Source organism: Paraglaciecola sp. IT1134 (assembly GCF_058068185.1).
Map to the genome: position 1 here is coordinate 4,036,515 of NZ_CM176486.1, position 461,373 is coordinate 4,497,887.

The 461,373-nt window shown below is 44.9% G+C and carries 366 protein-coding genes, 1 tRNA gene and 10 pseudogenes (2 of these 377 running past the window's edge); 172 read left to right on the forward strand and 205 right to left on the reverse strand.

Annotated features, from left to right (window positions below):
• Both AC3RV5_RS17705 and AC3RV5_RS17710 read right to left on the reverse strand, forming a co-directional pair.
• Window positions 1-243, reverse strand: the 5' portion of a protein-coding gene (locus tag AC3RV5_RS17705) for an arsenate reductase ArsC (RefSeq protein ID WP_489732201.1). Its footprint begins 228 nt before the window's first position; 243 of the gene's 471 nt are visible here — the first part of the coding sequence; the start codon lies at window positions 241-243; its stop codon lies beyond the left edge, outside the window.
• A 50-nt stretch (window positions 244-293) separates the two neighbouring features.
• Window positions 294-632, reverse strand: a complete 339-nt coding sequence (locus AC3RV5_RS17710) for a metalloregulator ArsR/SmtB family transcription factor (protein WP_489728909.1) — start codon at window positions 630-632, stop codon at window positions 294-296.
• A 248-nt stretch (window positions 633-880) separates the two neighbouring features.
• Here AC3RV5_RS17710 and AC3RV5_RS17715 point away from each other — a divergent pair, with 248 nt between their 5' ends.
• On the forward strand, window positions 881-1,927 hold the full coding sequence (locus AC3RV5_RS17715; RefSeq protein ID WP_489728910.1) for a mechanosensitive ion channel family protein: 1,047 nt from the start codon (window positions 881-883) through the stop codon (window positions 1,925-1,927).
• A gap of 418 nt (window positions 1,928-2,345) precedes the next feature.
• Window positions 2,346-3,185: an Npun_F0296 family exosortase-dependent surface protein gene (locus AC3RV5_RS17720; protein WP_489728911.1), complete on the forward strand. Its 840-nt coding sequence runs from the start codon at window positions 2,346-2,348 to the stop codon at window positions 3,183-3,185.
• Window positions 3,186-3,294: 109 nt separating this feature from the next.
• Here the strand turns inward: AC3RV5_RS17720 and AC3RV5_RS17725 are convergent, their stop codons facing one another.
• A complete protein-coding gene (locus AC3RV5_RS17725) occupies window positions 3,295-3,516 on the reverse strand; it encodes a hypothetical protein (protein WP_489728912.1) in 222 nt (73 codons plus the stop codon).
• Window positions 3,517-4,279: 763 nt separating this feature from the next.
• Here AC3RV5_RS17725 and AC3RV5_RS17730 point away from each other — a divergent pair.
• Window positions 4,280-5,119, forward strand: a complete 840-nt coding sequence (locus AC3RV5_RS17730; protein WP_489728913.1) for an Npun_F0296 family exosortase-dependent surface protein — start codon at window positions 4,280-4,282, stop codon at window positions 5,117-5,119.
• A 110-nt stretch (window positions 5,120-5,229) separates the two neighbouring features.
• Here the strand turns inward: AC3RV5_RS17730 and AC3RV5_RS17735 are convergent, their stop codons facing one another.
• The gene (locus AC3RV5_RS17735) at window positions 5,230-5,754 is read right to left on the reverse strand and encodes a DUF1439 domain-containing protein (protein ID WP_489728914.1); all 525 of its coding nucleotides are present in this window, start codon (window positions 5,752-5,754) and stop codon (window positions 5,230-5,232) included.
• A 329-nt stretch (window positions 5,755-6,083) separates the two neighbouring features.
• Between AC3RV5_RS17735 and AC3RV5_RS17740 the strand changes: the two genes are divergently transcribed.
• From AC3RV5_RS17740 to AC3RV5_RS17750, 3 genes are all read left to right on the forward strand, one after another.
• A complete protein-coding gene (locus AC3RV5_RS17740; RefSeq protein ID WP_489728915.1) occupies window positions 6,084-7,793 on the forward strand; it encodes an FAD/NAD(P)-binding protein in 1,710 nt (569 codons plus the stop codon).
• A 254-nt stretch (window positions 7,794-8,047) separates the two neighbouring features.
• Window positions 8,048-9,808: a patatin-like phospholipase family protein gene (locus tag AC3RV5_RS17745; protein ID WP_489728916.1), complete on the forward strand. Its 1,761-nt coding sequence runs from the start codon at window positions 8,048-8,050 to the stop codon at window positions 9,806-9,808.
• Between the two features lie 115 nt (window positions 9,809-9,923).
• Window positions 9,924-10,463, forward strand: a complete 540-nt coding sequence (locus tag AC3RV5_RS17750) for an isochorismatase family protein (RefSeq protein WP_489728917.1) — start codon at window positions 9,924-9,926, stop codon at window positions 10,461-10,463.
• A gap of 400 nt (window positions 10,464-10,863) precedes the next feature.
• Here the strand turns inward: AC3RV5_RS17750 and AC3RV5_RS17755 are convergent, their stop codons facing one another.
• Window positions 10,864-11,532, reverse strand: a complete 669-nt coding sequence (locus AC3RV5_RS17755) for a hypothetical protein (RefSeq protein ID WP_489728918.1) — start codon at window positions 11,530-11,532, stop codon at window positions 10,864-10,866.
• Window positions 11,525-12,376 carry a hypothetical protein gene (locus AC3RV5_RS17760; protein WP_489728919.1) on the reverse strand — a complete coding sequence of 284 codons (852 nt, stop codon included), beginning with the start codon at window positions 12,374-12,376 and terminating at the stop codon, window positions 11,525-11,527. The genes AC3RV5_RS17755 and AC3RV5_RS17760 overlap by 8 nt, the downstream gene beginning before the upstream one ends.
• 174 nt (window positions 12,377-12,550) lie before the next feature.
• Here AC3RV5_RS17760 and AC3RV5_RS17765 point away from each other — a divergent pair.
• Window positions 12,551-13,719 (forward strand): IS3 family transposase gene (locus AC3RV5_RS17765; RefSeq protein WP_489728920.1). Its coding sequence is split into 2 segments (ribosomal slippage): window positions 12,551-12,800 and window positions 12,800-13,719, totalling 1,170 coding nucleotides; the frame shifts between segments, so codons are not numbered across the junction.
• An 81-nt stretch (window positions 13,720-13,800) separates the two neighbouring features.
• On the opposite strand, the gene AC3RV5_RS17770 is transcribed toward AC3RV5_RS17765, so the two are convergent.
• Both AC3RV5_RS17770 and AC3RV5_RS17775 read right to left on the reverse strand, forming a co-directional pair.
• Window positions 13,801-14,472, reverse strand: coding sequence for a hypothetical protein (locus AC3RV5_RS17770; RefSeq protein ID WP_489728921.1), 672 nt, complete (start codon window positions 14,470-14,472; stop codon window positions 13,801-13,803).
• Window positions 14,473-14,483: 11 nt separating this feature from the next.
• The gene (locus AC3RV5_RS17775; protein WP_489728922.1) at window positions 14,484-14,981 is read right to left on the reverse strand and encodes a hypothetical protein; all 498 of its coding nucleotides are present in this window, start codon (window positions 14,979-14,981) and stop codon (window positions 14,484-14,486) included.
• 147 nt (window positions 14,982-15,128) lie between these two features.
• On the opposite strand from AC3RV5_RS17775, the gene AC3RV5_RS17780 reads away from it, so the two are divergent.
• The 3 genes from AC3RV5_RS17780 to istB (AC3RV5_RS17790) all read left to right on the forward strand — a co-directional run bounded on the left by AC3RV5_RS17780 (window position 15,129) and on the right by istB (AC3RV5_RS17790) (window position 18,864).
• Entirely contained in the window at window positions 15,129-16,232 is a 1,104-nt protein-coding gene (locus AC3RV5_RS17780) for an ISAs1 family transposase (RefSeq protein WP_489728374.1), read from the forward strand.
• 369 nt (window positions 16,233-16,601) lie between these two features.
• Window positions 16,602-18,095 carry an IS21 family transposase gene (gene istA, locus AC3RV5_RS17785; protein ID WP_489728391.1) on the forward strand — a complete coding sequence of 498 codons (1,494 nt, stop codon included), beginning with the start codon at window positions 16,602-16,604 and terminating at the stop codon, window positions 18,093-18,095.
• Window positions 18,088-18,864: an IS21-like element helper ATPase IstB gene (istB, locus tag AC3RV5_RS17790; RefSeq protein ID WP_489728390.1), complete on the forward strand. Its 777-nt coding sequence runs from the start codon at window positions 18,088-18,090 to the stop codon at window positions 18,862-18,864. The genes istA (AC3RV5_RS17785) and istB (AC3RV5_RS17790) overlap by 8 nt, the downstream gene beginning before the upstream one ends.
• Window positions 18,865-18,871: 7 nt before the next feature.
• Here istB (AC3RV5_RS17790) and AC3RV5_RS17795 read toward each other — a convergent pair whose 3' ends face one another.
• The 5 genes from AC3RV5_RS17795 to AC3RV5_RS17815 form a co-directional block, all read right to left on the reverse strand.
• Window positions 18,872-19,909 carry a DUF3644 domain-containing protein gene (locus tag AC3RV5_RS17795; RefSeq protein WP_489728923.1) on the reverse strand — a complete coding sequence of 346 codons (1,038 nt, stop codon included), beginning with the start codon at window positions 19,907-19,909 and terminating at the stop codon, window positions 18,872-18,874.
• Between the two features lie 25 nt (window positions 19,910-19,934).
• Window positions 19,935-20,588 carry a hypothetical protein gene (locus AC3RV5_RS17800; protein WP_489728924.1) on the reverse strand — a complete coding sequence of 218 codons (654 nt, stop codon included), beginning with the start codon at window positions 20,586-20,588 and terminating at the stop codon, window positions 19,935-19,937.
• 544 nt (window positions 20,589-21,132) lie between these two features.
• Window positions 21,133-21,582 (reverse strand): RHS repeat domain-containing protein, encoded by a 450-nt coding sequence (locus tag AC3RV5_RS17805; RefSeq protein ID WP_489728925.1) that lies wholly within the window; start codon window positions 21,580-21,582, stop codon window positions 21,133-21,135.
• 510 nt (window positions 21,583-22,092) lie between these two features.
• Complete coding sequence (locus AC3RV5_RS17810) at window positions 22,093-22,737, reverse strand: hypothetical protein (RefSeq protein ID WP_489728926.1); 645 nt, start codon at window positions 22,735-22,737, stop codon at window positions 22,093-22,095.
• 273 nt (window positions 22,738-23,010) lie between these two features.
• Entirely contained in the window at window positions 23,011-23,994 is a 984-nt protein-coding gene (locus tag AC3RV5_RS17815; RefSeq protein WP_489728927.1) for a transposase, read from the reverse strand.
• A gap of 160 nt (window positions 23,995-24,154) precedes the next feature.
• Between AC3RV5_RS17815 and AC3RV5_RS17820 the strand changes: the two genes are divergently transcribed.
• Window positions 24,155-25,183: an IS110 family RNA-guided transposase gene (locus AC3RV5_RS17820; RefSeq protein ID WP_489728928.1), complete on the forward strand. Its 1,029-nt coding sequence runs from the start codon at window positions 24,155-24,157 to the stop codon at window positions 25,181-25,183.
• Window positions 25,184-25,599: 416 nt separating this feature from the next.
• Here the strand turns inward: AC3RV5_RS17820 and AC3RV5_RS17825 are convergent, their stop codons facing one another.
• From AC3RV5_RS17825 to AC3RV5_RS17855, 7 genes are all read right to left on the reverse strand, one after another.
• Window positions 25,600-26,442, reverse strand: coding sequence for a hypothetical protein (locus AC3RV5_RS17825; protein ID WP_489728929.1), 843 nt, complete (start codon window positions 26,440-26,442; stop codon window positions 25,600-25,602).
• A 211-nt stretch (window positions 26,443-26,653) separates the two neighbouring features.
• Window positions 26,654-27,715 carry an alkaline phosphatase D family protein gene (locus tag AC3RV5_RS17830; RefSeq protein ID WP_489728930.1) on the reverse strand — a complete coding sequence of 354 codons (1,062 nt, stop codon included), beginning with the start codon at window positions 27,713-27,715 and terminating at the stop codon, window positions 26,654-26,656.
• 9 nt (window positions 27,716-27,724) lie between these two features.
• Window positions 27,725-28,909, reverse strand: coding sequence for an alkaline phosphatase family protein (locus AC3RV5_RS17835; protein WP_489728931.1), 1,185 nt, complete (start codon window positions 28,907-28,909; stop codon window positions 27,725-27,727).
• Window positions 28,910-28,987: 78 nt separating this feature from the next.
• Window positions 28,988-31,330 (reverse strand): TonB-dependent receptor, encoded by a 2,343-nt coding sequence (locus AC3RV5_RS17840; protein WP_489728932.1) that lies wholly within the window; start codon window positions 31,328-31,330, stop codon window positions 28,988-28,990.
• 315 nt (window positions 31,331-31,645) lie between these two features.
• Window positions 31,646-32,488 (reverse strand): co-chaperone DjlA, encoded by an 843-nt coding sequence (gene djlA, locus AC3RV5_RS17845; protein ID WP_489728933.1) that lies wholly within the window; start codon window positions 32,486-32,488, stop codon window positions 31,646-31,648.
• The gene (murU, locus tag AC3RV5_RS17850) at window positions 32,478-33,176 is read right to left on the reverse strand and encodes an N-acetylmuramate alpha-1-phosphate uridylyltransferase MurU (protein ID WP_489728934.1); all 699 of its coding nucleotides are present in this window, start codon (window positions 33,174-33,176) and stop codon (window positions 32,478-32,480) included. The genes djlA and murU overlap by 11 nt, the downstream gene beginning before the upstream one ends.
• Window positions 33,166-34,254, reverse strand: a complete 1,089-nt coding sequence (locus AC3RV5_RS17855; RefSeq protein WP_489728935.1) for an aminoglycoside phosphotransferase family protein — start codon at window positions 34,252-34,254, stop codon at window positions 33,166-33,168. The genes murU and AC3RV5_RS17855 overlap by 11 nt, the downstream gene beginning before the upstream one ends.
• A gap of 154 nt (window positions 34,255-34,408) precedes the next feature.
• Here AC3RV5_RS17855 and AC3RV5_RS17860 point away from each other — a divergent pair, with 154 nt between their 5' ends.
• The 7 genes from AC3RV5_RS17860 to AC3RV5_RS17890 all read left to right on the forward strand — a co-directional run bounded on the left by AC3RV5_RS17860 (window position 34,409) and on the right by AC3RV5_RS17890 (window position 43,390).
• On the forward strand, window positions 34,409-36,616 hold the full coding sequence (locus AC3RV5_RS17860) for an LPS-assembly protein LptD (protein ID WP_489728936.1): 2,208 nt from the start codon (window positions 34,409-34,411) through the stop codon (window positions 36,614-36,616).
• A gap of 70 nt (window positions 36,617-36,686) precedes the next feature.
• Complete coding sequence (gene surA, locus AC3RV5_RS17865) at window positions 36,687-37,988, forward strand: peptidylprolyl isomerase SurA (RefSeq protein WP_489728937.1); 1,302 nt, start codon at window positions 36,687-36,689, stop codon at window positions 37,986-37,988.
• A 6-nt stretch (window positions 37,989-37,994) separates the two neighbouring features.
• On the forward strand, window positions 37,995-38,972 hold the full coding sequence (pdxA, locus tag AC3RV5_RS17870) for a 4-hydroxythreonine-4-phosphate dehydrogenase PdxA (protein ID WP_489728938.1): 978 nt from the start codon (window positions 37,995-37,997) through the stop codon (window positions 38,970-38,972).
• A complete protein-coding gene (gene rsmA, locus AC3RV5_RS17875) occupies window positions 38,972-39,778 on the forward strand; it encodes a 16S rRNA (adenine(1518)-N(6)/adenine(1519)-N(6))-dimethyltransferase RsmA (RefSeq protein WP_489728939.1) in 807 nt (268 codons plus the stop codon). The genes pdxA and rsmA overlap by 1 nt, the downstream gene beginning before the upstream one ends.
• Window positions 39,779-40,171, forward strand: a complete 393-nt coding sequence (apaG, locus tag AC3RV5_RS17880) for a Co2+/Mg2+ efflux protein ApaG (protein WP_489728940.1) — start codon at window positions 39,779-39,781, stop codon at window positions 40,169-40,171.
• A 111-nt stretch (window positions 40,172-40,282) separates the two neighbouring features.
• Complete coding sequence (locus tag AC3RV5_RS17885) at window positions 40,283-41,098, forward strand: symmetrical bis(5'-nucleosyl)-tetraphosphatase (RefSeq protein WP_489728941.1); 816 nt, start codon at window positions 40,283-40,285, stop codon at window positions 41,096-41,098.
• A 267-nt stretch (window positions 41,099-41,365) separates the two neighbouring features.
• Window positions 41,366-43,390, forward strand: a complete 2,025-nt coding sequence (locus AC3RV5_RS17890; RefSeq protein ID WP_489728942.1) for a methyl-accepting chemotaxis protein — start codon at window positions 41,366-41,368, stop codon at window positions 43,388-43,390.
• 69 nt (window positions 43,391-43,459) lie between these two features.
• Here the strand turns inward: AC3RV5_RS17890 and AC3RV5_RS17895 are convergent, their stop codons facing one another.
• Entirely contained in the window at window positions 43,460-43,657 is a 198-nt protein-coding gene (locus AC3RV5_RS17895; protein ID WP_489728943.1) for a hypothetical protein, read from the reverse strand.
• 52 nt (window positions 43,658-43,709) lie between these two features.
• Window positions 43,710-45,074 carry a lysine-sensitive aspartokinase 3 gene (lysC, locus tag AC3RV5_RS17900; RefSeq protein ID WP_489728944.1) on the reverse strand — a complete coding sequence of 455 codons (1,365 nt, stop codon included), beginning with the start codon at window positions 45,072-45,074 and terminating at the stop codon, window positions 43,710-43,712.
• 234 nt (window positions 45,075-45,308) lie between these two features.
• On the opposite strand from lysC, the gene AC3RV5_RS17905 reads away from it, so the two are divergent.
• Complete coding sequence (locus AC3RV5_RS17905) at window positions 45,309-46,856, forward strand: amidase (RefSeq protein ID WP_489728945.1); 1,548 nt, start codon at window positions 45,309-45,311, stop codon at window positions 46,854-46,856.
• Window positions 46,857-46,877: 21 nt separating this feature from the next.
• Here the strand turns inward: AC3RV5_RS17905 and AC3RV5_RS17910 are convergent.
• From AC3RV5_RS17910 to AC3RV5_RS17940, 7 genes and pseudogenes are all read right to left on the reverse strand, one after another.
• Window positions 46,878-47,000, reverse strand: a pseudogene (locus AC3RV5_RS17910) (DUF192 domain-containing protein); the annotation flags it as partial.
• A gap of 413 nt (window positions 47,001-47,413) precedes the next feature.
• Entirely contained in the window at window positions 47,414-47,722 is a 309-nt protein-coding gene (locus tag AC3RV5_RS17915) for a helix-turn-helix domain-containing protein (RefSeq protein WP_489728946.1), read from the reverse strand.
• A 1-nt stretch (window position 47,723) separates the two neighbouring features.
• Window positions 47,724-48,089: a type II toxin-antitoxin system RelE/ParE family toxin gene (locus AC3RV5_RS17920; protein WP_489728947.1), complete on the reverse strand. Its 366-nt coding sequence runs from the start codon at window positions 48,087-48,089 to the stop codon at window positions 47,724-47,726.
• A gap of 233 nt (window positions 48,090-48,322) precedes the next feature.
• Window positions 48,323-48,793 (reverse strand): DUF192 domain-containing protein, encoded by a 471-nt coding sequence (locus AC3RV5_RS17925; protein ID WP_489728948.1) that lies wholly within the window; start codon window positions 48,791-48,793, stop codon window positions 48,323-48,325.
• Between the two features lie 27 nt (window positions 48,794-48,820).
• Window positions 48,821-49,048, reverse strand: a complete 228-nt coding sequence (locus AC3RV5_RS17930) for a hypothetical protein (protein WP_489728949.1) — start codon at window positions 49,046-49,048, stop codon at window positions 48,821-48,823.
• 156 nt (window positions 49,049-49,204) lie between these two features.
• Window positions 49,205-51,817: a bifunctional aconitate hydratase 2/2-methylisocitrate dehydratase gene (acnB, locus tag AC3RV5_RS17935; protein WP_489728950.1), complete on the reverse strand. Its 2,613-nt coding sequence runs from the start codon at window positions 51,815-51,817 to the stop codon at window positions 49,205-49,207.
• Between the two features lie 186 nt (window positions 51,818-52,003).
• Window positions 52,004-53,173, reverse strand: a complete 1,170-nt coding sequence (locus AC3RV5_RS17940; protein ID WP_489728951.1) for a PQQ-dependent sugar dehydrogenase — start codon at window positions 53,171-53,173, stop codon at window positions 52,004-52,006.
• A gap of 115 nt (window positions 53,174-53,288) precedes the next feature.
• On the opposite strand from AC3RV5_RS17940, the gene AC3RV5_RS17945 reads away from it, so the two are divergent.
• Both AC3RV5_RS17945 and AC3RV5_RS17950 read left to right on the forward strand, forming a co-directional pair.
• On the forward strand, window positions 53,289-53,726 hold the full coding sequence (locus tag AC3RV5_RS17945) for a hypothetical protein (protein ID WP_489728952.1): 438 nt from the start codon (window positions 53,289-53,291) through the stop codon (window positions 53,724-53,726).
• A gap of 260 nt (window positions 53,727-53,986) precedes the next feature.
• Entirely contained in the window at window positions 53,987-54,496 is a 510-nt protein-coding gene (locus AC3RV5_RS17950) for a CHRD domain-containing protein (protein WP_489728953.1), read from the forward strand.
• 44 nt (window positions 54,497-54,540) lie between these two features.
• On the opposite strand, the gene AC3RV5_RS17955 is transcribed toward AC3RV5_RS17950, so the two are convergent.
• From AC3RV5_RS17955 to AC3RV5_RS17970, 4 genes are all read right to left on the reverse strand, one after another.
• Window positions 54,541-56,802 (reverse strand): YgiQ family radical SAM protein, encoded by a 2,262-nt coding sequence (locus tag AC3RV5_RS17955; RefSeq protein WP_489732202.1) that lies wholly within the window; start codon window positions 56,800-56,802, stop codon window positions 54,541-54,543.
• An 809-nt stretch (window positions 56,803-57,611) separates the two neighbouring features.
• Complete coding sequence (locus AC3RV5_RS17960; protein ID WP_489732203.1) at window positions 57,612-58,805, reverse strand: lytic murein transglycosylase; 1,194 nt, start codon at window positions 58,803-58,805, stop codon at window positions 57,612-57,614.
• A 181-nt stretch (window positions 58,806-58,986) separates the two neighbouring features.
• Entirely contained in the window at window positions 58,987-59,514 is a 528-nt protein-coding gene (def, locus tag AC3RV5_RS17965) for a peptide deformylase (protein ID WP_489728954.1), read from the reverse strand.
• A gap of 56 nt (window positions 59,515-59,570) precedes the next feature.
• Window positions 59,571-61,319 (reverse strand): ABC transporter transmembrane domain-containing protein, encoded by a 1,749-nt coding sequence (locus tag AC3RV5_RS17970; protein WP_489728955.1) that lies wholly within the window; start codon window positions 61,317-61,319, stop codon window positions 59,571-59,573.
• Between the two features lie 371 nt (window positions 61,320-61,690).
• Here AC3RV5_RS17970 and AC3RV5_RS17975 point away from each other — a divergent pair, with 371 nt between their 5' ends.
• Window positions 61,691-63,322, forward strand: coding sequence for a phosphoethanolamine transferase (locus tag AC3RV5_RS17975; RefSeq protein WP_489728956.1), 1,632 nt, complete (start codon window positions 61,691-61,693; stop codon window positions 63,320-63,322).
• A 75-nt stretch (window positions 63,323-63,397) separates the two neighbouring features.
• Here the strand turns inward: AC3RV5_RS17975 and AC3RV5_RS17980 are convergent, their stop codons facing one another.
• The 4 genes from AC3RV5_RS17980 to AC3RV5_RS17995 form a co-directional block, all read right to left on the reverse strand.
• Complete coding sequence (locus AC3RV5_RS17980; protein ID WP_489728957.1) at window positions 63,398-63,781, reverse strand: diacylglycerol kinase; 384 nt, start codon at window positions 63,779-63,781, stop codon at window positions 63,398-63,400.
• Between the two features lie 39 nt (window positions 63,782-63,820).
• Window positions 63,821-64,540 carry a phosphatase PAP2 family protein gene (locus AC3RV5_RS17985; RefSeq protein ID WP_489728958.1) on the reverse strand — a complete coding sequence of 240 codons (720 nt, stop codon included), beginning with the start codon at window positions 64,538-64,540 and terminating at the stop codon, window positions 63,821-63,823.
• A gap of 185 nt (window positions 64,541-64,725) precedes the next feature.
• Entirely contained in the window at window positions 64,726-65,709 is a 984-nt protein-coding gene (locus tag AC3RV5_RS17990) for an oxidoreductase family protein (RefSeq protein ID WP_489728959.1), read from the reverse strand.
• A 140-nt stretch (window positions 65,710-65,849) separates the two neighbouring features.
• Window positions 65,850-67,460 (reverse strand): HNH endonuclease signature motif containing protein, encoded by a 1,611-nt coding sequence (locus tag AC3RV5_RS17995; protein ID WP_489728960.1) that lies wholly within the window; start codon window positions 67,458-67,460, stop codon window positions 65,850-65,852.
• A gap of 165 nt (window positions 67,461-67,625) precedes the next feature.
• On the opposite strand from AC3RV5_RS17995, the gene AC3RV5_RS18000 reads away from it, so the two are divergent.
• Together AC3RV5_RS18000 and AC3RV5_RS18005 are read left to right on the forward strand one after the other, a co-directional pair.
• Window positions 67,626-67,715: a DUF2797 domain-containing protein gene (locus AC3RV5_RS18000; protein WP_489732204.1), complete on the forward strand. Its 90-nt coding sequence runs from the start codon at window positions 67,626-67,628 to the stop codon at window positions 67,713-67,715.
• Between the two features lie 156 nt (window positions 67,716-67,871).
• Window positions 67,872-68,126 (forward strand): DUF2797 domain-containing protein, encoded by a 255-nt coding sequence (locus AC3RV5_RS18005; RefSeq protein ID WP_489728961.1) that lies wholly within the window; start codon window positions 67,872-67,874, stop codon window positions 68,124-68,126.
• A 166-nt stretch (window positions 68,127-68,292) separates the two neighbouring features.
• Here the strand turns inward: AC3RV5_RS18005 and AC3RV5_RS18010 are convergent, their stop codons facing one another.
• The gene (locus AC3RV5_RS18010) at window positions 68,293-70,827 is read right to left on the reverse strand and encodes a TonB-dependent receptor plug domain-containing protein (RefSeq protein WP_489728962.1); all 2,535 of its coding nucleotides are present in this window, start codon (window positions 70,825-70,827) and stop codon (window positions 68,293-68,295) included.
• A 501-nt stretch (window positions 70,828-71,328) separates the two neighbouring features.
• Between AC3RV5_RS18010 and sbcD the strand changes: the two genes are divergently transcribed.
• The 12 genes and pseudogenes from sbcD to AC3RV5_RS18070 all read left to right on the forward strand — a co-directional run bounded on the left by sbcD (window position 71,329) and on the right by AC3RV5_RS18070 (window position 84,046).
• Complete coding sequence (gene sbcD / locus AC3RV5_RS18015; RefSeq protein WP_489732205.1) at window positions 71,329-72,579, forward strand: exonuclease subunit SbcD; 1,251 nt, start codon at window positions 71,329-71,331, stop codon at window positions 72,577-72,579.
• Window positions 72,576-76,250, forward strand: coding sequence for an AAA family ATPase (locus AC3RV5_RS18020; RefSeq protein ID WP_489728963.1), 3,675 nt, complete (start codon window positions 72,576-72,578; stop codon window positions 76,248-76,250). Before sbcD ends, AC3RV5_RS18020 begins: the two co-directional genes overlap by 4 nt.
• A 226-nt stretch (window positions 76,251-76,476) precedes the next feature.
• Window positions 76,477-76,764, forward strand: coding sequence for a type I toxin-antitoxin system antitoxin YafN (gene yafN, locus AC3RV5_RS18025; RefSeq protein WP_489728964.1), 288 nt, complete (start codon window positions 76,477-76,479; stop codon window positions 76,762-76,764).
• A complete protein-coding gene (locus AC3RV5_RS18030; RefSeq protein WP_489728965.1) occupies window positions 76,764-77,159 on the forward strand; it encodes a type II toxin-antitoxin system YafO family toxin in 396 nt (131 codons plus the stop codon). The genes yafN and AC3RV5_RS18030 overlap by 1 nt, the downstream gene beginning before the upstream one ends.
• 678 nt (window positions 77,160-77,837) lie before the next feature.
• On the forward strand, window positions 77,838-78,482 hold the full coding sequence (locus AC3RV5_RS18035) for a hypothetical protein (protein ID WP_489728966.1): 645 nt from the start codon (window positions 77,838-77,840) through the stop codon (window positions 78,480-78,482).
• Between the two features lie 102 nt (window positions 78,483-78,584).
• On the forward strand, window positions 78,585-79,250 hold the full coding sequence (locus AC3RV5_RS18040) for a hypothetical protein (protein WP_489728967.1): 666 nt from the start codon (window positions 78,585-78,587) through the stop codon (window positions 79,248-79,250).
• Window positions 79,251-79,835: 585 nt separating this feature from the next.
• The gene (locus AC3RV5_RS18045) at window positions 79,836-80,225 is read left to right on the forward strand and encodes a reverse transcriptase N-terminal domain-containing protein (RefSeq protein WP_489728968.1); all 390 of its coding nucleotides are present in this window, start codon (window positions 79,836-79,838) and stop codon (window positions 80,223-80,225) included.
• Between the two features lie 212 nt (window positions 80,226-80,437).
• Window positions 80,438-80,767 (forward strand): annotated as a pseudogene (locus AC3RV5_RS18050) (ISAs1 family transposase); the annotation flags it as partial.
• A gap of 198 nt (window positions 80,768-80,965) precedes the next feature.
• On the forward strand, window positions 80,966-81,607 hold the full coding sequence (locus AC3RV5_RS18055) for a hypothetical protein (RefSeq protein WP_489728969.1): 642 nt from the start codon (window positions 80,966-80,968) through the stop codon (window positions 81,605-81,607).
• Between the two features lie 120 nt (window positions 81,608-81,727).
• Window positions 81,728-82,102, forward strand: a complete 375-nt coding sequence (gene yidD, locus AC3RV5_RS18060; protein ID WP_489728970.1) for a membrane protein insertion efficiency factor YidD — start codon at window positions 81,728-81,730, stop codon at window positions 82,100-82,102.
• Entirely contained in the window at window positions 82,087-82,275 is a 189-nt protein-coding gene (locus AC3RV5_RS18065) for a hypothetical protein (RefSeq protein WP_489728971.1), read from the forward strand. The genes yidD and AC3RV5_RS18065 overlap by 16 nt, the downstream gene beginning before the upstream one ends.
• 901 nt (window positions 82,276-83,176) lie before the next feature.
• Window positions 83,177-84,046 (forward strand): MYG1 family protein, encoded by an 870-nt coding sequence (locus tag AC3RV5_RS18070; protein WP_489728972.1) that lies wholly within the window; start codon window positions 83,177-83,179, stop codon window positions 84,044-84,046.
• Between the two features lie 385 nt (window positions 84,047-84,431).
• Here AC3RV5_RS18070 and AC3RV5_RS18075 read toward each other — a convergent pair whose 3' ends face one another.
• Window positions 84,432-85,382 carry a class II glutamine amidotransferase gene (locus AC3RV5_RS18075; protein WP_489728973.1) on the reverse strand — a complete coding sequence of 317 codons (951 nt, stop codon included), beginning with the start codon at window positions 85,380-85,382 and terminating at the stop codon, window positions 84,432-84,434.
• Between the two features lie 304 nt (window positions 85,383-85,686).
• A complete protein-coding gene (locus AC3RV5_RS18080) occupies window positions 85,687-85,899 on the reverse strand; it encodes a hypothetical protein (protein ID WP_489728974.1) in 213 nt (70 codons plus the stop codon).
• A gap of 22 nt (window positions 85,900-85,921) precedes the next feature.
• Between AC3RV5_RS18080 and AC3RV5_RS18085 the strand changes: the two genes are divergently transcribed.
• Window positions 85,922-86,602 carry a gamma-glutamylcyclotransferase family protein gene (locus AC3RV5_RS18085; RefSeq protein WP_489728975.1) on the forward strand — a complete coding sequence of 227 codons (681 nt, stop codon included), beginning with the start codon at window positions 85,922-85,924 and terminating at the stop codon, window positions 86,600-86,602.
• Between the two features lie 934 nt (window positions 86,603-87,536).
• On the forward strand, window positions 87,537-88,280 hold the full coding sequence (locus AC3RV5_RS18090) for a serine hydrolase domain-containing protein (RefSeq protein WP_489728976.1): 744 nt from the start codon (window positions 87,537-87,539) through the stop codon (window positions 88,278-88,280).
• A 3-nt stretch (window positions 88,281-88,283) separates the two neighbouring features.
• On the opposite strand, the gene AC3RV5_RS18095 is transcribed toward AC3RV5_RS18090, so the two are convergent.
• On the reverse strand, window positions 88,284-89,396 hold the full coding sequence (locus tag AC3RV5_RS18095) for an ISAs1 family transposase (protein ID WP_489728402.1): 1,113 nt from the start codon (window positions 89,394-89,396) through the stop codon (window positions 88,284-88,286).
• Window positions 89,397-89,476: 80 nt separating this feature from the next.
• On the opposite strand from AC3RV5_RS18095, the gene AC3RV5_RS18100 reads away from it, so the two are divergent.
• The 6 genes from AC3RV5_RS18100 to AC3RV5_RS18125 all read left to right on the forward strand — a co-directional run bounded on the left by AC3RV5_RS18100 (window position 89,477) and on the right by AC3RV5_RS18125 (window position 94,912).
• Window positions 89,477-89,986: a serine hydrolase domain-containing protein gene (locus AC3RV5_RS18100; protein WP_489728977.1), complete on the forward strand. Its 510-nt coding sequence runs from the start codon at window positions 89,477-89,479 to the stop codon at window positions 89,984-89,986.
• Window positions 89,987-89,994: 8 nt separating this feature from the next.
• Complete coding sequence (locus AC3RV5_RS18105) at window positions 89,995-90,669, forward strand: response regulator transcription factor (RefSeq protein ID WP_489728978.1); 675 nt, start codon at window positions 89,995-89,997, stop codon at window positions 90,667-90,669.
• Window positions 90,659-91,885, forward strand: coding sequence for a sensor histidine kinase (locus AC3RV5_RS18110; RefSeq protein WP_489728979.1), 1,227 nt, complete (start codon window positions 90,659-90,661; stop codon window positions 91,883-91,885). Before AC3RV5_RS18105 ends, AC3RV5_RS18110 begins: the two co-directional genes overlap by 11 nt.
• A 788-nt stretch (window positions 91,886-92,673) precedes the next feature.
• Window positions 92,674-93,006 (forward strand): type II toxin-antitoxin system RelE/ParE family toxin, encoded by a 333-nt coding sequence (locus AC3RV5_RS18115; protein WP_489728980.1) that lies wholly within the window; start codon window positions 92,674-92,676, stop codon window positions 93,004-93,006.
• The gene (locus AC3RV5_RS18120; RefSeq protein ID WP_489728981.1) at window positions 92,993-93,307 is read left to right on the forward strand and encodes a helix-turn-helix domain-containing protein; all 315 of its coding nucleotides are present in this window, start codon (window positions 92,993-92,995) and stop codon (window positions 93,305-93,307) included. Before AC3RV5_RS18115 ends, AC3RV5_RS18120 begins: the two co-directional genes overlap by 14 nt.
• A 735-nt stretch (window positions 93,308-94,042) precedes the next feature.
• A complete protein-coding gene (locus AC3RV5_RS18125; protein WP_489728982.1) occupies window positions 94,043-94,912 on the forward strand; it encodes an EamA family transporter in 870 nt (289 codons plus the stop codon).
• Between the two features lie 279 nt (window positions 94,913-95,191).
• Here the strand turns inward: AC3RV5_RS18125 and AC3RV5_RS18130 are convergent, their stop codons facing one another.
• The gene (locus AC3RV5_RS18130) at window positions 95,192-95,905 is read right to left on the reverse strand and encodes an NYN domain-containing protein (RefSeq protein WP_489728983.1); all 714 of its coding nucleotides are present in this window, start codon (window positions 95,903-95,905) and stop codon (window positions 95,192-95,194) included.
• Between the two features lie 304 nt (window positions 95,906-96,209).
• Entirely contained in the window at window positions 96,210-96,890 is a 681-nt protein-coding gene (mtgA, locus tag AC3RV5_RS18135; RefSeq protein WP_489728984.1) for a monofunctional biosynthetic peptidoglycan transglycosylase, read from the reverse strand.
• A 1,132-nt stretch (window positions 96,891-98,022) separates the two neighbouring features.
• Here mtgA and AC3RV5_RS18140 point away from each other — a divergent pair.
• A complete protein-coding gene (locus tag AC3RV5_RS18140) occupies window positions 98,023-99,171 on the forward strand; it encodes a Fic family protein (protein ID WP_489728985.1) in 1,149 nt (382 codons plus the stop codon).
• Window positions 99,172-99,348: 177 nt separating this feature from the next.
• Here AC3RV5_RS18140 and AC3RV5_RS18145 read toward each other — a convergent pair whose 3' ends face one another.
• Window positions 99,349-100,284, reverse strand: coding sequence for a DMT family transporter (locus tag AC3RV5_RS18145; protein WP_489728986.1), 936 nt, complete (start codon window positions 100,282-100,284; stop codon window positions 99,349-99,351).
• Window positions 100,285-100,373: 89 nt separating this feature from the next.
• Here AC3RV5_RS18145 and AC3RV5_RS18150 point away from each other — a divergent pair, with 89 nt between their 5' ends.
• On the forward strand, window positions 100,374-101,282 hold the full coding sequence (locus tag AC3RV5_RS18150) for a LysR family transcriptional regulator (protein WP_489728987.1): 909 nt from the start codon (window positions 100,374-100,376) through the stop codon (window positions 101,280-101,282).
• Between the two features lie 165 nt (window positions 101,283-101,447).
• On the opposite strand, the gene AC3RV5_RS18155 is transcribed toward AC3RV5_RS18150, so the two are convergent.
• Together AC3RV5_RS18155 and AC3RV5_RS18160 are read right to left on the reverse strand one after the other, a co-directional pair.
• A complete protein-coding gene (locus tag AC3RV5_RS18155) occupies window positions 101,448-101,813 on the reverse strand; it encodes a DUF6515 family protein (protein ID WP_489728988.1) in 366 nt (121 codons plus the stop codon).
• 435 nt (window positions 101,814-102,248) lie between these two features.
• Window positions 102,249-102,767 (reverse strand): EF-hand domain-containing protein, encoded by a 519-nt coding sequence (locus AC3RV5_RS18160; RefSeq protein ID WP_489728989.1) that lies wholly within the window; start codon window positions 102,765-102,767, stop codon window positions 102,249-102,251.
• A 321-nt stretch (window positions 102,768-103,088) separates the two neighbouring features.
• Here AC3RV5_RS18160 and AC3RV5_RS18165 point away from each other — a divergent pair, with 321 nt between their 5' ends.
• The 4 genes from AC3RV5_RS18165 (at window position 103,089) to AC3RV5_RS18180 (ending at window position 108,384) form a co-directional block, all read left to right on the forward strand.
• Window positions 103,089-103,529, forward strand: a complete 441-nt coding sequence (locus AC3RV5_RS18165) for an SRPBCC family protein (protein ID WP_489728990.1) — start codon at window positions 103,089-103,091, stop codon at window positions 103,527-103,529.
• A 57-nt stretch (window positions 103,530-103,586) separates the two neighbouring features.
• Entirely contained in the window at window positions 103,587-103,847 is a 261-nt protein-coding gene (locus AC3RV5_RS18170) for an ArsR/SmtB family transcription factor (RefSeq protein WP_489728991.1), read from the forward strand.
• A gap of 512 nt (window positions 103,848-104,359) precedes the next feature.
• Complete coding sequence (locus tag AC3RV5_RS18175) at window positions 104,360-105,733, forward strand: hypothetical protein (RefSeq protein WP_489728992.1); 1,374 nt, start codon at window positions 104,360-104,362, stop codon at window positions 105,731-105,733.
• A gap of 350 nt (window positions 105,734-106,083) precedes the next feature.
• Complete coding sequence (locus tag AC3RV5_RS18180) at window positions 106,084-108,384, forward strand: chondroitinase-B domain-containing protein (protein ID WP_489728993.1); 2,301 nt, start codon at window positions 106,084-106,086, stop codon at window positions 108,382-108,384.
• 523 nt (window positions 108,385-108,907) lie between these two features.
• Here AC3RV5_RS18180 and AC3RV5_RS18185 read toward each other — a convergent pair.
• Window positions 108,908-110,728, reverse strand: coding sequence for an extracellular catalytic domain type 1 short-chain-length polyhydroxyalkanoate depolymerase (locus tag AC3RV5_RS18185; RefSeq protein ID WP_489728994.1), 1,821 nt, complete (start codon window positions 110,726-110,728; stop codon window positions 108,908-108,910).
• Window positions 110,729-111,089: 361 nt separating this feature from the next.
• On the opposite strand from AC3RV5_RS18185, the gene AC3RV5_RS18190 reads away from it, so the two are divergent.
• Window positions 111,090-111,929, forward strand: coding sequence for a DUF2797 domain-containing protein (locus AC3RV5_RS18190; RefSeq protein ID WP_489728995.1), 840 nt, complete (start codon window positions 111,090-111,092; stop codon window positions 111,927-111,929).
• A gap of 28 nt (window positions 111,930-111,957) precedes the next feature.
• On the opposite strand, the gene AC3RV5_RS18195 is transcribed toward AC3RV5_RS18190, so the two are convergent.
• Window positions 111,958-112,176, reverse strand: a complete 219-nt coding sequence (locus AC3RV5_RS18195) for a hypothetical protein (RefSeq protein WP_489728996.1) — start codon at window positions 112,174-112,176, stop codon at window positions 111,958-111,960.
• 207 nt (window positions 112,177-112,383) lie between these two features.
• Between AC3RV5_RS18195 and AC3RV5_RS18200 the strand changes: the two genes are divergently transcribed.
• Window positions 112,384-112,899, forward strand: a complete 516-nt coding sequence (locus AC3RV5_RS18200; RefSeq protein ID WP_489728997.1) for a DUF1993 domain-containing protein — start codon at window positions 112,384-112,386, stop codon at window positions 112,897-112,899.
• A 34-nt stretch (window positions 112,900-112,933) separates the two neighbouring features.
• Here AC3RV5_RS18200 and AC3RV5_RS18205 read toward each other — a convergent pair whose 3' ends face one another.
• Window positions 112,934-113,698: a substrate-binding periplasmic protein gene (locus AC3RV5_RS18205; RefSeq protein ID WP_489728998.1), complete on the reverse strand. Its 765-nt coding sequence runs from the start codon at window positions 113,696-113,698 to the stop codon at window positions 112,934-112,936.
• Window positions 113,699-113,864: 166 nt separating this feature from the next.
• Between AC3RV5_RS18205 and AC3RV5_RS18210 the strand changes: the two are divergent.
• A pseudogene (locus AC3RV5_RS18210) lies at window positions 113,865-114,177 on the forward strand (SbcC/MukB-like Walker B domain-containing protein); the annotation flags it as partial.
• 112 nt (window positions 114,178-114,289) lie between these two features.
• On the opposite strand, the gene AC3RV5_RS18215 reads toward AC3RV5_RS18210, so the two are convergent.
• The 5 genes from AC3RV5_RS18215 to AC3RV5_RS18235 form a co-directional block, all read right to left on the reverse strand.
• On the reverse strand, window positions 114,290-115,483 hold the full coding sequence (locus tag AC3RV5_RS18215) for an IS4 family transposase (RefSeq protein ID WP_489728999.1): 1,194 nt from the start codon (window positions 115,481-115,483) through the stop codon (window positions 114,290-114,292).
• A 314-nt stretch (window positions 115,484-115,797) separates the two neighbouring features.
• Complete coding sequence (locus AC3RV5_RS18220) at window positions 115,798-116,049, reverse strand: hypothetical protein (protein WP_489729000.1); 252 nt, start codon at window positions 116,047-116,049, stop codon at window positions 115,798-115,800.
• A 2-nt stretch (window positions 116,050-116,051) separates the two neighbouring features.
• The gene (locus AC3RV5_RS18225) at window positions 116,052-116,495 is read right to left on the reverse strand and encodes a hypothetical protein (protein ID WP_489729001.1); all 444 of its coding nucleotides are present in this window, start codon (window positions 116,493-116,495) and stop codon (window positions 116,052-116,054) included.
• Window positions 116,496-116,500: 5 nt separating this feature from the next.
• Entirely contained in the window at window positions 116,501-116,800 is a 300-nt protein-coding gene (locus AC3RV5_RS18230) for a DUF883 domain-containing protein (protein WP_489729002.1), read from the reverse strand.
• A 410-nt stretch (window positions 116,801-117,210) separates the two neighbouring features.
• A complete protein-coding gene (locus tag AC3RV5_RS18235) occupies window positions 117,211-117,804 on the reverse strand; it encodes a DUF502 domain-containing protein (protein ID WP_489729003.1) in 594 nt (197 codons plus the stop codon).
• A 492-nt stretch (window positions 117,805-118,296) separates the two neighbouring features.
• Between AC3RV5_RS18235 and AC3RV5_RS18240 the strand changes: the two genes are divergently transcribed.
• On the forward strand, window positions 118,297-119,979 hold the full coding sequence (locus AC3RV5_RS18240; protein WP_489729004.1) for a BamA/TamA family outer membrane protein: 1,683 nt from the start codon (window positions 118,297-118,299) through the stop codon (window positions 119,977-119,979).
• Between the two features lie 12 nt (window positions 119,980-119,991).
• Here the strand turns inward: AC3RV5_RS18240 and AC3RV5_RS18245 are convergent, their stop codons facing one another.
• Together AC3RV5_RS18245 and AC3RV5_RS18250 are read right to left on the reverse strand one after the other, a co-directional pair.
• Window positions 119,992-120,678, reverse strand: a complete 687-nt coding sequence (locus tag AC3RV5_RS18245; RefSeq protein ID WP_489729005.1) for a pseudouridine synthase — start codon at window positions 120,676-120,678, stop codon at window positions 119,992-119,994.
• A gap of 280 nt (window positions 120,679-120,958) precedes the next feature.
• The gene (locus AC3RV5_RS18250; RefSeq protein ID WP_489729006.1) at window positions 120,959-121,468 is read right to left on the reverse strand and encodes an Lrp/AsnC family transcriptional regulator; all 510 of its coding nucleotides are present in this window, start codon (window positions 121,466-121,468) and stop codon (window positions 120,959-120,961) included.
• Between the two features lie 215 nt (window positions 121,469-121,683).
• Between AC3RV5_RS18250 and AC3RV5_RS18255 the strand changes: the two genes are divergently transcribed.
• From AC3RV5_RS18255 to AC3RV5_RS18265, 3 genes are all read left to right on the forward strand, one after another.
• On the forward strand, window positions 121,684-123,837 hold the full coding sequence (locus AC3RV5_RS18255; RefSeq protein WP_489729007.1) for a TonB-dependent receptor: 2,154 nt from the start codon (window positions 121,684-121,686) through the stop codon (window positions 123,835-123,837).
• Window positions 123,838-123,921: 84 nt separating this feature from the next.
• Window positions 123,922-125,235 (forward strand): purine-cytosine permease family protein, encoded by a 1,314-nt coding sequence (locus AC3RV5_RS18260; RefSeq protein ID WP_489729008.1) that lies wholly within the window; start codon window positions 123,922-123,924, stop codon window positions 125,233-125,235.
• A gap of 154 nt (window positions 125,236-125,389) precedes the next feature.
• Window positions 125,390-126,514: an S-methyl thiohydantoin desulfurase family protein gene (locus tag AC3RV5_RS18265; protein WP_489729009.1), complete on the forward strand. Its 1,125-nt coding sequence runs from the start codon at window positions 125,390-125,392 to the stop codon at window positions 126,512-126,514.
• 157 nt (window positions 126,515-126,671) lie between these two features.
• Here AC3RV5_RS18265 and hmpA read toward each other — a convergent pair whose 3' ends face one another.
• The 3 genes from hmpA to AC3RV5_RS18280 form a co-directional block, all read right to left on the reverse strand.
• Window positions 126,672-127,889, reverse strand: coding sequence for an NO-inducible flavohemoprotein (gene hmpA / locus AC3RV5_RS18270; RefSeq protein ID WP_489729010.1), 1,218 nt, complete (start codon window positions 127,887-127,889; stop codon window positions 126,672-126,674).
• 102 nt (window positions 127,890-127,991) lie between these two features.
• Window positions 127,992-129,233 (reverse strand): NnrS family protein, encoded by a 1,242-nt coding sequence (locus AC3RV5_RS18275; RefSeq protein WP_489729011.1) that lies wholly within the window; start codon window positions 129,231-129,233, stop codon window positions 127,992-127,994.
• 3 nt (window positions 129,234-129,236) lie between these two features.
• Window positions 129,237-129,488, reverse strand: a complete 252-nt coding sequence (locus AC3RV5_RS18280; RefSeq protein ID WP_489729012.1) for a hypothetical protein — start codon at window positions 129,486-129,488, stop codon at window positions 129,237-129,239.
• Between the two features lie 232 nt (window positions 129,489-129,720).
• Here AC3RV5_RS18280 and norR point away from each other — a divergent pair, with 232 nt between their 5' ends.
• On the forward strand, window positions 129,721-131,307 hold the full coding sequence (gene norR, locus AC3RV5_RS18285) for a nitric oxide reductase transcriptional regulator NorR (protein WP_489729013.1): 1,587 nt from the start codon (window positions 129,721-129,723) through the stop codon (window positions 131,305-131,307).
• A gap of 39 nt (window positions 131,308-131,346) precedes the next feature.
• Here the strand turns inward: norR and AC3RV5_RS18290 are convergent, their stop codons facing one another.
• Window positions 131,347-132,312 (reverse strand): MBL fold metallo-hydrolase, encoded by a 966-nt coding sequence (locus tag AC3RV5_RS18290; protein ID WP_489729014.1) that lies wholly within the window; start codon window positions 132,310-132,312, stop codon window positions 131,347-131,349.
• A 334-nt stretch (window positions 132,313-132,646) separates the two neighbouring features.
• Entirely contained in the window at window positions 132,647-133,741 is a 1,095-nt protein-coding gene (locus AC3RV5_RS18295; protein WP_489729015.1) for a methyl-accepting chemotaxis protein, read from the reverse strand.
• A 340-nt stretch (window positions 133,742-134,081) separates the two neighbouring features.
• Here AC3RV5_RS18295 and AC3RV5_RS18300 point away from each other — a divergent pair, with 340 nt between their 5' ends.
• Entirely contained in the window at window positions 134,082-135,035 is a 954-nt protein-coding gene (locus AC3RV5_RS18300; protein ID WP_489729016.1) for an alpha/beta fold hydrolase, read from the forward strand.
• A 49-nt stretch (window positions 135,036-135,084) separates the two neighbouring features.
• Here the strand turns inward: AC3RV5_RS18300 and AC3RV5_RS18305 are convergent, their stop codons facing one another.
• The 4 genes from AC3RV5_RS18305 to AC3RV5_RS18320 form a co-directional block, all read right to left on the reverse strand.
• Window positions 135,085-136,479 (reverse strand): M20/M25/M40 family metallo-hydrolase, encoded by a 1,395-nt coding sequence (locus tag AC3RV5_RS18305; protein WP_489729017.1) that lies wholly within the window; start codon window positions 136,477-136,479, stop codon window positions 135,085-135,087.
• Between the two features lie 261 nt (window positions 136,480-136,740).
• The gene (locus tag AC3RV5_RS18310; RefSeq protein WP_489729018.1) at window positions 136,741-138,807 is read right to left on the reverse strand and encodes a catalase; all 2,067 of its coding nucleotides are present in this window, start codon (window positions 138,805-138,807) and stop codon (window positions 136,741-136,743) included.
• Between the two features lie 757 nt (window positions 138,808-139,564).
• On the reverse strand, window positions 139,565-141,304 hold the full coding sequence (locus AC3RV5_RS18315; RefSeq protein WP_489729019.1) for an acyl-CoA dehydrogenase family protein: 1,740 nt from the start codon (window positions 141,302-141,304) through the stop codon (window positions 139,565-139,567).
• Window positions 141,301-141,960: a TetR/AcrR family transcriptional regulator gene (locus AC3RV5_RS18320; RefSeq protein WP_489729020.1), complete on the reverse strand. Its 660-nt coding sequence runs from the start codon at window positions 141,958-141,960 to the stop codon at window positions 141,301-141,303. Before AC3RV5_RS18320 ends, AC3RV5_RS18315 begins: the two co-directional genes overlap by 4 nt.
• A 444-nt stretch (window positions 141,961-142,404) precedes the next feature.
• Here AC3RV5_RS18320 and yegD point away from each other — a divergent pair, with 444 nt between their 5' ends.
• Window positions 142,405-143,823, forward strand: coding sequence for a molecular chaperone (yegD, locus tag AC3RV5_RS18325; protein WP_489729021.1), 1,419 nt, complete (start codon window positions 142,405-142,407; stop codon window positions 143,821-143,823).
• A 129-nt stretch (window positions 143,824-143,952) separates the two neighbouring features.
• Here yegD and AC3RV5_RS18330 read toward each other — a convergent pair whose 3' ends face one another.
• From AC3RV5_RS18330 to AC3RV5_RS18350, 5 genes are all read right to left on the reverse strand, one after another.
• The gene (locus AC3RV5_RS18330) at window positions 143,953-146,238 is read right to left on the reverse strand and encodes a trypsin-like serine peptidase (RefSeq protein WP_489729022.1); all 2,286 of its coding nucleotides are present in this window, start codon (window positions 146,236-146,238) and stop codon (window positions 143,953-143,955) included.
• A 608-nt stretch (window positions 146,239-146,846) separates the two neighbouring features.
• Window positions 146,847-149,318, reverse strand: coding sequence for a bifunctional diguanylate cyclase/phosphodiesterase (locus AC3RV5_RS18335; RefSeq protein ID WP_489729023.1), 2,472 nt, complete (start codon window positions 149,316-149,318; stop codon window positions 146,847-146,849).
• Between the two features lie 11 nt (window positions 149,319-149,329).
• Complete coding sequence (locus AC3RV5_RS18340; protein ID WP_489729024.1) at window positions 149,330-150,373, reverse strand: ABC transporter substrate-binding protein; 1,044 nt, start codon at window positions 150,371-150,373, stop codon at window positions 149,330-149,332.
• 195 nt (window positions 150,374-150,568) lie between these two features.
• Window positions 150,569-151,240 (reverse strand): TorF family putative porin, encoded by a 672-nt coding sequence (locus AC3RV5_RS18345; protein WP_489729025.1) that lies wholly within the window; start codon window positions 151,238-151,240, stop codon window positions 150,569-150,571.
• A gap of 287 nt (window positions 151,241-151,527) precedes the next feature.
• Window positions 151,528-151,728, reverse strand: coding sequence for a hypothetical protein (locus tag AC3RV5_RS18350; protein WP_489729026.1), 201 nt, complete (start codon window positions 151,726-151,728; stop codon window positions 151,528-151,530).
• A 924-nt stretch (window positions 151,729-152,652) separates the two neighbouring features.
• Between AC3RV5_RS18350 and AC3RV5_RS18355 the strand changes: the two genes are divergently transcribed.
• Together AC3RV5_RS18355 and AC3RV5_RS18360 are read left to right on the forward strand one after the other, a co-directional pair.
• Window positions 152,653-154,164: a DUF4397 domain-containing protein gene (locus tag AC3RV5_RS18355; protein WP_489729027.1), complete on the forward strand. Its 1,512-nt coding sequence runs from the start codon at window positions 152,653-152,655 to the stop codon at window positions 154,162-154,164.
• A gap of 210 nt (window positions 154,165-154,374) precedes the next feature.
• On the forward strand, window positions 154,375-156,048 hold the full coding sequence (locus AC3RV5_RS18360; RefSeq protein WP_489729028.1) for a DUF3466 family protein: 1,674 nt from the start codon (window positions 154,375-154,377) through the stop codon (window positions 156,046-156,048).
• 187 nt (window positions 156,049-156,235) lie between these two features.
• Here AC3RV5_RS18360 and putA read toward each other — a convergent pair whose 3' ends face one another.
• Window positions 156,236-160,027, reverse strand: coding sequence for a bifunctional proline dehydrogenase/L-glutamate gamma-semialdehyde dehydrogenase PutA (gene putA, locus AC3RV5_RS18365; RefSeq protein WP_489729029.1), 3,792 nt, complete (start codon window positions 160,025-160,027; stop codon window positions 156,236-156,238).
• 598 nt (window positions 160,028-160,625) lie between these two features.
• On the opposite strand from putA, the gene AC3RV5_RS18370 reads away from it, so the two are divergent.
• The gene (locus AC3RV5_RS18370) at window positions 160,626-161,222 is read left to right on the forward strand and encodes a hypothetical protein (protein ID WP_489729030.1); all 597 of its coding nucleotides are present in this window, start codon (window positions 160,626-160,628) and stop codon (window positions 161,220-161,222) included.
• A 181-nt stretch (window positions 161,223-161,403) separates the two neighbouring features.
• Here AC3RV5_RS18370 and AC3RV5_RS18375 read toward each other — a convergent pair whose 3' ends face one another.
• Window positions 161,404-163,191, reverse strand: a complete 1,788-nt coding sequence (locus tag AC3RV5_RS18375) for a dipeptidase (protein WP_489729031.1) — start codon at window positions 163,189-163,191, stop codon at window positions 161,404-161,406.
• 402 nt (window positions 163,192-163,593) lie between these two features.
• Window positions 163,594-163,773 (reverse strand): hypothetical protein, encoded by a 180-nt coding sequence (locus AC3RV5_RS18380; RefSeq protein ID WP_489729032.1) that lies wholly within the window; start codon window positions 163,771-163,773, stop codon window positions 163,594-163,596.
• Between the two features lie 195 nt (window positions 163,774-163,968).
• On the opposite strand from AC3RV5_RS18380, the gene AC3RV5_RS18385 reads away from it, so the two are divergent.
• From AC3RV5_RS18385 to AC3RV5_RS18400, 4 genes are all read left to right on the forward strand, one after another.
• Window positions 163,969-164,994 (forward strand): fatty acid desaturase, encoded by a 1,026-nt coding sequence (locus AC3RV5_RS18385; protein WP_489729033.1) that lies wholly within the window; start codon window positions 163,969-163,971, stop codon window positions 164,992-164,994.
• A gap of 73 nt (window positions 164,995-165,067) precedes the next feature.
• The gene (locus tag AC3RV5_RS18390) at window positions 165,068-165,952 is read left to right on the forward strand and encodes a helix-turn-helix domain-containing protein (RefSeq protein ID WP_489729034.1); all 885 of its coding nucleotides are present in this window, start codon (window positions 165,068-165,070) and stop codon (window positions 165,950-165,952) included.
• A gap of 24 nt (window positions 165,953-165,976) precedes the next feature.
• Window positions 165,977-167,074, forward strand: a complete 1,098-nt coding sequence (locus AC3RV5_RS18395; protein ID WP_489732206.1) for an alpha/beta hydrolase family protein — start codon at window positions 165,977-165,979, stop codon at window positions 167,072-167,074.
• Window positions 167,075-167,638: 564 nt separating this feature from the next.
• Complete coding sequence (locus tag AC3RV5_RS18400) at window positions 167,639-168,826, forward strand: DUF1533 domain-containing protein (RefSeq protein WP_489729035.1); 1,188 nt, start codon at window positions 167,639-167,641, stop codon at window positions 168,824-168,826.
• Window positions 168,827-169,011: 185 nt separating this feature from the next.
• Here the strand turns inward: AC3RV5_RS18400 and AC3RV5_RS18405 are convergent, their stop codons facing one another.
• The 3 genes from AC3RV5_RS18405 to AC3RV5_RS18415 all read right to left on the reverse strand — a co-directional run bounded on the left by AC3RV5_RS18405 (window position 169,012) and on the right by AC3RV5_RS18415 (window position 174,369).
• Window positions 169,012-171,093, reverse strand: coding sequence for a S9 family peptidase (locus AC3RV5_RS18405; protein WP_489729036.1), 2,082 nt, complete (start codon window positions 171,091-171,093; stop codon window positions 169,012-169,014).
• Between the two features lie 234 nt (window positions 171,094-171,327).
• Window positions 171,328-172,251, reverse strand: coding sequence for a sulfotransferase domain-containing protein (locus AC3RV5_RS18410; protein WP_489729037.1), 924 nt, complete (start codon window positions 172,249-172,251; stop codon window positions 171,328-171,330).
• 234 nt (window positions 172,252-172,485) lie between these two features.
• The gene (locus AC3RV5_RS18415) at window positions 172,486-174,369 is read right to left on the reverse strand and encodes a propionyl-CoA synthetase (RefSeq protein ID WP_489729038.1); all 1,884 of its coding nucleotides are present in this window, start codon (window positions 174,367-174,369) and stop codon (window positions 172,486-172,488) included.
• A 636-nt stretch (window positions 174,370-175,005) separates the two neighbouring features.
• Here AC3RV5_RS18415 and AC3RV5_RS18420 point away from each other — a divergent pair.
• Window positions 175,006-175,932 (forward strand): transporter substrate-binding domain-containing protein, encoded by a 927-nt coding sequence (locus AC3RV5_RS18420; protein WP_489729039.1) that lies wholly within the window; start codon window positions 175,006-175,008, stop codon window positions 175,930-175,932.
• Window positions 175,933-176,036: 104 nt separating this feature from the next.
• On the opposite strand, the gene minE is transcribed toward AC3RV5_RS18420, so the two are convergent.
• The 11 genes from minE to gcvT all read right to left on the reverse strand — a co-directional run bounded on the left by minE (window position 176,037) and on the right by gcvT (window position 191,830).
• Window positions 176,037-176,288 carry a cell division topological specificity factor MinE gene (minE, locus tag AC3RV5_RS18425; protein ID WP_489729040.1) on the reverse strand — a complete coding sequence of 84 codons (252 nt, stop codon included), beginning with the start codon at window positions 176,286-176,288 and terminating at the stop codon, window positions 176,037-176,039.
• The gene (gene minD, locus AC3RV5_RS18430) at window positions 176,285-177,097 is read right to left on the reverse strand and encodes a septum site-determining protein MinD (RefSeq protein ID WP_489729041.1); all 813 of its coding nucleotides are present in this window, start codon (window positions 177,095-177,097) and stop codon (window positions 176,285-176,287) included. Before minD ends, minE begins: the two co-directional genes overlap by 4 nt.
• 67 nt (window positions 177,098-177,164) lie before the next feature.
• Complete coding sequence (minC, locus tag AC3RV5_RS18435; protein ID WP_489729042.1) at window positions 177,165-177,896, reverse strand: septum site-determining protein MinC; 732 nt, start codon at window positions 177,894-177,896, stop codon at window positions 177,165-177,167.
• A 1,118-nt stretch (window positions 177,897-179,014) separates the two neighbouring features.
• Complete coding sequence (locus AC3RV5_RS18440) at window positions 179,015-180,517, reverse strand: mannitol dehydrogenase family protein (protein WP_489729043.1); 1,503 nt, start codon at window positions 180,515-180,517, stop codon at window positions 179,015-179,017.
• Window positions 180,514-182,259, reverse strand: a complete 1,746-nt coding sequence (locus AC3RV5_RS18445; protein WP_489729044.1) for a purine-cytosine permease family protein — start codon at window positions 182,257-182,259, stop codon at window positions 180,514-180,516. Before AC3RV5_RS18445 ends, AC3RV5_RS18440 begins: the two co-directional genes overlap by 4 nt.
• A gap of 855 nt (window positions 182,260-183,114) precedes the next feature.
• Window positions 183,115-183,966 (reverse strand): universal stress protein, encoded by an 852-nt coding sequence (locus AC3RV5_RS18450; protein ID WP_489729045.1) that lies wholly within the window; start codon window positions 183,964-183,966, stop codon window positions 183,115-183,117.
• A 9-nt stretch (window positions 183,967-183,975) separates the two neighbouring features.
• Entirely contained in the window at window positions 183,976-185,466 is a 1,491-nt protein-coding gene (locus AC3RV5_RS18455; protein ID WP_489729046.1) for a SulP family inorganic anion transporter, read from the reverse strand.
• Window positions 185,467-185,829: 363 nt separating this feature from the next.
• Window positions 185,830-187,020, reverse strand: coding sequence for a cell division protein ZapE (gene zapE / locus AC3RV5_RS18460; protein ID WP_489729047.1), 1,191 nt, complete (start codon window positions 187,018-187,020; stop codon window positions 185,830-185,832).
• A gap of 122 nt (window positions 187,021-187,142) precedes the next feature.
• A complete protein-coding gene (gene gcvP, locus AC3RV5_RS18465; RefSeq protein WP_489729048.1) occupies window positions 187,143-190,052 on the reverse strand; it encodes an aminomethyl-transferring glycine dehydrogenase in 2,910 nt (969 codons plus the stop codon).
• Window positions 190,053-190,227: 175 nt separating this feature from the next.
• Window positions 190,228-190,617 (reverse strand): glycine cleavage system protein GcvH, encoded by a 390-nt coding sequence (gene gcvH, locus AC3RV5_RS18470; RefSeq protein ID WP_489729049.1) that lies wholly within the window; start codon window positions 190,615-190,617, stop codon window positions 190,228-190,230.
• 133 nt (window positions 190,618-190,750) lie between these two features.
• Entirely contained in the window at window positions 190,751-191,830 is a 1,080-nt protein-coding gene (gene gcvT, locus AC3RV5_RS18475; RefSeq protein ID WP_489729050.1) for a glycine cleavage system aminomethyltransferase GcvT, read from the reverse strand.
• A gap of 142 nt (window positions 191,831-191,972) precedes the next feature.
• Here gcvT and AC3RV5_RS18480 point away from each other — a divergent pair, with 142 nt between their 5' ends.
• Entirely contained in the window at window positions 191,973-192,824 is an 852-nt protein-coding gene (locus tag AC3RV5_RS18480; RefSeq protein WP_489729051.1) for a LysR family transcriptional regulator, read from the forward strand.
• A 130-nt stretch (window positions 192,825-192,954) separates the two neighbouring features.
• Here AC3RV5_RS18480 and AC3RV5_RS18485 read toward each other — a convergent pair whose 3' ends face one another.
• The 3 genes from AC3RV5_RS18485 to trhA form a co-directional block, all read right to left on the reverse strand.
• Window positions 192,955-193,116 (reverse strand): hypothetical protein, encoded by a 162-nt coding sequence (locus tag AC3RV5_RS18485; RefSeq protein ID WP_489729052.1) that lies wholly within the window; start codon window positions 193,114-193,116, stop codon window positions 192,955-192,957.
• A gap of 196 nt (window positions 193,117-193,312) precedes the next feature.
• Window positions 193,313-194,350, reverse strand: coding sequence for an XrtA/PEP-CTERM system-associated ATPase (locus tag AC3RV5_RS18490; RefSeq protein ID WP_489729053.1), 1,038 nt, complete (start codon window positions 194,348-194,350; stop codon window positions 193,313-193,315).
• Between the two features lie 186 nt (window positions 194,351-194,536).
• A complete protein-coding gene (gene trhA / locus AC3RV5_RS18495; RefSeq protein ID WP_489729054.1) occupies window positions 194,537-195,187 on the reverse strand; it encodes a PAQR family membrane homeostasis protein TrhA in 651 nt (216 codons plus the stop codon).
• A gap of 217 nt (window positions 195,188-195,404) precedes the next feature.
• Here trhA and AC3RV5_RS18500 point away from each other — a divergent pair, with 217 nt between their 5' ends.
• Together AC3RV5_RS18500 and glnE are read left to right on the forward strand one after the other, a co-directional pair.
• On the forward strand, window positions 195,405-195,632 hold the full coding sequence (locus tag AC3RV5_RS18500) for a GIY-YIG nuclease family protein (RefSeq protein ID WP_489732207.1): 228 nt from the start codon (window positions 195,405-195,407) through the stop codon (window positions 195,630-195,632).
• A 61-nt stretch (window positions 195,633-195,693) separates the two neighbouring features.
• On the forward strand, window positions 195,694-198,579 hold the full coding sequence (glnE, locus tag AC3RV5_RS18505; RefSeq protein WP_489729055.1) for a bifunctional [glutamate--ammonia ligase]-adenylyl-L-tyrosine phosphorylase/[glutamate--ammonia-ligase] adenylyltransferase: 2,886 nt from the start codon (window positions 195,694-195,696) through the stop codon (window positions 198,577-198,579).
• A gap of 7 nt (window positions 198,580-198,586) precedes the next feature.
• Here the strand turns inward: glnE and AC3RV5_RS18510 are convergent, their stop codons facing one another.
• On the reverse strand, window positions 198,587-199,213 hold the full coding sequence (locus tag AC3RV5_RS18510) for a TcpQ domain-containing protein (protein ID WP_489729056.1): 627 nt from the start codon (window positions 199,211-199,213) through the stop codon (window positions 198,587-198,589).
• A gap of 105 nt (window positions 199,214-199,318) precedes the next feature.
• A complete protein-coding gene (lpxL, locus tag AC3RV5_RS18515; RefSeq protein WP_489729057.1) occupies window positions 199,319-200,251 on the reverse strand; it encodes an LpxL/LpxP family Kdo(2)-lipid IV(A) lauroyl/palmitoleoyl acyltransferase in 933 nt (310 codons plus the stop codon).
• A gap of 165 nt (window positions 200,252-200,416) precedes the next feature.
• Between lpxL and AC3RV5_RS18520 the strand changes: the two genes are divergently transcribed.
• Complete coding sequence (locus AC3RV5_RS18520; RefSeq protein WP_489729058.1) at window positions 200,417-203,548, forward strand: response regulator; 3,132 nt, start codon at window positions 200,417-200,419, stop codon at window positions 203,546-203,548.
• Between the two features lie 34 nt (window positions 203,549-203,582).
• On the opposite strand, the gene AC3RV5_RS18525 is transcribed toward AC3RV5_RS18520, so the two are convergent.
• The 6 genes from AC3RV5_RS18525 to gpmI all read right to left on the reverse strand — a co-directional run bounded on the left by AC3RV5_RS18525 (window position 203,583) and on the right by gpmI (window position 209,176).
• Window positions 203,583-203,840: a DUF3081 domain-containing protein gene (locus tag AC3RV5_RS18525; RefSeq protein WP_489729059.1), complete on the reverse strand. Its 258-nt coding sequence runs from the start codon at window positions 203,838-203,840 to the stop codon at window positions 203,583-203,585.
• A gap of 374 nt (window positions 203,841-204,214) precedes the next feature.
• Window positions 204,215-204,424, reverse strand: a complete 210-nt coding sequence (locus AC3RV5_RS18530) for a ChaB family protein (RefSeq protein ID WP_489729060.1) — start codon at window positions 204,422-204,424, stop codon at window positions 204,215-204,217.
• A gap of 243 nt (window positions 204,425-204,667) precedes the next feature.
• Window positions 204,668-205,612 carry a DUF808 domain-containing protein gene (locus AC3RV5_RS18535; RefSeq protein ID WP_489729061.1) on the reverse strand — a complete coding sequence of 315 codons (945 nt, stop codon included), beginning with the start codon at window positions 205,610-205,612 and terminating at the stop codon, window positions 204,668-204,670.
• Window positions 205,613-205,627: 15 nt separating this feature from the next.
• Window positions 205,628-206,419 carry a divergent polysaccharide deacetylase family protein gene (locus AC3RV5_RS18540; protein ID WP_489729062.1) on the reverse strand — a complete coding sequence of 264 codons (792 nt, stop codon included), beginning with the start codon at window positions 206,417-206,419 and terminating at the stop codon, window positions 205,628-205,630.
• 69 nt (window positions 206,420-206,488) lie between these two features.
• Window positions 206,489-207,580 (reverse strand): murein hydrolase activator EnvC family protein, encoded by a 1,092-nt coding sequence (locus AC3RV5_RS18545; protein ID WP_489729063.1) that lies wholly within the window; start codon window positions 207,578-207,580, stop codon window positions 206,489-206,491.
• 63 nt (window positions 207,581-207,643) lie between these two features.
• Entirely contained in the window at window positions 207,644-209,176 is a 1,533-nt protein-coding gene (gene gpmI / locus AC3RV5_RS18550; protein WP_489729064.1) for a 2,3-bisphosphoglycerate-independent phosphoglycerate mutase, read from the reverse strand.
• A 271-nt stretch (window positions 209,177-209,447) separates the two neighbouring features.
• Here gpmI and AC3RV5_RS18555 point away from each other — a divergent pair, with 271 nt between their 5' ends.
• The 4 genes from AC3RV5_RS18555 to gpsA are packed head-to-tail and all read left to right on the forward strand — an operon-like array spanning window position 209,448 to window position 211,687.
• Complete coding sequence (locus tag AC3RV5_RS18555) at window positions 209,448-209,873, forward strand: rhodanese-like domain-containing protein (RefSeq protein ID WP_489729065.1); 426 nt, start codon at window positions 209,448-209,450, stop codon at window positions 209,871-209,873.
• Window positions 209,874-209,887: 14 nt separating this feature from the next.
• Window positions 209,888-210,145: a glutaredoxin 3 gene (gene grxC, locus AC3RV5_RS18560; RefSeq protein ID WP_489729066.1), complete on the forward strand. Its 258-nt coding sequence runs from the start codon at window positions 209,888-209,890 to the stop codon at window positions 210,143-210,145.
• A 23-nt stretch (window positions 210,146-210,168) separates the two neighbouring features.
• Window positions 210,169-210,675 carry a protein-export chaperone SecB gene (gene secB, locus AC3RV5_RS18565; protein WP_489729067.1) on the forward strand — a complete coding sequence of 169 codons (507 nt, stop codon included), beginning with the start codon at window positions 210,169-210,171 and terminating at the stop codon, window positions 210,673-210,675.
• 7 nt (window positions 210,676-210,682) lie between these two features.
• Window positions 210,683-211,687: an NAD(P)H-dependent glycerol-3-phosphate dehydrogenase gene (gene gpsA, locus AC3RV5_RS18570; RefSeq protein WP_489729068.1), complete on the forward strand. Its 1,005-nt coding sequence runs from the start codon at window positions 210,683-210,685 to the stop codon at window positions 211,685-211,687.
• Window positions 211,688-211,739: 52 nt separating this feature from the next.
• On the opposite strand, the gene AC3RV5_RS18575 is transcribed toward gpsA, so the two are convergent.
• The 3 genes and pseudogenes from AC3RV5_RS18575 to AC3RV5_RS18585 form a co-directional block, all read right to left on the reverse strand.
• Entirely contained in the window at window positions 211,740-212,957 is a 1,218-nt protein-coding gene (locus tag AC3RV5_RS18575) for a sensor histidine kinase (RefSeq protein ID WP_489729069.1), read from the reverse strand.
• 287 nt (window positions 212,958-213,244) lie between these two features.
• Window positions 213,245-213,740 (reverse strand): annotated as a pseudogene (locus AC3RV5_RS18580) (S8 family peptidase).
• Window positions 213,741-214,108: 368 nt separating this feature from the next.
• Complete coding sequence (locus AC3RV5_RS18585; RefSeq protein ID WP_489729070.1) at window positions 214,109-215,014, reverse strand: LysR family transcriptional regulator; 906 nt, start codon at window positions 215,012-215,014, stop codon at window positions 214,109-214,111.
• Between the two features lie 112 nt (window positions 215,015-215,126).
• On the opposite strand from AC3RV5_RS18585, the gene AC3RV5_RS18590 reads away from it, so the two are divergent.
• From AC3RV5_RS18590 to AC3RV5_RS18625, 8 genes and pseudogenes are all read left to right on the forward strand, one after another.
• Window positions 215,127-216,347 carry an acyl-CoA dehydrogenase family protein gene (locus AC3RV5_RS18590; RefSeq protein WP_489729071.1) on the forward strand — a complete coding sequence of 407 codons (1,221 nt, stop codon included), beginning with the start codon at window positions 215,127-215,129 and terminating at the stop codon, window positions 216,345-216,347.
• A 1-nt stretch (window position 216,348) separates the two neighbouring features.
• Window positions 216,349-217,408 (forward strand): annotated as a pseudogene (locus AC3RV5_RS18595) (phosphotransferase family protein).
• A gap of 34 nt (window positions 217,409-217,442) precedes the next feature.
• Complete coding sequence (locus AC3RV5_RS18600) at window positions 217,443-218,147, forward strand: histidine phosphatase family protein (RefSeq protein ID WP_489729072.1); 705 nt, start codon at window positions 217,443-217,445, stop codon at window positions 218,145-218,147.
• An 18-nt stretch (window positions 218,148-218,165) separates the two neighbouring features.
• Window positions 218,166-218,915 carry an SDR family oxidoreductase gene (locus tag AC3RV5_RS18605; protein WP_489729073.1) on the forward strand — a complete coding sequence of 250 codons (750 nt, stop codon included), beginning with the start codon at window positions 218,166-218,168 and terminating at the stop codon, window positions 218,913-218,915.
• Between the two features lie 333 nt (window positions 218,916-219,248).
• Window positions 219,249-220,436 carry a benzoate/H(+) symporter BenE family transporter gene (locus AC3RV5_RS18610; protein ID WP_489729074.1) on the forward strand — a complete coding sequence of 396 codons (1,188 nt, stop codon included), beginning with the start codon at window positions 219,249-219,251 and terminating at the stop codon, window positions 220,434-220,436.
• Window positions 220,433-221,077, forward strand: a complete 645-nt coding sequence (locus AC3RV5_RS18615; RefSeq protein WP_489729075.1) for a GntR family transcriptional regulator — start codon at window positions 220,433-220,435, stop codon at window positions 221,075-221,077. Before AC3RV5_RS18610 ends, AC3RV5_RS18615 begins: the two co-directional genes overlap by 4 nt.
• A gap of 214 nt (window positions 221,078-221,291) precedes the next feature.
• Window positions 221,292-223,211, forward strand: a complete 1,920-nt coding sequence (locus AC3RV5_RS18620; protein WP_489729076.1) for a putative bifunctional diguanylate cyclase/phosphodiesterase — start codon at window positions 221,292-221,294, stop codon at window positions 223,209-223,211.
• 104 nt (window positions 223,212-223,315) lie between these two features.
• Entirely contained in the window at window positions 223,316-223,891 is a 576-nt protein-coding gene (locus AC3RV5_RS18625) for a thymidine kinase (protein WP_489729077.1), read from the forward strand.
• 227 nt (window positions 223,892-224,118) lie between these two features.
• Here the strand turns inward: AC3RV5_RS18625 and AC3RV5_RS18630 are convergent.
• A pseudogene (locus tag AC3RV5_RS18630) lies at window positions 224,119-224,274 on the reverse strand (tyrosine-type recombinase/integrase); the annotation flags it as partial.
• Window positions 224,275-224,332: 58 nt separating this feature from the next.
• Between AC3RV5_RS18630 and AC3RV5_RS18635 the strand changes: the two are divergent.
• The 4 genes from AC3RV5_RS18635 to AC3RV5_RS18650 all read left to right on the forward strand — a co-directional run bounded on the left by AC3RV5_RS18635 (window position 224,333) and on the right by AC3RV5_RS18650 (window position 227,005).
• The gene (locus AC3RV5_RS18635; RefSeq protein ID WP_489729078.1) at window positions 224,333-224,509 is read left to right on the forward strand and encodes a hypothetical protein; all 177 of its coding nucleotides are present in this window, start codon (window positions 224,333-224,335) and stop codon (window positions 224,507-224,509) included.
• Window positions 224,502-224,750 carry a hypothetical protein gene (locus AC3RV5_RS18640; RefSeq protein WP_489729079.1) on the forward strand — a complete coding sequence of 83 codons (249 nt, stop codon included), beginning with the start codon at window positions 224,502-224,504 and terminating at the stop codon, window positions 224,748-224,750. The genes AC3RV5_RS18635 and AC3RV5_RS18640 overlap by 8 nt, the downstream gene beginning before the upstream one ends.
• Window positions 224,751-225,057: 307 nt before the next feature.
• A complete protein-coding gene (locus AC3RV5_RS18645) occupies window positions 225,058-225,519 on the forward strand; it encodes a hypothetical protein (protein ID WP_489729080.1) in 462 nt (153 codons plus the stop codon).
• Window positions 225,520-226,141: 622 nt separating this feature from the next.
• Entirely contained in the window at window positions 226,142-227,005 is an 864-nt protein-coding gene (locus AC3RV5_RS18650; RefSeq protein ID WP_489729081.1) for a hypothetical protein, read from the forward strand.
• Between the two features lie 7 nt (window positions 227,006-227,012).
• Here the strand turns inward: AC3RV5_RS18650 and AC3RV5_RS18655 are convergent, their stop codons facing one another.
• Together AC3RV5_RS18655 and AC3RV5_RS18660 are read right to left on the reverse strand one after the other, a co-directional pair.
• Window positions 227,013-227,327 (reverse strand): type II toxin-antitoxin system RelE/ParE family toxin, encoded by a 315-nt coding sequence (locus AC3RV5_RS18655; protein ID WP_489729082.1) that lies wholly within the window; start codon window positions 227,325-227,327, stop codon window positions 227,013-227,015.
• A complete protein-coding gene (locus tag AC3RV5_RS18660) occupies window positions 227,324-227,566 on the reverse strand; it encodes a type II toxin-antitoxin system ParD family antitoxin (RefSeq protein ID WP_489729083.1) in 243 nt (80 codons plus the stop codon). Before AC3RV5_RS18660 ends, AC3RV5_RS18655 begins: the two co-directional genes overlap by 4 nt.
• A 169-nt stretch (window positions 227,567-227,735) precedes the next feature.
• Here AC3RV5_RS18660 and AC3RV5_RS18665 point away from each other — a divergent pair, with 169 nt between their 5' ends.
• From AC3RV5_RS18665 to AC3RV5_RS18690, 6 genes are all read left to right on the forward strand, one after another.
• A complete protein-coding gene (locus tag AC3RV5_RS18665) occupies window positions 227,736-228,131 on the forward strand; it encodes a cupin domain-containing protein (protein WP_489729084.1) in 396 nt (131 codons plus the stop codon).
• A gap of 58 nt (window positions 228,132-228,189) precedes the next feature.
• Window positions 228,190-228,597, forward strand: a complete 408-nt coding sequence (locus AC3RV5_RS18670; RefSeq protein ID WP_489729085.1) for a hypothetical protein — start codon at window positions 228,190-228,192, stop codon at window positions 228,595-228,597.
• 528 nt (window positions 228,598-229,125) lie between these two features.
• Complete coding sequence (locus AC3RV5_RS18675; protein ID WP_489729086.1) at window positions 229,126-229,992, forward strand: hypothetical protein; 867 nt, start codon at window positions 229,126-229,128, stop codon at window positions 229,990-229,992.
• A gap of 48 nt (window positions 229,993-230,040) precedes the next feature.
• Window positions 230,041-232,152 (forward strand): serine hydrolase domain-containing protein, encoded by a 2,112-nt coding sequence (locus AC3RV5_RS18680; RefSeq protein WP_489729087.1) that lies wholly within the window; start codon window positions 230,041-230,043, stop codon window positions 232,150-232,152.
• Between the two features lie 86 nt (window positions 232,153-232,238).
• Complete coding sequence (locus AC3RV5_RS18685; protein WP_489729088.1) at window positions 232,239-233,138, forward strand: TolB family protein; 900 nt, start codon at window positions 232,239-232,241, stop codon at window positions 233,136-233,138.
• Window positions 233,139-233,189: 51 nt separating this feature from the next.
• The gene (locus tag AC3RV5_RS18690) at window positions 233,190-233,387 is read left to right on the forward strand and encodes a hypothetical protein (protein ID WP_489729089.1); all 198 of its coding nucleotides are present in this window, start codon (window positions 233,190-233,192) and stop codon (window positions 233,385-233,387) included.
• A gap of 20 nt (window positions 233,388-233,407) precedes the next feature.
• Here the strand turns inward: AC3RV5_RS18690 and ilvN are convergent, their stop codons facing one another.
• The 10 genes from ilvN to AC3RV5_RS18740 form a co-directional block, all read right to left on the reverse strand.
• On the reverse strand, window positions 233,408-233,905 hold the full coding sequence (gene ilvN, locus AC3RV5_RS18695; protein WP_489729090.1) for an acetolactate synthase small subunit: 498 nt from the start codon (window positions 233,903-233,905) through the stop codon (window positions 233,408-233,410).
• A complete protein-coding gene (locus AC3RV5_RS18700) occupies window positions 233,905-235,623 on the reverse strand; it encodes an acetolactate synthase 3 large subunit (protein WP_489729091.1) in 1,719 nt (572 codons plus the stop codon). The genes ilvN and AC3RV5_RS18700 overlap by 1 nt, the downstream gene beginning before the upstream one ends.
• 224 nt (window positions 235,624-235,847) lie before the next feature.
• The gene (locus AC3RV5_RS18705) at window positions 235,848-236,219 is read right to left on the reverse strand and encodes a MaoP family protein (protein ID WP_489729092.1); all 372 of its coding nucleotides are present in this window, start codon (window positions 236,217-236,219) and stop codon (window positions 235,848-235,850) included.
• 199 nt (window positions 236,220-236,418) lie between these two features.
• Window positions 236,419-236,916, reverse strand: a complete 498-nt coding sequence (locus tag AC3RV5_RS18710; protein ID WP_489729093.1) for a DUF4442 domain-containing protein — start codon at window positions 236,914-236,916, stop codon at window positions 236,419-236,421.
• A gap of 144 nt (window positions 236,917-237,060) precedes the next feature.
• Complete coding sequence (locus AC3RV5_RS18715; protein ID WP_489732208.1) at window positions 237,061-237,354, reverse strand: DUF1244 domain-containing protein; 294 nt, start codon at window positions 237,352-237,354, stop codon at window positions 237,061-237,063.
• Window positions 237,355-237,397: 43 nt separating this feature from the next.
• Window positions 237,398-237,985, reverse strand: coding sequence for a glutathione S-transferase family protein (locus tag AC3RV5_RS18720; protein ID WP_489729094.1), 588 nt, complete (start codon window positions 237,983-237,985; stop codon window positions 237,398-237,400).
• A 133-nt stretch (window positions 237,986-238,118) separates the two neighbouring features.
• Entirely contained in the window at window positions 238,119-241,259 is a 3,141-nt protein-coding gene (locus tag AC3RV5_RS18725) for an efflux RND transporter permease subunit (protein WP_489729095.1), read from the reverse strand.
• Window positions 241,256-242,386: an efflux RND transporter periplasmic adaptor subunit gene (locus AC3RV5_RS18730; RefSeq protein WP_489729096.1), complete on the reverse strand. Its 1,131-nt coding sequence runs from the start codon at window positions 242,384-242,386 to the stop codon at window positions 241,256-241,258. The genes AC3RV5_RS18725 and AC3RV5_RS18730 overlap by 4 nt, the downstream gene beginning before the upstream one ends.
• 167 nt (window positions 242,387-242,553) lie before the next feature.
• Complete coding sequence (locus AC3RV5_RS18735) at window positions 242,554-244,539, reverse strand: RecQ family ATP-dependent DNA helicase (RefSeq protein ID WP_489729097.1); 1,986 nt, start codon at window positions 244,537-244,539, stop codon at window positions 242,554-242,556.
• Between the two features lie 192 nt (window positions 244,540-244,731).
• On the reverse strand, window positions 244,732-246,522 hold the full coding sequence (locus AC3RV5_RS18740) for a trans-sulfuration enzyme family protein (protein ID WP_489729098.1): 1,791 nt from the start codon (window positions 246,520-246,522) through the stop codon (window positions 244,732-244,734).
• A 183-nt stretch (window positions 246,523-246,705) separates the two neighbouring features.
• Here AC3RV5_RS18740 and AC3RV5_RS18745 point away from each other — a divergent pair, with 183 nt between their 5' ends.
• Together AC3RV5_RS18745 and AC3RV5_RS18750 are read left to right on the forward strand one after the other, a co-directional pair.
• Window positions 246,706-247,641: a D-2-hydroxyacid dehydrogenase gene (locus AC3RV5_RS18745; protein ID WP_489729099.1), complete on the forward strand. Its 936-nt coding sequence runs from the start codon at window positions 246,706-246,708 to the stop codon at window positions 247,639-247,641.
• Between the two features lie 87 nt (window positions 247,642-247,728).
• The gene (locus AC3RV5_RS18750) at window positions 247,729-248,121 is read left to right on the forward strand and encodes a DUF2750 domain-containing protein (RefSeq protein WP_489729100.1); all 393 of its coding nucleotides are present in this window, start codon (window positions 247,729-247,731) and stop codon (window positions 248,119-248,121) included.
• Here the strand turns inward: AC3RV5_RS18750 and AC3RV5_RS18755 are convergent.
• Window positions 248,118-248,885, reverse strand: a complete 768-nt coding sequence (locus tag AC3RV5_RS18755) for a UPF0149 family protein (protein ID WP_489729101.1) — start codon at window positions 248,883-248,885, stop codon at window positions 248,118-248,120. The two genes, AC3RV5_RS18750 and AC3RV5_RS18755, sit on opposite strands and share 4 nt — an antisense overlap.
• A gap of 78 nt (window positions 248,886-248,963) precedes the next feature.
• Between AC3RV5_RS18755 and AC3RV5_RS18760 the strand changes: the two genes are divergently transcribed.
• The gene (locus AC3RV5_RS18760; protein WP_489729102.1) at window positions 248,964-251,027 is read left to right on the forward strand and encodes a TonB-dependent receptor; all 2,064 of its coding nucleotides are present in this window, start codon (window positions 248,964-248,966) and stop codon (window positions 251,025-251,027) included.
• Window positions 251,028-251,109: 82 nt separating this feature from the next.
• Here AC3RV5_RS18760 and AC3RV5_RS18765 read toward each other — a convergent pair whose 3' ends face one another.
• The 8 genes from AC3RV5_RS18765 to tnpC form a co-directional block, all read right to left on the reverse strand.
• Window positions 251,110-251,616 (reverse strand): acyl-CoA thioesterase, encoded by a 507-nt coding sequence (locus tag AC3RV5_RS18765; RefSeq protein ID WP_489729103.1) that lies wholly within the window; start codon window positions 251,614-251,616, stop codon window positions 251,110-251,112.
• 140 nt (window positions 251,617-251,756) lie between these two features.
• Window positions 251,757-252,884 (reverse strand): MalY/PatB family protein, encoded by a 1,128-nt coding sequence (locus AC3RV5_RS18770; protein WP_489729104.1) that lies wholly within the window; start codon window positions 252,882-252,884, stop codon window positions 251,757-251,759.
• Between the two features lie 38 nt (window positions 252,885-252,922).
• A complete protein-coding gene (locus tag AC3RV5_RS18775; protein WP_489729105.1) occupies window positions 252,923-253,309 on the reverse strand; it encodes a response regulator in 387 nt (128 codons plus the stop codon).
• An 88-nt stretch (window positions 253,310-253,397) separates the two neighbouring features.
• A complete protein-coding gene (locus AC3RV5_RS18780) occupies window positions 253,398-255,752 on the reverse strand; it encodes a DNA polymerase II (RefSeq protein ID WP_489729106.1) in 2,355 nt (784 codons plus the stop codon).
• A gap of 36 nt (window positions 255,753-255,788) precedes the next feature.
• A complete protein-coding gene (locus AC3RV5_RS18785) occupies window positions 255,789-257,471 on the reverse strand; it encodes a Mur ligase family protein (protein WP_489729107.1) in 1,683 nt (560 codons plus the stop codon).
• 30 nt (window positions 257,472-257,501) lie between these two features.
• The gene (cphA, locus tag AC3RV5_RS18790; protein WP_489729108.1) at window positions 257,502-260,318 is read right to left on the reverse strand and encodes a cyanophycin synthetase; all 2,817 of its coding nucleotides are present in this window, start codon (window positions 260,316-260,318) and stop codon (window positions 257,502-257,504) included.
• A gap of 366 nt (window positions 260,319-260,684) precedes the next feature.
• A complete protein-coding gene (locus AC3RV5_RS18795) occupies window positions 260,685-261,080 on the reverse strand; it encodes a DUF3718 domain-containing protein (protein WP_489729109.1) in 396 nt (131 codons plus the stop codon).
• 270 nt (window positions 261,081-261,350) lie between these two features.
• Window positions 261,351-262,754 (reverse strand): IS66 family transposase, encoded by a 1,404-nt coding sequence (tnpC, locus tag AC3RV5_RS18800; protein ID WP_489728769.1) that lies wholly within the window; start codon window positions 262,752-262,754, stop codon window positions 261,351-261,353.
• 374 nt (window positions 262,755-263,128) lie between these two features.
• Here tnpC and AC3RV5_RS18805 point away from each other — a divergent pair, with 374 nt between their 5' ends.
• Window positions 263,129-264,019, forward strand: a complete 891-nt coding sequence (locus AC3RV5_RS18805; RefSeq protein WP_489729110.1) for a MipA/OmpV family protein — start codon at window positions 263,129-263,131, stop codon at window positions 264,017-264,019.
• Window positions 264,020-264,398: 379 nt separating this feature from the next.
• Here the strand turns inward: AC3RV5_RS18805 and istB (AC3RV5_RS18810) are convergent, their stop codons facing one another.
• The gene (istB, locus tag AC3RV5_RS18810; protein ID WP_489728390.1) at window positions 264,399-265,175 is read right to left on the reverse strand and encodes an IS21-like element helper ATPase IstB; all 777 of its coding nucleotides are present in this window, start codon (window positions 265,173-265,175) and stop codon (window positions 264,399-264,401) included.
• On the reverse strand, window positions 265,168-266,661 hold the full coding sequence (gene istA, locus AC3RV5_RS18815; protein ID WP_489728391.1) for an IS21 family transposase: 1,494 nt from the start codon (window positions 266,659-266,661) through the stop codon (window positions 265,168-265,170). Before istA (AC3RV5_RS18815) ends, istB (AC3RV5_RS18810) begins: the two co-directional genes overlap by 8 nt.
• Before the next feature lie 744 nt (window positions 266,662-267,405).
• On the opposite strand from istA (AC3RV5_RS18815), the gene AC3RV5_RS18820 reads away from it, so the two are divergent.
• Window positions 267,406-267,621, forward strand: coding sequence for a hypothetical protein (locus AC3RV5_RS18820; RefSeq protein ID WP_489729111.1), 216 nt, complete (start codon window positions 267,406-267,408; stop codon window positions 267,619-267,621).
• 286 nt (window positions 267,622-267,907) lie between these two features.
• On the opposite strand, the gene AC3RV5_RS18825 is transcribed toward AC3RV5_RS18820, so the two are convergent.
• The gene (locus tag AC3RV5_RS18825) at window positions 267,908-268,543 is read right to left on the reverse strand and encodes an alternative oxidase (RefSeq protein WP_489729112.1); all 636 of its coding nucleotides are present in this window, start codon (window positions 268,541-268,543) and stop codon (window positions 267,908-267,910) included.
• Window positions 268,544-268,797: 254 nt separating this feature from the next.
• Between AC3RV5_RS18825 and AC3RV5_RS18830 the strand changes: the two are divergent.
• A pseudogene (locus tag AC3RV5_RS18830) lies at window positions 268,798-269,112 on the forward strand (hypothetical protein); the annotation flags it as partial.
• Window positions 269,113-269,160: 48 nt separating this feature from the next.
• Here AC3RV5_RS18830 and AC3RV5_RS18835 read toward each other — a convergent pair.
• A complete protein-coding gene (locus tag AC3RV5_RS18835; RefSeq protein WP_489729113.1) occupies window positions 269,161-269,739 on the reverse strand; it encodes a hypothetical protein in 579 nt (192 codons plus the stop codon).
• 403 nt (window positions 269,740-270,142) lie between these two features.
• Here AC3RV5_RS18835 and AC3RV5_RS18840 point away from each other — a divergent pair, with 403 nt between their 5' ends.
• Together AC3RV5_RS18840 and AC3RV5_RS18845 are read left to right on the forward strand one after the other, a co-directional pair.
• On the forward strand, window positions 270,143-270,322 hold the full coding sequence (locus AC3RV5_RS18840) for a ketopantoate reductase family protein (RefSeq protein WP_489729114.1): 180 nt from the start codon (window positions 270,143-270,145) through the stop codon (window positions 270,320-270,322).
• 284 nt (window positions 270,323-270,606) lie between these two features.
• Window positions 270,607-270,891 carry a helix-turn-helix domain-containing protein gene (locus AC3RV5_RS18845; RefSeq protein WP_489729115.1) on the forward strand — a complete coding sequence of 95 codons (285 nt, stop codon included), beginning with the start codon at window positions 270,607-270,609 and terminating at the stop codon, window positions 270,889-270,891.
• A gap of 171 nt (window positions 270,892-271,062) precedes the next feature.
• Here AC3RV5_RS18845 and AC3RV5_RS18850 read toward each other — a convergent pair whose 3' ends face one another.
• The 4 genes from AC3RV5_RS18850 to ylqF all read right to left on the reverse strand — a co-directional run bounded on the left by AC3RV5_RS18850 (window position 271,063) and on the right by ylqF (window position 273,981).
• Window positions 271,063-271,326, reverse strand: a complete 264-nt coding sequence (locus tag AC3RV5_RS18850; RefSeq protein ID WP_489729116.1) for a Txe/YoeB family addiction module toxin — start codon at window positions 271,324-271,326, stop codon at window positions 271,063-271,065.
• Complete coding sequence (locus tag AC3RV5_RS18855) at window positions 271,319-271,573, reverse strand: type II toxin-antitoxin system Phd/YefM family antitoxin (protein WP_489729117.1); 255 nt, start codon at window positions 271,571-271,573, stop codon at window positions 271,319-271,321. Before AC3RV5_RS18855 ends, AC3RV5_RS18850 begins: the two co-directional genes overlap by 8 nt.
• Before the next feature lie 133 nt (window positions 271,574-271,706).
• On the reverse strand, window positions 271,707-272,237 hold the full coding sequence (locus AC3RV5_RS18860; protein WP_489729118.1) for an AAA family ATPase: 531 nt from the start codon (window positions 272,235-272,237) through the stop codon (window positions 271,707-271,709).
• A gap of 733 nt (window positions 272,238-272,970) precedes the next feature.
• Window positions 272,971-273,981, reverse strand: coding sequence for a ribosome biogenesis GTPase YlqF (gene ylqF, locus AC3RV5_RS18865; protein WP_489729119.1), 1,011 nt, complete (start codon window positions 273,979-273,981; stop codon window positions 272,971-272,973).
• Window positions 273,982-274,451: 470 nt separating this feature from the next.
• On the opposite strand from ylqF, the pseudogene AC3RV5_RS18870 reads away from it, so the two are divergent.
• Window positions 274,452-276,707 (forward strand): annotated as a pseudogene (locus tag AC3RV5_RS18870) (TonB-dependent receptor).
• A gap of 114 nt (window positions 276,708-276,821) precedes the next feature.
• Here AC3RV5_RS18870 and AC3RV5_RS18875 read toward each other — a convergent pair.
• From AC3RV5_RS18875 to AC3RV5_RS18885, 3 genes are all read right to left on the reverse strand, one after another.
• A complete protein-coding gene (locus AC3RV5_RS18875) occupies window positions 276,822-277,640 on the reverse strand; it encodes a cyanophycinase (RefSeq protein WP_489729120.1) in 819 nt (272 codons plus the stop codon).
• 14 nt (window positions 277,641-277,654) lie between these two features.
• On the reverse strand, window positions 277,655-278,812 hold the full coding sequence (gene iadA / locus AC3RV5_RS18880) for a beta-aspartyl-peptidase (protein ID WP_489729121.1): 1,158 nt from the start codon (window positions 278,810-278,812) through the stop codon (window positions 277,655-277,657).
• A 214-nt stretch (window positions 278,813-279,026) separates the two neighbouring features.
• The gene (locus tag AC3RV5_RS18885; protein ID WP_489729122.1) at window positions 279,027-279,947 is read right to left on the reverse strand and encodes a cation diffusion facilitator family transporter; all 921 of its coding nucleotides are present in this window, start codon (window positions 279,945-279,947) and stop codon (window positions 279,027-279,029) included.
• 198 nt (window positions 279,948-280,145) lie between these two features.
• On the opposite strand from AC3RV5_RS18885, the gene AC3RV5_RS18890 reads away from it, so the two are divergent.
• The 3 genes from AC3RV5_RS18890 to AC3RV5_RS18900 all read left to right on the forward strand — a co-directional run bounded on the left by AC3RV5_RS18890 (window position 280,146) and on the right by AC3RV5_RS18900 (window position 286,531).
• Window positions 280,146-281,048, forward strand: a complete 903-nt coding sequence (locus tag AC3RV5_RS18890) for an alpha/beta hydrolase (RefSeq protein ID WP_489729123.1) — start codon at window positions 280,146-280,148, stop codon at window positions 281,046-281,048.
• A gap of 786 nt (window positions 281,049-281,834) precedes the next feature.
• Complete coding sequence (locus AC3RV5_RS18895) at window positions 281,835-282,446, forward strand: hypothetical protein (RefSeq protein WP_489729124.1); 612 nt, start codon at window positions 281,835-281,837, stop codon at window positions 282,444-282,446.
• Between the two features lie 95 nt (window positions 282,447-282,541).
• Window positions 282,542-286,531 (forward strand): thrombospondin type 3 repeat-containing protein, encoded by a 3,990-nt coding sequence (locus tag AC3RV5_RS18900; protein ID WP_489732209.1) that lies wholly within the window; start codon window positions 282,542-282,544, stop codon window positions 286,529-286,531.
• 487 nt (window positions 286,532-287,018) lie between these two features.
• Here the strand turns inward: AC3RV5_RS18900 and AC3RV5_RS18905 are convergent, their stop codons facing one another.
• From AC3RV5_RS18905 to manD, 4 genes are read right to left on the reverse strand one after another with little or no spacing between them, the layout of a single operon-like run.
• Entirely contained in the window at window positions 287,019-287,855 is an 837-nt protein-coding gene (locus tag AC3RV5_RS18905) for a hypothetical protein (RefSeq protein WP_489729125.1), read from the reverse strand.
• Window positions 287,856-287,894: 39 nt separating this feature from the next.
• Window positions 287,895-289,667: a sodium:solute symporter family transporter gene (locus AC3RV5_RS18910; protein ID WP_489729126.1), complete on the reverse strand. Its 1,773-nt coding sequence runs from the start codon at window positions 289,665-289,667 to the stop codon at window positions 287,895-287,897.
• A gap of 11 nt (window positions 289,668-289,678) precedes the next feature.
• Window positions 289,679-290,818, reverse strand: a complete 1,140-nt coding sequence (locus AC3RV5_RS18915; protein WP_489729127.1) for a Gfo/Idh/MocA family protein — start codon at window positions 290,816-290,818, stop codon at window positions 289,679-289,681.
• Window positions 290,819-290,860: 42 nt separating this feature from the next.
• The gene (gene manD / locus AC3RV5_RS18920; RefSeq protein WP_489729128.1) at window positions 290,861-292,078 is read right to left on the reverse strand and encodes a D-mannonate dehydratase ManD; all 1,218 of its coding nucleotides are present in this window, start codon (window positions 292,076-292,078) and stop codon (window positions 290,861-290,863) included.
• Between the two features lie 121 nt (window positions 292,079-292,199).
• Here manD and AC3RV5_RS18925 point away from each other — a divergent pair, with 121 nt between their 5' ends.
• The 8 genes from AC3RV5_RS18925 to AC3RV5_RS18960 all read left to right on the forward strand — a co-directional run bounded on the left by AC3RV5_RS18925 (window position 292,200) and on the right by AC3RV5_RS18960 (window position 303,560).
• Window positions 292,200-293,213, forward strand: coding sequence for a LacI family DNA-binding transcriptional regulator (locus tag AC3RV5_RS18925; protein ID WP_489729129.1), 1,014 nt, complete (start codon window positions 292,200-292,202; stop codon window positions 293,211-293,213).
• Window positions 293,214-294,515: 1,302 nt separating this feature from the next.
• The gene (locus AC3RV5_RS18930; RefSeq protein WP_489729130.1) at window positions 294,516-297,485 is read left to right on the forward strand and encodes a TonB-dependent receptor; all 2,970 of its coding nucleotides are present in this window, start codon (window positions 294,516-294,518) and stop codon (window positions 297,483-297,485) included.
• A 295-nt stretch (window positions 297,486-297,780) separates the two neighbouring features.
• Complete coding sequence (locus AC3RV5_RS18935) at window positions 297,781-298,878, forward strand: polysaccharide lyase family 7 protein (RefSeq protein ID WP_489729131.1); 1,098 nt, start codon at window positions 297,781-297,783, stop codon at window positions 298,876-298,878.
• 274 nt (window positions 298,879-299,152) lie between these two features.
• A complete protein-coding gene (locus tag AC3RV5_RS18940; protein ID WP_489729132.1) occupies window positions 299,153-299,917 on the forward strand; it encodes an SDR family NAD(P)-dependent oxidoreductase in 765 nt (254 codons plus the stop codon).
• Window positions 299,918-299,995: 78 nt separating this feature from the next.
• Entirely contained in the window at window positions 299,996-300,430 is a 435-nt protein-coding gene (locus AC3RV5_RS18945; RefSeq protein ID WP_489729133.1) for an RbsD/FucU family protein, read from the forward strand.
• A 189-nt stretch (window positions 300,431-300,619) separates the two neighbouring features.
• Window positions 300,620-301,861, forward strand: a complete 1,242-nt coding sequence (locus AC3RV5_RS18950) for an NRAMP family divalent metal transporter (RefSeq protein ID WP_489729134.1) — start codon at window positions 300,620-300,622, stop codon at window positions 301,859-301,861.
• A gap of 13 nt (window positions 301,862-301,874) precedes the next feature.
• Window positions 301,875-302,390, forward strand: coding sequence for a gluconokinase (locus AC3RV5_RS18955; protein WP_489732210.1), 516 nt, complete (start codon window positions 301,875-301,877; stop codon window positions 302,388-302,390).
• Window positions 302,391-302,474: 84 nt separating this feature from the next.
• A complete protein-coding gene (locus AC3RV5_RS18960) occupies window positions 302,475-303,560 on the forward strand; it encodes a polysaccharide lyase family 7 protein (protein WP_489729135.1) in 1,086 nt (361 codons plus the stop codon).
• A gap of 504 nt (window positions 303,561-304,064) precedes the next feature.
• On the opposite strand, the gene ltrA is transcribed toward AC3RV5_RS18960, so the two are convergent.
• From ltrA to AC3RV5_RS18995, 7 genes are all read right to left on the reverse strand, one after another.
• Window positions 304,065-305,231 carry a group II intron reverse transcriptase/maturase gene (ltrA, locus tag AC3RV5_RS18965; protein WP_489729136.1) on the reverse strand — a complete coding sequence of 389 codons (1,167 nt, stop codon included), beginning with the start codon at window positions 305,229-305,231 and terminating at the stop codon, window positions 304,065-304,067.
• A 443-nt stretch (window positions 305,232-305,674) separates the two neighbouring features.
• Window positions 305,675-306,040, reverse strand: a complete 366-nt coding sequence (locus AC3RV5_RS18970) for a hypothetical protein (RefSeq protein ID WP_489729137.1) — start codon at window positions 306,038-306,040, stop codon at window positions 305,675-305,677.
• A 126-nt stretch (window positions 306,041-306,166) separates the two neighbouring features.
• A complete protein-coding gene (locus tag AC3RV5_RS18975) occupies window positions 306,167-307,039 on the reverse strand; it encodes an alpha/beta fold hydrolase (protein ID WP_489729138.1) in 873 nt (290 codons plus the stop codon).
• A gap of 125 nt (window positions 307,040-307,164) precedes the next feature.
• Window positions 307,165-307,584, reverse strand: coding sequence for an MAPEG family protein (locus AC3RV5_RS18980; protein ID WP_489729139.1), 420 nt, complete (start codon window positions 307,582-307,584; stop codon window positions 307,165-307,167).
• A gap of 145 nt (window positions 307,585-307,729) precedes the next feature.
• Window positions 307,730-307,924 carry a GNAT family N-acetyltransferase gene (locus AC3RV5_RS18985; protein ID WP_489729140.1) on the reverse strand — a complete coding sequence of 65 codons (195 nt, stop codon included), beginning with the start codon at window positions 307,922-307,924 and terminating at the stop codon, window positions 307,730-307,732.
• Between the two features lie 191 nt (window positions 307,925-308,115).
• Window positions 308,116-308,826, reverse strand: a complete 711-nt coding sequence (locus AC3RV5_RS18990) for a flavodoxin family protein (RefSeq protein WP_489729141.1) — start codon at window positions 308,824-308,826, stop codon at window positions 308,116-308,118.
• A gap of 118 nt (window positions 308,827-308,944) precedes the next feature.
• Window positions 308,945-309,811, reverse strand: a complete 867-nt coding sequence (locus AC3RV5_RS18995; RefSeq protein WP_489729142.1) for an MBL fold metallo-hydrolase — start codon at window positions 309,809-309,811, stop codon at window positions 308,945-308,947.
• Window positions 309,812-310,184: 373 nt separating this feature from the next.
• Here AC3RV5_RS18995 and AC3RV5_RS19000 point away from each other — a divergent pair, with 373 nt between their 5' ends.
• The 5 genes and pseudogenes from AC3RV5_RS19000 to AC3RV5_RS19020 all read left to right on the forward strand — a co-directional run.
• Window positions 310,185-310,388: a hypothetical protein gene (locus AC3RV5_RS19000; protein WP_489729143.1), complete on the forward strand. Its 204-nt coding sequence runs from the start codon at window positions 310,185-310,187 to the stop codon at window positions 310,386-310,388.
• 870 nt (window positions 310,389-311,258) lie between these two features.
• A complete protein-coding gene (locus AC3RV5_RS19005; RefSeq protein WP_489729144.1) occupies window positions 311,259-314,294 on the forward strand; it encodes a TonB-dependent receptor in 3,036 nt (1,011 codons plus the stop codon).
• A 337-nt stretch (window positions 314,295-314,631) separates the two neighbouring features.
• Window positions 314,632-315,510, forward strand: a complete 879-nt coding sequence (locus AC3RV5_RS19010; RefSeq protein ID WP_489729145.1) for an NAD(P)-dependent oxidoreductase — start codon at window positions 314,632-314,634, stop codon at window positions 315,508-315,510.
• 223 nt (window positions 315,511-315,733) lie between these two features.
• Window positions 315,734-316,087: a cupin domain-containing protein gene (locus tag AC3RV5_RS19015; protein ID WP_489729146.1), complete on the forward strand. Its 354-nt coding sequence runs from the start codon at window positions 315,734-315,736 to the stop codon at window positions 316,085-316,087.
• Window positions 316,088-316,122: 35 nt separating this feature from the next.
• Window positions 316,123-316,855: pseudogene (locus AC3RV5_RS19020) on the forward strand (alginate lyase family protein); the annotation flags it as partial.
• 360 nt (window positions 316,856-317,215) lie between these two features.
• Here the strand turns inward: AC3RV5_RS19020 and AC3RV5_RS19025 are convergent.
• The 4 genes from AC3RV5_RS19025 to AC3RV5_RS19040 all read right to left on the reverse strand — a co-directional run bounded on the left by AC3RV5_RS19025 (window position 317,216) and on the right by AC3RV5_RS19040 (window position 322,472).
• Entirely contained in the window at window positions 317,216-318,292 is a 1,077-nt protein-coding gene (locus AC3RV5_RS19025) for a class I mannose-6-phosphate isomerase (protein ID WP_489729147.1), read from the reverse strand.
• 134 nt (window positions 318,293-318,426) lie between these two features.
• Entirely contained in the window at window positions 318,427-319,668 is a 1,242-nt protein-coding gene (locus AC3RV5_RS19030; RefSeq protein WP_489729148.1) for an Nramp family divalent metal transporter, read from the reverse strand.
• A 131-nt stretch (window positions 319,669-319,799) separates the two neighbouring features.
• The gene (gene uxuA / locus AC3RV5_RS19035) at window positions 319,800-320,999 is read right to left on the reverse strand and encodes a mannonate dehydratase (protein WP_489729149.1); all 1,200 of its coding nucleotides are present in this window, start codon (window positions 320,997-320,999) and stop codon (window positions 319,800-319,802) included.
• 15 nt (window positions 321,000-321,014) lie between these two features.
• The gene (locus AC3RV5_RS19040; protein ID WP_489729150.1) at window positions 321,015-322,472 is read right to left on the reverse strand and encodes a mannitol dehydrogenase family protein; all 1,458 of its coding nucleotides are present in this window, start codon (window positions 322,470-322,472) and stop codon (window positions 321,015-321,017) included.
• Window positions 322,473-323,173: 701 nt separating this feature from the next.
• On the opposite strand from AC3RV5_RS19040, the gene AC3RV5_RS19045 reads away from it, so the two are divergent.
• On the forward strand, window positions 323,174-326,188 hold the full coding sequence (locus AC3RV5_RS19045; protein ID WP_489729151.1) for a TonB-dependent receptor: 3,015 nt from the start codon (window positions 323,174-323,176) through the stop codon (window positions 326,186-326,188).
• 561 nt (window positions 326,189-326,749) lie between these two features.
• Here the strand turns inward: AC3RV5_RS19045 and AC3RV5_RS19050 are convergent.
• From AC3RV5_RS19050 to AC3RV5_RS19065, 4 genes are all read right to left on the reverse strand, one after another.
• Window positions 326,750-328,108 (reverse strand): MATE family efflux transporter, encoded by a 1,359-nt coding sequence (locus AC3RV5_RS19050; protein ID WP_489729152.1) that lies wholly within the window; start codon window positions 328,106-328,108, stop codon window positions 326,750-326,752.
• 36 nt (window positions 328,109-328,144) lie between these two features.
• The gene (locus AC3RV5_RS19055) at window positions 328,145-328,909 is read right to left on the reverse strand and encodes a 2,5-didehydro-3-deoxy-L-galactonate 5-reductase (protein WP_489729153.1); all 765 of its coding nucleotides are present in this window, start codon (window positions 328,907-328,909) and stop codon (window positions 328,145-328,147) included.
• Between the two features lie 135 nt (window positions 328,910-329,044).
• Window positions 329,045-331,078 (reverse strand): DUF4962 domain-containing protein, encoded by a 2,034-nt coding sequence (locus tag AC3RV5_RS19060; RefSeq protein WP_489729154.1) that lies wholly within the window; start codon window positions 331,076-331,078, stop codon window positions 329,045-329,047.
• Between the two features lie 94 nt (window positions 331,079-331,172).
• Window positions 331,173-332,963 carry a sodium:solute symporter family transporter gene (locus AC3RV5_RS19065; protein ID WP_489729155.1) on the reverse strand — a complete coding sequence of 597 codons (1,791 nt, stop codon included), beginning with the start codon at window positions 332,961-332,963 and terminating at the stop codon, window positions 331,173-331,175.
• Between the two features lie 145 nt (window positions 332,964-333,108).
• On the opposite strand from AC3RV5_RS19065, the gene AC3RV5_RS19070 reads away from it, so the two are divergent.
• Complete coding sequence (locus AC3RV5_RS19070; protein WP_489729156.1) at window positions 333,109-334,116, forward strand: LacI family DNA-binding transcriptional regulator; 1,008 nt, start codon at window positions 333,109-333,111, stop codon at window positions 334,114-334,116.
• A 318-nt stretch (window positions 334,117-334,434) separates the two neighbouring features.
• Here AC3RV5_RS19070 and AC3RV5_RS19075 read toward each other — a convergent pair whose 3' ends face one another.
• The 6 genes from AC3RV5_RS19075 to AC3RV5_RS19100 form a co-directional block, all read right to left on the reverse strand.
• Window positions 334,435-335,829: an NAD(P)(+) transhydrogenase (Re/Si-specific) subunit beta gene (locus AC3RV5_RS19075; protein WP_489732211.1), complete on the reverse strand. Its 1,395-nt coding sequence runs from the start codon at window positions 335,827-335,829 to the stop codon at window positions 334,435-334,437.
• Between the two features lie 9 nt (window positions 335,830-335,838).
• The gene (locus AC3RV5_RS19080) at window positions 335,839-336,120 is read right to left on the reverse strand and encodes an NAD(P) transhydrogenase subunit alpha part 2 (RefSeq protein WP_489729157.1); all 282 of its coding nucleotides are present in this window, start codon (window positions 336,118-336,120) and stop codon (window positions 335,839-335,841) included.
• Complete coding sequence (locus tag AC3RV5_RS19085; RefSeq protein ID WP_489729158.1) at window positions 336,120-337,292, reverse strand: NAD(P) transhydrogenase subunit alpha; 1,173 nt, start codon at window positions 337,290-337,292, stop codon at window positions 336,120-336,122. Before AC3RV5_RS19085 ends, AC3RV5_RS19080 begins: the two co-directional genes overlap by 1 nt.
• A 153-nt stretch (window positions 337,293-337,445) precedes the next feature.
• Window positions 337,446-338,339, reverse strand: coding sequence for a sugar kinase (locus AC3RV5_RS19090; protein WP_489732212.1), 894 nt, complete (start codon window positions 338,337-338,339; stop codon window positions 337,446-337,448).
• A gap of 75 nt (window positions 338,340-338,414) precedes the next feature.
• The gene (locus tag AC3RV5_RS19095) at window positions 338,415-339,707 is read right to left on the reverse strand and encodes an MFS transporter (protein ID WP_489729159.1); all 1,293 of its coding nucleotides are present in this window, start codon (window positions 339,705-339,707) and stop codon (window positions 338,415-338,417) included.
• Between the two features lie 294 nt (window positions 339,708-340,001).
• A complete protein-coding gene (locus AC3RV5_RS19100; RefSeq protein ID WP_489729160.1) occupies window positions 340,002-342,293 on the reverse strand; it encodes a chondroitinase-B domain-containing protein in 2,292 nt (763 codons plus the stop codon).
• A gap of 505 nt (window positions 342,294-342,798) precedes the next feature.
• Between AC3RV5_RS19100 and AC3RV5_RS19105 the strand changes: the two genes are divergently transcribed.
• Entirely contained in the window at window positions 342,799-343,530 is a 732-nt protein-coding gene (locus tag AC3RV5_RS19105) for a FadR/GntR family transcriptional regulator (protein WP_489729161.1), read from the forward strand.
• A 97-nt stretch (window positions 343,531-343,627) separates the two neighbouring features.
• Here AC3RV5_RS19105 and AC3RV5_RS19110 read toward each other — a convergent pair whose 3' ends face one another.
• The 5 genes from AC3RV5_RS19110 to AC3RV5_RS19130 all read right to left on the reverse strand — a co-directional run bounded on the left by AC3RV5_RS19110 (window position 343,628) and on the right by AC3RV5_RS19130 (window position 347,734).
• Window positions 343,628-344,374: an SDR family NAD(P)-dependent oxidoreductase gene (locus AC3RV5_RS19110; protein ID WP_489729162.1), complete on the reverse strand. Its 747-nt coding sequence runs from the start codon at window positions 344,372-344,374 to the stop codon at window positions 343,628-343,630.
• 361 nt (window positions 344,375-344,735) lie between these two features.
• Window positions 344,736-345,947, reverse strand: coding sequence for an FAD-dependent monooxygenase (locus tag AC3RV5_RS19115; protein ID WP_489729163.1), 1,212 nt, complete (start codon window positions 345,945-345,947; stop codon window positions 344,736-344,738).
• 266 nt (window positions 345,948-346,213) lie between these two features.
• Window positions 346,214-346,372: a hypothetical protein gene (locus AC3RV5_RS19120; RefSeq protein WP_489729164.1), complete on the reverse strand. Its 159-nt coding sequence runs from the start codon at window positions 346,370-346,372 to the stop codon at window positions 346,214-346,216.
• 107 nt (window positions 346,373-346,479) lie between these two features.
• Window positions 346,480-346,692: a methyltransferase domain-containing protein gene (locus tag AC3RV5_RS19125; protein ID WP_489729165.1), complete on the reverse strand. Its 213-nt coding sequence runs from the start codon at window positions 346,690-346,692 to the stop codon at window positions 346,480-346,482.
• Window positions 346,693-346,741: 49 nt separating this feature from the next.
• Window positions 346,742-347,734, reverse strand: coding sequence for a zinc transporter ZntB (locus AC3RV5_RS19130; protein ID WP_489729166.1), 993 nt, complete (start codon window positions 347,732-347,734; stop codon window positions 346,742-346,744).
• A gap of 313 nt (window positions 347,735-348,047) precedes the next feature.
• Here AC3RV5_RS19130 and rimK point away from each other — a divergent pair, with 313 nt between their 5' ends.
• The 3 genes from rimK to AC3RV5_RS19145 are packed head-to-tail and all read left to right on the forward strand — an operon-like array spanning window position 348,048 to window position 350,472.
• Complete coding sequence (rimK, locus tag AC3RV5_RS19135; protein ID WP_489729167.1) at window positions 348,048-348,953, forward strand: 30S ribosomal protein S6--L-glutamate ligase; 906 nt, start codon at window positions 348,048-348,050, stop codon at window positions 348,951-348,953.
• Complete coding sequence (locus tag AC3RV5_RS19140) at window positions 348,954-349,982, forward strand: succinylglutamate desuccinylase/aspartoacylase family protein (RefSeq protein ID WP_489729168.1); 1,029 nt, start codon at window positions 348,954-348,956, stop codon at window positions 349,980-349,982. It begins immediately after the preceding gene.
• Between the two features lie 40 nt (window positions 349,983-350,022).
• Window positions 350,023-350,472 (forward strand): ATP-dependent zinc protease family protein, encoded by a 450-nt coding sequence (locus AC3RV5_RS19145; RefSeq protein ID WP_489729169.1) that lies wholly within the window; start codon window positions 350,023-350,025, stop codon window positions 350,470-350,472.
• Between the two features lie 128 nt (window positions 350,473-350,600).
• Here AC3RV5_RS19145 and AC3RV5_RS19150 read toward each other — a convergent pair whose 3' ends face one another.
• Window positions 350,601-351,143, reverse strand: coding sequence for a carboxymuconolactone decarboxylase family protein (locus AC3RV5_RS19150; protein ID WP_489729170.1), 543 nt, complete (start codon window positions 351,141-351,143; stop codon window positions 350,601-350,603).
• A gap of 169 nt (window positions 351,144-351,312) precedes the next feature.
• On the opposite strand from AC3RV5_RS19150, the gene AC3RV5_RS19155 reads away from it, so the two are divergent.
• Window positions 351,313-351,906: a TetR/AcrR family transcriptional regulator gene (locus AC3RV5_RS19155; RefSeq protein WP_489729171.1), complete on the forward strand. Its 594-nt coding sequence runs from the start codon at window positions 351,313-351,315 to the stop codon at window positions 351,904-351,906.
• 400 nt (window positions 351,907-352,306) lie between these two features.
• On the opposite strand, the gene AC3RV5_RS19160 is transcribed toward AC3RV5_RS19155, so the two are convergent.
• The gene (locus tag AC3RV5_RS19160) at window positions 352,307-353,452 is read right to left on the reverse strand and encodes an iron-containing alcohol dehydrogenase (RefSeq protein ID WP_489729172.1); all 1,146 of its coding nucleotides are present in this window, start codon (window positions 353,450-353,452) and stop codon (window positions 352,307-352,309) included.
• Window positions 353,453-353,651: 199 nt separating this feature from the next.
• On the opposite strand from AC3RV5_RS19160, the gene AC3RV5_RS19165 reads away from it, so the two are divergent.
• Window positions 353,652-354,542 carry an AraC family transcriptional regulator gene (locus tag AC3RV5_RS19165; RefSeq protein WP_489729173.1) on the forward strand — a complete coding sequence of 297 codons (891 nt, stop codon included), beginning with the start codon at window positions 353,652-353,654 and terminating at the stop codon, window positions 354,540-354,542.
• On the opposite strand, the gene AC3RV5_RS19170 is transcribed toward AC3RV5_RS19165, so the two are convergent.
• From AC3RV5_RS19170 to AC3RV5_RS19195, 6 genes are all read right to left on the reverse strand, one after another.
• Window positions 354,526-356,286 (reverse strand): ArnT family glycosyltransferase, encoded by a 1,761-nt coding sequence (locus AC3RV5_RS19170; protein WP_489729174.1) that lies wholly within the window; start codon window positions 356,284-356,286, stop codon window positions 354,526-354,528. The two genes, AC3RV5_RS19165 and AC3RV5_RS19170, sit on opposite strands and share 17 nt — an antisense overlap.
• 14 nt (window positions 356,287-356,300) lie before the next feature.
• Window positions 356,301-357,023, reverse strand: a complete 723-nt coding sequence (locus AC3RV5_RS19175; protein ID WP_489729175.1) for a TVP38/TMEM64 family protein — start codon at window positions 357,021-357,023, stop codon at window positions 356,301-356,303.
• Window positions 357,023-357,742, reverse strand: a complete 720-nt coding sequence (locus AC3RV5_RS19180; RefSeq protein ID WP_489729176.1) for a glycosyltransferase family 2 protein — start codon at window positions 357,740-357,742, stop codon at window positions 357,023-357,025. Before AC3RV5_RS19180 ends, AC3RV5_RS19175 begins: the two co-directional genes overlap by 1 nt.
• Window positions 357,743-358,003: 261 nt before the next feature.
• Window positions 358,004-358,948 carry a response regulator gene (locus AC3RV5_RS19185; protein ID WP_489729177.1) on the reverse strand — a complete coding sequence of 315 codons (945 nt, stop codon included), beginning with the start codon at window positions 358,946-358,948 and terminating at the stop codon, window positions 358,004-358,006.
• Window positions 358,949-359,201: 253 nt separating this feature from the next.
• Complete coding sequence (locus AC3RV5_RS19190) at window positions 359,202-361,490, reverse strand: xanthine dehydrogenase family protein molybdopterin-binding subunit (protein ID WP_489729178.1); 2,289 nt, start codon at window positions 361,488-361,490, stop codon at window positions 359,202-359,204.
• Window position 361,491: 1 nt separating this feature from the next.
• Window positions 361,492-361,998, reverse strand: coding sequence for a (2Fe-2S)-binding protein (locus AC3RV5_RS19195; protein WP_489729179.1), 507 nt, complete (start codon window positions 361,996-361,998; stop codon window positions 361,492-361,494).
• Between the two features lie 648 nt (window positions 361,999-362,646).
• On the opposite strand from AC3RV5_RS19195, the gene AC3RV5_RS19200 reads away from it, so the two are divergent.
• Window positions 362,647-363,117 carry a GyrI-like domain-containing protein gene (locus AC3RV5_RS19200; protein WP_489729180.1) on the forward strand — a complete coding sequence of 157 codons (471 nt, stop codon included), beginning with the start codon at window positions 362,647-362,649 and terminating at the stop codon, window positions 363,115-363,117.
• Window positions 363,118-363,225: 108 nt separating this feature from the next.
• Window positions 363,226-363,948 carry an alpha/beta hydrolase gene (locus AC3RV5_RS19205; protein WP_489729181.1) on the forward strand — a complete coding sequence of 241 codons (723 nt, stop codon included), beginning with the start codon at window positions 363,226-363,228 and terminating at the stop codon, window positions 363,946-363,948.
• A 38-nt stretch (window positions 363,949-363,986) separates the two neighbouring features.
• Here the strand turns inward: AC3RV5_RS19205 and AC3RV5_RS19210 are convergent, their stop codons facing one another.
• Window positions 363,987-364,547, reverse strand: a complete 561-nt coding sequence (locus tag AC3RV5_RS19210; RefSeq protein WP_489729182.1) for a DUF4136 domain-containing protein — start codon at window positions 364,545-364,547, stop codon at window positions 363,987-363,989.
• A 331-nt stretch (window positions 364,548-364,878) separates the two neighbouring features.
• Between AC3RV5_RS19210 and AC3RV5_RS19215 the strand changes: the two genes are divergently transcribed.
• Complete coding sequence (locus tag AC3RV5_RS19215; protein WP_489729183.1) at window positions 364,879-365,172, forward strand: helix-turn-helix transcriptional regulator; 294 nt, start codon at window positions 364,879-364,881, stop codon at window positions 365,170-365,172.
• A complete protein-coding gene (locus AC3RV5_RS19220; protein ID WP_489729184.1) occupies window positions 365,169-365,876 on the forward strand; it encodes a hypothetical protein in 708 nt (235 codons plus the stop codon). Before AC3RV5_RS19215 ends, AC3RV5_RS19220 begins: the two co-directional genes overlap by 4 nt.
• Window positions 365,877-366,217: 341 nt before the next feature.
• Here AC3RV5_RS19220 and yghU read toward each other — a convergent pair whose 3' ends face one another.
• The gene (gene yghU / locus AC3RV5_RS19225) at window positions 366,218-367,066 is read right to left on the reverse strand and encodes a glutathione-dependent disulfide-bond oxidoreductase (RefSeq protein ID WP_489729185.1); all 849 of its coding nucleotides are present in this window, start codon (window positions 367,064-367,066) and stop codon (window positions 366,218-366,220) included.
• Window positions 367,067-367,609: 543 nt separating this feature from the next.
• On the opposite strand from yghU, the gene AC3RV5_RS19230 reads away from it, so the two are divergent.
• Window positions 367,610-372,142 carry a chemotaxis protein CheB gene (locus tag AC3RV5_RS19230; protein WP_489729186.1) on the forward strand — a complete coding sequence of 1,511 codons (4,533 nt, stop codon included), beginning with the start codon at window positions 367,610-367,612 and terminating at the stop codon, window positions 372,140-372,142.
• Between the two features lie 119 nt (window positions 372,143-372,261).
• Here the strand turns inward: AC3RV5_RS19230 and AC3RV5_RS19235 are convergent, their stop codons facing one another.
• The 3 genes from AC3RV5_RS19235 to AC3RV5_RS19245 all read right to left on the reverse strand — a co-directional run bounded on the left by AC3RV5_RS19235 (window position 372,262) and on the right by AC3RV5_RS19245 (window position 376,859).
• Window positions 372,262-373,326 carry an ACP S-malonyltransferase gene (locus AC3RV5_RS19235; RefSeq protein WP_489729187.1) on the reverse strand — a complete coding sequence of 355 codons (1,065 nt, stop codon included), beginning with the start codon at window positions 373,324-373,326 and terminating at the stop codon, window positions 372,262-372,264.
• A 7-nt stretch (window positions 373,327-373,333) separates the two neighbouring features.
• On the reverse strand, window positions 373,334-375,595 hold the full coding sequence (locus AC3RV5_RS19240) for a thiamine pyrophosphate-dependent enzyme (protein WP_489729188.1): 2,262 nt from the start codon (window positions 375,593-375,595) through the stop codon (window positions 373,334-373,336).
• Between the two features lie 79 nt (window positions 375,596-375,674).
• Complete coding sequence (locus AC3RV5_RS19245; RefSeq protein ID WP_489729189.1) at window positions 375,675-376,859, reverse strand: acyl-CoA dehydrogenase; 1,185 nt, start codon at window positions 376,857-376,859, stop codon at window positions 375,675-375,677.
• Window positions 376,860-376,994: 135 nt separating this feature from the next.
• Between AC3RV5_RS19245 and AC3RV5_RS19250 the strand changes: the two genes are divergently transcribed.
• The gene (locus tag AC3RV5_RS19250; protein WP_489729190.1) at window positions 376,995-377,819 is read left to right on the forward strand and encodes a LysR family transcriptional regulator; all 825 of its coding nucleotides are present in this window, start codon (window positions 376,995-376,997) and stop codon (window positions 377,817-377,819) included.
• A gap of 275 nt (window positions 377,820-378,094) precedes the next feature.
• Here the strand turns inward: AC3RV5_RS19250 and AC3RV5_RS19255 are convergent, their stop codons facing one another.
• Window positions 378,095-379,012 carry a diguanylate cyclase gene (locus tag AC3RV5_RS19255; RefSeq protein ID WP_489729191.1) on the reverse strand — a complete coding sequence of 306 codons (918 nt, stop codon included), beginning with the start codon at window positions 379,010-379,012 and terminating at the stop codon, window positions 378,095-378,097.
• Window positions 379,013-379,286: 274 nt separating this feature from the next.
• Here AC3RV5_RS19255 and AC3RV5_RS19260 point away from each other — a divergent pair, with 274 nt between their 5' ends.
• From AC3RV5_RS19260 to AC3RV5_RS19275, 4 genes are all read left to right on the forward strand, one after another.
• Complete coding sequence (locus AC3RV5_RS19260) at window positions 379,287-380,030, forward strand: class I SAM-dependent DNA methyltransferase (protein WP_489729192.1); 744 nt, start codon at window positions 379,287-379,289, stop codon at window positions 380,028-380,030.
• A gap of 482 nt (window positions 380,031-380,512) precedes the next feature.
• Window positions 380,513-381,352: an Npun_F0296 family exosortase-dependent surface protein gene (locus AC3RV5_RS19265; protein ID WP_489729193.1), complete on the forward strand. Its 840-nt coding sequence runs from the start codon at window positions 380,513-380,515 to the stop codon at window positions 381,350-381,352.
• A gap of 464 nt (window positions 381,353-381,816) precedes the next feature.
• A complete protein-coding gene (locus AC3RV5_RS19270; protein WP_489729194.1) occupies window positions 381,817-382,239 on the forward strand; it encodes a hypothetical protein in 423 nt (140 codons plus the stop codon).
• A 184-nt stretch (window positions 382,240-382,423) separates the two neighbouring features.
• A complete protein-coding gene (locus AC3RV5_RS19275; protein WP_489729195.1) occupies window positions 382,424-383,107 on the forward strand; it encodes a haloacid dehalogenase type II in 684 nt (227 codons plus the stop codon).
• 293 nt (window positions 383,108-383,400) lie between these two features.
• Here the strand turns inward: AC3RV5_RS19275 and AC3RV5_RS19280 are convergent, their stop codons facing one another.
• Both AC3RV5_RS19280 and AC3RV5_RS19285 read right to left on the reverse strand, forming a co-directional pair.
• Entirely contained in the window at window positions 383,401-384,213 is an 813-nt protein-coding gene (locus tag AC3RV5_RS19280; protein ID WP_489732213.1) for a hypothetical protein, read from the reverse strand.
• A gap of 486 nt (window positions 384,214-384,699) precedes the next feature.
• Window positions 384,700-387,915, reverse strand: a complete 3,216-nt coding sequence (locus tag AC3RV5_RS19285; RefSeq protein WP_489729196.1) for a TonB-dependent receptor — start codon at window positions 387,913-387,915, stop codon at window positions 384,700-384,702.
• Window positions 387,916-388,356: 441 nt separating this feature from the next.
• On the opposite strand from AC3RV5_RS19285, the gene AC3RV5_RS19290 reads away from it, so the two are divergent.
• The gene (locus tag AC3RV5_RS19290) at window positions 388,357-388,848 is read left to right on the forward strand and encodes an RNA polymerase sigma factor (protein ID WP_489732214.1); all 492 of its coding nucleotides are present in this window, start codon (window positions 388,357-388,359) and stop codon (window positions 388,846-388,848) included.
• 1 nt (window position 388,849) lies between these two features.
• Window positions 388,850-389,920, forward strand: coding sequence for a FecR family protein (locus AC3RV5_RS19295; protein ID WP_489729197.1), 1,071 nt, complete (start codon window positions 388,850-388,852; stop codon window positions 389,918-389,920).
• Window positions 389,921-390,313: 393 nt separating this feature from the next.
• Here the strand turns inward: AC3RV5_RS19295 and AC3RV5_RS19300 are convergent, their stop codons facing one another.
• From AC3RV5_RS19300 to AC3RV5_RS19310, 3 genes are all read right to left on the reverse strand, one after another.
• Window positions 390,314-390,985, reverse strand: coding sequence for a GntR family transcriptional regulator (locus AC3RV5_RS19300; protein ID WP_489729198.1), 672 nt, complete (start codon window positions 390,983-390,985; stop codon window positions 390,314-390,316).
• A 20-nt stretch (window positions 390,986-391,005) separates the two neighbouring features.
• Complete coding sequence (locus tag AC3RV5_RS19305; RefSeq protein ID WP_489732215.1) at window positions 391,006-392,241, reverse strand: MFS transporter; 1,236 nt, start codon at window positions 392,239-392,241, stop codon at window positions 391,006-391,008.
• Window positions 392,242-392,354: 113 nt separating this feature from the next.
• Window positions 392,355-393,509 carry a mandelate racemase/muconate lactonizing enzyme family protein gene (locus tag AC3RV5_RS19310; protein ID WP_489729199.1) on the reverse strand — a complete coding sequence of 385 codons (1,155 nt, stop codon included), beginning with the start codon at window positions 393,507-393,509 and terminating at the stop codon, window positions 392,355-392,357.
• A gap of 234 nt (window positions 393,510-393,743) precedes the next feature.
• On the opposite strand from AC3RV5_RS19310, the gene AC3RV5_RS19315 reads away from it, so the two are divergent.
• Both AC3RV5_RS19315 and AC3RV5_RS19320 read left to right on the forward strand, forming a co-directional pair.
• Complete coding sequence (locus AC3RV5_RS19315; protein WP_489729200.1) at window positions 393,744-395,495, forward strand: arylsulfatase; 1,752 nt, start codon at window positions 393,744-393,746, stop codon at window positions 395,493-395,495.
• Window positions 395,496-395,525: 30 nt separating this feature from the next.
• Complete coding sequence (locus tag AC3RV5_RS19320; protein WP_489729201.1) at window positions 395,526-397,064, forward strand: sulfatase-like hydrolase/transferase; 1,539 nt, start codon at window positions 395,526-395,528, stop codon at window positions 397,062-397,064.
• Window positions 397,065-397,728: 664 nt separating this feature from the next.
• Here the strand turns inward: AC3RV5_RS19320 and AC3RV5_RS19325 are convergent.
• Together AC3RV5_RS19325 and AC3RV5_RS19330 are read right to left on the reverse strand one after the other, a co-directional pair.
• Window positions 397,729-399,042 carry an ATP-binding protein gene (locus AC3RV5_RS19325; RefSeq protein WP_489729202.1) on the reverse strand — a complete coding sequence of 438 codons (1,314 nt, stop codon included), beginning with the start codon at window positions 399,040-399,042 and terminating at the stop codon, window positions 397,729-397,731.
• Window positions 399,039-399,713 carry a response regulator gene (locus tag AC3RV5_RS19330; protein WP_489729203.1) on the reverse strand — a complete coding sequence of 225 codons (675 nt, stop codon included), beginning with the start codon at window positions 399,711-399,713 and terminating at the stop codon, window positions 399,039-399,041. The genes AC3RV5_RS19325 and AC3RV5_RS19330 overlap by 4 nt, the downstream gene beginning before the upstream one ends.
• Window positions 399,714-399,898: 185 nt before the next feature.
• Between AC3RV5_RS19330 and AC3RV5_RS19335 the strand changes: the two genes are divergently transcribed.
• The 4 genes from AC3RV5_RS19335 to AC3RV5_RS19350 all read left to right on the forward strand — a co-directional run bounded on the left by AC3RV5_RS19335 (window position 399,899) and on the right by AC3RV5_RS19350 (window position 405,924).
• Window positions 399,899-400,735: a TlpA family protein disulfide reductase gene (locus AC3RV5_RS19335; protein ID WP_489729204.1), complete on the forward strand. Its 837-nt coding sequence runs from the start codon at window positions 399,899-399,901 to the stop codon at window positions 400,733-400,735.
• Window positions 400,732-401,496: a thiol:disulfide interchange protein DsbG gene (gene dsbG, locus AC3RV5_RS19340; protein WP_489729205.1), complete on the forward strand. Its 765-nt coding sequence runs from the start codon at window positions 400,732-400,734 to the stop codon at window positions 401,494-401,496. The genes AC3RV5_RS19335 and dsbG overlap by 4 nt, the downstream gene beginning before the upstream one ends.
• Before the next feature lie 158 nt (window positions 401,497-401,654).
• A complete protein-coding gene (locus tag AC3RV5_RS19345; RefSeq protein WP_489729206.1) occupies window positions 401,655-404,813 on the forward strand; it encodes an efflux RND transporter permease subunit in 3,159 nt (1,052 codons plus the stop codon).
• Window positions 404,806-405,924 (forward strand): efflux RND transporter periplasmic adaptor subunit, encoded by a 1,119-nt coding sequence (locus AC3RV5_RS19350; protein WP_489729207.1) that lies wholly within the window; start codon window positions 404,806-404,808, stop codon window positions 405,922-405,924. Before AC3RV5_RS19345 ends, AC3RV5_RS19350 begins: the two co-directional genes overlap by 8 nt.
• Window positions 405,925-406,374: 450 nt before the next feature.
• On the opposite strand, the gene AC3RV5_RS19355 is transcribed toward AC3RV5_RS19350, so the two are convergent.
• The 4 genes from AC3RV5_RS19355 to AC3RV5_RS19370 all read right to left on the reverse strand — a co-directional run bounded on the left by AC3RV5_RS19355 (window position 406,375) and on the right by AC3RV5_RS19370 (window position 413,153).
• Window positions 406,375-407,523, reverse strand: coding sequence for a PQQ-dependent sugar dehydrogenase (locus tag AC3RV5_RS19355; RefSeq protein WP_489729208.1), 1,149 nt, complete (start codon window positions 407,521-407,523; stop codon window positions 406,375-406,377).
• 458 nt (window positions 407,524-407,981) lie between these two features.
• Window positions 407,982-408,551 (reverse strand): HutD/Ves family protein, encoded by a 570-nt coding sequence (locus AC3RV5_RS19360; protein WP_489729209.1) that lies wholly within the window; start codon window positions 408,549-408,551, stop codon window positions 407,982-407,984.
• 478 nt (window positions 408,552-409,029) lie between these two features.
• Window positions 409,030-410,442: an amidohydrolase gene (locus tag AC3RV5_RS19365; protein WP_489729210.1), complete on the reverse strand. Its 1,413-nt coding sequence runs from the start codon at window positions 410,440-410,442 to the stop codon at window positions 409,030-409,032.
• A gap of 101 nt (window positions 410,443-410,543) precedes the next feature.
• On the reverse strand, window positions 410,544-413,153 hold the full coding sequence (locus AC3RV5_RS19370; RefSeq protein WP_489729211.1) for a TonB-dependent receptor: 2,610 nt from the start codon (window positions 413,151-413,153) through the stop codon (window positions 410,544-410,546).
• 234 nt (window positions 413,154-413,387) lie between these two features.
• Between AC3RV5_RS19370 and AC3RV5_RS19375 the strand changes: the two genes are divergently transcribed.
• The 4 genes and pseudogenes from AC3RV5_RS19375 to AC3RV5_RS19390 form a co-directional block, all read left to right on the forward strand.
• Window positions 413,388-413,918, forward strand: a complete 531-nt coding sequence (locus AC3RV5_RS19375) for an RNA polymerase sigma factor (RefSeq protein WP_489729212.1) — start codon at window positions 413,388-413,390, stop codon at window positions 413,916-413,918.
• Window positions 413,915-415,054, forward strand: a complete 1,140-nt coding sequence (locus tag AC3RV5_RS19380; RefSeq protein WP_489729213.1) for a FecR family protein — start codon at window positions 413,915-413,917, stop codon at window positions 415,052-415,054. The genes AC3RV5_RS19375 and AC3RV5_RS19380 overlap by 4 nt, the downstream gene beginning before the upstream one ends.
• A gap of 246 nt (window positions 415,055-415,300) precedes the next feature.
• The gene (locus AC3RV5_RS19385; protein WP_489729214.1) at window positions 415,301-415,435 is read left to right on the forward strand and encodes a hypothetical protein; all 135 of its coding nucleotides are present in this window, start codon (window positions 415,301-415,303) and stop codon (window positions 415,433-415,435) included.
• 143 nt (window positions 415,436-415,578) lie between these two features.
• Window positions 415,579-415,973, forward strand: a pseudogene (locus AC3RV5_RS19390) (IS66 family transposase); the annotation flags it as partial.
• Between the two features lie 155 nt (window positions 415,974-416,128).
• Here the strand turns inward: AC3RV5_RS19390 and AC3RV5_RS19395 are convergent.
• The 4 genes from AC3RV5_RS19395 to AC3RV5_RS19410 form a co-directional block, all read right to left on the reverse strand.
• On the reverse strand, window positions 416,129-416,434 hold the full coding sequence (locus AC3RV5_RS19395; protein WP_489729215.1) for an EF-hand domain-containing protein: 306 nt from the start codon (window positions 416,432-416,434) through the stop codon (window positions 416,129-416,131).
• Between the two features lie 253 nt (window positions 416,435-416,687).
• Entirely contained in the window at window positions 416,688-416,828 is a 141-nt protein-coding gene (locus AC3RV5_RS19400; RefSeq protein WP_489729216.1) for a hypothetical protein, read from the reverse strand.
• A 457-nt stretch (window positions 416,829-417,285) separates the two neighbouring features.
• Entirely contained in the window at window positions 417,286-417,615 is a 330-nt protein-coding gene (gene msrB / locus AC3RV5_RS19405) for a peptide-methionine (R)-S-oxide reductase MsrB (protein WP_489729217.1), read from the reverse strand.
• Window positions 417,616-417,765: 150 nt separating this feature from the next.
• A tRNA-Leu gene (locus AC3RV5_RS19410) sits at window positions 417,766-417,851 on the reverse strand.
• Between the two features lie 224 nt (window positions 417,852-418,075).
• Here AC3RV5_RS19410 and AC3RV5_RS19415 point away from each other — a divergent pair.
• A complete protein-coding gene (locus AC3RV5_RS19415; protein WP_489729218.1) occupies window positions 418,076-418,579 on the forward strand; it encodes an RDD family protein in 504 nt (167 codons plus the stop codon).
• Window positions 418,580-418,621: 42 nt separating this feature from the next.
• Here the strand turns inward: AC3RV5_RS19415 and lptG are convergent, their stop codons facing one another.
• Together lptG and lptF are read right to left on the reverse strand one after the other, a co-directional pair.
• Window positions 418,622-419,683 carry an LPS export ABC transporter permease LptG gene (lptG, locus tag AC3RV5_RS19420; RefSeq protein WP_489729219.1) on the reverse strand — a complete coding sequence of 354 codons (1,062 nt, stop codon included), beginning with the start codon at window positions 419,681-419,683 and terminating at the stop codon, window positions 418,622-418,624.
• Window positions 419,683-420,786 (reverse strand): LPS export ABC transporter permease LptF, encoded by a 1,104-nt coding sequence (gene lptF / locus AC3RV5_RS19425; protein WP_489729220.1) that lies wholly within the window; start codon window positions 420,784-420,786, stop codon window positions 419,683-419,685. The genes lptG and lptF overlap by 1 nt, the downstream gene beginning before the upstream one ends.
• A 264-nt stretch (window positions 420,787-421,050) precedes the next feature.
• On the opposite strand from lptF, the gene pepA reads away from it, so the two are divergent.
• From pepA to AC3RV5_RS19450, 5 genes are all read left to right on the forward strand, one after another.
• Window positions 421,051-422,556 carry a leucyl aminopeptidase gene (pepA, locus tag AC3RV5_RS19430; protein WP_489729221.1) on the forward strand — a complete coding sequence of 502 codons (1,506 nt, stop codon included), beginning with the start codon at window positions 421,051-421,053 and terminating at the stop codon, window positions 422,554-422,556.
• 24 nt (window positions 422,557-422,580) lie between these two features.
• Window positions 422,581-423,081, forward strand: coding sequence for a DNA polymerase III subunit chi (locus AC3RV5_RS19435; RefSeq protein ID WP_489729222.1), 501 nt, complete (start codon window positions 422,581-422,583; stop codon window positions 423,079-423,081).
• A complete protein-coding gene (locus tag AC3RV5_RS19440) occupies window positions 423,074-425,839 on the forward strand; it encodes a valine--tRNA ligase (RefSeq protein ID WP_489729223.1) in 2,766 nt (921 codons plus the stop codon). The genes AC3RV5_RS19435 and AC3RV5_RS19440 overlap by 8 nt, the downstream gene beginning before the upstream one ends.
• A 210-nt stretch (window positions 425,840-426,049) precedes the next feature.
• Window positions 426,050-427,540 carry a bifunctional metallophosphatase/5'-nucleotidase gene (locus AC3RV5_RS19445; RefSeq protein ID WP_489729224.1) on the forward strand — a complete coding sequence of 497 codons (1,491 nt, stop codon included), beginning with the start codon at window positions 426,050-426,052 and terminating at the stop codon, window positions 427,538-427,540.
• Window positions 427,533-429,233 carry a diguanylate cyclase gene (locus AC3RV5_RS19450; RefSeq protein WP_489729225.1) on the forward strand — a complete coding sequence of 567 codons (1,701 nt, stop codon included), beginning with the start codon at window positions 427,533-427,535 and terminating at the stop codon, window positions 429,231-429,233. The genes AC3RV5_RS19445 and AC3RV5_RS19450 overlap by 8 nt, the downstream gene beginning before the upstream one ends.
• Before the next feature lie 104 nt (window positions 429,234-429,337).
• Here the strand turns inward: AC3RV5_RS19450 and AC3RV5_RS19455 are convergent, their stop codons facing one another.
• Window positions 429,338-429,868: a DUF3016 domain-containing protein gene (locus AC3RV5_RS19455; protein ID WP_489729226.1), complete on the reverse strand. Its 531-nt coding sequence runs from the start codon at window positions 429,866-429,868 to the stop codon at window positions 429,338-429,340.
• 286 nt (window positions 429,869-430,154) lie between these two features.
• Between AC3RV5_RS19455 and ccoG the strand changes: the two genes are divergently transcribed.
• From ccoG to AC3RV5_RS19470, 3 genes are all read left to right on the forward strand, one after another.
• Window positions 430,155-431,582 carry a cytochrome c oxidase accessory protein CcoG gene (gene ccoG / locus AC3RV5_RS19460; RefSeq protein ID WP_489729227.1) on the forward strand — a complete coding sequence of 476 codons (1,428 nt, stop codon included), beginning with the start codon at window positions 430,155-430,157 and terminating at the stop codon, window positions 431,580-431,582.
• Window positions 431,582-432,547, forward strand: coding sequence for a serine/threonine protein kinase (locus AC3RV5_RS19465; protein ID WP_489729228.1), 966 nt, complete (start codon window positions 431,582-431,584; stop codon window positions 432,545-432,547). The genes ccoG and AC3RV5_RS19465 overlap by 1 nt, the downstream gene beginning before the upstream one ends.
• A 168-nt stretch (window positions 432,548-432,715) precedes the next feature.
• Window positions 432,716-433,342, forward strand: a complete 627-nt coding sequence (locus AC3RV5_RS19470; protein WP_489729229.1) for a thiol:disulfide interchange protein DsbA/DsbL — start codon at window positions 432,716-432,718, stop codon at window positions 433,340-433,342.
• 143 nt (window positions 433,343-433,485) lie between these two features.
• Here AC3RV5_RS19470 and ung read toward each other — a convergent pair whose 3' ends face one another.
• From ung to thrA, 4 genes are read right to left on the reverse strand one after another with little or no spacing between them, the layout of a single operon-like run.
• On the reverse strand, window positions 433,486-434,157 hold the full coding sequence (ung, locus tag AC3RV5_RS19475; RefSeq protein ID WP_489729230.1) for a uracil-DNA glycosylase: 672 nt from the start codon (window positions 434,155-434,157) through the stop codon (window positions 433,486-433,488).
• Window positions 434,158-434,164: 7 nt separating this feature from the next.
• A complete protein-coding gene (gene thrC, locus AC3RV5_RS19480; RefSeq protein ID WP_489729231.1) occupies window positions 434,165-435,448 on the reverse strand; it encodes a threonine synthase in 1,284 nt (427 codons plus the stop codon).
• A 45-nt stretch (window positions 435,449-435,493) separates the two neighbouring features.
• On the reverse strand, window positions 435,494-436,471 hold the full coding sequence (thrB, locus tag AC3RV5_RS19485; protein WP_489729232.1) for a homoserine kinase: 978 nt from the start codon (window positions 436,469-436,471) through the stop codon (window positions 435,494-435,496).
• Between the two features lie 17 nt (window positions 436,472-436,488).
• A complete protein-coding gene (gene thrA, locus AC3RV5_RS19490; protein WP_489729233.1) occupies window positions 436,489-438,951 on the reverse strand; it encodes a bifunctional aspartate kinase/homoserine dehydrogenase I in 2,463 nt (820 codons plus the stop codon).
• Window positions 438,952-439,354: 403 nt separating this feature from the next.
• Here thrA and aceK point away from each other — a divergent pair, with 403 nt between their 5' ends.
• A complete protein-coding gene (aceK, locus tag AC3RV5_RS19495; protein WP_489729234.1) occupies window positions 439,355-441,082 on the forward strand; it encodes a bifunctional isocitrate dehydrogenase kinase/phosphatase in 1,728 nt (575 codons plus the stop codon).
• 48 nt (window positions 441,083-441,130) lie between these two features.
• Here aceK and AC3RV5_RS19500 read toward each other — a convergent pair whose 3' ends face one another.
• Window positions 441,131-442,402 carry a mechanosensitive ion channel family protein gene (locus tag AC3RV5_RS19500; protein WP_489732216.1) on the reverse strand — a complete coding sequence of 424 codons (1,272 nt, stop codon included), beginning with the start codon at window positions 442,400-442,402 and terminating at the stop codon, window positions 441,131-441,133.
• A 119-nt stretch (window positions 442,403-442,521) separates the two neighbouring features.
• Entirely contained in the window at window positions 442,522-442,911 is a 390-nt protein-coding gene (locus AC3RV5_RS19505) for an MAPEG family protein (protein ID WP_489729235.1), read from the reverse strand.
• A 226-nt stretch (window positions 442,912-443,137) separates the two neighbouring features.
• Between AC3RV5_RS19505 and AC3RV5_RS19510 the strand changes: the two genes are divergently transcribed.
• The 3 genes from AC3RV5_RS19510 to AC3RV5_RS19520 all read left to right on the forward strand — a co-directional run bounded on the left by AC3RV5_RS19510 (window position 443,138) and on the right by AC3RV5_RS19520 (window position 446,074).
• Window positions 443,138-443,848, forward strand: coding sequence for a ZIP family metal transporter (locus AC3RV5_RS19510; protein ID WP_489729236.1), 711 nt, complete (start codon window positions 443,138-443,140; stop codon window positions 443,846-443,848).
• A gap of 175 nt (window positions 443,849-444,023) precedes the next feature.
• On the forward strand, window positions 444,024-445,100 hold the full coding sequence (locus tag AC3RV5_RS19515) for a GGDEF domain-containing protein (protein ID WP_489729237.1): 1,077 nt from the start codon (window positions 444,024-444,026) through the stop codon (window positions 445,098-445,100).
• Window positions 445,101-445,153: 53 nt separating this feature from the next.
• Complete coding sequence (locus AC3RV5_RS19520; RefSeq protein ID WP_489729238.1) at window positions 445,154-446,074, forward strand: 1-aminocyclopropane-1-carboxylate deaminase/D-cysteine desulfhydrase; 921 nt, start codon at window positions 445,154-445,156, stop codon at window positions 446,072-446,074.
• Window positions 446,075-446,138: 64 nt separating this feature from the next.
• Here the strand turns inward: AC3RV5_RS19520 and AC3RV5_RS19525 are convergent, their stop codons facing one another.
• On the reverse strand, window positions 446,139-447,833 hold the full coding sequence (locus AC3RV5_RS19525; protein ID WP_489729239.1) for a tetratricopeptide repeat protein: 1,695 nt from the start codon (window positions 447,831-447,833) through the stop codon (window positions 446,139-446,141).
• 269 nt (window positions 447,834-448,102) lie between these two features.
• Between AC3RV5_RS19525 and AC3RV5_RS19530 the strand changes: the two genes are divergently transcribed.
• The 5 genes from AC3RV5_RS19530 (at window position 448,103) to AC3RV5_RS19550 (ending at window position 453,395) form a co-directional block, all read left to right on the forward strand.
• Window positions 448,103-449,113 (forward strand): Kelch repeat-containing protein, encoded by a 1,011-nt coding sequence (locus tag AC3RV5_RS19530; protein WP_489729240.1) that lies wholly within the window; start codon window positions 448,103-448,105, stop codon window positions 449,111-449,113.
• Window positions 449,110-449,727 carry a nicotinamide riboside transporter PnuC gene (gene pnuC / locus AC3RV5_RS19535; RefSeq protein WP_489729241.1) on the forward strand — a complete coding sequence of 206 codons (618 nt, stop codon included), beginning with the start codon at window positions 449,110-449,112 and terminating at the stop codon, window positions 449,725-449,727. The genes AC3RV5_RS19530 and pnuC overlap by 4 nt, the downstream gene beginning before the upstream one ends.
• A gap of 464 nt (window positions 449,728-450,191) precedes the next feature.
• Window positions 450,192-451,394, forward strand: a complete 1,203-nt coding sequence (locus AC3RV5_RS19540; RefSeq protein ID WP_489729242.1) for a saccharopine dehydrogenase family protein — start codon at window positions 450,192-450,194, stop codon at window positions 451,392-451,394.
• A 65-nt stretch (window positions 451,395-451,459) separates the two neighbouring features.
• The gene (gene nspC, locus AC3RV5_RS19545; protein ID WP_489729243.1) at window positions 451,460-452,599 is read left to right on the forward strand and encodes a carboxynorspermidine decarboxylase; all 1,140 of its coding nucleotides are present in this window, start codon (window positions 451,460-451,462) and stop codon (window positions 452,597-452,599) included.
• A 520-nt stretch (window positions 452,600-453,119) separates the two neighbouring features.
• Entirely contained in the window at window positions 453,120-453,395 is a 276-nt protein-coding gene (locus AC3RV5_RS19550; RefSeq protein WP_489729244.1) for a response regulator, read from the forward strand.
• A 4-nt stretch (window positions 453,396-453,399) separates the two neighbouring features.
• Here AC3RV5_RS19550 and msrA read toward each other — a convergent pair whose 3' ends face one another.
• Complete coding sequence (msrA, locus tag AC3RV5_RS19555) at window positions 453,400-453,987, reverse strand: peptide-methionine (S)-S-oxide reductase MsrA (protein ID WP_489729245.1); 588 nt, start codon at window positions 453,985-453,987, stop codon at window positions 453,400-453,402.
• 311 nt (window positions 453,988-454,298) lie between these two features.
• Between msrA and AC3RV5_RS19560 the strand changes: the two genes are divergently transcribed.
• Together AC3RV5_RS19560 and AC3RV5_RS19565 are read left to right on the forward strand one after the other, a co-directional pair.
• Entirely contained in the window at window positions 454,299-454,838 is a 540-nt protein-coding gene (locus tag AC3RV5_RS19560) for a manganese efflux pump MntP (RefSeq protein WP_489729246.1), read from the forward strand.
• A gap of 403 nt (window positions 454,839-455,241) precedes the next feature.
• Window positions 455,242-455,673, forward strand: coding sequence for an OsmC family protein (locus AC3RV5_RS19565; protein WP_489729247.1), 432 nt, complete (start codon window positions 455,242-455,244; stop codon window positions 455,671-455,673).
• Window positions 455,674-455,772: 99 nt separating this feature from the next.
• Here the strand turns inward: AC3RV5_RS19565 and AC3RV5_RS19570 are convergent, their stop codons facing one another.
• The gene (locus AC3RV5_RS19570) at window positions 455,773-456,258 is read right to left on the reverse strand and encodes a thioredoxin domain-containing protein (RefSeq protein WP_489729248.1); all 486 of its coding nucleotides are present in this window, start codon (window positions 456,256-456,258) and stop codon (window positions 455,773-455,775) included.
• Between the two features lie 363 nt (window positions 456,259-456,621).
• Between AC3RV5_RS19570 and AC3RV5_RS19575 the strand changes: the two genes are divergently transcribed.
• From AC3RV5_RS19575 to AC3RV5_RS19585, 3 genes are all read left to right on the forward strand, one after another.
• Entirely contained in the window at window positions 456,622-458,088 is a 1,467-nt protein-coding gene (locus AC3RV5_RS19575) for a hypothetical protein (protein ID WP_489729249.1), read from the forward strand.
• A gap of 266 nt (window positions 458,089-458,354) precedes the next feature.
• The gene (locus AC3RV5_RS19580; protein ID WP_489729250.1) at window positions 458,355-459,488 is read left to right on the forward strand and encodes an alpha/beta hydrolase family protein; all 1,134 of its coding nucleotides are present in this window, start codon (window positions 458,355-458,357) and stop codon (window positions 459,486-459,488) included.
• Window positions 459,489-460,341: 853 nt separating this feature from the next.
• Window positions 460,342-461,373 carry the 5' portion of a hypothetical protein gene (locus tag AC3RV5_RS19585; RefSeq protein WP_489729251.1) on the forward strand. 996 nt of this gene lie beyond the right edge of the window, so the window shows 1,032 of its 2,028 coding nt (coding positions 1-1,032); the start codon lies at window positions 460,342-460,344; its stop codon lies beyond the right edge, outside the window.

Here is a 461,373-nt window from a genome sequence, read left to right on the forward strand (position 1 = left end):
ATCACATACGGTTATCACCAAGTCTGGCGCGAACGTTTCAAACTCATGCCATGACTGGCTACTTAGCCCATCGGTGGCGATACCTGCTTCATTAAGATATTTAATCGACAGCGGATGCACCTCCCCCACAGGCTGACTACCGGCGCTTTTTGCCACTATTTTACCTTTGCCCAAATGATTGGTAATGGCTTCAGACAAAATACTGCGACAGCGATTATGGGTACAGATATACAAAATTTTCAGCATTATGTTACTCCAGCAAAAATATATTCGACGTTGTGCGGCGCTGAGGCTCAGCAGCAACTTTCATTTTGTTTAGCGCTATGTAGATTTTTGATACAAACACCTAGATAGAGCTCATTGTTAAGGGCAGTAGTTATAAGCACAGCCAGAGCCCATTGGGGCAGTTGGGGATTCAGGGCGTAATACACCCATTTACCGCGCCGTTCATCCACTAGTAACTGACACTTTCGCAACTCTGCCAGGTGCCGAGACACCTTAGGCTGGCTCAGCCGCAAAGCCGTGATCAAATCACATACACATAATTCGTCTTCAAGGTAGACTAGCATTAGCGATTTCAGGCGGGTGTCATCAGCCAAACATTTGAAAAATGAAAGTGGGGTGATGTCCATCGTGTTTCTCCATATTGATATATGCATTATCATATATATGAAATTTCACATGTCAATAGCCAACCCTGAGGCACTCATTATGCCACGCCCGCTTGAGGCTGAATTAGCTAGATCTAGGCCGCCATATTGGGTTATAACATTTAGCCACAAGCCAGATTTGAGCAAATAACTGCATGATAACAACTCACTAAAAGTGATCTTGTTGGTAAAATACAACCACGTTAAATGAGTACAATATGGGAATAAATATGGCAGTAAGTGAGAATTTTATCAGTAACTGGCTGCCAGTAGTGGTGACTCTAATCATCTTTGGTTTGCTCACCTGGTTGACCCAAGTGTTGCTATTTAACAAACTCAAACACACTGGCAACGAAAATATATTCGCTCGACAGCTTGTTATGTTATTGCTGATGTTGGTGGGTTTAATCACCGTAGTTATCACGTTACCCATCAAGGAAAGTCTGGAACTACAAATTCTGAGTCTGATTGGCTTAATGTTATCAGGACTACTGGCTTTTTCCTCGACCACCATTTTTAGTAATTTAGTGGCCGGCGCCATGATGCGTTTTACCCAGCCGTTTCGCACAGGGGATTTTATTAGTTTTGACAATTATTTTGGCAGAGTTACGGAGTTGGGTTTATTTGATTGTGAAATTCAAACCCAGACCAGAGAATTAATCGCCATCCCAAACAATTTATTAATCAACAAGCCGGTAAGTGTCATACGTAGATCCGGTACAATAGTGTCCGTTACCTTATCTCTAGGTTATAACATCCACCATAGCCGCATCGATGAGTTATTACTGCTAGCAGCCAAAGAAACCGGGCTGGAAGAGCCATTTGTTCATGTAACCCAGTTAGGTGATTTTTCAGTTAGTTACACGGTTAGTGGGCTGCTGGTCGAGGTAAAAAACCTGCTAACAACCCGTTCAAATTTGCATCGCCATGTTCTGGATTGTTTGCATGACAACGATATTGAAATTATGTCACCCACTTTTGTCAGCCAGCACGCCGGGCAAGACGTTCAGAAAGAAATTGCCCCTTCCCCCACATCACAGACCACAGATACCGTGCACAGCCATACTAATGCGGAAGACGTGGTATTTGATAAAGCCGAACAAGCCCAACAAAATGAAACCACTAAAATTGAGATGCAGGAGCAGTTAGCAGACTTGAAAAAACGTTTATCATCTGCGAATAAAAACCAGCATGAAACAATTGAACAGCAAATTGAGCTTCTCGCAGAAAAAATTAGCGTTATAAAAGATGTGGTGGAGGTGCCAGAAGATAAATAAAGGTAATGATCATTTAGGATAACAATTCAGGCGATAATGGATTGCTGTGTCTAACGATGAAAAAAAATAGGCTGTTTTTTCACGGTTTATCTGTCTCAATCTGATTTAGGAAAAATAAAAACGCTTAAGCGACCCGCTGACTGTTTTATTGGGCAAACAAGGTGTCAATAAATTTTACACAATAATTTTCGATAAACATCGGTAAAAATGCTAACCAATTGATTATATTCAGATTTAAATTCGGGGTAATTTTAACACCGAAAAAATGTAGTCAGCAAAGTTTACACTTCGCTTTGCATCAGTTGATTATCACCACCAAACAATTGATTTAAAAGAAAATTAAATCATGGCACAACTCATGCTAATGCGTTTGCAGCAGTATCAACAATCCAACTGTCTTATAAGGCAAACAAGCAACATGAACGCGTTAATGAATAAATCAAAATCAGTTTCAATCGCAGCACTTTTTGCGCTAGCGGCAGCTCAACAAGTAGGTGCGGCAACCATTACTTTTGGTGGTCAAGCGGCTACTGATGGCTCGAATAAAACCAGCGTAAATGTTAACGCTAACAATACCATTACCTCGATAAATAACGGATTTTTCGTTTCTACTTTCGATACAGCAACGGCTATACCGGGCATTCCTGGTGGTGGCGACACCCAGTATAACGTAGCAGGCACATCTGAAGGTTGTGCCATCAACTCTCCCTTGGTCATTACTCCAAGTGGCGAAGGCGTCGTAAATGTCAGAAACGGCTCCCAAAGCAATGTGGCTGCCGCCCCTGCCGGTGATACCACCTGTTACGCTTATACCACCCCAACAACAGTAGGTATGGATAGCTACGTCGACATCGACTACAAAGACTTTTTAGCTAATATCGGCAGTTTAGCACCGAACTTAACGGGCTCTAGCATCAACTACCTGGGTTTCTACTGGGGTTCAGTTGATGCCTACAACTCGTTTGAGTTTTACTCTGATGACGTATTAGTAGCGAAAATTACGGGCCCAGAATTACTCGCCAAATTAAACGGCAAAGCCGGTGACCAGACGGCCGATACCTCTAATGTGTATGTAAACATTGACTTTAGCTTTGCTGAAGCCTTTAACAGATTACGCGTTATTACTTCAGGTGTGGCTGGTGAGTTTGACAACATCGTTGTTGGTTTAGACCAACGCCCTGTTACCGCTCCTGCAAGTCTGGCATTTTTAGGCCTGGGTTTGTTAGGTCTGGGTTTAGGCAGAAGATTTAAAAAATAAATCTCGCTCTATCTAAATATGTAAAAGCCGGCTCGCCGGCTTTTTTTATGCCCGTATTATGTCAGTTAAAACAGCCTACCCGACCTGCGAAATGACCAAAAACTACGATTCAAAATACACTCAACCTGACGATCAGTTGACCGTTTTCTACCTTGACCGACTCTAAAGTCGATTGGGCGAGTTTTTGGATTTCAGTTTCCGGCTTTTTAGCCACATCATTTAATTTGAATGCCAGCAGGTTAGAGTTATGAAAATAAAGCGCCCCTTCACCTAAATCCCACACCGCAAAGCATGATAACAAAGCGGAAGACGTGGTCGTTAATAAGGCCAAATATGCCCAACAAAATGACACAAATAAAATTGAGATGCGGGGTCAGTCAGAAGACTTGAAAAAACGCTTATCAACAGCGGATAAAAGCAAACATGAGTTAATTGACAAGCAAATTAACGCCCTGGAATAAAAAGTCAGCGAGATAAAAATTGTGGTGGAGGTGCCTGAGAATAAATAAGCGGTGATCTGCGCGATCTTAAGACTTAAACGGATAACTCCGCCCAAGGAGCACAATTTACCAGACAAGGGTTTAGAATTAGGTGTCCGCCTAGTTTTAGACACCATGTAAAATGCCAAGGATTACATTGGACTCACTGCTTTCAAGCAGCAATGTTTTAACCAGCCGCTGCGCCAACAGTGTCGCAAATAAACCACGAAACAAGGCTACCCAAACTGATTAGCGTGGTACTGACACCCGCCTTATTTAATTAATTTATTTACCTTAAACCAACCCTCTGGCAGTTTTAACGGTAACCGATGGAGTTAATAAAGTTTACCCAAATAGCTGTCCTACTCCCAGGTAAAAATACAACCTGATGATTATATTATATTTTTACTGTTGTGCTGTTTAGCGCTCGGTTTTTATATGTCAAAAAATGAAAGCTGCCAATTAGACATTTCATACACACCTAGCAACAGATCGATTTGAAGGGTTTAAGGCTACGCACAACTCAATTAATAGTTGGCATTAGTTGTGCAATTCATCCTTGCCAGCTTCGCTGGTGACAATCATTCAACTGTCTAACTAGGGCAAACAAACAATATGAACGCGTTAATCAACAAACCAAAATTTGTATCAATCGCAGCACTTTTAACGCTAGCGGCAACTCAACAAGCGGGGGCGGCTACCATTACTTTTGGTGGTCAAGCAGCTACTGATGGCTCAAGTAAAACTAGCGCGAATGTAAACGCTGATAATACCGTTACCTCGATAAACAACGGCTTTTTCGTTGAAACCTTCGATACAGCAACCGCTATACCGGGTTTTTTGGGTGGTGGCGACACACAATTCAACGTAGCGGGTAAATCGGAAGGTTGTGCCATTAACTCCCCCCTGGGCATTACCCCAAGTGGTGGTAATGTGGTTAATATCAGAAACGGCTCAGACAAAAATGTGGCAGCCGCCCCAGCAGGTGATACCACGTGTTTCGGGTATACCACCCCAACCACTGTTGGTGTGAATAGCTACGTGGACATCGACTACAAGGCGTTTTTAACTACTGTCGGCAATATGGAGCCGAGTTTAGTGGACTCAAACATCAACTATCTGGGGTTCTACTGGGGCTCAGTTGATGAATACAATTCGTTTGAGTTTTACTCTGATGACGTATTAGTGGCGAAAATTACTGGCCCTGAATTGCTGGCTCAGTTAAACGGCAAAGCCGGTGACCAGGTCGCCGATACCTCTAACGTGTATGTGAACATTGACTTTAGCTTTGCTGAAGCCTTTAACCGATTACGGGTAATTACTTCAGGCGTGGCCGGTGAGTTTGACAACATAGTGGTTGGTTTAGACCAACGTCCCGTTACTGCCCCTGGGAGTCTGGCATTTTTAGGCCTGGGTTTGTTAGGCTTAGGTTTGGGCAGACGATTTAAAAAATAAATCTCGCTCTATCTGAATATGTAAAAGCCGGCTCGCCGGCTTTTTTATGTCTGAATTTCACCCGTTAAACAGCCCTTCCCCTTACTTGCGTGATAACTGTCTACGTACAATTAAAATACACTCAAGCTGACGATCAGTTTGCCATTTTCTACCTTGACCGACTCTAAAGTTGATTTGGCCAACTTTTGTTTTAAATCATTATCATTAAGAATGTAGATAGGCCGGGTAGCCAATAGGCTGGCAATGGTCGATTGAGCGAGTTTTTGAATTTCAGTTTCCTGCTTTTTGGCCACACCATTTAATTTGAGTTCCACCAGTTTGGGATTATGAAAATAAAACGCCCCCTCCTCCTGGTTATAGGAAATACTGCCGGTGAGATAAGTGGTGCCGTTGCCGCTAAATGCCCCCAGGGCGTTAGCCCGAATATTCGCCCCTAATCCTAGTTCGTTGGAGTCTTCAAGCAGGTGCAGCTTGGGCTGGGTAAAGGTCAGGGTAACAAAATATTTAGTTTTGCTAAGAGGCATCATGGCGCTCAGCATATTTTGCAACTCTGCCTCGGTAAACTCCTTAGTGTAGGAATACGCCTGAACACTACAGGCTGATAACAATAATATTAATCCGAATAAATAGTTCATCTTTAACCTCAATTTTTAATCATTGAGTAAACTCTCAAGATTGCCTGCATAGAATATCTAATATTGCGGGCTGTCGATAGGGCGCTGTTTTATTTGCCCGTTATAAACACCCATGCCCAAGCGCTACAAGAGATAAGTAAAATTTGCCATACAGTGAAGAAAAATCTTCCATGGTTCAGTTTTTATCTTCTAACAGTTAGTTAAAGCTTGATGGGGGTATACGTTAATTGCGCGCCACTTAAGGCCTGCATGATATGCAAGGATGCTGAATTTCAGGCCCGATTAGTGCTTAGCAAAATTACATATTCTCTATGTTACTAATGAAGCTGATGGAAAAAATACGGATTGCCTTGATCGGTGGTGGCCCCAGTGCGCTGTTTATTGTCAAAAAGTTGCTTCACAAGCAGCCTAATAGGTTCAGCGTCGATATTTTTGAACGTCAGGCGGTGCTGGGAAGGGGCATGCCGTACAGCCACCAAGGTGCTTCATTAGAACATGTCACTAATGTATCCTCAGACGAGCTATGCCTGTTAAGTGAGTCTCTGGTCGATTGGATTAACAAACAACCAAATGCAGTGTTGGCTGACTTCGCCATCGAAAAATCGACCTTTCACGAAAAACAAGTGGTTCCAAGATTACTCTTTGGTCTGTACTTGGAAGACCAGTTCAAGGTTTTATTAACTGAAAGTGAAAAAAGAGGTTTGCTTGCTCAGGTGCATTTGCAGACTAACGTGGTGGATATTATACCCAGCGATGACGGTCAAACCTGCAGTGTGCTGCTGCAAACGGGTAAAATAGACGGCTTTGACATAATCATTATTTGTACTGGACATGTGTGGCCCACAACTGAAGAACTCAAGACCACGGGATATTATGGTTCCCCTTACCCACCAGCGAAATTAAACCAGCAGTTTAACCACCCTGTGGCGCTCAAAGGCAGTTCATTAACCGCGATCGATGCTATCAGAACATTAAGTGTGGCCAATGGCCGTTATTTTACCGATAGCAACGGTCAACTTAAATACCAGGTAGCTGACGACGTGCCCAATTTCAAGTTGGTTATGCACTCTCTGCACGGCCTACTGCCCAATGTGCGTTTTCATCTAGACGAGCCACTGGTATCAAATGATGGCATGCTTAGCGAGCAACAAATCGAGGAGCATATCAGCCACAATGGCGGCTTTTTATCCCTGGATTTTATATTTGAACAAAATTTTAAAGCAATCTTAAAACATAAGGATCCGGCTTTTTACGCCAAAATAGCCGACCAGGATCTGGAATCGTTTGTCGACTGGATGTTGAGCTCACGAAAAGCATTTGAGCCCTTTATCTTATTTAAACTTGAATACCTCCAGGCCGGACAGTCCATTGAAGATGAACATTCGATCAAGTGGATGGAGGTATTGTCACAGTTGAGTTTTGCCGTCAACCACCCCGCCAAGTACTTATGCGCCGAAGATATGTTAAGGCTGCAAAAAGTATTGCAGCCACTGATAGCACTGGTTATCGCCAATGTGCCGCAATCGTCCGCTGAACAACTATTGGCCCTGCACACTGCCGGGGTATTGCAAGTCGTTTCAGTTGATACAGACAGTGAGGTGAAAATAGAAGCTGCCAATGTTTTTAAATATATTTACAAGGACAGCAACAACAGCCCCATCACACAACAATATGCCACCTTTGTGGATTGTACGGGCCAGCAGCATTTGCCTATAGACGCCTTCCCCTTTAAATCCATGTTAAGTCCCCAGCTATCCCTAACCGCTAAACTCAGATTTAAATCCATAAAAAACGCCCAAACCTTGCTCCAGCAAGGAGACACAAACGTGGGCAAGGATCCAGGCGGACATTACTGGCTCACTGTCAGTGGGCTGGCCATTAATGATCACTATCAACTGTTACGTAAAGACGGACAGCCCTGTGCTCGCTATTTTATGATGGCAGTACCTTTTATTAGCGGTTTTAACCCAGACTATTCAGGATTTGATTTTTGTGATCAGGTATCTTCACTAATTGTGGACAAGATATATGCAAGTTGACAACCTTGTGTACACCGCTACCCAAGCTGGTTACAAATCGCCTTAGAGCGATACATCTCTAGCATCTGCCGGACTCGGGCATTTTGTATGGTTATACCAATATTGGTAATTAGCGAAGCGCCAGCTAGCCAACCGAGTTCTAGATTAATACCCCTCAACCTTGACAAATATCCACTCTGGGCAAAAGCTTTGCAAGGCCAAGAAAAAACCTTACCTTAAGTATCATGCAACTCAACGACCAAAGGGATGCCTCAATGACATATAAAGTCGCCATTGCTATATCGGGAGCGGTTTCATTAGGCTCATACGAAGCTGGGACCATGTATGAAATTATTAATGCGATTAAACTGCATAATAACCAAAACCCGGATCCTGAGCAGATTAAAATTGACGTATTGACCGGCGCCAGTGCCGGTGGCATGACGGCGGCTTTGGTCGCCCAAAAACTGTTATACGAAGCCCAAGCCCTGGAAAATCCGCAATCCAACGTAGGTTACCAGGCCTGGGTAGAATCGGTGGATATAGACGGCTTGCTTACTCACCACGAGGGTGACAACCCCAACACCTCTATTTTTTCCAGCGGTTTTGTGGCCACTATCGCCGATAAACATATGCTCAACCGGTACGATAGTTCCCCCACTAAGCCCCCCTCACTGCATTTAGCCAGCGACACCACGATTATACTGGGGTTGGCCATGTCTAACCTCAACGGTGTAGATTATGCCCGTAATATATTCGAGGCCACCCATCAAGGGCTACAAAACGGCAAATTTGTGGAAACCCGGCATCAGGACAGGGTGACGATAGAGCTGGGGCCCCAAACGGATGAAAAGCAGACTTGGCAACGGATCGCCACTGCGGCGCGTTGTTGTGGCTCCTTCCCCTTTATATTCTCACCCCTGTGTATGAGCAGAAAGTGGAACGAGCACGATTACAAAGATCGCGGGGCCGAGGATTTTTCACAACGTTTGCCCGAAGGTAATTTCTCCTTTATGGATGGCGGGGCATTTAATAATTATCCCCTAGGCATGGCCAGAGAATTAGTGACAACCATAGATAATAACCCCCTGGATTACAGCAAACGTTTCTATTTTTATATTTCGCCCCATAAAAAATTATCTTCTATGGATAACGCCTTCGACGCGTCTTCACCTACTATTTTAATGCAACATGCGGCCCTTAAAATAGCCGGAGCATTGTTCACCCAAGCCAGGTTTCAAGATTGGTTAATGACTGATAAATTTAATAAAGATGTGGCCTTGCTGGACAAACGCGCAGTGGAATTAGTCGACTATATTGAGTCCGCATCAGATGAAGCCGTCGCTAACATGGCTAAAGTAGCAAAAGAGTTGTGTCTGGCCATTTACGCGACCCAAGAGGTGGATAACACCCAAACCACAGCGCCAGATGTCATTGGAAAAACGCCCCGCCCGGATACAGAATCCCTAGATCAAGCCATCGTAAGACTGAGCCTACAATATCAAGAAGATTACCTTGATTTCGAACGCCTGGATCCCACCAAAAAGGCGGCCTGGCTATACAGCATAGCCTTACTAGAAAAATCGGGGAAACTGGAGGACCGGGATATAATGCGGGTCTATACCGTGACGGCTCAAGACAAGGAGCTGGCCAGTGAAGAACTGATGTCTTTCCTTGGTTTTCTCGACGAACGCTTCAGAAAACATGATTATTTACGAGGTCGATTAAATGCCATGTTAGTGCTCAACCATATCATTCGCTCGAATAAAGACCCGGCTCTGAGTTCGATACACTTGCCCCTCAATATCAGCGAAATCGATACGACCGAGGTACAACAAGCATTAGATAACTTAAATTTGGGCGGCGCCAGTATAGCTGATGTCGCACTCGCCACACGCAGGGCCCTGTATAGCAGAGCCAAAGACCGCTTTTATTTATTTACAAAAAAAATAGGCTTGAACTGGTTACTCAGGGTAAGCCTGTTCAATTTTTTTGTGAGGGGTAAATTAAAAGGGTATTTACAAGTCAATAAGTGAAAACGGATTTGGCCTACACTGTGGTTCCAGCCGTATGGTAAATAATGCTATTACAGGGTCGATTGCCGCGTTACCGGCAGGATTGAATAGGTAAATCAGTAAGCGGGAAAATGAGATGTTAAAAAAACACCAGGCAGGCCTGTTGATAGTAGATATACAGGGCACGTTGGCAAATATCGTGCAAGAAAGTGAATTACTGCTCACAAATACCGTCAAGTTAATCAAAGGAGCGCAAGCACTCAGCTTGCCTATTTTATGGCTGGAGCAAAATCCCGACAAACTGGGTAACACCTCAGCTGTTGTTTACGAAGCTTTAGCCGGTCATAAACCGATAAGTAAATATACCTTCGATGGCTGCGATACCCCAGAATTCATGCAAGCAATACAACAATCAGGTGCAAGACAGTGGTTAGTTTGTGGCCTGGAAGCCCATATTTGTGTTTACCAGACCACCTTAAGTTTGCTGCGTTTGGGATATGAGGTAGAACTGGTATGCGACTGCATATCGTCACGCACAGAACTCAATAAAGAATTAGCTATTACTAAATTGGTACTCAAAGGTGCAGAGCTCACAACCTTGGAGATGTGTTTGTACGAACTAATGGGAAATTGCCAAACTCCGGAGTTTAAGGACATACTCAGGTTAGTTAAATAATCCAACGACCTGCTTTTTAACCGACTCCTACAACCGGCGTTTTTCAAGCGTATCGGCTCTGGGGCGGCCGGAAGAAATTTATTTTGCGTGTCATGTCAACACAATGACTAGATCGCGCAATAGGATCGTTGGGATCAAGAAAAGTAAGTATTTATTCCTTTCAATAGCACCCCGGTGAACAGTTACCCTATTAAGAGCCTGAATATATGTCAGAACTAAGCCACTTTTAGACTTAACTTCACGCGATTAGACGAGCTGGAACAAGAAAAGAAACAAGACTTCATGCTGCTGAGCAGCATGAACAGAGCACGGCTGAGTTGACATCACGGGAGTGTCATATATGTCTTGTTAACTTTTCGCAAATTACTATTTGATTGCGACTCAATGATTAAATTCAGTTTTAATTTATCTTAAATCCACTATCTATTAACGCCTTAGTTATCATTTCTGGATTATGTATTTTATCAATCACATGAAAGATTTGTATTAAGCTTAAATTTGAATCAATTAATTTCATCCCTTCAAGCGTAGGATAAATGACATATATAAAAAGTTCTTTTTCTTTGAGATAGTAAAAATAATGAGAACTTCCCAACAAGCTTTCAACACCCAGAGTTAACTTTGCAGATGAATTATCTAAGTCGAACTTAGCAGATTTGATGTTATCTATAATAGGCAGATTCAATAGAGTCTTATTGTATAAATTAATAAATATCTCATTTTTATTAGTATCTGAATCGCACAAGGGATATTCGCTTAATAATTTGTAAAAATTGCTCGCAAGCATTCTAAGTTCTTCACTCTTTCCCATTGAAGTTTTTAACACCCTAACTATCAGCTCTTTTCCCCCAGAAAAGGCCGTTATAGTCAATTCTTCTTCATTTTCAAAAATATAAAGCTGTTCGCTTAACGGTGTTGGCTTTAAGTCCCTGTCGATGTTCCCAACAGAAATGTTTACGCCATTTGAAATAGCGTTATATTGGGTACATATAGGCAAAGCTTCAATTGCTAAAGAACAACCGCTAATCGGAAGAGCCATAATAATTAGCAAATATAATATTTTACTCATCTTTTTTTACCGAATCTTTTATGGTATCGCCAGCAATGCTATCACCCGTTAGGTACATATTAATTAAGCATCCGATACTAGCACCTGCCGCACATGCTGCACCAATAGCAAGCTCCTGAGGATACCTAGTTAATAGTTTTTTTGTAACGTCGTGCGTACCTGCGGCAGCAAGGTAATTAGCCCTTAAAGCTAATTTAATGCTTAACGAGTATCGTATTCCTTTGGCATAAGACACATCGAGTTGTATCTTCTCCCACTCAGACTGACTTACTAGTTCATGTTCTGCTGCGATGTATGCCATTTTTATTCTATCGATATCCTCGTTTAAGTTTAGTGATTTGATTAACTCAATTTGTTTACGTATTTTTTCAGTTTGATTTGAAACTTTTTCGACATCATGAATAAAATCATTGAACGTTCTTGCAAAAGCAGCTGTCACCGCCCCATTTGCAAATTTACCTCCAGTGAGCTTTGAGACAGTCCCTCCAATAATCGCAGCGGTTATTATTTGAAAGTTGGCATTTTCGATTCCGTCTATTTGCAAACCTAACGCTTGGGTCGCGCCAGCAGCAAAAAATCCGTGTCCAAATTTACCGCCGTTTAAGTCAGAGATCACCCCACCTGCAACTGCATGTGCCGCTATCTTTCCTGCAAATTGAGCTGCGGTTAGTCCATTTTCCAACGTACTTAACCCTTCAACTCCTGCATTTGCTACTTTTATTCCTTGAAAATAACTTCCCACTCCTAAAAAGGCAACTGCACTGAAAGCCCCAGTTAATGCCCCTTTCAATGAACCAGTTGCAACATAACCTGCCGCAGCACCCCCAGCAGCAGCAATGCCCACACCTACCCATGTAAACCCATAACCTGCTGCAAGGCCACCTGTATGAATTGTTATGGCAATCGCTACGATGGGTTTTAACCACTTATCCCTAAAATTAGTCCAGGCACTAATGACGTGGTTGAATAGATACGACCACCCCAGTTAAGACATAATAGCCTTAACTGGAGATAGATAATGACAACACGTAAGAAATATTCAAAAGAATTCAAACTGGATGCCATCGCCTTGGTGGTAGAGCAAAAATACAGTCGAACAGAGGCGGCTAGGAATTTAGGACTTAGCCCTCAAATACTTGGTCGTTGGCTTAAAGAAGCCAAAGATGATGATGGTCAAGCTTTTCGAGGTAATGGCACCCTGACACCCGAGCAAGCTGAAATCCGCCGTTTAAAGGAGCAAGTAAAGCGCCTTGAAATGGAGCGTGAGATATTAAAAAAAGCGACGGTCTTCTTTGCCAAAGAAACGAAGTGAAATACTCGTTTATTACCCGATATAAGAAGACCTGGCCTGTGCGACTAATGTGCAGATTACTGGGTGTACAAAGCCACAATTATTACAGTTACCAGAAGCGGCAAACGGATAAACCTGATGACCTAACGCATCAAGAGATGTTGGAATGGATAAAAGATATCGCCAAGTTCAGTGACAACACCTATGGTGAACGACGCATTCAAAAAGTATTGAATACGCTGAGCTTCCCAGTGAGTCGCAGGAAAACAGCTCAATTGATGAAAGAAGCTGGCGTGTGGGTGCGGTACAAAAAGAAATTTAAAGCCACCACCAACAGCGACCATAAGAAGCCCATTTATGACAATGTAGTCAAGCAAGACTTTGTCGCACAAAAGCCAGACCAAGCTTGGGTTCAAGACATCACCTACGTTTGGACATCAGAGGGTTGGCTGTATTTAGCGGTGGTGATTGATTTATATTCACGCAAAGTCGTGGGATGGAGTATGAGTTCAAGAATGAAAGCCAGCTTAGTGTGTGACGCATTAACTATGGCCATATGGCAACGACAACCGAAAGCAGGGTTAATTGTGCATTCAGATCAAGGCGTACAATATGCCAGTAAAGCCTATCGTCGCCTTATCAAAACACATGGTTTTATAGGCAGCATGAGTAAAAAAGGGTGTTGTTGGGATAACGCTGTAGCAGAAAGCTTCTTCGGGAGTTTAAAACAAGAGCGGGTGCATTGGCGCAATTACTCAACACGATTTAGCGCCCAGCAGGATATCCTGAATTACATTACGATGTGGTACAACAGCCATAGACTTCATTCGTACTTGGATTACCAAAGCCCTGATGACTTTGAAAGACAAAACAATGAATTACAAAAAGTAGCTTAACTGGGGTGGTCGTTTTAGGTTGACCACGTCACCGACCGTTCATATGAATGCAACGGATTTACGATCCCGCTAAAATAGGGCCTACTTTACCGATGATACTATTGACTCTGATACTAACCGAACCCTTCCTATACTTAAGCCAAAAGCATTTCCACTAAGCTCGAAGAAATTTAAAACAGAGCGCCTTGGGCTATCACCTTCTCTTACATAGGGATCAAAGTACTCATCCATTCCTTCTAATTCCATTTTTAAAACAATATTTGCCCAGTCAATAATTTCTTTAGGCACTATATTCCCGTATTGAAGGTGAAGCCCATGTATTTTGGCGGCAATAGATTTGAGATCTTCGAATGCTTGTTTTAAATCTTGAAAAGATTGCGTTGATTTAATTTGCCCCTGCTGGCGCTCAAGAATTGAAAGAGCGTCAGGATTCAGCTCTTTTGCCTGTTCAACGTTAATGTAATTTTTAACAGCGACAAAATTGTTAGATATAATTGCATACCTTTCAAAAACAGGAATTGCGAACTCGTTAACCTTTGACAAAACTTCTAGCTCTAGAATGTATTGTTTGTATTTATTCGACTCATTTGACGAATTTAACTGGCTAATCGCATTTAAAATGATGATCCCTGCTAAGCAAGCTATATTGCCCCAAATCAAATAACGAGACTTTTCTTTTTCATCAATCTTTCGACCATAAGATGTAAGAGCTAAAGAAACTAAAGCTAAAACGACTGTCGCAATTGTGTTCAACCTAATTTACCTTAATCTACTTTACGGTTAATAAAATCACCTAAAATTTTTACTGCCTCAATACCATCAGCTATGGGTAATTCGTTGTAATCCATTTCCTGATCAAGCACACGCCTAATATACGTACCTTGCCCATCTCCAAACTTTGGATGAACATATGGATTTCGCATTTTCCGTAACTCGGTCAACTTTAATTTCATATCACCATTAATTGTACCCATCTCTTCTGCCTTGGCTATAAGTTTGGCAAAGCCCTTAGTGATAATTGATTCATGCTCTGTCAACATAAAAATACTAGCGAGAGCGTGTTCAATTACTAATTGGCAAAGCAAAACGCACGCAAAAAAGTTTCCGCGTTTAAAGCTATCCTCAATTTCTGCAAGAATTGCAGGTTCAATGCCTCCGCAGAATAAAAGATCACCTTGATGCATATTAACTACATGGCTTTTAAAAAAGTTTACTCGCTTGCTAGGGCTATTGAATTCAGCGTACTTTTCTAACCATTCCATATTGCAATCTCCCACTTTAAACTCAGGGCGGGATCAAACTTTAGGTTATAATTAGTCATCTATCGATCACCTATTGATATAAACAGTCTGGAACTTTTTGCTTGAGGGTCGATCAGATCGTCAACTTTCCCCAATCGGTATTATCATATGGAACTCATCGACTGCTTAAAAGACGTTCAAGAGACACGCTCGCATATTAATCAAACATATCCGTTACTGGAAATCATGTTCCTAGTGGTGGCGGCTTTAGCCTGTGGCCAGAAAGGGTGGTCAGATATACAAGATTTCGGTGACGGCAATCTTGACTGGTTACGCCGCTATTTGCCTTATGAGAATGGCATACCCACCCGGCATAACATCGCCAAGATAGTCCGTGCTGTCGTGCCGGATAGCTTTGTCGGTGCCTTAGTCAAGTGGGCGAATGTGCGGCGCACCCGCCATGGCAAGCCATTAATTGCATTAGATGGGAAAGATATTCGGGGTGTCGAGCGCAGTGGTAAAGCCTCGCCCCTGAGTATTGTCTCAGCCTTTGATGTGCAGCAAGGCTTAGTGCTCTATCATAGTGCCACACAAGGCAAAGGTCAGGAAATTCAAGCGGTGTGTGATCTGCTTGATGCACTGGATATCCAGGATTGCATTGTGACGATGGATGCACTGCACTGCCAAAGTGACACACTGAGCTTGATCAAAAAACGCGGCGGCGATGCACTCGTACAAGTCAAAAAAAACCAGGACGCCTTATTCAATCAGATAGATGGGGCATTTCAGGCATACTGGCAACAATCTCAAACCCAGGACCACATCGCAGAGGCAAGTGAGAATAAAGGTCATGGCCGGGAAGAGTCTCGTTGTGTATATAGCCTGCCTGCTACTCTTGGCGAGGCACTCAAGATAAAGTGGTCAATGTTAGAAAGCGTTATCGCGGTCGTTAGAACCCGCAAGATAGCGAATAAAGTCAGTCACGAAACCGCTTATTTTGCTTGCACCACCCACCTCCCCTTAGCCCTGGCAGCGGATGCCACACGTCGTCACTGGGACACTGAAAATCGTCAGCACTGGGTGCTAGACGTTGTATTCAGAGAAGATGCTCAAACCATTTACACACGCAAGGCCGCGCAGAATATGGCGACAGTAAGGCGTTTCGTATTGAATTTACTCAGGCGAGACAATGGGAAACAGAGCATGCCACGCAAGATGAACAAGGCGGCATGGGACGAGAACTATCGTCATGATGTGTTGTTTACAAATTAGTTACAAAGTTCGCTCGCGCCCTGACTTTAAACTGATTGCAATTTAACTAAGCGAAGTTTCTCTGAGTCTTTCAGTTCTTCCCTTAAAAATTTTACCCATTTCATTGAGTAAAGATAACCATCAAACCCTTCCATATAAGCTGAGTATTCGCCTTTATAATCCCTGTTCATTTCTCTTGGTCTTGCATTGTAAAATTTCCAACATTTCGTGTGTAACGTCATGTTGAAACCAGAATTAACTTTCGATACAAGCTCAACGACTCTCGATGGTTTAAGCCTATTAAGCGACAATTAACTTGATTGGTTGAGCGTCAACTATCTTGACCGGTCGTTCTGTTAAGGTTCGACACTGAAATTCGGAGGGGATTTAGTGTCGGGTAATCACATCACAGAAAGACAAATCAGGTTATATATGAAGTTACGTAAGGATTTCACCCAAGAAGTGGCTACAGCAAAAGTCGGCATGTCAGTTAGCACCGGACACCGAATTGAAAAAGAACGGCACCAACCTAAAAAAGATAAACGAGATTGGCGAACTAGAGCAGATCCGCTTGCACCAATATGGGATCTCATTGTGTTGCCATTGTTAAAACAAGACGCCGAAATAAGTCCTGTTGGCGTGTTTGATCATTTGTGCGAGTTTCATGCGGATGTATTTAGCTCTTCATCGAGACGCACGCTAGAGCGCAGGATCAAGCAATGGCGTCATTTACATGGCGCAGCTAAGGACGTGATGTTTATGCAACATCATGAGCTTGGAAAGCTAGGTATATGCGACTTCACACATGTTACAAGCCCCGTCACGATTGATGCAAAACCCTTTAAACATATGCTGTTTAATTACCGGCTACCCGCTAGTGGTTGGACATTCTCGCAAGTTATTTATGGTGGTGAAAGCTTCGCGGCATTCTCCGATGGTTTGCAAAATGCATTCGCTAAAAGCAAAGGCGTACCTGCTGAGGTGCGCACCGACAGCTTAAGCGCGGCATACAAGAATAATGGTACGGTTGAGGATTTTACTCAGCGCTATCAAGAGTTGATGACGCATTATGGATTTGCTGGCACACGAAATAATACCGGTGTTGCTCATGAAAATGGTGCCATTGAATCGCCCAACCGTCATATTAAATCGCAAGTTGAACAGGCACTAAGAGTGCGAGGCTCGTTCGATTTTAATTGTCGCGCCGATTACGAGACCTTCATTGAAGGCGTGACCAGTCGTCGCAACAAACGCATTGCGGCCAAGTTCGCACAAGAGCAGCGACAATTACACACCTTACCTGCCTATAAGAGCGTCAATTACTCGCAAGAATACGTGCGGGTTACGCGCACAAGCACGGTCAATATCAAACGAGTCATGTATACGGTGCCGTCTAGACTGGTGGATAGTCGACTGAAAGTGCATGTATATGATGATCATATCGATTTACTCTTAGGCCAAGAATTCACCTACCGTTTAGAGCGCGTTTACGCGCCAGGCTCTTCACGTAAACGCAGCGTCAATTACAAACATGTTATTGACGCGCTCGTTAAAAAGCCCAGAGCATTTAGATGTTCACAATGGCGAGATGAGTTACTGCCTAACGAAGACTACCGAACGATATGGCAGTATGTTGAGGCGACAATGAAAGCCGATGATGCCAGCCATTACATGGTTAGAATACTGCATTTAGCGAGTAAAGCAGATAATGAAATGCGGCTAGGTCGCTTTATTACTCACCAGTTAAGCATAAGCCGTTTACCCAGCTTGTTTGACTGCCAAGAACGCTTTAGCACCAAGCCCAAAGACATTCCACAAGTCAACGTGATGCAACACAAACTATCCCAATATCAATCGCTATCGCAAGGAAGTCATCATGAATAGTGCAACCGCTTCATTACCGTTGATGCTAAAAAGCCTCCGCCTAAGTGTGTTTAGAGAGCAATGGGAAACCATCGCAGAAAAAGCGTTACATGACCAATGGCGGCCAGAACAATACTTAAGCGAGTTGTGCCACATAGAGCTGGCGAGTCGCACCGACAAGCGACAATTACGTTATGTAAAAGAATCGAACCTGCCATCAGGAAAGCACTTAGGCGGCTTCGACTTTACTGCCATCGAAGGGGTGAATAAAGCGCGTATGTATGAGCTGGCCGACAATCATGACTGGGTAAAACAAGGAGCCAATTTATTATTGTTCGGTGCCAGTGGCGTTGGCAAAACACACTTAGCCAGTAGTCTAGGTTATAGCCTGATTGAAGCAGGTATCCGTATCAAATTTTACTCAGCCACAGCCCTTGTACAGCATCTGCAAGAAGCAAAACAACTACTGAAATTGCAGGATGCATTAAACAAGCTCGATAAATACCAAGCACTTATCATTGACGATATCGGCTATATTAAAAAAACCGAACAAGAAACCAGTGTTCTGTTTGAACTAATTGCCCACCGCTATGAAAGACACAGCCTAATCATCACCTCAAATCAATCATTCGAAGATTGGGATGAGCTGTTTACCGATACCGCAATGACCGTAGCCGCCATAGATAGGCTGGTTCATCATGCACACATTATTCAATTAGTAGGAGAAAGTTACAGAAGAAAAGCGGCCATGAAAGAAGACGAAGAAAGCAGAAGTAACCGGTCAAGTTAATTGACGCTCAACCGGTCAAAGTAGTTGACGCTCTATAAAGCCTAAATGGATTTTCAACTCCCTTTATAAAAGCAACAGCTTGCTCGTAGTTTTGTAGTTCTTCTTCTGAAAGGCTATCTACACTGATAAACTCAACAGCTAAATCTGAAGATGTAGCATGATTGCCCAATTTGGGAACCAAAAAGGCCCTAAGTCGATATTTTTGGCTCTGGACAATTTCATCATTTAAATCATTACGATAGGTTTCCATGTACTCTCGAACCACCTTGTAATTCTCTTTCTGCATTTGCTTCAAAGCATCAATTTGAGCTTGCTCTGAAACACGAGTTAGCTGCATTGCGAATGCTAGTGAGGTAGTTAAAGCATGGTTATCGCCAAACTCTTGAACAATAATTTCTTCAAAATTATTAAGTGCTGATTGGCATTCACCCACAACAGCTAAATCTATAGCTGGAAGATTCCTGTGTTCGATTTTGTTTCTAAGGCCGACTAAAAACTTAATATTTGCTTTTTCAGGATTGGTAACCCCATTCCAATAATTCTCTGCACACTCAGAAAGCTCCCAAGCTTTCTTATCACCATCAATTAAAATTGGGTTACCTTGCTGGTCATAATGGAAATAATCGACTCCTTTTTTCTCGAAAATGGCGTGGAATAATGCGGTAAATGCAATGTTCAAATTAACAATGAAACCATAAGTCTTAAATTCAGTGTAAGGATTGTTATAAATAGACACTGCCAAAAGTGCGAATTCTTTGGATTTATGTAGAAGCACTCCTTTTGCAGACATATCGGCTGTTTGCTGCAACTTCTGGCTGTGAACAGCTCTGAATTCTTCTTTGCTTAAAAAGCATATTCCAGAACTTGAATATTGGTCTCCATCTTTTTCAACATATTGATGCCAACGCTTAGAGGGGTATGTCCGACATGTATCAACCTTCCAGCCAGTAGTTTCTGAAAGTTGCTCAATAGTGAAAGCTTCTCCTTGGCGTTCTCTACATGCTAAAAACTCGTATGCTAAATCTACCTTTTCATATCTACTCATTGTTTTCCCTAACTTTAATAGTCTATTAACGCTTAGAGATTTTCTCTAACATAATTTTTCTGTACTTATCAGAACAGTCATCTAGTAGTAATTCATAGCCGCCCATTTCAGATTCACACGTTGGAGAAAGGAGGAATGGGATCTCACTAGAAATCAAAACATCAACGATATTATTGTACCTATCATTATCTTCATGATGATCAATCGCGAATAGTCCCCAACACTCATTAATAAAAGGATCTATTACCTCATATATAAATGTTTTTGTATCGCAAGGCCATTCATCGGGCACTGTAAAGTGCTGTATTGTATTCCTAAGTTGACCAAACTCTTTGTACAAGTCGAGGTTAGGTACTTTTATCCCTGTTGCAGCCCATAGCCGTTCAGGTAAATCCAAGTAAGATATTGTTTTTGCGTTCTTTACTAAATCTTTAAAACTTAATAGGTCGTTTCCAGCCTGAGTAGAACGGGGCATTTTATCGAAAATCAAAAGCGGGTGTTCTTGCGCAATTCTAGCCTTAATAAAAATTTCAGCAGCATGTGCAGCTTGAAGTACTGACATTTCATCCCACATTTCGCCTTCAGAGCTATAAAAACATGAATGGTAGTTAGCGTGTGAAAGAGCTGCCCTCCCAAGGCGTATCATGTGCTCATGAACACTTCTTAAATCTTGCTGCATATTGTTCCATTGCATTAATTCGCTATTAAATAACCGAGTTTATTCTTGGTTCTGGTTAGTTAGCCGACATCGCTTGTATATATACTATGTCTTATTTTGCGTGACATAAAGATCTCACTACTAACTAGTTACCTAGCAGCAGGATGTGACTTTTCGTAAGCTCTTTCTAGCTCAGGGTTGGTTACGTGGGTATAGACCATGGTTGTAGAGATATCGCCATGTCTTGGGTGTCTGCGTAATTTCTGCGTAATTAAAGTCCATGACTCGGGGCCTTGGCGGTGTGCTTACCTTACCAAGTAGAGGACTTGCACCTCCGATCTTCTACCGATTTATCTCGGCGCACAGGGTCTCTAGTTAATATAATCCATTTGCAGAAGCCGATGCTCCCAACGCCCCTTTCACTGAATTTCGTGCGGATTGCGAGCCCCCACTGACTGTCGCTGTGCCCACACCGTTGCTATAACTAGATGTTACCGTGACACTAGTTTTGATCCGACTGCCCGGTCTCGATACCTGCACCTTCTGCTGTTGCTCCTGCTCAGCGTTACTGCCCCCCGGCCGAACCGTTTTCTTGGTTACAAGAATACCCCGTCGGATCTGTGCCACTCATCGGATTATTCATAATGTACGAATAGGGGTTCATGCTCTGGCTGTTGGTGGGGTTTTGAATAAAGGGGTCAACCGACATAAACCGTCCTAGGTTGTAGTCAAACACCCGGCCGTTCATATGGATAAGTTCGGCTTCATCCAAATGCTCGTGGTCGGTAAAACCACGGCGAGTGGTCATTACCATGTCTAGCGGATTATCCCGCAATTGGGCTCTGGCACCTATACTTTCCAGCGCAGACCAGTCGCCTGCTCGGGGTTTATCGAATGGGTCAAAATGACGACGGATCAGCACTTGGTCGTTGTGATCGGTCATGGTGGCGGCGCTGCCCAATCTGTCTCGGTGGATAAAGGCTATGCTTTGCCCTTTGGTATCGCTCCTGGTCAATATGGCGACATCGCTGATATACGTCTTACGAGTGCAATTGCCGTTTTTATTGATAGTTATCGATTTGATAAAGCGGTTATTTGCAGTTTTACATGACCAAAAAAAAGAAAACGAAAGGCAATATTACTGTTGTAATAATAAACCACAATACAAAACAGAACCGCATGACATTGTACGAATTTAAGGTTATTGAGCGGCGCCACTCAATGTATTTTGTTATCCGAAGATTAGATGCTGAAAGCCTCCAAATGCAAATAAAGCAAAGCGTTACTAATAGTCCTGCCGCTAATACGGAAATGAATTCATCAACATACTGAATAAATTTCAATTCTAAATGCTCAACTAAAAATAGAAATACCCAGACAAGATTTAAACTCAAGCAAACAGATAAAAGCAAAGCACCAGTCCAATTTACATCGGAAACGTTATTTCGTTTCAAGATTCTTTTAATCTCCTCATAAGAGAAAAGCAAAAGGAAGAGTGTTTTCGTAAATAGCGATTTGAACAATTTTAGTCCTCCTTTCTTCCTATCAGTTCTCTGGTAGCCTTAAACGTAGATCTAAATGCATTATCATCGTAATAAGTATCAACAACCCAGTAAGCAGCAGCAACTCCTACACCTAATGGCCCTGCAAACGCCAGGAAACCGAACGCAATATCTAATCTCGCATCAGCCTTTTCATAAAATTTCTCTTCAGAAGACCTCATTCCTTTAATGTTGTTATATGCATTAATAGGCCTAGCAACAAGGTAAACACCAAAAAAGGCCTTTCCAGTTCTATTTGCCCATTTTGAGATGTTACGATATTTTGTTCGTTTAGCATCCGTCAAATCAAAAATTTGACGCCATGTTGAACTTTTACCCTTAGAAAATTCTTGGATTGATCCAGCAATAACTCCAGCAGCTGTAACGCTCATCTCTAAATCACTCAAAGAAGCAGAAAATCTATATCCAGTTCCTTCTTCAAATTGATAGCTGCCTTCAAATTCTGTGTTCACCCCATCAGCACCGACGTTTTCTCCAATTTCAAAGATTCCAGATTTAGCCTGACTCTGAATTTGATCTCGTAGCAAACCGTTTCTTGAATTTACTCCGTCAGCCCTCCCCATAACTACGCCAGTAGCCTGCCATCCCCCTCCCCCCCCAATATCCATAGCCTGCAATCCGTTTGCAGAAGCCGCCTTACCCCGAGTTTAGCAACAGAGTTTAGCAAGACATCCAAGCTAAGTACTTAACGCGCAGAAGAGCACTACTTTATTGGCCCCATTTTAACAAAAGGAGCGCAAGCGTAAATCACGTCTCAGTTTGGTCAGTGCGCCAGTAGAATGTAATAAAATGGCTAATTAGAGTCAGATTGAGGACAACAAATTATCCCGCATGGCTCTGTGGTGACGTTTGGGCTTGTTTATTTAAGTGAGTGAGGGTAATCAGGCGTGTTTTAGTAACACCTTTGCTTTGCCCATCCCTCGAAGGCGTTGATGATGAGTATGGCGTTTAAACTCATTCATCATCAGCTCTGCTCCTGCGGCATAACAAAAGTGTTTTTCAAACTCAGTAGTCAAGGTTAACCACTGCGCTGAGTCTAAGCCTAATCGTTCTAGAATAGGGCTGTGACCAGTATCGATATATCCGATTTTATCTTCTCGAATACAGCGGCCTGTTGTCTCCACCAGTTCGCAGTAGTCTATTAATTGATAGGCAATGCCCTTCGGCATGTTGTCTCTGGGATTGCCCACAAAGGGCATCAAGGTTTTCAGTTGGCACTGTTTGCTTTTAACTGCCTGGGTGCGTTTTTTAATACTGGTGTATTTTGACGTTTCCGGCGTTTTTTCCATTTTCGCTCTGATAGGATTTAAATCCACATAGGCCATACAAGCCAATACCGCACTTTCATCTAACAAGGCTTGGGATTTAAACCGCCCTTCCCAAAACCGACCTGTGCAGCCATCTTCTTTGTTGGCCTCTCTAGCAATGTATTCATTGAGGTCGCGCATAAACCAGCTGATATCGTATAAGCGTTGCCGATACTGCTCCACGGTTTCATCAAAGGTAATACCTTCACCTGGGCTTAGTTCGTCCCCTTTAAGGTACTTATGAGTTAGCAGTGTGCCCTTGTGCAGCTTGTGGTAGTGACTGAGCACGTCATTCGCACTCCAACTGTCAGCCAGAGCTTTATCTACATACAGCACAACATGAGTATGGTTACTCATTACCGCGTAAGAGCATATATCAATGGCAAAGACACCAGATAAGAACAGTAATCGGTCTTCTACCCATCCTCGGCGATGCTCATAACTTTGGCCTGAGTACTTATCCATACCACATAGGAATGAGCGACGAACACAGCGGGAAACACAATGGTAATACGGCGTATCCATTAAACTGACTTGGCTTTTTCGAGGCTGGGGCATAACCCACCTACCTGACTAAAAATAAAACACCCCACAAGCTTAGCTCAGTTTAAAAAACAGGCAATTTTATAATGGGTGATGAGATGGACACTCCCTAATACGGCGTCAATGCGCCAAAATAGTAGTGTTAAGCAGACTATTTACATAAGGAGTGTCCACCATGAAGTTTAAAACAATTAGTATCGATTTAGCAAAAAATGTCTTTCAGGCATGTGGCGTGAATGAGCACATAAAGCCGCAGTTTAATAAGAAGTTGAAACGCCATGAGTTACTTGATTTTATGCGCCAGCAATCGCCGACTGTGGTGGTAATGGAAGCCTGTTATTCATCACATTATTGGGGCAGAGAGTTAAGCAAACTCGGTCATGATGTGAAGCTTATCCCAGCGCAGCATGTCACGCCTTTTGTACGTGGAAATAAGAATGACCACAATGATGCCTTTGCCATAGCGGAAGCCAGTCAACGGGCACATATTCGGTTTGTGCCGGTTAAATCAGAGTATCAACAAGAAGTGATGTGTTTACATCGCATTCGAGAGCGCCTGATTAAAAACAAAACGGCGTTGAGCAATCAAATTCGTGGGCTGTTGAGTGAATTTGGTGTGGTATTTCCTTGTGGTCATGCGGCACTACTCGTTGGGTTGGAAAGCGTCATCGATAACCCGCAATACAGTGTCAGGTTGCAACAGATCATGGCAGATATGCTCAATGAGTACAGCGCCATACTCAAACGCGTAAAAAACATTGAACAGCAACTACGTGGTTTTGTGGATAACAGCAAAAGCGGCCAAATCTTACTCAGCATACCGGGTATAGGGATCATCAATGCTTCGGCTTTTCTAGCCGCCATCGACAAAGGCCAGGCGTTCAACAGCCCCAAAGAATTCGCTGTATGGTTAGGGCTCACGCCCAAACAACATGCATCAGGTAATGTGAGCAAGATGGGCGGTATCACCAAACGTGGCGACCGCTACTTACGTAAACAGCTGGTGCATGGTGCCAGAGCACTGGTTAGCCGAGCCGCTAAAAGTAACGACCCCTTATCGGTATGGGCGATGAAACTTCGGGTCAGTAAACCGTTTAACCAAGTGGCGGTGGCCGTTGCACACCGTCTTGCTCGGCTTATGTGGATACTGCTTACTCGTCAAGAACACTATCAAGCCATGCCGAATACACAAGTTAGCGCATGATATGACACAGTTGACGTTATCCCTGTCGAACTCAAATCCGTCCGAGACAAAGGTACAAAGCCTGTATGGGTGTTGTGGAAGGTTAGACACGGGATAACACTTTTTTACCCAACCAGCTTAGTCGACACATGATGAAGAAAACGGTCTACCCTACCTCATCAAAGCCAGACTAAGGCACGGATATAACAATCCGCATGAGTGAATAAAAAGGCGATAAGGTACGGAGTTCATCAGAGGCCTGGAATAATAAACCTATTCCTATTAAGAGCCTGAATATATGTCAGAACTAAGCCACTTTTAGACTTAACTTCACACGATTAGGCGAGCTGGAACAAGAAAACAAACAAGACTTCATGCTGCTGCGCAGCATGAACAGAGCACGGCTGTGTTGACATCACGGGAGTGTCCATATATGTCTAGTTAATATGCTCACCGACCCATCTTTCGTTTAAAAAATAATAGCTATTTTCCGGTACGATCAGTTCCACAACGGTGAAATTTACATTTTGTGACGCGCCGCCATTTATACGCACATTCAGGGTATAGTCGTTTGGAGTAATTAATTTTCCAAAGTTATACACATATGCACCAGAAGTATTCGCAATGGCATCAAACCATGTAGCGTTATCTAAAGTTACCTCGACTGCTTGGACAACACTTTCATTGCCTTGTTTTGGAGTAACAACCACCTTAAATTGTTCACTGGTCCGCACATCTCGGCCAATAGTAGAACCGTTATAGTCAATATCAACTAAGTCCTGCCTATAAACAGCTATATGACACGCTTTGAGGGTATTAGGTATGGGATCACCAAAAACTGCATTAGTACAAGGGGTGCCATCAGTGAGCTCTAGAACCGCATACGTATCGCTAGCGCCGTATCGGACCACTTTCTTATCTGTGAAAGCACATTGCCCACCTTCATCTGCGCACTTTTCCCAATCATTTGGAGCAGGCGTATCATCGATAAAACAGGCTTTTACAATATTCGGTAAAGGGTCTCCAAATATCGCATTGGAACAAACTGTGCCATCGACTAATTCTAGTGAGACGTAAGTATCGTTTGCTCCATAGTGAACCATTTTACTACCGGTGAAATCACATAGTTTTTTTTCATCGGCGCATTTGCTCCAAGACGATGTGTCAACGACACTGCTGGTAGCCAGAGACGTTTGCACCTGAGCAGTGGCAAAGTTGGAAATATTAAAAAAGGAGTACAACAAGCAAAGACTGAATAAACGAACGGCGAGATCACGCATGACAAATCCTTTTGGTCGATAGCGCAAGGGTGTTGGTCTTAAATTATTAACATTTCAACTCAAGACGTGTATTAATTAGCATACAAGCAAACTGAAATGTGTCAATTTTTTTATCGCTTGTGAAAAATAATACTCCTTATTGTTAAAACTATGTTTACATCAGGTGTTATCAATACCTACTCAGCTCCCACTCTGTTTCATGCTCAATGAATCACAAATCCACGCGCTGTTGCAATTTCACGTCACCTGTAACATCTTTAATGCTCATGGTGATCTGCGGGGCGCTGCCCTGCCAGTCAATTTCCAAAACTCCGTAATTAGCCTGGGCATAACTAACCCCTACCCTATGTTGATTGGGACTGACTTGTTTCCACTCTTCTGTTAACCCAGAACTGGTTATTTCCCAAAGAGGCTTTCTCCCTTGCCGCGTTACTTGACTAAACTCGCTCCAGTGGGTATCCCCACTAACAATCACCAGATTATCGATTTGATATTTATCCAATAAACGCAGTAAACGCTGACGTTCCCGGGGGAAATTCGCCCAGGATTCCCAGCCCGTAAACTCGGGTAATAATTGTAAACTAGAGGCTAATATACGAACTTCTGCAGGCTGCTGTAACTGGCGCTCTAACCATTGCCACTGTGTGTCACCGAGCATCTTTTGGTTAGGATCGGTGTGAGGTAAATAAGGGCCTAAATTATGCGGTTTTTTGTATTGCTGGTACTCGGCAGGGGGAACGCTAATGAGATCATCCCGGTTCCAACGTAAGTCCACCATGATCACCTGCACCCGTTGGGGGGCCTGTCCATACAGATAACTGGTGTAAATACCGTCGCTACGGGTGCGTCTGGAGCTATCCTGGGGCTCGTTAAAATAATCGAGCATGATTTGCCGCGAGGCTTCTTTTTGCGGGTAATGTTTGCCAGCGTCGTTTTCACCAAAATCATGATCATCCCATATGGCAATGGTGGGAGTACTGGCCAACATGTTTTGCATGCCGGTTTTAGCCCACTGTTTTTGATATTTTTGTTTAAGTACCGCCATGTCTTGGGTGTCTGCGTATATATTGTCGCCCAGCAACATAAAAAGGTCGGCCTGCTCAACCAACATAGGTTGCCAAATCGGTTGAGGTTTATCCTGGTGCAAACATGAACCAATCACCACTTTAAAACCCCGGGCAGGATTTTGCTGGGCGCTGTATGCTTGGCCGCAGATGGCCAATGCACTGACAAAACTGACTATCATCAAAAATAAGCTATTGAAAGTTTTCATATTATCTCGTTAATGTTGGGCGCTTTGTTCAAGCATTATCCCCACTGCTTGACCAATTTCACTTTGGGTGTCCTTAGCAAAAGCTTGGGGGGATTGGCTAAGTAGCACCAATGCCGTGGCGGCGACTTGGTTGAGCTTATACAACGGAGTGTTGCTTGCTTCACCGCCATGTTTAATGTCCGGGCCCATGGCCGCCATCCATATTTCATTAGAGCCAATTATACCTTGTGGGTATTTGGCCAAATCTTTGAGGTAGCCTTGAGTGGCTTTGGGACTGGCGTGATGCTGCCAGGTTTCATCACTATTGCCCCGTCCATGATCAACCGTAATGATAAGATTGGTATTGTTTTTATATTGTGCAATAGACTGAATCTGTTGCCACAATCTACTGATAAACCCATCCGTGCGATGCGCAGCACGTAAATAGGCCGGATAATCCCCATCGTGGGCAAAATCATCGGTTTCACCAAACGCCACATATAATACTTTTGGCTGAGAGTTTTTGACATATTCCTGGCTAAATCCCAAGGTAAAAGCGTCTAGCCGTACGTTATGCCAGGGGCTAGGCAGGTCACTTTGCATGGTGTTTAACCAGGTTGTTTGCGCTGATACGTTAGGCCAATCCGCAGGCATAAAACCGGCGTTGACCGGTAAATTACTGCGCTTGGTATTTAGGATCGCCGGAAACACATCCCAACTGCCAAACGCAGCGACTTTGCCTTTGAAAGCCGGTTGTTTATTTAACCATTCCAGAAAACTCACATTGGGATTAGCCACGGGCTGATTTGAATCGATACGCGGGTCAGCTTTACCGGTTAATATTTCGTTATAACCCGGATATGAAAACCACCAACTATTGGATACCTGCATCGCAGATTGGCGGTCGCGGTTCCCCAAAAGCACACCGTTTTTTTCCAGTGTATTCCATATAAATGGCATCAATTTTTGGCGTTTTATGTGTGCATTGTCACCACCAAAGTCTTGCTCCAGGCCTTTTGCCTGTTTGGCAAAGTCGGCATGTTCCAGCAACGATTGTTGGTATCCTCGATATACTTCTTGCCAGCGCAGGCCGTCAATGCTGATAATCAGCAGATTGTCAGCACTGTATACCGGCCCGCAACATAACAAGGTTAACAGCCAGGCCGCGAGTGCCTTGCGCTGAATGTTTAATTTTTGCTTAATGCAATGGATCATGATCTTGCCCCTAATAAAACGGAAATATTAGGCGAACATCTGCTCACCTAATCCTATTTGGCTACTTTTTGTCGTTCATCAGAACCGTGCTGTGGCGTTAAAGGCCGCTGTGCGTGGTGCCCCTATCCAAGCCGATTGACCGGCTATGCCACCTAAATAGCTTTCATCAAAGGTGTTGTTGACAGTAAAGCGCAATTCAATTGAGTCGATACTCGGCACAGGAGCATCGATACTCACTCCAGCATATAAGTCCGTTACGATATACGCTTGGGCAACTTGAGTATTGGCCGCATCGATAAAACGCTCGTCAACCCATTTGGTGGAGGCGCCAATAAAGTGGTTTCCACGGGTCCAATCCACTGACACCACAGCCATATTTTCAGGTGAACCAAATACCGTATTGCCAGCCGGGAAGTCAATTGAACCTTGGGTATATTGTGAATCGTTATAGGTATAAGAGCCATAAACCGATAACGTATCGCTGACGTTAACCGACAACGCGGCCTCAAGACCTGATGACTCAATACCACCTACATTGACATAACTGCCATTGGTGCCGATCAAATAATCAATCCCATCTAGCGAGTCAGGTGCAATAAAGGTCAGGCGATCGTCAAATTTAATGCTGTAATAGGTCAAGCTGGCTGTGACATCCCGGGATACAAAACGTAAACCCAGATCGATATTTTTTGCTGTTTCAGGGGTAACTGAGGTCAAGGTTGATGCATCGCGTTCAAGCACAGCATCTTTAATGGCCGCGAAGTTTTCGGCATAACCGGCAAATAACTCCAGGCCATCAATAGGCATCGGCGCCACTATCCCAGCAGACAACAAGGTGTCAGAATCTGAGTTAACCTTGGCGGTATTAGCGTTATCGAACTTATCTTGGCGCTCTAGGTCCACAAAAAATTGTTTAGCGCCCACACGCAAAGTCGCCCAGCCCATATCAAGCTCGTCTTGGGCATACAGCATAAATGTTTCAACCGGGAATTCACGATCGTACTGCACCCAATAAGGGGTATGATCAAATTCATAACTGGTCTTCGAATCAATAATTTTGTGCCAGTCCCGAGACTCTTGACGGTTATAATCTTCGTACCACACACCACCACGCAAGGTATTTTCCATGCCGTTTATTTGGCTAAACCAGGCAAAATCGGCATCAAAGCCTAAACGCTCTTTTTTATAGTGAGTATGGCGATACGAACCAACGGGCACTGCACCTTGTGCATAACAACCGGGATCATACTCTGGCCCCGCGCCGCCATATGGAAAGGTAATTGAGCTGGCACAATCGCCTAGGGGCTTAAGTGCATCACCGGCTTTATTGACAAAAAATAATTGCCCCAAAGCGCTGCCTCCGTATACGGTATTACCGGGGGCCAGCTCTGAGTGCGCTTCGCCATCACCGTCAGCCTGAACATCTACCATATACTGAGGAACCCAATCACCGCGGCCCTCGTTGTTGTGGTAATACAGATTGCCTGATACTTCCAGATTGTCGGTTTTATAATCTGCTTGCAGGTACCCAAACAGGTTTTCACGTAAGGTAGACCAACCTTTGCGGTACACTTGATCCACGTAAGGAATGCCAGTCCATTCGCTAGTCAAACCGTCAGATCCCGGGTTTTGTTCAAACTGTGTCAAGCTAACCCGTTGATAGTTATCTTCATGGGTATCATCCCACGAGGCATAACCTTTAATATCAACATTACCCAGCACTGTCATAAATTTAGCCGCCAGATGATCACGTTTATTCTCGGCAGATTGATTAACCCAATCGGTATTTTCACTGCTTGAGGCGCTAAACCAGGCATAGGTGTCTTTTGCCAGTTCGCCAGTTTCGTAACGTACAAAGTATTTTTGCGCATCAAAACTGCCACCTGAAACACTGATCGTCATGCGCTCATCAACACCGGGATCGATAGTTGTGAAATTTAATGTGCCACCTAGGGCTTCATTGGAACGTGACGCGATATCTCCCGTGCCCTGAGAAACCTCTACCGAAGCCAAATTTTCAGTATCGATATAACGATTGGCTTTTGCCCCCCCGCCATAATTAGAATTTCCGTTAGCCATACCATCGATAGTGATACCTATTTGCTGTTCGTCCAAGCTAAGCTGAAAGCCGCGGATCGAGACTGTGGTAGACCAATCATCTGACCCAAAGGTATCGCCTTCGTTGATCAATACCCCTGGTAGATTGTCAATTACCGCCAATACGCTGGTTAACGAGCTTTGTTGTTTAACCATTTCGTCGGAAGTTTGGTTGTTGGCATAAGAAACACTTTTGCCCACTACGGTTATCGCTTCTATCCCATCATCGGGGGCGCCTTGTGCCAAAGCGCTGGTGCTTAACGCCTGATTACCCAGGGCAAAGGCAACACATAAAGCAAGACGACTGAGAGTTTTTGAATTCATTATTGTGGTCCAAGTAAGTAATAAGACCGCAGTAATCTGACCTGTTGCTGTGACAAATTGATTGAGGATTTGTGACGTTTAAGCAACGTTTAGAGTATATTTTTATGACAAAAATCGAAATAAATACAAAAGAAAACAAATATTTATCCTCAGAGTGAGGATGACTAACGGGGCAGTAGCCAGAAGGGTTGTCAAACCCAATTGTAAATAGGGTAAATGTTTTAACCTGGCATAAAACCTATAAAATAAGCCGAGGCTTTTTGATCCTGTCTCAATGACCAAGCTGCGTTGCGCAGCTTGGTCATTGAGTGATAGTTAGCGCATACCACGCTTTTCTTTAATCATCTCGTAGGCTGCCTGAATATCTTGCGCTTTGGCCTTAGCCAACTCCAACGCTTGTTTTGGTAAACCTTTGGATACCAGTTTGTCGGGATGATGTTCACTCATTAATTTACGGTAAGATTTTTTGATTTCTTTATCGTCGTCGCTTTTACTCACCCCCAGGATCTGATAGGCATCGTCCAGTGACTGTTGAGCTGAATACGAGGACTGGCTGCGCTGGTGAGTACCACCTTGCTGCCGGCCCTGGCCCTGGCGAAAACGCATTTCAGCTTCAAACACCGAAAGCAAATATAACAGTTCGTTCTGTCTAAACCCTAGATGCCGGGCAACTTCTTCCAGTACCTTCTGTTCAGATTTAACTAACTTGCCGTCTATATAAGCCGCCTGGATCAGGATCTCTAAAAATACCTGCATAATGTCACGCCGACCATGGCATGATTCCTTAAATTCGAGCAATATGTCTTTTAGCGCAAAATCCGCTTCTTTACCTTCGCGAAACGCTTGTTGGGCTTCTTTACGTGTCTCCCCTTCCAGGCCCATTTGATCCATCAGGGTGCTGGCCATTCGGATCTCGGCGTCACTCACCAAACCATCAGACTTGGCCACATGGCCCATCACGGCAAACAAGGCATGAAAAAAAATAGCCTGCTTTTTAAATTCATCCTGGCTGGTAAAAAAACCGCTAAACCCGCCCATTTGATTGAAGTCCTGGCTATAACCTTTATCAAACAGATGACCAACTATAAACCCCAAGATCGCACCGGGTATACGACCAAACATAAAACCAAAAATGGTGCCTAAAATTTTACCTATCATAGTGTGCGACTCGCTCCGTTAAATTCAATTGTGCCAGACGTTCAGGGGTTCCAATATCTGTCCACTGGCCAGCATAGATCTCCCCCGAGACTCGTTGTCGCCCAATTGCGTCAAATAATAATATGGCCAAACGTAAATTACCGACTTGGCGATTGGCAAATAGATCCCTGTGGTATAGGCCAATGCCGCTGAAGGTATATTTTTGTCTGCTTTGTTGCTGTAAACGACTATGCTGGATACCGAAATCCCCGCTGGGATTGTGCGCAGGATTGTTTACCAGTACCAGATGGGCCAAATCATTGCTTAGTTTGGTTGGTAACATCCCATAATCATAGTCACAGAAAATATCGGCGTTGACCACCGCGAAGGTTTGGCTGTCTGCATCCGGGCATAACAGGTCCAAAGCGTTAATAATGCCACCAGCCGTTTCCAGCGCAGCAGACTCTGGTGAATAAATGATCTGCACCCCCAAATGATGCCCATCTCCCAGATGATCCACTATTTGCTGCCCTAACCAAGCATGGTTGATGATAATGCGGTTAAAACCTGATTTTTCAAGGGCAGCTATATGATATTCAATCAGAGTCCTACCATTAACCTTAAGTAAGGGTTTAGGTATAGTGTCGGTCAAAGGGCGCATACGCTCACCGCGCCCCGCAGCCAAGATCATCGCGGTTTTAGTTGCCACTGAAATCGACACTCTCATATGTTTGTTTGGTGCTAGCTTGACAGGTATTTAGTTGCTGCTGTTCGCTGTGTTGGCGCTGCATCTCAATTTCCACCCGTGCAACGTGTGGCATAACCTTATCGGCAATTAGCTGGGCAAAATCCTGACATTCGTCGTACTGTGCTCCTATTTCGCACAGGTACTCTAATGTACGGGGGATGTCCGCTAAATAGTGACCTTTTGCATCCCGATGATAAAGACGAGCGAAGATGCCACTGGCCTTGATATGACGCTGTAAACCGGTGAGATCAAACCAACGTTTAAACTGACTAAACGGATAATCCGCGTAAAATTTTGCATGCCAATTTGCAAACCACTGCTCCACCCAGGCAGATGGCCAGCGCTGGTAACAATCACGTAATAAGGATACCGCATCATAGGTAATGGGCCCCACCACTGCGTCTTGAAAATCGATTACCCCAATATTTCCATTATCCAGTAACATTAAATTTCTAGAATGGAAGTCTCTATGCACCCCAACTTGGGGCTGAGCAAAAAAATTAGCCCGCAAACAGGCAAAAGTTTGGGCGATGATTAGCTGTTCATTTTCTGACAAGGTCAGTTTAAGATGAACCTTGAGCAGCCAGTGGGTAAAAATTTCGAACTCTGCGGTTAATAAATTGTCATCAAACCTAGGTAAGTTAGCCTGTGAGGTGGCAATACATAATTGCACATTGGGCAACAATCCTAAGGCTTGGGGATATAAATGCTGGCAGCTTTTCTGGGTAAGGGCAGCGGAGAACAATTCATTACCGTAATCCTGTAAACAATAAAATCCCTGAACTTGATCATGGGCCAGCACTTGTGGCACTGACAAACCTTTGCTTGCATAAAGTTCGGCAACTAATACAAATTTTTGGCTGTCTTCAAACTCTGGAGGCGCATCAACCGCTATGATTGACTGATCTTGGTATGCGAAACGAAAATAACGACGAAAACTGGCATCGCCATACACCATCTCCAGTTGCTGACACACAAAGGGCGTAGAATGATTAATCCAATCCAACAATTGTGCTTGTCTTTGTGCCAATTTACTCACTTAGGGCCTCGTATTAGGGTACATTTGAACAGCGAAGAATGGCGAAATATGTCTTTTTTTGCAAGTCTGCTGGTAAATCTGTGTGAAACCCTTAAAATTGGAGCTTAATTAGCATGACCTCAACTATTATTAGGCTGCATCTTTACCCTACCGTATGAAAATCAAGCAACCTCTATATCTAGTATTTTTCCTTGTCCCGAGTGCGTTTAGTGGCGCCCAGGACTTATGCCCAACGCCGGTAAATACATTCCAGGTAGATACAGGCCTGTCTAAAGGTCAGATCCAGGTTATTGCCAGCAAAACCTCAATTCAACAGGATACCGTGGCAGAATTTCAAGGCAAAGTTGAGATTACCCGGGAAAATTCACAAATAAAGGCAGATAGCGCCAGAATTGACCGCAATACACAACAACTCACCGCCAAGGGCGACGTAAGCTATCAGAATCCACAACTGAGTGTTACCAGTCAGGAAATTGTGCTTAATACCCTGACCAATCGCCTGGAAATAGCCGACACCGACTACGAGTTTACCCAACTCAATGCCCGTGGCCAGGCGAAATTTTTGTTACTTGACGAAAAAGAAGGAGTAAAACTCAACGGCGTGTCCTTCTCTACCTGCCCGGTAGGTAATGAAGATTGGTTAATTCAGGCTGACAGTATCCAGGTACGCCCGGACAGTAACCGGGGCGTGGCGCGTAATGCGTTTTTCTATTTGCAGGATATACCGGTATTTTATCTGCCTTATTATTCATTTCCGGTTACGGACGAACGCCAGACAGGTTTACTTATGCCTAAACCGGGGAGTAGCAGTGCCACCGGGATCAGCTTCGAACAGCCCTATTACTTAAACCTGGCTGACAATTACGATGCGACTATTAGTCCCAGATTAATGTCCAAACGCGGGGTGCAACTGAAAACCGAATTTCGCTACCTGACAGAGCAAAGCAACGGCCAGCTTAATTTGGAATATTTACCCGATGATTCAGAAACATCCTCCGGCGACTCCCGCTATTTTTATCGTTTTATTCACAGTGGGGCGTTGTCAGACAACTGGCAGTTGAACGCGGATTTCAACGGGTTGAGCGATGATAACTATATAGTCGATCTCGGCTCTGATTATTACAGTCAAGCTGACACCCATCTGTTTAAAACAGTGGGGGTTAATTATTATTCACAGCAGCTAAATTTTAGTATGCAAGTGAAGGATTTTGAAATACTCGGGGACCATCAAGACAGTTACCGCGCCCTACCGGAAATGAAACTCGATTACCAAAGTGACTTAGTGGGTGGTCTGGTTTTCGATTTACACTCCGAATTGGCACATTTTGACAATGATAATACCACCAGCCCCACAGCCACTCGAGCTCACCTGGCGCCAACCTTAAGTTTGCCCTATTCAAACAGTTGGGGGGAGCTTCTGGCAGAAACGTCCCTGTTTCATACCTATTATCGTCAACAGAATATCGAAAATACCCAACTAGATAACGAAGTCACCCGTACCCTGGGTCAGGCCAAACTTTTTGGCGCTCTGGTATTTGAACGTCAATCGAGCTGGTTCAATCACGATGTAACTCAAACCCTGGAGCCCAAGGCGCAGTATTTGTATACCAGTTATGAAGACCAGTCGAATATAGGTTTATATGATACCACTCGTTTGTTTAATGACTTTTCCGGTTTGTTTAGAGGCCAGGAATTCACTGGCCTGGACAGGATCAGCAACAAAAATCAAATTACCTTAGGTGTCACCTCGCGTATAATAGATCAAGACAACAGGGAACAATTCAAGCTTAGCTTAGGTCAGATTTTCTATCTTCAAGACAACAAGGTGACAGCAGCGAATAGACAAGACGACCGTTCTGCCTTGGCAGGAGAACTCGATTGGCGCATAGGCAGTAAGTGGTTTGCTCACACTGAGCTTCAGGTTTCGACTCAAACCAATAAGCTAGAAAGAAGCAGCGTGGCCCTGGAATACCAGCTGGCAGCAGATAAAATGCTGCAGTTTAATCACCGTTATGTCAGGGATCTGTCTGGTGAAAAAATCAGCCAGTTCGGCTTGACCGCCAGTTGGCCTATTACGCCGAATTGGTATTGGGTGGGCCGTTGGTATCGGGATATTGACCGCCACCGCAGCATTGAAAGTTACACCGGTGTACAATATGAATCCTGTTGTTGGGCATTACGTATTGTTGCCCAGCGTCAGTTAACTAGCCGCTTCGATGAAAACGGAGTACAAAGTACAGATGAATTTGATTCAGGCATTGCGCTGCAGTTCTTGTTTAAAGGCATGGGCGGTGACAGTTCAGGTCATGATATGTTAAGAGACGGATTATTCGGTTATCGGCAGCCTTATCTGGTAGATTAACCGATAACGACAATATTAAAAATAACCCAGACACTTCGTGTGTCATTTAAACTAACAAGTACCCATATATATGAAATTATCAGTAGTAACTTTTACCTTTTTGGTTCTCATGTCGTCTACCTTTACTGCCTCAGGCAAACCGCAAACCCTTGACAGCGTAGCGGTTATTGTCGATCAGGGTGTTGTTTTGGAAAGCCAGATTGAAGAGCTGGTGCAAACCGTTAAACGTAATGCCGTGATCAACAACCAGACCCTGCCATCGGATCGGGCCTTGCGCACACAAGCCATAGAACGTTTGATCCTCGATAGTTTGCAAAACCAAATGGCTGAGCGCATGGGTATTCAAATCAGTGATCCCCAGCTCGATCAAACCATAGGAAATATTGCCCAGGAAGACGGAATATCCGTGGCCCAATTGCGAGACAAACTGGCCGCAGACGACGTAAGCTACGAAGTATACCGTGAACAAGTACGTAAGGAACTCATCACCGGCGAAGTGCGCCGGGCCAATGTTCGACGTCGCATTTACATCACTCCACAGGAGATCAGCAACCTGGTAAAACTCATCGATGAACAAGGTGGCCAACAAGCAGAGTACCGCCTAGGGCATATCTTAATCGCATTTCCCGTCGAGCCAGCAGAGGCCGACGTGACCAAAGCAAAGGAAACCGCCCAAAAGGTGATTGAACTGCTAAACAATGGCTCAGATTTCGCAAAAATCGCCACCGCATCGTCATCGGGTTCCAATGCCCTGGAAGGCGGTGATCTGGGTTGGATGAACATCAACTCCATGCCCACCTTGTTTGCTGGAGCCGTTCAGGGCCAGGTAAAAGATAGCTTGATAGGTCCCATCCGCAGTGGTGCCGGTTTCCATATATTAAAGGTGTTGGATGTCCGTGGTATCGAACGCATTGAAGTGGCTGAATTAAAATCCCGTCATATCCTGATCAAACCCTCGGTCATTTTAAGTGATGAGAAGGCCGAGCAAATGTTGCGTGATTTTAGAAAACAGATCTTGGCCGGTGAAGCCGATTTCGCCGAGCTTGCCAAGGAACACTCTGCGGATCCTGGTTCCGCATTACGCGGCGGGGATCTGGGATGGGCCGACCCAAATGTTTATGTGCCTGCCTTTAAAGATGCCTTAGCCAAGTTAGAAATAGACGAAATTAGTCAACCTGTACGTTCGGTACACGGCTGGCACCTGATGCAACTGACCGACAAACGTGTTGAAGACGCCACGGAAAAACGCAAGGAAGACAAAGCCTATCAGTTATTATTCCAGCGTAAGTTTGGCGAAGAAACAGAAGCCTGGTTAAAAGAAATGCGTGACAGTGCTTATATTGAACTGATTGCCAAGAAAGACAAAAGCTAGGCCATAATGAGCCTTAAACTTGCCATTACCCCGGGTGAACCTGCCGGTATTGGTCCAGACTTGATAGTGGCATTGGCACAACAAGCCTGGCCGGTGCAACTGGTCGTGTTCGCCAACGGTGACATGCTTAAAGCCCGGGCCAGGTTGTTAAACTTGCCACTGGAGTTATTGGCATATCATAATACTTCCCAACCGCTACAACGCCCAGGGCAACTCTATTGTGTTGATATCGCACTCAATGCCAGTGTAGAGCCCGGCCGGTTAAACAGCGATAACAGCCATTATGTCGTTGAAACCCTACGCCAGGCTTGCCAAAAAAATATCGATGGCGAATTTGATGCTATTGTCACCGGCCCTGTGCATAAAGGGATCATCAATCAGGCGAGCATCCCCTTTAGTGGCCACACTGAATTTTTTGCCCAGCAAGCCAATATCAGTGATGTAGTCATGATGCTAGCCACCGAAGGCCTGCGGGTCGTATTGGCCACGACCCACATACCTTTGGCTGCGGTATCCAAGGCTATTACTCAGGAGCGCCTAAGCAAGGTGATCCATATCGTGAATTCAGACCTGCGCAGCAAGTTTGGTATCAAACAGCCACATATCTTCGTTTGTGGTCTCAATCCCCATGCTGGTGAAGACGGGCACCTGGGACGCGAAGAGATTGATACCATCATTCCTGCTCTGGATAAGTTGCGCGCGCAACACATCAAACTCACGGGGCCGTTGCCCGCAGATACCATGTTTAACCCCAAGTACTTAGCCCAGGCTGATGCAGTGTTAGCCATGTATCACGATCAAGGCTTACCCGTACTCAAATACAAAGGTTTTGGTAAGGCGGTGAATATCACCCTAGGCTTACCTTTTATTCGCACGTCGGTTGACCATGGCACAGCCCTGGATTTAGCTGGCACCGGGCGAGCCGATACAGGTAGTTTCGAGCTCGCCATTAAGGAAGCCATTTCGTTGGCAAAAATCAAATAATGAGTAAAAAACATCTAGGCCATACGGCCCGTAAACGCTTCGGTCAGAACTTTCTGCATGATGCCTATATTATTGATCAGATTGTCTCGGCCATTAATCCGCAAAAAGGCGAAAATGTGGTCGAAATCGGTCCGGGATTAGGCGCCCTGACCGAACCCGTTTGCGAATTGCTTGATAATTTGACGGTTGTTGAGCTGGATCGTGATTTAGCGGCCCGTTTACGCACCCATCCTTTTATTTCCAGTAAATTGACCATAATCGAAAGCGATGCACTGAAGTTCGATTTTAGTACGCTTTATAGTGAAGGACAGGCGCTTAGAGTATTTGGAAATTTACCATACAATATCTCAACCCCCTTGATGTTCCATTTATTTTCGTTTGCCCACAAGGTGCAAGATATGCACTTTATGCTGCAAAAAGAAGTGGTTAACCGTTTGGCCGCCAGCCCTGGCAACAAGAATTATGGACGTCTGTCTGTTATGGCACAGTATCATTGCCATATCATTCCCGTACTTGAAGTTCCACCGGAAGCCTTTAATCCGCCTCCTAAAGTCGATTCAGCCATCGTCAGGCTTATGCCGCACAAACAAAAACCGGTGACGGTAATGAGTGAAGAAGTGTTACATAAAATATGTGCCCAGGCCTTTAATCAAAGGCGTAAGACCATTCGTAATAGTTTGAAAGATAGCTTAAGCGACGTGCAGATTAAATCGCTGGATATTGATCCCAATTTGCGCGCAGAAAATTTATCCTTGGTGCAATTCGGGCGTTTAGCGGATCTTGCTGTTGAGGCTAAGGAAGAATAAATGAGTGAGCTAAACCTTCCTGTATCCGGGGACATCAAAATTGATGTGCAGACTCGGTACCTTCCCGAGCATCAGATCGAAGCTGAGCATAAATTCGCGTTCGCCTATAAAATCAGCATAAGCAATCAAGGCAACGAAGAAATGCAATTGCTCAATCGTTACTGGTTAATCACCGATGGCAACGGCAAACAAACCGAGGTCAAAGGCCCAGGAGTGATAGGCGAACAGCCCCACATTCCACCTGGCATTAGCTACCAATATACCAGCGGGGCGGTGTTGGACACGCCTGTTGGCTCTATGCAAGGCTATTACGAAATGCAAAATAAGGCGGGACAGATGTTTAAAGTACCCATTGCTATTTTTCGTTTGGCCGTGCCAAACTTAGTCAACTGAGGGATTAGCCCTAAACGATGTTCAGCCCTTGCCTATATTTTAGTTGGCGTATAATTGCTTGCGATAGTGATGCCGATAGCCTATTTGCCATCAAACCTACATCCCTAAATCATGGCTGATTATGTGGTGGGCGACATACAAGGCTGCCTTAGCAGCCTAAAAATTCTGCTCGGAAAGGTCAATTTCAATCCCAAAGTGGATAAACTATGGGCAGTAGGGGATTTGGTTGCCAGGGGCCCAGAATCATTGCAAACCCTGCACTACTTATACGATCTGGGTGACAGTTTTGATACCGTGCTGGGCAATCATGACTTACATTTGCTGGCCATCTACTGCGGCTTTAAAACCGCCCATCCCGAAGATAAACTCGATGAACTGCTAAAGTCTGCTGATTTGCCCAAATTTATTCACTGGTTACGCACAAAACCCCTGGCGCTAAGTATCAATCAGGACAGCCTGCTTTCTCACGCAGGTCTCTACCCCCGATGGTCACTCGACAAAGCGCTGTATTTAAGTCAGGAGGTTAGTGAGCAACTAAGCGGGAATAACTGGCAGACACTGCTTGAAAACATGTACGCCAATACCCCCACTTGCTGGACCGAGGATCTGCAAGGCATACCGCGCTGGCGGTTCATTATCAACGCCTTCACACGAATGCGCTTTATTGAAAAAAATCAGCATCTGGAATTAAATTGCAAATTATCGCCGCACAAAGCGCCGCAAAATCTGATCCCCTGGTTTACCGTGCCCAATAAGAAGTTACTGCCTCAGCAAAAAATCCTTTTCGGTCACTGGGCAGCGTTAAAAGGCGCCACCGATTCGCCGCAATTTATCGGACTGGATACCGGTTATATCTGGGGAGGAAGCTTGACCCTGTACAATTTAACAAGTGGTCAAATTTTCAGCACAACATCAAATCAACCCTGAAATACTCGCTGTGGCGCTTGTTTTACCTAAAAAATTATCTTTTATCAGAATGTTAGCTAATGTAACCTGCCATAGTGTCGATAGTACAAAAGAGACTAAAAAGAGCGAATAGTTATATTTTTTGATATTTGATTTGGCCGATTCACTCCCAATAGTGCCAACTAAATAACAAACAATACATAAAACTAGGCTCTGTTGCTCTGCCCTGGAACATACCTATGCTGGTTTATTAGCAGCATATTAAAGTATTAAATTTGGAGACCATAGATGAAAATGACAGTTGCTATGCGCGTGGTAGGCGGCTTTGCTATTATTACTTCGCTGCTCATCGTCATGGGTATTTTCTCTCTCACCACCCTCAACAGCATTAATAATGCAACTGAAGAAGTGAACAGTTTAGCCCTCCCTACAGTTAGTGGCAGCAGTCAGTTGAAAGTCTCGTTTTTAAATATGAGCCGGATCGCGACTGAAGCCTATTATGAGACTAACCTCAGCGCACTAAGTGCCAAACTAGATTCCCTTAAAACCAGCCAAGATAACTTCGAAAACGAATTTAGCACCCTTAAGACAGTGGTCAGTCGGGAAGCGGGATTAAAAAACGCGCTTGCTGAAGTCGATGGGATTTACGAAGATTATAAAGACAATGTGTCATCCATGTTTGCCGATCGCCAGGCGGATCTGGAATTTCGTAATAAAGTCCGTGAGCAACTCAGTTCAATTGAAGATAACGCCGATGACACCTCCACCTTGATATTGGACTTTGCCGATTTAGATGACGTGCAAAGCAGCCCTCAACTGGCCAAAGCAGCGGAGCTAAGCAATACCCTGGAAACTAAGTTGATGACATTACTCAACGTTGGAGCAGAGTATGTTAAAACCCAAAATTTGGTGCGTGCCGATACTATTGGTAATGAAGTTCAATTAGTCATTAATCAGATAAAAGAAACCATCGCTGAAATTCAGACTGCCGCTAACAGCGGCGATAGCAGCGGCACCCTGAACGAGATCTACCAATTGACAGGTGCTGTGACAGATGTCGTTACCTCGCCCACCGGCTTATTACAAAGCCAGATAACCAAGATAAATAAACAGACCCTAGCCACTGAAGAGTATCAAGCCTCTGAAGTCAATATTAAGCAGGCGACTGAAAAATTAAACGTTTTACTAAAACTTGCTGATAATAAAGCCAGTGTCGCCAAAGAGTTGGTCGAAAGTGCGGTTAGCTCAGGTAACTTTAAAACTGTATTGATTGCCGTTATTTCCGTGCTTATCGCCAGTGTTATCGCCTACTTTGGCGTAAGAGCCATTATCGGGCCGTTACACAAAGTCAACGAAATGTTGAACATCGTGTCATCCGGGGATCTCACCCGCAGACTTGACGATTCATCAGATGACGAATTTGGTCTGCTTGCCAAAAACTGTAATAATCTGATTGATAGTTTAAAAACCTTGATTACTGGGATCAGTTCACGGGCAACCCAGTTAGCCGCCGCATCAGAAGAAACCTCAGCGGTGACTTTACAAACCACTGGCTCGATTCAGGAACAAAAATCGCAAATCGCACAGGTGGCCACCGCGACAACAGAAATGCACAGCACCTCAGTTTTGGTCAGCCAAAGCGCCGAAGATACCCTGCGGGAAATTAAAAATGCAGACGAAGAAGCCGAAAAAGTCAAAGCCATTTCTGAAGAGAACCGACGCACCATCGAAGTACTTGCCCGAGATGTTGAGGAAGCGGCAGACGTTATCAATAAATTACATCAAGATAGTACCAGTATAGGTGGCATCTTGGACGTTATCCGCGGAGTGGCCGACCAAACCAATCTTCTGGCGCTCAATGCTGCCATTGAAGCAGCCAGAGCCGGTGAACAGGGCCGAGGTTTTGCGGTAGTGGCCGACGAAGTAAGAACGCTTGCCAGCAGAACCCAAAAATCAACTCAGGAAATTAATTCCATGATTGAAGTATTGCAAGCTGGCGCAGAAAAAGCGGTCTCTGTGATGAATCAGGGAAAAGAACAAACCACAGTATGTGTGGCACAAACTGAAAAAGCCACCCAAGCCCTGCAATTGATAACCGATGCCGTGCATAGGGCTCATGATGTGAGTTCTCAGATCGCGCAATCCGCCAAAGAGCAAAACATTGTCTCTTTGGAGATAAGCGAGAAGTTGGAAAATATCGTCAATATCGCCGAGGAAACGTCAGTAGGTGCCCATCAAACTTCGGAATCGAGTCATGAGGTGGCTAAACTGGCTGAAGAGCTGCAAAGCTCCGTACAGCAATTCAAAGTGTAACCAAAACTCTGCTTATAAAAAAACCGCCAAAAGGCGGTTTTTTTATAAGCTAACTAACAACTAATACGTCTATTTTTTATTACCGCCCGATACATCCGTTTCCAGCCACTTCTGCAGCAAACGGGCTATGCGTTTATGGTCTTGCTCGGCGAACACACACAGCAATTCAGTCATGCGTTTGTTGGTATTCACTTTACCCTTTTTGGCAGCAAACAACTTGCCAAGGGCCGAACGTGGTGGCTGCGTGTTTTGTAATTTGCTTGTCATAACAACCTGTGAAATTGTGACAAAAACATCTCAGCCCCGTGCATAAACTGAATTAGCTGGTAACCGTTTCAAACAACTGACGATGTAAGGCTTTGACGACTTCAGTACTGTCTTTTTCACTGACCAACATAGACATGTTATGGGGGTTGGCGCCAAAACAAATCATACGTAAGTTAAAATCGGCGACCGCAGCAAATATCTTACTCGAGACCCCGGCTGCACTGTGCATATTATTGCCCACTACAGTCACCAGATCGTAGTCTTTTTCCAATTGCACTTCACATATTTGGCTTAACTCGTCTATGGTTTCCCGGTTCAACCGCTCCAGCACTGAGTTTGGTGGGTTGTCCAGGGTGAAAGATACACAGATCTCAGAAGTGGTAACCAAATCAACACTAAGATTGTGTTTGGCGATAATCGTAAATACGTTTTGCAAAAAGCCTTGAGCATGCATCATTTTCGGAGTTTTTACCGTAACCATGACTTGCTCCTTACGCCGGGTGATCGCCCGATAAGATGGCTCGTACTGACAATCTCTGACGATCCAGGTGCCGCCTTTTTCCGGCTCTTTACTTGAGCCGACAAATACCTTGATATTTTGACGCAGCGCGGGCTCCATGGTCGCGGGGTGCAAAACCTTAGCGCCGAATGTGGCCATCTCCGCAGCTTCTTCAAAACTCAGTTCAGGCAAGGGCCTGGCGCTGGCAGTAATTCTTGGATCAGTCGTGTACACACCTATGACATCGGTCCATATTTCACAGCTTTGGGCATCCAGCGCCTCGGCCAATAAAGCCGCAGTAAAATCTGATCCTCCCCGACCTAAAGTTGTGGTATTGCCTTCTTCATCTGCGCCGATAAAGCCCTGAGTGACTAACACACTATGTTGCATCTCTGGCGCCATCAATTGCGTGGCACGTTGTTTGATACCCTCAAGTTGCGGTACCGCCTGGCCAAACTGGTTATCGGTCAACAAGACTTTACGAACATCAAAATTATCCGCAGCTAGACCTTGCTGATTGAGCACCTCGGAGAATAACAAGGATGCCATTCGTTCACCGTGGGATAACAAGCTGTCTTTAAGATCCGGGCGATGCAACATTTCTTCGTGAAAAGCTAACTGCTTCAAAGAGTCGAGTAACTCATTAAGTTTGTCGGCAACCATTTCGGGATCACCTAAATCTTTGAGGATAGCAAATTCGATAGTTTCAATTTGGCTTAGGAACTGGCCGATCTCTTCTTTTGTCAGGGCTTTATGGGCCAGCTCGACCAGGATGTTAGTTATCCCGGCAGACGCGCTGACCACGACCACTTTAGTCGCACTATTGCCTGAAATGACTTTGGCGCAATTTAACATGGCAGCATAATTGGCTACACTGGTACCGCCAAATTTGGCGACATTTAAGTTCGAATCACTCACTATTTTTCCTACTAAAACTAATTGCAACACTGTGTTCATAAACTACCAGTTTTTACTCACAGATAAAGTATATTTTACGCTGTGTATGGCTACCTTTTTGGAATAGGTTATATACACAAGGTGCTGTATTTAGGATCCTACTTGATTTTCTGTTATAAAAGAGTGACCGGCTGCCCATTACGCACAAAGCTTGGCAGTTTAGCCAGATAACATACGCAAAATTAGGAAAATATTATGTTGCACATTCGCGCTCTGCGGGTCTTGTTGGTCAGTATAACGCTCACGTTGAGCCCCCCTAGTTTGGCAGCGCAAGCTAACTTACACGAGTTAACACTGCAGCAAACCCAAACCCTGCTTAGGGACAACAAAATAAGTGTGCAACAGTTAGTTGAATATTATCAGCAACGCATAGCAGATTATGATAACAGCGGGCCAACGCTCAATGCCCTCGCCCAACTTAACCCCAAGATTAAACAGCAAGCTGTGGCTCTGGATGCCAAGCTGCAAAGTGGGGAAAAGCTGGGCAAGTTGTTTGGCGCCATGGTGGTGCTCAAAGACAATATTGATGCCAAAGGCATGGCCAATACAGCCGGATCCTGGCTGATGCGCAAGCATCTGCCTACCAACGATGCGTTTTTGGTTAAACGTCTGGTGGCAGAAGACGCATTAATTTTAGGTAAAACCAATCTGTCAGAGTGGGCTAACTTTCGCTCTAACATGTCATCCAGTGGCTGGAGTAGCTTATATGGACAAACACTTAACCCTCACGACATCACGCGATCCCCTTGCGGTTCAAGCTCTGGCTCGGGGGTCGCCATTGCCGCCGATTTGGCTTTATTGGCTGTGGGCACAGAAACCAATGGTTCAGTCACCTGCCCTGCAGCGGTCAACGGTATCGTTGGCATAAAACCCACTTTGGGTCTGATCAGTCGCAGCGGCATCATACCCATAGCCCACTCTCAGGATACGGCCGGGCCCATGGCCCGTAACCTGACCGATGCGGTGATCATGTTAGAGGCCATGATGGGCGAAGATGAGCAAGATCCACAAAGTTTGACACCCATAAAACTAAGTAATCACCTAGTGTTAGGTGGGCTTAAAGACAAACGCATCGGCATAGTGCGTAATCTGATGGGTTACCACCCCCAGCTCGACAAAGTATTTGAAAACCAGTTTGCGGTATTCATAAAGGCCGGGGCAATTTTGGTTGATAAGGCGAATATCACCACCAAAGGCCAGTGGGATAAAGATGAATACACCGTACTGTTGACCGAATTTAAGGCCGATTTAAATCGCTATTTACACGCCAGCGATGCCCCATTGAAGGATCTGCAAGATGCCATTACTAAGAATCAACAGTTTAGCAAATACACTATGCCCATTTTCGGTCAAGAGTTATTTATCAGTGCTCAAGGGTCAGCAGGTCTCACCGATCCGGGCTACATGAAATCCGTAGAAAGTAGCAAACACAAAGCGGGAAAACTAGGCATAGATGCAACCCTGGCCAAGTATGAGCTGGACTTATTAATTGCCCCGACTACTGCTCCTGCTTGGAAAATAGATCATATAGACGGCGACCACTATTTGGGCTCTGCCAGCGGCCCTGCTGCTGTAAGCGGTTACCCCCACATCACTGTACCCATGGGGCACGTACAACATCTACCGGTGAATATTAGTTTCTTCGCCGGGGCATTAAGTGAAGGGATATTGATTGAAGCGGCTTATGATTATGAACAAATTAGTCAGGCGCGGATCACGCCTAAATTAGCTCAGCCCGATTAGCTAACTCAGGCAACAATCAATTTATGGCGCTTTGATCTGTACCTTATCGCCTACCGAGATCTTATGTTGGCTGAACCAGCCCTGGTGCATTTCCAGGGCAAATAGCACTTTTTCAGATGAACCCACCGGTGTTAGATCATGGGGTATCGATTAAACAGACTTGGCATTTTCGAGGCTGGGGTTTCACACGCTACCCAGGTAATAAAAACGATCTAACCAAAGCCATTGATCAGACGTGAATTAATGTTTGACGTTTAATTGTCTCTTATTAAAATGCCTGGTTCCATTTCTCAAAACACAGCATGGCCGCCAATAAGGTCTACATAAGCTTTTTGCTTACCTGTATATCGGTTTGCAGGTGATAAGCATTCTAGTTACTTTTAAATGCGATCTGGATGTGATTTTTGATCATTTCGGCGCTTTTTTTGCCTGTAACCGACTGTAATTTAATTATAATTAAATCAGCTGAAACAGTTTTTAGCGACTCAATCGTATTTTGTTGAACAACTTGGTGGGTAGCCAGGCTAAACAGGCATGATCGTTTTACGGGCAGACGATTAATAAGCCAGTGCATCCAAGCCTTTGTGAGCGACTAAGTTAAGCAGTTTTAGCGATGTCCCGCGAGGCTTTTTACCCCCTTGCTCCCACTGCCTTACCGTTGATGCACTGGTGTTTAAGTAAGCAGCAAAGACAGCTTGGCTTACATGCTCTTTTTCGCGTATTGCCTTGATGTGTTCAGCGTCATAGCGCTCTACTTCAGGTAAGCAGAGTGCGTCAAACTCACGCATGGTGGTCAAGACCATCACGCCCGCCTCGGTTAGATCTTTTGCTGTTTCATGCATTACATCTAAGATACTGTCTTTCATATCATGTCACCTCTATAAAGCTACCTGCACTCACCGCCTTTTCGAGCTGAGATGCATCGTAACTAAGTAATTCTTTTGCCATGTGTTTGAACGCTTTCAACTCTTTTGAGTTGATATTGTCTTGCGCATTTTTAGGGAAGCCAAACATAAAGAAGGCTTGGTCACCGACTCTACATGCCAAGATAGTTCGCAGCCCACTACTTTTACCTTGCCCTTCTATTGCTGCGCGCTTTTTATAAACGTGACCACCTAAGTCTGCATCTATTAAGCCGTCTTGTATTTCCTTCACTGCATCTTTTAAGGCCTTGTCCGTTAGCCCTTCTTTATCAGCCCATTTGGTGAACCACTTTGATTTATATATGCGCACTTATTCCCCTTTAATAGCTGCAACTATAACACTAAGTACCATACCAAACATCTCATTTTGAGATTTTCATTCATTTAACAAACAGAACGTTTCATTGTCATCAAATTAGCGTCGCCGGGGCATTAAGTGAAGGGATATTGATTGAAGCGGCTTATGATTATGAACAAATTAGTCAGGCGCGGATCACGCCTAAATTAGCTCAGCCCGATTAGCTAACTCAGGCAACAATCAATTTATGGCGCTTTGATCTGTACCTTATCGCCTACCGAGATCTTATGTTGGCTGAACCAGCCCTGGTGCATTTCCAGGGCAAATAGCACTTTTTCAGATGAACCCACCGGTGTTAGATCATGGGGTTGTAAGGCTCTAATATCGGTGATCACACCATCACTGCGCACAAAGGCCACATCCAGTGGAATAAAGGTATCTTTCATCCACATGCTGGCCATTTTCGGATTGGCGAATTTAAACAACATGCCGCATTGTTGGCATAGTGATTGGCGATGCATCAAACCTACACGGCGCTGGGCAAAAGTGCTCGCATATTCTACCTCCATTGACTGGCCGTTAATCACCAGGCTCACCAACGACTTTTCAGAATGTTGTGCTATTGGCAACTCATTCTCTGCTAACACTTGCTTGACGGCAAACAGCTGAGACAACAACAGCGCCGCATACATCCATTTTCTTAAGCTTCTAAACATACATGATCCAATATCTGGTTAAGTTAGTTATATTTTACAGGAACAGCCATCTACCCCATCGCTGGTTTGCCATACCTGGTAATCACCACCTTGGCATTCCTGGCGAACCGTAAAACACTGGGTTGAATTGTAACCCACTTTGGTATCGGCGGCATTTGCCACCCCATGACCGATTATCTGTCTGGCTGAATCACTTGTACAGGCTGTGTTCAAGCTAGCTGACACCAGCAAAACCCATAAAACAATTATTCTCATTATATTTTCTGTCGCAGTGCGCAAATAAACAAGTGTATCGTCTTCATGCAAAAGAGCCAGAAACGCTCTGCAATTTCATCTTTGCAGGGTGAAATTCGGACAAAAAAAACCGGATGAGCCAAATGGACTCACCCGGTTGCTGTTTCAGCTGACTTATTACGCGACGTTTAAGGTCGGAATAATATTGGCTTTAGCTGCATCTTCGGCTTTTTTAAACTCGTCCATACGATCGAAATTCAAATAACGGAAAACATCACCAGACATAGACTCTATTTTGCTGGCATATTGCATATACTCGTCCATGTTCGGGATCTTACCGATTATGGCGCCAACAGAGGCCAACTCTGCTGAACACAAATACACATTCGCCCCATCACCTAAACGGTTAGGGAAGTTACGGGTCGAAGTGGACAAGACTGTGGCGCCCGCTTCTACCCGTGCCTGGTTACCCATGCATAATGAACAGCCTGACATTTCGGTACGCACTCCGGCACGGCCGTAGATATTGTAATAGCCTTCTTCCATCAGCTGGGCTTGATCCATCTTGGTCGGCGGCGACATCCATAAACGAGTAGGTAAGGTACCTTCAAATTGCTCCAGTAATTTGCCTGCAGCACGGAAATGACCGATGTTGGTCATACAAGAACCGATAAAGACTTCATCGATTTTAGTACCCGCCACGTCAGACAAGGTTTTGGCGTCATCGGGATCATTGGGGCAACATAAAATAGGCTCTTTTATTTCTGCCAAATCGATTTCCAGCGTCTCAACATATTCTGCATCTTTATCGGCTGCCATCAACTCGGGCTTGGCCAACCAATCTTCCATCTTACGTGCGCGACGCTCAAGCGTACGAGGATCGCCGTAACCTTCGTTGATCATCCAACGTAACATGGTGATGTTAGACGTAAGATATTCGGCAATAGAGTCTTGTGACATTTTAATGGTACAACCGGCAGCTGAGCGTTCGGCTGAGGCATCAGACAATTCGAATGCCTGCTCAACCGTTAAGTCATCCAACCCTTCGATTTCTAAAATACGACCAGAGAAAGCATTCACTTTACCCTTTTTCGCCACGGTTAACAGACCCTGTTTGATACCATACAAAGGAATGGCATGCACCAGATCACGTAAGGTAATACCAGGTTGCATCTTGCCTTTAAAACGTACCAGTACCGACTCGGGCATATCTAGCGGCATGACACCTGTAGCAGCAGCAAAGGCTACCAGACCAGAACCGGCAGGGAATGAAATCCCCATGGGGAAACGAGTATGGGAATCGCCACCTGTACCGACAGTATCAGGCAACAACATGCGATTTAACCACGAATGGATAATGCCATCTCCAGGACGTAAAGATACGCCACCACGGTTCATAATAAAATCAGGCAAGGTATGCTGAGTATCAATATCCACAGGCTTAGGGTAAGCCGCCGTGTGACAGAAAGACTGCATAGTCAAATCAGCAGAAAAACCTAAACAAGCTAAATCTTTCAGCTCATCACGGGTCATAGGGCCAGTGGTATCTTGTGAACCAACCGTGGTCATCTTGGGTTCGCAGTAAGTGCCAGGGCGTATTCCTTGGACACCACAGGCTTTACCAACCATTTTTTGCGCCAGGGTATAACCTTTGCCAGTATCGACGGGTTGATCAGGCATACGGAACAAATCAGACGCCTCCAAACCAAGAGACTCTCGGGCCTTGTCGGTCAAACCACGACCAATGATCAGGTTGATCCGGCCACCCGCTCTGACTTCATCGAGCAATACGTCTGATTTATATGCAAATTCAGACAGCAATTCCCCGGTTTCGGCATTTTTGATTTTGCCGGCGAGTGGGAAAATATCGATCACATCGCCCATATTTAATTTATCTACATCGGCTTCAAATACCAGAGCACCGGCATCTTCCATCGTATTAAAGAAAATAGGCGCCACTTTACCGCCAATACAAATACCACCACCACGTTTGTTTGGTACGCCAGGTAAATCTTCACCGAAGAACCAAAGCACAGAGTTGGTCGCTGATTTACGTGAAGAGCCGGTTCCGACAACATCGCCTACAAAAGCGACCGGATGGCCTTTGGCTTTTATTTCGTCGATTTGTCCTAAGGGGCCAACTTCACCGTGTTTTTGCGGAGTCAAACCGTCACGTGTCATCTTGTACATGGCACGGGCATGTAATGGAATATCTGGGCGAGACCAGGCATCCGGAGCCGGCGACAAGTCGTCGGTATTGGTTTCGCTGGTTACTTTAAATACTGAATAGGTGATTTTTTCCGGCATATCCGGACGGGATGTAAACCATTCAGCATCGGCCCAGGATTCAAGCACATCTTGGGCATACTGGTTGCCGGCACGGGCTTTTTCTTCAACGTCGTGAAAGGCATCAAACATCAACAAGGTATGTTTAAGTTCTTCGGCAGCTAATTCCGCCAGGTCGTTATTATCTAAGGCTTCGACCAAAGTGACGATGTTATAACCACCGTGCATGTTGCCTAATAATTGAATAGCGGCGTCTTTGCTGATCAGCGGTGAGGTAGCTTCGTCATTAATAATGGCGCTCAAAAAGCCAGCTTTAACATAAGCGGCTTCATCTACACCCGGGGGAACCCGCTCAGATAATAATTCAAGTAAAAATTCGCCTTCGCCAGCAGGTGGCGCCTTTAACAACTCAACTAAACCGGCAACTTGCTCAGCATTTAGGGGTTTGGGCGGAATACCTTCAACAGCACGTTCATCAACATGTTTACGATAAGCTTCTAGCACAATTAGGACCTCTTGATTGACTCCGAAATCACGGCGTGTAATGGAGTATAGAAATGAAACTCGTCAAGTATAAGGCCTAAGGCAGCAAATTTGAATTTACAAATACGTTTGTTTGCTTATAACCACTATTTTTGCTAAGAATGTAGGTTAACCTCTTGTTAAAAAAACGAAATTTGGCCGCTTCAGTCAACCCCCCCCAGGCTTTTCGCTCACCCTCAAGATGCGTCCGTGTTTACTGTCTGTTAATAGATAAATCGAACCATCCCTATGCACCCGAATATCCCTCAGTCTTTGCCCTATTTCGCTAAATAGTGTCTGTTGGGCGATAACGGCGTTTCCCTGCATCTGTAACCAGTAAACCTGTTTAAATTTTAAAGATGAGGCCAATAGGTCGCCATTTAAGACGGCAAACATTGCACCTTTATGCACTGTCATACCTGAGGGGGCAATAGACGGGGTCCAGTCGACTAAGGGTTGCAGCATATGGGGATAGGCAGTAAAAGGGCTAATGCGCGCCCCGGAATAATCCATACCTTGAGTGATCACCGGCCAGCCATAATTCCCACCTGGGCGGATAATATTAACTTCATCCCCCCCTTCTGGGCCATGTTCGTTTGCAAAAATCAACTCTCTGACCGGATCATAGAGTATTGCCTGACTATTACGATGACCAATAGTAAACAAGTACCGTGTCAAATGCCTGGGCGTCTTGGCTGAGTCGGCTAAATTGGCAAATGGATTGTCTTGGGGTGCCTGACCATCGTCGGTCATGCGGATGATTTTCCCCAATTGGCTGTCAAAGCGCTGGGCGTGTTCACGATAATCAAATCCGTCACCCGTAGTCAGTAGCAGGGTATTGTCGGGTAAAAAGGTCATACGACCAGCAAAATGCACCGGCGTATCTTTTTCCGGTGACACCGTAAATAACAGTTGTCGCTCAGATAATGCCCCATTGCGCAATTTGGCCCGCATCAGTTTTAGTGCATTGTGATTATCCGTGCCGCTGGCATAACTTATATACAGCCAGTGATTATCGATATAATCAGGATGCAAAACCACATCCAGCAACCCACCTTGGCTTTTCACATAAATGTCATCGGGTAAGCCGCTGATCGGTTGTGACACCTCACCCTTATGCACCAGACGTAAATTTCCTATCCGTTCTGTTACCAAAAAATCGCCGCCGGGCAAAAATGCCAATGACCAGGGATAATTAAGGCCGGTTGCTACCTGCTCTATTTGGTAAGGTGGAAATGCCTTAGGGGGGTGGATATCAGCGGGCAGTTCAGCCTGGCTCATGAACGACCATAAGCTGGCGAAGGCAAGTGAGGCAAAACGGGCAGTCCAAATTTTCATAGAGCCTCGAGGTAAACTGGGTCAGATTAATAGCAGGCAATCGAGTCGAGATTGCCTGCTGAGCTGGTTCAAGGGTAAAGTGCGGCAGGAATAATCACAACTACAAGTACATACAATGACGAATTTGTTAAACCTTGGTCTGCATTTTTTGCTGGCGGTATTAGTCAGCTTTATTCTGGCGAGCCTGGCACACAGCCAATTTGTATTGTTTGAATTAGCCAAAGTCGGGGTACAAATCGACATGGCCAGTCGCATCAGTATGAGTCTCGATGACCTTTTAGGGTTAGGCCTAACTTATGGATCCGTTATCGCTTTGAGCCTGCTCATAGGGTTTGCGGTGATGGGCGCGCTCAGAAAATATCGTCCCCACACGACTTTTTGGGTTTATCCCTTAGCCGGGGCATTGGCCATGCTGGTAATGCTGTTAACGATGCAGCCAATAATGCACATCACCCTTATTGCCGGCGCCAGAACGTCCTTTGGCATCTTCAGCCAATGCCTGGCTGGTTTCGCTGGCGGATGGTTGTTTAAAATACTACGCCAACATTATTAATAATCAGAGTTTTTTGGAATTGGGGTCCCAGTCAGCCTGTCAATATTTTTTACAAGTAGGCGAGTCTATTTTTAGGCTCAATCAATATGCGTTTGAAATTAATCAAGATTATATTGATGGCGTAGAATATGCGTACCGTTATCGGGCACAATGTTTGCCCATTTGGGCACCTTTTTAAAATTAACTCAATCGATTGCCACTTGAAGACGTAGAGGCTGTACATGTGATGTCTACATTGAGTTTACCGGAGACCAAACACCATGTTCAGATACTCTAGAGTACCAAGGTTTTTGCAATTAATAGTGCTAACGGCTGTTATGGCTATTGCCCCTGCGAAAGCAAGCTTAATTCCTTTTTCTGCCACGATAGACGGCGCCCAAGCAAATGCCGGGGTTGGCACCGGCAGTTTAGCCACGGGCTCAGCGACCATGTGGCTGGATGACATGAGCAATGACTTTTCCTGGAGTATAAGTTGGAGTGGCTTAACGGATGTTGTCAATGCACACTTTCATGGCCCGGCAACACCCATGCAAAATGCCGGAGTAGAGGTACCAATAGATTTCACTATGAACCCTTCGATGGGCAACGCGATGTTAACGGCTGAGCAAGCCTCGGACCTGCTTGCCGGTCTGTGGTACATCAATATACATACGGAAGCCTTTCCCGGTGGCGAAATACGCGGCCAAGTAATGGTGCCTGCGCCAGGGGCCTTATCATTGATATTGCTCTTTGTGGCAGGTTTAATATTGGCGCGTCGCAGCCGCCATTAATTCACCCAACCACTATCCGAAATTTCACCACAAGCCACGCTTAATTAGCGTGGTTTGTGGGTTTGGACCGCGGATTTTTTTCGACTACCCGAGTTTGTGCCCGCGGCTTTATTGTGTGGTTGATTGTCACTGAAACGCGTTAAACCTTGTTGGGCCTTTTTCTCTTTGGACGATGATCCGCCCTTGCCTTTGGCCAATGCCTTATTCGCCGAGCGTTTAGCAAATTCCTTGTGATCCCGACCTTTAAGTTCATTACGCCCTTCTGCCGGCACTAAACACTTCGCGCTATTTCCGATCAGGTGAGCTTTACCCATTTCAATTAACGTCTTACGCAATAACGGCCAGTTGACAGGATCGTGGTAACGCAAAAATGCACGATGCAAACGGCGGTGAATTTCACCTTTGGGGATCGTAACCTCTTCACTTTTGTGGTTAACCTTATGTATGGGGTTTTTACCCGTATGATACATAGTGGTGGCGTTAGCCATAGGTGAAGGGTAAAAATTCTGCACCTGATCCAGTTTGAAATTGCGTTCTTTTAACCACATGGCTAAATTCAGCATGTCCACATCTTCGGTCCCCGGATGAGCCGAAATAAAGTACGGGATCAGGTACTGGTCTTTACCCGCTTCTTTGGTGTATTTGTCGAACATTTCCTTAAACTTGTCATAAGTGCCCATGCCCGGTTTCATCATTTTATCCAGCGGCGCTTTTTCGGTGTGCTCCGGGGCGATTTTTAAGTATCCACCCACGTGATGCGTCACCAGCTCACGCACATAATTGGGATCTTCAATTGCCAAATCGTAACGTACCCCCGAGGCGATCAAGACTTTTTTCACCCCTTCGACCTTACGGGCCTTGCGATAGAGCTCAACTGTGGGAGTTTGGTCCGTATCCAAATGCCCACAGATTTCTGGCCACACACAAGACAAACGACGACAAGCTTGTTCAGCCTTAGGGCTTTTGCAACGCAACTTATACATATTTGCAGTTGGTCCGCCAAGATCGGAGATCACCCCGGTAAAGCCAGGCACTTTATCGCGAATTTGTTCAATTTCGCGAATAATCGATTCTTCTGAGCGGCTTTGGATCACCCTACCCTCATGCTCAGTGATCGAGCAAAAAGTACAACCACCGAAGCAGCCTCGCATGATATTCACCGAGGTTTTGATCATATCGTAAGCCGGTATTTTGGCTTTGCCGTAACTAGGGTGAGGCACTCGTGCATAAGGTAAATCGAACACCGCATCCATTTCTTCGGTTTCAAGTGGATAAGCAGGTGGATTAATCCAAATAATTCTATCACCGTGGCGCTGCACAAGGGCACGTGCACAGCCTGGGTTAGTTTCTTTATGCAAGATACGTGAAGTATGAGCGTAATGAGTTTTCTCAGCGCGCACTACATCGTAAGCGGGCAATAACACATAGGTTTTATCCCAAGGTTTACGTCTTTGGGTTTTAGAGGTAAAAGGCTGCACCACGACAGGCTGGGCTTTTTGCTCGTCGATTGCGGCTTGTTTTTCAGCTTCAGAGGAAATCGCACAAGAATCTTCGATAATTTGATAGGGACTGATGACAGGATCAATTTTTCCAATCGTATCCAAATGAGTTGAGTCAACACCTTGCCAACCGGGTAACGGCTCTTTGCGAATAACAGCCGTACCGCGAATATCTTGCATTTGCTCGATTGTTTCACCGGCAGCAAAACGATGGGCCATTTCCAGCAGTGGGCGCTCGGCATTACCAAACATCAACATATCGGCTTTAGAATCAAAAAGTACCGAACGGCGCACTTTATCTGACCAATAATCGTAATGAGCTATACGGCGCAAACTGGCTTCAATACCGCCAATAACAACCGGTTTTTTGTACGCTTCTTTACAACGCTGGGTGTACACAGTGACAGCGCGATCCGGGCGTTTACCCCCTTCATTGTGTGGGGTGTAGGCGTCATCGTGACGTAATTTTCGCTCAGCGGTATAACGATTGATCATCGAGTCCATATTACCGGCTGTGACACCAAAAAATAAATTCGGCTCACCGAGTTGCATAAAGTCGGTTTTACTTTGCCAATCCGGTTGGGAAATGATCCCCACGCGAAAACCTTGGGATTCCAGTACCCGGCCAATCACCGCCATACCAAAACTGGGATGATCCACATAAGCATCACCGGTAACGATAATGATGTCGCAACTATCCCAACCTAAAATATCCATTTCTTTACGTGACATCGGCAAAAATGGCGCCGGCCCAAAACACTCAGCCCAATATTTAGGATAAGAAAAAAGCCCACGCTCGGCTTTCATGCGGGCAATCGGCTTAGCTCTACTAGGCGCGGCTTTGGCCCTCACGGCTGGCTGAATGTTGATTGCAGACGAGGCTGATTGAGATGTGACGGACATGTAGCTCCAATAACTAGAAAGTATAAACTGCTTAAAAAATCGGCAGTAGTATAGCAGTTTGTGAAAGCAAACAGTATAGCCCTGCGCGAATATCAAGAATTTGTGTTAGGGGCTGGCGATGTTACCCGTTAGCTTCCACTTTGACTGTTCTATACGCTTGATATCAATAGGGGTTTTTGTGTATTTTTTGCACTGTGCCAGATTTGACCAGAATTGATATTGATTCAACTTGTTGCGAGGACTTCTGTGCTTGCCCCTGATTTTTAGTGATGTGAGGATTACACTTAGCAAATCAATGGGCGCGGCCTTTTGAGACAAATAGTAAAATATGCCCAAGAGCCTGACTATGAATACACAAATTATGAGCAACCAATGTATTTTATCTCAGTCTTTCACAACAATCGTATTTATTAATGCCTAATGATTTTAGCTCAACCTGATAGTTGATTAGTATTAGCAAATCAAACATCTCACGGGAAGGATAGCCATCAGCAATGCTGCCTTTGGAAATCTGAAAGCTAGGTTGCAAATGGCATGTTTTGTATTTTTTGCCCATGAAAACACCGATAAAGGGGCATTTTTCATTTTCAGTTCTGGATAATAAAATATCGAACCTAAGTTTAACGGGTATACCTGTCTTTCAATGGTATCCCCGTTAAACTTAGCCAAACCATTTCACTAGCTTTTGCACGCTAATGGGCTATAAATAGCCCTTACGGGCTTTCACTTGCCTGCCCTCCAGCCTCCATTGATAATGCTTCGAAGACCTTTCGAGCAGGGTAACCGTCAGCGATCATTCCTTGGGTTAATTGATAACCCCGTACTCCCTTGCGTGTACCCGGTCCCAAAATACCGTCAGCCTTACCGACATCAAAACCCAGTTCGTTTAGTTTGTTTTGCAGTTGCTGCATCTCAACCTGGGTATAATTTGGCAGGACAGGCAAAGCCTTTGATAAAGGGGCTTTACTGGCGATCCGGTCGGCTAAATGCCCCACTGCGATGCCATAATACTCAGAATTATTCCAGCGCAATATGACATCAAAGTTTTTATAGGCTAAAAATATTGGCCCCTGATAACCGGCGGGAACTAACAAAGAAGCGGGCAATTCCTCGCTCCCCAGAGCGCTTCCATCAGTTTGGGTAACACCCTGTTCTGCCCAAAAAGACAAACTTTTAGGGCTATCTTTACCCGCCAACTGATAATTAAAAGACTCCGGCACATGCACTTCCCGTCCCCATTTGTAACCGCTTTTCCAGCCAAGGTGCTGCAAAAAATTGGCCGCCGAAGCTAGCGCATCTTGCTCGCTGTTCCATAAATTGACTTGACCGTCCTGATCACCATCTTGTGCATATTTCATATAAGCGGATGGCATAAACTGGGTATGCCCCATGGCCCCAGCCCAAGAACCAAGCATGTCTTTAACCTGTAGATTTTCACGATCAATTAATAATAATGCCTGAATTAATTCACTGGAAAAATAACGACTGCGTCTGTTGTCACAAGCCAGGGTTGCTAACGAGTCAATAACAGGTGAAGTCCCTTTATAAGACCCAAAATTTGTCTCCAATCCCCAAAAAGCCAGCAGGTAGGTGCCGGGCACGCCATATTGCCGGGTTAACTGAGCAAGAAACTCCCTGTGTTTGGCCAACATCTCCTGACCCTTTTGAATGCGCCAGGCAGTAACCCGCTTCTCAAAATAATCGGTAAAAGTCTGTACAAATTCAGGCTGACTACGGTCCAGAGAAATAACTTTTTTACGGTATTTAGCCTTCCCCAACACATCGTCAGTCACATTCTGTGACACCCCTGACGCTAATGCCTTGGTTTGTAACTCACTGATACATTGCTGGAACAAAATCCCTTCGGGAAGTGGGGCAGCAGGGTCGGCTACCGGATTGTTGCCCATTGCGGAAAAACTGGATAACAAGGACAACGTAACCGCTAGCCTACAACCCAGAGAAGAAATTCGAATTAACACCTGATAACTCCGTATACGATGAATGTCGCGTCATGCTAAACCAACGGGCAAAAAATGGTAGTTTTTATCAGCCGTTAAACATAAATAATTCGTCAGCGGCGCCTTTTTATCATTCCATGATGGCAAATTCCCGCTGCCAAACGGTTTCGGCCATAATATTTTCGCTGGAATCTATATGATCCAGCCAAGTTTTACCCACTAGGTGATCGTATTCGTGCTGGAATATACGCGCCACAAAACCCTCAAATTTCTGCGAATGTGACTCGCCATCGGTATCTTGATAACAAACATCCACCCAATCCGGTCGCTCAATTCGACCTCGCAGACCGGGCACAGATAAACATCCCTCCCAGTGCCAATCTTTTTTCTCGCTGCTGGCGGTAATTTTCGGATTAACCAACACGAAGGGCTGCATCTGAGGCGCTAGTGGATAGCGGGAGCTGGGCCTGGATGCAATAATCATTATCGCCCGACCATCAAACACCTGTGGCGCGGCGATCCCAATACCGTTGGCTGTCAACATGGTCGACAATAGATCATCAACAAATTGCCGGAACTGCGGCTGGTTAAACTCACTCGGGTCAACAGATCGTGCCGGGGTGCGTAGTATCGCTTCACCAATTTGCGCTATTTGCATACTGACCTCTTTCAACTGCCCTATGGCAGAAAGTATATTATAAGTATTGACTGAGCTTAACCAACCAATTGCAGTTCGGCGAATTCCCGGTACAGGGGGCTAATTTGCAGTAACTCAAGGTGTTTGCCTATTGCAATGATCCGGCCTTGATCCATTACCACAATACGATCCGCATTGATCACGGTTGCCAGGCGATGGGCGATAATCAAGGTCGTTTTACCCTTCATTAATTCTTCCAGCGCCAGCTTTACAAATTGCTCGTTGGCGGCATCTAATGAACTGGTGGCTTCATCGAGCAACAGAATCGGCCGGTCAGCCAAAATGGCTCGGGCAATGGAGATGCGCTGTTTTTGACCGCCGGACAAACGTATGCCCCTCTCCCCTAGATTGGTGTCGTATCCCTGGGGTAAGGCATCAATAAACATATCAGCTCGGGCTGCTTTAGCCGCAGCTTGCACGTCAGCATCACTGGCATCTTCGCGTCCGTATCTAATGTTGGTTGCCACGCTATCAGCGAATATCACCGACTCTTGAGGAACCAGAGCAAATTGCTGACGCAAGTCATCGAGGCTGAGATCTCTGATGTCGATATCATCCAGGGTAATGCGTCCGGTTTGGGTATCATAAAAGCGCAGCAATAATTGAAACAAGCTGGATTTTCCTGCTCCGCTTGGCCCTACCAGCGCGATCCGCTCCCCAGGTTTGATGTCCAGATTAATATCCTGCAATACCGCTATGTCTTCACCACCCGGGTAAGCGAATTGAATATGCTCGAGCTTCAAGCGACCTGTTACCTTAGCCGCAATCGCAACCGGGGCCAAAGCAGGAAGGATAGTACTTTGGGTATTTAATAGCTCCATCAGGCGTTCACTGGCCCCGGCGGCCTTTTGGATTTCACCTATCACCTCACTTATGGTCGCCACACTGCCACCAGCCATCACCGCATAAAACATAAATGCAGTGAGTTCCCCTGCGGTAAGTGAGCTAGCTAATACTTGCTGGGCCCCTAACCAGGCAACAATGGTGATAGCACTGATGCTGATCCCCATGATGCAGGCGATGAGCAATGCACGATATTTGATGCGCTTTTTTGCCGCTTGCATCACATCCTCGACCCGGCCAAAAAACATAGTGCGATCGCTTTGCTCATGTGAGTAAGCTTGAACGGTATGAATTTCATGCAGGGATTCGTCAACGTAGGCGCCTAAATCGGCCACTCGATCCTGACTCTTGCGGGCATACAGACGCACTTTACTGCCAAATATGCGGATAGGTAATAACACTATAGGAACGGCTATAAGCACATAAAGGGTCAGTAAGGGGCTGGTAAATAACATCAGCAACAAGGCCCCGATAAATGTGATGCTTGCCCGCAGTGCCATGGACAGACCCATACCGACCACAGACTGCAACACAGTGGTATCGCTAGTAAAACGTGATATGACTTCCCCGGTGCGAGTCTTTTCGAAAAACGCAGGGGGCAAGGTCAACAAATGGGAATAAACGTTCTGGCGTATGTCCGCGCTGACTCGCTCACCTAACCAAATCATTAGATAAAAGCGAAAATACGCCGCCACACTGCCTATCAGGGCAATACCTAGAACCACCAATACCATTTGGTTAAGTTTGTCGGCATTGTTGGCCACAAAACCTTGGTCTACTACGACTTTGACACCTTGCCCGAGCAGTAACCAGGCCAGGGCTCCGACAATCAAAGCGCTTATGGCACAGGCGACTTTGAGCTTATAAGGACGCAGTTGGCCGAACAGCCAACGCATAAGTTCAGAGGTCTTAACTGGCTTCACAATTTTCCTTAAGCTGTCACTACGTGATCAATAACCGCCCACGTTAGTATGAGGTCACAGATGACGAAGTAGTAGAGAAACTAGATGTGGGGATAACTGGGCAGTATTTAAAGCGTCGCTTGTTTGATCACAGGATATAAATTGCGCCTACGCCCGAGCAACGTTGCTGAGCGCTTTTAGCTAGCATGGTTATGGCCTGAGCAAATAGTGGACATCTTTGTGCAATTTATGCCTTCGTTTAAGTCTGACTTAATCCTTGCCCGCTATGCTGGATCATCGAAAACTCAACATGCCCGCAAGTAACGAGTACACCTTCACTGGGCTTGCGGCCATTGAGCTTATCTTCTGTTGTTGAGATTATTGTGACCCTAATGAATCAGACTAACGCGCTACGAGACAAGTTAACCTTATCCCCCTACCTGCTGATATTACTGACGGCTTTGTTTATCACACTAACCGGCAACCACACCTTTTTCAGCAAGGCCTTGGAGGTCTACCCATGGTCTGAGAATCAAGCCTTTTTATTATCTCTTGGGGTGTTGTTATGGTGCCTTATCAGCTTATTAACCTTTGTGCTTAACTGGTTGATGCCTGTGCGCCTGGCGGTGTCTGTTATGTTAGTGGTTGCAGCCTCAGCCGGCTTTTTCACCGACCAATTTGGGACTATTTTTGATCTTGAGATGATCCGTAATATGCTTGAAACCGACCGTGCTGAAGCGGCTGATTTGCTGTCGGTGGGATTGGCATTACGGGTCATACTCACTGGAGTCATACCTGTAGTGTTGGTCAATTGGTTACCCTTAGACAAACGCCCCAGGCTAGGCGACCTAAAAAAGCGGGTAAAACACTCCGGGTTAACCTTAGTCGCCATTTTTACCTTGATGGGCATAAGTCTATTTTCTGCCAGTGGCCAATACGCCAGCTTTTTTCGCCAACACAAAGTGTTACGTTATTATGCCAACCCCATGCACCCTATTTATTCTGCATTAAAATATGGCGGGCAGCAGTTTAGTTCCGTTGCACAAAACACCTTTGTAATTATGGCCTCCAAAGCCGCCATACCAAAAAGTGATTTCCATCAGGAATTGGTCATTGTTGTGGTAGGAGAAACAGCCAGAGCAGATCATTTCTCCCTAAATGGCTACGCAAGACAAACCAATCCCCTGCTTGAACAGGAAACAAATCTAGTTAGCTTCAGTAATATCAGTTCCTGTGGCACCTCCACGGCGATTTCCGTACCTTGTATGTTTTCGGTGTTAGGGCGAGATGACTTTGAAATAGACAATGCCAGTCAGACTGAAAATGTATTGGATATAGTGGCAAAAGCCGGTATCAGTGTATTGTGGCGCGACAACAATTCTGATTCCAAGCGAGTAGCCGACCGACTGACCTATGAGAGTTTCAAAACGTCAGACAATAACCTGGTGTGTGATCCAGAATGCCGAGATGTAGGCATGTTAAACGGTTTACAGGAATATATTGAGGGGCAAAAAAACGACGTTCTCATCGTGCTGCATCAAATGGGTAGCCATGGCCCGGCTTATGGCGAACGTTACCCGGCGCAGTTTGAAAAATTTACGCCAGCCTGCCATACCAGCGAACTGGCCAATTGCAGCGACGAAGAAATCATTAATGCTTATGATAACAGCATTCTATATACAGACTTTTTCCTATCTGAAGTGGTTGCCTTGTTAAAACGCAACACCCCAATGTATGAAACCTCGATGCTGTATATCAGCGATCACGGGGAGTCCCTGGGAGAAAACAACCTCTATTTGCATGGCATGCCCTACATGTTTGCGCCAAAAGAGCAGACACACGTTCCTGTCATTGCCTGGGTTGGTGAAACATCAGATATAGATTTAAGCCAAACCCGAAAACACAAAGATAGAGAAAATTCCCATGACGCGGTATCAACGGCTATTTTACAAGCACTGGAAGTCAGCTCAGATATTCCGACGAGCACTGCGCCGCCTTTATTGATTATGAAAGAAGAAAACTAACACTCATACAACAGACAGGATCCGCCTTAACAAGGTGAATCCTTCGGCTTAACCAGCCTGAATATAAAATTGATATTAATAAAAATAGCGGATACAGGCCTCGCCCCATACCAAGGTACCTATCAATAAAGCGATGAATACCCCGGCCGACCCCATGTCTTTTGCCCGCCCTATCAACGGGTGGTGCTCAAGGGAAACGCTATCTGCCAGGGCTTCAAGGGCTGAATTGATGATCTCTGCAAATAATAGAAATAACAAGCTTGCCACTAGGCCGAGCCAGTGCTCCCGGGATTGACATAAAACAAACGAAAAAGGGAATAACACCACACTTAGCACCAGTTCCTGGCGAAAAGCCGACTCGTATAACCAGGCGGCTTTGAATCCTTTATAAGAACACCAGGTGGCTTTAAAAACACGCTGGATCCCCTTCCCGTTAAGTTTATTTGACGTAATATGCATAAATACTCATTAATTGACTAAAACCCAAAAAGTGATTGATTAGGAACGCAGCGGTTGTGCACTGACTTGGTAAACTGCTTGTTTAGCCCGACCAAAAAACAAACGAAATATAAGTGCGCACACAGTCCAGCACACCAAGGCACTGGTAATATCATGGGAGATAAAGTGCGCGCCACGCAATTGTTGAGCGAATCCAAATATTAACCCCAAACACAGACCGGGTAAAAACCACAGGTTAAGCCTAGCGCCAGTCTGATATTTAGGAAACAAGATCTGCGCGGCAAAAAACAAACTAAATAAGGCAAAGCCACCGGATGCGTGGCCAGATGGGAAACAGTGGCCTACAGCCAATTTGGACGAAAATACCTCATATAAATAAACCGGTGCCTGACTGCCACCAAACTTGGTCAGGTCCCAGGGGCAAGGTAAGGTGGTCACATTTTTTAAACATGACACGGCTATAATCGATGCCAGGGTAGATACACATAAATAGGCCCCGCAACGACGCCCAAGTGTACTGCCCCAGCCCAGCCAATAACTAACAACAGTGGTTAGTAACATCAACAACACTATGGCAATGACAAGCACGCGGCCGCCCTTATGTATAACCGTTTCTAATAACCAGGACCCTTGCCAGTGCCAATCACCATAAACACTGTATATCTGGTTCGCCAGCCATTCATCCATACCAAAAGTTTGTATGCAATAGATGGCCAATACCGTGAAAATTAGCGGCTTGAGCTGAGAATAGTTTTTCACGATTGGCCTTAAAAAAATGAAGTAGCATCAAGCTTATCCCCTGATACTTAACAGAACCTTAGTAACTGACTTTTTATATTTGTTGATACTTTACCCGTAGTGGCGCATACGGCCAGGGAGCTAGACTTTGTGTCACTGCTGATTTGCATGCATGCAAAATAAAGGGGCCCTTAGCGCGTCATTAGTTACAGCTGGGATAGTGCTAACTTGGTTTGCTGCTCCATATATAAATTGATCTTGTTGTGATCTGGGCTCCAGCCTTGTAAAAAGCGATTAAAGTCGGCCCAGACCAAGGGGTACAAGGCTCGCCATTGCTGTTCAAGTGCATCCAGTTGACAAGCGATTTGGTAGGTATCCACTGCCTCGCGAAATTGCAAAAAGTAATAGTCTACTAAGTGATCGTTTTGCGCAAAAAGATCTTGGCTGGTCAAACAACTGCCCAAAAAATACATTAGATCTTTGACTCCAATACCCTTGCCCACGTACTGAAAGTCCACTGCGGCGATATCGTCAGCGTCTGGTGTAAAACAGAAATTGGCCAGCTTAGCATCCCCGTGGATCAGGGTTTGATAGCAGGCCTGGTTTAAACGCTGGTCGATTACTGCTGCGGCATTTTTTAATCTGTTATCTGGCATAACGTGGTATTCATCCTGGCGGGTAGCCAAATGCCAGTAACTGCCGATAGGCCACAGGTTTGACGTCTCGACCGATAAAAAGCGGGCATGAAAATAAGCTAACCAGCGAATACCCAGTTTTATCTCGTCTAGGGCAACGGTGCTGCATCTTTGACCGAAACCACTACTATCTAAATCTTCCAAGACCAATATTTGCAGATTGATATTTGCTGGGTTTTCGCTAATAGAAGACGCAATCAAACCCGGTACCTTGCAATGGTGATCACAGCGATGGGCAAAGTCCTGATAGAAATTGGCTTCCATTTGATAGGACACCAGTTTACGTTGATGACTTGCGCAGCTGTGCCAGCCACGAGGATGAGTAACACGGGTTGGTGGAGCAATTTGTTTAACGATCAGTGTATTAGCCACTTTAGGGCTGTAGTAACGGGCGATTTCACCATAATCGCTCCACAATTTTTGCACCGTTTGAATTTTATACACCTGTGGATCATCACAGTAGCGCTGGACTTGTTGCAGGACTCGTTTGTCCATACCTCTCCTATTCGCCTCAGCGACCCTTCCCAAACCTGTTGGTGCCAGCATAACAAAGCAAAACCCACAGAGGTGAAAAAGGGGCAATATCGCCCCTTTTTAATGGCTAACTCAAATGATTAGCTGCCCATGGCGAATCTCTAATTGCCCCATATTTCGCTGGCGAATTGGGGGTAGTCAATAAAAGGATTACGGTTACCTTGGTGGGAATAGGCCGCCTCATTACGATCCAGCTCTTTTTGGCTAACCGGGTCTTGCTGATGCCAGCTTTTGAGCATATTCAAGGTCCAGTTTTCAAATACTTGATCGCTGCTTCCGTTTAAGATCGCATCCGCCGATGTACTGTTACCTTGCCAGCCGCCAATGACATTTTGGTAGCGGGTGGCCATATAGAAGTAAGCCCGGGCGATATCCCCTTTGAATTCGTCGATGGGTTCAAACACTGTGCCGGTAAATCCAATAGAGACGCTGGCACTGCCCAAACGTGAGCCATTAGTAGAAGTGAACGTTGCGCTGCCTACCACACCATATGGGTAGCTGCCGCGTTTAGAGTTGACATAACCGTCCGTAGCAAAAATATGGTGCACGTCAGAATTCATTGGCTCTATCGCCCCCCCGAACCAGCTCCTGGGAAAGGAATGTTCACGGTTATAACAGCTGCCTTCACCGGAGTAATTACCACACTGATCACTTACGGCAGTATAAGTATAGCTATCAGCGCCACTGGGCTTCTCTGAATAGATATCTAAAATTGAACCGTCATTTTCATAATAACTGTCACGTTCATTGGCGTTGTAAAAGGTCCAAAGCGCACCATAACCTTGGCTAGCATGACCTTTGACAATGTCATATAAGGCAGTTTTCAGGCTATAACCTGTTAGCCCTTGTGCACTGGCGTAATAGGCGCTCAAATCACCGATACCACCGCCTGATGTGGTGCCTAAGGTAAAACTGGTTGACTCACTGGCGCCAAAACTGCCGCCACTGGCCACGCTAGTACCGTTAAAAACCACATTGTATTGGCCACTGCCCATGGTGCAGCATATGCCATCGCCATAGGTATCATCGATGGTGAACACATAACTGGCATCCGCCAGGCACAACGCTTCGCTGTAAGTGGTATTACTGGCATAACCACTACCCGAAGCCAGCACCACTGATTGACTGTCGCTAATTTGCCAGCTGGTTTCGCTGCCATAATTATCGGTGGTTAGATTGAAACTGCCGCTGTTGCTAGCACAAGCTCCTGGGGAGCCTCCATCGTTATTAGGTTCGAAGTCATCCACATAGACTATTTCGGAGCCATCGAAACCGGCTTCATCATAAAAACGCAAACCCACTTCTATGCTGCCACTGGTACTCGGGGTGTAGCTGTAGCTTATTTGTTGCCATTGATTAACCAAGCTCGCCGTGGAATATCCTTGATAACCGTTTACGTATAAGCGAGCTTTTACCCCACCTTCAGTATGGCGCACCCACACGCTCACGGCATAGGGTTGGCCCCCTATTACATCCACACTCTGCCTGAAATCGGTGGAGCCCTGAGTGCCGGTATTAACCGTAATGGCCGCCGAGCTGGCCCCCGCGGTTTTTTGACTGCCTGATTGACTTAGGCTGATCCCGGAATCGATAGTTGTCCAACCATCGGGCGCACCGCCCGTCCAATTTTCGAAGCTTCCATTATCGACATTTGCATACACTATGTGGCTAGTCAGTAGCGCTGCACATAATAACAACCTTATTTTTTTCATTTTGGTCTCTTTTTATGTTTATCGTTCTATTGGTGTGTGTTTGGCCAGAAAGTCTGCCTAAGATTTGTGGCATTGATATGTCAACCCTACATCTAAGGTAAGTTTTTTACCACAAAACAGACCGTCTGGTCAATTTTTGTTCAAATAGGGGATAAAACCAATTGCCTGTCTGATCATTATGTTTATTTAGCCAACATGGGCACCGGTAAAGTGGGTATTACCCGCCACGTTAGCGGCGAAGTTTCAAGCGATTGACTCGGCCAGAGTGGCCACGCAGCCCATGGCCATAATCCGCATGCAAATTGTTTAACGAGCGGCTTGATTGAGATCTTCATGAATGGGTTTATCGCCGACAAAACCAACTGGCGCACCGTGCTAAATAACCAGCCAGATACAACAGATTTACAATAAATGAAAGAACAGTTAATCACCCAAATTGAACATCGGTTAGACGAAATTACCGACAAGTACGGTTTTCAAGCGATTGATATGCTTAGCCTACCTGCCGCAGACATTCATTACCCCGTCGAGCAAACCCCTGAAAAAGTGAAATCTATCAATTTAGACAAAGAAGACGAATTCAGTGCCGTGCTGCCGGGTATGAAAGGGCAATGCGGGATGATCGATGGCGAACGCGTGACTAATATGCGCATATATTCTGGTTAACATTTGAGTATTAAAACCACCGAGTAAGCGAAAGACGAAAAGAACAACGACCCTGTTATGTAAACACAAAATATCGGGGGCAGTTTGCACTGCCCCGATATTAATGATTGTTTTGACGCACTGTTATGTTGGACGGTAAACCGCCACCGGCGGCTTACCCAACCCTTTAGAAAGTAACTGACACCTTGCCGTAAACGAAGCGGCCAGAGAAACCAAACGGTGAGAAGCCAGAGTAAGGGAACAATCGCGAAAACGTCGTTACATCATCAACCAACTCACGTGTGGTATCAGGGTAAACGTCAAACAAGTTGTTCGCACCCAAAGTTAAGGTCACATTCTGTGTTAGGTCGTAACCTACATCTAAATCCGTCACCCACTTCTCGGGTAAAACTTCATTTCGCGCTGGATTGTCTGATGGCTCCTGAGTTTCACCATAACGAGTAGTGCGTAAGGTGGCATGCCACTCATCCATGCTCCAAATCGCACTTAAGTTAAGCTTGGTTTTCGGCGAACCCACTTCAAAACGACGTAGTTCAACATCAGAGAATAAATTGCCTTGATCAACTCCCGCTCCTTGCAATACGGCTGGCGGATCAATGATGTCGGTTACTTCATTTTTGTTGTAGTTAAAGCCAGCGTTAAAGGCGATATCACCCCAGTTTTGAATGTCAGTATTATAAGAAGCCACGACATCTACACCAGATGTTTCACTGTCAATGGCATTTAAGAAGAAACGGGCACGGTTGGCACCAGTGCCAGCCAATAACGCTTCAATCCCCTCACCCGAGAGATTGTTTGACAGCACAATACGATCATCAATTTTGATGTTGTAGTAATCCACTGACAAGCTGAAGTTTGAATCGGGTGACCAAGTGATCCCCGCGCCGTAGTTAACGGCTTCTTCAGCATCTAAACCAGGTGAGCCCAGCGCTTTAGCCACATCACTGCCGGGCGCAAATGTACCGGTTTCTGTCGGTTCACCATCCACAAAGACGGTGGCGATTGAGGTGAAATACTGTTGCTGTAATGATGGCGCTCTAAAGCCTGTCGAAACAGACGCTCTTAGGGCAATTGCTTCTGTTAGGGTATAACGGGTGGCAAACTTGCCATTTACCGTAGAGCCAAAATCAGAATAATCTTCATAACGCGCCGCAACGGTTACATTCCAGTTATCGGTAATGTAAGCCTCTAGATCAACGTACAAACTGACATTATGGCGGCTGTTATCCCCCGCCGATTCGGGTGTAAAACCAGGAAAGACCTGAGAGCCGGCGGATCCAGGGAGTTCACCTTGAATATATGATGCTTCTTCACCGGCTTTGATTTCATAACCTTCGCGGCGATATTCTGCGCCCACGGCAACGTTAACACCACTGGCTAAACCAGCAACATCCACCTCTCGGCTAAGATCAACATTGAACGTAAACTGGTCATAAATTAAGGTACCCGCATCAAATACGGTTTGGCTAGTCGGCCCAAGAGAGGTGTTCAAACTGTCTTTTACGCCAAATTTAAACTCATCTTCACCATAAACGGCCGACACGTCATAATTCCAGTCGCTCACGTCGCCCTTGATACCCGTGGCTACTGAAAAGTCATTTATGTCAGACGTGATGATAGGTAAAAAACCATCCGCATAAATGGCTTCAACATTACGACTGTCTTGTGCTCGGCGATAGAAACCACCGCCTTCCCCTTCACGAGTACTGTATGAACCGAATGCGTAGAGATCAGCATTGGGGTTTAAGGCTAGGCCCGCATTTACAAACACCGCCATGTCTTGAACGTCGCCATTACCAAAGCTATGGTTGTAGCGATCCCAGGTCAACTCACGCGGATCAAGTGAGTCATCGCCTAAACGGGCGTAGTTTTCCCGCTGATCATAGTCAGAACGATTACTGGCGCTGCGATCACGAAACTCAGCCGACACATTTAAAAAGCCGTCTTCACCTAGCTCAAATCCCATGTTGGCACGTAACGTTGCCGTTTCGCCGTCAGTCAATTCACGGTCGCCGCCTTCAGTGAAGGCTAAATTACCATCCCCGTCGATGGCGACATCTTTCAAGTCAGGCACGCCATCCATAGTAGTGACATTGGTGCCATAAGTGACTGAGGCTGCGCCGCCGCTACTGGCACTTTTCAGAACAATATTAATCACCCCAGCAATGGCGTCTGAGCCATATTGCGCCGCCGCGCCATCACGCAATACTTCGATACGCTCGATAGCATTAGCAGGGATCGCATTTAAATCTACCGCGGACGAACCACGACCTGTAGAGCCATTTAAGTTAAGCAAGGCGCTAGAATGACGACGTTTACCGTTAATTAAAACCAAGGTGTGATCCGGTGCTAAGCCACGCAACTGCGCAGGGCGTACGTGATCAGTACCATCGGTTAGTGACGGCTGAGGAAAGTTAAAACTAGGCAGCAAACTGCCTAAGATCATGTTTGTTTCTGTTTGCCCTGTGGTGCTTAACGATTCAGCACCGATAATGTCGATGGGGACCGGGCTATCTTCTACTGTGCGTCCTAACCGGCGGGAGCCGATGATACTGATTTTTTCTACTGAATTGTCCGCTGCTTTGACGGATTGTTCTTGTGCGAAGGCGTTTGAGCCACTTAAAATCGCTGATGATGCGCTCATCATTAGCGCGACTTTCAACCACTGTTCTTTGGCTTTAAATGGATGTGTTTTTTTCATGTTGTTGTATGTCCCAATATCAATGTGGAATGTTCAACACTGTACCCTCTTCTTGTTATTGCTTTTCTGTCGGGCTGAAGAGTGGCTTATTATTGTTATTATGACAGTCGTTGGTTATTTGCTTTGCCCGAGTAAACTAGGGCCATATCACTATTAACATGAAAAACACCATTCAGCGCAGTTACACATATTTGCTTACAAATTTTGATGAAAAACGATTAAAAACAAATCAATTAAATCAATGGGTTAACTCCTTCGAAAAGTAATCAATTAGCGCTAAAATAGGTTTAATATCAGCTAAATCTCTATAACGTCTTCAATCAGGCGCAAAGATTAACTTGTAATCAACCATTTCAGCACTCGCACTAACGGCCCCTTGCTCCAGATCCAGTGCAAAAAGCGTTTATTGAATTTTCAACACTGTCTACTTTGCTCATCATCGATGCAGTACACTTGGCTTTAGCGAGACATGCAACGCGAAACAATAAAGGGATCCGGCGTATCAAAATTCTACACACCTCAGATTGGCACCTAGGGCAAAATTTCTTCACCAAAAGCCGCAAGGAAGAACACCAAGGGTTTATTAACTGGCTTTTACAGCTGGTAGCAAAAGAGCAGATAGACGCGGTGATCATAGCCGGTGATATTTTTGATACCGGCACCCCGCCCAGTTATGCCCGAGAAATGTACAACCAGTTTGTGGTTGATATGCAAAAGCTCAATTGTGTTTTGGTGGTGCTGGGGGGCAACCACGATTCGGTATCGACGTTGAATGAATCAAAGCAAATTCTGGCTTGTTTAAATACTTTTGTGGTGGCCAGTACCGGCATGGCTATTGATGAGCAAGTCTTTACCATTCCCGATAAACTCGGTCAGCCAGGGGCTATTTTATGTGCAGTACCCTTTATTAGAGCCAGAGACGTATTGCAAAGCTCGCCAGGTGAAACCGGATTACAAAAGCGCCAAGCCCTTGGCGACGCTATCAAGCAGCATTATCAAACCCTTTATCAAAAAGCCGTGGCTAAACGTCAAGATAGTGGCCTTGATTTACCTATTATTGCCACTGGGCATTTAACCGCGCTCGGGGTAAGCCAATCTGACAGTGTGAGAGACATTTACATTGGCACCTTAGACGGGTTTGCCGCTGACGGATTCCCCCCGGCTGATTACATTGCCCTGGGGCATATTCACAAACCCCAAGTGGTGGCTAAATCTGAACATATTCGTTATAGCGGCTCCCCTATTGCGCTTAGTTTTGATGAACTGGGCACTCAGAAGCAAGTGATGCTAGTAGAGTTTACGGGGGCACAGCGCACAAATTTAAAGCCTATCGACATTCCTATTTTTCAGCCCATGCAAGTGCTTAAAGGCGACTTGGCAGCCATTGCTAGCGCCTTAGCGCAATTTGAAAATAATGATGAAACAGATTTAGCCTGTTGGTTGTGCCTCGAAGTAGACAGCCAAGACTATTTGTCTGATCTTCAACAGCGTATTCAAAACATGACACAAGGGCTACAGGTAGAGGTATTGCAACTGCGCCGTTCACGCAACGAGCGCAGACAATTACTCAATCAAATGCAAAATGAAACCCTTGCAGAGCTCAGCCCAAATGAGGTATTTGAAAAGCGCTTAGCCATGGAAAGCTTTGAAACTGGCGAAGATCAAGCAAAAGCACAGGTAACACTGCAACAGGTGCGACAACGATTCAGCCAAATACTGTCAGAAGTAGAGCATCAAGGAACAGATGGATGAAAATTTTAAGTATTCGGCTGAAAAATCTTAATTCACTCAAAGGCGAGTGGAAAATTGATTTTACCCAATCTCCCTTTGTTGAAAATGGCCTATTTGCTATCACCGGGCCAACCGGCGCAGGCAAAACCACCCTGCTCGATGCCATCTGCTTAGCCTTATATCACCAGACTCCAAGGCTTGGGCAAATTACCAATTCAGCCAATCAAATCATGACCCGCGGCACCGCCGAATGTTTGGCTGAGGTAGAGTTTGAGGTAAAAGGCAGCGCTTATCGCGCGTTTTGGAGTATGCGCCGCTCAAGGGGCAACGTTGAAGGCAATCTGCAACCTGCCGACGCCGAATTAGCTGAAGTGGCCACCGGCAAAGTACTGGCCACCCAAATTCGGCAAAAAAGCGATGAAATAGAAAAATTAACCGGCTTAGACTTTGGCCGCTTCACCAAATCAATGATGCTCTCTCAGGGGGATTTTGCCGCCTTTTTGAATGCAGATGAAAAACAACGCGCTGAATTACTCGAAGAGCTGACCGGTACTGAAGTGTATGGCCTGATTTCTATCAAGGTGCATGAACATCACAGCCAAGCAAAACAAAAATTAAAAGAATTGCAGGTAGGCGCCAGTACCTTTCAATTACTCACCCTAGAGCAAAAGCAGCAGTTACAAGACGAACTCAATAAACTGCAAGCCCAACAAACGAACCTTAACCAGCAAATCAGCGCCAGTGAAAACCAGCTGAACTGGTGGGATAAGTGGCTCAGCGGGCAAAAAAACCAACAAGATGCCAGCGTTTTATGCGCACAGGCCAAGCAGGCAATGAGCGACGCAAAAGTCGATTTAAGTTTGCTCGAAAAAAGCGAGCCAGCAGAGCGCCTTCGCCCCAATTGGCAGCGTTTAGTTGAGGTAAGCCAACAACATACTAAGGCTCAACAACAGTTAACGAGCCAGCAAAATACAAAAACCGCATTAGAAGTAGAATTAAAAAGTGCCGCCGATACATTGGCCCAGGCTGAGCAAGCATTACACGCGAGCAAACAAGCCCAGCAAGCTCAGGAACAACTGATCACTGAGCAGGTTTTGCCGCTCGATACGCAAATAAACACCTTGACGGATAAACACCGTGAAAAACTGCTAACAATTAGCCAGTTGCAGCAACAACAGCAAGAGTCCAACACTAAACAGCAATCGTTAACGGCAGCGTTAGCAAGCTTAAATCAGCAACACACCCTGGTGCAAAACTACCTAACGGCACATCAAGCAGACAGTGCTGTAGGTGAGCAGCTTAGCGGCTGGAGTACATCCCTCACTCAGCTTGAACGAGATGAGCAAGCCGCTCAAGAACTTAAAAAGCAAACACTGATCACACAAGGCCAACTTGATGAAAGCCGCAAACTTGAGCCACAATTACAGGCACAGTGGCAAAGCCTAGCTGAGCGCTTAAGCCAACAACAAACCGCGCTGGCAGAAAAAGAAGCACAATATAAAGCATTAACCCTGACATCAGACACAACGACACTGGAAAACCAATCACAGGTTATCAATGGTCTGTGGCCTGAACTGCATAAAGCCCAAGATACCCAGCGCCGTTATCAGCAGTTAAGCCAAGACCAAACACATGATCAGAGCGAATTGCTTAGTAGCCAAACCCAAGCCGATGCGCTTAGCACCGAGCGTAAAGCCTTGCTTGAGAAATATCAGCAACAAGCACAACACTGCAAAGATTTGCTGCAGTTGGTTAGCCAAGAAGAGCAGTTGGCGCAATATCGCCACTTGCTTAAAGAAGACCAAGAATGCCCGCTCTGCGGCGCGACCGAACACCCCCAAGCATCGGCTATGGCGATTGATATTCCGGGCACCGTTGCCAGAAAACAACAAGCAGAAACGCTGTTAAACCAATTAGAACAAGACGGTAAGGCAGTGCGTGAAAAACTGGACTCCTTAAACCTAAAGATTCAGGCGCTGCAAACCCGACTAACAAAATCGAGCACACTTGAAACTGACTTAATCAACCAGTGGCAGCAGTGCTCAAAAACACTGCAACTAGACTTTGCCATAAGCGATGAACAGAGCTTGCAGGCATTCGAGACAAGCCTGAAAACACAGCTAGAGCAGCTATCAAGCCAATTAAAACAACTTAATCAGCTTGATAAAGCGCGCCAGGCAAGCAAAGAGGCCGTAAACAAAGCCGAGCGCGAAAGTGACAAACTAAGCAGCGAACGTAAGTTGCTTGAGCAACGCCAGCAATCTTTGCAGCAAAACATGCAAAAAACCACTCACGAATATGAAAAGCTGGTTGAGTCGGTGAATAAAAATCGCGGCGCATTACTGGCCAATATTGTTGCCCTGGGCTTTACCGCACCAGCTGAAAATGCGCTGTTGCCTTGGCTGCAAAATAAACGACAAGATGTGCAACATTATCAGCAAAAAGTGCAAGATAAAGAACAACTAAACCAACAACTGGCCGGTAAAACCGCAGAGCATAAAGCCGCCGAACAACAGTTGCATAATTTGGCTACACAGCTGTCATCCGTGCAGTTAGAAGAAGCCCAGCTTAAACAGCATTTAGGCGAAACAACGAAGCAGCGCCAGCAATTATTTGGCCAGCAAAGCATCACCCATGCCAGAGACGAGGCAAAAACGCAGGTAAACAATGCCGAGCAAACCCATCAATTAACCAGTGACAGTCATAAACAAATAGCACAGCAACATAACGACCTACTAGCCGCTATTAAAGCGATAAAGCAACAGCAAACTGAGCTTGAACTATTACTAACAGAGCGCAGCGACAACTGGCAGGAATTACTGACTAACAGCCCTTTTGCTAGCCAAGCTGAATTTGAAACGGCCCTGTTACCCGAAGAGCAGCGCAGCCATCTAATCAATTTAAAGCAGTCATTAGACACCCAGTTACAGCGCGCCAACACCTTGTTGGAGCAATCCACTGCGCAGCTAGGCGAACTGAGTCGTGTCGAAGAAGCCCCCTTGTGGCAACAAACACCACAAGATGACGTCAAAGCGTTATTACAGCAACTTCAAGGTGAAAAAGACCTGCTGGTTGAGCGCAGAGGAGGCATTAGCAGTCAATTGCAAGCAGACCAAAAAGAAACGACACGACAACAAACATTGCTCGCGCAAATTGAACAACAAAGACAAGATTATGATCAGCTAAGCACCCTGCACGGTTTAATAGGCTCCGCCAGCGGCGATAAATTCCGCCGCTTTGCCCAAGGGCTCACGCTGGATAATTTAGTGTACCTTGCCAACAAACAATTAGACCGCATACACGGCCGCTATTTACTCAAAAGAAAAGACGAAGATGGCCTGGCATTAAGTGTATTGGACACCTGGCAGGGTGACGTAGAGCGCGATACTAAAACCCTGTCCGGCGGTGAAAGCTTTTTAGTCAGTCTGGCACTGGCCCTAGCCCTTTCAGATTTAGTCAGCCACAAAACCAGCATCGACTCACTGTTTTTAGACGAAGGCTTTGGCACCTTGGATGCTGAGACGTTAGATATTGCACTCGACGCGCTGGATAACCTGAATGCATCGGGCAAGATGATTGGGGTGATCAGCCATATTGAGGCTATGAAAGAGCGTATACCTACCCAGTTAAGGGTGACGAAAAAGAGTGGTTTGGGGGTGAGTGAGTTGGATAGGGAGTTTGCGGTTGTTTAAGTTTGCCAGCGCAAAGTTAGCGTTGTGAGATAGGGATTACGCTTCGCTTTAGGGCATTCACTTAGTGAACATAGCATGCGCTGCGCTACTAAATGCAAAATCCAGTTTTGACACCAGGCTGAATGTCCCGGATTCATGTAGCTCTCGGTTTAATAATTAAATTTAAGTTGAAAAGTACAAAGTTAAGTACATAATTAAGTCGTTATTAAATTTTAGAGGTGAATAAATGGCTGTTCAATCGATCTTGGCTGAAAAAACGGTTTCAGTTTCTGAGTTAAGAAAAAAGCCTACGGACTATTTTTTAGATGAACCTGTTGCGGTGTTATCTAATAATAAAACGGCTGGATACATGGTAAGCGCGGCGCTGTTTGAACAGATGGTTAAATTACTGGAATCTAAGTCACAACCTTCGCAGTTTCGCCCATCAAGCAAACGTCTGGCGGCAATCGCGGCCTTAGGTGCGGAACAATTATTAGCAGCCTCTGATCAAAAATTAGCTGACTTTGAAGAGTGATGCGAGTTTTTAAAAGTCGCCTAATCAAAAACCTGTTATCAAGTATAGAGCTAAGTGATTTAGTTAGCGATTTCAAGACGTATAAAAGTACAGGGGTAGTCCCTGATAACTTTGGCCGAGACGTTGCTTATGATCACCCGAACACAATACCCATAGTAAAATCAGAGAAAGTTCGACATATTCACTTAGGCAGTGATGAAAAACCGCTGCCCCTAAACAAAATTCAATTTCACAGAACCAGCGATATCCATCTCGTTTATTGCCAAGGTGCGTCAAGTGATGATGACTATTTGTTGATGACAATCTTAGCCCCTGATGGGCATGAGCAAGCCAGATCCCGGAATATAATGTATAGGTTGGCAAAAATGGCTGAGCTTTTTAGGAATCAGTATTAATCGCTAACCAGTCAATAAGAGGTATCTTTAATAGGAGATCCCTGCCTTACCCTTTACGCTTTCTTCAACAGCTAAGAAAAGTAAGCACAAAATGTTCCGGGAAACATTTTGCACATCCGCCGGATGGCCCTTAGGATGAAATACAAGGATGTATTTCATAAAAGAAGCCGCTCTTGGGCATTCCTCCTGATCCTGCGCTTCTCGATTAAAACAGGTCGTGATTACGCGCTCATGGCGCGGGAATCACTTAATTTTCATCCTTGAATCACGCGGTGAGCGAATCAACATGTTTAAATCTGCGATGCTCGGGGAGTGATCAGTCGAGAGAAAAGCAAAAGCATCGGCCGCGCGGCGTCCGCTTTGCCGACAGGGCGTTAACGTTGCTTTGCTGTTAATTAACGTGGATGTCCTGTTAATTATTTCTGTTAATTATTTCAACATAACGTATTGTTTTACATGGACTTAGTAAAAGTGTTTTTTTTTAGACATTTTGTATTTAGCCGTAATAGCGGTTTCCACAAACAAGATGCAGCCAGCAAATTGCTATTAAACACGCTAAGAGTATGAAATTATGGGATATATTCTATTCCGGCCGGAACGATTAAGTTGGAGCCTATCCGGCCTTAACTCGAGTGCCGACTAATACACTGTTATAACTTTCTCTAAGTATGGATGTCTATGGCTCGAACAAAAGAACAACAAATAGTTGCTGATCAAATGTTTGATAAATTGCGAGATGATTTGTTATCGCGAGATTTATCAAATACAGAGAACTATGACAAAGCAATTCTTACTCTATCATCTAGTAGTTTGGCTTTATCTCTAACAGTTCTAAAATTTATTGTTCCATTTAACACTGCGATATATACATTCTTATTAAAGTCAGCTTGGATTTTGTTAGCTGTCAGTGTTATTTGCTCTTTATGTGCTTATTTAATTAGTAACAAAGCAATAGCAATACAATTAAATAATGCCAGAGATTATTATAAAAACAGCATCGAAGATGCTTTTTCTAAACAAAATATATTTACCTCTATTAATTCATACCTTAACTTATTAACTGGCTTAACGTTTTCAGTGGCAATTTGCTTTTTAATAGCATTTATTACATTCAATATTAATACCGGAGCAACAACTATGACGGACAAAAAAATCACAAACGTATATCGTTCTAAAAGTGCAAATATTCCAAGCATGGAAAGCATCAACACAACATTAGATAATGTTGGAAACAGTGCAAATATACCCACCATGGAGCAAGCTCCAAGTACAACGCCAATTTCGGATGGTGGCGATTCAGGTTCGTCGGATAGTAAGGAGTAAAAAGTTATAACAAAAACATCATGGTGGGAATTTTACTCGCTGAAAAGCGCTCCTAAAATCCCCATATGTTAAGCGTTAGCTGCAACCAAGGATGAGTGTACTTTGCTAGTATTACCCGACTATATTTCAGAAGAACTCGATATAATTAAAGCTTTTAACGAAAATCAAGAAAGTCTCCTTTCTGATTTTATCGATAACATCGATGATCATATAAAAGTTCATGAAGTTAAAAAGCCTTTTCTAACCCCCTATGAGAAAATAGAGTTTGGATCTGATAGGGTAGAACATTTAGCTGGTCTAAGTAATGATGATTACGATATACGTGGCATCTTTACGGATATCATGCCTATATATCAAAGGCAAGCGATGCTTCTAACTTTATGGGGGGCATTTGAGAGTGAGTTAGAACTCTTATATCGTCATAAATATAAAGTAGAAAAATCCCCCTCAAAGCCTAAAATTAAAAGTTATTTACAACATATTTTAGACTCTTTTGGTAAAAAAAATCCGAATTATATTCACTCATGTGAATACAATTCGGCTGTAAAAACACTTAACAATGAAGTACGTTCTATTCGTAATGCATGGGTTCATAACGGAGGTACCGATGCCAAGAACGAATTGTCGGGTGATATTTACGGTATAGAAATAAAATCATCGAAAATAGTTATTAGTAAAGGATATATAATTAGTGTTATTAAATTGATGAAAATTGTTTCAGCGAGTCTTAATTTATCGTTCAATAATGCAGCTAATAAACAAGGATAGGTGCGACACGAAGTTGCATAATGAAGTTGTTCCGCCAGGCTTGGACGGAACCACCCATGTCACTGGGTGAATCTACGGGCCTGAATAAAGCAGCGGCCCGGACAATGTAACGAAGCACCGCAAGGTGCGGGGTGCAGAACGTGAGAGATGCGCCCTTCTGGCAGCCACAAGCCGGATGAGGACTAGATAGCCGGTATGGTGAAGATATCTGAACGTGTTGTAAAGATCGTTAGTTTAAACAAGCGGAAGTGGCTACTACGCTTGAACCAAAATGGTACAGGAAGTGGGAGTGGCGTTACTATCCTGCGCACTCGTGACCCACAGACTTCCCGGTCGACAGCAGGCACCTAACCCGGCGTACTTCATTATGTGGAACGTGGAAACCCCGTATCGCTCCCCAACGGGGACAGCAGACTGCAAAGCCTGCCTATAGCGATGCGGGTTTGGGAGGTCGGAAGAAGCAAAGGCCAGGCTGTAATGGTCTGGATACGGGGTACAACCTAACCCGGCACGAAAGTGAGCCCACGTCCGACTGGTCTTACCTTGCAAGAAAATTTGTAGGATCGTGATGAGGAGGAAAAGCAAATGACGACAACGGCTAAGCCGTTGCTTGGTGCATCCTCCAAGGCTGCTCAGTGGGATGCTGTTGATTGGCAGCCTCTGGAGCGGCAGGTGCAACGACTGCAAATGCGTATTGCGAAGGCGACACGGGGACAGCGCTGGGGCAAGGTGAAAGCCTTGCAATGGCTACTGACCCACTCGTTCGCGGGCAAACTACTGGCCGTGCAACGAGTGACACAGAACAACGGGCGCAACACGCCCGGTGTAGATGGCGTTACTTGGAACCCCCCACCCGAAAATGGCAGGCCGCGCAATCAATGCAACGGCGAGGCTATCAACCTCTACCGCTGCGGCGCATTTATAAGAATTACAAAGCCATCCATGATAATAAATATTTTGATTAAACCTAATTAAAACAATTGATTATCAAAACATCGAGTGCTTTCCATGTCGGGTAGAGGTTGATAAAAAGGGCTGGCAATCCTTATAACTGGTCTAATGTTTTGTTCTTTTCCTCTGTAACCTCAGCCATTAACCGAGCATTAACAGGACATCCATGATTACGGCTTTCAGAACAACTAAATTATTCGAGTAGCTATCGTGGATGTCCTGCTAATTCCTGAGTCAAAGGTAAAGCGCCACAACTGGGTTATCGCTATTACATTAGCTCCGCTGAGCTTAGTGAAAAAGCGTTAGCTGAAGCCGTACGTGCCCATTGGTCTATCGAAAATAGTTTGCACTGGGTATTAGATGCCACCCTGGGAGAAGATCAATGCCAAATTCATCATCAAAACGGTGCTGAGAATTGGGCAATGTTAAGGCAACTCTCTTTAAATATGCTCAGGGCAGAGCCTTCAAAAGGCAGCATCAGTGCAAAACGCAAACGAGCATGGATGAAACCAACCTTCTTAGAGGCTGTTTTAAAAGCGGGATTTAGCGAGATGTGTAAAAATTAGACACTCATGCGGTTGCCCTGTTAAAATTGCTGAGCATTGCATGTAACAAGGCAATTAAAAACCGCCCGCAAAAGGCGCGGGCTGGACTCGCTAACGCTCGCCTTTTATAGTGGTGTTTACATGAGATTTATACGTCTTTTATTTAATCTAAAAATAGTAGCGAATGATTATATTATATAAAATAAAAGGAGAAAGACCATGAACATACTAAAGATATTCTTAGCAACGCTTTTTTTACTCTATTCTAACCTTTCATTTTCTCAAATAGTAACCGAGGCTTGGGTAAGACAAGCTGGCATTTCTTGTGGTGGTGGTTTATCTGTAGAGGTACAGGGAGAGCTTGATATTGCTGTATTAAGACGCTTGCGTATCGGATCGGTAAATGGTGAAGGCTCTTTTGACTTGTCCCAAACAGAGGAATTACTTACTCAATTTAAAGAAGAAGAAAAGCGGGATATTTATATAGACTATGTTAATTGCCTTATAACTTTAATGAGCTTAGCTACAGAAACAAGCAATTTACCACCTCGAGATGTCACTTTAAAAAGCTCAGTTGCCATTGCAGGGCTAGATACAATACAAAGGGGGCAACGGTTTGTAATGTCTACGGGAGAAACTATTGCTATAAAAGACCATAGTATAATCTTTACTGTAAACAGTTTTTACACTAATTCAGATAAAAGGAAAATCAGAATCACTTGGTCAAATTCGGTCACAAATAAAGGAGGAAATACAGCAGCAGGACAGGCCGAGTTAATTGATTTAGGCGACGAATGCTCTCTCATTCCTTATCAGGTTGATATAGAAAATGAGCGTGTTTCATTTTTATCAAATTGTTAATAACTTGGCTAAGGTAAGGTTCTCATAACAAATCAATTATGTCGCAGCATACTGCTGGGACATAAAATTGCTTCGCATTTTTATGTCCCATATTGAGACGTTATGCAAAAAAGGAATTAAATGAACAAGTTTGAGATTGGTAACGGAGATTTTAAGTTAAATGTTGACGAGAGTTTACGCCCGTCATTGGAGAGACAATTAACAGGTACAACAAAGACAGATACAGAAATTCATTCGTTACCAATCCCTAACAAACCAATTATCATTAGGCTCTCTGTGCTCACATTACGCATCTATCGAAAATATAGGCCATCTTTTATAGGTAACAGGTGCGTGTTTGAGCCTAGCTGTTCACATTATAGTGAGGTAGCAATTCGAGAGAATGGGCTATTAATTGGTTTAAAGCTTACTATTAAACGACTTCACCGTTGCCGACCTGGCGCCGGTGGACTCGATCTTTCATGTAATAAGGAGAAGTCATGCAATATAAAATAGAATCAATAGGCGCGGAATTTTCAAATAAAGCTATTGCAAGCTTAGAGCAACGTTTTGGCTCTCACGCATCAGATGGCTATAAATTCCATTCAGTGTTTCAAATTCAACAGCCGGGCTGCTTAGGTTTTGGTAAACCCAGAATTACATACCTAGCCGTTTACGTTAAAGAATAAATGCATAATAAATAAGGATAGGTGCGACATGAAGTTGTTCCGCCAGGCTTGGACGGAACCACCCATGTCACTGGGTGAATCTACGGGCCTGAATAAAGCAGCGGCCCGGACAATGTAACGAAGCACCGCAAGGTGCGGGGTGCAAAACGTGAGAGATGCGCCCTTCTCAATTACAAAGCCATCCACGATAATAAATATTTTGATTAAATATAATTAAAACTGTAAACACCACTATAAAAGTGCAGTTATTTGCCGAATATTGAAATAATCAGATCTATTCTCAGATCAACATTTCATGAGAAATAGCTCAATTGAAACTGTTTATTTAAGTGACAGAATTACAAAGCCATCCACGATAATAAATATTTTGATTAAACATAATTAAAACAATTAATTATCAAAATTTGGCGTGATCTTTATGTCGGGTAGAGGTTGATAAAAAGGGCTGGCATTCCTTATAACTGGTCTAATGTTTTGTTCTTTTCCTCTGTAACCTCAGCCATTAACCGAGCATTAACAGGGCATCCATGATTACGGCTTTCAGAACAACTAAATTATTCGAGTAGCTATCGTGGATGTCCTGCTAATTCGGTGTCAAAACCAAACGCTAGAATCTGCAGGTTCAGAGCGTTTGATTCAACTAGCTCGAATTAATCAAGGCACCCATGCTATTTGGAACTTAGGTCAGTGACGACGAACTCCTGTCAATCCAATCAATAAAGTCACTTAATCCAGAATAATGTCATTACGAGTAATATTCATTGGTAAACAAACTTAATCTTATTTTATTGGCTGTTTTCGTATAGGATCCACGTCGTGATTTTTTACTTGTTAAGTATTTTCTATCTTTAACATATATCTGACGACACCTTCCCATTCCTTTCTAAAATGACCAAAAATAATGAATGACAAAATTATAGTTACGCACAACGGTAATTTTCATGCCGATGATGTGTTCAGTGTTGCTGCCCTTAAGAGCATTTTTTCTTCTTTTACACTTATTCGCACCCGTGATTTAGAGATTATCGCCAAAGCGGATATTGTGATTGATGTAGGGGGTGTATATGACCCAGCAACAGACCGCTTTGATCATCATCAACGCGGTGGTGCGGGTGAGCGTGAGAATGGTATTCCCTACTCCTCATTTGGTTTGATTTGGCAGAAATATGGCTTAGTTATATGCAATAATAATCAAGACGTAGCCAATGCTCTTGATGCGGGCCTAGTATCAACCATTGATGCCATCGATTGTGGTCATGTCAAAGGTGTTGCTGAAGGCATTAGCCTTAGCCAAACTATTTCAATGTTCAACCCAACTTGGCAAGAAGATAACCACTTTGATACCTGCTTTGATGAAGCGGTTGATTTTGCATCCCGCGTTTTAACACGCTTCATTGCAGCTGCTAATGGTGGCATTAGTGCAAAAACAATTGTGGCCAATGCCATTGATAATGCACAAGATCCAAGGGTGATTGTATTAGAAAAATATACACCCTGGAAAAAAACGGTGCACGCCTTATCTGACAAGGCTTTATATATGATTTACCCATCGCAGTCTGGACAGTGGAGAATTCAAACTGTACCTGTTGAACCTGGTTCATTCGAAGACAGAAGACCCCTGCCTAAAGAATGGGCGGGCTTATCTGATATAGCGCTGCAAAATGAGACGGGTATTGACGACGCGATGTTTTGTCATAATGGCTTATTCATTGCGGGTGCAGAATCATTTGCAAGCACGATGAAAATGGCAGCACTGGCACTTCAAGATTAGTGTCACCAATGGGGCAGAAACGCTGATGTGGTGAGTTAGCGTTTTATACTCGAATTATGCTTCATTTTATGGCTGTGTGGCGATGGCTAGATCACCTCGATTAAATTTACCTGAAATTTCTTAGCACGTGGTTCAGCGGGGGAATAATAGGCAAGTAAAGGTGGTGCACTTCGACCTTGGATCTGGGTAATATTAGGACTTCATTCGGATCGTTGAATAATTAACATATATGTCTATGTAACTTTGTTTTATTCAGAGGAAAGCCAGTATTTGACCCAAACTTTTTGGGCAGAGCGTTTGCTGCAGTCGTACTGGCAACGACCAAAAGAGTGACCGTGTAACGCCGGTACTCTACAGGCACTAAACGCTCGCACGTTTGGTTTATTTACAAGTTCAATTTACGCACTTTTTTTGTCACTTTGGTTCCTTTTATCTCAACCATTACGATTTCACCGAATTCGATATTTAGCCAGTTTTCGGCGTTTTCTGTTAGCGGTTCGGAGGCGAATATAGCGGAGGTTGCCTTGTCATCAGAGCAGACATCAATGTCGTAGGAATTTTCATATTGATCAAAATTTCGACCAGTGACTAGGTACATAGGTTCTAAGACCATGGAGAGGTCATAGTCTTTTGTGTTGGGTCCGGATTTTCGTAACTCTTTCCAGTCTCCGGTCACGTCGACTTCTCCTTTGTGTCCTGTACCGTAGTTGATCCCGATGATTCGGTTGGGTGCAACCAAGGCAATCTTTAACTTGTTGAGCGCTAAGAGGTCAAGTTCTTTCATCGCCTGTACGATGAGTTTCAGCATCTCCTCGAAACCATGTTGAACATCTTCGTCACTATCACTCTTGAGCAACGAAAGGAGCAACACGTAAAGAAACTCTGTATCGGTGGTGCCCCGCATTTGCTTTAAGTACTTATTTTTACAGTGTGATAGCAGGACTTTTTGCAATATTCTCCAGTTGGACAAATTACCGTTCTGAGCAATAATCCAAGGAGTCTCTCTAAAGGAAAAAGGGTGACAATTTTCGTCCGCTAGAACTGTTTTCGAGTTGTACGCTGCGGCTCTGACGTGAGCTAGTATGGTACTCGCCTGCAGACTCGGAATAATTCCTGTGCCGTTGTCATCATAAAACGCTGCCATTGGTCTGCGATAGAGCAAGGGTTCTTCTGGTTTCAGAAGATGTTCGCTCCAGGCTCCAAATCCCCATCCTGCGAGTTGAAGTAACGGATGGAGCTCCGGGTCCAAAGATTGGTTTATCAGGCTATTATCTGGCGCTAGCAGTAAGCTTTCGAGGGGTATTTCTGGTCCGATATAGGCAAGAACGCGACACATAGTTTATCCTTATTTGTCTTTTAAAGTAGAGTACATTATTCATTTAGGTAACTCTGTCGTTAATTACTTGTCACAGCAGCATGGCCCCCGCATTCGCCAATTGCTAGGATCAAGTAGCACCTATAGTTTTTATCGATGGCGCCCCTCCGGCAGACGATGTTCACCTGGGGTGGTATCCGTACATTAGTGCATACCCTTGAGTTATAAGCAAATTCGATATATTGAAATACTGGTTTCCTAGCTTCGTGCTTTCAAAAAGAAGTGCAGGCTTCAAAAATACTTCAGCGAAGCATCGAGCGGTACATTACCCGCCCCCCGTTTTGTATTGACTCATGCGTGGCCACACGTCACATAGCGTATTCATCAAGACGTTGATGTTCAGCGTTATAATAACAGTATCATTTTCAGCATCGAGCAGATCAGCCGAATCACCTTGTCGCTGCGCCACTAATAGAGCTTGTTCTGTGCGGATGAGGCATGATCGGCCACGGGACTGTTGTGCTGTTTCAGTCATCATGGTGTCGGGATTTTCCTGGCCCATGCCCGAAGCAACGCCGATGATAGTTGCTAGCTTGCCAGGCATTTTTCCACTAGTATCGCGTGATTACTCGTTTAATATGGGTCAGCATGCCTTAATGGGCAGACCCGACAAATGGTGGGCTAACATTATTGCAATCGGAGAACACACAGCAATGTTGGAACTGCACTACGCCGCTTACGGTAGCAATCTTCACCCGCATCGCCTGTGCGCACGTGTACCTACAGCACGACTCATTGGTATCGGCTACATTGATGGGCATGGTCTGCGGTTCAACAAACGCGGCAAAGACGGTTCAGCCAAATGCAGCCTCGTAGCAGCAACTGAACGGACTCACGTTGCCGTTTACAGCATCGGTATCGACGATGCGCCGGTACTTGACCTAATCGAAGGGCTTGGGAGAGGCTACGATAGAACTATGATCGAAGTGAGCTGTTTTGGCCCCTGCTGGACTTACATCGCGACGCCCGATGCCGTGGATGACACGCTGGTACCGTTCAACTGGTACAAGCAACTCGTGATGCTGGGTTGTGAATACCACGATTTTCCGACGGCTTATATCGACGCTATTCGAGATATAGCAGACGAAAGCGATCCGGTGATTGACAGACGTAACGTGCACCTCGATTTGGTTGAGCGTCTCGAACAGGTTATGGGGAGCAGTAATGCCACAGACCGCTGACGCTGCAGTCCATAAGCGCGCCAGGTCGATAGTAAGATTTACAACTGTTACCATGACATATATGGACGCTCCACTTTCGTCAAGGCGATATTAAACAGAATCACCTTTAACATGGCTTTTTTCATTCCTTCCCACTTAGCCTAATTCTTTTGACACGAACGAGTAAGGGTTGTGCTGACATATTTGCGCCAATCGCATTGCGGCGTATTCTGAAAATGGCTTTATCGGTGTGTTTTCTGGCCCTGATGAGATCCGCACTTACCGGTCTCAAACACCCACTCGGCTTTAAAAACCTTGTCCAGTACAGACCATTAACCATTAACCATTAACCATTAACAGGACATCCATGATTACGGCTTTCAGAACAACTAAATTATTCGAGTAGCTATCGTGGATGTCCTGCTAATTGATGCTGCTAATTCGATACGTGATCAATCCGGGAAGATTTATATCAAAAAGTTAGGATCCCGCCCTGCCTTATGATGAGTCAAAATATTTAAAAGTACTAAAAGATAGAGATTCTCCTCTTTTAGCAGCATAAAGACTTGTTGAATGACTCAGGGCGTGATGCGGTCACAATGAAATCTGAACTGACAGGCCCCTTTGAGCGATCTATAGTCATAGGATTAATCAAACTCGACTGACGGCAGTTCGAACAAAGGAGCCGTTCAGGTAATCGTTATATTTTTAGATTTGTTGATGTTTTCGGGTGGTAACCTAATGGCAGGAAATCCGACAAAGGAGACTTTAGTGTAACCCTGTTGCCCAGCTTTCTGGCCTATTATCTCATTGGTTCAAACTACCATTTTTTTCATTAACCCTCAGAACAGCATAACAGTTTAGAGTAACTCTAAGTAAAAAACTAAACCCATTTCACATTGAATTGACTTAACACCTTTTAAGCTCATGGCGATTCAATAAAAGGATAAATATTATGTTTCTGAAAAAAATGTGTAACGTGGCTATTTGTATTTTTTTAATTTCACCCACAACTTTTGCATCAACTCAATTTGACGAAAATTTTGAAAAGCTTATACAACAACATAACTTACCCGGTGCCGTAGTGATAATAAAGAAAGGCGGTGAGATCATTAAATACAACGCCTACGGAAAAGTTAATGTAGAGCAAAACAAAGTAATGAAAAAAGATGCAATTTTCCGCATTTTTTCAATGAGTAAGCCGATAACTGCGGTTGCCTTGTTGCAGCTCGTTGATGAGGGTCATCTGTCTTTGGAGGATGATATACGTAAGTATTTACCCTCATTTGTACCCTTTGAAATTGACGGTAAAGTACAACAAATCACGGTTCATCAATTATTGTCTCATACTGCCGGTTTTGGCTACGGTGGCGGCCTAAAGTCTTGGGTTGATATTCGGTATTTATTAGCTAACCCATTAAGCCGTAATAATTCACTAAATGATCTCATTGATGATATTTCTGGAATAGATTTGAAATTCTCACCAGGCAGTAAATTTGAATACAGCATTGCAAGTGATATTCAGGGAGCTTTGATTGAGTCAGTGTCGGGAAAGAAACTGGATAAATATTTCAAAGAAAATTTATTTGCACCGCTCAACATGTTAGATACTGGTTTTTTTGTGCCTAAAAACAAACAACACAGATTAGTAGATATGTATGAATACGATGCCACCCACGGCAAGAGCGTGAATGCCTAATTATCACTCAACTAACTCGGATCCCGCTAAAAATATAGCCTCAAGGTAATCAGTATCCATTGCAGCCATGCGTTGTTTACGTCTTACACTGGCTTTTCTGCTCGTATCAACTTTTATCAGATTAATCCCGATATGCCTTAGGCGGGCGATATTCTCTGCTCCATCACCACGGTATATTTGACAGTTATCTTCTCGCATCGCTGTGTCCAGCACCCAGTGCAACTTACTTTCGATACCCCAGTGGCCTCGTGCCGCTTTACCAAATTGTTCTGCTGTCAGCAGGGTAGAGCTAATGTAATAGCGGTACTCTAATGACTCTTTTTGACCATTATGCTGGTAGTTTATCGCCATACCAATGCTCGTTAAGCCTGCCCAATCAGGGAATGCCTTGGCGATATCGCCTCCATCTAGCAAGTGATATTCACGGGCTTCAACCCGACCATGTCCTTTCTCCATATGCAGGGTAGATGCTTTATTCGCACAGGCGAAGGCCTGTTTGATGCTATCGTACAACCGCTGCTGATTGCCTTTGACCGCAATCAGGTAATCCGCCCCTTTATCTATGATGGTCTTGGTTATTTTATGTTGGCATCCCATGGCGTCAATGGTGATAAGGCAACCTTTGATATCCAGCAAATTGAGTAAATCCGGAATGGCTGTGATTTCATTCGACTTGGCGTCGGTTTTAGTCTGCCCGATAACCACGCCATTAGCAGTGGCAAAGGCACTGACCATGTGAATGGCAGATTGTCGGTCATGACGATTATATGAGCTGCGTAAACACTTGCCATCCACCGCGACCACTTCCCCTTCGCTCAGCTTCACCACCTCTTTCATCCAGCGAATAAAGGTCGATTGCAATGCACTGGGGTCTATCCTTGAAATAAGACGGGCTATCGTATCGTGAACAGGCAACCCATCTTTAAATAATCCCAAACCCTGTAGCCAGGTTAATCTGGCTTTACCGAAATCTTCAATATCCTCCCAGCCCTCGCAACCAGTGATGATGGCGCAAATAGATAAGAACAATACATCGTAAAGGGGATAGCTTATTTTCGCGGTTTGGCGAGGGTCTTTTACATCAGCGAAGTGTCGGGCAAATACATCGATTGTCATGGTTGGTCTCCCAAAAGGGAGTATAAGATCACAGCGACAGCAGCCCGTCAAATAATGTTGTTTTTGTTCAAAAAACGTTCATGATCTTGCCGTGCGATGCCACCACTTTCGAGGAGGCTTATCTTTTTAATAGTGAAAATATACTTTTTTCTGAAACGGGAGCAGAAAGTGAATATCTTGAAAAACCAGAACTAAAGTCAGGTGGTGGAGGCTTGGTATCAACCGCAGCCGACTACAGCAATTTTGTTAGTATGTTGCAAAATAAAGGGAAATTTAATGGTCAAACGATACTCAGTGAGTCTTTAGTAAATAAAATGCTCAGCTCGCATATTACAGGTTTAGACCCACATTTTTTGCCCAGGGTGTATGAGGGTGCCGGTTTTGGTTATGGTATAGGCATTAAAGAAACTACGGGTGACGTTAGACATCAAGGTTCGTTTTTTTGGGCTGGAATGGGTGGAACGATATTTTGGGCAGATCCCGCAGCAGATTTACAAGTTGTTGTAATGATGCAAGTTGAAGATGGCTGGATAGCTCTAGAAAAGTGGCTTATCCCAGAAGTGTATAACATGATTAATAATTTAAAATAGGTTCAGTCATGGCAAACATTTTAATCGTTGAAGATGATGTAGATATAGCACACGGCATAGCAGAATTTTTAGACGCTAAGGGTCATATTTTAGATTTTGCATATAACGGAAAGCAGGCTTTAATTCTTTTAGCTCAGCAAGAATATGAACTTGTTTTACTCGATATTAACTTGCCTTTTGTTAACGGTTTCGATGTTTGCCTGTCCTTATTGGAAAATCAACTGGCCAAATTCCCGGTCATTTTTATGTCTGCCAGAGGTGAAACACGTGACATTCTTAATGGCTTTGAATCAGGTGCGTGGGACTACTTAGTCAAGCCCTTTTCATTTGCTGAATTGTCTGCAAGAATCGATGTTAACTTGGCTAAACCCCTCGCTGTAATCAAGAACATTTTAACCTTTAGTGATGTTGAATTAGACGAAAACAGTATGAATTTTCATTTTCGAGATACTGATGTACAACTACATAAAGTGGGTTTTGATATAATGAAAGTCTTGATATCTGCCGCACCTGACGTAGTGATGACTAAAACCTTTCATCAAAAATTGTGGGGTGAAAACACACCTGACAGTGATCCGTTAAGAGCTCATATATATAAATTAAGAAAACAATTTGAAAAAGAGTTTAATCAAGCCTTTATCACTACCATAAAAGGTGTGGGGTATCGATTTGATGTTAAATAAAGCCCCAACCTTGTCATTTAGGCTAACAAAAATAATCGTATTTATGACGCTTGGCTTGTGTATTTTATTCTCTATGGTTACTTTTTTTATTGCTTATTCGTTAGAAGATGCGATGTTTAATCAGCAATTAATACAAGCCAATGCACAATTTCAACAATCACAATATCTACCTTTAACTATAGAAAAAAAACATAATTTGTCTGAGTTTGGTTTAACCCTTCCGCCTAGTAGTCAGTATATAGAGTTCGAACCGAATGAAATTTTTGGTGAGTTTAGTTTTCAAGATAAACATTATCACTACTTGAAGTTAAGCGACGGCTTATTACTGATGGATGTAACCGAGCAAGTAGTCGTTAAAAGAGGAATGAAAGATATTTTTTTAATGTTACTACTGATCATTATTCCTTGTTTATTGTTCTCTGCAGTAGTGGCAAAACAGACGTCAAATTATGCATTAAAGCCATTCCATCAATTAACTCGGCATTTTCAATATAAAGCGTTGCATCAAGACGATGATCACTCTACACCGATGAATATTGAAGAAACCGATATAAAAGCAATAGCCGAACAGTTAGAGCAAGCCTTGCAAGCGCAAAAAAGTGTATTGGATGACCAAATTATTTTTAACCAAGGCATGAGCCACGAAATCAGAACCCCGTTGCAAGTAATAAGTAGCTCGATGGAATTGATAGAAGTTAACTATCCTGACTTATATCAGCAGTCATCTGTACAAAGGTTAAACAAAGCACTGCGAAGAATAAAACGAACTAGCAACGCACTGCTTTGGTTGACATCAAATGAGCAATACAACGAGATTTGTTGCGTACAAACTATTTTAAAAAATGTCTTAAAAGAGTCCATAAGCCTAACGAACGCTCACCACATTAATATTAGTGTGAATAAAGTTAACCACTCTGCAATGTTGGCATTGCCCGAAGACGTAATAGAACTAATATTTTTTAACCTGATCAATAACGCTATTCATCATGGCCAACCGCAATACGACATGATTGAACTTGTTATTCACATATCTGAAAATGGCGTTACATTTACAAATAAATACAATGGCGACATTGATAAATTACAACCGCACTTTAGCCTAGGACTGAAGTTAATAGGCAAACTTAGCAAACGTTTTAATATTGGTTTTTCTACTAGTATTGAAAATTCTATCTATTCAGCTAGTTTATACCACATCAAAAATAACATTAACTAAAACAGATACTTAAATTCTAGCATACGAAAAAAAGCATTTAAGCAGTACTGAGATTACAAACTGACCGTCGTAGTCTACTTGAAAATTTAGCCTGGCCACTTTTCATCAATTCTCGCTCAGTAACATGAAGCAGGTGAATGACTGTAAATGTCAGGCAGCGACTAAAAAACCAATTACTAAGCCATCCACGATAATAAAATTTTTGATTAAACGTATTTAAAACAACTAATTATCAAAAAATTGGGTTACTTTCATGTCGGGTAGAGGTGAGCGTCCGGTAAACACCCCTTAGAGTTTCGGCATGCTCCATGGCAGCAGGTGACCGATGGTGTCCCCCGGTTGCACGGTGGTAATTTCACTAAGCAGATCAGAATTACAGAGCCATCCACGATAATAAATTCTTTATTAAACATAATCAAAACAATAGGTTGCAAATATTTTCTTCGATTGAAATGTCGGGTACTGGTTAATAAACAATGGCAGGTATTCTTCATAACTAGCCTTTTTTTGATCTTTTCGTCCGTGTTCTCTGTGACCTCAGGAATTACAGAGCCATCCACGATAATAAATTCTTTATTAAACATAATCAAAACAATAGGTTGCAAATATTTTCTTCGATTGAAATGTCGGGTACTGGTTAATAAACAATGGCAGGTATTCTTCATAACTAGCCTTTTTTTGATCTTTTCGTCCGTGTTCTCTGTGACCTCAGTGGTTCAATATCATTTCATTGGTAAGTAAGCGAAAGATAATTTGTTGTCTATACGTATATTGCGTATACTTTGCCGATGAAATCAGTATTTATCGAATCAAGTATTTTTGAAAAGCTTCGTGGTGAGTATTTGTCAGATGAGGATTTTCAACTCTTGCAATGCGAATTGTTAGCAGAGCCTAACAAAGGCGATGTAATACAAGATACTGGCGGTTTACGAAAGATTCGAGTAGCGGCAAAAGGTAAAGGGAAACGTGGTGGTGCTCGAGTGATTTATTACCACTTTGACCAATCCCATCGTTTCTATTTGCTTACGGTATATGCCAAAAATGAAATGTCAGATTTAAGCCGCGCTCAAAAGAAACAATTAAAAGACTTTTTGGAGGTGTGGAAACATGAGCAAACGTGATTTATTTGCAGAACTAACAGCCTCTCTCCGTGAGGCAAAAGAGCATAGCGAGGGTAAGTTAACCTTAAAAACGCACGAAATGGTAATGGCTGATGAATTGGTGATTTCACCCAATGAAATCTTATCCATTCGTGAAAAATTTAATATGTCTCGTGGGGTATTTGCTAATTACCTACACACTTCAGTGCGAACATTAGAAAACTGGGAGCAAGGGCGTAGTACTCCCAATGGACAAGCTGTTACCTTGTTGAAATTAGTACAATCCCATCCTGAAACCTTGTCGCATATCGCAGCGTTATAATTCTCGGTAATCTATAAACCTGCGGTGCAGATTCGTTGAAATTACTTTTTTTAAAAGTTAATACAAGTAAAGAGTCATCCACGTTTAAAAAACTTTTGATTAAACGTAATTTCAACAAATAATTATAAAAATACGAATTGGTTTTGATGTCGGATTGTGGCTTATAAAAAAGGGCTGGTATTCTTCATAACTGGCTTATTTTTTTGATCTTTTCCTCCGTGTTCTCTGTGCCCTCCGTGGTTCAATATCTTTGTCTTTTAACGGCAAATAACTCAGTTTTCTAGTATTTGAGCCGAATAGGGCGTGCTATTCGGCTCAAATATTCAAGAATTACAATGCCATCCACGATAATAAAAAAGAAATTACAGAAAGAATTACAGAGCCATCCATAATAATAAAATTTTTGATTAAACGTAATGATAACAATTAATTATCAAATTTTGTGGGAATATTTATGTCGGGTAGAGGTTAATACTACAACCTGCGGGGTCCGCCATTAGCAACAGTTTAAATTAACAGGACATCCTAGAAAACGCCTTTCAGAACAACTAAATTATTAGTTCAGTTATCTGTGGATTCCCTGGTAAGTCTGACAAATGACATTTTATTCTACCTATACTCCGTTCCCTCAATGTTACGACCTCCGCGCCTGACAGTAATAATTTCTGCCGGGTTTGACTTGCCTCAGGTAGAATGCCGCCACTTAGGTTATTCATTTTTTTGGACGTATTCTAGATGCAAATCAATCGTGTACTGCTAACTGCCGTCGGCAGTGTTTTGCTAGCTATGGTGACAATTCAATCCGGCGCGTCTTTAGCAAAACAACTTTTTCCTTTGGTTGGGCCGGAAGGCACCACTGCACTGCGTTTAGGTTTTGCCGCAGCCGTACTTTGGTTAGTGTTTCGCCCATGGCGAGCATTACCTCAGGGGCGAGATTGGCAGAGCATTATTATTTACGGCCTGTGTTTGGGCGGGATGAACATCCTGTTTTACCTAGCTATTGAGCGCATTCCTTTAGGGATAGCCGTGGCCCTTGAGTTTACCGGCCCTTTAGCCGTGGCTTTATTTGCTTCTAAGCGAAAAAGCGATCTCTTCTGGGTGGCTTGTGCCATAGCGGGGATTTTTCTGCTGCTGCCTGATTTATCGAGCGCACAAGGGCTTGATCTTACTGGTGCATTAATGGCATTAGGGGCTGGTGCGTGCTGGGCAGGTTATATCTTGTTTGGGACTCGCACTGGCAAACAAGCATCAGGTGGCATTACAGTGGCACTAGGCATGACAGTGGCAGCCATAGTGCTTGTGCCAATTGGCGCAGTGAGCCAAGGCTTAGCGTTAATTACCTGGGAAGTTTTACCCCTTGGGTTATTGGTGGGGGTGTTATCCAGTGCCTTGCCTTACTCCTTGGAAATGGTAGCCCTTAGAAATATGCCTACACAGGCCTTTAGCGTGCTAATGAGTTTAGAGCCAGCGATTGCCGCATTAGCTGGTCTTGTTATTTTAAGTGAGCAACTGACCTTGTTGCAGTGGGCTGCCATCGGCTTGGTAATTATCGCTTCAATAGGGAGCAGTTTTACGCCTAAAAAAGCCATCGAAATGGGGGTGTAACCCCTGTTTCTAATCACAGGTTCTCACTTTCATGAAATTTTACATAGACCCAATATGAAACCACCTGTTTTTTGAAACCTAAGCTCAATATAGAAGTGCACCTTAGTTTGACTGCTTCACTGACTCATTTGAAATATGATTTACGCTTGATCTCGCGGGGTCAAAGTAGATGAAATTTCAGGCGCTCTGCCCCGCAGATGGACGTGTTTGTGACGATTGTAATGAAAGAGTCATGATTCAATTAAATGACGATCAATTTGAAGAGTGTTATGAGTCTCTTTAATTAACTTTCATCCTGCGCTTATCTCTGATCCATGTGCCCGAGCCATTGCTTTGCTTTATCTCAAATAAATCTATCGCCGAAAAAAGGTCGCTAAGCTTATTAAATCCATAATTTCTTTGATCAAATGACGCGTGGTTTGAAATATGCTTACCAATGGTTCCTAAATTCGCCCAACCGCTGTCATCCTCAGATGCTTCAATTGCTTGACGCAACATGTTCATTAATTTTGTGTCACTTTTTATGCTTGGCTGCTTCTTTTCAGCTGGCTTTTCATCTGTTTCTATATCGTCAAGAAACAAGAATTTAGAGCAGCTGTTCACAAATGCTGTCGGGGCTTTTCGCTCACCGAAACCTATTACAAATTTTCCGTCAGCTAGAGCCCGTGTGACGAGCGGTGTGAAATCACAATCAGAAGATACCAGACAGAAGGTATCAACGTTCCTTGTATACAAGATATCCATAGCATCAATGACCAAAGCGATGTCAGTAGCATTCTTGCCTTTCGTTAAGTCGAATTGTTGGATCGGTTGGATCGCAAATTCATGAAGAACATCCTCCCATCGCTTGATACTTGGGCTTTTCCAATTTCCATAGGCTTTACGAATATTCACAACACCATAACGAGCAAGCTCAGAAAGTATAATATCTATCTTCGCGGCAGGGGCATTATCAGCATCAATAAATAAGGCTATTTTTTCCTTTTCCTTCAAATCACGGCACCATCTAATTATTGTAAATCGGTTGAATAATGGCATCTTCACCAAGTTAAGAGTAAATATCAATTCTCTGTAATAAGTGACAGTATATTTTTGAATACCCTGATGATTAACGCCCTATCACTCAACTGCAATTACAGCCAATTCCAGAGCCAACCACGACAATAAAATTTTTGATTAAACGTATATAAAACAATTAATTATCAAAATTTTGGGGGTTTATGTCGGTTAGAGGTTAATACTACAACCTGCTGTGTCAAAGTAGATGAAATTTCAGGCGCTCTGCCCCGCAGATGCTTTAATTATCAAGGATAGGTTTTAGATAGCCGGTACCCAGTTGTTGCATTTGCTGTTCAACCCAGACCACTCTCTGGCGAAGATAAGGGGTTAAATTGCGAGGATCTCGTGTACGAGGGCTTGGCAGTAGCACTGCCAGCCGCGCGGCTTCGTCAGTGGTTAGATGGCTAGCTGATTTATGAAAATAATGCTGCCCAGCTGCTTCGACGCCGTAAATCCCTTTACCGAATTCAGCGACGTTTAAATACACCTCTAAGATACGTTTTTTCCCCCAAATTACTTCAAGGCTGATCGCCAAACCTGCCTCGAGACCTTTGCGCACAAAATTTCGTCCCGGCCATAGTAAGAGGTTTTTCGCAGTTTGTTGCGTGATGGTGCTGGCACCACGAAGCCCGTCGCCATCCTCAGATTGGTTAAGGGCTTTACTGATTGCGGTAAAATCGACACCGAAGTGCTCTGGAAAGCGTTGATCTTCCGAGGCAACCACAGCCATCGGCATGTGCGCCGGCAGCTTATCGATGCTTATCCAGTGCTGAGTGACGGGATAAGCGCTTTGCAGCATAAATGATGTAGTAGATGGCGGCACAAATCGTAGCAACAGTAAGAATAGAGTCAGTAATAGCAAAAAACGCCAAGTAACAAACCATATCCAACCGAAAACACCTCGCTTACGCTTTGCCATTCACATCTCTTTTTAGGTTAAACGAGCTTTTGAGGCTTTGCAGCCTAAGACACGCAAGAGTATAGGGTATTGCGCATCAAAACCAAACGCTAATAAAATCTGCGGGCCCAGCGCGTTTGATTTAACTAACTTAACTTAAGTTTTTAAAAAGCATCGACTTTCTTTCACCACCTTGAGGTAAATGCCCAGGTAACAGGACATCCATGATAGCGCCTTTCAGACAACTAAATTATTAGTTCAGTTATCGTGGATTCCCTGGTAAGTCCTGTCAAACAGCAGGAAAAAAGCGTTTTGGCTCCGCATGAGCCGAATACCCTATTTAATAGGCTCATAAATATACCGTTATTTGAGGCTATTATCTTACTTAATCGGCTCGAGTCGATGAGGTCGGTGACGTTGATTTTAAAATTCTTAACAAGTTAACCGGACATCCATGATAGCGCCTTTCAGAACAACTAAATTAATAGTTCAGTTATCCTGGATTCCCTGGTAAGTCCCGTCAAACAGCAGGAAAAAAGCGTTTTGGCTCCGCATGAGCCGAATATCCCATTCAATAGGCTCATAAATATACTGATTTTTGAGGCTATTATCTTACTTAATCAGCTCAATGCATGAAATACAATTGGCTAAATTATAAAGCCATCCATGTTAAAAATAATCCCCCTCCAGACCAGGTAGCATCATCATGCAGTCACAATACCCTTGAATTAAACGGCGGTAACTCAGTTACCGTGGATGCCCTGCTATGTCAGGGAATAACGTTTTTGCACCCATGAGCCGGATGGCCCCTATAATCGGCTCATAAAACTACCATTAATTGAGGTTATTATTTCATTTAATCGGCTCAACACATGAAATACAATTGGGAGCACGAACTGACCTAAATTTACATTACACCCGGAAGCGGGTCAAAAATCGATAGAGCAGTATAAAATAGGTAAGTTAACAGGACATGCATGATGACGCCTATCAGAACAACGACATTAGAAGTTCAGTTATCGTGAATGCCCTGCTAAGCCCTGTCAAACAACAGAGAAAAGCGCTTTGGCTACTCATGAGCCGAATCTCCCATATAACCGGCTTATAAACTGCTATTATTTGAGGTTATTATCCCACTTAATCGGCTCAAGGCATGAAATACAATTGGCAGCACCCAGACTGGCCTGAACTTACATACCAGCCGCAAACAGCTCAACAAGCGATAGAGCAGTACAAAATAAATGCGGCAAAGCTGTCTGGGTGTGTCAGTGCGCTAAAAGAAACAGATCAGTATTTGGCATATATTGAGTTGATGGTTTCAGAAGCCTACAGCACCTCAGCAATCGAGGGGGAGTGGCTTAATCATGCAAGTATACGTTCTTCACTTAAAAACTTCTTAGGCTTAACGGTGCCGCCCGTTCGTGTGAATGACCCGAAAGCCGAGGGAGTAGCGGCTTTGATGGTAGATGTAAGGAGGAGTATCCTCAATCCACTCACAAAAGAGTTATTGTGCAAATGGCATACTATGGTTCCGCCCTCTGGGGGGATCATCCAGCAGCCATTAATGGGTAAATACAGAAACTCACCCAAACCAATGTTGATTACATCAGGCCCTATTGGCTATGAAATTGAACACTTTACCGCGCCCCCTGGCGCGCAAGTAGAGCAAGAAATGGAGCGATTTCTAAGTTGGTATAATGATTCAGCCCCAGAGGTTGACCAACCCGATAAAATACCCAGCCCAATCAGGGCAGGTATCGCCCACCTATGGTTTGAAAGCATCCATCCGTTTAACGATGGGAATGGCCGAGTTGGACGAGCTATTGCCGAGCATGCCCTTGGCCAATCAATGCATCCGCCCCCGCTGTTGAGTTTATCGTCTGCAATTCATCTTGATTGCGATGCTTATTATCAACATTTGCAGAACGCCAGCCAGGCAGATATGAATATCACCCAATGGGTGGATTACTTTACTGGCTTAGTGGCCAGCGCCCAAGTTCAAGCCTCGGAAAAAGTCTCATTTGTCATAGGTAAAGTCCTGTTTTGGCAATTGCATGACACTACCCCTTTGAACAAACGCCAGGAAAAGCTTATAAATAAAATGTTTGAAGCTGGAGTGGATGGCTTTGAGGAAGGAATTAACAGCAGGAAGTTCCAAAGCCTGACCGGCTGCTCTAAGGCAACTGCAACCAGGGATTTGACGGACTTACAGCAAAAACGCATTTTGGCCAATCTCCCAGGCGCTGGTCGAAATACACGGTATGAATTGGTGGTACCTAAAACCTCGTTGGTCCAAATTTAACCCCCAATCGATGGGGTCAGCAATCGATGGGGTCAGTGACGTTGATTTTGTAATTCTCAAGAAAAAAGTAAACAAAACAACCACGATAACAGCATTCAGAACTACTAAATTATTATTTCATTTATCGTGGATGTCCTGCGAAGTCCTTCCTGTGGATGACCTGCGAAGTCCTTTCTACTAGCTTACGGTTGTCGCTGTTACTTTTGCGGTCTTGATTGATACCAAAGCTGGCAGCAATAATCCTAGAATGACAATGATCATGCCAAATACCTGTAAAAAGCTAACCTCATGTCCCATCAAAACCGAGGTTAATGCAGCAAACACTGGAACAAAATTAAAAAACAGCGATGCTTTAGCTGCGCCTAGGCTTTTTACACCATGATTCCAGAACAAGTAACCAACCACCGTAGCAAATAAACCAATGTAGATCACAATACTAATAGAAGGTAATGACAAGGCCATCAGCTCATCTAAAGGGTGTAAATTGGGCGTCAGTAAACACACTAAACCTGCGGTTGCTGCTCCTGCAAGCATGCTCATTAGTGTAAAAGGAATAAGTGGTGTCCAGTGGCTTATTTTTTTGCTAGACAGAGTATAAAAACTCCAAGCCAACATACCCAACATTATAATTACATCACCACGATTAAAATGCAGTGTTAACAAGCGAGATAGTGAGCCATTGGTGATAACCAATAAAACCCCACTTAAACCAACAATTAAACTAAATACTTGTGAACGGCTGGGCCAATTTTTTGCAAATAAAGACGCAAACAGAGAGGTTACCACAGGGCTAAGAGCCATAATTAATGCGCCATTAGTTGCAGCGGTATGTTGCAAGCCGGTAAAAAGAGCAATGTTTAAGCCCCCTACACCGACAACACTGGTAATAGCAATAAAAGCATATTGCGCTAAAGACAGAACAGGCCAAAGTTGACGGCGAACAACAATGTAAATAAGTAGACTGGCTGCAGCAATAGTAAACCGCCACAAGACCAACGACATCTCGTTCATATCGACTAATATCTGTTTAGCCAACGGGAATACACTCCCCCAAGACATGACACATATCATCAATAACAAGACGGCTTTTGACGATGAAGTTGAGGTATTCATAAATGATCCCTAGCTTAGAAAAAGTCTGTAAAGTTTATCGATTCCATGTATAAATAAAATAGCTATTAATGAGACTCTAAATTCCATAAATGAAACTTAATTATTCTCTTGATGATATGCGCTTATTTTGGGTGGTCGCTAGGAGCGGTAGCTTTAAACAAGCAGCTCTGGCTTTAAGTATGCCTTTATCTACCTTAAGTCGTCGTATAAGTCGGTTAGAAAGCGCACTACAATTGCGTTTATTACATCGAGATGCGCACAAAGTATCTTTAACGGCAACCGGTCAGGTTTACCTTGAACGCTGCGGCCCGTTGTTTAGTGAGTTAAATGATATTTCTGGAGAGCTGCATGCAGATAAACATCAGCCTAAAGGAAAAGTCCGTATTGCTGCTCCTCATACCTTAACGGCATACCGTCTAGGGAAGGTTTTCAATACGTTTTTGCGCCAATACCCTGAAATTGATATCGATCTGAGTTTGTCCAATAACAATATCGATGTGCATGCTCACCATATTGATATCGCTATTCGAGCTGGGCACATCCAATTAGAAAACTGGATAGCCAGACCATTTACTTCATTTAATTATGTTTTGTGTTGCAGCATCAATCAACACCAATGGCAGCAAATAAGCGATCCTGAAATGTTAATGACCTTACCCGTGGTAATAAGTAAACCCGTTGCTAGCTGGCATCTACAACATCGCCAAAGCCAGGAGGCCAGGGAAATTACTCCGAGTAGTAATATTCGTTTGGCGGTAGATGATATTGAAGGAGTAACTCAAGCTTTGCTTGATGGGGTAGGTATTGGTCTACTTCCGACCTTTGTCGCTGAACCATTAATTAAACAGGAGAAATTGGTGGATGTTGCCAGTGACTGGTTTGGCCGCCCTCGGCAGGTTTACTTGCTGTATCGGGATCGCAACAACCAGCCTTTAAGAATGCGTTTATTGATTGATTTTTTGTTGTCAGAGTTTGGGCAATCTGAATTGAATTGCTAGCTATACAATCAGTTCATGACTTGCGACTAAGAGTTAAAAAAAAGTAACCAGTAAGAAACCGCTCTCAAGCAAGTCTCTGATCCCTGCGCGCCTTGACTAACACTCGCCGGAGTAAGTTAACAGAACATGCAAGATAACGGTTTTCAAAACAACGAAATCATTCGATTAGTATCGTGGATGTCCTGCTAAGTCCACCTCATCTGGCGCAACAATAACTTGATATTGGCGGATGCGAGGATCAAATGAATACCAAGTACCTTTGCATTTAAAATAATCACGGTTTTGGTAACGCACCACTTTATGGTTAGCGGGGATCTGATCCACCCAAACCCCTACGGGTGCGGCGATGACTTCATAGCCATGTGGCGAGTTGAGATAAAAAACACCTTCTGAATAATACCGTTTAGGGCCTACGGAAGCATGTTTGTCAGGTAATGTGGCAATTATAGTACCAATCGCAATCCCTACCCTTAGGGTGAGTAATGCTCCACCTCCACTTCTGTGAACACCTCCTCCCCCAAGCCCTCCCATATGCCCCCCCTGGTGCAATACAGGATGACAACAGTAAACAGCTAAAACTAATAACAATGGTGCGAAACGGCATCTGTCATCTCCTACGATTTACATTTGATACCTTTTCGACCTAAGAATTAACAGACTATTAGCTACACAGACGTAAAGGTTTTGTAAAGGCTTAACCTCTGATTTAGCAGCCCATGCATAACATGATGATTTTCTGCAAATATTCGTACAAAGTATTTCGAGAAAATAACTCAGTAATAAAATCTGCGGCTTTAGGCCCGTTGAAAACAGTTGAATTGAATAAATGGACTTATCAATTAATACAAACACGGCGGCCAATTGGCCTCACCGTTTGCCATGGATATTAGAAGCGTGCGAGAAGGCCGCTTTGGTGCGCCCCTTCAACTTCTGTTGGCGTCACTTTACTGTCGCGGTTTGTGTCAATCAAATCGAAAAACTGCCCAAGCGATAGCTGCGACCAGCCTGATTGACGTACGCGACGACTTCTTTGCGGGTAACAACACAGTCTCCATCCGCATCCGTGCCATCAAAACCGTAGGGGGCAACCTTCGCGAACTCTTCATCACTAAGCATTCCGTCCTTGTCTGTGTCAAATAGTTCGAAGAATGTGAGTATGGTGATCCGCCTATATTTCCCTTGGTACATAAATGCCTTGAGCTCTTCCCGCAGCACCGTTGAGTCTCGATTCAGATCGGCGTTGTCCATCGGTCCGTGCTCAGAACTTCTCATGGGCCCTTGCTTCAAGCCTTCGCAGACGGTCCGCTTTTCTCTGTCGCCAGGAGGTCTGCCATGTCCTGGACCGCCTCTGTGGTTATCTTCAACGGTCGCTGCTTTTGTTGAGGCCTCCTTTTGCGGAGCATCGCTCAAACTACAAGCGGTAACGGCAAATGCCGCCAGCAAAGCTAGCGCGGCAGAAGATTTAGAAATTCTTTTTAATTTCAAGGTGATTCCTCCAGTTGATTAACTTCAATCGATGGCAATCCAATCGGTGGGGTCAATTTATGTTGTATGCCCGGCTAACCCCTTGTGAAACACAGATTGGATTATTATTCGTGAGTCACTCCGCCCCCTTTTTCTTTTTCTTTTTCTTTTTCGCTCCCGAGCGCCCACCACGCCTTTAATAGGATCTTACCTATCCCCAAAGCGGGTGAACTGCTTTCATATTTTTTATTTCAACCACAAAATGCAACCTAATGGTTGCATTTAATGATACACTGTGCTTTACTTTATCCAGAGTAAACACCAACCCATAAGGACGCCATCATGCAAGATATCATCCAGCGCGAAATTATTATTAAAGCATCACAGCAACACGTTTATGCGGCCATTGCCGATGCCCAGCAAGTCGTTAAGTGGTTCCCTGAGACCCTTGAAGGAAGCTACGAGGTGGGTGAACAACCCATTTTCGGCTTTGGAGAACATGGCAGAAATCAAGTCTCTATTGTCCATGCAAAACCCTTTGAATACTTTGCCTTTCGTTGGGTTCCTGGGGCTAATAATTTTATCGGCGATGTAATGAGCGTGCCCCATACCCTGGTAGAGTTTAATATTAAGCGGGAAAGTGATGACAGCTGTAAAGTCACGCTCACAGAGTCAGGTTTTGCCAGTTTACCTGCTGAAATGAAACAAGCTGCGTTTGAGCAAAATTCCGGCGGATGGGACTTTATGCTGGGTCGCTTAGCTAACTATTTTACCAACGTTTAAATGCTTGAAGCGCAGATCTACAAGGCCCTGGGGGATCCACTTCGACTGGAGATAATAATGCGACTTGCCAAAGGATCGCCCTGCACCATTGGTGAGCTTACCAAAAACCTTGGTGTGTCCCGTCAGGGCGCCAGAAAACAACTGCAGGTGCTTTTGGCGGCCAACATCGTACAGCTCACCCCTGAGGGCCGAGAAATCCAGGTCGCCCTGGATATGGCAAGCTTGCAAGTGGCAAGAACCTTTATCGCCAAACTGGAAAGCCAGTGGGACCAACGCCTGGGAGCCTTGAAAGACTTTGTGGAGAATGGAAACGACTAAATTTGACCCAACAGGATGAGCTGATGTTGATAATAACCAGCATCGCATATTGATTATTTCAGCACAGGAATAAACAAGGGCTGCGATGCAGTCCTTTCAATATTAAAAACCGGCCTTATCATGTGCCTTTTTTGTTCGAATGTTTGGTCAATCCGTCCCACCAAATTCATCCTGTAGTTTGAACAGTTGACTGCGATTACCGATGCGGCGCTCTATCATCCACACGCTTAACACAACATCCATAATAACGGTTTTCAATATTAACAAGGCACCCGTCACAATTCACTCAAAATTAAAATGGGGCTGAGTAAATACAGCCCTAACGTTTAGCGCTCGAATAGGCCCCTGAAAATAATGTTGCCCCCCTGGCCACTAAACCCTAGCGAACGGTTACGTATCGCAATGGCTGATCAACGTGGGTAATGTGATCAATCTGGGTAATGAAGTAAAAGTAAGGCATAATTATTCGATTCAGGCGTGACAATGTACCCGACAAGGAGAAAAGGATATAAGTGAATAAAATTAAACTCACCCAAGACGAAAATCTTTCCATAAAAGTCAGTTACCAGTTATTACCTAGTGATCAGCAGAGGTTCGATCTATATTTCTCCTTACCGGATGAAATGGGTATTAGCCCTAAAACCTTAGCAGAAGAGCAGTATTTTCATAATAGTATACAAAGTCACAGTGCTTATTACTCAGACCAACTGCATTTGCCTTTAGTACGAAGTCGCTTTATTAGCCAACAAAAAGGTGAGCAAAGTGACTACCGCTTAAACCTCAATTTATTTTCTTATCAAATTCGTATTGCCTTGGATACCGATATAAAACAAACCATTAAGCTTAAAGAAGGCGAGGATTTTTACCCGCAAGCCATTGAGTTGGCAGAGCAAATTTCTGGATTACTAAAAAAGCTAAGACGCTATACTCCTCCCGATCAAAAACTCAGGGCATATTTTGAAAATGCCGATAACTACCTCAGTTGGCAAGTAGAGCAATCATTTTTAAAGCTGCTATCTAGAGCCCCCAAAAGTAGTGATTTTACGAGTGAGAGAAACTTCTTGTTTGCCCTGTGTCGCAGTGAAAATGAATACCGAGAAGAGAACCAATATAACTCACAAGTAACCTTGGGTGACCCTAATCGCATCACCAATAAAATGCGATTGCTGCAACGATTAATCGAATATGGTGTGGTATTTCAAAAAGAAGTTAAAAACCTCAATAGCAATTTAAACCGCATGGTACGTGGCACCGTCACTGCCGTTATTATGGCTTTTGTTATGCTGCTAGTGTTAAATGCGCGTACTAACTTTACTGAAGTGACAATTGCATTAGTCGGCATGTTGGGCGTTATTTACGGTTTAAGGGAAATATTTAAGGACGATATTACGCGTATCCTTTGGCGCCGTATTCAAAAAGGTCTGCCAAAATGGAAAATTATTTATAGTCACAGTGTCAATAAAAGTCGAGTTGCGAGTCAAACTATTTGGCTTGAATACATTCGCAATAATGATTTACCCGAACAAGTCGATAAATTATTTCAAACGCGGAGACAACAAAACAAACAGGCAGCACAATTACTGCATTTTCGCAGTGATACTAAAGTAAATGCAAAAAATTTTTTACCCGGTTACGGAGGCATTCAACAACGTATTTATTTTAATTTAACCCCCTTTATTCGTTTCTTAAAAAAAGGTGAAGGCCGTTTATATTCACTAGATAGCAGTAAAATAACAAAACAAGCTGTTGAGCGTCGTTACCAAATCAACGTGGTGTTAATGCATACGGATAAACAACACCAACAACAAACCCAGCGCTTTAAAATCACCCTAAATCGCTCTAACATCATTAATATTGAGGCAATACAGTCAGTTGACGAGGTTTGAAAAAATAGGTAACAGCTCATCCATGATAAGGCTTTTAGCTCAACACCCCCAGATCCAAGACGGAAGTGCACTGCCTTTGCGCTTCATGGGTGTATTAGCACTTCTATAATTTTATGCGTTCGCGGTTAAAATAATTCCATTTGGGATCGTAAACAATTTTTATATGCGATCGCGGATATTTACTTGATAACATCAAAACAAGGACTACCTAAAAATCCAAGCTGAGGATATTCCAACAATAGCGCCGCTGGTATGTGACTTGAATTGATAACTCATCGGGAGGCGTCTTGCTTAGCATAAAAAACATGTCTATTCTGGCCTAACATAATCGATCAAAATCATAGGATATTATGAAAAAATTATTGTTAGTCATGAGTACATTTTTATTGATGCTTGCTTCGAATCTGGTAACTGCAAAAAACGTTTTAGTCAGTAATAACGTTCAATTGAAAGAAGCCATTAAAAACGCTACTGCTGGCGATAATATCGTCTTTAAAAACGGTACTTATAAAGACCTAGAAATTAAGTTTTTTGGAGAAGGAACAAAAGAGCAGCCAATAATTTTACGAGCAGAAACGGCTGGTAAGGTATTTATCGAAGGAAAGTCGAACCTAGAAATTGGAGGGAACTATCTTTTTGTTCAGGACCTACACTTTCGAAACGGCTACACACCAACAGGTGCGGTAATTCGTTTTAAAATTGATGATGAAAGAATTGCTTTCAACTCTAAAGTAACAAACAGTGTTATTGAGGAGTTTACCCAATTAGACCGTGAAGTGTCAGACCATTGGGTGGAGTTTTGGGGACAGCGTAATGAATTAAGTAACAACTACATTGCTGGTAAATCTAATTTTGGTCCCACCGTAATGGTGGCGTTAGAAGGCAATCAGCACGTCAATAATCATCATCAAATCGTGAATAACCATTTTGGACCAAGACCAAGAAAGGGTGGTCCTCATGGCGAAACCCTGCAAATTGGTGATAGTGGAACGTCAATGACCCCATCTTACACCAATGTTGAAAATAACTATTTTGATCGTTGCAACGGTGAAGTCGAAATTATTTCCAGTAAATCTAACTTCAACAGGTTCAAAAACAACGTTTTTTTTGAGAGTGAAGGTTCTTTGGTGTTGCGACATGGTAATTATGCAACCATAGACGGCAATGTTTTTATTGGTGATGGCGAATCAAAGTTCTTTGGTGGAATTCGCGTGATCAACACTGGCCATTGGATTACCAATAACTATTTTTACCAATTAAAGGGAGAAGAATTTAGAGCACCTATTGCCGTTATGAACGGGATCCCTAAATCGTCGCTAAACAGATATAACCAAGTTACTGATAGCGTTGTGGCTTACAATTCTTGGATAGATTCTCCAACCCCTTGGTATTTTAGTGTCGGCTCAAATGTCGATCAAAGTGCAGTATTGCCAACATCTGAAATACGCTCAGCAAGACCCATTAGAACTATTTTTGCAAATAATTTAATTTATAACTCAATCAAAGCAGAATATCCCATTTATCATTACGACAAAGTCGACGGGATCACTTTCAAAAACAATATTTCTAATAATGAAAATAGAACTGACGTAAAGTCTGATGGAATTGTAAAAAAAATACTGACAATGGATAAGGTATCTGAATACTTATTGGTGCCAGCGTCTAACAATTCTGAGGTTTATAACGGATTTGATTTCGATAAAGTGGCAACAGATTTATTTGGAACTAAAAGAGCATCAAACAACAGTGTTGGCGCCATTATCAGCCCGGTAGCAAAAGATACCGTTGTATTTGATAAAACCAGATATGGAACAACGTGGTTTTCTTCAGAAGAAGAACCAAGGGAAGCTAGCGTTTTCAAGGTTGCTACGTCTGATGAATTAGCTAAAGCGCTTAAAGAGGCAAACTCTGGTGACATAATTGAATTAACCTCCTCTGTCTATTCAGTTGCCGTTACTATTGATATTAATAAAGAAATTTCAATTACTTCGGCTGATAAAAACACTAAGTCGACTATTAATTTCACCTCAGAAAATAGCGCTTTTTCCTTACAGCCAAAAGGCGATTTGCGTTTAGACAATGTCATTATCAGAGGAAACAAAAAACAGAATGCCTTCACCACTTTAGATAAGTACATGTCTAAAGCCTATGATTTGTCGATTAAAAATTCTGAAATATATGACTTTAAGAGTGTTTTGGAAGTGTCTAAAGGTTCGTTTGCCGACTCCATTTTGGTCGAAAACTCTATCATAAACGATAACCAAAACGGGTTTTTATTGGCTCAAGAAACGGACGACGAGGGTGATTACAATGCAGAATTTGTCACCATTAAAAACACCACGTTCAATAATGTTGCTGGCTCCATTCTAGATTACTACCGAGGTGGTTATGACGAATCGACCATTGGTGGGAGCTTGGTTTTTGAAAATAATACGGTCACCAATTCTGGTAAGGCGCTGAAGGATGGTACCTTGATCAAGAACCGAGGAATTGTAAACGTAGAATTAAAAAGCAATACATTTAAAAACAATCCAGTTAAATTGATTGCCATCCTTTGGGGTGAAAAAGGTCAGAATCCAGTTGATAATACAATTAGTAATTCGGGCAAAGTTGAAATCGTACAGAATTTGAATTTAAAATTAATGTACTGATTAATCACAGTGAGATCAGGCCATAGTTCCGGTTTGCTTTTGACATAAAAAAAACGGCCTCAAGAGAGGCCGTTTTTTTTATGAAAAGACGTTACTCTCTACCACCATGTTGAATGGTTCACATGATTGAATTCTTTTCTAGCTACTATTTACTCGTATCTATCTACTTGTTTAGATACGAGTAAATAGTAGCCACGATAGGTGAGCTGTCTAAGCCGTTTTCAAAAGCCCAAGCTACTGCGTTGTTAAGTATGGCAGTGCACTAGCGAATAGCGCTGCCCATCACCCCCTATTTTTTTCATCATGGTCTCTACTTATGTTTATCGTTCTATTGGTGTGTGTTTGGCCATGAAAAGTCTGCCTAAGATTTGTGGCATTGATGTGTCAAGCCGATACATCAACTAAATTCCTTACCACAAAACTAACCGTTTGGTCGATTTTTGTTCTGCTAGGGGTTGAGTAATATAAAAACATTAGCGCTGAAAAAAGCGGGGCAAGCCCCGCTCAACAGCAACACATTAGCTTAGGGACAGCTGCCCAACGACCAGTTAATATTATCCGTTGAATTAAGGGTATGGCTGCCCCAGGTTGAGCCGGGTAAAGGTGTATTGATCCCTTGGGAAAAATAGTCCGGCGCATAGGGATTGCCTGTACTATAGGCTCTACCCGCCACTTTATGGGAATAGTTACTGTTGGTAAAGTCGTTGCACGTCTCATAAACGGGGCCTCCACCTGAACTGCCATTACACGCCTGTACCGGCCCTTGGCATGAAGCATCATTATCTTGCCACAGACACTGACTGGCCCCACTGGCGACTTCATTTAATTTAAATGCTTGGGTGGAGTATTCGAGATAGCAGTTGGCGTAGTTAGTGTAATCTAGACGACCCGCACTGATATGTTGATCCAAAGTGGCGGTTTGCCCGGCGTCTATGTTAAAAGTAATATTATCGATACTGCTCAATCCAGCTTGATCCACAGCAGTAACCGTTGCCGTATGTCCACCACCCGCTAAGCCACACTGAGTCGCAGAATAGTCATTATTGGTCACCTGTGCCACTTGTGTCTGGGTATCAAAACGCACACTTACACTGAGCAAATCCTGATTAGCATCCACCACTTGCCCGGTGATTGTGGCGCACTGAGCCGTAACACTAACCATTATGTGGCTCAGCTGTGGTGCAACATCCGGTTGCGGTGGGCCAACTCGGATACTGTCCATGAAAGTTTCACTGTCTTTTCCTTCATTATCTGTGGCCAGCACCGTCACTTGGTAAAGGTCATCAGGCAGAGTTGCACTAGATATCACAAAATCCCCCTTGCTATCCACTGGGCTACTTTGCAACGTCTGGTTAGCGGCTAGATCAGTGAAACTGGCCGTGACCACCGCAACCGAGCCGTCTGTATCCTGGGCGTTACCACTGACATCAATTTGCCCGGCGTTTACCAGCAACTGCACGTTGCCCAGTGTGGGGCCCTGGTTACGGCTCACACGTTTATTATTTGCAGCAAAGAAACGTCCTAAATAATCTGCGTAATTAATGCCGGCGCTACTAATATAAGCGCCACTTGCCCCTTGCCCCCCAGACCAGGCATGATCCACCCCGTCCAATACCAGTTTTGACACCCGGCCGTCCTGCCACAAGGTTTCCTCGGCGGTGCGGCTACCTTCCGTTAGAGTATTGCTACCCGCAACTTGGTTAACTCCGTACACTTGAGCCATGCCGTCAGAGTTTTGCTGGTTATAACATTGATTAACCGTTGTATCTCGATCGCCCTGGGCGATTGAGGCAATCTGGCTGGAAAAGTTACTACCATAACTGCCCGCATATTGATTGCACCTGGCCGCGACATCCGCGCTTTCACAGGGACCCAAAGCACCATTGGAACTGGTGCCTATACTCGGCCCTGCACTAATGCCCATGCCTGCAAATACATCAGGTGCCAAACAGCCTGTGGTATTGGCAAAAGCCGCGCCGGAGGATAAACCGGCGATATAAACCTGATCCGAATCGATGGACAAGCCGCTATCGCTGCTTAATACATTGGCCAGGGCGATAAGATTTTTGTAGTCACCACTGGTGCGCGACTTGGTACCTTGCCAATATGACCAGCAACTGTAACCGGCCTTGTTCATGGCGTCCGGCACCGCAATTACCATACCGTGATTTTCTGCGGCTAATTCCAGGTTGGCTGTTTTATAAGCGTCGATAGATTGCACGCAGCCATGCAATACAATCAAAAGCGCTCTGCCGTTGCCAATTGCCGAGATTGAATCTGGAGTATAAAGATGAACTTTAGTAAAGCCGCCTAATGTCAGGTTGCTCTGCCAACTTCCTGCCATCGCAGTTTGCGTAGTGCATAATAAAGTTGTAAACAATAGAAGGGTTAATGTTCTGCACACCTGCTGATATCCTGTGGTCATAATATGCCTCTTGGTACCTTTCGGTATTCATTTAAATTATCGAATGGAGGCATAAAACTGCGCCAAAAAAAATCGGCTCCCTGCGTTTCCTGATAAGTTTTGTGCCCCGCCAAAACTATAGGCGGTTTTTTCGCCAGGTACGTTAGCACTTTAGTACTACCCTGCTAGGGGTTATAACCTGGGGCTAATTTAGCTATATTCGCCGCAAGCTGGCACAATAGCGGGCTTGGCTGCAGCTACTGGCCGGCAAAGATAAAACAATTTCGCTAACAGGACCCCTATGACTCTTTTTCAAGGCAACATCCGCAAGATGCAAGTCACCACTGACAACGACAATATGGCGCTTTATCAGTTGCCGGTAGGTGAACAGCTCATTGATATGAACCCACTGATCGGCACCGCTATTAAGGTTGTTTCTGCCAACCAAATAAACTGTGTGTATTGCCAGGCAAAAACTAAAAAGAGTTTTAATCAAGGTTATTGTTACCGCTGCCTGACAAAATTGGCCCAGTGTGATAGTTGCATTATGCGGCCAGAATTATGCCATTACGAAGCTGGCACATGCCGCGAGCCAAGTTGGGGGGAGGCAAACTGCTTGTCGGATCACTTTGTATATTTGGCCAATACCGGCACCTTAAAAGTCGGCATTACCCGCCACGTTTCTGAGCACGTTTCTAGTCGCTGGCTGGATCAAGGTGCCACCCAAGCCATGGCCATTTTACGGGTACAAAACCGTCTGACCAGCGGTTTGGTGGAAAGCGCGCTTAAGGAGCATATAGGCGATAAAACCAATTGGCGCACCATGCTCAAAGGCCAACCAGAAAATGCCGACTTACAACAGATGAAAGAAAGTTTACTTGAGAAAATAGAAGGTGAACTGGATGAAATAACCGACGAATACGGTTTTCAAGCCATCGAAATATTGGATCTTCCTGCGGTAAATATTCATTTCCCGGTCAGTCAATATCCGAATAAGGTCAAATCGATTAATCTCGATAAAGAAGGAGAATTTAGCGGTACCTTACTGGGTATTAAGGGGCAATATTGGCTATTAGATGGGGATCGGGTGATTAATATGCGTAAATATTCCGGTTACCAATTGAGTATTGAAACCCAATAACCTTCAGTGAACAGTTGAGGTATCCCGCTCAGGATACCTCTTTACCGTCATAACCGGCAGCCAGATCATCCAGTTCTGAGCTGGTTGAATCGAAGCCTTTTCCTTCAAAACGATAGGAAACCTTGACCATATTAGCCCCACCATACAGCTTAGCGTCAACTTGCGCGACGCTCCAAAACTTTAAGGCATTTAAAAAACGGTTGGCGACTTGCCCGGAGGCAAAGACATAAACAATTTGTGTTTCCATGGTTGTCTCAGCGGGTTTAAAAGGGCGGCAAGTTTGGCATAGTTCCCAAGGGCTAAACAACCGATTATTTAGCCCTTTTACCCCAAAAGAACAAAACAACTAGTAACCAGGGAATGAATATCAGTTATTGGTGCCAACAACAGATGCAGCAAAGGTAAGGATAGCGTAAATTACCCCTAGTCAAACTCATCCTTAAAGGAAATAAAAATGCCACTCACTGTCTCAAACGTGGTTAAACCGGTTATTCAACAGTACTTAGGTTCATTGCTGCATCTTCTCGACTGTGCGCAAACATTTTCCCAACAAAAAGATTTAGCGGACGACGTATTATTGCAATCGAGACTGGCGCCAGACATGCACCCACTGGTGTGGCAGTTTCAGATGGTCAGTGAATTTTCAGCACGCTGTGCTTCGCGTTTGGCAGAGCAAGAACTGCCGGTATATCCCAATACCGAAACCACCTTCGCCGAACTTAAGTCCCGTATTGAAAACGCTATTTCACACGTGGCAAACTTAGACGATGAGGCGCTGGATGCGGGTTTGCTGCGCATTCAGTCAGTCCCTTTTGGCCCAGAAAAAACCCTTGAGTTTCGAGGCCCAATTTACTTAAATCACTTTTTCTTGCCCAATTTTTTCTTTCATTTGACCACTGTGTACAACATTTTGCGTCACAACGGTGTAACGCTGGGCAAGCTGGATTTTATCGGCGCGATCCCCAGTTAGCGGCGCCAGCGGCAACTACAAAACGTGCACAAGATCACTGAAACGCAATGCTGGTGTGATAGTCAAGACTGTTGGCTAGCCTGCCACTTCGCTTAAATTGCTTTATATAGCTGTCAATAAGTGCCTGCTCCCGGGTTAATCCCTGGCGCAGCACAATACTCAGCGCCACCTGATTGATCGCCTGTTCAGAGCGATAAAGAGGGAGTAAATCAAGGCTAGGTAAATTGGTTAGTGCCATCGCGTTAAACTCGTTCATAATTACCCAGTCACAACGTTTTTTGCTTAACATTTTAAGCATAGTGGTTTGACTAGACGAGTCCATGCGAATGAGCTTGCCAGTGGTAAAATACGGCTCTAAAACCGGGTATTTATACACCCGTCTGGTGCAAATGATATTACCCTCGGCCATATTATCCAGCGAGAAATTGACGGGAAAGGGTTCCAGGCTATACAAAAAACTTCGATGCAGCACTATGGGTGTGCTTGATAACAGCTGAGTTGGGTGTCGCAACCAAGCTTCACTGAGCATGGCTAAGTCCAGACGCCCTTTATATAAAGCATCTTCTCCCCGTTGGCGGTTAGTTTCCACAAAACGGATTTCCAGCCCAGTGTTTTGTGTTAGCCCCCGTAGCAAATCCGGGAGAACCCCGAGGTAATCGCCCTGTTGGTCTTTCCTGTACAGAAAAGGCGGGGAGCCAGGGTGGTTGACCATAAAGGTTAACGCGGGTTTCGCCGCAACAGGTAAACCCAAGATAGCGACCCCACACATCCAGCAAAAAATAACGCTCGCTTTTAACATTAAGCTTGCATAACCTAATTAATAAAGGGCTGAGCATAACAAATCACCAAAAAATTGTCTTGTATACCAGAGTCTTATTCGTGCACTTTTGACATTGTGCTACACCAGATTGGCCCAGATTTTGGCCAAAAACAGACTGAATTACGACTCAGGTTAGCTAGTTTGCCTACGCTCTACTAAGACCCTAAGCGGCGGCGAAAGCTTTTCGGTTAGCTTGGCCCTGGCGTTAGCGTTATCGGAATGGGTTAGTCATAAAACCAGCATCAATTCGCTATTCCTCGACGACGGCTATGGCACCCTCGACTCAAAAACGCTCGACATAGCCCACAACGCATTAGACAACCTAAATTCTCTGGCGAGATGATCGGCGTGATCAGCCATATCGAAGCCATGAAAGAACGTATTCCTGCGCAGTCACGAGTACCTAAAAAAGTAGTTTGGGGGCGAGTGAGTTGGATAAGGAGTTTGCGGTTGTTTGATTGTTCTTTTTGCATGAAAAGTCAGCAGGATTAGAACGGGTGACGATTACCGGAGCAGAAAGAACACTGTTAGTAAATCAACGACTCTGACCCTGAGGGATCCCCACGAAATTCAATAACACGCTTGTGGCTCCGCGATTAATGAATTTAACTGAGCTATTGCGGCTTCCCAATGTTTTTTTAATAAAACAAGTTGCTTATCTTTATATGCCCGTAATCCAATAAATTGATTTGATAATACGTTGCGGTTTTTAATCGAATTGGCCTGGTAACGATAGTGATATTCTGCCGACTTCACTGCTAAACCCAGTAAAATTAGTAAGTATTGTGAAACCAATGCAATTAGCAATAACACTTGTAATCGAGGGGAACGCCGAGAGCCACTATTATTCATTTTCAGCCCTGTTTTTAGATCGCGAAAGCTTTCTTCTATTTGCATTCTTGTCGCATAAATTTTGACTGCTTTTTTTGATAAGTTCTTCGTTTTATTCAAAGAGGTGGCTAATAGCCAGGGCTCCTTTTCTCGCTCAGCACACGCTCTGGATTTTTTACTTCTTCTGGCGCGCTCACCTGTGGCGGTTTTATCTTTTCGCCCTTTAGATTTACGCCAGACGATGATCATTCTCGACTTAAAAGCAATTTTCTCTCCTTGTTGATATATCCCTAAATCTTTCGGCCGTAAAGTGCCCAATTGATAAAGTGATTTCACTGGAGCCCACTCGTCATCTTGCAGCTTTTTGCAATGTGTTTTATTTCGTACTCGTCCAACGAAGTCCCAGCCCAGTGATTCAACAAGTTTAAACCAGGGGATCCGAAAGCCAGCGTCGGTGACAATAATAGGGTGGCAGTCCTCGGGTAACATAGCCTTTAGCTGTTGCATAAATAGAAGATGAGTTTTAGGTTTTTCTTTCATATCTAATGGATGGATTTCTTCGTAAAGCGTTAATGAACGCCCTTGCGTGGCCAGTGAGGCTCGAATAATAAAGTGTTGCTTACGATCATCCATATCTGACCAATCAACATGTATAATCGGTCGTTTAGTGGTATGGATAAGTTGAGCACACATTCGATGATAAACCGATGATATTTCTTGTTGTAAATGAACATTACTACACAAACGGTCAACTCGTTTTATACGATGTTTTTCAAGCGCCTTATTATCAATATTTCGACCAAGTCCGGTAACGGATAACGTGCCGCCATTAAGGGTGCTTTCAATGGCGGCAAACAAACTTAATCGACGAACTTTGTGCATTGTTGGAGTGATATGAGTTAAACATTTTGATAAGATTTGTTTTACATTCATGGTGTAATCCCGTGGTTATTTTTGTTTGGCGATAGATCTGATCACCAAACACCATGAATGTTCCATTTAACTTTCAATTATCTTATTGTTTTCTAATCATATTTCGTGGGGATTCGTCAGACTCTGACCCCATCGATCCCAAACAAAAATGGTGAGCAAGCTATCCTTGCTCACCAAACAGAATAAAAAAGGAGTCACCGAAAATGGCAGAGGAATATTGCCTTGGGTGAGATTGGTGACTCCGACAGTGGTAATATCCACAATAACTGGTTTTCGGCGTATCTACGTTCCCAAACGAGGAACGGAAATAGGCGCTAAAATAATTTGGCCAAACTGGCAATGCGCATCACTAAGGCAAAAGACGATACTCTGGCGACAGACATCATTCCCGCTGCCCCGCCCGCTGCGAATGCCACTAGTGGAGAGTAGGGCTTTTCACACAAGGCCACTGAAGCACTTTTAATCTGCGCTTTGCGACCCTGAATGATCTGCTGGTTACTTAACGCTCTCAGTTCAAGTCCTTCTACATCTTTCAACCGGCTTCCAAGCAATAAACGAGTTAACATAGTTAATCCCCTGTTGTGCCAGATCCGCTTGGCTGTTGAAGATCCATGGTGATCGCCGACCAACTTCTAGCTAAACTCACTTGTTTGAGCAGTGTACGAATAGTGCTGACGATGCCGAGAATAGCGCCAGCGTTAAGTAAGACGACTGCAGTACTGATTAATACCCAATGAATACCTAGTTTGAACATACTCAGTGCCAGCACTACATTTACGGTGATCCAGATAGTTGAAGTGACTGCGACTAACAACAGTACACCTGCCAACACCAACACCAGTGCCCGCATCGACAACCGCCATTCACGACCAGCGAGGGCTTTACCAAGCAGCAACTGCTGCTTGTATCGCTCGACCGCATCCGTACCCGCAGTGATGATTTCCTTTACCAGATCGACAGACGAAGACTCCGCTTGCTGCTCACTAGTTTGGTCGTTGTCGTGCAGTGCCACCTGTATTAACGCTTACGTAATAATGACGTAATCAACATGCCAGCAGCAAAAGCAATACCTACCGTTGCCACAGGGTTTTGGGCAGCGAAGCGTCTAACTTCTGAGCCATTCCACTGCTTTTGAAGCTTTTCTTGTGTTTCACTAATCGATTCCGCTGAACGATGAGCTTTGTCACGAATAGCTTGTTCCGCTTTTGCAGCTTTGTCTGCCACTGTATCAACCGATTCATGCAACACATCTTGAGCCTTTTTGGAGATAGGCGCGTCTGTGTGAACATTGCTTGGGCTAGACTTAACATTTTCCATGATGATTTCCTTTATGCAGTACACCGTAACCAAACTGGTCCCCGGCAAATTAGTCAGTGAATGACTGACAACATTAGTGTCCCGATAATTTTTCGCAAACACTGTATAAGTATTTAGTTCACTGCTAATGCAGCGTCAATAAATTCCCTACTAGCAAAGCAAACCTTATGCCAAATGCCAGTAATATTTGCTATCCCGCGTGGCTACTGGTTTGGTACGTGTCAGGCTATTAATCGAAATCTGGGTCAGGTAAAAATTTGGGAAGAAATTTCACAACAATTGCAAAAGTTACCAACTTTTTATAAGGGGACTTTTTCACCCACAAAAGAGTTACGGTTGGAAAGTCTGATTTGTGCAGATATAAAAAGCAGACATTCAGAATGTGGCAAGCTGCCTGCGCCGGCTGGCGCCTATGAAGGGGGGACTGGGGAATTGGCCGAACTGGCAGTGGAGCCCCCGGTCAGGGCAATACGCATGGCAGTTTCAACGTTAATATTTAACGGCGTAACCTTGTTGCGATCTATATACAGGGTGTAACCGCCAATTTGATAACTTAGTGGAATATACACACCGAGTTTTTCTTCATTTTTAAACAGACTTTGCGCACCATCGTGATTAGTGACAAACCCTATAAGATGGATACTTTCACTGATCTCAACCGACACCACGCTTTGCATTTTCTGCTGTTTACCCACATTCACCAGATTGACTGCATCCTGAATGGTGCCATAAAAGGTTTTGACCAAGGGAATGCGTTCAAACACATTACCACCCCACCCCAGCAAAACCTTTACTGCATAGGCATTAACCAGTAAACCAGCTAAAAATAATAGCAGTATGCCCGTGACTAGGCCTAACCCCGGAAAATACAAATGCGCAGGGATGATAGGCGTAAGGGCAAGTTCCACTGAGGTGATCAGCCAATACAGCGCATAGATTGTCAGCGTAAGCGGGATAATCGCTAACAGGCCCTGTACCACCAATTTCATAATTTTTTTAATCATCACACCATATCTCAATCGTTAACTTTGTTACACAACCTGTTCGTTAGCGGCTACTATCGGTTAATTATGGGGTACTAGCAAGGTAGCCTAGCATTGAGACTGAGAAATCCTTATTGCGCTTGGGCGGACAACCCTGGGGTTGACCTGATTGGGTGAGAGTTAGTTTAGGACCTTGAGTGTCAGTTCCCCCCGGTTTATAAACACTGAGCTGTGCCCATGTAAAACTGTTATATAAGCAATTCCACACTCCAGGTTTGAACAACGATTAACGGGATTTCACTGGATCAGCTGGATCACGTGCCCCATTTTTGGCTACGCTAGAAATAATGTGGCCGCAGTTTTAACAGCCAGCTTGAAGAAGATGAAATATAAAAAATGCGTTAATTAATCCTTAAGATTTCGTCCGCACTATGCCGTTAGCAGATGCCAAAGTTTCATGTCTGGCAATCTGCATACTTACCGTTGAAGTGCAGTTAACCGGCGTAGTCAACCTTGAAAAAAACAACATACACCTTGATTTTTTGTAGCACCTTGGGCAGCTTTCATCTTGCTGCTGCAGCTGAACCTTTGCGCCAATCGGATTGTCAGGCTAAATCAGCCAACAAGCAGCAAGATAGATTACTTGCCCCAGTAAGTTCGTCCGATGCTCTTAAGCTCAACATTGATACCCGGCCTATTTTCGATGAAAATGATCCAGACACAGTGGCCTTGCACCGCTTTGCCAACTGGATGCATTACGACACCCGAGAAAGCGTCGTGGAGCGGCTACTGCCTTTTAAACCAGGCAAAGCTATCACTGAGTATGAGCTGGCTGAAGCAGAGCGTTTGCTACGTAATGAAAGCTATATTCGTGATGCACAAGTGACCACCAGCCAGGATTGTGACGGCAACCCCCAGGTAGATGTCATCACCTGGGATAATTGGTCTTTGCTACCTACATTTAGTTTTGGCCGCAAAGGCGGTGAAAACAAGCTGGCTTTGGGTTTTGAAGAAGACAACTTGCTGGGCACGGGGATCCGCACCACAGTGCGCTATAAAAAAGATGATCAGCGCTCTGGCTACCAGCTTGATTTCAGATCCCCTGTACCCTATTTGTCCCACGCAACTATTACCACCCGCTTGATGGACAATGACGATGGTCAATTGATCCAACTCGTTTTAGATGATCCTTTTTATCAAAGCTCAACCCAGCACATGTTTAACGCCCACTATGAAAACGACCAACGCACTGAGCGTTTGTACCAAAATGGCGGGACCCGTAACCGGTTTGCCCTCGAACACGATTTCCAACAACTCACCTACGGCTGGTTACTCCAACATGACTTGCAGGCCAATAATTACGGTGATGTACTGCGCTTAACCGCAGGCATTACTCGGGATCGCACGCGTTTTGCTTTACCTGAATTTGAACAAGAAGCCCAAGACCCCCTATTTTTACCCGAGGATCGGGACTACCTGTACCCCTGGTTAGGACTGGAATATCGCCAGGCCGAATTCAAAGTCATGTCGAATGTTTACTTGATTGAACAAAACGAGGATTTTAATTTAGGTTGGCACCACAGTGTGCGTTTTGGGGTCGATGTGAACACGCAGCAAACCGACACCCGTCTGTTTCATTTGGATGTGAAAAGTGAAAAGGGGTATCAGTGGCAAGATTATTTACTGTTATTGTCAGCCGAAGGCCAAAGCGTATTTGATGGCCAGCAGCATAATCAGCTAAAACTCGCCTTAAGCGCCGAATCTTTTTATCGTTTAGACGATACCTGGTCGTTGTATAGCAAACAAAGTTTAGTGACTTCTGCCCAGCAGTTTCTTGATCAACCTGTGGTTATAGGTGGCGACAGCGGTGCACGTGGCTACCCGTTGCAATACCAACACGGCGACCATAGTGCCTTACTCAATGCAGAAATACGCATCTACCCCAAATACAATATTTATAAGTTGTTCGATGTGGGCATGGTAGCCTTTGCCGACGTGGGCCGCGCCTGGGGAGGAGAAGAAGCGATGTTAAATGAAACCGATGGTATATTACCCAGTATTGGCATAGGCGCACGTATCTACGCCAGTCGTTCAAGCCATCGCAATGTGATTCATATAGACATCGCTAAACCCCTGGTCAGCTCCCAATTTGTCGACAGTTGGGAATGGCGCTTACAAGTCAAAAATAGTTTTTAACCTTTACCAAGCCTAAGTGACTAAATCGAGCCATTCGCCTGCTGGCAAGTCCCCAACACTGTATTCGCCAAATTGTTCTCGGTGCAGGGCCTCCACATGGTAACCACAGGCCGCAAACATTCGTCGGATCTGGTGATATTTGCCTTCATTCAAGGTCACCAAAGCCGTCAGTTCATCGACGATTTCCAGTTTGGCGGGCAAGCACGTTTCATTGTCGCTGCGCAGCTCCACCCCTTGGGCAAATTCATCAATGACATCGCTGCTTAATGTTTTATCCATTGTCACCCGGTAGATTTTGGCCACGTGTTTCTTGGGAGAGGTTAAACGGTGCACCAAGGCAGATTGGTCCGTTATTAATATCAGGCCGCTGGTGTCTTTATCCAGCCTGCCGATACTCACCACTTGCGGCTTACGATCTTGCCAGCGGGGTGGCAGTAAATCGTAAATGCGTAACCCTTCGTTGCTGTCATGGGTGCAGACATAACCCAGGGGTTTATTGAGCATAACCAGTATATCCCCGGGATGGTCCAGCGGCTCGCCATCCACTAACACCCCAGCGGTATCAACTTTCTGGGCCGGGTTTTTGGCCAGTTCCCCTGATACGCTGACACGTTTGTCACGAATAAAATTACGTGCTTCTTTGCGACTACAATAGCCTAAATTACTTAATATTTGATCCAGGCGTTTGAGAGTGGCCATGAGAAGTTCCTGTTATTAATAGAGTAAACCTGTGCTCAGCACAGCAATATCATTAGCGTACGTAAGTATCTATCAACATAGAGATTGAGCGGCGGTGTTTGCCGCAAAATTATGCCATATAGTTAGCAAATTGATGGATTTTGTATTGGGGTTAAAAATAAAATAGTTGATAAGTTCCATGTCGTATTCAATATTGCAGCCAAAAGCGGGATTGCATAAAAAAACAACCTAAGCTGCTAGGGGCAATATCAGCGTTATAGATAATGCAGATTGCTAAGCACTAGTCTTGCCCATCGTCTTCTATCCATTTCAAATGTGCCAAGGGATAACCCAAAAACCACTTGGCGCGATCTAATACGATCCGGGTTTTAATATGTTTAATCGATAAATTCGGGTTATCACTAAGCTCAGTACAAGCCTCATTTAAGGCTTTGATATCAGAAAAACAACTCAAGGAAATATAATCCACGTCACCGCTTAGCTGCATGCAGTCCATAATGTGAGGCATATCTTTGATGACAGCCGCGAACTTACGCCGCATCGCTGCACTGTTATCATCAAACGTAAATTCGATGTAGGCAAAAACGTGTTCACAGAGTCGATCTAAATTTACATCCGCATGAGAAGCGCGAAAATAGCCGGCTTCTTTTAGTGCCTTAACGCGTTGAAAACACGCACTGGTAGATAGGTTAACCTTTTCCGCTAATTCAATATTGGTTAAATCAGCTTGCAAATGTAGGGCGGCTAAGATTTTTCGATTGTAACTATCTATTTTAATTGTTTTTTTCATCTCTCTACCTGTATGACTCAACCAGAATGTCGAAACATTTTTTCGCGCTCACACAATAAATAACACACATAGCCGATTGTTCGATAAATTATGCATGTCAAACATAGCGATAACAAAATATTATTTTGCCAGATTTGTGGACACTTGAATGACACAAAATTTGAACCGCATTAGAACTGTTCAAAATAAAAACAAACTCCCTTGAGGACGTTAACATGCACAACAAATCCACGTTATTTGCAAAATCTACCCTTGCCTTAGGCGTCAGTCTATCGCTTATTTCCGGGGTGCAATCACAAGAACAGGTCAGTCCAAAGACTAAGGTAACGAGTGCAGATATTGAAATCATCTCAATTTCTGCTCGCGGACGCACAGAATCTATTCAATCGGTGCCCGACTCTGTGACCGCGTTTTCATCAGAGATGATTGAAAATGCGCGCATTACTAATTTTAAAGATGTCGCAAATTTGACTCCGAATCTGAGTCAACTCGACAACTTTCGCCCAGGTCTAGCGCGTATTACAATTCGAGGCTTAATTACTCCCCAGGTCGGTGACCCACCATTAGCCTTTGTGGTCGATGGGGTAACGGCCTCAGATCTCGAGTTTATCAACCAAGACCTTGTGGATATTGAACGCATTGAAGTGATGCGCGGGGCACAAGGTGCGCTATATGGTCGCGGCGCAGTTGGCGGTGCAGTTATTATCACGACCAAGCAACCCATCGAAGACCTGGAAGGCAGTGTGAAAGGTTCCTATAGCAATGGCAATGCCTATCATTTAAGCGGGGTACTGTCGGGCTCGTTAAATGAACAAGACACGGCCTATTTTCGTGTTGGGGGTTACACCAAAAGCAGTGATGGTTTAATTGATAATATCTTTTTAAATGATCAGGCGGATGCCCTCGATGAAGACGCGGTCTTTGCCCAACTACAATTTGATTTGTTTGACGATACCAGTTTAAACTTTAAAGGTCGTTATACCACCAGTACCGCTGGGTTCGCTTACTACCAAGGTGTAACAGAAGACAGCATAGAAGATTTCTCTATTCAGACCTCGCAAAATATCAAAAACCTCGACGAGCGAGACGTTTACGAACTAAGTGCCAGACTAAACCAAGATTACCAGTTGGGAACCTTTGAGTTCATCACAGCTTATAGCAAGTCGGAAAACCAGCATATTTATGATGGCGACTACTCCGCTGATACGACCTTTATCGACGAAGCAGATTTTTTCCGCGCGCCTTTTGGTACCCTGGGTGTGTTTGATGTTGAATCCTTTACGGTTGAAAGTCGCTTTACGTCACAGAGTGAGCAACCGTTGCGCTGGGCTGTATCGTTGTTTTATCAAGATCGTCAGCGTGATAGCGCCGTTAGTTTCTTTGATGATATCGAAGGTGCCTCACCCAGAGCCCGGAGCGACTTTACCGATGAAGATATTTTTCTCGTCATCGCAGATAGTAACAGCAGTAAAGCATGGGCTGTATCGGGTCAAGTCAACTACGACGTTACCGATTCGTTAGAACTCACAGGGGCTGTGCGTTTTGATCACGACAAGCGCGAGTCATTTGATCCAAACTTTGCTGAGCAAACGTTTGCGCAAAAATCATTTAGCCAATCTCAACCCAAAGTAACCTTGGCTTATCAAGCAACGCCAGATGTATTGCTTTATTCCAGTTACTCAAAAGGATTCAGAAGTGGTGGCTTTAATGAGCCAGCAGAAGGCATCAGCCGTACATTTGATAAAGAGGTTTCCGATAGCGTTGAAGCGGGCTTTAAAAGCACCTTATTTGACAATAGCGTAACCTTAAATGGCGCCGCGTTTAGCATTGAACAAGATGACGCACAGATCACCGTATTTAACGTCAACACATTCACGCTTGAGAACTTAGCCATAAATGAAGTGCACACCCTAGGTCTCGAATTAGAACTGGGCATTGTGGCATCTGCAAACTTAGATATTCGTTTGAGTGCTGGCATAATAGACTCTGAGATTAAACGTTTTGCTGACCAGCCATCACTTGTCGGTGAAACCATGGTTTGGATCCCTGATTACAACTTGGCATTATCTGCCACGCACTCCCATGAGCTAAATGATACTTGGCGGTTAATCTCACGAGCATCGCTGCAAGTTGACGGGCCAAAATCATTTGATATTACGCAGCCACAGATCCGCTCGTCACAATATCGTTATGTGAATGCTGGTATTGGTCTTAAATCTGACGCTTGGACGGTACAATTATTTGTTAAAAATCTTAACGATGAGCGCGCCATCGAAGATATTTTTCTCTTTGGAGATGGCGTGACAGAATTTGCCCGTCAGCCTAACAAGCCTCGTTCCTATGGTATCGAAGCTTCATACCGCTTTTAGTGTCGACATGTTTAGGCTGCGTGCCATAAGTTAAACACCTTTACAGCCTCTCAATGGGGCTGTCTTCAAACACAGGCAACAAACATGACAGAGAAAGCTACTTCGAAAGCCGTTACAGCTTTAGAGGATTATGCAATAACACCTGTGCCACAAAACGAAACCGTGAATGGTTTTGGCATCGGCATGATCAATGGCGGTTTAGCGTTTGCCGTACCCGGGCTCATTACCGGTATTCAATTAGGCGGTGCGCTAGGATTAGAAAAAAGCATATTTGCCTTTTTACTCGGTGGCTTAGCGCTGGCGTTACTTGGTACTGTCACCGGTTTGGTCGGCATGCATAATCGTTATTCATCTTGTATGACCATTAAATTTGTTTTCGGAACCCGTGGTGCCAATATTATTAATTTGGCGTTTGTGGTGTCACTGCTAGGTTGGTATGGCATCAATGTCGACTTATTCAGTCAGGTGAGCCAACAATTTTTACTGAAATACGCCGATATCAATGCACAAGCATGGCAACTTGAGGTGCTATTTGGCGTGTTGATCACCGCCATTACCGTGTGGGGATTTAAACTTATTGAACGGGTGACGAGCCTGCTTGTTCCGGTTTTGTTCGCCATCATTGTGTATTTGCTGGTGCAAAGTATCGGCTATGCAAACAGTCATGCCCCCAGCGACGTATTGCCAGTTGTATCACTGACTTTTGGCGAAGGCGTGTCGGCGGTGGTGGGAAGTTTCATCGTTAGCGTAGTACTGATGCCTGACTTTAGCCGTTTTGCCGCCAAGCCCATTGATACCGTTTATGCCTCTTTTTTGCCCTTTCTTATCATCAACTCGTTTGTTTATATGGTGTCTGCGTATGCTGGCATCGTGGTCGCCAATAGCGATATTTTATCGGTTATGTTGATATTAGGATTAGGCGGCTTTGCTTTCTTTTTACTCTTGATATCCAGCTGTTTAACCAATGTAATTAATCTGTACAGTTGCGGCCTGGGTTTGATGGCGGTATTTCCCAAGTTCAAAGAATGGCAATGGATCATCACCGCTGGAGTATTAGGTACCCTTGTCGCCTCCTTTAATATTCTTGATAACTTCACCAATTTTCTGTTTGGGTTATCGATTATTTTCACCCCAGTAGCGGCCATTTATGTGGTGGATTTTTTCTTAATCAGGCACGCTCAAAAGTATGAGTTCGCCAGTTTAACCCAGGATCAAAACGTTAAATATCGTGCGATTATTGCCTGGCTCATTGGTATTTTCACTTCGATTGCTTCAAACCAAGGTTGGTTTACCTTAACGTCCATCGAAGTTTTTGATGCCGTTATTGTGACATTACCCACCTACTACCTATTGTCTCGCGGCCAAATTCGTAAATATCTGCCATGCCCCCACGAATAAAATTTTGCCTGACCCTATAAATTCGAATGTTTGTCCGCCTAGAAGGCATCATCACAAACTTTAAATTTCTTCGTTGTCGTTAAGATCAAAGACACCACAACTAAGTTCGTTTCAGTGATCCTCAATGAACCACTGGAGATAAACAGGTATACACATGAAAGAATTAACGCACATAGACTTATCCGATATTTTATATGGCTGTGCCATTCTCGGCACCGGTGGTGGTGGCGAACTATCAGAAGGTTTTCGTTATATAGATGCCGCCTTTGCTGCAGGTAAAACCTTTACTTTGATAAGCTTAGATGAAGTACCACCAGGAAAAAAACTGTGCACGCCTTACTTGTTAGGGGCATTAACACCGATATCTGCCGCTGAGGAACAACAATACGCTGCGTTGCCACGGGCAAAAGAGCTACCAATGTTAAGTGCTTATCATCGCCTAAAAGAGCTTACCGGCGACGATTATTACGGCACTATTTGTTGCGAGCTCGGCGGTTCAAACACCGCCATCGCGTTTTATGTTGCAGCTATGACAGATGGTTATATTATTGACGCCGACCCTGCGGGCCGTGCGGTGCCTGAAATTACCCACTCCACCTATTACTTTAATGGATTGCCGGCAGCGCCCATCGTTACCGCAAACGAATTTGGTGAATGTTTTATTTGTGAAAACGTAGTTGATGACATGCGCGCAGAAAAGATCGTACGCGCCTTAGCCATGATCAGCAAAAATGATATTGCCGCTATTGATCATGCCCTACCTATAGAGCAACTAAAACACGCCGTTATTCCCGGCACCATTACCAAGGCGTTAAACATCGGCCGTGCGTATCGATTAGCCATTGAAGAAAAACGTGATATCGCAGATGCCATTGCCCAAAAAGGTGAAGGATACGTGGCCTTTAGAGGCACAGTGAGTGACTTTTCTTTTGTTACTGAACAGGGTTTTACCTTGGGAAATGTTGATATTCAGGGCGGGGGCCAATACCAAACTTTGACCTACAGCATTGCGGTAAAAAATGAAAATTTGGTGGCGAGAATTAACGGTCAAGTGGATGTCACCATTCCTGATTTGATTTGCTGTATTGATCTTGACGAACAAACACCGGTAACCAATCCAAACTACAAAATCGGCATGAACCTGGCCGTGATTGTTTTGCCGGCGCCCAAAGAATTCACAACTACCAAAGGTTTAGCTGCCTTTGGTCCCGCATACGCTGGGCTAGGCGATGAATACCGATGTGCAGTGACCAGACATTTTGCTGCACTATCGCTGTGACAATGTCTGCTCGCTTTAGAGCACACACAGTTTCGTCATTTTCTGCACAGCAGTTATTCAAATAAGCTGTGTTTATAGACGGCGAAAAATAAAAAACAGGTGTTGCCGACATATATTGACCGGCAATCCCGTTTAATAGTGCCTCTAAAGGTTGGCGTTAAAAATCGCTATGTGGACCAAACACTTCGTAGTGAATTTGTGTTTCGGCGACACCTAAACTCAGCAATTCTCCTTTAACAAACTTCATAAATCCCGTTGGACCACAAATATAAAATTGCCCGTCAAGTATGGGCAATTGACTACGAACGTCATTGAGTTCCATTAACCCTGAAAACGAAACAATTTCTGCTTTTTCAGCATCGGTGGCGCTGGCTTTGTCTGCATCATGTAAATACCAGGTAAAACTCGTTAGCTGCCCAGATTTTTGCTTAAGCTGCCCTACCCGCTCGCTAAAAGAATGCTGGATTGGGTTTTCACAGGCATGCAAAAACAGCACAGGTGCTTGTTTAACACTATCTACCAGTGCCTCTAACATCGACATCATGGGCGTTAACCCTACACCGGCGGAAATTAATACCGTGGGTAAGTGGGCATTTTGTAAGAAAAAATCTCCCGCTGGCGGAAGTACGCTAATTTCGTCACCTTGCTCGATATGCTCATGCAGGTGGTTAGATACCAACCCGTTCACCTCACCGCTTTGACGTTTCACACTGATGCGATAGGTACTTGAGTTTGGTTTATCTGATAATGAATATTGGCGCATTTCCACGTAATCACAGTGTTTAGGTTGCACTTTTATACCCAAATATTGTCCCGGCTTGTAACTTACCACGGGGTTGCCATCAACCGGCGCCAACACAAAACTGGTTACCAGCGCAGATTCAGCTTTTTTGCTAAGGACTTTAAATTGGCGTGGGCCTAACCAGCCCCCTTCAGCCTGCTCTGATTGTTTATACAAGGTATCTTCCCGATGAATAAATATATTCGCCAAAGCGCCGTAGGCTTCTGTCCAGGCTTGCTCGACTTCAGGGGTAAAAGCATCTGGTGCCAGTTCACGCAGTGTTTCTATCAGATGATGACCGACAATATCGTAGTGCTGTGGTTGAATGAAAAAGCTCGTGTGTTTATGGGCTACGCGCTCAACTAAATCCGACAATACCGACAGATTATCGATATTTTTCGCATAGGCTGCAATGGCGCTAAATAACGCGAATTGCTGCCGCCCGTTGGCTTGGTTGGCCATATTAAATATATCTTTTAGCTCAGGATTGAGGCGAAACATGCGTTGATAAAAATGATCCGTGATCGCCACCCCAGCCGATTCGAGCAAGGGAATAGTACTTTTTACTGTAGCAATGGTTTGAGCTGATAACATAAAAACCTCTTAATTGATGAATGTAAAAATATTGAATTTCGTTGTTTGTATTAACCGGATGCCTCACCCGAGTTTCTCAACCGAGTTTCTCAACCGAGATTCTCAACCGGACTTACCGTCGACACGGGCTTGGGTGAGAACGGGCAGGTAGTGCCATAAAAATAAACTAAAAGCCGCCACCCACAGCAAGGCGCTGATTTGCCATAGGGTAGCGACATGCACGAATAAACCAGACACAGTGCGCACAACACCTGCCACTAACAGCATAGCGAAGGCTAAACTCAGCCAGTGACTAACCTGTAACGCCCGGCCGGTATGCCCAAGTGACACCCGAGACATCATGCTCAAAATCAGGGAAGAGATGGCACTGATGCTGATCAAATGCAGGCTGTCTTTTAACGCCAAGTAGTGGGTTAATTGGCTGATTCCGGCGAGCAGCAAACCAAGGGCCATGGCGAAATACGCCAGGTGTAATGACCACAATAACGATGTGCCCCAGATTCTATTGCTATACCAAAGACGTAATCGCAGCAAATGCCCTGCGGCCAGGATGATAAAGATCCAGCCCGAACTCACCTCAAACGCCAAGAAATACTCAACAACAAACCACAGGGTCGCCAGCACCGATAACACCCACAAGATACGATCCAAACGTGGGTTTTTGGCTTGCGGCAATGACAGCGCATTAGCGGTAAAAAATGGAATAACTCGACCGCCTAATACGCTTATCAAGGCACAAAAAAGGATGATCGCGCTTTGTACTAAATGTGCTGCTCCGGCATAATTTTGCTGGAGTACTAAGATCACAAATAGGCTATTGATCAGCAACATGCCGCACAGCACATAAATAAACAGATAGTTGTTACGGCTTTTAGCCGTTATCACCAAGCGCCCGTAAAACCCGATACAGCCAAGCCACCAGCCCAACTGAGCAATACAAAATAACCACATACCCCATTGGTATTGCCCCAGTAACAAGCTTATGCGTGCGGTTAACCACAGCAACGTTAATAATATTAAGGCGCGGCCATGCACACTGCGCAGGCCGGTCCAGGTTTGCGCGGCAGTGAGTAGAAACCCCGCAGCAATTAGAGCGGCAAAACCAAAAATCATTTCGTGGCCGTGCCACAATGTGGGTGGCAAATTAAACGTAATCGGCCCGTAACCGCTAAACCAAGCGGCCCAAATAGCCATGGCGACGAATGCCCATATCGCTCCAGCTAAAAAGAACACCCGAAATGCCAAAACAAATATGACTTGAAAAGGTCGGTTAGGTGTCTGGGTGGGCGAATCAGATTGTGCAGGTAAGGACAGGTTGTGTACCCCTGGATCGAGCTTTAGCATAAGTTAATACACCTGCTTTTTAAGTTCATATTGCGCTACGCAGCGCCCAACATAAGCTAGCTTCAAGGCACTGGCACTAATGATGATCAACACATGGCTGATGATCTGTTGGTTTAGGGAAAACCAGTCTGACATGGGGTAACTCACCGTAATGCTCAGTAACAGCACCGCCAAGGAAACTGCCAGTATATGGTTCGTCGCGCTCAACAATGTATGGTAAGTGTTGCCTTGAATATTTTGCGTAACATCACCCATAAATTACTCCTGCTGTGCCGGATACTCGCTAATATTAGCCATTCATCCTTTCGTGATACTTAGGGTATTGCACCTATAATGCCAACTCAGTAAAGCAAATAAAATCATATAGTTACATTGACTACCACCATGCTTGCGAGTCATAATGACTCACCAATGCATTGTCAAAATGACACGCATTGGTTTTTGTGACACAATCCAATCGGGCGTTACTTACTTGAGGGGAAACAATATGGTTGAACTTAATTCAACATTATTGCTAGAGGTCGCATTGGATTTGGCCAATAGCATTACTAACGAAGATCGCTTCGATCGCCTGTTATCTTCCATTCGAAAAGCCATCAATTGCGATGCTGTGGTATTACTTGCCTATCAAAACGAACGATTAAAGCCATTAGCCACTCAGGGATTAGCCCCTGATACTTTGGGGCGGCGGTTTAAGCTGACAGACCACCCGCGCTTAAGCAAGATTTGTGCTGGCCGTCAGCCCGTGCGTTTTCCAGCAGATTCCCCCCTGCCCGACCCGTATGATGGTTTATTATTAGTTAAAGAAGGGGATTTACCCGTGCATTCTTGTATGGGCTTACCTTTGTACAGTAATGAGCATTTAATGGGTGTGGTCACCTTAGATAGCTTGCAGCCCGGTGCTTTTTCAGCCATTCCCGAGCGCACCTTACAGTTGATCATGGCCCTGGCTGCGGCCACCTTGAAAACCGCAGTGCAACTAGAGGCCCTGGAGCAGCGCGCTCAACAGGCACAAGATTTAGTGCAAGAACTCACTCACGAAGCCCTTACACGAGACGGCGGCGAACTCATTGGCAAAAGCCCGGTGATGCTTGCCCTTAAAAGTGACATTCAATTAGTGGCAGGCTCAGATTACACCGTGTTGATCGAGGGAAAGACCGGCGTAGGTAAAGAGTTGGTGGCGCGCACTGTGCATCAATTTTCCCATCGCAGTGAGCAACCGTTGATACATTTAAACTGTGCATCCATCCCTGAAACCTTGGCCGAAAGTGAATTATTCGGCCACGCCAAAGGGGCATTTAGTGGCGCAGACAAAGAGCGACCCGGTAAATTTCAGTTAGCCCACGGCGGTACCATATTTCTGGATGAAGTGGGGGAATTGCCCCTGGGTGTGCAGAGCAAGTTATTACGAGTATTACAAAGTGGCGAAATTCAACCCGTAGGCAAAGACCGGGTGAAACATGTCAATGTGCGGGTGATCGCTGCGACCAACAGAGATTTGGCCAACGAAGTAAAACTGGGTCGCTTTCGCGCTGATCTCTATCATCGCTTATCTGTTTACCCCATCACTGTGCCTGATCTTAAAGATCGCGAGCAAGATATATTACTCTTGGCCGGTTTTTTCCTTGAAGTGACTGCCCGTAAACTGGGCATACGTCAATTGAAGATAAACCGTGATGCCCAGCATGTTTTATTAATTTACCCTTGGCCCGGTAATGTACGGGAACTTGAACATGTGATCAGCCGTGCCTCGTTAAAAGCTTCAAGAGGCTCAAACGTACAAGATATTATTGCGCTCACGCCACAGGATTTAGATCTGGCCCCAACCAACCTTAATCACGGCCCCACTCATAATAACCTTGCATCGGCTGCGCCTGAATTTCAAGTTCTCGGTGAGCAAAGCTTAAAAATCGCAACAGAGGCCTTTCAAAAACAACAAATTATGCAGGTATTAACACAGACACAAGGTAATTGGACCGAAGCCGGCAAAAGACTTCAGCTGGATCGTGCCAACCTGGCCCGCTTGGCAAAACGCTTAGGAATAGGCGTCGAGAAAAATATAAAACTTAACTGACGTGCCTTAACGTCAGTCTGGTATTTTTTTGCAAAGGGCTTAACGAATACGTTGATAATTAACCGGCACCCACTCAAAACCGTCATCCAGTTTGCGCAGGTGTCCCAGCCCAGGAAACTGAATATGGCTAGCGCCGACCATTACTTTGTCTGAAGCCAGTTTGTTAAACACCTTTTGGCGGGTTTTTTCTGCCTGCTTAGGCTCAGAATCAAAATCTATGGTCACCTCAGGATGGGCAAACTGCACAGCCCCAGCATGGATTAAATCACCTATTACCCATAGGATTTGCCCATCGCTTTCAATCACATAGGATGTGTGCCCCGCTGTATGCCCATGAGTTGATAGCGCACTGATCCCCGGCATGATTTGCCCGCTGTCGCTAAAAGGCTGGAACTGCTTGGCGCTCACATAGGGATTGAGTGAAGCCATGGCTCCTTGGAAAAACCCTTTGGAATCCTCAGGCGCACTGTCCATCTGGCTTTGGCTCAACCAGTAATCGGCATCTTGTTGGGAGGCTCGTACCACAGCGTTGGTAAAAACCCGCTTTTGCTCAGTAGCCAAACCACCCACGTGATCCGGATGCATATGCGTGATCAGGATTTCATCAATCTGATCAGCCTCATATCCTGACGCCTTAAGATTTTGCAGAAATTTTCCCAGGGTGGGGCCAAACAACGAGCCGGCGCCGCTGTCGATCAGTACCAGTTTTTGGCCGGTATTGATCAAATAGGTATTCACCGAAGACTCGACAGGGGCAGTTAAAAACGATTCGGCCAACTGTGCCGTCGTGGTTTCGCTTGGTTGCTGTAATAGTTTATCCATAGGTAAATCGACCGTGCCATCGCTTAACACTGTGAGTTCAAAATCCCCTAACATAATGCGATAAAAACCCGGAGCCGATTGTTTGACCATAGGTGCCCCGGCATGCACCTGCACTGCGGATACCATGCCTAATATCAGGCTAGATGACAGTAAAACGCTTTTTGCCAGTTTATGTAGTTTCATTTAATGCCTCTGTTTTTAATTGAGTAGCTGCCAGCCCATAATGGAGTGGTTAAACCATGAATAATCATGAGTTTAATCTTGCACTGTGTCCAGCACAAGTTAGCCATTCCCTTCTTGGGGACGCTAGTAATTTACCGATAAACGAACGATAACCTGAACAACTCGCAGACAAAGCTGACTGGTGAACGGTGAATGGTGAATGGTTACCGATTATCTAATGAGATAAGGCAATTAGTCAGAGCTTGATTTGGTTTTTGTATGGGCTTTAAACAATAGCATTTCTGGTTAACAGGGTTGATGAGCACAACCCCTGACATTGGCGAAATATTCCTAACTAAATGATCTTGGCAAGATCATCCAGGTAAGACATCAAATCGCGGCTGGCATCTTCCATTTTTTCCAGGTGTTGGACTGCTTCATCTTTTTTATCCTCTTGAAATAGCTTCATGGCTTGTACGCCACATGAGTGGACTGTCCCGTGGGGTTTGTCGAGATTGCGAAAAGCAGACTCGGTAGAATATTGCTGTTTTCCCGTCGATTGATACCATTTACCCAAGCGGCATGATGTATGGTCAACAAAGTCACTAATACTTTTATCACTCAGATCATAGATCACAGCGTAAACTTCGCTCTTCCACACTATGTGATCCAGTTTGACCGTTTCAATAAAGGAGCTCTGGGACGAACTTGAAATCGCATCTTTCATCACATTACAGATATTGACGATGGAATTATAATTCTCATTCAAATTTGCCACCCCTGCGGTAAGGGTATCGTTGTTATTTCTGATATCGCCAACAGACTCCACCGCGCCCTTGGTAGAGGTAATAATATTGCCAACCAAATCTGCCACTTCACTAGCCGATTTATTGGTTTCATTTGCCAACGAGCGCACCTCATCAGCTACCACACTGAACCCCCGACCTGCGTCACCCGCCCGGGCGGCTTCAATAGCTGCATTTAACGCCAATAAATTAGTTTGGTCTGAAATGCTGGTAATGGTCGACACAAACTTGTTGATGTTGTCTGCCTTGTCGGACAAACCAGAGATATTTGTGGTCATGCCTTCTGTCTTAGCGCCCAGTTCAGACATCGAAGCGGCTATGGCGGTCAACGAAGTAGTTGACACGTCAAACAGCTGATTAATGGTATTGACTGATTCAGTTTCCTGCTCAATTCGCTGATAAGACTCCAAGACACTTTGTCTTATGCCTTCAACCTGCTTAAGCGATTCGAGGGTACATTTGACCAAAATCCGTTGATAGCTATGAGGCGAAGCATCGGCCTGAGACTTAGCTTCTGTTTCCGCTAAAAGCAAATCGTTATCTTCCTTCAACACACTCATGTTCTGCGTGAGATCAGCTAGTTTCTGTTCCAATACCTGCTTGTCGGACGCGAGTTTTTTATATGTTGAAGATAAAACAAACATGACTTAGTTACCTATTTTGATACGCACAATGTGCCTGGATGCTCAAATTGAAGATCAAGTGTTACCTGAAAGCTTATACGGCCCATGGCTCAAAGAGTCTAGGCAATTGTTTTATATCGACAGGCAGGTGAAAAAGTTTAAATATCTATCGAGATCCAGCGCGGCCAACAACATATAAGAATGAATTACACGGCTCTTAGGTAACTTATTGTTTAAAGCCAAGTCAATTTGCAGTCCATCGCAAAATACGGCTAAGCGCCGGCCAAACCATAGTCAGCGGCTGTTGGTCAGTGCTAAACTTTGACAAAAGAGGTTCTCCCCCCCCCCCGCAGAGATAATAATGCAGCCAATATTAAAACTATCCGTTATTGCCGTGTTAGTTGTTTTGTCTGCCGCAGGGCTATTTTTGTTTGCCAATCAGGTGCCCGACCGCTCGGTCACTGAACTCAAAGAGCGCTGGGCACAACCCCCATCACAATTTATTGACATAGGCACAACGCTGGTGCATTTGAGGGACGAGGGCCTCCGGGATGATCCACTGCCGATAATACTGTTACATGGCACCAGTGCCTCGCTGCATACTTGGAATGGCTGGACCCAATCACTCAAATCACAACATAGAGTTATCCGCTTTGATATGCCCGCTTTTGGTCTGACCGGCCCCTCACCTGACCACAACTATTCTATCCAAAATTACGCAAAAACGGTGATAGCGGTTATGGACAAGCTTGGCGTTGAGCACTGCTTACTGGCGGGAAACTCGCTTGGCGGCTATGTGGCTTGGGCAACAGCACTGTTTTATCCAGATCGGATCAAGAAGTTGGTATTGATCGATGCCAGTGGTTACCCCTTTGAGTCTCAATCCATGCCCATTGCCTTCAAAATTGCCCAAACCCCGGTGTTAAACAAATTGCTAACCGATTTTTTGCCGCGCAGTTTAATCGAAAATAGTCTGAAGAACGTGTATGGCAACCCATCTATGGTTACCCCACAACTCGTAGACCGTTATATGCAGCTCAATACTCGTGCCGGCAATCGCCAGGCCTTAGTGGAACGTTTCCGCCAAACTCAACCAGGCCAGCTCGCTACTCGGATCCGAGAAATCGACATACCTACATTAATCCTGTGGGGCCAGAAAGATCGGTTGATCCCTCCTGCCATTGCTGAGCGTTTTCACCGTGACATTGCCAATAGCAAGTTGGTGCGCTTCGAACAGCTAGGCCATGTACCACAGGAAGAAGACCCGGCCAGCACGGTGGCTGTTTTGCAGGCTTTTCTGGCCCAGGGTAGCTAAATGATCAAGGCGAGTAGCGCTTGCTTTAGTCATCGGCCCTAATAACCGGCTAATTGCCGGCTAGTTGTTTAAGAATAATACTCCAGTGATCCAACCCATCGTAAAAAGCTTTGACCGGTAAACGTTCATTCAATCCGTGGGCATACATATCATCGGGATCCATAAAGGCGCCCGAAATCGCCCAGGTAGGAATACCCGCTTTGCGAAAGTGCATGCCATCAGTGCCACCTGATTCCATATAGGCAATAACATTAACCTGGGGATAACGGGTGTGCACAGCTTTGGTGACTGCCGCCATCACGTCGTCTCTTAACTCTGAGATTGGGCTTTCAATCGGGGTACCTTGGATCACAAATTCCACGGCGTCATTGTTTACCACCTGCTGCAACTGCTGTTGCACCTTTGCTACTGCAGTACCCGGAAAAATCCGGCAGTTCACTGTAGCCGTAGCGGATTGAGGCAAGGCATTTTCAGCATGTCCGGCGTTAAGCATGGTGGGCACGCAAGTGGTGCGCGTGGTACCTACATAAGAAGGTTCGGTTGCCAATCGATCTGCGGCTTTTTTATTGTTAGGATCTTCGGCAAACTGCACCATGGCTTGTCCTAACTCGCCGCCCAACTGCTGCCCGGATATGCGGAAAAACTCACGGGTCATGGCGCTTGATTGTACCGGGAAATCATAGGCCTGGATTTTCCCCAAGGTTTCAGCAAGGTCATAAATGGCATTGTCTGTTCTGGGTCGTGAACTATGTCCACCACGATTACGGATAGTGAGTTCAAAGGTCGCATAGGTTTTTTCGGCGGCCTGTACCAAATAGGCCACCGCCTGGCCGTCTTGACTTAGATCCCCCCCACCCGCATCAGAATTAAGGGCAAACTCAGCGTCGGCCAACTCAGGCCGTTCATTAGCCAACATTATAGTTGTGGTCATGCCGGTTTCTTCATCACCGGAAAACGCGATAAATAAATCACGATTTGGCACAAAGCCTTCTTTTTTCAGGCGAATGAAGGTCGCTGACAACATAGTCACGCCGTATTTATTATCTATGCTGCCGCGCCCGTAAAAATAATGCTCATCTTGGCTCAGCTCAAAAGGGGGGCGTTGCCAGTCTTCATCCAGAGCCTCTACTACATCCATATGCCCCAGCAGTAAAATGGGCTTTTTACCTGACGAACCATCCCCGGCATAACGCACTATTAAGGCTGCGGTTTCACCTCTAGGTATTACCTGTACATCATCGGCGGCGAAACCTGCGCCAATAAACTCACCCGCCAGATAGTTGGCCATTTGTGGCACTTTGCCACGCCCGGCAACCGTGGGAATTGCGATCACAGTTCGATAAATTTCCAGTGCTTTTTTAGCATGGCCAGAGTCCACCTTAGGGGCGGATAAAACAGAAAATGTGCTGACTAACAGCAGACCTATGCCAAGAGATTTATTCATAATTTGTCGTGCAGCTAAGCGATTGAAATGAATAACAACCATATACCCAAACTGGCAAAAACGACAGTCAGGCTTAAAACGTAAAAGAGGAGCGCCGAATCGTGTTTGCTTGTAGCCTTGTTTGTGCAAACGCAGCTATTAACTATCAGCGCGCCAAGGGCAACTTAATTTAACCGAAGTCGCTTAGCAGTGGCATATATAAATGGCCGTTTTTATCCGGCCACTTCAACGTTAAAGAGCTAATTCTTGACCACCCAAATCTTACCTTGCCCAGTAACGCAAACCGCGTAGGGATTTTATAAAGGATTGCCCCGAACATTTATCGAGATCAATCCATCCCTTGTCCATCTTGTTATCCAGGGCCGCAGCTTCGAATAACGCCATAGCAGCCCCTGTGTAACCGATAAACTTCATGTGGGCGTGGGCATCATTAACAAAATCTTTCGCCTCTGGCACCTTAGAAAGGGATTTTGCCCCATCCTCGCTCAATAGCACTAATACGGCATCGTACAATACAGAAGGGCCGCCATTGATTAATTGCTGGGCAGGAATATGGTTACCTTTCGCACAAGTGACGCCACCGACCTGGGGCGCGATGACTTCATAGTTCGCCCCTTCCTTTTTCAGTGCATCAGTGACGGATTTAAAGAGTCCCGTATCCAGGCCATCGGAAACTAAAATTCCCAATTTACGGCCTTTAAAGGTGTCAGGAGCATTTTTTAACATGCTTAATGCATCTGAAACCGGCAAGTCATCACGCGTTGGCATAGCTGCCTCGGCTGCAACTGGCATGTCTTTTAAACCAAGGCCATTTCCCACCTCCGTGGCCAACGTTTTATCAATGTTCAGCAGATGGGAGACCAGACGCTCACGAATAGATAAATGTTCAACTTTAGACAGCTCAAATACCAAGGCACTTTGCATGTGTTTTTGTTCCACCTCAGTTTGACTAATATAGAATTGGCGAGCCTGGCTGTAGTGATCTGCAAAGGTCTCTGAACGATAACGCAGTTTGTCACCGCTTAAAGGTTCGGATGAGCTCCGGTAGCCGTCTTCAGGGCAAGCACGAGGGTTATGCTCGCTTCCTTCCCATGAATTCGGCTCGTAATTCACCCGGCCCTTTGGATTTTGCATGGCCATATGGCCGTCTTGTTGAAAATGGCGCATGGGGCATTTGGGAGCATTCACCGGTATATGAGTAAAGTTAGGCCCGCCAAGCCGCTTGACCTGGGTATCCAGATAAGAAAAATTACGCCCTTGCAGCAAGGGATCCGGGGTAAAATCAATGCCCGGCACGATGTTTTGAGTACAAAAGGCTACCTGCTCGGTTTCGGCGAAGAAGTTATCAACCACACGGTCAAGCACCATGCGCCCAACAATTTTCACCGGCACTTGTTCCTCAGGGATAAGTTTAGTGGCATCGAATACATCGAACTCAAAGTCGTCGGCAAATTGCTGATCAAACACCTGCAAACCTAGTTCCCACTCAGGGTAGTCTCCCTCTTGGATCGCTTGCCACATATCGCGACGATGAAAATCAGGATCCGCGCCATTTATTTTAAGCGCTTCGTTCCACACCACTGACTGCATGCCACCTTTAGGTTTCCAATGGAACTTAACGAATTTTTCGTCACCCTTGGCATTAATAAATTTAAAGGTGTGCACACCAAAGCCTTCCATAAAACGTAAAGAGCGGGGGATGGCGCGATCAGACATGATCCACATCACCATGTGCATGGATTCTGGCGATAAACTGATGAAGTCCCAAAAATTATCATGAGCAGTTTGCGCCTGGGGAAAGCCACGATCGGGCTCCGCTTTAGCCGCATGGACCAAATCCGGAAACTTCATGGCATCTTGAATAAAAAACACCGGTATATTATTGCCAACCAGGTCCCAATTGCCCTCCTGGGTATAAAATTTAACTGCGAAACCCCGAACATCCCGGGCCAAGTCCGGTGATCCTTTATTGCCCGCCACAGTGGAAATGCGTGTAAAAACCGGTGTTTTTTCACCTTTACGCTGGAAAATATCCGCAGACGTAATATCTGCTAGGGATTCGTAAGCTTCGAAATAACCATGAGCCCCATAACCTCTGGCGTGAACCACACGCTCCGGAATACGCTCATGGTCGAAATGAAATAATTTTTCTCTGAGTACATGATCTTCCATCAAAACCGGACCGCGGGCACCGGCCTTAAGGGAATTCTGATCATCACTGACAGGACACCCCTGGGCAGTGGTCATGGTTGGATGAGAATCAGAAGCCGGTTGGTGAAGTTCGCCGCCCTTGCCTTTATTCCCTTTATACTTAAATGATTCAGTCATAATAACTCCGTGGTTGTTATTGATTATAAGTAGATGTTGGTTCAGGCGAACTACGCTGAATCTATAAAGGCAGCAATAATAGCGCCAATTGGGCATGGTGCTAATCAGTGCGGAAAATCAGGAAACTGCTGGGAACTAAAGGCCGTGCAGGTAAATATTTACTTCGTCTATGTAATATTTACGCCCTGTATTTACCCACAACACATTAGCGGGCCAAAGGTGTTGAGTGATTTAACAACTGTTGTCTGCATTGCATTATGCTGTTTGTAGTTGCGAATATTCGGGCAACGGAGAGTTTGTTTGAACCTGCTGGTATTTTATTGACCTAGCGTTTGAGCCTGAGCCTATTTGTCGGTTTTTAATAGGTAATCGAACAGCGCTAAGGTGATGTTGAAATAGGCTTGGTGTGTGATTTTAGGCTCGTGGTGCTGGAAATGACGCCGAGGTAATCGCCCTAACCCCGTCAGTGTGCTAAGCCAATGCTCAGCGGACAGATGATAATCCCGCCTCCCGCCCAGGCCCAGCCAGTACTAGATAACATACTTAGCAAAATTGCCAAAACCTAAAGTGGCTGCTAACACTAACGCTTCACTGCCTGTCCAGTGGTTAACCTGCAGTACACAAACCACCAGGGCACACAGCCCAAAGGTGAACATAAAACCGGCATGTAAACTGACCAGATAGGTGCGGCTGATGTTTTGCCGATGCCTGCTTAGTTATTATCGCTAAAATTTGCTTTTTCTATATGGCTTGCCCCCTAACCTACTCTGGCCATGGCCCGCTCAATAATAGCTTTTACATCTATCCCCGGGGGTAAGGTACCTAACTGCAAACCGGCGTCGTTTTCAATTCTGGAGCGAATAAAAGCCTGGGCCACTATAGGATCTCCCTGACTGAGTAGCAAGGAAGCCTGCCAGGCTTTGGCCATTTTTTCCACTAACGAGCGGGCCCGACATTCCATATTTTGATTGTCAGCAAAGGCCTGTTTTAGCTGGTCGATGTAGTTATCCAGTGGTTGATTCTGGCCTCGAGCACGGTCTATTTCGCTAAAAAATGCCTCGGTGGTACACGGATCCTTTTGCAGCGCACGCAATACATCCAGACACTGAACGTTGCCCGAGCCTTCCCAAATGGCATTAACTGGTGCTTCACGATACAAACGCGCCAGTACATTGTCTTCCACCAAACCTACCCCGCCGATACATTCCATGGCTTCCACATGGTGCATGGCAGTACGTTTGCAGATCCAGTATTTGCCTACTGCAGTAGCCACCCGACTGAAACGCAGCTCGTGTTGATAATTGTCTTGCTCGGGGGTGGCATCCAGGGCATGGGCGATACGCAGGGTGATGGCCAGGGCGGCCTCGGCTTCAATGGCTAAATCCGCCAATACATTTTGCATCAAAGGTTGCTCGTGCAGAGGTTTACCAAAGACGTGGCGTCCTCCGGTATGGTGAATGGCCTGGGCTGTCGCTAAACGCATAGCGGAAGACGAGCCCACCATGCAATCGAAACGGGTCATGGCAACCATTTCGATTATAGTCGCCACCCCTCGCCCTTGTGCCCCAATCATCCAGGCCAGGGCACCACGGTATTCCACTTCCGATGAGGCGTTAGACACGTTGCCCATCTTGTCTTTGAGGCGCTGGATATACATTTGGTTTTTTTGTCCATCTGGCCGCCAGCGAGGCAATAAAAAACACGATAAACGGGGTTTGCTGTCAGCGCCCTGCCCTGGGTTTTCCACATAGGCCAACACCAAAAATGCGTCACACATAGGGGCAGAACAAAACCACTTATGGCCCACGATCGAATATTCCTTGCCCGGGCCCCCCTTGTCTACCGGATAAGCTTTAGTGGTATTGGCACGTACATCTGAACCTCCTTGTTTTTCAGTCATGGCCATACCAATCGTCAGCCCCTGCTTTTCATAAAAGGGAATATTGCGCCCGTCGTAAAGGTTAGCGGTGATCTTGGGTAACCACTGGTCGGCGATATCGGGTTGCTGCTTAATGGCTGGCACCGAGGCAAATGTCATGGTCAGGGGGCAGCCGGTGCCCGGATCGGCTTGCGTATGTAAATACTCCAGAGCAGCCCTCGCCACATGCGCTCCCGGGCGCGGATGGGCCCAGGGTAAAGAATGATGCCCGGCTTCGATGGCGGCCTGCATCAGCTGATGATAGGCCGGATGAAAATCAACCTGATCGATACGCCGACCAAAACGATCATGGCTGTTAAATTCCGGTTTATGTTTGTTGGCTAAAAACCCCGCGCTCAGTAATTCGTGCCCTACCCTGTGGCCGTAGCGGCGCAATAATTCGTCGGCCCAGTCAACATTAAATTGTTGCAGCCAGTATTTGAGCACCCCATCTGCCTCATAAGCATTATATTGCTCCAGCGGAGTGGGTTGATTAAACACCTCATGGGTATCCCCTAATTGCTGGGACTGAGGATTTTGGTTATGGTGTGGGGTTGGAGTATTTGCAGCATCATTCATTTTAGTGGCTCCAGACCAACCAATCGACACACCAAATGGCTGGCTATTGTAATAAATTCTGGCACGCTAAATTGCCCCGTCTGTATGTGTATTAATGGTTCGCTACTCTTGTCACTTTGGGCCCTAAGTTGGGTTAGCGGCCCGACCAGGATCTCTGACAATAAACCCACTATGGCCGCGGCGCTGATCCCGGGGCTCAGAGCCGACAACTCGCCATTGGCCATGCCTTCGACAATCAGCTGTTCAAAAATTTCCGCATAAGCAAAACGAAAGATCAGCCGTTGCTGTTCAACCTGGGGATCTACCGGCTCGGCAATCAATGCATAGGCTAATCGCCGACTTCGCAGCGCCCTGCCACTAAAAACCTGACAAGTGTTTTGTAGACGTGTTGCCACCAACCCCGGCTGGATGGCTACCTGGGCAATCATTTGTACTTCGTGTTCTGTGCAGTACTTAAAGATCTGTACCAACAACTCAGATTTAGATGGAAAGTGGCGATAGATAGTGCCAATGGCGATACCTGAACGTTGGGCAACCAGCGACATAGACACCGCGCTGAACCCGTCACTGACCACTATAGCTTTCGCCTCATTAACTATACGCTGACGAATACTGGACTTTTTTGCCAGGGTATTTTCAGTTGCCCGGTAAGCCACCTGTCCTCCTATTATTTGTTCATCACAACTTTGTCACACTCAAATTCATCCTCGGCGTTTAAAGATATGTTCAGCGTCGCCAATAGAACAAGTGAAGCACCATTCACTTGTTAAGACAAGCGCAAATATTAGACAAAAACACGGGTGAGAAATTATAAATAATCTGCTCGCTGGTGGAACGTAATGCGTTTTTATGGACTAGCTGCCTGGCATCCCGATAGCAGCCGACTCGAACAGGTTTAACCTAAATTGTTGCTACTTTCGCCTGAAACCGGTGAAATTAACTCTGCTGCTTTGCTCTGCCAAGATACAATCATGCCAAACGTTGCGGCTGAATCAAACGAAGTCAGTGCTGCTATCTATTTAGCAACAAAAAAATAACAATTTGATCCAACCCTTTAGCTTAAAATGGCGGTTGATACTTTTTTCCACAGGATAACTTGCATGTACGCAGGCCTAGATTTCGGCACCTCTAACTGTTCAATCGGCATCATGCACAATGACCGGCCCGAGTTGATCCCGCTGGAAGATGGCAAAACCAGACTGCCCTCTGCGCTTTTTATCGAGCACGAAATCATTCAACCTGTGCCCATTTCAGCGGCGGCGTTGGCAGCCAAAGTGGTTAGCATAAAATCCTCAGCCGGGCATTTAAGTGAAGCTGAACTGGTCAATATTGCGCGCAAACAATTGAAGAAGGAGCACCGCCAAAGCGCGGTTAGCCATCAACGCGCACGAAGCATAATCGAAGCCTTGCGCGCCAACGGCGAAGTGATTTTTGGTGAGGAGGCGGAGCTCACCCATATCGCCGATCCCGAGAGCGGCTTTTATATCAAATCCCCCAAATCATTCTTGGGTGCTGATATCAGTGCTGCCCAACAACAAGTGTTTACCAGCATAGTGGAAAAAATGCTGGCCTTTATCAAACAAGAAGGCCAACAGATGAAACAAATTGAACTGGAACAAGTGGTCATCGGCCGGCCAGTGAATTTTCACGGTCTGCTGGGCAAAGATGGCAATAGCCAGGCGCTGGGCATAATCGAGCGTGCGGCCAAAACGGTTGGCTTTAAACACATTGAATTTTTAATGGAGCCTGTGGCGGCAGCTTACGATTACGAAAGGCAACTCGATACTGATAAATTGGTGCTTATTTTGGATCTGGGGGGCGGTACCACTGATTGCTCCATGATCAAGGTGGGCCCACGTTATGCTCCGTTGCTGGATCGTCAGGCCTGTATTTTAAGCCATACCGGCAAGCGTATAGGCGGCATCGACTTGGATAACAAATTAGCCCTGATGGCGCTGATGCCGCATTTTGGTAAAAATGCGATGTTAAGCAACGGATTGCCAGTGCCAAATAACTTATTCACCCAAGCGGTAAGTGTAAACGATGTCAGTGCCCAACAAGAATTCAACACTTTACGCACCGGCAAAGAACTGGCCAGCTATTGCACTATGACCACCGACCCTAGACTGCAACGCCTGAAAACCTTGCGGGACGAAAAGCTTGGCCTACGAGTCAGCAGAAGCGCCGAGTTGGCCAAGATTAAGCTATCGGATCAATCTTTCATTGAACTGCCGTTAGATTATATTGAAGCAGATTTCAATGTGCCCATCAGCCGCACACAATTAAGCGAAGCTATCGCCGACGAACTGTACAAATTTGAATTACTGATGAAAGAGGCAGTAAAACAGGCCGGTATCCGACCTGAAGTATTGTATGTCACCGGGGGAACCGCCATGTCACCGGTTGTGCAAAACTGGATATATTCGGTGTTCCCCGACATAGAAATCATCATCGGTGATCACTTTGGCAGTGTTACATCTGGGCTAGTGACCCATGCAGATAGATTATTTAGAGTATGATGACGGGGCAGGCACAGATATGGCCTGCCGCCACTGCCATCGATTGCATGTTTTTCAGGTGTCTTGCAACGCCCTACAATTTTGCGCTGTTTAAATTACAACTTGTGTTACCAAATAGCCTCCCTGTGATTAAAGAGCATTCGATTCATCCTTGCCATTGATTTTGCACCAAGAAGGCAATATTCCGGCCCTACCAGGTTTGCAGTTTTCACCATAAACAGTTTGTAAGCTGCGTAAATAAGTTTGTGCAAAACCGCGTTCGCCAGTCACCCGCACGTCAAACACACATTCTTGTCTGGTCTGGCGATCGGGAATTTCTTGGCAGGCTTGCTGTGCATCGGCCAAATCAATCGGTTCTACTGGCTTAACATCTGGCACAACACAAGAGCCCCTTTCGCCTGGCCATGAATTGATAGTAAAATCTGCAGTTGACGTTCCTGGTGCATAGTCAAATAAGCTCGAGGTATTGCTGACCCGCCAAGCCGCGCCAAATTTTTCGTAAAGGCCGACATATCGATCATGCAGGGAAGCAGGCATTGACCCCATCTGCGTACCATCAGGCAGGTTGGAAAGCCAGTTACCGCCGGGAATAGGCGCATTTAGCCCACCTAACTGGTTTTCGCTATCATTCAACGATGCCCCTGGAGCAGTATTAACCGCTTGTCGTAGCACGCTGATATTCAGATACCACTTACTCTGTGAAGTCCACCAACCTGGGGTGACTAATAGCCTGTACTTGTCAGGAAATTCTATGTCAATGCCTCCAGGGGTGCCTGTTTTGGAGATCCGACCACCATCGCTTAGGTCGATAGCGTCGTTAAGTGTTGTCAGTTCACCGTCTATGTGCAGTTGCAGACCACTTGGATCAGGCTCGCCGTTTAGGTTTGGCTGATAGGTAATTCGGTTTTTACCGATTTTGGCAGCGACAGCGGTGTTTAAGCTAACGCAAGTTGCCAGTCCATGATACGGGTTGGCTCCGGGGGTAAAAGTGGTCGAGATGGCAGCTTGGCGTACTTGTATTTCAGCGCCGTTGGGGTCGCGTAGTGCAACAAACTCGCCGGCACCTTGAAAGTCATAGTGCGTGCCGTCCATAGTGGTGATATGGGGATCACCATTCAAAGTTGTCACCCCTGTCGCGCCCGGATCGAGCCAATTACTTAACCTTGTGGCGTCGGTGCCACCGCCAGCCCAACTAACACTGAGCTTACCATACCAGTCGTCGGTGACTGAGCTGCAACTAGCATTCCCGCCATGCAGCTGACCTATACACAGCTTTGACGAAGCGTTCCACAGGCATGAGCCCGATGAGCCTCCTTCTGTTGTTCCATCTTCCCAATCGTCTACCCGCCAATGATTGGCTGATGCATTTACCGCGGAAGAGAAATAATTTGTACTGGTAACGGCATTTGTATTGAAGGAGATAGCTTTCTCGTCAGCCGAAGGATGATGAATGGCAACCGTTGAGGCTGGCGCGTTTGTGCTTCTGTCCCAACCAGTATAGAAGACGTTGGAGGCAGCACTTGGTAAGGCGGACAATTCAACTAACAAGAAATCACTTGGCGCATTGGAGGCGCGAAAAATCGAGCCGCTCTGGTTGTCGGCCAAACTGCCACCGCCAAGATCACCACAATTGGGCGACTCAAAGTTCCAGTAAAAAACCAATGTGTCATCATTTGCCGCGCTAACACCACAGTGGTTGGCGCTGAGGAAATAAGGCGTGAAGTCCACGGAAGTATTGTTGACCAATTGTCCGGTACAGGCAGAACCACCTATGGTATAGCGCGCCACCGAGCGGATCTGATCGCGCCAGGGGTCACCCTCTGGACAAATCACATCGTTATTACACGAGCCACTTTTCTCGCCTCCGCCCTTACCAAAACTCCGGTAGCCCTGGATGACCTGGGTGATTTCCAACGCTACCTGCTCAGAACCCGAGGGTACAAAGAGCTCAACCACAATCTCATCACTTTCCACCATCGCGGTCCATAATCTGCCTTTGTTGCTTCGATTGTCGGAGGTGTATGGCCCTTGCTCCTGAGATTGGTTGAGATCGTAGATTTTTAATACTGCGTGTTTGGGTAAGTCAAAGCGCGTGATACCAAGACTATGACTGACCGCTCCAGGTGAATGGATCCTGAGCCGCCACATTCGTCCATCTTGTATAGGTTGCCAAGTGCCTGAGTTTTCTAGGTTGAAAGAGACTTTTTCGATGGTGGCATAACGCATCGGCCCTGGACGTTTAGGATCCTTGTGCTGCTCAAGGTCTTCTTTGATCAGCGACTCGACATTAACCGAAGACAATACTTTTCGATCGATTTTTTCGAGCGAAGTGTCCGTCGACTGGACAGCATTGGGTGTTCTGGAGCAGCTTGTGGCGATAACTAGTAAGGCAATAATTAGCAATGCATTCTTCATGATCCTATCCTTTTCAAGGTCAAATGAATTTATGATGCACGAATTACGACTCGACTACGGACGTCCGAATTGAAATTGGGTAGCACTAAGAAGCTTGGTATAAAAAATTACACCGGTCAACAACAATTCACATGAACATATATGAATAAAAAGTATAAAAATTAATCATGTTCATTGCTTATAACATAAAACTTGTTTTCAGATAAAAACAGCCAGATCTTGTTGGCGTGATCGCCTAAGGAGTCAAAGCTCACCTGGTTTGACCAATCGATAACTCAAATGCTTATACGTGAAGTCTGCAGATTCAGGCACCATCTAGTGGTGCAGTAGATTGAATTTGAAATAGCCATAAACCGAAACCCGTATTTCGCCTGTTATATCAGACTTGAGCGGTATCACAGTTTGGGTTTCACAAAAAACGGTGAACCAATAATATTATTGGCCTGCAGCTTCCTTCAGTACTAAAACGCTGGGGGTAATTAGCCTAGAAGGCTTAGAACAGCCCTGTTGCACCTAAGGTGTAAGTCTATGGTAAGAGTGCTCTATATTGCTATCAAAAGCTGCAACCGGTGCCCAATTACTGTTACCGTTACTGAAATGTTTAGCATTTAGCTTTTAAATGCGCATATGACCGCAAGTTTATTCAGCATGTTTTTGATATATTCATCTGCATCATTTTCCCCCATAGGACGGGCATAATAATACCCTTGAGCATGGTCACATTGCGATAACAGTATCAATTCGTGTTGTTCAGCCATCTCAATCCCCTCGGCCACCGTTACTAATCGAAGTTTTTTGGCAAGCTGGATGATAGCTTCAAATACATTGGCGCTATCTTCGTTGCTGGTGATATCAGAGATAAAAGATTGATCAATTTTTAAGATATCTATTGGTAACGAACGTAAGTGGCTCAGTGAAGAATACCCCGTGCCGAAATCATCTAATGCAATACGCACACCTAGCGCTCTTATTTCATTTAATTTAACGATTGCCTGGGCTTCGTCTTGTAACAATGCAGATTCTGTTATTTCTATCTCCAAGTATCGACCTGAGATCCCATTGGTAACAAGCGCAATCTCAATCTCTCGCACTAAGTCAGCACGGTGCAATTGAATGGTTGACACATTGACGGCTAATCTAAAATCGTCAAAACCCAGTTCAATCCAGTGTTTGATCTTTATACATGCTTGGTTCAATACCCAATGGCCGATTTGAAGGATTTGTAAATTAGCTTCTGCGATGGGAATAAACCTGCTAGGGGCCACAGTTCCAAGGTCTTTATTATTCCATCTCAACAATGCTTCAAAACCGTCAACAGAATAATCACTGATCTTCATTCTTGGTTGAAAATGCAAGCTCAACTCACCGTTTTTTTCCGCATTTCGAAGCGCAGTTTCCAGTGTCTGTCTCTCGAGAGCTTCTATGTTCATTTCTTGATTAAAAAATGTGTAACAGTTTTTGCCATTACGCTTCGCTTCATACATGGCTAAATCTGCATTTTTAAGTAAGTCTTTCGGCGTTACGCCATCATCTGGAAATATTGCTACGCCGATACTTGCACCCACATTGATCTCTTTTCCTGCAATTAAAAATGGGCTAGATAATGATTTAATAACCCTGGAAAGAGGCTTTTCTAATAAATTCGACTGACTTACATCGGAAATTAAAATGGTAAACTCATCTCCACCGAGCCTCGCTATGACTGACTGATGGTCAGTATTTGAAGAATCGTTCCTGGTGATAAAGTCTTCTATCCGTAGATTGCGCTTAATTCGAGTAGCCGCCTCAATCAACAATTCATCGCCATGATCATGACCTAACGTATCATTCACATTCTTGAAATTATCTAAATCAAGAAAAATAAGTGCAAACTTCGACGATGTGCGATTCGCTCGGGAGGTAGCTTTTTCAAGCTCAGATTGGAAAGATAGTCTATTTGGCAGGCCTGTAAGCTCATCGAAATAAGCGAGCTTTTCTATTTTTTGTTTGTTATCTTGAATTTTGCCACGCATTTCAACGATGGATTTAGAAAGATCACTCAGCTCGTCGTGTCGAGAGTTAAATAATACATCTGAATCTAATACACCGTCCGCAATTTCTTTCACCAATGTCTGTATTAAGTAAATCGGTCTGAGTAGCAGACCTTTAATATATAAAAAGCTCATGAAAAAAATAAAAAGAATGATAGCTGTCAAAAAAAACATCATTTTCCAGGCTAAATCGTTCGCAGACTGATGGAATATGGTCGTTGGCACAGCCCCAAATAATTTGAAATCGAAAGCCAAAGGCACAGTGGTCAGGTAGTAGGATTTATCAGAATCATTTATATAGAAAAAATTATTCGTAGCTGGTGCAATGGTTAATTTTTTCGATTCAGAATTAATTTCATAGTCCCCACCACTGAATAATACAGTGGATTGAGGGTCAGCAACGAGAATAAAGCTCTCCTCAGGTGGAGTAATGCTCTGTAATACATTTTCGATATAGTCTAAATAAAGTGACAAGGTAAAAAAATTTCTTTTAACAACATCCTTACCATATGCGGCACTAAACTTCGGCTGAAATGAAATGGGAAGGCCCAGTGTTAATATATATCGGCCTGTAGTTTTCTCTTGTTCTACATGCACCAAAATATCATCGTTTACAGTCGCGGACAGGGTTTTGTAAAATGTCCAGTCTGATACATCAAACTCCACTTGGGCATTCTGTCGATTGTCGACAGTTGAATCTACTTCTCCGTTTTCCAAAATCAGTTTCATCGAAAAATAATCGGGGTAAACGTATTGATACTCTCTGAGCTGTCGAATCAAAGACGGCTGCAACAAAACATAACGTTCTTCTTCCCGCATTATATAGTTTTGCAGCAAGCGGGAGCTGGCAAACAAACGTAAATTGGTTTCTGCCGTATTTATTTTTTCATTGATGGATGGCGCAAGGGATTTAGAGATATCAGAAATACTGCTTATTAATGACGTTTTGGTTGTGTCTGATATGTAAAAATAAGCGACCCCACCAAGGATAAGAACCGGCAAGGTAACGATGAGAAGCAAGGGTCCAAATAGTTTGTGTTGGAGTCTCATTTAAACTCGGCTTAATGAGTAATATTTATGAAGGTTGTATTGTACATACTTGCAGCTCTGGGGCTTAGTGGTTGCAAAAACTCAGACCTGTCGATTAGTTCTTGTGGAGGATATATGAGTGGATTAGATAAATGCTCTTCGCTCATATATTTTTCAGCCGTTTTATTCGTACTTGCTGACCCTAATTTTTCTGCCATAAAAGCTGCACGTTTAGGGTCGTTGATAAAATTAATAAACTTAAATGCCGCTTTCTTGTTTTCACTCGACTGGAATACGCCGATAAAATCTGTCCAAAGCTCTGTGCCTTCAGTTGGTACCACGTATTTTATTAAATCTGAGTACTCAGTTAACACCATTGCGTCACTGTTATAACCCAAGGTCATGGCGACTGAACCGCTAATCATTTCTGAATTTTCATCCAAACTGATATATCGATAGGCTCGCACATAGGGACGCTGAGCTTTTAATAGCTTGCCCGCTTCGGTGATGTGTTTTGGTGAATCAGTATTAATCGAATAGTTAAAGGCTAAGAGTGCAGCAGCCATAGAATCTCTGACATCGTTGACCATGATAATTTTACTTTTTAAAGATTCTTCGGGCTTTAGTAACGCCATCCAACTAGTAACCGGTTCTTTTACCAAATCGTCCCGATAAATTATGCCTAAAGTTCCCCAAAATAACGGGGCGGATTTTGTACGGATTTTGGGAGAGCCGTGCAACCAACGGGCATCGATATGTTGGATGTTTTTAAAATGCTCTGGCGGTATTTCAGCTAATAAGTTTCCTTTGTCGGCGTATTGGTTAAAACTGAATCGGCTGCCGATAATCAAGTCCATACCCTTTCCCTGGGTGGAATAAATGAGTTCGTCTTTTAGATCATCGGTTTCATAATACACTTGGGTCACGCGGTAACCGGTTTCCTGAAAAAACGCTTCGAGGATCTCCTCGGGCATATACTCTTCCCAATTATAAAGAACCAGCTCTCTTTCCGAGTTTTGCGCGCAAGTGTTGAACGTGATGAATAAAAACAACATAGCTGAATAAAAAAATTTCATGGTTTTCCCGAAGTGACGGCATAGCTGGGTGGCAACCTAATAAACTAGCATTGCATCTAGTTATCAACAATTAGATTAAAGTCTATATAGGGAACCAACGATGGTTGTATCTAAACTAAGTGAAGTAAATAACATTTGCTGTCATGTATACTTTTTGAATTCAAGAACTCCGGTACATCAAAAAGATGTCGGCCATTAAAAATAGACGAAAATGCCGGCAAAGAGGGTTCCTTCGGCACCCGCTTCATCGAATTCATGATCGGAGTAACCAAAGTTTACGTTCCATTGCTCAGATACACCGTAGGTCAATGTAACACTATAATCGTAATACTGATCATCTCCATCGTCGTTGATGCCGTAATGCGCTTCAGCAGTCCACTGTTCGTTAAGCGGGTAGTGACCATTTAATTCAAGATAGTCAGTGTCCAGATCTTGGTCGTAATGGTAATTCAAATCGAACAATTCATGGCCTAATCCAACTTTCCACTCTAATGAACTGTCTGATTCTCCGGTATATTGATAACTTGTTACAGAAGCATCAAGCCAAAAGGCGTCGTTTAGTGAAAATGCGTAACCCAGATACAAATCTACTTCGGCGCCATCATCACCTTCACCAAAATCATACTGAGAAGCCCATGCTCCTGCATAAAATCCGTTTTCATGTTCGTAGTCGAGCCCACCTTGAAAGGCTACATTCTCGTTGTTTAAATCAAACCCGCGCCATAAATATTGGCTAACCAGCGCAGTATTAAAACTTAGTTCATCTTCTGCAAATGCCACTGGCGCAAATGTGAGAGATGCGAAAATCACACTAAGACCAATACTAGTGCCTAGCGTCTTTTTCATTGAGTAACAATTTGTGTTCATAAATATCCCACATCAGATTGAGAAACCTTATACACAAACTGCGTATAAAAATGTTTCTCTCTACCGCGCTGCTTAAATTTCGCACAAAGATAGTGCCAATAAACAGTTTTTACAATAACGAGGTATTATACGACTACAAAGTAAGGTGTTAAAAAACATACCTATTAGGATCTTCAAATTGACGGCTCGATAAGTACTTAAATTACAAATGGCGTACTGTGTCATAAAATAAATTTGTAAAAATGCTCGAATCTATTCTTGACGTTTTTATACCTAAATTCTGAGTTTTATTGAGCCGCACGATAAGCTGTCTGCTCTTTAACTAGCACACCGCCTGGCAAAAAAGCATTGGCTGCTGAATTGTTACTCATTTCAAAAACCATCAAACGACAGATCGCCAGCTTCCTGTTGCTCAATGATTGCTTGCCACTGTAGTGAATAAAGCACTCCCATGGAGAAATCTTTTTGAGCGTAATTTTCAGTGTCATTATTCGAAAATGCTAATTCAACTATGGCACCTTAAAATGAGTATAAAACGCAGTCGCGGCAATACCTGCCGCATTTAGCACCAATTCGCTATTTTGACAATCTGATAAATTAACAAAGACATTGGATCATTGAGTTTAACAGTACGCATATTGCCTTGTACTAATAGCCATTTTAATGACATTTGTTTAATATTGACTTGCTGATTTTTCGCATTTTAAAGATCCCAACGAATTTTATTGGCTGACATATCAACTACGTGACTGCCGTATACCTTAAAGCGGTCAAGGGCGCTGGCAGTAAATACTACTTCGTTGTTCGTTGTAGCAATGGGACCTAGCACATCTGCCACTGGATCCAGACTAATACCCAACAACCCCACACTAAATGCTGAGAATGGAAGCGTTGGAAAAACTCAGCAGCCCAGTCAACATTACTGCACTTTTCTTATTAAATTTTAGTTTCACGTAAAAATATCCCTCTAAATTGAGCCACGCGACATAAGTGGTAATAGATCGAATCGGGGATAGCCGATATACACACCTTGAAAGCCAAAAGCAGACTAAGATGCATTCAATTGATTTTTAAAGATTTTATCTCTTTTTGAAAAATAGAAATGGAGTGAAACGAAATTTATGATGGATAAAATTGAAAAACCAATGGTGGTGGTTGCAATCAAGGTTTTCATTTGCACATGAAATAGGTGTATCCCATTTGCCCGGTTTGGTGACGCAGACGGGGGTTATGCCCGCCGATAAACTTTGAAATGATTTTTTAATGTCAAGAAAGGTAAAGGTTCTGTAAAGACGGGCTTGCCCACTGAACTTAGTATTTTATCCAGTAGTCGGAACCGCCATTGAGCTCAAGCAATGAACGAAAACCCTCATTTTTTGTACAAATACAAACTAAATAAACCTGGAGATACAATGAAGTTCAGTAAAACGTTCCCGAAGATAATTCGATACCCTGTGGTGTATCTGGGCATGATGTTATTCATGTTAAGCGGATGTGGCTCCAGCGACGATGATAGTACGGGATATATCAAGTTCTATAACGCTTCATCCAACGCCCCTAGTGTATTTCTGACCGTCGATGAAAATCTCGATGAAGATGACGATGATGAAGTGGAAGTCACCTATAGCGCAGTAGCGTTTACCAAAATCAGCGCCAACAATGCCTTGGCCTCTGGTAATTATTACGTAGAGCTTGGTTGGCAAGACGAAGAAAGTAGCGACAGAAGTGATCTTGAAGTGGTTTACGAAGACCAAGTCACCATCAAAAATGAAACGATTACCTTTATCGCCTTAACAGGTGATATTCGCGCACCTAACGTGCTCACCTTTGCTATTCCGGTGATCGATGATGACAACGATGACGATGACGACCTGTTTAACCTGCGTTTTTTGAACTTACATACGGATTATCAAACCGTCGATGTGTATATGTCCAAAGACAATGAAACGTTCAACGAAGCACAATTTGTCGCCAGCAGTGACGTAAACAGCCTCACAGACAATATCAAACTCGAGCAAGACCAATATATCTTTTACATCACTGAAACAGGCAGCGACGAAGTGATTTACACTTCAGTCGATCAGTCTTACTCCGTGGTCAGCCAGTATGTCATCGTATTGCGTGGCAATACGGGCGTGGGCTCGTCACCGTTTGCAATCGACAGCATCGGCATTAACGGTGTGACCCAACTTGATGATGTATACTCTGAAGCAACCTTCGGATTTTACAACGCCATCGCCCAAAACGATTATTTAGCGGATTACTACGGGGTGATTAATATAGATGTGAAATTAGACGATGAAAGTGAAGTCGCCATCAACAATTTAATCTATGGTGAATTTAGCCCATCAACCACCACCGCAAATGGAGATTATGCGTTTAGTGTATTAAACGCTTACTCCGACCAAACCTTTATTAACGGTGCGCTTTTGAGTCTGGAAGAAAACGCCGACAACACCATCTTTTTATATGGCAAAACTGATCCGGTGGATGACGATGAAGACCAAGATATTGACGAAAATAGTGACGGTGTAGTGGATAACTACGCTTCTATTGTTAAATCGATGACCATTACCAAAAGCAGCAGCTCTAGCTTGTATAGTCACGGTATCAAGGTAATTAACCTGACAGATTCAGATGACTTTAGCCGCGTTACCTTTTATTTCGTTTTAAACGATGAAATTATCTCCACCGCCGACAATAAACTTTCCGTATTACAAGAAAGTAACGGTTCGGTTTCACTGCTCAACAATACTTACGATGTATACGCAGTAGCGAATATCGACGGCACTGACATCATTTTAGACAGTATGCTGCTTATTCTAAATGAAGACAGCCAAGAGCAATTTTTAATATTTGAACCCAACGGTGCTGCTTCTACGGGCTATCACATCACGCTGGTCAATCAGCGAACAGCAGACTAACCGCTTCGATCTAGACAGCGCCAAGGTGTGCAGTTTACCTAAGCTACGGCGCTGCTTAATTAAATCAAAACCCCTCACTCATTGTTGGTAAACAGCCATGACTATTCTTGTGGACTACCCCACTGGCATAACCAAGGTTAAGCCAGTGGATAAACACATATTTGACGGCGTGGTGAGGGTTATAAAAACCAGGTGCAAGCAGGACTCCCAATGAAAAAAATAAGATTAGCAGCGGCTTTATCCTGCTGCGCGTTGACTACCCCCGCAGCCTATAGCGCGCAATATGAGGTGATTGAGCTTCCTGTAACCCAATTAGGTGAAGACACCTACCCCACAGACATTAATAACGTCGGCGAAATTCCGGTTAATATGTATTCGCAGTACCAGCCCGTTATTGACGTAAATTTAATCGATTTCAACTCCGAGGCAATTGCTTATTATTTAACCAATATTGAAAGTGCCAAAGTAGGCGACTTCAATACCTATGATTACCAAATATTGTATGACTATATTGTGGCTAATACCGAAAATCAGTTCTTTCAGCAAATTGCCAGCCTAAATAGTTACCTAGCCACAGAGTCCAACAGCTCCTTAATACACGGTTTTGATACCATCGACCCTGCCACCAACGAATATCGCAACAGCGCCACCACCCACGTGCGCGCCATTAATACTTTTGGTTATACAGTTGGCCAGAGTTACGACGGCTTTTACACCCTACCTTACGAGACCCAAGACGTGCTTGAGTTGACTTACGTGCTGAATGACTTCTACGCTCGAGGATTTGCGCAAATCGATGGCAAAGTGGTCGAACTGCCGCCACCAGAGGCCACATCAGGTGGATTTAGTGATGCTTATGACATAAATGCCATTAACCAAGTCGTTGGCATAGGCACCACAGGATTGATATCCGACACATTGCAAACAAGCGTTGAAGCCTGCGCAAATCAAGATGAACGGGGGGACCTGCCCGAAGGATCTTGTCTGCGCAGCATAAGCATTACTGCCTATGCAAATATTGACAGCTTGTTTCAAGTGCGCGGTATAATTTGGCAGTTAGACGAGCGCGGCAGTATTACCGATACCTTAACCTTGCCTATGTTGATAACCCCAGAGGCTTCCGACAGCACTGCATATAGCAGCAGCGCTGTGGCCATAAACGACTACGGCATTGCGGTCGGGGGTTCCCCAGACTACTATCAAGATACCGCCTCACTGACCACCGCAGCGGCTATCTATATAGATGATAAAGTGAGCACCATAAACGAAGACGACGACGTTTTTTCAAGTACGGCAATAGACATCAATAATAATAATTTAGTGATCGGTTACGTGACAAAAAGCGTCAACGGTAATACTCGTAACAAGTTTTTTGTACACGACATCGAGGCAGATTTAACCGAATACCCAGGAGATTTTTTTGTAGGTTCATCCAGTATACCCACCGCCATCAACAGCCAAAATATGATTGTAGGTTATGGTGAATACGAAAACACTACCTCGGGGATTCGCCGTACTGAAGGCTTTGTTTACGACTACCGCAACGATATTTTTGCGGGATTAAACAGCTTAATCGAATGTAATAGCCCCTATACTATCGCCCAAGCCAACGGGATCAACGACAACAACGAAATCGTCGCCACCGCTACGGTCACCCGAGCATCGCGGGACATCACAGGAGAAGTGGTATTGGATGAACTAGACGCAGAGTCACAGACGAGCCATGTCGTCGCCGTAAAACTAGTACCTATTTCCGGGGGATCCATAGACAACTGCGACGCCTATGAAGAAGTAGTAGAACGACAAGGCGCGGGAATTTCATGGTTATTATTATTGGGTTTCTTAGGTCTTGTCACCAAGATTAAATCCAAGGAAAAACGTTAACTACAGCTTGACAGATATGAGAGCCCCCTCGCGTCGCCAGCATTTAGATGCAAAAAAAGAAAACCCTGGCTAAAAAGCCAGGGTTATTCAACAAGGTTATTCAACAAGGTTATTCAACAGAGTTATTCAACAAAGTTATTCAACAGTCGGTAACGCGCCTATTGGGGCACTTTATATAGCGGTAATCTTACTCGTCTTCTTCTTCTTCGACCAGCGTCATCAGTGAAGTGTTACCACCAGAAGCCGTGGTATCTATACTGACAGTTTTTTCCGTTAACAAGCGCTGGATCAAGTGATCGTTATACTCAGCGGTAATAACCGGTAATATTGCACCTGTGCGTTTGGCTAACATTTGCACCATATAACTTGAACGATCACTTTTGCTTTCTATTACCACACCTGCCAGTGCTTCTTCACCCAACAACGCTTGTAGGTGATGCAGTTTAGCCACCTGGAATACACCTTCAGGCGCACCGGTGGCAATAAACTGTTCGCGGAATTCAAGCGCTTCAGCGTAAAACAGATCAGACACCACTGAAATTACCACATTGCCCGTTGCCAGAGCGGTCACCACTGAAAGCGTCCAATACTCGAAGGTCACGTCTTTATCGGCGAAACAGACCAAAATCCCCCGGGGTTCCAAATATAAAACATTGGATTCACCGGTTGGGCCAGGCAATACTTTAGGTTTTTTCAGACGTCTTTCAATACTGATCAACTGAGAGCGAGCCGCGGCCAAGGTGGAATTTAGATCTTCGGCCAACTCTTCGACTATGCCTACTTGGGCAATTTTTGCGAGTAATTGACGGACCGATGAGATACGGGTGTTTAAGTCTGTTAACCGCCATTTATGCTCGGTATCACGGGCATTTTTCATAAACTGGATGGCTTGTTGTTTGGCCTCTTCATTACTTTGCAGAGCTTTATCAGTCTTTGGTGACAGCTCAGAAACAGGGCGCGGAGTCGATTTTTCAACCATCAGGCGCGGCAAGTAATTAGGCCCACCGGCTTTAGGCCCGGTACCTGAAAGACCTCGCCCGCCAAAAGGTTGCACCCCCACAATGGCCCCTATCATGTTGCGGTTAACATATACGTTACCTGCACGAGAAAGTTTAATTAGTTCCAGGGCTCTGACATCAATGCGGGTATGAATACCCATGGTTAAACCAAATCCGGTGGAATTGATTTTCTCTACTGTTTTTTCCAAATCTTCGGCTTTGAAGCGCACTATATGTACACAAGGGCCAAATACTTCACGTTTTAGCACCGAGATATCGGCAATTTGATAAAGCTTGGGCGCAAAAAACGTACCTTTATTGGCTGGCACTTTGCACTCATATAACAAGGTCGCATTTTTTTGCATATCTTCGGCATGGGCTTGCAAGTTAGATAAAGCTTTTTGGTCGATGACCGGGCCTATGTCGGTTGCCAAATAGCCAGGATCACCCACACTTAATTCCTTAAGTGCACCGATCAACATTTCAGTGACGGTATCGGCGATCTCTTCTTGTAAAAACAAAACCCTAAGTGCGGAACAGCGCTGGCCAGCGCTCTGAAAGCCCGAGGCGATAACATCGTCAACCACTTGTTCAGGCAAGGCAGTTGAGTCAACTATCATACAGTTTTGACCACCCGTTTCGGCAATCAGAGGGACCTGTTCACCACCTCTTTGTGCCAAGGCGTTAGCAATAACATTACCGGTAACGGTTGAACCGGTAAACATAACGGCTTTGATGCGCTCATCTGGTAACAGGGCTTCGCCCACATCTGGCCCGGATGCAATAACCGCATTCACCACGCCCGCAGGTAAACCAACGTACTCCATTAACTCCAGCGCTCTTAAGGCAATTAAACTGGTTTGCTCAGCGGGTTTGGCAATAACCGTATTACCGGTTACCAGGGCTGCGGCCACTTGGCCTAAAAATATGGCTAAGGGAAAATTCCACGGACTAATACACAACACCACGCCCCGAGGGGCTAATCTGTCATCTTCTGCGAGTTCTTCGGCCCGGGCGGCATAATAGCGGCAAAAATCTACGGCTTCGCGGACTTCGTCTACTCCGTCTGACGTGACCTTTCCTGCTTCTTTTATACACAGGGCGATAAGTTCATCCATATGACGTTCAAGGATATCAGCAGTGCGGCGCAACAGATCGGCTCTTTCGGTCATTGGCGTTTGTGACCAACTGGCAAACGCATTATGGGTCTGTGTTAATTTATCCAACATTTGTTGCTGGGTATCGAACCGATGAAAACCGACTATTTCATCCAAATTGGCTGGATTACGTACCGCATGACAACCTTCAGGCACTTGATCTTCAGTCAGTAAATGTTCTGCACACCAACGGTCAACTGAAACCTTAAGGGGCGTGATCTGATTAATGTCGGTGACATCCAGACCTTTTGAGTTGTCTCTTTCGTTGCCATACAGATTAATCGGTTTTTGAATTTGCTCGTTATATTTGTGTTTTAGCCGTTGGGTTCTCTCAACCGGATCTTCCAGCATAGACTCTACTGGGCGTGTTACGTCGACTATGGCATTGACAAATGAAGAGTTAGCTCCGTTTTCGAGCAGACGGCGAACTAAATAAGCCAATAAATCTTCATGTTCCCCCACAGGGGCGTAAATGCGACATTGAATAGTTTCAACTGTGACGATTTGATCATAAAGACTGTCACCCATACCATGTAGGCATTGAAACTCAAATCCCTCTTTGTCATCACCAGCCAATTCTATAATAACCGCCGCTGTGTAAGCGTTATGAGTAGCGAATTGCGGGTAGATAGTATCGCGATAATCCAATAAACGGTTGGCGCAGGCATGATATGAGACGTCAGTAGACGACTTACGGGTAAACACCGGGAAGTGCTCCAGACCATCTTTTTGGGCATTTTTGATTTCTGTATCCCAATAGGCGCCTTTGACCAGTCGCACCATCATCTTGCGACCGACTTTTTCGGTCAATTCCCGTAACCAGTCGATAACATACAGCGCACGTTTTTGATAAGACTGCACAGCCAAACCAAATCCGTCCCAGTCAGTTAAGTCCGGATCGCTAAATACTTGTTCAATAACATCCAGCGAGATGTCCAGACGTTCTGATTCTTCAGCATCGACGGTCAACCCTATGTCATATTCTTTGGCCAGTAGACACAACTGTTTGAGTTTAGGGGGAATTTCCGCCATAACCCTGTCTCGATGGGTAAATTCATAACGTGGGTGAATGGCAGATAGTTTGACTGAGATCCCGGGGCTTTTTCTGGGGCCTTTACCTTTTGCAGCTTTGCCGATCACTTTTATGGCTTGTGCATACGCATTATAATAATCGTCGGCATCTTTTTGGGTTCTGGCACCTTCACCGAGCATGTCATAAGAATAAACATAACCTTTGCGCTCTTTCTCTTCAGCACGGCGCACCGCATCTTCTATGGTCTCACCCATAACAAACTGTTGGCCCATAACCTTCATGGCTATGTTCATGGCTTTACGAATAACAGGCTCGCCAACCTTACCCAGGGTTTTTTTCAGGAAACCAAATTGATTTTGTTGATTGGCATAATTAACCAAGCCCCCGGTTAATAGCAGGCCCCAAGATGATGCATTAACAAACAATGAGTCGCTGTTGCCTAAATGTGAGCTCCATTGACCTTTGGATAACTTATCGCTGATCAATTTGTCTTGGGTACCTTTGTCCGGTACCCGCAACAACGCTTCTGCCAGGCACATCAATACCACGCCTTCAGCTGAGGATAGGGAGTACTCATTAAGAAGCGCTTCAACGACACCTGTGCCTTCCTGATCATTGCGAATTTGCAGCACCATTTTACGCGCTCGTTCCCAAGCACGGCTGCGGGCACGCATATTAACTTCTGCATCTGGCAGAATATGTTCAACGGCAAGATTTTCATCAATTCGATAAAAATCGCGAATTTTTTGACGAATGGCTGATTCAGTGACTAGGTTACCGTCAAACAACATATGCAACTCCAAATAGCTGGAAAATGAAACTCAAGATATGGTCTTTTTCAAGCCCACTTAATATGCTGCGCAGTATATAGACAGCAACCACTGGCGACAATGTTTGTGGCACCTAAAGTCCCGAAAAATAAGCAAAGTCTGCTGTCCGTTTTTGCACTACGTGTTTACCGCTATTTATAGAGGAAAAGTTGCAGGTTATATAAAGATTAAAATTGATCGTCACCGCGTGTTTTTTCGGTAAGTAATGATTGCTAAAGCGTCAAAAAATAAATAGGTAGGCGCGTTTTAGTCTAAAAAACCGGCTATTTTGGTGACACCCATCCACTTTGTAATATTTAAAACACTTTTAGTAAATTTATTACAAAAATATACAGACCACTTAAATCTATAAACCTAGCATAAAGATATATAAAAAAATAAAATACATATTAAAATCAATAATCTAACCTTAATTAATCTATAAAAATATCGATTTAACATAATATTAATCATTATCCCACACAAAAAAAACAACAAAATTTTGTAATTAAATTACCATTAATTTCAAGAGTGGATCAAAAACTCGCCCGCACACCACAAAACTACCGAGGTCTTGAATATGAAAAAGTTACTTTTATCTGTTGTTGTCGCTACCGCTTGCGCTTGTTTTTCTTTAAATGCTGTCGCCGCTATGCAAGGTGGCAAACAATTTAAACTTGTGGGAGATACTGAATTTGCCGGGTTCTGTAAAGCCATCGTTAGGAACAACGTAGACTTATTCAAAAAGAATGTCGCTCAACAAACGGGTGCACTCACCGTTACTAAAAGCCAGACCTTAGATGCCGTTTTAGACGCAATGATCAGTTCTTGTGCAGATCAAGATTTAGTGACTTTTTCTCAAGAAAGAAATCCCCCTAAGGTATTGTCGCTCATTGATAGCGCTACGGTTCCTGAACAAATCCAACAATCTAAATACAAATTTATTGGCGACAGAAGTTTTGCTAACTTCTGTAAAGCCGCTGTGACTAATAATGTTGACTTATTTAAACACTCAGTAAGAAGCCAAGTAGGTATTTTGGCGGGTACCACAGACGAAGTATTGAGCTTGATACTAGATAGCAACAATGTGACTTGTTCAGGCCAAGGTTTGACGGAGTTCTCTCAGTCTCGCCAAGCGACTGACGTAGCTAACTATATCGGTAACGTGAAAGCGTAATTATTTATCTTATCGTTGAAAAAAGCTACGCATGAAGCGTAGCTTTTTTTATTTGTACTACACCTGTGCGCTAGCCACAAGGTGATGCCCTTTCTATTTTTGCTCGGTGTAATTGCCCGCCTTCGAGGGCATAGGCAAGAGCCAGGCAATGGTTGAGCAATCAGCTAAACGGCAAATCGGTTCATTCCAGGCTGGGTAATTGCCCTACTCGGGCAATCATTTCGGTGATAATTTGCAGGTCGAGTAAAAACTGCTCTACGCGCTTAAACTCGTTGGCATTGTGCCCGGAGTATTTTTCGTGGGGCATGGCCAGACCAAACTGCACACCATTGGGTAAGTTATGCACAGAGGTGCCGCCACTAGATGAGCCAAACTCACGAGGCATAGACAAGTTTTCTGTGGCCACATCAAGCAATGCATTCACCCATTGACCTTTGGGGTTACGATACATGGGCTCACGCATCGCAATTTTAAAATCCACCTCTACAGCACTGTCTTTTTGCCACACACTTAGTTTGCTCGCAATATCTTGTTTTAATGTGTCGACTTCGCGCCCCACTGGCAATCGTAAATTTACCCCTAGCTGCAGGTTAGCATCGTCAAGCTCAACAAAAGTGACGGCGTTGGTCAGTGGCCCCATAAATTCATGGGCATAATCAATGCTCAGGGTTTCGCCAAGCGAGCCCAGTCCCCAGTTGGCAGCAATATAAGTGGCGGCATCGGTTATATGGTTGTGCTTAAATAGGGCATTTTGCTGCTGTATAAACTCAATAAAAGCAAACATGCGCGACACCGGATTCACCCCGGACTCGGGCTCCGATGAATGGGCAGACACCCCCTCAACGGTGAGTTTTACCCCTTGGTTGTGCGCAATAGCAGTAATGGCAAAATTACCACCGTTGGCGGCAATAAAGTCAATTCCCAATTGATTGAGTTTGGTTACCAGCACCCCAGCTTCAGGGCTAGTAATAGTAGCAACACTTGCCCCAGGTATTTGATTCATGGCTAAACCACCGGTAATACCCACAATTTCAGCACTGGTGGTATTATTGGTTTGCCCTGCACGCACGGCAAAGTTTGCCATCACGCTGCCTGAGCCTTTTTCTGCGATCACCACCGGATAACCGCCATCCAGGGCCAGGTTGTAATTGGGAGTGGGGTTTTGGGCAAAATAATAGGGGATCGCTTCTGAAGAGGTTTCTTCGGTAGTATCAATCAATAAATGAATATTGCGCAGCAAAGGAATGTTTTCTTCCTGGATCACTTTCATGGCATACAGAGACACCACTATGCCGTTTTTGTCATCTTCAGTGCCTCGCCCATACATACGATCGCCAATACGGGTGAGGTGAAAAGGGTCAAGTTTAGTGCCATCTCCCAGCACCCAAAGTGAAGGGGTAACGGGCACCACATCAGCATGAGCATGAATACCTACCACCTCTTCTGAATTACCTTTGAGGGAGACTTCATACACCCGATTGTCAATATTGCGAAATGCCAGGTTGAAATCATTCGCAATAGCGGCTATCGCCTCGGCCATTTTATGGAACTCTGGGTTGTCATGCTGCGCCACATCTGACACGTTAAAGGTAGGAATAGCCACCAGTTGGGCCAGGGTCTTTATGGCATCGTCGCCGTGTTTGACCCGGGTATATATCCCTAACAAACGCTGCAGCACATGCAGTTGTGACGCATCCAGGGTTTTGTTGGCCCGATACTTGTTAATGGCGATAGACAAGGCATCTTTTTGCTCGGCATCTCCATTCGCAGTGATAACCTTTGAGGTAAGTAACTGGGCCAAAAAGTCATCAAATTTATCTGTAGCTTGTATATTGGCGCTCTCGATGATGCGGCTCGACAAATCCGCCGACACGTTCGCCACTGGCAGGCTCGCCACTGGCGTTTCAGCATAAATCGCGCTCGCAAAACCCATTGCCAGCATCAAGCCAGCCTTTAGCAAAATATTCAAAAGTACCTTCTCCCTTTTTTTATTTTTATAATAATTCAGCTGACCATCATATCGTGACTCAGAAGTAATCTAAACTTTGCTACAAAAAAATAGGTAAGTACAGCCAAACTCAGTAACGATATGCATACGGGTTGTATACATAACCCCCTTATCCAGGGCTACTGGCTCAAGGTAAACGCCACCCAAACAAAAGCAGCCTAATGGCTGCTTATAAAGGTGTAACACGACAGGTGCGCTGCACCCATCGGTTTTATTTAGCTTTTTTCAACGCTTTTTTGAGCTTTTTCACCTTGCTCTCATGCTTGGAAATTTTTGCTTTGCGGGCTTTGATCTCTTTTTTAAGTGTTTTTGCTTTTGCCATTTGGCTTCTCCTTTAACGGGGCTATACAGAATTCTTGCCGGTTAACCGCCTTTGGCAGGCGGTTTACCGTGAGATGCAATGAATTCGCGTATAAACCGGCGAACTTCCCGTGCTGCGCTAGTATCGAGGTCTTTACAAAGGCTAATAAACGTCGCCCTTTCCTGATCATTAATGCGGATAAGCAACTGACTGTTTTTCTTTTTGGTCGTTTTTTTACCCAACGTCAACCCCTGACTTAGCTAGCTAACTGCCGATTTATGTCTATCAACCATATATCACATGTATATACAAAACAAGTTAAGGTCAAAGGCATAAACAAGGCGCGCTAACCATTACAAAAGGTGCGGCTATCAATACATATTCAGAAAAATTTTGGTAGAGTAGGATATCGTCATGCGCCATTAGAGCTGTAAAATATGCAAGTAAACAACGCGCTTGATGAAATATCCACGCAACAACATAGCCGCCTAATAATTCAGGCTATTCGCACCGAAGAACACTATTGGCGCCAGCGTTACCCCATATTGCAGTACCAGAACTGGCTAGGAATGGGTATATTATTGTTTGCGCTAGTGGCAATGCTTAGCAGTGGTTATTTATATTATCTGGAACTGATCCCTCCTTGGGCATGTATTGTTGTGGCAACCCTTGGTGCCTCACTGTCACATGAAATTGAGCATGACCTGATCCATCGTCAATATTTTCGCGACAGCCCCGCCATTTATAATGTAATGATGTTACTCACCTGGCTGATGCGCCCTAATACCGTCAACCCTTGGTATAGGCGCGATATGCATCTGCTGCATCACAAAGTTTCAGGCACCAGTCAGGATGTGGAAGAACGCTTGGTAGGCAATGGTATCGCCTATGGCGTTAGCCGTTTTGTGGTGATGTTTGATGGCTTACTGGGTCTGTGCCTACGTCACCGGGTCTTACGCCGGGAAGTAGACAACTTTTCGGCGCGAAAATTACTCAGAGCCACCTTTCCCCTGGCGAGTCTGTATTTTTTAACCTGGTATGTTTTTTTGATATTCCACACCTACGATGCGTTATTCGGCGGGATTACCGGAGTAGCTTATCCAGGCTGGTTAGTACTATTGATGGATGGCATTGATTTCACCGTAGTGGTGCTGATCGTGCCTAATGTTATACGCTCCGCTTGTTTAAACTTTATAACATCCAATATGCATTATTATGGCAATGTGCATAACCTGCTGCAGCAGACTCAAATTCTCGATCGTTGGTATTTTATGCCCCTTCAGTTGTTTTGCTGCAACTTTGGCAGTACCCATTCGATCCATCATTTTGTGGTGAGTCAGCCCTTTTATTTACGCCAAATGGTGGCAAACAAAGCCCATAAAGTGATGCGCGAACAAGGTGTGCGCCACAATGATTTAAGCACTTTTGTGACGAACAATCGCAGGGTATCTCATGTCGAATAAGCAAGGATGTTGTCTCGAATGAAATTCACTCCGACCCCTTTTTCAGTTTTCAAGTATGGATGCTCTTTCACCAATGATTCAAACAACAGAACAGCAGTATGCACAGATAGTTAGCCAAGTTGGGCAATACATTTTTGACCATTGCGAAGGGGTAATTACCCTAGATGAGTTATCCGCTTATACTGGGTTTTCCAAGTATCATTTTAATCGTATTTTTTCATCTGCCACCGGATACCAATTAGGCGACTACATACAGCGCCGCAAATTGGAAAAAGCGCTCTATTTAATTAAACAAGGTCATCATAATATAATTGACGTGGCTTTGAGTGTGGGTTACGACTCGCCTTCCTCTTTTACGAGGGCTTTCAAAAAAATATTTGCTGTTACTCCTTCTGATGTTATGCAAGGTAAGTTTCCGACTAATGAGCGCGGCGGCAACTTGCCACCGAAAAAATATATTTTTGACAAACAACTGCAACCGACGTGGGTGGAATTGCCAGCACGGGACATCTATGGCTTGTCAGGTAAAGGCTTTAACAAACAAAGCTTTAACCAGGTGGCCAGTACGCTCTATGGACGTTTAACAAATATGGCTGAGCCACTAGGATTTGCAACCCTTCAGCCCATTGGGGTGTCAATTGATAACCCCTGGGTAGGTGAACAGACTGAAAGTCAATTTTTTGCGGGTTTTGTCAATGGCTTAAACACGTGCAGGGAAGAATTGCAGGTATTTAAATGGCATGCGGGATGCTGGGCTTGTTTCATCCACAACGGGCCGCACGACGTTATGTGGCAAACGATATCGCAGATATATGCGCAATGGGTTATTCCGAATAATATCAAACTGAAAGATCAGCAAATAGTTCAGAAGTACATTAATAGTCCGCAAACGGTTGCGCCAGAAAAGCAAATAACTGAGTTGTATTTTTCTGTCGCAAAGAGCATTGAGAAACATTAAGCAGGATCAATTCAACAAACTTTGATGTTTCGCACTTTCTGCACAGTAGAGATTGAGATTCCCCCATATAATGTTCAGAATTCAATTAACGAGACAATAATTATGTATGCAAAATTCACTTTCCTAAGTTGCTTGGCTTTGTTTATCGCTGTTGTTTGCCATGGTACAGCTGCAGCACAGGGCACTGCACAACTCGCCACTAAGGATATCGAGTTGTTTGATAACGTTAACCAACGGCCAATGAAAGTGAAAGTTTGGTATCAGGCAAGTGCGCAAAACTGTGATGCTCAAATTTGCTTAAAGTCAACCCAACAGAAAAATAAGATTGCCGTTATTTCCCACGGAGCCTTTGGTGCACCACAATCAATGAATTGGTTGGGATACGCACTGGCTTCACAAGGTTGGCTAGTGGCGGGCGTTGCCCACTTTGGTGAATCTTGGGTGTATGGCCAAGACAACATTGATCCCACAGTAGTTGCACGCTTTTGGCAGCGTCCGCAAGAGGTGCGTTTTGTTATTGATAGTTTGGATAATAAGGGGCTGTTCAACCTGCCCTTAGTAACAAATAACGTGGTGATGTTGGGCCATTCTTCGGGTGGATTTACCGCCCTTGCCATGGCTGGCGCGCGTTTAGAAGCAGGTAAATCTGAACGTTATTGCCAATCAGAGCAATCTAAAGGCGATCGCGGGTGCCAATATGATGCTCAAGAAAAACGCACACCAATGAGCGATGAAACGAAGCTAAAAATTGGTAAGTTACAAGAGCAGATGCAAGACCCGCGGATTGTGACTGTTATTGCTCTAGACCCGGCGTTAGGTCATGCAACGAATGAAAAAAGCCTCGCTAAAATTGAAGTTCCTACCTTGCTCATAGGTTCAGTTAATAACGATTTTTTACCCTTTAATGCCCATGCTAAATTCTATGCTGAGCATATTCCCAATTCTCAATTAATTGGTGTAGCGCAAGACGCCGGTCATTTTGTGTATATCGATAGTTGCGATTTGGATATAAAGGCGCAAGGTGTTGCAATTTGTAAGGATCGTGAAGGTGTTGATAGAAAAGCCATGCAAAAGCAAATTCTTGGTCATATTTTTGGGTTTATTTATCGTCAAGGAATATAGCGCCCTCCATGACCTTTTGTAAAATTACATCCCCAGGCAGCCACGACAAGAACAATGCCGCCGCAGAGCACGTAGCATAAGTAATTGCCCAAAAGAATCCGGGAAAAAGGGGTCGTAGTACATTAACTATTTACGGCCCAAGTTGAAGCGCTGACGGGAAAACCTTATCGCCAAGTAAACGAGGTCGGTCAACCGGGTAGAGAAAAAGTAGACAAGCAAATAAACATTACGGGCATAAATGTTAATCTGATACTGCCCCTTTATTTTTTCATTTTAGGTACGAAACTTGCTTGTAGACCTAGTATACTAACGAATAACTAAGGTTTGGTAACCGACTGAGCAAGCTAGTTACTATCACTGCTAAGTGGCGAAATTAGTTTTTGCCGCGCTTATTCTCGCATTAATTGCACCCTATTCTTTATTCAAATAGTTTACTCAGTTTTTATGCTTAACAAATTTAAAAGAACCGTCTGAGGTATTTACTTGGCGGTATGCACAAAGGGAACGAATAGAATGCGGAAGTACAACACCATACAAAACAATGGGTTATGGTGGATAAAAAGCATGACAGTATTAATGTTGCTGGGCTGTATTTTCAGCAACATTCGGCAGGCCCAAGGGGAAGAGCTGAATGATATTGTCTTGGGGGAAGGCCTTTTCGACGGGGTAACACTGCCCGCTTATAAAGTGCTTGATATTATTGGCCAGGCACCTGCAGGACGAACGTTAGACATCAAGTTAGTGAAAGATAATACAACAGTCAGTATGGCCAGAGTGTTGGTAAATAGAGACGGTAATTGGCAGGTATCACTGGTTGGTCAAGCTCCAGGTGGCCCATATCAACTTCAAATCATTGATGGCGAGCAGTCAAAAGTAGTAAATGATATTTTTATTGGACAATCTGATCACCTGGCTCGTAACCAAACGGGAGGCCTTATTCTATCAACACGCTTAAATGATGATATGGTCCTTCAACCCGGTGAAACCATTGAAATAAGCGGGTTTTCAGAACCAGGCCGGACTGTAGATATAAAACTCATTAAAGATCAGCAAACGGCCACTATGGCTAGAGTGCAAGCTGGACGCGATGGGCAATGGCAAGCAACCATGCCGGCTCAAGGGGCCGGGGGGCCATTTCAACTAAATGTCACTGATGGCACAGATCTTAAAACGATCGAGGGGATTATTATTGGGCGAGCTGATATCAAAAAAAAGCCAGTTGCCGCAAGCGAAACGGTGGCGCAAAACTCAAGTACTCCTGATCTAGTTGACGTTATCAGCGAACCGAAACTTCTGCAATCAGTGGCAATAGAACAACAGAGCGTTTCCAGTCTAATCAAAACCGAATTTTTGCAGCAGCAATTTGATGATTCATCTTGGTCCTTGGTTGATTTAACCTCACTGGAGGGATTACCTAACAGCGAAACCTTAATCGCTAGAAAATCTGTGCATTTCGCAGTTGAGCCGCAAGTCGTTAGCTTGAGTATTGGCCGAGCAAATCAGATTGCGCAGATAATAATAAACGGCCAAACCCTTGATGGGAAAGATTGGCAAGAAAATCCTCTGCAAATCAAAGTGCCGGTTGGTATGTTTCAATCGGGAGACAATCTTATCGTCTTGATATCGGTAAACCAATGGGACAATACGCGTTTTATTGGTTCATCTGAGCGCTTTAATATTACCGTCGACCAGTTTACGCTTAAGTTATCAAGTAATTGGCGAGTTTTTTATCCGGAGTCGAAAGAATTGTAGAGGCAAATAATTCAGGGCCATTTTGCGAGGTATTAATGAAATTTGGTAAATTGGCGTTTCATTAATAGTAATTAGTAGAGTCAGGCCAGTGTGCTGGAATGAGACGTTGGACTCACTCGTGCTAGTTCACCCTCGCGCTCGGCGAGGGTGTCCAGAATTAATTATTTGTCGGTTGTGACGCCCTACTATTTGGTAGTATCTTTGTCCCCATCCTTCTTCGCTGGATCATACTTGGCGAACCAGCCCATAATGTTGTCCGTCTTGGCGATAAGGCGGCTCGGACGTGAGGCAATATAATGCGGCGATCCCGGTACTCGAATCAGCGCTGTATCGACGCCGCGCATCGTCAGCGCCGTATAGAATTGTTCAGCCTCCCAGGCTGGTGTGCGATAATCTTCTTCACCCACCATGATAAGTGTGGGTGTCACTACCTTATCAATATAGCGGATTGGTGAATGTTTCAGGAAGGCTTCTGGGTTTGACCAAGGATCGGCGCGTATCCAGTGACGCCGCACAACCTGCGCGATATCCCCCGCTAATGCCATCGTCATCCAGTTGATTACTGGCTTGATGGATGCGGCTGCCACAAATCGGTTGGTCTGGGTCACGATCCAGGCCGTGAGAATCCCGCCGCCGGAACCACCGGTCACAAACAGGCGCTGTGGATCGGCATACTTACGCGCCACCATCTCGTCAACAACACTCATCAGATCGTCATAATCATGGCCGGGATACGCCAAATCAATCTCGAGCGCGAATTCCTCCCCATAACCTGTCGAACCCCGCGGGTTCGACCAGACCGTGACATAACCTTGTGCTGCATAACGCTGGATCTCGCTGGCGAAGAATGGCCCATACATGGCATAGGGACCCCCGTGGATTTCGAGAATTAGCGGGAAGCTGCCATCGGCTTTAAAGTTCGGCGGGAAGGCAACCCAGGCTTCGATTTCTTTTCCATCATGGCTTGAGGTAACCTTGATTTCCTCAATTTTAGCCATGTCCAAGTAGGGTAATACATCGGCATTGAGCTGAGTCAACACCCGCGAATTCTTTCCGGACATGCCGGCTACACCCACTTCTGCCGGGCGATCCGTGAAGCCTTGCGTATAGGCGATAATCGGTTTATTGCTGCTGCTGACCGAGAAACTACCGTCAGCATAGGGCCGACCAATAGATCCGCCTCCAATACCAGTCAAAACTTGTGCGGTCTTGCCATTCAGGTCGATATTAAATAGGCTTAGCACGCCATGATCTTCCGATAGAACCAGCAGGCTCTTGCCATTTGGCGCCCACAAAGTCTGGCCAATTGCCCCCGGGAAGTCGGCGGCCAGTGCTCGCATATTCGTGCCATCGGCGTTCATCAGGTACAGTTCGTCCTGCTGGTAAGACAGCGTCTTGTCGTCAAAGCCGCGATACGCAATGGTTTTGCCGTCTGGCGAAACAACCGGGGCGTGATCAGGGCCATCACGGCTGGTCAGCGGTCGCACCGACAAGTTCATCAGTTCTACTGCATAAATCTCACTTTCAATCGGGTCCAAATCCCGGTCTTCGGCCGCGTTGCCACAGACGAGCAAGGTGTCATTGTCCAGCCAAGCGGGAGAAGACATATCAGCTTCGCCAAACGTCACCTGACGCGGCGTGCCCCCATCGATTGGCAAAACGAACACTTGTGTCGCGCCGTCTTGCAGATAACCCTTACCATCGAATCGGAACGTCAGATCATCTATAACCTTCACGCCCTCGTTCCACTTCGCGCCTTCCGGTGGGGTTGGGGCCTTGGCAAAGCTTGGTTTGTCACCGTTTACGAACATACTAAACGCCATATGTTTGCCATCCGGTGACCACACCGCTTCTGACGGATTCTCGGTAAATTGCGCCAACGAAAAGCTGCGGCCGCTATCCACATACAATACCCGCAATTGAGGTTTACCCTCGATCGTCGTCGTGTAGATCAGGCGGCTGCCATCCGGTGACCATCGCGGCGTTTCAGCACCGGCGCTGCCTGTCACTAACGGTCGGTTGCCGCCATCAACAAGGTTGAAGATCCAGATATGGCCTGTATCCCGGTCCGTCATTCTGTCCATGGAATGACGCACATAGGCGACTGTCTTTCCATCAGGGGAAACTTGCGGATCAGTGGCATATTCCATGTCGAAGACGCGATCCGCCGTGAAGCGTTTCGACTGAGCTTCGTCCTCTTTTGCAGCGGCGCTGCCTATTGCAAGCAGGACCAATAAGCCTGCCATCAAGATATGTTGGTAATTCATCGCTTTGTCCTTCTGGTTTCTCGCTTCCTACAAATGTGCCGTCACACTTCAGCGCGAATATGGGCACAATAGGAGCCCATTGGCCAGAAGTCTAGGTGAATTTGCACATGAAAAAGGGTTCATGAAAAATGGACTGTACTAGATTAAATTTTTTAAAACTGAAATAATTTTGAGCGATTGATTTAAATATAACTCTTAATTAATTTGTATCATTCCCCTTTTTCACACTCAACGCTAGGGTAAGTCACCACCATGGTAATACCAGTTCAGCGCGGCCTTATCGGCAAAGATTTGCTTCCCCGCGTGGCGAAGATGACGTGCAATATCATCGGTCATGCCGTCGGTATTAGCCTGCCCGGATAGACCTTTTCGGATCATGGCACCGCTATTCAGAATAGGGATCTTGCCTGCGGAGCTAGCCTCAAATTTATCCTCATGCTGTTTCATCCATCGGAAAGACGTGTATTCCAAGATCGTTGGCCACTGCTGCGGGGTCGGTTCAATGCCTAGAAAGCCCGCAATATTCCTGATCGCAGCTTCGTGATTGTCTTTCATATCTGAGAAATGCAAGAACAACACGTTGGGAGAGTGACGTAGCGACCACCAGGCAGCCAGAAAACCAAAAAACATGCCCTGCATTTTATTGGCATCAATCACTTCGAAATAGAAAGACGGGAAATTTGGACGATATAAGGCCTCTTTCGGCACCTGCCAAAGATCAAACCAGGCATCGGTGTGCTGCCCGATAAACAGCCAAAAAGATACCAACGCTTCTTCGGGATTACGAAACACCACTATGTATTTGACATCTTTGCCGGTCGCCTCATTTTGAAACGGAACATTCGGTGGTGCAGAGTGGGTCTTGAAGGCCCGTCGGGTTTCTATAGGCATCCGCTCCAATCGATCCAGTACGTCCTCAAAAGACTGCTCCGGGTGACCCAGAAATTCGATCCATGGCACCTCAGCATAAACGTCTTGAAAATCCGCCGTACCACCAGTAAGTAACTGATAAACAATATTCATTGTCCATGTGGTGCCACTTTTGACTGGAACCGAAATAACAATATCGCCATCACGCCAGGTTATTTGCTGTTGAATGGCTGGTTGTATCCAAGGGGGGCCACTTGGCGGGGCCTCAGCTTCTAGTTGTTCATTCATATCGCTATACTCAAGTTCGGCATTTAAGCATAGTTCATCGACAAAAAAACAGCAGAATAAAAGACGATAAAAGGGCTTTCATGGTGCTAAGTCAGGGTTGAGAAAAAGGGGTCGTAGTACATTAATTTCTTAAGAATGAAATATTTTTAGGGATTGACTTAAATATAACCTTTAATTTATTGGGATCTGCCCCTTTTATAAACAACGGGATTTTGCTGGGTATCCTAGTCGCACTCAATTATTGACTGTCTTCAAGATAGGATAAAGTTCAGTTAAAACGTCTGGATTTTCAATGGTAGATGGGATAACAAACTCTTCACCATCGATCATTTGGCGCAGCGTTTTTCTGAGAATTTTGCCCGATCGGGTTTTAGGCAGTCTTTGCACAACTAATACATTTTTCAGTGCGGCAATGCCGCCAATTTCGGCTCTAACCCTTGCTTTAAGTTCCGCAACTAACGCCTCATCTGTTTGGCTAATACCGTTTTTGACAACCACAAGACCTAGTGGCACTTGCCCTTTAAGTTTGTCAAAAATACCGATTACCGCACATTCAGCAACCGCCGGGTGATCGGCTAAGATTTCTTCCATTTCACCAGTAGAAAGTCTATGACCCGCCACATTGATCACATCATCGGTTCTACCCATGACAAATAAATACCCTTCATCATCAATATAGCCCCCATCACCGGTAACATAATAACCAGGTTGAGCAGTCAGATAACCTGCTTTAAAACGGGCTGGATTTTGCCATATTGTCGCTAAACATCCTGGGGGCAACGGTAGCTTAATGGCCACACACCCTTGTTGATTAGCAGCAACGGGTTGGCCTTGCTCATCTAAAATTTCAACTTTATAGCCCGGTACGGGAAAACCCGCAGATCCTGCTTTAGTTGCTTGGTGTTTGGTATCCAGTGGAATACTGGCAATTGGCCAGCCCGTTTCGGTTTGCCACCAGTGATCAATAACAGGTAGTTGTGTTTTGTCTTTTAACCAGTGATATGTTGCTGGGTCTAAACGCTCACCGGCTAAATATAAACGTTCTAATGAAGACATATCATAGGCCTTCATCAATGTTGCCTCTGGATCTTCTTTTGCGATCGCTCTAAAAGCGGTGGGTGCAGTGAAAAGTGCCTTAACTTTATATTCTTCACACACTCGCCAAAAAGCACCGGCATCAGGCGTTCTGACTGGCTTTCCTTCATACAATATGGTGCTACAACCCGCCAGTAACGGCCCATAAACAATATATGAATGACCCACCACCCACCCTACATCTGAGGCGGCCCAAAATACATCACCGGTTTGCATACCATATACATGCTTCATACTATAAAGCATGGCAACAGCGTGGCCACCATTGTCACGCACAACCCCTTTAGGTTTTCCTGTGGTGCCTGAGGTGTATAGAATATAAAGCGGGTCGGTGCTTTTTACCGGCGTTGGCGGCACAGGAACGGCCGTTGCCATTAAATTTTGCCAGCTGTGATCCCGACCTTCTAGCAAATCCGCTACAACCATGTCTCGTTGAAAAATAATGCAGTGACGGGGTTTGAAATTCGCACTCAGAATAGCTTGATCGATTAAGGGTTTATAAGGAACAATTTTTTGAATTTCCACACCACAACTGGCGCTGACAATCACTTTAGGTTGGGCATCATCTATCCGTACGGCCAGTTCATGGGCGGCAAAACCACCAAAAACAACAGAATGAATGGCACCTAACCGAGCACACGCGAGCATCGCTATTGCCGCTTGCGGGATCATCGGCATATAAATAAGCACCCGATCGCCTTTTTCAATGTGTTTTGAACGCAATACATCAGCAAATTTGGCAACTTGCTCGGTAAGCTCATGATAAGTGAATTTTTGTTTTTGTTTAGTCACGGGAGAATCGTAAATAAGTGCTATCTGGTCGCCACGGCCTTGTTCAATATGGTAATCGAGGGCAAGATAACTAGTATTTAACTCCCCGTCAGCATACCAGTCAGTCCAATTATCACTATTTGTCGACAATATTGTTTCAGGTTTTTTATACCAGGCAACCAGCTCTGCTTGCTTTTTCCAGTATGTATCCGGCGAATTGGTTGAATTACTGTGCTTAGTGGCATAATCCATTTTTTATCTCTCTATCTGAAATATTGTGCTAACTATAAAACTGTCGACAAAATAAGAATATAAGACCTTGGGCTGATAGTCGTTGCTATTACCCACATGAAAGCGTATTACGTTAAATATAGTCAATTGTCCGGTGAAAATGAGGCTGTTAGCAATCGGTTTTGCGAGGGGGGATTTATCGAAAAAGGGGGCGAGAAAAAGGGGTCGTAGTACATTAATTTCTTTGGTGGCCAGCAATTTCGGTATCACCTTCACAGGTTACCCGTGGTTACATTGTCATCAGCGCTTTGCCCCTAAACGTTACCGTTAACGCACAGCCGAATGGGGAACTACTAATGAGACAATTGGCTTCATACCCAACCTTAACAATTAGACGAAATAATCACAGGCACAACATCGTGTCGCACCACAGATTCAGTTACAGAGTCATTAGAAGCTTATGATTTTTTCTATATTCGGTATAAGATCACAGAATCATCGGCAGAATGATCTGTAAACGTCTCCGCCGATAAAGCTTGCCTGGTTGAGTGATACATGTTCGACACTTGCATTTAAACTTCGGTCAGTTGTTTAAATGCAGTAGTGTGTGCAATATAAGACGCTCTATACACCTGTATATAAATGATGACGTAACAAATGCTTAAACTATCGATTACATTTTGTTCTGTCGTAACAATTTTACTGACAGCCGTTACCGGCTTTAATGCCATAGCAGCCAGCTTGGGACCCACATTTCCATTTCCCCAGGGACTAGAGCTGCATTCTGACGACAATAATATTACTCGACATATTAATTTTACCGCTCAACCTGTATCTGCAAGTGTCGATACGATAAAACTACTTATCCAGCGTCTAGATTGGAACGTTACCGTGCTAAATGTGCCTCTGGTTCGATCCCTTAGTTATATGGATGCGGGCAAAGCAGTATGTATTGTTAATAAAATTAAAACTCCGGAAAGAGAAAAAAAATATTTATTCTCGAAGCCAGTTAATTTTTTTGAAGCCCAACGACTTTACCAATTAACAGAATTGCCTCCCATTTCTGACGCGTTTTTAGATAAGCAAGGAGCAGTGAAAAGTATCCATGCTGTAATAAACTCACAACCTGAGTCAACGATACTCACACCTACTGATTTTTCGTTTGGTGAAAAAATTGATAAGGATCTTAAACAATTAAATAGAAATCAAAACATTCCTATTTCTAATAGCTCCTATTTCGATTCGGCGATGAAAATGTTCGCATTTAAAAGAACAGATTATGCCATTGTTTTTCCGGTTGAACTTCAACGAAGCTCTGACGAATACTTGACACACGATGTACGTTCCTACCCTATAGCAGGTAATCCAAAGTACATTGCAGGGCGATTTTGGTGTAGTGACTCGCCTGAAAGTCGACGATTAATAGCAACGATTAATAAAGTCGTGAAAACGCTGTATTCAGATCCTGAATTTATCGAAGCACACACTCGGTATTTGCCTGAACAAAGCGCTGTTGCGATCAAAAAAATAATTGCAAAGTATGCTATTAATGATGTTGTGGACGATGACAATTTGATTCGCTGACCTAAAACTCCCTTGAGTTACGCCATTGGGGAAAAGGGGACGCAAAAAGGGGTGGAGTGAAATTCATTGCTTTATTCACTCCGACCCCTTTTTAATTTAGTGAACTATTCAGGCAACGTAATATTCAATTCCAATACGGAGCAATCATCACTGTTCTCCAACTGCACGGTAACTTGATCTTCATCGATATTCACATATTTGCGGATCACATCCATGATCTCTTTCTGCATCAGTGGCAGGTAATCCGGCTGCTGACGCTTATTACGTTCGTGCGCAACAATGATCTGCAGACGCTCTTTAGCAACTGACGCAGAACTCTTTTTTTCTTTCTTTAAAAAGTAATTAAAAATGCTCACTTTTTACCTCCAAGTAGTCGCTTTAGAAATCCTTTTTTCTGTACTTCAAGAAAACGGTGTTCCACTTCTTCGCCCAATAACCGCGATACCGCATCAAGATACGCCTGACCTGCCTCAGAATCCTGGTCTAAAATAACCGGCGCACCTTGGTTCGAAGCCTTTAGCACGGCTTCTGATTCAGGAATAACACCCAATAAAGGCACGGCCAGAATGTCTTCAACATCTGCCACACTGAGCATTTCAGCTGCCGCTACACGCTCCGGGTTGTAACGCGTTAATAGCAGATGCTCTTTAACTGAGCCGCCCTGCTCTGCTTTGAGAGACTTGCTCTGCAAAATACCAATAATACGATCCGAGTCACGTACAGAAGAGACTTCTGGATTAGTGACAATAATGGCTTCATCTGCAAAATACATCGCCATCATCGCACCTTGCTCAATACCTGCAGGTGAATCACAAATGATATATTCAAAGTCCTTAGCCAAATCAGTTAAAACGGTTTGCACGCCTTCCATAGATAAAGCATCTTTATCACGTGTTTGTGATGCAGGCAGAATAAACAAGCCCGGCGTACGTTTATCTTTAATCAGCGCCTGATTTAAACTGGCTTCCTTGTTTATCACGTTAACAAAGTCATACACAACACGTCGTTCGCAGCCCATAATCAAATCAAGGTTACGCAAACCTACATCAAAATCAATCACGACTGTTTTAAAACCACGCAGCGCCAAGCCTGTTGCAATCGCAGCACTCGACGTTGTTTTACCTACGCCACCTTTACCTGACGTCACTACAATAATTTTCGCCACTACCATTCCTCGTTACCTGTTTTGATCAACCCATTTCTGTGCACATTGGTGTGCACTGTGCCTAATGCTAAATAGCGGCAACTTGAATGGATTCACCCTCTAAAAATACATGTGCTGCTTGTTTCCAGCACTGCTCACGCAACTTTTCATTCAATATAAAATAACCAGCAATAGAAACTAATTCCGCTTCCATCTGACGACAGAAAACACGTGCATCTGTATCGCCTTTAACACCCGCCAAAGCACGCCCACGCAACGTGCCATAAGCATGAATATGGCCATCCGCTAACACTTCAGCTCCTTCACTAACCCCTGCCATTAAAATCAGATCCGACCCTTCTGCATACACTTGCTGTCCAGAACGAACCGGTTTGGTAATAACTTTACTGGGGCGAAAAACGGCCGCTTTCCCAACAACTTGTTGGATGGGTTCGGCCTGAATGGGTTCGGCCTGAGCGCGCTCAACCTGAATTTCAGTCGCCCGGGTTTTTGCAGCGGGTAAACACGCCAAACCTAACCCCATGACGGTTGATGCCAACTCTGTGGCCACCGCTCTACAGGCAATCGGCTGCAATCCTAGCTCACGACAGGACCCGACAACTTGATTTAGTTGCTCAGCCTGAAGCTCACCTTCATAGGCAGCCAGATTGAGCACAAGAGGAGATGCATTAAAAAACTGCGGTGCGGAATCAATCTTTTGCTTTAACTGCTCAAAAAACCGCTCCGCTGAATAATCGTAAAGATCCATTACAACCGCCGTGAAAGCGGTGCCTTTCATCTGAAAACAAACATTTGCCATTGGGCAACCTTAACCTACTAATAAAAACCGATACACTCGCTAACCCGTCTGCCTTAGCTGTGCAAACAGCTGAGAAGATTAATCAAAAAGCAACTTTTTCAGGGCGCTACTTTAGCAAATAGACTCAATATCAGGAAACGAAACCAACACCAGATTGATAAATTTATTACGCACGTGCAAAAATAACTGACTTATTGCTGTGTTAACAGAAAATATCGAGATATAAAAGTTCCATTACAGATAAATTATTTAAAATTAACTTCGTCATGCCCCCAATATCATAACTTGATAAGCTAGTGCCTGACGTTAAATTACCAACAGAACACCTATGCTCCAAAGCCTGATAAGTTTTTACAGAGTTTACCCGACGGGTTACGGAGCAAATTAGCTGGCCATATGCAGGTATTTTTAAATAAAAAGGCATCATTAGCCGAAATGGCTTGGAAATAAACGACAAAATCAGGGTGTTAATTGCCCCTTAAGCGTGTTTATTAAGACTTAACCGCCCTGGTAGTGACTATTCTGAATTTCGCAGTATACCGGTTTATCCCAATACCTATGTGGCCAGCAGTACACGAAGAGAAGGCACCATAAAGGGGTCGATAAAGCGATAAAGGGGTCGGAGTGAACGATAAAGGGGTCGGAGTGAACGATAAAGGGGTCGGAGTGAACGATAAAGGGGTCGGAGTGAACGATAAAGGGGTCCGATAAAGGGGTCGGAGTGAATATCGATAAAGGGGTCGGAGTGAATATGAGTGAAATTCACTCCGACCCCTTTATCCATGAGTGAAATTCACTCCGACCCCTTTATCCAGACCCCTTTATCCAGGAACCACTTCGCTTGAGTCAAACTTTTTTGGTTGCAACGCCATTGTAAATCTTTAAGTAAATCTGACATTTAATCTCTTTTTTAATTGTGAGTTTGGTGAACATGTCATCAGTCTTTGCTTACTGCTGAAATGAAGATGGACGAGGTCAGTTACGACGAGGTCAGTTACAAGGTTTGAAAGATAATTAGATTGCGCCCTGGCGGGCAATATACAAGGGTTTAAGTGGGGAGTACGCGGTTCCCAGACTTTTCAATTAGTTGAATAGTCCGGGAAACTGGGTCACGGGCCTTAGCTGGCCTGATCAACGACCTGTTGCATTTGGCTTTTTATATTGCCATGGGCATACAAAAATTCGATTTGCTTTTGATATTCTGTTACAAATCGCTTGTGTGACTTCACTTCCCCAAAAATGCTTTCAAGCTGCAAAAACGCCAACGGATCTTTAGCTGTCTGCTGCGCAGTTTCGTGCAACTCATCAGCCATGACATCGCTTATGTCCAGAGCTTTACCGTTTAGGTTCACTTGTTTGTCACTGTAATAACACCAAGCCGCCAGAACCAAAGTCGCGCACTCTATTTTGCCTTGCCTACTTAAGTTTTCAAGCAAAGTGGGGATCAAGAAAGTCGCAACCTTTGAGGAGCTTTCGAGGCATATGCGTGACAAGTTATCCTTAATATTGGGGTTCGAGAAACGTTCGAGCAATACGTCTTTATATTGTTCTAACTCAATGCCTGCAACTGGTTCAAGAATAGGCGTGACTTCACTGTCCATAAACAGGCGCAGGTAACGTCTAAACAGTGGCTCTTGTACTGCGCAATCGATAGTGTCTTGCACATCAATTGAGCCTAAAATACCCAGTACCGAATGCCCTGCATTAAGTAATCGAATTTTCATTTTTTCATAAGGCGTGACATCGCCAACAAACTGCGCGCCGACTTGCTCCCAAAGTGGGCGTGTATCACTGAACTTATCTTCAATTATCCATTGAATAAAGGGTTCACACACCACCGGCCAGTTATCTTGTACCCCGACCTCTTCAGCCAAGTACGCTATATCCGCTGGCGTTGTTGCGGGGGTGATGCGGTCCACCATAGCGTTAGGAAATTTCACCTCGGCGGCTATCCATTGGGCTAAATCCTGATCAATCTTACCCACATAAGCCAACAGCATTTTACGGGTCATGTTGCCGTTATGCAGAATGTTGTCACAAGACTGGATCGTAAAGGGCTTTTGCCCGGCATCTTTACGCTTTTTAAGGGCGCCTGCCAGATAACCAAACACCAAACGAGGGTTGTGAGGGTTGCTTAAGTCATGAATAACATCAGGGTGCTCAAAATCGAATTCGTCTGTCACCGAATTAAAATTGTAGCCCCCTTCAGTGATGGTTAGCGAGACAATTTTGGTCTCTTGGCTGGCCATTTTATCGATGACTTTTTGTGGATCATCACAGCTAAGCAAGAAATCAGTCAGGCAGCCAATAACCCGATTTTCTACTTGGCCATTTGCATGCTTAACAATCAAGGTATAAAGATAATCTTGTTCTTTGAGAATGGACTGCATTTTACGGTCGGCTTCACGCAAGCCAACACCGCAAATGCCCCATGTTAAATCACCACTTTGTTGCATATATTCGTCGGTATAAAAGGCTTCGTGTGAACGATGAAAGCCCCCCACTCCAATATGCACTATGCCCGAGGTCACTTGAGTTCGATCATAGTTAGGAACTGCCATACTCTCGGGCAGTGCAGCTAAATTAATTTGATTCAATAAAATAGTATCTTTAATAGTCATTTGATTTGTCCTAAAGCCTGATCCCAGCTAACAGCTTTTATTTCTTTACGCTGCATAGCCCAATATGCGCAGAAAAAGTATATGAGTGTGCAAACGAAGGCGACGCTAAAAAACAGGTCGCGGTTGCTTTCATATACATAGATATCTGCACTGAAAAACATGGTGTTGCACGCCAGTAAGAAGGTGACCAACAAGCTAGCGATAGAGGCAACACGTAATAATTTAGTCAACCTCGACACATCTTTTATTACGTCAGGCTCAAGATCGGCTTGGGCTGCCTGGTGTCGCTCAACCCGCTCGTCAAAAGCTTCCATTTTAGCTTGCTCTTCTGGGTACGCCTCGGCAGCACCGTGGCGTCTAGCCATTAGGGTGTAAACGATGATAGTAAAGAACCAGGTAGGAATGAACAGGTAGTAAAAAGACAAGATATCTAGTGCGTTTAAACCAAAACCAAAAACTAGCCCTCCCCCCCAGGCAACTACAGCTGGGCGGCTGTGCGTCAACTGACGATATGCAACCCAATAGCGGGTAAAGCCAATGCGCGGGAAGATAAAATGTTCAGCGAACACTATGGCGCCCACTGGCACAACCAACAGGCCTGCGTACGTCAAAAGCGGTAACAATTTGGTAAAAACAAACGGGAAACACGCGATGCACACAGTGACTATGCCCACTGTAAAGGTGGTTTTGTTACGTGAATGAGATTTGAAAATGGCCTGAGCGGCTAAGCCCGCACGGTATAAATTAGCGTTGGCGGTTGTCCAACCTGCCACAATGACAATTACCAGGCCAGACAAACCTAGTGCGTGATAGGCCACGTCACCTGGGTCTAGCTCAACAATAGATTTTTGTACGATTATGGCAGTGCCGGCGCCCATGATACCTGCTGAAATCCATGCAATATAATGACCAAACAACATGCCTGCAGAGGTACACAACCCGTATGAACGTTTACGGGCATAACGCAATAGCGCCATATCAATCAAGCCTACGTGGGTGATGGTATTCGCCGCCCAGGAAAAGCCAATAACTTCTAGTAAACCAATGCCTGGCTCCCCGGAAGAATCAAGCCCCGTCCACACGGACACACTACCAATATGCATAAAATCAGCCCAGCCGCTTAAACTTGTTTGACCAATCACCGACTCCGCCAATGCAGGCATTAAAATAAGTGGACCACTGACAAACATCACGAGCAACCAAGGAGCACAAATACCCGAGAATTTAGATACCGCGGTAAAGCCGTACATAGCCACCAATACCACTATGACCCCCACGGCCAGCACTATCATCACAAACCAAGGGTTAGTGGGATACCAATTGAGCTGGGCGGGAATATTAAAGGCAAAGCGCACCGCAGTGGCCGACACCGTTATCATGGCAGCGGATATCACAGTAAAGATGATGACATTTGCCCAGTTGTAGAGTTTGGTCATTGAATCACCTGCAATTTTCTGCAAGTAAGTATAAAGACTTAACCGGGTTTCTACGGCGATAGGGGTGGTGATAAAGGTCCAGCTCAGTACCGCTAAAATATTACCAATTAACAAACCTAACAGGATGTCGGTCATGGTAGCCCCGAGTGCAACAAAGGTCGCACCAAACACAAATTCTGTTGCGGCAACATGTTCACCGGCGTAAAGCCCCAAAAAGTGTGACCACCCTTTTAACTTGTGTTTGGGAATAGGTAGCTGCTCTTCGCTAATATTCCCGATATTGATGTTTTGCATTTGTGACGTCATATTATTTACCCAACCTGCTGTCGATTTATGCCCGCGCTGAACCCATTTACCGAGTTATTCGCAACTCACTTATTAGGAATGGATTTCACAGAGTCTGCACAACATCACTCTGTACCGACCCACACTCCAGATTAATCCCTGACAATAAAATGAGCATATGCTCATTTTAAGGGCATATTCCCAAATTTAAACATAACTTGTCAACTCTTTGTTAATGGCCAAACCCTATAAACAAGGTCGCCAATCCTGATAGGTGAGTCTGTAGAAAGCAGGGGCATTGTCTGACTAACGAATGAAAACATATAATTTTCAATTAGATAAAAACTAAAAAAGGTGAGGACCAGTACGCTAGGGAATGCAATTCGTTAATTTTTTGTAAACTAAAAAAAGCTAAAAAAATGTTATTTTTTAACCCAATTATTCAAAAATGGAAGTAAAGGTGAAGAAAAAACGCCGATCAGGCGACGCTAAACGGGCACATAATTTTCGCGCCCTAATAAATAGAAGATTATCTGAGGCGATTTTTCACGCCAAGCTGAAGGCACTATGTTACTACCATCGCGACCAACTTGCCGCTATTGCAGGGCTAACCGTCACCTGCCCCCCAAGCTAGACCAAAATGGAACCCCGCCCTATGTCTCCTGGCGCTGTATTGACCAGTTAAACTCACAGCCAATAACCAACATTAAACGTTTTTCATGAGTGTATTGGCAGCTATAAGTGAGTATTTTCACAGGCTGTTTGGTGAAGCGCAGGTTTTTAATACCAGTAATCAAGGAAAGATTTTAGGTGAGCTAGGTGGTAATAAACTTCCCCAGCCCACTTTGTTCAGTATAAAATTGTGATTGGCGGTTTCTATCGCAACACTATTAGCGGCACGTCACACCGCTCTAGCATCTTAATAGTGTTGCTTCCCACGAAAAACCGACGAAGCTTAGAATGTGCAAACGCACCCATTACAACCAAGTCCACGGTATTAGTTGTTATATACTCCATAAGCGATTGGTGAATATCACCTTCTATAAATGAAGCTGTTACGTTAAACCCCTTGTTTTCCAGCCTCTGTTTTGCAGCATTTAGTTTATCGTTTAGATCGGTCTCATTATTCTTTACAGAAACCAAATGACAATGCAGTCCGTATAACAGACCACCATCAATCACTTTTTGCAACGCATTATCGGCGGTCTCTCTTCCATCATAGGCCACCATAAAAGAGGCAGGCTGTTTAAACTCAGCAGGAACAATTAAAACAGGATCACTAGCTTGGCGTAGCAAGGTTTCAATGTGTGAACCCAGAGCAGTGAAATTAGCATCATGCCCCTGTCCACTTCTACCAATAACTATGAGACGGATTTTATCCTGTAAGTCGTTAATCGCTTCAACTACATCTCCGTGACGTTGAATTGTTTCCACCCCCTTTACACCCAAACTTTCTGCTTTTTTGGCTGCCTTGGAAAGTAATTCTTTACCGAGCTGCAACGCCACCTTTCCACGCTGTTCATCCAGTTTGGTCATTTCCTCAAGTAAAGCGGAGCGGGCACCCAGTCCAATTGCGCCAGAATAATCATCTGCACCGTGTTGCTGCTCTTTTTCCAAGGTATGCAAAAAGCACACTGGCTTATCTAGTTTTTTTGAAGCCCAGATTGCCGCATCGGTTACGGCGGCTGTCATTGCTGAACCATCCACGCAGGTCATTATTTTTTTCATCATTTTTCCTTAGTGTCCGCCTAACAACTTTTCGATTTCTTTAGGATCATTGTGTACCCCAAACTTGTCGACCACGGTTTCAGTGGCTTTATTCATACCGATAAGATTAACCGTTGCACCTTCACGCCTAAATTTAATCACGACTTTATCTAACGATGTCACTGCTGTGATATCCCAAAAGTGTGCATGAGTAAGATCAATGACGACGGTTTCGGCGGCTTCTTTAAAGTCAAAAGCGTTGATAAATTGCTCTGCAGAGGCGAAAAACACTTGCCCAATAACTTCATAGGTTCTGACATTTTCAGACACCGAAAAATCAGATTTAACAACCATAAAACGCCCAATTCTGTTGGCAAAAAACAAGGTTGCCAGCAGGACCCCTATAAGAACACCAATTGCAAGATTGTGGGTCACTACGACAACAATAACCGTCGTTACCATTACTATATTTGAAGAAAGTGGGTGTTTACGCAAATCTTTGATCGATGACCAGGAAAACGTACCTATCGAAACCATGATCATGACCGCAACCAGTGCCGCCATAGGAATGTGACGCAGCCACTCATCAAGGAAAACCACCATAACTAACAAAAATGCGCCCGCCACAAAAGTAGAGAGCCGACCTCGCCCACCAGATTTCACGTTGATAATAGATTGGCCAATCATGGCGCAACCCGCCATTCCACCAAACAAACCCGCACCAATATTTGCGATACCCTGGCCTTTACATTCTTTATTTCGGTCACTAGATGTATCAGTCAAATCATCGACGATAGTGGCTGTCATCATAGATTCTAGAAGGCCCACAATGGCAAGGCCTATTGAATACGGTAAGATAATTATCAGGGTCTCTATATCAAGAGGGACATCAGGCCATAAAAATATAGGTAAGGTATCAGGCAATTCTCCCATATCACCAACCGTTCTAATGTCTAATCCCATTATAATGGCGACCACTGTGAGCGATACTATGCATACCAGTGGCGATGGAATTGCTTTACCTATTACTGGCAGGTACGGAAAGAGATAAATGATACCAAGGCCAGCGGCGGTCATAACATATACATGCCAGGTCACATTGGTCAGCTCTGGTAATTGAGCCATAAAGATGAGAATGGCAAGAGCGTTAACAAATCCCGTAACGACTGATCGAGAGACAAAACGCATCAATTCACCGAGTTTGAGAAATCCAGCCAAAATTTGCAGTACACCTGTGAGGAGTGTTGCAGCCAGTAGATATTCCAGCCCATGCTCTTTAACTAGGGTCACCATCAATAAAGCCATCGCACCGGTTGCCGCAGATATCATTCCAGGTCTGCCGCCAACAAATGCGATGACAACCGCAATACAGAATGACGCATAAAGCCCAACCTTGGGATCAACGCCAGCAATAATAGAAAAGGCAATGGCTTCGGGGATGAGGGCTAGCGCCACTACAATCCCCGCAAGTACATCACCACGAATATTGGAGAGCCAATCTCTCTTAACGTGTTCAAGCATGCAAATAACCTAATAGTGTTTAACATTCCCGAATGGGGAATAATTTCTGATTTATTTAAATGAGATATTATCGCGAATAACGCGATAAATTTGCACCTCTAAAAAGTGCATCATGAAGGGGGACGAGCCTAGGGCGGCGTAAGTGTCAAAGTCAGATCCCACGGTAATTAATTTTAGGAAAGTCTATACAATCTGTAATTTTAATACAATGTTTTACAGAATTGATAATGCTTTATGTCATTGTCTCATAGGTTTCAGCTGATACCACTGCAACTGGGCAGAATTTCAAAAATGTCGCTCGTGTTAGAGCTAATACAGCTTCATGAATCAACACCAATACAACTATTGCAATAACAAACTCACTTAGCTCTGACTCATTTCAATTAAGCGACTATAGGTGCGGCGAAATTCAAACACCAGTGCGCCTTGTAAATAAAGTTCTGCTATTGGTACATCACTGCTTAAATACAGTCTTACTTTTTGGTCATATAACTCATCGATTAGGCTGATAAAACGTCGAGCCATGTCATCATTAACCGCATAGGACAAAATACGTTCACCGGTGCTGGTGGCTTGGTTGTCACCTATGCCATCTTCGGTGCCACGGGCCTTAATCCATCCCCGCACTTGGCCTCCCAATTGCGGTACACCACTTAACATCACCGTGTTAAAGCGAGTGGCAATTTCCATGTAATCGAGTTGCGAACGTGGGCCGTCACACAAAGCGTAAAAGTCGAACCATACAACTGAGTTTGAGATATTGATGTCAGTGGCGCGGACTACCGTAATATTGCGGTGGCAGATGTTTATGCTGGTATTATTGATTTTTGCTGAGCTAGGTGCCTGCGTTAGATCAGAAAAAATAGCCGCAAAATCCATTTTTACTGTATTGCCCACATACTTAGATGCTGCGATAAACACCGTTTCACATTGCTGTGCATGGTGTTGATGTAAGCGGTGATCTTGCTTACCTGCAAGATGCAACATGTGTGTATGTTGTTGTAGCAGAGCTATGCAGGGCAAAAATTTATGTCGGGCTAAGCCATTTTCATATAAACGCTCGATTGGAATATTCGAAGTAGCGACTAACACCACGCCTTGTTCAAACAAACATGCAAACAAACCTGCCAGTATCATGGCATCGCCAATGTCGGAGACAAAAAACTCATCAAAACATAATATACGGCATTCTTTAGCTAGGTCTTTGGCAATGAGCACCAAGGGATCTTGTTGACCGGCTTGCGCTTTGAGGGCGTGATGAATGCGCGCCATAAAACGATGAAAGTGCAGTCGCAGTTTGCCTTTTTGTGGCAAACAATCGTAAAACAAATCCATTAAAAATGTTTTACCCCGACCCACGTCACCCCACAGGTAAAGCCCGTTGATGGGCTCGGGTGACCTTGTACTTTGCTGACTTAATTGCTCAAAAAGTGCATCCAGAGCGTTTATTGCTTGTACTTGTGATGGATCATCAACCAGCCTACTGCCCAATTGCGATTGATATATTGCAAAAGGAGAGTTAAGTGTTGGTGTACGGCTTGACCCATCAGGCATAGTGAATATTTCCAACAAATGACTAAATTCAGACGAGAATCCTAGCTATTTTTAGCGCGCCAGCCTATGTTTTAAAGAAAAAAAAAGCGAACCCGAAAGTTCGCATTTTCATTTAAACACACCTAGTCTTCGCGATAACTGTCCAAACTTGGGCAGCTACAGATCAAATTTCTGTCCCCAAACACGTCGTCGATACGATTCACTGATGGCCAGAATTTATTTTTGGCTATGCCGGGCACTGGGTATGCGGCGGTTTGACGATCGTAGCTGCGATCCCAGTTGGCATCACAAATGTCATCCAGAGTATGGGGGGCGTTGTGCAACGGGTTATCCGTTGCCCCCCACTCGCCGGATTCTACCTTGGCCACTTCGGCGCGTATGCACACCATGGCTTCAATAAACCTGTCCAGCTCGACTTTGGCTTCGGATTCCGTGGGTTCGATCATAAATGTACCTGCCACCGGGAAACTCATGGTCGGTGAGTGAAAACCGTAATCGTTCAAACGCTTGGCGATATCTACTTCGGTTACACCTGAGGTTTCTTTTAACGGGCGTAGGTCGATAATACATTCGTGGGCGACCCGCCCATTGCGCCCGCGGTATAAAACGTTGTAATGCCCTTCGAGTCTATTGGCAATGTAGTTGGCATTTAGTATGGCCACTTCGGTGGCTTTTTTAAGCCCCGCGCTGCCCATCATTTTGATGTACATGTAGCTAATGGGCAAAATAGAAGCGCTGCCCCAAGGTGCGGCCGATACTGCGCCGTTGCCGGCTGTGGTATTGCCGGTATCAATTACCTTATGGTTTGGCAAAAACGGCGCCAAGTGGGCTTTGACGCCGATTGGCCCCATACCTGGACCGCCGCCTCCGTGTGGAATACAAAAGGTTTTATGTAAGTTAAGGTGCGATACATCCGAGCCGATCAAACCCGGTGAGGTTACCCCAACCTGTGCGTTCATGTTGGCGCCATCCATGTACACCTGGCCACCGTGCTGATGCACTATATCGCAGATTTCCTTGATGGTTTCTTCGTATACCCCGTGCGTTGAGGGGTAAGTGATCATGGCACAGGAGAGGTTATCCGCCACTTCCGCGGCTTTTTTGCGCAAATCTGCTAAATCGATATTGCCGTTTTTATCACAGTTGACCACGACCACTTTAAGGCTGACCATTTGCGCCGATGCGGGGTTAGTACCGTGGGCAGAGCTGGGGATCAAACACACATTACGCTGACTCTCGCCGCGGCTCTCGTGATATTTCTGGATGGCGATCAAACCAGCGTATTCGCCCTGGGCACCAGAATTGGGCTGCATAGAAAGCGCGTCGTAACCTGTGATATCTAACAACCATTCACTTAGCTCGCCTAACATCTGGCTATAGCCTTGAGCCTGATCAATAGGGGCAAAGGGATGCAGTTTGCCAAATTCAGGCCAGGTGACCGGGATCATCTCGGAGGTGGCATTGAGCTTCATGGTGCATGAGCCCAGGGAGATCATTGAGTGGTTTAAGGCTAAGTCTTTGTCTTCCAGGGATTTGATATAACGCAGCATTTCAGTTTCTGACTGGTAGCTGTTGAATACTTCGTGGGTCAGAATGTCGTTGCTGCGTAACACTGCTTCAGGAATAGATTGACTGCCCGAGGCAACCAGCTGTTGATCCAGCTTAGGGATATCCAGCCCGTGATCCGCACCGAACAACACATTAAATAACTGCTCAATGTCATCACGCGTAGTGGTTTCATCCAGGCTGATCCCTACTGCACCATTGAGGTCTGCACGTAAATTCATTTTCGCCAGGTTGGCTGCCGTGATGATCGCGTCTTTTTGCTCTGTCACGTTGATGGTCAGGGTGTCAAACCAGGTGTCGTGACGCAACGTTATACCCGGCGCGCCTTTTTGCTTGATACCCAGAGCCAGGATATCCGCCAGACGATGAATACGCGAGGCGATGGTTTTCAGGCCTGCAGGCCCATGATATACAGCGTAGAAAGAGGCCATATTGGCCAGCAAAACCTGGGCAGTACAGATGTTGGAATTGGCTTTTTCCCGGCGGATATGTTGCTCACGGGTTTGAAGCGCCATACGTAAAGCAGGTTTACCGCGGCTGTCTTTCGATACACCTATGATACGCCCGGGCAAAGAGCGTTTATAAGCATCACGAGTAGCAAAAAATGCGGCATGGGGGCCTCCATAACCCATAGGTACTCCAAAACGCTGGGCCGAACCTAATACTACATCGGCCCCCATTTCACCTGGCGCTTTGAGTAAAATCAGGCTCATGATATCTGCGCATACCGACACTACGCCTTTGTTGGCCTGTACCCCGGCGATAATAGCGCTCAGGTCCAACACTTCCCCAGTGCTACCGGGATATTGTAACAAGGCACCAAATATATCATGTTGGCTGGCATTCTCAGCGGCGCCAACTATAACGTCGAAGCCAAACATGTCTGCGCGAGTCTGGATCACGTCCAGTGTTTGGGGGTGCACATCATCGGCGACAAAAAACAGGTTGGACTTTTTGTTTTTTGATACCCTTTTGGCCAAGCCCATGGCCTCGGCGGCGGCGGTAGCTTCATCTAACAAGGAGGCGGAAGCCAGCTCCAAACCGGTCAAATCCATGGTCACTTGCTGGAAATTCAACAGCGCTTGCAGGCGCCCCTGGGCAATTTCCGGTTGGTAAGGTGTATAAGCGGTATACCAACCTGGGTTTTCCAGTACGTTACGCAAAATGACGTTAGGTGTCAGGGTATCGCTGTAACCCATACCGATAAAAGAGCGGTGTACGGAGTTTTTGGCGGCAATAGTTTTTAAATAGGCCAGAGCCTGTGCTTCAGTTTGGCTTTCACCCACGTTAAGCGGACCAGGTAAACGTATGCCCTCGGGCACGGTTTGCTGCATCAAATCGTCCAGGGAAGTGGCGCCAACCAGCTCCAGCATCTGTGCCATCTCGGTTTCACTTGGGCCTATATGGCGGCGGACAAAATCTTGTTTTTGCTCTAATTGGGATAGGGAAAAATTAGCATGTGGCATAACTGGCTTACCGACTCCTGAAACGTAGGTGAACTAAAGCAATGAGCCGGGCTCATCGCGGCAATATAAAAATGTATTAGGTAGCTAAGGGCCGTAAAATAAAAAAGCCCCTTTGTTTGCGGTGCGCAGGAAACCAGCGATAGACACCTTGCCTGCTCGCTGGCTAATATTGCGGTTAGTCTTCCTCGATGCTGTTTTCGTAAGCTTCAGCGTCAAGCAAACCTTCAACTTCTTCAACGTCATCGGCTTTAATACGGAACAACCAGCCATCACCATAGGGATCTGAGTTGACCAGCTCGGGGCTGTCTTCCAAATCTTCATTCACGGCCACAATCTCACCACAAATGGGCGCATACACATCCGATGCCGCTTTGACAGATTCCGCAACGGCTATGTCGTCACCGGCACTGACCGTTGCACCCACATCAGGTAGTTCAACAAAAACCATGTCGCCAAGGAGTTCCTGGGCATGCTCACTGATACCAATTGTGAAGGTACCGTCACCTTCGGGCCGCACCCATTCGTGAGTAGAGGCATAACGTAAATCTGCTGGGATATTGCTCATAACTGTTCCTAAAGTATCTAATCTAATTTTAAGCCTGCCAACGTATTACTCTGCCAAGCCAACTGTATTTTATCAATATCAATCAGTGTTGTGACCAAAGGCCAACCACGGGTAACAACTCTGCTGTTAAATTTTAAAGGACACTTTTGCCATTTCTGACAAAACTGGGTTTCACCACATTTACTGTAACCCACTTTTTGCGCATTTCCACTTGCGCTGTATCACCTACTGTATTTGGCACCCGCGCCATGGCGATGCTGTGACCCAAAGTAGGGGAAAATGAGCCTGATGTGATGACGCCTTCACCGCCTTGTACTTGCACAGTTTGTCCGCCACGTAATACACCTTTTTCGGTCAATACCAGGCCAACCAGTTTCTCGGTGCCCGCCGCTTTTTGTTTTTCGAGGGCCTGGCGGCCCATAAAGTCGCGTTCAGTGGGCTCCCAGGTGATAGTCCAGGCCATATTGGCCGCCAGTGGCGAGATGGTTTCATCCATGTCCTGACCATAGAGGTTCATGCCGGCTTCTAAACGCAAGGTGTCTCGGGCACCCAAACCACACGGTACCACACCTGCATCAAGTAATTTTTGCCAGAAGTCAGCTGCTTGGGCATTGGGTACCATAATTTCGTAGCCGGCTTCACCCGTGTAGCCTGTGGTGGCGATAAACAAGTCTTCCGCCTGCACGCCGTAAAAAGCTTTCATGCCTGCGACCGCTTCTTTTTGTGCCGCTGAAAACAATTGCGCCGCTTTGCTTTTAGCATTTGGGCCCTGCACCGCTATCATGGCAAACTCGGGGCGCTCCGTAATGGTTACCGAAAAACCGTTGGCCTGGGCTAACAGCCAGTTCATATCTTTTTCACGGGTCGCCGAATTGACCACAAGACGGTAATTGGTTACATCGAAGTGATACACGATCAGGTCGTCTACCACGCCGCCCTCTTCGTTCAACATGCCGCTGTACAGGGCTTTGCCCCGCTCTTGCAATTTAGCCACGTCGTTGGCTAGCAAATGGCGCAAATAAGCTTGGGCCTGTTCACCGGTCACATCCACTATGGTCATATGAGAAACGTCAAACATGCCGGCATCGCGCCGCACCGCATGATGCTCTTCGATTTGCGAGCCATAGTTAATAGGCATTTCCCATCCGTGAAAGTCGACCATTTTGGCGCCAGCTTCAAGATGTTTACTATGCAGAACGGTTTTGCTTGGCATGTGAAGTAATCTACTGTGAGGAGTTTGGTTCAGAGTATAGGTTCAGGTCAGATAAGCGACAAATTGAAAATATTTATGCTTACATTAATAAAACTTATCTATAGAATACTTTTCATCAGTTTAGGTAATATACGATTTATTTATGAAACAATTGTCATTGGATAATCTGCGCACCTTTGTCACCGTTATTGATCTGGGAGGCTATGCCAAAGCAGGGGAGTTTCTAGGTCGCTCACAACCGGCCATCAGCTTACAAATTAAACGCCTTGAAACCCAACTGGATAAACGTCTGTTTAAAAAGGTAGGCCAACGTCACCAGGCCAATAACGAGGGACTTTCGCTCTATCAGCAGGCCAAACATATGTTGGCCCTGAACGATGATATATTCCGCCACTTTGCACCTACGTCATTACGTGGCCGTTTACGTTTGGGTATTCCCAGCGAATTTGCTACCACATTGTTGCCCAATATTATCGGCGATTTTAGCAAGCTGTATCCAGATGTCTCACTGGAGGTCACCTCGGCGTTGAGCAAATCGTTACTTAACGACAACCATCGTCAGGAATTTGATTTGATCATGGCACTGGTACCGCCAAATAAACAAATAGAGGGTGAATTGCTGCTGGACGATGATCTTGTCTGGGTGGGGGAAAAAAATCAGAGTTTTACCGGCAAGACTCTTAGCCTGGTACTGGCACCCGATGGCTGTGTTTACCGAAGCCGGGTGATCCAGGCGCTTAAGCAGCAGACGACCCAATGGCGTATTACTTACACCAATGCAGATTTAGGGGGGATCACCGCCGCGATCAATCAGGGCTTGGGTATCAGTGCGCTGGCCAGAAGCAGTGTGCCACAGGAATTGAGCATCATCCGCCACGAGAGTTTACCGCACTTGGGTAAGATAAAAATAGCCTTGTTTCATCAGGCTGATCGATACCCTGAGGCAAGCAACAAACTCGCCGAGTTTATTAAATCCCGGCTGGGTAAATTTTAGTTTGGTAGGTGTATATATGCAGATAGAGTGGATAAAATTTAAAAAATATGGCCTGAACACCCATTTTATAAACAGCGTCTTAGTGACCCATGGAAATTATTTCAACTGAATTGCGCGGCTAGTCGTTCATTTATTTAATAATTAATATGCCGATAAAGGCAAGCAATAATACAACTGAAAAAATCTCTCGATTATATTTTCCATGATAATAAGCTTTGCGACGATCCTTTAACAGATTGCCCATCCCGGAGACGTCGCTCATCTCTTTTTTATCATGAATACCGCGTTTCATTACCTCACCCCCATAAATGTTTACAAGCTTTGTAAATGGCACTAGCAAACTCGCTAAATAAGCTATTACTACTGCTTACATTGCAAGCAGGTTCTTGGGTAAGTTCATACCCGAACATCTATTGCAAACATGTATTTGGATAAGTTTATACCCGAAAAGTTCCCCGGGGCCACGTAATTAGCAAAATATTAACTTTTTAATCGTCAGACTTTAAACGGACGTAGGTTTTATATTTCTTTTTCAACAATCTATCTATATAACGGGTCAATTTTATTTTATGACTAATGGCATCATCCAGGGCATCCGTCAGCTCCGTTAACATAGTTTTATAATAAGCGACATCTTTAAGCACATCGGCTTTAGGTTCATCGGTAATCCCAACCATACTTGCCTGGGCACTCTCGGCCGGCCGGTTGTCCGGTAAAAACATTTCATCCGCCACTTCTTTGACCACAGTCTCTACCGCTGCCTCATCGAAAGTTTCCAGCTCTTCTAAAAAGCCATACAACAATATTCGATCCATTAAGGTGTTGATTTTGCGCGGGATCCCTCGCGTGAATTTAAATATTTTGTCGTACGCGCCCTCAGAGAATAGCTCAGTGCCCTTCCACCCTGCGTGATGCATGCGATATTCAATATAGGCCTGGCATTCCTCTGCAGTCAGAGGGGCTAAATGGCAGGAGGCGACGATACGCTGACGGAATTGCTCCATATTGGGGGCCCGCAAAATGGGCTGCAATTCTTCCTGACCGAGTAAAAAACTCTGTAGCAATGGCTTGCCTGCAGCCTGAAAGTTAGACAGCATGCGCAACTCTTCGATGGTTTCCAAGGGCAGGTTTTGCGCTTCATCGACCAGTAGCAGGGCCCGTTTACCCTGTTGATGCAAGTGCATCAGGAATTTTTCTAAATCATCCAGAATGTCTGCTTTGGTACTGCCCTTTACCTGAATGTTGAACTTGCTGGCCACCATTTTGACCAGTTCGTCGGGACTTAGTTTGGGGGTCACAATTTGCGCCGCCACTATATCGTCCTGCATCGCATCCAATAAACTATTGGCAATAGTGGTTTTCCCCGTGCCTATGTCACCGGTGATCACAATGAAACCTTCGGCTTGGGAAAGGCCATATTGCAAATAAGACATGGCACGCTTGTGCCACTTACTGGCAAAAAAGAAGCTGGGGTCAGGTGTCAATTGAAAGGGTTTAGAATCGAGTCCGTAATAATTTTCGTACATAAAAAACGCTGTGTCCGTCGGGCTAATAGCTCAGGCAAATGTAACCATAGCTTAAGCTATCATGGAATAGCTTAGCAATGGCTAGGCCGCTTTAAATCAGTTAAAACTGACTCAAATTGCCAACTCATTTTGCTACCCATACCCTAAAACGGGATTATAGCTGGCTATACCGCCACTGAAGTCGCGTCACACCACATAAATGTAGATGGCAAAATAGTGGAAGATACAACCGGCGGTCACAAACAAATGCCAAATAGGATGGGTATAACGGATACTTTTAGCCACGTAAAAAATCACCCCTACAGTGTAGCAAAGCCCACCACTGATCAATAACCACAAGCCACCACTAGGCAGGGCCTGATATAACGGATAAATAAAAAACAGTGCGATCCAGCCCATTAGTAAATAAGTCGTCACTGAGAGTCTTGGATATTTGCTTGCAGCAAAACATTTAAACACCACGCCAATAATTGCCAGAGACCAGATCAGTACAATCCCCAGCAAGCCAACCCATCCTCCAATGGCTAATAACATAAAGGGCGTGTAAGTGCCCGCTATCAACAGATATATAGCACTGTGGTCGACCACCTTTAAGACACGTTTAATCTTTTGGTTGCGAAAGCCGTGATACAAGGTGGATGATAAAAACATGCTGATCATGGAAACGCCGTAGATTATCGATGCGGTTTGGGCTAACGTATCTGCGGCGCGTAACAACAAAAACACCAGACCTACCACAGACGCAATACACCCCAAGGCGTGGCTGACGGAATTGAGCGCCTCTTCGATTACGGTGTAGCTCTTGACTAGGGGGATGGGTGGAACGTGTTGTTGCATGACTGCGCCTGGTAATAAAGTGAACCGGCATAATAATAGTTCAGCGTACACTTGTACACCCAAATAAAATGTAGGTTCAGCCGCAGGTAAATTGCACCGTTGAGATCGCTGCGCGCTGAGTCTAATGGAAGATTAAGGTTAGATAAACTTGCACAGTTGGTTTTTATATATCATCGAAAACAAGTATCAGCATTATTACACTGGTATTTGCAAAGACTTGCAGAAACGTTTCGCGGAACATCAGGCCAGTGGACTAAAATGTGCAAAGGCATTACGCGGTAAAGGGCCCTTAACCATGATTTATTGTTGTCAACTAAGCTCCCACTCCCAAGCACTGAAAATGGAAATATGGGTCAAAAAACTTAACAAGACACAAAAGTGCCAATTTGTCACGGGCCACTTACCCTGCCCCCATAGCCATTCTCCCTTAGGGGTAAACCCTTAATTGATGGCCACTACTCCTGTCTGGTACAGGCAAATATTCATGACTAAAAGAGTCCTTACCTATGTTGCAACTATCTGACCTCCCCACTGAACTTAAAAGCCTGGGGCGAAAACACTGGTTAACACTGCAAAACAGCCCAGAATTTAAGCCTCACTGGTCGACCCAACAACAAATGATCGAACAAGCCTTTGCGTTAAGTGATTTTATTGCCGATAGCTGCCTGCACCACCCCGACTATTTGCAACAATTGCTAGACAACAACCTGGTCGATGAGGTGGATGTAGACTACGCAGTGTTGCTGGCCGAGGCGCTGACAATAGTGGGTACAGAGGACGAGTTATTTACCTGTCTGCGGCGCTTTCGCAATTTACATATGCTGCGCATTGCCTGGCGGGACTTGCTCAACATGCAAAGCATCGAGTCGTCTTTAGTGCAAGTATCTAGTCTTGCCCAACAGCTGATTTTACAGGCCAGCGATTGGCTCAAGCAGCATTTGGCCCTGCGTTTTGGTTTGCCCATGGGTGAACATGGCGAGCAATCGTTATTTATTATAGGTATGGGTAAACTGGGGGGTAAGGAGTTGAATTTTTCATCTGATATCGATCTAATTTTCACCTATCCCGAATATGGCTCTACTCAGGGTGGTAAAAAGTCCATTGAAAACCAACAATTTTTCACCAAATTGGCACAAAAATTAATCGGTGCCCTGCACCAGATCACCACAGACGGCCAAGTTTACCGAGTCGACATGCGTTTACGCCCTTTTGGAGAAAGCGGCCCTCTGGTGTTGAACTTTTCTGCCATGGAGGAGTATTACCAGGATCAAGGCCGTGAGTGGGAGCGTTACGCCATGTTAAAGGGCCGTATACTCAACCCCGACAGCCCCGATCTTGAAGAACTTGAAGACATACTGCGGCCCTTTATTTACCGCCGATACCTAGACTACGGTGCCTTGGATTCTCTGCGTAAAATGAAGAGCATGATCAACCAAGAGGTACGGCGCAGAAAACTGGCTAACAACATCAAGCTAGGCCGCGGTGGGATCCGGGAAGCAGAATTCATTGTGCAAAGTTTACAGTTGATCCGGGGGGGCCGCGAGCCGCGACTGCAAACCCAGGGGTTGTTATATAACTTACAGCAGCTGAGCAAGTTACACATTCTACCCCAGTCCGATGGGGAGCACTTACGCAGCAGTTACCTGTGGCTGCGCAAGGTAGAACATTCATTGCAGCAATTTGCCGATAAACAAACCCAGGTACTGCCGGACGACGAAAAGGGGCGAAAGCGTCTGGTGCATGTTCTAGGGCTAGCGGATTACCCCGCATTTCTCACTCTACTGACCCAACACAGCACGTTGATCCACGAACACTTTTCCCAACTCATAGGTGAAGAGGCTACCCACACCAGTCAAGATGGGGATCCGGCCTTGAGTGAACTGGAAGACCTATGGCTGTTGGAGCTCACCGCCGATGAGAGCAAATCCTTGCTCGGTAACTGGTTGGATAGCGAACAGGCAGTAGCTATCGTTAAGGTACTGAGCGATTTTCGTGACAACCTCAGTAGCAGTAGAATTGGGCAGCGAGGGGAGAATATCTTAAACAAGTTAATGCCCCAGTTGCTCTTGGGAATATTGAACAACGAGCCCCAAAGCGCCAGCCATATCCTGGCCCGCACCCTACAGGTATTTAAGGCCATTTATGGGCGCACCGCTTACCTGGATTTACTCTATGAAAATCAGGGGGCCATGAATCAGCTGGTCAAGCTGTGTAAAGTCAGCCCCTGGGTGACAGACCAAATCAGCCGCTTTCCCTTGTTACTGGATGAGTTACTCAATCCCGCTGAGCTCTATAACCCCACAGCACTGACCGAATACGATGGGGAACTGCGCCTGGCGATGCTCAGAGTAGATGAAACGGATCTGGAGCAACAGATGGAAGCCCTGCGCCAGTTCAAGTTATGTCAGCAGTTAAAGATTGCCGCCGCTGACATCACGGGCGCCCTGGATGTCATGAAAGTCAGCGATCACTTGACCTTTTTGGCGCAAAGTATCATTAAACAGGTCGTGAATTTGGCCTGGCAACATATGTTGGAAAAATATGGTCTTCCCCAGAATACTGAACAGGAAGATGATGAGCCAGATACCATGAGTCGCGGCTTTGCCGTCATTGGTTATGGTAAATTAGGTGGCTATGAATTGGGTTACGGTTCGGATTTAGACTTGGTGTTTTTACACAATTGTACCAGCACAGAGCCAACGGATGGGGCGAAACCCATAGAGTCCCAGTTGTTTTATATAAAACTCGCCCAGCGTGTCTTACACTTATTCAATACCAAAACCGCCTCAGGATCTCTATACGAAGTGGACATGCGGCTACGCCCTTCAGGAAATTCTGGTTTGTTAGTCTGTCATATCAATAGCTACGCACAATACCAGCAGCAAAATGCCTGGACTTGGGAACACCAGGCCCTCACCCGTGCTCGTTTTATCTATGGCAGTGCGAGTCTCGAGCGACAATTTTATGAATTACGCCAGCGTATCTTAGCCTTGCCTCGACCTTTGCCTGAACTGAAAAACCAGGTTAAGGAAATGCGTGAAAAAATGCGCACCCATTTAAGTAGCCCTCAACAAGAGGGCTTCGATCTCAAACAAGATAGCGGTGGCATAGCAGACATCGAATTCATCGTGCAATATTATGTATTAGCATACACTCACCAGTACCCGAAATTAGCCAAGTGGCAAGACAATGTGCGCATTTTGGAAACACTCAAACTGCATTCTATCATCAGCGAACAAGACGCCCAGGCCTTAAGTGATGCCTATCTTACCTACAGAAACCGCAATCATCGACTGGTCTTGCAACAGGAAAATCGTTTAGCCGATTCGGCCCAATATGATAGCCTGCGCCAAGGGGTAAACGCTATTTGGCAAAGGATCTTTGAGCACTAACTCAGTGCTACCCACTCGTGCCTGCTTCGCTACAGTTGTCGCGTAAGTAGAGGATTTTTTTGTTGGTGATGACCAGTGAGCGCTGCTTGAAACACATATAGGCGCGGACCGTGCCGTCAAAGTTACTGTCAATGGCCACCGCAATTTCCCGCAAACTACCCATCACGGAACTGTCGATTTGAAAGTCATGTTTGACGATAAAGTCGCGATCCAGTTCCCAAATTAATTGTATGCCTTCGGATTGGGCGTAATCGGTGATCGCCCCACGCAAAGTGGTGCCAGCTTTGAACGATCTATGTTTGTATTCGCCGGCCCAGTTGGGTGGCAGGGGTTTTTGCAAGCTTTCCATTTTGCGTAAACGTTGCGCCAGGGGCTGATCGGAGTTTTTCACCACATTCACAAAATCGCCTATAATTTCGTCCCGAGGATGGCGAGAAGAGAGGCGATATTCGGCGTAAAAATCTGACACATTTTGCGAAACAGATTTAGGCCCAGCCCCTCCCTCTGGTATAGGTGCCGTGGCATTCATATGTTGCAGTATGATCACAAAAGTAGCGATAGCGATCACCGCTACCGCCAGAAATACATGTCTCAACCAAAGTAGCGAGAAAGAGTAAGCTCGTTTTTTTTTCATCTTGTCCCGTAGTGTGTAGCCAAAGTCGATAGCCGGCTGCTTGTTCCATTCACCTAGTCATTAGACTTAGTCATTAGACCTAGTCTTTAGACCTAGTCATTAGACCTAGTCATACAAGGATGGATCGTCTTTGTTTGGCCGGGTTTTAAAGCGTTTATGCATCCATAGATATTGTTCAGGGGCAAGCAACACCATTTTTTCTACCATTTGGTTGATCCTTGCCACATCCTCTTTATCGTCACCTGAGGGGAAGTTCTCCAGTCCCGGGAATACTTTTATTTTGTAGCCCGTGGCCGTTTTAATCGGCGTAAGAAACACCGTTTCACAATTTGCCTCTTTTGCAAACAGCAAGGATCCTGTGGTCGTGGCGGTTTCTGCTACGGAAAAAAATGGGGTAAATGCGCACTTATTACGCCCATAATCCTGATCCGGCAGATAAAAACACACCTCGCCAGCGTTCAAGGCGGTGATCAGTCCCCGTACATCACGTTTATGCACCATATATTTGTTGGAGCGATTGCGCCCGCGATACTGCATATATTCCATCAGCGGATTGTTATGTTTGCGATAAAAAGCCACCGAAGGATTGCGCAACCCCGCCACCCGGCAGGCAAATTCCAGGTTCATGTTATGGATGGCATAGGCCAGTACTCCCTTACCTTTGTGCAGAATATTCTCTATATGTTCATAACCTTCAAACTCGCCTATGCGTTGCACACGCCAAGTTGGCCACCACCACCCCATACCGGTTTCAAGTACGGCCATGCCAGCATTGTCGATATTGGCTTGTAAAAGCGCTTGACGCTCCTGTTCGGAATAATGGGGAAAACACAACTCCAGATTTCGCTGGGCAACCTTGACCCGTTTTTTTGCGAATACGACCAACAGTTTACCTATACCCTTGCCGATATAAGTTTGTAGCTTGTACGGCAGCCAGGAAATACTGTACAGCAGGATCACGCTGAGCCAGGTTAACCAGTATTGAGGGAGTAAAAATGAAAGTTTAAACTTGGGTGCGCTAACGATTGCCTGTCGCAATTTCTGCTCCACGAGAGAATTTGCGCTATTGTAATCTACAATGCTGGCAAAGTGGTTGGGTATAGAGATATTTTTACTTTATGCTTAGTGACCATGTTTAAACTTATAGTAGTGCCCGTGATGGGCTAACGTTTTTAAGCATTTGTATTATGGTGGAATTTCGAGATGTCTGTAACAACCCCTATTGATTATAGCCCATCCAGCATTTTGTTAGATGCCGTCGCCAGTGCGATATTAGAGGTATCTGATTGTGGGCAGCTAACTTATGCAAACACTGCAGCAGCTGGGCTATTCAATTACCCTCAATCCGCGCTTGAGGGTTTGTCCATCAATACCTTGTTACCAGACAGTTTTTGCATGCAAAAAAATGCGTTTAACGGTGATATTTTCAAGCCTCTAGATACGATTGCCGGTAACCTGGGGGGCACCTGCACTGGATTAAAACAGGATGGGGAGGGGCTTATACTTACGCTCCACCTTGCACCTATTAACAAACAGGGCTTGCGTTTTTTTATTGTCACCTTATTACCCGTCCCATTACGCACATTGTCGGACAATGAACAAGTAGATGAACCCCAGAAAAATAATGACATTTTTACCCGGGTGTTACAAGAAACCGACAACGCCGTGGTCATTACCGACCCGCTAGGCAAGATAAAGTGGGTCAACGACGGATTCACCCGGCTTAGCGAGTATGCTTTGCATGAGGTAAAAGGTAAAAAACCCGGGCACGTTCTGCAGGGAATAGATACCGACCTTGCAACTGTAAAACTGATGCATACTGCCGTGCAGCAGTGTGAACCGTTTAATGTTGAAGTATTAAATTACACTAAAAGTGGCAAACCCTATTGGCTGAAAATAAACTGCCATCCGATCTTTGACCAAAAAAAGTTCGCTGGACATATCGCCATGCAAAATGATATCAGTGAACAAAAAAATGCCGAAATAGCTCTGCTCCAAGCAAACCGCATGAAAAAAGCCATCTTAAATAATGCCAATTTGATCATTATTTCCTGCAATATCCAGGGTAACATTTTAACCAGCAACCAAACCGCTGAAACGCTGCTCGGTTACTCCCACAATGAAATGCTAACCCAGATAAATATTCTAGATTTGCATTTAACTGACGAATTAACCCACTTCGCCCGTTCGCAACATCACCCTCAACAAACGTCGCCCTTGGGATCATTATTTTGTAACGCGTCTTTAGGTAAGGTAGAGGAAACCGAGTGGACTTATGTCAGCAAAACCGGAGGGCAATTTCCGGTGCAACTGACCGTAACTACGTTAGGCGCCAAGGATAATCTGCAGGACGGCTTTCTCTTGGTCGGGCGGGATATCAGCCAATTTAAACAACTCGATAAAGAGCGACAACGGCAACAGGAGTTACTTGAAACCACTGGCGAAATGGCCAGCTTGGGTGGCTGGGAACTCGATTTAGTGCACACCGAATTGATTTGGTCAGATGAGGTTTACCGCATTCATGAGTTACCTATCGGCTCTACCGTCGACCTAGACAATGCTATCAATTTTTATGCCCCCTCTGCGCGCCCTGTTATTCAACAAGCTATCGAGCAAGCCATTGCGCAGGGCACGAAGTGGGATTTACAGTTGCCTTTTATTACCGCCAAAAACAATCACATCTGGGTAAGGGCGGTTGGGTATGCGGAATACGTGGAGGGTGAGGCAGTCAAGTTACGCGGCGCGTTTCAAGACATCACCACCTTAAAACAAACAGAAGAGAGGGCCAAAGAAGCGAGTCGCGCCAAAAGTGAATTTCTGGCCAACATGAGCCACGAAATCCGCACTCCAATCAATGGCATTGTGGGCATGAATGACTTGTTACTGGACTCTGAACTGACTAACAAGCAGCGTCACTACGCCGAACTGGTGCGCAGCAGCAGTGAATCTTTATTATTACTTATCAACGATATCCTGGATTTTTCGAAAATTGAAGCGGGCAAGTTAAGCATCGAAGCCATAGATTTTGATTTGCATTTACTACTAGGTAACGTGATTGATACTTTCGCCGACCGAGCCCAACAGAAAGGCCTGGAGTTGGTATTTTCTCTGGACAAGGCTGTACCTCATTGGATAAATAGCGATCCAGGCAGGATCAAACAGCTGCTGACAAATCTCATCAGCAATGCAATCAAGTTTACCGATAAAGGTGAGATCGTCCTGGCTGTCAGTACTGACAGCCAGCTGACACTGTGTTTTAGTGTCAAAGATAGCGGCATTGGCATTGAACCGGCAAAACAACAAAATTTGTTTAGCAAATTTATGCAAGTCGATTCCTCTACCACTCGCAACTTTGGCGGCACAGGTCTTGGTCTGGCCATCTGTAAACAGTTAACCGAGCTGATGGGTGGAGAAATAGGGGTAAAAAGTCAGTGGCAGCAAGGTTCAACATTCCGGTTTAGCATCCGATATTTGCCCAGCAATACTGAGCAGCAAGCAGAAACGCTGGCTGATTTTCACCACACTACAGTACTGGTAGTAGACGACAATACCAGTAGTAGAGACGTCTTGAGCAAGGAATTAGAGGATACCTATGTAAAAGTATTACAAGCAGAGAATGCCCAACAGGCACTCAAGCTTTTACGAGAGCATCAGCATGATCCGTCACCGATTAACTTGGCGTTGATCGATGTTCAAATGCCAGGCATGAATGGCGCTGAACTAGCCAAAGTCATCCGTAGCAAGCCACAATTCGATACACTTAGCATCACCCTAATGACACCTTTCCAATGGTCAGAAAAAGACACTGAGTCAGATATACCAGACAACATTAACTGCCTGGCAAAACCCATCAAACTCAACGATCTTTACAAGCATCTAAGACGCGCCATTACCCCCAGTACCCAACACCAAACGCAAGAGAGTGACACTAAAATTCTCAACCTGCAAAATCAACCACTCCATGTACTGATCGTCGAAGATAACTTTATCAATCAGCAAGTGGTCATCGAGATGCTGAAAAACATGGGTTGTACCATGTTATTGGCCGAAAATGGTCAGCAGGCCATCGATTTGTTGCAAAACGCAACTACCCTATTCGATGTGATATTAATGGACTGTCAAATGCCCGTCATGGACGGCTATGAAACCACTCGCGTTATCCGTAATAGCGCCCATCCCAACATAGCCCCCAACATCCCGATCATCGCCCTGACAGCTAACGCCATGAAAGGCGATAAGGAAAATTGCCTGGCTGCAGGTATGGACAGCTATCTGGCCAAACCAATTGAGCTTAAACTGCTCGGCGCCGAACTAAGGCGTTGGATAGGCAAATGACGTCACCTCTGTTTAACGTACCAGGCTAAGATTATTAATATTCAGTATCTATGTTTTTGAGCTTTTTCTCGAATTGCTGAAGATGCTCATCTTTTTCATAGTCGAAATGGTATTGATTGTGAAACCCAAAGCGCAGTTTTACATTAGCATCTTCCATAAAAACAGTATAACCGTCGAAATCACTATAGGCGGTGATCCCTCCCAGTAGATAACCTTCGTCTTTGGTTTCTCCGTGCTGACGAATTTTTTCAAATACATTTAATATAAATTTGCTATCAATCTCGTTTTTCATATTGTTCCTTGCTGTTGTGGTCAATGCCCTAACTTAAAACTTGTACCGTCTGTAATTTTGCCCATCAGATAGGGGAAATGCCTGACCAGTCTACTCCATAAAGCAATATATGGGCCGAGAAAGCAATATATGGGCCGAGGCCCTAAATCGGCTGCGCTAATTCCGCTTATATCTGTCTAATTCGAGCTTATAGTGTGGACTCACAAGGCCCTCAAGATAACAACCTATACCAGACAAGCTCGACAATGGGAGGATGGCACTGCCCTGACGGCCAATATCTGGTTAAACAAACAGGCCGCTAACGTACTTTTGGCATTAACCGGGACAAAATTTCATACTCTGTCCTGGGCAGACGTTTGCAACTCGTAGTTTGATTAAGGGTTTTTAACCCAATGCGCCTTGTCGTTTTTGTGATAACTACGTTTGACGGCTGACCAGGCCAATTTGTGGGGCGTTTCTTCTAAGCTTTGTTCTTCGCGCCTATCTTTAGGATCCTTATATTCAGCAAAAGCATGGTTAAAGGCCGCCAGATAAATTTCCTGGGCGTGTTTGGGTAAGGCATGCTGCACACTATCCGTTAGCATTGCTGTAAGTCCTTAGGTTACTAAACAAACATAAGCTTAGGGTGGCCACCAGGAGAAATAAAATTGGGGCCCCCTTCGCCATGCAGTTAATATTAAATAAGCACAGCAGGGCCAAAATTCAAGGACACACGTTGGTAAGGCAAAGTAATCAACAGGCAGCAAAATTTAAAAAGCTATTTCGACTGGCACGTGGGAACACTGCGGATTAACTCACACTCTTACTCATTTAATCTCGTTACGAATTTATGACTTGGTATTTGCAAACAATTTAGTAACCAGAGATACAACCAATAACACCAGGCCGCCTGCAATCAGACCAACTCCACCTTCGACTAAAATAGGCACGAGGGTGGCTATTATGCCCTGCGCTGGCACGGCTAGGACATGCATTAGCAACTGGGTATAATGATGAATAAACTCAATACTGTGTACTAATATACCGCCCCCTACCAGGAACATGGCGGCCGTGCCGACTATAGCCAAAAACTTCATTAATAAGGGAGCAATGATTAAAAGTCCGCGGCCCATAAAACGTTGTATTCGATTAAATGAGCCCGAAACCGATTTGCGTAACAGATACAACCCCGCATCATCCAGTTTGACTATGGCGGCGACCAGACCATAAACCCCCACCGTCACTGCCAAGGCAAGAGCCGATACCACGGCAATCTGGGTACTTAAGTCCGCTTCTCTGACGGTGCCCAGCACTATCACTATGATCTCTGCCGACAGGATAAAGTCAGTGCGAATAGCACCTTTTATTTTGTCTTTTTCAAGTGCCACCAAATCCACGTTTGGATCGGCCACGGCCGCCAACTTGGCTTGGTGTTGCGCTTCCAGCTCAGCTTTAGAGTGCAACCATTTATGAGAGATTTTTTCAAAACCCTCGAAACAAAGGTACAGACCGCCGATGACCAGCAAAACTACAATTAGCCAAGGTATGAAGGCGCTGATCAACAAGGCCGATGGCACCAAAATAAGCTTATTGAGAAATGAGCCTTTGGCAACCGCCCACACTACTGGCAACTCTCGGTCGGCCTTGACCCCGGAAACCTGCTCTGCGTTTAACGCTAAATCATCCCCTAATACGCCAGCGGTTTTTTTGGCTGCCACTTTTGACAGTACAGCCACATCGTCCAACAGGGTGGCAATATCATCGATTAGGGCAAGTAGATTGGATGCGGGCATACAGGGAACTCCAGGTTAGGGGGCGGTGTTTAAATAGACAGGATTAATTGATTCAAATGGCACAGGTAAAACGTCCAGCGGTGATAACTTGGTCAGCATATCACTGAGCGCTATTAACTGGATATTGTGTTTGCTCAATTCCGGTATTTTACGCATTAAATAATTAATCGTCTGGGCATGAGGATGACCGATAGCCAGTGCCTGGCCGTACTTATTGGCCAAACGTAACAGACGTTTAAATTGCTTGTCTATTTGCACTACATCCAAGTCATTATCCAAAAACACGTGACGGTGCAAGGTTGAGACACCGTTGGTTTTAGCGATATTTTCCGCTTGGCTGAATTTAGTGGTACGGCTATCCACAAATGCCAACCCTCGTTGGTGAAGAAAAAGCATGGTTACCAGCATGGGTTCACCAAGTTGGGTCAAGCGGCTGCCCATATGATTATTCAACCCCAGGGCATTGGGCACAGTATCGAAGGCCAACTGCAGTCTATGATTTATGTTCTGGGCCGACATACTGGCCAGTAATACCTCAGGCTCCTGTTTTAGGCCGGAAATAGATTCCATCGGCATATGCAGCAGCACGTCTCGTTGTTGATGGGTTGCGAGCTGGGCATAACGCGCCGTATAGGCCTTGTGAGGTAAGATCGATAATGCCACATTTTTGGGCAATTCGAAGGCGCTTACGTCACGGGAATTATTCCCGATATCGTCGATGATCAGCGCAATTTCAGCCCCCCGGGCACCATAAATGGGTGTGACAACGGCCAAAATCAGGGCCAGAATAAATATTGTTCGATACATACATTAACTTCTTATTATTTTATCTAAAAACGGACCGCTACGGCAGACCACCAAATCCGCCTGCGCAGCCTAAGGTTTCAACCATTGCGACGGATTAACGGGTATGCCTTTATGACGAATTTCAAAATACAGGTTTGGTGACTCTTGGCCACCACTTTGCCCCACCAAGGCGATAGATTCACCCGCTGAGACCACATCACCCGCCTGACGTAACAGCGCCTGGTTATGTCCATACAAACTCATATAACCATTGCCATGGTCGAGTACAGCAACCAGTCCAAAACCCCGCAACCAGTCGGCATACAACACTTTACCATCGTGTACGGCCACCACCTTATCACCGGTATTAGCATCAATTAATATGCCTTTCCAACGCACCTGTCCTTGGCGACGATCGCCAAAGAGTCGGCGGATCCTGCCCTTGGTGGGTTGCAACAATCGGCCTTTGAGTTTGCTTAAACCATCAAAAGACGTCGGCTTGAGGGCTGCCAGACGCTCGGCCTCTGCCAGGGCTTTGCGCAGGTTTTGCTCATTCACTTGCAGCTCTTCCACTTTGGCTGCATCAGATTCAATGGCCGAACGTATTTTTGCCAGGGTCATTTGCCGTGAGGCTTGTCGCTGGTTCAACTCCCGCTGCTGGGCCTTCTGGGTAAGTTGCAATGTCTCTAATTGCTGTTGTTTATCGAGCAGTTGCTGATTGACTTGGCGTAACTCTTTACCCCATTGACGAAATTCGTCAATTAGTTCACGCCGGGCTTTATTCAGATATTGATAGTAGGTAATAATCCGTTCAAACTTCCCAGCATCCTGTTGGTTTAGCAACATTTTCGCATAGTCATAATTGCCGGTCATAAAAGCACTACGCAACTGTTTGGACAGTACCTCTTGCTGCTGGTTGAGATTATTTTGCAACGTTTGTTGTTGGCTTTTGAGCTGGGTTTGTTGGGCGGTATTGGCCGCCAAATCAGTATCTGTGGTATTTAATGCTTTGGCGGATTGGGCAATTCTCAGCTCGGATTGCCTGAGTTCTCCTTGCAGGGATTTGGCTTGGGCCAGTTGCTGGGCAATTTGTTGTTGTTTGTGTTTGATTTGTTGTTGTACGGCTTTTAATTCATCACCACTTTGGGAAAATGCGTCAAATCCAAACAAACACATAAACAAAAAGCACCAATAGCTTGGTGCCTTCTTTTTAGCGATAAAGCGGCTGAATAACACTACCGGCTTTTAATCGAGTGTGACTATAGGAGTGCCGGTCATCTCATCAGGCTGAGGCATACCCATAAGATGCAACATAGTTGGCGCTACATCACTTAGGGTCCCACCTTCACGGGCAGTTGATTTCTGGCCAACATGCCAAAATGGTACCAGCTCGCTGGTATGAGCGGTATGGGCCTGGCCTGTTTCTTCATCTGCCATTTTCTCGGCGTTGCCATGATCTGCTGTGATCAGACAATCCCCTCCGACTTTTTTAATCGCTGCCACCACGCGACCAATACAGCTATCTACGGCTTCACAGGCTTTAACGGCAGCATCGAAATTACCCGTATGCCCGACCATGTCGCCATTGGGGTAATTACAGATGATCGCGTCAAATTTGCCCGACTCTATGGCAGCAACGAGTTTATCGGTTAATTCTTGAGAACTCATTTCTGGCTGCAGATCGTAAGTGGCTACATTGGGGGACGGGATCAATATGCGTTCTTCCCCTGGGTACAGATCTTCTCTGCCACCGCTGTAGAAAAACGTCACGTGGGCAAATTTTTCCGTCTCTGAAATGCGTAACTGGGTTTTATCATGTTTCGCTAACCACTCACCCATCACGTTTACCAAAGGTACAGGGGCAAAAGCCATAGGCGCATCAATACTCTGGGCGTACTGAGTCAACGTGACAAAAGCACTTAATTTAATATGCTGGCCTTTTTCGAATTCAGCGAAATCCGCCTCCACAAACGGGCGGCTGATTTCACGAGCCCTATCCGCTCTAAAATTCATGAAAAACAAGGCATCACCCGCTTCCAGTGGCACGGCGTCACCTACCACTGTGGGTTGCATAAATTCGTCATTTTCGTCTCGTTGGTAGGATGCCTCCAGGCCTTCAACAGCGCTGGCTACTTGAAATGTGCCTTGACCTTTACTGATGACGTTATAGGCTTTTTGCACACGATCCCAACGTGAGTCACGATCCATGGCGTAATAACGTCCCACCATTGTGGCGATTTTGCCCACACCTAGCTCGGCAAACACGGCATCGGCGGCCTCAAGGGAAGCCTTAGCGCTGCGTGGTGGCGTATCTCGCCCGTCGAGGAAGGCATGTAAATAGATTTTTTTCGCACCGCGCTGGGCGGCCAGTTTTAACATGGCAAAGATATGGTCTTGGTGGCTGTGCACCCCACCTGGGGACAATAAGCCCATAACGTGTACGGCTTTACCCTGGCTAATGGCTTTATCCACATTACTAACCAGCGTCTGGTTAGTAAAAAAATCGCCGTCACTGATGGCTTTGGTGACCCGGGTGAATTCTTGATACACCACACGTCCGGCGCCCAGATTGACATGGCCCACTTCTGAATTTCCCATTTGCCCCCCCGGCAAACCCACATCCATACCGGAAGCAGATATCAGGGTATAGGTGGAATCTTCCGTTAAACCATCTAACACGGGTGTATTGGCTGCGGCAATCGCATTGCTCTGGGTGTCTTCCCTATGCCCCCATCCATCCATAATAATTAAGGCGAGCGTTTTTTTGGCCTGGGTCATGAAGGTCTCCGTCGGTAAGGTTGTCTGTTATTAGTCACTGGGGCTGGGGATCAAAAATACAAAACTCATTGCAGCTTAACCGCCAAGACCCCCATATTATCCTGTCGATGCAATCCCGTCACGGTCATTTAGCTTTAAAATCAGATGGAATACAAAAAGTTACAGCGTGTTAATTATATGAGGGCGCTTTGGGCACTGGTTTCTGCACTCAAATTCTATATACTTTGCTCTCTTTTTTTGTCGTGCAATGCACGTAAGAGGCGTAAACGTTATGGATCAAGTGATTGAATTTGTCACAAATCACTACATTTTGGCAGGTTTATTCGCCGCCTTGGTGGTGTCTTTACTCTACACCACAGTGGCGAGTCAATTTTCTAAGGTAAAAGAACTCTCTACCCACGAAGCTACCTTGCTGATGAATAAGCAAGACGCCGTAGTGTTGGATATTCGCCCAGGGGTGGAATTTAAAAAGGGTCACATTTTAGGTGCGAAGCAGATTAAAGCCGAGCAAGTGACTAAAGCAGATTTCTCCCCCCTTGAAAAACAAAAAGACAAACCCATTATTGTTGTATGTGCCATGGGCATGACGTGTAAACGCACCGCGACTCAAATGCAAAAAGCAGGTTTTGAGCAGGTTAGCGTATTAAAGGGTGGGATGAATGCCTGGCAAGGCGCAAATCTACCAATCAGCAAATAACAGGTAGATAAAATATGAGTAAAGTTGAAATTTACACCAAGGGCCATTGCTCTTATTGTCATCGAGCTAAAGCTTTACTTGAGCAAAAAGGGATCGCTTTCAGTGAATTTAAAATTGATCTGCAGCCTGAACTTAGAACTGAGATGATCGAACGTGCGAATGGAGACTACACCGTTCCCCAGATATTTATCGGCACACAACACATAGGTGGTTGTGATGATATGTTTGCACTGGAATCACAAAACAAATTAGATACATTACTCGCCGCATAAGCGGCTATATAAAGGGAAGCATAATGGCTGACGAAAACCAAACAAACGACACTGGCGCAGCTCAAGCCGTGCAAGGTCCACAATTTTCAATTCAACGTATATTTACCAAAGATATATCCTTTGAAACTCCCAACTCTCCGGCTATCTTTCAAAAAGAATGGAAGCCTGAAGTGCAGCTTGATCTGGATACCCGTAGCACCAAGCTCGAAGAAAACCTGTATGAAATCGTGCTGGCGGTTACTGTCACGGCCAAGTTAGGCGAAGAAACCGCATTTTTGTGTGAAGTACAACAAGCAGGTATTTTTCAGATTGGCGAAATGCCGGAGCAAAACAAGGCGCACATGTTAGGCTCGTTTTGCCCTAATACGCTTTTTCCATATGCTCGGGAAACCATCTCGAACCTGGTTAACCGCGGTACGTTCCCGCCACTTAACCTGGCGCCTGTGAATTTTGACGCGATCTTTGCCGCCTATATGCAAAAACGCGCCCAACAGGCACAAGAAAGTGCCCCGGCCCAGCTTGACGCATAATTAATCAATGAACAGCAAACAATCTGTTTCAGTATTGGGGGCGGGGTCTTATGGCACCGCCCTTGCTTTTTGTCTGGCCAGAAATGGCGTGCAGACCTGTTTGTGGGGTAGAGACCCGAAGCAGATGCATAATATGGAGCAAACCCGCAGTAATCAGCGTTATTTACCTGATGCGATCTTTCCCCCTGCCTTGCATATCGAAGCGGATCTCGCGACGGCTGTCTCGCAAAATCGTGACTTGCTAATCGTGACCCCAAGTCACGGATTTTCGGATTTGCTGCGCCAGATTAAACCTCTGTTAACTGAGCAACAGCGTATTATCTGGGCAACCAAGGGGCTGGATCCCGAAAACGGTCGTTTATTGCAAGAAGTTGCCCGGGAAATACTTGGACCAGACATTCCATTGGCCGTAATTTCCGGCCCAACTTTCGCTAAAGAAATGGTAGCGGGTTTGCCCACCGCCATATCACTGTCGTCCACTGATGAGCAGTTATCGGTAGATTTCGCCAATATGTTACATTGCGCCAAATCGTTCAGAGTGTATAAAAACAACGATTTCATCGGGGTGCAGTTAGGCGGCGCCGTCAAAAATGTGATTGCCATAGGTGCAGGTTTAGCTGACGGTTTAGGTTTTGGATCCAACGCCAGAACGGCACTGATCACCCGGGGGTTAGCGGAATTAACCCGCCTGGGCATTAAGCTTGGCGCCCAGCCAGAAACCTTTATGGGCATGGCAGGGCTTGGGGATTTGGTGCTGACTTGCACGGATAACCAATCCCGTAACAGACGTTTTGGTTTAGCTCTGGGTAAGGGCAAAAGTATCCAGCAGGCCATGACAGATATCGGTCAGGTTGTTGAAGGTTACCGCAATACCAAAGAAGTACACCAATTAGCCAAACGTAGTCAGGTTGAAATGCCTATCTGCGAACAAATTTATCAGGTGTTATACAACGGCAAACCCGCCAAAGAGGCAGCTCTGGATTTACTTGGTCGTGAACAAACCTACGAATGATCCCGCTCGCCACTAACCTTTGGCGAGCAGATAACCACCCATGCAGACTCGATTACATAACAACCGTTATACGATCACCCGTTCCATGTGCGTATTTAGGTAACTTAAGGGTGAAAGACGTGCCGTCAGCCTCATTACTGGTAAGGGTTATACTGCCTTTGTGTCCTTGGGCCGCAGACTTGGCGATGGCTAAACCGATACCCCAACTTTTTTCCCTGGCTGGTTCATGACCTTCATAACGTTTGAGAAAACCAAATATCGTCTCCCAGTTTTGCCGGGGAATAGGCCTGCCGTAATTGTGCACCTTCACGGATATATCTGACTCGTCTTGGCTTACTGTCAGGGTGACCTGGGTTTCGCTAGTACCATATTTAAAGGCATTGGATACCAGATTCTCCACAATCCGAATGACCGCAAACACATCGAAAACCCCGGCTAGTTTACTGTCGAGTAACACCGCCTCAAAGCGCTGGCCATATAGGGCATAAGTATCATCAATTAATACCTTAAAATAACTATGCAGATCTTCGGCTTTAAACGCCAATTCCAAGCCCTGGCCACCTTCAATGGAAACCATTTGCAGCATATCTTCAAGCATCACACTCATGCGTCTGGAAGCCCGTTCCAATTTGCCCCCGTAGGAGACAATGTCGTCCGTGCCGTCTTCCATACTAAGCACAGAGCCGATGACACTGACCACGTTTAATGGATTGCGCAGATCGTGGATCAATGAACCGAGCAACTTACGCTGTACTTTTTGCAGTGACTGGGTAAAAGTACTGAGTGAATCCCGACTGCAACTCTCGATAACACAGGTGATTAACTGCAGATGATCGATATCCAGCAAATCCTGTTGCTGCAAAAAATCGACGATGATTTTTCTCAGTAATACATATTCCCAAAAGACTTTATCTACGTTGTAGGCATTAATCCGGGCGCGCTGTTTACCGTGGTCATTACCGGCATCGTCCTCATCGACAATCGTTCCTTGGGCATAAACCATGGGTACGATAGATTCTGCCCCATGCTGCTCACCGGCAAATTTGCATAATTCCTGAATAAGCACATCCAAGACAAAACGAATGTGGTTGGCCAACACATTATCAGATGTGGTCTCAGGCTCATTAAATTCTTCACGAATAGTCTTCACCCAAAGATCTATCAGTTTTTGTTTATTGTTTGTTAACAGCTCAACTATTTGAAGTGTGTTCTTTTTACTTGGGTGGGTTAATACGGCGTTGACATTCGCTGCACCCTCAATAGATTTCATATTCCAGCCTCATTTTGTGGCCGAATACTGGCCACCATTAAGCCTATGATAACCAATAAAAACACTGGTTGCACTTTCGAAGACGGCACCCGTGATTAAATTTGAAATAGTGAGTCTTTTAAGCCCGTAGGCCAGAATAAACCAGCCAATCTTGGGCAAACACCCCGGTTGACTGTATTTGTTCCTGACTCGGGGTACCGGTAATCTCGCCACTGGCCGAGTTAAGCACCAAACCACTGGCAAAAGGCACCCGTGGCTAATCAGCGGTAAGGTACTTGTTGTCCCCCTTACTGCGAGGCTCCCAGTGTACGCTTGGTTAACCTGGCCTGCAGGCAGTTGTTCAGTTGAAACGATATATGTTCAGGGTTCAGGGCTGATGCCATAGTCGTGCCTGGTAAGTCCCCAAAACGGTTATCAGGCAAGGATGATCTAATACTGACCCCAGGTGCTATATAGGATAAAAACGGGGCGCGGTTGGTGAAATAAGCCACGGTATCGCTATCGTTCGTCGCACCGACACTGATTGCCCCGCTCACACAACCTAGGGAGCTGATTTTATTGCTATAGCTGTTGTTCCCCGAGGCGGCCACAACGGCAATCCCGGCTTCAGTGAGTTGACTGACCGCCGCCTGGTAGCTCCGACTAGCAGAGTCACACTGGGTTTGAGTGGTAAAACCACCGCCCCCCAGACTCAATTCGCGAGAACACTTGAATGGCAATAATATCTGCATCTTTAGCTACTCCCGAAAAGGCATCCCCGGAGCCCGCCGCTATGCCCGCCACGTGAGTACCGTAGTAACAGCCAATGATGCTACAATTAATCCCTGCCCCAACCCCTCTTCGTTATCCGTGCCCGATGGGCACAATGACGTTGACTAGTTCGAGCCTCGCGTGGCGGAATAACAAGCCTCGGCCACGACCTTTGCGGCCACAAAAAAATGGAATTTATCCACACCAGTATCCAATATAACAATAGTTTTACCCGCACTGCTTTCGCCACTTTGCCATACAGTGTCTGCCCAGGGTACGTGGGAAAGTTAAATATTTCATTTCTGACTTCAATAATCGAAGCGTCATATTTTAGAGTAAAAGGCTGGGTGTCGAGGCGAGCTGACAATTGGCCTTTAGGCATAGATAAAAATGCATAGCCGTTACCCGAACGCCCTGTCGATCAAGTGGCGAAACCAGGCCAACGCCGCGTCCTGTTCGGTATTTTTGTGCCAATACAAATGGATAGCGATATCTGGCACCTCAAGGGGAACCGCCACAAGACACAGATCGTCTTGCATTAACTTTAAAGCTAATAATCTGGGCAGCGTCAACAAATAATCCGAGTTGGCCACTATGCTTCTGGCAGAGTAATAATTTTGACAACGAAGCACGATATTACGAGCCAGGCCTTGTTGTTGAAATAACAAGTCTTCTGCTGCGGCACCACTTGGCCGGTTGGATACCCCTATATGCCCGGCATGGAAATAGTTGTGTCTATCCAGGCTATCCATTAGAGGGTGATCCTTACGCAGTAATACGCAAAATTCATCATCAATCAGCTTTTTGTGCATCACTGGCGGCTTGATTGGCAAAGCAACATCCAAAATCATATCCAAGTGCCCGGCCCCTAGTTCCCGGGTAATAGTTGGGCGTTCCATTTTAATACTGGCAAAGGTCACATGGGGTGCCTGAATCGCTAATTCTTTAGCCAACAAAGGCAAAATAGACGGTTCCAGAGCATAGTGCATGCCGACACGAAAGTGATGTTCGCTAGTATCTGGATGAAATTCTCCCCAATGCTGCATAATTTGGCGCAAACGCATAAGGTTATCGATGATCAGCGGCGCCATGCGCTGGCAAGCGGGCGTTGGCAACATACGATTGTTACAGCGTTGGAAAAGCGGATCCCCCAAACATTCCCGCAAACGTTTAATGGCATGACTTACCGCTGAGGGAGTGATGTGCAGGGCCTTAGCCGTGCGGGTCATGTTCTGTTCCTGATATAAACTTTCAAAGATCTTGAGCAAATTTAAATCGAGTTTTTTTACACTTTGAACATCCGCCATAGGCACCTACTCAATGAATTTGGTTCATAGTATACAGGATGAATTTTTCATTTCATTCAAAGAAAAAATAAGTCTATGCTAAAGCCAATATCAATCTCAGTTGGAGTAGACCATGGACTTTGCCCACAGCAAAAAAACCTTAGATTATATTGCCCGTGTTAAAGCGTTTATGGATGAGCATGTTTACCCAGTAGAAGACCAAATCTACCGAGAGACAGAGGAGCTCAACCCCAGCGGTGACTGGACTAAATGGCAGATGCATCCCTTAATTGAACCGTTAAAAAACAAAGCCCAAGAAGCTGGTCTATGGAACCTGTTTCTGCCGGATGACAAGTTAGGAAAAGGATTAACCACTTTAGAATACGCACCACTGGCCGAAGAAATGGGCCGGGTGTTATTCGCTTCTGAAATATTTAACTGTAATGCCCCGGATACCGGCAATATGGAAGTGCTCTATCATTTTGGTAATGAACAGCAACAAGAAAAATGGCTTAAACCCTTACTGGCTGGCGAAATTCGTTCGGTATTCGGTATGACCGAGCCCGACGTGGCTTCATCTGATGCCACCAATATGCAGGCCACCGTTGAAGTCGACGGCGACGAGCTGGTGTTAAATGGCAAAAAATGGTGGTCTACCGGCTTAGGTCATCCCAATGCAAAGGTCACCATTTTCATGGCCTTGTCCAACCCTGAAAATGATAAACACTCTCAGCACGCCATGGTGATTGTGCCGCTGGATACCCCAGGTATCGAAATTAAACGCATGCTTAGTGCCTATGGCGACTTCGACGCGCCATCTGGCCACGGTGAAATGCACTTTACTAACGTGCGTGTTCCTAAACAAAACTTGCTAGTGGGCATGGGCAAAGGTTTTGCTATTGCCCAAGGACGCCTGGGACCGGGTCGTATTCACCACTGTATGCGCTCAATTGGTGGTGCAGAGAAAGCCTTGGAACTGGCGATAAAACGTGGTCTGAGTCGCACAGCATTTGGCAAACCAATCATTAAACTCGGCGGTAACGGCGAGCGGATTGCTCAAGCTCGAATTGCGATCCATCAAGCTCGTCTTATGACTTTACATGCCGCCTGGAAAATTGATGCTGTGGGGGTTAAAAACGCCATGACCGAGATATCCGCCATTAAAGTGGCTGTGCCTAAAATGTTGCAAGACGTGGTTGATATGGCCGTGCAACTGCATGGAGGTGCAGGTATGAGCAGTGATTTCCCATTAGCACGATTCGCAGCCGGGGCCCGAGCTTTACGTTTGGCCGACGGCCCAGACGAGGTACATATGGGTATGGTAAGCCGCTTAGAATTGAAGAAATATCAGTAATATGATTCAAGCTGTTATCGACCAATCCGTTACTGACCAGGCTGGCAGGCTTCGCCAGGGACAACCGCTCAAAGTTGAGTCTCTACTCCCTTGGCTTAGTGCTCAAATACCGGCTCTAAACAGCCCCCCTAAAGTGACCCAATACGCCGGTGGTGCCTCTAATTGGACCTATTGCCTAGCCTTTACAAATCCATGCGCCAAAGACACAGAAGTTATTTTGCCAAGGGGCCCCGCTGGCACCAAAACCAAAGGCGCCCATGACATGGGCCGGGAGTATCGTCTGCAAGCTGCTCTTAAGCCTGTCTATACCCAAGTGACCTCAAATGCTTGCCCACTGTGAAGATGATTCGGTGATAAGCGCAGAATTCTACATAATGGAGATGTTCAACGGTATTATCCCCCGTAAAAATCTGCCAAGAGAGTTACAGTTATGCACCAGTGACACACGTAAACTATGCGAAAACGCCCTAGATAGTTTAATCGAGCTACATAAAGTGGATTATCAAAGGGCAAACCTCGGTCATATTGCCAAAGGTAGTGGTTATACTCAGCGCCAGATCAACGGTTGCATAACTCGTTACCAAAAAGCCCGCACCTGGAATGTACCTAAAACAAATTACATCTGCGACTGGCTTAAAGCCAAACTTCCAGACAACAAGCACATGTGTTTGACCCACAATGATTTTCGTTTTGATAACTTAGTGCTCGACACCCAAAGCCCAGCCCGGTTTATCGGTGTACTCGATGGCAGCTAGCCCCCCTTGGGGACCCGCTCATGGATTGGAGTAATAGCTTGGCTTGCTGGGTGCAAACGGATGACGACCGTTTAGCCAAGTCGACTCGCCGCCAACCTACCCATTTACCCGGTATGTATTCACGTCAGGAAGTGAGCGAATATTACTCGGATAAAACAGGATTTAAAGTAGACAACTTTGCTTTTTATGAGGTGTATGGTCTGTTTTGGTTGGCTGCTATCGCCCAGCAAATATACTACCGCTATCATCACCAACAAACCGATAATCAGCGTTTAAAAACATTTTTTTGTGCATTATTTAATATGACAATACCGCAAAACAGTCCAAGGGAAACGCTAAGATGGCCAGTATCGATTTGATCCGTCATGGCCAAGCCTCATTTGGCAAAGACGATTACGATTGCCTTTCCGATTTGGGGGCGCAGCAAGCAGCGCATTTAGGAAATGATTTACTGCGACGGGGAATACAGTTCGACAAAGTCATTCGCGGCGGCATGTTGCGTCATCAACAAACAGCCGAAGGTTGTTTAGATGCCATGCAGACCAGTGGGCTGATTGTCGACCAAATGACAGTTGATGCAGGCTGGAACGAGTATGATCACCAAGACATTCTGGCCCAGCTTAACCCCGATTTTACTAGTGCTAGCGGAGCAAAAAACTATTTAATGCAGCAAGAAAAACCCAATCTTGCCCTACAGAACTTGATGGAAAAGGCTTTTTCGCGCTGGATCAGTAATGACTTTGCCGAACAGTACGTCGAGTCCTGGACAGCCTATCAAGACCGCATACAACAAACCTTGCAAACCACCATTAACGAAGCCAACGATGCAAAACATATCGCGGTATTCAGTTCCGGTGGGCCGATCGCCCTATTGAGCCAGGCGTTATTGAATATTCCAGAGTCCAATTTAATGGATTTAAATTGGACTCTGGTTAATTGCAGCATCAGTCAAATAATTTACAGCAGCAAAAGGCAAATATTGTCGACCTTGAATGACCATTCTGCTTTTGAAGGGCATCACCAACACCTTATTACTTACAAATAACACAGAGACTTTGCCATCATGATAAGAAAAAATATCGTAATCACCGGTGCCAGTTCAGGCTTGGGAAAGGGAATGGCAATTGAGTTTGCAAAAATGGGCCGCAACCTGGGTCTGTGCGCCAGACGCGTAGAACGATTAGAAGAATTAAAAACACAATTACTGAGCATTAATCCAAATATTCAGGTTTTTATTCGCCCATTGGATGTTGACGACCATCCTCAAGTATTTGAGGTTATCAAAGGGTTTGCACAAGATATGGGCAGTTTAGATCGAGTAATAGTCAATGCAGGCATGGGCAAAGGTGCCTCAGTTGGTACCGGTTATTTTCATGCTAATAAACAAACGGCTATCACTAATTTTGTGTCCGCATTAGCCCAATGCGAAGCTGCCATGGAAATATTCAGACAGCATAATTCTGGGCACCTGGTGACTATTTCTTCTGTCAGTGCCGTGCGCGGAGCACGACGCGCCATGACGGTCTATGCGGCGAGCAAGGCCGCCTTAACCTCGTTGACAGAAGGGATCAGAATTGATGTGCTCAATACCCCCATCAAGGTAACAACGATCCACCCCGGATTCATCCACAGCGAAATTAACGCTAAAGTTAAAACCGTGCCTTTTATTGTAGATACCGAAACAGGTTGTAAAGCCATGGTAAAAGCGATTGAAAAAGAAGTAGCCAGTAGTTTTGTCCCCACCTGGCCTTGGGCGTTATTCCGTTATGTGGCACGTATTGCCCCACTTTTTATACTGGCAAAAATGAGCTGAACCAGTCCACTCAACTGTGACTGACAAACTGCTCTACTGGATGGCACCGGAGCAAGGTCGTTTGTTAATAATAGCCCTGAGCAATAGCATACTTTATAGTGGTTTCTTCTACTTTGGGCGGGCAATGCTCAGCAGACTTAGTCATCAGTACTCCATTGTTGAGCCTCGCGAGATTACCCAGCCAAACATGCATACCCTTGAGCCCCCTAAGAATACCCGGTGTCAATTAAGAGTGTTGCACACCGATATTTTCAACTACAGAGTGGAAATTCAGCAGACAATTACCAATAAAACTGCTATTTTTTGTATACATTTATAATTTAAGTATACAAAATGACTAATCGTTCTCTTTTTTCTGATTTTAGCCTATCCGCTGTCAGCGCTGATTTTATTGCTGTTGTGGTCGGTTTTGCCAGCGCTATGGCCATAGTGTTTCAAGCCGCGCTGGCGTCCGGAGCTAGTCAGGCGATGATTGCCTCATGGGTGTGGGCGCTGGGGATTGGAATGGGAGTAGGCTGCATTGGATTATCCTGGTTTTACAAACGACCTATTATCATCGCCTGGTCCACCCCAGGTGCGGCATTACTGGCTACCAGCTTAACGGTGATGAACATTAATCAGGCAATCGGCGTATTTATATTTGTGGGACTGCTTACCCTGCTCACGGGGTTATCAGGCTGGTTTGACAAGCTCAGCAAGTGTATTCCGCTGCCGTTGGCTTCGGCTATGTTAGCGGGTGTCTTGCTGCAATTTGGCTTGAATATATTTGGTGCATTGCAAGCCAGTCCGTTAATGGTTGGTATTATGTTGGTTATTTATATGTTGGCCAGACGAATTTCTGCCCGGTACGCCATCCTGGCGGTTTTGCTTAGCGGCTTTATCTGCGCACATACTTTTCACCTGATTGATTATACTGTGATCCGCTGGGAAATGGCTCAACCTGTCTGGGTTACCCCCCAGTTTGAGATCAGTCACCTTATCGGCATTGGTTTACCATTATTTATTGTGACCATGACATCACAGAACATTCCGGGTGTGGCGGTGTTAAAATCCAGTGGTTATGAGCAACAGGCCATATCCCCAATTATCAGCTGGAGCGGATTGCTGAATCTGGTTTTTGCCCCTTTTGGTGGCTTTTCATTTAACCTGGCAGCGATTACGGCAGCAATCTGCACCAGTAAAGAGGCCCACCCTGATCCTGAAAAACGTTATGTGGCCGGTATAGCCACTGGCGTATTTAATATCATTGCCGATATCGCCGGTGCTGCTGTAGTCAGTTTGTTAGCGGCTTTTCCCTCTTCTTTGATTTCCGCCTTGGCCGGCTTGGCATTATTGGGCACCATAGGTTCAAGTTTGCTTATCGCCAGCCAGCAAAGTCATTACCGGGATGCGGCCATGCTCACCTTTTTAGTCACCGCCTCTGGTCTGTCATTTTTTGGCATAGCATCAGCATTTTGGGGCATAGTACTGGGTATGCTGGCGTTATTGATCAATAACAAAAAAAGAGACTTAACCATATGAGTGATAAACAAGCCGCAAATACCCTGTTTTTACGTTTAAAACAAGACATCCGCGATCATAGGTTGCCTCTCAATGTACCCCTTAAACAAGCCGACCTGGCCCTGCGCTATCAGGTGAGCCGCATACCTATACGTGATGTATTGCAACGCCTTAAAAATGAAGGCTGGGTAGTACAATGTGGCAAACGAGGTGTGATGATCCAACCTCTAAATGCAATTGATGCCCAAGACTTGTATCAGATGAGAATGCAGTTGGAACCGATGATCCTGGCCTATGCCATGCCAAATTTATCCTACCAGAATATCGGCCAAGCCCAGGATATTTTGCACCAGGCTAAGAATGTATCTAGTCTGTCTGTCTGTGAGCAAGGTGAGCTTAACTGGCGGTTTCACACCTGCCTATATCAGCAAGCCAATCATCCGTTACTGTTGGATACAGTAACCAGATTACATCAACTTAGTGCACGCTATATTGGCTTCCATTCAGTGGAATTGGATTACCTCGATACCAGCCAAGAACAACATGTCCAGCTGTTAGCCGCAATTAGTGCTAAAAAAACCGCTCTCGCCCAGCAGTTGCTTGAACAACATATCCGCCAAGCCGGAGAGATATTGGTCGCCCATTTAATTACCCAAATATAATACTGAAAATAGTAGATTCAGCTGGTATAATCCTGAATTAAGCCTAAGATGAATTTCACATTTTACGCTAAAAATCTTAACTGAAAGATTAGCCCAAGGTTGCGTTATAAATATATCCAAAGACCTACGTGCTTTAAATAGCCAAGACGCAGCCAAACTTCTGTACAGCAATGCCTTTTCCGGTTTAACCATCAGCCTGCTGGTTAGTACAGTTGTGGCATTTGGCTTTCGCAACCCAGCTACCCAACACACTAAATTTATCTGGTGGGGGATCATGCTTGCTGTGTTGCTCTTGCGCCTGATTGACCTACTTTATTGGCAAAAGCGGTTAAGTTTCAAAGGTGTCAGCGGTAGCGCCTGTATCAAACGGTTTTCTGTGGGAAGTTTGTTAACCGCTTGTATTTGGTCTGCTCTACCTATCGTCATATTCGAACAAATGAACTTACTTGAATTGACCGCTGTGGTCCTGATCATGACCTTTATGGCGGCTGGTGCCCAGTCAGTGTTATCGGCGAGTATGCCCCTGTGCATGTCGTACACCCTGGTTTTGCTTGTACCGATTTGTGTATTAGGAATTTTGTCCCCTGAGGAGCTTCGACAAATTCTGGGCTATTTGGGTCTTGCGTTAAGTATCGGGTTATTTTTCACCTCAGCCAAAGCCTCTAAATATACCTCGGAGTCCATTAACGTTAGAAATATTAATGATTGTTTAGCTAAGCAGATGAACGAGGAAAAAGACCAGCTCAATAAGGTCAACAACGAATTAAGTGCGGCTTACGATAAGCTCAATGCTATCAATTTTAACCTTGAAGATGAAGTCACCAAACGAACCGCAAAAATTTACCAGCTCTCCTATCTGGACCCCTTAACCCAATTGATGAACCGTAAGGCTTTTACCCAGGAATTAGCCAAACTAACGGCCCGCTGCGCTAACAGCACTAGCGCACTGGCTCTGTTATTTATTGACTTACACGGTTTTAAAAAAATCAATGACACTATGGGTCATCAAGTTGGAGACAAGGTACTGATCGAGGTGGCAAACCGGATAAAAGCCTTCGCCGACGATAATAAGTCCGGTAGATGGGGAGGGGATGAATTTTTGGTAGCCCTGCCCTATAGCGACAGCGATACGGCGAAATCTATTGCCGGGGCGATCATTAGCAGTATTTCTCAAGCGATACTGGTCAACGGCAATGAGCTGCATCTGAGTGCGACAATAGGCATAGCCATGAGCCCGGAACACAGCGTTTCTGCGACCGAACTTATCCAGCTGGCGGACTTGGCCATGTGTGAGCAAAAAACCTTTGCTCCCCGTGAACCGCGATTATTCAGCGCTGAATTGCAGCAAAAAGTGCTCGACTCTCAAGAGATCCTTTACGGCCTACAACATTCCATACAGCATCGTCAGCTATATTTGTGTTATCAACCTATCCAATGTGCCAAAGACAATACCTCCTGGGCATTTGAAGCCTTGTTAAGATGGGATTTTAACGGCCGTTTTATCGGTCCAGATACATTTATACCCTTAGCCGAAAAATCTGGCTTGATAAAAGAAATAGGTGCTTGGGTTCTTAATCGGGCTTGTATGGATGCCAGCCAATGGCAACATTGTCCCCATGCGGCGGTCTCCGTTAATGTTTCAGTGATCCAATTGATGGATGACAGTTTTATCCGTACTCTGGACAACGCACTGCGCAGCAGTGGTCTGGCACCCCATAGGTTGCATTTGGAAATAACAGAATCCATATTCGTCGATAACCATATAAAGATTAAGCAGCAGCTGGCGGCTATTCAGCAACGTAAAGTGCATCTATCAATGGATGATTTTGGTACCGGCTATTCGTCCTTGTCGCAGTTACAAACTTTATCGGTCAATTACGTCAAAATTGATAAATCCTTTGTGGATAATATCGAACATAATGGTGAAGCCATTATCCGGGCAACCTTGTTTATCGCCCGAGAATTAAACTGCCAAACTGTCGCTGAAGGGGTCGAAACCAAAGAGCAGGTATTAGCGTTGACAGCCATGGGGGTAGATTTTTTGCAGGGTTATTATTTTGCCAAACCTATGCGCAACGAAGTTCTTATTAACTGGCAAAACCCGATTACCGATACCACCAAAGCCTTCCCCTAGACCTAGGTAAATTGGCGTACTAATCTCCCGTATCAATTGCGGCTATGATTTCGAGGGTAAAGACGGCAAAATGCCCAAATACTTTTATCGGGATCCCTTATTACATGGCTCAGCTTTATTTTTACTACGCTGCAATGAATGCAGGCAAATCTACCTCTTTGCTCCAGTCAGCCTACAATTACAAAGAACGCGGCATGCGCGCCGAGATTTTCACTGCAGCATTGGACGACCGGTTCGGCATTGGTAAAGTAGCATCACGTATCGGCCTGGAAGCAAACGCCCACCTGTTTAACGATACCAGCGAGCTATTTACACAAATACAAGACCTGCAACAAAGTGGCAAAATAGATTGCATTTTCATCGACGAAGCCCAGTTTCTCAGCAAAGTCCAGGTACAACAATTAGTGAAGGTCGTTGACGACCTTGGGGTACCGGTCCTGGCTTACGGATTGCGTACCGACTTTCTCGGAGAAACATTCGAGGGTAGCCGATATCTTATGGCCTGGGCGGATAAGCTGGTTGAGCTCAAGACCGTTTGTCACTGCGGGCGTAAAGCCACTTTTGTGGTACGTCTGGACGCGCAAGGCCAGGCCGCAAAAGAAGGGGCCCAGGTCGAAGTTGGCGGCAATAACCGGTATGAATCTGTGTGTCGTAAACATTTCAAAGAACTGGTTTGGTAAACCCCAATGGTCAAAGGTAAAGGATGCCAGGTAATAAAAAAGGGCCACTGTAGGCTGATACGAAATTTGGGAACTGATTATTCAGTTCCCTTTTTATTTTAAATTATTTGTTATCCTAATGGCAGGTGATCCGACATTACAGACATAGCTAGATCTAAAACTAGTTCAGCATTTAAGGGGTAAAGTGAGTTCTTTAGGACATTTTTTTTTAAAATGTGTAGCTGAACCTAAATATTATCCATAGGACTTTGTGTATTGCCAAATTTAGTCCCAATCACATGGGTATATATTTCGGTTGTTTTAACATCAGCATGACCAAGTAAGTCTTGAACTGTTCGAATGTCAGCACCACTTCGTAAAATCTGGGTCGCAAAAGAATGTCTACTATGTCTTGCAAGACATAGGCGCCATTCCTTTGCGACTCATCTGCTTGAGCGAGGTGTGAGTTTACGTGCCATTCAAACTCATCTAGGTCATGCCAGTCCTATCACCACTGCGCGATATACCAAGATGACCGAAGGAGTGAGTCAAAACAGTGCCCTGATGATTAATGACATGCTCAGCACTGCCCAAATTGACTGGGTTAAGGCCGGTGTTGAGGAGAAGAGCGATGATTAAGCTCGCCGATATTCTACGTGAGCATCATGCTGAATTTATCCGTGCTTATGGTCATCGCATACACAGTGCATCACGCGATAAACTGAATCAGGCACGGGCTTGTTGCCAACAAGCACCAGTGAGTTTACCCCGACTGGTGAGTTGGCAGAGATATTTAAGTCAATGGAGTGAACCACGGTGTGAGGTATGTGGCAGTTTACTGCATCATCAAGAGCGAGAAATAACGCGCCATGCAGCCTAAGGATGACAACACTCACATAATAGGGGTGAGTTTAATTGTGCCTGTCATAAATAAAGAGGGAGTATTTTTATGCGGTGGGGGCGAAAAACGTTTGCCTGTGATTACGGCCTTCATGCATAGTAAAGGGATAAAATAAAAACGAACCGCCATAGATCAGCAAGTCGGCAAGTCCAACAAGTAAATCAACCCACCCTAGCAGTAAGTAAGAGTGGTGAGATCTCACTTTTTTGGAGTACACCGGTTTTTTTTACCTCAAGCTAGGGTCGGTTATTTAAACGTTAGGTATTTATCAAACAATGGAGTTGTTATGAAGTTCATATTAATAATCGGATTCTTACTCACAAGCTTAATTTCGTCGAAAGCTGTAATTGCTTCAAGCTGTAATTCTGAATGCCAGTTGGCTCAAATTAATTCATACTTTTCAGCTTTAGATAAAGTTAGCCGCAAAAATTCAAACGTTAAAGACATCGATTCATTGTTGTCATTAACTCACGATGCAGTCAAATACGTTCATGTGGAGTATGAGGCTAACTTTACCAAGGAATCATGGCGAAAAGCTTTTATTCGTAACCTTGAACGTGGGACATATCAAAATAGCGTTAAAAATGAGATACGTGTTCTAAGCAGCATATTTGGTGAAAATCATACAGCAATAGAATATTCTCATGGGGTAATCCAACCCGATGGTACTTGGCAACAAACTAATCCATTACTTGTTGTGTTTGGTTTTACTAACGGAAAAATATCACTAATCAAAGAGTTGTGGTAAAAATACCTAACAAGTTGCCTAAGTTCGCCGCAAAAAGCGCGGCTGGGACAAATACTCATAGGGCTTCGCCTAACAACGTTCGCATTTGCCCCTTGGCAAAGCGTTGGTATGTGCAATTATCGCCAATTGTCATGTTTAAGGATAAGTTAGATTTGAAACATCTATTTTTTGTTTTATTACTTTGCTGTGGTGATAGAGCTCAAGCTAGTGATCATCACATATCATTGAGAAATGGTGATTTCGCCTTGGTTACAGACGTTTTTTTAGTCAGAATTTAGATTTTAATTCGCTACCTGAAAACAAAACGATTAATTTAACTTATTGGGGAAGCAGCCCAAAAGTTGAGATTAAATACAATGGCAAAAGTTTATTTATTTCTGGTCATGATAAAGAAGTTGAACGAGTATATTTAGAATTTGATAAAAAAATAAAAATTATTTCGTTCAACATACAGATTGAACCGGCTCATTATAATAAAGAATATATTCAAGAACATCTTGGAAAAGTCAGTATTGAGACACCCGAAATTTACGAACTTAGTAACGTTATATTAGCTTTATCTGACAGATTTCATCAAACAAATTATAGGATGTACTCGAAAGGAAAATATTACTCAGATGTTTTGAAATGGTTTTCACCTTTTAAAGATCATGAAATTTTTAAAAAACTCGATAAGGTTAGCTATTATACATTTGTTGAAAATGGTCCTTCATATGTTTTTAATGGAGATAAAATAGAAAAATCATCTGTATATAAAGGGTTTCGAGCAGTTGATGTTATTAAAGATAATATTATATTGTTAGAAGATTTTGCGAAAAAGAGTGATTTTCAAAAATTTTATAAACACCATCATGTGTATTACTTAAAGTTGAGTAAGGTATTCCAATTAGGTGCTCAACCAAAAAACATTTGGCAATGGTTAGAGTCTCACTTCCCTGCAAGGTATCAAAGTTATAAGATTTTCTTTTCTCCATTGGGACCTGGAAACAATAGTGCTCGAATGTATGCCAATAATGACTTTAATGAATCAATCATGTTTATCAGTGCTCCTAATCGCTATAAAAACGAGAAGGAATCTTTATCAATTCAATCGATAAAGTTCACGCGTTCATTTTTTACTGAAATTGATCATACTTACGTCAACCCAACCTCTGACAAATATATAGACGAAATTAATGATGCTTTGGTGGATTTAGCCCCATGGTATAAAGGCGGTGGATACAACAAGCCCTATTTAATATTTAATGAGTATATGACGTGGTCATTATACTCTTTATACGCAATGGAAAATTATTCTCCGGAAGAGTACCTCTTTATAAAAAGCTATACTGAAGATTTTATGATAAACAAGAAGGGTTTTTATCGATTTAAAGCTTTTAACAATGAACTTATCCGCTTGTATAGAAACAAATCAACTAAAGAAAAAATTACTGACCTCTATCCCTCAATTATAGGTTGGATAAAAAATAATTCAAAAAGCACATAATAAGGCGTTACGAGCTGCCAAAATTTGATAGCACATCCATATTTTTGTGGAGAATACGAATTATTTGTATGCTGTTTAGGTCGGTCATTCGATAAAAAATAATGTGACTACCTTGAGGGGATTTTTGGTAACTTTCTTTTATATAATTACAATTACTTCCTATTTCTGGTGTGTCAGAAAGCACATGAAAGGTATCATCAAATTGCTTAATATAAATATTACGTTGCTCACGCCCCCAACGCTTTTCAGTAAACTTAGCTATAGAATTCAAGTCTGCTTTAGCGCGCCGTGTTAACGTACGTGTTAACGTAAATGTATTCATATATCGTTTTCAGCATCCAATTCAGCCATCAAACTATCGTAGCTATAGTCAGCTTTACCGCTTTCTTCTCCATCTGTCAGCATTTGGCGCAGTACATTAAGTTTACTGTCTTTATCTTCAAGAACCCTCAAGCCTGCACGTACTACTTCACTTGCAGAGCCATAGCGTCCACTTTGAATTTGGTCAGAAATAAAGCCATCAAAGTGGTCACCCAGTGTCATACTTGTATTTTTAGCCATGATTTTTCTCCTTTATACCAATATATACCTAATTATGGTATATAGTTCATAATAAGTCAAAGCAAGCGGACGTGGCAAAGCGGCCACCTTTTGTGCAAAAAACACACAACAACCGCCATCTTCACCACGCGGGTGTTTGAGGCGTTATGTACCTATAAGGATCCCGTAAATGTCGAAGTCTGTAGTAATTGCAATTGGCGATGAATTTTTGAGAGTTAAGTTCCTCGAGAATAGGACTCCTGAAACAACTGATGAAGAAGCAAAGGATGCTTTCGCTTTATTATCAGAATACAGAGATGGAGGAATTTACATTGCTCATTACTCTGGTTTTAGTGAATGGGAAAGGCACCTTAATGGTGACGAGTTTGTTCAGGTTTTAGGTGGCGAGACTTCATTGATTTTATTAGGTAATAATCAAGAGCAACGAAACAGGTTGAAATCTGGTCAAATGTTGGTAATTCCAAAAGGTGTTTGGCATCGTTTTGAATCGCCAAATGGCGTGAAAGTAATGACTATTACTCCACAACCAACCGAACATTCCATCGAGCGCCCAAACGTTACATAAAAGGGCGGTAGGTTTATAAACATCAATCGCACATAAATTTTAATATAAGGATGTAATTATGAATTTAAAAAAAATAATATTCGCCACCATTTCGTATGTAATCTTAACAATGGCAATTGCATATCCATGGCATTTAATTTGGTTTCATGACTTATATGTTTCTATGGGAGCAGTAACTCGTGCAGAGCCTATCGTCCCTTTTGGTATGTTAGCAATGTTCATTCAAGGCTTTATAATTGCTTATCTTTATCCATTTTATTATCGTAACGGAAACCCCATTATCCAAGGCATTAAGTTCAGCTTAATCATAGGAGCAATTATTTATTCGATCATGGGCTTTGCAACTGTTGCAAAAATCGATATTAACCCTATCTCAACATTTTTAATTTATGGTTTTGTTTTTCAAGTTATACAATTTGTTTTTACGGGAGTAGCACTCGGATTGATTTATGGAAGACATAAATAACAAACCATACAAGAAAATCAAGTCATTCGCTTCGCTCATTGGGACGCGCCAAAAGCGGCGCGCCCCTTATTTAAGTCGTTAACGTCTGCTTTGAGTGAAAACACGTTCAAAAGAAAGAATATCCACAATATCTCATGATTACTCAAAGTAGCTTTACTGCTCGCACTTTTTTAGACCGCTTTGTACTCACAAGAGCCAGTCGTGAAGTTTTCAAAGGTATCCCCAGGAAGGGCATTTTTCTGTCACAAATTTAAATTGCCTGAACGAGGGCTTTGTTCGATTTCTTGCCAGTCACGGTTGAAAGACGCAGGGCCTGAAGCGGTCACTAAGGGTAGCCTCCACTTTACCTAAAACCAAAGTGATCTGATGAATTTCAGGTCATACAAGTTGCTCAACCTATATTCTGCCATTCTGACCTTATTTGCACTGCTCCTGCGTGGACACCATTTAGCAAAACGTATTATTAATAGATGGCCATTGGAACGCGGAAGTTAAGTATTCTGGTGAATTTAAAATAAGGATAAAAGCATGAAGCCTATTTGTATTTCACTTATTCTGCTGCTTTCTACTCTAACTATTAGTAGCAAAAGTTATAGTCAGGATACATTTTCAGCCCCTGAAGGCCCTTATATTGGGCAAAATCCTCCAGGCTTAACGCCTGAAGTTTTCGCTCCTGGTATTGTTTCGACAGAGCATCGTGACTGGGGCGGTAGCTTCACACCCGACATGAAAGAGTACTACTTTGGTAGGAGAAACAACAAAAGTGGAAAAACGTCGTTAGTTGTTTTTAAATCCGAGAATAATCGATGGTACGAGTCAGTAGTGGAACCCCGGGTGGGTGGGGCTTTTATCTCGCCTGATGGTAAGACTATGCATTCTGGCAAACGATATAGGGAGCGCACCGATGATGGTTGGTCAGAGTTAAAAAGTCTTGGTTCCCCGTTTGAAGACATCGGCATCATGCGCCTTACGGCTTCGTTAAAAGGAACCTATGTTTTTGACGAAAGGGGTACAAATGGAAATGGTGTTCTGCGATATTCACGAATGGTAAACGGCAAGCGTGAAGCACCGAGACCCTTTAGTAACGAGATAAACACGGGTAAATGGACCGCTCACCCCTTCATTGCTCCAGATGAGTCTTACATTATTTGGGATAGTACAAGAGACGGCGGATATGGTGGTGGTGATATGTATATCAGTTTTCGACAGCGAGATGGCTCATGGGGTGCCGCCATTAACTTCGGGGATAAGATAAACACAGATGCTGAGGATGGCGGAGGATACGTAACACCAGACGGAAAATATCTTTTCTATTGCAGGCGTTGTAGCCCACCAGATTTCGAAATAATGTGGGTGGATGCGCAGGTTATTGAGACCCTCAGGCCCAAGCCATAAGCCATAATTTTGCCGTGAGCAGAGGTATTTACAATAAGGAGAGTTAATATGACTATCAACTCAAAAATCAAAAGTTTAATCGCCGCAGCTCTCTTGGGCGGTATGAGTAGCTTTGCCGCCCAAAGTGCCGAAGAAAACATTAGCCTCGCACCGGAGGCTACAGCCGCCGAAGCCACGCTCTCTTTCAGGGATATTCCTGATCTCAAAGATGCCTTTATCGATGCAGCGCCAACTGATAGAAAAGACGGTATTCTGGTGGGCGAATTAGGCATCGATGGTGGCAATAAAGCCATGATTGTTAAGCTGGCGCAGGAGATTGCCGACAATAAACATAATCGCTTCGACAGCCTGCTTATTGCCCACAAGGGCAAGCTCCTGTTTGAATCCTATTATTCACGTGGTCGCATCAATCTACCCCATTACCAAGCGTCAGCGACTAAAGTCTACACCAGCCTGGCGCTTGGCCGTGCTATCCAGTTGGGTTATCTGACCATGGCCGATTTAGACAAGCCCTTGGTCAGCTTTCTCAAAGATCTCGACCCAACAAAATTTGTTGAGGGTGTAGAAAAGATCACCCTGCACAACGCGCTGACTATGCGTTCCGGTATCCGCATCAGTAAAGAACAGAGAGAAGAATTCGAGAAAAACCCCAGCCAGTTAAAAGGCCAGGGGCAAGTTCAGGCTTACCTCGAGCATAGTGCGCCTATTACCGCAGAGTCTCAGAGCTTTCTATATCAAAGCGATCCAGTGTTGGTGATGCAAGTCATTGACGCCGTCGTGCCGGGCACGGCCAAAGATTTTATCAAAAATGAACTGCTAGACAAGATGGGCATCACGAATTATCGCTGGAAAACTGCCGTTAGCGGCCTGCCAGAAGCGGGGTGGCGCGTGAGCATGACATCGCGCGCTATGCTCAAGTGGGGCACCTTGGTCATCAACAAAGGCAAATGGCAGGACGAACAACTGATACCAGCAGCCTTTATTGCAAGAGCGACCAGTAAAATTGCCAAACCTAGCGATGATGAAGTCGTTTCCGCCGCCGGTGTTTCCGGCACTTCTTACGGCTATTTCTTTTGGCTGAACGATCTGTCCACAGGTGATAAAAGCTACTTGAGTAAAGCGGCCGAAGGCGGCGGCGGGCAATATATCAGTGTGATCGAAGAGCTTGATCTGGTTGTTGTGGTTACTGCCCATAACAGAACTTTTAATGCTGATACCTTATCGTTGACAGCAACAAGAATTTTGCCGGCTTTTATTCAAAATTCTATTCCAACCATGAGCGGAAAAAGTGATAGCCAAGATAAATTCCCAGTCCTGGAAGGCGCCTATCTCGGGCAAAAACCGCCGGGTTCAACCCCTGAAGTTTTTGCTCCGGGTATTGTTTCATTAAACGGAAGAAGTGAATATGGCATTTCGTTTTCTCCTAATTTAGATGAAGTATATTTTTCAGCTAAAAATAAAATAAGCGGAGACGCAGATATATATTTCTCAAAATTCGAAGAAAAAAAATGGATACCTATTAAAAAAGCAGATTTCACAAAAGGTAAAAAAGATAACGAAATGCAACCCTTTGTTAATTTTAGTGGTAAAAAGATTTATTTTACAGCTCATAACTCGTTTACAGATCATGACTCGGATGCGGACTCTAAAATTTGGTATGTAAACCGTTTGGAGGATTCCTGGGGCGATGCAATAAAACTTGATTCACCTATAAATGACGATGAAGTTTTTCATGCGAGTCCAGCAAAAAACGGCGATCTATTTTATTTTAATTTGTCAAAAATGAAACTGTATTATGCACCCAACAAAAACGGCGAATTTCCCAAAGTACAGGAAGTTGAAATTGAATTTGGGTTTCACGGCTTTATTTCCCCATCCCAAGATTTTTTAGTAGTAGATGCTCGAAATAAAGATGACAAAAGAAAAGACAACGATATTTATGTGTATTTTAAAGAGCAAGACGGAACATGGACAAAACCAATTAACCTTGGAAATACGGTAAATACCAATTTTAATGAATCGGTCCCGAGTATCACTCCAGATGGTAAATATTTGTTTTTTAGTCGAAGAACCGAAGAAGATGAATTCAAAAACTTTTATTGGGTGAGCACAAAAGTTATCCATAAGTTAAAAACGGCTTATTTTAAGAAGGATCAATAAATTTAGCACACATAATTTTGATACTAATTGCACATAGGTTTGGTAACAAACATTTTAAAAATGTAAACAATGAGGAGGTTTAAACAATGAGAAATTACAGCTTTATGTTTTTAGTACTTGTATTCGCATTATTTTTAAATGCTTGCACGACTAAAAATATAAACTTAAAAGACAGTGATTTATCATCTATAGAAAGTCCCTATCTTGGCCAAAAACCACCAGGCTCAACGCCTGAGATTTTTGCTCCTGGCATTGTTAATACAGAAGAGAATCGTGAAATTGAGGGTATGTTCGCGGCGGATATGAAGGCCTTTTATTTCATCAAGAGACCACTTGGTGAGGAATCTAAGTCCAATGTATTGGCTGTCATTGAATATAAAAATAATCAATGGCAGGAGTCTGTTGCCAAACAGGGAGTGAGCGAACCATCTATATCTCCCGATGGGATGACCGTCTATTTTGCAAAAGAATATATGGAGCGCACCAGCGCGGGTTGGTCGGAGCTAAAAAGCCTGGGCAAGCCTTTCGAAAATATCGACATTATGCGGCTTTCGGCATCTTCCAACGGCACCTATTACTTTGATACCTTTACCCCGAAATTAGATACTCCTCTGCGCTATTCGCGTTTAATAGACGGCAAATATGAACAACCGAAGTCGCTAGGCCAGCAATTTTCCATCGGCAGTTATAATGCCCATCCCTTCATCGCACCTGATGAATCCTACATTATCTTTGATAGCAGAAGAGACGGTGGATATGGCACATCTGACCTCTACATCAGCTTTCGAACGGACGATGGCTCATGGGGCCCTGCTATCAACATGGGCGACAAGATAAATACCACCAGCGCCGAAAACTATCCGAGTGTGTCACCCGATGGGAAATATCTCTTCTTTGATCGACGGAAAAAATCCGCAAACAATGAACCTTCTGTAGATATCTACTGGGTTGATACCCAGATTATTGAAACACTCAGACCCAAATAATAAGCCATAATTTTGCTTTGAGTAGAGGCATTTATAATCCGGAGGATTAATATGACCATCAATTTAAAATTTAAAAGTTTACTCGCCGTCGTTTTATTAAGCAGTTTTAGTGGCTTTGCCTCAGAAATTTCAGAAGAAGATAAAAGACTCGCACCGGAGGCTACAGCCGCCGAAGCCACGCTCTCATTCAGGGATATTCCTGATCTCAAAGATGACTTTATCGATGCAGCGACAACTATCCTGACATAGCGGGTTAATGGCTGGATGGTTTAGGGCCGCAAAGCTTTATCCCCCCTGGCGAGACCGCATACTCCAGTACGTGAGGCTTCGATAATCTCGGTGCTTTGCCCCAAGGTATAAGCAAATGCATCTAACTTATCACTGGTACCTGTGACTTGAATGGTGTAGTTGTTTACATCTACGTCTATGATTTGCGCACGGAAGATCTCGACGTTGCGACTGACCTCGGCGCGGACCAACTCGCTGCGGGTGGCCACTTTAATCAGCATCAATTCTCGTTCTACATGGCTCCCATCGGTGAGATCCGTGACTTTTAACACATCTATCAGTTTATTTACCTGTTTGGTGATCTGTTCAATCACCTTGTCGTCTGCCACTGTGGTAATCGTCAACCGCGAGAGACTCTTATCGTCAGTGGCGGCCACACACAATGAATCAACGTTATAACCACGCTGAGAAAACACCCCCACTATGCGTGATAGCGCCCCGGGCGCGTTTTCCATAAGTACTGAAATAATACGTTTCATTAGGTGCGCTCCGTTTTACTTAACCGCAAATCATCCATAGCACCGAATTTAATTTGCATAGGATAAACATGTTCGTTTTGGTCGATCATGATATCCATAAAAACCAAACGCTCTTTTTCGGCAAAACATCTTGCCATAGCATCTTCTAGCTCATCCGGGTGATCGACCCGAATACCGATATGCCCATAAGCTTCAGCAAGTTTGACAAAATCTGGCATCGAATCCATGTACGAACTTGAATAACGACTCTTATAATTCATATCTTGCCATTGACGCACCATGCCCAGGGCTCTGTTATTTAGGGAGATGATCTTGATGGGTAATTTGTACTGCAAGCACGTCGACAACTCCTGGATATTCATTTGAATACTGCCATCGCCGGTGATCACCACCGAGGTCGCCTCGGGATGCGCCATTTGCACGCCCATCGCTGCTGGTAAACCAAAACCCATGGTGCCCAAACCGCCTGAGTTGATCCACCGTCGGGGTTTAGCAAAAGGATAATACAAGGCGGCAAACATTTGGTGCTGCCCTACATCTGAACTGACGTAGGCATCACCTTGAGTATGTTTATAAACGGATTCAATTACCTGTTGGGGTTTGATCAGGTTGGCATCTTTTTTATAGTCCAAACATTTACGGGCACGCCACTGATCGATCTGTTGCCACCAGTCAGCCATTTTCTCTTTTTGTTTGGTCTTATCGATGGAGCCGAATTGCTCTAGCAATTGCTGGGCAACTTTATCCACACTGCCCACTACAGGAATATGCACAGCTATGGTTTTTGAAATCGATGCAGGATCGATATCCACATGAATAATGGTGGCGTGGGGGCAAAACTTCTGCACATTGTTGGTCACCCTATCATCGAAACGAGCTCCCAGGGCCAGAATACAGTCGGCGTTATGCATGCATTTGTTCGCTTCCAGGGTGCCATGCATGCCTAACATGCCTACGAACTGCGGATGCACACTTGAAAACGCGCCTAAGCCCATAAGTGTGGACGTCACCGGGGCGTTAAGTTTTTCCGCTATTTTGGTGACCCATTCGCTCGCTTCACAGGCAATTGCCCCACCACCCACATACAGAATGGGCCGTTTGGCCTCAAGTAAGGTTTTAGCGGCCTTTTTTATCTGTTTACTGTGGCCTTTGAGCGTTGGATTATAGGAGCGCATGCTCACATCGTCAGGAAACTGGTAGGGATGTGACTCCAATACGTTGACTATGTCTTTAGGCAAGTCCACCACTACCGGTCCAGGGCGCCCTGTATTGGCAATGTAGTAGGCTTTGGCAATAGCCATGGGAATATCCTGGGCCCGCTTGACCAGAAAACTGTGTTTCACCACTGGCCGTGAGCATCCCACCATATCAGTTTCCTGAAACGCATCTTCCCCTATATGCATAGAGGGAACCTGCCCGGAAAGCACCACCATAGGGATGGAATCCATATAGGCGGTGGCAATACCGGTTAAGGTATTGGTTGCCCCGGGGCCAGATGTCACCAGCACAGTACCCGTGGTACCAGTAGAGCGGGCGTAGCCGTCCGCCATATGTGCGGCGCCTTGTTCGTGGCGCACCAAAATATGCTGAACATCTTCTTGGGCGTATAACGCATCGTAGATGTCCAATACTGCCCCACCGGGATAACCGAACACGTGTTTAACACCGAGATCTTTTAGCGTGCGCACAACCATTGCGGCGCCTGACATCATTTCCACCGGTTATTCTCCCCAAAAGTCATTAAAAAAAAAGGTTTCGGTACAAACTAGCTACCAAAGGAATGAAAACTATACTTGAGGGAGTAGGAAGATAAAACAACAAATTCGATAAAAGCGAGACGCACATCCCAATATAATTAAATATTAGGATATACCTTTCGATCCCACTAGGCGGATAGCCAACTTATAGGATGAATTTACAATATATTTACATTTCTTGCCAATTAGTCGTCTAGCTCTATTTCCAAGTCACTGTCTTCAACAATATCGTCATCGTTATTATCACTGGCAGGACGACGGCTACCATATATATTGCCCAATTTGGGACGATTAATACGTTTTTGATATTTGCACCAGGCTTTTTCCGCTAGATTGCTCGGTTCGCTCTTACCAAATGCAGCATCCATTAACGACTCGTCTTCTTCGCAGGTCACTTCAATTTGCCCATCGACTAAGGCTGAGACTAAACAACCGTATTGACTCAAAGCCCTGCTTTCACTAATCGAAAAATCCCCTGAGCGGGAAAAGCCGTACGGATAATTTTTAGGGTCACTAAAAATACGTTTTAACAAAGATTCTCTAGAAAGTTTTGCCATGATGGCATCCCCAATTAAGGTTAAATAAAAAATATAGGTCATTGGCTTTTGCCAACTTGCTTTATAATTTATATCCGAAATCTGTCAATCATTTTTCCGTAATTTTTTATACGATTTTCGCCTAAAAATCATAACTTTTAATCAAACGAGTATTAAACAGCCATTGAGTAAAAAAAGCTTCCAGGGAACCAGCACAGTATTAGCTGGTTTGGCGTTTCGCTACCCAGGCCCAAATCATTTCACAGACCACAGGTTCGCTACCTGTTACATCGGTTACCACGACCTGGACATTGACCTCCCCTTTGACTGCGCTTTGCATCAGGGCGATCTGTTCGTCCGTTACACTGGCCACAGCCATCATGTCCCCGCTGGCACGTTTGACATAATTTAATTTCATGCACTTGATCAGGGGCAATTTATCCCCGGGCAAATTGATACCCACGATAAAGCCACTGGCCGACTCCGCTAATAATGCCATAGCCGCAGCATGCACACTGCCAATATGATTTTGTACTTTCTTACGGTTCTTTTGTCGGTAGGTGACACTTTTACCATCGGTAGACAACACTTCAATCCCCGCTGTTCCCGCTAATTTCACTTTGTAACGGAAGACACGGGTCATTAAAAATGCGCTAACAGCTGAGGGATATTGATTAACTTTGTCGACAAATTTTCTTAGGGGGTTAGCAACTGACATAAATTCCCTGGATCTGGTTTGACCAGTTTTCAGTGTGCCAATAACTTAATCAAGTTACAAACATTTTAGGCCAGGGAATAACTTTAGCCACTTGCCCTAAGCAACTTGAAGCAAAATTAGGACACACGTTTTCGCCGAGCATACTCACTTGCTTGGGCGTTTATCAAATGCAGCCAGCTGAGCGTCAGTAGCAGGTTTTTGATACTTGGCCTTCCATTCACCAAAAGGCATGCCGTAAATCGCTTCCCGGGCCTGCTCATAGTCAATCTCTGCGCCCTGCTCCTTTGCGCCTGCCATATACCATTTGGACAGACAATTACGGCAAAAATCAGCCAAGATCATCAAATCGATATTTTGTACCTCTTTATGTTCATCTAAATGTTTAAGTAACTGGCGAAAGGCTGCCGCCTGAGCTTCGGTTTGCTGCTGCTGATTCATTGGCTGACTCATGGTGATTATTCCTAAATTTATGTAATGGTTCTTATACTCTGGGGTCTGTGGCGGTCACTTCAATACGCTGGATATGATCTTGGTGGAATGCCAACAGTGCCGATAACCCTTTGAGGTTGTGCAAGCTGCGAAATTCAATCCAGTCGATTAAACAAAACAAACAGATAGCCGGGTAGTTCCAGTTACGAAAAAGCCCCTGGTCGACTTCATCATTAAGTTGCGCCAGCACCGCATTTACCCGCTCTTTTTGTAATTTGAAAAAAAGTTTGTCCGTATCCGCAGGTATATCCGATTTAGCCAGCAGAAACATTTGCACTAACGAGTCGTTCGCCGAGTCAATTAGGGTTAACTGATTTTCCTGCGCCCAGCTAATTGCCGGATAGGTTAATTGCTCACTGAGATAACGAAAGATCACCCGAGAATCAAAAATGATTTTGTGTTGGGTGCCCTGCAAATCTTCAAGCATGGGTATTTTCATGGTGGGATTTTTTTGCGCCAGTAAATCCCGATCTTTCCCGGCAAAAATCTGCAAGTTGACAAACTCATGTTGGGTATTGGCTAACCAAATACGCAGTCGTCTAACATAAGGGGAGGTGGTCGAGCCATATAGTTTTAACATTGATATTCCTTAAAAACACGCTGTAACAGTCAAATTTAATATTAGGTTATTGGGCTGCATAGCCACCAGCGCGTTGCAGCCCAAACGATTGTGGCCAGCGGGCCACCCGAGTGGATCTATCGCTGACACTGTATTAGGCCGTTTGTGGTTTATCCGCCGCCCCTGCCAGCAGAGAACGTTTGGTGGCTTTGCGCTCTTCACTTCTGATTTTTAAGGCCAACATGCTCGGTGTCAGTACCAGGGTAAGCAATGTGGCAAAAGCTAACCCGCCGGCGACTGCCGTTGCCAGCTGTGACCACCACTGGGTAGACGGCCCACCAACATCTATATTGCGTCCGATAAAGTCAATATTAATTTCTGCCACCATAGGCAGTAAACCTAGTATGGTGGTTACGGTAGTCATCAACACCGGCCGCAAACGCTGGGCACCGGTTCGCAAGATTGCATCCATTGCAGGGTACCCCTCCTTGCGCAAAATATTGTAGGTATCAATCAACACTATATTGTTGTTAACCACTATACCTGCCAGGGCAATGACCCCAATACCCGACATGACTATACCAAAGGGTTTCTGGAAGATTGCCAAGCCAAGAAAAACACCAACGGTTGAAAATAGCACCGCACTTAGGATCAAAAATGCCTGATAGAAACTATTAAATTGAGTCACCAAAATGATCGCCATAACAAACAGGGCGACCATAAAGGCATTCACCAGAAAAGTTTCGGACTCAGCCTGTTGCTCATTCTGGCCCTTGACAGTCATGCTCACTCTGGGGTCGAGTCCCAGCTCTGGTAACCGGGCCTGGAGCTTGGGCAACTCTTTGTCCAATAGTTCCCCGGGCACCATATTGGCTTCGACTGTGATAACTCTGTTGCTATCGATATGCCGGATCAAGTCCGTTTTCGGTTGAGGCTTACGTTCAACAAAATTGGAAATGGGCACCATACCCGTGGACGTTTGCATGCGCAACTCGTCTAACTTGCCGATAAAACGTGATTCCTCAGGATAACGAACCCGAATATCCAGTTCATCGTCGACATCATCAGGACGGTATTCGCCAATCTTAAGACCATTGGTCACAAATTGCACGGTACTGCCAACCAGAGTTGCATCTGCGCCAAAACGGGCGGCGTCACTGCGGTTTACTTTTAGTTGCCATTCTATTCCAGGTTGGGATGCGGTATCGCTGATAGAAGTAAACTTGTCATTCTGGGCCAGGGCCCCACGAATTTTAAGCGCCGCATCATTGAGCAATTCGGGGAAACGCGACGACAATTGGATCTGTAAATCTTTTCCCGACTGGGGACCATTTTGATCCGGGGTTATCTCCAGATCCAAACCCGGCATGCCGGCCAAGCGTTGTTGGGTTTCCTTAAGCACCTCATCGGAATGGGGCCGTAAATGCCAATCCACCAGATTGAGGCGCAAATAACCGAGTTGGTCCCGTCCTCCGGTGCGCACGTAGAGGGTCTCGACTGCGTCCATATCTATCAAACGACTTTCCACATCCCGCACTATGGTATCTTTTTCAAAAATAGACATGTCACCGGATGAGCGTACCGTCACATTGATGCCCGTACTATCCACCTCGGGGAAAAACTGCACCCCAAGCCCGGATATGCCATAAGCCGTAAAGGATAAAATGGCGATCAGTATGGCGGTCGCTAACACTTTCCACGGGTGGCTAATGGCCACAGCCAACATTCGGACATACTTGCCTGTTAAGCCGGTTAACTGGCGCAGATCGCCACTCTCGGCCACCAACATCTGTTGTTTCGCGTGGGGAGTAATATACTGGGGTTTACCAAACACTGCGCCCAGGGTAGGCACAAACACCAACGCCATGACCAAAGACGCCGACAACACCGCAATCAGGGTGAAGGGTAAATATTTCATAAACTCCCCCATCATCCCAGGCCAGAACATCAAAGGCGCAAATGCGGCTAAGGTGGTGGCAGTAGAGGCGATAATAGGCCACGCCATGCGCTGGGCAGCTTTTGAATAGGCGCGTTTTTTATCCAGTCCTTCGCCCATACAGCGATCGGCATATTCAGTCACCACTATCGCCCCATCCACCAGCATGCCCACCGCCATGATCAAGGAAAACAGCACCACAGTATTGAGGGTGTATCCACACATGGCAATAATCAATATGCCGGTCAGAAAGGATCCCGGGATCGACACCCCCACCAAGATAGCGGTACGCAGTCCCAAAATAGCCACTATGACTATGGCCACCAGAATAACGGCACTGGACACGTTATTTTGTAAGTCCCCCAGCATCATGTTGACGTCAACACTCTGATCACCTGTATAGGTCACAAAAATACTAGCGGGCCAAATAGCCGACTGTTGCGCCGCACTGACCAGTTGTTTGACATGGGCGACGGTCTCGAGCATGTTTTCCCCGGGACGCTTTTTCACTTCAAGGGATACCGAGCTATCCCCGTTTAATCGCGCGAAGCTGCTGGGATCTTTGTAAGAACGACGCACCTGGGCCACATCCTGGAAGGTAATAACTCGCTCCCCCTGCACTTTAACCGGCTGTTCCATGACATCTTTAACAGATTCAAAAACCGAAGGCACTTTCACTGCAAAACTACCTTTGCCATTGTCCATGGTCCCCGCCGGTACCAGACGGTTATTGCGTGACAACAGGTTTAAAATATCACTTTGATTGAGCCCATATGACTCCATCAACAAGGGGTCGACTACGATCTCCACTATGTCTTCGCGATCACCACCAATTTCCACCTCCAGCACTTCACCCAAACCTTCCAGACGGCTCTGCAGCTCTCGGGCCACTGTCACCAAGGCTCGCTCTGATACCGGCCCGGATAACACTACAGTAATAGCCGCTTGTTGCCCGGCCATTGTCACCTCATGTATGGTGGGCTCTTCTGTTTCAGAGGGTAGTTTGGCACGGGCAACGGTCACTTTATCGCGCACATCCGCCAAGGCATCCTTGGAGTCCAGACCAGCGATAAATTCCAGGGTAATATTGGCAAAACCTTCTCCGGCCGTGGCTTTCATTTCCTTAACCCCGTCTATGGAGCGTAATTCCCGTTCCATGGGTTTAACCAGCATGCGCTCGGCATCCTCAGGGGAAATGCCATCATGCACTATGGAAACATAGATAAAGGGAATGGGTACGTCCGGGTTGGACTCCTTGGGGATAGTGGCATAGGTCACTGCGCCTGCCACTATCAGTAAGGCAAACATCATCAGGACGGTGCGGCTATGACTGATAGCGGCGCTAATTAGATTATTCATTGGGCGACCTGAATATCAGACTGTGCTTGGTTTTGCTGAGGTTGGTCGCTCATCACTTCCACTTTATCTCCGTCACGTACAAAACCATGGCCCAGTACGATCACATCCGTACTGGTTTGCATACCTGCTAACCACACCCCTTGGCTGTCGCTTTTGACTATGTCGATGGGGATAAACTTCACATGTTCATCGACCACGGTTTTGACACCCAAATTTCCGTCTTCATCCAGTGCCATCACCGAGGGGGAAATCCGTACGGCCAAGGTACTTTGCAGGGGTACTGACAGCTCGGTACTCATGCCCGCCATATATTGATAGTCCGGGTTGGGCACAGCAACTTCGATTTTAAAGGTATTAGTTCCTATGTCAGACACACTGGAAATATAGCGAATATGTCCTTGAAGATTCTGACCTGATACCATGCGACCACTGGCCTGCTGGCCGACAGACAGTTTTCGCACATTGATTTCGGTTACATCAGCACTGATCACTAGCGGGTCTAAATCCACTAACATGGCTACTTCATCGCCGACCTTGAGCAAGTCCCCCACTTCCACATAACGTTGATTAACGACACCGTCAAAAGGTGCGGTGATGTTGGATTTGCGCAGGGCCCGATTCAGAGTACTGACTTGTGAGGCTGCCAATTCCAGATTGGCCAAAGCCTGAGCCAGGTTTACTTTAGACTGATAACCCTGTTGTCCCAGGGATTTAGCGCCTTCGAGTTCCATTTCCCGTTGTTTCAAAGAAGCTTTGGCCGAATTGAGTTGATTGCTTAAATCACTGGTCTCGATGGCGATCAGCTTCTGGTCTTTTTTGACAAAATCCCCATCCTGGACAAAAACTTCTTCCACCAGCCCTTCCACTTCGGCTCTAAGAGTGGCCACTCGATCCGGTTCGGTTCGCCCGTACAAACCTATTTCCCGTGTCACCTGTTGAGCAGTGGTGTGTTCAACTTTAACTTTGACCAAAGGCGTGGTTTTATGTTTGGCCAGTTTACGCGCTTGGGAATCGTCCTCTTCTTCGGCGAACAACATACCCGAGGCCACCCACACACTTAGCAGCACAAAAATAACCAAAGCGATCCAAAAGGGTTGTTCACGGAGTTTTTGCATAAGTTTCGACATGGGTATCCCGATTGTAAATAACGTATTGCGCTAGATGTTAATCCTAAAATAATACCTCTAAATTAACATCGTAAATGTAATTAAATTGTTACCAGCTGAGAATGGACGGCATAAAAGACGTCTAAAAGTAACAAATTGTGTAGTAGAAGCGAAGCCAAGTCCCCTGGTTACAAAAGCTGCTGCAGACGGTGACGCACATCGCCGTAGCGACAAGCTTCACAGATGCCAAAACCAGGCAGTTGGCGAATTTTGTTTCGGGCAAACAGGGGCACACTCATGCCGGTTAAAAAACGGCAGTAGGTTTCCACAGTCAGTTGTTGGGCCCCTTTAGGATCTAAACGCTGCTGCAAGCCAGCCATGGCTTGTTTTAAGGTTAACTCATCGGGCATGCTGGGCGGCGTCGAAGATTCAAGGCTGGCAACATCGCCACGACAGACACTGCAATGCCCACATTGCACGGGCGCCTGCTGATCGTCAAAATAGCGCGACAGGTTATAACTGAGGCAGCTGTCTAACTCAAAAAACCTGACCAGGGCCGCTATGCGTTTGATTTCCTTTTGCTCCTTGTCAGCAAAATAGCGATATAGGGTTTGGCCCAAGGCCATGTCCGCCAACTTATCTGTATCCACCTGGTACACATCTGTAATGCGTTTGGTTTCCAACTCAATATGATTGTTTTGTTGCAAATACTCCAGAGCTGCAACTACCCTGGCCCTGTCGGCGCCATAGGTTTGATATAAAACATCAAAATCCACACTGCCCCAGACTTTTTTCATGTCGCTATGGTCGAATATAGCGGTTAAAAAAACCTGTCTTTCCCCCTGAAACTGGCTGAGGATATCTGTTTTTTGCAGTAAAAATTTATATTTAAAATCGGCAAAATAGGCATATTTGGCCCGCAGTACTCCCAATATTTCCAGCTGCACCAACAGGGTTTTCAAAGGTAACTGGCGAATGTTACTTTCGCTGGACAGACTGTTCAGCTGCATTTCCCATTGTGATTGAAGCTCATCTATTTCAGTGGTGGGCGCTGGTTGCACATGCTGACGAATATCCTGCAATACATATTCAATTCCCGCTAACTCCGGGGTATCTCCATACACAAAATTTTCTACCGTATTTAAGCCATCCAGATTAGCTAAGGTCACGCAGTTAGCCCCTAGACCGTCACGCCCAGCCCGGCCAATTTCCTGGCTGTAGTTTTCAATGGATTTAGGCAAGTCATAATGAATGACAAAACGAATATCCGATTTGTCTATGCCCATACCAAAGGCAATAGTGGCCACTACTATATTGAGTTTTCCCAACATAAAACTTTCCTGGATGGCCTGTCTTTTGTCATTTGCCAAACCCGCGTGATAGGCATTGGCGTGGATGCCGTTGGCGGTTAAAAACTGAGCCACCTTTTGGGCACTTTGCTGCAAGGTCACATAGATGATCCCTGCCCCGTTTTGTGTCTTGACCAGTTCCAGCAAACGTTGATCCTTTTGGGGCTCGCCGACCGGCAATACCCGTAAATCCAGATTGTTACGATAAAAACCGGTTTGCACTATATGCTCATGAGCAATGGCGAAACGCTGGGCCATATCCTGTTTGACTTTTTTGGTTGCGGTAGCGGTCAAAAGTAGCACCAGAGGAATATTCAGTTGTTTGCGATAACTGGGCAACTTTAAATAATCAGGACGAAAATTATGCCCCCACTCTGAAATGCAGTGGGCTTCATCGACCACCAGCATGGACACCGCCACAGAATCGATAAATTGACGAAAACGTTCGTTTTTAAAACGCTCCACCGAAACCATCAATATTTTGATCTGCCCTGATCGCACCTCTGCCATGGTTTGTTTGCTCTGCATAGGGCTCAGGGTTGAATCGATACTGGCGGCTGTTATGCCGTGACTTTGCAAAAACTGCAGTTGATCCTTCATCAAGGCCAATAAAGGTGACACCACCAGAGTCAAATGTGGCAAATGCAAGGCACTAAATTGATAACACAATGATTTGCCTGAGCCAGTAGGGAAAATTGCCAGAGAAGAGTGTCCCGCCAGTAATTGGCTGACCACTTGTTGCTGGCCTGGGCGAAACTGGGTAAATCCGAACTGTTCGGTCAGGGACTGTTGAATTTGGGCCTGTGAAAGTTGATTGACTGGCATGGATCATCCTTTTAGCCCTCGATAAACATGGCTTACCAAGGTACAGGGTGCGAGTTTCTGAGTTGAGAAACCCTTGGAAACTCATGAGTATACCCTATTGTTAGTAAAATAAAGGGTCAGTGGAAGTGCAAATAAGGAGGGCAGTCTTGCCAGTCAATACGCCTGGCAAGGGTACTAGGTCACTGCTTTGACTTAGGCTAACATATCGGCGATTTTCCCCGCTGAGCCAAAATGTTGCTGACAAACCTGCATACTGGTTTGCATATAAAGCGTATCGATCTCATGGGCAGATAAAAACTTGGCACTAAAGCCGGGGACAACTGGGTCAATATGCAAACGCGCACTATTAATAAAGTGGGCGATCAACTCTTTGACATTATCCGTGCCCATGGCGATACGCATAGTGGTCAGATAAATCCCGCCTTTCTTTTGATTATCCTCATCCAGTTCGGAATGAGAGGTCAGTGCCGGACACAGAATGATGGTATTGTTTTGGCCAATGCTTACTTGGTGACTAAAAGCTGGCTCCAGGGCATCAAAAAAGCGCACAAAGGTTTCTCGCTGAATATCCGCGCCTTGCATGTCAACGGTAAACAGGGGGCAGGTCCAGCCATGGCGCATCTGGCTTGCACGCAACTTGGCGTTGGGGTGACCCTCAATTGCGTGACAATTGACGTTAAAATCGCTATGAGCGTGCAAAAATTGACTAAAGACAGTGGTATTAATGACCTTTTGCATGATCCGCATCTCCAGGGTCTTCATACCATTTAATACATCAAAGGCTTTTTCCGAGTCTAAAAATGCGCCTTTAATATAATACACATCCCAAAACATGGTTTGAGACCAGTCATATCCGTTAACGCAATCACCTTTACCCTGGAACATGCGATAGGCTTCACCAATGACCACACCCGCGGTAGTCGCACCGCTACCACAGATATCTTTAGTATAACTGTGCATGACATAATCCGGGCGCTCGGCTTTATCTTTGCGTTGCAAAGGCTGATGTAAGATAGGCGTGGCCAGGGTTGAATCGAGCATCACCACATGACCGTATTTATGGGCCTCCTTACTGATACCTGCCACATCCAGTACATAGCCGTGGGGGTTACAGGGTGACTCCATATACACATGTAACTGTTTGCCGTTTGCCAGCCGCTGGGCATGTTTGCTGCGGGCCGTTTCCAGAAAGGGCGCAAATTCTTGCGCACTGTAGCCGTCAAACCACTCAATTTGGATATCCATACGGTTCTGCCTGGCAAAATAATCATGCAGTAATTGATACACCCCACCATAAACATTACGTGAAACGATGATCACATCTCCGTGACTTAACACATTGCTTAACAAGGCATCGATGGCCGCCATACCAGAGTTGAAGTTCCATGCCAGGTAATCTGCGGCATAGGGACCTGCTTCTAAATCTACAATCGCATTGGCCAGTGAAATATTGGTAGGATTAAGCAGGCGCGAATAAATTTGATGGGTCGACTCTTTGCCCTGAAAAGCATCATCCACCCATTCGGTACAGGCATATACATAGGTTGCGGTGCGCACTATCACGGGTGTAGCGGAAAATAGCGCCGTAACATTATCAAACATAGGATAATGGCTTTTTGACACCTGGGAGCCAGACTGTTTGGTCAAACTCTGGTAAGTGGCGCGAAACGGATTCTGCAAGGTATCTAATACCTTGGCGATTTGAAATGACAGGAATTTCTTGGCGTTAAAGTAGGCCACTTTGTCCTCTTTACACAAACCTTCCAGGGTCGCACTGGTAATTTTCCACAATTGACTGACATCCGCCTGGGCGTGATATAAATGACAGGCTGTCTGGTACAATGCCTGGCCGTAGTCACTGTCGGCTTTGATGCCAAAATGTGCCAACTGCTCAAGGGCAAGTTCATCTACGGTGCTCGCCTGAGTGGTATTTCGTTTCGGTGAAAGTATTTTTGCGTTGGCAATTGCTGTGGTCTCTGTCATGATCTGTCCCGTTATGCTGAATTAACATTATGCTTACAATATAACGAATTAAATTCAATAAAATAACATTAAACGCAAATATTATTTGTCAAAATATGATTATGTTGGAATTATTAGTTTACTGTTGTGATCGGATATGTAAACCGGTCCTAATTATCAAAACGTCACGGAAACAAACTAACGATGCCTAACGTTGCTATTTTGAGTCGAGATGCACACCAGTACCAAACCTTACTTGAACGGGCCACACTGCCCCAATTCCAGCTGTTGTGGGCAGCAGACAAGGTTGACCCAAACCAGGATCATGCACACGTTGATATACTGCTTGGGGATCCTGATTTAGCGGCCAGTATCTTGCCAAGTTGCACTAAATTGCGCTGGCTGCAATCTACCTGGGCGGGCAATGCGCCGCTGTTGAAACTGGAAAAACGCAATTATCAGCTATGCAGCGTCAAGGGCGTGTTTGGGGCCGCCATGCGCGAATACGTATTTGCCTATTTACTTTATTATTCACGTAATATAGCTACTTTCATCCAGGCCCAACATGACAGGCAGTGGCAAGCTTTGGCGGTTAGTGGTTTGGCCGGAAAAACGCTGGGCATTATGGGTGTGGGCTCTATTGGGAAAGTGTTAGCCAAAGGGGCCAAAGATTTCGCCATGCAGGTCCATGGCCTGACTTATTCAAGCCAGGATTGTGAACATGTAGATCGTTACTTTCATTTTGAGCAAGCCCAACTTTTTGCCCGTAAGTTAGATTATGTGGTCTGTCTATTCCCGCATACCAGTGACACACAAGGCATGATAAATGCGGAATTTCTCGCGGCTCTGCCTAAACACTGTGTGTTGATCAACGCCGGACGCGGCCAGGTGATAGATGATAATGCTTTGCTTAAAGCGTTAACCGAAAAGCAATTACGCGCCGCTGTCTTGGATGTGTTTGCAACTGAGCCCCTACCCGTTGACCATCCATTTTGGCAACTGGATAATTTGCACATAACCCAGCACAGCGCCGCTATTTCAAGGCCAGAGGACATAAGCGCGTTATTTTGCACCAATTACCTGCGAGATTTCAGACACCAGCCGCTAAATTTTGTGATGGATTTTGAACGGGGTTATTAAAGTGCCAACACGGGTAGATAATCATTTAATCCATAACATTGCCCTGTATCATATTGATAATTTATTCGCCTAAAAGGACATTCAGTGATGTCATCCGAAAATAATTCACCCTCACCGGCCCAAATCGAACAATTTACCGGGGAACAACGCCTGAAGTATTTGCTAAAAGAAGTGGTCAGCCAAAAACAAATTTGGATCCTTACGGATGATGATGGCTGCGTGATGCTCAATACCGAAGATGAAGATTGCGCGCCTGTGTGGCCAACTGAAGAATTTGCTCAGGCCTGGGCCACCGGAGAATGGCAAGATTGCCATCCTAAAGCCATTTCACTGGAGAAATGGTTTAGCCATTGGACCAGCGGTTTAGAGGATGACGATGTCTATATAGCCGTGTTTCCCAGTTTAGATCAGCAAGGTTTGATCATTTCTCCCCAGGAATTGGATTTCGAGCTCAAACAGCAGGCCCGAACGTCCGGTTAAGTTTCTTTACCCGTTTGCACAAAACTCTCAAACTGGTTGGGTAGATACTCAACCAGCTCACCTGATAATGTCACGTACTGGCGTAAAGCCCCCGGCAAAGAGCGGAAAACGGTGGCTAACATTTTTTCAAACTTCGATCCGTCACCACGCTCTGCACTTTGCTCGATGGCCAGGGGAATATCCGCAAAGGTAGTGAACATGCCTAAACAGTGAGTGAGGGTTTTAACTGCCACAGGCGTAGTTAGGGGACTTTTTTGTTGCATACATTGCCAGGCTTTTTGCCACACAGTATCGAGCTGGCTGTGCCCTGCCAATAAACCACTTAACCATTGGCATAAAGTCTGCTCTTTGGACGAGGAGCTGTGATAATTCTCTGGCAGCGAACAGTTGGCTGGCAAATCCACCCGTTCATCACGCATCAGGCCCAGTTGCTGTTGCAGCATGCCCATCAACAACTCGGTTAATTGATCCGCTTGAGCAACACTTTTGAGTTGGCCATGGCGCTTAAAAACCCAGGGTAACCAGCTATCAGGCAGCGGAATTTCCGGTGCCGCTGCCACAGCAAAGATCAGGCCCTTAATATAATCCACACTGAACAACACACCGTGTAATTGTGCTGTGGCGCACAAGTTTGCCAGTTCATGTTCCTGGGGAAAAATAAAGTTCTTCACGCCTAGCCTAGTAACAAAATAATGGTCTGCCATTATCAGTACTTTGTCGACCAGGATCAACGCATCATCTTCTACAAACAATATTTTTTGCAATAGCTATTGACCAGACACCGCAGGTTGATGTTATATTATAACATCACCAAAAAATGAATCGTAATAGGTCAAACACAGATGTCCCCGTTCAAATTAACCGCCCTTTGCAGTGCACTCATAAGTTGTGGGGTTTATGCCGTCGATAAACCCACCCAAATTGATGAAAACGAAATTGAAAAGCTGGTGATAACTGCCACACCTTTTGGTCGTACTATTTTGGAATCCGCGACACCTGTTTCAGTTCTGGCCGGCGAGGAGTTACAACAAAACCTGGCGCCAACGCTCGGGGAAACCTTAAAAAACTTGCCTGGGGTCAATAGTTCTTATTATGGTCCAGTATCCAGTACCCCTATTATTCGTGGTTTGAATGGTCCCCGTATAAAAATCGTGCAAAACGGCCTGGACAGCTCGGACGCTTCACGAGTAGGACCGGATCATGTGGTATCGACCGAAGCATCTACCGCCACCCAAATCGAAGTCATGCGCGGCCCGGCAACCCTGCTTTATGGTAGCGGTGCCATCGGCGGGGTGGTCAATATAGTCGATAATCGCTTACCAAGAGAAACCCAGGATGGCATCTCGGGGGATATCATGGCCTTGCACGACACAGTCTCCAACGAAAACACCCTCTCCGGTGATGTAGATGGCGGCAGCGGCAATATCGCTTGGCATGCAGACGGCTTTACGCGTAAAACCGATGATTATGACATTCCAGGTGCTGCGGTTGTGGGCAGTAATGAAAACAGTGGCACATTACAAAATTCTGCAGTCGACAGCCAGGGTTTCACCTTGGGTGCAGGCTGGATCACCGATAACGTTCGTGCTGCCTTTTCCTATGGCAGACTGGAAAATGATTATGGTTTGCCAGCCGAAGAAGACGTATTCGGCACCATGGTCCAGGACAGATATCAGGCGGCATTCGATTGGTTGAATTTGGCTGGTTTTTTTGAAGAAGTGCATTGGCGCAATGCTTACACCGACTATCAACACAGTGAAATAGAAGGTGGCGAAGTGGGTACTACCTTTAAAAATAAAGGGCTTGAATCCCGCTTATGGGCCAAACATCAGCCCCTCAATGGTTGGCAAGGTGTAATGGGTATTCACTTTACCAAAAGCGATTTTTCGGCTTTGGGGGAAGAGGCGTTTACCCCAGCTAGCACCACTGAAAGCAAGGCGGTGTTTGTTTTAGAGGAAAAACAAATAGGAGCCTTGCTGTGGCAACTAGGTGCCCGGATCGAAGATATAAATATTGCGCCAGATAATCAGTTTTTTACTGGGCAGGATCAGCAAAATGATCCTGAAATCTACTTCGAAAATAGCACTTATACACCTCTAAGTTTGTCTGCCGGAGTGGTTTGGAAATTCACCCCAGAGCAATCAGTGGCTTTCAACCTGGCTCGCTCTGAACGGGCACCTTCCTCAGCGGAAATTTTTTCTAATGGGCCGCATATCGGCACTAGCACTGTAGAGATAGGGGCAGGGTTCGAGATACAAACCCAAGGTGACAGCTTTCAAATTGTGCAGTCTGGTCTTGAGGTAGACAAAGAGATCTCTAATAATCTGGATCTTACCTATCATCTGGCAGGCAACAACTACACCGCCTCGGTCAGCCTGTTTTACAACCAGATAGACAACTATTTATATGAGCAAAATACCGGGTTGATTATGGCCAATGATGAAGTTGCCGGCGGCTTACCAATTTTTATTTTTCGCCAACAAGATGCCACCTTATATGGCTTTGAAGCCGAGCTCGATTGGCATTTTAATGACACTTTACGCCTCGATAGCTTTGCCGATTATACCCATGCACAACTCGATGAAGAAGGAGCGGTGCCGCGTATTCCCCCATTACGTTTAAGTAGTGCCTTGCACTGGGAAAAAGGTAACTGGCATGGCGAGCTGGGCGCAACCTATTATGCCAAACAAGACCGTATCACCGACTACGAAACTCCAACCGACAGTTATACCCTGGTCAATGCCTCGATAAATTATTATTTAAGTTTGCATGATGTGGATGCCACCCTATATCTCAAAGGTAATAATTTAACTGACCAGGAGGCCAGGGTGCATTCGTCTTTCCTGAAGGATAAAGCCCCCCTGCCCGGCCGTTCTATTGTGGTAGGCACCAGAGTGAATTTCTAGCCACACAATTAAACACTAGATTGGCGATAAGGCAGTCCCAGGTTAATGGTCTGCCTTATCGATTGGCTGTTCTAGCAAGATTTTACACAAGGTTTGATGGTTTGTGTGGTGGTTTAACCCCCAATTTCACCGCCATTTCGGCATTGATGGTTTTGCGCATCTCCATCAGACGCAAGGCATAATCCTGTAGATATACGTCATTTTCATCAGTGGGTCGCCACTTAGGAACCGTCGTGGGTTGACCCTCGTCATCCACCGCCACCATGATCACAATGCAGTGCGTAGTCATTATAGGTTCGGCTTTTTTAGGATCACAAGCACTCACATCCAGAGCAATATGCATGGAAGTATTACCCGTATAGATAACCTTGGCGGCCACTTCTACCAGATTCCCCACTAATATAGGTTTAACAAAACGAATGCCGCCAGCATAGGCTGTAATACAATATTTGCCACTCCATCCCGCGGCACAGGCGTAAGCCGCTAAATCGATCCATTTCATGACCGCGCCGCCGTGTACTTTGCCGCCGAAATTTTGATCCGCCGGTTCTGCCAAAAAGCGCAGAGTAATCTCTCTATTGCTGGTCATTCACCTCTCCTACAATTACCATCCATACTGCGCCCAACAACACGCCGGTCGACGCTCGACGCTCGACGGTCGACGTCCGACGCTCGACCACCTTCCTCAATAAACTGTTCAAGTGCCTACCGTGGCAGCGATACAGCTTATCAGCTGGTTAAACAGGCTATGGCTTGCTCTAAATACTCTCTGGGGCAACCAAAATTTATACGCACGAAGTTGTCGTCACCAAAATCAATGCCAGGAGAAGGGCCCACACCTTTGCCCTCAAAATACGCCTGGGCATTATCGACACCCAGGCCGCTGGCGTCTATCCAGGCCAAAAAGGTGGCTTGGGGAGCAAGTAGCTTCAGTCCGGCTATTTGGTTGATTTTTTCAACAAAATAATCACGGTTGGCCCGTAAGTACTCGATTTCAGCTTGATGCCAAACGTCACACTGGGTAAACGCCGCTTCGGTGGCCACTAACCCCAACACATTAGCCCATGGCACCAATCCTTGGCTGGCAAGGGTAAATGACTTACGCACTTGGGGATCCGGAATGATCGCAAAAGAGGTGCCTAGGCCTGCCACATTAAAGGTTTTACTGGCGGCCATCAGGGTCACTGAATTATGTGCCAGGGCGGGGAGTTTGCCTGCTGGTAAGTGTTTGGCAGCGGGATCTAAAATCAGATCACAGTGGATTTCATCAGAACACACCATGACCCCATGGCGGCTGCAAATATCGGCGATACACGCCAACTCGCGTTCGCTCAGTACTGAGCCCACAGGGTTCATGGGATTACATAAAATAAACAATTTGCATGCGGGATCTGCGGCTTCCCGTGCCAGGGCGGTAAAATCCAGAGTCCAGCGACCGTCGACTTCTACGGTATCAATATCAACCCGCTGCAGACCGTTCAATTTTGGGGCGGCAAGTAAAGGTGGGTAGTTCGGGGTTTGCACCATGACCTTGTCGCCAGCTTGACAATAGGCTTTACAGGCGACATTAAAGGCAGGTACTACCCCTGGGGTCCAAACAATCCACTGGGCCTCTATCTGCCAATCGTATTGTTTGGCCAGCCAGTGGATCACCGCATTATTGGGTCCCTCGGCATGGGCGGGCAAGGTGTACCCTAAAAGCCCGTGTTCGGCCCGGTCTTTAATCGCGTCCAGTATGGGCTGGGCACATCTAAATTCCGTATCGGCAATCCACATAGGCAGAATATTGCGATCTTTATAGCGTTCCCATTTGTAGGCATGAGTCGGGCTTCTATCGATTATTTGGTCAAACTGCATATTTTAAATTTCTCGTTAAGGCTAATAAATTTGACGATTTAGTTAGATATCTTTGCCAGCAATAAGGCAATTTTATTGGTGAGATCGTCAGAGCTAAAAGGTTTGGCAATAAAATCTGAGACCCCCAAACGCATGGCATTGATCACCAGCTCTTTGGTTGGATTGGCGGTGATCATCAAAAATGGACAACTAGCGTTCTTGTTTCTGAGGGTTTCCAGTATATCAATGCCGCTAACACTGGGCATTTGCCAGTCGCAAATCACTAACCCAATACTTGTTGACGCCTGGGACTGCAAGAAAGCTTTGGCTTTAATACTGCTGGAGAAAACTAATATATCCCCCGATGTCAGATCATCGACTATATGTTCGAGCAAGGTTAGGGTTATTTCGTCATCATCTACTATCACTACATTTACCGCACTCACATCACCCCCTTAATATAAATTCGCTTATCTGTGCTGACCTAATCGCTCTGTGGACAGTTATCATACACCAATATCAGGGGAATTATCCTTAGAACAGGCCCATTTGATCACTGGTTAAGTGGGCAAAGGATAAGCCAATAAAAGGTAAAATTCCCTCGGCAATAGGTCTAATCTGTTTTTCCACATAGTGCTCATAGTCAAGCTGGCTGGTGTGATATTCAATGGGCTGTGGGCCATTTAGAGTGATCACATAGTCTATTGTGCCCTTATGTTGGTACCTCAGGGGTTTGCCCAAGATCAAATTTTTCTCATCTGCCAAACGTGCGGCCTTGACGTGGGGCGGTACGTTTTTTACATATTGTTCAAGTCGACGACGGATACGTTTACGATAGATCAGTTGCTCATCCAAGAGTCCGTTACGTGTTTCGGCGATAACAGTCTGCAAGTAAGTCTGCACATCTTCGTTAGCAAATACCCGGCGATATAACTCCAACTGAAAGGCCTTAGCCAGAGGGGTCCAGTCTGAGCGTACGTTTTCCAGGCCCTTGAATACCAGCTTCTCTCCCTGCGGGGTCACCTTCAAACCTGCATAACGTTTCTTGCTGCCCAAGTCTGAGCCACGAATAGTCGGCATTAAAAAGCGCGAAAAATGCGTTTCATATTCAATCTCTAAATGATTGCTTAACTGAAATTCTTTTTCTACCTTGCTGCGCCAACGCTGATTAATATCATCCTGCAGCTTGTTTCCGATCTTGTCGACCTCAGTGGCAGACAGCTCATCTCCTAGCCACACAAAAGTGGAATCCGTATCACCGTATATCACCTGGTAACCTGCCGCTTCGATCCAGGTGGCCGTTGTTTGCATGATATCGTGGCCACGCATAGTGATAGAGCTGGCCAAACGAGTATCGTAAAATGGGCAGCCCCCTGAGCCTAACACCCCATAAAAAGAGTTCATCAAAATCTTGATCGCCTGGGAGCGGGCATCGTCCTTATTGCGTTTGGCTTCGTCCCGCTGCTGCCACAACGAAGTGATAATATCCGGTAAAAAATGCCGGTCACGACTGAACATCCCGCCCTTATAGCCAGGTATAGCGTTGTGGGGCGTCAGTAATCCCTCAATTAGGCCCAGGGGGTCAATTTTAAAGGTACGAATAATAGAGGGGTACAGGCTTTTAAAATCCAGCACCAATACATTGCGATACAGGCCCGGTCGCGAACTCATGACATAGCCCCCCGGGCTGGCTAAACCGCCATCCTGGGGCCGATTAGGAGCAATATACCCGGCCCGGTGTAATTTGGGCAGATACAGATTAACAAATGCCGCCACTGAGCCGCCGACCCGGTCCAGCTCCAGTCCCGTCAGTTGGCTGCGCAAGGTCAGAAAATCCATCAACTTGGTATGGGCAAATATTTCCAGTACCAAAGTACAGTCTTGTAAGTTGTACTGGGCCAGTTTTACTTTGTTATAAATAAAATCATGTTGGATTTGCGCTAACCTGTCATCGACATTATCGCTTAACTTGCCTTTACCGAGTAATTTTTGGGCAACGAATTCCAGGCTAAAACTAGCGAATTGGTAAGTGGCAGTTTTCAGGGCGTCAATGCCATCGATCACCACTCGCCCGGGCATACTCACAAATCCTTGATTGATTTCATTGCGGGCGTTTCGCCAACTAATAGCCTCACCGCCGCGGCCCAGGTTTAAAGTCAGGTTATGCCGCTTAGCGCGCTCGATTAACAGGCGAAAATCGAAATTCACCACATTCCAGCCAACAAAAATATCCGGATCAATACGTGCGACTTCCGCGACAAATTGGGTTAATAGGGCTTTTTCGTTCGCCTGCCAGTTTATCCAGTCTGGGCCCGGTTGGGGCTCGCCTATCATCAATACCTGTTGATAATGTTCACTAGCCAAACCGATTGAGTACAGTTCCCCCTGTGGGCTGCATTCAATATCCAGGGACAACAAGTTAAAATGCGGGATATAGTTGCCTGGTTTAAGGCGTGCCCGGGTGATCAGTTGTTGCTGGTTTTCACTACTGATTGGCCCAGTAAAATCTGCGCTGGCATAAATGAAACGCTCCATCAAAAAACGCTCCGCCAGGCGAATATCTGACTCAAAATGGCTAACCCCATGCTCGGTTAGACGCTCTTTAGCCGCATAAGCCTGCGCGCTTTTGGCGAAATATAAAGCTGCCATCGGCTGTTGAGCGAAGTCCTTAAGGGCCAAAGGTTGGTAGCGATACGTCACCTGGGCCTGGGACAATATCTGGGCGGCGCGCTGTTGGTTATCTTGGTAAATAAAAAATACTGAAGGCTGGGGATCGGTTCGGACCTTAACCGGCCCATTTTCGGTCAACAGCCAAAATTCCAGACAACTTTGGCCATCAATATCTCTTTGTGCTGACGTGAGCAGGAAACCCGGTGTTGTTTTACCCATACAGGAATCGTTCGTACCGATAAATAGCCAACAAGTTTACAGGCTGCTCAACCAGGCATGCACTTGTTCGCGATTATCCAGTACAAAAAGTAACACCACATCCCCTGGTTGTGCCATATCCATAGCTTGTTTACTGCCACTAACCGGATCCAGAGCAAAACACACTTGCTCGGCCGTGATCCCCAATTCCAGCAAATAGCGTTTTGCTAGCTGACTGATATCACCCAGATTGCGGCCTCGCAGGTACTTTTCTACTTCGGCGACCACGTAGGTTTGTGCGCCTAACTCGGCCACCGCTGCAGTGAGACCTTTGATTTCCTGATCCGAGCGATCTCCAGCGTGGCTAAACATCACAAAACGCCGCTTAGCGTGCATTTTTTTTACCATGCTAACCACGGCGCGCATACTGTGCTCATTGTGGGCAAAATCGACTATAACCTCTATCCCGTTAATCTGGTAACGGTTGCCTCGGCCCGGATTATCCTGGGGATCACTACCAAATTCTGCCAAGCCCTGCACAATGGCTGTCACCGGCAAATTCAGGGCTTTACACAACCCCACCACTCCCAAGGCATTTTGAATATTATGTTCAGCCGTGCCCATAAACGTCATGGCTATATGGTTAATCGCCATAATTGATTCACATTGGCCCTGTGCACAATAGGTCACTATGTCATCACGTACAAAAACCGCCCGCCCTCCCTGCCTGAGCTGGCGCTGGATCAAGGGGTTGTTCTCATCTTGGCTAAACCAGCACAGCGTGTGATTACTATTGCGCGCTTGTTGCACAACCAAAGCATTATCGGCATTCACCACCAGTACCGCATCACCATGCAGGGCTTTGGCCACCACAAATTTAGCTTCGGCCAACTCCTGCACCGTATTGATCCCATATTGTCCCAGGTGATCACTGGCCACATTGGTAATCAGCGCCGCGTTGACCGCCGACACAGGCAAGCCACGCCTTAATATTCCGCCTCTGGCCACTTCCAGAAAAGCCATTTCGGTACGGGGATCACGCAGTAACATGCGTGCGCCTCCCGGCCCGGAATAATCCCCTTCGTCGATAATATGCTCACCAACCCGAATAAAATCCGTTGAGGTGACCCCTGCATTAATGTGTGCCGCTTTGGCAATCTGGGCAGCAAGTCGCACACTGGTCGACTTACCGTTAGTGCCAGTGATTAATGCACTGGGAATATCGCGATATTTAGACCACGCTATATCAGCCAGAAGCGGCAACTGGGTAACGGGCCATACATCCACACTCGGCCCTGTACCCAAGCTCACTTCATCATCGTCAGTCAAGCAGGTGACATGATGCTCCCAAGCAGCCGTTACCAGGGCCACTAATCCTGGATTGGCTTCTATTGCCCGTTGCTCCTGCAATAACCTAAGAGCCTCGGTCACATCAGGCAAAGTGCTGCCGGACAGTTCTGCACAGCAACACTGCCAAATCAATTCCGTTAAATCACAGGCGGTATACAGGGCATCAAGCGGGGCACTGATGGCCAAACTGGCCCCCCCTTCGAACAGACGAAAAGTCTGCTGCTCCTGGAGCCAGCCAAATTTGTCCAGTAAGCTACGTGCGTGCTTTTGCCAACTGGCAAGGGCAGCATCCTGGGGCCCGTCGAGTTCTACATCGATAATGGCTCCGGGTTTATCCCACAATAAATTTGGCCCAGTTAAACGACGAACGTCAATTATTGCTAGGTGCATAAGCACTTACCCTCCCTGCCCTTATGGGCATCAATCTGACTCTTCGTCACGTTCTACTACCAGACGCACGCCGCGTTCGTCATGCACCAAACTCTGACCTTCTTCCAGTTCAAACTTGTGTTCAACGGGTTCAAACAATTTTTCAGGAAAGTCCTGTGAGGGGGACAATTCGTCCGCGTTGGCTTCCACTGCACCATTAAAATGTACTATTTGTTTCCAGCAGCGAGTTATGTTGTCTCCCAGGATCACCAGCAAGTCACCGGGTTTACAATCTTCCAGAGCCTGTGCTACTGCCTCTTCTTCGGAAGGGATAATCTGGATATCCTGCTCCTCTATACCATTGGCGAGCAGCGCCTGTTTGAGAATTTTCGGCACCTCCTCGTCACCTCTACCACGCCTGTCATCGTCTGCTTTACAAATGAAGGCATCAAAGCCTTTGGTCGTGATTTTCGCCGACTCAATGATATCTTCATCACGCCGGTCTCCGGGCATAGCGATCACGATCCGACGTTTGCCACGTACATCCAGACGCAAGGCTAAATCGGTAATGGTTTCTATGGCTGCCGGGTTGTGGGCATAGTCCAGAATAACTTTAAAGGGGTGTTCATCGTATATGTTCAAACGCCCTGGTGCCTGGTAAAACGAGGTGGTAAAGATGCGTAAACCCTGGCGAATATCTTCCAATGACGTTTTGAAACTATAAGCGATAGCCGCCGCAAACATGGCGTTTTGCACATTGTGCAAGGCTTTACCTTCTATGGTGGCCGGGATCAAGTGGCTCCACAACAAAGGAATATGGGCCCCCTTATCGTAAACGGTGAGCATGTCACCATTGATACCTTTTTCCAGCACCACCGCTAGACCACCCCGGCGAATATGCTCACGCACCAGGCCATGGCCAGAATCCATGGTCACATAACAGATATGTTCCGCCTGGCAATAATCCGCCATTTGCAAACACAACTGGTCATCGGCATTGAGCACCACGCAGTCTTTTGCCACTTCAACCACAACCCGTTTGATTTGCGCCAACTGTTCGACCGTGTTGATGCCCCGCTGCCCTAAATGATCCGCGGTGACATTCAGACACGCACCCACATTACATTCAGTGTACCCCAAACCCCGTTTCAAGATCCCGCCCCTGGCGGTTTCCATTATGGCAAAATCAACACTGGGGTCGCGTAATACAATTTGTGCCGATGTCGGTCCCGTCATGTCGCCCTTGACGGTTAAATGCCCATCTATATAGACTCCATCGGTTGACGTCATACCCGTGGTAAAACCAGCGGATTTCATGATACTGGCCAGCATACGAGAGGTGGTGGTTTTACCATTCGTGCCTGTGATCCCGGCAATCGGGATACGGGATTGACTGCCAGGTGGGAATAGCATATCCATGACTTTTCCCGACACATCCCGGGATTTCCCTTCGCTTGGAGCGACATGCATCCTAAAGCCAGGAGCAGCATTACATTCACAGATCCCGCCACCAATTTCTTTATAGGATTTGCCTATATCATCGGTGAGAAAATCCACGCCTCCAATATCCAGACCTATGGCCCGTATCGCTCGCACGGCCATGTCCCGGTTGTCTGGGTGCACTCTATCCGTTACATCTATGGCTGTGCCGCCCGTTGACAGGTTGGCTGTCGAACGCAGATAGAACAGCTGGCCACTTTGCAGAACACTGTCTTCGTCATAACCCGCTTCTTCCATCAACCGTAATGCCTGATTGTCTAATTCCAAGCGAGTCAATACCTTCTCATGGCCTATGCCCCGGCGCGGATCCTGATTGACGATATCAATCAATTCAGCGATGGTCGCTTGGCCGTCGCCAACGACATGTCCGGGAACACGTTTGGCCACCGCCACCAGCTCATTGTTCACTACCAACATGCGGTGGTCGAAACCACTTAAGTAACTCTCTACCAAAACCGACTTACCTGTACCAAATTTTTGCGCTTCGTGAAAGGCGGCTTCAATTTCCTCATCGTCGCTTAAGTCAATACTTACTCCCCTGCCATGATTGGCATTCAAGGGCTTGATCACCACAGGCAAACCAATTTTTTTGGCCGCACGGATCGCTTGTTTAGCACCATACACCAGGGTTTGCTGGGGAACAGGCAAGCCCAGATCATTAAGCAGATTATGGGTATCTTCTTTGTCGCAGGAAATTTCTACGGCTATATGCCGGGTTTCGCTGGTGATGGTGGCCTGGATCCGTTGCTGGAACTTACCTTGTCCAAACTGCACCAGACTATAGTTATTCAGGCGTAACCAGGGGATATTGCGCTGTTCGGCAGCCGCCACCAGGGAGCCTGTGCTGGGACCAAACTCTTTGCGCTGGGCCATATGCACAAAATCACTGAGCTGTTCTTGAAAATCAAAGTCCGGGTCTATATCCGCAGCAATAGCCTGCTGTACTTCCTCGGGCATCAGATGCGCGAGCAAACGTAAACCCAATTTGCCCGCTTCCAAACCCACATCCCGTTGTTTGTATTGGTATACCACGCTGTAACAGCCCGGCGAGTCTAAACTGCGGGTCTTGCCGAAATTAACCGGTGAACCTGCCAAATTTTGCAGCTCCAGGGCGACATGTTCCCATATGTGCCCTACCCAGGTGCCTTCGTCTTCTCGCAAACGGCGGATAAATCCACCCTCTACACTGTAGGAGCAGCCATGACTTTGCAGGGAGGGAATGGCATTAATTAACCCATCGATAAATCCCTGACCAAGTTTAACCGAGGGCCAGTTTTCTAACTCCCCCAAATCAATTTGGTAACGAATAACAGGAAAATTTGCATAGATATTCGGACCAACGAAAATATTTGTACTTAGTACTTTCATGCTTAGCGTTTTCCTCTTCTTGTTATATAAATTGAAACTTGCGACCGATAATATAATGTAGGAGAAAATCCAGTAGGATAAAAACGATGGATTTTATCCAGAGGCTCTAAAATACCGGCCACGTTACTTTTAAAGTTACTTCAATATGTACCACAAAGACGCGCATTCTAGGTAAATGATTTTAGTGGAATGAATAAAAGGTGGTGACCAAACAGGCCCTTGATTGGTCGGGGAAAGAGTAAAAGTGGGAAAAACCTCGACTATTTTTAAATTGCAGGCATAAAAAAACGGCCTCAGATGAGGCCGTTTTTTTAGGACACAGGCAGCGCTACCTGTCTACCATGTTGAAACTGTTGTTCAATAGGGTTAAATACGGTCGATAAGCGCCGCAACGATAGGCGAGCTGTCCATGCCGTTTTCGCTGGCCCAGTTCATGACCGTTTTGCCGTCTTGCTCAGGTGAGCTTAAATCACCTTTAGGCATTTTCTTAACCATTAACGTACCGGTTTCCACCGAACCATTTAACATCGCGGTGCGGATAAGGCTATTGCCACCACAACTGATACCTGAATAATAATCTTGTAATTTAAGACGATAATCGGATTGCACACGTTTCATTTTTTTACGCAGCTCACCCTTGTCATCGGCTTTTACGATAGTACAAATATTCTGTAGGGCTTCGTTTACATCGGCTTGGGCCGTGCCAGTCATGATTAATGAAGCAGCAGCGATAGCGATAGAAGTTTTAACTATTTTCAACATGGTCAATTCCTCGGGGGTTAGTAAAGTGGTATGTCGTTTCAGTGGAAGCATTAAACCCTAAATAGATTGATTAAAAAATCTGCGCCGTGATACTTTGGTATGCCAACCCATACCTAAAAGTCACGATAAATACTCAAGCCATTGATTTAAAATGAATTAGTCAGATGTTAGCGCGATCTTACGTCGGATATTAAGAGAGTTGTGGGCGGACACCGGGCTCACAAACCCACAGGGTGAGCCCCGCGCTAGACGTAACCGTTCACCGGGGAGCTATTGACTTAAGGCCGTTAGTTCAGGCAGTGCCGGATATTCCGAGCGAGTGATCACGGCGTGGACGATTTGCCTTAGCCAGTCCAGAGGATTGGCCCCCAGCTTGCGGCAGCTTTCTACAATGGTGAGAATGCGTTGCCGAAATTGCTCGCCCCGGTGTGAGTACACGCCATAACTGCCTTTGCGCCACAGTACATAGCTGCGCAAGGAGCGCTCTGCCTCGTTGTTGGTCAGAGGAATATCCTTATCCGTCAGAAATGTCCAACAGCTTTCATCGTGTTTGAGCAATAATCCGCAGCGGTTTCGATACCGCGGGGTAACACAAGCTTCGGTGGCATGTTCCAGGGTGGCTTGCCAACGTTTGCGTAGTTTACCCATACGCTTTTGATACAAATAAGGCGATAGCTCCCCTCGCTCAAATCGGTGGCGGGTACGAAAGATAAGATGGATCAAGGTTTCTAATCGCTGCCCTATGGGTTTATTCGGCCCCCAACTATCTGCTATTGCCCCCACATTACGTAAAATATGGGCCCAGCAAAATTGCCGCTGAGATGGGGGGAGATAATGGTAGCCCGCATATTGATCGGTAACGATCACGGCTTCGGTGACGTCGCCTAATAATGCCCTGGCGGCATGTTGCGCCCGGGAGTAGTGGATCATAAAACAGGATAATTCATCGGTGCAGGCCAGCCACATCCAGCGGTTTTCATTCTCACGCTTGTGCCGGGTTTCGTCAGCGTGGATAACGGTAGAATCCTGGACTAGCTGTTTGATCTGCTGATGAACGGGCGTGAGCATCGCGCTGACCTTGCCGTGGGCTTCAGATATGGCACCTCGGCTAAAGTACACCCCGAAGTTCTGCTGCAACTGTTGCTGGATTTGGCTGATACTCTGATGGAACTGCCCGGCCTGTATGGCGATAAAGGCCAACATGTTGGCCCCCATCTGACCATTGTTGACGGTTTCGGGCAACGTCGCCTGAACAGCCTCCCCACAGCGGCAACAGCTACCTTGATAAAGCTGGTGCTCCGTCACGTTGTAGGCTTGTTGAGGAATATCAAACACCTGATGACGATAATAAGGCGTGGCATTGGATACCACTTTGCCCCCGCATGCACATTCGCCGGGAGGATAATAGGACAGTGTCACATCCACCTCATCTACTCGCGCGCGATTGCTGCCCTTATGCCCCGGCTGGGCGCCTCGCGGTTTGCCGCTACTTTTACGCGGGCGATCTACAGCCGCTGGGCCATCGGAAGAAGGCGGGCGAGAAGAGTTGCGACTGGATTGTTTCAGCCTGTCTTCAATGTCATTGAGCCTATCCCATAACGACTGAATAAGCGCATTGGCTTGTTCAAGCGTGTCGGCTTTAGGGGCGGCTGGACGGGATTTTTTGCGTGTCATGTTGACACCATGCCACATGGGCGGGATCGCGCAATAGGATCATCGGGATCATGCAAAATAAATATTTTTACATGTCAATACCTGTCCGGTGAACGGTTACGCGCTAGACAGGCAGGATTAATGAGTTGTCATCCAAGCACACCCACGGTGCACTGATCTCACAATGTTCTAAAGGGCGGCAGAAAAATCAGTGACGACTTGGTTTAGTGGCCTTTCTTTGTTTGGCGCGCCGTTGTACTTTCTCGATACGGATCTCTTTTTGGTCTTTCATGTTGCGAATCTGGGGGCCAAATCTGTAAATCTGGGGTCAGAGATCTTTTTTGGGTAAAACCCGTAAATAATCATGTTTAAATTAATTGTCTAGGATCAAAAAAATGCAGCGGGTTTTCATGGGTAGATGCAAGGCGATGGGATATACAGCGTTGGGGGTAATGTGTTTAGTTAGTTTTAATATTGCAGCGCAACAAGATATCACCCTTGAGGATGACTTGCGGCCGGTATGGGAAGCAGGCTTATTTGCTGCTGCTTTTGATACACCCGAATATCCTGCTGCGGGGCAAAATCATACTAATGTGATTGTCGCCCCTTATTTTGTTTATCGCGGCGAAACATTCCGCGTAGGTGATGGGGCGATTGCTAGGGCGGTAGCAATAGATAAAGCTAACTATGAATTAGATGTATCCTTGGCTGCGTCTTTTGGAGCAAGCTCTGATGATAACCGTACTAGAGCAGGTATGCCCGACGTCGATTTTATTTTCGAATTAGGCCCACAGCTTAAAGTGCGCTTGTCACAGTTTGATTTTGTCGAACATGGTAATGGTGAGCTGTTTTTGAATCTGCAAGCGAGGGCGGCATTTTCTACTGATTTTTCGAGTATCGAACACCAAGGGTATGTGTTTCAGCCGATACTGGCTTATCGTCAACGTGGTTGGCTAAGCGAAAAAACCGCATTATCGTTAAGCATTTCACCGACTTGGGCCACAGAAGCATTGCATGACTACTTTTATCAAGTCGATGCTGATTTTGCTACTGCACAAAGGCCAGCCTATGACGCAAAAGGCGGTTACATAGGTACTAATTTAGCAGTAGGTTTTTCGTTTGATGCGACAAAAGATATACGTGTATTTTTAGGTGCAAGTACCGCATTACATTCCTCTGCGGCCAACCAAGATAGTCCGCTATTTATTGATAAAAGCACTTATTCAATTGGTGCAGGATTAGTATGGCGTTTATATGAAAGTGACCAACGGGTAGCGGGGCGCTAAGGGGCTGTTGCACGCGGGATTGAGCGAACCGGAAGCAGTGGAGTTTGACTCGTCGCATGATCGAACAAAGCAGCTGTTCAGGTAATTCAAACTTGTGATAACAGATTACTTATTTTGCCGATACTTAGCAAACTTTACGACTGGCAACTCTGAACGAAAAGCAGATGTTGAATAATTATCTCAATGACGGAAGGCTTATCGCTCAAACCTTTTGTTCGCGAAGTCTGGTTCATAACAGAACGAAAAAAAACGATCGTTCGGTAACTCCCTTTGTACTAGTTAAACGTTGTTCGCATTTTTTGATAATAATACGTATCAAAAATACCGCAACGCTTAATAATTTATAGAGCGTCAACTACTTTGACCGGTTGAGCGTCAATTAACTTGACCGGTTACTTCTGCTTTCTTCGTCTTCTTTCATGGCCGCTTTTCTTCTGTAACTTTCTCCTACTAATTGAATAATGTGTGCATGATGAACCAGCCTATCTATGGCGGCTACGGTCATTGCGGTATCGGTAAACAGCTCATCCCAATCTTCGAATGATTGATTTGAGGTGATGATTAGGCTGTGTCTTTCATAGCGGTGGGCAATTAGTTCAAACAGAACACTGGTTTCTTGTTCGGTTTTTTTAATATAGCCGATATCGTCAATGATAAGTGCTTGGTATTTATCGAGCTTGTTTAATGCATCCTGCAATTTCAGTAGTTGTTTTGCTTCTTGCAGATGCTGTACAAGGGCTGTGGCTGAGTAAAATTTGATACGGATACCTGCTTCAATCAGGCTATAACCTAGACTACTGGCTAAGTGTGTTTTGCCAACGCCACTGGCACCGAACAATAATAAATTGGCTCCTTGTTTTACCCAGTCATGATTGTCGGCCAGCTCATACATACGCGCTTTATTCACCCCTTCGATGGCAGTAAAGTCGAAGCCGCCTAAGTGCTTTCCTGATGGCAGGTTCGATTCTTTTACATAACGTAATTGTCGCTTGTCGGTGCGACTCGCCAGCTCTATGTGGCACAACTCGCTTAAGTATTGTTCTGGCCGCCATTGGTCATGTAACGCTTTTTCTGCGATGGTTTCCCATTGCTCTCTAAACACACTTAGGCGGAGGCTTTTTAGCATCAACGGTAATGAAGCGGTTGCACTATTCATGATGACTTCCTTGCGATAGCGATTGATATTGGGATAGTTTGTGTTGCATCACGTTGACTTGTGGAATGTCTTTGGGCTTGGTGCTAAAGCGTTCTTGGCAGTCAAACAAGCTGGGTAAACGGCTTATGCTTAACTGGTGAGTAATAAAGCGACCTAGCCGCATTTCATTATCTGCTTTACTCGCTAAATGCAGTATTCTAACCATGTAATGGCTGGCATCATCGGCTTTCATTGTCGCCTCAACATACTGCCATATCGTTCGGTAGTCTTCGTTAGGCAGTAACTCATCTCGCCATTGTGAACATCTAAATGCTCTGGGCTTTTTAACGAGCGCGTCAATAACATGTTTGTAATTGACGCTGCGTTTACGTGAAGAGCCTGGCGCGTAAACGCGCTCTAAACGGTAGGTGAATTCTTGGCCTAAGAGTAAATCGATATGATCATCATATACATGCACTTTCAGTCGACTATCCACCAGTCTAGACGGCACCGTATACATGACTCGTTTGATATTGACCGTGCTTGTGCGCGTAACCCGCACGTATTCTTGCGAGTAATTGACGCTCTTATAGGCAGGTAAGGTGTGTAATTGTCGCTGCTCTTGTGCGAACTTGGCCGCAATGCGTTTGTTGCGACGACTGGTCACGCCTTCAATGAAGGTCTCGTAATCGGCGCGACAATTAAAATCGAACGAGCCTCGCACTCTTAGTGCCTGTTCAACTTGCGATTTAATATGACGGTTGGGCGATTCAATGGCACCATTTTCATGAGCAACACCGGTATTATTTCGTGTGCCAGCAAATCCATAATGCGTCATCAACTCTTGATAGCGCTGAGTAAAATCCTCAACCGTACCATTATTCTTGTATGCCGCGCTTAAGCTGTCGGTGCGCACCTCAGCAGGTACGCCTTTGCTTTTAGCGAATGCATTTTGCAAACCATCGGAGAATGCCGCGAAGCTTTCACCACCATAAATAACTTGCGAGAATGTCCAACCACTAGCGGGTAGCCGGTAATTAAACAGCATATGTTTAAAGGGTTTTGCATCAATCGTGACGGGGCTTGTAACATGTGTGAAGTCGCATATACCTAGCTTTCCAAGCTCATGATGTTGCATAAACATCACGTCCTTAGCTGCGCCATGTAAATGACGCCATTGCTTGATCCTGCGCTCTAGCGTGCGTCTCGATGAAGAGCTAAATACATCCGCATGAAACTCGCACAAATGATCAAACACGCCAACAGGACTTATTTCGGCGTCTTGTTTTAACAATGGCAACACAATGAGATCCCATATTGGTGCAAGCGGATCTGCTCTAGTTCGCCAATCTCGTTTATCTTTTTTAGGTTGGTGCCGTTCTTTTTCAATTCGGTGTCCGGTGCTAACTGACATGCCGACTTTTGCTGTAGCCACTTCTTGGGTGAAATCCTTACGTAACTTCATATATAACCTGATTTGTCTTTCTGTGATGTGATTACCCGACACTAAATCCCCTCCGAATTTCAGTGTCGAACCTTAACAGAACGACCGGTCAAGATAGTTGACGCTCAACCAATCAAGTTAATTGTCGCTTAATAATAATTGGCATTCGCGGATAAGAGTGTGATGATAACTTAAAGTTCATTGCTCGGTGATTAAGAGAATCAAATGCAGGAATTATTTCTATGTCTGCTCACCGAATTATAAGCAAAAATAAATAGCAACTCGTTATAACCCTTTTGTTTGTGGCTTTTTTGACCTTCATTGATTGATTGAGTCAACGCTCTGAATGCGTGCTAATGGCAAAAATGAGCCTTACGACATTGTCTGACGGGTCAATCCCAGCGATCAGCAAAACTATCACAATTTATTGATTTACATTAATTTCTGTAAAGCGGCGTCATTCATAGATGCTTTCAAAAAATCGGAGTCATCATACGAGTTGAGATCAATTTCACATGTTTGTCTTGCCTTACCCACTTTGGCTTGAAGCTACTTTTTCAAAGCCCTTGGCAGAGTAAATGGGCCTGCAGTTATTGGACTAATTATACTTTTTAGTGGTTGAGTGGGCTTTTGAGGTCGTCAATAAACGCGATATTAATGGGTCGCGCAGTCGCCCCTGGTGACACCATCGACGTTTTTCATGTATTTAGTTTATCCAGAAAGTTGCATTGCAACCGACCCAACCACATTGTTAGTGCAATGGGTGAGCTATGCTTTTAATAACAAACAATTAATGGAACGCGACTAATGGAACCTAACCAGACTGATCAACCTAAACACGATATCGCGACTTTTGCGGCCTTGAAAACCGCCATAGCAAACGGTGAAGAGCTGTCGGTAAAAGAATTATTGGCAAACCAGCCCATGCAAAAGCTTGAAAAAAGCTATCTGATTGACTTAGCTAAATTGAACAGCAATCGCACAATAATTCAGCTGCTTGAAGATATCCCCGTGAAGGAATAGTTTAGATAAAACTTAGTTATAGTCGCCTGAATAAGGGCTCTAGGTTTTGAATCAGTTGCCGCATTGTGTGCTTTTTAGCGGCTTATTTTCTATCTGATATGCCGCCGAGCAATTATCGTTTATCTGAGGCGTTATTAATTTTCAAGCGGATATAGAAATACGTATTGGGGTTAAAGAACTGTATTCACAAAACAATGTTGTGGGTAATGCCTACAGCAAGGATTGAGTCGATACAATTAAGCTTGAGCGAACTATCAATCAAACCCTTGCCACAAAGAGTGTACCGCTATTTATTGGCGAGCTGATTGGCAAAATCATGGTTCACATCGCGATGGCCGGCTTCATCAGCCCTTACCGCAATAATCACTTCACGTAAGCGGGCATCAGCCGCTAGTAGCCAATAGTCGATGGCCACCTGAGGTGCCGGGATATTTTCAAGGGTGCCGCTGTCTACTTCTTGCAGATAACAGCTGTAGCTATAGACGGCTTCTTCTTCAAAGTAGCCAACTAAGCGGTGCGCCGTTTTGGCCGAAATAATATACAGCAATAAAAATCCGATAAAAAAGAAACCTTGGGCTAATAAGATAAGCAGCCGCTCAAACCAGTTCGGTTTGGCAATTTCGATAAAAGTCATCAGGTGCATGCGCTCGTTTTCTGCTTCATCCAGTAAGGTGCGGATCCAGCCATGGTCGTCTTCCATCCGACGTAAGCTGCGCATATGGCGCAACATACCGGCAACCATGCCTGGCACGCCAGCCACGGTTTCCAGAATAACTGCACGATGACCATAGCGTTTAGCAAAAAAAGTGTCGGCGCAGAAGCGCAACACCTTGGTCAGGCGAAAAGCGATACGATCAGATAAATTGGCTGGAGTATGGTGCGAGGCTAACGGATCTTCGGTAGTGTCGGCCGGTGTTGACATCGGTTGCTCCCTGGTTAAACAAAATAAGCTCAGTTTGTTGTCAAAAGAGCATAAGGAGGGTAAACGCTATCAATGATCTAAGCAATGAGCAACAGGCTGTACGTGGGCTGCAATCATCAAGAAAAACTGGCTATTCGAATAGCGTGGGCGTCAAAAAAGCAAATGGGTCGCTGAACTGAATGAAGCGGAATAATGTCAACAATTTTACCAAGACAGCCATGATCAATTTTACCAAGACAGCCATGATGATTTTCAGAGTGAGAATGGCCTATTGGCGACAGTGGCGAAGGCCGCGCACCAAAGTGAGAAGTTTAATGAAATTAGGACGGTCCGACGCTCGGGTGCATGTTCAAGCCGCAGTAGCGTGTGTTATCACCAGCAAAGAGCCATGGCGAAGTGCTAAAACCCCGGGGATCAACCAAGCGTTATCGCTTGATTACTTCAAATCCGAAGGGCTTTATTCACTGCGAGATGGATGGATTGCGCTTCACTATCTACGTGAAACGCCCTGTGCGGAGGCGTCCGGACCGACGCTTCGGTGCAGGGTGTTTGTGGGGGCTGGAGGTTAGAGACCTCTGGCTACCCGATTAGGACAACATATGGCCAAGATATCTAGCCTATTCATTTTCTAGTTCAAGTATAAGTTTTGTAAGTTCGATAGAGCTAATGCGAAGTGTTTCAACAGCTTCACGACCTTCCAAAATATGTGGCGTTGGATCTATAGGGCTTCCACTACTAATGGATTCTTTAAATCTTTGGACCCAGCCTTTTCGAGTCGATAACGCTCTTCTAAGATTGGCCTCAATTTCAATTCCCCCAGCCTTATACTGCTCTCTTAAATCAAGTCCAACTGAGCGAACTCCTTCCTTAACTTTACGGATGCTCTCATTGAAATCGTCAACTGCACGATTAAGTTGATAATGGTCAAGACTGTTGCGACTAAGTTCGTCAAGAAAATAACTTTTATCTTGCTCAAGGTCGTATAAATCCTTTCTAAGGTCTTTCAGTCTATTTATTAGTTGGTGGCGATCAGCAGTCTTGACTAAATCTTCTGCGTGACCCTGTAAAGATTTAAACCATCCAAAAAGGCTATCTGACGCTTGTCTAGTTGCATCAATTTCAGTCGACAATTGAGCGTTGACGCTAACTGCCAAAAAATAGAATAACAGCGAAAGTATTTTTATATATTTTTTCATTTGTTTTCCTCTAAATTATTCTTCTTGTTATGTCTCCCCACAAACAAGAATGATATTCCCAAATAGGCAATGAATGCTGGCGGTATTATGTAGTATAGGTATGCAGGGAAATACGCGAACCAGATAAGGCTATGGATTATGGCAATTAGTAGACAAAGTACGCCGATATGTGTGTATATTCTTCTTAGCATAACTTTTTCCCTATAGCCCTAACGATTTACATATGGAGATTTTACGAGTGTTTTTGGCCGAAGGCCAGCGAGTAAAATTCCCATCATAAAATTTATCAAGACAGCCAGATAATTTTGTTATCTGCGCAAACAATTAATACATGGTGCCAGAGCGTTGGTTAGCCGTGCAGCTAAAAGTAAAGATCTATTAAACGCAACAAGACTTGTCCGAGATGTTTGAGTTAATTAAGACATTCAATCCGATCAAAACCTCAATGCTGATGGATAAAGAGCATGGTAGAAAAATGGAGTTAGATAGCATTCTAGGCGTTGTTTTAGACCGAAGCGAAAAGCTCGGAATAGAAGCGCCTTACCACAAGATGGCTTACGCAGTGCTGAGCAGCCAAAGTTAGTTGGTACTAAACACATCTAAAAGTACTTTTCTAAATAGCCCCCAGCCTTACAACTTCTCGTATTACAGGCAAAACTGATGTGACCGGAACACCACGAACTAATCCGGTCACAAGTACCTTACTACTGACTATTATTCTCATCCAACTTATCGTGTGCTCTTTTGATCACATAACTTCGAATCATCTCAGCATCTTCATCTGTCAACACTCGTTTAAATGACACCATTCCTTTTGAAGATAACACGCCATTAATCACGACTTGCTTCCAAGCATCCTTTTGCAGATTGAAAGGACTATTTGGCTTTAGTCGACGAACGCTGGAACGCAGGTTTCGTGCTGATTTAGGTTTGTCGCCCAAGTCGTTTTGCAAAGCAATTCGTTGCCAGACCGCCGTTTATGAAATGAATAAAGACACCTCTACCGACTTCGCTGGTTTAGCGCAAGATCTTGGCTTTTTTGATCAAAGTCACTTTTTACGAGAGTTTAAGAAACTGGTCAGTGTTACGCCATTGAAATATCAGCGCTCGGTAAGACAACAAGATTACAACGATCGGATCCGTGTTAGCTAATACTGTGTTAATTTTCCCTTTCTCACGTTTTCTTGATGTTTTAGCACTGCCCTCTTCTGGCAATTAATAGCACAATCATGGCGGCTATAAACCGAACGGAGTGACACAGTCGCCGTGTTTGTGTCCCAGTGATCTCGCGAGCGAGTTAATGCGTTTGTTAGCAGCCACTTACTAGTAATGGTAGCGACAAGAAATAACCGTTATTGCAGCATCGTCCACGGCGTAGACTAAACGATTGGTATCATCTATTCTGCGAGACCAGAAGCCGGACAGATTTTCCTTTAAAGGTTCAGGTTTTCCAATTCCTTCAAATGGTGAGCGCTGAACATCGGTAATTAACTTGTTGATACGTTTTAATGTTTTCTTATCTTGTGTCTGCCAATAGACATAGCTATTCCAAGCCTCATCAGTCCATGATAAAAGCCTGTTACTCATCGATAAGCTCTCTATTGGAAGTGTTTTTATTCCTAAACTGTGCAATTGAACGATTTAAATGTTCAGCATTGGCAGGCGAGCGAAGTAAGTGGACAGTCTCCATAAGGCTATTGTAGTAATCTAATGACATTACCACCGCATCCTCAGAATCACGGCGAGTAATTACCGTAGTATCAGCGTCGTTAATAACATTGTCTAGAACAGCTTTAAGACCATTTCGAGCTTCAGTAAAAGAGACAATTCTCATAGGTAACCTCACTTGTACATTATATTGAACAAGTTTAGTCAAAAAATAAGAACATGTACAGAATATTGTGCATAAACTAGCTGTGGCTGCTAACGCCCCTGATAACTTGCAAATAGTTGCTGACAATACTTCGCTAGGCACGAGCGCAGCCAGCGAGTATTTGCCCAGTTGATTGGATTGTACGATCTTCGTTAGAACGATACATCGTCTTTTTACCTTGAAATTCTTCATATAGTTTTTCATGAGCCACTTTAGAAAATGTATCATTACGAGAAGTATAATTTGAAATCCAATCAATTAGCATATCTAAATTTGCATCCTGTGCCTCTTTATTTTGATATTTATGAGACTCCCAAGGACGGTTTCTTGCGTTAGTTATACAGGTAGTAATTGGCAAATTTAGAAAAATAATTTCATCTGCTTTAGCTGTAACCAATTCTAATAAATCGGAGTAACAACCTTCAACTAACCATTCTTCATTAGTGCTCAAAAATTCATTTATCAATATATTAGATTCAGAAATAGACATTCGTTCTGGAGGTTGAACAGGTTTCCATGCAATAGTATCTAGATCTAAATGAGCTAGCTTATTTTTCAACGCTAAGTCTTTTGCCAGTGTTGATTTACCTGAGCCAGAATTCCCCAAAATGACGACTTTACTCAAAGTTAATTCCTTAGTACATAACGCTTATTAACGGGCATCTCGTATATGTAAATGCTCAGTTTGATTTGGATCGCCATAAGTTCTAGCCATTACCCTTTGATTTACTTCAGGATTTTTATTCGACCTAAATGAATTTAGCTAAAAAACAAAAGGAGAGCTGATGGGGTCGACTCGACTTTAACGAGACTTTAATGCTCCCCATTAAAAACCATGTATAAAATATTTTCCACAATTAAATTAATGAGTTAGCTATTCTCTAAAAAACAAAGTGGGACCTGGAAAACTTACATAATAGGAAGCGAAGTTGGTATTTTTATTAACATTCCATTATACCCCTTTTGTATACACCGTATCTGTTTGAGTCTCGGAATTAAGCCAATGTCTGCTATAGGCATGAAGAAACTGAACCGCTCACTTACTGTGAATGACCGAACTCACAGCACATTTACGCCTGTCAAATTAAGACGCGACTCATACCCTTAAATGTATTGATTATTTTTCCCGGGATTAAAATCACCGGTCATATCCGCCGAAAATTGAATTTTTTAAGCTAATGGTAACGAATAGGTCTGAGAAAATGCGTAATTCGAGCGCAGCCATTTTTTCATCCAGATCAATGCAGTTGATCGTTGCCCACAGGCGTTGACTGCGATGTATCGTCATTTAATCCCGAGTGGCACCCACACAGGGTTAAGCCAAGCGCCAGGCTCCCGGTCTTATGAAGTGAATTGACCTATTTGGCCGGCTTGTTGTTTTTTCTCTGCTTAGCCCGGCGCTGTACTTTCTCGATGCGGATCTCTTTTTGGTCTTTTTTGTTTGGCGTTAAGGAGCCCGTCTTAAAACGTTGTTTACGGTCGGCTTTGTCTTCGGCTTTTTTGATCACTGCCGCGGCCATTTCAGCTTCTTCTTTTTCGATCATTTCAGGTGTTTCCAGCGTAATACGCCCCAGTTTACCACTGCGCAACTCGTTGATCAGCACCTCACAAATTTTATGCAGATTTACCCGCCCACCGGCCCGCAATGCGCCGCGCTGGGCGGCCGCCATTTCCAAAAACTCAATTTCCGTAGCCGGTACAATATCCAGTTTAAATCGTTCCTTAATCAGCTCAGGGTAGGCTTTGATCAGATAATCGGCGGCATAAAAACCCACATCATCATATTCCATGGCCGTATCCTTGATAGCGCCTGTGGCCGCTAGGCGATAACCGCTATTGGGATTTTCCACCTTGGGCCACAATATCCCGGGGGTATCAAACAAGGCAATGCCGCTGCCCAGGTTGATGCGCTGCTGGGTTTTGGTGACCGCAGGTTCATTACCGGTTTTGGCTATAATACGCTGGGCCAGGATATTGATCAGGGTCGATTTACCCACATTGGGGATCCCTACTATCATGGTGTTGATGTTTTTCACACTGGCGTCTTTTTCAGGCAACATCTCGCGACATAATTCTAGCAGCTGTTTCATCTTGCCTGGCTGGTCGGTGGTGGTGGTGAAGGTTGTCACCCCTCTTTCTTGTTCTAGGTAGGCCTGCCACCTAGCAGTAATGTCGGGGTCGGCCAAATCTGATTTACTCAGTACCTTGATACAAGGTTTGTCACCACGAATTTCGGCAATAGCCGGGTTTTCACTGGAATAGGGGATACGTGCATCTAGCACTTCGATCAGCAAATCTACCTGAGGTAGTATTTCGCGGATCTCTTTTTGGGCCTTGTGCATGTGCCCGGGATACCAATGGATCGACATTAAACTGCGCCTTAAACATACTCAAAGGCACCATTGTACGTCACCTAATCCACTTAAGTTAAGTCAATCGAGTGGCGGTGAACGCTTTAGTGCACAATAATGCATTTACTGGCCACTTGCCCAGCGCTCATTCGTTATCGCTGGGCCAGTTTCAGCTATTTTTATGAACCTTTGTGGTTCAGTGTTTATTAACTGCTATTTTCACGACAAGGTTTAGCTATTGTGCCATCATTTCGTTTCAGGGGGGCTAGCAGAAAAATGGAATAAATTACTGAATATTGGCTGTATTTACGGTTATAATGCCGCCCCAAGAGAACCCTCTCGATACCCTTTTTTGTTTCGCACTTATTTATTAACAATAAGCAGCCAAACAACACTATAAATAATAATAAAAATCGCCATGCTCAAGTTGGGATGTTTCACATAACCCCTTGGCCATTTTACGCGAAGCTACATATTGGAGAGCACACTTGGGTCTTACCACTAGTACACACAAAACACATCCACTGACGTTAACGTTACTTGGCGCAGCCGTATCATTAGCGCTGACTGCCAATGTTCAAGCACAAGAATCAACAGCAGTTAACGTCAGCCGTGACGACTTTGAGAACATTACGGTTACCGCCCGTAAACGTAGCGAAAGCCTGTTTGAATCCCCGACGGCCATCACATCGTTGAGCAGCAGCTTTATGGATGATGCCAATATCAGTAATTTAGACGATGTGGGTAAATACGTGCCTAACCTGAATATCAGCCGCTATGGTGCGGGCAACTCGGCCCATGCGTCGGTCTTTATTCGCGGCATCGGCTTGCAAGATCACATCATTACCACCGATCCAGGGGTAGGTGTGTATGTGGATGGCGTGTATTTGGGGCGTCAAATGGGCTCTAACCTGAGCTTGCCCAATATTGAACGAGTAGAAGTATTACGTGGTCCACAAGGCACCCTGTACGGGCGTAATACTTTGGGCGGCGCGGTGAACATTATCACCAAGAAACCTGGTGACGAATCTATGGCCAGTATCAACTCCAAAGTCGGTACCTTGGGGCGCTTGTCCACTGACCTGTATATAAATGGCGATGTTACTGACGATTTCTCGGTGGCCGCCAGCGGCTCATTCAAGAAACGTGATGGTGTGGGTAAAGCAGTCAATTTAGCCAAACCGGAACGAGAAATTGGTGAAGAGCAAGAAATCAGTGGGCGTATTTCGGCTAACTGGAATGTAAGAAGTGATTTCTCGTTGTTATTTGCCCTAGACGGTTACGATAATGAAGGCGGCCAATCGCCTTATACTATCGAATTCACTGAGCCTCGCCCGGATCCCACCGATATTTTCAACGGCGATTTCCCCTTGCTGACGCCGGATATGCTACCAGCGGATCCCGATGACCTGGGCACCACAGTCGCAGGTCTTGAATCCACTGCCGCTTCAGGTTGGGGCGCAGCGGTGACTGCAACCTGGGATATGAACCAACATTACACCACCAAGCTTATCACCAGCTTGCGCAGCTCTAAATATGAAGGAGGTTTGGATGACGACGCCTCGCCACTTAACTTGTCAGAATTTCCGGAAACCGGTGAAGCTGACCAATATTCCATAGAACTGCAAGTAAACGGAACGTTCGATAACTATGACTTTGTGTCTGGTCTGTACTTCTTTAACGAAGATGGCTCCACTGAGTCTGGACCTTGGGTATTTAGCCCGTTTAACACCCCTAATGGTCTTAATACCGATGGCTCGGCGTCTTTCGGTGATTAGGGTTATTTTGATCTCAGTCAGGAAACCGACGCTTTTGCCATCTACGGCAACGTCTCTTACGACCTATCTGACAGGCTCAGCGTAGGTGGCGGTTTGCGTTACTCTAAAGATAAAAAGGACGCCAATGCCTTGTTCCCCTCTTTTGGTGGCGAACGCGCATTTAGAAGCGCCGAGTTCAGTGCCGTCACCTGGGACGTCAATACCTCTTATCAACTGGATAATGGCTTAAATGTGTATGCCCAGGTGCAAAAAGGTTATCAGACCGGTGGCTTCCCGCCTCGCCCCTTTGGTGGTTCGGCGCAGTTTGTGCAGTTTGATGAAACCACCTCAATTAACTACGAGACGGGTTTAAAAGGCAAGATCACCGATCGTGTATCTTTGCTCGCCGCGATATTTTTTACTGTATATGACGATTTGGCCTTACCGTTTTCTGACCCTACTTCTGGCGGCGGTTTTGTGACCATCACCGAAAATGCCGGTAAATCAGAGGCCAAAGGGGTGGAGCTTGAAGCCACTTTTGACATTACCGATAACTTTAACCTTCGTGGTGCAGTAGGTTATCTGGATGCCGAAATCACTGAAGTCGCTGCCGGCGTCAACGGTGTGGGTGTGGGTGATTCGCCAGCGTTAACCCCGAAGTGGACTCTGATGTTCGCCCCCTCTTATTACCTGGATTTAGATAACGGAGGCACCTTGGCCTTTAAGGCGGATTATTCATTCCGTGACAAAATGCAGGGGCAATCAGTTTTTAATGCCAACGAGACTATCGATTCACGGGCCATTGTCGGTTTTGATATCAACTACCGCGCACCACAAGGTGACTGGTCGTTGAGTCTGTACGGTGAAAACATCACTGATGAGGTATACGACCAAGGGCGCCTGCAACAAAATGGCTTCGTAGGCGTAGTACGCAGCAATGACAGACGCGAATTTGGTTTACGTTTCAAAAAAGAATTTGAAATGTAACATCTCTCTTTGAGCTGCAAAACTAATAGAAAAAGGATGCCGCGGCATCCTTTTTCTATATCTTCAGTGTTAACCAAGCCCCCAAAGTCGAAACCTCAAACACCTGTGTTTATATTATTTAACGTAAGCCTGGCGCTGGGCGATATCGTAACGGCTACCCGAGGCCAAAATGTGCAATTTGACATTTAATAAGGTCAGGGCTTGGCCCCGGCCCGCTTCTGCCATAGAAGAATGCTCCACATCCGCCGGATCAATCACAGTCACCGCACCGCTACCCACAACAGTAAATACATTTTCATCGTCTATAAAGGCGGCCGTATCTTCGTCTAAACCCAGACCGATTAAAAACGGATTGTAGGATACTGCGCTCAATAAACGCGCCAGGCGGTTACGTTCGTTGAAATGTTGATCCACCACTACTGTGTTGATCAAGCCCATGCCCGGAGCCAAATTTACCCCGTTTTCCGTAGGCACTATGCCAGTATTGCCCCCGGTGATCATATGCTGGGAGACAATTGCCGCACCTGCTGAGGTGCCAGCCACATGCACCCCTTTGGCGTTTAGTTGGCGAATGGCTTTAGAGATGGGCGTGCCCCCCAAGATGGTCGACAAACGCAGTTGATTGCCACCGGTAATAAAGATGGCGCTGCTGGTTTCAAGTTGCTCAACATAATCCTGGTTTTGGGCGTCGGCCCGCTCGCTAATAGGCAGAGAAAATACTTTGCCTGCGCCCAGTTCACTAAACAGTTTTTCGTAGCGCTCGCCGGTATCATCTAATTGAGACGCCGTCGGGATCACGCATATAACGGCATCTTTGCCCCCGGCTAACTCGATAAATTTCTGTAATATCTGTGGATCATTGACCTTCTCTTCGGCACCGCCGATAGGGATCACATAACCTCTTTTTTGCCCGTCAACATCTGGAGATGGCATTTTTACTTCCTCAATTAGTGCTCAAAGGTACCTTTGCGTACCATTTTACTGTCTGTCATATGCCATTGCCCTAAGGCCATCACATGTGCAATTCGTTGTTTGTCGTTCAAAATAATTAAATCTGCGTCAGCCCCGGCGTTAAGATGACCTTTGTGGGCAAAATTCATCAGCGCGGCAATATTACTGGTAAAAAATGGCAAACAATCTTCCATGGCAACCCCCTCATCCAGCAATTGATACAATACCTGTGTCATGGATATGGAGCTGGCAAAATCCATTTTTGTCATCTGCCCCTGGGCGTTAAAACAAGGCAAACAACCGCCGCCGTCAGAGCTAATGGTCAATTTATTCTGGGGATAGTTGCTGTGCATGTAACGCATTAGCGCATCCGCTGGCTCATAACCCTCACCGTGTGTTTCAAACGCGGTGACATCTATCCAGCAGCCTTGGGTAGCTAATTCACAGGCTTCATCAAAAAGAAAACGCTGTCTATTGATATGGGTCGGATTATACGTTCTGGCGGGTATTTCTGCACTGGCCAGGGCTTCACGCACTAAAGATAAGCCGCGCTCGCCATCTCCCAAGTGTAAATGCAACATGCCACCCTTACCTGTCATCAAGCGGGCGACATGGGCCTGGGAGGCTATTTTCAATAATTCATTCAAGGTTGGCTGACTGGAGCGATGATCACTGATCGCCAGTTCGCCAACGCCCACCACGGGTTCGATAAATACGATATCAGATTGCACCGAACCGGTGAGCGTAGTGGGAGGTAAATGATAACCACCGGTATAACAGTATGCCGATATGCCTTCTTCACGCAGGGCATAAACCTGGGCAACTACGGATTGGGTGCTGCGGGTAATATCATCTGTGCCCAATAGCCCCACGATAGTGGTAACTCCGGCCCGGGTAAATTGGCTGATGGGCACAGGAGGGACACGAGTAGCAAACCCCGCTTCTCCGCCGCCGCCAGTAATATGGGTGTGGGCATCGATCAAGCCCGGGATCACCGCACAGCCATGGGCATCGATCACTTGTACATTGAGCGCCGCATCCAATTTAGGGATGGCCTTGCCCACATACACCACCTTTCCTGCGGCAATAAGCAGATTCTGCAACCCCATAGCCTGGGGAGCGAAAAGGTTAGCTTGGGTGATAAGTGTCATCATTGGAGGTTGCATAGGGATCACTAATTTGAAGCCGGGTATTTAGATGACAAGATCCTAATGCACCCCACCCTATTCGCAAAGCCTTTTATCTACTTACCGGCAAGTATCATGGGCTGCTAAGGTGTTTATTCCTCTTAATCGAACGAGATGAAGTATGCCTTACGTAAAAGGCAGACTGGGTCAGAAAAATTAAAAAACAGCGGACTAACCGGGCCTAAGCGTCTCGGCAGCCTTCATCTGGAAACTCAAATTCAATGGTGGTGTGCGCCAGATGGTATTTATCCAGGCGTTTGGCCACTTCTGCCTTGATTGCCATCAATTTCTCTGGCGGCAACATGTGTTTGAGCACCAGATGAGCGGTTAATACATGATGTTCACCGTCTAATGACCAAAAGTGCATATGATGCACCTCGGACACGGGGTCAATGGCCAGCAACGTTTTTTTGATCTTGCCATGCACTCCGTCATCCGGCGTTCCCTGCAAAAAAAGCTCCGTGGTTTGGCGCAGGTTACGCACCACGTTATATAAAATAAACAGCGTAAAGGCGATTGACAATAGAGGGTCAAGTATAGGTAGATGTACAAACATCAATACCACTGACACGATTAAAACCGCTACCCAGCCCAAGACATCTTCCATCAGATGCCAATTGAGGACCCGCTCATTGAGGGTTTTGCCGCCACTGAGTTTATAGGCAGCGTAACCATTAGCGGCCACCCCCAACAGGGCAATCAAAAACATGCCTTCGGTGTGAGGCATTTGTGGGGCAAATAAACGGGGCACCGCTTCAAATAAGACCCAAATCGAACCACTGACCAAAACAACGCCGTTGAGCATGGCCCCCATGAGCGACAAACGTTTGAAACCATAGGTAAACTTATCTGTAGCCTGCTTACCGCCCATTTTCTGCAAATACCAGGCAGTCCCTAAAGACAGGCTATCGCCCAAGTCGTGCACTGCATCGGCCATGATCGCCGTACTATTGGTCAGCCAGCCACCGATAAACTCAATGATAGTAAAACTGACATTAAGTACAAACGCCCAACCTATACGGTTTGTCGCGGGGTCAATATGGTGATGATGCCCGGTTTTATGGGTAGCCGAATCTGAGTGATCATGTTGTTTACGTACCAAGTGAACTCCCCTGCGCCGCTTACGCTTAATATAGGCCGTTGAAATACCGTATTAATATCACTAAAAAGTGTTAGTCGCTATAGCGCGGCCCTGAAGTAACCAAGTTTGGGGCACCGAGCCGCTATTGGTCAACAACTATGCCTAAACAATAGATAACGATGGAAAATATTTTTCACATAACGTTTAATGGAATTCGAAATGGAACACTTACTTATCACTTTCAGGGAAAACATAAAAATGAAACTCATTACCTTCATTTTCCTCATACTATTAAGCGGTTGCGCCGTTGACGTCACAACAAAATCGTTCGTTTATCAAGATGATAAAGTTGATCCTGCGCTAAATTTAGGCGATATACAGACAACGTTAACCAATGCGCCTGTGCACTCGATGCTGTCGGCAGTCAGCCTTACCACTCAAGACGGCTTGACCTTAAATGGGATCAAGCTAATCCATGATGAGGCTAAAGTTAACGTGGTATTGTTCGGCGGTAACGCTATGACAATCAGTAAAGCGTCTAGCATTCTTAATCACTTTGTATTGTTGCCGGCTAACGTCATTTGGTTTGATTACCGTGGCATGGGGTTAAGTGCTAAAAGTGACTCGCTGACCATAGAACACTTAAAAATAGACGCCCTGAGCGTATTCGATTTTGCCCAGCAATCGTTACCGCAAAACTTGCCCATTTTAACTGACGGCATTTCCATGGGTTCATTGCTGGCAGGTTATGTAGCAAGTCAACGAAGCGTTGATGGTGTAGTGCTCGACGGCGCGATAAATTCTGTGCCACAACTGGTGGATAACCTTATTCCCACTTGGTCTAAAATCTTTTCTACTGTCACAGTCTCCCCTGAATTAGCCGAGATAAATAACAGTGAAATAATAAAACTAGTTGATACCCCGCTATTGCTATTAGCAGGAGAGAACGACACAACGACTCCGCTGTTATTTGCTCAGCAGTTATACGCTGCATCACCAAGCAAAAATAAAGTACTGGCGATCATACCCGACACTGAGCACGCCCAACCTATGGCAAAAGACGAGGCCATTTCAGCCTATAAATTGTTTATCGCCAGTTTAAGTTGTTGCACAAACGGTTAGATAGGGATCCGTTGCAGTTTAAACAAACAAGCCCATATTTAATGTGTCGGATTTTAACGAACCGGTTAATCTCTGTTATTTGGGCCCCAATTGGAATGACCAAGAAACCAAAACATGTTTAATATAAAATTTGCAGCTCCGTTATTTGCTATGTTTACCTCAATCCTTGAAGGGGCTTAGCGATGGTCTTTATGGGAAGTTAAAACAACCTGGGATCTACCTTAAATGGCAACTGCATTATAAAGTTTTCAGTTATGTCCCAAGAGAGAAAACATAATGTGTTAACAATGCGGGCGAATTTAGGTGCGCGAGAATATCCAATAAAGCTAATGATTCAGAGCCTGCGAGGTAGATGCAGGGTGACCCCAACCCATTTTGTTACCTAAAGCCTTAACTGAATTATTCATCCAATGACTGACTTGTATCGGATCCGCCTCAAATAAGGTCAATACCCGGTTAAATACGTCCGCAAAACGTTATAGGCGATCACTTCCGTCACGGCTAAAGCGCCCTGTTTTGGCCCTCCTTGAGAGTGTGGCGCTTTTAATCTAGATACCCGGGCGATTTCCTTGCCATCAAAGCCTGTATGTTAAGAGAGTTTCCTTATCGTTGTTCAAGGTGTCAATGCACCACACATCAGACAAAAACGCATGTTGGGGGTATAACCCTGATCATTTTCAATGACCTTCTACAGACCAATAAAATTGAGCCGCCAATGTTATTGGTTTAATACTTGCACAAGACTGGTTTCAATGTCGTAGCCAATCATTTTAAGTTGAGGATCTCATGGGAATCATTACGAAGTTGGTCAATTCAGGGCCTGTAATAAAGTGGCAAATTCGTGCCGCATGGCTAACAGTTTTGTCCTCGTTGTTTATTACTTTGCCCGCTGAGTCGGTAGAAATTGCTGGCAGCTTTCACCAGACAGATCAATCTCAAAGCAAAGGGTATTCCCTGACTGTGACAGACAGTGTCGCCCGCAGAAGTCCATTTTACTGGACACTGGCCTATAACAAGCTGGATAAGGTATTTGTTGATTGGAATGGCAGTTCATTATCGTTTCCTCTGGCAAGTATTGAAACCTCCTTGTCATACCGCCAGAAACTGACCTCCCGTAATCCGGCCATAAGACGTTTCATTATCGAGTACCAAGCAGGTATATCGACCGCTTTGACCGAAAATAAGTTTGTTTGGAATGAACTAAATGAGCAAAAATATTTTTCAGAACGTGGCGATATGAATGGCTTTGTGGCTATTACTGCTCATTACAAGTTTGCGTCCAACACCTCGGTACATCTGGGTTTGAAGCACTTACCCAGTGTATCTGAATTCGGCGATATTAGTTCGGTTTTCCTTGGGCTCAGTTACCGGTTTGGCGCTAACTATTATGGCAATTGAGGCTACGTTTTTTGGGTCGAAGAAATATATGTTTACCGATTGCTTGTGTTGGTCGATAAGTAGATAGGTAAATAAGTAAGGAATGAATATTGTTTATGTATGCGTATCAAGTAGAGAGTCGCTTAATTACTAGGTTCAAGGCGAGCCTGCTCACTCTTATGCTTGCAACTGGCGTGTGTTTATTAGGCGCGACTGACGCCAACGCAGCCCTATGTGTGGGGCCACCACCACTGACCACAGGTAATGATGAAGATGGTGATGGGTACGACGACAGTATTGATTTATTTTTAGGCGATAACACCAGGCATTATGATTACGATCTAGACGGGATCAGTAACCTGGATGATGATGATGATGATGGCGATGGTGTGCCTGATGGGGTTGATACTAATTTAGACGGTGACCCGGTCATTAATATTTATGATCCCTTTCCTGATGATCCCCTAGAATGGCTGGATACCGATGGCGATTGTACCGGCAATAATGCCGATTTAGACGATGACAATGATCTCTTTGCAGATTTGGTCGATGCCTTCCCCCTTAACAGTGCAGATTGGGCAGATACGGATAGCGATCTTATCGGTAATAATGCCGACAGCGACGATGATAATGATGGCGTCATTGATTTATATGACGCTTTTCCACTGGATAATAGTGAACAAGTTGATACCGATAACGACCTTATCGGTAATAACACCGATGATGATGATGATAATGATACGGTTAAAGATATCGATGATGCCTTTCCATTACTGGCCTCTGAAACGTTAGACACTGATAGTGATGGTATTGGTGATAATTCCGATCCAGATATCGATAATGACGGCATCGTTAATGGGAACGATATTTGGCCACAAGATCCCTCCGAATGGTATGACAATGACGGTGATATGATTGGTGATAACGCTGACACCGATGATGACAATGATGGTTTTGCAGATGGTGTTGACGCCTTTAGAACCGATCCACTGGAACATCTGGACACAGACGGTGATGGGGTTGGAAACAATGCAGACAGTGATGATGACAATGATGGTGTGGCCGATGCGAGTGATGCCTTTTCCCTGGATCCGAACGAATATATAGACACTGATGGCGATGGCGTGGGTAACAATAGCGATACCGACGACGATGGAGACGGCGCTCTTGATGGTATTGATGCCTTTCCTCTGGACAGTAGCGAAACCATAGACACCGATGGCGACGGCATTGGTAATAATGCCGATACCGATGACGATGGTGATGGCATAGCCGACAATGTTGATCCCGAACCGCTTAATATGCTCGAAACTACCGACACAGATGGTGACGGTTTGGGCAATAACGTCGACACCGATGACGACGGCGACGGGGTCGAAGACGCCCTCGATGCGTTTCCGTTTAATGCACTAGAGTGGGACGATACCGATGGTGATGGTTTAGGCAATATCTCTGATGCTGATGATGACAATGATGGCATAGTCGATACTCAGGATGCCTTTCCCTTAAATAGTGCTGAATGGCTAGACACCGATAATGATTCAACCGGTAACAATGCCGACAGTGACGATGATAACGATGGTGTGGAGGATAGCAGCGACGCCTTTCCGCTTAATAGTGCAGAGTCGAGTGATAGCGATGGAGATGGCATTGGTAATAATGCCGACAGCGATGATGATAATGATTCTTTCATCGATGCCGAGGATGATTTCCCCCTCGACCTATTAGAATGGTTAGACAGCGACAATGACACTATTGGTAACAATGCCGACGATGACGATGACAACGATGGCACACTCGATCCCCTCGACTTATTCCCGTTAAATCCCGCTGAGTCACGTGACGAAGATAATGACGGTACCGGTAATAACGCCGACAGTGACGATGACAATGACGGTGTGCTGGATGTTGATGATGTGTTTCCATTAGATCGCTCCGAATGGGAGGATACCGATAGCGATGGTATTGGCAATAATCTGGATACGGATGATGATGGTGATGAGGTACTCGACCATCTGGACCTATTTCCACGTAATGCAGCCGAGTGGCAAGACACCGATAACGACAGCATCGGCAATAATGCCGATAGTGATGATGACGATGATGGTGTGGCAGATATCGACGATGCCTTTCCACTGGATATAAGTGAAAGCAAAGACACGGATCTGGATGGCATTGGCAATGTTTTTGATACCGATGATGATAACGACGGCGTACTGGATCACATGGACCAACTGCCCCTGGATCCCAATGAAACCCTTGATAACGATGGTGATGGCCTAGGCAATAACGCAGATCCAGATGATGACAACGACGGCATGAGCGATGATTTTGAAGTCCGTTATAACTTCAACCCGTTTAACCCCGACGATGCAGCATTAGACAGCGATTCAGATGGTGTATCCAATGGGGATGAGGCCCAGGCCAACCAAAACCCCTTAATTGATGATAATCCTCCCGTGATCTTGCCTCCCGGGGCACTTCATCTTTATGCCGCACATATATTCACCAACCTGAGCAAGGAAAAACTGGTCGAGCTTACCAATATTTCAGCCAGCGACGGTTTAGATGGCGAAAACTGCTGTGTATTAACCCCCCTTGGATTTGAAAGTGGCGTGAGAATTTTAACATCAGGTGTATACCCTATTACTTGGCGAGCTACCGACACCGCAGGCAATGCTGCAGTCGTTGAACAGACACTGAATGTTTATCCTCAAATCAACCTGCAAAACGACCAAATTATCGCAGAAGGTGGTAAGGCGACAGTTGAGGTTGTGTTGTCGGGGCAGGCGCCTAGTTACCCGGTGGTCGTGCCCTTTACCATTCAAGGCTCGGTCGACAGCTTTGATTATCAGATTGCCTCCTTTGAAGTTGTCATTCAACGTGGCACCGTTGGCAGTATCGAGATCATCTTGAATGAAGATTTTCAACAAGAAGGTGAAGAGCAGCTGATTGTGGTACTTGATCAAGCGCTAAACACCGGCACGCAGCCCCGTCATGTCATAACGGTTAGTGAAGATAACCTAATGCCCAGCGTGGTGGTCACCACCCGGCAACAAGGTTTGAGTGCATCCATCTTATCCCAAGACAGAGGTGAGATTGAGATCACTGCCCAGGTAGTGGATTCAAACCCGGCGGATTCACACATTATTTCCTGGAATATCCCTGAAGAATATCAAGCAGAAATAAGTGCTAATCAACAGAAGGTATTTATCGACCCCAGCAATCTCACCTTGCAACAGGGGGATCGCGATCTTATTTCCCTGTCCGTTAAGATAAGCGATAGTGGAGAAGGTGAGTTAAGCGTTACAGAATTTATTCATATCCCTATTCTAGTAACACAACCACGCTTAGCTGCCAGCGATACGGATCGTGATGGCATAACAGATAACGTAGAAGGCTTTGTGGATGATGATTTTGATGGACTGCCGGCATTTATGGATATCTCGGATGTCCCTTATATCCAACCATTGCATGTCAATGCCGCTATTACCCGGTTTATCGAGACAGAGCCTGGCCTGCACTTAGCCTTAGGTAAGTATGCACGCCAACAACTATCCGACGGTATGATGCTCTCGGAGCAAGAAATTCTAGCGACTGGTCATATTCCGGCAGATAGTATTAGTCATCAAGATGAATATTTCGATTTTGAAATTAAACAGATCACCCCTGTAGGCCGTTCGGTTGCGACCGTTATTCCACTACAGGATGATCTTCCGGAATTTGCTGCTTATCGGAAATATACTGTCACACAAGGCTGGCAGGATTTTGTCGAAGATGGCAATAACAACATTGCTTCAGCATTGGCGACAAATGATGTATGTCCACCACCGCAAAGTGAAGACTACCAGGCCGGACTGACACAGGGCCATAATTGTCTGCGTTTGACGATAAAAGATGGGGGCGTAAATGATGCTGACGGGATCGCAAATGGTAGTATTGACGATCCCGGTGGTATTGCCATCATTGCCAAAAAAGAAATTGTTAAAGGTATCGATCCTGAAAAATCTAGCAGTGGCGGAGCCTTTGGCGTTAATTTGATTTTTTTGTTGTTGCTTGTGGGATGGCGAGGGTTTGCCACGGCTGCCCGTGGGAGAAATCCGTGAATGTACATGCTCTGCGCACTGGCCAGTTTGGCAACAAACCGTAATATTGATTGCAGTATCAAAAAACACCAAGCAGAAACCCACTATCACCATAGCGCTCAAGCTTATCGCCAAATAATTTGAGGGCTATATAGTGTTTAATTCTTGATTACACCAAAACAAATTTGGGCTTAGTTTATCGGCTCTCAGATGCTTCAGGCTTAACCGTTTGCCCTTATGTAATTTGTGATAGCGTCTTAACGCCACATGGGCAGACTTCAGGCCCTACCCTCTTCAGGCCAAAACTAAAGCTATTGTAAAACGCCCCGGCATTTTACTAATTGCTCATCACTGCATAGACACACAACACGTCCGACGGACGGTCTAAAAGGTGAGAGCATATTCCAGACTAAATATTGGACGCTTTTTGTCTACTTTTCAGCTAATACAGCTGCGAAATACACTTAACATCCCTTATTCGGTGGCCAAATTAATTACGCCCCTTCAGTTAATTAATAACGTCCTTGATAGCCTGTTCTACTTTTTGGTATTTCGTCGACTCCACAAAGCCAATTGAAAACGATTGAGGCGTATTGAGGTATTTATTTTTGGCGCTACGGCCAAAACCTAATACAGTCATAAAGGGCCTGCTGACATAGTCGTCAGGGTAGATATCATCATGATGGTGCAGCAGGTAGAGCATCCGTGATGCCTTTACATCTCCAAAGGCAAACCATTCGGGGGCAGGTAAATCGCCCTTAAATTCTTCGCTGATAGGATGAGCATTGTTGTCTGCAGAAGCATACCAAAAATCACTGGCATTCATCTCGCCGCCAGGCACGCCCTCGTATTGCACCCAGTAATGATAACCCTCACTCACTTGGGTCATAGTGAAGTCGCATCGGTCGGCATAAAAATCCCATTGGCCTTGCCACTTCCCATTGCCTGAAGTAAAAACAATTCGCACATGCTGCCCTGTTTCAATCGCAATATACGAGCTAGACTTTTCAGTCCCTGTATTAAGCGCGTGAAAATAGTCACCATCTTGTTTGTGTATCGCATTGGGGAAGCCCCGGTACTCTCCCTTCCAGCCAGAGCCTTCTTGGTTGTTAAAACCAATCCAGTCGACCCCCTCTTTATCAAGCATACTTGATAGGCCTCCCCCTTCTTTTTCAAGATAAAAAGTCGCATTGGAAATATTGACAATATAAGCAGAAACACCGCCAGCAGACTCATCTTTACCATGAGTTAACGTCACCTGATCACCCTTAGGTAAAGCATAACAACCCACTATCAACACAGCTAAGCTCAGAAAAATGATAGGGCGTTTTATTTTTGAAAACATATCGTTTACTCATTTTTAAATTTAGGAATAAGAGCAAATCTAACTAAATATTTCTTCAGCTATAGTCTGCTTAGGCTTGGCGCTTCTTTTCAGTAAAACACCCATCATTAATATCGCCAATGCACACAGCGCAAACACCAATCGTCCCCACATTGGGTTGGGGATCAACACCATGGCAAATACACCTGAACCCATGAATATGACCATAGAGCCTAATTTATCTCGCTGTTGTCTGTCGTAATCATCTTGCTCAAAGTCAGCAATAACAGGGGTTTCTAAATCAGCAAAGAAGCGGTCAGTTTCCTGCTTATGTTCATCACGCTCTTCGTTATAGAAAAAGGTGGTTGAACAGAAAAACCCGGCGGTAATAACTAAGTGTGCTGCAATGGTCAGCATTAAGTTTACATCTACCGATTCACGACTAGTGAACGCCTGCTCTAAGCCGATCAAATTTGCAAACACTTCGGGAGTCAATATATTCGCCGTGCACCAAGACACAAAGAGGCCGATTGCCACCGTAACCCAAGGTGCCCATTGGGGGATCCTTTTAATAAACAAACCAAAAATCAGCGGTATAAGAAGTGGCATTTGGATCATGGTTGATACATTCATCATCAAGTCGAATAAGCTTAATTCAGTCAACGACTTGAAAAACAAGGCAACTGCAATGACTAAAATCCCACTTATAAAGCTGATTAAGCGACTAACTTTAAGCAGGTGTTTATCATCTACATCTTTATTGTTCTTAAACAGTATTGGTTGATAAATACTCCTGACAAAAATACCTGCGTTTTTATTAAGAGCAGAATCCATAGAGGACATGGTAGCAGCGAACAAACCTGCCAACAGTAACCCTACCGTGCCCACAGGCATGGCATTTCGCGTAAACACCAAATACACAGCATCAGCTGCTTTATTACCTAACTCGGGATAAGCAGCCGCGGCGTCTGGATATAAGATGGCGGAGGCCCAAGGCGGTATAAACCACACAATGCTACCTACTCCCATAAGTACCATGGCAAGTAACGCAGCTTTTCGAGCATTGTCCGAGTCTTTAGCATTTAAGAATCGAAATGAGTCATGCATATTCATAATAGTGATCATTTGCTTGGCTAAAAAGAACACAAAAGTACCCACCAAAATCAGGCCGTAATTCATGTCTGGGCCTATGATAAAATCTGCCGGGAAGTTGTTCACTAACGCAACCGGACCGCCAACCTTGACCAAGGCAACGATGGCACAGGCTATTGAGATAACCGCCACAACTAATGTTTGCACAAAGTCAGACGCAACGACTCCCCAAGCGCCAGATAGTACAGATACAAAGACAACCGTGAGGCCCGTAGCGATTATGGTCAGGGTAATATCTGCTTCAAAAACAGCGCTGGTAAATACGCCCAAGGCGTTAAGCCAAACACCTGCATTAATGAAACTAAAAACGATTAAAGCCCATGAAAAAAATTGTTCATTCTGGCTACCAAAACGGCGTTTAATAGCTTCAGTTGGCGTATCAACACGCATTTGACGGAAACGCGCTGAGAAATAAGCCCAACCGCAGAAATAAGCAAATGTGTTCGCAAAAAATACTAAACTTATCGCAAATCCATCAGTGAATGCTTTGCCGGCGGCACCGGTGAAGGTCCAGGCTGAAAACTGTGCCATGAAAGCCGTTGAACCAACCATCCACCACAACATTCGCCCGCCGCCACGAAAGTAGTCACTGGTAGAGTTTTTTGCCATATCTTTGAAGGCAAAACCAATTCCGACAATGAGTATAAAATATCCGGCAATGACTAAATATTCATATAACATGGGATTACCTTTTATTGCAGGTGACTGACGTCAAGCCAGTTATCATTTTGACGTATTAGGTCGATAAGTAGCTGATATTGGCAGCCTTCCTTAAAGGTTGGATACGGCGCAACTTTCTCGCCCTTAATATCGTTAATAAACTCCCTGATAAGGTAACGCCAGTTTTTTTCAGTATCACCTGGTACATCAGGAATGTTTTTAGCGATGTCTTCAGGTAACGCCACTTCGGTCCACTCGTTATTCTCGTCGTACAAATATAAAGGCCCGCTACCATAATGGCCTTTTATATATAACGCCCCTTTGCTGCCATAAATAACGATATGGTCTTCATGGAAACGCGGATGTAAACCACCATGTTTAAACAACACAGACACGGGCTTTGCAGCAAATGGGCTTTCTAACTGGGCTAATACGGTATAGGTCCATTCCACATTTGACTCGCCCCATTTCAGGGATGGATCATCAATATCTTCAGGAATGAAATCACGACGTTTTTTGAAGTTATGTACCCCTTCCACTATGGGCGCTCGGCCTAAGTCGTCCCGTACCTCTCCCATAATAGAAAGGATTTTGTCACCTACGATTGAGGTGACAATCGATAACTTATGTGTGAAGTTATTGTTAAGACGCCCGCCCCCGTCTTCTTTTCTGTGGGACCAACCAAAGGGAATATTTCGCTCTAAGTTAAAATGCGATATGCACTCCACTTCTAACGGCTCACCTATTGCGCCCGCGGCCACTAACTTCTTAGCGTGCATCACATCGGGCATATATCTGAAACTAGCCGCAAATGCGGTTTTTACGTTTTTTTCCACTGCTAACTCATACAGTTCTTTTGCACTTTCGCCAGTTGTAGTTAGTGGTTTGTCACTAAATATATGGCAACCAAATTCTATTGCTTGTTTAATGGCTTGCTCGTGGGCTCCACCCGGGGTGGCAATGGAAACCACGTCCGGTTTACAGTCAATAAGTGCTTGTTTCCAGTCAGTCCCTGCGTAGGGAATAGCTAAATCCTGGGCAACTTGCTGCACCACACTTTCTGTTCTGCCAACAATTCCTACCACCTCAGCATCTGCGTATCTAAACGCCTCTGCGTGCCCCTGACCGGCGAAACCGGTCCCCTGTATCAATACTCGTATTTTTTTGCTCATGTTATTTATCCCGACTTAAAGATTAAATTCACAGTGGACGGATTACCAATTCCATACCGTTCCATCTTCCAACCGACTGACTGGCAGATATGAACGTTTATAGGGGTATTCTTTTGCTGCTTCTTCATCAAATTCAATGCCCAACCCTGGGGCATCGCTAAGGTATGCAAGGCCGTTTTGAACCTCGATCCCATGTTTAAAAATTCGGCTCGAGTGCTCATTACCAAAACCCACAAATTCTTGTATGCCGAAGTTAGGTGCCCAAAGGTTTAAATGCATATGTGCAGCGAAACAAACAGGGGAAAGATCTGGCGCCCCATGAGGCGCAGTTTTGACATTATAAATGCTGGCAAAGTCTGCTATGCGGCGCAGCGCAGTGATACCCCCGGCGTGGGTAGCGGCCACTCTGATGTAATCGATGAGTTGATTTTGAATGAGATCTTTACAGTCCCAGATGGTGTTGTACGTCTCACCAATGGCTAATGGCGTAGTGGTGTGCTGCCGGATAACCTTATAGCTATCCTGGTTTTCAGCGATAGAGGCATCTTCTAAAAAGAGTAAGTCGTACTTTTCCAATAACTTGCCCAGTCTTGCTGACTCGATAGGCGTCAACCGGCTATGAACATCATGCAGCAGGTGAACGTTATTACCAAAACGTTCTCTTGCCTGATGAAATAGCTCAACAATCATATTGAAGTACTTTTGCGTAGACCATTCCTCTTCTGGTGGTAAAGGACGACTACCTTGAAGCTCAAAATAATCTGCTTTGTCACCCAGCACACCATATGTCACATTCAGCCCAGGCACCGCACACTGTAATCTAACCGCTTTAAAGCCCTGATTAATATGCTCTTCGGCTTTATCTAGGGTGTCGTTTATCGTTTCGCCACTGGCATGGGCATACAAGGTCACGCCGCGTCTACTTTTACCCCCAAGCAATTGATAAACAGGCATACCTGCTGCCTTACCTTTTATATCCCACAGCGCCATATCTATCGCGGCTATGGCGGCCATGTTCACCGGCCCTTTGCGCCAATAAACTCCCTTGTACAGATATTGCCATATGTCTTCTATGTCGTGGGCATTACGTCCGATAAGACATGGAACAACATGTTCTTCCAGGTACGCAACAACCGCCATTTCACGTCCATTGAGCGTTGCATCACCCAAGCCATAAATACCGCTGTCCGTCATCACCTTAACGGTGACAAAGTTTCTGCCCGGGCTACAAACAAACACTTTAATCTCTGTAATTTTCAACTGATGTCCTCTTTTTTGGTATGAACCGCACAGCTCTACTAAACCGGTTTAGTTGAACAAATTAGCATAATATTGCAATATGTCAACATCTTCGTATTAACATCATCAGCAGAAAAAAAAGATGACAAAAGTGAAATTAATTGATGTTGCCCAGCTCGCATCAGTATCAAAAAGCACAGCATCTCAATACCTTAACGGTCGTTTTGAATATATGTCGAAAGAAACGCAAGTACGTATTAGAGCGGCAATTAAAGAGTTAGATTACGTACCCAACCCGATCGCCAGAAACCTCAAAGCAGATAAAACCAGGACTATAGGGGTGATTGTAAGAGACATTACCGGCTTTGATACCAGCATGACTATTCGCGGTGTCGATGATTATTGTAAAAATAGCGAATATAACGCATTAATTTACAACACAGACTTCGATCCTGATACCGAGGCCAAATCGTTGGAAGCCTTATATCAACTGCGGGTGGACGGCATCATTATCGCCTCTTCAGGCAAAAATACGAAGCTGATATCTGAATATATAGATAAAGGCATGCCTATTGTTCACTTTCAGCTAGAGCATGATGGAAGTGAAAAAAACCTTATTTTGTCAGATTATAGGCAAGCCGCTTTTGATGCCACTGAGTATTTAATTCAACTTGGGCATAAAAAAATATGTTTTGTCACCCAAGATTTTAAGAGTATCAAATCAAGAAACGAACGCTATCTGGGATATCTATCTGCACTGGATAAATACGATATCCCATTAGATAAAAAGCTCATTCAGTATTGGCATCGAGAGACCGGATTTCAGCATTCTCCTAAAAGCATCATTGAATCAAGCGCGGCGCCAACGGCATTCTTTACCCAGCATTTAGCCATAACTACTGAGCTGCTGACGCATCTGAACCAAGAAAACATCTCAATACCTGATGATGTTTCACTAATAGGTTTTGACGACATCCCCATGGCAGAGTTTTTCAAAGTGCCCATCACAGTGGTTAAACAAGAGCCCTATATTATTGGCAGAGAAGCCACCAAGCTGCTGCTAGACAATATTAATGATAAAAATAAACACTCTCAGAAAATAATGATCTCTTGCTCAATAACACAAAGGCAATCATGTACAAAGCCTAAAGATTAATCGCCATTTATTAAGTTTAAAACACAATAGAAAACGGATAAATTATGCCTATTTGCTGTTTTTTAAGAATTACTTTTCAATACGGCTGTCATTTGGCGTGAAAAATTCAATCTGCTTAGTTTTGTTTTTAACATAACTAAGCTCTCTGCAATCAAAAAATAAATATATTAATTTCAAAAACTTAGACCAATACAACCTAACCTTCGTAGTGCATTCGCTCTACTAATTTTTGGCGATTGAGGCGGTTTAGCTAAAAACCTGTTGAAAAACGTTGTGAATTACATTAAAACCAACTAAATCGATTTATCTAGCTTTTAAACCGCATATCGCGGTCCTCTATAACTAACTATGCTGATAAGTGGAGATCCGGTTGGTTCTATGCTGTTTGACATTTTTAAAAATACCGTTACAACCAAAATATTTTACAAACCAAAGTGTCAATAAACGTTTGGTCTATGCCCAAAATCATTGCGGTCGCATGGCGGAGGCAATTGGGTGAGATCTCATGAGCTTAGTCCACTGTCGCAACTTTGGTTGTCGCAACCCGGTTGGCGCAACTCGGTTGGAACTCGGTTGTCGCAACTCGGTTGGCGCAACTCGGTTGGCGCAACTCACAGCATTGAGCGGCAAACACATCGGAAACCTAATGACACATTGTTAGAGAATCAATCTGCATAACTCCAGCTGGCTTTGAAGAAGTGAACAACAGATAAAATTTACATGTATGCCTTGGAGGTGGGTTCTCGGTAGCCTGGTCATTGATTTGAGCCAGCCTTTAAATTGGTTAACCAATTTAAAGGCTGATTTGCGTTATCAGTTTGTCAGGTAGCCCGCTGCGCCAGTGTTTGTTGCACAGTTATTTGAGATCATTGCTTATATTAGCGCTCTACGGAGGTGACTTATTAACGTGCCTGTTTAAGGAAGTGGGTTTGATCAAGTCCATAAGTTTGCTTTGTTAAAAATGGGCTTCTCGTCATTGCCCTATGATTTAGTATGCCTTTACTAGAGAGCAAGCAGCCCTACCTCTCAATCTATTGATATTGTTTTATTCCCTCAAAAAAGTTTGTGTATCGAATGCCTGATCACAGATTCCACATGCATAAAACACCTACCCGCCCACTCCCTAACTTTCGCATTCCGCTAGAATTACAAACTATTGGCATTACAAATACTCACTTAATTGGTAATATTTAATTGTAAGTGAGGTGTTAATACGATATAAATAACCATACCGTTTCAAGTGTAAATTGATTTATTTTTATAACAATATTGGTATTACCAATATAGATAGGGCCACATAAGATGCGAAACACAACCATGAAACTGAACAAAATAAGTGCAATATTTAACGCGACTAGGACTAAAACCAGCAATTTAGCTATTTTTGGTGCAACGTTAACCGCAATGTTAGCTATGCCGACCTCCGCACAAGAAACCCAGAACCCCGCTCCAGCTGATGTTGAAGTCATTCAAGTTCAAGGTATCGCTGGCAGTTTAGCGGAATCAGCTCGTCTAAAGCGCTTCGATTCTCGTATCGTAGACGCCATCGTTGCTGAAGATATAGGTAAACTACCTGATAACAATATCGCAGAAGCATTGCAACGTATTACAGGTGTTTCAATTAGTACTGATTTCGGTGTGGGTGAGTCCGTTACCATTCGTGGTATTTCCCAAAACCGTGTTGAGTTAAACGGTCGATCTACTTCAGGTAGCGGTCGTGGTGGTATTAGCTTAGACGACTTCCCATCAAGCTTCTTAAAAACAGTTGAAGTCATTAAGTCGCCTACACCTGAAATGATTGAAGGTGCGTTAGGTGGCACTATCAATATGACGACTGTTCGCCCGTTAGAGTTGGATGAACCTCTAGTGGCAATAACGTTAGACGGGGAATACGCAGACAAAACTGAAAATTGGGCTCCTATGTTCAATGCGGCTGCTGGCACTAACTGGGACTTGGGTGATGCCGGTACTTTTGGCGCATCGGTAGTGGTCTCTTATCAGGACCGTGAATTACGTCGCGACGAATTCCTTAACCTTGTTACGCCTACTGAACTTGATCTAGATGGCGACGGTATTAGTGAGCAAGCCAATAACGCCGGGGGCAACTTCCTGGTTAGAAGTCAAAACACAGTAGAACAAAAAACTGAAAAGCGCGAACGTACTGCATTCGGTTTGTCATTACAGTGGGCGCCTAAAAATGCAGATGGCTTTATCTATTTAGATGTCAACACGACTGAACTTGACGGTGGTCAAGAAGCATACTCTGTACTTAATGACAGTAAAGATTATAGCGATTTAGTCCTTGATAACGCTTATGGCGACGGTCAAGGTCAGCTTCATAACTTTGGTTCGGGTAGTGTTTTTGTTCAGCCTAAAACGTGGTCTGACTTCACGACTAATGAGTCAATCTCAAATGCACTTGGTGGTGAATTCCAGTTAACGGATCAGTTGAAAATATCCGGTGAGGTTTCATACGCTAAATCAGAAGCTCTGCGTAAAAATTCTGAATTTAATTTACGTCCTATCTCTCGAGAACAATATGATGAAGATGGGACCATTACCGAGCATTTATTCACCATCACAATGACACAAGATGGTGACTCCGTGCCTGGTCTTGCATTTTCTGACCAAGATGCGCTTTTAGACCCAAATAATTTGGCTATTCGTCAATTTACTCATCAAAGATACAGTGAGGATAACGAGGAAACAGCCATTCGTTTTGACGTGGAATATGTTGAGCCATTTGGTGTAGATTTTATTAGGTCAATTAAGGCTGGTGTTCGTACTACTGATAGTGAGTATGAGCTAGACAGATACGACCTTAGAAACAATGGAAGCGAACTTAAAAACCTTCAAACAGATGTTTCTTACGATGGCGTAATCACCCCCACATGGATAGGCGACTTTAATGACGCATTTGGTGGGTTCAAACAAATTAACCACGCTAACTCGTTTGATCAAAGCGGAATTTCAGGCAATAACGCATTAACAAATTACTTTGTTTATGACGGAGCGCTGTTAGCTTATGACATCAATGGTACCTACGACAGAGTTAAGCAAATGCTTGCTGGCAGTAGTCACGAATTAACCGGTACCCTTGATGAAAACATGGTTCGCAACACGGGTTCGTACGCGAAAATACAAGAAGAAACTCAAGCGCTATATACCCAGGTTAATTTAGATTTTGATAGATTAACGGCAATTGTCGGTGCCCGTTACGTTTCTACCGATTTAACATCTCGTACATTTAATGAATCGGCTAGTAATGATTACTCAGACTTCTTACCCAGCATTAATGCGACGTATGCTTTATCTGATGAAACTCTGTTACGCTTTGCCGCAGCAAAAGTGATGCGTCGTGCTGAATTTGGTGAATTAAGCCCAGCATTAAACGTTGATAACTCGCTAGTAACAGGTACACAAGGCTCTTACCAATTAGACCCTTACCGTGTGACTCAATACGACTTGTCAGCCGAGCACTACTTTGGTGAAGGCGGTCTAATATCTGCCGCTATATTCTATAAAGATGTTCAATCATTCACGGTAAGTAGTAGTTCTTGTGCAGCTAGTCCCAATACGGTTGCAGGGCAAAACGTTACAGAATACGTAAACGTTTGTCTTCTCGATACTGCTGGTGTGAGCCAAGCCAATGTTAACTACGCTACTGCCGATCAAGACCTTGCATACGTTGAAGCACAAAGGGATGCTGGCCTAACGGGTATTGTAATCAATACTGATGTAAACGGTGGCAGCGGTAAAATAGTAGGTATCGAATTAGCTTATCAACAACAATTTAGCTCCTTACCTGGCGCTTGGTCTGGTCTAGGTGTTAGCACAAACTACACTTATGCTGACAGTGAGCAACCGGACGGCAACCCTTTATTAGATATCTCGAACAACACGTTCAACGGCCAAGTTTACTGGGAGTACGAAGGTTGGCAGGTCCGCTTAGCATACAACTGGCGTGACAAGTACTTAGATACTCAAGACGAGAAGCGTGTACGCCCTGTAGGTGCGTTGGCAACCGGTATTTATAATCGTACAGACCCGAGTGCAGAATATTATGACCCGACTTTAGGTAACAACTACCGAGATGCACGTGGTCAATTTGACTTCTCTGCAAGCTACGACGTTAATGAAAACCTCACCCTTGTTGCAAACGCAGTTAACTTAACTGGCGAACCGATTCGCCAAATTACTGAGCTTGGCAGTAACTGGCAATATAGCGAAGCTGACCGTCGAATGACGGTTGGTGTGCGGGCTAAGTTCTAACCCCTAGGTTACGAAGCTTGATTATTAAGCACTCTAAACAGAGCCTATTGACTCAATAGGCTCTTCTTTTTCACAGAAGAATTATCAATCACAAAAATAGCCGCGACCTTTTAAGCAAATTCCAATGTGGATGATTTTAGATAAATTATGTCGATGTAAGACAAAGTCTCGATCATTTCGGGAGACGGACGAGATATAGGTAGAGCACATGCAATTGATTTGACCAAGCAAGGCGCAGACATCGCAACAATCTACCATTCAAATATTTAATCGATAATTTTATACGGAGTTACACATGAGCATTATACATTCTAAAATTACAGCTTCTTTTGTTTGCCTAGGTTTGGCTGGCTGTAGCGGTGCGCCAAGCCCTGTCGAACAAGAACAAAATGGTTCAAAAGCCATGCAACCATCACCGGCGAGCAAGTTTGACTTGAGTCACTGGTATCTCACCGTGCCGCTCGATGAGAACGGTGACAGCGTGTCAGACATTTACGATGCGGCCGAGCTTCAGACCTACTCTAATCCCGACTTTTTCTATCTCGATGACGATGGGCATATGGTTTTCGCCAGCCCTAATAAGGCAGCAACTGAGCGGACATCCACCAATACGCGCAGTGAATTGCGCTATATGATCCGCGGCGCTGACCAATCTATTGCCGAGGGAGCGCCCGGCAACAATTTTGCTTTGGCTGATAACAAACATGTCGATCAATATGCGGCCGTAGGTGGCAAATTAGAAGCGACGCTTCACGTTGACCAAGTCGCGCTGCATGCTGGATATCCGAATAAACCGCCCGCTTATTCTGTTGTGGTAGGCCAGGTGCATTCGTTTCAACTTGATGACGATAAACAAATTCCAGGATTTGGATGGGGTAACGAACCTTTAAAGATCTCCTATAAAAAGTGGCCTAATCATGAAAAGGGCTCAGTGTTTTGGACTTATGAAAGAAACCTCGCCACAGACGACCCTGACAGAATTGACATAGCCTATAAAGTTTGGGGCAGCAATTGGGATGATGCTACTGATCCAGGCGACGATGGGATCGCTCTTGGTGAAGAGTTTAGCTACACAGTGAATATATATGAAAACGTCATGTATCTAGAATTCACCAGTGCAAAACATGGCACGGTTCATCACCAGATCAACCTGGCCGACAATACCGATGTGAATGGTGAGATAGACAAGGCGGATTATCCTTTCGCATACAAGGACGAAACAATGTATTTCAAAGCTGGCGCCTACAACCAATGCAGTACAAAAGCTAACGATCCGAGTTTTCGCTATCCCGCCTGCTCAGGTACTGGCGACTGGGAAACGGATGTTGCCAATGGCGACTACACCAAAGTAACGTTTTCGAAGTTAGTCGTCAGCCCTGCAACTCCAGAATAAGCTGATTGGATGCGCACAGCATATAAAAGTAGTGATGCAGGTAGCGGCAACGTCCGTGTAAATAATAATGAAGATGAAACCCTAAACGTCGCTTACCACTAATCTGTCGTTTGGTATTGATCTTTCCATGCTTCCCGGTCGCTCAATTAGTTGAGTAGCCCGGAGGCATAGATGAAGGGGCATGCGACGTATTTTGTGTCTGGTGACGCCATACTGAAATTTCTATCATTAGCAGCCCTATTACGACTATCTACTTTATTGGATTAAAAATGACATGAATAAAAAATTAACTGGAAAAAACGTTCTCATAACTGCTGGCGCGCAGGGAATTGGCGAGGCTATCACCAAACACTTGATTGATAGCGGGGCAAACGTTGCTATCCACTATTTTTCCAGTGCTGATACGGCAAACCAATTGGTCGAATACGCAACCAGCAAAGGACAAAAAGCGGTTGCGATAAGTGGTGACTTAACCAACGAGGCTGATGCGAATGCAATGGTCGAACAAACGGTAGAAGCCCTTGGAAGTTTGCACATACTCATCAACAACGCTGGCTCTCTTGTCGCACGAAGATTGCTTAGCGACATGGATGCCCAGTTCTGGCACAAGGTCATGGACATCAACCTCACGTCCATGATGTTTGTGACGCGAGCCGCATCACCTCATCTGGCGAAACATGAAAACAGCAGTATTGTTAATTTGGCTTCACTCGCTGGCCGCAAAGGTGGTCACCCAGGATCTCTAGCTTATTCCACTAGCAAAGGTGCCATCCTCACACTGACGCGAGCTCTATCTGCAGAACTGGGGCCTCAAGGCACTCGGGTCAACGCTGTTGCTCCGGGGCTTATTCTTGGTACCTCGTTTCACAATACTCACACAACAAAAGAGTCAGCGGATCAAACCGTTGCCGGCATTCCCATCCAGCGAGCAGGCAACGCGGATGACGTAGCACGGGCGGTTGTATATCTGGCATCTGAGTACGACGGCTTTATCACCGGCGCTACGCTCGATATCAATGGTGGTGTCTACAACATGTAGTTGATTGTTAAACCAAGAACAAACTTGCGCTCTTTGAGTGCTGTTTTCTAATCTGGCTATTTTAAAAAAGATAATTCTATGCTCAAGACAGCGGTAATACACCCGACCATTATGGAAGCTCTTGGCCGCTCCGGTCATTTTGCACAAGTTGTGATTGCTGACGGCAACTTGCCGGTAGGGGCCATGACAGGCCCGAACTCGACAACTGTGCATCTTAACTTTCGTCCTGGGTTGTTAGATGCCTTAACAGTGCTCGAAGGCATACTTGAAGTATGCCCGATTCAAGGCGCCATCGTTATGGAGAAACCCGTTGAAGCGAATGCTGAAATCCAAGATGCCTATAAAGCGTTGCTCGGGGATGTAACCTGGGAAGCGATGGAACGCTGGGCTTTCTACGACAAAATTCGAGAGCCTACTACTACCTTAATTATCCAGACTGGCGAGCAGCGTCGTTTTGCCAATCTTATCCTCACTGTTGGGGTGGTAAAAATGGCGGAAGAAAGCGGTTTTTAACAGCGTAAGATTTATCTTGAGTACTGTTTGCCTAGACGATTGTAAATGGCGCTTTCAGGAATAGAGATAAATTCATCGTATTAAATGATGGGTACGAATAAATGACCATCAAATACGGTGTAAATAAGAATAGCTGGCTGTAAAAGCCTGCAATTAATAATATTTCAGTTCATTTTTTGGGGAATAATTGTGTCAGCAATAATTAGATCAATTTTGAGTTTTGGCCCAGCGTTTTTAGCGATTGGCTATACCATAGGTACTGGCAGTGTTACGGCAATGATCGTGGCAGGCAGCGCTTTTGGCATGCAGTTGTTGTGGGTCTTGTTGCTAAGTTGCTTGTTTTCCGGCGTGCTTATTTACGCCTATGGTAATTTCGCATTAGTAACGGGCGAAACGGCACTGTACAGCTTCAAAAAGCATCTTAAGTTCGGTAAACCGATAGCCATCCTTATCATCATCGGCGTAACCTTTGGTCAATGGAATTCGCTGATCGGTATACTGGGGATTTCCGCCAATATTCTGTTTGAAATGATAGCCATGTATTTTCCTGCGGTGATCCCACACAAATACGGCGTTGTTTTAGCCATTGCGGTAACCGTGATTAGCATCATGTACGCTATATTGCTTATCGGGAAGTACTCACTGTTCGAAAAAATCCTGGTGATCTTCGTGTCTTGTATGGGGCTATCCTTCATATTATCGCTGTTTGTTGTGCACCCTATGCCAGTTGAAGTAATGAGAGGACTAATCCCCGTTATACCCGATGTAGAGGGTGGAAAAATGATGGTAGCAGCCTTCGTCGGAACGACCATGGCTGCCGCTACTTTTCTTTCCAGGCCGCTGTTTATTCAAGGAAAAGGTTGGAGTATTAAAGACCGGGCTCAGCAAAAAAAAGACGCCATTGTCGCCGCGGTACTCGTGTTTGTTATTAGCGGGTCAGTCATGGCCGTAGCTGCCGGCGCTTTATATCACGACGGCAAAAAAGTCACTGACGTTTTAGATATGGTGAATGCTTTAGAGCCAATAGCCGGTAAGGGTGCCCTTACAGTGTTCTTTTTCGGTACGCTTGCCGCTGGTTTGTCTTCAGTGTTTCCCTGCATGTTAATTGCACCGCTGTTAATAGAAGATTACCGCTCGGGTAAACTGGATACGCAATCCAAACAGTTTCGCATCATCACGGGTATCGCCGCAATTTTTGCGCTTACCATCCCGGTGTTTGGTTTTAATCCTGTTAAGGGACAATTATTAACCCAAGTCTTTAATGTATTTGTGCTTCCCTTAGTGATCATTGGGATCATTTTGATGATCAATAATAAGAAGTTAATGGGTAAACATGCCGCTGGTTACCTACTCAATTTCGTATTGGGTTTAGCGTTTCTATTTTCTGTATTGATCTCGTTTAACGGTATCCTTGCACTTAATGGCCAATAAATGGGATAACAAGATGATTCTGATCGTTTGTGGTGTTTCTGGAACCGGGAAATCGACGGTAGGCAAGCTATTGGCTGAGGTGCTCAAGCTGCCTTTTTATGACGCAGACGACTTTCATCCGCAGTCCAATGTAGCAAAAATGAAAAGTGGCGTGGCGCTGAATGATGAAGACCGTCAGCCGTGGCTCGCATCGCTGTCAACTGAATTAGCCTCTTGGGAAAGCAAGAGTGGCGCTGTGCTCGCATGCTCGGCACTAAAGGCGTCATACCGAGAGACACTAGCGTCGAAATGCAAAAAAAATATAACGTGGATTGTCCTTCACGGCTCAACAGAGCTACTTAAAAGTCGACTAAGTTCGCGAAAAGGGCATTTCTTTGACTCACGACTATTAGAATCCCAATTGAACACACTGGAAGTGCCAGACGATGCATGGGTAATAGACGTGCAGCGAAGCCCCGACGAAATAGTAAACACTATTTTACAACGCTTGGGTGGGGATAAAACTGCTTCCGCAACCGTCAGCTCATAATACAAAGTGGTATTTTTGCAGAAATCACAGGCAGTTTTCTACCGCAGCAATAAAGAACCTACGACAATTAATCGAGTGTAAATTATGAACTTAAAAAAAATACTGGTTCCTTGTAGCGCAATAGCGCTATGTGCCTTAGCGCTATCAGGCTGTAACGTGACTGATAATACAAGTGAACAACACACAATGGTACCGGCAGATAAATTTGATCTTACCGACTGGAAAATTACTATTCCTACCGATGCAAATAATGACGGTAAGGTTGATGAGATCAGCGTAAAAGACATACAAACATACCAGCATCCTGATTATTTTTATTTAGATACTCAAGGCAATATGGTGTTTGCCTCACCTAATAAAGCTTTCACTACCCCTAATTCAACCAATACCCGCAGTGAACTGCACCATATGATCGCTGGCGAAAGGGGTAAAACAAAAACATTTTCAAATAACTTTTCGCTTAAAGCTAATAAACATGCCAACGAATTTGCTCAAGTAGGGGGTAATTTACAGGCGACGGTTAAAGTGGATCATGTTGCAAAACGTGCAGCTTATCCTGAAAAAGCGCCTGCTTTTTCAGTTGTAGTGGGTCAAATTCATGCGGGTAAAGACCAAGCGCTGGTAGCTGAAGGCGAAGGTTATGGCTGGGGTAATGAACCCTTAAAAATCTATTATAAAAAACGACCAAATCATAAATATGGTTCCGTTTTTTGGAACTATGAACGCAACCTAGAGAAGGAAAACCCAGATAGACAAGATGTAAGTTATCTTGTTTGGGGTAAGTCTTGGCTCGACACTGACAATCCCGGTGAACAAGGTATCGCGCTTGATGAAGCCTTTAGTTATGAGGTGAATGTATATGAGAATATCATGTATTTAACCTTCACTACTGCTCGTCATGGCACGGTTAATTATGAAATTAATTTAGCCAATAACGTAGATGCGTACGGGAAAATTGATGTACTTGACCATCCTCATGGTTATACCGGTGATGCAAATTTCTTCAAAGCTGGCGCATACAACCAATGTAGCATTAAAGACGACCCTGGCTTTTGGTACCCTAAATGTTTAGGCACAGGTGACTGGGCTACCGATAAAACAAACGGCGATTATGCTCAGGTAACCTTTATGCGTTTAGTAACGGGGCTTGGTAAAAAACCTCAAAAATAATACATGAATGTTACAGCATTGAGGTATGGCTCTCACTAACAACCTCCCTTTCCGGCACTGCTTCGTCAGTGTCGTTTTTTCATTTTGGGTTAGGATAAAACGCTTTTTGATTTTCTCTGGCTGCGTGGGTGTAAGTTGGTAGTGTGCTGTGTTGAATCCACTGCCGACCACAGCCTAAGCGGCGTTTAAAAAGGTAAGATACAACAACGCCTTACTCGTCCTCACTCCCTATCGATATATCTGCTATATAAACAGAAAACCCAAACATCTGACGCTCAAACCGGGCGTGTCCAACAACAGGAGTAAGTCGCTAAAAAAAGCATGCGGCGTCGGGTAAGAGAACGACGTTACCGCCGTTCCCTCCCCTAAGAACCGTGCATGCGACTTTCACCGCACCCGGCTCAAGCCTTACAAAGGCCCGTTTGACCGGACCCGGTGACTCGACACAGTGGTGCATTCGGCGACCCCAGCCCAGACATCGACAGCATTCCTGCCCATGCTCGCTTACACACCCGGCGAGACTGCGCTCGTTGGATGAAGTAGGCGGTGTAGGCCGGGTCGTACGGCGTCGCCTTGGCTTGAATTTTCACATGCCGGACGATGGGTACACTGGCGGCTTTGAACAGATCGAGTGTAATAACCGCACCCTTCTTGTCCCGGATCGACGCAAAGAACACCCATTGGCGCAAACCGTCGACGCGGAAATAGCGGTGCTTCTTCCAGTATGCCGATTTGCGGGGGGGGCCGTCGCTTGATCCAAGCCATCAGTGCCTGGAACACCTGCGTGTCCACATAGTTAAAGGTTGCTTTGGACACCACGTGGCGGTAATAGTAGGCCCAGCCCCTGAGCTTGCTGTTCAGTTGCCGGATCAACTGCTCCGTAGTGGCGGCCTTGTTGGTTTTGATCAGGGCCCGGATGTCCGCCAGCAGACGCTTGACCGAAGCCTTAGCGGGCTTTATCAAGAGCTTGCCATTATACTTGCGTACATTGAATCCGAGAAAATCAAAACCATCGTCTATGTGCGTGATGTGAGTCTTTTCTTCCGAAAGCTCCAGACCACGCATCCCGAGAAAGGCTATCACGGCCGGTTTCACCCGTTGTTCCAGAACCTCTTTCGAGGCACCTGTGATAACAAAGTCATCAGCGTACTTGATGACATTGATTTTCTGGTTTCGGGCCGCCTGTTGGGCGACGACTTCCAGTCCATCCAGTGCCATATTCGCCAACACGGGGGATGCGATGCCGCCTTGCGGTGTCCCTGCCTCTGTCGGATAGACGTTGCCTTCTTCCATGTAACCCACTGCCAGCCATAGGCCGAGGATGCGTTTATCCATGGGGATATGCTCCTGTAGCCATAGATGGCTTATCCGATCAAAGCAGGCTTTGATATCCCCTTCGAGGATCCATTGCGCAGCGTTCTTGCGGCTGAGCACATGGAAACATTGCGCTATGGCATCTGCTGCCGAGCGCCTGGGACGGAACCCATAAGCATTCGGATCCGCCAGTGTTTCCGCGACGGGCTCGAGCGCTTGCAGGTGTAGGGCCTGCATGGCCCTGCAACCCATACTGGGAATACCGAGCGGACGGCGTTTGCCATTCTTCTTGGGTATATAAATGCGCCGCAGCGGTAGAGGTTGATAGCCTGGCCTTTGCTTCTTCCGACCTCCCAAACCCGCATCGCTATAGGCAGGCTTTGCAGTCTGCTGTCCCCGTTGGGGAGCGATACGGGGTTTCCACGTTCCACATAATGAAGTACGCCGGGTTAGGTGCCTGCTGTCGACCGGGAAGTCTGTGGGTCACGAGTGCGCAGGATAGTAACGCCACTCCCACTTCCTGTACCATTTTGGTTCAAGCGTAGTAGCCACTTCCGCTTGTTTAAACTAACGATCTTTACAACACGTTCAGATATCTTCACCATACCGGCTATCTAGTCCTCATCCGGCTTGTGGCTGCCAGAAGGGCGCATCTCTCACGTTCTGCACCCCGCACCTTGCGGTGCTTCGTTACATTGTCCGGGCCGCTGCTTTATTCAGGCCCGTAGATTCACCCAGTGACATGGGTGGTTCCGTCCAAGCCTGGCGGAACAACTTCATTATGCAACTTCGTGTCGCACCTATCCTTGTTTATTAGCAGTTTTTTTGTTGAACTTAGTGACTGCATTCATCGAAACTGCGGTCTCCGCTTTGAAGTCGATGCCTTGTTTAATATAGATAGCATAGAACGGTATGTTAAGAACGGTATGTTGAGAACAGTATGTTAAGAACAGTATGTTAAGTATAAAAGAGTCGGATACACATGTGTTGACAACCAACGGAGATCCACTAATAGCAACTTTACCGCAGTTAGTCGCTTGTTCACCTGCTGCATTTAATACCTTTTGTTCAAACTCTTCGCCTGATATGTCATCACTACCTTTATCACCGTTACATCGGCCATGTAAAACTAACAAAATAAAAGAAGTGAAAATTTTATGTGACATTTGAATTATCCTTATTACCTATAGACACCAACATATGGGGCGGCTGTAACAGAGCGAGGAACGAGTGAGGAGTAAGCTGCCCCAGCAGCCGCAGGATGCGAACATCATGATCTTGTTAGAAACGGTTCAATTTTGTGTTTTAAGATTGAGCGAATCCTTTAAAAATTCTAATACTATGGGAATACAAGACTCAGGGGTTTGTTCAAACGGGTAATGTCCTGCATCTTCAATAACTATTCCACTTACATTATTTCCGACTTTGTTTAACCCTTCTTTTACTGCCTTTCCCATACCATACTCTCCACCTACTGCTAATACCGGCACATCGAGTGGAACAACCATGCGCGAACTAATTTCATCAGCATCCTTTTTTTGTGTTCTATAATAACCAAGGGAATCTCGTAGCTGCTGTTGAGAGTCTGCGTGGTTTGTGTATGCGGATATGTATTCGGATATGGCTCTTTCATTCAAATTATACTTGCCAGCGCTTTCAGTTAAAAACTTCCTGTAGTAAATAGCTTCTCTTCCCTGTATTAATTCTTCTGCTAATCCAATAACACTATTAAATGCACCATGCCATTTGGGATAATAAGCCGATCCAGGATAGGGGATTGAAGCATCAACTCCTGGCAAAATTTCTTCTTCAATGACAAGGGCCTGACATTTATCTGGGTTATCGTGTGACAATAAGTAAGCAACAGTCCCTCCCCAGTCATGGCCTATGATGGCATATTGATTAATATCTAGCTTTTCCAATAGTGACTGAACTTCCTTAGCAAGGGTTAATTTAACTAAATCCCCTTCACCTTGTGAGTTCCCTCCTAAACCACGTAGTGTGACCGCTAATGTTCGAAAGCCCGCCTGATGAAATATTGGTTTTAGAAATCTCCAATGATACGAAGTAATAGGCCAACCATGTATCAGTACTACTGTTTGACCGTGCCCCTCATCTTCAACTTCTATTTTAGTTCCAAGCCCAATATATTCTAACTTATTCATACTTAACAATTCTATATCCAGTAGAGTATTTTCTAGCGCAAAGTTAATGGGCCACATTGCTGCGAAGCAGCGCTTTTAGCGGTTCCGCCACGAAATGGCGAACACTGAACGTATTGTTATGCATTTTAAATTGACACTATTTTAAAGATTGAAAAAACTGTTATACCTATTAAAATAAAACAACCAATCATAAACAGTTTACGCCTAAGAGGTACATAATTAGATCCGGTATGTATCACTGCATGAGCAATACGACTCAAAACGAAGATCCACGCTGCAATATGTACATAAATGTTAACGCCTCCAATACTCCACAGAATACCAATGAGGACATAGAACAATACCGGAACTTCAAATTGGTTTCGGATACAGTTGTTGATTTGTAACACACTATCTGGCCATGCATCATCGTGCAGGGCTCTACGAACCTCATTTACCTCACCCAATTTCACGGCTTGCGATTTAGCAACTGCCAGATAAATATAGAGGCACAATGTAAGTGCCACCTGAATTATGACAGGAACGAAAATGTAATTATTTTCCATTTATAGATACTGACCTAGTTTGTGATGCAATGCCCACTTAAGGGGCTGATAATCGTTAGCTAAAATGTGCAGCGAAGGGAAACCGAGCAAACTGTTAGCAGTCCCGCTTTAAATTCTTGTTATATTTCAGTTAGCAGTATATGAATTAAAGGAAAGGTTTACCTTGCCCATCAAGTGGTGAACGATCGGTTATACAAAAGCCCAAATGTTTGTAAAAGTCAATAGCGTCAGGGTTTTGTTCGTTAACATCAACTTTTCGAGCATCTTGATTTTTTATTGCATTATCGAGTAATAAGGAACCAATACCTTTGTTTCTAAAATCTGACGATATAAAAAGCATCTCAATATTTTGATCCGCAACGGCAATAAAACCGGTAATTTATGGCGACAGCCATGTTAATTACGTTTTACACTAATTTCCAATGCATACTCTTTGAGGCCAACGCCCAATTAACGAGCTAAATATAGCTGGCTATAATAGCGAGGAACCAGCACAGCCAGCTGTATATGTCCCGTTGATTTTCTTGTTAATTATGCCGGATTTTCGAAGCCGAATCGCTCCCCTGCTTTCCATGCCTCACGGTCATTCCCCTGATTTGGTATGCCGCCAGACGTCTTCAGCATATGTGCGATATGCATGCAATTCCAGGTCATGATCGTGGTATTTTGTTGCGTAAAGTCATTGTCGAAACCCGCACGATCGCCACCTTTTTTCTTGTCGCCATAAGAGGGCCCTGGACCCGCCTCGCCAATCCATCCACAATCGGCTTGGGGTGGGATTGTATAACCCAAATGGTTGAGCGCAAATCCAATTGTCATCGCAGTGTGCTTGATCCCGTCTTCGTTGCCGGTGATGACGCATCCTCCGACCTTGCCATAATAAATTGATTGCCCCTTCTCGTTGAGCTGTCCAGACATTGCGTAGAGACGCTCGATTAATACGCGGCATATCGAGCTTTCCTCCCCTAGCCAAAGGGGGGTTCCCACAATGAGAATGTCGGCCGCCTTTACCTTCTCCCAGATCGCAGGCCACTCGTCTTCAGCCCAGCCATGCTCCGTCATATCAGGATAGACACCAGGCGGACAGCAGTGCGCGGCCAAATGCAGATGTTCGACCCAAACACCGTTCTTCTTCATGATGGCAGCAGATGCGTTGAGGAGTAACCTGGTGTGGCTTTCGTCTTCTTTCCTCTGTAGAGACGTGTTAACAAAGAGGGCATTAATATCTGCGAAGTCAGTCATGGGATGTCTCCGGTTAAGTTGGTGGGATTGCGAGCAGTCTAAACGCTTAACGTATGGGGATTTTAGACCCGCTTTTGGCTGAAGGCTAGTGAGTAAAATTCCCATCATGATGGTTTTGTTACATGGTGCTGCTATTTTCAACAACCACAGTATTTTTTACTAATTCTTTAAACCATTTATCAAAATTAGCTGGGTTTTTATTTTTAGTATTAAATTTTAACTGTATCTGTTTGAGTTTTTTATCCTCGATAATTTGTTCGGGACTCATGCCATCCTGATGTAACGCCATGATCCTTTCAACCCATAAGATACTGTTTTCTTTGTAACTAACAAGCCCTCTTCTATTAGTAACGTACCCATGACCAGGAATAATTACAGTGTCATCGTTAGACATTGACAAGGCCAAATCTATAGCATTATTTTGCCCTGAAATTCCACCATGAAACAACGCTGGATACCATTCATTTGCAAATACATCACCCATCATAATAATGTTACTTTCTTTTAGATAAATGATTGAGTCACTCGAAGAATGCGAGTCAACATGAAGTATCTCTATTTTTTCAGTGTTACCACTCAAAGAAAACTTATTATCGAAGTTAAGCAAGGTCAAAGGCTGGTCATATTGAGAATTTTCTTGAGAAATAATTGTTGCTCCCATTCCCACAAAAAAAGCATTACCTCCACTATGATCAAAATGATCATGGGTATTGATAACGTATCTAATAGGTTTATCAGATACATCTCGAATTGCTTTTAATAAGTTAGAGCTAGTTTCTACTCTCATGGCATCAACTAACACAATATAGTCTTTTCCAATACTCAACCCAACATGAGAACCTTGCCCATTGCCTCCAAGTAAAACATAAAAATTATCGTTTATTTTTTTACTAAGGATCTCGGCAGCATTTGCAACTTGAACATTTAATATTTGTGCAAACACATAACATGCAAGTATTGTAGTTTTCATTTTTTGTACAATCATTAGAAACTCCTTTCCTAATATATTTGTGCCACGTTTTAGATTAACCATGTAGACAATTTAGTTAACGACAAGGTGGGGCATTTAAATATCCAGTGAGACTAATATTGTTCAGCGCACATTTTTACACTGCTCTCATGTATATCTTTTATATAGGCTTTATCAACGTTGTGCAAAATTTACTTGGGGGATTCCCCTTTATTTCCAATTTCATCTGTTTTAGCTGCCGGCCTTAAATCGATGTTAGGCACTATATCTACCTGATGCTGATGCCCATGTTAATAATATGTTGCATTTAAAGTTGTTAGTTTTACATTGTGTAGTGTAAAATTATCGGCTGTGGTTTTACTTCCATCAAGTTGTAGGAGTCGTCAGTATGACCGGCAAACGTTTTTTAAATTTTCTTGCTCACCGGGGTATTCCCGCCAGTTGTTTCGCCCAGCGTCTTGGCTGTAGCTTGGCTTCCATAAAAAAGCTAAAAGCTTACGATCAGGTTCCCAGGCATTATGTTAATAAGCTAATCAGCGAGTTTGGTGTCTATTTAACGGGTAATGATCTGGATCGCCTAAAATCAGCATAAGGTTACGAGCGCGTCATCTTTATTCGCGTTTATTCGCGGCGCAATGACGTTACACTTCGATGGTGATAGTTATTCAGGCTCACCGACCCCGTAGAGGCGGTGCAAACCGTGATGTGATGGCCAAATAACGGTGTTGCATAAATAATGTGCGGTAGTCGACGGGGTCGGCGTCTTTCAAGATAGTTGTCGCCTCAATAGCTAAGCAGCCTGTTTGTTTTGCTCTGGAAAAAAGGAGGCGTAATAAATTTAATTCCTATTCACTACGCCCCCTTTTCTACGCCTTTTCTAAATCAGACCTTTAATAAAAAGCGGTTTGCCTAAGTAAACACGCTTATGTCCTTCCTATTCAGTGTTTTTTCAGTATTCCACCCTATAATCTTTATTGTACCTTGCCTAATTGGTAAGCAACTCCTACCAGCCATTGGTCTTACCAAGATTTTTTTACTTATTAGTCTGTTAATGAATTCCAGCCATTTTTTACAGCATTATAGTTCAGTCTAAAAGGTATAAATAACAATTAAATGTTTTCATTTTTACTCAAATGAAGGTTTGATTCTTGAACAATGCTTAAAAGTTAAAACTGTAAGCTATTGATATTAATTAAGTAAAACTATTTTTTACATTTACTTAATACATTGGTAATCCATCAATATACTTATTGGTAATACCAAAATCATGTTGAATAATGTATTTTATATAGATTAAAGGTTGACCAATTTGTTTTTATGGAATACTTTTGTAACAACCTTGTTAGCGTTTTACAGGCCTTATGTAACCTTGACGTTGCAAGGTGCAATAACGAAAAATTAGCAATGTGGTGTTAAGAGGTTCTTATCAGTCCCTTTTAAACGCTGCCTTAGGAGACACAAAATGGGACACAAATTATCTAAAATTACCTTAGCGGTGCTGTCAGCTACGTCGCTGAATTTTGCATCGGCTGTGCATGCACAAGAAGCTCAACCAGTGGCAGAGCAAGATGTTGAAGTTATTGCGGTATCTGGAATACGAAGCTCTCTGACAAATGCCCTTGCAGAAAAACGATCTGCGACTAGCCTGGTTGAAATCATTCAGGCTGAAGATATTGGTAAATTGCCTGACCAAAACTTAGCTGAGGTTCTTGAGAACGTTACCGGTATTCAAATTACAAGAACAGCCGGTATCGGTACCGGCGTACAGATCCGTGGTAGTAACTCTAACCGTGTTGAAATTAACGGTGCGGCTACTGTGGGGACGGGTGCTGGACGCAGTGGTATGAATTTTGAAGATCTTTCGGCTGCAATTATAGCCGGGGTTGAAATCACCAAATCTCCAACAGCTAAAACTACCGAGGGTTCTGTTGGTGGTACTGTAAACTTACGTACTATTCGTCCCCTTGAATTGAGCGAAACGTTAGGGTCTATTCGTGTGCAAGGTGAAGACAGTAGCCTTACAACTGATGGTATTCAACCAAGAGTGTCAGGCGCATACGGCGATAATTGGGAACTTGATTCTGGTAAATTCGGTTTTGTTATCAGTGGAAGCTACGCTAAACAAGAAGCTACTTCGTTCCGCCCTCGTCTTGACCGTGACGGCAGCCTTGTCGAAAATGCTAACGCTGTTGTTGTTAGAGGCGGAGAAATAGAAGATCAGGCGACTCAACGACCTGTTGCTCAATCATTCGATTTTCTTGGTATTCAATTCCTGAATCAGGAATTAGAAAATTTTGAATATGAAACAACAAACATTGCCACTACGTTTGAATTCGCACCAAACGATAACGTGAAATTTTTCTTCGATGCTATTCTTACCGACCAAGAACGTCGTCAAGACAGTACTCGAGTTCAGGCATCTGGTGTGGCTAGTGTACTTAACTATTCTTTGCCTACTGAGTTTGAAACCGTGAATTTTGGTTCACTCGACGGGGTAAATCTCGGTAGTATCCAGGCGGCAGTCAGAGGCACAATTCAACCAAATTTGGCTGTTGATGATGACGATCCAAATTTACGCTTCAATAGTGATACAGGTGCTCGTATAACCGATACTCAAATCTTCAGACTGGGTGGTGAGTGGCAAGGAGAAGACTTATTTGTAAGTGCAGAGCTTTCAAGTGCACGCTCTGATACGTTTTCACCCTCGCTAAACACGCAGTTAAACTTTATTAACCCTAATACACCGCTTGATGATCTGGATGCTGATGGTAATCCTACTGATAGTACTAGTAATGATAACAGCGTCCCCTTTATTTATGATTTGAGAGGTGACTCGTTGGCATTTGGTGTCGATTTTGCTTCTCCATTCGCACCATCAGTTGCGGATTTACTAAATCCTAACAATGTTGTGTTGGATCAGGTAGATATAGGTGCCAGTACAACCGAAAACTCTGAAGACGCAATCCGCATAGACACCAAGTATTATTTGACAATTCCTATACTGAGTTCTGTAGAGGTCGGTTATCGCTATAACAAAACCACACATAACTCGGTTGATATATCAAATCGTATGGGCGGCTTTAGCAAATTACTCAATAGTCCAAATGGCTCTTTGTTTTCAGAGCTGCTTATTCCAGGGCCTAGTCACTTTGGTGATGCCGATGGCAGGGAACTAGCATTTCGTAATTTCCTTATCGTAGATCCAGACCGTGCGTTCAGTGATCAGGCCGGTGTTTTGGCTATATTGGACGCCGCCGTTATTGCAAACGATGGACCTAATCAAGATTTATCAGACCTTACTCCTTCAGATACGGCCGGCTTTAAAATCGACGAAAAAACTCATGCTCTATATGCACAAGCGAATTTTGAGTATGAAATGCTTCGCGGTAACGTCGGTGTACGTTATATAGCAACAGATATTGCCTCAACAGCGAACTCAGTAAACAGCGGTGTGGTAACGCCACAGACAAACAAGGGGGATTATAGTTTTGTGCTACCTCGTTTGAATGTGATTGCAGACGTGCACGACGATGTTGTTGTACGTTTAGGCTGGGGTAAAGATATTCTGCGTCCGAATTTTGCCGATTTAAATACCTCGGTATCATTTGGTACTAACGAAAATCAGGCGCTAGAAATTGGTAACCCAGACCTAGAGCCTGAAGAAGTAACCTCATTAGATCTTTCAGTTGACTGGTATTTTGCAGAAGCTGCGGTACTCAGTGTTGGTTATTTCACAAAAGACCGTACCAATTTATTTGTTACTGACTTAGATAGTGCGATTCTTATGGCAAATGGTTGGCGTGAGCCTGGTCCTACATGTGCTGGGGGCGGTATCTACAACCCTGCCGTTCAGCCTAATGCGATAGGAGACCCAAATACTCTTGGCTTATGTGTTGATCGTTTATCAAAATTTAATGATAGTGCAACAACGACTCAATCTGGTATCGAAATGGCGTTCCAGTATGACCTTTCAAGCTTCGAGGATGAGTTAGGTTGGGCATCTGGATTTGGTATTCTGGCTAACTACACCATCCAAGAATTTAAAGGCGGTTCAGCTACCTACGAATCTGCTACTCGAGGAACAGATGTGTTTAATGCGATAAACGGTATTTATGATGACAGCCAGTTTGTCACGGTGACGTCAAACCAAGGCCTGCTTGACTTCTCTGAAAATGCTTATAACTTCGCGGTGTACTACGAGAAGTTTGGTGTTTCAGCCAGAGTGCGTTATACGTGGCGTGAAGCGTACCGTACTGAGGACACCGCTGCAGGTGCTAGCCTTAACTCTACATTAGGTTTCCCTGTTGTTACACATGACAGAGGACAACTTAATGCCAGCGTAAGTTATGACGTGAATGAGCAATTAAATCTTGGAGTTGAAGCAGTTAACTTAACCAAGTCAGATATTACTCAATCTTGTGTTAATGAAGGTGCTTTACTATGTGCTCAAGGTATAACAGACCGTCGTATTACCTTTGGCGCTACCTACACTTTCTAAAATGCGAGAGCGAAATATCAAACATCAACAAGTCAGCACGTGATGGCAGGCTACTCCCAGCTTTTTTACTGGGGGTAGCTATTAAGCGCCGTGTTGATAGAAACGTGACGCTAGAGATCAACTTTATTTCTAAGAAAATTAAGATGTTAATGAAAACTTCACCTTTGTTGCTAACGTGACAAATTTAACAATTGTATCGCCAATTAATAACGAATTAAACGGATGAACACCCACTAGCCAGCAAACATGCTGCCCAGAGGATAATCCGTTGTGAATGTGATAAATCGCAGTAAATGGCGATGAGCAAAATTAAAATCAATATATTTAGGAGTTAGATATGACCAAACCTACCATTGGCTTCATCGGCCTTGGCCTCATGGGCAGCAACATGGTTGAAAACCTACAAAAGAAAGGCTTTGAGCCTATTGTAATGGACCTTAACAAGGAGGCCGTTGCAGCCGTTGTTGCACGCGGCGCCACCGAGGCGACCTCGGCTGCCGAACTAGCAGCAGCCAGTGACATTGTGATGCTCTGCCTAACGACTTCTAACGTTGTCGAAAAGTTAGTTTATGCTGAAGATGGTATCCTAGCCGGCATTAAAAAAGGCGCTGTTTTGATTGATTTCGGCACATCGATCCCAGCTTCTACTCGTAAGATCGGTGCAGATCTAGCGAAAAAAGGCGCTGGCATGGTTGATGCCCCTCTTGGGCGCACACCAGCTCATGCTAAAGACGGCCTACTTAACATCATGGCCTCTGGCGACCAAGCTACCTTCGATAAGGTTAAGCCAATACTTGATATGCAAGGTGAGAATGTTTTCTATTTAGGTTCTCTAGGCGCTGGTCATACAACTAAATTGATCAACAACTTCATGGGCATGACTACCGTTACTGCCATGTCGCAGGCCTTCGCTGTGGCTGACCGCGCGGGTGTCGACCGCCAGCAGCTTTTCGAGATCATGTCCACTGGACCGTCTAATTCGCCATTCATGCATTTTTGTAAAAACTATGCTGTTGACGGTGTGAGCGACTTGGGCTTTTCTATCGGCAATGCCAACAAAGATTTAGGCTATTTTCTTGAGATGGTTAAAGATCTAGGTACTCGTGCTCAAATTGCTGAGGGCACTTCGGCCAACCTTCAGGCTGCATTTGATGCAGGGATGGGTAATGGTAATGTTCCGGAGATCTTCGATTACTTCCTTAAATTAGGAAAGTAATTCGAATGTTACCCTCGCTTGGTAGATAATATACAGGATTTTTAAGCCTCTAAATTAGAGGCTTTTTATTGCACATTACCTTGTATTTGGGTTAGGTGATTTGCGTAACAACTTATACCTTGCTGGTTAAGTTTGATGGGTAATGGGTAACGATAATGTAATAGCTCTAATAGCCGAATTGCGCTGTTTGAGCTGAATTGTAAGCAATAAAGAGGAGTTAATTATGAGCCAAAGTGAACATTTTTTATTTGGTAACAACACCGAAATTGAAGATATTGGAGGTGGGTTAAAACGCCAAATGTTGGGTTATAACCAAGAATTGATGGCAGTAAAAATTTGGTTCGATAAAGGTGCTATTGGCTACAATCATGCGCATAGACATTCGCAAGTGACTTATGTTGTAGAAGGCGAATTTCATTTTAACATTGATGGTGTAACTAAAGTATTAAAAGCGGGTGATAGCTGCTTGATACCGCCATTCGCCGATCATGGTGCTACTTGTCCTACTGGAGGTATTTTAATTGATACCTTTAGCCCAGCACGGGAAGATTTTGTAGAGGGTTTATCAAAAACCTAACCTACGTTGATGAGCGGCGGCATCATTGATTAAAAATGATAGTTTTAATACTGGGGTGTTATGAAATTGTTAGGCTAAGAACAGATGAAAATGCACTTTCAACACCGCTATTAATACAAGCACAAGAGCATCTCAACCTTTTTATGACCAGGGTGGAGTAGAAAAAGTTAGAAAAAACTTGGGCAAAGTGCCTTTATTCGACGCCACTGTGCAAAGCGTGAAGAAACAAGTTGATGCTGAAATGGCATTTGGCATCGAAACGTCAATTCCAAAGGATTTTTCAGGTGGCTATACCCATCAACGCACAAGCTAAATTTTCAGACTGCGCAAAAAGCTGGGGCGTTATATCAAACACCGCAAGATGAAAAGTATGCCAAATACATTCGGTATATGCTCTTTCAGTATGAGACTATGTGTAAGGATCTACCCGTTCACCCACAGGAAAGATCCTATGCCCGCGGCAAACTGTTCTGGCAGTGCCTGAATGGCAGCAATTGGCTGGTTTAAATGAGTCAAGCCTATGATGGCATTTATCAGACGCTTTCAGTAAAAGAGCGCGAACAGCTAGAGAATAACTTATTTCGACCCTTTGCTGATTTTATCTCCATCGGTAATCCGCAGTTCTATAATCGAGTACATAACCACAGTATTTGGGGCAACGCAGCTGTCGGTATGATCGCATTTGCAATGAATGACGAGGAGTTGCTGCATAGAGCCTTGTACGGTAACGAAGATTATGGTCTTGCAATTGGACTCAAGGATGACGATTGGAACTAGACGGCTAGTCATATTATTGGACCGGGCCTTATCACTTTGCTGATAGCTAGTCGTGCAAGGCCCTATTTAGTCACTAAGAGATTGCTACGCCCCAGCAATCTCTTGTTTCAATAACACGCAAACATGAACAATGATGGCCAACTCCTGGCTATGAGGCACTTGATATACAAACCTTGCTAGCTGAAATTGTTAGTTCATAGCAAAAGATGCTGAATTGGAAAAAGATACAGACAGTTTTATCCCGAATTAAAAAGGAAGCTGCGACAATTAAAGGAGCAGAAATGAAAAACCAGCAAAAAACGCTGGCTTAAAAACCGTCAACTTACTCTAGGACGGACATACAGTACTCTATCAACTGTTGCCCGGATAACACTCCAAAATAGACATGCCCGAATCCGATTGGTACTCGAATTTGTTAATACCTGCAGGGCAAAAAAAGCGATCCCAACGATTGAGTTGTGTGACTTCGCCTGCGGTACAAAATGCACCCGAACCATCTGTCACAATACCATAGAAAAAGGCATCTTCAGTGCGTACAAAACTGCCATTGACCGATGCTCGCTTTACCGTGAAACAAGATGTTTTATCCGCACCAATCAATTCTTCCAGGCAGTTGCCATGCTCATCGGTGGCAAGAACTCTGGGTTGACAACGAAATTCTGCGTCTACCTTTTCGGCGGGAATTGGCTCGAAATTAAATACGTCTAATGCCGTCTCGATGTCCCTACCCATGAATCTTGCCTGCTCAGGGATAACGAAGCCGCAACGCTCAAATTCAAACCTTACCGCCAGGTCCGATGGCTCCATGATTTCCAGCATGAGTATGCCTTCCCCTAAAGCGTGTGGACGACCCCCTGGAAGTAGAAATACGTCGCCAGGTTTAACCGCAATGCGATCGAAACAGCCTTCTATCGATTCGATATCCTGGGTTTCGATCCACTTCTTCAGCTGTTCACGACTGGGAGAGCGCTGAAACCCCGCGTAAATGTACGGATCGCTTACATCGCCCCGGGTTTCAAGGATCACATAAGCTTCGGTCTTGCCACGGGGCAAACCAAGCCGCTGTTGAGCAAAGGCGCGAGTAGGATGGGCCTGAAAATGTAAACGGGTGGCACTATCTAAATATTTGACCAGCGGAATGTCGTCCATTGAACGCATAGTGGCGCCATCATATCCCAAAAAATACGGTTGATCCTTCTTGAGTAAATCACGAAAGGGAACGGACTGTCCGTCCACGTCCGTTACCATGGCCAAACCCTCCGACACATGTTCGCGCCCGACATTGCGCGCCTCGACCGTGGAGCCAATCCAATCTTCAGGAAAGCTTGAATCCTGAGGATCTTCTTTTCCTTCGATGGCATCGAGCAACTTGCCGCCTTGATAGGTTCGCCAAACGCGGTTGGCAGTGAACTTAATAATCTGATTCATAGTTTCATTTCCATTGCTTCTATCGGAGACTCTGTCAAGTAACCAGCCGATGAGATTAAAATATTACCAAAGGATTAAAAGACGCCTCCATTGGAGCAGGAGACGCCTAGGAAGGCCAGCCTCCTGCTTTTACATCAAAGAGCCTGTAACGTAGACAGGATGCCGTTGTAACTCATGTAACTCATGACCAAGGCAAATACGAATATCATCAATAATATAATATTGGTCATATTTGAGAATTTATACTCACCCATTAGGCTCTTTTTATTGCCTACATAGAATATACAGGCAACAGTAGCAGGCAGAAGCAAGGCTCCAAAAGCCTGAGAGCTAACCATTACTGCAATGGGTTTGGCGTTAAAAACGGGCACGATTAAGCCTAATGCGGATATGACTAAAGCCATAATTCGATAGCTTGGTCTTTTAAGATTGGGTTTGCGCTCATGAAAGTCGTCCAGCAGCCAGGGAAGTAATGCCACATTGGGAAACTGCGAAGACACGCCGGCTGCTATCAGCCCGATAGTAAATATCGCCACGGCAGCGGCGCCCGCTAAGGGTTCCAGCAGATAAATCATTTGCGTCACGTTTACCAGTGTGATCCCCTGGACGAACAACGATCCTGCGGCAGCCGCCATTATCGAAGTACTCACGATAAACATCAGAAATGCTGAAAACAGCGCATCTCTATTTTGGGTCTTTAGGTCAGCCATGGTCCAGCCTGCTTCTTTTACAAGGATGGTGCGTAATATGAACAGCCCGGAAAAAATCGTGGTACCCACCATGGACGCTATCACCAAAAATGCATTTTTATCAGTGCTGGTATCAGGTACATTGGGGATCATACCTTTCAAAATTTCCATAGCAGGCGGCATCAGAATAATAAAATTAATCAAAAAGCAGACGGACATGATGGCCACAAAAATGGCCAACACCTTTTCAAATACTTCCGTTCTTCCAATCAGAAAAATAACATAGACAAAGGTGATGAAAAAGAGGGCGAAATAGATCGGTGATATGCCGCCGTCGATAAAATTTTTCGACCACTCATAACAGACATCGGCTAAAATTCCCATCACACCAATGACACTTCCGCATATCTGCGTGGTAAGCGCGACTATAAAAAAAATGCTCACTGCCGGATGAATATGCCTTCTAAAAGATTGCAGCGCAGTCAGGCCTGTTACCAGCGTAAATTTGCCAAATAAGTGGATCAAAAAATAAGTGATGGCACAGGAGATAAAGATAGTCCAAAGCAAAGACATGCCATAATCGGCTCCAGCTTTAGCCATGGCGGTAACGCTGCCAGTACCGACAGTAAATCCAAACAAAAATATTCCGGGCAGTAGTGACTTAAAAAACGTCTTTATATTATTCATTTTAGTGGGTACCGGCAGTGAGAATGACTAGAAAGTGACGAATTTAACCTTTACTAAAACCGTAATAATTCGCACGTACTCGCAGGCACATATAACTGAGAGCTACTGTGCCTGCTAAATGATGACAGACGCTATTTTTGGGCGGACAGCGCGCGAATGACACCACGTACTTCAGCAAGGCCTTTCAGTCGCCCGATACCCGAGTAACCCGGGTTTACGGTTTTACCGATATCGCCCATCATTTGATGGCCGTGATCGGGGCGAATATAGATGTCTTGTCGCTCGGTTTCTTGCTCTTCGCGCCGTGTTTCCTCCCTCAGTAATTCCTTTATCACCTGGACCATGTCGATATCGCTATCAAGATGACTGGCTTCGAGAAAAGAGCGCTGTTCGTCGGGATCTCGGCTGACTCCGCGCAGATGGGAAAAATGAATGCGTGGCCCAAACTGCCTAGCCATAGCTGGCAGATCATTGTCCGGGCGACTGCTATACGTGCCTACGCACAAAGTGATGCCATTTGATGGACTAGGCAAGGCCTGAAACAACAGCTCCAGGTCATCAGCGGTGCAGATAATTCGCGGCAGGCCTAACATATCACGGGGTGGATCATCGGGATGGATGGCCAGTTTGACTCCCATGGCTTCGGCGCGAGGCAGCACTTGCGATAGGAACGCAAACAGATTTTTACGCAAGGTCTCGCTGTTTATGTCCTTGTAATTATTCAGCATGGCGCGAAAATCGTCCAGACTATAGCTGTCTGTCATTTTGCCCGGCAGACCGGCGATGATGTTGTTGGTGAGTTCAGTGCGCTGTGCTTCGGACATCGCCTCGAAAATTTGCTTCGCTTCGGCGATTTCCTCTGTGCTGTACTCGGCTTCGGCATTCTCACGTTGAAGAATACATAGGTCGAAAGCGGCAAATTTTTTCTGATCAAAACGCAATGCATAAGCACCACTGGGCAATTTGAACTGCAAATCGGTGCGGGTCCAGTCGATCACTGGCATAAAATTGTAGCAGATGGTTTTGATGCCACATTGCGCCAAGTTTTCCATCGATTCTATCCAGTTCTCTATATATTTTTCATGGCCGGGGCGCGCTAGTTTGATGTCCTCATGAACGGGGATACTTTCTACAACGCTCCACTTTAGGGGCGTCAAACCGAGTTCACAATCCTCTATTAGCGACTGATGCTGGCGTATTGCCTCCTTCGTCCAGATCTTCCCGGTCGGTATGGAGTGCAGTGCGCTGACCACGTCAGTGGCGCCGGTTTGTCGTATTTCTTCTATGGTCACAGGATCGTTGGGTCCAAACCATCTCCAAGATTCGCGCATAATTGTTTCTCTATATTAAGTATTAAAAAAGGTATCTATTGCTTGTTCTACGCCAATTTCTCCAATGCTGCGGTGAAATTGCGCTACCGATGCCATGAACGGAGCATCGCTGAAAAAGTCAAACTTGTCCGCGCCTGCCAATTTGAGAAAGCCTTGCACATCGCAGGTATTACCTGCGGATGCGCAATGGGCGAATTCATTGTGCAGAGGATCATTAAGATCATCATTCAGCAGCGCTTTACGTATGAAACAGACCCAAGCAGAAAGAGCAAAAGCCAGGTGAGATATATCTCCCCCGTGGGTCAGTGCATCGTCGATGGTCGGCAGCCAGCGTTGCTGAATTTTCTGTGAGCTGTCGGTGCCGACCTGTAGTATCGCATAGGGCAGATTGCCATTGTGGAATCGTTCGAGCACCTGATCGATATAGGTCTCACTACTGACACCCTCGGGAACGGGTGTCACTGGCATCACATCAAGCTTGAGCGCCTGTTCAGTAAATCGGGCAAGGGCCGGGCGTTGCAGTGCCTCGTGGATAAAGCGGTCACCGGCCAGATAGCCCAGCGCCGCGAGTATGGAGTGGCCTGCATTGAGAAACCGCAGTTTAATTCGCTCGAACGGAGCAATATCTTCGACGAACAGTGCACCGGCGCGATCAAACGGAGGACGAACGCCTGCAAAACGGTCTTCGATGATCCACTGAGTGAATGGCTCTGCGGCAACCGGCGCCGCGTCATATACCCCAAGTTGTTCAGTCACCTGGTCTTTTAGTCGTTGGTCGGTCGCGGGAGTCACTCGGTCGACCATCGAAGAGCTAAAAGCCACATTCGCTTTAACCCAGCTTAGTGTTTTAGGGCTGTGCCGTTCCAATAGCATCTGCACGCCTTGTTGCAGATGCACGCCGCCGGCGTGCATGTTGTCGCAACAGAGAACTGTCAGCGACGCTCCTTGGCTGTCACAGCGCTTTATCATTGCAGCAGCCAGATAACCATAGGTCGTTTGTGGCAGTTTGAGTGATTCAAGATCCCGAGCAATATCCGGATGCTCGGGGTCAATATCCCCGCCGGTCAAGTAGTAACCCTTCTCGGTTATGGTGGTAGTGACTAATTGTGTTTGGTCATGCGCAACTGTGTCGATCACTAATTGAGGGGCTTGTGGGCCCACCAGCAGGTTTTGGATGGCGCCGATAATGCGGTAGCTCGTAGCCTCCCCCAGAGTTGCCAGAGTGTATAAATAATCCTGGGCAGCGAGATTGTCTCGCATGCCAGGCGAGCGCAGGGAAATACCTGTGATGCCCCATTTGGTCTCACCCTGATTGAGCAGCGTATCGCAATACACCGCCTGATGGGCGCGATGAAAATTACCAACACCAAAGTGGACAATGCCCGAGGTGATTGACGCAGGCACGTAACAAGGGGTTTCGATGGCGGCCGTTAGTGTAGCGAGAGAAGCAATATTTAGTTGTTCTATTTTCATCAAGTATCACTTTTTTTTGCCTAAGCATTACAACGACTCGAGCAAATGAAAGGTTAAATAAATGGCGATTTAATGAGCTTATTCCTCGTTAAAACATATGCCATCCTCAATTTAAGTCGATTTGACTTAACGCCAAGCATAATAGTCACTCCCCTGCAAATTGACGTATGTGACGCACTTGAACGTATTTCACAACCTCTTTGTAGTCCGTCTTAATACTACTTATTAGGGGTCTCTCTATAGCCAGCCATTATATTACCAATTAGCATCACTAGTTGCTTAATTGTTAACAAATTCATTATGACCATTTCTGTATTAATGTCCAGCTTAACGAATCGAAGCAATAAATAATTGCGCCTAATTTCACTGTATATATAGCCTACCTCAGTGTAAATCGACCTAAACGAAAATTCACAACCAATTGATATTTAACAAATAAAAATAGCCGATTTAATTAATAAACCGTTTTGGTAAGTCACATACGCCAAAAATGGTATAACCAAAATACTATTGGACAAGTTATTTATAACAGAACCAGGGTTGACCAATTTGTTTTTTTGCATTACGTTTGTAACAACCTTGTTAGTATTTAACATGCTTTATGTAATATAGATGTAGCAAGGTGTAATAACTATAAATTAACAGAGTGGCGTCAAGGGGGTTCATTTAGACCTTTTAAACGCTGCCCACGGAGACACAAAATGGCGCACAAACTATCTAAAATAACCTTAGCTTTGCTATCAGCTACTTCGCTGAATTTCGCATCATCTGTTCATGCACAAGATGCTCAGCCAAAGGCAGAACAAGATGTTGAAGTTATACAGGTATCTGGAATACGAAGCTCTCTTACCAATGCCCTAGCAGAAAAGCGACAGTCGAATAACCTGGTTGAGATAATTCAGTCCGAGGATATTGGTAAATTGCCTGATCAAAATTTGGCTGAAGTGCTTGAAAATGTTACCGGAGTTCAAATTACAAGAACCGCAGGCGTTGGTACCGGGGTTCAAATTCGCGGCACAAATGCTAACCGTACAGAAATCAATGGAGTCTCTACTGTGGGTTCCGGTTCTGGTCGTAGCGGCATCAATTTTGAAGATGTTTCTGCGGCTATTATCTCTGCTGTTGAAGTGACTAAGTCACCTTCCGCAAAAACGATTGAAGGGTCTGTGGGTGGTACCGTTAACTTAAGAACTATTCGCCCCCTTCAACTAGACGAAACCTTAGCAGTTGTTCAAGTACAAGGCGAAAAAAGTAGTCTTTCAACTGATGGCGGTTTAACACCTAGATTATCGGGTACTTATGGAGATAACTGGGAACTCGACTCAGGTAAATTTGGGGCGGTATTCAGTCTCAGCTATGCTGAACAAGATGTTACCGCATTCCGTCCTCGTACCGACCGTGATAACTCCGTTGCCTCAGATAGTGGTGCTGCCAGTGCTCAATCATTCGATTTTCTGCCCATTCAATTCTTCGTTCAAGATTACGACAACTATGAATATGAATCGGTAAATTTTGCCGGTACGTTAGAGTATGCGCCGAATGAAAACTTGAAGTTCTTCTTTGATGCCGTTATCAATGATCAGGAGCGTCGACAAGAAAGCTCAAGAATTCAGGCATCGGGCATCAGTGGTCTTAAGGATATCTCGATTCCTACTGCGTTTGAAACAGTCGATTTTGGTTCACTAGATGGACAAAACCTCGGCAGTATCCAAACGGCAGTCAGAGGCGTTATTCCCATTGACAATGACGGTTCAGATGGAAATCTACGTTTTTCAGGTGATACAAATTCGCGTATAACAAAGAGCGAAATATTCAGACTTGGTGGAAAGTGGCAAGCAGACAAGTTTTCAGTAAGTGTAGAGTTGGCATCGTCAAGTTCTGATACTACGACACCTAGCTTGAATACCACACTTAACTTTATCAACCCGAATTCGCCCCTCGACGCAGCGGCTCTATTAGCTAACGCTGCACTAAACGCTGCCAACGCTGACAACGATGACTGGGTCGATCTTTACGATTCAAATGAGAATGGTACACCTTTTGAATACGATCTGACGGGTGGTGCGTTAGCATTTGGCATCCCAACAGGCATAGCAACTGCGCCAACCTCTGCTCAGTTGCTTGATCCCGCAAACATTGTGCTGCGTGATGTAGACATAGGTCAAGACAAAGCCGAAAACAGTGAAGACGCATTTCGTACTGATTTCACGTATTACTTAGATAGCATTGTGACGTCTGTTGATTTTGGTTACCGTTATAGTAAAACTTCAAGTCTTCGTGATGAGATTAGCTCAAGCATCGGTTTAAGAAATATGGTCGATAGCCCAACGGGTGACCTTTTCGCAGATATTCTTACGCCAGGCCCCACTAACTTTAATGCGGCTGATGGCAGAAAGTTATATGTTCGTGATTTTCTTACTATTAACCCAGAACTTGTAGCTTCTGACCCAAATGGCGTGTTGGCCACACTGCAGGGTGCTATGGCTGCAATAGGATCAGGTGAATCACTCGACTCACCAACGTCGACTTCCGCAGGTTTCTTTGATATTGAAGAAAAAACCCACGCCTTATATGCGCAAGGTAATTTTGAGCATGGTATGTTCCGCGGTAACTTTGGTGTGCGTTATTTAGAAACCGACGTTACTTCGATAGGTAATTCTATCACCAAAGATGCTGATGGTAATGATTTGGTGTCAAAGGTAACAACGACTGGTAGTTATGATTTTGTATTGCCCCGAATCAATGTTGTAGCAGATGTACACGATGATGTCATTGTGCGTGCAGGTTGGGGGAAAGATATTAGGCGCCCAGATTTTGACGATCTATCAACCTCGGTTACATTTTCTACTAGCCCAAACCCTGCCGTCGCTATAGGCAATCCAGACTTGGTACCTGAGGAGGTGACTTCATTTGATCTGTCTGCCGAATGGTATTTTGCAGAAGCAAGTGTAGTAAGCGTAGGCATTTTTCATAAGAAACGCTCAGACCTGCACGTTTTACAACAATCAGACCCATTTGAAGATCCTGTGACTGGATTTCGTGATATTACCGCTCCGTGTGAAGGCGGCGGTATTTTCAACCCCATTTCAGATATCAATGTATTTGGTCCGGTTGGTTTAGGTGTCTGTGTTCCCACAGCGACTAAAGTCAATGACACTGGCAATACCACGCAAAAAGGGATTGAAATGGCCGTCCAGTATGATCTTGCGGGCTTTGAGGATGAGCTCGGTTGGGCATCAGGGTTTGGTATTATTGCTAACTATACCATTCAGGAGTTCTCTGGTGGCGAAGCAAAAAATGGCGCAACAAGTCGTGCTAACACTGTCTTTGCATTAACAACAGGTGTCGATGATATAGATGTTACTGCTGTGCAGGGACTGCTTGATTTGTCTGAAAATGCCTACAACTTCACGGTGTACTACGAAAAGTATGGTCTTTCAGCCCGTGCGCGTTATACATGGCGTGAAGCATATCGTTCAACTGACTTTGGTAGTACTTCTAGTTTGCCTTGGGGATTCCCCGTTGTGCAAGAAGATAGAGGACAACTTAATGCCAGCATAAATTACGATGTAAATGAACAATTGAACATTGGCATTGAAGCCGTCAACATCACTGAGTCAGAGGTTGAGCAATCTTGTGTTAATGAAGGTGCTCTGCTGTGTTACCAAGGCCTTACAGATCGTAGGATTACCTTTGGGGCTAACTACCGCTTCTAGTATGTGAGAGCGACATACCAAACTAAGGAAAGCCATCAATGATGGCAGGCTAACCCCAGATTTTTGTTGGGGTTAGCCTTTAACTCACATGGTAACGCAGGTCAGTCGGTTTCCCTGCACGTTGAAATGTTAGTGATAACTAATGTAATTAACTTAACAGACGAGCCTTTTACGCTTTCAACTGAGCTAGGTAATCCTTGGATGTACACTGAAGCAGACTGTCGTATGACAGCCGGTGTACGTGCAAAGTTCTAAAACTAATAGCAGTAGCGATGCAGAGGATTACACTCTCAGTTTCTCGCTAAGCTTGAAATTTAGGCCTGTAATGCTAGCGAGCCTTAATGGCTCGCTTTTTTTTGCCCAGCGAAACGGGCAAACTCATCAGATTGAGAGAAACCTGCATCGCCCTGGCACTTTAGCAAGAGCGAGTAAACCGGCTAACATCTGAAAACCAAATAGGTTTCAGGGGTATAAAATATTGTTATGTACTAGATCAGCCCCTATCACTGCCTTATTAGTTAGGCCTGCCAAAATAATCGTCGGGCAATTCATCATGCTGGTCTATTTTGTCTCCAGGCGTCTCATATGGAGTTGCTTATACCGGTAGAACGGGAGCGTTTTGAGTAGTTCTTCTATTGGTATCATTGCGAATGCCCAAAAAATCGATACGTCGAAGTGTAGGATCAAAAATGCGCAGATCGGCAGTGATATGACCCATTGCGTGAAAAAGTGAATTTTCAGCACAAGACTGCTATTGCCAAGAGCTCGCAGAATATTACCCGCCACGGTGTTATAAGCTCGGATAATTGGCAGAACTATATAAAGCGGCGCAATGATCATTAGCGCTATCTGAGTGCCGGGTTCAATATCTGGATAGACAAATTGCATACATTGACTGAGCGTAAAAAAAAGCCCGGCAATAATGACCGACAGCATCATTGCCACTTGCGTACAGCTAGCAATAAATAATTTGAGATCCCCAGTTTCCTTTTGCCCCAGAGCCTGACTGATACTAATTGCCGACGCCTGAGCCCACGCGTTAGGAAATTGCGTCCCGGCACGAACCCAGGGAAAGATCAAAGTGATGGCAACGAACGAGAACAGTTCCAGTTGTGCAAATAACAGTTGGTATACAGTAGCACCGATGGAGAGAACAAAGAAATTAGCTGCAATGGGATATATCTCGGCGTATTGCGGTCTAATTTCGGCCCAAAATTTCCTGTTCTGGGGGTAAGTTAGATCCACTTCATCGTCAGTCTGCAGGGCGAGATAAAGAAACGCGGCTCGCAAAAATACAGCAACTAAACTGCCCCAAGCAGCTCCCTCCACACCGAGTCCCTCATACTGGGCAAACCCGTTTATCAATAAGTAGCTGAATAATGCATTAACAGGCAATTCAATCATAAAACCTTTCAGTGGCACTTTGGTATTGCCGCGGCCATTGCAAAAAGCGGTACAAACCTGCGTGTATGCTGTCATCAGAACGATGTATTTGGTAATTGATATATACGTGTCGGCCAGCTTCGCTAATTCGGCATCATCGGTAATGAGGCTAACCAGCTCAGTGCCAAAAAAAGCTAGAATAAACAGAAAAACCAATGATGTTGAGATGTTAATGAATAGCCCAGACCAATAGGCGACAGCAAGGTCAGCTTGGTTGTTGGAGCCAAACGCCCGGCCTACGAGCAGCTGAATGCCATTGCCAATGGCGATCTCAATGCCCAACACAAATGCCACTATGGTGGTTGCTATACCCATGGCGGCTACTGGCAGCCCACCCAGCGGTGCAACCAACAGTGTATCAATCATTAACATGGACTGAACTAGCAAGGCATTAAAAGCCAGTGGCCAAGCCAAGTCAAAGTTTCTGCGAATATAAGTATTGGAAATTATCAAGAAAAAACCTTTATCAAAAAGCAACTCCCGCAACTTGTTAATGATTGCATGTCAACGAGACTATCTGCCCATCCATCCACCATCGACCACTAATATAGTGCCATTAACGTAACTCGCTGCTTCAGAAGCTAAGAACACGGCGGGACCTTTAAAGTCTTCAGGATTACCCCAACGACCTTGCGGAATGCGTCCCAAAATTGCGGCACAGCGCTCAGGATCATTGCGCAGTGCTTCGGTATTGTCGGTATCTATATATCCGGGGGCAATAGCATTTACATTCACGCCTTTTCCAGCCCATTCATTTGACAATGCCATGACTAATTGTCCAATCGCTCCCTTACTGGCTGCATATCCGGGGACGTTTACTCCACCTTGAAAGGTCAGCAAAGATGCCGTGAAAATAATTTTGCCCGCGCCACGAGCAAGCATCTCTTTACCAATTTCACGACTAAGAATGAATGGGGAATTTAAATTAACATCAATGACCTTATCCCATAGTTCATCCCCGTGCTGCGCAGCAGGGGCGCGTAATATGGTGCCCGCGTTATTGACTAAAATGTCAATTTGAGGAAAGTCTGCTTTGACTTCTTCGATGAATGAATACAAGGCTTTACGGTCAGAAAAATCACATTGATAGCCTTTAAAACTCCGGCCTAGTGTGTTGATTTCTTTTTCGACTTTAGAACCATGTAACTCTAAACTGGCTGACACACCAACTATGTCAGCTCCAGCAGCCGCAAGTCCCAGCGCAATAGCTTTGCCAATTCCACGCTTACAACCGGTGACTAAAGCAACTTTGCCTTTTAAACTAAATTTTTCTAACATTTCAATTTTTTCCTAATTATCATGTGGCTACTGGGCATTCACCATAGCAACCCAAAGGACGTCCAATCGTCATTTCACCGATTGCCCAGCCTGCTAACCTACCGAGCCTTGCCCCTGGTTTATTATTGTCTGAACCTAACAAACACCATCATAACTTGTTGTTTTAACAGTATTGCCAGTCTTGTCTTTTAGAATTGAAATCCATTTCGATGGTGACTGAATGTCACCATAAGCGATCTTGTTTTCGTTGGAGAACAGAAATATTTCAGTGTGATTTTTCGAGGTGATTTCTACGCCAATACAGCTGTCACCTTTGAGTGGCCTAATTGAAATATCGGTACTCTGCTCCCCCTTTAGTGCGTCTTTGGCTTGAAAAACATTAAGGAAATAAGTGTTTTTACTTTTTACAGGGTTCTCGATCAATAATGTTTTTAAGCTGATGCGTCGAATATCATCTGGGCGTTGGGGGGTCATGATTTCTTCAACCAATGTTTCATCGATTTTTGTTTCACGTGCTTCCGGAAACACGGTAAATACATTGAGCGCGCCGTTACCGTTGATAATTTCAAACTGGTCATTGCTTATTTTGTGCGCATACTTTTCGGAGTGAATACGCCAGGTATATGTGTGTTCCAGATTACTTTCCAGTTCATCTAACAATATAAAATAGCCACATTCGCTATTAATGATGTGCCGAGCATTACGTGTCAACTCCATCTCTGGGTAATACATTCGGCTGGATTCACCCACCACGTAGGCGTAGCCATTTTTATTGGAAAATGCCTCAACTTTGGCTATAGCGCTTTGGGGAACATCCTTCCATACGTTGTGAATACCTTTGCAATTCAAATCAAATAATTCAGGGTCGCTCAAGTCTCCTTCTTCCCATATTTTTTCTCCAACACAGCCGGTACCATCTACCGTGATCAAATTGTGAATTTCGGCTTTGGAGGTACGATTGTAGCCCTCGTCTATGACCAATGACGCGCCATTATGTATGAGTATGAATTGGTTAAAATCAACGTGGTAGTGAGTCAGGCTGCGCGTTTTCCAGTCATTCTTTTTATCCAGTTCCCAGCTGAGTTCCCATTGCTTATGGCCACCTGCAGGGCTTGATTTGAACGAAAGGTGTGTAGCGTCGGTATCCCAACTCGAACGCATTACGACAAGGCCAAGATCTTCAAAATACTTGGTTAGCGGCAGATTTTCAGGTGATTGCCGTTCAACCTCAGGGTTGAACCAAATTAATTCCAAGAACGCTTCCGGTAAAATACCGGGGAAAATTTTACTTTGATAGGCTTCTCTGAACAGGAACTTGGTGCGGACCAGTTCACCCAGCCATTGTGCATGACCGTTGTTGTACTCTGACGCTATTTTGTAGTAGGCACTAATCGAATGGGAACTTCGTTTGTCGTGTACATCAGCAAAGTTAATATTTTCTTCCCAGTTAGGTGCTGATTGATAGAGGCGATAATCAAATGTATTTTTGAGAAATTCTGATTCAAAATGATTCGCTCCGCCATCTTTACGGATCAGATCGGCTGCAACGAGAAAGAAATTCATGGCAAATCGCCAGTAACCAGTTCCTTCATAGTTGGAACCGTCTTCAGGCAAATAATCAAAGACTTTTTCAAAGTTGTGTTTGATCTCATCAATCCATACTTGTGCTCCTTGGTGTTCAGAGCGGATCGCATAGGCAGTGGTCAGTAAACCTGAATAATTAATCCAATTATGATTTTGCCAATAATTGGTCGACCAGCAATGTCCTAGGTTTTCTTGTCCATAATCAAAGATTTTATTTCCTTGAAGGATCAGTTTGTTGAGAAACTTATTACGCTCTTCGTCCGTTAAGTGATCTTTAAGCCAATCATAGGACAATCCCAAACCAAACAGCATCCACGAAGCGCTGAGATCCACATCTACAAGAAATCCGTAACCCCATACGTCATACTCAACCGCTGTAAAAATCCAGCGCTTAGCTTCCTGAAGATAATGGTCCTGCTCGGTTAACAAGTAAGCCAAACTCAAGTTTGCGGCGGCCATTCCCATGTAGGTAATACTGGTGTGAGGATGCTCTTTTGAGAGCACTTCGTCTTCATACAGGCGGCATTGTTCGATGAGCCGGGTCAAGTGCTCTTTGCGCGTGGTCTTGAGTTCAGCTTTGAACACATCAAGTTGGTCGTTTATTAGTAAATAATTCATGGTTAATCCCTGTATTCAAAGATGATAGATATGGAGCAAGTCTTCAATCAAGTAAGCTCAATCATTCCGTTTGCTGTGGCGCAGCTTTAGTTGGGGCAGTGGGTTGCTTACCTGCTTTGAGCATTAATACACTGATTGCTCCTATCATCACAGCGAGCACCAGAATTACCAGTCTGCCTTCTAATGGATTAGGAATGAGCAGCATCAACGCGATGAATCCGGCGACTGCGGCGCCAAATCGCCCAATAGCCGTCAGTTGGCTCAGATCATTGCCTTCACCAATTTCTTTTTCAAAGTCGATCGGCGTCTTCATGTTGGTAAAGAACCTGTCAACCATTTGGCGATGAGCGGAATTTTGGTTTGGTGCAAAAAGCGTCGATATTAAAAAGCCAAATGTCCCGGCACCCAAGACACCAAAAAATTGCTGCTGGAAATTCCATTTAAAGCCATCACTGTATTCCTGAGAAAAACCAAGGTAAATCAACGGGACTTCGAAATAGGCAAAGCTAGAAAAAATAAGGGCGCAGCCAATTGATAGCAGTGCGGCCCACCAGGGCGTTTGTCGAATAAACATGCCTAATAGCAGCGGGATCGTGATGGGCATCGACAGCAGTGTTCCCACTTGCAACATGATTTCGAATATCCCTGAGCCATCCTGCTGTGCAAAATAAAGAGCCAGTAGCACAATCAGGAAACCCATAACCCAGGTTAAAATACGTCCATAGTTCAATAGTTCCGATTCAACTTTGGACTGCCACCGAAACATGCGCGCGATCTTGGGATATATGTCTTTGATCAGGATAGCAACATTAGTATTGAGACCGGTATCCATCGAACTCATTGTCGCGGCAAGAATGGCGACGACTATCAATCCAACCAGTCCGACAGGCAACAGGCTGATACTGGCAACCGCATAACTCGCCTCCGCCGGCTTGGCGATGTCAAACGCCATAACCAATTCAGGATATAAAAGTCGAGCCGTGATAGGTGGCAAGAACCAAATAAAGCTACCCACCAGCATGAGTACCGAACAAAGCAAGGCTGCTTTGCGGGCTTCTCGCCCATCCTTGACAGAAAAGTAGCGCGGCGCCGCATTCATAGAATTGAAGACTATAAATTGTTTTGCCATCATGGCGCTGGCCCAGCCCCATGTATAAGCACCGCCAAAGAGCGTGGCTGAATTGACCATGCTATATTCTTCGGTTAAACCTTGTGCCTCGATCTCTATAAATAAGTTATCGATGCCTCCAAGTGCGTCCAAACAGAGCCAAGCGACTATTAGGGTCAAGGGAACGAGGATTAGGCCCTGTAGAAAGTCAGTCGCCATCACAGCCCACCGTCCACCCGTTGCAGAATAAAGAAGCACAACGATGCCGCAGACAACAATGACATAGTTGATATCATATCCGAACACGGCAGAACAAAAAATGCCCAAGCCGTACAGTGCCATAGCGGAATATAAAATACGTATCGGCACTTCATAATATGCGTAGAAATCACGTGTTGTCTCACCGAAACGACCGGCAATCGCTTCAGGGAATGTAGTTACTCTCATCTGGCGTAACCAAGGCCCCATAAACAGAAAGTTCACGAAGAAGCCGAGCACGTTACCAAAAAAGATAAACATCGCGGAAAAGCCAGACTCATACGCGATACCCGCAGCGCCCGTAAAGGTCCACGCACTAAAAGCGCTCATAAAAGCGCTGCTTCCAACAAGCCACCAGGTCCCCTTACAGCCGCCCTTAAAGTAGTCATCCGTATTGGAAGAGAATTTTTTAAAAACAAAGCCAACTACAATAATCAGTATTAGGTAGCCAACGATCACCAGGTATTCAATATTAGAGATTTGCACTTTTTTACCTCATGTTAGGTTACTAAAGTAATCGATAGCACATGACAACAAAATCGATTTACTAAATCGGTTTACTTGATTAACCTACCATACTATTGCAGAATGTCAATATTCAAGTATTTAGACTTCTTGCAGAAATATAGACATGCAAAAAATAAAGTTAATTGATGTTGCTAACTTAGCGGGTGTTTCAAAAAGTACCGTGTCTCAATATTTAAACGGCCGCTTTGACTACATGTCTGAAAAGACCAAAGAGCGAATAAAACTAGCCGTTAGCGAGTTAGATTACGTACCCAATCCTATTGCCCGTAGCCTTAAAATGGATAAAACGAAAACCATAGGTGTGATTGTTAGAGATATTACAGGTTTCTATACAAGCCGCACAATTAGAGGGATAGACGACTACTGTAAAACAAGCGAATACAACTTATTAATATATAACACTGACGTTGATCCTGACATCGAAGCAAGATCGTTAGAAGCATTATACCAATTGCGTGTAGATGGAATTATTATCGCCTCATCAGGTAAAAATACAGAGCTTATCGCTAAATATATTGATAGCGGCCTGCCTATCGTTCATTTTCAACTTGAACATGATGGTAATGAAAAAAATATCATTGTGTCTGATTATCGAAAGGCTGCTTTTGAAGCAACTGAATATTTGATCCAATTAGGCCATCAGCGTATTTGTTTTGTGACGCAAGACTTTGAAAATGTTAAATCGAGAAGAGATCGTTATCTAGGATATACCGATGCCTTGAGTAGCTATCACATTCCTATTGATGAACAATTAATTCAATATTGGGACCGTAAATCTGGCTTTCAACACTCGCCTAAAAGCATTCTTGATGGTGCTAATCCGCCAACAGCATTTTTTACTCAACACCTCGCTATTACCACTGAATTATTAACCGCGTTAAATAAAGAAAACATTTCGATACCTGATGACATTTCATTATTAGGTTTTGATGACATTCCTATGGCTGAATTTTTTAAGGTGCCTATCACCGTAATAACCCAAAACCCTTATGAAATAGGCAGAGAAGCGACCAAATTATTGCTTAATAATATTAGCGACAAAGAAGCACTTTCACAAAAGATTATGATCCCTTGCTCTTTGGTTAAAAGGTTGTCTTGTAAGAAAATATAAAAATTTGTAATAAATTTAATCAAAACAGTATTATTTATAAATTCAGAAAAACTTGAATGATTTCATAGAGATAGGTCAAGTCAAAATATTCACAAAGATAGAGTCGTATGCCTTAAATAGCTAATTTTTAGAAAGACTGCAGTCTATTTCGTCTCCAGCCGTCTCATGTGAAGTTGATTAAGCTATATAACTAACACTGACTGGTATTGGCAAATGGTCGGTGGCAGTACACTAGAACTTTTAGGGGGGAATTGGTAATGGAGCCCCCCACCCTGCAATAACATACTATTATTGCATGGCGAGGTATATCTAGCTTCTTTAGTCAGCAAACTGACGAATAATGGCGTTTAGTGTATCTTTGGCATCGCCGAATATCATGCGGCAATTGGTTTTGAAAAACAGCGGGTTGTCGATCCCGGCAAAACCCGATGCCATACCGCGCTTGAGTACAAACACGTTTTTGGCCAGATCCGCATTAATAACCGGCATACCGTAAATCGGGCTGCCTTTCATTTCTCGAGCCGCGGGGTTAACTACATCATTGGCACCAATGACCAAAGCCACATCAAAGTTCTCGATGCGTTTATTGATGTCATCCATCTCAAACAAGTGTTCGTAGGAGACATCGGCTTCGGCAAGCAATACATTCATGTGCCCGGGCATCCGCCCCGCTACCGGATGAATAGCATAAGCCACTTCGGCACCATTATCTTCAAGCAGGCTTTGCAGCTCTTTCATCGCGTGTTGGGCCTGAGCCACCGCCATACCGTATCCAGGGATCACCACCACAGATTGGGCGGCTTCTAATACGTAATAAGCGTCATCAGCCGCCAAGGCTTTCACTTCCCCTTCGATTACCATCTCTGAGTTGCTTACCGGCATAAAACCGGAAAAGAGCACATGGCTTAACGAGCGGTTCATGGCTTTACACATGATGTTGGTCAGTATGATACCACTGGCGCCCACCAGTGAGCCGGCTACGATCAACAAATTGTTTTGCAGGGCAAAACCGGCTGCGCAAGCAGCCAGGCCGGAATAACTGTTAAGCAAAGAGATAACCACTGGCATATCAGCACCACCAATGGGCAATACCAGCATTACCCCAAACAACAAGGCCAAACCCAGTGCGATATACAGCACCATATCTAGTTCAAGTACAGTTTGGGGACGGGCCACAAACAGGTAACCTATGGTAATAATGGCCAGTACAGTCAACCCATTGACGACTGCCTGACCGCTAAAGGTGATCCCTCGACCGGGAATACGTTCACTGAGTTTAGCCCAGGCGATTAAACTGCCGGAAAAGGTTACGCAGCCAATGAGTAGGGCGAGAAACGTGACCAACAATACAAAGGTAGATAACGCCACACCACTTTGTATAGTTGCCCAAGCGACAAACACACTGCCTAAACCCCCGACACCGTTTAACAAAGATACCATCTCTGGCATGTCGGTCATGGCGACCAGGCGTGCGGCAAAAAAACCTACGACGGCCCCGGCTAACATGGCAATGGCAATCCATTGATAGGTCACTATGCTGTTATCCAGCAGAGTAACCACTATGGCCAGCAACATGCCCAAGGAGGACAGTAAATTCCCTTTGCGCGCCGTAGCAGGGTGGCCGAGCAATTTTAAACCGAAAATAAACATGGCTGCGCACAGCACATAGGTAAAGTTAATTAGTAAATCTGTATTTGTGCTTACATCTAGCATCATATTTACCTATTTTTTCTTCTTGAACATAGCAAGCATGCGATCCGTGACCATATAGCCACCGACAACATTGATGGTCGCCAAAAAAACTGCAAACGCCCCCAGATACATAGCATATTCGCCCAGTGACTCATTGCCTGCCAAGGCCAGCGCCCCGACCACGGTGATACCGGAAATCGCATTGGCAGCAGACATCAAGGGTGTATGCAAGGTGGCTGGCACTTTATGGATCAACTCAAAGCCGACAAAAATTGACAGTAATAAAATAAATAACAGATATACCCCGTCCATTAGGCCACCCCATTTGTGTTTGATTGTTGTTTTAACGATGCATAAAAATCACTGATCATGCTATTCACCACCTTGCCTTGATACGTAATAAGGCAGCCTGATTGCACTTCATCTTCGATGTCGAGGGCAAAACGGTTGTCGTCTTTTGACCAAAACTCACTGATCAGGTTATATAGGTTGCTGGCGTACATCTGGCTAGCATGTTTGGCTACGCCGTTCGCCCAGGCACCTGTGCCAATAACATTCACGCCGTGAATGCTGACTGTTTCCCCTGCTATGCTACCCTGTACATTGCCGCCAGTTTCAGCGGCCATATCTACAATCACACTACCTGGGCGCATTGAGGCAATCGTTTGTGTATCAATCAGCACTGGGGGTTTACGGCCAAATAACTGGGCGGTAGTGATCACAATATCTGAATCGGCGATGCATTTAGCCTGTTCCCTTTGCTGAATGGCCATTTGCTCTGGGGTAAGGGCCTGGGCATAACCTTGGCCCGTTTCACCGGTCTGGCCTAAATCGATATCCAGAAATTTGCCCCCCAGTGAACGAACCTGTTCAGCTACCACCGCCCGGGTATCAAAGGCGATAACATTGGCACCTAAGCGCTTTGCGGTGGCGATGGCTTGCAGGCCAGCGACACCCGCACCAATAATAAACACTTTAGCGGGTTTCAATGTACCCGCAGGCGTCATCATCATGGGCAATAGGCTGGGTAGCGCATTTACGGCCTGCATAACCATTACATAACCCGCCAGGCTGGCTTGAGAACTTAGGGCATCCATTTTTTGACAGCGGCTGATACGGGGTATCATCTCCATGCTGATGCTGGTCACGCCTTTGTTACACAGGGTGTCTACAAAACCAGGTTCATTGAAGGGATCAAGATAACTGACAATCAAGGCGTCTTGTTTTAGCTGGGTAACTTCCTCTCCACCAAGCTTATGTAAGCTCAATATAATGTCACCTTGCAGCAAAAGCTCACTGCGCTTAGCCACAACCTTGGCGCCGGCTGCTACATACTCGTCGTCAGTAATATGAATGTGCTGGCCCAAGCCTGTTTCAATAAGCACATCTGCGCCTAACAATTTGTAAGCCTTTACGTTAACGGGCAAAAGCGCACAGCGCTTTTCGCCAGATTTCATTTCAGCTGGAAATGCAATAGTAGGCATAGGCCCCCCAATTTTTTTACAGTTTGACTCACAACAGTGCACAAACTATGCACTGCTTGGCTGTGAGTTAATAATTCAGATCAGTGATATAGAATATATAAAAAACGTTATGAAAATGTAAATGCCTATCAGTTACTGAGACATATATATATTTTATTGAGTGAGGCGTCGGATGAACTCTGCCTTAGGGGTGATCGCACCAGGGTACTGAATGACAATGCCTGCCGCCTTGGATGCAAGGCTAACAGCATGCTCAATCTCTTTACCTGCGAGCCGAGCGCCGAGATAAATACCATTAAATGAATCTCCAGCCGAAGTGGTATCCACTACATGTTCAACCCCAGCAATGGGAAGATGAATGAGGTTGCTCCCTAATTGACAGTAGACACTGTTCGCACCATTTTTAATGACTAATTCGTGAATGTCATAAGGCTGACAAAACTCTAATATTTCACTGAGTTGTTTCAGCCCATAAAGCTGAGAAAAATCATCAATACCCGGTAATAAGATATCGCTTAATTCATAGGCTTGGTGGAATTGCTCTTGTGCCTCTTGGGGAGAGTTCCATAACCTGGCACGATAATTAGGATCAAAAGCAAGGGTGACACCTTTCTCCTTTAAGCGTTTGAGCATCGCCCAAAAAGCATCCCGATCCTGCGGATGAATAACCGCCAACGATATGCCAGAAAAGAACACTAAATCGCTACTAAACAAAGATTCAACCATGTCCTCATTAACAAAGCGCATTAATTGCCGGGCCGCAGAATTCTCTCGCCAATATAGAAACGAACGCTCTCCTACTTCATCCGTTTGCACCAGGTAGATGCCCGGGTTTTGCTCACTTTGGCGAGATACATACTGGGTATTTACGGACTCTTGCTCACAATGATGGTGTAGCTTGTCGCTCACCACATCTTGACCAATGGCACTCATAAAACACACCTCTTGTTCCGGAAAACCACGCTTTTGATAGACGGCGGTGTTATAAACATCACCCGCAAAAGACTGATGCATCACCCCGTCCTGACCTTCACGCAATTCCAACATGCACTCGCCAATTAACACGACTTTTTTGCTGCCCACCGTCATCACTCCAGAATTAATTAATAGTTAATTTTTACGTTACGCTTGAGTCTGTTTAGGTTTGACCGGTACGATCCGCCCACCCAAAAAGAGCACACAAGCCAACATCAAGGGCACCAATATAGCGGCCAGAATGAAAAAAGGTGGATAGTAGGTACCATCATTAGTAATGATTGGCACCAGCTGAATGGCGCTAATGACACTGATCACACCTACCGCGCCACTTATACCCGCAAGGGATGCCACGCTTTTACCCGAGTAATAATCACTGGGCAGCGTTTGCACATTGTTGATAGCCACCTGAAAACCAAACAGTATAATGGCAATCAAGCCAAGGGCAAGCATGGGTGTGCTGGCGACGGTGGTTGCAATCAAGGCTGGTAACATCAATGCACCGCCCAGGGTAATGACAGTTTTACGGGCTTTATTCACATGCCAGCCATGTTTCATAAGGCGCCCAGATAACCAGCCGCCAAATAATGCGCCAAGAGCAGCCCCCACATAAGGGATCCACGCTGACGCACCAATTTCTTTTACATCAAAACCGAATTTGTCATTCAGGTACAAAGGCAACCAGGCAACAAATAACCACCAAATGGGCTCAATGAAAAAACGGGCGCCGATCACGCTCCAACTTTGGCGGTGAGACAACAGTTGTTTAAGAGTAGGTACATACTCTTCTTCGTTAACCATTACTTCATCGGCCACGACTTTTTGCCCGGTCAGAATATAGTCACGCTCTTCTTGCGTGATCCAAGGATGGGATTCAGGCCCGCATTTATACACAATTAGCCAAGGCACTAACCAAATAAAACCCAAACTTGCCACTATCACAAACGTCGCTTGCCAACCGTAAAAAGCGTACAGGAAAGCAATCAGAGGCGGCGAAATGATCCCGCCAATCGAGGCGCCGGCACCAAATATACCTTGAGCCAGAGCGCGCTCTTTAATCGGGAACCACTCGGCGTTGGCCTTAGTCGCGCCCGGCCAGTTACCCGCCTCGCCAAATCCCAGAGTGACACGTAAAATACTGAAGGATGTGACGGAGCTGGCAATGGAGTGTAGGGCAATAGATACGGACCACACCACAATGGATAACACAAACCCTAATCGCGTGCCGATGGCATCAAACACCTTACCGAAAACAGCCTGACCAATGGCATAAGCAATTAAAAATACGCTCATAATGTTGGCGTAGTCGCTGCTATCCATGCCGAGATCTTCAGCAATACTTGGCCACATTACGGTTATCGCCGTGCGATCAACGTAATTAATGACGGTGGCTAATGCCACCAGCGATACAATAATCCAGCGCAATCCTTTCATTTTCATTATTTTACTCAGTTATTTGGCGATATGTTGCGGCCTGCGTCGCTGCATACAGCTGGTTAAATAGCGTTGCTTTTTTACTTGCTCGTTACGACTTATCAGCTACTTATATTAAAAAAGAACGTCCGCTAAATTGATGTTTTTTTGCCCTTTTATGTTAAACGATTCATCCTTGAATCGTCACGATCTATTGTTTGTTAACCGCAAATACTAATTCAACACTACTTTTGAACACTAAGCCGAGGGTTGAATAGAATATAGATTTAACATTAACTTACTTCTCCTGGACCAAGTTGACTACGGCTTGTTATGGCCATTGGCGGTAACGGTAACCTTGTTATTAGTGACAGTGGCTGTTACTGGCCCTTTGGCATATCGCTCTGTTATCACAGGCTCAGGCGTATCAGCAAAGGTATTGTCTTTTACTAACGTCACCGGCTCTCCCACTGTGTGATCAATAACAACTGGGGCGCTATCAATAAATTCATTGTTGGTGATGGTTGTCACCTGTACACCCAATAAAGCCATAGACGCTTGGGACTTGTTACGTTTGCCCTGGCCTACGTCACTGAATTGATTGTTATTGAGTATCACGTGGGGACCAAAAGTACTTTCGTCCGTTCCTCCCCGGTAAACCTTGGCGATAGCACCTTCAACATGCTCCACACTTGAATCACTGATAGTCAGATATTCCGCGTTATAAATGCCCAGATCATCTATCTCTTTATTTAAGCGAAAGAGGTCGCCGGTAATATGACTGAAATGGCTATTTGTCACGCGGATATAGTCAGCAAAGCTGCGATTGCCCGCGTCGAAAAAGTGATAGGAGTGGTTGATATTCAGATTTTCAAAAACGCTATTTTTAACCACTAAACGATAGTTGCGCTGCATGGGCAAACGCGTGGTACGAATAAGGGTATTTCCCGCCGCATCTGGTGCATTTACGGCATCAACGTGCACACCGTCTAAGGTTAAGTTACCGAAATTGTTGATCTCGATTAACGTTGAACGTTGAGGAAAAATTACCGCCCCACCCTTTTTTGCGGCGCGAATAGTTAACGTTTTATCCAGGCTTAAGATTTTCGAGACCCGATAATCACCGGCTTGCAATTCTAGTATGTCACCCGTCGCTGCGCGTTCGATGGCATCAAACAGAGTATTGTCACCAGGGGCAACAGAGATCGTTTTACCTGAACCAAAGGCAACATCCGGCTCCGCTTTTGCATACCAGCTTACGCCCACATCTTCTTTGCTAATTGGCTTTAGGTCTTGGCTCACACCTAATTTCTGCTGAGTTTTGTCAGTGGGGTAAAGCAAACCATTGTCACCACGTTTTAACGTGATCTTCTCAACCTCAAAGCCTTGTTCAATAGTCGGCTTGACACCTTCATTAACAATGTTGTTATTAAACTTAATACCACTGATATCATCAAATATGTCAATGCCATCTGTGCCCTGCTGGTTGACCATAATATTGTTTTTCACCACAGAATTAACGGGCACCGCAGTACGCTCTTTGTCGCTGCCCGCAGCAAATTGAATATGTGCAACATTGACCAGTGTGTTGTTTTCAATCAAAGCGTTATTCACTTGGTGATAACGGTTTATTTTTGAATGGGGAACACCGTTCATAATTGTCAGGCCGCTACCAAAACGGTATCCGGTTAATCCTTCGAGGTAGTTATTGCGAATAATTTGGTCACTATTGATCACGCGAATGCCACCGGTGTGATCGACGCCATTACCGAAAAATACGTTGTTCTGGACGACATTGCCGTTGCCGTGACGCAGGGTTAACGTGCCGCGAGATTCAAAAAATACGTTATTGCGGATAGTGTTTTTACCCGACTTGTTAGAGATAATTTCCACTTCGCCGTTGCAACGGTCAAAGTAGTTATTTTCAATCACAGTAAAGGAGTCGCTTAACGAGAAGTGACTGGTACCAATACGCAAGGTTTCACCGCCATTTGATCCTAAAATAGGACGGGGTCCGAAGTAGTTGTGATCAATACGATGATGATTTTGCTGGCTTGCTTCACTGGTTAAGCGCACCGCCATGGTAACGCCGGCGTTACGTTTGCCCACCAAGTGATTGTGGTCAAAGCGATTGTGCTGGCCGTACATCATTACCCAACTGTCTTGCTCAAACTTTTCTGGATTGCTGAAGTTATCGATCACCACTTGGGTGATGCGACTGTGGTTAGCTAAATCATCTTTGTTGCGACGAAATGCAATGACTTCCCCTGTGGGTGTGTAGCCATCTTTAAACACTAAGCCGCTGACGACCAGATGTTCACCCGCCAGACGTAAATTTGATTGCCCGGTCAGAAATACTTTGCCTGGCGTTTGCCCGCGCAGAGTAATAGGTTGCTTGGCTGTACCTGTGGCTTCAAATATAATTTCAAAGTTTTGCCATGTGCCATCGGCTAAAATGATGTTGTCCCCAGGCTGAACGTTTTTAAGCGCTTTTTCATAGCCTTGATGATCATTAACGAGGGTATCTGCCGCAAGTGCGTTGCTGCATGCAACAAACGATAGCGATAACAGAACGTGGCGTGTCAGTGAATAAAAATTAAAATTCGCGCGCATAAATTGCTCAATCCTGTTTTTAAAATCGTTATTAACAAGGGTCTTTAAACGGCTAACCTTGTTAATTCCCGTCCCATTTTAATGGGTAAATAATAAGTGTGTTTTGTGACTACGGTTTGGGTTGCGTGCTCAGTTTCCTGAGCATTAATGCCCGAAGGCACCGCCAAAATACACATAAGTGTAGTGGTACAGAGGGTTTGTGTAAGTTGGCGATTTGATCTGTGATCAAGAAGAGCGCGACTTTTCTTATTTAGCTTTCGCGTGACTGACATATTTTTTTCTCGCTTTGCTTTCAAGTACAGACAGCTAAATGTAACCAATGGTCGAATATAATGTCAAACACTTATTAACCAATTTAACAATTTATTATTACCAATAAATAACTGACTGGTAATACATATAGGTTTGATTTAATTATGCAGGTCAGTGAAAACGTGTTATAAATAGGTAAACAGATGGTAAGATCACGCTTGAAGTAGTATTTGGGATATAACAGGAAGACAAAATGAAAAGTCGTCGATTATTTTGGAACATTGTCGAGAAAATAGAGCGGATGATAGCCTCTGGTCTATACCCGCCAGGAAGCCGTTTGCCACCGGAGCGCGAACTTGCGGAAACCTTTGATGTCAGTCGCCCCACTATCCGCGAAGCAATCATCGCCTTAGAAGTGCGTGAGCAGGTTGAAGTTAAAACCGGCTCAGGGGTGTATGTACTGGAAAACAAAGAGACGAGCAAACAAAGCCGGCAGGTCAGTGCGTTTGAGCTTACTCAAGCCAGAGCACTGGTTGAAGGCGAGGCGGCAGCATTAGCTGCAGCGACGATCACTGATCAAGAGTTAGTTGAACTGAAAGAAACATTGGATGCGATGGAAAATGACGAAAAATCAGAGCGAGCAGATCGTGATTTTCATATCATTATTTCTCGCGCCACACGCAATAACGCTATCTTGATGGCGGTAGAGGATTTATGGAAAATAAGAGACAACGATCCTGGCGTAAAAGCAGCTTACAAAGGAGTATGTAACCAAAGTAGTCAAAACCGCCAGGCCGAACATACAGCCATTTATAACGCTCTGAAAAAGCGTGATACACAAGCTGCTCGTGCTGCGATGCACCAGCATTTTAACCGTTTAATTAATGCCTTATTCGAAGCGAAAGAAGCGCAAGCTTTAGAAGAAGTACGTCGTCAAACCATTGAAACACGTGGTTTATATTCCCTGTCCCACGTCTTACGTTAAAGTAACGTAGACATTCACAGCCGATCAATACCCATAAAAAAAGCCAACGGAGTTGGCTTTTTTTATGGGTTGATATACTTAACGTATATCTATGCAATTATGAAAACAACATACCACCGTTGATGTCGACGTTATTGCCTGTCATGTAAGACGCATCGTCAGAGGCTAAAAAGCCCACTAGTTTTGCTACCTCTTCAGAATTCCCTTCACGCTGAAGTGCTGTCGAGCCTGCCGCTTTAGTGCGCACGGCGTCAGGTGTGAAGGTATCGTGGAAACCTGTATTAATCATACCTGGGCAAACACCATTTACACGAATATCAGGACCTAGTTCTTTGGCTAGTCCCCGAGTAAATGTCATTACTGCCCCTTTAGATGTGGCATAAATCACCGCGCCGCCACCACCGCCATCGCGGCCAGCCTGGGATGCTAAGGTAACAATACTGCTGCCCTTAGGCATATGCTCAATACACGCATGGGTCATCATGAACAGCGAAGTAAGGTTCAGATCCATTACCTTATGGAAATGACTTAAGCTCATATCTGCCACTTTAACTCGTTCTACAAGACCGCCAGACACATGTACCAAACAATCTATTTTACCGAATTTCTCGAGCGTTGTCTGAACGCAGGCATCAACATCTTGTTGCTGCGTTAAGTCGGCTTTTATCGCGATAGCACGCACGCCGAGCTTTTGCATTTCATCAACTGCACTTTGTGCGGTAACTTCACTGGAAAGATAAGTGATCACCACATCCGCACCGCGGCTTGCCAACTCTAAGGCACAGGCACGGCCAATATCGCGCCCACCACCTGTCACTATGGCTACTTTGCCTTTCATCGTCATAACGTTCTCCACTGGATATTCAAATTAACAATTAGATAAACTTTCAATTAGTTGCTCCAGGGAGCACCGCACAGCCCGCCCAGGTATATTACCAATTCAAGTTTACTTCGCTAAACTAACTAATAGAGCGCCTTATTGTCAACCAATTATTTGAATTTGGCATTACCAATTATGTTTTTCTGGCAATTATTGTGACAAGCATGTTATAACAATTTTATTCAAGGGTGAGCAACGGATGTTCTTTAATAGTACAGACATACTTTTTACCCATTCGATTGGTCATGAAAGACTTCATTATATTTGTCCCTTAAATTACGTTTAACCTGTAACGGTTCTTAGCGACTGCGGTTAGACAACGGCGTTAATCGAGGCTGTTGTTGTATCGATATATAAACCCCAGAGGAAATGACGCCAAGCCAGGAGCCACAAAGTTTAAGGCTTGTAACACTTTGAGTTTTGCTTTAGCGCTAACACCTTTCATATGGTACAAATCCGCATTATTTGCCGCCATTTTTTGCACCTTAGTGACCCGCTCATAACGGGCCAACTGATAAGAGCGTAAAGCCTGTTGAATACTACCGCCCTGGCAAGCAGATTGTTGCAATAACTCTCGAGCTAAGCAATAACCATCCTCGATAGCCATAGCCGCGCCTTGGGCCACATAAGGCAACATGGGGTGACAGGCATCACCCAGTAAAGCCACTTGTCCATCAACCCAGGTAGAAAGAGGTTTATCGGTAAACAGCCCCCACAAAAAACAGCTTTCCACCCCATTGAGTAATTCAACCACTTGGGGATGCCAAGTGCTAAACGCCTGGCGTAAATGGGCCACATCTCCGGGTACATTCCAGCGCTCATCGGTCCAATTTTGACGTTCTTGTACCGCTACCAGGTTAATTTCAGCGCCGCCACGCACATAATAACTAACAATATGCCCCCCCGGCCCGACCCACAAGTTGGCATCGGGTTTAACCAGCCCTTTGGGCACGTTGCTGGTTTTTAACGTACCTCGCCAGGCAACGTGTCCGCTAAACGTCAGTTTAGTCTCGCCCATCATGCAGGCTTTTACTCGGGAACGAATACCATCTGCACCAATAAGCGCATCACCTAAAATCTCCCGGCCGTCTTGCAAACGTAACACCACTTGTTGTTGGCAGTCTTGCTGTCGATGACGATAACTTTCTATCTGTGCATCCAGGTTTATCTCTATGCCTCGCTCCATTGCCGCCTGATATAACACCCGATGCAAATCGGCTCTATGGATATGCAAATAAGGCGCCCCGTACTTTTGCTCTGCACAGTCACCCAAGGGAATACGCAGATATTCGGCGCCGCTTTGATAGTGGCGCATAGTGGCGTGCTGGGGACGGAATATCAGGGGCTGCAAAGAGGGACCTAAACCTAGCTTGTACAGCACATGCATGGCGTTGGGGCTAAGTTGGATCCCCGCCCCGACTTCAGTGAGGGCACGGCTTTGTTCAAATAGCCGCACGCTAAAGTCTCTTTGCTGCAATGCCAAGGCGGCACACAAGCCGCCTATGCCCCCACCGGCAATTAATATTTCCTTGCTCATTACCCTTCTTTTAATCTGTTGATGTTCAATTTTTGATGCTCAACAGCATACGTTATAGCCTGATAATTGTATCGCGCGTTATTGATTTACCAATAAAATACGGTGCTATATGCAGCCCGCCATGAGAGTCAGTGCCATTAAGCTATCTTACGCCACACGGTCATATGATTGCGCGACCGCTGAGTGAGTCGACTATCTAATTGATATTCGCAGATGATCTGTGATTCGCTGAGCAATTCACACTGCCCAGCCAATAAACATTTTTGTTAATCTTCACTTTTCTGGATTTCACCATTTACCTTAAAACCTCCCAACCATTGGTTTTTGGGTGTTAGCTGCTCATCCCAGGCGTAACGGCTCCCCAACATCAAAATCCCCTGGATGTATCCGGCCAAGCAAGGCCTGTATAAATTCGTGCGGGCCATACGGATACTCCAGCACTTTGTGGCAGACCACCAAATCGTCAGCGCTGAATTGAGCTTTGAGGTTATGTCCGTCACCTTGCACAAAATTAAGGTTTGCGGGGATCCCATTAAAACCAATATCTGCAAGCTTTACTTGATAACCCCTCAAGCTCGCCTTCTTGGGGCAGGGTATAACGCAATAGGCCTTGTTCTTTTAACCCCAGGCAATATTGCACGTGCCGGGCGCTAAAATCTATGCCGTCAACCTGGGCGAACTCGCGGCTCACCTCAAAAGCCAAACGCCCGGTACCGCATCCTATATCCAGAGCTTTTTTTGGCATTAGGCAGCTGATTTAGGCCCAAGTACTTGAAGGCAAGGGCACAAAATGCTCAAAACCATTTTTTCCAAATCATCGTGGCCCCCATAACCGCAGCCAAGAGTAGCATGCCTATAGCCAGCAGATTAAAAGCCTGGGGGTTGTCTACTCCGGGCAAGCCCCCTACATTCATACCAAAAATGCCGGTTAAAAATGACAAAGGTAAAAAAATAGCCGTCACCAGCGACAAGACATACAACACCATTCCCTGTTTCTCAGCAATCCGGTTACGCAGTTCATCTTGTAGCACCAGCGCTCGCTCCCGGGCTAAATCCAGATCTTCTACATAACGGGTCATGCGGTCTGTCTGTTCGCGCAGGGCAAAGGCCTGTTCACTGGTCAACAACGTATTGGCACGGTATAGGGTATCCAAAGCATCTCGCTGGGGCGCCAGGTAACGCCTGATGGCGGCCGCTTGACGACGCACCACAACCAAGCGCTGCCGCGCACGGGTGGTGATCACATCGGCGGTTTCAAAGCCCACCAGCTCTTCATCCACAATATCGACCATTTCCCCTATGCGTACTACGACCTGTTTGATCAGCTCCAGTACCAAGGCTCCAGGGCTTGCGACCGACATCCCCTGATCCAGCTGGTCACGAACATCTTGCACAGACAGCAAGTTGCGCCCCCGCCGCCTGGCCGAGACTATCCCATGTTCAGTGAACCAAATACGCAAAGACACCATATCTTCTGGATCGGCATCGGGATTCTTGTTTATACCCCGCAAGTAAATCAACAAGCCATTGTCAATTTGCAAGGTTTTAGGCCGAGTGTCCAGTGCCTCAAGGGATTCGACAACTGTACTGGCCAAATTCAGAGTAGACATAGCTTGGCGGGCATCTAAGGCATCACATTGTAAGTGCACCCAGGTAAACCCCGCTTGTTGTTGCGCCTGGGACACACCATCCAAGGTAATCTTACCGGCCTGCCCTGCCGCATCTATATGGTATGCCCACAGCACACTGCTGGATTGAACCCTAAGCGGTTCACAAATCTTTGTCATAAGTTAAACCTTGCATTAGACGGAAGTTATCGACGCCGAATATAAGTCACTCACACGGCTTTTAATATTGTTTTTCATCTGTATACCCAGACGATCTCTGCATTTTGAGGTCACTTGGGTATATATAGCGCATTAAGGTAAAAAATAGGTGTAAACTGCAGCCCAAGTTTTGCTAGTTGTAACATTGGCTATTCTTCATCCAAGCTCGACTCCAGGCCATCGTGATAATATCAGGCCAGTGAAGTTCACAACCCGGCCAAGCAGATTGACTTTCAAATTTATTGATTTTTAGCTACCCGCTTTTGAGAACCACATGAAAATTGCTATTTTATCCCGAAATAAAAAACTTTATTCCACCCGACGTTTGCAAGAGGCCGGTGAAGCTCTTGGCCATCAAGTAGACGTCATAGACACCCTGCATTGTTATATGGATGTAACCAGTAACCGCCCTGCTGTGCGTTTCAAAGGTGAAGCATTACCGTTTTACGACGCGGTTATCCCACGCATCGGGGCCTCGGTTACCTTTTATGGCACTTCAGTGGTGCGTCAGTTTGAAATGATGGGCACTTTTAGTATTAACGAATCGGTCGCCATCAGCCGCTCCCGTGACAAATTACGTTCTTTGCAACTGTTGTCGCGCAAGGGAGTGGGCATGCCCCGTACCGGTTTTGCCCGACAACCGGATCGCATCGACGATTTAATTAAAAACGTCGGCGGTGCGCCGGTCGTGATCAAATTACTGGAAGGCACCCAGGGCATAGGAGTAGTACTGGCGGAAACCCAAAAAGCTGCAGAATCGATTATCGAGGCTTTTATGGGTCTCAACGCCAACATTTTAGTACAGGAATATATTAAAGAAGCCGGAGGTGCAGACATTCGCTGCCTGGTGGTAGGCGACAAAGTAGTAGCCGCAATGAAACGTCAGGGTGCGCCAGGAGAGTTTCGCTCTAACTTGCATAGGGGGGGCACCGCCAGTCTAGTGCGTTTGTCGCCAGCTGAACGTAAAACGGCCATCACAGCAGCCAAAACCATGGGGCTGAATATGTGTGGTGTGGACATTCTGCGTTCTAATCACGGGCCAGTGGTGATGGAAGTCAATTCGTCTCCAGGACTTGAAGGCATTGAAACCGCCACCGGCAAAGATGTTGCTAGCATGATCATTGAATTTATTGTAAAAAATGCTAAACCGAATAACACCAAAACACGTGGTAAAGGCTAAATGGCAAACTTAACGATAGGCGGGGTTGAAATTAAACCCGGCGAAACTAAACAAATAAAATTGGAAATGCCACCGCTTTATACCAGCACAAACTTGTCCATACCTGTGCACGTGCATCGCGGTAAACGAGATGGGCCAATCATGTTTGTCAGCGCTGCTATTCATGGTGATGAGCTTAACGGCATAGAGATAATCAGCCGGTTATTAAAATCTAAGTCACTTGCCAGCATACGTGGCACATTGATAGCCGTACCTATGGTCAACGTTTACGGGGTATTAAACCAAAGCCGTTATATGCCGGATCGCCGAGATCTCAATCGTAGTTTCCCCGGGGGCAAAAAAGGCTCATTGGCCGGTATAGTGGCCAACTTGTTTTTACAAGAAATTGTCAGTAAATGTGATGTGGGCATCGATTTGCATACCGGCGCTATCCACCGTAGTAATTTACCGCAGATCCGCGCCGACCTGAGTAACGAAAAAACCATGAGCATGGCCAAGGCTTTTGGCTTACCCGTATTGCTCAACAGCGATATTCGAGATGGTTCTCTGCGCCAGGCTGCTGCCGATCTGGGAGTGAATGTATTGCTTTACGAAGCAGGTCAGGCTCTAAGATATGACGAATTTTCCATTCGGGTTGGGGTAAGAGGTATCACCAACGTGATGCGCGAAATTGGCATGCTTAAAGCCAGACGTAGCAAAGGCCATTCCATCGAACAGTTTGTCGCCCGCCAGAGCGGCTGGGTACGCGCCAATGAAAGTGGTTTTGTTAATCATATTGCCCAGTTGGGGGATCACGTAGCCCTTGGTGCGCCATTAGCCAAAATTTCAGACCCTTATGGGGTTGAACTAGCTATAGTGAATAGTCCGGCGGAAGGCGTGGTAATAGGCAAGCAAAATATTCCTTTGGCACAAGTGGGTGAAGCCATGTATCACATAGCTTATTTTCATGCCCCGGATTCGGTGGCTGAACACGTTGAATTGCTGCTCGATAACTTAGATACACCGCCACCTGTGTTTGACGAGACTTAAACTTTTTGACGCCATCAAACGTTTTTGAAGAGACCTAACGATGCATAAATACCAAAACAAACCCATAGTAGGCACACTGGAATTGTGTGATTTACCCGAGCTCACTATTCAGTCACTGAATGTTCGAGTAGATACCGGGGCCACCACCTCGTCACTGCATGTGGACAACATAGAAGAATATCAGCGAGGTGGCGAATTATGGGTGAGTTTTGATATTCATCCTGATATGCACAACGTTGCCCAGATCGTACGCCGGGACGCCAAGGTTGAGGTGATCAAAAGAGTGAAAAGCTCCACTGCTACCCTGGAAAAACGCTACACCATCAAAACCCAAATATGCATGGCTGAATTAGCCTGGTCTATCCAGCTAACGTTAACCGATCGCTCAGAAATGACCTATTTAATGTTATTAGGCCGTGAAGCCATGGCGGGGAAATTTTTGGTCGATCCTGAACTGGAATACGTGTTGAGCGCATGTTCGGTAAATTAAGCCCAAATCCACTGCGCCTATAAAGGCTTACTCTGATGCCCCAACATTAATTTGTGCGGACCTCAGAGTAAGGGTTTAATGCAGCCAGGCTATTTAAACCTGAATACAAACCTTTAGGTTACTAGCGTTTATTTTACGAAGCTTTTAAAGGCATCGTCCACTGGTGTGTCGGCAAAGTGGTTGATATAATTACTCATCACTTTTTGTGCCACGCCGACAATAATTTCCAACAATTGCTGTTGACCATAACCCTGAGCGTAAAACGCTTCTAATACATTATCTTCCACCACCCCTCTATTTCTGACTATTTCCAGGGTGGTATCTTTGAGAATTTGCAATTTTTGGGTCGGCAAAGGATCGCCATTGCGCAAGGCTTCATTGAGGCTATCGGCTACTTTCATGGATTTAGCGATTGCGCTATGGGCGGGCACACAGTAATGGCAATTATGTTCAACATTGATGCTCTGCCAAATGACGGTTTTTTCGTCAGCTGAAAAAGAAGTACTTAAAAATTGTTCGTGCAGTACCTGGTAAGATTTCAGCGCTGTGGGAGCCTCTGCCATCACGCCATGCAGATTGGGGATGCTGCCAAATGCCTTGACTGAATCTTCCAGTAAAGGCTTGCTGTTTTGCGGCGCGGATGTTTGATCGTGTATGGTAAATTTTGACATATTCATCTCCTGGTTGGTTTCTATTTTTGAACAACTGTTCAATAACGGCTACTATAAACCAACTTGAACGATTGTTCAAAATAGCTTATAGGCTTAACATATAACCGGGATAGATTGTGTGTCTGGCCCGACTGAATTAGAATTGATCATTCCAACACTGAGACGCTAAATGGCAAATATATCTAAATTCGACAGGCAAGAAGTACTCGAGAACGCTACAAATTTGTTCTGGGCGAAGGGTTACTTAGCCACGTCAACGCGGGAATTGCAAAATGCGATAGATATGCGCCCCGGTAGTATTTACGCTGCGTTTGGCAGTAAATCAGATCTATTTATCACAGTGCTGAACCACTACGCCCAAGCGCTCGGGGATAAAGTGCGTACTCACGTATTTGGCCAAGCTGATGTACTTAAAGCCTTTAAGACGCAAATACACGATTTAGTGCTAAGCCCCAATCAAAGCAGACCAAGCGAAATGTGTATGTTGGTAAAGACCTTGTCTGAGCTTGATGAGAGCCATGTTGAAATTTTAAGCTTGGCTCGTTCACTCCTGGCCGGTGTCGAAACTATGTTCGCGCAAATACTTACTCAAGCGAAAGCGCAAAATACTTTGCCACCTCAATTAGACGTAAACGCTGCAGCAAAAACCCTACAAGTTAATATCATAGGTTGGCGCTCTTATTTAAAAGCCACGGGGGATAGAGTAACAATCGAGCAGCAGTTGGACTCTATATTTTCGCAAATGGCTGAGTCTATTCATTAGCCCTACCCCATAATTTAAGGCATTGTTTGCCTGACAACATTCCATCGCGCAGGCATAAATCTAACGTCCCGAAATATTCTTTTATCTTGATTTTCACACCGTTAACTTCCTGAAAACCTGCTAGATGCCATAAACTATTGCCTAACACTCCTAGCGCCGTTCTCTTATAGAATATAAAACATGCTACATGGCAGATTTTAGCCGTGACACAAGATGGTTATGTTTTTCGCTTGCAGCCACAGGATCATATTGCGAACACCATCAGCGTGCAGCCTTGGTGTAAATTAGTTGCATAAAAAAGCCGCCCAAACACAGTTTATTGCGTTTTTTTGGCGGCTTAGCATTAATCCTGGCCGCCCCCTGATAGGAGGCGGCGAAGATTATTTAGCGAGTTGAGCTCTCAGGCAATCGCTTGCTCTAATATTTCACGGCTCTGTTTGGGTGTTATTGCACCATGCTCACCTATAGCTGACATACCATGGCTCTTAAGCTGATTTAACACAGCTTCAACTGCGGTCGCCTTATTGCCGCCGTGCTCGGTTAACTGGGTGGCAACATCCAGGCTATGATAGAACTCTTCGATAGCGTCTATAGTACGCAGCGCTAAATCATCCCCAGCTTCAAGAGCAAACACATTGCGCCCCATTTGTTCTAGTTTGGCGCGTTTGGTGGCCAATTGATTACGCAGCAGTGAGGGCTGAATTATGGCCAGCGAGCGGGCATGGTCAACACCATAAAGCGCGGTGAGTTCATGACCAAACATATGGGTTGCCCAGTCTTGAGCCACACCTGAGCCAATGAGGCCGTTAAGGGCTTGATTGGCAGTCCACATCAAATTTGCTCGCCAGTTGTCATCCTGTTTGTCAAAATTAGCGGCCAGCACCCGCAAGTTTTTTAACAGGGCTTCAGCGTAGCCGTCTTGCACCATGGCATCTACAGGAAAGGTCAAGTACTGCTCACAGGTATGCACCCAAGCATCGACTATGCCGTTGACTAACTGGCGTGGCGGCAGGGTTTTCATCACATCTGGATCCATCACGGCAAACTTAGGCTGCACTGCCGGGGCCATAAAGGCCAGTTTCTCTTGAGTAGCGGCTTTGCTGACCACCGAGGCTGAATTGGATTCTGAGCCCGTGGCGGGCAACGTTAACACCGCGCCTAAGGGTATAGCTTGGGTGACTTTGTGTTTACCTTGTAAAATATCCCAGCCTGCACCGGCATATTTGGCTGCTGCTGCAATGTACTTCACTCCATCGATAACCGAGCCACCACCCACACCAAGGATAAAATCAACACCCTGATCTTTGACTATGGCCACGGCTTTGTCTAAGACTTCAATAGTCGGGTTGGCACCCACCCCAGCAAATTCCAGCCAATCATGACCACTGAGGGCCTCGCATACTTGATCATATACCCCATTCTTTTTAATGGAACCGCCACCATAAACTACTAACACTTTTTGCGTTTTAGGAATAAGGGTGCTCAGTGCTGCTATCTGTTGTTGTCCAAATTGGATCAGTGTGGGATTTACATAACTAAATTTCATTTTATCTGCCTTTTATTAGGTAAAATTGGTAGCGAGAATATGCTGTATGAACGTATCCGAACATTCCAAGCTAATTTCATGTCATGCATGTTAGTATTCAACTGCACAGATTAACAGGGCAATAACGCCCAATACCTTGCCTATACCTGTCAATTGAAGTATTTTAGGCTATATTCGACATACCCTTAGGAAATTCCCCATGAACCCGATAGCCCAGGCGATGAGTACTTTCGCCGAAAAAAATAATCTGTGCGATCTCCAGGGTAATAGCCCCACACACCTGCCTGGGGCAAGCTTCTTTCGTGCCAGCAAAAGTAGTAGCAGACAACCTTTTATCTATCAATCAGGCATTATTATCGTCGGACAGGGCCGCAAGGTGATCCATTTTGCCGAGCATCATATTGAATATGGTGCCGGTGATTATTTAGTAGTAGGTGTGCCTATGCCGCTGGAGTGTGAAGCGTTTGCCGACGATGGCCTACCGATTTTAGGTTTATCCATAGATGTCCCCAAGCCCTTGCTGCATCAACTGGTCAATCAAATGCGCGAGCAGAATCTGTGTGATCCTGCCCATAAATGCGCGCAACACTGCGGTTTAAAACTGGCAAAAATGGATCCTGGTCTGGAGCAGGCCAGTTTACGTCTACTTGAGGTATTGAACGATCCCCAGGAGGCCGCTATTTTAGGCCCGGATATCATCAAAGAGATCCTGTACCGGGTATTACGCGGCCCCCAAGGTTTGACCTTATTGGGTTTGGCGCAACACGATGGTCATTACGCCCGGATCGCCCAGGCACTGACGACCTTACATGCAGATTACGCTAATCCCATAACCGTGGAGAAGCTGGCAGAGGACGTCAATATGAGTGTCTCGTCGTTTCACCGTGCTTTTCGCCAGGTGACCTATGAATCCCCCCTGCAATACCTGAAAAAAGTGCGTCTAAACAAGGCCAAAGAATTGATCATCGCCCGGGGCAGCAGGGCAAACGAAGCCGCGCATTTGGTAGGTTACACCAGCGCTTCACAATTTAGTCGTGAATTTAAACGCCACTTCAAACAATCCCCTAGCGAAGTCACTGCTCTACTCTAGGTTTAAATTGATACTCACGGACTTTGCTATTTGGCGGTGCACAACTCCCGGCCCTACTAGCGTTTGTCAGTATTACCCAATTGACACGATGTGCCAGGCCTACGGGAATGCCCATTTGCATATCAAAACAATCGGTTTGGGTTTCCCCATCAATCAAAATAACGCCATTATCCGTAGTTTGCTGCCAACGCCAGGCCGCGCTAATTTGCTGCTCGTTAGGTGTATGGTAGCCAAAATGAGTGGTGGTATAGGGCGAGAATAAGATAAATTGCTCGGAGAAATTAACCAAGGCCAACTCAGCGTTATCAGGTACGACCTGCGCCATATTGGCAAATACATTTTTAGGTGTTTTGACCTTATTTAATAAGGTATAACCCCAAGTACTGTAAAAAATCCACAAGACAGGTATAAAACATAACCAGCTCAAAAACTGCTTGGATCTAAATGTAAGCAGGCAAATAAGGATGCCTGAGGCTCCTAGTGCCAACATGAAATTCCAGGGTTCCAGTTCATATCGGGTACTGAGTTTGCTGGCAAAAGCCATATCCAGCTGACCCGCAATACCAAACAACAGCAAAGCACCTGATATTATCAGTACTAAAGCAATAAGCAGCCGATTAAACCATTTACTGCGCAGAACCAGTGTTAAATAAGGCGCACTGACCAACGCCAGCATGGGTAACGCGGGCAAAATGTATACCCCGCGTTTCCCCGGGCTCAAACTAAAAAAGAGCAACACCAATAGTATCCAGCCCAGAGGCAAGATGATCCGCCTGTCAGCCTGGCGCACCGCCAGCGACCAATGTTTCACCAACCAGGGCAGCATTAAACTGATGGGTAACCAAAAAACCGGGATCACCGCTGTGACGTAATACCACATGGGTTTCACATGGTGCCATGAGTCAGCATAACGGGTGACGGTTTGTCTAAATAAAATATTGTCACGATAAAGGGTAAATAACGGTTGCTGGTAAAGGTCAACCAGGTACAACATAGGCAAAAACCATAAACTGATGGCCCCCAACATTACCACCGGGCCTAAACTCCAGTACCAACTGCGAGGTTTTTCCAATTCGGTACTATGACTATCTGCCAGGTTGGCGATTCTGACAATGGCATAAGGTAATAACATCAACAAAGGCAGAAAACCGACCCCCTTGGTGATCACCCCTATGCCCATAAAAAACCAGGCAAAAAAGTACCAGCGCCAACCCCCACCGAGTAATAAGAAGCGCAACAAACCATAACAGCCTAGGGTGATCCAACAACATACCATGGCATCAATTTGCGCTGTTTTGGCCTGTAACATAAATTGCAAAGACACCAGCAACAGCAAAGCCGCATACCAACCCACCTGATTTGACCATAAACGCCGTCCCAGATCATAAACCAGCATGACGGTGACAACCCCGCATAGTCCTGAGGGTAATAAAAAGGCAATGTTAAGGGAGCCCGTTAACCAGTAAAATAACGCAATAGACCACATAAAAATCGGCGGTTTATCCGGATATAATTCGCCGCCGCGCATAGGGAAAAACCATTGGCCTGATTCCACCATCTGTTTGGCAATCAAGGCAAATCTGGGTTCATCCGCTGGCCAGGGATCGCGCAATCCCAAACCCAGTAAAATAAGTGAACAGGAGATCAGCAATAACCAAAATACGTTAAAGATATGGCGCTCGCCGTTTATAAAGTGGCTTTTACTGAACAGGTTTGCGCCAGGCGCAGCCGGGTTATAGGTCATGTTGGTGTGAAACCTTAAGGTTGAACGGAGTCTGAGGCCAAGTTGTTATTCGGCTCATCTGTTAAGGTTTGCGCAGCTTTATACTGCTTGTATAAACGTAAACTCAGTGCGCTGGAAATACAAAATAACAATACACTGAGCACTATTTTCCATACAGACAATACCACTACCCCTTTGCCCATCAAGGCAAAAATAACCATCTGGGGCAGATAACCGACCAGTGAGCCCAACATAAAATAACGGGCTTTGACCTTAGTGACACCGGCCACCAAATTGGTCACCAGATTATTACCCACCGGCAATAACCTGATGACTATGGTTTTGATTACAGGTTGCTCAGTTAAGAAACGATTGACCTTAACGATGCGATGGGAATAACGTCTATCTATAAAAGGGCGAATGGCAAGGCGAGAAAAAAAGAAGCTCAGCATACAACCCAGGGCCGTCCCTACGGTGGAGAGCAATGCCCCATTAATAAAACCAAATGCATAGCCGCCAAGGAAGGCCACCAGCTGTCTGGGGCAGCCTATGGCTGTTGCAGTCATACAAATCAGCACAAAATACAACACCCCGCTGGCACCGTTATTACGAATATGTAAATCTATCCATTGTTGATTAAGACCATCAAACATAGCCTGTGAGCTAAAGAGCCAACCGAAAAAAGCCGACACCAGCAAAAATACCAGGCCTTTTTTAAAGAAAGAAGAATGAATGAATGACAATAAATGGGTGGTCATTATTCGTCCATTAATTCCGGCACTTTCACTCTGCGTTGTAACCACATCACACCAAACATGTCGACTATGCCCACACCCAGTCGACCCAACATATTGTATTTAGACACCCCTGCTTGACGATCCCTGTGATTAACTTCAACCACTACCACTTTAGCGTTAATACGCTGTATTAGTGCCGGTATAAAACGATGCATATGATCAAAATAAGGTAATTTTAGAAAAGTATTTTTAGGCACAATTTTCAGGCCGCAGCCCGTATCCGGAGTGCCATCATTGAGAATTTTACGACGAATGTTATTGGCAACTCTAGATTGGAAGCGTTTCCAACTTGTATCTTTTCTGCTTTTGCGAAAGCCAGCGATACAAAAATCTACGCCATTGGGAAAGAGCCGGGCCTGTATGAGCAAATTAGGGATATCAGCTGGATCATTTTGCCCGTCTGCATCCATGGTAACGATGAGTTGTCCTTTTGCTGCCTTAACGCCCGTCAGGATAGCCGTACTTTGACCAACGGAATACTTGTGTCTGATGGGGCGAACACAGCGGTGACTGGGGTCAACCATGCTCACTAGCTCAGCGTAGGTCTCGTCCGTACTGCCATCGTCTACGTAAACGATTTCGAATTCAGCCACCCCCTCAAGTGCGGCAATAATTTCAATAATTAGCGGTCGTACATTTTCCGCTTCATTTTTAGCAGGAATAACTATCGATAGTTCCATTTTTACCACGCGTAATAAAACTCAATACTGTTCGAAAGGTGGATAATTGTTATTAACAATAAGATCCACCAACACAGATTCTCTGGACCCGACCAGGCGGAGCCTGTCAGGTCTAGCCTGAACTGGTCAACGACCAAATAGTATAAAAGTATAACGTTAAAACCTTAAGGGTTTATTAAATTAAGTGGCTTTCCAGAAAGACCCATTTTCAGCCCAGTAAACAGCATACACGTCTTGTGCATACTGTTTACTGGGCTTTGATTACGCTATTTTAAGATACTGGTAAATGATTTCTGCACCAGTGTTGGCATGAATAGGTTTAAAAATAAAACCCGATATGCCCAGCTGCTGGCATTTTTTCACCAGTTGCTGATCTGTGACCGAAGATAACATCACTACCGGTATAGCTGAGCCGATTTTACGGATTTCAGCTAAAGCTTGATCACCGTTCATGTCTTCCATCACCACATCCATAAACATAAAGTCTGGGCAGTCAGATTTTACTATATCAACGGCAGCACGACCATCATCGGCTTCCAGCACGTTGCTGTATCCAAGGTTATGTAAAAAACGTGTCAACGCTTTACGGATCATGGCGCTGTCATCCACCACTAATACTTTGGCATCCAGAGGCAGCGGCTTGGTATGAATGTTCTCAATACCTTCACTTTCTTCGCGTTTGATACCGCCCACTTGATAATCGACATCTCGCACTAGCAAGTTAAAATAATAACGCCCGACCCCTTCAATGGTAATAGGCACGGTAACAATTTCTTTAACACCAGATAGATACTTATCCATGTCAGCCATATCGTTAACAAAATAGGGGCTGGAAAAGCCATACTCTAAACTATAGCGGCTGTGTAAATCAGTGGAACGACCCACTATAGTGTTACCCCATTCTGCTAGGGCATTGCTGAGCTCTTCGTTAATTTCCGTGTATTCGTACTTCTCATCAAACATGCTTTGGCAAACGGAGTTACCTATGGCGATGGCTGTTTCAGGATAGTGATGCATCATGATCACCCCGTCGAGGTTGCCGGTCACGTCAGAACACACCGCATAACCTTTGAAACGAAAGTCTTCGACCTTGTCCATAAAAGGCTCACCGGCGGTGCCGGTTAAATTAGTCATAGCCTTAAGGCTGGCGATCGATTCGTTGATAAAGGGGTATAAGACGACTTTGTAGATGGTTTCGACTGACATGATTGACCTTTTTTCTTTTTGTTTGTGCAGCAAATTACTAAAGCTGGCCAGACATTGCAACATTGTTAGATTGCAACTCGCTAAATTATGGGCGACTTAATTCCGGAATTTCGGTCCTTGAGTTTAACCACTACGCGCAGTCCTGTGGAAGCACCAGCAAAGTACTCATAAAAAAACCGAACAATGCTCGGTTTTTGGGTGAAACACGCGGCTAACCAACCGCCTGCTGCTTAAGCCTTAATGGCCAGGCCAACTAACTCTTTATTGCCGCCAACACCGCTTCAGGGCGAATAGGTAAGTCCCTGACACGCGCACCCACTGCGTTAAAAATTGCATTAGCAATCGCTGGCGCTACCGCTATCAATCCAGGTTCGCCTAACCCGGTAGGAAATTCCGTGTTTTGCACAAAACTGATATCCAACTCAGGTAGGTTGTTCATTCGAAGAGGCGAATAAGTATTGAGGTTAGTATCTTTCACCTGACCCTTTTCAAAGGCAGTACCCTCAAACAAAGCTAAACTCAAGCCCCACAGCATAGAGCCTTGGGTTTGCGCTAACGCCCCGTCTGGATGTACTACTGTTCCGCAGTCTAGGATCCCAGTTAACTTATGAACCTTGACTGCACCGGTTTTACGATCGACTTCAACATGGGCAACGCAGGCGCCCCAGGTCGGCATGTCGCGCTCTTGCCCAGAGGAGATTGCGATGCCCAAACCTTGATTTTTGGGCAAGGTCTGTCCCCAATTAACTCGCTGACGAATATCGGTTAAGACATTAGCTAAACGCTTAGCTCCACCAACAGAAACAGGCGCTTCCCCGGCATTTTTGCCACTGGCATCGAGTAAAGACAATCGAAAATCAATGGGATCAAGATTTTGCTTGTGAGCGACTTCATCCATAAAAGACTCTACTGCCCAACCGGTCCAGCCCGGCCCCACGGCTCTCAGCCAGCCAGGTACGAAGGTTTTTTGTGCCAATGGATTATTAATGGCCCGAACCCGATGATTTTCTAAGGTATACCAATGGTCTGCGCCCGAAATCGAAAACGGATCATATTTGCCCTTTTTATCCACGCCCTCTGGCATAAAGCCCGGTGCCATGGCTAACGTCGGCCAGCCTGCGGCTGCACCATGTTCGATACCAAGCAACTTATCCTCACCATCCCAATAGGCATTCATTTGCTGCACAGAAGGAGAACGCACACAATCAAAGCGCGTGTCATCTTCACGGGTAAATACCAGTTTTACAGGCTTACCGATAGCCTGGGCGGTTAACGCCGCCGGTACCATGTAATCGCCTGCTAGACGACGTCCAAAACCACCGCCTAAGTAGTACTGATGAATAATGACTTTGTCTTCGCTCATGCCCACAGCTTTGGCAACAACAGGTAAAAATAATGACTGCCATTGATTACCACAGTGCACGTGACAAACACCGTCTTTTATCTCCACAGCTGCATTGACAGGCTCCATCGTAAAGTGCAATACAGAAGAGGTACGGTATACGGACTGCAAAGATGTTTTTGCTGTCTCAGCGGCTTTGGCTATATCGCCTTTTTCAACGACCAAAGTGCCTGAGTTTTTATCTTTAGCCAGGGATTCTCCTTCGGCGATAATAGCTTGCTCGCTAACATTGGCGGTTTCTCCCAGGTCGTATTCAACTTGCAGTACGCTGCCCGCTTTTACCGCACCATAATAACTGTCGGCCAAGACGGTTACCCAGCCTTGTACCGTGTCACTGGGATCTTTGAGTATTTGATAGCCTTGGTAGCCTTTCACTTTCTTGGCACGACTGTCATCCACGCTTTTCACCACGCTGCCGTGACGTGTGGGCGGCACTATCGGTCTGGCATACACCATGTTTTCCAGTTCGACATCGATACCGTATTGTGCACTACCATTGGTTTTTGCGGGTATATCCAGTGCCTGACTAGATTTCGCTATTAGTTGACGACTAGCGGGGCTTTTAGGTTTGAATTCAGCCAATTCTTCAGCGCTGAATACCCGGACAATATTACCGTTTTTCACCACATCAGCAAAACTAACGGATTGACTGCCAGCCACAACCATACTGTTTTCTGTTTTACAATCTTGTGGTTTCACCCCGAGTATTTTAGCCCCGGCTTCAATCAGTACGGTGCGCCCTGCGGCACCGGCTTGAGACATAGGCACATAAGTTTGAAATACCGACCAAGAGCCACCGGTAACCATGTAACCCCACTTGGGGTCGGTATCCACATGTTTAATTTCGACATTCTGCCAATCGGCGCCTAACTCGTCGGCTACAATACGTGCGATCGCTGTGCCCACGTGTTGTCCCATTTCCGCTCGCGCGACATTGACTAAAATCTGCCCCTTGGTATCAATTTCAAACCACACGGTAGGACTGAACAACTTATCCGTTAATTGTTTTGATACGCTGCCTGAAACGACTTCAAGGGCATTAATACTTGGAGCAAAGGCCATCAACAAACCACTGCCAACTGAACCAATCAGAAAGCTACGACGACTATGTTCGATATTGTCTTTACATAAACGAGTCATATTAACTTACCTCCTGGGTACGCTGTGCTTCGGGCTTAGGATTATAAATCTGCACCACCGAGTCCGACTGCGCGGCTACATCTTTGATAGCGTCTTTAATCCGTGCATAGGTCATGCAGCGACACAGATTACCGCTCATGTACGCTACGATTTCCTCTTCACTTGGGTTGGCATTGGTGGCTAATAACCCGGCGGCTTGCATGATTTGCCCTGATTGGCAGTAACCGCACTGTGGTACTTGGTGTTCTACCCAGGCTTTTTGTAATGGATGCTGATCTTCTAACCCTTCGATTGTACGAATATCTGCGTCTGCAATGGCGTTGAGGGGAAGCGAACACGAGCGCACGGGCGAACCATTAAAATGCACTGTGCATGCCCCGCACATGGCGATACCACAACCAAACTTGGTGCCTTTTAGCCCTAGCTCATCACGAATAACCCATAACAAAGGTGTATCTTGCTCGGCATCCGAGTTTACTTTTTGACCATTTAATGTAAATTCAATCATGTTACCTACCTGTATGCTGCTACAAAAATGAGTTGCTTGAATGCAAACCTACGCCACAGGTACCGATGACGTTATTCAGGTTTGAGCACTGAACAAATTATGGACGAGCTCTCAAAAAAACATATACACTAACTGGCCTATTCCCCTGCCGAGCTTGAACTAAGCTGCCAGAGTCAGACGATATTTTTGACAGATTATAAGATACGTCCACCGGTTATATATCGATCAATGCAATAGTATTAATCACAGTGTAATTAAATGGGGCCATTACACAAAACACTGGCACTTTAACATTGCCAACCAGGTTACCCACTTATTAACGTTCCAAGCTGAACTTGAATCTAAGGTACAAATACAAGACCAGTAGGCTAAATATCACGACTTATCTGCGGGCGATGGTCAGTAAACAATGCTTATAGAATGAGTTTAGTGTTAGAGGTAAGCTGCTCGATTAACCGATTATTCACCATCCAGTTGGCAGATCAATTTGTACCAATAAAGCAAACTTGATCCCCATCAAGTTAAAAAAAGTTAAGTTGTGCATAATACCCTGCCTTATGCCTATCTCGTGCAATGTGATCGGATCTCTGCTAATCACCCACGGGCTAGCGGGAGAATTAAGCATTCACACCAAGAGGGAGTTTCTGCGTGACAATTAAATGTGCATTTTCAATACTTGTTTCACAGCCAGCATTGTCTATTCGACTCAGGTCCCATGCAAACAAATTAGCCGAGGTTTTTAACCAAGGATATGAGCAGATAACCCATTATCTTCAAGAATGTAAGGTTAAACCTGCAGGAGCCCCTTATGCAATATTTTACAATCTGGATAGACGGAATTTGGATGTGGAATTTGGGCTGCCGTTAGCGGCGCCCCTAAGTGGGCGAAACAACATAAAAGCGAGCGAGACCCCTGGGGGAAAGTGCGTCAATTGTATGCATATTGGCCCCTACAGTGAGTTGGAATCCTCCTATCGCGCGCTAACTGAGTGGATTAAAGACAATGGCTACGAGGCGGCGGGCATTGCGTATGAGGTGTATTTAAATGATCCACACATAACCCCACCTGACAAATTGCAGACTCGACGCTATCAATTAATCAGAACCCTAGATTTGTAGTTTGAATTAACGGGTGCACTTTGGCTTTGGTCGCAGCGGGATGAACACTAAACGATGAAAATACTTTTCCTTTCCCTGGTATCTGGATATGTACTTTTATGCGCATTTATGTATTTTTTTCAACGCCAAATGCTCTATTTCCCCAGCGCGAAACCAGAATATACTGAATTTCAAGTGATTAATCTTAACTCAGGCGGACTGAACATCAAGGTTCTGGTTGACCATGCACAATCTGCGCAAGCCGTTATTTATTTTGGCGGCAACGGGGAAAGTGCTTATGAGAGCGTTTTACGGATGCAAGCAGCCTTTAGGGCACATGCAGCTTATTATGTTAATTATCCAGGCTATGGTGGCAGCAGCGGCGCACCAACAGAAGCGAGCATCAACCAAACCGCCAGAGACGTATATGCTTATGTCACGGCCAGGCACCACACTGTGGCATTAGTCGGGCGGAGTCTGGGAACGGGGGTCGCAGTAGCGCTTGCCAGTGAATATGCCGTGTCACGTATGGTATTGATTTCACCCTATGACAGCATTGTGCAAGTCGCGAAGAGTCACTATCCGTTTTTTCCCGGGTGGTTGCTTAAAGACAAATTCGATAGTGTGAGTCGAGCGTCTAAAATGAGCGCCCCTGTTTTAGTCATTCTTGCAAAAAACGACGCTATTATCCCTAATAAACATAGCTTTAACTTTATCGGTGCTGTTAACCAAGCGCTGCCTAGCCATCAGCCAGCAAAGGTGACAACTAAAATATATGCTGATGCAGACCACAACAATCTTCATCTCCAAGCGGGCTTTATGCCGCTAGTCCACGATTTTCTAAGGCCATAGGCGAATAGCCCCATTCCGAGTGCTATGCAGCATAATGTTCATATGTTTGGGGGAAACTTTTCAAATATCAGGTCCACGGCTTGGTTGATCTTGGCCTCCAGATTTTCCATCGTTTTTTTGTTCAACTTGCCTATAGCAGCGCCTTCCCATAACAATGTTTTGGCAGAGCGATCAACAACATCGATATTCAATGTACCTTCGGTATATTGGTCGACCCGTGTATCCGCCATGGGATAACCTGGCCACACACCGTAATTGTATCTAAAGTGGTAGTAAGGAAAAGGCTGGGGTGTGCTACTCACCCGTATTTTCTCTTTTGTATAGGTGTTGAAATTAAGCCAAAGGTCCGGATTTTGAGCGTAACGGTAGCCCTTTTTTTGCATTTGAGTCACGATCGCGTCTTTGATATAACGGGTTGAAAGCTTGTCATATTCGTCACCTTCGAGCAAAAGTTGCGGATGAAATCCGAACGTTTCATAACGACTAAAATCGGCGCTATCGTCCTGTAACGCATAAATGCTTGGGGACGATTGGCAAGCCCAGACAAGCCAGAGAAGTGTAATAACGGTGATCAAGCGTAGTACATATTTCGTTTTCATATCAACCTTGGGTAATGCGAAGTTTAATGACTTAATTTTAAAAGCAACTCGATTCAGCCGTGTTGATCTACATCAAATAATATACAAGATTTAGTGCCTGAATTGTCATGGGCGATGTCTTCGCTAGTAAGCTTACACCGTTTATTGATACCTAAAATAAGGCGCACCGAGACTAATGAGTGAAGATCTCGAGGCTTTATTTGGCTGCTTAACCTGCACAACACCACCTTGAAAAAAGCAATGTTGGTATTTAAGCGAAACTGACTCAGGTCAGTAGATTGTGTATTATAACTAAGGTATATTTTGTGGCACACCACATGGAGTGACAAATATGCATGACTGGGATACATACTTGGCCAGACTGCCTGAAGGGAATCCTCGTTCTATGGGTCAGTTGTTACGCCAAATGCGTAAAGAAGCTGGCTACACCCAGGCCGACATGGGTAAAAAAGTCGGGCTGAGCCGGGAAACCATTATTAATATAGAAAAAGACGCTACGGAAACCATCGTCGCCCTGGAAGCCATAGTGGTAAGAAAGTGGCGCACCGCTTGTGGTTTAAAAGCCACCCTCAATACTATAGCGGCTTATAAATCCGTGATGATGCAGTATTTTAAACTGCTGTGATCCCGCCTTTTGTCAACTGGTTGATTAATTCTGTTATCGGCATTGCCTTTATTTTGCTTGGTTATTACACCTTTGGTAATGCCATGTTATTCGACCGCCTGTTTTTCCTGTGTTTATTGATTGCCGGATTCTTTTGTCGTAAAGACGCCAATGTCTTAAGTGTAGTTTTCATCATTGTCGCAAGCCGGGTCTTGGACGAAGCAGGATTTCAGCTGCTGGACACCCCTGATCTGCTGCTAAAAATCATGGTTTATTCTCTGCTTGGTCTGGCGATATACCGCTTTAAAGAAGACGAATTATTTTATCTGGCGATGGCCACTTTGGCCTGCTGTGTCTGCGCAGAAATATACTGGCTTGCCATCGGTTATCAGGCACCGGATATACTGTGGTCGGTCTTTGGTATCACCCTGAATATGGCCGTTCGACATGCCCTTATTTTCAGGTTGTTTGTGATCGAGAAGTTTTATCCCGGCCAGGCTCGGGATATTCTGATCGACTTTATTATCCGCCTGGTGGCAGGTGCCCATATTATTGTCAGCGTATTAATGATCGCCGAATACCTGCTGCGCCATGTGGGTGGTGCCGATGTAATATATATTTATAACAGTTACCCTTATCTTAGCCACGCCTTGGCATTGATAACCCTGTGGGCACTGTTTCACCAGACCTACCAATTAAGAATACAAGCCAGTCTCAAAGCCTAACGTTTCAATTCTATCAATAATCTGTTCATATTCTTATGTGGAAATTAATTCACATTAACCCTTTAAAGGATATGCCATTATGAAACGTATAATTTTAACTTGCCTGTTTGTCTCTGCCGTTTTTACCTCAACTGCCAATGCTACTGGAGTAGGCGGCAAATGCAGACCCCCTATGGCCGAGCTGATCGCGGAATAAAACACAGCTGTGTATTTACTACTCGCGAATGAGGGATTTAGCCCCTCATTCGGAGTGATTGGTTCTAAGGATGCTGGGCTACACATGTTATTTCAGGAATAAAAAAACCACCGTTTGTAGGTGGTTTTTTATAATCAATACAGGATTACAGTTTTAAAGCAAAATCTGTGGCAGCATGGCGCTCCGGTAGCTGCTCTTCAGGCTCACCCCAGGTACGGGTAACCATTAAACCTCGTTTGACTGCCGGTCTTTGGGCAATATCATTGGCCCAGCGCATAACATGGGTGTATTCATGGACCTGCAAAAATTCAGCGGCTTCGTATACGGTATTACGCACTAAAGCCCCGTACCAGGGCCAAATAGCCATATCAGCGATAGTATAGGTGTCTCCGCTGATGTATTGGTGTTTGGCCAATTGTTTGTCTAATACATCCAGCTGACGTTTAACCTCCATGGTGTAGCGGTCGATTGGATACTGGTATTTCTCAGGTGCATACGCATAGAAATGACCAAACCCCCCTCCTAAAAATGGGGCACTGCCCATCTGCCAGAACAGCCAGTTCAAACATTCAGTGCGGCCAGCGGCATCTTGGGGCATAAAAGCGCCAAACTTTTCTGCCAAATACAACAAAATGGCGCCCGATTCAAACACGCGAGTTTCTGGTTGCGTACCTGTATCTACTAAGGCCGGGATCTTAGAGTTAGGATTGAGCTCCACAAAACCACTGCCAAATTGATCACTATCACTAATTTTAATGGGGTAAGCATCATATTCGGCATCACCAAAACCTGCCGCCAGCAGCTCTTCAAACATGATGTTGACTTTTACTCCGTTTGGGGTAGCGAGCGAATACAACTGAAAGGGATGTTTGCCCCGAGGTAATATTTTGTCGAAACGAGCACCGGCGGTAGGCCGATTAATATTGGCAAAGGCTCCACCATTCTCGGCGTCAAATGACCAAATTTGTGGTGGCGTATAGGTGGGATCGGGCATGTTAAACCTCCTGGGCTGATAAACAACAGTACCCTACTAATTGGGGCAGGCTTATCAATTACAAGCCACCCCCAATTCAGTATTCATCTCCTATCCGTGCAGCTGAGATAGTTTTCACTCACTCATCACTGCCCAAACCAAGAGAAAAGTCCCTGGGCATTTCCCTTTAAATCCGTGGCCTTGGGCTGGTGTTTTTCGCCTATCAACACTACCAATATTGCCTGGTATGCTCAAAGCCTAAAATAATACCCTATACCCATGCACTTGGCGGCGATATAAAATCGTGTAAAAACATGCTAAAAAGAAATACAAAGGTCGAGAATAAGAGTGATCCCTTTGCTTGAATTTGCGGTACAAATTGCTAACATCCGCCTATTACTATTAGGATCATCTAGTCCCTTTTGACATCTGTGTTACTGTTATGTTTACGTAATCTCATTTGCCTTCAGGCCAGTAAACACGCTCCAGGTCGCCGGTTCTGATTAACACACATCAGCGCCCGAATATTTTAGTAACGGAGTTAATACCCAGCGCATGGTGCGAATGAACAATCAGAACAAACCCTTATATTTAGTCGGAATTGGCGCATCTGCCGGTGGTTTGGCTGCACTGAAACAGTTTTTTAAATGTCTGCCTGATGATACCAACCTTAGTTATATTGTGGTCCAGCATATGGCTCCAGATCATCATAGTTTATTGGCGGAGCTGCTCAATCGCGACGCAAAGATTACTGTGGTACAGGCCGAAGATCAGCAACGCTTAAAAGCCAATCATGTCTACGTTATTCCTCCAGGCAGCTATATTGAGGTTAATGACCTGCGTATCCGGTTGCTCAAAGCGCCAGATCGTCATCGCATGGCTATCGATCATCTATTTCGCTCCATGGCTGATATCTTTTCCATCAAGGCAATAGGCATATTGCTTTCAGGCACAGGCAGCGACGGTACCGCCGGGTTAAGAACCATTAAAGCAGCGGGTGGAATAACCTTTGCCCAGACTCCAGACGAAGCAGAGTACGCCAGTATGCCTCGTAGTGCCATTGACGCAGGTGTGGTGGATATTGTTGCTAATGCCCAATCAATTCCACAACAGCTTATTCAATATATACACCACCCTAATTTACCCGAGCAACCTGCGTTACAAACTAACGAATCGGCTACCTTACAAGAACAAGTTTCAGCATTGCTCAAAGTGTCAGACCATTTTGATCTCGATCACTACAAAAAGAGCACCGTCATGCGCCGCATCTACCGGCGCATGAGTCTCACAGGCAAAACAACAGCCGGGGAATATATTAAATGGCTCAGTTCTAACGACAATGAGCGGCAACAACTGCTGGGCGATTTGATGATCAATGTAACAGACTTTTTTCGTGACAAACCGGCCTTCAATATATTACAAAAGGATGTTGTTGAGTCCATTGTTAGCAGTTATGCCCCCGGTACCACTGTGAGAGTTTGGGTAGCGGGATGCGCCAGTGGCGAAGAAGCTTATTCCATCACTATCTTGTTTTTGGAGCAAATTGAGCGCAGCGGCAAGGATCTTGCCTTAAGCGTTTTTGCCACCGACGTAGACAACGAGGCAATTCAGGTCGCCCGCCGGGGTGTCTACTCTGCCAGCATAATTTCGGAATTACCCATTGATTATGCTAAAAAATATTTTAGCGCCGATGAAACCGGACGTTATGTTGTCAAGTCTGCCGTGCGTGAGAAAATATCTTTTGCCAATCACAATGTATTTGGCGATCCGCCGTTTTCCCAGATGGCTTTAATTAGTTGCCGAAATTTACTAATTTATTTAAGAAAAGAGACCCAACAGTTGGTGCTTAAGGCATTTCATTTTGCGTTAGCCCCGGACGGATATCTATTTTTAGGCAGCTCTGAAAACCTTGGTGAACAGCATGCTTCATATAGCGCTATTTCAACCAAGTGGCGCATATATCAACGCAGTCAGGTTGCTCGTTCCAGCATGTTGAGACTACCCGTACCCACTTATGCAAGCAATGCCCTTAACCGTAAAAAAACCAGCAAGCAAACGAAACAGAATATGAGCACGACTGAAAGCAAGATGCAGAGTTACCTAATTAGCACCATAGCCCCATCGGTACTTATCGACGGCAATAATAAAATTCTTTATATCCATGGTGATGTAAGTCCTTTTATAAAACTCGCAGCAGGAGAAGCCAACCTGGATTTTATCAATTTGCTGGTGCCGGCTTTACGTACCCGGATCCGCAGCGGTTTATATAGCGCCCGCAAAAACGGTCAACGCACTGTCACCTCGTTACCGAGAGATTTTTCTGATGCCCTGCCAGATAAACCTGCTTTTCAATCGGTTATTTCATTGATTAATAATCAACAGAGCGACGAAAATAGTGCCATCGTCAGTTTTGAAAAAATGGCGTTGGATATTGACTACCCAACGCTTAAAAAAGATCGGTTGATCCACGACGATCAAGAAAAAATGATCGCGCAGATGGAACACGAACTTTTGTACTTGCGTCAGGAATTACAGAATACTGTCGAGGAGTTAGAAACCAGTACCGAAGAACTAAAAGCGTCCCATGAAGAATCATTGTCGACCAATGAAGAATTACAATCGTCTAACGAAGAGTTAGAAGCCAGCACTGAAGAATTGCGCTCGTTAAATGAAGAGCTCACTACGGTTAACAGTCAACTTAAAGACAAGATAGAACAACTTTCCAGTTCCCATAATGATATTAAAAACTTTTTTTCTAGCACTAATCTGGCCACCGTTTTCTTGTCTACAGATTTAAAGGTAAAACGTTTCACACCGGCCGCAGAACGTTTGCTCAGAGTGGGTTCACAGGATATTAACAAGTCCATAGACGAGATAGCCCGGGTATTAATTGATGACAATATACTGGCAGAGACCCAACAGGTAATGGACAACCTAGAGCCCATAGAAAAAGAAATTAAAAGCAGTGATGGCCGCTGGTTTAACCGCAGGATATTACCTTATTTAACCGAAGATAGGCGTATAGATGGCGTAGTATTAAACTTTGATGATATCACCAGCAGAAAACTTAGCCTGCTCCGCCTAGAGATTAGCAGCCAACAGCAGGCCGTGATTGCCAAGCTTGGCATGGAAGCCTTACGCAACGATGATGTCGACAGTTTGATGGATCAAATAGTTCGTGAATTAGCCCATACCTTAAACGCCGATTACAGTGCCGTCTTGAGATATGTGCCAATGGACAAAAACCTTTTGATGGTCTCCGGCGCGGGGTGGGATGCAGGCACGATAGGGAGTATCAGTGACGATGATGATGTTAATACATTTGATGGTTTTACGCTCAAAACACAAAGCCCGGTTATTGTTGAAGATTTTGTAACCGAACAACGTTTTACCCCCAGTAAATGGCTAAACAAACATAAGGTCGTGAGCAGCTTAAGTTGCACAATTTCCCAGCAGAGAAATCCTTACGGGGTACTTAGCGTTCATAGCAAAACAAAACGTGTCTTTAGCGAGGACGACGCTAACTTTTTGCTTGCCGCAGCCAATATTATCTCGGTGGCCATTCAACGCAAATACAACGAGGGGTTGCTCAGAGAAAATGAAGAGAGGCTGCGTATCGCCAAGGACTCGAATGATGTGGGGGCATTTGAATTCGATTTCGATTCAGGGGCGCTTTATTGGGATGAAAAAGTCAGAGAATTTTGGGGTATGGACGCCAATGAGGTGGTAACCCTTGATAAGTTTTACGCTGGACTTCATCCGGACGATAGACAACCCACCCGTATCGTTTTTGATCGTTCCTTTGAACCCGGAGGTTCTGGTCACTACCATACCGTGTATCGAGTCATTAACCGCAAAAATCAAGATTTAAACTGGATCGAGGCCAGCGGTCAAGTATTGGCTATTCCGAATCGACCAACAAAAATGATTGGTATGGTTATATGTGTGACCAAACAAAAAAAAATGGAACAAACCCTATTTAAGGCTGTGGGTAAACTTGAAAAAGCCAACGAAAAAAAGAACGAATTCCTGGCCACCCTTGGTCACGAGTTACGCAACCCCATTGCTGCCATTAATAGTGGCATTCAAGTTTTACAAAATAACTTTAACAAAGCCGATTGGGCATTGGCCATGATGAACAATAATATTCATCTGGTTTCTTCATTATTAGACAGCCTGTTGGATATCACACGTATCTCCCGTGGTCAAATCGTGTTAACTAAACACCCGGTTGACATGGTTGAATTACTGGACGACTTACAACAAAGTTATGCTGGCTCCTTGAAGAACAAACATCAAACCTTAAACGTAGAGCTGCCAGCTTACAGTATAATCACCATGGCTGATCGGATGCGCCTGGAGCAGGTATTTTTTAACTTGTTGCACAATGCCAGCAAGTTCAGCCCGGATGGAGGGGAAATAACCCTGCGGTTACAGCAGCTTGGCGATGAAATCCAAGTATCAGTGGAAGACTCAGGCATAGGCATTAGTCCAAACAAACACAAAATCATATTTGAACCTTTTGAACAAATATCTTCCCCGTACATTGCCACCAGTAGTGGCTTGGGCATAGGTTTGTCTATCGTCAAAAAATTTGTGGAGTTGCACGGTGGAACCGTATCTGTGAAAAGCGATGTCGACAGTGACGGCTCCCGTTTTACGGTTCGTATGCCCATTCAACCCTGCCTGCCCAAAGATCTTGCAGATACCAATGACGTAAAACCGAAACCGTCTTTGCGTAAAGATCTGCGGGTGTTAATAGTCGATGACAATCAGGATGCAGCGGTAGGGTTGGAAACCATACTGCAAATGAAAGGTTGTGTAGTGTTATCTGTCTTCAATGGCACAGATGCCATTGCTGCCTGTGATGATTTTATGCCCGATGTGCTTATTTTGGACATTGGTCTGCCGGACATGACAGGTTACGAGTTGCTAAAGTTATTGCGCGCCAATTGTGCACATAAAACGTTGAATATCGCACTGACCGGTTATGGCCACGATGAGGCCAGAAAGGAATCCAAGCGCGCTGGGTTTAACTTTCATATTAATAAACCGGCTGATTTAAGCAAATTGTTAGAGGCACTAGGAAGTGCTTAGGTGTGAACAAATATGCAGGTATTAATCTGGCCAAAGGACATACCCCGGCAGATTGGGTTGTGGCTGGTTAACCAAGCAGACAGGTCGCCAGTACCTGACTGGCGATTTATGCTACATGATCACGTCTTAATGACGGCCTGGCGCTGTGTCGCCATGCCCATGCTCAATATTTTGGGATCATGGTGTTGCTGGGCGATAAAGTCTTGTTTTGTGCTTATATCAAACCAATTGTGCGCCACCAAACACTGGCCAACTGCCCCACCCAAGGTTGTTCCCGGGCCGAGAATGATCAACACATCTGGGGCAAATTCTTTCAACGCTACCTCTATCGCCTTGCTAAAATCATAGGGCTGGATGACTTGTTTGCCAAGAGTGTATTGATGTAAGGCGGCCAAATCAGTGCTATGGGGCTGCCATATCGCTCCCTGGCCATCTATCAACGGCACTGAGGGGTTTACAAATAGTGAAGAAGCCAACTGCTGCCTGGCCTGCAGGGAAATTGTCTCCAGCAGCGGGGTATGAAAAGCCGCATGATTAAATAGACCCATGGGATATTTGTCATCCACACAAGGCAAGCGTTTTTCAATTTCCTGCAAGCCTTTTTTATTGCCACCTAAGACCAGATAACCGCCGAGATAAATAGACGGGTATAGCTGGGTGTCAGGCATCTGGTTAACCTCAGCAATCCATTGGTTAATTTGTGCCTTTAGCGCGTGATCTTGTTGCCACTTTGCATCCACCACCGGGTAGATTAGCTGACCGCCAATGATGCCCTCGCTCATCATCGAACCCATGGTATTGATAAGTTCTATGGCGTTAGTTGGGTTGAGTGCCCCGGCCACTGCCAAGGCGATATACCAACCCATAGAGTTACCCGTTACCGCCACTATGTCATACTGCTGCCGATCAATATCCTGAAAATCCCCTTGGGCGCAGGCATAAATAAGAGATGAAGCGTTTTCTCCGGAAGTATGCAAGCGCATATTATATTTACTCATGGCATCCAGTTCGCCAACCGATGTCTGCCCTTTGGCGAGACGGTTGGTATCGATGATATTAAGGATCTCTGTTTTATCGGCATGGAAACGCCCAAAGTAGCCCAGTTCATCTTTGTTGTAAGTGCCGCGGCCTGGACAAATAACCACTGCCCGTTTTTTGCTAGGTGATGGGGTTAAATTAGTCAAAATGAGGTTATCCAGCTTGTTTTTGTAATGAATTGACTGAGCCTGGCATGACATTGACAGCCAACATTTGCTGCACCTTAGCCACAATCTGCTCACAGGAAGGCAACACTGCATAACTGGCGCTGCCCAGAGGAATAAAACAATCTTCAGCAGTTATGCGCTCGACTCTAGGCATGTCAGTTTGTGCCTGTTTAGCTTCGACAATCAGCGTGCTGAGGGCTTCGCTAATTGAGCCGGTGCGGCGGCATTCATCTACTATCAGGATGTTGTCGTAACCGACTATTTCGGCCAAAATGGCTTTTTCGTCCAGTGGAGCCAGCCAGCGCAGGTCGATAAGTTTAAGCGCCACGCCTCTTTCAGCGAGGATTTTCTCGGCCTGTCGACTCAGATAGTAACCATTGCCATAACTGACAATGCACAAATCCCGGCCCTGACCATAGATTCCCAAACTGCTTAAGGCCATTGGCGCAGATTGCGCAGGTGGCACATAGTCAAACGACCACAGATTATCGCCTTCTACATGTAAGTCTTTTTTCATATACAGGGCGATAGGTTCAAGAAAAATCACTACTCGCTGCTGCTCTTGAGCCAGGCGCACCGAAGTACGTAACATCTCCACTGCGTCTGCGCCATTGGAAGGGCAAGCGATGATCAAACCAGGAATGTCGCGAAACACCGCAAAGGAATTATCATTGTGAAAGTGACCACCAAAACCCCGTTGATACGCCAAACCGGCAATACGTATCACCATGGGATTAGTAAACTGGCCATTGGAAAAAAACGGCAAGGTGGCGGCTTCACCACGAATTTGATCTTCGGCGTTGTGCACATAAGCCAGAAACTGGATTTCCGGGATCGGCAGAAAACCATTGTGGGCTAAGCCGATCGCCATGCCCAAGATAGACTGCTCGTCGAGCAAGGTGTTGATCACTCGTCTGGCACCAAATTTATCGTAGAGCTTAGCGGTGACATTGTAGACTCCGCCTTTTTTGCCAATGTCTTCTCCGCACATCACGACGTTATCATAGCTTGCCATCACATCCAGCAAGGCCCAGTTTAGTAACTTGGCCAGATGCTGTTTTTTAGCTAGATTATGTGTTTCGTGGGAAAATAGCTCTTGGCGCTCGGCAGCCGCCACCGTCTTGGCCGTGTTTGCTCGCTCTACGTTTGCCAATACACTGCTCTTGATTTGTGCTGCAGTGGTCAGCTTAGGCCGGGTGATCACCCGCTCACTAATACAGCGAATACGCTCTTCAGTATGCTGGTAAAGCTCGACGATTTGTTTGCCTGTGAGTATGTCATGGTCGCGTAAAATGCCGGCGCTAAAGAGCAGCGGATCCTGTGCTTCGGTCTGTTCTATGGCCTGCTGGCTGCGATAAGTAAACTCCGAATCTGAACCCGCATGGCCTAACAAACGCACGGTACGCATATGCAAAAATACCGGTTTGCGTAACGTGCGGGCGATATGTTCGGCCCGCTTGGATTTTTGATAGGTGTCGAGCAAGTCTAACCCGTCACACTGAATGTATACCAGGCCAGCCCTGTGCTCAAAGTTGGCCTGGATCCAGCCTTTTGGGGTAGCCGTGGAAATCCCGATACCGTTGTCTTCACAAATCAATACTAACGGTAAGGGCACCGACTGGAACGCCGCCCAAGCTGCTGCATTAAACGCCCCTTGTGCGGTTGAATGGTTAGCCGAGGCATCCCCAAAGTTGCAGATCACCACACCATCTTTACGCAATATATTGGCCACTTCCACCTTGCGAGATAACGAGATACTAAAGGCGGTGCCCACAGCCTTGGGCAAATGGGATGCGATAGTGCTGGTCTGGGGAGGTATAAACAATGCTTTGCTGCCCAGCACCTTGTGCCGGCCGCCTGAGATGGGATCTTCCGCTGACGCGGCAAAACTGAGCAGCATATCGTAAAGTGGAGTTTGCCCGGGTAACTTCTTGGCGCGTTGAAGCATGAAGGCGCCGCTGCGATAGTGTAAAAATGCCATGTCGTCGTGCCGAAAAGCCAAACTATACGCCGCATTGCCTTCATGCCCGGCGCTACCGATGGTATAAAAACTTTGCCCTTGTTTTTGCATAACCCGGGATTGCAGGTCTAGATGACGGCTCATCACCTGGGTTTCAAATAGATCGACCAATTGCCCAGAGGTCAAACCCACCTCTCCAGGCGTCAGGCCAGAAGGCAGAGCGGGCAAATTTGATGATTCGACAGCTGAGATTAAGTTTTGCTTTACCAAAGAATTACGATCTTGCATTGACACTCCTTATAGCGCTTGAAAAGGAGTCGACGCCTGCCCGAAGGGGGTGGGCAGACGCCAATCTCACTTGAATAAACTAGTTTGAAAATGCCTGCAAACCGGTTTGCGCCCGGCCTAGGATCAAGGCATGCACATCGTGGGTACCTTCGTAGGTGTTGACTGCCTCAAGATTCATCACATGACGAATGACATGGTATTCATCGGCTATGCCGTTACCACCGTGCATGTCTCTGGCCATACGGGCAATGTCCAGCGCCTTACCACAAGAATTGCGTTTGATCAGCGAAATCGCCTCCGGGGCCAGGGTGTTGTTGTCCATCATGCGCCCCGCTTGCAAACACGCCATTAAACCTATGGTGATCTCGGTTTGCATGTCTGCCAGTTTTTTCTGGATGAGTTGAGTCGCCGCCAGTGGGCGGCCAAATTGTTTACGATCCAGACAATACTGGCGCGCCGCATGCCAGCAAAATTCAGCGGCACCAAGAGCCCCCCAAGAAATGCCATACCGCGCCTTATTTAGGCAGCCAAATGGCCCCTTAAGGCCGCTGGCATTAGGCAGTAGGTTTTCTTGCGGCACAAACACGTTATCCATCACTATTTCACCGGTAATGGAGGCGCGCAGGGAAAACTTGCCTTCGATTTTTGGGGCACTCAAACCGGCCATGCCCTTTTCCAATACAAAACCGCGGATCACGCCTTCTAATTTTCCCCACACCACAAATACATCGGCGACGGGTGAATTTGTGATCCACATCTTCGCCCCCGTTAGGGTAAATCCGCCGTCTACGGCCACGGCGCGGGTCAACATGCTGCCAGGATCAGAGCCAGAATCTGGCTCAGTTAAGCCAAAACAGCCTATCCATTCACCCGTAGCAAGTTTTGGCAAATATTTTTGCCGCTGCGCTTCGCTGCCATAGGCATAAATGGGATGCATCACCAAAGAAGATTGCACACTCATGGCGCTGCGATAGCCACTGTCGACCCTTTCCACTTCTCGGGCAACCAGCCCGTACACCACATGATTGACCCCGGCACAGCCATACTTTTCCGGTAACGTGGCTCCAAGTAAACCAAGCTCCCCCAATTCCGTCATGATTGTCCGGTCAAAGTGTTCATGGCGATTGGCTTCCAGAATGCGTGGCATCAAACGCTGCTGACAATATTGATGGGCGCTGTCTCTAATCATGCGCTCTTCTTCACTGAGCATAGACTCAAGCGATAGCGGATCTTGCCAATTAAAACTGGCTTTGGAATTTGCCATAAAAACACCTTGAACGGGAGGAAGTATAAGCCTGATAGTAAGCACTAAAATACTAAAGGAATAATATTATTAACCTTTACTTGCTATAGTTTTTACCTATACCTAATATGAACAAAAAATCAGCGGAATAAACTAATGGATCTTCGGGCACTGGACTATTTTGTGGCCATTTACGAAACTGGCAGCTTAAGCGCCGCTTCCAAAACAAAGTTTATCGCCCAGCCGTCGATATCGGCGTCCCTCAAACAGTTGGAGCTCAGTCTTGGCAGTGAGTTGTTTATACGACATGCCCGCGGTGTCAAGGCAACTAGCGCCGGTGAGCAACTTTACCCACTGGCCAAACAATTACTCGGTCAGGCTCAGGCCATTAGCGAATTATTCATTGATAAATCGTCGAACTTACCGTTTCGCTTGGGGTTAACTAAAGGGCTAGGAGTGGAGCGTATGAGCAACCTGTTAAAACACTTTACCACCGCCATAGATGCTCTGGAATTAACCTTGGTGGATCCAGAGGACACGTGTGACGCCCGGATCATCAGCAAAGATTTGTTACGAGCAAAAGAGACCTTTGTGCCCATGTGGCAGGAGGATTACCAGTTGGCTATGCCGATCAATCACGCCTTGCGGCTTAAAGACAGTATTAACCTTAGCGATTTAACCGACATCGCGTTTATCCAGCGCAGTCCTTGCGAAGGTTGGAATCACTTAAGCAAAGCTATTCAAGAGGCCAATATTCAGTTGGATGTGCGAGCGCGTATTCAAACTATTGAATACGCCAAAGGTTTAGTGCGCGCGGGACTTGGCTGTGCGTTTATTCCGGTGTTAATGGCTGGCCCACAGGAGCAAGATATTATTTTTCGTCCCGTGCAAGGTGTCAAGATAAGCCGGGATATCGGTCTCGCATTTAGCCTGCAATCCCCCACCGTAGAGATCTTGTCTAGGGTAGTAACCCATACTTAACCGAGAGACGCTAAGAGGTTACACCACGTTAGGTATAGTCTCTTGAAAACGAATGTGCGATTAAGGGCTGACTAAAAGCCGTTCAGAATTAAGCACGCTCTTTTTTGGGAGCCAGCATTGCAGTTTAGCCTGATTAGCTGCGCTTTCCCCCTACGCCGCTGCGAGTTCAGCGATGGCAATTCAAGTTGGATTAGCAAGCGTCAGTAAGGGATTAAGACAAAGTCAGTCGTTGGCTAATTAATCCACCACCTTTCTTTAATGGACACATTTTATGATCAAGCACAAAGATTTCGCCCTAATTCTTTCGCTTTGTAGAGTTTTATATTGGCCTGATCAAACAAACACTCAGCCTGGTTGATTGTTCGATAAGAAGCTGTGCCCGAGCTTACAGTAATAACGCCGAAATCCGATGTAATATGGGGGATATTCGCTGCTTGCACTTTTGTACTTATGTTTTGCGCGACAATCCGTGCTCCGTCAATACTCGTTTCTGGCAGCACGACGACAAACTCTTCCCCACCGCAGCGTACGGCGATATCACTTGGGCGTTGAAGTTGATCTGAAATGATTTGCGCGATGCTTTTAAGACACTTATCCCCTTCTTTATTTCCATAGGTATGATTGAAACGTTTAAAAAAATCCACATCGATAATCAAAACGGAAAGGTCACGATCATTTCGTTTTGCCAGCAACATTTGCTTGTCAATAAAATCATCATAAAAATGGCGGTTTCTCAACCCCGTCAAACGGTCAAAGAGCGACATTTCGTCTTGTCGGTCTGATTTCATTTTTTGCTTCAAATGAACTTTAACACGTTGTAATAATGCTCGTGGAGATACAGGTTTAGGCACAAAATCGGTGCCTCCCGCCTCCCAACATGCAATTTCTTCATCAACCTCCGTTGAAGATGTTGAAAAAATGATAGGGCAACCTTCCATTTCAGGCAGCTTTCTGAGCAACTGACAAGTAACCAGCCCATCTAACTCTGGCATGACAATATCCAGAATGATTAAGTCTGGTTGCTTAGAATGGCAGTATTCAATTGCTTTAGCTCCCGAATGCATTTCTATGACGTTGGGGAATAAATGCAACGCTTTTCTAAGGACAGCTGTGTTTAATGCATCATCATCGACAAGTAGGATATTGGCTGAGATGATATCATTTAACGATAAATCTATATCTGCTTTTAACATGGCGAACCTCTTTAACATGGACATACAACCCCGATTCCAGGCTCTACCTTACGAAATTAATCCGCTAAGAAAAATTAGACTTTAGATTAAAAATAACCAACAACCTTAATTAAAGATCTATTAGATCAGAGTCCTTGATATCGCCATCAATAAATATGGTCAATCAATTAGATAGTTGAGCAAGCCTATCCGGGTCGTGTTCACTACTTCGCAAATGAGATTGGTTGGTATATTATGCCCCACCAAAATATTCCAGCCAAACGCCCCCGCTATTATGTCTACCAATGTTTTATATACCGACTTATCTGGCTATTACGATTTACTGTGTACCGACATCAACTACCACGCACAAAGCGCGGGTGTTCACCGACTACATGAACTTTTTGGTAACCAAGGAAAAAAACACCTGGACTTGGCTTGCGGTACCGGACCACATATTCGTCATTTCCTCGATTTTGCTTACCAAAGCAACGGATTAGACATTAATCAACCCATGCTAAATAGAGCAAAACGTCGCTGTCCTGAAGCACAATTTAGTTTACAAAATATATGTGCATTTACAGTAGATGAACCTGTAGATCTGATCACCTGCTTTTTATATTCTATCCACTACAGTGGTGGGCTGAAGCAACTCAAAGCCTGTATTACTAGTGTGCATAACGCCTTAAACCCCGGGGGGCTGTTTTGTTTTAATGCGGTCGATAAAAGCAAAATCGATAACCATTCATGGGTGACACACGCCGCCGAGCACGACAATAGCCACTTTATTTTCAGTACCGCCTGGTATTACTGTGGGCAAGGCGATCAGCAGTTGCTCAAACTTAACATCGAAAAAACCAGCCATAACCTGACCCAAACATGGCAGGACGAACACCCTATGGTAGCGACGGATTTTGCTGAGCTGGAAGCACTTTTACAACCTTATTTCACAGTGCATATTTTCGCCCATGACTACGACAAGATCCTGCCTTGGGATAAAACATCAGGCAACGCCCTATTTGTGTGTGTGAAAAGTTAGATGATTTCAGACCGGGGAAAACCGCTATAAACATTCAGTAATTCCCATCAATACTCCCAAACTATCAACTGCCAAAGCTGGCCCAATAAAAGGTGAACAACACCCCAACTAGCGAAGTTTAAATAGTTTGTCACCAGCGAAAAATTTACAGCCGCCAAAATAGCCTCTACAACCCTTTAGAACAAAGCACTAACCCACTCCCACGTTTTTATTGCGGCGCTATCTATGTCAATAAATTTTACAGTTTAAATTTCTCACACCACTAATGAGAATGCTAAACAATTGATTATATTAAGATTTCAGCGCCGGGCAATTTTACCCTCGAAAAATTGCAGTGAAAAAAGTTTACACTTCTTTTAAGTTTAATACCGTACACAAAATAACCCATTGATTTACATGCAATTAAAATATTGGCACAACTTGTGCTTATGCGTTCATAGCAGTATCAACAACCTAACTGTCTTATAAGGCAAACAAGCAACATGAACGCGTTAATGTACAAATCAAAATCAGTTTCAATCGCAGCACTTTTAACGCTAGCGGCAGCTCAACAAGTGGGCGCAGCAACCATTACTTTTGGTGGTCAAGCGGCTACTGATGGCTCGAACAAAACCAGCGTGAATGTCAACGCTGACAATACCATCACCTCGATAAACAACGGCTTTTTCGTTGAAACTTTCGATACAGCAACGGCTATACCGGGCATTTCTGGTGGTGGCGACACGCAATATAACGTAACGGGTAACTCTGAGGGTTGTGCCATCAACTCCCCTCTGACTATTACTCCAAGTGGCACTAACGTAGTAAACGTCAGAAACGGCTCGCAAAAAAATGTGGCAGCGGCTCCTGCAGGTGATACCACCTGTTACGGTTACACGTCTCCGACTACTGTTGGCGCGGAGAGTTACGTAGACATCGACTACAAAGACTTTTTGGCTAATATCGGCAATACTGTGCCGAACTTGGCGGGCTCAAGTATCAACTACCTGGGTTTCTACTGGGGCTCGGTTGATAACTATAATTCATTTGAGTTTTACTCTGATGACACATTAGTAGCGAAAATTACTGGCCCAGAATTATTGACCAAATTATCCGGTAAAACCGGTGACCAAGTGGCCGATTCTTCTAACGTGTATGTGAATATTGACTTTAGCTTTGCTGAAGCCTTTAACAGATTACGCGTTATTACCTCAGGTGTAGCTGGCGAGTTTGACAACATCGTTGTCGGTTTAGACCAACGCCCTGTTTCCGCCCCTGCAAGTCTGGCATTTTTAGGCCTGGGTTTGTTAGGTTTGGGTTTAGGCAGAAGATTTAAAAAATAAACTTCGCCTTACCTAAATATCTAAATTTTAAAAGCCGGCTCGCCGGCTTTTTTTATGCCTATTATGTTTTCATTTATCCGTTCATAAGATGTTAGGCCGCATCATTAAGGATATTGCATGCTGGGAAATAGGCGCAGCACGCCGTAATAGTCAAAGATAGGCATACGTTAATATTTAAGCAGTTCACTCAACCTCTGTAGATTGTTAATTGACGCAGCGTGCAGGTTAAACAAAGGTTTCGACACATGTCATTAAACTCTGATATCGCTCTGTTCATCGCGAAAAATCAATAAGTTGCATAACGGGTGTAAGAAATCTTAATTATAACGGTCTGATGCTGTACCTGAATTCAGGTAGTGTTAGTGAATAGCCAACAGGGCTCATTGCACGTTTTAATTGTCCAGCTTGACGGTGGTCAGGGTATTATTTTCAAGCGGCAATGTTTTTATAATCAAGGAGTCAAAATGAGTGAAATACTTCCCAACGAGCTACGTTCCCGATTACAGTGGTCATTATTATCAATGCGGGTCGGGGTATTTATTGTTATGTTTGTTTGGACATTAGACAAGTTCATTAACCCCGGCCACAGCATTAAAATATTTGAGAAGTTTTATGCTATACCAGGTTTGGGTGAAAACATGGCGTATCTACTTGGTGCCTTACAGCTTCTATTGATCTTTACGTTTTTAGCCGGGGTCAAAAAACGCCTAACCTACGGACTTGTCTTTTTACTTCATGGCGGTTCGACACTATCTGCCCTAGCCCTCTATTTGGACCCGTTTAATAATTTGTTATTCTTTGCTGCTTGGCCAATGTGGGCGGCATGTTTAAGTCTGTATCTATTACGTGATGCAGATACAAAATTTACCCTATCAAAAACAATATAATTACCCCCGGAGACTTTTGCAGTTGCAAAACTCATAGGGCTCGATTTTTAAGCGCAGTTGATGCCTGTATTAGTCCTCCCTAACATTAATGTCAACCAACAATGAGCCAATCATGCACTTTGCAAAACCCATTCGTTTTTTAACGATTACCAGTCTAATTATTTTTTTATATGGAGCACATTTTATGACCCAAGCTGCTGCCAAACCCAAGGTGTTAATATTTGACGTGAACGAAACCCTGCTCGATCTGGGCACTATGCGCAGTTCTGTCGGTGAAGCCCTGGGTGGGAATGCAGATCTCACCGCATTATGGTTTTCTACTATGCTGCACCATTCCCTGGTGACAACCGTGATGGGCGATTACCAGGATTTTGGTAAAATTGGGGTAGCGGCCCTAATGATGGTGGCCCAGAATGAGGGCATAGACATTAGCCAGCAACAAGCCATCACGGCAATTAAAACGCCCTTGTTATCACTCCCTGCCCACCCTGATGTAAAAGCCGGCTTGTCAGCGTTGAAAGCAAAAGGTTATAAAATAGTAAGTTTAACCAACTCATCCAATCAGGGCGTGAAAACTCAATTTGACCATGCCGGATTAACGGAACACTTTGATGAACGCATGAGCATTGAAGATATAAAAGTTTATAAACCCGACTTACGGGCCTATGCCTGGGCATTAGACAAACTGGGAGTGAAACCAGAAGAGGCATTAATGGTCGCCGCACACGGCTGGGACATAGCGGGTGCTAAAGCAGCAGGGATGCAAACAGCCTTTGTGGCCCGTCCAGGAAAAGCCCTGTATCCACTGGCGCCAGAGCCTGATTACATCGTAAAAGATCTGAGTGAATTGGTCACCATTTTAAAGTGATGCAGATTTCTAGTTGAAACTCATTTTTTGAAGGTGAAAATCGAACAGTCATTTCCCATACTCTCCAAGTCATTAAGTCTAGTGGGAGATGCCACGTACTTACGGCCTGACTTGTCTGCGCTGGAAACCCAAAAGGCAAAGGGCCTAGATGCCTTTTGCCGATAAGATCGCAACATCAACTATCAGATTATATCGACAACCCACGCCACATCTCCAAATAAGACTAATTCACCGGCGGGGCGCAATGTTCTCCAGCCTAATGACCGACTAAACTACACTCTGGCCCCTTTTATTTAATAATTTGGCGACGACAAATTCAAGCCTTTTACCATATATAAATCATCGTATTTTAAGCCACCATTGCCGTAGGGATCTTCGCCGGGGCCTGTATTACAGTTCATTAAAAAGTGAGTCAGAGGTTGTTCCCGTTTCATTCTGAAGCTAGCATTTGTATATACTTTTGTTTGCTGAATAAATTCATTGCCACCTTTAATATATACATCGTAAGTTTGCCCACCCTGGTGTTTGGGCGCATTGTTAACCAGGTACCAAATTTCATACCAAACACCCGGCACTAGGGGTTTGGCTTCTTTCTTGACCATTGGATTAAGAATATTGGCGTAGCCATCATTGGTTTTTACCATCAATGCGCCATTATTTTTAACGCCGTTTGATTCTTGTTTATCAGTGACTCTAAGAGTAGGTTCAAAGGCGTTATAATCGTATAAGGCGATATCGGCTGGCCCCATATTGCTGATGCCAAATGCATGGTTATTGGGAAACGATTCGACATTAATACGGCTATAAAAGGTGTAGGTTTCTCCCACGGCTACTACAACCGGCAGGGCCTTGAACGTGAGCGCCTTGCGGTTACCGACTATACCTTCCGCGGCAGGTTTTTTGAGTAAGTAGGCATTGCTACCTTGTTGAACTTGCTCGGTACGGCGTTCGGTAATTTGTGGATTTTCAACTCTCGGTGAGGTGTCATTTTTACTGTCAACCTTAGTCCAGCCAACAACACTATCAGTCGCTTCAAAGTTATCAATTAGCAGCCAGTTAGAAGCCTGTGCTGTGTTCGGAATTATATTTACCAACACGCCCAGCATTACGAAATAACGACACTGAAAACCTAGCAAAGCGATCATTGTAAAGTCCTTAAAAATAAGCTGTGGGTACAAAAAAAGGCCAAACTCTAACCTTTACACTAAAAAGTTATCAACTAGCAAGGCATGCCGCTCAATGACTTTTACACTACTTGAGCTTTATAAGACGAATAGATGGCACACAACGGCAGTGCTGCTGCGTAGTCTTAATCTGCGCCTATGATTTAGAACTTGGCTCGTAGACCAACAGTGAAAAGACAATCTGCCTCAGTGTATCTTCATTGCCTACTCCAGTTATGAAAATTATCTAGGGTGTCCGGGTCTATTGGACCATGTCATGCGGTTGCCCTGGAAGTCTTGGTTTGAATCGGTTAATTTCAAATTTGTCGTTGAAATGGTGCGGATTACAGTTTGCCAGCTTCGCTGGGCAAACAAAAAAAGCAGAGATTTAATCTCTGCTTTTTAATTATACAAGTTACTTATAAAATATTAGAAGCTTGCTCTAACACCAAACGCATATCTAGGGCCACTAGACTCCAACGATAAAAATTGTGATTCATATCTTCCGTGTTGTCTAGTAAATGAATCCGTTAGGTTTGTACCTTCAATAAATACTTGTATGTCCTTATTAATATTGTAAGCAATTCTAGCGTCTAATTGATCGTATTGTTCAGTAAACCATGGCTCAACACCTTGCAAACGAGTGAAAAATTCTTCACGGTTATTATACGCAAGACGAGCTTCAATTTTTGTATCGTCATAGAAAAGTACGATATTTTGAGAATCACCTAGTCCGGGTAATGCAATATTGTTATCAACAACATTCACATCAAATTCGTCTTTAGCACTAACATACGTTAAGTTGGCAGAAACACCAAAGTAGTTAAATGGTTCTGCTAATGAATCGAAGGTGTGTTGGAAACCAATTTCGAAACCATCAACACTGGTTTTTTCTAAGTTACGAGGGCGCGTAATATCGAAGTAAATAGTATTACCATCAATGTTTGTTCTATCTTCAGTAATTAGATCTAAACTATTAGGTTCTTTAAGAGTAATAGGCTCTCTCGCTTTACCACTAACAATAAAACCATCAATATCCTTTTTAAAATAACCAATAGTTAAATAACTACTTTCACTGTAATACCATTCAAAAGATAAATCGTAGTTTTGAGCTAAAAAAGGGCTTAAATCAGGATTACCCGCTGTAGCTTCTAAGCTTGATAAACGAAGCTGCTGTGGAAATGCTGGCGCTGGGTTAAGCAATGTCATGTCAGGACGGGTCAACGTTTTTGAATAAGCGCCACGTACTACAATTTCATCTGTAATATCAAGTTTAGCGTTTATGCTAGGTAACACTTTACTGTAATCGGCACTTGCTGTTACTTCTTCCGGATCACCTAAAGTACTTATTAATACGTCATCTGTATTACCTGCTGGCGCTAAATCATTAAATACTCGGTTTGCACCGGTAGAATCAACTTTTGTATCGGTATAACGTAAACCTGCATTAATGATTAGCGGCATAGCTCCAATTTCAAATTCAAACATTGCATTGACGTAAGCAGAAAAAATATCTTCTTTTACGTTGTAACCACGAGAAGGATCTACTTGCGCATCATAACCTGAAATTTCAGCGAATTCTGCGGCAGATGTACCTGGAGCCAATCCATTTATTTGGTCACGCATTGCTAAGGTACTCGGTTGTGCGTAATAAGCCAAAAGTTCTTCAGGATCAAACTGAATAGAGTCATTAGCAAAGTTACCATTTGCAGCACTTAAAAAGTCTTTTCGATTTTCTGAGGTAAAAAGTGAAGCAGGTAATGGAATAGTTTTTGGAAGTCGATAAAACTGTGGATTTTGCGAACGCATGTTTATACGTGTTTTTTCTTGTGTTGAACTAATAGCACCAAAGCTGACTTGTGTTAAAAATTCCAAGTCTAGATCCCAGTTAAAATCTGCTTTCACTTCAGTAATATCGTCTTCAAAAGTAAACCCTTCGCGTTGGGTAAACCACGAATTTTGATCATTAACATCAGCAACGGTTACAGGTGCGCCTAAGGTGTAATCGAATGGGTTTACTTCACCATCCCCATTTAAATCGACTGTTGAAGGTGTAAAGTTGAAGTTTGTTTCAAGTGGTGCGTCTGTGCCTTGACTGTTATCAATGCGTTGTAACTTGTCACTCGATCTAACAACAACGTAATAATCTTTACCTGCTGCTGGGTTCTCTGATGTTGATTTTGATATATCGAAATTAGCCGTCAATTCGTCGGAAATATACCATTCTAAGTTTGCACCAAATTGAGTCGCTGAAGCAGGGCGATTTCTTGCTTGGAAGATGTTCATTGGCCCTTCAATCATATCGTAGCGAGTAACAACATTATTTTCGTCTACAACCATATTATGCAGATCGTTCTTATTGCGATGAGAAATTCTTGAAATCGCTTGTGTTTTGATATCAAAGTCGGTGTACATTGCATCTACAGTTAGGTGCAAATTATCAGCCATTTCATATTGTACTGTACCGGTATAACCTGTCCGCGTTCTGTCTTCTTCCGTCCGCATAAAGTTATGTTGTCTTTGGTAAACATAATCGCCGACACCATTACCTTGACCATCAGCAAAGCGCCATAAGTCACTTTCACTAATATCCCAAGGATCAAAACGTTGTGAATCAGGAGACCACGATGTAATTGAGGAATCTAACGTTGCTTTACGCTTTTGATGTGAAATAGACAATAAAACACCTATCGTATCGTCAGCAAAAGAATTACTTATAAAACCGAACAGGTTAGGCGTCACATCACCTGTTTTGTCTTCGTACGAACCTTTGGCGCTTACAACGGCTTTAAATTCACCAATGTCTAATGGGCGTTGAGTTTTTAAGTTAATGGTTGAGCCAATACCGCCTTCTTGTAAAGCGACACTTGATGTTTTAAATACATCAACGCTACCAATAAGCTCAGCAGACAGTAAATCAAAATTGAATGCACGGCCTTCAGCGTCAGATGCCATACGACGTCCGTTAACTAATACGGTATTGAACTGAGGCCCAAATCCGCGAACGGTAATTTGTTGTCCTTCACCGCCGCTACGGTCGATCGATACCCCGGAAATACGTTGTAATGATTCCGCCACGTTTGAATCAGGAAATTTACCTATGTCTTCCGCGACGATACTGTCTTGAATAAAATTACTATTCTTTTTGAAATCAGCAACCGCAGTTAAACTTTGTCTGATACCGCTAACGGATATAACTTCGACTTCTTCTGTGCTGTGTATTGAATTTTTGGTAGTTTCTTGTGCTACAACTTGTCCGCTGTTAACTGAACTTAAAACGGCTAATACAGCAGCTGCAACTTTACTTTTTTTATTATGAAACATTTTATCTCTCTCAAAACTTGGATCTAATAAAATAGATATTTGTCCCTTCTCATCAGAAATAATTTCAAGCTTTGTACCTTCAAGCAACAACTCCAACGCTTTGGTTGATGTGTACTTTCCGGTTACTGAGTTAGTTTTTATATCCTTAATCTTGTCCATAGGAAACATAAAAGTAATGTCAGCTTGTTCTGCGAAACTAATTAACGATGAGAAAGCCCATTGTTTTGGAATGTTGAAATTTAATTTCTTGCTATTTTCTGTCGCAACGGCCTTATTAAAAAAAACAACTACGACAAATAATACAAGAATATTACTGCCCAATTTCGTCCATTCCGCTAGTACATTTTGTGTTTGCACTAGGTTAAAAGACGAGCAGGATGTTTTTTTCCGCCATAGCGCGAAAGAAAAATATTTTGACAAGAAATACATCGGAACAATCACTTAACGACTAAATCATTGTTTTTAAATGAAAAAATTAATAAATCACACATGTTTCTTAGTCTCTATAGACTACAAATATGCACCCATATTAACATATGAATCTAAAGATCATATCAATATGCAACTAGAATGTTACAATTATCACAATGAAAATCCACATAACGGATTAGCGGATTTTTTGCCCTCGATCGTCTATTTACTATAGACAAGCATGAAGATGAAAAATGTTTAAAAGTGAGAATCGCTATTAAAAAAAATAATACGTTCACTAAGTTATACCTTACCTCAAGAGATAGTCTAAGTCGTATGGTGGCTTCTATTGTGCCTCTTCATGAAATTGAAGATGTGGTACAAGAAACTTTTGTGCGTATTTGTCAGGCGAAAAATGCTGAAAAAATATCATCAAAAAAATCATTCATGTTTACTACTGCCAAGAATTTAGCGTTAGATTACCGAAAGAGAGCAGCAACAAAGTTGGTTGACGATAATATTGAGTGGAATGAACTTGAAGAGCTTATGGATAATAAGCACTACGATCGTGTATTAACTGACGTAATAACAAATGATGAGTTTTCTAAATTTTGTGAAGCGATCAGACAACTACCACCTCAAAGTCGGAAAGTTTTTGTTTTAAAGAAAGTTTACGGTTATACACAAAAAGAAATTGCTAAAAATATGAATATTAGCGAGAGCACAGTTGAAAAGCACATTTCGTCAGGAACCAAGCGATGTATGCAAATGGTTCAGCAAGATGATTTAACATCAAATGACAGCGATGTATTTCAGCTGAAAAATAATGGAGTCAGAGGTTAGTATGGATAATGTACACGTTCTTAAGCCTCAGAATATCAACAAGGAAAAAATTCTTGATGATGCATGTGACTGGATTGCAAAAATTGATCGTGGATTGTCAGAAAATGAAACACTTCAATTTCAAGAATGGTTATACGAAAAACCAGATCATTTAACTCAAATGCTTAAAACCGCAAAAATGTGGGACAAAATAGATGACTTAGAAAGATTGTCTGATATTTTCCCTCAAAATCAAGTGAAGCGAAAAAGATCATCATTGGTTTGGGGCTCTGTTGCCGCTTCGTTAATTTTAGCTTTTACATTAACTTTTTATAACTTAAGCGACATATTTAATAAAAATAACGACAAGATTGTCTTACAACTTGTCGAATCTACCTATCAAACTAAAATCGGTGAGATTGACACTATAACGTTACCCGATAGTAGCGTACTGGTTTTGAATACCAATACCATTGTGCACATGAAATACACAAATGAAGTCAGAGTATTAGAACTCAAACAAGGCGAAATTAATATTGATGTTGCGCACGATGAATCAAGACCTTTAAGTGTACTGGCCAACGGTAAAATGTTCCAAGCTGTAGGAACAGCTTTTAATGTTGAAGTAAGCGCTGATATTGTTGAGCTTATTGTTACTGAAGGTAAAGTGTTAGTTGAAGACAAATCAGCTAATCAGTTTAAAGCGGATATTGCAAACAACAAAATTAAGCTACCTAAAACATCTTTAGCCGTGTCTAAAGGTGAAAAGATTGATCTCGATATTGATATAAAATCAGTAAAAGCAAAAGAAATAGTTAAGTTGGCGCCTATGGATATTATTTCTTCACTGGCTTGGCAAGAACGTAAATTAATTTTTAGAGGTGAAACATTAGCGCATGTCGTTGATGAAATTAGCCGTTATACCGATTTACAAATAGAGCTAGATAATAACGAAGAATTGAAAAAAATTAATGTTGTCGGGGTTTTTAAAACTGGTGATGTAACCGAGTTGCTTGTTGAATTTAAGAAACATTTCAATATTACCCATGAAAAAACCAGTGATAATAAAATTAAGCTTTATTTTTCTAGTTAATTTATATGCATTTTTAACGACATTCCTGTTGGGAGTATAGAAACGATAAACGCTACCCCCTAATCCATACAACAGACCTGGATTGAGAAAATGCTGACTTTACAAAGCTGGCAATTTGCACAGGTAATGTATGACGAAAAGAGCAAAACAACTCAGCCCTACCTGCAATGCTGAGTGCTATAGAAGGTTAAAAAAAGAGGAGGCAATTACCTGACAAATTTAACGAACTAAGCACCCCAGTCGAATTCATTGTGTGAACTTCGCACAGCAGGCTGTTACCAGTCGGACTGATAGCCGACCCAACCGATATTATTTTTACTCGTAGTATTGGGCGGATGAACCGTCAACTTCAGCAACCTATGTCGCTGGCCAGTGGGTATAGGAAAGGCCAGGTTAACCCATTCGATTGCTTATAAGATACCTTGTCCAGTACTTGCCACTGTTGTCTATGTGCTCGGTCATCACTGCCAACACAGCATTGACGTCCCTTTCCTCTAATGCCGTGAGAATCTGCTTATGTTCCTCGATGCTTTGTTTTATTCGAGTGGAACTAAGTTTTACACTCGATTGCATTGCCAATAGAATTAGCCGGTTTCTACGCCAGAGGTCAATCGCTTTGTGATTATAATGATTTTTGACCGTTAACCAGTGAAACTGGGTATCCAAAATACGATATTCTCTGTCGTTTGCTGTTTCCATTTTTGTCAGCAACTCTTTTAACTCAAGCCGATCTGCGAGTGTATGTTCTTCAACAAACCAAGCCATTAGATAGGGTTCTAATAATTGTAAAATTTCGAAGACATCTCTAAGGCTATTGAATTCAAAGAGCGCCACTCTAGCTCCGCTATTGGGCGAAACCGTGACAAACCCCTCGCCTTGCAGTTGTTTTAGCGCCTCTCTAATTGGATTAATACTGGTGTGGTATTTTTCAGCCAGTTTTGTCGTTACTAGCCTGTCGCCACTTACAAAAACTGCATTGGCAATATCATTTAAAATATACGCATAAATAGTACTTTCTTCATTAATAAGTGGAGATACCAATGAGGGTTCTTTAAATTCAGACATGTGGTTTAAGCCAACTTCAACTAAGTTATTTCTTTAATTTGTATTTGTTCCACTTTACCAACCAAAAACAGATAAGAACAGCATCCAATCAGTGCTAACGAGGCAATAAACATCAATGCGGGTTTGAAGTCACCACCTTTGACCAACCAGCCTATGACAATTGGCACAATCACGGCGGATAAGCCACCAATAAAATTGAAACAGCCTCCCACTAAACCAACCAAATGTTTAGGCGCGATAAGGGAAACAAATACCCATGCTATCGAAGACAAACCATTGCCAAAAAATGCGATGGACAAAAAAGTGATGATCCAAAATGTGTCATCCGTATAGTTCGCTCCAACTATGCTCATGGTTAGCATCAACCCTGTAATAATAGGTGCTTTTCGTGCAACTTCTTTAGAGAAGCCTTTACGCACAAGGAAGTCAGATGTAAATCCTGATGCCAGCACACCAAAGAACGCGGCAAGAAATGGAACTGATGCTAAAAAACCGGATTTAATAAAATCTAATCCACGGTATTCCACAAGGTAAGTCGGGAACCAAGTTAAGAAAAATATTAAGGCTCCCCCGAGGCAAAATTGACCTATATAGATACCCCAGAGCTTTCTATGTCCAAATGCTATTTTTAAATTAGCCGCGTTAAACGTAACTTTATCATTCTTATCACTTGGCTGTTCTGCAGTCGATTTGGTCGTCAAAAGATCTAATTCCTGTTGACTGATAGTTGGATGATCTTTGGGATCACGATAAAATACATACCAAATGATTGCCCACAAAATTCCAATTATGCCAGAAATAATAAACAGTCCACGCCAGCCAAAATAGTTCTGTATAACAACTAGCAGCGGCATTAAAAATGCCAAACCTATAAATTGCCCCGAGGTATAAACGGCAATTGCTGAAGCTCTTTCATTTTCAGGGAACCATGAGGTGACAATTTTATTGTTGCACGGGTACGACGGCGCTTCAAATACACCAATCGCCATTCTGCAACCAATTAAGGCAGCAAATGAAGAAATAAACCCTTGTACAAGCGTAGCGATAGACCAGGCAACTAAAATAAACGGATATAAAAACCTAGTTTTAACCACATCTACAGCGATGCCGCCAGGGATTTGTAATATCGAGTAAGTCCAGCCAAACGCAGAAAAAACCAGCCCCATCTGCACTGACGTTAAGGACAATTCCTCGGATAGTGCCGATGCAGCAACGGATATATTAGTTCTATCCATGTAATTAATAACAACGGTCATGAAGATTAACAATAATATGTTAAAACGCTTGCGTGTTTTGCCGGATGGGGACAACTCACTGCCCGCAGTATTGGATTGAATAGCCATATTCGTTACCTTTAACATGTTGATAATTACCAGTTGGTATAAGAACCGTCTTTTTTATAAAGTCGAGGTGCTTCCCAATATTTGAAAGTCAAATTCTGTATGAGATCCTCGTTCACATCGACGCCTAAACCCGGCGCGTTATTTACCTTTAAGACATTTCCTTCAACTAACGGACGATTGATAAAATACTTGTCATAGTCTTCCATTGAACCGTCATAAGGAGGGAGTTCCAGCCAAGCCATATTGTTAATTGCAGCGCAATAATGAACAGATGCGGCTGAACACAAGGGGCTTAGTGGGTTGTGCGGCATCATATCGATATAATGCAACTCACACAGGGCCGCTATTTTCATAGACTCAGTTAAGCCACCGGCATTACAAATGTCCACTCGGCCAAAATTGGTTAGGGCACTTTGTGTATAATGAGCAAAATCCCATTTGCTCGTGAACTCTTCGCCTATCGCAAATGGTGTATCAATCATTTGTCTAAGCGCTTTATATGCAACGGGTGATTCATCTCGAATAGGCTCTTCTATAAAATCCAAGGTACCTTTAGGCATTCTATTAATAAAAGAAACCGTTTCTGGTACTGATAACCTATGATGATAATCAATCCCCAAGGTAACCTCAGGGCCTAATTCCTGACGAGCAATCGTCATCCATTTTGCGACTTTAGCGATTGATTCTCTGGGTTCAAAAGTGCTAGGTTGCTCAGCATTGCCATGTTCGCCTGTGGTTGCGCGCAGTACCTTCCAGCCTTGAGATTTAAGATGTAGAAAGTCATCTATTAATGCTTGGCCCATTGGTTTGATACTGGTAGCAAACAATGGAATTTCATCTCTGTGTTTACCACCTAACAGCTGGTAAACAGGTACGTTCAATGACTTTGCGACCAAATCATGCAGTGCAATATCGATCGCAGCGATTGCAGCCGCCAATACTCTGCCACCTTCGAAATATTGGCTTCGATACATTTCTTGCCACAATGCACCAATTTGATTTGGATCTTTACCGATTAAAAATTGTTTGAAATGTTCGACTGCACCCATCACAGCTTTTTCACGGCCAGACAAACCTGATTCGCCCCAGCCATAAATGCCAGAATCAGTTTCGACTTTGACGAGACACACGTTACGAAAACCAGCCCAAAATCCATAGGCTTTAACTTTGGTAATTTTCATTTAACTCACAATTTAATCAGTTATTTAACAAGCTTTACGTAGAATAAACATGTTTTGTGTGGAATTCCATATAAATTATGTGTAATCTTTCAAACAGGTTACTTTTGCATTGGTATGACGTTTAAATGCTGTTGTAATAAGCAATCTTGAAACATGTAATTAATCTTTAGCTAACATAAACGAGCAAAAGTTATGAAACCAATTTGCACTAGTTTGACTGCTTGGAAACTACTCTTGGCAACGTTGATCTTTATAGTTACCAACGCACACGCAAAAGATCGTCCCAATATTGTCATTATGATGACCGATGATCAGGGATATGGTGATATCGGTATGCACAACAATCCGTATTTGAAAACGCCCAATATTGAACGGATCGCGGCAGACGGATTAGAAATGACCCACTTAATGACTTATCCAAATTGTTCAGCGACACGAGCAGGTTTAATGACAGGGCGTTATCCTTATCGCACGGGTGTAACCGCAGTTACTCAGGTCGATCACTTGATGCGCGGATCAGAAACGACGATAGCTGAAGTATTAAGCGCAGCGGGTTACAGAACAGGTATTTTTGGTAAATGGCATTTAGGCGACAACCATCCCATGCGACCAACAGATCAAGGTTTTCAGGAAGCCTTGGTTCATAAAGGCGGTGGTATTGGCCAAGCTGCAGGGCCTGCTGGTAATACCTATTTTGATCCAGTATTGGAACACAATAATGTTTCCGAAAATTACAAAGGCTATAGCGACGATATTTTTACTGATGCAGCAATGGATTTTATTGAGCAAAAAAGTGATAAACCTTTCTTAGCTTATTTAGCTACTAATCTTCCGCACTTACCTTTGCAAGTACCAGACAAACTGGCTGAGCCGTTTCGCAAAATGGGGCTGCACGAAGATAACGCACTCGTTTACGGAATGATTTCCAGTATCGACTATAATGTCGGTCGTGTTTTGGACAAGCTCAAAGCATTGGGTCTAGAAGAAAACACCATTGTTATCTTCATGTCTGACAATGGCCCTCGTCATCGTCGCACGAAAAATGATTCTTACCCTGGTCGCTGGGTCGCGAATCTAAGAGGCACAAAAACCAGTGTTTACGACGCCGGTATACGGGTTCCTTTCTTTGTAAAATGGCCAGGCAAAATTGCGCCTCAAAAGCAATCAACAGAAATGGGCGTAATCATGGATCTGTTCCCTACTCTGCTTGATGCGGCCAACGTACAACCTCCAAAAAACATCCATATTGATGGTCAATCGCTTTTACCACTTTGGACCAAAAATGAAACTAAAGGACTCAAGGAACGAGACTATTTTGTGCAACTTCATTATGGCCCAACGCCTTTTAAATACATGCACTTCACCCTGAGAACGCCAAAATATAAACTGGTTAGTCCCCATCCTTTTCCTCACGGCATTGTTCATCAACCAACCGATTGGGTACTTGAAAACGTGCTTAAGAACCTTGAATTATTTGATGTACAAAAAGATCCCAGTGAACGTATCAATATTGCAAAAGACCATCCTGAAATAGTCGATGCAATGCTTCTCCGTTATGAAAACTGGTTTGATGAAGTCACCGAAGAACGCGCAGCTGCTGGTATAGAACGAATTTCATTGGGCAACCCTGCACAACCAGTAGTTAACCTTTCTCGTTTTGATTGGGGCGGCCCACGGGTTATCTCCCGCTTTGACTACGGTGGCCCCAGAGTTATTGAAGACAATCTACTGGGTTATTGGCAAGTACGCACTGAAAAAGGCCGCTACACGGTAACTTACGATCTACCAGAAGTATCAGAAGACGCTGTAGCTTATCTAAAATATGGTGAAGTGTATTTGTCGAAAAATCTGAGTCAGGGGCAAAAGAAAGTGACGTTTAATAACGTTAAGCTACCGGCTGGTGAAGGTAATTTTCATGCTTACATTAAAGATGACAGATTGCCTGTAGGCCCGTATTTTGTTGATGTGACACGATTAGATCTTTAATTGCCTAACAACAATAGAGTTAAAAATAAAATGAAACTTTCAAAATCAGTTAAACCTTTATTCATCGCGCTGGGAATGCTCACGCTGGTCGCTTGTTCTTCAAGTGAGTCATCAGTAGCTAACGCGCCAACGAAAGAAAACGCTAAGAAACCAAATGTGCTTATTCTAATGTTTGACGACATGCGCTTCGACACGTTTTCGTATCGAGGCGGACCGGTGAATACACCAAATATTGACGAATTAGCCAGCCAGTCATCACGATTCGATTATGCCATGTCTACTACCGGTTTATGCTCGCCTTCACGTGCGGCTTTTTTTACCGGCCGTTGGGGACACAAAACAGGTTTAGATGACAACGTCGAACTTTATCATTCCAGAGTCGAAAGCTTGTCGTTGAATGAAGGTGGGTTAATTAAACGCGCCGCTGATTCAGGTTATATGGTCGGTTATGTTGGGAAATGGCATATTGGAGCCAAAGGTCCAAGCTTGCGAGGAGCAGAATTTGTCACCGGTAAATCTGAAACCGTTCCGCAGAAACTGAAACCACGTGTCCCTCGTGATCGTCAGCAAGGCATCGACCACTATCACGCGGGTGGATTGGATAGTAACAATGAAAAGCATCAATACTACCAAACCCTTGAAGGTACTTACGAGGATACACACGCAGCAGAAAAAGTGCGTGACGGACAAAAAATGCTTCGCGAAGCAGCTAAAGACGATCGGCCGTTTTTTGGCATAATCAGTTTTAATCAGCCCCACCCCGCTTATCGTGTACCTGAGCCTTATGCCAGTATGTTTGATCCTGAAAAGATTAAGATGCCGGGAAATTTTAAAGCCGAACGCGTGAACAAACCCATGGCGCAAGACGGAATTTGGTGGCCATGGCACGACGTTAGCCACATGTCTGAGTCTGATTGGCGTAAATCAAGAGCCTACTATTACGGCGCAATGGCAATGGTTGACCATGCTGTGGGCGAAATTATTAACACTGCCAAAGAAGTGGGTATGTATGATGACTTACATATTGTATTCGTTGGTGATCAGGGCAGCATGATCGGCGAGCACAATTTGTATGACAAAGGCCCCTATGCTTACGACGAATTAATGCGCATACCTTTGTTGATCAAAAATCCCAATGTAAAACCACGGGTGATTAATCGTCATGTTTCGCTAATTGACGTTGCGCCAACTTTGGCTAAATGGATGTCGCTGCCACAAGATGGTGACGTAGATGGTCATTCATTAATACCATTGATGGAGCAAGGAGACTCAGCCGTCACAGACGAGCAAGACTTTTCGCTGTATGCATACGAATGGTACAACGGTGCATGGTTTGGTGTCAGGGCCATTAGGGATAAAGATTTTAAATTTGTTTGGTATCCAAGTGATGATACCGATGAATTGTATGATCTTAAAAACGACCCGCTGGAAATAAATAATTTAGCTATGGACCCTGAATATCGCGACGTCGCGTTACGCATGGCAAATCGATTAGAAGCCGAACTCATACGTGTCGAGGATCCCTCAGTCGAACGCTTGAGTTTTCAAAAGCAATTGTATATGAAGTGAGCGTAAAATAGTGCTAAGGCTCTAGCTTACTGCGTTTAGGCAGTTGATTAATAAACGTATCAGAGAAGTAGAAAACAACGATGGTGTTACTAAGATAAATACCCGTAATAGGCCAAATGTACTTCACCCAAGCCAATTTACTTAAAAACCGGACGGCCAGATTCAGGTTAGAGGTGCATTTACATAACATTCAGGTTTGTAAAGTGGTGTACTTCTATTTTAAATCCAGGTCATTTCGCTGAGGCGTTACCTTGGGTATACGCGTAATCCAAATACGCCTGCTCAACCACAAACCACTTTATCCCAAACATAAAACAACCGACTCAGGGTCGGTTGTTTTATGTCTCAATTAAGAAATGGTACCAGCGGGTGAAACTGGTTTCTTTCGCTGCGCAGCAGCGCCCAGTTGACAAATCTTTCGGGAAAAAATTTGAACATCGCAGGTACAACGAAGGCCCAAAGGGTGAGTAAATGGAAACCCGAATAGCGGCCAAACATGGATGCCTGAACTGTAATTCTATTATGGGGTGTTCATCATCAGGGGCGTGTTTACTCTAAATTTGATATTCCCTCCGGACTATACTGCCACAGCAAATAAAATCAAACACCGCCTCACTATCGCTAATGACTAATTCTTGATGAGGGGCAATATATTAATTGAAATTCAGTGAAAGCGAATTGGGATAGCAAACGTGACGAGAAAATTAGATCCCTCGTTCTCCAATACAAGTGAACCGTTATATTTGGTTGCGATCGCATTAACGATGGATAAGCCTAATCCTGCTCCCTTCGTTTCACCTTTACGCCAGAACCGGGAGGCCATCAATGGAATATCCGAAGGGCAAACATTGCCTGAATTTCTGACTTCAATTTTAATCCCCTCGGCGCAGGATTGAGCCTGCAATATGACAAGCGTATCGGGTTCGCTGTATTTCAGAGCGTTCTCAAGCAAGTTTCGACACACTATCGCTATTAGCGGTATGGCAATAAACGTAATTTCTTTATCCTCGTTTACCGTATAACTGATCCGCTCCGTTTCTGGGGTTGCTTCTCGCCCGATATTTTTGACAATCGATTCTAGTGACCACGGAGCCACGGAGGTCAGCGCTATCTCAGATTCCACTCGAGCCAAAGCAAGTAAATTCTCTAAGATTGAATATAAACGGTATGCACTTTTTTTCGTTTGAGCGAGTGCTTTTTCCCGTCCTGCGCCTGCCGATATTTCTGCCAACTGAATTTGAGATAAAATGCCTGTCAGCGGAGTTCTGAGCTCATGAGCTGCGTTATTAGTAAACTGCTGTTCTCGTTTCATTCCCTCAGATAAACGGGCCATTAAGGCATTTTGACTCACTACCAGCGGTTGTAGTTCTTGGAAAGGTTTCTCCAGGTACACCGGCGACAGGTCGTCACTTCCCCGTTGTTCCAGCGCCGACGCGAGATTTCTTATTGGTAACAGCCCCCTTCCGACCGCTATCCAAAGTAAAGCTAGAGCCGCGAGAAGCGCGATGGCCGGAGGGATAAGTGTACTTTTTAAAAGATTATTGTGGAGCGATTCTCGTTCACTGATTTTATCTGCGATAGTGATAACAAATTTATCCGTTCTGAGCGCATAAGTGCGCCACTGTGATTTTTCTGAACTTAAAAAAGCGAAGCCTTCGCTTAGATTTGCATCTATGGGCGGGCCGTTTATATTACTGCTGGCGATGACTGTTCCGTGCAACGAGCTAATCTGGCAGGATAAGCCTTTTGCATTTCCCAGTTCATTCGCTTGCATAATCGAAGGAATGGTTTTCCCCAACGCGGTCTCCGGTACAGTAGCTAGAATATTACTCAGCATAGTGGCGGTAGACTGCAGACGCTGATCTAACGCTATCTCCAACTCGCTGCGCAGACCAGTAATCAACCATATACTTGATACTAACCAGAAGCCGAGGAAAACCGATGCGATTAATAAGGTGAGACGTAAACGTAAACTCATGATGAGGCGGTTTCGACCTTACCTAACCTGAAACCAAAACCCCGTACAGTTTCAATCGCTTTAGTACCCAATTTTTTACGCAAATTATAGATATGCACATTTAGAGCATTGCTTGCCACATCGTCCGAGACACCATATAACACGTCTTTAAGTTGGCTTTCGGTGAGAATACGCTGCGGATTATTTAAGAATGTCGCTAGTAGCAAATCCTCACTGCGGGATAACGAAACCTGCACACCGTTAAGTACCGCGCTGCGTTTTTCAACATCGTAATTAAGCTGCCCGTGATTAATGGAGTTTGTCAGCCGGTTGGTCGCGCGGCGCTGTAAACTTATCAGTCTGGCTAGCAGTTCTCGAAGATCAAAAGGTTTTAGAAGGTAGTCATCAGCACCTTTTTTCAGGCCTGCAACTTTGTCATCGATTCCGTCTCTGGCCGTAAGGATTAACACAGGTAAAGAGTGTCGTTGCCGACGCAGCCAGATTAGCCACTGCATCCCGTCTCCATCTGGTAGGTTGAGGTCAAGTATACACAAGTCAAAATGACTGGTTTGAACAAAAGTTTCTGCCGCATTTATTGAACTGACGTGATCAACGGCCATCCCCTCAGTCGTTAAGTAAGTCACGATTGCATCGGCAATAACATCATCGTCTTCAACTAACAAAATATGCATAGCCTGTACTCTTTATGAAACATTTCACTTTGGCCGAAGGATACCTTGGCATACTCACAATGAACAAGCATTAAAAGGCCACTGACTAGCGCCTAAAAAAAACAAGTGCCACTTCTTCATATTCACTTAATCTGACTCCTTCAACCTGAGGTAGTTAATTGCAAAAAGAAGATAAAAAATAACCTATGTTAAGTATATCAATCGGCCCTATTGCGGTGTCGGTGTTATTGCTCACTACTATCATCGGCATTATTGTGTTCTGGGTTCTAACACACTGGCTTACGCGAAAAAACGCTGATAATGCGCTTGCTATAGATGGGATTTTCAGAGCGATAGTGGTCGGGCTTATAGTGGCCCGGATAGCATTCGTCCTTACTGTGTGGTCGGTGTACCAAGAAAATTGGTGGCAGATTTTAAATATTCGAGATGGCGGTTTCATCCCCTTCTATGGTTGGATCGCGAGTATTTTTGTTCTAATGGCCTCGTCCCGTGGCAGGCGCACCATTACCCGAGTCTATCTGCGAGCCAGCATTGCTACTTTATGTGTGATCATACCTTTAAATTTCGCCGCGCGCTTCTATAGTTCTGAAGTCAGTATCCCACAAATCCCGGTTCACGATAGCAGTGGCGAGCAAGTCAGTCTGCAAACCTTCGAAGGAAAGCCCCTGGTAATCAATTACTGGGCTTCTTGGTGTCCGCCTTGCCGTAAGGAAATGCCAGTTCTGGAGGCCGCGCAGAAGCAACATTCATCAGTGACGTTTCTGTTTATAAATCAGGGGGAGGATGCCTCGACCGCACAACGTTTTCTTAGATCACAAGGCGTAAACATAGAGAACGTTTTCTATGACCCGGCAAGCCAATTAAGCCGTGCGTCTGGCGCTGCAGGTTTGCCCACAACGCTATTTTTCGACGCCTCGGGAAAACTGGTCGCCAGCCACATGGGTGAGTTAACGCACGCCAGCCTTACACATTATTTGCAAATACTCGACGAAAATGACATTCAGAATAAGGAAAAACCATGAAATATATCGCGTTAGTTATTATTTTACTTTTTGCACCATGGGCGGCCGGAACGGAAAACGAACTACCTGAGCCACTTAAGTTGCTGGCACAACAAGGCGGGGAAATCGTCGACCAGTTCGATGCCCCGGCCGGTATGAAAGGCTATATTGCCGACTTTCGGGGCGATGTGGTTACCCTCTACGTGACATCGGATGATAAATACTTATTCGCCGGTACCATGCTCGATGCAAAGGGCAATGATTTAGGTGAACACGCGGTGCAGGCATACATAAGCGGGCCGAAAAGTAAGAAAGACTGGAAACGCCTGGAGTCGAGTAATTGGATTGTGGATGGTTCGCCAACGGCAAAGCGGGTAATTTACACATTTACCGATCCTAATTGTCCATATTGCAAAAAGTTCTGGCAAAGTGCCCGGCCCTGGATCGCTTCTGGTCAAGTTCAGATCCGCCATATTCTCGTCGGTATTCTAAAAGCAGACAGTCAAGGGAAGGCAGCAGCGATCCTTGCCGCCGACAATCCAGCAGAAATCTTGGGCAAACACGAAGCAGGAAACTTGTTCCCTGAACTTAAACCTTTGCAAAATCCCTCTTTCGAGGTACGTAATAAGTTGATGATAAATTACCAAACCATGATGGCATTAGGTGTAAGCGCGACACCCGCCACTTTTTATCACGACGCCGCCGGGGCTGTAAAAAAACAAATGGGCCTGCCTCCCGAACCAGTACTGAACCAAATCTTCGGGCCAGTCAACGAAAATTAACATCCCGTTATATATAAATGCCTGAATTCAATTTCAAAACCTTAATCTGATCTTAATCCAGGTTTCATACTGTTCAATTTCGATAAACGAAGTAACCAATACAAGTTGGCGGACATAGCGTTTGTCCCAAGTCGCCATTTAAATAAGGTGTGAAATCTGTGTGGATAGTTAAATTTGCTTTACGTCAGCGTTACACAATTGGCGCTTTGGTTCTGTTGTTATTGTTAGTTGGCGGGCGGGCTATGCAACAGATGTCTACCGATATCTTGCCGGCAATAGACATACCTTACGTCAATGTCATGTGGACTTATCCTGGGCTCAGTGCTGGAGACATGGCGGCGAAAGTCTCATCGTTCAGTGAAATCGCGATCATGAATAACGTAGATGATGTTAAGCAGGTAACCTCAGAAAATGGCAATGGCTATTCCTTGATCCGCGTTGAATTTCATCCTGACGTCAAACGTGAAGTCGCATTGACTCAGATAACTGGCGTTTCGCAAACCATATTAAAACGGCTGCCAGCGGGAATGACACCTCCACTGGTAGTGAATTACACCACGTCCAGTGTACCGATCCTGCAGTTAGCAATATCGTCCGATAGTATGACTCAATCACAATTGTATGATTATGCGCGCTTGACACTCAGGCGAAAAATACAATCTATACCCGGGTTACGACTGAGTTTACCGTTTGGAGGCGCACCCAGACAGTTAATGATTGATATCGATCCGAACCGGTTGCAATCCCATGGCCTGACCGCTCGGGATGTGGCTGACGCCATCTATCAGCAAAATGTAACCTTGCCTTCAGGGATTTTACGCGAAGGGAAACTAGAACTCACTGTCTCGACAAATGCCAGCCCTGAGGATGTTGTCGCGTTTGAATCCATTCCCGTTAAAAATACTGAAGGCGGTTTGATCCTATTGAGAGATGTAGCGGAGATCCGGGATGGCGGTGCCGTTGCCACGAGTATGGCGCGAGTAGACGGCCAGGCCGGTGTGATCGTATCGGTACTTAAACTTGGCCAGGCATCAACCGTTGACATCATAGATGAAATCCAGCAGCGGTTGCCGCAAATTCGAGAAGATGCGCCCCAGGGCCTCAGTATCATACCCATTTTTGACCAGTCTAGATTTGTAATAGCGTCTCGAGACGCTGTTCTAATAGAAGCCTTGTTGGTGGCAGGTCTGGTTGCAGCTGTAGTGCTATTGTTCCTTGGGAGTGTGCGAAGTACCGTCATTGTTCTAATCTCTATTCCGCTGGCATTGTTAGCTTCACTGACCGGGCTGATTGCACTGGGCTATACACTTAACCTAATGACACTCGGGGGCCTAGGGTTAGCGATTGGCATCCTGGTCGATAACGCTCTGGTAGAAATTGAGAATATTAATCGAAATATTGACTCTGGTAAGTCTGTCAGAAAAGCGGTAATAGACAGTGCCAGTCAGGTGGTATTTCCTGAGCTCGTATCTACATTGAGTATTTGTATCGTGCTCATACCTATCTTTTTACTAGGTGGTGCAAGTTCGTTTGTATTTGAACCTCTGGCACTAGCGGTGTTGCTATCAATGCTCGCCTCTTTCATCCTGTCGCGAACGCTGGTACCCACACTTGCCTTTATGTTGTTGCCCACAGAACGTATTCATCGAGCATCCCACACCTCAGCATTTCAGCGAGTTCACCTTCGATTGGAACAAAAACTTGAACATATTATTGGCATACATACTGCCAATATACAAAAGCTCATAGGTTTACGTTACCGACGCAGTATGATTGCCATTATCTTTGTGCTTGTGGCTATTGTTGTCGTCAGTACAATTTCTACCTTAGGCAAAGATTATTTCCCCAAATCCGATGCGGGCGGTATTCGACTGCACCTACGAGTAGAAAATGGCAGTCGACTACAAGAGACTGCCATACAGTTCGCTAATGTGCAGCGATTGATTCGGCAAATAATTCCAACGGATGAAATCCAGACGATCGTTGAAAATATCGGACCACCAGATCCCATTAATCGTACTTGGATAAGCACAATGATCAGCGCTTCTTCCGAAGGCGAATTGCTCATTCAATTGAAACCAGGCCATTCTCCTACCGATGGCTACATTCGTGAAATCAGGCAGCAGCTTAAAACGCTATACCCAAGCTATGACGTATTGTTCCGACCTGCAGATATTATATCTCAAACGCTAAACGGCACGGCAGATTCAGCGATTGAAATTAATATTACGGGTAGAGATCTGAAGGGAAATACCCAGGTTGCCAAAAAACTGATGAAAGAACTTGAGTCCGTTAACGGCGCGGTAGATGTCATGATTGGCCAAATTATGGCATGGCCAGATTTGTACATCACCGTAGATCGCATTCGCGCTGCTCAACTAGGTGTGAGTATTACTGATATTAGTCAGGCTCTGTTGGTAAGTTTAAGTTCCAGCGCAACGTATTTCCCGAATAGTTGGGGAAGTGACGGTATCAGCTATATCGTTGCCGCACAGGTCCCTCCTCATCGAATGGATTCATTGAATTCACTTTTGAATATCCCGGTTAAATCTGCCATCAATGGCAATGAAAATGTGTTATTACGCAATGTAGTAACCGTAAAAGAACGTACCCGACCCGCTACAATTGACCGACGAATGCTTGCGCCTGTGGTGAGTATTTTAGTTGGAGTAGATCACCGAGATTTGGGCGGTGTATATGATGACATAGCCACACTGAGTGAACAATTCAGCAACAAGTTAAAGCCTGGGAACACTATCTTTATTGATGGTCAGGCAAAAGATATGTTGGATGCATATGAAAACCTCGCTATGGGAATGATCATGGCAGCGCTGCTTGTTTATTTACTCATGACCATCAACTTTCAATCCTGGGGACTTCCATTGGTCGCACTTAGTGCTATGCCACTTGCTATAACTGGTGCACTTCTTGCCCTTTTTGTGTCGCAAACTCCACTTAGTGTGTCTGCATTTATGGGCATGATTATGGTCATGGGCGTTACCACGGCAAACAGTGTGCTTGTGGTAAGTTTTGCAAGAAACGAAATGCTGTTGAATAAACCTGCCAGGGTTGCGGCGCTAAGTGCCATTCAAACTCGTTTTAAACCAGTACTAATGACTGCAACAGCCATGCTCATGGGAATGATACCTATGGCGATGGCATTGGGGGAAGGTTCTGAGCAAAATGCCCCATTAGCCAGAGCAGTTATTGGTGGCCTACTGTTAGGGACTCCCGCTACTCTGACGCTGGTTCCGCTAATACTTAGTTTGCGTAATAAATCTCTTTTCAATGACTCTGAGGAAAATACACTTGTTTAGTTTGAATCATAAAATGCAAGCACATTGGATTTGTTGTTGTGTGGGTTTGTCGTTTGTCACTATGCTATCTGTGGCTAAGCCTCAGCAAGCATATCAGAAAACCAGTATTTCAACCCGACAACCTTTAAATGGCCAACTGCAAACCGCAGAATTAGAAATCGCTGACAATGGGCGATTAATGACTCTTCCTATGTTGTCTCAACCATTGCAAACAGCCAAATTATTCTCCCGTATCTCCGGATTTATCAAAGCACGTTATGTCGATATAGGGGATAAGGTAAAAAACAATGATTTATTGGCAACAATCGATGATCCGCAAATTAAGGCGCAGGAGAAAAAAATTCTGGCTGATATTGACGAAGCAGAGGCTGAGCTCGATCTGAATCAATTGAATTACCAACGGGCTCAGCAATTAGTAGCTGATAATTTGGTCAGTGGATCAGAGCGAGATCGACTGCGTATTTTAGAGACTCAAGCAAAAGCCAGAATTGCTGGTTTACGGGCAGAATTGGAAGAAAATCGCTCACGTCAGTCATTCCTTGAGATCCGGGCACCATTTGACGGCTATATAGTAGCAAGGGGACTCGAGGTCGGCGATCTTGTAAATGCAGATAATTCCCAGCAGGCCCGTTATCTCTTCGAAATTGCAAATACGATACGATTGCGTCTTAACATTCACATTCCACAAAATGAAATCAGATATATTGCTACTGGCGATGAGGTAACAGCCAATTTTTCGGGTTACCAAAACCTTACTGTTAAAGGACGTATCAGCCGTTTATCTCAGACGGTTGATGGCCAATCAGGTACCATGTTAGTAGAAGCCGAAATTGATAATCGTAACTATAACTTACCTGCTGGTTTGCGAGGTACAGTCGTTGTAAAGACATCTTCAGGCGCAAATGAAAATAGGGTCTTCAAAGCACCACTTTCAGCACTTAGTTACCATAATGGCCAAGACGCAGTTATGGGTGTAACTAACGGCGAGATAAAATTTCACAAAGTTGACATAGTTTCTAAATCACAAACTAGTGTTCTATTAAGTGGTGATCTAAGTAGCGTTGGTAAAGTTGTTTTGAACCCAAATGCCTTACTGATAGACGGAGGGTGACTAAAATTTTACCAAACAGTTAACCCAAAATCTGATCAACTGACTTGTTCGGCGGGCCGTGCCAAAATAATAATCACTATTACGTCCTGATCAACCGTTTGTAGTGACGCAATTAATTTGGCCACCGAATGAGATGTTATGCGCAGTTTCATAACAGCATTAGGTGTAATGATGACAAAGAAAAAACCACCAACATTTAGCCCAGTTGGTGGTCGAATAAGGTAACACTGGCTAGGGGAATAGCAAATATTGACACTAAGGCAAATAAATAGGTTAATCAAAAGCTGTAAGCGTCTGATAAATTTAAGATTTCACCTTTAAATCATACCAGGTGATGGAAAAGGTAAAATCTAATATCACTGATTTTAATTGTGAAATCTACGCCTGACGTTCGACATGACCGAAAAAGATACACTCCGGATCAAAAGCAAATCTTGTACAAGTGAGATTTTAGCGACCTAATTTGAGCAAGCGACCATTTTCACCATCTTCCAATACAAAAATATCACCGGCTTGGTTTTGTTCGACTTCGCGCACCCTCACATCCCATTCATATCTCGCCGCTTCTTTTGCTCGATATTTTGGCTGCTCGTCATGCTCAGAAAATTCAACTCTGACCAGTGCTTTTGATGATAGTCCACCTATGAATCCATGGTTCTGCCATTCTTTAAATTTAGTACCTTTGTAAATAATGAAACCGGCAGGGCTGATGGCAGGCACCCAAGCAACAACAGGCGCATTGTAAATTGGCATACTCTCGTGCGAGGGTATTTTCACACCCGAATAATGCTCCCCTTCTGAGACATTCGGATAACCATAGTTTCTAGCCCTTTCAATAAGATTCAACTCATCACCACCTCTTGGGCCCATTTCATGTACCCACAGCTTACCCTGAGCATCGAAGTCAATTCCCAGTGGATTTCTATGGCCCAACGTCCAAATCTGATTAGTGACAGGACCATTCTCACCAAAGGGATTGTCCTGTGGAATCGAACCATCAATATTGATGCGCACGACTTTGCCTAAATTCATTGCCATATTTTGTGCTGGACTGAATTTCTGTCTCTCACCTGAAGTAATAAATAAATGGCCGGTGGGTGCAACCGCCAAGCGATGGGCATAATGGCCATTGCCGGTTACTTTTGGCGATTGTCTCCAGATGATTTTTCGATTCAAAAGCTTTGCGTCTCTTTTATTGATAGTCAGTTTAGCTCGTTCAACCACAGCACCATTGAATCGATCATCCTTGGGATCCCGCTCAACATAGGAGATAAACACCAACCCATTGTTAACAAAATCAGGATGAACGATCACGTCCCCTAACCCACCTTGGCCTTGCAACTCGATACTCGGGGTATTCTCTACGGCAAACATCTTCTTGCCGCTCTTGTTTAACAACCACAAAACGCCCCCCTTTTCCGACACTAACGAATGGCCATCGGGTAAAAATGCCATGGCCCAGGGATGATTGAATGTCTCTAAGGGTTCACCGTTGAGGGTAACCCCGTCTGTTCCCTCAATCGCAAATTGAGAGTACGCCAGCGGGGTAAAAACCAGTGATAAAGCGAGTAACAAAAATTTATGTAAAAACGATTTCATGGCAAACCTTCTTATTAAATTCAAATAGCCTAGTTATACGTATCAAACAAAGCAAGAAAACGGCCGTTTAAAACTGCACCAACTTTAAGGCTTTTTTGGTCAATCAAGTAGGTGAGATAGCAGTACTTCCAGGGTACGTCGGTCCCCCCCCCGAAAAATAACTGAGGTCAGGTATGTTAAAATATTTAACGTATACTTTTAGCGTTCAAAAAATTATATGGGCGTATCTGTAGACTTTGAGAAACCATAATCCGTCAAACATTAAGGTGTCACGTATAACGATTCTTCGCGAGTTTAAAACACCCGTGGATATTAAAAACAACTCACTCCACTCGTGAGCATATAATCCCAAATACGGCTTACAATATGAAATATCGCAACGAAAGGTGTCCGGTTGGGTTGACCAGAGCAGTTTGGTTTATTCGTGAGACAAGAGTGATCATCTATTGAATTGAGGCTTATTCCAGCCTGGTAACTAATAACTGACATGGAACCGTAGGGGTGATCTGCAGCTCCCCGCTTTCTTGGCTAAGGCATAGTGTTTGCTGTGCTTTAAGCAAATAATTACAGCCATTAATGGCAAACTGTGCACTTCCACTGACCACATAGATGAACGTTCGGGAGGACAAAGTCAGTGACTCAGATCCGGTAACCAGGCTCAAGACCTGCAAAGAGGCGCTCTGCCCACCTCTTCGGCTCATTAGGTTGAAATCTCGTACCGGCCCAGCTATTAGCTTACAATCAATTGGGCTTTCTCCGGCAAAGCAAAAGGGTTGCAGCGGCTGATCTAATACCTGGGGCTTATCACCCACACCAGATAGGCAACAACCTGGGCCATCTAACAGAAGGATGATACGATCGATATTCTCAAACTGGGAAAAGGGGCCGTCAGTGACCACTTCAGCAATGGATAAGCGCCAGCGCATACCCCTTTCGTCATCTTCCCGGGCAATCTCGTGGGTAATGCCCCCGCCATTTTGCCAGCGCTGGACGTGCCATTGTTGCGGGGTGATAAGTTCTATTGTCATCAGTAGCACCTTAAAAAAAATTCATTCGAACGATCGGTTAAAATAAGTGGTTGAGATGATAGATTACCCGAAAGTGTCACACCCTACGATGACAGTATTGTAGTTAGGAAGATACATTCCTCATTAAGAGGGGGGAGCAATCAGGATGGCCAGCGCAGATATAATAGTCAATAAAATTAACTATTTAGTTATTAGTTACAAAGGTTAAATTTCGACACTTGGTTCTCAAGTAGCTGCAATAAATGATCAAAAATTCACAGCGTTACCACCAAAGTAACGAGCTGAGTGCTTCGTAAATTAATAGGCAATTTAAAGTTTTGAGCTAAATTGCAGACAACAAAGAGATGGTATCAGTGGGCGGACTCGAACCGCCACGCATTTCTGCAACGGATTTTGAATAGAGCGTGCTTATAAATACACTTAAATATCAATAAATAAATGCTGGTAGCTCAAAAGCGAACAAAGTTGTATTGATTACCTATAAAATTGGCTGGCCTCGGCTGATTAACGACTTCTTCACCTTGAGACTGAATGCATGTGCACGTTTAATAATATCATCCTCATCAACAGTTAATGCTTTTCGATCTTCCATTAGTAACTTGCCATCTATAATACTGTGGCGAATATCGGTTGCATAAGCAGAGTAGACGATTGCAGAGTATGGGTTATAAATAGGGGTCATATTGGCCGACTTAGTTCCAATAACGATAATATCGGCCAATTTATTTTTTTCTAATGAGCCTATATCATGTTCCAGATTAAGAACTTTAGCACTGCCCATAGTTGCCATTCTAATAACATCAACCGCTGGCATAATGCTTCGGTCTTTGTTCCATAGTTTTTGTACTTTTGCTACTTGGCTAAACTCATCAATTAAACTGATCGTATTCCCAGACATTGGTCCGTCAGTCCCTAATCCTACATCAACGCCTTGTTTTAACATTTCCACTATAGGAGCAACACCTTTCGCAGCTTTAATATTGGCACTCATGTTATGAGCAACACCAACATGGTATTTTTTCAACTTAGCAATATCTTGCTTATCCGCCAAAATGACGTGAGCACCGACTAAATTTTGGTTTAGCACGCCAATGCTTTCCAAGTATGCGATGGGTGATAAACCGTTGGTACGTTTAGCAATAATCTCTTGTTCTTTCTTAGATTCTGCTAAATGTGTTAATACAGGAACATCATAGGCTAGTGATAATTTTGCAATTTTCTGTAGGGTTTCAGTACTGTTAGTATATGGAGCGTGGGGAGCAAAAGCAGGGGTAATACGAGGATGGTCCTTATATTTTTTAATAAAAATTTCGGCGTAGGCTATGCCTTCTATCGCTGTTTTAGCATCAGCTTGGGGATACTTAATCACCGTTTGTCCTAATACAGCGCGCATGCCAATTTGATCTACCGCCTTGGCTACTTCATCTTCAAAATAATACATATCGGCGTACGTAGTAACGCCGCCTTTTAACATTTCCAGATTACCTAATTCAGCACCTAAATAGACCATTTCACGGGATACAAATTCTTTCTCTAACGGAAATAAATAACCATGAAGCCGATCATCTACATCATCTCCTAAAGAACGAAGTAACGACATAGAAACATGGGTATGGGTGTTAATAAAGCCCGGCAACACTAGGTCACCTTCAACATCAAGAACTTTAGATGCAGTAAACTGCTGAGCTTCTAGCTGTGAGCCAATTGCGATGATTTTATTATTTTTAACGGCAACAAAACCATTAGTATACTCAGTGAGCTCTGCATCCATGGTTAAAACATGCCCATTGGTGATCAATATATCGACCGCTTGTTGGGCGTTTGAAATAGAGGAAAAACTAGAAATGAAAAGAATATTAATTACAAATTTTGAAATGCGACTTAATTTCATACTACAGCACCTAAATCGAAGAAATATTAATATAGCTGTACTGCTCCAATAAGCGCTCGGGAGCAGTACAACCACAGAGGAGGTAATGATAATAAGATTATTTAGAACTTAATTTTAAAATCAGCTCCCCATGCACGTCCTTCGTTAACAATACCTGCAAGATTATTTATAGTTAAACCGCCAACTAACGCTGTTTCATCCATTATATTTCGGCCATAAGCAGCAACTTCAAAATCATAATCATTAATTGCAAAAAGGTAGCCGACGCGAACACCACCTTCTAGATATGGGTCCTGTTGCATTTCAACAGCATCAATTAAAGAAAACTGCACTTCACTTGCGTAAGACCAATCGGTATAGAAATAAAGATCTCCATCACCGATTTGCGTGCTGTAGCGCATTGTGAAATTTCCAATCCATTCAGGCGCTCGTGGTAAAGATAATCCATCCACGCCAATCAGGCCGTTTTCATCGACTGGATTACTTACTGTACAAAAGCCACACGTTGAAATGGCTGCATTTTCATCTTGAATTTCAGTGTTATTGTAACTAACACCTAAGGTAGTAAGTAAGTCTGCAGTTATTGCATATTCTGCTTCGACTTCGAAACCGTAACCAACGGTTTTATCTATATTCAATAATTCTTTAGCCGCTCCTTCATCAAAAGAAGATTGCGCAGTCAATTGTTGATCATCCATTTGAAAATAAAAGATATCAAAATTAACTCTAGCAGCTCCATCTAGTAAATCAGATTTGGCTCCAACTTCTATAGAATGTATTGTTTCGGAGTCAGCAATACTTAATTGAGGGTTATTACCACTGACAACACGCCCTTGAATACTCGGCGCTCTAAACCCTTTGGCAACGCGGCTATACAAATTGGTATCACTTGAGTACTTATAAGTTGCACTCAAATCCCAGCTAATAGCAGAGTCTTGTGTATTGGCATACATTGGATCAAAAAACTCACCATCTCTTGAAGTTGATATGATACGTTGAGCAACATACTCCTTTTTGTCTTTTGAATATCGAAGGCCACCAGTAATACTAAGCTCTTCGCTAACATCATAATCAGCTGAAACAAATACAGCCCATGCGTCTGTTTGCTGGTTCTGCTTCAAATAACGTTTAACACTGCCGTCCTCATTATAATGTAGAGTATCGATATCAAGGTCTTCGGTGAAAAAGAATGCACCGGCCTGATAATCAAATCGACCTAGTTCGTTAGAGGCAATTCTAAACTCTTGGGTGAATTGACTATGGTCAGGGATCCCATCAGCACTTTCTACTGAGAATAAAGGCACTGTACCTAACTCCCCTGTATAACCAGAAGGGTCGCCAAAACTACTGACTCGATAACCTCCGTCAACATCTGCGCGTGAGAACATTTCAACCGACTCATATCCCGTAACCGACGTATAAATATAGTCAGCATCCAAATATTCTAGTTTGATACTTCCACCGTCAACTTTTACACTTTGTGTTGCACGTTGAGCCGCATCTTGATACACAACATTACGATCAAAATTTTCTACAAAGTCATTAGTTCCCGGTGCTATCGCACTAGCGCGAAAGACTGTTGGTGTCCCATCTAAATCTCGAGTGTGATAGTTAAAAAGCGCCGAGAAGTTATCATTAGGCTCATACAAAACTTGAACTTTAGCCGCACGATCGTCATAGCCCCCCAAAACATCCTTTTCTTCGAAACCCGGAGCTTTAGTATCGATATAGTCATCTCGCGTTTGATTTAACAAAGAAACACGAACAGAAAGTGTGTCAGTTAGTCCTCCACTAAGAGCGCCTTGAGTCGATAAAGTATTAAGCGAACCATAGGACGCGGAAAAGTAGCCCTCAAAATCTTGCGTCGGACCCTTAGAGGTAAACTTGACTAGCCCTGCAGGTGTATTTCGACCAAACAAAGTTCCTTGAGGACCTCTTAGGACTTCTACACTTTCTACATCAAAAACAGGAAATCCTTTTAATATAGGACTTTCTTGTACTACATCATCATAAATCAAGGATACCGGTTGAGATGCGTTTAAATCAAAGTCTTGGTTTCCTAAGCCTCGTATGTAAAAACGAGGAAAAGAGCGACCAAATGAAGACTCAATCTTCAAACTAGGTATACGTGCTGACATAAAACGAATATCAGCTCCATTTGTAGTAATGCTATCTAACAAATCATCTTTCATTACAGAAACTGAAATCGGTACTTGTTGTAAGTTTTGAGTACGGCGTTGAGCTGTGACGGTAATGTTCTCTATGGTACCTTTACTTTCTCCAGTGGAGCGCTTGTTACTGGCATTTTGTTGTGTTTGATTGTCGGTGAGACTGCTAGTCTCCACCTGCTTTTTTTCGTCGAGTTTTGCTCCCGCATTAGCTTTTTCAATAGCGATGGTTTTGCTATTGATATAGCGATACTGTAATTCTGTATTTTGAAGCAACATGTCTAAAGCTTCCTCCTCTGTATAGGAACCAGAGAACGGCGTAGCCGTCAAACCATTTGCGACGTTAGAAAAGAAGACAATCTGTTTGCCAAACTTCTTTGCTACACTTTGTAAGGCATTATCAAGGGGCACTTCAGCTATTTTAATTTGAACTTGTTTGTCTTGAGCGTTGATGTCAGTCACAACGCTTAAGCTGCCCGCCAAAGATAAAATTATAGAAAGTACAATTGGCTTCTTTTTCCATTTCAGTGTGTGTGTTTTCATGCTTATATTCCTATGTCCATGATATATTGGTATTTTTATTGGGCATAGATAATTGCCAACAATAAGGCAAGTTTTTACCTGCTCAAGAAGAAAGAGTGAAAACATCTTGGTTTTAGGTACTGATTTTTTTATTTTTATTTTTTGTACCTAATTTTTATCGAAAAACACTCTTATAAGTAAGGACGTTTTTTTCAATTTTTAAATACATCAATTACTGCCGCAAGATATGAATCTATGACTAACAATATAGCAAGTAGAAACAGCAGTTTTATCAAAGGGCTATATGAGAGCTCTTATAAAGAGCTATTTGCTTTTTTATTGCGCCGCTCAAAAAACCAACAGCAAGCGCAAGATTTTTCACAAGAAACTTATCTCCGGTTAATGCGTGTCGAACGAACCGACCTTATAGAGCAACCAAAAGCTTACCTTTTTCGCATTGCAGCCAATTTAGTTCACGAAATGAGAATAAAGAGTGACCGCCAAGCGGAGAAAGATACCTGTTCACTAGATGGAATTGAAGAAATAGCGAGTGATGATGATCCTCAATCTAGTTTCGAGATACAAAAAGCGATTACTGATTTGGAAAGTATACTTGCAGGGTTGCCTCTTATTTACCAATCGATACTACTGATGAGAAAAAGAGACGGATTAAATCATGCCGAGATTGCACAAAAGCTCGGGATTTCTATTCATACAGTGAGAAAATATTTAACCCGTGCGATTACTGAATGTCGGAAGGCACATAGTATGAGTAAAGAATCATGAATAAGTATCATCAATCAAACATTCTTATTATTGAAGAGGCAAGCCATTGGGCGGTGCTTTTAGATGACGGTGATCTGAATGAGGAACAAAAACACGAATTTACTCATTGGTTACTTAAAGGCCCAGTTCACGTTGATGAGTTCTTACAGGCCTATGCCATTTTTGATGTATTATCCGACATTGATCGCAACAAAAAGATCTCTATAGATAATTTACTCGAAAGCATAAAAAAAACAGATAGTAAAATTACCACAATTCATGTCGATAAAAAAAATTCGAATACATTAACTAAAAATAATATACAAAAAAAAAGGTTGACGGCTCCCACATGGTTAGCATTGGCGGCAAGTGTCATCATAAGTGTATTTACTTTTTATCAACTTGATCCGCTCCCATTCAATGGTAAAGAAACTCCGAGCTTACAATTCAAAAATAGTTATAAAACCGTACTTGGTGAACAAAGAAGCGTTACGTTAGTTGATGGCTCAATTATCTATTTAAACACACTGACCAATATTGAAATTGACTACAACAAGCAATTCAGGAATATTCACCTGTATCAAGGAGAGGCAATCTTCAAGGTTGCACATGACCCCAAAAAACCATTCAGAGTGTGGGTAAATAGGACGATGTTTCAAGCTCTAGGTACCGAATTTAATGTTAAAAACAATCAAGGTAAAATTGAATTAACTGTAATTACAGGGGAAGTGGCGCTCACTAAAAATGCCATCAACAACCAAGTTATTGCGATTAAGAATGATACTATTCGATTACAAGAAAATACCAATATGGATTTCCCATTAGATAAAACATTAATTGTTTCTATTGGGCAACAAGCAACGGTACAAACGAATGGCTTAGTAACCACAGAGATCAAAGCTGACCTGAATAAAAAAACCTCTTGGAAAGCTAGAGAGATGATGTTTAAGAATGATCGATTAGAAGACGTGATTTATGAATTTAATCGCTATAATGCACTGCAAATCACTATAGACTCTCCAACTCTATCCCGTATGTCTATCACCGGTGTATTTGAAACTAATGATCCTCTTTCATTACTTGAGTTTTTAGAAAGTTCAGGTAAAGCAAGAGTCCAAAGAGACGGAGCCCATAAGATAACCATCTACGATTTATGAAGGTATATTCGTTACTAATTTAGTTTGAGATGCTAATGGCGTTGTCTCCTAAATCAAATGAACCTTTTGACCTTAGCGTGATCAGATATCCCAATCTGGTTCTGGGCAAGCAGCAAAATAGGCAAATCTACACGTAAAATAACCAATTGGTCACAGTACAACAAAGCATTAATTAACCGAGGCTCGTTGGTAACCGTTCAGCGGGCAGGTGTTGACATGTAAATATATTTTTTTGGTATGATCCCGATGATCCTATTGCGTGATCCCGCGCATGTGGATGGCATCAACATGACACGTAAAAAATCCCGTCCAGCCGATACGCTTGAACAAGGCAATGCGCTTATTCAGTCGTTATGGGACAGACTCAATGTAAGCGTCTAGCAAAGGCCTTCTTATAAATATGAACTTGGCACCGCACAATAATATCTTTGATCATTAATCGAGGACATTATGCGCCGCCAACGCCGAACAAAAGATGAGTGGAAAAACATACTTGCTGGCCAGCGTAACCGTTCGCCGGGGAGCTATCACCTTATTTGTATCAAAAGCGTATGGGTAAACTACGCAAACGTTGGCAAGCCACTCTTGAACATGCTACCGAAGCTTGCGTTACCCCGCGGTATCGAAACCGCTGCGGACTATTGCTCAAATACGAAAAGCTGTTGGACATTTCTGACGGATAAGGGTATTCCCCTGACCAACAACGAGGCAGAGCGCTCCTTGCGTAGCTATGTACTGTGGCGCACAGGCAGTTATGGCGTGTACTCACACCGGGGCGAGCAATTTCGGCAACGCATTCTCACCATTGTAGAAAGCTGCCGCAAGCTTGGGGGCCAATCCTCTGGACTGGCTAAGGCAAATCGTCCACGGGGTCATCACTCGCTCGGAATATCCGGCACTCCCTGAACTAACGCCTTAAGTCAATAGCTCCCCGGTGAACGGTTACGTCTAGACGGACACTAATGAAGTCGTAGAATCTACTTTTGAGATTACATTTATCGTTGGCAAAAAAACAACCGAAAAGCCGCCAGACGGACTGGCGGTTTATCAACGTAAAAACGAGTGTTTACTTTCTTATCTTTTTTCTTTTTTCTTCATATCACGATGTTCCATTTTCATAGATTTCATCATTTCATCCTTAGAAACCATACCATCCTTGTCAGTATCTGACTTTTCAAACATGGCATCGCTATGGGCACGCATTTCAGTTTTGCTAACCATACCGTCACTATTGGCATCCATCATGTCCATTTTATCGGAAATTTTCATTTCCATTTTTTCCATTTTCATGTCTTTAGTCATTTCGTTGTTGCCAGCCATAGCGAATGCAGAAGCTGTCATGCAGGCGGTTACTGCGGTCATCATAATAAATTTTTTCATTGGTCTTTCCTTTTGCTTTATTAAGTTTATTTTGACTAGTTAATAAGGCGAACCGATATCCGACAGTAAGTGCAAAAAGCTTACAAAATATGTTCAATCGAGTATTGCCTCTTTACCAGACAAGCGAACAAAAAGTTCCAAAATCATTATTTTTGCTTCATGTGGTATTGCGGGTGATAGTCTTCAACTCTCTAAAGTTCGTCAACAGAGTGATTGATTCTTATAACCTCGCGCTTTATCTTTCTGTGAATAATTAAAATAAATTCACATAACGATATTGGCTCGTGCAATCAAATGCCATACTCACATACCGTAGCAGAAGCATTATGCATGCCAAAAAAACCTTGAAAAATTCATCATAGCTGATCTCTTGCGGTTCAAATGAAACCTCCACCGCTTCGGTATGACCTATATTGTTAATGCGTTTTGAAACTGATCGCGTTGAGGCCTTCGGTGAAAAACTTACAAATCAAGCGAAAGATATACAGAGTAATCTGGAGTATTTGGTAGATATCACCCCGTGGATAGTTTTAGACAATACAGGCATGCAGAGCTCGAAAATATAAAGCTCTCCGGCATATAGGAACATTTAACCAGCGTTCTGTTAGGTTTACAAAGTATCGCCGCATTCAAAGCAATGAAACTCCTACACAGATCTGAAACGCTTATTCTGACCTCTAAAACCGTAGATGCGGGTGGTATTGCAGTTTCAGGCCAAGAGCGTACGCAAAATACACAATATTTGGGTTCATTAAAAACGAATGCAAAAGGCACTTCCCCTACTCTCTCTCGGCGCTAATCCCGCAGACCCTACCCCAATGATAATAACAGAGAGCATGAATATCCTATATCTACGCAGTGAGAATAAATTTCAATGCAACGCCGTTATTACAAAAGCGCAGGCCTGTCGGTTCTGGTCCGTCTTTAAAGATATGCCCCTGATGCCCACCGCATCTGGCGCAATGGTATTCTGTGCGCGGTATAGCCAAAAGCAAATCTGCTTTTGTGTCAATGTGCTTTTCCATCACGTCATAGAAACTTGGCCAGCCCGTTGCGCTTTTAAATTTAGTTTTGGCTCTGAAAAGCGGTAAATCGCACCCCTTATAGACAAAGGTTCCTTTGCGGGCTTCGTTATTGAGAGGGCTGCTGAAGGGGGGTGCTGTGCCGCTCTCACGCAACACATAACATTCTTCCGGCGTTAGTAATATTTAAAATCAATATCTTGAAAACATTTCGATTCATTAAAATGTCGGACAAAACGCAATCCCCAGACACAAAAAAACCGACGTAAGGTCGGTTTGTTTTATCTCTTCGCGTAGACAACAAAGAGATGGTACCAGTGGGCGGACTCGAACCGCCACGCTTATTCAGCAACGGATTTTGAATCCGTCATGTCTACCAATTCCATCACACTGGCACAGATCTAAAAAATCATTCGCACAACCCTTTAGAGCGCCGCATTATAGCGATTTGCATCAGACACGCAAGGGATTTTTTAGCCTTTTTGTCTGTTCGATTAAGAACTGGGCGATTTGCATATTTGCCTCTGACTCGTGCTCAACTTTATGCCAAACTAGCAGTTTTACGGAGTGAGGTTAACACCTTGTTCCGCTCTATATAATTCAGTAGCGAGTAAGCAAATTGACAAGTAAACAATCTCAGCGCGCCGGCTTTGTGCGCCGCCTGGCCGCCATCATTTACGATACCTTGGTAGCAGTAGCAGTGGGCATGTGCGCCGCTATGGTGATGTTGGTAACGATATTGCTGCTAGTAGAAAATAACCTGTTGGATAAACAAGGTTATGAGCATTTCAGCGATCTGATCCAGCACTCAGTGTTATACCAAAGCATTTTGCAAATTTGGGTCGCGGCCTGGGTAATCGGTTTTTTTATGTGGTTTTGGTGTCATGGCGGGCAAACCCTGGGCATGCGCGCCTGGCGTTTGCGATTGTTCAGCACCAGCGATGCGCCTTTGGGTTATGGCCGGGCTTTTTTGCGCCTAGTTAGCTCGCTGGGAGGTTTAGGCACACTGCTGGTGCTGATTGACTTTAAACATAAACAAGGTCTGCAAGACTGGATTGCGCAAACAGAGGTGATCGCCCTTACCAAAGAAGAAAACCACCACAAAGCCTGGGAGGATATTTAGTCTATAACACCTGGAATATGAGAGCGATCACCCACTGCGGGCTTAGCGCCTTAGCAGATGGACCGCTATTCCGGCAAATATCAGGCTGGGCAGTGCCGCCCCTACAAAAGGCGGAATATGGTACACGGTACTCAGGGCGCCAAATACTTCATTACTGATAAAAAAGCCAAAACCGGTCAGTACCCCCATTATCACCCTGGCCCCCATGGTAACACTGCGCAGTGGGCCGAAGATAAATGACAAGGCCATCAATAACATCACCCCAATCGATACCGGCTGTAATACCTTGCGCCACAAGGCCAAACGATAACGATCAGAATTTTGGCTGTTGTTATCAAGGTAACCAATATAATCCACCAGTCCGCGAATAGATAAAGCCTCAGGTTTGACTGTTACTACACCTAATTTGTCTGGCGTTATCGATGAGGTCCAGGTACCTTCAGTAGCAGATTTAACACGAATATTCTGTTGGCTAACATAAGTGTATTTCACCTCTTGCAAGCGCCAGTTTTTTGCCACGTATTGGGCGTTTTTAGCCGTGGTGATCTGGCTCAACAGCAAGTCGCTGTCGAATTCATAGACGTTAACATCCCGCAGGGTGTTTTTATCAACTACCTCACCTATGCTTACAAAGTTATCGCCATCTTTGGCCCACACCAAGCGACTGGAGGAAAACAGGCTGCCGCCTGAGATAGCTTGGGAGCGGATCTCTTTGGCTTTAGCCTCACTTAAAGGGGCGACCCATTCTCCAATCACCATCACGAAGAGCACCATCAATATCGCCGATTTCATTGCCGAACCGATAATGTTCCAGCGGCTTTGACCGGCGGATTGCATCACCACCAGCTCACTGTTGCTGGCGAGTATGCCCATGCCAATCAACCCGCCAATCAGGGTAGCCATGGGGAAAAACAGCTCAAGTTCTCGGGGCAAGCTCAAAAAAACGTACACAGCGGCAACTGTCATGTCGTAGCTGCCTTTGCCCACGCTTTTCATCTGTTCGATAAACTTAATCAGGGCACTTAATCCCACCAGTACCGCTAAACTCATGGCTGTGGTACCCAGTAAAGTGCGGGCAATGTAAAGATCAAGAATTTTAAACATTAACCCTGCCCCCGTAATCGGGCCCGCAATCGCACCCCAATGGGTCGGCCTCTAAATAAAAGCGTTATACCGATCAAGGCAATCACACCATGCACCCACCACAAGCCCAATTGCACCGGGATCTTGCCATCTTCCAATACTTTGCGTCCGGCCATCAACAATAAAAAGTACCCCAGATAGAGCATAAGGGCCGGGAACATTTTGCCAAAACGGCCCTGACGGGGATCGGCGGCACTGAGTGGCACGGCTATGATCACCAGAAAAAACAGTGACAGGGGGATCGCCAGGCGCCACTGCAATTCGGCAATAGCATCGATAGACGGATCGTTGAATAGTTGCATGGTTGGGTAAGCGGATAGTTTGCGGCGTTTTTGTTCCGCCTGTTGTTCAGCAATCTGGATCTGATATTCACCAAACTCGACTACGCGATAGTCTTGTTGCCCTAATGTGCCCTCGTACTGCACACCATTGCTGAGGACTAATTTTTCTGCGCCATTGGTGCCTTCCTTTAAGCCACCTTGTTTGGCATATACCAGATGCACGTTTTGACTATCGACGGTGATGTCGTGCTGGGCCAAAAACACCCGCTTTAAGGGCTCGTCATCGTCACCGATTTGATGCACAAAAATCACTGCTTTTTTGTTAGCTGTTTGCTGGAAGCGCCCAGGGATAAGGGTGGTCAAGCCCGTATCGGCACCGGCTTGCTCTTCAAGCTGGTATTCCATTTCCACTGATAGCGGCGCGATCCACAAGGTCATGGCCCCGGTTACCACTGCCATCACAACGGCCAGCACCAGCATGACCCGGGTCACATACCACTCGCTGATGCCACAGGCGCGCATCACTGTCATCTCACTGTCAACGTACAGGCGGCCGTGAGCCAGCATAATGCCTAAAAATAAACTCAAAGGTAAAATCAGCGAGGCAAGCACTGGCATGCTCAAGGCAAGAAATCCTAACACCAGACTGGCTGGAATATCGCCGTTTGAGGCTTCTGACAACACTCTGACAAATTTATTGGTGATAAAAATGGCCATTAATACCAGAAAAACAGCCGCCTGGGATTTGAGGGTTTCTTTAACTAAATAGCGAAATATCAGCACGCAATGTCCAACAGAAAAGTGGTAATTTTAGTGGCAAGCTACAAAATTTTAAGTAAACTTAACGTTTTCACACGTTTCATTTGCAATGAGTGCTATTTTAAAGCACTTGCCAGTATGTAATTTACAGATTATGTCCGGCTTAAGCTATTCTTGCAATGATAACGCTGCAGCACTCAGCCTTGCCTAATACTAACAAAAACATAATCGCTAAGTGTTGCTAATATATCCAATGACAGATAAATAATTTTGTGACGAGGAATCCCCGTGGAATTTAGTGTAAAAAGTGGAAGTCCAGAGAAGCAACGCAGCGCCTGTATAGTAGTCGGAGTATTTGAACCCAGAAGATTGACCTCAATTGCCGAGCAACTTGACGAAATCAGCGGGGGCTACATCAGTAACCTGCTGCGTCGTGGCGATTTGGAAGGCAAACCTGGCCAGATGTTAATTCTACACCATGTGCCTAACGTGCTCAGTGAGCGGGTGTTGTTAGTAGGCTGTGGTAAAGAGCGTGAGCTTGACGAGCGCCAGTATAAACAAATTATTTCAAAAACCATTAAGACGTTGAACGAAACCGGCTCGATGGAAGCCGTGTGCTTTTTAACCGAATTGCACGTCAAGGGCCGTGATACCTATTGGCGGGTGCGTCAGGCAGTAGAAGCCACCCAAGATTCCCTGTACACATTCTTACAACTTAAAACCAAGAAAGGCGAACCTCGTCGCCCATTACGCAAAATGGTATTTAATGTGCCGACCCGCCGTGAACTGCCTATAGGTGAGCGTGCCCTGGAACATGGTCTGGCCGTATCTTTGGGGGCAAAAACCACCCGTGATGTGGCAAACATGCCGCCGAATATATGTAATCCTAAATATCTGTTTGAACAAGCCCAGTTACTCGAAAAAGAGTATACCAATCTGCATGTGGATTCGGTTAATGAAAAACAAATGGATGCCTTAGGCATGCATTCCTACCTGGCAGTGGGTCGCGGTTCAGCCAACGAATCCATTATGACCATCATGGAGCACAAAGGCGGCCCGGCAGATCAGGATCCCATCGTATTAGTCGGCAAAGGCTTAACATTCGATTCTGGTGGTATTTCCATAAAACCTGGTGAAGCCATGGATGAGATGAAGTACGACATGGGCGGCGCCGCTGGAGTATTGGGTGCCATGCACGCTATCAGCGCCCTCAACCTGCCCCTCAACGTTGTGGGTATATTGGCAGGCTGCGAAAACATGCCTGACGCCAATGCTTATCGCCCCGGTGATATACTCACCACTATGTCAGGTCAAACCGTAGAAGTGTTAAACACCGATGCTGAAGGCCGCTTGGTATTATGCGACGCTCTGACGTACGTGGAGCGTTTTAACCCTGAACTGGTTATCGATGTAGCGACCTTGACCGGCGCCGTTGTTGTTGCCTTGGGCAAACACGCCACCGGGGTATTTAGCAATCATAATCCGTTGGCCCACGAGCTAGTCAATGCCTCGGAGCAAAGTGGTGACAAGGCCTGGCGTATGCCGCTTTGGGATGAGTATCAGGATCAAATCGAAAGCCCGTTTGCGGATATGTCAAACCTGGGTGGCCGTCCAGCTGGGGCCATCACCGCGGCCTGTTTCTTGTCTCGCTTTACCCGTAAATATAACTGGGCGCACATGGATATCGCTGGCACCGCTTGGGTAGGCGGCAAAGAAAAAGGCTCAACCGGCCGACCTGTGCCAATGCTGACCCAATTTCTGATGAATAGGGCCGGTCTTGAGACAGAAGATTAAATTTCATACAAAACGGCAAAACAGATGTCAAAGGTAACCTTTTATTTGCTCAACAAAGAGACTGATGAGCTTGCGCACCAGAGCGCGCACTTAGTGTTGGCTTGTCAATTGGCGGCTAGATGTTTTCGCAGCAAACAGCGCTGCTTGGTGTATTGCGACACGCAAGCACTGGCGGAGCAATTTGACGAATTATTGTGGCAACTGCCCACTGACAGCTTTGTGCCCCATAATTTAGCCGGTGAAGGCCCTCAAGGTGGTGCGCCTGTTGAAATAACCTGGCAAACACCCACCCAATTTAACCGCGGGGTATTGATTAATTTATCCCAGGGTATGCCAGATTTTCACCACAAGTTTACCCAAATCTACGATTTTGTCCCTGCTGAAGAGACCCTCAAGCAGCAAGCCAGAGACAGGTACAAACATTATCGCGGGGCAGGCCATCAATTAGATACACTACCGAGCAGTGCGTTAAGCAATAACGCAGCGTCCGGCAACAGCATGAATGAGACACAACCCAATGGATAAAACATTTAGCCCACAAAATATTGAACAGCAGTGTTATCAAAAGTGGGAGAAAAACGGCTATTTCAAAGCCAGCGGTGAAGGCCAACCCTATTGCGTCTTGCTGCCGCCACCTAACGTAACCGGTAGCCTGCATATGGGCCATGGGTTTCAGCAAACTATTATGGATATCCTCACCCGTTACCACCGTATGAAGGGTGATAACACCTTGTGGCAATGTGGTACAGATCACGCCGGTATTGCCACCCAAATGGTGGTGGAACGCCAATTGAACGCCCAAGGCAAAACCCGTCACGACCTGGGCCGGGAGGCCTTCGTCGAGAAAATTTGGGACTGGAAACAAGAATCTGGCGGTAATATTAGCCAACAAATGCGCCGCCTGGGCACTTCACCAGATTGGGAGCGTGAAGTCTTCACCATGGACGAGGATTTGTCCGCAGCCGTGATTGAAGTATTTGTAAAGTTGCATGAGCAGGGCCTGATTTACCGCGGCAAGCGATTGGTCAATTGGGATCCTGTATTGCACACCGCAGTATCGGACCTGGAAGTACTCAACGAAGAAGAAGCGGGTTTTATGTGGCATATCCGCTATCCGCTATCCGATGGCAGCGGTGAGTTAGTGGTCGCTACTACTCGCCCCGAAACTATGCTGGGCGATAGCGCAGTGGCGGTTCACCCAGATGATCCGCGTTACCAGGCATTTATAGGCAAACAGATTAAGCTGCCGTTGACCGACCGCCTGATCCCGATTATTGCTGATGATTATGTGGATCAGGAATTTGGCACAGGTTGCGTCAAAATCACACCAGCTCATGATTTCAACGATTATGACATGGGCAAAAGGCATAAGCTTGAGATCATTAACATCTTGACCGACGACGCTAAAATTAATGATACGGCCCCCGAAAAATACCGTGGAATGGATCGTTTCGTGGCACGCAAGCAAATCGTTGCTGACTTAGAGACCTCAGGGGTATTGGTAAAAATTGACGATCATAAATTAAAAGTACCCAGAGGCGATCGCTCCGGGGCCGTGATCGAACCCTATTTAACCGACCAATGGTATGTGGCGGTTGAAGAGCTGGCGAAACCCGCTATTGAAGCGGTCAAAAGCGGCGAAATTAAATTTGTGCCCGAAAATTGGGACAAGACCTACTATCAGTGGATGAACAACATTCAAGACTGGTGTATTTCCCGGCAATTGTGGTGGGGACATCGCATACCAGCCTGGTACGACGACAATGGCAAAATTTATGTAGGGCGCACCGAAGCCGAAGTTCGTGAAAAACACGGCCTGGGTGCACAAATCAGCTTACGTCAAGACGACGATGTACTCGATACCTGGTTCTCTTCAGCGCTTTGGCCTTTTGCGACGATGGGCTGGCCAAAACAAACCCCTGAATTGGCCGCTTTTGTGCCCAGTGCTGTGCTAGTCACCGGCTTTGACATCATTTTCTTCTGGGTCGCCAGAATGATCATGATGACCAAAAAATTCACCGGAAAAATTCCTTTTAAAGAAATTTATATCACCGGACTTATTCGGGACGAACAGGGCGACAAAATGTCCAAGTCCAAGGGGAACGTTATCGACCCCATCGATTTAATTGACGGTATTGATATCGACGCGCTGGTAGCAAAACGCACCTCTGGCATGATGCAACCCAAACTGGCCGCCAAAATTGCCAAACACACCAGACAAAGTTACCCAGAAGGTTTTGCCGCTTATGGCACAGATGCCCTGCGGTTTACCTTCACGGCCATGGCATCTACCAGCCGGGATATCAATTTTGATATCAAACGGGTGGAAGGCTATCGCAACTTCTGTAACAAATTGTGGAACGCTTCACGCTTTGTATTGATGAACACCGAAGAGCATGACGCAGGCGCACAAGGTGGTGAGCTGGTGTTAAGTTTGGCAGACAAGTGGATTTGGGCACGCTTCCAGCAAACCCTTAGCGACTTCGAAGCAGCCCTGGTAGATTATCGCTTCGATATTGCCGCGCAACTGGTATACGAATTCACCTGGAATCAATTCTGCGACTGGTATCTTGAGTTATCTAAACCTGTACTCAATTCACAGGCCAGTACTGAAGCGCAAAAACGTGGCACCCGTCATACCCTGGTTAATGTGCTAGAAAATATTTTGCGCCTGGCTCACCCCATCATGCCTTTTATCACTGAAGAAATTTGGCAGCGCGTGGCGCCACTGTGCGGCATTCAAGGCGGGAGTATTATGATCCAGTCTTTCCCAGAACAGAACGCCACATTGCAAGACCAGCAGGTACTGGACGAACTGGAATGGGTTAAAAGCTTTATTGTGGGTATTCGTAACATTCGAGGTGAGATGGATATTTCCCCTAACAAACCCCTTAACGTGCTGCTGCGTAACGCCAGTTCCCAGGATTGGCAACGTTTACAGTCCAGTCGTGACTTCTTGGGTTCTCTGGCAAAGCTAGAGAGCATAGACGTGTTGCAACCGGACGAACAAGCCCCCGCTAGCGCCACAGCTTTGGTTGGCGAAATGGAAATTCTTATTCCTATGGCCGGACTTATCGATAAAGATGCTGAACTGGCCCGTATCAATAAGGCTCTGGGGAAAATCGAGGGGGATTTTGCCCGCACTCAGGGTAAATTAAACAATGAAAAATTTGTTAGTAATGCCCCGGAAGCGGTGATTGGCAAGGAAAAGGCCAAATTACATGATTTTGAGATGCAAATGAAAAAGCTTAAAGAACAAAAAATTACCATAGAAAATCTTTAAATTTAATATTATTGCTAAGCAATTTAGCTGGATACCCGTTAGGTAATTAACGGGTATCCCTAACGGGCCGTCCTAGCGGGTCATCTTTTGCATTTTTTGTGGATCTATTTAAACTGTTTACAACATATCGACCAACATGAGTGATATTGCCCCAGCACTCTGACATCCCCGTCTTCACAGGAGTAGGCGCCCATCTCAACTTTACGAGTTATGTGTACGCTTTTCATTTTATTAGTTGGCAGTTTCAGTGCGTTTTGCGCGCCAGTTGCAGCCAGGCACATAAACATCATCTATGCTTCAGATATGCCGCTGATCGGTCAAACAGAAAGGGGTGACTACCCTGAACTAGCCCAGGTATTAAATACCTATCGTCATCAAGAAAATTCAGCGACCTTTTTCTTCTTCGGCGGCAACAGTCTTGCTCCTAGTCCGCTGTCTTCTTTGGATCGTGGCACCCATATTATTGATCTGCTCAATTCATTGGAGCCAGACGCCATGGGGGTTACTAAACGTGAGTTTAGCTACTTCGAAGATGAGTTATCGTTGCGCGCCTACGAAGCGGCCTTTCCCATTGTTGCCAGTAATATTTATGATAAACGCAGTAAAACTAATATAGACGGTATAGTAAATAGCGTTATCGTCGAGCAACGAGGCCTCAAAATAGGTGTGCTGTCGGTCATCGATGACACTGCAATCACCGACTATTCGTTAAAAAACGTGGTGGTATTAGATCCGCGCAAATCGATTGAAAAAAACGCCGCTAAACTCAGGCGTCAAGGTGCCGACCTGATAGTGTTGCTGTATTCGACTAATTTCGACTTTATTGATCAACTACTTAACGACAAAGTGATAGATATGAGTTTTACTGCCACTCTCGACTTTACAACCTTAACCAGTGAAATCAAACCTACTCACCAAAATGCCGTAATAGTAGAGAAATTGGGACAAGTAGCCCTGATGCAAATCACTTTGATGCCCGAGCATCAAGAAGATCCAGACGTTTCATGGCAAGCAGTTGATCTCAAAAGTTTTTCCAAAGACCCTACCGTGGAAAATCAGGTTGACGGTTATATTGCGCGTTTGAATCGTCTGCTGGAGCAGCCCATAGCAGTGGTAAGCAAAGACTTTATGACCTTGCGCCAAAGCGTCAGAACCGAACAAAATGCATTTGCCAATGCATTGACCGATACCCTACGAGAGTTTTCAAATGCCGATATTGCCTTGATAAATGGCGGAATCATTCGCGGCGATAAACATTACCAGGCCAAGCACCAACTCACTCACCGAGATATTGCCCAGGAATTACCCTTTAGAAGCCGAGTCGTCTTACTGAATATCAGTGGTGCCCAATTAATTGAAGCTCTGGAGAATGGTTTTAGTTTGATCGAAAAGGTCAAAGGCCGTTTTCCACACGTATCGGGGATGACGGTTACTTATGATCCTGGCGCGCCGGTCAACCACAGGGTGAAGTCCATACTGATAAATGACCAACCTTTAGCAGAAAAAAGGATATACAAGTTAGCAACGACCGATTATCTGGCTAATGGTGGGGATGGTTATCAGATACTGGAAGAATGTCCAGAAATTGTGCTTGGCTATATGCTAGCCCCATTGATTATCGATGTATTTGTCGACCGTATTCGTCAACTGAACACGTTTAGCCCAACGCTCGATGCCAGGCTGGTGAATATCAATGAGTGACCAACGGCTGACAGACACGGCTCCAGCTTCACAAATCGACCCAAAATCTGCCACCCGACTGTCGTTAACGACTATTTTCACCGTGACCTTCGTCAGTGTTTTGCTTATTTTTGTCAGTATTACCGCCCTCTCCTATATACGCATGGCAGATTTTCGCCAGATTTTAGATGAAATAGCCATTACATCATTACCAAATGTAGTCGTGCTGGAACAGCTCAATAACAATATTGCCTCACTTTCTAGCATCAGCAATGGATTGACCAATGCTAAGTCAGAGCCTTCTTTGCGCATAGCTGAAGCCCAAATTGAAAACAAGTTGCGCGTGATCCGCTTGTTGGCTGAACAGCAAGCGCACGATAACTTTATGTTTGCCCAGTTTAACGCCATTACACAGGAATTATTTGAACTTAGGGAGTTGGCGTCACAGCGTCTCCACCTAGCGCAGCAACTAGCGAACCACCAGCAGAACCTCTATACATTAAATGATCAGGTGACCAATTTAGCCATACAAACCCAGCCAACTGCCACAGTCAGTCAGCTAGACCTAGACCAGGTGTGGCGCACAAATTTTTTTGAAGCCGCGGCCATGACCAGCAGAGGCCTGAATTCTGAACGTTTACAAACCATTCGCCAGTTGTCGTTCAAGGTACGCGTTATTTTGGATAATTTAAATCACAAGACCGATACATTTTCCGGCTCGCAACGGGAGCAACGCCTTGCCTTGATCCAGCAGCTTAAAAATATACTGGTGGAGAAAAATGGCATATTCCCCTTGCGCATTAAACTGTTGCGCTTGTCCGGGCGAGTCACAGGCCGTGGCAATTTTGTACATAATCTTATTATGGATTATCTGCGTTTTCTCAATTTCAAGTCTTATCAGCTTAGCGATTCTGTTATCACGCAAACACGTCTCGCCTCCCATCGGGTGGGGCAACAAATTCAATTTATCGGATTATTTGTCGTCACAGGTCTACTGTTTCTGATGCTTATCGTATTTTTTATCCAAAATCGTGTGGTCAGGCGTTTGGTTCAACTCAACAATCTGGTACAGGATCGGGCGATAGGCAAATCCAATACCCATATCATTACGGGTAACGACGAAATCTCAGACATTGCAGAGACCTTCGGTCACTTCGCTGTGACCATAGAACAGCAAAAACAAGCTTTACAAGCCTTATCGCTTCAGGACGGTCTCACCGGAATCCCCAATCGTCGGGCGTTAGATGAAAGCCTCAAACATGAATTGCAACTTGCTATCCGGCAAAAGTGGTCAATTTCATTGCTGATGATAGATATTGATTATTTTAAACCCTATAACGACAACTACGGACATGCGGCAGGTGATGAAACCCTAAAAAAAGTGGCCAAGATCTTGGCTGATAATTTACCCCGCAGCACAGACTTTGTGGCACGTTATGGAGGTGAGGAATTTGTCTGTATTTTACCTGACACCTCGTCTGAGGGCGCAATAAAAGTGGCCACCTCCATACTTGCAAAAGTCGAAGAAGCAGCCATAGAGCACAAATATAATCCTGACAAACCACTGCTTACTATTAGTTTGGGGGTAGTCACCAGCAATAAAAACGACACCCGGGATGCCGATACCTTGCTAAAATTAGTTGATCATGCACTTTATGCGGCTAAACAAAAAGGCCGTAATCAAATCGTTCGCTACGAAGAATTAGTGAGCTAGCGCGTACCTTAGTTTATGCAATCCAGGGCTAACACGGCTGTTTTAACACCGACATAAAAAACGCCGGACTAACCAGCGTTTTTACTAAATTCTAAGCCTCGCACTCAGCTGTTGGTCTTGGTGTTATCCTGGGGAAATGTGCTGACAAACCACTGACGCAGCATATTTTTTTCATAGCGCAAAGACTCGCTGTCGAAAAATCTGTTAGCACGGTCTTGAAAAGACATGTCCTTCAAATTTTCTTCCCCTTGCTGCAGTACCTGGCCTGCTTGATCTAACAGCTGATAACTAAACGCGATACGCGGAATATCGATACTTTTAATCAGTCTGACATCGGAACCACTTTGGCCTAAGCCGACAAAAGAGGCCGGCCAAACTTCCCCGGCCAAATCAAGATTCGTCACAGTGATTGTTAACTTCTGCCCGTCTGGCAAGGATTCGGCGAGCTCCACCAGATATTCATCCAGCTTGTTAAAGGTATTTTCGGCAAAACGTTTGCGCGATTCATTGGACGGGCGCACATCACGATATTTATCCGGATTTTGCCAGGTTACTTCAACTTCGGCTTGACTAAATGCTTGAGTAGAAAGCAGCAAACACGAGCCAATTATTGTCGTCATCATGAGTTTTTGCATATTGTCACCTCTTGGTTACAAATCTTGGTTACAAAAGTTACTTACTAATTTAGTCCATCTAAATGAACCACAACTGAATTGAGCATAATGCCCCATATATTTAATAGACCTCAACCGACAAAACTTATTGCGTCGGCACGGAAAATTCATGATTGCTAAGGTGTACAAAGGGCTAAACACTGATCGGGATCAATCATATAATTGTTCATACTAAGGCAATCATTCCATACAGCTGCTATACTGCGCCGCGTCGTCAGTACCCGTTTTGTTCAGTCAAGGAGTCCGAATGAGTGAGCGCATCCCAATAAAAGACATCTCTCCTGTTAAAATTCACCGCCCGGATACGAGCAAACACGATAATAATTATACCCCCCGCAGCCGTATTTATGTGCGCGCTGTTACCGGTGTGTTGGAAAATTTCCGGCGCTTTTTCGGTTTGGTATTTTTATCCATCTTTGCCGCACTGCCCTGGATCCAGTTTGAGGGTCAACAAGCTATTTTACTGGATATCAATGCCCAAAGGTTTCAAATCTTTAACCTGACACTTTGGCCACAAGATTTAACCTTGCTGGCCTGGATCATAATAGTTGCCGCTTTTGCCTTATTTTTTATCACTACTTTTGCCGGGCGTGTTTGGTGTGGATTTATGTGCCCCCAAACGACCTGGACCTTTATTTATATCTGGTTTGAAGAAAAAATTGAGGGCAGTCGCAACAAACGCATCAAACTGGACGAACGCCAAATGGACTTTGACAAATTTTGGCGAAAAACCCTTAAACATATAGCCTGGGTGGCGGTAGCACTACTGACCTCCCTGACTTTTGTGGGCTATTTCACCCCTATAGATCTGCTGTTTGTCGAATTTTTCACCTTCTCCGCGAGTTTTTGGGCCGCCACCTGCGTGGTGTTTTTTGCCTTTTGTACTTATGGCAACGCAGCTTACATGCGCGAGATCATGTGCACCCATATTTGTCCCTATGCCCGGTTCCAGTCGGCTATGTTTGACCAAGATACGTTCACCGTCGCTTATAATAATCAGCGCGGAGAGAAGCGTGGCCCGCGTCCACGCAAAATGCCCAGAGCAGAAGTACAAGATAAAGGACTAGGTGATTGTATTGATTGTAATCTGTGTGTTCAGGTCTGCCCCACAGGTATCGACATTCGTAACGGATTGCAATATGAGTGTATTAATTGTGGCGCTTGTGTAGACGCCTGTAATGGTGTGATGGAGAAAATGGACTACCCCAAGGGATTGATTAGTTTCACCTCTGAAACCGAACTGGCCGGTGGCAAGACCAAGATCTTACGGCCCAAATTACTCGGTTATGCCGTGGTGCTGGTTCTGATGTCCGCACTGCTGGTGTTCGAGTTAATCAGCCGGGTCCCCCTGGAGGTAGACATCATTCGAGATCGCAATGCGTTATATCGTGAAACCAACGAAGGCTTAATAGAAAACGTCTACACCGTCAAGTTACTAAATAAATCCCAGCGTATGCAACGCTTTACCATTTCCGTAATCGGTTTACCCAGCCATCAGTTTATTGGCGAAACCGAAGTGCAGGTAATGGGTGGTGAAGTATACAATTTGCCCGTCAGTATTGCCGTGGATCCTTATGATTTGGAAAAATCAGTGACCGAATTTAGTTTTAAAATACAATCTCTGGATGTTGACGACGCCACCATCGAACAGAGCACAAAATTTTTGTACCGCTAGTGACCACATTTAACTTTGCCGAACTCAACCCGGATCTTATCCTCGATGCCATCGAATCGTTGGGCATAAGAGTTGAGTCAGGCCTGCTTGCCCTTAACAGCTATGAGAACCGGGTGTACCAGTTTATCGCCGAGGATAACAAACGCTATGTGGTTAAATTTTATCGTCCCCAACGCTGGAGCGAAGTCCAACTGCTTGAAGAACATAGCTTCTCTTTAGAGTTAGCTAACCACGAGGTGCCCGTCGTGCCACCTATGGTGATAAGGGGACAAAGCTTGCATCGCTATCAGGCGTATTATTTTGCCATATTCGAGTCCGTCGGAGGTCGCCAATTTGAAGTAGACAATCTGGATCATCTGGAGTGGATGGGCCGGTTTATCGGCCGTATCCACCTTATTGCTAAAAGTGGCGAGTTTATCCACCGCCCGATAATTTCCACCGACGAATATTTACATCAATCCGCCGCGGAGCTTCGCACCAGTCCATTGATCCCCTCAAGCCTGCACAAACCGTTTTTTACCATATTGGAGCAGGTCATCGAACTGACCGACAGACAATACCAGAACCACAGCAATATGCGCCTACATGGGGACTGCCACCCGGGCAACATACTATGGCGAGACGGACCGACCTTTGTCGACCTGGATGATTGTCGCAGTGGCCCAGCGGTGCAAGATTTGTGGATGATGCTGTCGGGTGACCACCAACAGCAAAGTCTGCAAATGAGTACTCTGGTGGAAGCCTACGAAGAGTTCTGTGATTTTGATACGCGTCAGTTGTTATTGATCGAACCCCTACGCGCCATGCGCATGGTGCATTACATGTCATGGTTAAGCAGGCGTTGGCAGGATCCGGCGTTTCCTCAAGCTTTTCCCTGGTTTGCTGATGAAAGATATTGGGAACAACAAATTTTATCTCTCAAAGAACAATTTTCAGCACTGCAAGAACCTAAACTGCATATCTAAGTTGCACTGACAGCCGGGTCACAAAATTTGCCCTGGCCCCTGTAGTCGGGCTGATAGGATCCTGTTGCCCGCCAACTTTTCTTATAACTGGTTACAAAGTGCTGTCGGCATTTATTTTAAGCTATGGTAATCTGCTGACAGTTTTTACCCAAAGAGACGATACAAACTATGAAAAAAATTGTACTAGCCCTTGTTATTACCCTGTTGTTACCCCTGCAGGCCTGCGCTCAGGAACAATGGAAAGAAGGCGAACATTACTTAGTGATCAGTGATGAGCCCGCCACAACAACCCCCCAAATTAATGAATACTTTTCTTACTGGTGCCCTCATTGTTTTAATTTTGAACCTTTAGTCGCACAAATTAAAACGAAAATCGCTAAGGACGTTAAGTTTCAGAAAGTTCATGTGAATTTTATGGGTTTCGCCAGCCCTGAGGTGCAGGACGATGCAACCCGCGCCTTGATGGTCGCCAGGGCATTGAAAAAAGAAGACGCCATGAACTTGGCTATCTTTAAATATATTCATGTTCAAAAATCCCCCGTAACCAGTATCAAAGATCTGAAAAATATCTTTATCGTCAACGGTGTGGAAGAAGCCAAATTTGACAAATTGCTCAGCAGCTTCGGTGTGAATAACATGTTACAGAAGAACAACCAGCTAATAACCCAATACAGAAAACACCTCAGCGGTGTACCCAACTTTATTGTTAATGGTAAATACCAGGCCAAGTTTACCCGGGATATGACCAATGACGACATAGTTGAATTGATCGTATGGTTGAGCAAACAGAAATAAACTGAAACTTGAAATGAAGTGATCCCCTAACTAAGCCGCGCATGTGGTGGGGCTTAGTTAGGGAATTGTCAAATTAATGAATTTTTTATTTAGCTAATTGAGTTATACCATGACTAGATGGCTGGAAGAAAAGCGCACACCACTCAGACCTGCCAATCGATAGGTCTTTGTCCTTGCTCGCTCAATAGCCTATTAGTTGTAGAAAAGTGCCCGCAGCCGAAAAATCCCCGGTGAGCAGACAATGGCGAAGGATGGGGGGCAACTAACAGGTGGTGTCGGTGCGGGTCTATCAACACACTTTTATTCTGAGCATGTTTGCCCCACAAGAGAAACACTAACCCGCTACGCTCGTCGCTCAGTCTGGTGAGCACGGTATCCGTAAAGGTTTGCCAACCAATTTTAGCATGGCAATGGGCTTGGCCCTCCTCAACCGTCAGCACAGTATTGAGTAACAACACCCCCTGACGGGCCCAATGATGTAAATCACCATGTGACGGGATGGCAAAGCCAGGGATATCCCGAACGAGCTCTTTGTATATATTAACCAACGAGGGCGGTGGTTTAACCCCTTGGGGCACAGAAAAACTCAAGCCCTGGGCCTGACTCGGCCCGTGATAGGGATCCTGCCCCAATATCACCACCTTTACCTTTGCAAATTCCGTATAACGAAACGCATTAAATATTTCTGCATCCGGTGGATAAACCACATAGCCGCCAGCACGCCGCTGGGCAACGTGCTGCAAAACCTGCTTGAAATAAGTTTTTTGGCGCTCCAGCTCCAGGATTTCACTCCACTGCGCGCCCTTAACTGCCATCTGTTAACTAGCCTAGTAGTGCCAACAAGTGGGCCTTCAAGGCTTGATAGTCGCTGGTAATCTCCACCGACAAACCTTCCTTGCTCGAACAGTCGACCAGGGGTTGGGGTAAACTGATGGGCTGACCGAGCACGTTTTCAACCGTTTCACGAAATTTAGCCGGGTGCGCTGTACCGAGAAAAATACCGGTTTGCCCGGCTTCAAGATGACGTATCAAGGCTTTATAGGCAATGGCGGCGTGAGGCTCGCTGACGTAACCCAGTTGCGCCAGTTGCCGCATGGCGACCTGGGTATAGTCTTCATCTACGGTATCCCCCGTCAATATGTCAGGTTGCACATAACCCCGTTCGAGCATCGCTTCAATGCGTGGCCAATTATTGGGCTGGCTGACATCCATGGCGTTAGACATAGTGGCAACGGTATTTTTAGGATCCCATTGACCGGATTGCAAATAACGGGGCACCGTATCATTGAGATTAGTAGCAGCCACAAAATGTTTGACTGGCAAACCCATCACTTTGGCGATAAGACCCGCGGTCAGATTACCGAAATTACCACTGGGGACCGAGATAACCAGATCCTCCCGCTGGGCTTCGCTTAATTGGGCAACAGCTTCAAAGTAGTAACACACCTGCGCCACCAAGCGACTGATATTAATAGAATTGGCAGAGTTAAGGTGCAACCCGTCCCGTACCTGTGGATCATCGAATGCACTTTTCACCATTTGCTGACAGGCGTCAAAATCGCCATCTATGGCTACGGTATGAATGTTGTCACCCAAGGTAGTAAACAATTTTTCCTGCAGCGGACTGATCTTGCCTTTGGGGAACAGAATGACCACATCGATATTATCCAGACCATGAAATGCATGGGCTACCGCCGCGCCGGTATCGCCAGACGTAGCGGTTAGGATAGTGATCTTTTCCCCCCGGGCTATTTCCGTCAAACACTGGGCCATAAAACGCCCACCGAAATCCTTAAACGCCAATGTCGGTCCATGGTACAGCTCCAGGCTGTACACGTTGTCCTTCACCTGCACTAGGGGCGCGTCAAATGTAAAGGCACGCTGGACTATACCAGCCAGTCTGTCACGGGGTATTTCATCGCCTATCAACTGGCTCAAAATCTCCACCGAGCGCTCGACAAATGGCATAGCCAATATGGCGTTTATGTCGCTAAAAGTGGGTAAGGTTGTGGGGAAATATAAACCCTGGTTTTTCCCTAACCCTTTTTTAACCGCCTCGGCAAAATTCACTTTGTCTGACGGGTCTTTCAAATTAACAAGTTCCACGTTCTACTACCTTATTGGCTTCGACAAAGAAGCCCGTTTTTAGTCTTAAACATCCGTTTTACTGACCACTGCACCTTGCTCGTCGAGCTGGCAGATGTGACTGAATCCGGAATCATTTTGAATATAGTGCTCGTTCAACCATTTATCGATGGTCCGGGCCTGATTTAGCTCATTACACACAGCAAAGACGGTCGGCCCTGAGCCGGAGATACCAAAAGCCAATGCGCCGTTTTGTTGGGAAAAATCCCGGGACTCATCGAAATAAGGTAACAGTGATCTCCGGTAGGGCTCTGCCATGACATCGGTCATCATGCTCGCCGCCAGTTTTTCGTCTTGGTGATATAACGCATGCACAAAAACCGCTAGTTGACGGCCAAATGTGATGCCGGTCGCCATAGGAATTTGCTTAGGCAAGATTTCACGGGCCGCTGCAGTAGATACACTGATACCCGAATAACAAATCACCCAATACCAATGTTTGAATGTTGGTAATTGCAGGGCAAGCGTATCAGCTTGTTCTGCCATAAGGGTCAGACCACCTAAAAAACAGGGGGCGACATTGTCAAAATGCACACTGCCACTTATCTGACCTTCCAGCTCTCCCATCATCAGCAACAACTCATGGGGACTAAAAGGTTGATAACCCAGGACCTTGGCATAAAATTCGTTCAGACCATGTAAGGCAGCAACGATAGAGCTGGCACTTGAACCCAAGCCACTGCCTATGGGTAACTCCTTGTGCAAAACCATCTTAACATCAGGTAAATCAGACGTTTTATCGGCCAGACGCTGGTGAAAATGCCGGTAACACTGGGTAACGATATTGCTGTCATGCTGCGGGGGCAATTTATGGGCATAGGCGCCCTTAACCTCAAGGCTAAAATTGGCTGCCAACTGGAGATCAACTCGATCACCGAGCAAACTGCCGTCTATGGGTTTAAGCGCCGCACCGAGTAAATCAAATCCCAAGCTGACATTGCCGATGGACGCCGGTGCATAAGCACTGAGTATTTTTCCAGTCATATCACTGTACTGGCTATTCACACGCCTTGCTTCCATGGCATGGTTCTCAATACATCGGCAAACACACCCGCTGCTGTCACCGCTGCCCCAGCTCCGTAACCTCTTATAACAAAAGGAATGGGCTGATAATAGTTACTGTGAATTGCCAGCGCATTTTCGCCTTCTTTGATAACATACAAAGGATGATCGTCACCCACAGCTTGAATTGACACGACACATTTGCCTTTACTAATCGAACCCACGTAACGCAATACCTTACCCTCTTGCTGCGCCGCTTTAACCTTATCTGCATAATAAGCATCGAGCTGTGGCAACCTGGCCATAAATTCATCTACGCTGCCACTGTCATCAAAATAATGGGGTAACACCGGCTCAATCTGAATGTCGTCAAGTTCTAGGGTTAAATCTGCTTCCCTGGCCATGATCAACAATTTGCGTGCTACATCCATACCGCTTAAGTCGTCCCGGGGATCAGGTTCGGTGAAACTACTTTTTTTGGCTATTTCTGTCGCTTCGGACAAGGTCAAACCTTCGTCTAACTTGCCAAATACAAAGGATAATGAGCCAGACAAAATCCCCTCAAACCTGAGCAATTCGTCGCCAGCGTATATCAATTTTTGTAAGTTGTCGATCACGGGTAAACCTGCGCCAACTGTGGTCTCATACAGAAATTGGCGATTGGTTTCCTGAGCTGTCTCACGCAACTTTTGATAGTAGCCATAATCTGCTGTGTTGGCTTTTTTATTGGGGGTCACAACATGGAAACCTGCTGTCATCATGTCTACATACTGCTTAGCGATGATCTCGCTGCTGGTGCAGTCTATTACTACTGGGTTGATCAGGCTGTTAGCATGTACAAAAGTCTGCAAATTATCTACTGAGAAGCTCTGCTCACTTTGGCCCAATTTGTCATACCAGTCGTTTTCCAAATCGATACCGCCGGCCTTGAGTAACAACTTTTTGCTGTTCGCTATGCCGTATACATTAAGGCTTATGTTACGTCCTAACAAAGCGGCTTGTTGGCGAGCTATTTGAGCGATGAGCTCCTTGCCTACCGTGCCGCATCCGACCAGAAATACATCGATACTATGCAAGTTTGAGAAAAAATTCTGATGTACAATTTTCACTGCTTTTTTGGCCTTACTGCTGTCGATAACTGTAGAAATTGAGCGCTCGGATGACCCCTGGGCGATGGCGACATTGTTTACCCTAGCCTGAGCCAGGGAACTAAAGAATTTAGCAGCTAAACCTTGGGACTGACGCATGCCGTCACCGACCAGGGTGACAATGGCCAAGTCGTGGCGCACTTCTATGGGATCCAATAGCTGGTTGGCCAATTCTAACATAAAGGAATCTTCCAGCAGATCCTGAGCGCGGCTGGCATCTTTGCTGCGGATACAAAAACTGATACTGTATTCAGAGGAGGACTGGGTAATCAAACTAATGGAGATATTGGCATTGGACATCACCTCAAATACCCGGCTAGCCATACCCACCATGCCCTTCATACCAGGCCCGGCCACATTAAACATGGTCATGTTGTCCAGATGTGATATACCTTTAACGCTGGTCCATTTAGTGCTGGCTTCATTACTGATCAAGGTACCTGGTGCAGCAGGATTTAAGGTATTACGGATCAAACAAGGAATGTGATGCTGGGCGATGGGGCCTATGGTTTTGGGGTGCAAAACCTTGGCACCAAAATACGATAACTCCATCGCTTCCTGATAAGTGAGTTTATCCAGCAACACTGCCCCCTCAACCTGATTCGGATCGGCATTATACACGCCATCCACATCTGTCCATATTTCACAACACTGGGCATCGATACAGGCCGCCAGTATCGCCGCCGAATAATCGGAACCGTTGCGTCCCAGGGTGACTTTCTCACCGGCTTCGTTGACGGCCACAAAACCCGGCATAATGAGTAATACGTCGCCGGAGCAGTCTACCTCGCTAAAGCGTGCTTTACTGACCGCCACATCGGCAATGCTATCAAGATAATCGCCTTCGGCTAAGATCAGTTTTGCCGGATCGATAATCTGATTTTTTTGGCCAAGGGTGTGCAAAATCTGGCTAAAGATATTCACACTTATATATTCGCCCAAACTGAGAATTTTGGCTACCACAGGCTCGGGAGCACAGCCCAAAAGCGCAAAGCCTTCCAGATACTGATTTAAATCGCTCAAGGTCTGTTGAATAAAACCCGCCAGCTGAGCATCTTCGAATCCTACTACGTTGAGCTTCAAATCATCCAGAATACCAAACAAAACCATATTGAGTTTGGCAAACAGTTCGCCGTAATCTTTGCCAGCTGCGGCCTCATCACACAATAGCGATAAGGCATTGGTCACCCCTTTGGGGGCAGATAACACCACTGCCGCGCCACATTCCTGGTGACATGCCATGCAGATATCCTTTACTCGTAAGTAACGTTCTGCATCGGCTAATGACGAACCGCCAAACTTCAACACCTTCATTTATTCGCTCCTCTTACAGCCTGATTTCAGTAAGGTTAGTCGCCCCTTACTGGTGAATACTATTAATTTTCTGCGGCGCTAATAACAAAAAAGCCCGCTTTGTTTGGCGGGCTTTAGGTAATCTGTCAATTTGCACCAGCCAGCGATCACCTCTCATGGGTGATAATCATAATCATGCCGATAGTGCTTATTATTATATTTGAATCTCTGTTCATGCCGTCAATTTGCCGTATAGACGTCTATATGTCAACCGCCTAACCCGCTTGTTTTTGTTATTTGTTATGCTTATCTGTGCCTAAGGGCATTTTTTGGTAAAAACTTAAGCACAAACGACCCAGCACTAGAATCACTTTAGCAAATTTGTTATCTATAGCAGTCGATATTCTCAACGAGCGTTAAGTCATTGTCCGATCCCCAAAGCAAAAGCCAGGAAAAAGTTGCCTATTTGATCCTCCATGGCTTCGATAAAAGTTATCGTTGGTTTAGTCGGATCACTAAGGGGGCTCAACAACGTTTCGAGAGTGCAAAGTGGAAAGCCACCCAATTGGCTGTGAAAGAGCGGATCAGCATTTATGAGCAAAGTTTAACTGAAGTGGTCAGCGAAATTTATCAACTTGTTTATCCCCACCAGCAAAACTCGGCTTTTTGGATTGACCTTAAAAACCAGTTTCAGACGTTATTACGTGACCACCCCCAATATGAATTGGCAGAAACCTTTTATAACTCAGTTATTGGACGTATTTTCCATCATCAACAAATAGACGACAGGTTGATGTTTATGTTGCCCAGTCGCTGTTATCTAGCCGGCCAAGATAGATACAAAGTCGTCAACAGTTTTGATACCACAGGTACGGTACGTAAAATGCTCGAGGACATCTTCGCCCGGTATCGCTTTGACTTGTCTTTCGATGACAAAGAGCGTGACTTGAGCAATTTGGACAGGGCCTTGCGAGAGCGGCTTAATATTAGACAGTTGGCTAGCGTGCATACAGTAGAAATGCTCAAACCGGTTTTTTATCGCAGCAAATCTGCTTACCTGATTGGTCGCATCTGCATGCCACAGGAGACTTTACCTTTTGTTATTCCGTTAATGCTGACAGAGGATAAAAAGTTACAGGTCGATGCACTATTGATGGAACGTCAGGATTTGAGTGTGATCTTCAGTTTTGCCCGGGCCTATTTTATGGCCGATACCCAGCATCCCGCAGAGGTCGTGGCATTTTTACAGGAACTGTTGCCTCATAAGAAAAACTTCGAACTCTATATTGCCCTGGGTTTATATAAACATGGTAAAACCGTATTTTATAGAAACTTTTTACAACATCTGGATAATAGTCAGGATCAGTTTGCAGTGGCCCCGGGTATTCGCGGTCTGGTCATGGCGGTGTTTCACCTGCCCTCCTACGGTGTGGTATTTAAGATCATCAAGGATGAATTTCCGGAAAGTAAAAAAATCACCCGCCAGCATGTCAAAGACTGCTATCGTCTGGTTAAGATGACCGACCGTGTGGGACGCATGGCCGATACCCACGAATACATGAATTTTCGTTTGCCCCGGACTCGTTTGTCCGAGTCCTTATTAGCCGATTTAATGGCTCAATGCGCCAGCAGTGTGGAGTTAACGGCACACGAAGTGATCATCAAACATCTGTATATTGAACGCAGAATGACCCCGCTGAACCTATATTTAGAACAAGAAACTGATCCTCAACTTATCCACAATGCCTTAAATGATTTAGGGTTATGTATCAAACAAATCGCCGCAGCGAATATATTCCCCGGGGATATGTTACATAAAAACTTTGGCATTACCCGTGGCGGGCGCGTGATATTTTATGACTATGACGAGATTTGTTATATGCACCAGCGGGAATTCAGAGCGATTCCCAAATCGGATGACCCTTATGCATTGGACACGCTGTCCGTCGGACCCACCGATGTATTCCCGGAGCAGTTTGAGCATTTTATTGTGGGTAAAAAACACTTAAAAACCCAACTTAAACAACTACACGGTGATCTGATGACGGTGGAATTCTGGTTGTCGCTGCAAGCTAAAACCTCCCATGGCGAAATTCCGGATTTTATTCCTTATGATCAAACCAAGCGTTTCAATCAGCAAAGGGCCCTGTAGCCTTAACTTTGCGAGACAAACCTTTACAGTTCACATAACTCAACGTGACTATTTTGGATCCAATAAACGTACTTCCCGTTGGGGGAAGGGGATCTGAATACCATGCTCACGTAAGGTTTCAAAGATCAGTAACATTAAGTCGCCGCCTACCCGATTGCGACCGTCGTCTATGCCTTCCATCCAGAACTCCACAAACATATTGACGCCGGAATCACCAAAGCTGTCGATTTCACAATCCGGTCTTTCTTCCAAGGGGTACTGCTCGCCACTTAACACCTGGGAATGGGTGCCGACCACTTCCTTTACGATTTCCACCATTGCGCGAATATCTGTGTGGTAAGCCACGGAAAAATCCACTCTATATCTTTGTTTGGGGTTTTTATGAGACCAGTTAACAAAAGTGGATGAAATAAACTTATCGTTTGGCACCATGATGTCTTTACCATCATAGGTTTCCAAGGTGGTATAACGCATCTTGAAATCCCGCACAAAACCTTTGTTACCGTCCTCCAACTCCAGATAATCCCCGATTGTAAGTGAACGGTCGATCAAGATAATAATGCCGGAAATAAAATTTGAAGCGATGGACTGCAGGCCAAAACCGAGCCCGACTCCTACTGCTCCGCCAAAGACCGCCAAAGCCGTGAGGTTAATGCCCATCACATTGAGTAATAACAAGGCAATAACACACACCAATGCCACTTCAAATAACTTAGCAAAAACTTCGCGGGTGCGAATATCCAGGGATTCCTGTTTACGAATTATATCCTGGCCAACGGAATTTGATGCTCGGCCAATCCAGAATAGCAAAGAACCGAATATCAGTACCCGAGCCAGACCGTAGGCCGATATTTCTATATTACCCAGGGTTAAACTCAAGCCCTGTAAGACCACTTTAATGCTAACTAACCAGCCCACCATATGTAAAAAAAGTAGTGGCAACACCATCCATTTAAATAGGCCTCTGAGCACCAAGTTCGATACGCAGATAGTGATCACCGAGTTGAAAAACAACAAGACCGCTATGGTTAAAGCCACAGTGAGCAACCAGTTATTGGCCATAAAATAGTGACTGAATTCGGTATTTAACTTCAGCAATAAAATAGCGATTAGCGGAAAGATCATCTTATCCACACGGTAGGTGATTTTACGCAAGGGATGAGCATTGGGATCCGGTGCTTGGGAAACAAGTGTTGAGTAACGGCGAATTTTCAACGCTAACCAATAGGCGAATAAATAAATGCAACCTATCAGCGCTAGCTGCACATAGGTATCGGTTTGCAGCAATTGCTCACTCACATTCTTGCTGTGTTGTAGCAAGGTCTGGCTGACTGAATCTTTATTGGTATTCAATTTATTATCTCCCACAGCACAAGGGTCATCACAATACAGATTTAAGATACAGCACCGTGCGCTTAAGCACAGCAACTAAAAAAACGCTAAGGGATGGCCAGCCAAATAAGAGACAAGGAGCAGATAAAGCCTACTGCCCAAAAAATACTGCGCACGGCATGTACATCAAACCAATAAGCCAGCAAATACCCGGTTCTGGCCAGGATAAATGCCATAGCCAGGTTTTGTGCCAGATAACCTGTTGTGCCAGTGGCTATCACGGCCAAGGCGCCGGGAGTAAACATGATCAGGGCTTCAAAACAGTTCTCATGAGCCGCCAAGGCACGAGCACCAAAACCACGGAGTTGTTTTTGTTGTTCCCTGGGGTAGCGATTATCATAACCACCTTGTTCTTTGTTCATTGCCAATGATAATGGCCCTTTTGTTAAAATAGGCATCAAGGTGGCAATAATCAGACATATCAGAATAATAGTCATATGACGGGCTAAAAATAATGGACAAGGTAGGCTTACTTTAGCACGTCTTAAATGCAATTGACTAACCGCTTCTATGGCATTAAATACCCGTTAGCAGCGATAATGCCCAAGGGTATGCACACGGCCAACAACTCTTTGATAACATCAGGTTATTAATCGATTTTGTTATGCGAAACTTTATGTTTTTTACCCAATTCAGGTATAAACGCAACGCGTCAGGAGCACTATGGACAGCTTAGTATTGGTCATCATCTCAACGTTAATAGCGGGCTTAGCCATCCCAGTGGGGGGAGTTATTGCGCGCTTTGAACACTTTCAATCCGCATGGATTGAGCAGGAATTCAGGCATGGAATTATGGCGTTTGGCGGGGGTGCCCTACTGTCTGCCATAGCCTTGGTTTTGGTTCCTGAAGGCATTCGTAATCTCTCAGTATTACCCGCAGTCGTGTTTTTTATTGCTGGCAGTCTTGGTTTTATGTCCCTGGACATTTTATTAAAAAAGATTAATACCCCTGCCAGTCAGCTGGCTGCCATGTTGGGGGATTTCATTCCTGAATCTATTGCGTTAGGCGCGGCCTTTGCGTCTGGTAATAACAATGCTTATTTATTGGCGGCCCTGATAGCCTTACAAAATTTACCTGAAGGATTCAATGCGTTTAGCGAACTGAATTCGTCTGGGAGCTTTAGTGCCGCAAAATTATTGCTGATTTTCAGTTTTCTGGCTCTGCTTGGGCCGATAGCCGGGGTGTCCGGTTATATTTGGCTGGCTGATTTTCCTCACTATGTGTCCGCGATCATGCTGTTTGCCTCCGGAGGAATTTTATATTCAATTTTTCAGGATATCGCCCCTCAAGTGAAATTGGAAAAACATTGGTTTCCGCCTATGGGGGCGGTGTTAGGTTTTGTTTTGGGCATGGTCGGTTTTATGCTTACCTAACATCAAAATGGTGTTTAGCCAGCCTCAAGGAAGCTTAAAAAGGTGTTTTGCCCAGCGTATAGAATTGATTTTAAAATTATTCAGAGCATGTTTTAATGACAAGATTAGGTTAACCCCGATCGGTTTAAGGAGTCGTTAAATTAACCCTGTTACTGCTATTCAACGACGAATCGATATGGATGTGCTTCGGCGCTCAATGACCGGTGTATTGGTGTATGCCTTGCTGCTTCCCGTGGTTTTTTGGCCTTTCGATTTCCATCTGCTACAGCCTGTGCTGAGCTTGTATTTTGCCGGCGCCATGTTGTTGATCAGTATTTTGCGTATTATGCACAAAATTTTCACCGTTCAATTGTACGACTATTCAGTAAAGTTGTGGTTCTGGCTTTTTGCAATCCTGTCACTAAGCCATGCGGCTGTGCTTAGCAGCGTTTTTACTTACGGTATTTATGATCCGCGATTTATCCCCATAAATCATGTCACCATGCTAGCCATGGGCGGCGTGGTCAGTGGCGCTTTGATATCACTTATTCCACGTATAAAATTTGCCATATTCAACTTGGTAGTGCTGCTAGCGCCTTCAATTGTCACTGGTTTAATCATTGCAGACAAATTAGCATTTAGTTTAATGATATTGGTATTTGGCTGTTATATCGCGGCAATAGGTATTCGCTCACACCGGGAATATATTCGCTCTTTTGAAATTGAAGCCCAATTGGATAGCCAGAAAAATGAACTGGAAAAGCTCAATAAAATGGATGCCCTTACCCATATTTACAACCGGGGCTATTTTAATACCCAGTTTGAATATCAGTGGAATACCGGAGTAAGGCACTCTATCCGTCAAACATTGTTACTGATCGATGTCGATCACTTCAAACTGATTAACGATAGTTATGGTCATTTGGTGGGCGATACCTGTTTGCGCCACATTGCCCAGTTAATCAGTGCATCGGTAAAACGCAAAAATGATTTGGTGGCCCGTTTTGGCGGTGAAGAATTTGCAATATTGCTCGATGCCAGTGATAACCAGCAAGCCATGGAAATCGCAGAAAACATCAGGCAAAGCATAGCTGACTGCCCCTTTAACTACGATGACAAAACCTTTAATGTTACGGTGAGCATAGGTATAGCCAGTGTGCTGCCCACCCCACAAATGAATTCCAATCGCCTGATAGAAGCTGCTGACAAAGCGCTGTATCAGGCTAAAGACAACGGTCGGAATCAGGTCGTACTGTCCACAGAACTGGCATAACTTAAGACGATTATCAGTACCGCTGATTCACAATTTTAGGCATCCACACCAGCATGAGCGAACACCTCGACGCAATTATAAACTCACTAGAAATATCCAGTCCGTCTACGGAACAGAGGCTGCAGGTTGACTGGCCAAACAGTGAAAATCAGCAAATTTGGCTCAAACGAGATGATTTACTGCACCCTATAATATCCGGCAATAAATGGCGCAAGCTCAAACATGCCTTACTGGCAGCCAAACAAAACCATACAACCCATATCGTGAGCTTCGGAGGTGGTTTTTCCAATCACCTGCACGCCTTAGGTCATGCCTGCTCCCGACTCGATATCCAGCTGACGGCTATTGTGCGTGGGGATTACTCCGCCCACCTCACTCCTATGTTGGCGGACTTGAGTCGCTGGCAGACCCAGGTGCACTATGTCGACCGCCAGACCTATAGACGACGAGACCAAGCAGACTATTTGGCCCATTTACAGCTTATCCACCCTGGTGCGATGATTATTCCTGAGGGGGGGTCCCAGCGTTCAGCCCTTGAGGGAGTGATGGAGATCATTGCTGAGTTGGGCCAGAGCTATGATCATATTCTCGCTCCTGTGGCCAGTGGTGGCACCCTGGCTGGCTTGATACACGCAACCCGGCACACCCACACCCAGGTAACAGGAATTGCCGTGTTAAAAGGCCAGGGATATCTGGAAAACCTGGTAACTGGTCTGCTGCCAACAGGGGCCAAACCAAACCATAACTGGCATATTAATCATGATCACCACTTTGGAGGCTACGCCAAAAGTCCAGAGCGATTAACTGCATTTTGCACCGAGTTTTATACCCAAACTCAGATCCCTATTGAACCTGTGTACAGCGGTAAATTATTTTATGCCGCCAAGGCCCTCATCAGTAAGGGCACGTTTGCCACAGGGGCAAAAATTTTGCTGTTACATACAGGCGGCTTGCAAGGAGCAAGAATAACTTAAGCGTCGCTAATCTAGCCCCTTTTTTAAGGTTAGGTCTAGAACTAGACGTCACATGCGTGAAGCGTCACATGCGTGAAGCGTCAAGTTGCACATCAGCCATAGACCATATTTGGGTAAATTTTTCACGCACTTGCGCTGCGTCTTGTTGTTTTCCCTGTGCCTCCAGGCTTTGAACTAAACCAAACATCGACCAACCATTTTTGGGATAAGCCTGCAGATCCTTGCGGTAAACCTGCTCGGCCTCAGCATAATCACCAGATTGCATCAGCGCGATACCCAGTGACTGCCGGGTCGGATAATACCAAAATGGTGGCTCCATATAGGGTAAGGTATCTTGAGCCACTACAGCGTCGGAGAAATAATTAACCCCGGCAACATGATTGCCTTGTGCCAGAGCGATCTCCCCCCTGAGTAAATTGTCAGCAATGGCCAATAACACACTGGCCGGATAATCAGAGCCATCCAGAGTGTGAATTATCTGGGAATCCAGCAAGGGTTGTAGGTCATCAAGTTCAGACTGGGCGGCGCTTACATTACCTGTACGTACATAAGCTACACCCCGGGCATAATGCTGAATAGCGTTGGAGTACGCCAGCCTAGGGGCAGGCATAGGCTCAGCCAAAATTTCGTCCCAGTGTGCAAATTGAGTTAACGCCAGTATCGGAATAGTCTTGAAAAACTCCACAGTAGGAAATTGTTCGATCATTTCCAACCTGACATTGGCTGCGACTTTACGGGCGGCTTCGATGGCCACCTTGCTGTTACCCATCATACTTGAGGCCGCCCACAAAAAGTGGATATTGTGGGGGTAATACAAAGCAGGGTAAAAACCCTGGGCATTACACTGGGCAATATATTTTTCGTCTACCGCCGCCGCCTGCACATTCGCCTGTGCGGCATCGTGATAACGACCGACTCGCCAATATATATGAGCTGGCATATGCACCAAATGGCCTGATCCTGGCACGAGGTTGGCCAAGGTATCTGCCGCCACTTCAGCTCGCTCGGGCGCATTGGAAGCCTCTACCGCGTGGATATAAAGATGTAAAGCCAGCGGATGTTGTGGCTGATGCTGCATGACACTTTCAAGGGTGTTAATCACTTCAACTGTGGCCGGCTTAGGTTGCCGCGCATCCAGCCAATAGTCCCAGGGCATGGTATTCATTAAGGCTTCAGCAAATAGTGCGGCGGCGTCATCGTCTTGGGGATAGTTATGGGCAAGTTGGCGCATGGCATCTGCATAGGCAATATCTAAGGGCAGTCGCTCAGTGTCGGGATCCCCATTGTAACGCGCAGCCAGGGCATCTATGTAGGCTTGTTCCTCAATCGAAGCGTTATTTTTGAGTTTTAGGGCTTTTTGCAACGCGGCATAGGCCGCAACCCGCTCTTGATCAGACATGACGGCTTTGCCGTTACTGGTCACGTTAATATTCGGCCCGGTGGCAAGTGCTTCCCCCCAAAAACACATTGCGCAATCCGGGTCGAGTTTTTGGGCCGCGACAAAGGAGCGGATGGCCTCGGCATGATTAAAACCAAAGGCCAACACCAGTCCCTGATTAAAATACCACTGGGCTGCGGGATCATCGGTGGTTATAGGGTGAGTATGTTCTCCCATACCATCAAAAAGTGGCGCCCCTGCCCGATTGACAATATCGGTCTTGTCCATCTGTTTACGGTCATTAAACGCTGAGTCAGATGAGACACAGGCCAAAAGTAATGTTACAGCTATACAGCAACACAGATATCTAAAAATATTCATTTTTCCCTCTGCTAGTGTAGCGGTTTGTAAATAATGGACTTTTTAGTATAGAAAAAAACGTCCTGAATGCCATGCCATTAGCCGAGTAAACCGTCACCGGGCATAACTGGGTTTTGCCGTTACTGAAGTTAGTCAACTATTTTTGATACTCAGGGGTAACAGGTTGCTTGTGCCCTTTTGGCATCGCAGTGGCGAGACCGGCAATCGCGCCATTACATTTGCCAGCGTCAGTGGTATATTTCGCCGTTAATTAACTCATAAAGCCGACTATGCCTAAACATTCAACAGCTAAGTATCTATTTGTTCTTGTTATATTTACCGTGCTTGGTCTTGGGGGCTGTGCCAGCCATGTATCTAGCAGTAAAACTCCCGAAGAAAGTAAGGCGGAAACAGGTCCGTCGACGACAACCAAAAATGCCCAGACCTTAACCCTTAATACCGCACGTTTCAGCCATGCTACTGCCAGTGACGGACAGAAACTTTATGTATTTGCTGGCTACGGTAAAAAAGGATTTTTGACGGATGTTGAAATCATCGATCCCCAAACGGGTAAAATCGAGGTTCTTACTGACAAAGTGCTGCCGCGCAGATATTTCTCGGCAGTGTGGGACGGTCAACACTCTATCTACCTGGTAGGCGGTATCAGTCTTATTGAGGATAGCGTGACACTAGAGCCCCGAGTAGAAATATTCGATACCCGCACGCACCAAGTCACCTTTGCCACGCCGGTTCCGGTGCCTAGACGCGACAGCAGTGCGGTATACCTTGACGGACGAATTTACCTGTTCGGTGGCAGCGAATACTCAGCCCTTACCGGTTATGAACTCATCCCCAGCACGTTGGCCACAAGTTACCATATTGCCAGTCAAAAATGGTTACCAATAGCCGACATGCCAACCGCTAAAGTAACCAGTGTGTTTGCCAAAGATGGCATGATTTACGCGCTCGGGGGTTACAGATATTTAACACCCATGGCGGTATTTGAACAGTACACTCCCGGCCGTAATCGCTGGCAAACCTTAACTCGCCCCCCGCAACCTCTGGCAGCACACTCATTGGCGCTTTTTGGTCAAAAACTGCTGGTATTTGGCAGTGATGATGAATTGGATTTAACCTATACCTATGATTATAGTCGGGAGAAATGGCAACGAACCAACATAGGTTATAGGCCAAGCAGCCAGAACACTGCCACCTTGTTGGGTGACACAATTTATGTAATAGGCGGCACAGCAGGTAAAGGTCAGGCCTTCCTAGATTATATTCAACAATTTCCCCAGTGAACTGGTTCCAGTGGATACAAGGATTCGGCGGGGCAACACCGGCAGAATGGGTAGCCACGCTGGCGGGATTTATCAGTGTATACCTTCTGATTAAACGCAATATCTGGTGTTTTGCCTTTGGGTTGATCCAAGTCAGCATTTACAGCTGGATTTTTTATGAGGTCAAACTCTATTCTGACATGCTGCTGCATGTCATTTATATCGGGTTCCAGCTATATGGTTGGCGGATTTGGGCGGCTTCCCAAGACGAACAGGGGCATATTCACCCGCAACCAGGCTCTGTCAGCCAGTATCTGGGGTTGATCCTACTGGTGATAACCGGAACTGCGTTATTAGGTACCTATATGGCCACGCAAACTGACGCCAGTTTTGCCTACCCAGACGCGTTTACCACCTGCGCCAGTTTGGTTGCCCAGTGGTTGTTATCTCATAAGAAACTGTTTAACTGGAGTTTCTGGATTGTAGTGGATGTGGTGGCGATAGGGATCTATTGGCAAAAAGGTTTATACCCCACTTCGGTCCTATATTTTAGTTTTTTGATCATGGCGGTCATCGGTCAATACAGTTGGCTAACAGCGATGCGACAACAACAGCCCGACGCACCGGAACATTAACCTTACGCCATGGGTTGAAAAATCAGCGCCAACAACGCTACCTCACTAACTTAGTGCCTTTTGCACTGTTCAAAGGCATGACGTCCTGTGTCCTTGGAAGTTCTTATTAATAAAAAATCATAAGCTACTGAAAATTATAGAAAATAAAAATTATTGTAGTATCAGGATAATTGGCGTGGCATGTGCAATTAGTTAATACATCAGGTGCCCAGAACACCTGATATAGAGAAGATAATAACGATAATAAAAAAAGCGCTACCGAGCGAATAAAAGCTCTTCAAACTAAGGCACCTTAGGTCAGCAATGGAATAAGGTGCCTTTTGTTTTTTTCAACACGTCAAAAAGTCCCCCATCAAGCCACAGTCCCCTTCTGCCAACTATTTTTATACGCTGTTTGTTTACTTCGCTAAATTAGGTGATAGCATTCGCGTTTTACTCAATTGCGTTAACTATGAGGATTCCTTATGTCTCGTGTGCTAATTATTGGCGCTGGTGGTGTTGCTGCAGTGACCATCAAAAAATGTGCTCGCCTGCCACAACTGTTTGATGAAATTTATCTTGCTAGCCGCACGGTTTCCAAGTGTGAAGCCTTGCAACAAGAAGTTGGCCTGGACCGGGTGAAAGGTGTGTTTGCCGTGGATGCAGACCATGCCAGTGAAGTGGTAAAAGTCATCAATCAGGTCAAACCCGATTTAGTCGTCAACCTTGCATTGCCTTATCAAGATTTAGCCATAATGGACGCTTGTCTTGAAACCGGTGTGGATTACCTGGACACGGCTAACTATGAACCCAAAGATGTGGCTAAGTTCGAGTATTCCTGGCAGTGGGCCTATCAAGAAAAATTTGAAAAAGCCGGTCTTATGGCCTTATTGGGCAGTGGCTTTGATCCCGGTGTCACTAACGTCTACACCGCCTATGCCGCCAAACATTACTTTGATGAAATTCATTACCTGGATATCGTTGATTGTAATGGCGGCGACCACGGCCAAGCATTTGCCACTAACTTCAATCCGGAAATCAATATTCGCGAGATCACCCAACGCGGACGCTTCTATGAAGACGGCCAATGGAAAGAAACCGATCCTCTTAGCGTACGTGAAGACTTGGATTATCAAAATATTGGCGTGCGTGCCTCTTACCTGATGTTCCATGAAGAGCTTGAGTCTATTGTTAAACACTTTCCGACGTTAAAACGTGCACGTTTCTGGATGACCTTTGGTGACGCCTATTTAACCCATTTAAAAGTGCTAGAAGGCATAGGCATGACCAGCATCGCTCCCATCGATTTCCAGGGTCAGCAAATTGTACCTCTGGAATTCCTAAAGGCAGTATTGCCTAACCCGGGATCGCTCGCTGACGGTTACACCGGCATGACGTGTATCGGCACCTATATTACCGGTGTCAAAGATGGTCAAGAAAAAACCATATTTATCTACAACAATTGCGAGCATGCTGCCTGTTTCGAAGAGGTGGGTGCCCAGGCGGTATCCTACACTACTGGTGTGCCAGCTATGATAGGCGCCGCCTTGATGTTGGACGGTACCTGGAAAAAACCCGGTGTGTGGAATATGGAACAATTCGATCCTGACCCTTTCATGGACATGTTAAACCAACATGGTTTGCCTTGGCATGTGCTTGAGTGTGACAAAAGTCCCTTTAGCCGTTAAGTTTACCTTAGCTTTTTTAGCGGGCTCGGCCATGCCGTACCCGCCTATTTTGAACGGAGTCACCGGTGCCAGATCCTTTATTAAACCCAGCCATACCTTCCCCGTGTTATGTATGTGAAGAAGCTAAACTCGAGGCCAATTTGCAGCTCATGCAGCATGTGCAACAGCAAACGGGTGTGGAAATTATCCTCGCGCTCAAAGGTTTTTCCATGTGGTCAACTTTTGCTTTGGTTAGCAAATACTTACAAGGCTCTACCGCCAGTGCAGTATGGGAAGCAAGATTAGGTAAAGAACAAATAGGTAAACAAGTGCATGCTTATTCTCCCGCCTTTAAACCGGCAGACATCGACCAACTGGTAGAGCTGGTCAATCACATTTCGTTCAATAGCTTGGGGCAATGGCAACGTTATAAATCGCAAATTGTGGCAGCAGGTGTCTCTCCTGGCTTGCGAGTTAATCCTGAGCACCGGGAAACAGACACTGAGTTATACGACCCCAGCGCTCCGGGCTCACGTCTGGGGATAAAAGCCCAAGACTTGATTAGTGCAGATTTATCTGGCATAGACGGCTTTCATATTCACAACCTGTGTGAATGCGACTCCTACGCCACAGAACGCACCATAAAAGCGGTGGAGCAAAAATTTGCGGCTTGGTTACCCCAGCTCAAATGGATCAACTTTGGCGGTGGTCACTTGATGACCAAAGAGGGTTACGATGTCTCCCACCTGATCACAGTGTTAAAAGGTTTCAAAGCGCGTCATCCCCATTTAAATGTCATTTTAGAGCCTGGTTCAGCCGTCGCCTGGCAAACCGGCACCTTGGTCTGTGAAGTCGTAGACGTGGTTGAAAACCGCGACACTATCGCCATTTTGGATATTTCCGCCACGGCCCATATGCCCGATGTACTGGAAATGCCCTATCGCCCCGAAGTGCGCGGTGCGGGTAAAACGGGTGAAAAAGCCTATACCTACCGTTTTGGTGGTAACTCTTGTCTCGCTGGAGATGCCATCGATTTATATAGTTTCGATCATAAATTACAGATTGGAGAACGGATTATTTTTGAAGATATGATCCACTACACTATGGTTAAAACCAGCTTTTTTAACGGTGTAGAACATCCATCAATAGGCATATTACACAAAGACAATAGCTTCGAACTGGTACGTAAGTTTGAATATGAAGATTTTAAAAACAAATTGTCTTGAATGCCAAAAATACTAAGCGGCCCTGCCTATACTCAAAATCATTGGAATTGCATGGCGGTGGCAAATGAATGAGATCCAGTGAGCTTAGTCTGCTAAGTAATTTGGGCGAATGAGCGCAGCCAACAAACAGGCAGTTTCAAGGATGAAGGGTATACAACACCTATGTGATAACCATTAATTTCATTGCTTATCACTGTTGCTCTGCCCTATTGGATAGGAACACGATGTTGCGCTGTTAAGGCGAGCTCCTCTCAAATAGCCATAACGCAACGTGAGATCTGATGGTGCAATCCATTTGGGTCCTTAACGGATGTTAGAATTTTAAAAAGGGTTTGATCTGCATTGCTCGACCCCGAAAGAGCATTGGTAACCGCGTTGCACTATTACTTCATTCAAGCGCTTTGCTCGAATACCGAGCACTATGCCATGTTAAATTATCGTTAAGTGTTCATTATTTACGCCGATTGGTATCAAACTCAGCCTGAGGTTTGGCTGGTTTAAAACAGTCAAAACCCGGTGAATGATCACCCAAAAATTTCGACCAGAGCTTATTCTGATAGCCCTGCATAGGCCGTTTATCGACGGCATGTCGGCGACCAAACATTTGCACAAAGCAGGATGTGCAGTGCCCATAGTATTTCAAACTGCCAATGTTAGCGCCGCTGACACCCAAAATTATTGGGCATCTGGCGCCAATGATGTATTGCCCAAAAACACCGGCATGGAACAATTATACCCGGTCTTAATTAAATATATGCTGACTGATAAACAACCTGTAGGCCCGGCCTCACCATAACTTGTCAGTGATCTGCTTGATCACCCCAAATTTCTTTAAGACGCTTGTCGCGACCACAGTTCCAGCGATATAAATTGTAACGTACCGGACTTTTTTTATAAAAATCCTGATGATAACTTTCCTCACCCTTAATCGGATAAAATCGTGACGCTGTCAGAATTGGGGTAACTACCTGTTGTTGAGAGAATTTTGCAATTACCTGTTTTTTGGATTGTTGGGCTAGCTTACGTTCTTCCTCATTGGCCACAAAAATTGCACTTAAGTAACTATGGCCTTTGTCACAAAACTGCCCTTGGGAGTCAAAGGGATCTATATTTGTCCAATAGTAGGCAAGCAGCTCTTTGTAGCTGACGACTTTTGGATCATAGGTGATTTCTACCGCTTCATAATGACCGTCATGGCGACCATTATAGGTAGGGCTTTGCAGTTTGCCGCCGGTGAAGCCAGATACCACTTCGCTCACTCCTTCGAGTTTTTCAAAATCTGACTCCATGCACCAAAAACAGCCCCCAGCCAATACCGCTTTTTCTGCCAAGGCATTCGCCGTGCAAAACTGCAAACTGATCAATAATAAAATTGTTTTATATTTCATATTATTCCTAAATTGCTTACCCATATAACTGCAGATCAATTGGTTGTACGTTCCACCCTAAGCGTTCGAAATTGGACAAAAAATGTCACGAGTAAGTGGTCTGCCAACGTCCAGCCGATACCTTAAGAGAACCGCTATACTGAGATATAATTTCAGCGTCTGGCAATAGGTAAAAAACTGTAGCGAAGCCACAATTTATTTAATTTCCCAGTAATTAGCGGGCAAGGTGATTTAGAGGATATAATTAGCCGCGTAACACTGAATAGGTGTTTTTTGGGCAAGTGCTTAAGCAATAAATGGAGTGATAGACAATGGTAGAAGTTTTGTTATTAGCGCTGGCCTTAAGTATGGATGCATTCGCGGTATCTATAGGTTTAGGTGCCAAACATAGTCTGAAGCCCTTAACCTTGGCCTTAATGGCAGCCATGTATTTCGGTATTTTTCAGGGCATAATGCCGTTGATTGGCTATTTAGGTGGCATGGGAGTGATCGACTGGGTTGGCAGCTACGCAAACTGGTTAGCCTTCATATTATTGGTATTCGTCGGCGCAAAGATGATATACGAATCCTTGGTTGAGGGAATTGAACAAGACATCGCCCAGATCACCCAGCGGGTAATGCTTATTTTAGCCCTCGCCACTAGCATAGATGCCCTTGCAGCGGGCTTCACCCTTACTTTAATAGACATCAATCCCTTATTGGCTTGCCTGACCATTGGCCTTGTCACCTGGCTATTTAGTTTTATTGGCGTGTTTGTGGGCAACAAAAGTGGTGAATGGTTGGAAAGCAAGGCCGAACTTTTCGGAGGGATAATCCTGATACTTATTGGTATTAAAATTTTGCTAGTGTGACCTAATGTTACTAATTTTAACCTGTATTGATTTACACCTGGAATTGTAAAAATTACCGTTCTTACCGCCGCTAGCAAAACTGTGGTTGTCTGAATAAGTGACGCACTGGCTGGGTGTAAAGTTTTATCCGTTTATTATCAATTTAAAGTCTACATACTATTTGCGTCGCCTCGTTTGGCCTTAAATCAATCTCACAAGGCACTATTTCATGGGCTTGGACATATAGGATCCTTCTGGCACCACTTCAGTAAGTGCCTTTAAATAACACCTTGCCAGAGTCCTATAGACCTATTGGGTTATCGCTGGCCTGTGAAAAGGCAGAGGTTTTGCATAGACCTTAGCTCGTCTCATGTTTAACCTTTTCGTAATATCAGTTAAGCGTCAATCCCATTAGGAGTCATGTATGAGTATTATTAAATCCGGTAGTGCAACTTATCAACCTTTAGGTAAACCTGGCAAAGGCAGTATTTCCACCCAGAGCGGCGCCCTTGCCAATCAACCTTATGGCTTTAACACCCGTTTCGAAGATGGCAAAGGCACCAACCCTGAAGAGCTTATCGCCGCGGCCCATGCCAGCTGTTTCACTATGGCATTGTCTTTCGCCCTGGCAGAAGCTGGTTACGATGATGGCAAGTTAGAAACCACAGCTAAAATCAGTCTGGATAAGGTGGATGACGGTTTTGAAATCAGTCAATCGGCACTGACGTTAACGGCTAAGGTTACAGGTATCAGTGAAAAGCAGTTGACAAACATAGCCAACGACGCCAAGCAAAACTGTCCGGTGTCCAAATTATTAAATGCCAACATCACCCTGGATATAAAGTTCGAACAATAATTTAGGCATCTGGTCTTAGTCAAGGCTGTAATACAATGACACAGGGGGAAGTTGCGCAGACACATATTGCTGTTTGCACTTCCCCAATCACCAGTAAATTCAAAACTGAAGTACAGGCAACATTGCGGCTAAATCTTCTGCCACACTTAGCACAGGCCGTTCAATTATCCGTCCTAGTTCCTGCTCCTGTTCAAACAAAATAAAAGTCGGCGTATAACGCAGTGCGAAAGATTTGTGGTCTCCCTCAGGCAACTGTTTGTTAGGGGGCACCGCGAGCAATTGCAAAGAGGCCAGATTAACATCGGCTAACGCGAGGGTCTTCAAAAGACGTGGCACCTCCCGTTCGCTGTCGTGGCACCAGGTACCAAACAGCACAACTAACGTCTTACCCTCAACATGCCTGATGGCTTGCAGTTCTAGCGCCGTTGGACGGTAGTTCTGGTATTGCTCATTAAACCCGGCAAACCGGGCTAACAAAGCCTGGCTGTCTATCAAGCCTACTACATCATTCCTGACGACCTTGGTGGCAGATTGACAGCCAAACAAAGTCACAGCCAACAGAAAAATCACACAGCCTTTAAACACGTTATTTTATCCTTAACAAAAAATGCAAAATGGAGGTATTCGGTGAGCAATAATTGCCTTCAGGCGGCTTAAGCGCTGTCCAGCCGTCGCTCAATGCTGGCAAGTTTAGCGAAAAATAAAGCCCCAGCTATTCTAATGTAACATGCCTCACAAATGTTAAGTCTGATATCCTATAGCTGCATATTTTCATTACTCGTACGAGGACGTAATTGAACTTCATTCCCTAAGTGATCTTAGAAATATAATTGCTCTGAATTCACAAAGTATACGCAAAATCAAATAGTTGTATAAATGCATTAGGTTACACTAGACTGCACTATATTGCTTTGCCCGGCAGGACGCCGACCAGAGAGAAAAAGTTTTATGCCGCAGACAACAGATGACAGTACATTCACAAAAGCGGTAAACGCCTTATTGTTAAAAGTTTATAATTCCTCCCAAGCCAGGGACTCTTTATTTGAGCAGGCTGAACTATTTTTTGTCTCGGTGGATAGCGAACGTCGTATCCTCCACAAACTAGAGCAAGACCGACAAAATACGCAACAGGAGGTCAATGAGGCGAAAGTTGATGCAAAAAAGGCAGACGCCCGTACCCGTTTAAACAGAGCTCAAAAAGCCCTTAGTGAAGAACAAGGAAAACAAGATCGCAAACGCTACACCCGGCTAAAAGCCTTAAATCAGGTCTGCCTGAAAATTATTGAATTAAGTGAAGGAAAAGACTGGCAAGAATCCCAGCGCAAGAGTGCCAAGTTTTTAGGCACCTTGTTGTTACTTTCTCCCAGCGAAGGGAAAAGTGTCGCCCATATCCACAAGAAATTTAAACCCCTTTACAAGGCCGTGTTAGCCATGCGCTTACTCGACCAGTTGCTCAAAGACAAAGAACTAGACAATAAATATGTGGCCAGCCGTTTTAATCTGGCCACTCGTTTTAGTAACCAGCCAAACAAACTGAGTCAATTCCAGCGTGACATAGCCATCCCGCTAATCAGCGCCAGCTTGTTACAGGATGTTGGATTACAGCACCCGGAAATTCAACGTTTGCTCAAGGGCCCGGATGGCTCATTAGATGAGTTTCGTATTCTAGAGAAAGAACTAAGGGTGCCGTTTCTGATTATGAGCCATGAGCAAACCCTTGAATATGTGGCTCATGGACTGGGCAATAGTCACTTTGAACAGGAAGACGACAACAGCGCGGAATATCGCCAACGTAAAGAGGCTTTTGAGAAACGCGACAATAATAGATCTGGCCTCATTCGCAGTTTGTTAAATGACGCCGTAAATCCCAAGTTTGGGTTAGGTAATGTGCTGAAAGTCACACAAATTTATACCTCAATAGTGCTATCCACTAAACCCGGCTTTAATTTCAATGATTTACCTAAAGCTGCCATGGTCATTGAGTTCTCCGCGCAAAAAGGAGCCGTCAGTCATGCCTCAGCCCTGGGTTTTATCAAATTAGTGGGGCATTTCCCCCAAGGTTATGGTGTGGTATTTGTTGCGCAGCCAACTGACGAACAAGCGCATAGTGAATACGATTACGCCATAGTTAACGCCTTGTGCCCGCCAACCCCTTATGAACCACGATGTAAAATAATTACCACCGGCCTCCAGCTCACCGCTCAACGCCAGGAAACCATCATATCTAGAACTCAAAACCTGTATTATGATGCAAATAAACAGCAACTTGCTCACTTAAGCGAAACACGTTTACAGGAAATTGCACAAATACTGGCGGACAACTTGGCCCAGCCCAAAAAAGCAGCCACTATTCCGAGTTTTTGGGTGCCTCACGGCTACTTTTATTTTAAAAAACAGCAGAATATCTGGGATTAATTAAACAGCAGTTACTAGCAAAAAAATCTAACCAAAAAATGGCGCCTCATTAGTTGGCAGCAATATTTTTACCCTAATTACCCTCTGCGGCAGATCAGCCCGGGGATCATTGCGTGAACTTATGTCTGTTAGCAGTTACGGTGCGGGATATGTTATAGTTTTCAGGCAAGGTATTTATCACAAAATGTGCATGCCCACCATCTATCTATCAATGCCTACGTTGATGTGACCCACAGCCTTAGCCGCGCAACCTAAAAAGGAAAATTATGCCTGTGAAGCTCGTCTGTCTATATGTTTTGCTGTTTCTGTTAGCCGCCTGTACCCCTCAAGATAAAGACAGTGCTAGTGGCATCAAATACGGTGTGGATACTAAATTTGTAGTCCCACATTGGACGGGTGATTTTAATGTGGGTAACACAGATTTTTACTGGATTGATGAAACCAGAAACGAACCCCATTTGGCAGACCCGTCTGCCAAACGCCAATTGATGGTAAAACTGTTTTATCCGACTGACGAACACTATTCGGAAAACCGTTTGCCCTTGTTGCCTGATGGATTTTGGGGATTCGAAAAAAACTTTGCGCCACTGGACAACAAAAGACTGCGCAGAAGCAATTACGATGGGCGTAAGTGGGATATCGAAGCGGACGCCAGCGTCAGCGAGCTGGACGGCTCATATCCACTGATCATTTTCTCTCATGGATATTATTTTATGCCGGAAGTGCATATGCAAATCGCAGGGGAACTAGCAAGCCACGGCTTTATTGTGGCCTCAATCAATCATCCCTATGGCGCTGCGTACTCTGAATTTTCAGGCAGTGATATGGTTTACGCGGAAAATTTACCACCGGACAATTTAGGCAGAGATCTTCCTCTTTGGTCAGCGGATCAAATATATGTGCTTGACCAGCTGCAAAAATTATCAGCGTCAGCCACCAGCCTGTTTTCCGGAAAAATAGACAAGCGCATAGGCGTAATGGGCCATTCTTATGGTGGCGCGGCGGCATTTTTTAGCGCAAGTCATGACCTGCGCATCAAAGCAGCCATTAATATCGACGGGACAGTTTTCGCTAGAGAGGGGATCACCCTGAATAAACCCTATCTTTATCTGCAAAGTGAGTCCGCTTTTGCACAGGATATTTTCCAGCAAATCACCCGTGAGTCTTACGCTGTTGTATTTACTGATTTAAGCCACAATTCATTCTCAGATTTTTCGCTCTATTGGAATTGGGATTTTCCACAGCAAAAACCATTAGGAGAAATTCAGCAACACAGTAGCGGCATACTCATCACCCGGTTTATCCACCAATTCCTTAACAAACATTTTGAGGGTGAACCTTCAGCCCTACTGGATGATGAAAATAACAGTATACAAGGTGTTGAAGTAACGAGATTCTAAGACGCAGAATTAAAAGGATCCTAATTTCTGATTGCCATGTGTACTGCAGGTTAGCTAGGGTCAGGCCCTGTAAGTTTGTCATGTGATCATCACCCAACTGAAATATTTCAGGCGTCTTTTGCTGGCAATGTTGTTGTTTCCCAGTGAGTTAGCCAGCAGCCCTAACGTTCAGGTGGCTTACGGGATTTATTTAGTGCGATTTAAATTGTTAATGTTGATTTTGATACCACTTTTATTGACCTCCGGTTTGAGTGTATTTGCCGATATGCAAATCACACCAAGGTGCGTGATGCCATGCGAGATATAAGTGGCGAACGGTTAGTTCAGTTGCAGTATTTAAATCCCTTGAATCACTTTCATGCTAGTGGTGTTGTCGATGACCCACATAAATCACTAGCTCAGATGCTGCTTTGGGGGAAACGCAATATCAGCGTATTGCTGCCAAGGTGCAAGTTGATCTTATCTGGCATCACTATTTTGCTCGTTTGCTGTCGGCACACGCACTCAGAGTCTTAAACAAGGGCAAGCTGGTGCATGGCAAACCTGTTGTGTAATAGGCATGTTTGCCGTTTTCTATAGGATAAAATGGGCGGCATAAACCGTCAGTGTTTGCTGGTCTGTAAACTGATCAGGGATGACAAAGTGGCTATCTGCCCTTGTTGCTGTCTCGCTTTGCTAAATGCCCTTTCAGCCAGCTAGTTTAGCTGTTATTTTTTTTTGACTATACGTTGCGAAAAATTTACCTCCTGGCTGGCCGACTGACAGCCAACAAAATAATTCTCATAAGACGCAACTTTCTGCCAATCCCGGCGTAAATGGCTTTGATACCCATAACTTTACCCGGAGATCACTCATGAGACAGCACCAACTTGCCCAAATAATCGCCACCTCCTTTGGCGCCACCTTACTTGCCGCCTGCGGTGGTAGTGATTCGGGTAACGGTTATACGCCACCACCTCCACCGCCACCGGAACCCACCACGATCGAATTCCCGCAACAGGTTGTGTCACCGGCCACCCTGTCCTTTGACAACACAGGCACGATTTTTAGCGCAGAAAATGGCTTGTCGTTATACTATTTCGCTAACGATGAAAAAGGCGTGTCTAACTGCAACGGAATCACTGGCGATGCCCCCGGCTCCACTACTGATGCCACAAGTTGCGCAGGCAGATGGCCACCAGTGCTGGCAGCTGACGGTGCGGTGCAGACCACGGATTTTACCTCTATTGAACGCAGCGATGGCACTGCGCAATGGTCGTTCAAAGGCTACGCCCTGTATACCTTTGCCGATGACTCTGCCCAAGGTGATACCAGTGGCGACGGGGTGGGTGGGGTATGGGATTTGGCGCGGCCCATGCCGGTGAAAATTTCGGCTTTGGACAATATCGCCACTTACACCGCCAATCAGAGTATCTTATCGGCAACGTCAGTTGGTGGCGCATTAGATGCGTTTCGCGCCGATAAAGACGGCTTTGTGTTCTATATATTCGATAACGACGCACTGGACGCCTCTGCCTGCAATAGCGAAGGCTGTATCAATACTTGGCCGCCTATTCTGACTGACAATGGTGCCAAGCCGGATGGCATGCTAAGCCTAATTGATAGAGTCGAGGGTCAGCAACAATGGGCCTATAAAGGTAAGCCTCTGTACCTGTTTGCCGGTGACGCTGCGCCCGGTGAGCAAAGCGGTGATAACGTCAATAATGTTTGGCATAGCGCTACCCAAGAACCGGCCATCATACGTACCAATAACGCCGGCACTTTGTTAACCGCCACCGGTAGGGTGTCAGCACTGCTGCCAAATTCCGCCAATGGTGACGCCTTAGAGCCCACCTCAGCAGACAAAGACCAGTTCACCTTATATACCTTCGATAATGACGAAGCG

Coding starts and splice junctions, on each gene's coding strand:
- AC3RV5_RS17710 (WP_489728909.1), bottom strand. CDS start 632: ATGGACATCACCCCACTTTCATTTTTCAAATGTTTGGCTGATGACACC.
- AC3RV5_RS17715 (WP_489728910.1), top strand. CDS start 881: ATGGCAGTAAGTGAGAATTTTATCAGTAACTGGCTGCCAGTAGTGGTG.
- AC3RV5_RS17720 (WP_489728911.1), top strand. CDS start 2,346: ATGAACGCGTTAATGAATAAATCAAAATCAGTTTCAATCGCAGCACTT.
- AC3RV5_RS17730 (WP_489728913.1), top strand. CDS start 4,280: ATGAACGCGTTAATCAACAAACCAAAATTTGTATCAATCGCAGCACTT.
- AC3RV5_RS17735 (WP_489728914.1), bottom strand. CDS start 5,754: ATGAACTATTTATTCGGATTAATATTATTGTTATCAGCCTGTAGTGTT.
- AC3RV5_RS17740 (WP_489728915.1), top strand. CDS start 6,084: ATGGAAAAAATACGGATTGCCTTGATCGGTGGTGGCCCCAGTGCGCTG.
- AC3RV5_RS17745 (WP_489728916.1), top strand. CDS start 8,048: ATGACATATAAAGTCGCCATTGCTATATCGGGAGCGGTTTCATTAGGC.
- AC3RV5_RS17750 (WP_489728917.1), top strand. CDS start 9,924: ATGTTAAAAAAACACCAGGCAGGCCTGTTGATAGTAGATATACAGGGC.
- AC3RV5_RS17755 (WP_489728918.1), bottom strand. CDS start 11,532: ATGAGTAAAATATTATATTTGCTAATTATTATGGCTCTTCCGATTAGC.
- AC3RV5_RS17775 (WP_489728922.1), bottom strand. CDS start 14,981: ATGGAATGGTTAGAAAAGTACGCTGAATTCAATAGCCCTAGCAAGCGA.
- AC3RV5_RS17780 (WP_489728374.1), top strand. CDS start 15,129: ATGGAACTCATCGACTGCTTAAAAGACGTTCAAGAGACACGCTCGCAT.
- istB (WP_489728390.1), top strand. CDS start 18,088: ATGAATAGTGCAACCGCTTCATTACCGTTGATGCTAAAAAGCCTCCGC.
- AC3RV5_RS17795 (WP_489728923.1), bottom strand. CDS start 19,909: ATGAGTAGATATGAAAAGGTAGATTTAGCATACGAGTTTTTAGCATGT.
- AC3RV5_RS17800 (WP_489728924.1), bottom strand. CDS start 20,588: ATGCAGCAAGATTTAAGAAGTGTTCATGAGCACATGATACGCCTTGGG.
- AC3RV5_RS17810 (WP_489728926.1), bottom strand. CDS start 22,737: ATGGATATTGGGGGGGGAGGGGGATGGCAGGCTACTGGCGTAGTTATG.
- AC3RV5_RS17815 (WP_489728927.1), bottom strand. CDS start 23,994: ATGCCCCAGCCTCGAAAAAGCCAAGTCAGTTTAATGGATACGCCGTAT.
- AC3RV5_RS17820 (WP_489728928.1), top strand. CDS start 24,155: ATGAAGTTTAAAACAATTAGTATCGATTTAGCAAAAAATGTCTTTCAG.
- AC3RV5_RS17825 (WP_489728929.1), bottom strand. CDS start 26,442: ATGCGTGATCTCGCCGTTCGTTTATTCAGTCTTTGCTTGTTGTACTCC.
- AC3RV5_RS17830 (WP_489728930.1), bottom strand. CDS start 27,715: ATGAAAACTTTCAATAGCTTATTTTTGATGATAGTCAGTTTTGTCAGT.
- AC3RV5_RS17835 (WP_489728931.1), bottom strand. CDS start 28,909: ATGATCCATTGCATTAAGCAAAAATTAAACATTCAGCGCAAGGCACTC.
- AC3RV5_RS17840 (WP_489728932.1), bottom strand. CDS start 31,330: ATGAATTCAAAAACTCTCAGTCGTCTTGCTTTATGTGTTGCCTTTGCC.
- djlA (WP_489728933.1), bottom strand. CDS start 32,488: ATGATAGGTAAAATTTTAGGCACCATTTTTGGTTTTATGTTTGGTCGT.
- AC3RV5_RS17860 (WP_489728936.1), top strand. CDS start 34,409: ATGAAAATCAAGCAACCTCTATATCTAGTATTTTTCCTTGTCCCGAGT.
- surA (WP_489728937.1), top strand. CDS start 36,687: ATGAAATTATCAGTAGTAACTTTTACCTTTTTGGTTCTCATGTCGTCT.
- pdxA (WP_489728938.1), top strand. CDS start 37,995: ATGAGCCTTAAACTTGCCATTACCCCGGGTGAACCTGCCGGTATTGGT.
- rsmA (WP_489728939.1), top strand. CDS start 38,972: ATGAGTAAAAAACATCTAGGCCATACGGCCCGTAAACGCTTCGGTCAG.
- apaG (WP_489728940.1), top strand. CDS start 39,779: ATGAGTGAGCTAAACCTTCCTGTATCCGGGGACATCAAAATTGATGTG.
- AC3RV5_RS17885 (WP_489728941.1), top strand. CDS start 40,283: ATGGCTGATTATGTGGTGGGCGACATACAAGGCTGCCTTAGCAGCCTA.
- AC3RV5_RS17890 (WP_489728942.1), top strand. CDS start 41,366: ATGAAAATGACAGTTGCTATGCGCGTGGTAGGCGGCTTTGCTATTATT.
- AC3RV5_RS17895 (WP_489728943.1), bottom strand. CDS start 43,657: ATGACAAGCAAATTACAAAACACGCAGCCACCACGTTCGGCCCTTGGC.
- AC3RV5_RS17905 (WP_489728945.1), top strand. CDS start 45,309: ATGTTGCACATTCGCGCTCTGCGGGTCTTGTTGGTCAGTATAACGCTC.
- AC3RV5_RS17915 (WP_489728946.1), bottom strand. CDS start 47,722: ATGAAAGACAGTATCTTAGATGTAATGCATGAAACAGCAAAAGATCTA.
- AC3RV5_RS17925 (WP_489728948.1), bottom strand. CDS start 48,793: ATGTTTAGAAGCTTAAGAAAATGGATGTATGCGGCGCTGTTGTTGTCT.
- AC3RV5_RS17930 (WP_489728949.1), bottom strand. CDS start 49,048: ATGAGAATAATTGTTTTATGGGTTTTGCTGGTGTCAGCTAGCTTGAAC.
- AC3RV5_RS17940 (WP_489728951.1), bottom strand. CDS start 53,173: ATGAAAATTTGGACTGCCCGTTTTGCCTCACTTGCCTTCGCCAGCTTA.
- AC3RV5_RS17945 (WP_489728952.1), top strand. CDS start 53,289: ATGACGAATTTGTTAAACCTTGGTCTGCATTTTTTGCTGGCGGTATTA.
- AC3RV5_RS17950 (WP_489728953.1), top strand. CDS start 53,987: ATGTTCAGATACTCTAGAGTACCAAGGTTTTTGCAATTAATAGTGCTA.
- AC3RV5_RS17955 (WP_489732202.1), bottom strand. CDS start 56,802: ATGAAAGCCGAGCGTGGGCTTTTTTCTTATCCTAAATATTGGGCTGAG.
- AC3RV5_RS17960 (WP_489732203.1), bottom strand. CDS start 58,805: ATGGGCAACAATCCGGTAGCCGACCCTGCTGCCCCACTTCCCGAAGGG.
- def (WP_489728954.1), bottom strand. CDS start 59,514: ATGCAAATAGCGCAAATTGGTGAAGCGATACTACGCACCCCGGCACGA.
- AC3RV5_RS17975 (WP_489728956.1), top strand. CDS start 61,691: ATGAATCAGACTAACGCGCTACGAGACAAGTTAACCTTATCCCCCTAC.
- AC3RV5_RS17980 (WP_489728957.1), bottom strand. CDS start 63,781: ATGCATATTACGTCAAATAAACTTAACGGGAAGGGGATCCAGCGTGTT.
- AC3RV5_RS17990 (WP_489728959.1), bottom strand. CDS start 65,709: ATGGACAAACGAGTCCTGCAACAAGTCCAGCGCTACTGTGATGATCCA.
- AC3RV5_RS17995 (WP_489728960.1), bottom strand. CDS start 67,460: ATGAAAAAAATAAGGTTGTTATTATGTGCAGCGCTACTGACTAGCCAC.
- AC3RV5_RS18005 (WP_489728961.1), top strand. CDS start 67,872: ATGAAAGAACAGTTAATCACCCAAATTGAACATCGGTTAGACGAAATT.
- AC3RV5_RS18010 (WP_489728962.1), bottom strand. CDS start 70,827: ATGAAAAAAACACATCCATTTAAAGCCAAAGAACAGTGGTTGAAAGTC.
- AC3RV5_RS18020 (WP_489728963.1), top strand. CDS start 72,576: ATGAAAATTTTAAGTATTCGGCTGAAAAATCTTAATTCACTCAAAGGC.
- yafN (WP_489728964.1), top strand. CDS start 76,477: ATGGCTGTTCAATCGATCTTGGCTGAAAAAACGGTTTCAGTTTCTGAG.
- AC3RV5_RS18030 (WP_489728965.1), top strand. CDS start 76,764: ATGCGAGTTTTTAAAAGTCGCCTAATCAAAAACCTGTTATCAAGTATA.
- AC3RV5_RS18035 (WP_489728966.1), top strand. CDS start 77,838: ATGGCTCGAACAAAAGAACAACAAATAGTTGCTGATCAAATGTTTGAT.
- AC3RV5_RS18045 (WP_489728968.1), top strand. CDS start 79,836: ATGACGACAACGGCTAAGCCGTTGCTTGGTGCATCCTCCAAGGCTGCT.
- AC3RV5_RS18055 (WP_489728969.1), top strand. CDS start 80,966: ATGAACATACTAAAGATATTCTTAGCAACGCTTTTTTTACTCTATTCT.
- yidD (WP_489728970.1), top strand. CDS start 81,728: ATGAACAAGTTTGAGATTGGTAACGGAGATTTTAAGTTAAATGTTGAC.
- AC3RV5_RS18065 (WP_489728971.1), top strand. CDS start 82,087: ATGCAATATAAAATAGAATCAATAGGCGCGGAATTTTCAAATAAAGCT.
- AC3RV5_RS18070 (WP_489728972.1), top strand. CDS start 83,177: ATGAATGACAAAATTATAGTTACGCACAACGGTAATTTTCATGCCGAT.
- AC3RV5_RS18075 (WP_489728973.1), bottom strand. CDS start 85,382: ATGTGTCGCGTTCTTGCCTATATCGGACCAGAAATACCCCTCGAAAGC.
- AC3RV5_RS18080 (WP_489728974.1), bottom strand. CDS start 85,899: ATGATGACTGAAACAGCACAACAGTCCCGTGGCCGATCATGCCTCATC.
- AC3RV5_RS18085 (WP_489728975.1), top strand. CDS start 85,922: ATGCCCGAAGCAACGCCGATGATAGTTGCTAGCTTGCCAGGCATTTTT.
- AC3RV5_RS18090 (WP_489728976.1), top strand. CDS start 87,537: ATGTTTCTGAAAAAAATGTGTAACGTGGCTATTTGTATTTTTTTAATT.
- AC3RV5_RS18095 (WP_489728402.1), bottom strand. CDS start 89,396: ATGACAATCGATGTATTTGCCCGACACTTCGCTGATGTAAAAGACCCT.
- AC3RV5_RS18100 (WP_489728977.1), top strand. CDS start 89,477: ATGATCTTGCCGTGCGATGCCACCACTTTCGAGGAGGCTTATCTTTTT.
- AC3RV5_RS18105 (WP_489728978.1), top strand. CDS start 89,995: ATGGCAAACATTTTAATCGTTGAAGATGATGTAGATATAGCACACGGC.
- AC3RV5_RS18110 (WP_489728979.1), top strand. CDS start 90,659: ATGTTAAATAAAGCCCCAACCTTGTCATTTAGGCTAACAAAAATAATC.
- AC3RV5_RS18115 (WP_489728980.1), top strand. CDS start 92,674: ATGAAATCAGTATTTATCGAATCAAGTATTTTTGAAAAGCTTCGTGGT.
- AC3RV5_RS18120 (WP_489728981.1), top strand. CDS start 92,993: ATGAGCAAACGTGATTTATTTGCAGAACTAACAGCCTCTCTCCGTGAG.
- AC3RV5_RS18125 (WP_489728982.1), top strand. CDS start 94,043: ATGCAAATCAATCGTGTACTGCTAACTGCCGTCGGCAGTGTTTTGCTA.
- mtgA (WP_489728984.1), bottom strand. CDS start 96,890: ATGGCAAAGCGTAAGCGAGGTGTTTTCGGTTGGATATGGTTTGTTACT.
- AC3RV5_RS18140 (WP_489728985.1), top strand. CDS start 98,023: ATGAAATACAATTGGCAGCACCCAGACTGGCCTGAACTTACATACCAG.
- AC3RV5_RS18145 (WP_489728986.1), bottom strand. CDS start 100,284: ATGAATACCTCAACTTCATCGTCAAAAGCCGTCTTGTTATTGATGATA.
- AC3RV5_RS18150 (WP_489728987.1), top strand. CDS start 100,374: ATGAAACTTAATTATTCTCTTGATGATATGCGCTTATTTTGGGTGGTC.
- AC3RV5_RS18155 (WP_489728988.1), bottom strand. CDS start 101,813: ATGGGAGGGCTTGGGGGAGGAGGTGTTCACAGAAGTGGAGGTGGAGCA.
- AC3RV5_RS18165 (WP_489728990.1), top strand. CDS start 103,089: ATGCAAGATATCATCCAGCGCGAAATTATTATTAAAGCATCACAGCAA.
- AC3RV5_RS18170 (WP_489728991.1), top strand. CDS start 103,587: ATGCGACTTGCCAAAGGATCGCCCTGCACCATTGGTGAGCTTACCAAA.
- AC3RV5_RS18180 (WP_489728993.1), top strand. CDS start 106,084: ATGAAAAAATTATTGTTAGTCATGAGTACATTTTTATTGATGCTTGCT.
- AC3RV5_RS18185 (WP_489728994.1), bottom strand. CDS start 110,728: ATGGCAGGAAGTTGGCAGAGCAACCTGACATTAGGCGGCTTTACTAAA.
- AC3RV5_RS18190 (WP_489728995.1), top strand. CDS start 111,090: ATGACTCTTTTTCAAGGCAACATCCGCAAGATGCAAGTCACCACTGAC.
- AC3RV5_RS18195 (WP_489728996.1), bottom strand. CDS start 112,176: ATGGAAACACAAATTGTTTATGTCTTTGCCTCCGGGCAAGTCGCCAAC.
- AC3RV5_RS18200 (WP_489728997.1), top strand. CDS start 112,384: ATGCCACTCACTGTCTCAAACGTGGTTAAACCGGTTATTCAACAGTAC.
- AC3RV5_RS18205 (WP_489728998.1), bottom strand. CDS start 113,698: ATGTTAAAAGCGAGCGTTATTTTTTGCTGGATGTGTGGGGTCGCTATC.
- AC3RV5_RS18215 (WP_489728999.1), bottom strand. CDS start 115,483: ATGAATGTAAAACAAATCTTATCAAAATGTTTAACTCATATCACTCCA.
- AC3RV5_RS18220 (WP_489729000.1), bottom strand. CDS start 116,049: ATGTTAACTCGTTTATTGCTTGGAAGCCGGTTGAAAGATGTAGAAGGA.
- AC3RV5_RS18230 (WP_489729002.1), bottom strand. CDS start 116,800: ATGGAAAATGTTAAGTCTAGCCCAAGCAATGTTCACACAGACGCGCCT.
- AC3RV5_RS18235 (WP_489729003.1), bottom strand. CDS start 117,804: ATGATTAAAAAAATTATGAAATTGGTGGTACAGGGCCTGTTAGCGATT.
- AC3RV5_RS18245 (WP_489729005.1), bottom strand. CDS start 120,678: ATGGCCACTCTCAAACGCCTGGATCAAATATTAAGTAATTTAGGCTAT.
- AC3RV5_RS18250 (WP_489729006.1), bottom strand. CDS start 121,468: ATGAAAAAAACAATTAAAATAGATAGTTACAATCGAAAAATCTTAGCC.
- AC3RV5_RS18255 (WP_489729007.1), top strand. CDS start 121,684: ATGCACAACAAATCCACGTTATTTGCAAAATCTACCCTTGCCTTAGGC.
- AC3RV5_RS18260 (WP_489729008.1), top strand. CDS start 123,922: ATGACAGAGAAAGCTACTTCGAAAGCCGTTACAGCTTTAGAGGATTAT.
- AC3RV5_RS18265 (WP_489729009.1), top strand. CDS start 125,390: ATGAAAGAATTAACGCACATAGACTTATCCGATATTTTATATGGCTGT.
- hmpA (WP_489729010.1), bottom strand. CDS start 127,889: ATGTTATCAGCTCAAACCATTGCTACAGTAAAAAGTACTATTCCCTTG.
- AC3RV5_RS18275 (WP_489729011.1), bottom strand. CDS start 129,233: ATGCTAAAGCTCGATCCAGGGGTACACAACCTGTCCTTACCTGCACAA.
- AC3RV5_RS18280 (WP_489729012.1), bottom strand. CDS start 129,488: ATGGGTGATGTTACGCAAAATATTCAAGGCAACACTTACCATACATTG.
- norR (WP_489729013.1), top strand. CDS start 129,721: ATGGTTGAACTTAATTCAACATTATTGCTAGAGGTCGCATTGGATTTG.
- AC3RV5_RS18290 (WP_489729014.1), bottom strand. CDS start 132,312: ATGAAACTACATAAACTGGCAAAAAGCGTTTTACTGTCATCTAGCCTG.
- AC3RV5_RS18295 (WP_489729015.1), bottom strand. CDS start 133,741: ATGTTTGTTTTATCTTCAACATATAAAAAACTCGCGTCCGACAAGCAG.
- AC3RV5_RS18300 (WP_489729016.1), top strand. CDS start 134,082: ATGCAGCCAATATTAAAACTATCCGTTATTGCCGTGTTAGTTGTTTTG.
- AC3RV5_RS18305 (WP_489729017.1), bottom strand. CDS start 136,479: ATGAATAAATCTCTTGGCATAGGTCTGCTGTTAGTCAGCACATTTTCT.
- AC3RV5_RS18310 (WP_489729018.1), bottom strand. CDS start 138,807: ATGACTGAATCATTTAAGTATAAAGGGAATAAAGGCAAGGGCGGCGAA.
- AC3RV5_RS18315 (WP_489729019.1), bottom strand. CDS start 141,304: ATGAATGATGCTGCAAATACTCCAACCCCACACCATAACCAAAATCCT.
- yegD (WP_489729021.1), top strand. CDS start 142,405: ATGTACGCAGGCCTAGATTTCGGCACCTCTAACTGTTCAATCGGCATC.
- AC3RV5_RS18330 (WP_489729022.1), bottom strand. CDS start 146,238: ATGAAGAATGCATTGCTAATTATTGCCTTACTAGTTATCGCCACAAGC.
- AC3RV5_RS18335 (WP_489729023.1), bottom strand. CDS start 149,318: ATGAGACTCCAACACAAACTATTTGGACCCTTGCTTCTCATCGTTACC.
- AC3RV5_RS18340 (WP_489729024.1), bottom strand. CDS start 150,373: ATGAAATTTTTTTATTCAGCTATGTTGTTTTTATTCATCACGTTCAAC.
- AC3RV5_RS18345 (WP_489729025.1), bottom strand. CDS start 151,240: ATGAACACAAATTGTTACTCAATGAAAAAGACGCTAGGCACTAGTATT.
- AC3RV5_RS18350 (WP_489729026.1), bottom strand. CDS start 151,728: ATGACACTGAAAATTACGCTCAAAAAGATTTCTCCATGGGAGTGCTTT.
- AC3RV5_RS18355 (WP_489729027.1), top strand. CDS start 152,653: ATGAAGTTCAGTAAAACGTTCCCGAAGATAATTCGATACCCTGTGGTG.
- AC3RV5_RS18360 (WP_489729028.1), top strand. CDS start 154,375: ATGAAAAAAATAAGATTAGCAGCGGCTTTATCCTGCTGCGCGTTGACT.
- putA (WP_489729029.1), bottom strand. CDS start 160,027: ATGTTGTTTGACGGTAACCTAGTCACTGAATCAGCCATTCGTCAAAAA.
- AC3RV5_RS18370 (WP_489729030.1), top strand. CDS start 160,626: ATGAAAAAGTTACTTTTATCTGTTGTTGTCGCTACCGCTTGCGCTTGT.
- AC3RV5_RS18385 (WP_489729033.1), top strand. CDS start 163,969: ATGCAAGTAAACAACGCGCTTGATGAAATATCCACGCAACAACATAGC.
- AC3RV5_RS18390 (WP_489729034.1), top strand. CDS start 165,068: ATGATTCAAACAACAGAACAGCAGTATGCACAGATAGTTAGCCAAGTT.
- AC3RV5_RS18395 (WP_489732206.1), top strand. CDS start 165,977: ATGTTTCGCACTTTCTGCACAGTAGAGATTGAGATTCCCCCATATAAT.
- AC3RV5_RS18400 (WP_489729035.1), top strand. CDS start 167,639: ATGACAGTATTAATGTTGCTGGGCTGTATTTTCAGCAACATTCGGCAG.
- AC3RV5_RS18405 (WP_489729036.1), bottom strand. CDS start 171,093: ATGAATTACCAACATATCTTGATGGCAGGCTTATTGGTCCTGCTTGCA.
- AC3RV5_RS18410 (WP_489729037.1), bottom strand. CDS start 172,251: ATGAATGAACAACTAGAAGCTGAGGCCCCGCCAAGTGGCCCCCCTTGG.
- AC3RV5_RS18415 (WP_489729038.1), bottom strand. CDS start 174,369: ATGGATTATGCCACTAAGCACAGTAATTCAACCAATTCGCCGGATACA.
- AC3RV5_RS18420 (WP_489729039.1), top strand. CDS start 175,006: ATGCTTAAACTATCGATTACATTTTGTTCTGTCGTAACAATTTTACTG.
- minC (WP_489729042.1), bottom strand. CDS start 177,896: ATGGCAAATGTTTGTTTTCAGATGAAAGGCACCGCTTTCACGGCGGTT.
- AC3RV5_RS18440 (WP_489729043.1), bottom strand. CDS start 180,517: ATGACTATTAAAGATACTATTTTATTGAATCAAATTAATTTAGCTGCA.
- AC3RV5_RS18445 (WP_489729044.1), bottom strand. CDS start 182,259: ATGACGTCACAAATGCAAAACATCAATATCGGGAATATTAGCGAAGAG.
- AC3RV5_RS18450 (WP_489729045.1), bottom strand. CDS start 183,966: ATGAAAAAAATAATGACCTGCGTGGATGGTTCAGCAATGACAGCCGCC.
- AC3RV5_RS18455 (WP_489729046.1), bottom strand. CDS start 185,466: ATGCTTGAACACGTTAAGAGAGATTGGCTCTCCAATATTCGTGGTGAT.
- zapE (WP_489729047.1), bottom strand. CDS start 187,020: ATGCCTGATGGGTCAAGCCGTACACCAACACTTAACTCTCCTTTTGCA.
- gcvP (WP_489729048.1), bottom strand. CDS start 190,052: ATGCCACATGCTAATTTTTCCCTATCCCAATTAGAGCAAAAACAAGAT.
- gcvH (WP_489729049.1), bottom strand. CDS start 190,617: ATGAGCAATATCCCAGCAGATTTACGTTATGCCTCTACTCACGAATGG.
- gcvT (WP_489729050.1), bottom strand. CDS start 191,830: ATGCCAAGCAAAACCGTTCTGCATAGTAAACATCTTGAAGCTGGCGCC.
- AC3RV5_RS18480 (WP_489729051.1), top strand. CDS start 191,973: ATGAAACAATTGTCATTGGATAATCTGCGCACCTTTGTCACCGTTATT.
- AC3RV5_RS18485 (WP_489729052.1), bottom strand. CDS start 193,116: ATGAAACGCGGTATTCATGATAAAAAAGAGATGAGCGACGTCTCCGGG.
- AC3RV5_RS18490 (WP_489729053.1), bottom strand. CDS start 194,350: ATGTACGAAAATTATTACGGACTCGATTCTAAACCCTTTCAATTGACA.
- trhA (WP_489729054.1), bottom strand. CDS start 195,187: ATGCAACAACACGTTCCACCCATCCCCCTAGTCAAGAGCTACACCGTA.
- glnE (WP_489729055.1), top strand. CDS start 195,694: ATGTTGCAACTATCTGACCTCCCCACTGAACTTAAAAGCCTGGGGCGA.
- AC3RV5_RS18510 (WP_489729056.1), bottom strand. CDS start 199,213: ATGAAAAAAAAACGAGCTTACTCTTTCTCGCTACTTTGGTTGAGACAT.
- AC3RV5_RS18520 (WP_489729058.1), top strand. CDS start 200,417: ATGTCTGTAACAACCCCTATTGATTATAGCCCATCCAGCATTTTGTTA.
- AC3RV5_RS18525 (WP_489729059.1), bottom strand. CDS start 203,840: ATGAAAAACGAGATTGATAGCAAATTTATATTAAATGTATTTGAAAAA.
- AC3RV5_RS18530 (WP_489729060.1), bottom strand. CDS start 204,424: ATGCTAACGGATAGTGTGCAGCATGCCTTACCCAAACACGCCCAGGAA.
- AC3RV5_RS18535 (WP_489729061.1), bottom strand. CDS start 205,612: ATGCCCGCATCCAATCTACTTGCCCTAATCGATGATATTGCCACCCTG.
- AC3RV5_RS18540 (WP_489729062.1), bottom strand. CDS start 206,419: ATGTATCGAACAATATTTATTCTGGCCCTGATTTTGGCCGTTGTCACA.
- gpmI (WP_489729064.1), bottom strand. CDS start 209,176: ATGACCCAGGCCAAAAAAACGCTCGCCTTAATTATTATGGATGGATGG.
- AC3RV5_RS18555 (WP_489729065.1), top strand. CDS start 209,448: ATGGATCAAGTGATTGAATTTGTCACAAATCACTACATTTTGGCAGGT.
- grxC (WP_489729066.1), top strand. CDS start 209,888: ATGAGTAAAGTTGAAATTTACACCAAGGGCCATTGCTCTTATTGTCAT.
- secB (WP_489729067.1), top strand. CDS start 210,169: ATGGCTGACGAAAACCAAACAAACGACACTGGCGCAGCTCAAGCCGTG.
- gpsA (WP_489729068.1), top strand. CDS start 210,683: ATGAACAGCAAACAATCTGTTTCAGTATTGGGGGCGGGGTCTTATGGC.
- AC3RV5_RS18575 (WP_489729069.1), bottom strand. CDS start 212,957: ATGAAATCTATTGAGGGTGCAGCGAATGTCAACGCCGTATTAACCCAC.
- AC3RV5_RS18585 (WP_489729070.1), bottom strand. CDS start 215,014: ATGGCGGATGTTCAAAGTGTAAAAAAACTCGATTTAAATTTGCTCAAG.
- AC3RV5_RS18590 (WP_489729071.1), top strand. CDS start 215,127: ATGGACTTTGCCCACAGCAAAAAAACCTTAGATTATATTGCCCGTGTT.
- AC3RV5_RS18600 (WP_489729072.1), top strand. CDS start 217,443: ATGGCCAGTATCGATTTGATCCGTCATGGCCAAGCCTCATTTGGCAAA.
- AC3RV5_RS18605 (WP_489729073.1), top strand. CDS start 218,166: ATGATAAGAAAAAATATCGTAATCACCGGTGCCAGTTCAGGCTTGGGA.
- AC3RV5_RS18610 (WP_489729074.1), top strand. CDS start 219,249: ATGACTAATCGTTCTCTTTTTTCTGATTTTAGCCTATCCGCTGTCAGC.
- AC3RV5_RS18615 (WP_489729075.1), top strand. CDS start 220,433: ATGAGTGATAAACAAGCCGCAAATACCCTGTTTTTACGTTTAAAACAA.
- AC3RV5_RS18625 (WP_489729077.1), top strand. CDS start 223,316: ATGGCTCAGCTTTATTTTTACTACGCTGCAATGAATGCAGGCAAATCT.
- AC3RV5_RS18640 (WP_489729079.1), top strand. CDS start 224,502: ATGATTAAGCTCGCCGATATTCTACGTGAGCATCATGCTGAATTTATC.
- AC3RV5_RS18645 (WP_489729080.1), top strand. CDS start 225,058: ATGAAGTTCATATTAATAATCGGATTCTTACTCACAAGCTTAATTTCG.
- AC3RV5_RS18655 (WP_489729082.1), bottom strand. CDS start 227,327: ATGAATACATTTACGTTAACACGTACGTTAACACGGCGCGCTAAAGCA.
- AC3RV5_RS18660 (WP_489729083.1), bottom strand. CDS start 227,566: ATGGCTAAAAATACAAGTATGACACTGGGTGACCACTTTGATGGCTTT.
- AC3RV5_RS18665 (WP_489729084.1), top strand. CDS start 227,736: ATGTCGAAGTCTGTAGTAATTGCAATTGGCGATGAATTTTTGAGAGTT.
- AC3RV5_RS18670 (WP_489729085.1), top strand. CDS start 228,190: ATGAATTTAAAAAAAATAATATTCGCCACCATTTCGTATGTAATCTTA.
- AC3RV5_RS18675 (WP_489729086.1), top strand. CDS start 229,126: ATGAAGCCTATTTGTATTTCACTTATTCTGCTGCTTTCTACTCTAACT.
- AC3RV5_RS18680 (WP_489729087.1), top strand. CDS start 230,041: ATGACTATCAACTCAAAAATCAAAAGTTTAATCGCCGCAGCTCTCTTG.
- AC3RV5_RS18685 (WP_489729088.1), top strand. CDS start 232,239: ATGAGAAATTACAGCTTTATGTTTTTAGTACTTGTATTCGCATTATTT.
- AC3RV5_RS18690 (WP_489729089.1), top strand. CDS start 233,190: ATGACCATCAATTTAAAATTTAAAAGTTTACTCGCCGTCGTTTTATTA.
- ilvN (WP_489729090.1), bottom strand. CDS start 233,905: ATGAAACGTATTATTTCAGTACTTATGGAAAACGCGCCCGGGGCGCTA.
- AC3RV5_RS18705 (WP_489729092.1), bottom strand. CDS start 236,219: ATGGCAAAACTTTCTAGAGAATCTTTGTTAAAACGTATTTTTAGTGAC.
- AC3RV5_RS18710 (WP_489729093.1), bottom strand. CDS start 236,916: ATGTCAGTTGCTAACCCCCTAAGAAAATTTGTCGACAAAGTTAATCAA.
- AC3RV5_RS18715 (WP_489732208.1), bottom strand. CDS start 237,354: ATGAATCAGCAGCAGCAAACCGAAGCTCAGGCGGCAGCCTTTCGCCAG.
- AC3RV5_RS18720 (WP_489729094.1), bottom strand. CDS start 237,985: ATGTTAAAACTATATGGCTCGACCACCTCCCCTTATGTTAGACGACTG.
- AC3RV5_RS18725 (WP_489729095.1), bottom strand. CDS start 241,259: ATGAATAATCTAATTAGCGCCGCTATCAGTCATAGCCGCACCGTCCTG.
- AC3RV5_RS18730 (WP_489729096.1), bottom strand. CDS start 242,386: ATGTCGAAACTTATGCAAAAACTCCGTGAACAACCCTTTTGGATCGCT.
- AC3RV5_RS18735 (WP_489729097.1), bottom strand. CDS start 244,539: ATGCCAGTCAATCAACTTTCACAGGCCCAAATTCAACAGTCCCTGACC.
- AC3RV5_RS18740 (WP_489729098.1), bottom strand. CDS start 246,522: ATGACAGAGACCACAGCAATTGCCAACGCAAAAATACTTTCACCGAAA.
- AC3RV5_RS18745 (WP_489729099.1), top strand. CDS start 246,706: ATGCCTAACGTTGCTATTTTGAGTCGAGATGCACACCAGTACCAAACC.
- AC3RV5_RS18750 (WP_489729100.1), top strand. CDS start 247,729: ATGTCATCCGAAAATAATTCACCCTCACCGGCCCAAATCGAACAATTT.
- AC3RV5_RS18760 (WP_489729102.1), top strand. CDS start 248,964: ATGTCCCCGTTCAAATTAACCGCCCTTTGCAGTGCACTCATAAGTTGT.
- AC3RV5_RS18765 (WP_489729103.1), bottom strand. CDS start 251,616: ATGACCAGCAATAGAGAGATTACTCTGCGCTTTTTGGCAGAACCGGCG.
- AC3RV5_RS18770 (WP_489729104.1), bottom strand. CDS start 252,884: ATGCAGTTTGACCAAATAATCGATAGAAGCCCGACTCATGCCTACAAA.
- AC3RV5_RS18780 (WP_489729106.1), bottom strand. CDS start 255,752: ATGGGTAAAACAACACCGGGTTTCCTGCTCACGTCAGCACAAAGAGAT.
- AC3RV5_RS18785 (WP_489729107.1), bottom strand. CDS start 257,471: ATGCACCTAGCAATAATTGACGTTCGTCGTTTAACTGGGCCAAATTTA.
- cphA (WP_489729108.1), bottom strand. CDS start 260,318: ATGAAAGTACTAAGTACAAATATTTTCGTTGGTCCGAATATCTATGCA.
- AC3RV5_RS18795 (WP_489729109.1), bottom strand. CDS start 261,080: ATGTTGAAAATAGTTAAAACTTCTATCGCTATCGCTGCTGCTTCATTA.
- tnpC (WP_489728769.1), bottom strand. CDS start 262,754: ATGACACGCAAAAAATCCCGTCCAGCCGCCCCTAAAGCCGACACGCTT.
- AC3RV5_RS18805 (WP_489729110.1), top strand. CDS start 263,129: ATGCAGCGGGTTTTCATGGGTAGATGCAAGGCGATGGGATATACAGCG.
- istB (WP_489728390.1), bottom strand. CDS start 265,175: ATGAATAGTGCAACCGCTTCATTACCGTTGATGCTAAAAAGCCTCCGC.
- AC3RV5_RS18820 (WP_489729111.1), top strand. CDS start 267,406: ATGGAACCTAACCAGACTGATCAACCTAAACACGATATCGCGACTTTT.
- AC3RV5_RS18825 (WP_489729112.1), bottom strand. CDS start 268,543: ATGTCAACACCGGCCGACACTACCGAAGATCCGTTAGCCTCGCACCAT.
- AC3RV5_RS18835 (WP_489729113.1), bottom strand. CDS start 269,739: ATGAAAAAATATATAAAAATACTTTCGCTGTTATTCTATTTTTTGGCA.
- AC3RV5_RS18840 (WP_489729114.1), top strand. CDS start 270,143: ATGTTTGAGTTAATTAAGACATTCAATCCGATCAAAACCTCAATGCTG.
- AC3RV5_RS18850 (WP_489729116.1), bottom strand. CDS start 271,326: ATGAGTAACAGGCTTTTATCATGGACTGATGAGGCTTGGAATAGCTAT.
- AC3RV5_RS18855 (WP_489729117.1), bottom strand. CDS start 271,573: ATGAGAATTGTCTCTTTTACTGAAGCTCGAAATGGTCTTAAAGCTGTT.
- ylqF (WP_489729119.1), bottom strand. CDS start 273,981: ATGTCGATCCATTGGTATCCCGGGCACATGCACAAGGCCCAAAAAGAG.
- AC3RV5_RS18875 (WP_489729120.1), bottom strand. CDS start 277,640: ATGCCATCTCCAGATGTTGACGGGCAAAAAAGAGGTTATGTGATCCCT.
- iadA (WP_489729121.1), bottom strand. CDS start 278,812: ATGATGACACTTATCACCCAAGCTAACCTTTTCGCTCCCCAGGCTATG.
- AC3RV5_RS18890 (WP_489729123.1), top strand. CDS start 280,146: ATGGAACACTTACTTATCACTTTCAGGGAAAACATAAAAATGAAACTC.
- AC3RV5_RS18895 (WP_489729124.1), top strand. CDS start 281,835: ATGGGAATCATTACGAAGTTGGTCAATTCAGGGCCTGTAATAAAGTGG.
- AC3RV5_RS18900 (WP_489732209.1), top strand. CDS start 282,542: ATGTATGCGTATCAAGTAGAGAGTCGCTTAATTACTAGGTTCAAGGCG.
- AC3RV5_RS18905 (WP_489729125.1), bottom strand. CDS start 287,855: ATGTTTTCAAAAATAAAACGCCCTATCATTTTTCTGAGCTTAGCTGTG.
- AC3RV5_RS18910 (WP_489729126.1), bottom strand. CDS start 289,667: ATGTTATATGAATATTTAGTCATTGCCGGATATTTTATACTCATTGTC.
- AC3RV5_RS18915 (WP_489729127.1), bottom strand. CDS start 290,818: ATGAGCAAAAAAATACGAGTATTGATACAGGGGACCGGTTTCGCCGGT.
- AC3RV5_RS18925 (WP_489729129.1), top strand. CDS start 292,200: ATGACAAAAGTGAAATTAATTGATGTTGCCCAGCTCGCATCAGTATCA.
- AC3RV5_RS18930 (WP_489729130.1), top strand. CDS start 294,516: ATGCGAAACACAACCATGAAACTGAACAAAATAAGTGCAATATTTAAC.
- AC3RV5_RS18935 (WP_489729131.1), top strand. CDS start 297,781: ATGAGCATTATACATTCTAAAATTACAGCTTCTTTTGTTTGCCTAGGT.
- AC3RV5_RS18940 (WP_489729132.1), top strand. CDS start 299,153: ATGAATAAAAAATTAACTGGAAAAAACGTTCTCATAACTGCTGGCGCG.
- AC3RV5_RS18945 (WP_489729133.1), top strand. CDS start 299,996: ATGCTCAAGACAGCGGTAATACACCCGACCATTATGGAAGCTCTTGGC.
- AC3RV5_RS18955 (WP_489732210.1), top strand. CDS start 301,875: ATGATTCTGATCGTTTGTGGTGTTTCTGGAACCGGGAAATCGACGGTA.
- AC3RV5_RS18960 (WP_489729135.1), top strand. CDS start 302,475: ATGAACTTAAAAAAAATACTGGTTCCTTGTAGCGCAATAGCGCTATGT.
- AC3RV5_RS18970 (WP_489729137.1), bottom strand. CDS start 306,040: ATGTCACATAAAATTTTCACTTCTTTTATTTTGTTAGTTTTACATGGC.
- AC3RV5_RS18975 (WP_489729138.1), bottom strand. CDS start 307,039: ATGAATAAGTTAGAATATATTGGGCTTGGAACTAAAATAGAAGTTGAA.
- AC3RV5_RS18980 (WP_489729139.1), bottom strand. CDS start 307,584: ATGGAAAATAATTACATTTTCGTTCCTGTCATAATTCAGGTGGCACTT.
- AC3RV5_RS18985 (WP_489729140.1), bottom strand. CDS start 307,924: ATGCTTTTTATATCGTCAGATTTTAGAAACAAAGGTATTGGTTCCTTA.
- AC3RV5_RS18990 (WP_489729141.1), bottom strand. CDS start 308,826: ATGACTGACTTCGCAGATATTAATGCCCTCTTTGTTAACACGTCTCTA.
- AC3RV5_RS18995 (WP_489729142.1), bottom strand. CDS start 309,811: ATGATTGTACAAAAAATGAAAACTACAATACTTGCATGTTATGTGTTT.
- AC3RV5_RS19000 (WP_489729143.1), top strand. CDS start 310,185: ATGACCGGCAAACGTTTTTTAAATTTTCTTGCTCACCGGGGTATTCCC.
- AC3RV5_RS19005 (WP_489729144.1), top strand. CDS start 311,259: ATGGGACACAAATTATCTAAAATTACCTTAGCGGTGCTGTCAGCTACG.
- AC3RV5_RS19010 (WP_489729145.1), top strand. CDS start 314,632: ATGACCAAACCTACCATTGGCTTCATCGGCCTTGGCCTCATGGGCAGC.
- AC3RV5_RS19015 (WP_489729146.1), top strand. CDS start 315,734: ATGAGCCAAAGTGAACATTTTTTATTTGGTAACAACACCGAAATTGAA.
- AC3RV5_RS19025 (WP_489729147.1), bottom strand. CDS start 318,292: ATGAATCAGATTATTAAGTTCACTGCCAACCGCGTTTGGCGAACCTAT.
- AC3RV5_RS19030 (WP_489729148.1), bottom strand. CDS start 319,668: ATGAATAATATAAAGACGTTTTTTAAGTCACTACTGCCCGGAATATTT.
- uxuA (WP_489729149.1), bottom strand. CDS start 320,999: ATGCGCGAATCTTGGAGATGGTTTGGACCCAACGATCCTGTGACCATA.
- AC3RV5_RS19040 (WP_489729150.1), bottom strand. CDS start 322,472: ATGAAAATAGAACAACTAAATATTGCTTCTCTCGCTACACTAACGGCC.
- AC3RV5_RS19045 (WP_489729151.1), top strand. CDS start 323,174: ATGGCGCACAAACTATCTAAAATAACCTTAGCTTTGCTATCAGCTACT.
- AC3RV5_RS19055 (WP_489729153.1), bottom strand. CDS start 328,909: ATGTTAGAAAAATTTAGTTTAAAAGGCAAAGTTGCTTTAGTCACCGGT.
- AC3RV5_RS19070 (WP_489729156.1), top strand. CDS start 333,109: ATGCAAAAAATAAAGTTAATTGATGTTGCTAACTTAGCGGGTGTTTCA.
- AC3RV5_RS19075 (WP_489732211.1), bottom strand. CDS start 335,829: ATGCTAGATGTAAGCACAAATACAGATTTACTAATTAACTTTACCTAT.
- AC3RV5_RS19080 (WP_489729157.1), bottom strand. CDS start 336,120: ATGGACGGGGTATATCTGTTATTTATTTTATTACTGTCAATTTTTGTC.
- AC3RV5_RS19085 (WP_489729158.1), bottom strand. CDS start 337,292: ATGCCTACTATTGCATTTCCAGCTGAAATGAAATCTGGCGAAAAGCGC.
- AC3RV5_RS19090 (WP_489732212.1), bottom strand. CDS start 338,339: ATGTTGGAATTGCGTGAAGGTCAGGACGGGGTGATGCATCAGTCTTTT.
- AC3RV5_RS19095 (WP_489729159.1), bottom strand. CDS start 339,707: ATGAAAATGAAAGGATTGCGCTGGATTATTGTATCGCTGGTGGCATTA.
- AC3RV5_RS19100 (WP_489729160.1), bottom strand. CDS start 342,293: ATGCGCGCGAATTTTAATTTTTATTCACTGACACGCCACGTTCTGTTA.
- AC3RV5_RS19105 (WP_489729161.1), top strand. CDS start 342,799: ATGAAAAGTCGTCGATTATTTTGGAACATTGTCGAGAAAATAGAGCGG.
- AC3RV5_RS19110 (WP_489729162.1), bottom strand. CDS start 344,374: ATGACGATGAAAGGCAAAGTAGCCATAGTGACAGGTGGTGGGCGCGAT.
- AC3RV5_RS19115 (WP_489729163.1), bottom strand. CDS start 345,947: ATGAGCAAGGAAATATTAATTGCCGGTGGGGGCATAGGCGGCTTGTGT.
- AC3RV5_RS19120 (WP_489729164.1), bottom strand. CDS start 346,372: ATGGCCCGCACGAATTTATACAGGCCTTGCTTGGCCGGATACATCCAG.
- AC3RV5_RS19125 (WP_489729165.1), bottom strand. CDS start 346,692: ATGCCAAAAAAAGCTCTGGATATAGGATGCGGTACCGGGCGTTTGGCT.
- AC3RV5_RS19130 (WP_489729166.1), bottom strand. CDS start 347,734: ATGACAAAGATTTGTGAACCGCTTAGGGTTCAATCCAGCAGTGTGCTG.
- rimK (WP_489729167.1), top strand. CDS start 348,048: ATGAAAATTGCTATTTTATCCCGAAATAAAAAACTTTATTCCACCCGA.
- AC3RV5_RS19140 (WP_489729168.1), top strand. CDS start 348,954: ATGGCAAACTTAACGATAGGCGGGGTTGAAATTAAACCCGGCGAAACT.
- AC3RV5_RS19145 (WP_489729169.1), top strand. CDS start 350,023: ATGCATAAATACCAAAACAAACCCATAGTAGGCACACTGGAATTGTGT.
- AC3RV5_RS19150 (WP_489729170.1), bottom strand. CDS start 351,143: ATGTCAAAATTTACCATACACGATCAAACATCCGCGCCGCAAAACAGC.
- AC3RV5_RS19155 (WP_489729171.1), top strand. CDS start 351,313: ATGGCAAATATATCTAAATTCGACAGGCAAGAAGTACTCGAGAACGCT.
- AC3RV5_RS19160 (WP_489729172.1), bottom strand. CDS start 353,452: ATGAAATTTAGTTATGTAAATCCCACACTGATCCAATTTGGACAACAA.
- AC3RV5_RS19165 (WP_489729173.1), top strand. CDS start 353,652: ATGAACCCGATAGCCCAGGCGATGAGTACTTTCGCCGAAAAAAATAAT.
- AC3RV5_RS19170 (WP_489729174.1), bottom strand. CDS start 356,286: ATGACCTATAACCCGGCTGCGCCTGGCGCAAACCTGTTCAGTAAAAGC.
- AC3RV5_RS19175 (WP_489729175.1), bottom strand. CDS start 357,023: ATGACCACCCATTTATTGTCATTCATTCATTCTTCTTTCTTTAAAAAA.
- AC3RV5_RS19180 (WP_489729176.1), bottom strand. CDS start 357,742: ATGGAACTATCGATAGTTATTCCTGCTAAAAATGAAGCGGAAAATGTA.
- AC3RV5_RS19185 (WP_489729177.1), bottom strand. CDS start 358,948: ATGTCAGTCGAAACCATCTACAAAGTCGTCTTATACCCCTTTATCAAC.
- AC3RV5_RS19190 (WP_489729178.1), bottom strand. CDS start 361,490: ATGACTCGTTTATGTAAAGACAATATCGAACATAGTCGTCGTAGCTTT.
- AC3RV5_RS19195 (WP_489729179.1), bottom strand. CDS start 361,998: ATGATTGAATTTACATTAAATGGTCAAAAAGTAAACTCGGATGCCGAG.
- AC3RV5_RS19205 (WP_489729181.1), top strand. CDS start 363,226: ATGTATTTTTTTCAACGCCAAATGCTCTATTTCCCCAGCGCGAAACCA.
- AC3RV5_RS19210 (WP_489729182.1), bottom strand. CDS start 364,547: ATGAAAACGAAATATGTACTACGCTTGATCACCGTTATTACACTTCTC.
- AC3RV5_RS19215 (WP_489729183.1), top strand. CDS start 364,879: ATGCATGACTGGGATACATACTTGGCCAGACTGCCTGAAGGGAATCCT.
- yghU (WP_489729185.1), bottom strand. CDS start 367,066: ATGCCCGATCCCACCTATACGCCACCACAAATTTGGTCATTTGACGCC.
- AC3RV5_RS19230 (WP_489729186.1), top strand. CDS start 367,610: ATGAACAATCAGAACAAACCCTTATATTTAGTCGGAATTGGCGCATCT.
- AC3RV5_RS19240 (WP_489729188.1), bottom strand. CDS start 375,595: ATGCAAGATCGTAATTCTTTGGTAAAGCAAAACTTAATCTCAGCTGTC.
- AC3RV5_RS19245 (WP_489729189.1), bottom strand. CDS start 376,859: ATGGCAAATTCCAAAGCCAGTTTTAATTGGCAAGATCCGCTATCGCTT.
- AC3RV5_RS19250 (WP_489729190.1), top strand. CDS start 376,995: ATGGATCTTCGGGCACTGGACTATTTTGTGGCCATTTACGAAACTGGC.
- AC3RV5_RS19255 (WP_489729191.1), bottom strand. CDS start 379,012: ATGTTAAAAGCAGATATAGATTTATCGTTAAATGATATCATCTCAGCC.
- AC3RV5_RS19260 (WP_489729192.1), top strand. CDS start 379,287: ATGTCTACCAATGTTTTATATACCGACTTATCTGGCTATTACGATTTA.
- AC3RV5_RS19265 (WP_489729193.1), top strand. CDS start 380,513: ATGAACGCGTTAATGTACAAATCAAAATCAGTTTCAATCGCAGCACTT.
- AC3RV5_RS19270 (WP_489729194.1), top strand. CDS start 381,817: ATGAGTGAAATACTTCCCAACGAGCTACGTTCCCGATTACAGTGGTCA.
- AC3RV5_RS19275 (WP_489729195.1), top strand. CDS start 382,424: ATGACCCAAGCTGCTGCCAAACCCAAGGTGTTAATATTTGACGTGAAC.
- AC3RV5_RS19280 (WP_489732213.1), bottom strand. CDS start 384,213: ATGCTGGGCGTGTTGGTAAATATAATTCCGAACACAGCACAGGCTTCT.
- AC3RV5_RS19295 (WP_489729197.1), top strand. CDS start 388,850: ATGGATAATGTACACGTTCTTAAGCCTCAGAATATCAACAAGGAAAAA.
- AC3RV5_RS19300 (WP_489729198.1), bottom strand. CDS start 390,985: ATGTCTGAATTTAAAGAACCCTCATTGGTATCTCCACTTATTAATGAA.
- AC3RV5_RS19305 (WP_489732215.1), bottom strand. CDS start 392,241: ATGACCGTTGTTATTAATTACATGGATAGAACTAATATATCCGTTGCT.
- AC3RV5_RS19310 (WP_489729199.1), bottom strand. CDS start 393,509: ATGAAAATTACCAAAGTTAAAGCCTATGGATTTTGGGCTGGTTTTCGT.
- AC3RV5_RS19320 (WP_489729201.1), top strand. CDS start 395,526: ATGAAACTTTCAAAATCAGTTAAACCTTTATTCATCGCGCTGGGAATG.
- AC3RV5_RS19325 (WP_489729202.1), bottom strand. CDS start 399,042: ATGAGTTTACGTTTACGTCTCACCTTATTAATCGCATCGGTTTTCCTC.
- AC3RV5_RS19330 (WP_489729203.1), bottom strand. CDS start 399,713: ATGCATATTTTGTTAGTTGAAGACGATGATGTTATTGCCGATGCAATC.
- AC3RV5_RS19335 (WP_489729204.1), top strand. CDS start 399,899: ATGTTAAGTATATCAATCGGCCCTATTGCGGTGTCGGTGTTATTGCTC.
- dsbG (WP_489729205.1), top strand. CDS start 400,732: ATGAAATATATCGCGTTAGTTATTATTTTACTTTTTGCACCATGGGCG.
- AC3RV5_RS19355 (WP_489729208.1), bottom strand. CDS start 407,523: ATGAAATCGTTTTTACATAAATTTTTGTTACTCGCTTTATCACTGGTT.
- AC3RV5_RS19360 (WP_489729209.1), bottom strand. CDS start 408,551: ATGACAATAGAACTTATCACCCCGCAACAATGGCACGTCCAGCGCTGG.
- AC3RV5_RS19365 (WP_489729210.1), bottom strand. CDS start 410,442: ATGAAATTAAGTCGCATTTCAAAATTTGTAATTAATATTCTTTTCATT.
- AC3RV5_RS19370 (WP_489729211.1), bottom strand. CDS start 413,153: ATGAAAACACACACACTGAAATGGAAAAAGAAGCCAATTGTACTTTCT.
- AC3RV5_RS19375 (WP_489729212.1), top strand. CDS start 413,388: ATGACTAACAATATAGCAAGTAGAAACAGCAGTTTTATCAAAGGGCTA.
- AC3RV5_RS19380 (WP_489729213.1), top strand. CDS start 413,915: ATGAATAAGTATCATCAATCAAACATTCTTATTATTGAAGAGGCAAGC.
- AC3RV5_RS19385 (WP_489729214.1), top strand. CDS start 415,301: ATGATCCTATTGCGTGATCCCGCGCATGTGGATGGCATCAACATGACA.
- AC3RV5_RS19395 (WP_489729215.1), bottom strand. CDS start 416,434: ATGAAAAAATTTATTATGATGACCGCAGTAACCGCCTGCATGACAGCT.
- lptG (WP_489729219.1), bottom strand. CDS start 419,683: ATGTTTAAAATTCTTGATCTTTACATTGCCCGCACTTTACTGGGTACC.
- AC3RV5_RS19435 (WP_489729222.1), top strand. CDS start 422,581: ATGTCAAAGGTAACCTTTTATTTGCTCAACAAAGAGACTGATGAGCTT.
- AC3RV5_RS19440 (WP_489729223.1), top strand. CDS start 423,074: ATGGATAAAACATTTAGCCCACAAAATATTGAACAGCAGTGTTATCAA.
- AC3RV5_RS19445 (WP_489729224.1), top strand. CDS start 426,050: ATGTGTACGCTTTTCATTTTATTAGTTGGCAGTTTCAGTGCGTTTTGC.
- AC3RV5_RS19450 (WP_489729225.1), top strand. CDS start 427,533: ATGAGTGACCAACGGCTGACAGACACGGCTCCAGCTTCACAAATCGAC.
- AC3RV5_RS19455 (WP_489729226.1), bottom strand. CDS start 429,868: ATGCAAAAACTCATGATGACGACAATAATTGGCTCGTGTTTGCTGCTT.
- ccoG (WP_489729227.1), top strand. CDS start 430,155: ATGAGTGAGCGCATCCCAATAAAAGACATCTCTCCTGTTAAAATTCAC.
- AC3RV5_RS19470 (WP_489729229.1), top strand. CDS start 432,716: ATGAAAAAAATTGTACTAGCCCTTGTTATTACCCTGTTGTTACCCCTG.
- ung (WP_489729230.1), bottom strand. CDS start 434,157: ATGGCAGTTAAGGGCGCGCAGTGGAGTGAAATCCTGGAGCTGGAGCGC.
- thrB (WP_489729232.1), bottom strand. CDS start 436,471: ATGACTGGAAAAATACTCAGTGCTTATGCACCGGCGTCCATCGGCAAT.
- thrA (WP_489729233.1), bottom strand. CDS start 438,951: ATGAAGGTGTTGAAGTTTGGCGGTTCGTCATTAGCCGATGCAGAACGT.
- AC3RV5_RS19505 (WP_489729235.1), bottom strand. CDS start 442,911: ATGACTATTATTCTGATATGTCTGATTATTGCCACCTTGATGCCTATT.
- AC3RV5_RS19510 (WP_489729236.1), top strand. CDS start 443,138: ATGGACAGCTTAGTATTGGTCATCATCTCAACGTTAATAGCGGGCTTA.
- AC3RV5_RS19515 (WP_489729237.1), top strand. CDS start 444,024: ATGGATGTGCTTCGGCGCTCAATGACCGGTGTATTGGTGTATGCCTTG.
- AC3RV5_RS19520 (WP_489729238.1), top strand. CDS start 445,154: ATGAGCGAACACCTCGACGCAATTATAAACTCACTAGAAATATCCAGT.
- AC3RV5_RS19525 (WP_489729239.1), bottom strand. CDS start 447,833: ATGAATATTTTTAGATATCTGTGTTGCTGTATAGCTGTAACATTACTT.
- AC3RV5_RS19530 (WP_489729240.1), top strand. CDS start 448,103: ATGCCTAAACATTCAACAGCTAAGTATCTATTTGTTCTTGTTATATTT.
- AC3RV5_RS19540 (WP_489729242.1), top strand. CDS start 450,192: ATGTCTCGTGTGCTAATTATTGGCGCTGGTGGTGTTGCTGCAGTGACC.
- AC3RV5_RS19550 (WP_489729244.1), top strand. CDS start 453,120: ATGATCACCCAAAAATTTCGACCAGAGCTTATTCTGATAGCCCTGCAT.
- msrA (WP_489729245.1), bottom strand. CDS start 453,987: ATGAAATATAAAACAATTTTATTATTGATCAGTTTGCAGTTTTGCACG.
- AC3RV5_RS19560 (WP_489729246.1), top strand. CDS start 454,299: ATGGTAGAAGTTTTGTTATTAGCGCTGGCCTTAAGTATGGATGCATTC.
- AC3RV5_RS19565 (WP_489729247.1), top strand. CDS start 455,242: ATGAGTATTATTAAATCCGGTAGTGCAACTTATCAACCTTTAGGTAAA.
- AC3RV5_RS19575 (WP_489729249.1), top strand. CDS start 456,622: ATGCCGCAGACAACAGATGACAGTACATTCACAAAAGCGGTAAACGCC.
- AC3RV5_RS19580 (WP_489729250.1), top strand. CDS start 458,355: ATGCCTGTGAAGCTCGTCTGTCTATATGTTTTGCTGTTTCTGTTAGCC.